The 454,247-nt window shown below is 63.6% G+C and carries 427 protein-coding genes, 4 tRNA genes, 2 other RNA genes and 5 pseudogenes (2 of these 438 only partly in view); 223 read left to right on the plus strand and 215 right to left on the minus strand.

The features are described from left to right. The 5 genes from mgtA to G4G27_RS06855 all read right to left on the minus strand — a co-directional run. Nucleotides 1–1,127, minus strand: partial view of a magnesium-translocating P-type ATPase gene (mgtA, locus tag G4G27_RS06835; RefSeq protein ID WP_183112639.1) — the 5' end (the start) only. 1,441 nt of this gene lie to the left of the window's left edge; the window shows 1,127 of its 2,568 coding nt (coding positions 1–1,127); its start codon is at nucleotides 1,125–1,127; its stop codon lies off the left edge, out of view. 9 nt (nucleotides 1,128–1,136) lie between these two features. Further along, complete coding sequence (locus tag G4G27_RS06840; RefSeq protein WP_183112640.1) at nucleotides 1,137–2,801, minus strand: oleate hydratase; 1,665 nt, start codon at nucleotides 2,799–2,801, stop codon at nucleotides 1,137–1,139. 204 nt (nucleotides 2,802–3,005) lie between these two features. Then, nucleotides 3,006–5,042, minus strand: a complete 2,037-nt coding sequence (locus G4G27_RS06845; protein WP_183112641.1) for a copper-translocating P-type ATPase — start codon at nucleotides 5,040–5,042, stop codon at nucleotides 3,006–3,008. A gap of 519 nt (nucleotides 5,043–5,561) precedes the next feature. After that, nucleotides 5,562–6,209 (minus strand): BON domain-containing protein, encoded by a 648-nt coding sequence (locus G4G27_RS06850; RefSeq protein WP_183112642.1) that lies wholly within the window; start codon nucleotides 6,207–6,209, stop codon nucleotides 5,562–5,564. Nucleotides 6,210–6,393: 184 nt separating this feature from the next. Continuing rightward, the gene (locus G4G27_RS06855; protein ID WP_183112643.1) at nucleotides 6,394–6,999 is read right to left on the minus strand and encodes a hypothetical protein; all 606 of its coding nucleotides are present in this window, start codon (nucleotides 6,997–6,999) and stop codon (nucleotides 6,394–6,396) included. Nucleotides 7,000–7,342: 343 nt separating this feature from the next. Between G4G27_RS06855 and G4G27_RS06860 the strand changes: the two genes are divergently transcribed. The 6 genes from G4G27_RS06860 (at nucleotide 7,343) to G4G27_RS06885 (ending at nucleotide 14,557) form a co-directional block, all read left to right on the plus strand. Further along, on the plus strand, nucleotides 7,343–8,380 hold the full coding sequence (locus G4G27_RS06860) for a zinc-dependent alcohol dehydrogenase family protein (protein ID WP_183112644.1): 1,038 nt from the start codon (nucleotides 7,343–7,345) through the stop codon (nucleotides 8,378–8,380). Nucleotides 8,381–8,643: 263 nt separating this feature from the next. Next, nucleotides 8,644–11,277 carry a cation-translocating P-type ATPase gene (locus G4G27_RS06865; RefSeq protein WP_345940671.1) on the plus strand — a complete coding sequence of 878 codons (2,634 nt, stop codon included), beginning with the start codon at nucleotides 8,644–8,646 and terminating at the stop codon, nucleotides 11,275–11,277. After that, complete coding sequence (locus tag G4G27_RS06870) at nucleotides 11,274–12,383, plus strand: AI-2E family transporter (RefSeq protein ID WP_244624587.1); 1,110 nt, start codon at nucleotides 11,274–11,276, stop codon at nucleotides 12,381–12,383. The genes G4G27_RS06865 and G4G27_RS06870 overlap by 4 nt, the downstream gene beginning before the upstream one ends. Beyond that, entirely contained in the window at nucleotides 12,380–13,480 is a 1,101-nt protein-coding gene (locus tag G4G27_RS06875) for a nitroreductase family protein (RefSeq protein WP_183112645.1), read from the plus strand. The genes G4G27_RS06870 and G4G27_RS06875 overlap by 4 nt, the downstream gene beginning before the upstream one ends. A 26-nt stretch (nucleotides 13,481–13,506) precedes the next feature. Beyond that, nucleotides 13,507–13,836, plus strand: a complete 330-nt coding sequence (locus G4G27_RS06880; protein WP_183112646.1) for a hypothetical protein — start codon at nucleotides 13,507–13,509, stop codon at nucleotides 13,834–13,836. 13 nt (nucleotides 13,837–13,849) lie between these two features. Then, entirely contained in the window at nucleotides 13,850–14,557 is a 708-nt protein-coding gene (locus G4G27_RS06885) for a DUF6544 family protein (RefSeq protein WP_183112647.1), read from the plus strand. Here G4G27_RS06885 and G4G27_RS06890 read toward each other — a convergent pair. The 3 genes from G4G27_RS06890 to G4G27_RS06900 all read right to left on the minus strand — a co-directional run bounded on the left by G4G27_RS06890 (nucleotide 14,548) and on the right by G4G27_RS06900 (nucleotide 17,214). Beyond that, nucleotides 14,548–14,967, minus strand: a complete 420-nt coding sequence (locus G4G27_RS06890; protein ID WP_183112648.1) for a response regulator — start codon at nucleotides 14,965–14,967, stop codon at nucleotides 14,548–14,550. The two genes, G4G27_RS06885 and G4G27_RS06890, sit on opposite strands and share 10 nt — an antisense overlap. A 77-nt stretch (nucleotides 14,968–15,044) precedes the next feature. Continuing rightward, on the minus strand, nucleotides 15,045–15,668 hold the full coding sequence (locus tag G4G27_RS06895) for a response regulator (RefSeq protein ID WP_183112649.1): 624 nt from the start codon (nucleotides 15,666–15,668) through the stop codon (nucleotides 15,045–15,047). Next, the gene (locus tag G4G27_RS06900) at nucleotides 15,661–17,214 is read right to left on the minus strand and encodes a PAS domain-containing sensor histidine kinase (protein ID WP_244624588.1); all 1,554 of its coding nucleotides are present in this window, start codon (nucleotides 17,212–17,214) and stop codon (nucleotides 15,661–15,663) included. The genes G4G27_RS06895 and G4G27_RS06900 overlap by 8 nt, the downstream gene beginning before the upstream one ends. Nucleotides 17,215–17,258: 44 nt before the next feature. On the opposite strand from G4G27_RS06900, the gene G4G27_RS06905 reads away from it, so the two are divergent. The 6 genes from G4G27_RS06905 (at nucleotide 17,259) to G4G27_RS06930 (ending at nucleotide 25,362) form a co-directional block, all read left to right on the plus strand. Next, nucleotides 17,259–17,585: a hypothetical protein gene (locus G4G27_RS06905; protein ID WP_183112650.1), complete on the plus strand. Its 327-nt coding sequence runs from the start codon at nucleotides 17,259–17,261 to the stop codon at nucleotides 17,583–17,585. Between the two features lie 462 nt (nucleotides 17,586–18,047). Further along, nucleotides 18,048–18,638 (plus strand): sigma-70 family RNA polymerase sigma factor, encoded by a 591-nt coding sequence (locus G4G27_RS06910; protein ID WP_183112651.1) that lies wholly within the window; start codon nucleotides 18,048–18,050, stop codon nucleotides 18,636–18,638. After that, nucleotides 18,635–19,660 carry a FecR domain-containing protein gene (locus G4G27_RS06915; RefSeq protein ID WP_183112652.1) on the plus strand — a complete coding sequence of 342 codons (1,026 nt, stop codon included), beginning with the start codon at nucleotides 18,635–18,637 and terminating at the stop codon, nucleotides 19,658–19,660. The genes G4G27_RS06910 and G4G27_RS06915 overlap by 4 nt, the downstream gene beginning before the upstream one ends. A 76-nt stretch (nucleotides 19,661–19,736) precedes the next feature. Then, complete coding sequence (locus tag G4G27_RS06920; protein WP_183112653.1) at nucleotides 19,737–20,564, plus strand: IS5 family transposase; 828 nt, start codon at nucleotides 19,737–19,739, stop codon at nucleotides 20,562–20,564. Between the two features lie 98 nt (nucleotides 20,565–20,662). Beyond that, nucleotides 20,663–23,251 carry a TonB-dependent receptor gene (locus tag G4G27_RS06925; protein ID WP_183112654.1) on the plus strand — a complete coding sequence of 863 codons (2,589 nt, stop codon included), beginning with the start codon at nucleotides 20,663–20,665 and terminating at the stop codon, nucleotides 23,249–23,251. After that, nucleotides 23,248–25,362: an Atxe2 family lasso peptide isopeptidase gene (locus tag G4G27_RS06930; protein ID WP_183112655.1), complete on the plus strand. Its 2,115-nt coding sequence runs from the start codon at nucleotides 23,248–23,250 to the stop codon at nucleotides 25,360–25,362. Before G4G27_RS06925 ends, G4G27_RS06930 begins: the two co-directional genes overlap by 4 nt. A gap of 191 nt (nucleotides 25,363–25,553) precedes the next feature. Here G4G27_RS06930 and G4G27_RS06935 read toward each other — a convergent pair whose 3' ends face one another. Both G4G27_RS06935 and G4G27_RS06940 read right to left on the minus strand, forming a co-directional pair. After that, on the minus strand, nucleotides 25,554–25,799 hold the full coding sequence (locus G4G27_RS06935) for a hypothetical protein (protein ID WP_183112656.1): 246 nt from the start codon (nucleotides 25,797–25,799) through the stop codon (nucleotides 25,554–25,556). Between the two features lie 411 nt (nucleotides 25,800–26,210). Next, nucleotides 26,211–26,426, minus strand: a complete 216-nt coding sequence (locus G4G27_RS06940; RefSeq protein WP_183112657.1) for a hypothetical protein — start codon at nucleotides 26,424–26,426, stop codon at nucleotides 26,211–26,213. Between the two features lie 154 nt (nucleotides 26,427–26,580). Here G4G27_RS06940 and G4G27_RS06945 point away from each other — a divergent pair, with 154 nt between their 5' ends. Next, on the plus strand, nucleotides 26,581–27,456 hold the full coding sequence (locus G4G27_RS06945) for a fused MFS/spermidine synthase (protein WP_202049673.1): 876 nt from the start codon (nucleotides 26,581–26,583) through the stop codon (nucleotides 27,454–27,456). A 91-nt stretch (nucleotides 27,457–27,547) separates the two neighbouring features. On the opposite strand, the gene G4G27_RS06950 is transcribed toward G4G27_RS06945, so the two are convergent. The 4 genes from G4G27_RS06950 to G4G27_RS06965 are packed head-to-tail and all read right to left on the minus strand — an operon-like array spanning nucleotide 27,548 to nucleotide 30,198. Beyond that, nucleotides 27,548–27,715, minus strand: a complete 168-nt coding sequence (locus G4G27_RS06950) for a hypothetical protein (RefSeq protein WP_183112658.1) — start codon at nucleotides 27,713–27,715, stop codon at nucleotides 27,548–27,550. Beyond that, on the minus strand, nucleotides 27,712–28,236 hold the full coding sequence (locus G4G27_RS06955; RefSeq protein WP_183112659.1) for a DUF983 domain-containing protein: 525 nt from the start codon (nucleotides 28,234–28,236) through the stop codon (nucleotides 27,712–27,714). The genes G4G27_RS06950 and G4G27_RS06955 overlap by 4 nt, the downstream gene beginning before the upstream one ends. A 43-nt stretch (nucleotides 28,237–28,279) precedes the next feature. Next, nucleotides 28,280–29,887 (minus strand): phosphoenolpyruvate carboxykinase, encoded by a 1,608-nt coding sequence (locus G4G27_RS06960; RefSeq protein ID WP_244624589.1) that lies wholly within the window; start codon nucleotides 29,885–29,887, stop codon nucleotides 28,280–28,282. Further along, a complete protein-coding gene (locus G4G27_RS06965; protein ID WP_183112660.1) occupies nucleotides 29,884–30,198 on the minus strand; it encodes a hypothetical protein in 315 nt (104 codons plus the stop codon). The genes G4G27_RS06960 and G4G27_RS06965 overlap by 4 nt, the downstream gene beginning before the upstream one ends. A 247-nt stretch (nucleotides 30,199–30,445) precedes the next feature. Here G4G27_RS06965 and G4G27_RS06970 point away from each other — a divergent pair, with 247 nt between their 5' ends. Beyond that, nucleotides 30,446–30,772: a helix-turn-helix transcriptional regulator gene (locus tag G4G27_RS06970; protein ID WP_183112661.1), complete on the plus strand. Its 327-nt coding sequence runs from the start codon at nucleotides 30,446–30,448 to the stop codon at nucleotides 30,770–30,772. Nucleotides 30,773–30,833: 61 nt separating this feature from the next. Here the strand turns inward: G4G27_RS06970 and G4G27_RS06975 are convergent, their stop codons facing one another. From G4G27_RS06975 to G4G27_RS07005, 7 genes are all read right to left on the minus strand, one after another. Beyond that, on the minus strand, nucleotides 30,834–32,588 hold the full coding sequence (locus G4G27_RS06975; protein ID WP_183112662.1) for an asparagine synthase C-terminal domain-containing protein: 1,755 nt from the start codon (nucleotides 32,586–32,588) through the stop codon (nucleotides 30,834–30,836). After that, entirely contained in the window at nucleotides 32,588–33,244 is a 657-nt protein-coding gene (locus G4G27_RS06980) for a lasso peptide biosynthesis B2 protein (RefSeq protein WP_183112663.1), read from the minus strand. The genes G4G27_RS06975 and G4G27_RS06980 overlap by 1 nt, the downstream gene beginning before the upstream one ends. Nucleotides 33,245–33,303: 59 nt before the next feature. Next, complete coding sequence (locus G4G27_RS06985) at nucleotides 33,304–33,426, minus strand: benenodin family lasso peptide (RefSeq protein WP_183112664.1); 123 nt, start codon at nucleotides 33,424–33,426, stop codon at nucleotides 33,304–33,306. A 90-nt stretch (nucleotides 33,427–33,516) separates the two neighbouring features. After that, nucleotides 33,517–34,143 carry a GntR family transcriptional regulator gene (locus tag G4G27_RS06990; protein ID WP_183112665.1) on the minus strand — a complete coding sequence of 209 codons (627 nt, stop codon included), beginning with the start codon at nucleotides 34,141–34,143 and terminating at the stop codon, nucleotides 33,517–33,519. Beyond that, nucleotides 34,140–35,018, minus strand: a complete 879-nt coding sequence (locus tag G4G27_RS06995) for a phytanoyl-CoA dioxygenase family protein (RefSeq protein WP_183112666.1) — start codon at nucleotides 35,016–35,018, stop codon at nucleotides 34,140–34,142. The genes G4G27_RS06990 and G4G27_RS06995 overlap by 4 nt, the downstream gene beginning before the upstream one ends. Beyond that, nucleotides 35,008–35,625 (minus strand): acyl-homoserine-lactone synthase, encoded by a 618-nt coding sequence (locus tag G4G27_RS07000; protein WP_183112667.1) that lies wholly within the window; start codon nucleotides 35,623–35,625, stop codon nucleotides 35,008–35,010. Before G4G27_RS07000 ends, G4G27_RS06995 begins: the two co-directional genes overlap by 11 nt. Nucleotides 35,626–35,700: 75 nt before the next feature. Then, nucleotides 35,701–36,447 carry a LuxR family transcriptional regulator gene (locus G4G27_RS07005; RefSeq protein WP_183112668.1) on the minus strand — a complete coding sequence of 249 codons (747 nt, stop codon included), beginning with the start codon at nucleotides 36,445–36,447 and terminating at the stop codon, nucleotides 35,701–35,703. Nucleotides 36,448–36,810: 363 nt separating this feature from the next. Here G4G27_RS07005 and G4G27_RS07010 point away from each other — a divergent pair, with 363 nt between their 5' ends. From G4G27_RS07010 to G4G27_RS07050, 9 genes are all read left to right on the plus strand, one after another. Further along, on the plus strand, nucleotides 36,811–37,524 hold the full coding sequence (locus G4G27_RS07010) for a DUF2285 domain-containing protein (protein WP_183112669.1): 714 nt from the start codon (nucleotides 36,811–36,813) through the stop codon (nucleotides 37,522–37,524). 619 nt (nucleotides 37,525–38,143) lie between these two features. Then, the gene (locus G4G27_RS07015) at nucleotides 38,144–39,355 is read left to right on the plus strand and encodes a zincin-like metallopeptidase domain-containing protein (RefSeq protein WP_183112670.1); all 1,212 of its coding nucleotides are present in this window, start codon (nucleotides 38,144–38,146) and stop codon (nucleotides 39,353–39,355) included. Next, complete coding sequence (locus G4G27_RS07020) at nucleotides 39,355–39,807, plus strand: DUF2958 domain-containing protein (RefSeq protein ID WP_183112671.1); 453 nt, start codon at nucleotides 39,355–39,357, stop codon at nucleotides 39,805–39,807. Before G4G27_RS07015 ends, G4G27_RS07020 begins: the two co-directional genes overlap by 1 nt. 139 nt (nucleotides 39,808–39,946) lie before the next feature. Then, complete coding sequence (locus G4G27_RS07025) at nucleotides 39,947–41,809, plus strand: ParB/RepB/Spo0J family partition protein (protein ID WP_183112672.1); 1,863 nt, start codon at nucleotides 39,947–39,949, stop codon at nucleotides 41,807–41,809. 304 nt (nucleotides 41,810–42,113) lie between these two features. Further along, nucleotides 42,114–42,344, plus strand: a complete 231-nt coding sequence (locus tag G4G27_RS07030; protein ID WP_183114011.1) for a hypothetical protein — start codon at nucleotides 42,114–42,116, stop codon at nucleotides 42,342–42,344. A 67-nt stretch (nucleotides 42,345–42,411) separates the two neighbouring features. Further along, on the plus strand, nucleotides 42,412–42,624 hold the full coding sequence (locus G4G27_RS07035) for a hypothetical protein (RefSeq protein ID WP_183112673.1): 213 nt from the start codon (nucleotides 42,412–42,414) through the stop codon (nucleotides 42,622–42,624). A 400-nt stretch (nucleotides 42,625–43,024) separates the two neighbouring features. Next, on the plus strand, nucleotides 43,025–43,369 hold the full coding sequence (locus G4G27_RS07040) for a hypothetical protein (protein WP_183112674.1): 345 nt from the start codon (nucleotides 43,025–43,027) through the stop codon (nucleotides 43,367–43,369). Between the two features lie 236 nt (nucleotides 43,370–43,605). Further along, on the plus strand, nucleotides 43,606–43,791 hold the full coding sequence (locus G4G27_RS07045) for a hypothetical protein (RefSeq protein WP_183112675.1): 186 nt from the start codon (nucleotides 43,606–43,608) through the stop codon (nucleotides 43,789–43,791). Nucleotides 43,792–43,852: 61 nt separating this feature from the next. After that, complete coding sequence (locus tag G4G27_RS07050) at nucleotides 43,853–44,185, plus strand: hypothetical protein (protein ID WP_183112676.1); 333 nt, start codon at nucleotides 43,853–43,855, stop codon at nucleotides 44,183–44,185. Here G4G27_RS07050 and G4G27_RS07055 read toward each other — a convergent pair. The 3 genes from G4G27_RS07055 to G4G27_RS07065 form a co-directional block, all read right to left on the minus strand. After that, nucleotides 44,182–44,388 (minus strand): hypothetical protein, encoded by a 207-nt coding sequence (locus G4G27_RS07055; protein ID WP_183112677.1) that lies wholly within the window; start codon nucleotides 44,386–44,388, stop codon nucleotides 44,182–44,184. The genes G4G27_RS07050 and G4G27_RS07055 overlap by 4 nt on opposite strands. A 67-nt stretch (nucleotides 44,389–44,455) precedes the next feature. Then, nucleotides 44,456–45,190, minus strand: a complete 735-nt coding sequence (locus G4G27_RS07060; protein ID WP_183112678.1) for a hypothetical protein — start codon at nucleotides 45,188–45,190, stop codon at nucleotides 44,456–44,458. Continuing rightward, nucleotides 45,190–45,627, minus strand: coding sequence for a thermonuclease family protein (locus G4G27_RS07065; RefSeq protein ID WP_244624590.1), 438 nt, complete (start codon nucleotides 45,625–45,627; stop codon nucleotides 45,190–45,192). Before G4G27_RS07065 ends, G4G27_RS07060 begins: the two co-directional genes overlap by 1 nt. 410 nt (nucleotides 45,628–46,037) lie before the next feature. On the opposite strand from G4G27_RS07065, the gene G4G27_RS07070 reads away from it, so the two are divergent. The 4 genes from G4G27_RS07070 (at nucleotide 46,038) to G4G27_RS07085 (ending at nucleotide 47,911) form a co-directional block, all read left to right on the plus strand. Then, the gene (locus G4G27_RS07070) at nucleotides 46,038–46,358 is read left to right on the plus strand and encodes a DUF736 domain-containing protein (protein ID WP_183112679.1); all 321 of its coding nucleotides are present in this window, start codon (nucleotides 46,038–46,040) and stop codon (nucleotides 46,356–46,358) included. 161 nt (nucleotides 46,359–46,519) lie between these two features. Beyond that, a complete protein-coding gene (locus G4G27_RS07075; RefSeq protein ID WP_183112680.1) occupies nucleotides 46,520–46,753 on the plus strand; it encodes a helix-turn-helix domain-containing protein in 234 nt (77 codons plus the stop codon). Beyond that, complete coding sequence (locus G4G27_RS07080; RefSeq protein ID WP_183112681.1) at nucleotides 46,746–47,318, plus strand: S26 family signal peptidase; 573 nt, start codon at nucleotides 46,746–46,748, stop codon at nucleotides 47,316–47,318. Before G4G27_RS07075 ends, G4G27_RS07080 begins: the two co-directional genes overlap by 8 nt. After that, a complete protein-coding gene (locus G4G27_RS07085; RefSeq protein ID WP_244624685.1) occupies nucleotides 47,315–47,911 on the plus strand; it encodes a lytic transglycosylase domain-containing protein in 597 nt (198 codons plus the stop codon). Before G4G27_RS07080 ends, G4G27_RS07085 begins: the two co-directional genes overlap by 4 nt. 203 nt (nucleotides 47,912–48,114) lie before the next feature. Here G4G27_RS07085 and G4G27_RS07090 read toward each other — a convergent pair whose 3' ends face one another. Then, nucleotides 48,115–48,570, minus strand: coding sequence for a MucR family transcriptional regulator (locus tag G4G27_RS07090; protein ID WP_183113668.1), 456 nt, complete (start codon nucleotides 48,568–48,570; stop codon nucleotides 48,115–48,117). A gap of 627 nt (nucleotides 48,571–49,197) precedes the next feature. Between G4G27_RS07090 and G4G27_RS07095 the strand changes: the two genes are divergently transcribed. The 3 genes from G4G27_RS07095 to G4G27_RS07105 all read left to right on the plus strand — a co-directional run bounded on the left by G4G27_RS07095 (nucleotide 49,198) and on the right by G4G27_RS07105 (nucleotide 52,518). Next, the gene (locus tag G4G27_RS07095) at nucleotides 49,198–49,557 is read left to right on the plus strand and encodes a hypothetical protein (protein WP_244624591.1); all 360 of its coding nucleotides are present in this window, start codon (nucleotides 49,198–49,200) and stop codon (nucleotides 49,555–49,557) included. 332 nt (nucleotides 49,558–49,889) lie between these two features. After that, the gene (gene rlxS / locus G4G27_RS07100; protein ID WP_183112684.1) at nucleotides 49,890–51,875 is read left to right on the plus strand and encodes a relaxase/mobilization nuclease RlxS; all 1,986 of its coding nucleotides are present in this window, start codon (nucleotides 49,890–49,892) and stop codon (nucleotides 51,873–51,875) included. Nucleotides 51,876–52,233: 358 nt separating this feature from the next. Then, complete coding sequence (locus G4G27_RS07105) at nucleotides 52,234–52,518, plus strand: hypothetical protein (protein ID WP_183112685.1); 285 nt, start codon at nucleotides 52,234–52,236, stop codon at nucleotides 52,516–52,518. A gap of 49 nt (nucleotides 52,519–52,567) precedes the next feature. Here G4G27_RS07105 and G4G27_RS07110 read toward each other — a convergent pair whose 3' ends face one another. Further along, complete coding sequence (locus G4G27_RS07110) at nucleotides 52,568–53,125, minus strand: SOS response-associated peptidase family protein (RefSeq protein WP_244624592.1); 558 nt, start codon at nucleotides 53,123–53,125, stop codon at nucleotides 52,568–52,570. Between G4G27_RS07110 and G4G27_RS07115 the strand changes: the two genes are divergently transcribed. From G4G27_RS07115 to G4G27_RS07145, 7 genes and pseudogenes are all read left to right on the plus strand, one after another. Then, complete coding sequence (locus tag G4G27_RS07115; protein ID WP_244624593.1) at nucleotides 53,115–53,771, plus strand: SOS response-associated peptidase; 657 nt, start codon at nucleotides 53,115–53,117, stop codon at nucleotides 53,769–53,771. The genes G4G27_RS07110 and G4G27_RS07115 overlap by 11 nt on opposite strands. A 148-nt stretch (nucleotides 53,772–53,919) precedes the next feature. Further along, on the plus strand, nucleotides 53,920–54,651 hold the full coding sequence (locus tag G4G27_RS07120) for a damage-inducible mutagenesis protein (RefSeq protein ID WP_183112686.1): 732 nt from the start codon (nucleotides 53,920–53,922) through the stop codon (nucleotides 54,649–54,651). Then, on the plus strand, nucleotides 54,572–56,131 hold the full coding sequence (locus G4G27_RS07125; protein WP_183112687.1) for a DUF6504 family protein: 1,560 nt from the start codon (nucleotides 54,572–54,574) through the stop codon (nucleotides 56,129–56,131). Before G4G27_RS07120 ends, G4G27_RS07125 begins: the two co-directional genes overlap by 80 nt. A 64-nt stretch (nucleotides 56,132–56,195) precedes the next feature. Continuing rightward, entirely contained in the window at nucleotides 56,196–59,525 is a 3,330-nt protein-coding gene (locus G4G27_RS07130) for an error-prone DNA polymerase (RefSeq protein ID WP_183112688.1), read from the plus strand. A 264-nt stretch (nucleotides 59,526–59,789) separates the two neighbouring features. After that, a pseudogene (locus G4G27_RS07135) lies at nucleotides 59,790–60,647 on the plus strand (IS630 family transposase); the annotation flags it as partial. Nucleotides 60,648–60,706: 59 nt separating this feature from the next. After that, nucleotides 60,707–61,855: pseudogene (locus G4G27_RS07140) on the plus strand (IS3 family transposase). Between the two features lie 10 nt (nucleotides 61,856–61,865). Further along, a complete protein-coding gene (locus tag G4G27_RS07145) occupies nucleotides 61,866–62,888 on the plus strand; it encodes a 3'-5' exonuclease (protein WP_244624686.1) in 1,023 nt (340 codons plus the stop codon). A 212-nt stretch (nucleotides 62,889–63,100) separates the two neighbouring features. Here G4G27_RS07145 and G4G27_RS07150 read toward each other — a convergent pair whose 3' ends face one another. From G4G27_RS07150 to G4G27_RS07165, 4 genes are all read right to left on the minus strand, one after another. Then, entirely contained in the window at nucleotides 63,101–63,361 is a 261-nt protein-coding gene (locus G4G27_RS07150) for a hypothetical protein (RefSeq protein WP_183112690.1), read from the minus strand. A gap of 76 nt (nucleotides 63,362–63,437) precedes the next feature. Continuing rightward, a complete protein-coding gene (locus G4G27_RS07155) occupies nucleotides 63,438–64,991 on the minus strand; it encodes an IS66 family transposase (RefSeq protein ID WP_183112691.1) in 1,554 nt (517 codons plus the stop codon). A gap of 61 nt (nucleotides 64,992–65,052) precedes the next feature. After that, entirely contained in the window at nucleotides 65,053–65,400 is a 348-nt protein-coding gene (gene tnpB / locus G4G27_RS07160) for an IS66 family insertion sequence element accessory protein TnpB (protein ID WP_183112692.1), read from the minus strand. Continuing rightward, complete coding sequence (locus G4G27_RS07165; RefSeq protein WP_183112693.1) at nucleotides 65,397–65,780, minus strand: transposase; 384 nt, start codon at nucleotides 65,778–65,780, stop codon at nucleotides 65,397–65,399. The genes tnpB and G4G27_RS07165 overlap by 4 nt, the downstream gene beginning before the upstream one ends. 220 nt (nucleotides 65,781–66,000) lie before the next feature. Here G4G27_RS07165 and G4G27_RS07170 point away from each other — a divergent pair, with 220 nt between their 5' ends. The 8 genes from G4G27_RS07170 (at nucleotide 66,001) to G4G27_RS07205 (ending at nucleotide 74,245) form a co-directional block, all read left to right on the plus strand. Next, the gene (locus G4G27_RS07170; RefSeq protein WP_183112694.1) at nucleotides 66,001–66,468 is read left to right on the plus strand and encodes a DarT ssDNA thymidine ADP-ribosyltransferase family protein; all 468 of its coding nucleotides are present in this window, start codon (nucleotides 66,001–66,003) and stop codon (nucleotides 66,466–66,468) included. Between the two features lie 101 nt (nucleotides 66,469–66,569). After that, nucleotides 66,570–67,301, plus strand: coding sequence for an ADP-ribosylglycohydrolase family protein (locus G4G27_RS07175; RefSeq protein WP_244624687.1), 732 nt, complete (start codon nucleotides 66,570–66,572; stop codon nucleotides 67,299–67,301). A gap of 121 nt (nucleotides 67,302–67,422) precedes the next feature. Then, the gene (locus G4G27_RS07180; protein WP_183112696.1) at nucleotides 67,423–68,199 is read left to right on the plus strand and encodes a VOC family protein; all 777 of its coding nucleotides are present in this window, start codon (nucleotides 67,423–67,425) and stop codon (nucleotides 68,197–68,199) included. A 121-nt stretch (nucleotides 68,200–68,320) separates the two neighbouring features. Then, nucleotides 68,321–68,779: a hypothetical protein gene (locus G4G27_RS07185; RefSeq protein ID WP_183112697.1), complete on the plus strand. Its 459-nt coding sequence runs from the start codon at nucleotides 68,321–68,323 to the stop codon at nucleotides 68,777–68,779. Continuing rightward, nucleotides 68,776–71,610: an N-6 DNA methylase gene (locus tag G4G27_RS07190; RefSeq protein ID WP_183112698.1), complete on the plus strand. Its 2,835-nt coding sequence runs from the start codon at nucleotides 68,776–68,778 to the stop codon at nucleotides 71,608–71,610. The genes G4G27_RS07185 and G4G27_RS07190 overlap by 4 nt, the downstream gene beginning before the upstream one ends. A gap of 119 nt (nucleotides 71,611–71,729) precedes the next feature. Next, nucleotides 71,730–72,206: an RES family NAD+ phosphorylase gene (locus G4G27_RS07195; RefSeq protein WP_244624594.1), complete on the plus strand. Its 477-nt coding sequence runs from the start codon at nucleotides 71,730–71,732 to the stop codon at nucleotides 72,204–72,206. A 295-nt stretch (nucleotides 72,207–72,501) separates the two neighbouring features. Continuing rightward, entirely contained in the window at nucleotides 72,502–73,422 is a 921-nt protein-coding gene (locus G4G27_RS07200; RefSeq protein WP_183112700.1) for a nucleotidyltransferase and HEPN domain-containing protein, read from the plus strand. Nucleotides 73,423–73,684: 262 nt separating this feature from the next. After that, nucleotides 73,685–74,245, plus strand: a complete 561-nt coding sequence (locus G4G27_RS07205; protein ID WP_183112701.1) for a transcriptional regulator — start codon at nucleotides 73,685–73,687, stop codon at nucleotides 74,243–74,245. Between the two features lie 27 nt (nucleotides 74,246–74,272). On the opposite strand, the pseudogene G4G27_RS07210 reads toward G4G27_RS07205, so the two are convergent. Continuing rightward, nucleotides 74,273–74,917, minus strand: a pseudogene (locus G4G27_RS07210) (DNA ligase D); the annotation flags it as partial. 378 nt (nucleotides 74,918–75,295) lie between these two features. Between G4G27_RS07210 and G4G27_RS07215 the strand changes: the two are divergent. Both G4G27_RS07215 and G4G27_RS07220 read left to right on the plus strand, forming a co-directional pair. Further along, nucleotides 75,296–76,570, plus strand: a complete 1,275-nt coding sequence (locus tag G4G27_RS07215) for a HEPN/Toprim-associated domain-containing protein (protein ID WP_183112702.1) — start codon at nucleotides 75,296–75,298, stop codon at nucleotides 76,568–76,570. Nucleotides 76,571–76,647: 77 nt separating this feature from the next. Continuing rightward, entirely contained in the window at nucleotides 76,648–77,550 is a 903-nt protein-coding gene (locus G4G27_RS07220; RefSeq protein ID WP_183112703.1) for a hypothetical protein, read from the plus strand. A 185-nt stretch (nucleotides 77,551–77,735) separates the two neighbouring features. Here G4G27_RS07220 and G4G27_RS07225 read toward each other — a convergent pair whose 3' ends face one another. Further along, nucleotides 77,736–78,248, minus strand: a complete 513-nt coding sequence (locus G4G27_RS07225; protein WP_183112704.1) for an SH3 domain-containing protein — start codon at nucleotides 78,246–78,248, stop codon at nucleotides 77,736–77,738. A 146-nt stretch (nucleotides 78,249–78,394) separates the two neighbouring features. On the opposite strand from G4G27_RS07225, the gene G4G27_RS07230 reads away from it, so the two are divergent. The 4 genes from G4G27_RS07230 to G4G27_RS07245 are packed head-to-tail and all read left to right on the plus strand — an operon-like array spanning nucleotide 78,395 to nucleotide 88,696. After that, nucleotides 78,395–80,218: an AAA family ATPase gene (locus G4G27_RS07230; protein ID WP_183112705.1), complete on the plus strand. Its 1,824-nt coding sequence runs from the start codon at nucleotides 78,395–78,397 to the stop codon at nucleotides 80,216–80,218. Next, nucleotides 80,215–80,976, plus strand: a complete 762-nt coding sequence (locus G4G27_RS07235) for a 4Fe-4S single cluster domain-containing protein (RefSeq protein ID WP_202049674.1) — start codon at nucleotides 80,215–80,217, stop codon at nucleotides 80,974–80,976. Before G4G27_RS07230 ends, G4G27_RS07235 begins: the two co-directional genes overlap by 4 nt. Next, nucleotides 80,973–87,368: an AAA domain-containing protein gene (locus G4G27_RS07240; protein WP_183112706.1), complete on the plus strand. Its 6,396-nt coding sequence runs from the start codon at nucleotides 80,973–80,975 to the stop codon at nucleotides 87,366–87,368. Before G4G27_RS07235 ends, G4G27_RS07240 begins: the two co-directional genes overlap by 4 nt. After that, the gene (locus G4G27_RS07245; protein WP_183112707.1) at nucleotides 87,365–88,696 is read left to right on the plus strand and encodes a hypothetical protein; all 1,332 of its coding nucleotides are present in this window, start codon (nucleotides 87,365–87,367) and stop codon (nucleotides 88,694–88,696) included. Before G4G27_RS07240 ends, G4G27_RS07245 begins: the two co-directional genes overlap by 4 nt. Nucleotides 88,697–88,699: 3 nt before the next feature. Here the strand turns inward: G4G27_RS07245 and G4G27_RS07250 are convergent, their stop codons facing one another. After that, the gene (locus tag G4G27_RS07250; protein WP_183112708.1) at nucleotides 88,700–89,338 is read right to left on the minus strand and encodes a thermonuclease family protein; all 639 of its coding nucleotides are present in this window, start codon (nucleotides 89,336–89,338) and stop codon (nucleotides 88,700–88,702) included. A 78-nt stretch (nucleotides 89,339–89,416) separates the two neighbouring features. Between G4G27_RS07250 and G4G27_RS07255 the strand changes: the two genes are divergently transcribed. The 14 genes from G4G27_RS07255 to G4G27_RS07320 all read left to right on the plus strand — a co-directional run bounded on the left by G4G27_RS07255 (nucleotide 89,417) and on the right by G4G27_RS07320 (nucleotide 104,056). Then, on the plus strand, nucleotides 89,417–90,406 hold the full coding sequence (locus tag G4G27_RS07255) for a hypothetical protein (RefSeq protein WP_183112709.1): 990 nt from the start codon (nucleotides 89,417–89,419) through the stop codon (nucleotides 90,404–90,406). A gap of 407 nt (nucleotides 90,407–90,813) precedes the next feature. Continuing rightward, complete coding sequence (locus tag G4G27_RS07260) at nucleotides 90,814–92,838, plus strand: conjugal transfer protein TraG (protein ID WP_183112710.1); 2,025 nt, start codon at nucleotides 90,814–90,816, stop codon at nucleotides 92,836–92,838. Nucleotides 92,839–92,840: 2 nt separating this feature from the next. Next, nucleotides 92,841–93,245 carry a CopG family transcriptional regulator gene (locus tag G4G27_RS07265; RefSeq protein WP_183112711.1) on the plus strand — a complete coding sequence of 135 codons (405 nt, stop codon included), beginning with the start codon at nucleotides 92,841–92,843 and terminating at the stop codon, nucleotides 93,243–93,245. Continuing rightward, nucleotides 93,242–94,240 carry a P-type conjugative transfer ATPase TrbB gene (gene trbB, locus G4G27_RS07270; RefSeq protein WP_183112712.1) on the plus strand — a complete coding sequence of 333 codons (999 nt, stop codon included), beginning with the start codon at nucleotides 93,242–93,244 and terminating at the stop codon, nucleotides 94,238–94,240. Before G4G27_RS07265 ends, trbB begins: the two co-directional genes overlap by 4 nt. A gap of 2 nt (nucleotides 94,241–94,242) precedes the next feature. Then, the gene (locus G4G27_RS07275) at nucleotides 94,243–94,575 is read left to right on the plus strand and encodes a TrbC/VirB2 family protein (RefSeq protein ID WP_183112713.1); all 333 of its coding nucleotides are present in this window, start codon (nucleotides 94,243–94,245) and stop codon (nucleotides 94,573–94,575) included. Further along, complete coding sequence (locus tag G4G27_RS07280; protein WP_183112714.1) at nucleotides 94,575–94,853, plus strand: VirB3 family type IV secretion system protein; 279 nt, start codon at nucleotides 94,575–94,577, stop codon at nucleotides 94,851–94,853. The genes G4G27_RS07275 and G4G27_RS07280 overlap by 1 nt, the downstream gene beginning before the upstream one ends. After that, entirely contained in the window at nucleotides 94,847–97,291 is a 2,445-nt protein-coding gene (gene trbE / locus G4G27_RS07285) for a conjugal transfer protein TrbE (protein ID WP_183112715.1), read from the plus strand. The genes G4G27_RS07280 and trbE overlap by 7 nt, the downstream gene beginning before the upstream one ends. 51 nt (nucleotides 97,292–97,342) lie before the next feature. Beyond that, a complete protein-coding gene (trbJ, locus tag G4G27_RS07290; protein ID WP_183112716.1) occupies nucleotides 97,343–98,071 on the plus strand; it encodes a P-type conjugative transfer protein TrbJ in 729 nt (242 codons plus the stop codon). Nucleotides 98,072–98,191: 120 nt separating this feature from the next. Beyond that, the gene (gene trbL / locus G4G27_RS07295; protein ID WP_183112717.1) at nucleotides 98,192–99,496 is read left to right on the plus strand and encodes a P-type conjugative transfer protein TrbL; all 1,305 of its coding nucleotides are present in this window, start codon (nucleotides 98,192–98,194) and stop codon (nucleotides 99,494–99,496) included. A 4-nt stretch (nucleotides 99,497–99,500) separates the two neighbouring features. Continuing rightward, nucleotides 99,501–100,316: a conjugal transfer protein TrbF gene (gene trbF, locus G4G27_RS07300; protein ID WP_183112718.1), complete on the plus strand. Its 816-nt coding sequence runs from the start codon at nucleotides 99,501–99,503 to the stop codon at nucleotides 100,314–100,316. Next, the gene (trbG, locus tag G4G27_RS07305; RefSeq protein WP_244624595.1) at nucleotides 100,313–101,191 is read left to right on the plus strand and encodes a P-type conjugative transfer protein TrbG; all 879 of its coding nucleotides are present in this window, start codon (nucleotides 100,313–100,315) and stop codon (nucleotides 101,189–101,191) included. Before trbF ends, trbG begins: the two co-directional genes overlap by 4 nt. Next, nucleotides 101,188–102,429, plus strand: a complete 1,242-nt coding sequence (locus G4G27_RS07310; RefSeq protein ID WP_244624596.1) for a TrbI/VirB10 family protein — start codon at nucleotides 101,188–101,190, stop codon at nucleotides 102,427–102,429. Before trbG ends, G4G27_RS07310 begins: the two co-directional genes overlap by 4 nt. Then, on the plus strand, nucleotides 102,429–102,647 hold the full coding sequence (locus G4G27_RS07315) for a DUF2274 domain-containing protein (protein ID WP_183112719.1): 219 nt from the start codon (nucleotides 102,429–102,431) through the stop codon (nucleotides 102,645–102,647). The genes G4G27_RS07310 and G4G27_RS07315 overlap by 1 nt, the downstream gene beginning before the upstream one ends. Nucleotides 102,648–102,955: 308 nt before the next feature. Further along, complete coding sequence (locus G4G27_RS07320) at nucleotides 102,956–104,056, plus strand: site-specific integrase (protein ID WP_183112720.1); 1,101 nt, start codon at nucleotides 102,956–102,958, stop codon at nucleotides 104,054–104,056. A gap of 16 nt (nucleotides 104,057–104,072) precedes the next feature. Here G4G27_RS07320 and G4G27_RS07325 read toward each other — a convergent pair. The 6 genes from G4G27_RS07325 to G4G27_RS07350 form a co-directional block, all read right to left on the minus strand. Then, nucleotides 104,073–104,148: transfer RNA gene (locus G4G27_RS07325), tRNA-Lys, on the minus strand. A gap of 106 nt (nucleotides 104,149–104,254) precedes the next feature. After that, nucleotides 104,255–105,358, minus strand: coding sequence for a rod shape-determining protein RodA (gene rodA / locus G4G27_RS07330; RefSeq protein WP_244624597.1), 1,104 nt, complete (start codon nucleotides 105,356–105,358; stop codon nucleotides 104,255–104,257). A gap of 8 nt (nucleotides 105,359–105,366) precedes the next feature. Next, nucleotides 105,367–107,442: a penicillin-binding protein 2 gene (gene mrdA, locus G4G27_RS07335; RefSeq protein WP_183112722.1), complete on the minus strand. Its 2,076-nt coding sequence runs from the start codon at nucleotides 107,440–107,442 to the stop codon at nucleotides 105,367–105,369. Nucleotides 107,443–107,461: 19 nt separating this feature from the next. Beyond that, nucleotides 107,462–107,974 (minus strand): rod shape-determining protein MreD, encoded by a 513-nt coding sequence (gene mreD / locus G4G27_RS07340; protein ID WP_244624598.1) that lies wholly within the window; start codon nucleotides 107,972–107,974, stop codon nucleotides 107,462–107,464. Continuing rightward, a complete protein-coding gene (gene mreC, locus G4G27_RS07345) occupies nucleotides 107,971–108,864 on the minus strand; it encodes a rod shape-determining protein MreC (RefSeq protein ID WP_183112723.1) in 894 nt (297 codons plus the stop codon). Before mreC ends, mreD begins: the two co-directional genes overlap by 4 nt. A 134-nt stretch (nucleotides 108,865–108,998) precedes the next feature. Further along, nucleotides 108,999–110,045 (minus strand): rod shape-determining protein, encoded by a 1,047-nt coding sequence (locus tag G4G27_RS07350; RefSeq protein WP_183112724.1) that lies wholly within the window; start codon nucleotides 110,043–110,045, stop codon nucleotides 108,999–109,001. A gap of 162 nt (nucleotides 110,046–110,207) precedes the next feature. Here G4G27_RS07350 and mutL point away from each other — a divergent pair, with 162 nt between their 5' ends. Then, nucleotides 110,208–111,992: a DNA mismatch repair endonuclease MutL gene (gene mutL, locus G4G27_RS07355; protein ID WP_183112725.1), complete on the plus strand. Its 1,785-nt coding sequence runs from the start codon at nucleotides 110,208–110,210 to the stop codon at nucleotides 111,990–111,992. 350 nt (nucleotides 111,993–112,342) lie between these two features. After that, nucleotides 112,343–112,600 (plus strand): GlsB/YeaQ/YmgE family stress response membrane protein, encoded by a 258-nt coding sequence (locus G4G27_RS07360; RefSeq protein ID WP_183112726.1) that lies wholly within the window; start codon nucleotides 112,343–112,345, stop codon nucleotides 112,598–112,600. A gap of 96 nt (nucleotides 112,601–112,696) precedes the next feature. Here the strand turns inward: G4G27_RS07360 and rplI are convergent, their stop codons facing one another. From rplI to G4G27_RS07385, 5 genes are all read right to left on the minus strand, one after another. Beyond that, nucleotides 112,697–113,311 carry a 50S ribosomal protein L9 gene (gene rplI / locus G4G27_RS07365; protein WP_183112727.1) on the minus strand — a complete coding sequence of 205 codons (615 nt, stop codon included), beginning with the start codon at nucleotides 113,309–113,311 and terminating at the stop codon, nucleotides 112,697–112,699. A 12-nt stretch (nucleotides 113,312–113,323) separates the two neighbouring features. Next, nucleotides 113,324–113,548 (minus strand): 30S ribosomal protein S18, encoded by a 225-nt coding sequence (gene rpsR, locus G4G27_RS07370; RefSeq protein ID WP_034158365.1) that lies wholly within the window; start codon nucleotides 113,546–113,548, stop codon nucleotides 113,324–113,326. A gap of 13 nt (nucleotides 113,549–113,561) precedes the next feature. Further along, nucleotides 113,562–113,984, minus strand: a complete 423-nt coding sequence (rpsF, locus tag G4G27_RS07375; protein WP_183112728.1) for a 30S ribosomal protein S6 — start codon at nucleotides 113,982–113,984, stop codon at nucleotides 113,562–113,564. A 161-nt stretch (nucleotides 113,985–114,145) separates the two neighbouring features. After that, nucleotides 114,146–114,928 (minus strand): phosphatase PAP2 family protein, encoded by a 783-nt coding sequence (locus G4G27_RS07380; protein WP_183112729.1) that lies wholly within the window; start codon nucleotides 114,926–114,928, stop codon nucleotides 114,146–114,148. Nucleotides 114,929–115,082: 154 nt separating this feature from the next. Then, complete coding sequence (locus tag G4G27_RS07385; RefSeq protein ID WP_345940672.1) at nucleotides 115,083–115,454, minus strand: RcnB family protein; 372 nt, start codon at nucleotides 115,452–115,454, stop codon at nucleotides 115,083–115,085. A gap of 170 nt (nucleotides 115,455–115,624) precedes the next feature. Here G4G27_RS07385 and fabD point away from each other — a divergent pair, with 170 nt between their 5' ends. The 6 genes from fabD (at nucleotide 115,625) to G4G27_RS07415 (ending at nucleotide 121,422) form a co-directional block, all read left to right on the plus strand. Further along, nucleotides 115,625–116,560 (plus strand): ACP S-malonyltransferase, encoded by a 936-nt coding sequence (gene fabD, locus G4G27_RS07390; RefSeq protein ID WP_183112730.1) that lies wholly within the window; start codon nucleotides 115,625–115,627, stop codon nucleotides 116,558–116,560. Between the two features lie 104 nt (nucleotides 116,561–116,664). Then, complete coding sequence (gene fabG, locus G4G27_RS07395) at nucleotides 116,665–117,402, plus strand: 3-oxoacyl-[acyl-carrier-protein] reductase (protein WP_183112731.1); 738 nt, start codon at nucleotides 116,665–116,667, stop codon at nucleotides 117,400–117,402. Nucleotides 117,403–117,490: 88 nt separating this feature from the next. Beyond that, nucleotides 117,491–117,727, plus strand: coding sequence for an acyl carrier protein (locus tag G4G27_RS07400; protein ID WP_034158361.1), 237 nt, complete (start codon nucleotides 117,491–117,493; stop codon nucleotides 117,725–117,727). Between the two features lie 136 nt (nucleotides 117,728–117,863). Beyond that, a complete protein-coding gene (fabF, locus tag G4G27_RS07405) occupies nucleotides 117,864–119,123 on the plus strand; it encodes a beta-ketoacyl-ACP synthase II (RefSeq protein ID WP_183112732.1) in 1,260 nt (419 codons plus the stop codon). Between the two features lie 6 nt (nucleotides 119,124–119,129). Then, complete coding sequence (mltG, locus tag G4G27_RS07410) at nucleotides 119,130–120,098, plus strand: endolytic transglycosylase MltG (RefSeq protein WP_183112733.1); 969 nt, start codon at nucleotides 119,130–119,132, stop codon at nucleotides 120,096–120,098. 46 nt (nucleotides 120,099–120,144) lie between these two features. Then, on the plus strand, nucleotides 120,145–121,422 hold the full coding sequence (locus G4G27_RS07415) for a F390 synthetase-related protein (protein WP_183112734.1): 1,278 nt from the start codon (nucleotides 120,145–120,147) through the stop codon (nucleotides 121,420–121,422). Here G4G27_RS07415 and G4G27_RS07420 read toward each other — a convergent pair. From G4G27_RS07420 to G4G27_RS07490, 15 genes are all read right to left on the minus strand, one after another. After that, nucleotides 121,413–122,414 (minus strand): aromatic ring-hydroxylating dioxygenase subunit alpha, encoded by a 1,002-nt coding sequence (locus tag G4G27_RS07420; RefSeq protein ID WP_183112735.1) that lies wholly within the window; start codon nucleotides 122,412–122,414, stop codon nucleotides 121,413–121,415. The genes G4G27_RS07415 and G4G27_RS07420 overlap by 10 nt on opposite strands. Next, nucleotides 122,411–123,544: a GNAT family N-acetyltransferase gene (locus G4G27_RS07425; RefSeq protein ID WP_183112736.1), complete on the minus strand. Its 1,134-nt coding sequence runs from the start codon at nucleotides 123,542–123,544 to the stop codon at nucleotides 122,411–122,413. Before G4G27_RS07425 ends, G4G27_RS07420 begins: the two co-directional genes overlap by 4 nt. Beyond that, nucleotides 123,541–124,686 carry an ATP-grasp domain-containing protein gene (locus G4G27_RS07430; RefSeq protein WP_183112737.1) on the minus strand — a complete coding sequence of 382 codons (1,146 nt, stop codon included), beginning with the start codon at nucleotides 124,684–124,686 and terminating at the stop codon, nucleotides 123,541–123,543. Before G4G27_RS07430 ends, G4G27_RS07425 begins: the two co-directional genes overlap by 4 nt. Continuing rightward, nucleotides 124,683–125,519, minus strand: coding sequence for an MBL fold metallo-hydrolase (locus tag G4G27_RS07435; RefSeq protein ID WP_183112738.1), 837 nt, complete (start codon nucleotides 125,517–125,519; stop codon nucleotides 124,683–124,685). Before G4G27_RS07435 ends, G4G27_RS07430 begins: the two co-directional genes overlap by 4 nt. Continuing rightward, nucleotides 125,512–126,501 carry an NAD(P)-dependent oxidoreductase gene (locus G4G27_RS07440; protein ID WP_183112739.1) on the minus strand — a complete coding sequence of 330 codons (990 nt, stop codon included), beginning with the start codon at nucleotides 126,499–126,501 and terminating at the stop codon, nucleotides 125,512–125,514. The genes G4G27_RS07435 and G4G27_RS07440 overlap by 8 nt, the downstream gene beginning before the upstream one ends. Continuing rightward, nucleotides 126,495–127,496: a 3-oxoacyl-[acyl-carrier-protein] synthase III C-terminal domain-containing protein gene (locus G4G27_RS07445; protein WP_183112740.1), complete on the minus strand. Its 1,002-nt coding sequence runs from the start codon at nucleotides 127,494–127,496 to the stop codon at nucleotides 126,495–126,497. The genes G4G27_RS07440 and G4G27_RS07445 overlap by 7 nt, the downstream gene beginning before the upstream one ends. A gap of 40 nt (nucleotides 127,497–127,536) precedes the next feature. Then, on the minus strand, nucleotides 127,537–128,124 hold the full coding sequence (locus tag G4G27_RS07450) for a TetR/AcrR family transcriptional regulator (RefSeq protein WP_183112741.1): 588 nt from the start codon (nucleotides 128,122–128,124) through the stop codon (nucleotides 127,537–127,539). 94 nt (nucleotides 128,125–128,218) lie between these two features. Next, nucleotides 128,219–128,824 carry a bifunctional 4-hydroxy-2-oxoglutarate aldolase/2-dehydro-3-deoxy-phosphogluconate aldolase gene (gene eda / locus G4G27_RS07455; RefSeq protein WP_183112742.1) on the minus strand — a complete coding sequence of 202 codons (606 nt, stop codon included), beginning with the start codon at nucleotides 128,822–128,824 and terminating at the stop codon, nucleotides 128,219–128,221. Beyond that, nucleotides 128,821–129,789 carry a glucokinase gene (gene glk, locus G4G27_RS07460; protein WP_183112743.1) on the minus strand — a complete coding sequence of 323 codons (969 nt, stop codon included), beginning with the start codon at nucleotides 129,787–129,789 and terminating at the stop codon, nucleotides 128,821–128,823. Before glk ends, eda begins: the two co-directional genes overlap by 4 nt. A 17-nt stretch (nucleotides 129,790–129,806) precedes the next feature. After that, nucleotides 129,807–131,624 carry a phosphogluconate dehydratase gene (gene edd, locus G4G27_RS07465; RefSeq protein ID WP_183112744.1) on the minus strand — a complete coding sequence of 606 codons (1,818 nt, stop codon included), beginning with the start codon at nucleotides 131,622–131,624 and terminating at the stop codon, nucleotides 129,807–129,809. Next, complete coding sequence (gene pgl, locus G4G27_RS07470) at nucleotides 131,621–132,337, minus strand: 6-phosphogluconolactonase (RefSeq protein WP_183112745.1); 717 nt, start codon at nucleotides 132,335–132,337, stop codon at nucleotides 131,621–131,623. The genes edd and pgl overlap by 4 nt, the downstream gene beginning before the upstream one ends. A 65-nt stretch (nucleotides 132,338–132,402) precedes the next feature. Next, on the minus strand, nucleotides 132,403–133,863 hold the full coding sequence (gene zwf / locus G4G27_RS07475) for a glucose-6-phosphate dehydrogenase (RefSeq protein WP_183112746.1): 1,461 nt from the start codon (nucleotides 133,861–133,863) through the stop codon (nucleotides 132,403–132,405). 72 nt (nucleotides 133,864–133,935) lie between these two features. Next, on the minus strand, nucleotides 133,936–134,865 hold the full coding sequence (gene argC / locus G4G27_RS07480) for an N-acetyl-gamma-glutamyl-phosphate reductase (RefSeq protein ID WP_183112747.1): 930 nt from the start codon (nucleotides 134,863–134,865) through the stop codon (nucleotides 133,936–133,938). Beyond that, nucleotides 134,862–135,212, minus strand: a complete 351-nt coding sequence (locus tag G4G27_RS07485) for an SH3 domain-containing protein (protein WP_345940673.1) — start codon at nucleotides 135,210–135,212, stop codon at nucleotides 134,862–134,864. The genes argC and G4G27_RS07485 overlap by 4 nt, the downstream gene beginning before the upstream one ends. Then, entirely contained in the window at nucleotides 135,175–135,495 is a 321-nt protein-coding gene (locus G4G27_RS07490; RefSeq protein ID WP_183113677.1) for a MarR family transcriptional regulator, read from the minus strand. The genes G4G27_RS07485 and G4G27_RS07490 overlap by 38 nt, the downstream gene beginning before the upstream one ends. Nucleotides 135,496–135,771: 276 nt before the next feature. On the opposite strand from G4G27_RS07490, the gene secG reads away from it, so the two are divergent. From secG to G4G27_RS07540, 10 genes are all read left to right on the plus strand, one after another. Beyond that, the gene (secG, locus tag G4G27_RS07495) at nucleotides 135,772–136,146 is read left to right on the plus strand and encodes a preprotein translocase subunit SecG (protein WP_183112748.1); all 375 of its coding nucleotides are present in this window, start codon (nucleotides 135,772–135,774) and stop codon (nucleotides 136,144–136,146) included. Nucleotides 136,147–136,240: 94 nt separating this feature from the next. Beyond that, nucleotides 136,241–137,875, plus strand: coding sequence for a CTP synthase (locus tag G4G27_RS07500; protein ID WP_183112749.1), 1,635 nt, complete (start codon nucleotides 136,241–136,243; stop codon nucleotides 137,873–137,875). Nucleotides 137,876–138,102: 227 nt separating this feature from the next. Then, complete coding sequence (locus G4G27_RS07505; RefSeq protein ID WP_183112750.1) at nucleotides 138,103–138,396, plus strand: hypothetical protein; 294 nt, start codon at nucleotides 138,103–138,105, stop codon at nucleotides 138,394–138,396. 666 nt (nucleotides 138,397–139,062) lie between these two features. Next, entirely contained in the window at nucleotides 139,063–141,537 is a 2,475-nt protein-coding gene (locus G4G27_RS07510; protein ID WP_183112751.1) for a TonB-dependent receptor, read from the plus strand. Between the two features lie 479 nt (nucleotides 141,538–142,016). Continuing rightward, nucleotides 142,017–143,267, plus strand: a complete 1,251-nt coding sequence (locus G4G27_RS07515) for a lipoprotein-releasing ABC transporter permease subunit (protein ID WP_183112752.1) — start codon at nucleotides 142,017–142,019, stop codon at nucleotides 143,265–143,267. Next, complete coding sequence (locus G4G27_RS07520; protein ID WP_183112753.1) at nucleotides 143,260–143,934, plus strand: ABC transporter ATP-binding protein; 675 nt, start codon at nucleotides 143,260–143,262, stop codon at nucleotides 143,932–143,934. Before G4G27_RS07515 ends, G4G27_RS07520 begins: the two co-directional genes overlap by 8 nt. Continuing rightward, nucleotides 143,931–144,533 (plus strand): GNAT family protein, encoded by a 603-nt coding sequence (locus tag G4G27_RS07525; protein ID WP_183112754.1) that lies wholly within the window; start codon nucleotides 143,931–143,933, stop codon nucleotides 144,531–144,533. The genes G4G27_RS07520 and G4G27_RS07525 overlap by 4 nt, the downstream gene beginning before the upstream one ends. Beyond that, nucleotides 144,530–145,009, plus strand: coding sequence for a glutathione peroxidase (locus G4G27_RS07530; protein WP_183112755.1), 480 nt, complete (start codon nucleotides 144,530–144,532; stop codon nucleotides 145,007–145,009). Before G4G27_RS07525 ends, G4G27_RS07530 begins: the two co-directional genes overlap by 4 nt. 110 nt (nucleotides 145,010–145,119) lie before the next feature. Then, nucleotides 145,120–148,629, plus strand: a complete 3,510-nt coding sequence (gene dnaE, locus G4G27_RS07535; RefSeq protein WP_183112756.1) for a DNA polymerase III subunit alpha — start codon at nucleotides 145,120–145,122, stop codon at nucleotides 148,627–148,629. 15 nt (nucleotides 148,630–148,644) lie between these two features. Beyond that, complete coding sequence (locus G4G27_RS07540) at nucleotides 148,645–150,237, plus strand: long-chain fatty acid--CoA ligase (protein WP_183112757.1); 1,593 nt, start codon at nucleotides 148,645–148,647, stop codon at nucleotides 150,235–150,237. A gap of 17 nt (nucleotides 150,238–150,254) precedes the next feature. Here G4G27_RS07540 and G4G27_RS07545 read toward each other — a convergent pair whose 3' ends face one another. The 5 genes from G4G27_RS07545 to G4G27_RS07565 form a co-directional block, all read right to left on the minus strand. Further along, a complete protein-coding gene (locus G4G27_RS07545; protein ID WP_183112758.1) occupies nucleotides 150,255–151,325 on the minus strand; it encodes a PA0069 family radical SAM protein in 1,071 nt (356 codons plus the stop codon). A 79-nt stretch (nucleotides 151,326–151,404) separates the two neighbouring features. Continuing rightward, on the minus strand, nucleotides 151,405–152,352 hold the full coding sequence (locus G4G27_RS07550) for a hypothetical protein (RefSeq protein WP_183112759.1): 948 nt from the start codon (nucleotides 152,350–152,352) through the stop codon (nucleotides 151,405–151,407). 71 nt (nucleotides 152,353–152,423) lie between these two features. After that, nucleotides 152,424–152,951 carry a molybdenum cofactor biosynthesis protein B gene (gene moaB, locus G4G27_RS07555; protein WP_183112760.1) on the minus strand — a complete coding sequence of 176 codons (528 nt, stop codon included), beginning with the start codon at nucleotides 152,949–152,951 and terminating at the stop codon, nucleotides 152,424–152,426. Then, complete coding sequence (locus G4G27_RS07560) at nucleotides 152,941–154,674, minus strand: lytic transglycosylase domain-containing protein (protein WP_183113678.1); 1,734 nt, start codon at nucleotides 154,672–154,674, stop codon at nucleotides 152,941–152,943. Before G4G27_RS07560 ends, moaB begins: the two co-directional genes overlap by 11 nt. A 62-nt stretch (nucleotides 154,675–154,736) precedes the next feature. Beyond that, entirely contained in the window at nucleotides 154,737–155,483 is a 747-nt protein-coding gene (locus G4G27_RS07565) for a uracil-DNA glycosylase (protein ID WP_183112761.1), read from the minus strand. A gap of 116 nt (nucleotides 155,484–155,599) precedes the next feature. Here G4G27_RS07565 and G4G27_RS07570 point away from each other — a divergent pair, with 116 nt between their 5' ends. From G4G27_RS07570 to G4G27_RS07605, 8 genes are all read left to right on the plus strand, one after another. After that, nucleotides 155,600–157,261: an electron transfer flavoprotein-ubiquinone oxidoreductase gene (locus G4G27_RS07570; protein ID WP_183112762.1), complete on the plus strand. Its 1,662-nt coding sequence runs from the start codon at nucleotides 155,600–155,602 to the stop codon at nucleotides 157,259–157,261. 10 nt (nucleotides 157,262–157,271) lie between these two features. After that, nucleotides 157,272–158,870 carry a tetratricopeptide repeat protein gene (locus G4G27_RS07575; protein ID WP_244624599.1) on the plus strand — a complete coding sequence of 533 codons (1,599 nt, stop codon included), beginning with the start codon at nucleotides 157,272–157,274 and terminating at the stop codon, nucleotides 158,868–158,870. Next, a complete protein-coding gene (locus G4G27_RS07580) occupies nucleotides 158,867–159,697 on the plus strand; it encodes a 4-(cytidine 5'-diphospho)-2-C-methyl-D-erythritol kinase (protein WP_183112763.1) in 831 nt (276 codons plus the stop codon). The genes G4G27_RS07575 and G4G27_RS07580 overlap by 4 nt, the downstream gene beginning before the upstream one ends. Before the next feature lie 205 nt (nucleotides 159,698–159,902). Next, nucleotides 159,903–160,637, plus strand: coding sequence for an N-formylglutamate amidohydrolase (locus G4G27_RS07585; RefSeq protein ID WP_183112764.1), 735 nt, complete (start codon nucleotides 159,903–159,905; stop codon nucleotides 160,635–160,637). A 9-nt stretch (nucleotides 160,638–160,646) separates the two neighbouring features. Further along, nucleotides 160,647–162,368 carry a dihydroxy-acid dehydratase gene (ilvD, locus tag G4G27_RS07590; protein ID WP_183112765.1) on the plus strand — a complete coding sequence of 574 codons (1,722 nt, stop codon included), beginning with the start codon at nucleotides 160,647–160,649 and terminating at the stop codon, nucleotides 162,366–162,368. Next, complete coding sequence (locus G4G27_RS07595) at nucleotides 162,355–162,768, plus strand: hypothetical protein (RefSeq protein WP_345940674.1); 414 nt, start codon at nucleotides 162,355–162,357, stop codon at nucleotides 162,766–162,768. The genes ilvD and G4G27_RS07595 overlap by 14 nt, the downstream gene beginning before the upstream one ends. Nucleotides 162,769–162,776: 8 nt before the next feature. Then, on the plus strand, nucleotides 162,777–164,153 hold the full coding sequence (locus G4G27_RS07600) for an NAD(P)H-hydrate dehydratase (protein ID WP_345940675.1): 1,377 nt from the start codon (nucleotides 162,777–162,779) through the stop codon (nucleotides 164,151–164,153). After that, on the plus strand, nucleotides 164,150–165,334 hold the full coding sequence (locus tag G4G27_RS07605) for a class I SAM-dependent RNA methyltransferase (RefSeq protein ID WP_183112767.1): 1,185 nt from the start codon (nucleotides 164,150–164,152) through the stop codon (nucleotides 165,332–165,334). The genes G4G27_RS07600 and G4G27_RS07605 overlap by 4 nt, the downstream gene beginning before the upstream one ends. 94 nt (nucleotides 165,335–165,428) lie before the next feature. Here G4G27_RS07605 and truA read toward each other — a convergent pair whose 3' ends face one another. Together truA and fmt are read right to left on the minus strand one after the other, a co-directional pair. Next, complete coding sequence (gene truA, locus G4G27_RS07610; protein ID WP_183112768.1) at nucleotides 165,429–166,169, minus strand: tRNA pseudouridine(38-40) synthase TruA; 741 nt, start codon at nucleotides 166,167–166,169, stop codon at nucleotides 165,429–165,431. Beyond that, nucleotides 166,166–167,074 (minus strand): methionyl-tRNA formyltransferase, encoded by a 909-nt coding sequence (fmt, locus tag G4G27_RS07615; protein WP_183112769.1) that lies wholly within the window; start codon nucleotides 167,072–167,074, stop codon nucleotides 166,166–166,168. The genes truA and fmt overlap by 4 nt, the downstream gene beginning before the upstream one ends. Before the next feature lie 53 nt (nucleotides 167,075–167,127). On the opposite strand from fmt, the gene recR reads away from it, so the two are divergent. Together recR and def are read left to right on the plus strand one after the other, a co-directional pair. Further along, a complete protein-coding gene (gene recR / locus G4G27_RS07620) occupies nucleotides 167,128–167,724 on the plus strand; it encodes a recombination mediator RecR (protein WP_183112770.1) in 597 nt (198 codons plus the stop codon). Nucleotides 167,725–167,755: 31 nt separating this feature from the next. Further along, a complete protein-coding gene (gene def / locus G4G27_RS07625) occupies nucleotides 167,756–168,286 on the plus strand; it encodes a peptide deformylase (RefSeq protein ID WP_183112771.1) in 531 nt (176 codons plus the stop codon). Nucleotides 168,287–168,298: 12 nt separating this feature from the next. On the opposite strand, the gene G4G27_RS07630 is transcribed toward def, so the two are convergent. Next, nucleotides 168,299–168,913, minus strand: a complete 615-nt coding sequence (locus G4G27_RS07630) for a VTT domain-containing protein (protein ID WP_183112772.1) — start codon at nucleotides 168,911–168,913, stop codon at nucleotides 168,299–168,301. A 266-nt stretch (nucleotides 168,914–169,179) separates the two neighbouring features. Here G4G27_RS07630 and G4G27_RS07635 point away from each other — a divergent pair, with 266 nt between their 5' ends. Then, nucleotides 169,180–169,590 carry an SgcJ/EcaC family oxidoreductase gene (locus G4G27_RS07635; protein ID WP_183112773.1) on the plus strand — a complete coding sequence of 137 codons (411 nt, stop codon included), beginning with the start codon at nucleotides 169,180–169,182 and terminating at the stop codon, nucleotides 169,588–169,590. Between the two features lie 399 nt (nucleotides 169,591–169,989). Here G4G27_RS07635 and mfd read toward each other — a convergent pair whose 3' ends face one another. Together mfd and G4G27_RS07645 are read right to left on the minus strand one after the other, a co-directional pair. Continuing rightward, nucleotides 169,990–173,439 (minus strand): transcription-repair coupling factor, encoded by a 3,450-nt coding sequence (gene mfd / locus G4G27_RS07640; protein WP_183112774.1) that lies wholly within the window; start codon nucleotides 173,437–173,439, stop codon nucleotides 169,990–169,992. A gap of 121 nt (nucleotides 173,440–173,560) precedes the next feature. Further along, nucleotides 173,561–173,827 carry a succinate dehydrogenase assembly factor 2 gene (locus tag G4G27_RS07645; RefSeq protein WP_183112775.1) on the minus strand — a complete coding sequence of 89 codons (267 nt, stop codon included), beginning with the start codon at nucleotides 173,825–173,827 and terminating at the stop codon, nucleotides 173,561–173,563. A gap of 72 nt (nucleotides 173,828–173,899) precedes the next feature. Between G4G27_RS07645 and recG the strand changes: the two genes are divergently transcribed. Further along, a complete protein-coding gene (recG, locus tag G4G27_RS07650; protein ID WP_183112776.1) occupies nucleotides 173,900–175,960 on the plus strand; it encodes an ATP-dependent DNA helicase RecG in 2,061 nt (686 codons plus the stop codon). A gap of 4 nt (nucleotides 175,961–175,964) precedes the next feature. On the opposite strand, the gene G4G27_RS07655 is transcribed toward recG, so the two are convergent. The 6 genes from G4G27_RS07655 to serS all read right to left on the minus strand — a co-directional run bounded on the left by G4G27_RS07655 (nucleotide 175,965) and on the right by serS (nucleotide 181,407). Further along, nucleotides 175,965–176,288, minus strand: coding sequence for a PilZ domain-containing protein (locus G4G27_RS07655; RefSeq protein WP_183112777.1), 324 nt, complete (start codon nucleotides 176,286–176,288; stop codon nucleotides 175,965–175,967). A gap of 101 nt (nucleotides 176,289–176,389) precedes the next feature. Then, on the minus strand, nucleotides 176,390–176,707 hold the full coding sequence (locus tag G4G27_RS07660) for a PilZ domain-containing protein (RefSeq protein WP_183112778.1): 318 nt from the start codon (nucleotides 176,705–176,707) through the stop codon (nucleotides 176,390–176,392). 103 nt (nucleotides 176,708–176,810) lie between these two features. After that, nucleotides 176,811–178,037: a tyrosine--tRNA ligase gene (gene tyrS / locus G4G27_RS07665; RefSeq protein WP_183112779.1), complete on the minus strand. Its 1,227-nt coding sequence runs from the start codon at nucleotides 178,035–178,037 to the stop codon at nucleotides 176,811–176,813. Between the two features lie 212 nt (nucleotides 178,038–178,249). Beyond that, the gene (locus G4G27_RS07670) at nucleotides 178,250–179,326 is read right to left on the minus strand and encodes a M23 family metallopeptidase (protein WP_183112780.1); all 1,077 of its coding nucleotides are present in this window, start codon (nucleotides 179,324–179,326) and stop codon (nucleotides 178,250–178,252) included. Nucleotides 179,327–179,365: 39 nt separating this feature from the next. After that, nucleotides 179,366–180,130, minus strand: coding sequence for a 5'/3'-nucleotidase SurE (surE, locus tag G4G27_RS07675; protein WP_183112781.1), 765 nt, complete (start codon nucleotides 180,128–180,130; stop codon nucleotides 179,366–179,368). Then, nucleotides 180,130–181,407 (minus strand): serine--tRNA ligase, encoded by a 1,278-nt coding sequence (serS, locus tag G4G27_RS07680; protein WP_183112782.1) that lies wholly within the window; start codon nucleotides 181,405–181,407, stop codon nucleotides 180,130–180,132. The genes surE and serS overlap by 1 nt, the downstream gene beginning before the upstream one ends. Before the next feature lie 94 nt (nucleotides 181,408–181,501). Between serS and G4G27_RS07685 the strand changes: the two genes are divergently transcribed. The 5 genes from G4G27_RS07685 to G4G27_RS07705 all read left to right on the plus strand — a co-directional run bounded on the left by G4G27_RS07685 (nucleotide 181,502) and on the right by G4G27_RS07705 (nucleotide 184,418). Continuing rightward, a complete protein-coding gene (locus G4G27_RS07685; RefSeq protein WP_183112783.1) occupies nucleotides 181,502–181,942 on the plus strand; it encodes a host attachment family protein in 441 nt (146 codons plus the stop codon). A gap of 49 nt (nucleotides 181,943–181,991) precedes the next feature. Further along, the gene (locus G4G27_RS07690) at nucleotides 181,992–182,222 is read left to right on the plus strand and encodes a hypothetical protein (protein ID WP_183112784.1); all 231 of its coding nucleotides are present in this window, start codon (nucleotides 181,992–181,994) and stop codon (nucleotides 182,220–182,222) included. 30 nt (nucleotides 182,223–182,252) lie between these two features. Continuing rightward, nucleotides 182,253–182,945, plus strand: coding sequence for a hypothetical protein (locus G4G27_RS07695; protein WP_183112785.1), 693 nt, complete (start codon nucleotides 182,253–182,255; stop codon nucleotides 182,943–182,945). 555 nt (nucleotides 182,946–183,500) lie between these two features. Next, on the plus strand, nucleotides 183,501–183,965 hold the full coding sequence (gene dksA / locus G4G27_RS07700; RefSeq protein WP_183112786.1) for an RNA polymerase-binding protein DksA: 465 nt from the start codon (nucleotides 183,501–183,503) through the stop codon (nucleotides 183,963–183,965). Nucleotides 183,966–184,040: 75 nt separating this feature from the next. Beyond that, a complete protein-coding gene (locus G4G27_RS07705; protein WP_183112787.1) occupies nucleotides 184,041–184,418 on the plus strand; it encodes a PilZ domain-containing protein in 378 nt (125 codons plus the stop codon). A 54-nt stretch (nucleotides 184,419–184,472) separates the two neighbouring features. On the opposite strand, the gene G4G27_RS07710 is transcribed toward G4G27_RS07705, so the two are convergent. After that, nucleotides 184,473–184,628: a YdcH family protein gene (locus tag G4G27_RS07710; protein WP_183113681.1), complete on the minus strand. Its 156-nt coding sequence runs from the start codon at nucleotides 184,626–184,628 to the stop codon at nucleotides 184,473–184,475. A gap of 201 nt (nucleotides 184,629–184,829) precedes the next feature. Here G4G27_RS07710 and G4G27_RS07715 point away from each other — a divergent pair, with 201 nt between their 5' ends. Both G4G27_RS07715 and G4G27_RS07720 read left to right on the plus strand, forming a co-directional pair. Further along, on the plus strand, nucleotides 184,830–185,027 hold the full coding sequence (locus tag G4G27_RS07715; RefSeq protein ID WP_183112788.1) for a DUF465 domain-containing protein: 198 nt from the start codon (nucleotides 184,830–184,832) through the stop codon (nucleotides 185,025–185,027). A gap of 108 nt (nucleotides 185,028–185,135) precedes the next feature. Further along, nucleotides 185,136–185,597 (plus strand): DUF1465 family protein, encoded by a 462-nt coding sequence (locus G4G27_RS07720; RefSeq protein WP_183112789.1) that lies wholly within the window; start codon nucleotides 185,136–185,138, stop codon nucleotides 185,595–185,597. A 348-nt stretch (nucleotides 185,598–185,945) separates the two neighbouring features. Here the strand turns inward: G4G27_RS07720 and G4G27_RS07725 are convergent, their stop codons facing one another. Then, complete coding sequence (locus tag G4G27_RS07725) at nucleotides 185,946–186,092, minus strand: hypothetical protein (protein WP_183112790.1); 147 nt, start codon at nucleotides 186,090–186,092, stop codon at nucleotides 185,946–185,948. Between the two features lie 29 nt (nucleotides 186,093–186,121). Continuing rightward, nucleotides 186,122–186,514, minus strand: coding sequence for a hypothetical protein (locus G4G27_RS07730; protein ID WP_183112791.1), 393 nt, complete (start codon nucleotides 186,512–186,514; stop codon nucleotides 186,122–186,124). Nucleotides 186,515–186,717: 203 nt separating this feature from the next. Here G4G27_RS07730 and G4G27_RS07735 point away from each other — a divergent pair, with 203 nt between their 5' ends. Further along, nucleotides 186,718–187,323, plus strand: a complete 606-nt coding sequence (locus G4G27_RS07735) for a hypothetical protein (RefSeq protein WP_183112792.1) — start codon at nucleotides 186,718–186,720, stop codon at nucleotides 187,321–187,323. 334 nt (nucleotides 187,324–187,657) lie between these two features. On the opposite strand, the gene G4G27_RS07740 is transcribed toward G4G27_RS07735, so the two are convergent. Together G4G27_RS07740 and G4G27_RS07745 are read right to left on the minus strand one after the other, a co-directional pair. Next, a complete protein-coding gene (locus G4G27_RS07740) occupies nucleotides 187,658–188,596 on the minus strand; it encodes an IS1595 family transposase (protein WP_183112793.1) in 939 nt (312 codons plus the stop codon). An 82-nt stretch (nucleotides 188,597–188,678) separates the two neighbouring features. Further along, on the minus strand, nucleotides 188,679–189,638 hold the full coding sequence (locus tag G4G27_RS07745) for a nitronate monooxygenase family protein (protein ID WP_183112794.1): 960 nt from the start codon (nucleotides 189,636–189,638) through the stop codon (nucleotides 188,679–188,681). Between the two features lie 117 nt (nucleotides 189,639–189,755). On the opposite strand from G4G27_RS07745, the gene G4G27_RS07750 reads away from it, so the two are divergent. Beyond that, entirely contained in the window at nucleotides 189,756–192,356 is a 2,601-nt protein-coding gene (locus G4G27_RS07750) for a M1 family metallopeptidase (RefSeq protein ID WP_183112795.1), read from the plus strand. A 9-nt stretch (nucleotides 192,357–192,365) separates the two neighbouring features. Here G4G27_RS07750 and G4G27_RS07755 read toward each other — a convergent pair whose 3' ends face one another. From G4G27_RS07755 to G4G27_RS07770, 4 genes are all read right to left on the minus strand, one after another. Beyond that, nucleotides 192,366–193,472, minus strand: a complete 1,107-nt coding sequence (locus G4G27_RS07755) for an NADH:flavin oxidoreductase/NADH oxidase (RefSeq protein WP_183112796.1) — start codon at nucleotides 193,470–193,472, stop codon at nucleotides 192,366–192,368. An 88-nt stretch (nucleotides 193,473–193,560) separates the two neighbouring features. Then, on the minus strand, nucleotides 193,561–193,968 hold the full coding sequence (locus tag G4G27_RS07760; protein WP_183112797.1) for a BLUF domain-containing protein: 408 nt from the start codon (nucleotides 193,966–193,968) through the stop codon (nucleotides 193,561–193,563). Between the two features lie 73 nt (nucleotides 193,969–194,041). After that, the gene (locus G4G27_RS07765) at nucleotides 194,042–194,566 is read right to left on the minus strand and encodes a gamma carbonic anhydrase family protein (RefSeq protein ID WP_183112798.1); all 525 of its coding nucleotides are present in this window, start codon (nucleotides 194,564–194,566) and stop codon (nucleotides 194,042–194,044) included. A gap of 71 nt (nucleotides 194,567–194,637) precedes the next feature. Continuing rightward, complete coding sequence (locus G4G27_RS07770) at nucleotides 194,638–196,437, minus strand: cation:proton antiporter (protein WP_183112799.1); 1,800 nt, start codon at nucleotides 196,435–196,437, stop codon at nucleotides 194,638–194,640. A gap of 2 nt (nucleotides 196,438–196,439) precedes the next feature. On the opposite strand from G4G27_RS07770, the gene G4G27_RS07775 reads away from it, so the two are divergent. Beyond that, nucleotides 196,440–197,690: an FAD-dependent oxidoreductase gene (locus G4G27_RS07775; RefSeq protein ID WP_244624600.1), complete on the plus strand. Its 1,251-nt coding sequence runs from the start codon at nucleotides 196,440–196,442 to the stop codon at nucleotides 197,688–197,690. On the opposite strand, the gene G4G27_RS07780 is transcribed toward G4G27_RS07775, so the two are convergent. After that, on the minus strand, nucleotides 197,687–198,904 hold the full coding sequence (locus G4G27_RS07780; RefSeq protein WP_183112800.1) for an NADP-dependent isocitrate dehydrogenase: 1,218 nt from the start codon (nucleotides 198,902–198,904) through the stop codon (nucleotides 197,687–197,689). The genes G4G27_RS07775 and G4G27_RS07780 overlap by 4 nt on opposite strands. A 172-nt stretch (nucleotides 198,905–199,076) precedes the next feature. Between G4G27_RS07780 and G4G27_RS07785 the strand changes: the two genes are divergently transcribed. From G4G27_RS07785 to G4G27_RS07865, 17 genes are all read left to right on the plus strand, one after another. Then, the gene (locus tag G4G27_RS07785) at nucleotides 199,077–199,805 is read left to right on the plus strand and encodes a phosphatidylserine decarboxylase (protein WP_183112801.1); all 729 of its coding nucleotides are present in this window, start codon (nucleotides 199,077–199,079) and stop codon (nucleotides 199,803–199,805) included. A gap of 37 nt (nucleotides 199,806–199,842) precedes the next feature. After that, complete coding sequence (gene pssA / locus G4G27_RS07790; RefSeq protein ID WP_183112802.1) at nucleotides 199,843–200,646, plus strand: CDP-diacylglycerol--serine O-phosphatidyltransferase; 804 nt, start codon at nucleotides 199,843–199,845, stop codon at nucleotides 200,644–200,646. A 419-nt stretch (nucleotides 200,647–201,065) separates the two neighbouring features. Next, nucleotides 201,066–202,046: a 30S ribosomal protein S2 gene (gene rpsB, locus G4G27_RS07795; protein WP_183112803.1), complete on the plus strand. Its 981-nt coding sequence runs from the start codon at nucleotides 201,066–201,068 to the stop codon at nucleotides 202,044–202,046. Nucleotides 202,047–202,135: 89 nt separating this feature from the next. Further along, nucleotides 202,136–203,068: a translation elongation factor Ts gene (gene tsf, locus G4G27_RS07800; RefSeq protein ID WP_183112804.1), complete on the plus strand. Its 933-nt coding sequence runs from the start codon at nucleotides 202,136–202,138 to the stop codon at nucleotides 203,066–203,068. A gap of 175 nt (nucleotides 203,069–203,243) precedes the next feature. After that, nucleotides 203,244–203,966, plus strand: coding sequence for a UMP kinase (pyrH, locus tag G4G27_RS07805; RefSeq protein WP_183112805.1), 723 nt, complete (start codon nucleotides 203,244–203,246; stop codon nucleotides 203,964–203,966). A 2-nt stretch (nucleotides 203,967–203,968) separates the two neighbouring features. Continuing rightward, complete coding sequence (gene frr / locus G4G27_RS07810; protein ID WP_183112806.1) at nucleotides 203,969–204,526, plus strand: ribosome recycling factor; 558 nt, start codon at nucleotides 203,969–203,971, stop codon at nucleotides 204,524–204,526. A gap of 92 nt (nucleotides 204,527–204,618) precedes the next feature. Then, on the plus strand, nucleotides 204,619–205,287 hold the full coding sequence (gene uppS, locus G4G27_RS07815; protein WP_244624689.1) for a polyprenyl diphosphate synthase: 669 nt from the start codon (nucleotides 204,619–204,621) through the stop codon (nucleotides 205,285–205,287). A gap of 2 nt (nucleotides 205,288–205,289) precedes the next feature. Continuing rightward, nucleotides 205,290–206,072, plus strand: coding sequence for a phosphatidate cytidylyltransferase (locus tag G4G27_RS07820; protein ID WP_183112807.1), 783 nt, complete (start codon nucleotides 205,290–205,292; stop codon nucleotides 206,070–206,072). Continuing rightward, nucleotides 206,069–207,241 carry a 1-deoxy-D-xylulose-5-phosphate reductoisomerase gene (locus G4G27_RS07825; RefSeq protein ID WP_183112808.1) on the plus strand — a complete coding sequence of 391 codons (1,173 nt, stop codon included), beginning with the start codon at nucleotides 206,069–206,071 and terminating at the stop codon, nucleotides 207,239–207,241. Before G4G27_RS07820 ends, G4G27_RS07825 begins: the two co-directional genes overlap by 4 nt. Further along, complete coding sequence (gene rseP / locus G4G27_RS07830; RefSeq protein WP_183112809.1) at nucleotides 207,238–208,371, plus strand: RIP metalloprotease RseP; 1,134 nt, start codon at nucleotides 207,238–207,240, stop codon at nucleotides 208,369–208,371. The genes G4G27_RS07825 and rseP overlap by 4 nt, the downstream gene beginning before the upstream one ends. 127 nt (nucleotides 208,372–208,498) lie before the next feature. Beyond that, the gene (gene bamA / locus G4G27_RS07835) at nucleotides 208,499–211,156 is read left to right on the plus strand and encodes an outer membrane protein assembly factor BamA (protein ID WP_183113684.1); all 2,658 of its coding nucleotides are present in this window, start codon (nucleotides 208,499–208,501) and stop codon (nucleotides 211,154–211,156) included. A 35-nt stretch (nucleotides 211,157–211,191) separates the two neighbouring features. Next, nucleotides 211,192–211,893 carry an OmpH family outer membrane protein gene (locus G4G27_RS07840; protein WP_244624601.1) on the plus strand — a complete coding sequence of 234 codons (702 nt, stop codon included), beginning with the start codon at nucleotides 211,192–211,194 and terminating at the stop codon, nucleotides 211,891–211,893. 5 nt (nucleotides 211,894–211,898) lie between these two features. Beyond that, the gene (gene fabZ, locus G4G27_RS07845) at nucleotides 211,899–212,381 is read left to right on the plus strand and encodes a 3-hydroxyacyl-ACP dehydratase FabZ (protein ID WP_183112811.1); all 483 of its coding nucleotides are present in this window, start codon (nucleotides 211,899–211,901) and stop codon (nucleotides 212,379–212,381) included. 102 nt (nucleotides 212,382–212,483) lie between these two features. After that, nucleotides 212,484–212,711, plus strand: a complete 228-nt coding sequence (gene rpmE / locus G4G27_RS07850; RefSeq protein WP_034159539.1) for a 50S ribosomal protein L31 — start codon at nucleotides 212,484–212,486, stop codon at nucleotides 212,709–212,711. 82 nt (nucleotides 212,712–212,793) lie between these two features. Next, a complete protein-coding gene (locus G4G27_RS07855) occupies nucleotides 212,794–213,117 on the plus strand; it encodes a PilZ domain-containing protein (RefSeq protein ID WP_183112812.1) in 324 nt (107 codons plus the stop codon). A gap of 74 nt (nucleotides 213,118–213,191) precedes the next feature. Continuing rightward, nucleotides 213,192–213,413, plus strand: coding sequence for a hypothetical protein (locus G4G27_RS07860; protein WP_183112813.1), 222 nt, complete (start codon nucleotides 213,192–213,194; stop codon nucleotides 213,411–213,413). A gap of 265 nt (nucleotides 213,414–213,678) precedes the next feature. Then, entirely contained in the window at nucleotides 213,679–213,900 is a 222-nt protein-coding gene (locus G4G27_RS07865; protein ID WP_183112814.1) for a hypothetical protein, read from the plus strand. 323 nt (nucleotides 213,901–214,223) lie between these two features. On the opposite strand, the gene G4G27_RS07870 is transcribed toward G4G27_RS07865, so the two are convergent. Continuing rightward, nucleotides 214,224–214,313: transfer RNA gene (locus G4G27_RS07870), tRNA-Ser, on the minus strand. Nucleotides 214,314–214,478: 165 nt separating this feature from the next. Here G4G27_RS07870 and G4G27_RS07875 point away from each other — a divergent pair. The 10 genes from G4G27_RS07875 (at nucleotide 214,479) to mazG (ending at nucleotide 224,111) form a co-directional block, all read left to right on the plus strand. Further along, nucleotides 214,479–215,507: a lytic murein transglycosylase gene (locus G4G27_RS07875; protein ID WP_183112815.1), complete on the plus strand. Its 1,029-nt coding sequence runs from the start codon at nucleotides 214,479–214,481 to the stop codon at nucleotides 215,505–215,507. Nucleotide 215,508: 1 nt separating this feature from the next. Continuing rightward, nucleotides 215,509–216,543 carry a septal ring lytic transglycosylase RlpA family protein gene (locus G4G27_RS07880; RefSeq protein ID WP_183112816.1) on the plus strand — a complete coding sequence of 345 codons (1,035 nt, stop codon included), beginning with the start codon at nucleotides 215,509–215,511 and terminating at the stop codon, nucleotides 216,541–216,543. Nucleotides 216,544–216,579: 36 nt separating this feature from the next. After that, the gene (locus tag G4G27_RS07885; RefSeq protein WP_183113685.1) at nucleotides 216,580–217,755 is read left to right on the plus strand and encodes a D-alanyl-D-alanine carboxypeptidase family protein; all 1,176 of its coding nucleotides are present in this window, start codon (nucleotides 216,580–216,582) and stop codon (nucleotides 217,753–217,755) included. Further along, the gene (gene tmk / locus G4G27_RS07890) at nucleotides 217,752–218,378 is read left to right on the plus strand and encodes a dTMP kinase (RefSeq protein ID WP_183112817.1); all 627 of its coding nucleotides are present in this window, start codon (nucleotides 217,752–217,754) and stop codon (nucleotides 218,376–218,378) included. Before G4G27_RS07885 ends, tmk begins: the two co-directional genes overlap by 4 nt. After that, complete coding sequence (locus G4G27_RS07895; RefSeq protein ID WP_183112818.1) at nucleotides 218,375–219,361, plus strand: DNA polymerase III subunit delta'; 987 nt, start codon at nucleotides 218,375–218,377, stop codon at nucleotides 219,359–219,361. The genes tmk and G4G27_RS07895 overlap by 4 nt, the downstream gene beginning before the upstream one ends. A gap of 203 nt (nucleotides 219,362–219,564) precedes the next feature. After that, nucleotides 219,565–221,103 carry a methionine--tRNA ligase gene (gene metG / locus G4G27_RS07900; RefSeq protein WP_183112819.1) on the plus strand — a complete coding sequence of 513 codons (1,539 nt, stop codon included), beginning with the start codon at nucleotides 219,565–219,567 and terminating at the stop codon, nucleotides 221,101–221,103. Further along, nucleotides 221,103–221,879, plus strand: coding sequence for a TatD family hydrolase (locus tag G4G27_RS07905; protein WP_183112820.1), 777 nt, complete (start codon nucleotides 221,103–221,105; stop codon nucleotides 221,877–221,879). The genes metG and G4G27_RS07905 overlap by 1 nt, the downstream gene beginning before the upstream one ends. 6 nt (nucleotides 221,880–221,885) lie before the next feature. Next, nucleotides 221,886–222,662: an MBL fold metallo-hydrolase gene (locus G4G27_RS07910; RefSeq protein WP_183112821.1), complete on the plus strand. Its 777-nt coding sequence runs from the start codon at nucleotides 221,886–221,888 to the stop codon at nucleotides 222,660–222,662. Continuing rightward, nucleotides 222,659–223,297: a TIGR02281 family clan AA aspartic protease gene (locus tag G4G27_RS07915; RefSeq protein WP_183112822.1), complete on the plus strand. Its 639-nt coding sequence runs from the start codon at nucleotides 222,659–222,661 to the stop codon at nucleotides 223,295–223,297. Before G4G27_RS07910 ends, G4G27_RS07915 begins: the two co-directional genes overlap by 4 nt. A gap of 76 nt (nucleotides 223,298–223,373) precedes the next feature. Then, entirely contained in the window at nucleotides 223,374–224,111 is a 738-nt protein-coding gene (gene mazG / locus G4G27_RS07920) for a nucleoside triphosphate pyrophosphohydrolase (RefSeq protein WP_183112823.1), read from the plus strand. Nucleotides 224,112–224,224: 113 nt separating this feature from the next. On the opposite strand, the gene hflX is transcribed toward mazG, so the two are convergent. From hflX to dusB, 7 genes are all read right to left on the minus strand, one after another. Next, the gene (hflX, locus tag G4G27_RS07925; protein ID WP_183112824.1) at nucleotides 224,225–225,517 is read right to left on the minus strand and encodes a GTPase HflX; all 1,293 of its coding nucleotides are present in this window, start codon (nucleotides 225,515–225,517) and stop codon (nucleotides 224,225–224,227) included. Further along, nucleotides 225,514–226,005 (minus strand): RNA chaperone Hfq, encoded by a 492-nt coding sequence (gene hfq, locus G4G27_RS07930; protein ID WP_183112825.1) that lies wholly within the window; start codon nucleotides 226,003–226,005, stop codon nucleotides 225,514–225,516. Before hfq ends, hflX begins: the two co-directional genes overlap by 4 nt. A 163-nt stretch (nucleotides 226,006–226,168) precedes the next feature. Next, nucleotides 226,169–227,542 (minus strand): sigma-54 dependent transcriptional regulator, encoded by a 1,374-nt coding sequence (locus tag G4G27_RS07935; protein ID WP_183112826.1) that lies wholly within the window; start codon nucleotides 227,540–227,542, stop codon nucleotides 226,169–226,171. A 3-nt stretch (nucleotides 227,543–227,545) separates the two neighbouring features. Beyond that, a complete protein-coding gene (locus G4G27_RS07940) occupies nucleotides 227,546–229,795 on the minus strand; it encodes an ATP-binding protein (protein ID WP_183112827.1) in 2,250 nt (749 codons plus the stop codon). 30 nt (nucleotides 229,796–229,825) lie between these two features. Continuing rightward, the gene (gene ntrC, locus G4G27_RS07945) at nucleotides 229,826–231,292 is read right to left on the minus strand and encodes a nitrogen regulation protein NR(I) (RefSeq protein ID WP_183112828.1); all 1,467 of its coding nucleotides are present in this window, start codon (nucleotides 231,290–231,292) and stop codon (nucleotides 229,826–229,828) included. Further along, a complete protein-coding gene (locus G4G27_RS07950) occupies nucleotides 231,289–232,362 on the minus strand; it encodes an ATP-binding protein (protein ID WP_183112829.1) in 1,074 nt (357 codons plus the stop codon). The genes ntrC and G4G27_RS07950 overlap by 4 nt, the downstream gene beginning before the upstream one ends. Before the next feature lie 4 nt (nucleotides 232,363–232,366). Continuing rightward, on the minus strand, nucleotides 232,367–233,365 hold the full coding sequence (dusB, locus tag G4G27_RS07955) for a tRNA dihydrouridine synthase DusB (protein WP_183112830.1): 999 nt from the start codon (nucleotides 233,363–233,365) through the stop codon (nucleotides 232,367–232,369). A gap of 1,022 nt (nucleotides 233,366–234,387) precedes the next feature. Here dusB and G4G27_RS07960 point away from each other — a divergent pair. The 4 genes from G4G27_RS07960 (at nucleotide 234,388) to G4G27_RS07975 (ending at nucleotide 240,065) form a co-directional block, all read left to right on the plus strand. Further along, nucleotides 234,388–236,787: a phosphoketolase family protein gene (locus G4G27_RS07960; protein ID WP_183112831.1), complete on the plus strand. Its 2,400-nt coding sequence runs from the start codon at nucleotides 234,388–234,390 to the stop codon at nucleotides 236,785–236,787. Next, nucleotides 236,784–237,839 (plus strand): acetate kinase, encoded by a 1,056-nt coding sequence (locus G4G27_RS07965; protein WP_183112832.1) that lies wholly within the window; start codon nucleotides 236,784–236,786, stop codon nucleotides 237,837–237,839. Before G4G27_RS07960 ends, G4G27_RS07965 begins: the two co-directional genes overlap by 4 nt. 62 nt (nucleotides 237,840–237,901) lie before the next feature. After that, nucleotides 237,902–239,446, plus strand: a complete 1,545-nt coding sequence (locus tag G4G27_RS07970) for a PAS domain-containing sensor histidine kinase (protein WP_183112833.1) — start codon at nucleotides 237,902–237,904, stop codon at nucleotides 239,444–239,446. After that, nucleotides 239,436–240,065, plus strand: coding sequence for a response regulator (locus G4G27_RS07975; protein ID WP_183112834.1), 630 nt, complete (start codon nucleotides 239,436–239,438; stop codon nucleotides 240,063–240,065). The genes G4G27_RS07970 and G4G27_RS07975 overlap by 11 nt, the downstream gene beginning before the upstream one ends. Here G4G27_RS07975 and G4G27_RS07980 read toward each other — a convergent pair. Then, nucleotides 240,062–240,244, minus strand: coding sequence for a hypothetical protein (locus G4G27_RS07980; protein ID WP_183112835.1), 183 nt, complete (start codon nucleotides 240,242–240,244; stop codon nucleotides 240,062–240,064). The two genes, G4G27_RS07975 and G4G27_RS07980, sit on opposite strands and share 4 nt — an antisense overlap. Nucleotides 240,245–240,435: 191 nt before the next feature. Here G4G27_RS07980 and G4G27_RS07985 point away from each other — a divergent pair, with 191 nt between their 5' ends. The 5 genes from G4G27_RS07985 to G4G27_RS08005 all read left to right on the plus strand — a co-directional run bounded on the left by G4G27_RS07985 (nucleotide 240,436) and on the right by G4G27_RS08005 (nucleotide 244,617). Further along, the gene (locus G4G27_RS07985; RefSeq protein ID WP_244624602.1) at nucleotides 240,436–240,960 is read left to right on the plus strand and encodes a GNAT family N-acetyltransferase; all 525 of its coding nucleotides are present in this window, start codon (nucleotides 240,436–240,438) and stop codon (nucleotides 240,958–240,960) included. A 3-nt stretch (nucleotides 240,961–240,963) separates the two neighbouring features. Continuing rightward, the gene (locus G4G27_RS07990) at nucleotides 240,964–241,950 is read left to right on the plus strand and encodes a L,D-transpeptidase (protein WP_267134682.1); all 987 of its coding nucleotides are present in this window, start codon (nucleotides 240,964–240,966) and stop codon (nucleotides 241,948–241,950) included. A 407-nt stretch (nucleotides 241,951–242,357) separates the two neighbouring features. Continuing rightward, nucleotides 242,358–243,551, plus strand: a complete 1,194-nt coding sequence (locus tag G4G27_RS07995; RefSeq protein ID WP_183112836.1) for a bifunctional 2-C-methyl-D-erythritol 4-phosphate cytidylyltransferase/2-C-methyl-D-erythritol 2,4-cyclodiphosphate synthase — start codon at nucleotides 242,358–242,360, stop codon at nucleotides 243,549–243,551. Beyond that, nucleotides 243,548–244,081 carry a hypothetical protein gene (locus tag G4G27_RS08000; protein ID WP_183112837.1) on the plus strand — a complete coding sequence of 178 codons (534 nt, stop codon included), beginning with the start codon at nucleotides 243,548–243,550 and terminating at the stop codon, nucleotides 244,079–244,081. Before G4G27_RS07995 ends, G4G27_RS08000 begins: the two co-directional genes overlap by 4 nt. A 2-nt stretch (nucleotides 244,082–244,083) precedes the next feature. Continuing rightward, complete coding sequence (locus G4G27_RS08005) at nucleotides 244,084–244,617, plus strand: CinA family protein (protein WP_183113688.1); 534 nt, start codon at nucleotides 244,084–244,086, stop codon at nucleotides 244,615–244,617. Here G4G27_RS08005 and G4G27_RS08010 read toward each other — a convergent pair. Both G4G27_RS08010 and lipA read right to left on the minus strand, forming a co-directional pair. After that, nucleotides 244,545–245,036 carry a type II toxin-antitoxin system RatA family toxin gene (locus G4G27_RS08010; protein ID WP_183112838.1) on the minus strand — a complete coding sequence of 164 codons (492 nt, stop codon included), beginning with the start codon at nucleotides 245,034–245,036 and terminating at the stop codon, nucleotides 244,545–244,547. The two genes, G4G27_RS08005 and G4G27_RS08010, sit on opposite strands and share 73 nt — an antisense overlap. Further along, nucleotides 245,036–245,956, minus strand: a complete 921-nt coding sequence (lipA, locus tag G4G27_RS08015) for a lipoyl synthase (protein ID WP_183112839.1) — start codon at nucleotides 245,954–245,956, stop codon at nucleotides 245,036–245,038. The genes G4G27_RS08010 and lipA overlap by 1 nt, the downstream gene beginning before the upstream one ends. Nucleotides 245,957–246,021: 65 nt before the next feature. Between lipA and G4G27_RS08020 the strand changes: the two genes are divergently transcribed. Together G4G27_RS08020 and G4G27_RS08025 are read left to right on the plus strand one after the other, a co-directional pair. Beyond that, the gene (locus G4G27_RS08020; RefSeq protein WP_183112840.1) at nucleotides 246,022–246,651 is read left to right on the plus strand and encodes a carbonic anhydrase; all 630 of its coding nucleotides are present in this window, start codon (nucleotides 246,022–246,024) and stop codon (nucleotides 246,649–246,651) included. A gap of 55 nt (nucleotides 246,652–246,706) precedes the next feature. After that, a complete protein-coding gene (locus G4G27_RS08025) occupies nucleotides 246,707–247,981 on the plus strand; it encodes a mechanosensitive ion channel domain-containing protein (RefSeq protein ID WP_183112841.1) in 1,275 nt (424 codons plus the stop codon). Nucleotides 247,982–247,984: 3 nt separating this feature from the next. Here G4G27_RS08025 and G4G27_RS08030 read toward each other — a convergent pair whose 3' ends face one another. The 3 genes from G4G27_RS08030 to aspS form a co-directional block, all read right to left on the minus strand. Further along, nucleotides 247,985–248,755 carry a polyphosphate kinase gene (locus G4G27_RS08030; RefSeq protein WP_183112842.1) on the minus strand — a complete coding sequence of 257 codons (771 nt, stop codon included), beginning with the start codon at nucleotides 248,753–248,755 and terminating at the stop codon, nucleotides 247,985–247,987. 14 nt (nucleotides 248,756–248,769) lie between these two features. After that, nucleotides 248,770–250,158, minus strand: coding sequence for an APC family permease (locus G4G27_RS08035; protein WP_244624603.1), 1,389 nt, complete (start codon nucleotides 250,156–250,158; stop codon nucleotides 248,770–248,772). A 128-nt stretch (nucleotides 250,159–250,286) separates the two neighbouring features. Beyond that, a complete protein-coding gene (gene aspS, locus G4G27_RS08040) occupies nucleotides 250,287–252,086 on the minus strand; it encodes an aspartate--tRNA ligase (protein WP_183112843.1) in 1,800 nt (599 codons plus the stop codon). 172 nt (nucleotides 252,087–252,258) lie between these two features. Here aspS and rnd point away from each other — a divergent pair, with 172 nt between their 5' ends. Together rnd and G4G27_RS08050 are read left to right on the plus strand one after the other, a co-directional pair. Continuing rightward, nucleotides 252,259–253,434, plus strand: coding sequence for a ribonuclease D (gene rnd, locus G4G27_RS08045; protein WP_183112844.1), 1,176 nt, complete (start codon nucleotides 252,259–252,261; stop codon nucleotides 253,432–253,434). After that, the gene (locus G4G27_RS08050; protein WP_183112845.1) at nucleotides 253,431–253,733 is read left to right on the plus strand and encodes an I78 family peptidase inhibitor; all 303 of its coding nucleotides are present in this window, start codon (nucleotides 253,431–253,433) and stop codon (nucleotides 253,731–253,733) included. The genes rnd and G4G27_RS08050 overlap by 4 nt, the downstream gene beginning before the upstream one ends. Here G4G27_RS08050 and G4G27_RS08055 read toward each other — a convergent pair whose 3' ends face one another. The 4 genes from G4G27_RS08055 to G4G27_RS08070 are packed head-to-tail and all read right to left on the minus strand — an operon-like array spanning nucleotide 253,734 to nucleotide 259,386. Continuing rightward, nucleotides 253,734–255,239, minus strand: a complete 1,506-nt coding sequence (locus G4G27_RS08055) for a Ppx/GppA family phosphatase (RefSeq protein ID WP_183112846.1) — start codon at nucleotides 255,237–255,239, stop codon at nucleotides 253,734–253,736. A gap of 8 nt (nucleotides 255,240–255,247) precedes the next feature. Then, nucleotides 255,248–257,470 (minus strand): RNA degradosome polyphosphate kinase, encoded by a 2,223-nt coding sequence (locus tag G4G27_RS08060; RefSeq protein ID WP_183112847.1) that lies wholly within the window; start codon nucleotides 257,468–257,470, stop codon nucleotides 255,248–255,250. A 24-nt stretch (nucleotides 257,471–257,494) separates the two neighbouring features. Beyond that, a complete protein-coding gene (locus tag G4G27_RS08065) occupies nucleotides 257,495–258,130 on the minus strand; it encodes a DnaA/Hda family protein (RefSeq protein WP_183112848.1) in 636 nt (211 codons plus the stop codon). Then, nucleotides 258,127–259,386, minus strand: coding sequence for a heavy-metal-associated domain-containing protein (locus G4G27_RS08070; RefSeq protein WP_183112849.1), 1,260 nt, complete (start codon nucleotides 259,384–259,386; stop codon nucleotides 258,127–258,129). Before G4G27_RS08070 ends, G4G27_RS08065 begins: the two co-directional genes overlap by 4 nt. Nucleotides 259,387–259,446: 60 nt before the next feature. Here G4G27_RS08070 and purM point away from each other — a divergent pair, with 60 nt between their 5' ends. From purM to G4G27_RS08090, 4 genes are read left to right on the plus strand one after another with little or no spacing between them, the layout of a single operon-like run. Continuing rightward, nucleotides 259,447–260,553 carry a phosphoribosylformylglycinamidine cyclo-ligase gene (gene purM / locus G4G27_RS08075; protein ID WP_183112850.1) on the plus strand — a complete coding sequence of 369 codons (1,107 nt, stop codon included), beginning with the start codon at nucleotides 259,447–259,449 and terminating at the stop codon, nucleotides 260,551–260,553. Nucleotides 260,554–260,559: 6 nt separating this feature from the next. Continuing rightward, the gene (gene purN, locus G4G27_RS08080) at nucleotides 260,560–261,126 is read left to right on the plus strand and encodes a phosphoribosylglycinamide formyltransferase (protein WP_183112851.1); all 567 of its coding nucleotides are present in this window, start codon (nucleotides 260,560–260,562) and stop codon (nucleotides 261,124–261,126) included. Next, nucleotides 261,123–261,500, plus strand: a complete 378-nt coding sequence (locus G4G27_RS08085) for an MmcQ/YjbR family DNA-binding protein (protein WP_183112852.1) — start codon at nucleotides 261,123–261,125, stop codon at nucleotides 261,498–261,500. The genes purN and G4G27_RS08085 overlap by 4 nt, the downstream gene beginning before the upstream one ends. Further along, nucleotides 261,497–262,192, plus strand: a complete 696-nt coding sequence (locus G4G27_RS08090; protein ID WP_183112853.1) for a hypothetical protein — start codon at nucleotides 261,497–261,499, stop codon at nucleotides 262,190–262,192. The genes G4G27_RS08085 and G4G27_RS08090 overlap by 4 nt, the downstream gene beginning before the upstream one ends. A gap of 1 nt (nucleotide 262,193) precedes the next feature. Here the strand turns inward: G4G27_RS08090 and G4G27_RS08095 are convergent, their stop codons facing one another. From G4G27_RS08095 to G4G27_RS08110, 4 genes are all read right to left on the minus strand, one after another. After that, on the minus strand, nucleotides 262,194–262,700 hold the full coding sequence (locus G4G27_RS08095; protein ID WP_345940676.1) for a GNAT family N-acetyltransferase: 507 nt from the start codon (nucleotides 262,698–262,700) through the stop codon (nucleotides 262,194–262,196). A gap of 13 nt (nucleotides 262,701–262,713) precedes the next feature. Next, nucleotides 262,714–263,136: a nucleoside-diphosphate kinase gene (gene ndk / locus G4G27_RS08100; protein ID WP_183112855.1), complete on the minus strand. Its 423-nt coding sequence runs from the start codon at nucleotides 263,134–263,136 to the stop codon at nucleotides 262,714–262,716. Nucleotides 263,137–263,245: 109 nt separating this feature from the next. After that, nucleotides 263,246–263,686, minus strand: a complete 441-nt coding sequence (locus G4G27_RS08105; RefSeq protein WP_183113690.1) for a DNA polymerase III subunit chi — start codon at nucleotides 263,684–263,686, stop codon at nucleotides 263,246–263,248. Between the two features lie 11 nt (nucleotides 263,687–263,697). Further along, the gene (locus G4G27_RS08110) at nucleotides 263,698–265,182 is read right to left on the minus strand and encodes a leucyl aminopeptidase (protein ID WP_183112856.1); all 1,485 of its coding nucleotides are present in this window, start codon (nucleotides 265,180–265,182) and stop codon (nucleotides 263,698–263,700) included. A gap of 174 nt (nucleotides 265,183–265,356) precedes the next feature. On the opposite strand from G4G27_RS08110, the gene lptD reads away from it, so the two are divergent. The 4 genes from lptD to rsmA all read left to right on the plus strand — a co-directional run bounded on the left by lptD (nucleotide 265,357) and on the right by rsmA (nucleotide 270,863). Next, nucleotides 265,357–267,603, plus strand: a complete 2,247-nt coding sequence (gene lptD / locus G4G27_RS08115; protein WP_183112857.1) for an LPS assembly protein LptD — start codon at nucleotides 265,357–265,359, stop codon at nucleotides 267,601–267,603. Nucleotides 267,604–267,743: 140 nt separating this feature from the next. Continuing rightward, nucleotides 267,744–269,036 (plus strand): peptidylprolyl isomerase, encoded by a 1,293-nt coding sequence (locus tag G4G27_RS08120; protein WP_244624691.1) that lies wholly within the window; start codon nucleotides 267,744–267,746, stop codon nucleotides 269,034–269,036. Nucleotides 269,037–269,043: 7 nt separating this feature from the next. After that, nucleotides 269,044–270,039 (plus strand): 4-hydroxythreonine-4-phosphate dehydrogenase PdxA, encoded by a 996-nt coding sequence (gene pdxA, locus G4G27_RS08125; RefSeq protein ID WP_183112859.1) that lies wholly within the window; start codon nucleotides 269,044–269,046, stop codon nucleotides 270,037–270,039. 5 nt (nucleotides 270,040–270,044) lie between these two features. Beyond that, nucleotides 270,045–270,863 (plus strand): 16S rRNA (adenine(1518)-N(6)/adenine(1519)-N(6))-dimethyltransferase RsmA, encoded by an 819-nt coding sequence (gene rsmA, locus G4G27_RS08130; protein WP_183113691.1) that lies wholly within the window; start codon nucleotides 270,045–270,047, stop codon nucleotides 270,861–270,863. Nucleotides 270,864–270,867: 4 nt separating this feature from the next. On the opposite strand, the gene G4G27_RS08135 is transcribed toward rsmA, so the two are convergent. The 3 genes from G4G27_RS08135 to guaB all read right to left on the minus strand — a co-directional run bounded on the left by G4G27_RS08135 (nucleotide 270,868) and on the right by guaB (nucleotide 274,226). Next, the gene (locus G4G27_RS08135) at nucleotides 270,868–271,383 is read right to left on the minus strand and encodes a hypothetical protein (RefSeq protein ID WP_183112860.1); all 516 of its coding nucleotides are present in this window, start codon (nucleotides 271,381–271,383) and stop codon (nucleotides 270,868–270,870) included. A gap of 46 nt (nucleotides 271,384–271,429) precedes the next feature. Further along, a complete protein-coding gene (locus G4G27_RS08140; protein WP_183112861.1) occupies nucleotides 271,430–272,605 on the minus strand; it encodes an RsmB/NOP family class I SAM-dependent RNA methyltransferase in 1,176 nt (391 codons plus the stop codon). 163 nt (nucleotides 272,606–272,768) lie between these two features. Beyond that, entirely contained in the window at nucleotides 272,769–274,226 is a 1,458-nt protein-coding gene (guaB, locus tag G4G27_RS08145) for an IMP dehydrogenase (protein WP_183112862.1), read from the minus strand. 148 nt (nucleotides 274,227–274,374) lie between these two features. On the opposite strand from guaB, the gene G4G27_RS08150 reads away from it, so the two are divergent. Then, a complete protein-coding gene (locus G4G27_RS08150; protein ID WP_183112863.1) occupies nucleotides 274,375–275,349 on the plus strand; it encodes an SPFH domain-containing protein in 975 nt (324 codons plus the stop codon). After that, nucleotides 275,346–275,804 (plus strand): NfeD family protein, encoded by a 459-nt coding sequence (locus G4G27_RS08155; protein WP_183112864.1) that lies wholly within the window; start codon nucleotides 275,346–275,348, stop codon nucleotides 275,802–275,804. The genes G4G27_RS08150 and G4G27_RS08155 overlap by 4 nt, the downstream gene beginning before the upstream one ends. Nucleotides 275,805–275,866: 62 nt before the next feature. Here G4G27_RS08155 and G4G27_RS08160 read toward each other — a convergent pair whose 3' ends face one another. The 4 genes from G4G27_RS08160 to G4G27_RS08175 form a co-directional block, all read right to left on the minus strand. Beyond that, nucleotides 275,867–276,238 (minus strand): hypothetical protein, encoded by a 372-nt coding sequence (locus G4G27_RS08160; RefSeq protein ID WP_183112865.1) that lies wholly within the window; start codon nucleotides 276,236–276,238, stop codon nucleotides 275,867–275,869. A gap of 134 nt (nucleotides 276,239–276,372) precedes the next feature. After that, entirely contained in the window at nucleotides 276,373–277,038 is a 666-nt protein-coding gene (locus G4G27_RS08165; protein WP_244624604.1) for a DUF937 domain-containing protein, read from the minus strand. Between the two features lie 53 nt (nucleotides 277,039–277,091). Further along, entirely contained in the window at nucleotides 277,092–277,541 is a 450-nt protein-coding gene (locus tag G4G27_RS08170; protein ID WP_183112866.1) for a hypothetical protein, read from the minus strand. A gap of 49 nt (nucleotides 277,542–277,590) precedes the next feature. Continuing rightward, nucleotides 277,591–279,204 (minus strand): phosphoenolpyruvate carboxykinase, encoded by a 1,614-nt coding sequence (locus tag G4G27_RS08175; RefSeq protein ID WP_183112867.1) that lies wholly within the window; start codon nucleotides 279,202–279,204, stop codon nucleotides 277,591–277,593. Nucleotides 279,205–279,402: 198 nt separating this feature from the next. On the opposite strand from G4G27_RS08175, the gene G4G27_RS08180 reads away from it, so the two are divergent. Together G4G27_RS08180 and G4G27_RS08185 are read left to right on the plus strand one after the other, a co-directional pair. Beyond that, nucleotides 279,403–280,224: an AraC family transcriptional regulator gene (locus tag G4G27_RS08180; protein ID WP_183112868.1), complete on the plus strand. Its 822-nt coding sequence runs from the start codon at nucleotides 279,403–279,405 to the stop codon at nucleotides 280,222–280,224. Nucleotides 280,225–280,290: 66 nt separating this feature from the next. After that, nucleotides 280,291–282,087, plus strand: coding sequence for an aspartyl protease family protein (locus G4G27_RS08185; RefSeq protein WP_183112869.1), 1,797 nt, complete (start codon nucleotides 280,291–280,293; stop codon nucleotides 282,085–282,087). 247 nt (nucleotides 282,088–282,334) lie between these two features. Here G4G27_RS08185 and G4G27_RS08190 read toward each other — a convergent pair whose 3' ends face one another. The 6 genes from G4G27_RS08190 to G4G27_RS08215 all read right to left on the minus strand — a co-directional run bounded on the left by G4G27_RS08190 (nucleotide 282,335) and on the right by G4G27_RS08215 (nucleotide 289,313). Further along, nucleotides 282,335–283,192: a helix-turn-helix domain-containing protein gene (locus G4G27_RS08190; RefSeq protein WP_183112870.1), complete on the minus strand. Its 858-nt coding sequence runs from the start codon at nucleotides 283,190–283,192 to the stop codon at nucleotides 282,335–282,337. Between the two features lie 893 nt (nucleotides 283,193–284,085). Beyond that, complete coding sequence (locus tag G4G27_RS08195; protein WP_244624605.1) at nucleotides 284,086–284,691, minus strand: cation transporter; 606 nt, start codon at nucleotides 284,689–284,691, stop codon at nucleotides 284,086–284,088. A 139-nt stretch (nucleotides 284,692–284,830) separates the two neighbouring features. Further along, nucleotides 284,831–286,582: an EAL domain-containing protein gene (locus G4G27_RS08200; protein WP_183112872.1), complete on the minus strand. Its 1,752-nt coding sequence runs from the start codon at nucleotides 286,580–286,582 to the stop codon at nucleotides 284,831–284,833. 470 nt (nucleotides 286,583–287,052) lie between these two features. After that, a complete protein-coding gene (locus G4G27_RS08205) occupies nucleotides 287,053–287,193 on the minus strand; it encodes a hypothetical protein (protein WP_183112873.1) in 141 nt (46 codons plus the stop codon). Nucleotides 287,194–287,554: 361 nt separating this feature from the next. Further along, entirely contained in the window at nucleotides 287,555–288,604 is a 1,050-nt protein-coding gene (locus G4G27_RS08210) for a hypothetical protein (protein ID WP_183112874.1), read from the minus strand. Nucleotides 288,605–288,770: 166 nt separating this feature from the next. Then, on the minus strand, nucleotides 288,771–289,313 hold the full coding sequence (locus tag G4G27_RS08215) for an STM3941 family protein (RefSeq protein ID WP_183112875.1): 543 nt from the start codon (nucleotides 289,311–289,313) through the stop codon (nucleotides 288,771–288,773). Nucleotides 289,314–289,578: 265 nt separating this feature from the next. Here G4G27_RS08215 and G4G27_RS08220 point away from each other — a divergent pair, with 265 nt between their 5' ends. The 10 genes from G4G27_RS08220 to G4G27_RS08265 all read left to right on the plus strand — a co-directional run bounded on the left by G4G27_RS08220 (nucleotide 289,579) and on the right by G4G27_RS08265 (nucleotide 297,777). Beyond that, entirely contained in the window at nucleotides 289,579–290,067 is a 489-nt protein-coding gene (locus G4G27_RS08220) for a helix-turn-helix domain-containing protein (RefSeq protein ID WP_183112876.1), read from the plus strand. A 7-nt stretch (nucleotides 290,068–290,074) separates the two neighbouring features. Further along, entirely contained in the window at nucleotides 290,075–291,598 is a 1,524-nt protein-coding gene (locus G4G27_RS08225; RefSeq protein ID WP_183112877.1) for a terminase, read from the plus strand. Nucleotides 291,599–291,857: 259 nt separating this feature from the next. Continuing rightward, nucleotides 291,858–292,565 carry a response regulator transcription factor gene (locus G4G27_RS08230; RefSeq protein ID WP_183112878.1) on the plus strand — a complete coding sequence of 236 codons (708 nt, stop codon included), beginning with the start codon at nucleotides 291,858–291,860 and terminating at the stop codon, nucleotides 292,563–292,565. Then, nucleotides 292,562–294,127 carry a stimulus-sensing domain-containing protein gene (locus G4G27_RS08235; RefSeq protein ID WP_183112879.1) on the plus strand — a complete coding sequence of 522 codons (1,566 nt, stop codon included), beginning with the start codon at nucleotides 292,562–292,564 and terminating at the stop codon, nucleotides 294,125–294,127. The genes G4G27_RS08230 and G4G27_RS08235 overlap by 4 nt, the downstream gene beginning before the upstream one ends. Beyond that, nucleotides 294,124–294,576: an aldolase gene (locus G4G27_RS08240; RefSeq protein WP_183112880.1), complete on the plus strand. Its 453-nt coding sequence runs from the start codon at nucleotides 294,124–294,126 to the stop codon at nucleotides 294,574–294,576. Before G4G27_RS08235 ends, G4G27_RS08240 begins: the two co-directional genes overlap by 4 nt. Further along, the gene (gene rapZ, locus G4G27_RS08245) at nucleotides 294,573–295,514 is read left to right on the plus strand and encodes an RNase adapter RapZ (RefSeq protein WP_183112881.1); all 942 of its coding nucleotides are present in this window, start codon (nucleotides 294,573–294,575) and stop codon (nucleotides 295,512–295,514) included. The genes G4G27_RS08240 and rapZ overlap by 4 nt, the downstream gene beginning before the upstream one ends. Beyond that, a complete protein-coding gene (locus G4G27_RS08250) occupies nucleotides 295,511–295,918 on the plus strand; it encodes a PTS sugar transporter subunit IIA (RefSeq protein WP_183112882.1) in 408 nt (135 codons plus the stop codon). The genes rapZ and G4G27_RS08250 overlap by 4 nt, the downstream gene beginning before the upstream one ends. Continuing rightward, the gene (locus G4G27_RS08255; protein ID WP_183112883.1) at nucleotides 295,918–296,190 is read left to right on the plus strand and encodes an HPr family phosphocarrier protein; all 273 of its coding nucleotides are present in this window, start codon (nucleotides 295,918–295,920) and stop codon (nucleotides 296,188–296,190) included. The genes G4G27_RS08250 and G4G27_RS08255 overlap by 1 nt, the downstream gene beginning before the upstream one ends. Nucleotides 296,191–296,196: 6 nt before the next feature. Next, complete coding sequence (locus tag G4G27_RS08260; protein WP_183112884.1) at nucleotides 296,197–296,997, plus strand: RNA methyltransferase; 801 nt, start codon at nucleotides 296,197–296,199, stop codon at nucleotides 296,995–296,997. 81 nt (nucleotides 296,998–297,078) lie between these two features. After that, the gene (locus G4G27_RS08265) at nucleotides 297,079–297,777 is read left to right on the plus strand and encodes an META domain-containing protein (RefSeq protein ID WP_183112885.1); all 699 of its coding nucleotides are present in this window, start codon (nucleotides 297,079–297,081) and stop codon (nucleotides 297,775–297,777) included. A 120-nt stretch (nucleotides 297,778–297,897) separates the two neighbouring features. Here G4G27_RS08265 and G4G27_RS08270 read toward each other — a convergent pair whose 3' ends face one another. Both G4G27_RS08270 and rmuC read right to left on the minus strand, forming a co-directional pair. Further along, nucleotides 297,898–299,004, minus strand: a complete 1,107-nt coding sequence (locus G4G27_RS08270) for a 2OG-Fe(II) oxygenase (protein WP_183112886.1) — start codon at nucleotides 299,002–299,004, stop codon at nucleotides 297,898–297,900. Nucleotides 299,005–299,059: 55 nt separating this feature from the next. Next, a complete protein-coding gene (gene rmuC, locus G4G27_RS08275; protein WP_183112887.1) occupies nucleotides 299,060–300,460 on the minus strand; it encodes a DNA recombination protein RmuC in 1,401 nt (466 codons plus the stop codon). 78 nt (nucleotides 300,461–300,538) lie between these two features. Here rmuC and G4G27_RS08280 point away from each other — a divergent pair. Then, nucleotides 300,539–302,214, plus strand: a pseudogene (locus G4G27_RS08280) (formate--tetrahydrofolate ligase). A 272-nt stretch (nucleotides 302,215–302,486) separates the two neighbouring features. Here G4G27_RS08280 and G4G27_RS08285 read toward each other — a convergent pair. After that, nucleotides 302,487–303,125 carry a TetR/AcrR family transcriptional regulator gene (locus G4G27_RS08285; protein WP_183112888.1) on the minus strand — a complete coding sequence of 213 codons (639 nt, stop codon included), beginning with the start codon at nucleotides 303,123–303,125 and terminating at the stop codon, nucleotides 302,487–302,489. Between the two features lie 78 nt (nucleotides 303,126–303,203). On the opposite strand from G4G27_RS08285, the gene G4G27_RS08290 reads away from it, so the two are divergent. Beyond that, a complete protein-coding gene (locus tag G4G27_RS08290; protein WP_183112889.1) occupies nucleotides 303,204–304,361 on the plus strand; it encodes an FAD-dependent monooxygenase in 1,158 nt (385 codons plus the stop codon). A 647-nt stretch (nucleotides 304,362–305,008) separates the two neighbouring features. Here the strand turns inward: G4G27_RS08290 and G4G27_RS08295 are convergent. Next, nucleotides 305,009–307,009: a bifunctional diguanylate cyclase/phosphodiesterase gene (locus G4G27_RS08295; RefSeq protein ID WP_183112890.1), complete on the minus strand. Its 2,001-nt coding sequence runs from the start codon at nucleotides 307,007–307,009 to the stop codon at nucleotides 305,009–305,011. A 172-nt stretch (nucleotides 307,010–307,181) separates the two neighbouring features. Here G4G27_RS08295 and moaA point away from each other — a divergent pair, with 172 nt between their 5' ends. From moaA to G4G27_RS08335, 8 genes are all read left to right on the plus strand, one after another. Beyond that, nucleotides 307,182–308,192: a GTP 3',8-cyclase MoaA gene (gene moaA, locus G4G27_RS08300; RefSeq protein ID WP_183112891.1), complete on the plus strand. Its 1,011-nt coding sequence runs from the start codon at nucleotides 307,182–307,184 to the stop codon at nucleotides 308,190–308,192. After that, nucleotides 308,189–308,968 (plus strand): NAD kinase, encoded by a 780-nt coding sequence (locus G4G27_RS08305; RefSeq protein ID WP_183112892.1) that lies wholly within the window; start codon nucleotides 308,189–308,191, stop codon nucleotides 308,966–308,968. Before moaA ends, G4G27_RS08305 begins: the two co-directional genes overlap by 4 nt. Before the next feature lie 49 nt (nucleotides 308,969–309,017). Next, nucleotides 309,018–309,092: transfer RNA gene (locus tag G4G27_RS08310), tRNA-Asn, on the plus strand. A 259-nt stretch (nucleotides 309,093–309,351) separates the two neighbouring features. Next, on the plus strand, nucleotides 309,352–310,275 hold the full coding sequence (locus G4G27_RS08315) for an AraC family transcriptional regulator (protein ID WP_244624606.1): 924 nt from the start codon (nucleotides 309,352–309,354) through the stop codon (nucleotides 310,273–310,275). Nucleotides 310,276–310,418: 143 nt separating this feature from the next. Then, nucleotides 310,419–313,049, plus strand: a complete 2,631-nt coding sequence (locus G4G27_RS08320; RefSeq protein ID WP_183112894.1) for a TonB-dependent receptor — start codon at nucleotides 310,419–310,421, stop codon at nucleotides 313,047–313,049. A gap of 11 nt (nucleotides 313,050–313,060) precedes the next feature. Next, nucleotides 313,061–314,140: an NAD(P)-dependent alcohol dehydrogenase gene (locus tag G4G27_RS08325; RefSeq protein WP_183112895.1), complete on the plus strand. Its 1,080-nt coding sequence runs from the start codon at nucleotides 313,061–313,063 to the stop codon at nucleotides 314,138–314,140. Between the two features lie 250 nt (nucleotides 314,141–314,390). Then, complete coding sequence (locus G4G27_RS08330; protein WP_183112896.1) at nucleotides 314,391–315,917, plus strand: AarF/UbiB family protein; 1,527 nt, start codon at nucleotides 314,391–314,393, stop codon at nucleotides 315,915–315,917. A 19-nt stretch (nucleotides 315,918–315,936) separates the two neighbouring features. Then, the gene (locus G4G27_RS08335; RefSeq protein WP_183112897.1) at nucleotides 315,937–316,428 is read left to right on the plus strand and encodes a methylated-DNA--[protein]-cysteine S-methyltransferase; all 492 of its coding nucleotides are present in this window, start codon (nucleotides 315,937–315,939) and stop codon (nucleotides 316,426–316,428) included. 9 nt (nucleotides 316,429–316,437) lie between these two features. Here G4G27_RS08335 and G4G27_RS08340 read toward each other — a convergent pair whose 3' ends face one another. Together G4G27_RS08340 and G4G27_RS08345 are read right to left on the minus strand one after the other, a co-directional pair. Further along, a complete protein-coding gene (locus G4G27_RS08340) occupies nucleotides 316,438–316,863 on the minus strand; it encodes a GNAT family N-acetyltransferase (RefSeq protein WP_183112898.1) in 426 nt (141 codons plus the stop codon). After that, nucleotides 316,860–317,423 carry a TetR/AcrR family transcriptional regulator gene (locus G4G27_RS08345; RefSeq protein ID WP_183112899.1) on the minus strand — a complete coding sequence of 188 codons (564 nt, stop codon included), beginning with the start codon at nucleotides 317,421–317,423 and terminating at the stop codon, nucleotides 316,860–316,862. Before G4G27_RS08345 ends, G4G27_RS08340 begins: the two co-directional genes overlap by 4 nt. Before the next feature lie 81 nt (nucleotides 317,424–317,504). Between G4G27_RS08345 and G4G27_RS08350 the strand changes: the two genes are divergently transcribed. After that, nucleotides 317,505–318,413 (plus strand): SDR family oxidoreductase, encoded by a 909-nt coding sequence (locus tag G4G27_RS08350; protein WP_183112900.1) that lies wholly within the window; start codon nucleotides 317,505–317,507, stop codon nucleotides 318,411–318,413. A gap of 89 nt (nucleotides 318,414–318,502) precedes the next feature. On the opposite strand, the gene G4G27_RS08355 is transcribed toward G4G27_RS08350, so the two are convergent. Beyond that, the gene (locus G4G27_RS08355) at nucleotides 318,503–318,949 is read right to left on the minus strand and encodes a hypothetical protein (protein WP_183113693.1); all 447 of its coding nucleotides are present in this window, start codon (nucleotides 318,947–318,949) and stop codon (nucleotides 318,503–318,505) included. A 502-nt stretch (nucleotides 318,950–319,451) separates the two neighbouring features. Between G4G27_RS08355 and G4G27_RS08360 the strand changes: the two genes are divergently transcribed. Both G4G27_RS08360 and G4G27_RS08365 read left to right on the plus strand, forming a co-directional pair. Then, nucleotides 319,452–323,033, plus strand: a complete 3,582-nt coding sequence (locus tag G4G27_RS08360; protein WP_183112901.1) for an autotransporter domain-containing protein — start codon at nucleotides 319,452–319,454, stop codon at nucleotides 323,031–323,033. Between the two features lie 529 nt (nucleotides 323,034–323,562). Continuing rightward, complete coding sequence (locus G4G27_RS08365) at nucleotides 323,563–324,144, plus strand: hypothetical protein (protein ID WP_183112902.1); 582 nt, start codon at nucleotides 323,563–323,565, stop codon at nucleotides 324,142–324,144. Between the two features lie 247 nt (nucleotides 324,145–324,391). Here G4G27_RS08365 and secA read toward each other — a convergent pair whose 3' ends face one another. The 4 genes from secA to G4G27_RS08385 all read right to left on the minus strand — a co-directional run bounded on the left by secA (nucleotide 324,392) and on the right by G4G27_RS08385 (nucleotide 328,805). After that, nucleotides 324,392–327,127, minus strand: a complete 2,736-nt coding sequence (secA, locus tag G4G27_RS08370; protein ID WP_183112903.1) for a preprotein translocase subunit SecA — start codon at nucleotides 327,125–327,127, stop codon at nucleotides 324,392–324,394. Between the two features lie 99 nt (nucleotides 327,128–327,226). After that, complete coding sequence (locus G4G27_RS08375; protein WP_183112904.1) at nucleotides 327,227–327,505, minus strand: hypothetical protein; 279 nt, start codon at nucleotides 327,503–327,505, stop codon at nucleotides 327,227–327,229. Between the two features lie 88 nt (nucleotides 327,506–327,593). Further along, on the minus strand, nucleotides 327,594–328,157 hold the full coding sequence (locus G4G27_RS08380) for a hypothetical protein (protein WP_183112905.1): 564 nt from the start codon (nucleotides 328,155–328,157) through the stop codon (nucleotides 327,594–327,596). Nucleotides 328,158–328,208: 51 nt separating this feature from the next. Then, a complete protein-coding gene (locus G4G27_RS08385; protein ID WP_183112906.1) occupies nucleotides 328,209–328,805 on the minus strand; it encodes a TonB family protein in 597 nt (198 codons plus the stop codon). A 142-nt stretch (nucleotides 328,806–328,947) separates the two neighbouring features. Between G4G27_RS08385 and ppk2 the strand changes: the two genes are divergently transcribed. After that, nucleotides 328,948–329,874 (plus strand): polyphosphate kinase 2, encoded by a 927-nt coding sequence (gene ppk2, locus G4G27_RS08390; protein ID WP_183112907.1) that lies wholly within the window; start codon nucleotides 328,948–328,950, stop codon nucleotides 329,872–329,874. Between the two features lie 138 nt (nucleotides 329,875–330,012). On the opposite strand, the gene G4G27_RS08395 is transcribed toward ppk2, so the two are convergent. Continuing rightward, nucleotides 330,013–330,954, minus strand: a complete 942-nt coding sequence (locus G4G27_RS08395; protein WP_244624607.1) for a transporter — start codon at nucleotides 330,952–330,954, stop codon at nucleotides 330,013–330,015. Between the two features lie 66 nt (nucleotides 330,955–331,020). Further along, the gene (locus G4G27_RS08400) at nucleotides 331,021–332,622 is read right to left on the minus strand and encodes an inorganic phosphate transporter (protein WP_183112909.1); all 1,602 of its coding nucleotides are present in this window, start codon (nucleotides 332,620–332,622) and stop codon (nucleotides 331,021–331,023) included. Between the two features lie 152 nt (nucleotides 332,623–332,774). Between G4G27_RS08400 and argJ the strand changes: the two genes are divergently transcribed. Genes argJ through G4G27_RS08415 form a run of 3 tightly spaced genes read left to right on the plus strand, consistent with a single transcriptional unit; the run spans nucleotide 332,775 to nucleotide 335,545 of the window. After that, nucleotides 332,775–334,004 (plus strand): bifunctional glutamate N-acetyltransferase/amino-acid acetyltransferase ArgJ, encoded by a 1,230-nt coding sequence (argJ, locus tag G4G27_RS08405; RefSeq protein WP_183112910.1) that lies wholly within the window; start codon nucleotides 332,775–332,777, stop codon nucleotides 334,002–334,004. Between the two features lie 5 nt (nucleotides 334,005–334,009). Further along, the gene (locus G4G27_RS08410) at nucleotides 334,010–334,621 is read left to right on the plus strand and encodes a glutathione S-transferase (protein ID WP_183112911.1); all 612 of its coding nucleotides are present in this window, start codon (nucleotides 334,010–334,012) and stop codon (nucleotides 334,619–334,621) included. A gap of 18 nt (nucleotides 334,622–334,639) precedes the next feature. Next, nucleotides 334,640–335,545: a glutathione S-transferase family protein gene (locus G4G27_RS08415; RefSeq protein ID WP_183112912.1), complete on the plus strand. Its 906-nt coding sequence runs from the start codon at nucleotides 334,640–334,642 to the stop codon at nucleotides 335,543–335,545. 98 nt (nucleotides 335,546–335,643) lie between these two features. Here the strand turns inward: G4G27_RS08415 and G4G27_RS08420 are convergent, their stop codons facing one another. The 10 genes from G4G27_RS08420 to G4G27_RS08465 form a co-directional block, all read right to left on the minus strand. After that, nucleotides 335,644–336,231: a hypothetical protein gene (locus tag G4G27_RS08420; protein ID WP_183112913.1), complete on the minus strand. Its 588-nt coding sequence runs from the start codon at nucleotides 336,229–336,231 to the stop codon at nucleotides 335,644–335,646. A 55-nt stretch (nucleotides 336,232–336,286) separates the two neighbouring features. After that, entirely contained in the window at nucleotides 336,287–336,610 is a 324-nt protein-coding gene (gene trxA, locus G4G27_RS08425) for a thioredoxin (RefSeq protein ID WP_183112914.1), read from the minus strand. 49 nt (nucleotides 336,611–336,659) lie between these two features. Further along, a complete protein-coding gene (gene addA / locus G4G27_RS08430) occupies nucleotides 336,660–340,076 on the minus strand; it encodes a double-strand break repair helicase AddA (RefSeq protein ID WP_244624608.1) in 3,417 nt (1,138 codons plus the stop codon). Continuing rightward, on the minus strand, nucleotides 340,057–343,026 hold the full coding sequence (addB, locus tag G4G27_RS08435) for a double-strand break repair protein AddB (RefSeq protein ID WP_183112916.1): 2,970 nt from the start codon (nucleotides 343,024–343,026) through the stop codon (nucleotides 340,057–340,059). The genes addA and addB overlap by 20 nt, the downstream gene beginning before the upstream one ends. After that, entirely contained in the window at nucleotides 343,019–343,780 is a 762-nt protein-coding gene (locus tag G4G27_RS08440) for a nucleotidyltransferase family protein (protein WP_183112917.1), read from the minus strand. Before G4G27_RS08440 ends, addB begins: the two co-directional genes overlap by 8 nt. Continuing rightward, nucleotides 343,777–344,760 (minus strand): phosphotransferase, encoded by a 984-nt coding sequence (locus G4G27_RS08445; RefSeq protein ID WP_183113695.1) that lies wholly within the window; start codon nucleotides 344,758–344,760, stop codon nucleotides 343,777–343,779. The genes G4G27_RS08440 and G4G27_RS08445 overlap by 4 nt, the downstream gene beginning before the upstream one ends. Next, nucleotides 344,757–345,200, minus strand: a complete 444-nt coding sequence (gene tsaE / locus G4G27_RS08450; protein WP_183113694.1) for a tRNA (adenosine(37)-N6)-threonylcarbamoyltransferase complex ATPase subunit type 1 TsaE — start codon at nucleotides 345,198–345,200, stop codon at nucleotides 344,757–344,759. The genes G4G27_RS08445 and tsaE overlap by 4 nt, the downstream gene beginning before the upstream one ends. A gap of 11 nt (nucleotides 345,201–345,211) precedes the next feature. Then, the gene (locus tag G4G27_RS08455; RefSeq protein WP_183112918.1) at nucleotides 345,212–345,511 is read right to left on the minus strand and encodes a CcdB family protein; all 300 of its coding nucleotides are present in this window, start codon (nucleotides 345,509–345,511) and stop codon (nucleotides 345,212–345,214) included. Further along, nucleotides 345,511–345,693 carry a type II toxin-antitoxin system CcdA family antitoxin gene (locus G4G27_RS08460; protein ID WP_345940677.1) on the minus strand — a complete coding sequence of 61 codons (183 nt, stop codon included), beginning with the start codon at nucleotides 345,691–345,693 and terminating at the stop codon, nucleotides 345,511–345,513. Before G4G27_RS08460 ends, G4G27_RS08455 begins: the two co-directional genes overlap by 1 nt. A gap of 131 nt (nucleotides 345,694–345,824) precedes the next feature. Further along, nucleotides 345,825–348,161, minus strand: coding sequence for a PAS domain-containing sensor histidine kinase (locus G4G27_RS08465; protein ID WP_183113697.1), 2,337 nt, complete (start codon nucleotides 348,159–348,161; stop codon nucleotides 345,825–345,827). A gap of 231 nt (nucleotides 348,162–348,392) precedes the next feature. On the opposite strand from G4G27_RS08465, the gene G4G27_RS08470 reads away from it, so the two are divergent. After that, on the plus strand, nucleotides 348,393–349,502 hold the full coding sequence (locus tag G4G27_RS08470; RefSeq protein WP_244624609.1) for a TIGR03032 family protein: 1,110 nt from the start codon (nucleotides 348,393–348,395) through the stop codon (nucleotides 349,500–349,502). Between the two features lie 57 nt (nucleotides 349,503–349,559). On the opposite strand, the gene G4G27_RS08475 is transcribed toward G4G27_RS08470, so the two are convergent. From G4G27_RS08475 to G4G27_RS08485, 3 genes are all read right to left on the minus strand, one after another. Then, nucleotides 349,560–352,709, minus strand: a complete 3,150-nt coding sequence (locus tag G4G27_RS08475) for a TonB-dependent receptor (RefSeq protein WP_183112919.1) — start codon at nucleotides 352,707–352,709, stop codon at nucleotides 349,560–349,562. A 135-nt stretch (nucleotides 352,710–352,844) separates the two neighbouring features. Continuing rightward, the gene (gene ahcY, locus G4G27_RS08480) at nucleotides 352,845–354,266 is read right to left on the minus strand and encodes an adenosylhomocysteinase (RefSeq protein ID WP_183112920.1); all 1,422 of its coding nucleotides are present in this window, start codon (nucleotides 354,264–354,266) and stop codon (nucleotides 352,845–352,847) included. 113 nt (nucleotides 354,267–354,379) lie between these two features. Then, nucleotides 354,380–354,940, minus strand: a complete 561-nt coding sequence (locus tag G4G27_RS08485) for a YqgE/AlgH family protein (RefSeq protein ID WP_183112921.1) — start codon at nucleotides 354,938–354,940, stop codon at nucleotides 354,380–354,382. 130 nt (nucleotides 354,941–355,070) lie between these two features. Between G4G27_RS08485 and G4G27_RS08490 the strand changes: the two genes are divergently transcribed. From G4G27_RS08490 to G4G27_RS24295, 4 genes are all read left to right on the plus strand, one after another. Further along, the gene (locus G4G27_RS08490; protein ID WP_183112922.1) at nucleotides 355,071–355,550 is read left to right on the plus strand and encodes a peroxiredoxin; all 480 of its coding nucleotides are present in this window, start codon (nucleotides 355,071–355,073) and stop codon (nucleotides 355,548–355,550) included. 100 nt (nucleotides 355,551–355,650) lie between these two features. Next, a complete protein-coding gene (locus tag G4G27_RS08495) occupies nucleotides 355,651–355,920 on the plus strand; it encodes a hypothetical protein (RefSeq protein WP_183112923.1) in 270 nt (89 codons plus the stop codon). A 107-nt stretch (nucleotides 355,921–356,027) separates the two neighbouring features. Next, nucleotides 356,028–357,494, plus strand: a complete 1,467-nt coding sequence (locus G4G27_RS08500; RefSeq protein ID WP_183112924.1) for an AMP nucleosidase — start codon at nucleotides 356,028–356,030, stop codon at nucleotides 357,492–357,494. Nucleotides 357,495–357,563: 69 nt separating this feature from the next. Further along, nucleotides 357,564–358,097: a hypothetical protein gene (locus tag G4G27_RS24295; protein ID WP_267134683.1), complete on the plus strand. Its 534-nt coding sequence runs from the start codon at nucleotides 357,564–357,566 to the stop codon at nucleotides 358,095–358,097. A 75-nt stretch (nucleotides 358,098–358,172) separates the two neighbouring features. On the opposite strand, the gene G4G27_RS08510 is transcribed toward G4G27_RS24295, so the two are convergent. The 3 genes from G4G27_RS08510 to G4G27_RS08520 form a co-directional block, all read right to left on the minus strand. Next, nucleotides 358,173–360,020, minus strand: a complete 1,848-nt coding sequence (locus G4G27_RS08510) for a M2 family metallopeptidase (RefSeq protein ID WP_183112925.1) — start codon at nucleotides 360,018–360,020, stop codon at nucleotides 358,173–358,175. Nucleotides 360,021–360,101: 81 nt separating this feature from the next. Next, nucleotides 360,102–360,863, minus strand: coding sequence for an alpha/beta fold hydrolase (locus G4G27_RS08515; RefSeq protein WP_183112926.1), 762 nt, complete (start codon nucleotides 360,861–360,863; stop codon nucleotides 360,102–360,104). Next, nucleotides 360,844–361,287, minus strand: a complete 444-nt coding sequence (locus tag G4G27_RS08520; protein ID WP_183113700.1) for a GFA family protein — start codon at nucleotides 361,285–361,287, stop codon at nucleotides 360,844–360,846. The genes G4G27_RS08515 and G4G27_RS08520 overlap by 20 nt, the downstream gene beginning before the upstream one ends. 166 nt (nucleotides 361,288–361,453) lie before the next feature. On the opposite strand from G4G27_RS08520, the gene G4G27_RS08525 reads away from it, so the two are divergent. Genes G4G27_RS08525 through G4G27_RS08535 form a run of 3 tightly spaced genes read left to right on the plus strand, consistent with a single transcriptional unit; the run spans nucleotide 361,454 to nucleotide 364,515 of the window. Next, the gene (locus G4G27_RS08525; protein ID WP_183112927.1) at nucleotides 361,454–361,900 is read left to right on the plus strand and encodes a MarR family transcriptional regulator; all 447 of its coding nucleotides are present in this window, start codon (nucleotides 361,454–361,456) and stop codon (nucleotides 361,898–361,900) included. Beyond that, nucleotides 361,893–362,987, plus strand: a complete 1,095-nt coding sequence (locus G4G27_RS08530; protein ID WP_183112928.1) for an HlyD family secretion protein — start codon at nucleotides 361,893–361,895, stop codon at nucleotides 362,985–362,987. Before G4G27_RS08525 ends, G4G27_RS08530 begins: the two co-directional genes overlap by 8 nt. Then, entirely contained in the window at nucleotides 362,980–364,515 is a 1,536-nt protein-coding gene (locus G4G27_RS08535; RefSeq protein WP_183112929.1) for a DHA2 family efflux MFS transporter permease subunit, read from the plus strand. The genes G4G27_RS08530 and G4G27_RS08535 overlap by 8 nt, the downstream gene beginning before the upstream one ends. Nucleotides 364,516–364,945: 430 nt before the next feature. On the opposite strand, the gene G4G27_RS08540 is transcribed toward G4G27_RS08535, so the two are convergent. The 4 genes from G4G27_RS08540 to G4G27_RS08555 all read right to left on the minus strand — a co-directional run bounded on the left by G4G27_RS08540 (nucleotide 364,946) and on the right by G4G27_RS08555 (nucleotide 370,318). Continuing rightward, nucleotides 364,946–365,383: a GFA family protein gene (locus G4G27_RS08540; RefSeq protein WP_183112930.1), complete on the minus strand. Its 438-nt coding sequence runs from the start codon at nucleotides 365,381–365,383 to the stop codon at nucleotides 364,946–364,948. A gap of 1 nt (nucleotide 365,384) precedes the next feature. Continuing rightward, nucleotides 365,385–366,413, minus strand: a complete 1,029-nt coding sequence (locus G4G27_RS08545; RefSeq protein WP_183112931.1) for an aspartate-semialdehyde dehydrogenase — start codon at nucleotides 366,411–366,413, stop codon at nucleotides 365,385–365,387. A gap of 118 nt (nucleotides 366,414–366,531) precedes the next feature. Beyond that, nucleotides 366,532–368,772, minus strand: coding sequence for a S9 family peptidase (locus tag G4G27_RS08550; RefSeq protein ID WP_183112932.1), 2,241 nt, complete (start codon nucleotides 368,770–368,772; stop codon nucleotides 366,532–366,534). Between the two features lie 103 nt (nucleotides 368,773–368,875). Further along, nucleotides 368,876–370,318: a DUF418 domain-containing protein gene (locus tag G4G27_RS08555; protein ID WP_183112933.1), complete on the minus strand. Its 1,443-nt coding sequence runs from the start codon at nucleotides 370,316–370,318 to the stop codon at nucleotides 368,876–368,878. A gap of 140 nt (nucleotides 370,319–370,458) precedes the next feature. Here G4G27_RS08555 and G4G27_RS24300 point away from each other — a divergent pair, with 140 nt between their 5' ends. Together G4G27_RS24300 and G4G27_RS08560 are read left to right on the plus strand one after the other, a co-directional pair. Further along, nucleotides 370,459–370,593, plus strand: a complete 135-nt coding sequence (locus G4G27_RS24300; RefSeq protein ID WP_267134684.1) for a hypothetical protein — start codon at nucleotides 370,459–370,461, stop codon at nucleotides 370,591–370,593. Nucleotides 370,594–370,629: 36 nt separating this feature from the next. Continuing rightward, a complete protein-coding gene (locus tag G4G27_RS08560; protein WP_183112934.1) occupies nucleotides 370,630–372,066 on the plus strand; it encodes a hypothetical protein in 1,437 nt (478 codons plus the stop codon). Between the two features lie 65 nt (nucleotides 372,067–372,131). Here the strand turns inward: G4G27_RS08560 and rplS are convergent, their stop codons facing one another. Beyond that, nucleotides 372,132–372,524, minus strand: a complete 393-nt coding sequence (gene rplS, locus G4G27_RS08565; protein ID WP_034158471.1) for a 50S ribosomal protein L19 — start codon at nucleotides 372,522–372,524, stop codon at nucleotides 372,132–372,134. A 1-nt stretch (nucleotide 372,525) separates the two neighbouring features. After that, nucleotides 372,526–373,257, minus strand: a complete 732-nt coding sequence (gene trmD, locus G4G27_RS08570; RefSeq protein ID WP_183112935.1) for a tRNA (guanosine(37)-N1)-methyltransferase TrmD — start codon at nucleotides 373,255–373,257, stop codon at nucleotides 372,526–372,528. A gap of 44 nt (nucleotides 373,258–373,301) precedes the next feature. On the opposite strand from trmD, the gene G4G27_RS08575 reads away from it, so the two are divergent. Next, a complete protein-coding gene (locus G4G27_RS08575) occupies nucleotides 373,302–374,216 on the plus strand; it encodes an NAD(P)/FAD-dependent oxidoreductase (protein WP_183112936.1) in 915 nt (304 codons plus the stop codon). Here the strand turns inward: G4G27_RS08575 and G4G27_RS08580 are convergent. The 4 genes and pseudogenes from G4G27_RS08580 to ffh all read right to left on the minus strand — a co-directional run bounded on the left by G4G27_RS08580 (nucleotide 374,206) and on the right by ffh (nucleotide 377,632). Then, nucleotides 374,206–374,937 carry a metallophosphoesterase family protein gene (locus tag G4G27_RS08580; RefSeq protein WP_183112937.1) on the minus strand — a complete coding sequence of 244 codons (732 nt, stop codon included), beginning with the start codon at nucleotides 374,935–374,937 and terminating at the stop codon, nucleotides 374,206–374,208. The two genes, G4G27_RS08575 and G4G27_RS08580, sit on opposite strands and share 11 nt — an antisense overlap. Continuing rightward, on the minus strand, nucleotides 374,934–375,410 hold the full coding sequence (gene rimM, locus G4G27_RS08585; RefSeq protein WP_183112938.1) for a ribosome maturation factor RimM: 477 nt from the start codon (nucleotides 375,408–375,410) through the stop codon (nucleotides 374,934–374,936). The genes G4G27_RS08580 and rimM overlap by 4 nt, the downstream gene beginning before the upstream one ends. Before the next feature lie 200 nt (nucleotides 375,411–375,610). Then, nucleotides 375,611–376,102, minus strand: a pseudogene (gene rpsP / locus G4G27_RS08590) (30S ribosomal protein S16); the annotation flags it as partial. Nucleotides 376,103–376,150: 48 nt separating this feature from the next. Continuing rightward, nucleotides 376,151–377,632, minus strand: coding sequence for a signal recognition particle protein (gene ffh / locus G4G27_RS08595; protein WP_183112940.1), 1,482 nt, complete (start codon nucleotides 377,630–377,632; stop codon nucleotides 376,151–376,153). A gap of 257 nt (nucleotides 377,633–377,889) precedes the next feature. Here ffh and G4G27_RS08600 point away from each other — a divergent pair, with 257 nt between their 5' ends. Beyond that, entirely contained in the window at nucleotides 377,890–379,524 is a 1,635-nt protein-coding gene (locus G4G27_RS08600; protein ID WP_183112941.1) for an EAL domain-containing protein, read from the plus strand. Here G4G27_RS08600 and G4G27_RS08605 read toward each other — a convergent pair. Beyond that, entirely contained in the window at nucleotides 379,499–380,077 is a 579-nt protein-coding gene (locus G4G27_RS08605) for a DUF924 family protein (protein WP_183112942.1), read from the minus strand. The genes G4G27_RS08600 and G4G27_RS08605 overlap by 26 nt on opposite strands. A 22-nt stretch (nucleotides 380,078–380,099) precedes the next feature. Between G4G27_RS08605 and mtaB the strand changes: the two genes are divergently transcribed. The 3 genes from mtaB to G4G27_RS08620 are packed head-to-tail and all read left to right on the plus strand — an operon-like array spanning nucleotide 380,100 to nucleotide 382,905. Next, on the plus strand, nucleotides 380,100–381,338 hold the full coding sequence (gene mtaB / locus G4G27_RS08610; protein ID WP_183113701.1) for a tRNA (N(6)-L-threonylcarbamoyladenosine(37)-C(2))-methylthiotransferase MtaB: 1,239 nt from the start codon (nucleotides 380,100–380,102) through the stop codon (nucleotides 381,336–381,338). Further along, a complete protein-coding gene (gene ftsY, locus G4G27_RS08615; protein WP_183112943.1) occupies nucleotides 381,335–382,270 on the plus strand; it encodes a signal recognition particle-docking protein FtsY in 936 nt (311 codons plus the stop codon). Before mtaB ends, ftsY begins: the two co-directional genes overlap by 4 nt. Beyond that, nucleotides 382,267–382,905 (plus strand): septation protein A, encoded by a 639-nt coding sequence (locus G4G27_RS08620; RefSeq protein WP_183112944.1) that lies wholly within the window; start codon nucleotides 382,267–382,269, stop codon nucleotides 382,903–382,905. Before ftsY ends, G4G27_RS08620 begins: the two co-directional genes overlap by 4 nt. Before the next feature lie 318 nt (nucleotides 382,906–383,223). On the opposite strand, the gene G4G27_RS08625 is transcribed toward G4G27_RS08620, so the two are convergent. Together G4G27_RS08625 and pspF are read right to left on the minus strand one after the other, a co-directional pair. Beyond that, nucleotides 383,224–383,832 (minus strand): superoxide dismutase, encoded by a 609-nt coding sequence (locus tag G4G27_RS08625; protein WP_183112945.1) that lies wholly within the window; start codon nucleotides 383,830–383,832, stop codon nucleotides 383,224–383,226. 224 nt (nucleotides 383,833–384,056) lie between these two features. Then, nucleotides 384,057–385,112: a phage shock protein operon transcriptional activator gene (gene pspF, locus G4G27_RS08630; protein WP_183112946.1), complete on the minus strand. Its 1,056-nt coding sequence runs from the start codon at nucleotides 385,110–385,112 to the stop codon at nucleotides 384,057–384,059. Nucleotides 385,113–385,298: 186 nt separating this feature from the next. Between pspF and G4G27_RS08635 the strand changes: the two genes are divergently transcribed. The 10 genes from G4G27_RS08635 (at nucleotide 385,299) to G4G27_RS08680 (ending at nucleotide 389,110) form a co-directional block, all read left to right on the plus strand. After that, the gene (locus tag G4G27_RS08635) at nucleotides 385,299–385,448 is read left to right on the plus strand and encodes a hypothetical protein (protein WP_183112947.1); all 150 of its coding nucleotides are present in this window, start codon (nucleotides 385,299–385,301) and stop codon (nucleotides 385,446–385,448) included. 115 nt (nucleotides 385,449–385,563) lie between these two features. Then, entirely contained in the window at nucleotides 385,564–386,232 is a 669-nt protein-coding gene (gene pspA, locus G4G27_RS08640) for a phage shock protein PspA (RefSeq protein ID WP_183112948.1), read from the plus strand. Nucleotide 386,233: 1 nt separating this feature from the next. Next, nucleotides 386,234–386,500 carry an envelope stress response membrane protein PspB gene (pspB, locus tag G4G27_RS08645; protein ID WP_183112949.1) on the plus strand — a complete coding sequence of 89 codons (267 nt, stop codon included), beginning with the start codon at nucleotides 386,234–386,236 and terminating at the stop codon, nucleotides 386,498–386,500. Nucleotide 386,501: 1 nt separating this feature from the next. Further along, nucleotides 386,502–386,882 (plus strand): envelope stress response membrane protein PspC, encoded by a 381-nt coding sequence (pspC, locus tag G4G27_RS08650; protein ID WP_183112950.1) that lies wholly within the window; start codon nucleotides 386,502–386,504, stop codon nucleotides 386,880–386,882. A 38-nt stretch (nucleotides 386,883–386,920) separates the two neighbouring features. Further along, on the plus strand, nucleotides 386,921–387,220 hold the full coding sequence (locus G4G27_RS08655) for a hypothetical protein (RefSeq protein WP_183112951.1): 300 nt from the start codon (nucleotides 386,921–386,923) through the stop codon (nucleotides 387,218–387,220). A 15-nt stretch (nucleotides 387,221–387,235) separates the two neighbouring features. Continuing rightward, on the plus strand, nucleotides 387,236–387,565 hold the full coding sequence (locus G4G27_RS08660; protein WP_183112952.1) for a hypothetical protein: 330 nt from the start codon (nucleotides 387,236–387,238) through the stop codon (nucleotides 387,563–387,565). A 12-nt stretch (nucleotides 387,566–387,577) separates the two neighbouring features. Beyond that, the gene (locus tag G4G27_RS08665) at nucleotides 387,578–387,877 is read left to right on the plus strand and encodes a hypothetical protein (protein WP_183112953.1); all 300 of its coding nucleotides are present in this window, start codon (nucleotides 387,578–387,580) and stop codon (nucleotides 387,875–387,877) included. 178 nt (nucleotides 387,878–388,055) lie between these two features. Next, a complete protein-coding gene (locus G4G27_RS08670; protein WP_183112954.1) occupies nucleotides 388,056–388,328 on the plus strand; it encodes a hypothetical protein in 273 nt (90 codons plus the stop codon). A 29-nt stretch (nucleotides 388,329–388,357) separates the two neighbouring features. After that, entirely contained in the window at nucleotides 388,358–388,600 is a 243-nt protein-coding gene (locus tag G4G27_RS08675) for a hypothetical protein (RefSeq protein WP_183112955.1), read from the plus strand. Nucleotides 388,601–388,699: 99 nt separating this feature from the next. Next, on the plus strand, nucleotides 388,700–389,110 hold the full coding sequence (locus tag G4G27_RS08680) for a SufE family protein (RefSeq protein WP_183113702.1): 411 nt from the start codon (nucleotides 388,700–388,702) through the stop codon (nucleotides 389,108–389,110). Nucleotides 389,111–389,157: 47 nt separating this feature from the next. Here G4G27_RS08680 and G4G27_RS08685 read toward each other — a convergent pair whose 3' ends face one another. The 13 genes from G4G27_RS08685 to G4G27_RS08745 form a co-directional block, all read right to left on the minus strand. Next, nucleotides 389,158–389,568: a hypothetical protein gene (locus G4G27_RS08685; protein ID WP_183112956.1), complete on the minus strand. Its 411-nt coding sequence runs from the start codon at nucleotides 389,566–389,568 to the stop codon at nucleotides 389,158–389,160. A gap of 69 nt (nucleotides 389,569–389,637) precedes the next feature. After that, nucleotides 389,638–389,967, minus strand: coding sequence for a hypothetical protein (locus G4G27_RS08690; protein WP_183112957.1), 330 nt, complete (start codon nucleotides 389,965–389,967; stop codon nucleotides 389,638–389,640). Continuing rightward, the gene (locus G4G27_RS08695; RefSeq protein ID WP_183112958.1) at nucleotides 389,949–390,494 is read right to left on the minus strand and encodes a J domain-containing protein; all 546 of its coding nucleotides are present in this window, start codon (nucleotides 390,492–390,494) and stop codon (nucleotides 389,949–389,951) included. Before G4G27_RS08695 ends, G4G27_RS08690 begins: the two co-directional genes overlap by 19 nt. A 45-nt stretch (nucleotides 390,495–390,539) precedes the next feature. Next, a complete protein-coding gene (locus tag G4G27_RS08700) occupies nucleotides 390,540–392,495 on the minus strand; it encodes a hypothetical protein (RefSeq protein WP_183112959.1) in 1,956 nt (651 codons plus the stop codon). A gap of 75 nt (nucleotides 392,496–392,570) precedes the next feature. Next, entirely contained in the window at nucleotides 392,571–393,230 is a 660-nt protein-coding gene (locus tag G4G27_RS08705; RefSeq protein WP_183112960.1) for a YoaK family protein, read from the minus strand. 53 nt (nucleotides 393,231–393,283) lie between these two features. After that, nucleotides 393,284–393,650, minus strand: an RNA gene (rnpB, locus tag G4G27_RS08710) — RNase P RNA component class A. 10 nt (nucleotides 393,651–393,660) lie between these two features. Beyond that, the gene (locus G4G27_RS08715; protein ID WP_183112961.1) at nucleotides 393,661–394,350 is read right to left on the minus strand and encodes an N-acetylmuramoyl-L-alanine amidase; all 690 of its coding nucleotides are present in this window, start codon (nucleotides 394,348–394,350) and stop codon (nucleotides 393,661–393,663) included. After that, nucleotides 394,347–395,243 (minus strand): DMT family transporter, encoded by an 897-nt coding sequence (locus G4G27_RS08720; RefSeq protein ID WP_183112962.1) that lies wholly within the window; start codon nucleotides 395,241–395,243, stop codon nucleotides 394,347–394,349. Before G4G27_RS08720 ends, G4G27_RS08715 begins: the two co-directional genes overlap by 4 nt. A gap of 96 nt (nucleotides 395,244–395,339) precedes the next feature. Beyond that, nucleotides 395,340–396,161 carry a protein-glutamate O-methyltransferase CheR gene (locus tag G4G27_RS08725; protein WP_183113703.1) on the minus strand — a complete coding sequence of 274 codons (822 nt, stop codon included), beginning with the start codon at nucleotides 396,159–396,161 and terminating at the stop codon, nucleotides 395,340–395,342. A gap of 68 nt (nucleotides 396,162–396,229) precedes the next feature. Further along, nucleotides 396,230–397,192, minus strand: coding sequence for a chemotaxis protein CheB (locus tag G4G27_RS08730; RefSeq protein ID WP_244624692.1), 963 nt, complete (start codon nucleotides 397,190–397,192; stop codon nucleotides 396,230–396,232). A gap of 151 nt (nucleotides 397,193–397,343) precedes the next feature. Further along, nucleotides 397,344–397,709: a response regulator gene (locus tag G4G27_RS08735; RefSeq protein WP_183112964.1), complete on the minus strand. Its 366-nt coding sequence runs from the start codon at nucleotides 397,707–397,709 to the stop codon at nucleotides 397,344–397,346. An 82-nt stretch (nucleotides 397,710–397,791) separates the two neighbouring features. After that, nucleotides 397,792–398,223, minus strand: coding sequence for a chemotaxis protein CheW (locus G4G27_RS08740; protein WP_183112965.1), 432 nt, complete (start codon nucleotides 398,221–398,223; stop codon nucleotides 397,792–397,794). Further along, nucleotides 398,223–400,547, minus strand: coding sequence for a chemotaxis protein CheW (locus tag G4G27_RS08745; protein ID WP_183112966.1), 2,325 nt, complete (start codon nucleotides 400,545–400,547; stop codon nucleotides 398,223–398,225). The genes G4G27_RS08740 and G4G27_RS08745 overlap by 1 nt, the downstream gene beginning before the upstream one ends. Nucleotides 400,548–400,620: 73 nt before the next feature. Here G4G27_RS08745 and G4G27_RS08750 point away from each other — a divergent pair, with 73 nt between their 5' ends. Further along, nucleotides 400,621–401,286, plus strand: coding sequence for an SGNH/GDSL hydrolase family protein (locus G4G27_RS08750; protein WP_183112967.1), 666 nt, complete (start codon nucleotides 400,621–400,623; stop codon nucleotides 401,284–401,286). On the opposite strand, the gene G4G27_RS08755 is transcribed toward G4G27_RS08750, so the two are convergent. Next, nucleotides 401,226–401,870, minus strand: a complete 645-nt coding sequence (locus G4G27_RS08755) for a histidine phosphotransferase family protein (protein WP_183112968.1) — start codon at nucleotides 401,868–401,870, stop codon at nucleotides 401,226–401,228. The genes G4G27_RS08750 and G4G27_RS08755 overlap by 61 nt on opposite strands. A 339-nt stretch (nucleotides 401,871–402,209) precedes the next feature. Here G4G27_RS08755 and G4G27_RS08760 point away from each other — a divergent pair, with 339 nt between their 5' ends. Continuing rightward, on the plus strand, nucleotides 402,210–403,799 hold the full coding sequence (locus G4G27_RS08760; protein ID WP_183112969.1) for a tannase/feruloyl esterase family alpha/beta hydrolase: 1,590 nt from the start codon (nucleotides 402,210–402,212) through the stop codon (nucleotides 403,797–403,799). A gap of 490 nt (nucleotides 403,800–404,289) precedes the next feature. Here G4G27_RS08760 and G4G27_RS08765 read toward each other — a convergent pair whose 3' ends face one another. The 3 genes from G4G27_RS08765 to G4G27_RS08775 all read right to left on the minus strand — a co-directional run bounded on the left by G4G27_RS08765 (nucleotide 404,290) and on the right by G4G27_RS08775 (nucleotide 409,472). Further along, the gene (locus tag G4G27_RS08765) at nucleotides 404,290–408,366 is read right to left on the minus strand and encodes an RHS repeat-associated core domain-containing protein (protein WP_183112970.1); all 4,077 of its coding nucleotides are present in this window, start codon (nucleotides 408,364–408,366) and stop codon (nucleotides 404,290–404,292) included. A gap of 51 nt (nucleotides 408,367–408,417) precedes the next feature. Further along, complete coding sequence (locus G4G27_RS08770; protein WP_244624610.1) at nucleotides 408,418–408,651, minus strand: hypothetical protein; 234 nt, start codon at nucleotides 408,649–408,651, stop codon at nucleotides 408,418–408,420. Nucleotides 408,652–409,106: 455 nt separating this feature from the next. Continuing rightward, complete coding sequence (locus G4G27_RS08775; RefSeq protein ID WP_345940678.1) at nucleotides 409,107–409,472, minus strand: M67 family metallopeptidase; 366 nt, start codon at nucleotides 409,470–409,472, stop codon at nucleotides 409,107–409,109. A gap of 44 nt (nucleotides 409,473–409,516) precedes the next feature. Here G4G27_RS08775 and G4G27_RS08780 point away from each other — a divergent pair, with 44 nt between their 5' ends. From G4G27_RS08780 to mtgA, 3 genes are all read left to right on the plus strand, one after another. Then, the gene (locus tag G4G27_RS08780; protein WP_183112972.1) at nucleotides 409,517–410,467 is read left to right on the plus strand and encodes an RluA family pseudouridine synthase; all 951 of its coding nucleotides are present in this window, start codon (nucleotides 409,517–409,519) and stop codon (nucleotides 410,465–410,467) included. A 57-nt stretch (nucleotides 410,468–410,524) separates the two neighbouring features. After that, nucleotides 410,525–411,430 (plus strand): RNA polymerase sigma factor RpoH, encoded by a 906-nt coding sequence (gene rpoH / locus G4G27_RS08785; protein WP_183112973.1) that lies wholly within the window; start codon nucleotides 410,525–410,527, stop codon nucleotides 411,428–411,430. Between the two features lie 261 nt (nucleotides 411,431–411,691). Beyond that, nucleotides 411,692–412,351 carry a monofunctional biosynthetic peptidoglycan transglycosylase gene (mtgA, locus tag G4G27_RS08790; RefSeq protein ID WP_244624693.1) on the plus strand — a complete coding sequence of 220 codons (660 nt, stop codon included), beginning with the start codon at nucleotides 411,692–411,694 and terminating at the stop codon, nucleotides 412,349–412,351. A 133-nt stretch (nucleotides 412,352–412,484) separates the two neighbouring features. On the opposite strand, the gene G4G27_RS08795 is transcribed toward mtgA, so the two are convergent. From G4G27_RS08795 to G4G27_RS08830, 8 genes are all read right to left on the minus strand, one after another. Beyond that, complete coding sequence (locus G4G27_RS08795) at nucleotides 412,485–412,733, minus strand: hypothetical protein (protein WP_183112975.1); 249 nt, start codon at nucleotides 412,731–412,733, stop codon at nucleotides 412,485–412,487. 57 nt (nucleotides 412,734–412,790) lie between these two features. Further along, nucleotides 412,791–413,114, minus strand: coding sequence for a YbaB/EbfC family nucleoid-associated protein (locus tag G4G27_RS08800; RefSeq protein WP_183112976.1), 324 nt, complete (start codon nucleotides 413,112–413,114; stop codon nucleotides 412,791–412,793). Continuing rightward, nucleotides 413,111–414,763, minus strand: a complete 1,653-nt coding sequence (locus G4G27_RS08805) for a DNA polymerase III subunit gamma/tau (protein ID WP_183112977.1) — start codon at nucleotides 414,761–414,763, stop codon at nucleotides 413,111–413,113. The genes G4G27_RS08800 and G4G27_RS08805 overlap by 4 nt, the downstream gene beginning before the upstream one ends. Before the next feature lie 196 nt (nucleotides 414,764–414,959). Continuing rightward, nucleotides 414,960–415,057, minus strand: an RNA gene (gene ffs / locus G4G27_RS08810) — signal recognition particle sRNA small type. Between the two features lie 41 nt (nucleotides 415,058–415,098). After that, complete coding sequence (locus G4G27_RS08815; protein WP_183112978.1) at nucleotides 415,099–415,365, minus strand: hypothetical protein; 267 nt, start codon at nucleotides 415,363–415,365, stop codon at nucleotides 415,099–415,101. Between the two features lie 43 nt (nucleotides 415,366–415,408). Continuing rightward, a complete protein-coding gene (locus G4G27_RS08820) occupies nucleotides 415,409–415,741 on the minus strand; it encodes a 2Fe-2S iron-sulfur cluster-binding protein (RefSeq protein ID WP_183112979.1) in 333 nt (110 codons plus the stop codon). Beyond that, on the minus strand, nucleotides 415,738–416,844 hold the full coding sequence (locus G4G27_RS08825) for a cysteine desulfurase family protein (protein ID WP_183112980.1): 1,107 nt from the start codon (nucleotides 416,842–416,844) through the stop codon (nucleotides 415,738–415,740). Before G4G27_RS08825 ends, G4G27_RS08820 begins: the two co-directional genes overlap by 4 nt. Next, complete coding sequence (locus G4G27_RS08830; RefSeq protein WP_183112981.1) at nucleotides 416,841–417,917, minus strand: aminotransferase class V-fold PLP-dependent enzyme; 1,077 nt, start codon at nucleotides 417,915–417,917, stop codon at nucleotides 416,841–416,843. Before G4G27_RS08830 ends, G4G27_RS08825 begins: the two co-directional genes overlap by 4 nt. A 97-nt stretch (nucleotides 417,918–418,014) precedes the next feature. Between G4G27_RS08830 and G4G27_RS08835 the strand changes: the two genes are divergently transcribed. Continuing rightward, nucleotides 418,015–418,671 (plus strand): alpha/beta hydrolase, encoded by a 657-nt coding sequence (locus tag G4G27_RS08835; RefSeq protein WP_034158616.1) that lies wholly within the window; start codon nucleotides 418,015–418,017, stop codon nucleotides 418,669–418,671. 259 nt (nucleotides 418,672–418,930) lie between these two features. Here the strand turns inward: G4G27_RS08835 and G4G27_RS08840 are convergent, their stop codons facing one another. Then, nucleotides 418,931–419,110: a hypothetical protein gene (locus G4G27_RS08840; RefSeq protein WP_183112982.1), complete on the minus strand. Its 180-nt coding sequence runs from the start codon at nucleotides 419,108–419,110 to the stop codon at nucleotides 418,931–418,933. Between the two features lie 293 nt (nucleotides 419,111–419,403). Beyond that, a complete protein-coding gene (locus G4G27_RS08845; RefSeq protein ID WP_183112983.1) occupies nucleotides 419,404–420,372 on the minus strand; it encodes a threonine/serine dehydratase in 969 nt (322 codons plus the stop codon). Nucleotides 420,373–420,521: 149 nt separating this feature from the next. Between G4G27_RS08845 and G4G27_RS08850 the strand changes: the two genes are divergently transcribed. Beyond that, a complete protein-coding gene (locus G4G27_RS08850) occupies nucleotides 420,522–421,745 on the plus strand; it encodes a type III PLP-dependent enzyme (protein WP_183112984.1) in 1,224 nt (407 codons plus the stop codon). Between the two features lie 152 nt (nucleotides 421,746–421,897). Further along, a complete protein-coding gene (locus tag G4G27_RS08855; protein WP_183112985.1) occupies nucleotides 421,898–422,947 on the plus strand; it encodes a deoxyhypusine synthase in 1,050 nt (349 codons plus the stop codon). Nucleotides 422,948–423,038: 91 nt separating this feature from the next. On the opposite strand, the gene G4G27_RS08860 is transcribed toward G4G27_RS08855, so the two are convergent. Next, complete coding sequence (locus tag G4G27_RS08860; protein ID WP_183112986.1) at nucleotides 423,039–423,467, minus strand: hypothetical protein; 429 nt, start codon at nucleotides 423,465–423,467, stop codon at nucleotides 423,039–423,041. 140 nt (nucleotides 423,468–423,607) lie between these two features. On the opposite strand from G4G27_RS08860, the gene G4G27_RS08865 reads away from it, so the two are divergent. Continuing rightward, nucleotides 423,608–424,042 (plus strand): MAPEG family protein, encoded by a 435-nt coding sequence (locus G4G27_RS08865; protein ID WP_183112987.1) that lies wholly within the window; start codon nucleotides 423,608–423,610, stop codon nucleotides 424,040–424,042. Between the two features lie 7 nt (nucleotides 424,043–424,049). On the opposite strand, the gene G4G27_RS08870 is transcribed toward G4G27_RS08865, so the two are convergent. The 12 genes from G4G27_RS08870 to G4G27_RS08925 form a co-directional block, all read right to left on the minus strand. After that, nucleotides 424,050–425,936, minus strand: a complete 1,887-nt coding sequence (locus G4G27_RS08870; protein ID WP_183112988.1) for an XrtA/PEP-CTERM system amidotransferase — start codon at nucleotides 425,934–425,936, stop codon at nucleotides 424,050–424,052. A 127-nt stretch (nucleotides 425,937–426,063) separates the two neighbouring features. Beyond that, a complete protein-coding gene (gene xrtA, locus G4G27_RS08875) occupies nucleotides 426,064–427,602 on the minus strand; it encodes an exosortase A (RefSeq protein ID WP_183112989.1) in 1,539 nt (512 codons plus the stop codon). After that, nucleotides 427,599–428,822: a TIGR03087 family PEP-CTERM/XrtA system glycosyltransferase gene (locus tag G4G27_RS08880; protein ID WP_183112990.1), complete on the minus strand. Its 1,224-nt coding sequence runs from the start codon at nucleotides 428,820–428,822 to the stop codon at nucleotides 427,599–427,601. Before G4G27_RS08880 ends, xrtA begins: the two co-directional genes overlap by 4 nt. Next, nucleotides 428,822–429,895, minus strand: coding sequence for a FemAB family XrtA/PEP-CTERM system-associated protein (locus G4G27_RS08885; RefSeq protein ID WP_244624611.1), 1,074 nt, complete (start codon nucleotides 429,893–429,895; stop codon nucleotides 428,822–428,824). Before G4G27_RS08885 ends, G4G27_RS08880 begins: the two co-directional genes overlap by 1 nt. Further along, nucleotides 429,892–430,731, minus strand: coding sequence for an XrtA system polysaccharide deacetylase (locus G4G27_RS08890; protein WP_183112992.1), 840 nt, complete (start codon nucleotides 430,729–430,731; stop codon nucleotides 429,892–429,894). The genes G4G27_RS08885 and G4G27_RS08890 overlap by 4 nt, the downstream gene beginning before the upstream one ends. A gap of 6 nt (nucleotides 430,732–430,737) precedes the next feature. Then, the gene (locus G4G27_RS08895) at nucleotides 430,738–431,982 is read right to left on the minus strand and encodes an AAA family ATPase (RefSeq protein WP_183112993.1); all 1,245 of its coding nucleotides are present in this window, start codon (nucleotides 431,980–431,982) and stop codon (nucleotides 430,738–430,740) included. Nucleotides 431,983–432,022: 40 nt separating this feature from the next. Next, complete coding sequence (locus G4G27_RS08900) at nucleotides 432,023–433,618, minus strand: hypothetical protein (protein WP_244624612.1); 1,596 nt, start codon at nucleotides 433,616–433,618, stop codon at nucleotides 432,023–432,025. Further along, nucleotides 433,615–434,601 (minus strand): AAA family ATPase, encoded by a 987-nt coding sequence (locus G4G27_RS08905; RefSeq protein ID WP_183112994.1) that lies wholly within the window; start codon nucleotides 434,599–434,601, stop codon nucleotides 433,615–433,617. The genes G4G27_RS08900 and G4G27_RS08905 overlap by 4 nt, the downstream gene beginning before the upstream one ends. Continuing rightward, nucleotides 434,598–436,115, minus strand: coding sequence for an XrtA system polysaccharide chain length determinant (locus G4G27_RS08910; RefSeq protein ID WP_183112995.1), 1,518 nt, complete (start codon nucleotides 436,113–436,115; stop codon nucleotides 434,598–434,600). Before G4G27_RS08910 ends, G4G27_RS08905 begins: the two co-directional genes overlap by 4 nt. An 11-nt stretch (nucleotides 436,116–436,126) precedes the next feature. After that, entirely contained in the window at nucleotides 436,127–436,717 is a 591-nt protein-coding gene (locus tag G4G27_RS08915; protein ID WP_244624694.1) for an XrtA/PEP-CTERM system exopolysaccharide export protein, read from the minus strand. Between the two features lie 153 nt (nucleotides 436,718–436,870). Next, nucleotides 436,871–438,106 (minus strand): pyridoxal-dependent decarboxylase, exosortase A system-associated, encoded by a 1,236-nt coding sequence (locus tag G4G27_RS08920; protein ID WP_183112997.1) that lies wholly within the window; start codon nucleotides 438,104–438,106, stop codon nucleotides 436,871–436,873. Beyond that, nucleotides 438,103–439,611 (minus strand): acyl-CoA ligase (AMP-forming), exosortase A system-associated, encoded by a 1,509-nt coding sequence (locus tag G4G27_RS08925; RefSeq protein ID WP_183112998.1) that lies wholly within the window; start codon nucleotides 439,609–439,611, stop codon nucleotides 438,103–438,105. Before G4G27_RS08925 ends, G4G27_RS08920 begins: the two co-directional genes overlap by 4 nt. Before the next feature lie 115 nt (nucleotides 439,612–439,726). Between G4G27_RS08925 and G4G27_RS08930 the strand changes: the two genes are divergently transcribed. The 3 genes from G4G27_RS08930 to G4G27_RS08940 are packed head-to-tail and all read left to right on the plus strand — an operon-like array spanning nucleotide 439,727 to nucleotide 441,525. Then, entirely contained in the window at nucleotides 439,727–439,996 is a 270-nt protein-coding gene (locus G4G27_RS08930; RefSeq protein WP_183112999.1) for an acyl carrier protein, read from the plus strand. Between the two features lie 27 nt (nucleotides 439,997–440,023). After that, a complete protein-coding gene (locus G4G27_RS08935) occupies nucleotides 440,024–440,746 on the plus strand; it encodes a hypothetical protein (RefSeq protein WP_183113000.1) in 723 nt (240 codons plus the stop codon). Then, complete coding sequence (locus G4G27_RS08940) at nucleotides 440,734–441,525, plus strand: hydrolase 1, exosortase A system-associated (RefSeq protein ID WP_183113001.1); 792 nt, start codon at nucleotides 440,734–440,736, stop codon at nucleotides 441,523–441,525. The genes G4G27_RS08935 and G4G27_RS08940 overlap by 13 nt, the downstream gene beginning before the upstream one ends. Before the next feature lie 2 nt (nucleotides 441,526–441,527). Here the strand turns inward: G4G27_RS08940 and trxB are convergent, their stop codons facing one another. Then, the gene (gene trxB, locus G4G27_RS08945; RefSeq protein WP_183113002.1) at nucleotides 441,528–442,493 is read right to left on the minus strand and encodes a thioredoxin-disulfide reductase; all 966 of its coding nucleotides are present in this window, start codon (nucleotides 442,491–442,493) and stop codon (nucleotides 441,528–441,530) included. A 167-nt stretch (nucleotides 442,494–442,660) separates the two neighbouring features. Between trxB and G4G27_RS08950 the strand changes: the two genes are divergently transcribed. Further along, nucleotides 442,661–443,275 (plus strand): peptidylprolyl isomerase, encoded by a 615-nt coding sequence (locus G4G27_RS08950; protein WP_183113003.1) that lies wholly within the window; start codon nucleotides 442,661–442,663, stop codon nucleotides 443,273–443,275. Nucleotides 443,276–443,299: 24 nt separating this feature from the next. Here G4G27_RS08950 and G4G27_RS08955 read toward each other — a convergent pair. From G4G27_RS08955 to G4G27_RS08970, 4 genes are all read right to left on the minus strand, one after another. Then, nucleotides 443,300–443,376 (minus strand) — tRNA-Met (locus tag G4G27_RS08955). A gap of 54 nt (nucleotides 443,377–443,430) precedes the next feature. Next, a complete protein-coding gene (locus tag G4G27_RS08960) occupies nucleotides 443,431–443,940 on the minus strand; it encodes a 2'-5' RNA ligase family protein (RefSeq protein WP_183113004.1) in 510 nt (169 codons plus the stop codon). Next, a complete protein-coding gene (locus G4G27_RS08965; RefSeq protein WP_244624695.1) occupies nucleotides 443,937–445,826 on the minus strand; it encodes a potassium transporter Kup in 1,890 nt (629 codons plus the stop codon). The genes G4G27_RS08960 and G4G27_RS08965 overlap by 4 nt, the downstream gene beginning before the upstream one ends. A 160-nt stretch (nucleotides 445,827–445,986) precedes the next feature. Next, complete coding sequence (locus G4G27_RS08970) at nucleotides 445,987–446,463, minus strand: Lrp/AsnC family transcriptional regulator (protein WP_244624613.1); 477 nt, start codon at nucleotides 446,461–446,463, stop codon at nucleotides 445,987–445,989. 132 nt (nucleotides 446,464–446,595) lie between these two features. Between G4G27_RS08970 and ald the strand changes: the two genes are divergently transcribed. After that, a complete protein-coding gene (ald, locus tag G4G27_RS08975; protein WP_183113005.1) occupies nucleotides 446,596–447,702 on the plus strand; it encodes an alanine dehydrogenase in 1,107 nt (368 codons plus the stop codon). Nucleotides 447,703–448,368: 666 nt separating this feature from the next. On the opposite strand, the gene G4G27_RS08980 is transcribed toward ald, so the two are convergent. The 8 genes from G4G27_RS08980 to G4G27_RS09010 all read right to left on the minus strand — a co-directional run. Continuing rightward, nucleotides 448,369–449,007: a tetratricopeptide repeat protein gene (locus tag G4G27_RS08980; RefSeq protein ID WP_183113006.1), complete on the minus strand. Its 639-nt coding sequence runs from the start codon at nucleotides 449,005–449,007 to the stop codon at nucleotides 448,369–448,371. Next, a complete protein-coding gene (locus G4G27_RS08985; protein WP_244624614.1) occupies nucleotides 449,007–449,411 on the minus strand; it encodes a cytochrome c-type biogenesis protein in 405 nt (134 codons plus the stop codon). Before G4G27_RS08985 ends, G4G27_RS08980 begins: the two co-directional genes overlap by 1 nt. Nucleotides 449,412–449,566: 155 nt before the next feature. Further along, nucleotides 449,567–450,094 carry a redoxin family protein gene (locus G4G27_RS08990; RefSeq protein ID WP_183113008.1) on the minus strand — a complete coding sequence of 176 codons (528 nt, stop codon included), beginning with the start codon at nucleotides 450,092–450,094 and terminating at the stop codon, nucleotides 449,567–449,569. Then, nucleotides 450,091–452,013: a heme lyase CcmF/NrfE family subunit gene (locus tag G4G27_RS08995; RefSeq protein WP_183113009.1), complete on the minus strand. Its 1,923-nt coding sequence runs from the start codon at nucleotides 452,011–452,013 to the stop codon at nucleotides 450,091–450,093. The genes G4G27_RS08990 and G4G27_RS08995 overlap by 4 nt, the downstream gene beginning before the upstream one ends. Before the next feature lie 9 nt (nucleotides 452,014–452,022). Continuing rightward, the gene (gene ccmE, locus G4G27_RS09000) at nucleotides 452,023–452,457 is read right to left on the minus strand and encodes a cytochrome c maturation protein CcmE (protein ID WP_183113010.1); all 435 of its coding nucleotides are present in this window, start codon (nucleotides 452,455–452,457) and stop codon (nucleotides 452,023–452,025) included. Then, complete coding sequence (locus G4G27_RS24305; protein ID WP_267134685.1) at nucleotides 452,454–452,576, minus strand: hypothetical protein; 123 nt, start codon at nucleotides 452,574–452,576, stop codon at nucleotides 452,454–452,456. The genes ccmE and G4G27_RS24305 overlap by 4 nt, the downstream gene beginning before the upstream one ends. Beyond that, nucleotides 452,573–453,298, minus strand: a complete 726-nt coding sequence (ccmC, locus tag G4G27_RS09005) for a heme ABC transporter permease CcmC (RefSeq protein WP_183113011.1) — start codon at nucleotides 453,296–453,298, stop codon at nucleotides 452,573–452,575. The genes G4G27_RS24305 and ccmC overlap by 4 nt, the downstream gene beginning before the upstream one ends. Nucleotides 453,299–453,364: 66 nt before the next feature. Next, nucleotides 453,365–454,247 carry the 3' portion of a Glu/Leu/Phe/Val dehydrogenase gene (locus G4G27_RS09010; RefSeq protein ID WP_183113012.1) on the minus strand. Its footprint extends 170 nt past the window's final position, so only the last 883 of its 1,053 coding nucleotides appear in the window; its start codon lies off the right edge, out of view; its stop codon occupies nucleotides 453,365–453,367.

A 454,247-nucleotide genomic window follows, 5' to 3' on the forward strand; every position in this document is an offset into this window, starting at 1 on the left:
CCGCTGTCGCCACCGAGAATTGCCGCGATTGCGCCGAGCCGGGATGGACGAGTATCGTCGGCGCCCGATGGCGTGATGCTGCGGGCCAGGCTGATCTGGGCCGAGGTGAGCGTGCCAGTCTTGTCGGTGCACAAAATTGTCATTGCCCCGAGATCGTGAATCGAAGCCAGCCGCTTCACGATCACCTTCCGCCTGGCCATCCGCATCGCTCCACGCGACAGGGTGACGGTCGTGATCATCGGCAGCAGCTCGGGTGTCAGGCCAACCGCCAATGCCACCGCGAAAAGCAGCGACTGTAGCAGTGGTCGGCCGAAGAAGATGCTTGCTGTAAGCACCACCACAACAAGCGCGAGCGTCAACCGTGCGGTCAGCAAGCCATAGGCGCTAAGGTCGCGCTGGAATGGGGATGTTTCGCCCGCGTCCATCAGCGCCGATGCCGCGGCTCCGAACAGAGTGGCTCGTCCGGTGCCGACCACCAGCGCCAGCGCTTCGCCGGTCTGCGCAACTGCGCCCCGAAAAATCGCATTGCTGGCTTCAGCCGGGGCCGATGCCGTGACCATCCCCGGCTGCTTTTCGACGGGATAGGGTTCACCGGTCAGTGCCGCCTCGTTGGCGGTGAACGCCGTGCTTTCGAAAATCAGGGCGTCAGCGGGGATGATGTCGCCGGCTCGCACACGGACCACGTCGCCGGGCACAACTTTCTCGACATCGATTTCCGACAGGATGCCGTCGCGGCGCACCATGGCCTTGAGGGCCACGGATTGGCGCAGCACATCCGCGGCGCGGATCGCATGACCTTCCTGGACGGTATCCAGCCCGATCGACAGCACCAGGATCGCGACGATGATCGACCCTCCGATGGCATCCCCGGTCACCACCGATACGAACCCTGCGGCCAGGAGAATCAGAGACAGCGGTTCCGCCAGTCGTTTTGCGATCGCGCGGATTGGACTCCTTCGGGCGGCGGTCGCATCGGCATTGGGTCCGGCACGCTTCAAGCGTTCGATCGCGTCGGTCTGGCTCAGTCCATTGCGGTCGCAGGCGAGCGCGAGGAACGCGTCGCCCGCTGACTGCGTCCAGAATGGCTTGCGGCCGGTCTCGGCCTGGGCGGGTGCGGTCGCGATCATCGCCCTGCCTCAGGCGGGGTGGAGAATGGCTGCCGCCGGCCCGGCCTCGCCATCATGCAACGCGCGATATGCCTTGTAGAGAATCCGCGGATCAAACGCGCCCTTATAGACAGGCGGCGGTGTGCGATGCAGGCCGAGCAACTGGTAAACGGCAGCCTGGGCGGAGCGGACCGAATATTCGACGGTGAAGACGACGTCGTCCGGCAGCTCGCAATATTGGCCGATAAAGGCGAGGTTGGTCGAGCCTTGCGGTACAACCTGCGGGCGGTCGCCCTTGGCGCGGGGCAGGAACTGGCTGGTGATGAACGGCATCATGCACGGGATGCAGGTCGATGACCCCAAGATCTCATCAGCCTCGGCGACGATCCCGAGATGCCCGAGGATTTCGGTCATGATCTCACGGCCGGTGCAGGCCGACATCGGTTTCCTGACGAAGTCGCCAAGGGCTTCGACTGACAGGCCATAGCCCCAGAAGACCGCGACATCGTCCGGCTGGCCGACAAAATGCGGCTGATACGGGATGACGATGGAGGCGAGCCAGGCGGATTTCGGAAAGGTGATCAATCCACCTTCGCCGGGGACGTTGCCGGTTGCGTCGCGCACCAGCGCCAGAAAACCAGCATCATGCAGCGTGGTGGTGAACGATACCCATTTCGACTGGTCGACATGACCGTCGAACGCCGATGGGTTGCCGAAATGCGGCCGGTCAGCAGCGATCTTCTCCCACAGCGCCCAAGCGCCGCCGTCGTTCTTGCCCAGCAATCGAGGCACACTGTCCATGCTGCCGAGCTGCGAGCCCTCGGTCATTGATCCCAGCGTTACGAATATATTGTCGTGCGCGGCGACCGGGATTTCGGTCGTGGTCCCGCCTTCGACCGTTCGAATTCCCCGGACGGTCATTTCGCCGTCGACGTCGGACATAGTGAGATCCGTGACGCGGGTATCGAGGCGAAAATGGACGTCGCGCTCCGCCAGCCATTTGTGCAGCGGACGCACCAGCGAATCATATTGATTGTACCGGGTGCGCATGATTCCGCTCAGGCGACTGAAGCCCTCGACCATATGCGAGAATCTAACCAGGTAGCGCTTGAACTCGACGGCGCTGTGCCATGGCTGGAAGGCGAAGGTCGTACACCACATCAGCCAGAAATTGGTATCGAAGAAAGCAGGGTCGAACTGATCAGCGATGCTGGTGCGACCGAGTAGCAATTCGGGCTCGATCGCGAGGCGTTCGATCGTCAGGATGTGCTGCTCGCTCAACCCGAACGCCGGGGCGACCTGGCGATGCCCATCCTCGAACAGGCGAGACTTGGACGATGTCTTGATCGTCTCGTTCCAATCAAGAATCTCCTGAGTGACGGTTGACTGCGCATCAAGCGTGGGAATCGACGCGAACAGGTCGAACGTGCACAGATATTTGCTCTCGAGCATCCGGCCGCCGCGCAGGACATAGCCGTTTTCGGGCGATCCCGCGCCATCGAGCGCACCGCCGATAACATGGCCCTCGTCGATGATGGTAATGTCCGAACCGCGCATGTCACCGTCGCGGATCATGAACGCAGCCGCCGCGAGCGAAGCGATGCCGCCACCGACAAGGAAGGCCCGGCTTTCGCGCTTCGGCAGCGGCACACCGCCCGCTGTATCCGGATTTGCGGCGCGGTTCAGTTCGGTCATGAGCACTTCCTTGGCGGCTTGGCGGCTTGGCGATCGGATCGAGGTCGATCCGACGCGAACAGGTTTCCGCAGTGCAGACTCTGACCGTCCGGCGACAGGATCGGAATCTACCTATTGGCGTCGGATCGCCCGGCGCGAAGCAGCTCGGCCACCCTGTCGAACCTTGCGGACGCTCTGCGGCGATCACCGCGGAGCGCCACGGTTTCACAGTTTGACGGTGTTTAGCCGCAGCGCATTCAACACGACGGTGACCGACGAAAGCGCCATCGCCGCACCGGCCAACATCGGCGACATCAATAGGCCGGTCACCGGAAACAGGACGCCCGCGGCGACCGGGACGCCAATGCCGTTGAAGATAAACGAGAAGAACAGGTTCTGGCGAATGTTGCGCATGGTCGCCCTGGCCAAACGACGGGCCCGCACCAACGCCCCGAGATCGCCTCCGATCAGCGTTATGCCGGCGCTTTCGATGGCGACGTCGGTGCCGCTGCCCATGGCGATGCCAACCGCGGCGGCGGCGAGGGCGGGCGCGTCGTTGATGCCATCGCCCGCCATCGCGACGACCGCTCCTGCTGTCTTCAGTTCGCCAATGATCCGCGCCTTGTCCTCGGGACGAAGTCCGGCGCGGACTTCATCGATCCCGCCAACGCTTCGCGCCACCGCGTTCGCGGTGACCTGGTTGTCGCCAGTGAGCATCACGATGCGCAGCCCGCTGTCGCGCAAGTCGGCGATCGCACCGCGCGCCGAGGGTCGCACCGGATCGGCGACTGCGAGCAGGCCGGTCAAGACACCGTCGATCGCGACCAGCACGACGCCTGCGCCTTGCTGGCGATGGCGATCCGCCGCTTCGGTAAGCGGCGCGGGATCGATATTGATCCGCAGCATCTGAGCCGGACTGCCGATCACCACCTCCCGGCCGAGGACCGTGCCGCTGATCCCAAGACCGGTTTGCGATGCAAAGTTCGCGGCCGGTTTGATTATCCTACCTGCTTCCTGCGCGCCAAGGACGATCGCATGGGCGAGCGGATGTTCCGAAAGCGCTTCGATCGATGCCGCGAGCGCCAGCGTCGCATCGGGGTCATGGTCGTTCCTGGCTTCGACCGCGATGAGCCTGGGGCGTCCGTCGGTCAGCGTGCCGGTCTTGTCGATCACCAGCGTGTCGACCGCCGCAAGCGCCTGAAGCGCCTCGGCGCTCTTGACCAGCACGCCGGCCTTCGCGCCGCGCCCGGTGCCGACCATGATCGACATCGGCGTCGCGAGGCCAAGCGCGCAGGGGCATGCGATGATCAGGACCGCGATCGCGTTCAGCAGCGCATGGCCGAAGCGTGGTTCGGGGCCGACCAGATTCCACATGATGAACGTCGCCAGGGCGACGACTATGATCGATGGTACGAACCAGCTCGAGATGCGGTCGGCAACCGCCTGGATTGGGGCGCGGCTTCGCTGCGCTTCGGCTACCATATGGACGATGCGCGCGAGCATAGTATTCGCGCCGACCGCTTGCGTCTCCATCACCAGGCTGCCCGTGCCGTTCACGGTGCCGCCGGTCAACATCGCGCCGGCCATTTTTAGGACCGGCACGGGCTCACCGGTCAGCATCGATTCGTCGACCGACGAGCGTCCCTCGATGGTGATGCCATCGACCGGGATTGCCTCACCTGGCCTGATGCGCAACCGATCGCCGGTCACGACGTCGGCCAGTGGAATCTCGATCTCCGTGCCGCCTTCACCGATCCGCCGCGCCGTCTTGGGCGCCAGGTCCAGTAGTGCCCGGATCGCGCGGCCGGTCGCGGCGCGTGCGCGCAACTCAAGTACCTGTCCCAGCAGGACCAACGCGACAACGACACCGGCGGCTTCATAATAGACCGGCATCATGCCGTGCACCCGCAAGGCGGACGGGAACACTCCAGGCGCGACCGTCGCGATCAGACTGTAGAGAAACGCCGAGCCCACGCCGATCGCGATTAGCGTGAACATGTTGAGATGCCAGGTCCGGATCGATGTCCAGCCGCGCTGGAAGAACGGCCAGCCTGCCCACAGGACGATCGGCGTCGAGAGCGCCAGCTGGATCCAGGATGAGAGTGAAGGCGGTACGAGGTGAACGCCGAGCATTTCAGCCACCATCGAGACGAGCAGCAGTGGCATGGAGAGAATGCCCGCGACCCATAGCCGGCGCGTAAAATCGACAAGTTCCGGGTTCGGCGCATCGTCCAGCGACGGCTCTTCGGGCTCGAGCGCCATGCCGCAGATCGGGCATGTACCAGGTCCGTCCCGACGGATTCGCGGGTGCATCGGACAAGTCCAGGCCTTGCCGGCTATCGCCATGGGGCGAGCGATCCGCGTTGTGCTGGGTGCGCCGCGAGGAGCTTCCAGAGGCTGTTGAAGAGATTGACCCAAGATCGGCCCCTAGTCTTTCCGAACCGGACGATGCCTTTTGGTGTCGGGCTCCCGCCAGTGGCGAATGCTCAACTTGCCCGGTATCCGGCGACCCGGCAGATCGCAGAGGCGACGGCTGTTAATCGCGTCCCCGGCAATGCGCGGGCTATAGCTCTCGCTGGCGTCGCGTCGGGTCCCGCCAAGATCGAAATCCAATCGATCGACCGCGACGGAACGTGATGTCTTGACGCCACCAGCAAGCCTGGGATCGACAACTCCTCTGCCTGGATCGCTATTTCGATAAGTCATGACGTGCTTTCATTTTCCACGGCGCAACGAGTCCATCCTGCCCGCCTGGAAAGGCGGGCGGGACGGGCCGTGAGGTCAGGCGATGATCAGGTCGTTCTCGACGTCGGTTGCACCGGGTGCGCCCCAGGCCGTTGCGCCTGCGACATACCGGTCGCCCGGGGTGTCGACGGATCCGGTCAGCTTGACCTTGCCGTCATGCGTGGTGACGGTAATCGTCTTGGGATCGAACCACGACCGGTGCAGCGCGAGATCGATCTTGTGGCTGATGTCCGTGGCGTCGGCGCGCGGTTTGATCGTCGTGTCATTCAGCACCCCGACCACACCGAACAGGCCGCGAATGGTGCGTTCTGCCGCTTGCTTCTGGTAATGCCAATCGACCTGACCGGTCAGCGTGACCCAGCCATTCTCGACCTTCACCTTGACCGCGTCGCGCGGCACGCTGACTTCCCACGCGAGCCGATTGGCAGCAGCGTTGGCGATGTCCTCATCGCTGCGTACCATGCTTGAATGGAGCTTTACCGTGATCTCTTCGACCACGGCCCTGACGCCCTTGACGCGACTGGCCGCGCGCTCGGCCGCACGCTTCTCCAGGAAATTCTCGACATGGCCGGTCAGCGTCACGATGCCGTTCTTGGCGATGACACCGATATGGGCGGCGGTAACACTTGGCTCCCAAGCGAATTCGGCGAGCACGGCTTCTTGAAGTTGACGATCCTGAGACATGACGGCTCCTGAGTTGAGGTAGCGGAAGCTGTCCGGCGCGATTGGCCATTGGCTTCGTTGCGGTGAACCAGACTTGCCCATCGGAGCGTGCAATGTGCGCCGTTCGACCGATAAATCCAGCATCGCCACATTAGGAGAGCGGGGAGGGGGTGGGCAGCATCGGAAACTACGCACGTCGCCAAAATCATTCGGATGTCTGAGAGGCGTCCCGGTCGCGCAGTCCGTCCCTGAACTCCGCAAGTCGGGCGCGGTAACCGCTGGCGTCGCCATATTCGAGAAATTCATAATAGCGCTGATGGGGGTCGATCACGCGCAACGCATGCTTGATCGGGCACCAATATTGCTCGGTGCGGCTGCTGATCTCGCGTACGTATCCGACAAGGCCGTTGGCATAGGCGCAGAACAGGCAATTCATCGCTTCGATCACATTCAGATACGCCAGATGTTGCCGATCGAAGACGAGATACTCCGATCGACTGACCCGCTTGATGCCATAAGCTCGAAAGCAAATCGCCTGATACAGGCTGACCCACGCATCGACGAAAAGGAGCGGGATGATCAGCGAATAGATGACGGGTGCGGTTATCGTGGCGGCGAAGCTCGACTCAGCGAAGAACCGTGAGACACTTGCCTTCAGTCGCCGATGCTCGTCGAGGACACCGCGTTCAAAGCCGACGATTTTTGCAGATATCGTCACGCCAAGCGCTCGTCTGCGGCTTTCGATCTCGCGATCGAGCTCGCCCTGCAGCCGGACAATCTCCTGTGCGATGTCCTGTATGCGTTGGGTCATGACGATGTTCCGATTTCGTATGGCGATGATGGAAACGGCGCGGCTCGCGATCGTGGTTCGACGGATTAGTCAAGCTTGGCTCTCCGCAGCAGGGTCGGAAACTACGCACCTTCCCCGCGCGCCGACTGAACAAGTCCGGGTCGGGCCGAGCTATGCCGTAGCAGGTGCGCGCGACGTGGCGACGCCAGGAAGTCGCGCCGACGCTGCTGCGTAGTTTCCGAGGCTCCCGTTGCGGGGTGATCGGCTGGTATTGGCTGTCATTCAGACCGCTGCGATTTCGTAACGGTCAAGCGATGCAAACAGCGCGCGCCGCGACACGACACTCATATGCAAAGAGCCCGCCATGAAAGCACTCGTCTATAAAGGCCCCGGCAAAAAGGCCTATGAAGAACATCCCAAGCCCGAGCTGATCGATCCGACCGATGCGATCATCAAGATCACCAGGACGACCATCTGTGGCACCGACCTGCATATTCTGAAAGGCGATGTTGCGACGTGTCAGCCGGGCTGCGTGCTTGGCCATGAGGGTGTCGGCGTGGTCGATGCCGTTGGCTCCGCGGTCACCGCGTTCAAGCCTGGCGACCGGGTGCTCATCTCCTGCGTCAGCGCCTGTGGAAAATGCGACTATTGCCGCAGGGGCATGTTCTCGCATTGCATGACCGGCGGCTGGATCCTCGGCAACACGATCGATGGCACTCAGGCGGAATTCGTGCGCACGCCGCATGCCGACACCAGCCTCTATCCTATTCCGGAAGGCGCTGATGAAGAAGCATTGGTTATGCTGAGCGATATCCTGCCGACCGGCTTCGAGTGCGGCGTGCTCAACGGCAAGGTTCAGCCCGGCAGCACGATCGCTATCGTCGGATCGGGACCGATTGGCCTTGCGGCACTGCTCACGGCCCAATTCTATTCCCCTGCTGAAATCATCATGATCGACCTGGACGACAACCGCCTCGCGGTCGCCAAGCGCTTCGGCGCCACCGCGACGATCAACAGCGCGGATGGCAAGGCGGTCGCTGCCGTGATGGCAATGACCGGTCAGCGCGGCGTGGATACGGCGATCGAGGCGGTCGGCGTTCCGGCCACTTTCGAGCTGTGCGAACAGATCATCGCGCCCGGGGGCATCATCGCCAATATTGGCGTTCACGGCGCACCGGTCACGCTCCACCTCGAGCGCCTGTGGGACCGCAACATCGCGATCACTACCCGACTGGTGGACACGTCGAGCACGCCGATGCTGCTCAAGCTCCTGCGATCGGACAGGATCGACGCAAAGTTGCTGATCACTCACCGCTTCAAGCTCGATCAGATCGATGAAGCCTATGAGACGTTTGGCAACGCCGCGAAAACGCATGCGTTGAAAGTCATGATCGAGGCCTGACCAGGCTTTTCGAAGCATATCGGCTTCGAAGCATATCGGCGTTGAAGGAAAATCGATGATTCAGAACAGCCTCAATCCCTTCGATGCCCGGCTGGTCTCAAGCCGGGCAGGTGGCTTCGCCCAACTGCCCGACAACCGGCGGGCCACGACATGACAACGACCCATTTGACCGGATTTTCGGTGTCGCTGCTGCTGATCGGTGTCGCCCTCGTTCTCTACGTGATCGTCTGGCGACGCCGGCGATCAAGTGATGAACGCGGTCGATGATTGGGGCCTGCGCACCATCGGGTGAGGCAATGGTCACGCCCGCTGCTCTGGATCTCGCGATCCATTCAGGCCCATCCGCCATCGGCCTGTCGAACGAGGAAGCCGCACGTCGGCTCGTCCGTGACGGCGCCAATGAGCTGCCGCGCACAGGTCAACGGTCCAGTCTCCACATCGCCTTTGAAGTGCTGCGCGAACCCATGCTGGCGCTGCTGCTCGCAGGCGGTGTCGCGTATCTGCTGCTCGGCGACCTGACAGAGGCCTTGATCCTGCTCGGTTTCGCGACCTTCTCGGTCGTCGTCACCGTCATCCAGGAAACTCGCACCGAACACGTGCTCGAGGCCTTGCGCGATCTCTCGGCGCCGCGCGCCCTGGTCATTCGCGGCGGCGCGCGCATCCGGATTCCCGGGCGAGAGGTGGTGCAGGATGACCTGCTCGTACTGGAACAAGGCGACCGCGTCGCCGCTGACGCGTTCCTGATCGAGGCGGCCGATCTTCAGACTGACGAGTCGCTGCTCACGGGAGAGTCCCTGCCGGTTGGCAAGAATGTGGCGACGTCCGAAGCCATCAATGGCACCCGTCGCGCCGGCGGTGAGGGGCAGCCCTATGTCTATTCCGGATCGCTAGTCGCGCGCGGCAGCGCCATCGCCCGCGTCATCGCGACAGGCCCGCGCAGCGAGATCGGGCGGATCGGTCAGTCGCTCGCGACCCTCGACACCGAAGCGCCGCGCCTACGCGCGGAAACGGTGCGGATCGTCACATGGTGTGCGATCGGCGGTGCCGCCGTCGCCTTGCTCGTCGTCATGCTCTTCGGCCTGCTGCGCGGCGGCTGGATCGACGCCGTGCTGGCGGGCATCGCGATCGGCATGGCCATGCTACCGGAAGAATTTCCGGTTGTCCTGACCGTGTTTCTGGCGATGGGCGCCTGGCGCATCGGCCGCGTCGGTGTTCTGACGCGGCGGGCAGCGGCGATCGAGACACTCGGCTCGGCGACAATCCTGTGCACCGACAAGACCGGGACATTAACCGAGAACCGGATGTCGGTCGCCGAACTCTGGCTTCCGTCGGGGGAGACGATGCTCGTTGCGACCGATGTCGCGGTTCCCTCCGGCTACCATGCGTTGCTGGACACTGCGGCGCTCGCCAGCGCCGTAGAACCGACCGATCCGATGGAAATCGCGCTGCATAAGGCCTGGCGGGAGGCCGGCGGTCCGGGCAACCGGCGCGGCGCTGTCCTGCAACGCGCTTATGCGTTGCGACCGGAATTACTGGCGATGTCGAACGTCTGGGAGCAGGGCGATGCGCTGACGATCACCGCCAAGGGCGCTCCGGAGGCAATCGCCAGCCTGTGTCGTCTGACCCCCGATCAGCTTTCGCGGATGACGAGCGCGGTCGAGGTCATGGCCAGGCGAGGGATCCGAGTGCTGGCGGTTGCGACCGCCACGCCTGCCGATCGCAATTGGGCGGCGTCCCAGCATGACTATCGGTACACGCTGACCGGTCTGGTTGGACTGGCCGACCCGCTGCGCGCCAGCGTGCCGGCCGCTGTCGCGGAATGTCGCGCCGCCGGCATTCGCGTGGTGATGATTACTGGCGACTATGCCGTCACCGCCCGAACCATCGCGACCCAGGCGGGAATCGCAGCGGGCGATGTCCTTACGGGCCAAGATCTCGAGGCACTCGATGAAGCCGGGCTCGCGGCGCGCCTGACGACAGTCACGGTCTTTGCCCGCATCATGCCCGAACAGAAGCTGCGCATCGTCCAGGCATTCAAGGCCAATGGGGAAATTGTCGCGATGACCGGCGACGGCGTCAATGATGCGCCATCGCTCAAGGCGGCGCACATCGGCATCGCGATGGGGAAACGCGGCACCGACGTCGCTCGGGAGGCAGCCGCCATCGTCCTGCTTGACGACGATTTCGGCTCGATCGTGCATTCGGTTCGGCTCGGGCGGCGGATTTACGACAATATCCGCAAGGCGATGGCGTTCATCTTCGCGGTACACGTGCCGATCGCCGGCCTGGCCCTTCTGCCGCTCTTCTTTGGGTTACCGATCCTGTTCGGCCCAATCCACATCGCGCTGCTCGAAATGGTGATCGATCCCGTCTGCGCGCTCGTGTTCGAAGCTGAACGCGACGAAGCCGACATCATGCAACGGTCTCCGCGCGATCCGGCCGAAGCCCTTTTTTCATTCCCCATGATCGCATGGAGCGTTTTTCAGGGCGGCGTCGCCTTTGCGCTGCTGGCCACGCTCTATCTACTCGAGACCTGGTCAGGGATGCCCGAGGCTGAACTGCGCGCGCTGACATTCTTTGCGCTAATCTCGGCCATCGTGGCGCTCATCCTGGTCAACCGTTCCTGCACCGCCTCGCTTCGTGACGCGCTCGTTCGGCACAATGCGGCACTTCGCTATGTCGCTTTCGCGATCACCACGGTGACCGCGCTGATCCTGTTCCTGCCTTCGGCCCAGGCATTGCTGAAGTTCGGATCGATCGCGTGGAGCGACATGGCGCTTGCGCTCGGATTGGGCTTCACCCTGCTGGTGTTGCTCGAAACCTGCAAGCCGCTGGTCCGGCGGGTTGTGGCGCGGTCATCGAGCACCGCCGCGCTCCTTGTCGCCGCTGCCGCGTGAGCGACGGCGTCCTCCATGAGATCGATCTCGCGCGCGGCGCCCTGCTGTTACTGGTCGTGCTCGCCACGCTCGCCTTTATGTGGCTTGTTGCGCCCTTTGCGGGCGCCATCCTCTGGGCGGTGATCGCCGCTGTACTGTTCGATCCGCTCAACACGCGGCTGTTTCGTGCCATGCCGCGGCGTCGTAATGGTGCCGCCGCGGCGACGCTGCTCATCATCATCGGCATGGTGGTGGTCCCCGCGATGCTGCTGGGTGCGGCACTTCTGCGCGAAGCGACCGCTTTCTACGGGCGTGCAAGGAGCGGGGAGATTGATGTCGCCGGGTTTTTCGTTAGCGCACAGGGACACCTACCGGACTGGGCGAGGAACTGGCTCAAGGATGTCGGGCTGGGCGATATGGACGGACTGCAAACGAAACTGGGACAGGGGTTTGCGGATAGTTTCCAGTCCATCGCAGGCCAGATCGTCAATATCGGCCAGGGCGCTTTCGGTTTCTTCCTGGCGCTCGGCGTGATGCTTTATCTTACATTCTTTCTGCTGCGCGACGGGCACGCCTTGGCCGCACAGATTGATCGCGCCATTCCGCTGACGCTTCCGCAGCGCGTTCTGCTGGTCGCGAAATTCGTCTCGGTTATTCGCGCGACGATCAAGGGCAGCCTGATCGTCGCTGTCCTGCAGGGTATGATCGGCGGCCTGGTGTTCTGGGCGTTGGGAATTCCCGGCGCGCTGCTCTGGGGCGTGGCAATGGGTGTCTTTTCGCTGTTCCCCGCCATCGGTACCGGGCTGGTCTGGGTTCCGGTTACGCTCTATCTGATCGCCACCGGGGCAATTTGGCAGGCGGTAGCGCTCGGCCTGTGCGGTTTCTTCATCATCAGCAGCATCGACAATGTCGTACGGCCGATCCTTGTCGGACGCGATGCGCGGATGCCCGACTATGTGGTGCTGATCGCGACGCTCGGCGGGTTCGAACTCATGGGTTTCAACGGCTTCGTGATCGGCCCGGTCATCGCCGCGCTTTTCATGGCCGTATGGGAAATCTTCGCGGAGGGACCGCGCCGCGCTTCGGCACCCGCCCATCGCCACGCCTCACGGAGGAGTGTCGAATGAACCGGCGTCAGGTTCTTGTCGGTGGCGGCGCAGCGTTGGCGATCGGGGGGACCGCCGCCGCGTATTTCGCCACGGGCAATTTGGCGTCGTCAGCACACTATGACGCCGACATGGCGCGGCTGCGCACGCTGCTACCAAATCCGGCACGAACCTTTGATCTCGTTCGTTACGCAACGCTCGCGCCCAATGGTCACAACACGCAGCCGTGGCGGTTTCAGGTCGGCGAAAATTTGATCCGGATACGCCCCGATCTTGCGCGGAGAACACCAATCGTCGATCCCGACAACCACCATCTGTTCGTGAGCCTGGGTTGTGCCGCGGAGAATCTCTCGCTCGCAGCGGCGGCGCGCGGTTGCGCGGGCGCGATCAGGTTCGACCCCGCCCATGGCGGGTCGGTCGCCTTCATGTCCGCGCCAAGCCAGGCCGTCACATCGGCCTTGTTCGACGCTATCCCGAGGCGGCAGTCGACCCGCGCGGACTATGATGGCCGCCAGGTCAGCGCCGCCAGTCTGCGAACCCTGGCTGAGGTGGGCTCGAGTCCTGACGTCAACCTGGTGCTGATAACCGATCGCTCACGGATGGATCATGTCCGCGACCTGGTGGTGGCCGGCAACGATGCCCAGATGACCGATCCTTCATTCCTTCGCGAGCTCAAGTCCTGGCTGCGGTTCAATCCCGATGCGGCACGCCGCACCGGTGACGGACTTTACAGCGTGGCGAGCGGCACCCCGGCGCTCCCCAACTGGCTTGGTCCGCACGCATTCGACATGTTCGTTACGGCACGTTCGGAGAACGACAAATATGCCCGGCAGATCCGGTCATCGTCCGGCATCGCTATATTCGTGGCCATGCGAGAAGACCCTGCGCATTGGGTTGCGGTTGGACAAGCTTGCCAGCGCTTTGCGCTGCAGGCGACGGCGCTTGGATTGAAGCACGCCTTTATCAACCAGCCGGTCGAGGTTGCGCGGCTGCGGCCCGAACTGGCCGCGCTGTCCGGCCTGCCGGGGCGGCGCCCGGATATCGTGATGCGCTTCGGCTATGGCCCGACCTTGCCCTATTCGCCGCGTCGCCCCGTCACGACGGTCGTCGTGCCGTGACGGTGCAGCCACCACAGACCGGCAGGATGCTCGGTGCCATCAAGACGGTCCATACGATCATCTGGGCATTCTTCGTGTTCCTGATCGGAGCGATCTGGTGGTTCGCCCTGCACGCGAACTTCGCCGCTGCGAGTTGGGCGATCGGAATCGTTCTCCTCGAAGTCGCCGTCCTTGGTCTGAACCATGGGCAGTGCCCGTTGGGCACGGTCGTCGCCCGCTGCACCGATGACCGCAGCGCCAATTTCGACATCTATCTTCCGGCATGGCTTGCTGCCCGGACCAAGTCGATCTTTGGTACGCTATACGGCGCCGCGATCCTGTTCACGATCGTTCTTTGGCTGGGCGGCGTGCGATGAGAGCACGCGCCTGATGGCCGATAGCAGTTCCAGCCCACCTAATGATCTGCCGGTCGCCGTGCGCGACCTCGCAATCCGCCTCGGTGCGGAGCCGCAGGGCAGGGGGGCGATCGTCAGGCTGACCCAGACCGGCCGCATGAAACGCGCATTGGGTTCGGACTCCTGGATGTCATTCAGCGCCAGACAGACCATCGCGTCTGGAACGTGCGGCTTTGCGTGGCGCGCGCGTTTCGGTCCGATCGGTATGATTTCTGTGTGCGACGCTCTGGACGACGGCGTGGCGCGCCTCGATGTCGCGGCGCTCGGTTTCATTCCGATCGCCCGCACGCCGCGCACCTCCGCGCTCGTGCGTGGCGAATTGATGCGCTATCTTGCTGAGCTTGCCTGGTCCCCAGATGCCATCCTTTCCAATCCGTCGCTTCGCTGGCGGATAGATGGTCCGGACCGGCTGGTGGTCGGCGCAGGGATTGGCGCAAGCGCGGTCGAAGTCGTCCTCACTCTCGATATCGAGGGGCGTATCGTCGAGGCGTTCGCGCCCGATCGGCCACGCTCGCCAACCGAACCGATCCTGCCGACGCCGTGGCGCGGGTATTTTACGGATTATCGCTTTCATAGGGGACGATGGTTGCCGTTCGCCGGCGAAGTCGGCTGGGAGATTGCCGGCCGCGAAGAAATTTACTGGCAGGGGCGGATTCTCGATTGGCGTATCGGTCAGCCCTGAGGGGTCCATCCGCTCCAGCTGCGATTGATCGACGCGGCGATCGCGGCCATCAACGGCCGGTCGCCGATCGTGCGCTCGAACACCCGGTCGCCATGAAGTTTGGCCTCCCTGGCCAAGACACCCTCGGGATCGCCACCGTCAAGCAGGATCGCCTTGCCGCGCCAGCCGCTCGCCCGCATCTGTTTCAGGACGTCGAGGCCATCGTCGCCACGCATTTCGACGTCGATGACGATGCACGGAAAATCTCTCGATCGTGGATCGGCGAGGAGCGCGACGGAGGTCGGATAGGATCGGACGTCATAGTTTTCCGAGCGCAGCATCAACTGGCGCGCGTGGCGAATGGCGGCGTCGCCATCGACAAGCGAGACGCCGACGTTTTCGGTGGAAGGGGAACGATTCTGCTCTGTCATCACTTGTCCTTGTGGCGAGCAGATTTCGCATGCCGGCGAGCGGCTGTCTGTACGTAGAAAACGAGGGGTGACGCGCTTTATACGCGCTCGTCCATTCCCGCCGAAAAGGCGATCCGGAGGACATCCGAGAGGCTGTTCGCGTTGACCTTGGCCATCAGATTGGCGCGGTGGACCTCGACCGTGCGGGTGGCGATGCCGAGATCATATGCGATTAGCTTGTTCGGCCGCCCCAGCACCATCCCGTCGAGAACCTCGCGCTCGCGCGCCGTCAGCGCGGCCAGCCGCACGACCGCGTCGGCGGATGACAGGTGCTTTTGTTCGCCGCGATCGGCGTGACGAAAAGCTTCGTCAATCGCCCTCAGCAGCGCGGTCCGCTCGAAGGGTTTTTCCAGAAACTCGATCGCACCAGCCTTGATCGCGCGCACCGCGAGCGAGACGTCGCCATGCCCGGTCAGCATGATGACAGGCAGCGCGATGCCCAGCTGCGCCATCCGCTCCTGAACCTCCAGCCCGTCAATGCCGGGCATGCGCACATCGAGCAGGGCGCAGCCTTGCAGTTGCCGGTTCGCGACTTTCAGGAAGTCGGTGCCGGACGGATAGGTCTTTACCGTGAATCCGGCCTTGCGCAGCATGAAGCCGATCGACTGGCGGATCGCTTCGTCATCGTCGACGACATGAATAATGCGGTCGGTTTCAGGCATCTTCGTCTCCGGCGAGAGGAATGCAGAAATGGAACGCGGTGCCACCGCCCTCGAATGCTTCGGCCCAGATCCGGCCGCCATGGGCTTCGATGATCGTGCGGCAGATCGACAGGCCAAGCCCCATGCCATCCTCCTTCGTGGTGGCGAATGCCTCGAACAGCCGTGCGCGAACTGCGGGATCGATCCCGGCCCCGGTATCGGTGACGGTGACCTTCACCCAGCCGGCGCGATCAGGGGCGGTGGCGATGGTCAATTCCTTGCGCGTCGACCCGCCCATCGATTGAATGGCGTTGCGGATCAGATTCACCAGCACTTGCTGGATCTGCACGCGATCGACCAGCACCCGGTCGAGACCGGCCGCGATCGTCATCGTGACCGTGATCCCGGCCTCGTGTGCGCCGAGCAGCCCCAGGCTCGTCGCCTCGTCCACCAGCTCGTCGAGGCGCTCGATGCGGAAACCAGTGTCGCCGCCGTCGACGAACGCGCGCAACCGCCGAACGATGGTGCCTGCCCGGAGCGACTGGGCCGCAGCGAGGGCCAGTGCCTCGGCGATATCCGCCATCAGCACGTCGTCGGTCTCGCCGATCATATCCCGCGCGGTTTCGAGATAGTTCGCAATCGCGGTCAGCGGCTGGTTGATTTCATGGGCCAGCGTGGACGCCATGGTGCCCATCGCGCTGACCCGCGAGACGTGCAGCAATTCCGACTGGAGGTCGCGCATCTGGCGTTCGGTGTCGCGTCTTCTCGTCACATCGCGAATGAAGCCGGTGAAGATGCGCTCGCCGCCGATCGAGACCTCGCCGACCGCGAGTTCGATCGGAAAGCTCTCGCCATTGCTGCGCAGCGCCGTCTCGTTTCGGACATTGCCAATAACATGGCGGACACCGGTTGCGAGATAGGTTTTGAGATGGTCGTCGTGCGCACTTCGATCCGCATCGGGCATCAACATGCTCACATTGCGGCCCACCACTTCGGCTTCGGTGTAGCCGAACACGCGTTCCGCAGCCGCGCTGAACGAGGCGACGGTGCCGCGCTCATCCATGATGATCATCGCATCGGGCACAGTCGCCAGGATCGAGCGCAGATGGTGTTCGCGACGCGCGACCGCGGCTTCGGCCGCCTTGTGGTCCGTGATGTCGCGGATCACCTTGCCGAAACCGCGCAGCGCGCCGGCGTCGTCGCGCAGCGCGGTGACGGTGACGCTGGCAAGAAATTCGGATCCGTCCTTGCGGATACGCCAACTGTCCTCCTCGAAACGACCTTCTTTGCTGGCGCGTCCGAGATCGCTCGCCGGCTTGCCTGCCGCGATGTCTTCGGGGGAATAGAATAATTCGAAATTTCGCCCGATGATCTCCGCTTCGGTCCAGCCCTTGATACGTTCCGCCCCGCGATTCCAGATCGTCACGCGCCCCTCGGGGTCGAGCATGTAGATCGCGTAATTGGTCGCGCCGTCGATCAGCAGGCCCAGTTCCTCGGCCATCGCGGCCTGATGGCGCGCTGCTTTGTCGGTTGCGGAAGCGGTGTCGACGTCGCCAGCGGTCGTCATGTGGACAAGTGCGTCATCAGCCAAAGCGTATTGCGTGCCATCATTTGAAGCGTACGCTTTCCGCCCGACGGATGCTGCGGGCGCCAGTCGCCGATCAGGGGAGTGCAAATAGTCGGCCGGCAAAGTCATCTTATACCAGGTTAGGGCCAAACGCGAACGCCGCCTCGCTGATCACGATCAGCCCCAGGATTCCGCCGCCGATCAAGATCCGCGAGTTCATCGCGGAAAACGGCCTGAAGCATTTCTCGATCATCCGCGTCATCGCCATCACCCTGCATTTTCAATGGCAGCTGAATGCGCCGGCGAGGGCGCATCATCTATTGTGGTATTCCACATCGACGCGGCGTGCAGCGTGTCACGCATTGGCATAAGCGCTGTTCGCGCAGCAACGAGCTCCGCGTCCTGCACAGATATTGTCAGCCAGCCGGCATTTGCGACAGGCCCGGCCTGAATCAGGAAGGCGATCAAATGGGTGGGGGGCTTCCCGGCTGCTCATGATGGTTATGCCGGTCAATCTTCGGGGCAGTGCCGGGCCGGACCGCTTGGCCTTGCTTCTTCGAGTCGGGACGTTAGTCTGATCGTGCACCGCGGGAGCGGCGCCGAGGCGTGAGAACCTCGCTTGAGAAAATCGGACCCGCGATCGCTGCGGCCGGGTGGCCGACGCGTATGTCCAGGCCGTTCGCGGCTAAAAGCGTCGGCGCATGCTCAAGCATGTTCTCAACACCCGGCTCTTGCCGGCCCTGCCTCGTAACCGGAGCATGGTCGACAATGAGCGTGGAGCGTTGGGCTCGAAAAACTGATGATGCGGGGCTGCCGGTCCGGGTGAGGACGGCGTGCGGCTGACGCTCGATCCGGAGCTGGAAGGCGGTCCCGCCGGACTGCCAGACCCGGCGCGCTCGTGTCCGCAGGATCAGGTGGGCGGGCAACCCGGCGGCTGGTCGCTCGATGCCTTATACCGTTCGCAGGCAGGCCGACTCTTCCGGCTGTTCAGCCGGCGTGCCGGTCGGGAAGACGCCGGGGATTTGGTCCAGGAGACCTTTACCCAGTTCGCGTTTGCCGACGCCGGACAGGCGCAAGTGATCGATTGCCCCGAAGCCTATCTGACGCATGTCGCGGGCAATCTGCTGCGCAAGCGGGCGCGAACCGCCATGCGGCACTCCGCTGCATTTCATGTGCGGGCCGACGAGGTGGCGCTTGTCGGGGAAGATCTGGAAAGCGCGCTCGAAGCGCGCGATATGTTAAATCGGCTGGAAGCCGCTATGCTGGGCCTCAAGCCTATGACCAGAGAGATTTACTTCGCGTTCCGCTTCAACGGCTATAGCCGCGCCGAGATTGCCGAGCGCACCGGTCTCGGCGTGAAAGCGATCGACAAGCATCTCGGCAAGGCGACCGCGCATATCCGTCGTACGATTGGTCGGCGATGATGCTGCCCCGGCGATTCAGGCTGTGGGCGGCGCGGCGCCAGGCGAATGACTGGCTCGTTCGGGTTCAGTTGAGCGATGGCTTCGATCGCAACGCCTTTGAGGCGTGGCGTTCGGCCGACCCGGTCAATGCTCTCGCCTATGACGAGCTGATCGAGGATTTGGCGATCAGCGCGGCCCTTGCCAACACCGAAATGGTGCGCACCGCGGGGCTGCGTCGCGCGCCGTTTCTGGAGCGTAATCCAGGTGCCCGCTATGCCGTTGCCACCAGCGTCGCCGCGATGCTGCTGGCTGGCACGGGCTATGGTCTGCGTGAAGCAGGCTATTGGGGTGCGCCTGTCGCGGCCAGCCAGGGCACGCTTTATGCAACCCGGATCGGTGAGGTCCGGACGATCATGCTTGCCGATGGTTCCAGGGTGACGCTCGATACGGATTCGATCCTGCGCGTCACCTTCACCGCCAAGGAACGAGCATTGCGCCTCGACGCCGGTCGTGCGCGCTTCGAGGTCGCGCACGATGCCGCGCGCGCTTTCATCGTGAGCGCCGGGGGTGGTCGCGTCATCGCCCATGGCACGATCTTCGACGTGAGCATCAGGCCGACGGGCGTCAACGTCGTCTTGCTGCGCGGCGCGGTTGAGGTGACCAGGAAGCTGGATGCGGGCGCCGGCCAACAAGGGGCACTCTCCCGTCAGCTCAGCCCTGGTCAGCAGGTGACTTTCGACCAGACCCACCCGATTCCGCCGGCAGGGCCGGTGCGGCCCGCCGAACTCCGCTGGACCTCGGGCATGCTGTCGTTCGAAGGTGCGCGGCTCGCCGACGCAGTGGCGGAATTCAATCGCTACAACAGGCGCAAAATCGCGGTCGCGACCGTGCCGATCGGCGATCTCAGGATCACAGGCGCCTTCCGCGCCAGCGACGTGCAGCGCTTCGCCGATGCCATGGCCGCCTCGTTCGACCTCGCCATCGCCGACCAGCCCGACGGCGGCCTGCTGCTCAGGTCGCCCAACCCAGCCCCGGGGCCTTAGAGCCCGACCGAAAATTGAGTTGAACGATTTCAGTAGCTTGTGATTCACCGGGTGTTGCGAAGACCACGAGGATCACATGGGCTGGACTGAAACCGCTCGGCGCGAGCATGACAGAAGGGGGCTGCGCTATGCAAGCGACTGCACCGATGCAGAATGGGCTGTTGTCCGGCCATTATTGAGGCGAACCACCAAGGTGGGACGCCCGCGCAAGCACAAGGCGCGGACGCTGTGGGATGCGATCCAGTATATCGCCACGACAGGATGCCAATGGGCGCAACTGCCCAAGGATTTCCCGCCCTTTACGACGGTGCAGTATCATTTCTACCGGATGCGCGACAACGGCCTGCTCGATGTCATCAACGCAGTGCTGGTGGCATGGGTGCGGGTATCGGAAGGTCGCGAGCCGGCGCCGACCGCGGGCGTCATCGACAGCCAGTCCGTTAAAACCACCGAGGCGGGTGGGCCGCGCGGCTACGACGCGGGCAAGAAGATCAAGGGTCGTAAACGCCACATCGTGACCGACACGCTCGGCAATATGCTCGAAGGCGTGGTGCATGGCGCCGATGTTCAGGACCGCGACGGGGCACCCGGCCTGATCGAGCGATCCTGCGACGCGTATCCGACACTTGCCAGGCTGTTTGCCGATGGCGGCTATGCCGGGCAGAAACTCGAAGCCGCGGTCGCGCACATCGATCGGCTGACCATCGAAATCATCCGGCGCTCCGATCTGACAGGCTTTGTCGTCCTACCCCGGCGCTGGGTCGTCGAACGCACTCTGGCGTGGCTGAACCGGTGCCGTCGCCTGGCTAAAGACTGGGAAGCCTCCATTGCATCGTCCGAGGCATGGATGGTCGTCTCGTCCATCAGGCGAATGACGCGCCGTATTGCCAACCTCGAATTATGAGTCGGGCTCTTAGGAAAAAAAGTCGGGGAACAATTGCATCCAGCGGGATCAAGCGCTCCGAACGATGCCATTCCCGCGCGTCGTCGGGGAGCAGGACGATGCGATTTTCGCCATTTTTATCGACGCTATTCTGGAGCACGGCGAGCGGAATCGCCATGGTCGCGGCTGTGCCGGGCGCCCGTGCCCGTGAGGTGATGCGCTACCGGTTCGATTTGCCTGCGCAGCCGCTCGGCGCATCGCTTCGCGACGTCGCGATCATCACCCATCGCAATATCGTGGCCGCATCGACGCTCACCGACGGCAGGCAGGGCCCTGCGCTATCGGGTGACTATACGGTTGAGGAAGCGCTGTCGCGGCTGCTTGCCGACACCGGGCTTGGCGCCACGACGGTCGGTAATGCCCTGGTCATCCGCGCCGGGTCGGCAGACCGGGAAACCGCTGTCCCATCGGCAATCGAAAACGACGCGGACATCGTCGTTACCGGCACCCGCATTCGCGGCGCGCCGATCGCTTCTCCGGTCATCTCGCTCGATCGCGAGCAAATTCGCAATGCCGGTCAGGCCAGCCTCGGCGACGTTGTGCGCAGCATTCCGCAAAGTTTCGGCGGCGGCCAGAATCCCGGGCTTGGCACCAATGTGCCGGCGAGCAGCGGGGTCGATATCGGCGGCGGGTCGTCGATCAACCTGCGCGGTCTCGGCAGCGACGCCACGCTGACCCTGCTCAACGGGCACCGGCTTTCCTATAGCGCGTCGCGCCAGAGCGTCGATGTATCCGCCATTCCCCTGGGTGCGGTCGAGCGCATCGAGATCGTCGCTGACGGCGCGTCGGCCCTTTACGGTTCGGACGCCGTCGCCGGTGTCGCCAATATCATCCTGCGCCGCGATATCGACGGAATCGAGACCAGCGGGCTGGTCGGCGGCGCGACCGATGGCGGCGATTTCACGCAGCAATATGGTGCGGTCGGCGGCAAGACCTGGGCATCCGGCGGGGTGGTTGCCGCCTATGAGTTCGGCCGCAGCACGGCGATCGAGTCCCGTGACCGCTCTTATACGCGTGCGCGGTCGCCGGGCCTGACGCTCTTCCCTGAGCTCAAGCACCATAGCGCGATCGTGAACGCACATCAGAAGGTGGCGGGGGATCTCAGCATCGATATCGACGGCCTTTACAACAAGCGCTGGAGCGGTTCGGTCTTTCCGCTGAATGCTGCCGGCGATCTCGGCATCAGCGGCGCACGGAGTTCCTCGGTCGCCGAATCCTACGCGATCGCCCCGACATTGCGCCTGGCGCTGAAGGACTGGCGATTATTCCTCACCGGCTCCTATGGTCATGACCGGGTCGATTATGGCGTGGTCACGACTTTCGACGGTGTCTCCGCCAATGCCGGCTCGGGCTATTATACCAATGCGGCAAAGGCCCTGGAAATGGGCGGCGACGGCACATTGTTTCGACTGCCCGGCGGGGCGGCGAAGATCGCCCTTGGGGCCGGCTATCGGGTGAATGATTTCACCAACTTCAAGGGAAAGACCAACTTCCAGAACACGGCGCGGTCGCAGGACAGCTATTACGCTTATGGCGAACTCAATCTGCCGCTGATCTCACCGGATCAGGCCACGCCGCTGGTTCACCGGCTGAGCGCGAGCGGCGCGCTTCGCTATGAGAATTATCCCGGCGTGGGCCCGGTGGTGACGCCCAAGCTCGGCCTCGTCTACGCGCCCATGCCCGATCTCGATCTCAAGGGCAGTTGGGGTCAGTCGTTCCGGGCACCGACCCTGTTGCAGCAATTCCAGCCCAACAGCGTCACGCTGGTGCGCGCGACGAGCTATGGCGGCATCGGCTTTCCCACAGGGGCCACGGTGCTCGCGCTGGCTGGCGGCAATCCCGACCTGAAACCGGAGCGCGCGACCAGCTGGTCGATCACGCTTGATGCGCACCCGCGCAGCCTGCCCGGTGTCCGCGCCCAGATCAGCTATTTCTCGACCCGCTACCGCGACCGGATCGTCGTGCCGGTCGCCTTGACCTCGGTTGCGCTGAGCAACCCGATCTATCGCGACCAGATCATCCTCAGCCCAAGTGACGCGGCGAAAGCGGCGGTTATTGCTGGTGCGGGCACGTTCGTGAACGCGGCCGGCGCGGCTTACGACCCAGCCAGGGTCGTCGCGATCGTCGATAACAACAATATCAATGCCGGCCGGCAAAGCATCCACGGCCTTGACCTGCTGCTGCGCTACAGGACAAAGCTGGGGGAGGGGGCGGACGCCCTCACCGCGACGGTCAATGCGACTTATCTTCACAGCAGCCAGCAATTGAGCAACAGTCAGCCGGTGGTGGCGCTGGTGGGGACGCTGTTCAATCCGCCGCATATCCGGGCCCGTGGCGGCCTGACCTGGGCAGCACGGGCGCTGACCCTCACCGGCATGCTCAATCATACCGGCGGCGTCCGCGACGTGCGAACAAGCCCGAATCCGCGCATCGACGGGATGACGACATTCGACCTGTCGGCGCGTTACCGCACTGGCGCAGGGGCTGGATGGTACCGCAATCTCGACCTGAGCCTGTCGGCGCAGAATCTGTTCAATGCCAAGCCCGCCACAATCGCGACGTCTATCTTCACCGACACGCCCTATGATTCGACCAACTTCTCTCCCGTCGGCCGCTTCGTCAGCGTCAGCATCACGAGGAAGTGGTGAGCGTGATCCGCGCGCGCAGCGCCGCCGCGCTGCTTGTGCTGCTTGCCGGCATCGGCATCTCGCCGGCCGCCACCGCGAGGTGTGAGGCGCTTTTGCCCGTGTCAGCGGCAAAACCGTCGCCGGTGCGGGCGATCACCGCCGAGGATCTGGTCGGATTGCGCGATATCGGTTTCCCCGATGCCGCATTGCTCGGTTCGCTCAGTCCGCTCGCGCTCTCGCCCGATGGCGGGCAAGCGGCTTTCGTGCTCAATCGGGCGGACCCCATCACCAATAGCTATTGTCGTGCGCTGGTGGTGATCGCGATTACCCCCGGCGCCGTGCCGCGCATCGTCGATCGCGGCGGCGAGCTGATCACTTATATCGATATCAAACGCGGCCTGTTCGTACCGGGTGGATTTCCCAATCTGGTCATACCAGCCTGGTCACCCGATGGGCGGTGGATCGCCTATCTCAAGCGCATCGGCGGCGTCACCCAGGTCTGGCGGGCACGATCGGACGGCAGCGCCGCTGGTCTGGTGACTCGGTCGCCCGGCGATATCGAAGCGGTAACCTGGTCCAATGATGGCCGCGCGCTGCTCATCGCGACCCGGCCGGGCAAGATCGCCGCCCAGGCCGCGATCGCCCGCGAAGCGCGGTCCGGTTATCTCTATGACGAACGTATCGTCACCTATTCCGGTGGCTATCCGCAAATCCGCGCCGCCGATGCCCCGCTGGAGAATTTCGCGGTCGATCCCGCTAGCGGTGCGATGCGTCCGGCGACCGCTGATGAAACGGTCGCGATGGGCGCGGCCGGCGGGGTCGGCACGCTCACCATGGAAGCAATGGCCGCCAATGGCCGACGCGCCTGGACCGAACGGCGCGCCGCTTCACCGGCGAGTCCCGCACGGCTGACCGTGAGCGGTCTCAACGGCGCCCCGATCCAGTGTGACGATGCGTCTTGCAGCGGCGGCATCATCGGCCTGTGGTGGGACGGTGCCGGACGCGAACTGCGCTATCTCAGGCGTGAGGGCTGGGCGCGGGGGCAGACCGCGTTTTATCGCTGGTCGCCGGGTCAGGGTGTGCCGCATCGGCTCTGGCTGACCGACGATGTGATCCAGGGCTGCCGCCCGGTCCGCGATCTGCTGTTGTGCTTGCGGGAAAACAGCCGCACGCCGCGCCATATCGTGCTGATCGATCCCGTAACCGGCGCGTCCAGCCTGGTCTATGATCCCAACCCTGAATTTGCCGCGGTCCGGCTCGGTCGCGTCGAGCGGCTCAAATGGACCAATGACCGCGGGCTTGAGGCATGGGGTGACCTTGTGCTGCCCCCGGGCCATCGCCCTGGTGAAACGCTGCCGATGGTGGTCGTTCAATATCATAGCGACGGTTTTCTGCGCGGCGGGACCGGAGACGACTACCCAATCTATCTCTTCGCCGCGCACGGCTTCGCGGTGTTGAGCCTCGAGCAGCCCGCAGCGATCACCTCAACCATGACCGGCCTCAAGGACTGGGACGAGATCGTCGCCACGCAATATCGCGGCTGGGCCGAACGCCGCAGCCTGTTGTCGTCACTGCTGACCGGCGTGAACCTGGCGGTCGCCACGGGCGCGGTCGACCGCAAGCGGATCGGCCTCACCGGGCTCAGCGACGGATCATCCACGGTGCGCTTCGCGCTGATCAATGCGCCGGGAATGTTCGCAGCCGCCGCGATCAGTACCTGCTGCCTCGATCCCAAAACCGTGATGACCTATGGTGGCATTGCCTGGGCGGAGTATAATCGGAAGATGGGTTTCCCGCCCGCGACCCGCGATGATCCCGGCTTTTGGCAGCCCTATTCGCTCGCGCTCAATGCTCGCGACATCGACATGCCGCTGCTCATGCAACTGCCTGATGACGAATATCTGATGGCGCTGGAAGCGTTCGAGGCGCTGCGCGAGCATGGCAAGCCCGTTGAAATGTATGTCTTCCCCGGCGAATATCATGCCAAATACCAGCCGATCCACCGGCTGGCGGTCTATAATCGTGACGTCGACTGGTTCAGCTTCTGGCTGCAGTCACGCAGCGATCCCGACCCGGCCAAGGCCGCGCAATATGCCCGCTGGGAGGCGATGCGGGCGACGCTCAGGCGCTAAAGCCACGGCCAGAGATTTCGACCCGTCGCGAGGGCATCGATCCGATCTGGATCGAGCAGCGGGGCCTTGATCCGTTCGGGAACGCCGTCGGCCCTGACCGATCAAACGGCGTTTCGCGGATCCTTGCATCGCACCAGCATCCAGAAAAGCCCCTCGTTCTCCCGCCGTCTGGTCTGGGGTTTGCCCATGGCCTAGTGCCCCTGCATCCGCGGTCCGGACTGTTCTCTTGCCACGCCGTCGATCTTGATCCTGACGATATTGCCTTCAAAACGGCTCGGCACCCGCGGCATCTGATAGCTGTTGTGACGCAGCACGAGGAACGTGATCTGGCCCGGTTGGCCCGGGCTATGGTTGACCACGGTCATCGCCACTGACGGGGTGATACCAAGCATCCGGGTGAGCCGCTGAGCCGATTTGAGCAGCGCCTTTTCTGTCATGTCATGTCTCCCGGCAGGCGCGCTTGCGGCCAGCCGATGTGATGAAAGGTGGGTTTGGAGGCAGCGCAAGGTCGCGTTGCGTCATCTTTGGCCGGTGGCGCCGGTCTCGCTCGACCGTCAGAAATGGGAGGCGAACGCCTCCAGCTCGGTGGGACTGTGCTGCGCCGGCTCGTTCATCTCGTCGATCTCTCATCCGGTTGCATCACCTCGTCGTGGGAAGCGCCGATCATATGGGTTCATCGGCCCGAGCATGCCAGCTAGACAGCGGTTATGATGTACCATACATCACATATTATATATATATATCTCTTGAGATATGTCATCTATGATTATTCAGTTGATTAACGGCAACCTCTTTCGAGAGTCTCTGCTGTTTGCCAGTTTTCAGAGGTGGTTTTGCGACATGTTTGTTCAGCCCGTGCCAGGCAGGATCGAGGCGAACACGCCGCTGCCGGCGGTCGTTGCGCGCTCGCCGTTCACGCAGCCGGTCGCGGCGTGCGCGACAGCCTCGCCGTGAGAGAAATATCCCAACCCAAGCACGTGATGCGCGTCGCGCTGGAGCGGAACTATCGGCCAGCCGAAACCGGGATGGCCGAAACCGATATTGCGACGGGTCTTGACGTTCAAGCGTCTGACAAGGACTCGCCGACGACCGGAATCCTGGCGGCGCTGCGTGATCCATCGGCCCGCCGGGATGGCTGATTGCGAACCGCCGGAAAGGGCGCGGCGCGATCCTAGTCCCGAAGCTACTTTGGTCGGCTGCCTGGAGAGTCGTCCAGAGATGTCCACCAGTGACCTCGATGACCTGATCGCGTGCAATCTGATGCTGGAAAGTCTTGCGATCTGGCGCGAACGCGCACGGCAGGGGCAGGCAGAATTGCGCTCGCCTTATATCTCCGACATCGGCGATATGCGCTCGCTGCACTTCGACGGGCACTCGATGCAGAGCGAAATGAACCTGCTCGATCCGATCGAACTGACGATCGACTACACCAGGATGATGATGGGCTTTTTGTTGTTCGATCCAAGGCCGCGCCGGATCGAGATGATTGGCCTTGGCGGCGGCTCGCTCGCCAAGTGCTGCCACCATCTGCTGCCCGATACCGACATCACTATCGTAGAGATCAATCCGGCTATTATCGCGTTTCGCGACCAGTTCCAGATCCCGCGCGACGATGACCGGTTCCGCGTTCTGGTCGGAGACGGCGCGGATTTCGTTGCGCAGGGCGGTTCAAGGCCAGACGTGCTGTTGATCGATGGCTTCGACGAATTCGGACAGCCGCCCGAGCTATGCAGCGCGGAATTCTATGACCAATGCTATCGGCGACTTGCGCCCGGCGGGGTGATGATCGTCAATCTGTGGGGCGGTGGGCATCTCAATCGCCGTTACGCGGCAAGGGTCGCGCGCAGCTTCAATGGATCGGCACGTTCGGTGCCGACTGAGGCCGGTTTCAACCAGGCCGTATTTGGTCGCAAGGATGCAAAGCTCGTTTTGTCTCAGGCGGATATCGCCGCGACCGCTGCTTTGTTCCAGCAGCGCCAGGCAGCTTTCCTGCCCCAGATTGGAAACCGTATCAGCCGACGAATCGACCATCATCTCTGGGAAAGGGCTGTGCATCTCGTCGAGGATCGGCTTCGAAAAGCGGAGGTCGAATAGTCGCCGGGCATTGTCCGGGCTGGGTCGACAGGCCCGTCCGGCGGTCGCCGCCCACCGGATTAAGGGCTGGATGGCACGAAAGAGGGTGGAATCAGGTCGACCCTGTGTCCTCGGGCGCCGAACGGGTGGCGGACTTTGCCCGGGCACGCGATGCCGCCTCGGCATTCGCGCGGTCATGGGCTTTGCCCCCCGCGATCGTGACTGCAAAGAACAGGATCATCAGGGCAACGCAGAAGACGATGATGAAAAAAATCATCATGACCCCGCGTCCAGGTCACCGGCGATGGGGGCGATGCGCGCGGCGGTGAGGGCGTGCTCGGGCAGGGCGGCTGCCGCTGCCGGCTCGGCGATCCTCAGCGGCTGGCGTGCGCCGAAACCGCCCATCCCATGCCACCATTGATAGGCGATGACCCCGCCCTTGGCCGGCTGGATGAGACCGATCGACAATAAGATGACGAGGGGCACCCACAACGCGATATGGACCCAGGACGGCGGATGGAACGCCGCTTCGAGCAATGTCATGCCGGTAACGACAATGTGTCCGGTCACCAAAATGACGAGATAGGGCGGAAAGTCGTCGGCAACATGGTGTGTCCAGTCCTGCCCACAGGCGGGGCAGCGATCGAGCGGCTTGAGGAATTTGCCGAACAGGCGCGCGCCGTCACAGGCGGGGCACCGGTCGCGGCATCCGCGCCACAGCGCGATCCAGATCGTTCTCGGCGCCAGGAACGGTCCAAGCCGACGCGTTGGCAGCAGGGTCAGCAGCCGATCGAAGATCATGGACCTCTGAGGCTGTGGTGCAGGAGCAAAGGAAGACATGATGTCAGCCATAGAGCCGCATCCCCGGCGTCGCATCGCGCACAGACGGCTCGACGCTGTCCTCAAACTGGCTGAAATTGTCGATGAACAGCTTTACCAGCCGTCGTGCCATGGCATCATAGGCAATGGGATCAGCCCAGGTTGATCTCGGATCGACGATCATGGGGTCGATGCCGGGAACCGCCAGCGGCACCTGAAATCCGAAATTCGCGTCGGTGCGGAAGGCCGCGGCATTGAGCGTGTCGTCGAGCGCTGCGTTGAGCAGCGCGCGCGTGACCTTGATCGGCATGCGATGCCCGGTTCCGTAAGCGCCGCCGGTCCAGCCGGTATTGACGAGCCAGCAAGCGACCCCGCCCCGGGCGATGCGCTCTTTCAGGAGATTGCCATAGACAGAAGGGTGCCGCAGCATGAACGGTGCCCCGAAACAGGTCGAGAATGTCGCTTCAGGCTCGGTCACGCCGACCTCCGTGCCGGCGACCTTCGCTGTGTAACCCGAGAGGAAGTGGTACATTGCCTGCGCTGGCGTCAGCCTCGCGATCGGCGGCAACACGCCGAACGCGTCAGCCGTCAGCATGACGAGATGGCGCGGCAAAGGCCCCATATTGTCGGCCGAGGCATTTGCGATGAAATCGATCGGATAGGCCGCGCGACTGTTTTCGGCCAGGGAAGGATCATCGAGATCGAGCGCGCGTGTGGCCGGGTCCATCACGACATTTTCAAGCACCGTTCCGAACCGGCGCGTGGTCGCGAAGATTTCCGGCTCCGCCTCGGCGGAGAGGCCGATCATCTTCGCGTAACAGCCGCCCTCGAAGTTGAACACCGCGGTGTCGGACCAGCCATGCTCGTCGTCACCGATCAGCGTGCGGCTGGCGTCGGCGGACAGGGTTGTCTTGCCCGTACCCGACAGGCCGAAGAAAATTGCCGTATCGCCACGGGCGCCGATATTGGCGGAGCAATGCATCGGCATCACGCCGCGTGGCGGCAGGACATAGTTGAGGATCGAGAAGACGGCCTTCTTCATTTCTCCCGCATAGGCCGTGCCGCCGATCAGGACCATTTTGCGCGTGAAGTCGATCGCAACGACTGTTTCCGAGCGGCATCCGTGCCGGGTGGGATCGGCGCGGAACGACGGCAGGTCGATGATCGTATAATCCGGGTCGAAGGCGGCGCGTTCGTCGACCGTCGGGCGCACGAGCAATGTGTGGACGAACAGCGAGTGCCAGGCCAACTCGGTCACCACGCGGACCTGGATGCGATGGTCTGGCTGTGAACCGCCGAACATATCCTGGATATAGACTTGATCAAGACCGGCCAGATGGATGCGGAAGTCATTTTCCAGCACCGCAAAGGCGTTTGGCGACATTGGCTGATTGACCGTGCCCCACCAGATGGTGCCCTCGGTTTGCTCGTCGCGAACGGTGAATTTGTCGCGTGGCGAACGGCCGGTGTGCGTGCCGGTTTTCACGACAAGAGCGCCGCCGGCTGCGAGCCGACCCTCGTGCCGCGACAGCGCCTCCTCGACCAGGAACGGGGCGGCCTGATTGGCATGGACGCGGGCTTGCGCGCCGAACACCAGGCCATTCAGGGGCGCTCTTGCCGAATTCATTGTCATGCCTGGTTCTCCATGGAATTTACGGGACGTCCCGCCCCACCCACCCTCAAGGTGTCGCCGCGCGCGGCCTGCTCCAGGGCGTAGCCGAGTTCGAGCATCAGCTCGGCGGCTTGCGGAGCGGTCAATAACATGTCGATCGCGCCGCTGGAGCAGCGCGCCTCAAGCAGGATCGCGCGTTGGCCGTCCGATCTCGGCTTTGCCCGAGGATGCAAGGTCCAGCCTTGTCGCGCGCTGGCAAAATTGGGCAGGCGCTGGGCGATGGAGACAAGGATGTCCTCTTTGCGCTGTGCAAAGTCCGTTGCGCCGACCATTGTCAACCTTTCCGCCGCCGGGGCGGTGCTCGTGAAACTCGATTTGCGATATATGATGTAATATACAGGTATAAGAGCGATTCTAAAGCGGTTATTTGATATACTATACATCATCAACGAAGTGGCGGCCTGCGCGCGCTCCTGCCTGCCATCAGCGCATAATATTATAGATAAAGCTTCTTTGTTGATGTATCAGACATGCCTATAGGCATGAGAAAATAGCAGCGCGGTTTCGGGAGCAATTGAGATGATCACGTCTGCACAGATGCGTGCGGCCCGCGCCCTGCTCGGCATCGACCAGCGCGAACTGGCCGTTATGGCGGGGCTGTCACTGCCCACGATCCAGCGCATGGAATCGTCCGGCGGACAAGTTCGGGGCATCATCGACACATTGATGAAAGTGGTCGAGGCGCTGGAACATGCCGGCGTCGAGCTTATCGGCGAGAACACGCCAAGCGTCGGGATCGGTCGTGGCGTCCGGCTTGTCGAGGCCCAGGTCCGGCCGGGCGTACGCCAATTCACCACCGAGCCGCGGACCATTTTGGTCAGCGAGGAGGCGGGCGGTGTCGCTTAAGGCCCGCGACGTTTCACGCCGACCTCGCGCACCGAGCAAGGTTCTGCCGCCCCGCTGATTGTCAGGCCTGCCAGGATCGTGCCCAGGCCTCGGCATCGGCAAGTTGCATGATGCGGATATAGCGGGTGCCGCACACCGGGCGAGGATCGTCCAGCTCGCGTTCCAGCGCGGCGCGATCGAGCAGGCCGTGCGCGGCGAGCGCGCCCTCCAGCAGCAGCGCTTTGAGCGCCGACCGGTTGGTCTCGTAAATCTCGGCCATGAAACTGCCGGGCGAGCCCTTTGAGCGGCGCCAGACCACCGCGTCGGGCAGGTCGGCCGCGAAGGCGGTGCGGGCGATCACCCGGTTGCGGCCATCCTCGAACCATAGCCAGCTCGGCACGCCGAGACAGGTTTCGACCACCGGCTGCGCGAGCAGCGGCGCGACCATCGGGATCATTGCCTCGGGATCGAGCGCCTCGACATAGCTCTGTCCCGCCGCGAGCATCGCGACATGCGCCGCCTTGCCCGGCAGGGCGCCTGGCGGTGGCGTCAGCCAGACATGCTCAGCCGCTTTGGTCATAGCCGCGCATGCGTCTTGCGAGAGCAGGCGCCGGTCGACCGACCAGCGAAAACCGGGCCCGCGCAACCAGGCACGGCGCATCGCGCGATGCGCAACCGTCCAGCCGCTCACCCCGGCGAGCCGGGCGATCTCCCGGGTGAGGCGCCAGAACCGAGCGTCCGGCGCGTCGGTCAGGAGGCAATCAGCTGCCGGTGCGACCGATTGCAATGCGCAGAACACATTGTCGCCACCGCCGCCGTCGAAGATCGCCGTGCTGCCGTGCGACGGCGCGAGCGCGCGACCGGCGCGCTCCGATTCCTGCAGGAAGGAGCGACTGGTCGGCCGGGGCAGATGCGCCGCGGCCGATCGCATCACATCGATATGGGCGACATCGCGAGTCACCTCGCTGAGCGGCGATGACAGCGCGTCCGCCACCAGGCGCGCATAGCGTCGTTCATCGCCACTGGGATTGTCGGTCGTCAGCGTCAGGCAGGAGAAGGCGCGCCCGCTATGGGCGAGCGCTGCCGCGACAATCGAGCTGTCGAGCCCGCCGGAGAGCTTGAGGACCAGATGATCGAAGGTGGAGGCGCGGGCGGCGACACAGGTCCGGACGCTGTCGCGCACCCGCTGTATCGCCTCGCCGCGATCGTCGATCCGTCGTGCGGCAAAGGTCCAGGGCGACCATAAGCGCGCGGTGGAGACGCCGGCCGGGCCGACCGTCAGGCGCTCGCCGCCCTGAAGTTCGGTGATCCCGGTGAGACAAGTCTCGGTCTGGCGCAGGTCGCCGACCATCAACTGCCGCGCCAGCGCGTCCCAGTTTACGCTCGGCCGGGCACCGCCCAGGCTGGTCAGCAGCGATATGTCGGACGCGATGATCACCGTGTCCGGCCCGACGGTATAATAGCAGGGCAGCTCGCCGAGCGGGGCGCGCAGCACATGGACCGATCCACTGGCCGGGCCGGCCAGTATCGCGACATAGCGGCCCCAATAATCCTGGACGAGATGCGCAGCCTCGGTGTCCGTCACCAGCGCCTGGCTTGCTTCGGGCAGCGCCGTCACCGGTGACGATGCGCCGGCGGCGAACAGCGTGCCGATAATACTGCCGCGCGCCGGATCGAGGGTTGCATGTTTCGGGGGCTCGGCGATGAGCAACAGTCCATCGCGATCGATCAGCGACGCAAAACCAAACAGGGTCGCCGCGCGGTGGTGGATTGCGCCGCGCCGCGCGGGCCATGCGGCGGGGTCGCGTGCGATCGCGGCGAGAAAGCGATCGCCCATTACACCACCAGGATCGGCGTGAAGTCGCGCACCATGTCGGCACGGTCATTCAGCAGCAGCGTTTCATACTGGACCCAGCAATGCGCGGCGAAGGGCTGTAGCTTGACCCCGATCACGAGGTCCGGCCGGAACCCGACCATGGCGAGCCGGCGGGCGATCGCCAGCGAGCGGACAAGGCATTGATCGAGCGGCGACGCCAGCAAACTGGCCTGGTGAAAGGCAGTTGCGGTCGCGAGCAGATCGGCCTTGGGGCGAGGCCGGACGTCGCTCGCCTTGCGTTGTTCGAGATTGTGCAGCACCCGGCCGAGACCGGCGATCTTGAGCGCGATGCGGCTCCGCACCAGAGCGCTCAGCGCGGTTGCCACCTTCCACGGTGTCGCTGTGTCATCACTGTCCAGGCTGGTCGCTGTCACGGGGGGCGGCCGGCACGGCTGCGGCATGGCGGCACTCTCGATATCAACCAGCAGCCCGTCGGCGCGCCATCGTTCGACCGCGCCGAGATCGGTGGCGGAGAGATCGTCGCCGGCGATGAGGCGGACAAAACCCGCTTCGGCGCTCGGGCTGAGGCAGAAATAGCGGTCATGCCGTATGTCGAGGAACAACAGGCGGTCGCCGACACGGGCGAAGGACAGGCCAGGGCGCAGCGCGAACCCCATGAGCGAACATCCCGGTTGTGTGCAGATGGCGCGCGGCCACCGGCCGCGCGCACACCCGGTCAGTCGTCGGTCAGGCCCGTGCCGAGCTTGCCGAGCGCTTCGTCCGGCTCCTGGCCGACGATACCGCGGGTCTCGATGCTTGCCGCGCCGAGATCGATGATGTCCTTGTCTTCGCGTTCCATGATGCACTCCTTGTCTGCCGCGTGATGCGGCATGCCAAAACTAGGCAGTGCGCCCGGCTATCCGAACTTTATACGATTCCTATATTGCGATTATATCGGGGGCTCGACATCTCCCGCGCGATAGAGCTGCCGCACGACCTCGGCGGCAACCCGTACCCGGCGCCGATGATAGGCGCTCAGCAACTGCCGGATCCCGGACATGTCGGTCTGCTCGCAGGCGGTGGCGAGCTGGGCCAGCTCAGACCCGATATCGGGCAGTATCAGCGCTTCGACCCTGCGCGCGGCGTGCAATCGATCATTCGCCTGGACGATCGCCCGGCCATGTTCGGCATTCGTCGAGTGCCGCGCGATGCGCAGGAACAGCGCGGCGGTTTGATCGGCGCTGTCTGCCGATTCGTCTGGCGCCGATGCCGGCCGTGCCGGTGGCATGGGTCGCCAGCCGCGACACGCGAGGATCAGTATCGCGGCATTCCAGGCATAAAGATCCTTGAGGCCGGGTTCATCGACCTGTGGCAGGTGGAAGCCTTCGCCGATCCGGGTCTCGACTAGTCCTTCGCCGGTCAGCATATGGAGCGCATCGCGCACCGGCGTCACGCTGCTGACCAGCAATTCGGCCAATACCGCCGGATCGAGCCGGGCGCCGGGACGGACGTGCGCGTGCAGGATCCGGTGTTTGAGCGCGTCATAGACCCGCTCGGCGGTCGCGCCGGAGTTCATCTCTGCTGACCCGCGGCAAAGGCTTCGACCAGCACTTCCTGGTCCTGGCGCAGCGCATCGACCGCACCGATCGCACCATCGGGGTCGTCGCCGAGCAGGATCGAGGGACAACGGCCCTCAAAATTACCGAGATTGGGCCGGTGCTGCCGATAGCCGACCAACGCCGCCAGTTCGGGCGAGAAGCGGCGCGCGACCGGTGGCGGGTAAGCGAGCCACTGATTCTCATAGGGTTTGAGCCAACCCAGGCAGTAGCTCGTGATCATCCCACGCCGCACCGCATTGCTCTCATTGCCGCCCGCGCCGTGCAGGGTCGAGCCGAGGAAGATCAGTGCCGACCCGGGTCTCATGGCGGCGATGACCGGAGCGCAGGTCGGCTCGGGCCGAGCGGCATTGGCACCGTGACTACAAGGCCAGATCAAGGTGGCGCCGTTCCCGGCATGATAATCGGTGAAGGGCCACATCACATTGACCAGATATTCGACTCGGCCAGTCTCTCCGCGCCACATATCCTGGTCGCGGTGCGGGAGCTGCGGCAGCGCGCCGGGATGGAGCGCGATCGCTTGGGTCAGGTTGAGCTGGATGACATCGCAATACGGCTGCAAGATGCGTTCGGTGATGCCGAGGATCAGCTTGTGCTGGACCAGCGCAGCGGTGCGGTCGGAGCGCGCGAGCAACCGGCCGAACCGCTTGGTTAGACGCCCATAAAATGGACCTTCGCAAAACGGCGTGTCGGCAAAATCGTCTGTCAGATCGGCGTCGAGTGCGGCGATCCTGGCGCGCGGCACGAGGTCGGGGATGACGATATAACCCTGATCGAGCAGCTGGGCACTCCAGCGGTCGACGGCACCGGGCGCGGCGATCGGATCATGCGGCATGGCGCACATCCTCGTCGTCGCCGGCGCCGCGCCAGACCCCGGCCTGGCGCAGCAAATCCGGGGTGTCGGGCGTGATCTCGATGCACAGTGCGCCGAGCATTGTCCTGCTCGACATCGCCGGCAGGCCGAGCGGCCGGCAGTGCCAGCCGAACGCCAGAATCTGCTGCAGCCAGCCGATCTCGGCAACGCCGGTATAGCTGGCGATGCCGGCGCCGAGCGCATGATCGACCAGCGCGCTGACCAGCTGGTTGCGGACCGATAATCGCGCGGCGGCGGACAGCCGGCGATCGAGGCAGAATCGAGTGATTTCAAGGATTGCCGGGCCGGCCGGCACCGGTCCGTCGCACAGTCCGGCGAACAGCGTGTCGAGGATATGCGGTCGGGTTGTCGGAAGCAGTCGCACCGAGGCGAGATGTGCGCCGGCCGGATCGCTCAGCAGCAGATATTGGGCGCCGGGTCCGTCGAACTGATCGACTTCGAAGCGATCCGCGATAACCGGCACATCCCAGCGCAGCAGATCGACGAACACGCGCTTGCGCGCTGTGAACATAGCGCACAGTCGCGGGTCATCCGCCCAGCGCGGTGAATATCCCATAAGGTGCAGCATGATCGAGCCTCCATCGGGTGAGGAGACCAAAATCGATCGGCTGGCAGTGATCCGCTATTCCCAGAAATGGGCATATCATCGTCGGAAAACGTCGGCGAAGCTGATCGTTCCGTCGAACAATGTCCGGATCAACAATAATGTCCGTTTCTGCACCCCGTAGCGCTCGCGCGCCTGTTTGACGTGCCGGACGACCGTTTCCTGGCTGATGTCGATGATGCGGCTGATCTCCCAGTCCGATTTGCCGCGCGCCACCCAGATCAGGCAATCGCGTTGCCGGTCGGTCAGTCGCGGCAGCCCGATCACGGGATCGCGCATCCGCCACAGCCGCCGCGCACTTTCGAACGCGAAGGCGCCGACGAGTTGCGCTGCCGAAAGCGCCTCTTCGGGCAAAGGCTGGCCGGACATGGTTGCAAAGGACACCGAGCCATTGGCTTCGCCGGGAACATTGGTCGGGACGGTGAATCCCTCGCCAATGCCGTGTACGCCGGCGAGGGACAGAATCTGATGGTCGCCTGGTGTGAGGCTGATCATGCGCGGCACCTGCGACCAGGCAAAGCCGATACCGGTGAGGTGGCTGGCGCGGTGTACCGGGTCCGACACGCCAAGGCTGTTGCGATCGAAGAACTCGGCCCAGCTGTCCGGATAATTGTGCAGCCGGATCGCCTCCTGCCCGATGCGCAGCATATCGACATGATGGGTCAGCGCGAAATAGCGAAAGCCCAGTTGCGTGCTGATCATCGACAAGGTGGCGTGGAGCGCGCCGGGAGAGGAAAGCCGCCCGGCAGCACGGGCAAACTCTTCCACCAGGGGAAGGAGGTTCATCAGCTCATTGTACGACCCCGAGCGGTGCCTCAAGTCACCTATCGTCTCGCGATCGCCCTTTCACTCGGGCAGGGGCCGGAGGCTGGGCTCTCATGCCGGCATCAGGCGCGTCACAAAGGACGAGGATATGCTAGTGAATTGCCGGTTTCGACCCGCATATCATTCGACTTATCGCGCGTGGGTCGCGCTTCAACGCGAAACATCAAGACTCAAGGCTGTAGCGCGCTGCCCATGGTAAGTGGCGCGCCGTTGGGTCTTGCGTGATGAAGCATGCCGGACCTGGCGGGGATTGGCGCGACGCTCATCTCTATGCCCGTCTCGCCGGGATCGATCGTGCCGGGCTGATGTGGGAATGGCTGCGCCGTGATCCCGGCTATATCGCCTGGTACACGCGCGCCAGCACGGCGACGCGCGGGGGCGCATCGGCAGAGTCTCAGGTGGCTGGCGATCCAGCGCAATGGGGGATTCACTTTCGCCGAGCGACCGGAGGTCGAGGCCCCGGACGCGCGGATCATCTGGCATGCCGATGTCGATCCGGGCACGATGCGCGTCGTCGCCAATCCGATCGATCGGCGGCATCCCGACGCGATCGACCCTGCGCTCTTGGCGCCGTGGCTGACGATCGTTCGTGACGGGCGATGCGAGCATGCCGTGCTGTCGGACGGCTGGCATCATATCCGGATCGATGTCGAGCGGGGCAGCCTGGTCGCCGGCAAGGCCGTCATCCTGCATTACCAGTTGAGCGGCGTCGCGACGGTCCAACCCAAGCTTCTCCCACTCAGGCGGCTCGTCGATCTTTGCCGGACGAAGCGGTTCGCTCTGTCGCTATATCCGCCGGACAAGCGCGTCGATCGCTGGTTGCTGGCGCTTCGCGTTCATGATGCGGTTCAGTCGGGCGCCAGTCAGGGCGAGATCGCGACGGTGTTGTTCGGCGGTGATCAGGAGGACGGGACCGTTGGCCGTCGATCGGATTCACTCAGATCGCGCGTCCGGCGGCTGGCGGTCGATGCGCGGCGGCTGGCCGGCGGGGGTTACCGGGCATTGATGAAGCGGCGGGACGGTTCGCACACCGGATGAGGCGCCTCGCACGGCCGGGCCGTGCGACCGCACGCTCTATGGCCCGCCTTTCAGGCGAGGCCACCGAGCCCCGCGCTGCGGGTCTCGGCCTGCCGGTGACGATCGGCTGGCGCGGGGGCCGGCAAGGCCGCCCCCAGGAAGGAAGACTATGGAGCGGGGCAATGACGCGCTCCGCCGATGCGAGGCTTGCGGCAGGGCGCGGCGCTCGGGAGCGGCCCCGCGGGCGCTCCAACCTCTCGCTCGGGCGACGCACCCGTTTTTTGGCGCAGCCGACAGCGGCGGTCTGCGCTCAAAAGCCCGGGTGACGCCGCTCGTTCGAGCGCGCCGGCCGGGATTCCCTTCGTTTGTTTGCGGCGGCTTCGCCGCCGGGTGCTGTGGTCGCCGCTCGCGCGGCGGCGTGTCTGTGGCCTCTCCCGGTCAAGCGGGAGTGCGCGGCGCTCCCTGCTAGGCCCGCCCGCGGGTCCGGCAAGCCGGCGCTTGCGCTTCGGCTCCTCCACTGCGTTCCGGCCCTTTGGGTGCCAGACCCGCTCTAGCGGTCCTCTTCGTTCGCTGCTGCCGCCCACCCCCGCTTTCTGCGGGGAGGCCCTGTCGGTTTTTCGGGCGGTGCAGGAGGATCGCGATGCACGGCACCAATTCACGAGGCTCGAAGGCCAGAGCGGGGAAGGGCGCGGCTGGCGCCGCGCCGGATGGCGGGACAGCGCGCGGGCGCTCGCGCAAAGCGGGGACGGGGCGCGGCAAGCGCGGTAACACCGGGACCGGCGGCTCGACCGGTAACGGCGCGGACGATCATTGCCGCTCCAGCCTTTATGAAGACGTGACCGCACGGATCATCGCCGAGCTGGAGGCGGGGCGCGTGCCATGGGTCCAGCCATGGGGCAGGGCGGGAGGTGCTGCCACTGGCTTACCGCGCAATGCGCTCACCGCGCGCTGCTATTCCGGGATCAATGTGCTGATCCTGTGGGGCGCCGTGATCGAGCATGGCTATCCGTCACAGGGTTGGCTGACCTTCCGGCAGGCGCTCGAAGCGGGCGGGTCGGTCAGGAAGGGCGAGCGCGGCACGACCGTGGTCTATGCCGATCGCTTTACGCCGGAGACTGAAAAGGCCCGCGCGGTCGAGCGCGGCGAGGATGCGAAAAGCATCGCCTTCTTGAAGCGCTTTACCGTGTTCAATGTCGCGCAATGCGACGAACTGCGGGCCGACCTCGCACCCGAGCCCGCGCCGCTTCCCGAACGCGAGATCGTGCCGGTTGCCGAACAGGTGATCGCCGCGAGCGGCGTGGCTTTTCGCATCGGCGGCGACCGCGCATTCTATGTGCCGTCGCGCGACTTTGTGCAGGTGCCGCCGCAGCCCGCCTTTTTCGAGCAGATCAACTATTATCGCACCGCGCTGCACGAACTGACCCATGCGACCGGCCACCCCTCGCGCCTCGCGCGCACCCTCTCGACCGCCTTCGGAACCAAGGATTATGCGCGCGAGGAACTGGTTGCCGAACTCGGCTCCGCGTTCCTGTGCGCCTCACTCGGGATCGAGCCGACCGTGCGCCATGCCGATTATCTGGCCGCATGGCTCGAGGTGCTGCGCGAGGACAGCAGGGCGATCTTCCGCGCGGCGAGTGCTGCCACCAAGGCCGCCGACTGGTTGCTCACGCGGCATCGCTCGACCTATCCGCTGCCCGGAGCCTCGCTCGCCATGGCGAGCGGGATGGTCGCCGCGCCCGGTGGGCCGTTCGCCCGCCCGCTCAGCCGCCTGACCTGCGGCCTTCAAGCGCCGTACGATGCGGGGTCACCGCTGACACCGGCCCTGTCCGCGTGCGCCGGGAAGGCATTGTGATGGACTTGCTCACTCCCGAGATCGCCGCGCGGCTGCGCGCCAATGCCGACGCGCAAGATGCCGCGAGCCGCGCCGGTACGCGCGAGCCCGATCCCGTGCCATTGGTCAAATTCTTCAATCCGCTTGGCGCAGCCACATGGCTCGCGACCGAACTCGACGCGGACGGCGACACGCTGTTCGGACTCGCCGACCTTGGTTTTGGCTGTCCTGAGCTTGGCTCGTTCAGCCTGTCCGAAATCGCAGCCGTGCGCTTGCCGTTCGGCCTCGGCATCGAGCGCGACATCGGTTTTTCGAGTGCCGTGCCGCTGTCGGTCTGGGCCCATACCGCGCGCCGCTCAGGGTCGATCCTCGACGCGGCGCGGCTGCTGCGCGCGATCGAGTCGCAGCTTCGGGCGAGTCCCGCGCCGGATGACGGCGACGCTCCCGATCCCGACCAGCTTCCGCCGCCCTGACGGGCGGCGGCTGAGGGTTCCCATCAAAGTACCACTTTGATGGAGTCCCTGACGCGCGGGCGCGTTTCGCCCGTCATCAAAACCGGTCCCGCCAATTGTCCAACGACCGACGGGACCGGCACTCACAAGGAGTAGAGTCATGAAACTCGATTTTATCCCGCTCGGCAAGCTGTCGGTCAGCAAGGCCAATATGCGCTATGGCAAAAAGGTGCCTGACGTGTCCGACCTGCTGCCCAGCGTGCGCAAGCGTGGCGTGATTCAGCCAGTGCTGGTGCGCCCCAATTGCGCGCCGGACTGTTTCGAGATCGTCGCCGGGCGGCGGCGCTTCACCGCCGCATGCCTGGTTGCCGACGAGGTCCGTGCCGCTGGCGGCGAGGCGGAAGCCGATGACAATCTGCTGCCCTGTGCGATCCTCGACACAAGCGACGACGCCGATGCGGTCGAAGCCTCGCTGATCGAGAATGTCGCGCGGCTCGATCCCGATGAGGTGACCCGCTGGGAAGCCTTCACCCGGCTGGTCAAAGAGGGGCGCTCTGTCGAGGATATCGCCACCACCTTCGGCTTGCCCGACCTGATGGTCCGCCGCGTGCTGGCGCTCGGCAATCTGCTGCCGCGCATCCGCACACTCTATGCGCGCGAGGACATCGACATCGCCACTGTCCGCCATTTGACCTTGGCGAGCAAGCGCCAGCAGCAGGACTGGTTGAAGCTGGTCGATGATCCGACGACGCGCGCGCCAGTCGGCGCGCAGGTCAAGGCATGGCTGCTCGGCGGGCAGTCGATTGCGGCGAGCCTTGCTTTGTTCGACGTGGACACGAGCGGCGTCGTGACGGTCGCCGACCTGTTCGGCGAGGATCGTTATTTCGCCGATGCGAGCGCGTTCTGGACCGCACAGGACGCGGCGATCGCGGCGCGGTGCGACATCTATCTCGCCCAAGGCTGGGGCGAGGTGGTGATCGTTCCGGCGAGCGCGCATTTCCATAGTTGGGAATATGAGAGAGCCGGCAAGCGCAAGGGTGGGCGGATCTATGTCGATGTCCGCGCGACCGGCGAAGTAACCTTCCATGAAGGCTATGTCAGCCGCAGGGAGGCTGAGCGTGCGGTGCGCGGGATGACCGCAACGGGCGAGAAACCCAAGCGCGCCGAGATCACCTCCGCTGGTCAGACCTATGTCGATCTGCACCGCCACGCCGCCGTTCGTGCGGCACTGACGGCGCATCCCGGCGTGGCGCTGCGGCTGATGGTCGCGCATCTGATCATTGGCTCGCCGCTCTGGACCGTGCGTCGCGAACCGCAAGGGGCACGCGATGATGCCACCCGCGAGAGCGTCGAGAATTGCACCGGGGAGACGCGGTTCGACGAGCGTCGTCGCGCGGTGCTGGCGCTGCTTGGCATGGACCCCGAGCGCGCCACGGTGACCGGTAGCAATGGCGATGATTACGGGCTGGTCCGGTTGTTCCTGCGCTTGCTCGACTTGCCCGAGCCTGCGCTCGGCGACGTGATCGCGGTGGCGATGGGCGAGACGCTCGCCGCTGGCGGCGCGGCGGTCGAGGCGGTCGGGCTGACCCTCAACATCGACATGGCGCAGTGGTGGCAGGCCGATACGGCGTTCTTCGATCTCGTGCGCGACAAGGAGGTGCTGCGTGCGATGGTCGCCGAGGTGGCGGGCGAGGCGGTTGCCCAGGCCAATGCCAAGGAGAAGGGCGTGACGCTCAAACGCATCGTCACCGATCATCTTGGCGGTTTGGGCGGCAGGAGCAGGGTCGAGCATTGGGTGCCGAAATGGATGGCCTTCCCGCCCGCCGCCTATACCGGGCGCGATGGGGTCGGGACGGTCAAGGCGAATGCGACGGTCGCCGCCGCCAAGGCCGCTGACGAGCCCGATCCGACCGCACCGGCAGGCGCGGCGCTGTCGCCGGAGCCCGGTGACGGCAAGGGCGGCGGCGAGGGCGAACGTGCCGCAAACGACGATCAGGAAACGCAGGAGGGTGCCGCCGCCTGACGACGCGAAAGGCGCGCGGGGGTATGCCGCCCCGCGCGTTTTCCCGCCCGGAGAGTCTCGATTTGGACCGGTGAAATCCGGCCGCGCGCCCTCGCACCTGGCGGTGCTCGGGCGCGCGGCGGGCCGGTTCTCCGTGACCGTTCGAACCGGCATTGAGCAGCAAATGGGCAAGGGCAGTGCCGCACGCAGCTGCCCGGTCCGCGGTTTGCCACCGGGCCATTTCGGTTCATTCACGGCCTTGACCCGCTGATGACATGAGCAAACTCTGTGCCGGGCGGCGACTCGACCGCAACAGGGGATGCCAATGTTCAAACTCTCAATCGCGGCACTCGCCTTCGTGGCGATCGCGGCCACGCCGGCACTGGCGCGCGGCAGTCATAGCTATGGCGGCGGGCGTGTTCATTATGCCGGATCGACTCACACCAGCAGTCATGGTGGGCACTTTGCCGGTTCGTATCGCGGGTCGAGTCACAAGGGCGGCCATTATCGCAATGTCCGGACCAGCAATCGCTACGGCTACCATAAGTCCCGCTAGGCGGTTGACCTGGCCTCATGGGCGCGTTCCAATGCGGCCTGTGATGAGTTGAACAAGGAGAACTCGAATGCGGAAATTCTCGCTCGCGCTGGCGTCTTTTGCCCTGCTCGCGTCAACCGGCGCGCTCGCTGCCCCGTGCAAGGACGCCAAGGGCAAGTTCATCAAATGCCCGCCCAAGACTGCCGCCCCCGCCGCCACCGGTGGCGTGACCAAGGACGCCAAGGGCAAATGCCATATCGCATCGGGTCCGAAAAAGGGCCAGTTCACCAAATGCCCGTGATGCCCGATCGTCGATAACGACCGGAACCCTACTTCGCCTTTGGCGGTGACACAGCGCGTGCTGACGCCCACCGGCGACGCAGGGTATGGGCGCCCGCTTTTGCCCCAAGGGTCGAGAGCCGGGTATCGGCATGGACGAGATTTTCCGCCGGTCGCTTATACCGAATGCGGCATGGTCGGCGCGGCCCGGGCGAGTGCTAGGGTCGGCGCGGCCCGGGCGAGTGCTAGGGTCGCCGCCGCCAGTTCGACTTGGCTCGACTCGACTCCTGATGACGACGCTCGACCCGACCGCACCGGGTAAGATGGCGCTGCCGGATCCCGATGACGGCGGGATGATAAGGGCTACACGCACAGTGTGAAGGATGTGGCGCTCATGCGCCCGCCGCGTTAGGCATCGCGCAATGGACAGGACGGAGTCGAAACCGGGCGAGATCGACAACCAAACCTGGTTGATCGACGACGGTCATGCGATCATCGAGAAGAAGCGGGCGGGCGGGATCGACGCATTGACCCCGCGCGAACGGTTGATCCACTGCTTCTGGATTGCCGATTATAGTATGCGCAACGCCGGCGATCTGGCGACCGCGCGCGACCTCGACCCGCGCTATCTGAGCGATGCGCGAAGCGTTGCGGCGCTGCTTGACCTGCCGGTCACGGCCGCCGCGTTCGGCTTGAGCGAAGGCGAACTGGAGCGTCGGTTCTTCGATCTGTTCGATCGACTCTGCGACGAGTTGCGGGGCCGCTGATCGGCGCGCCGCCGGCAGCGCAGCGCTGCTGCAGCAATGCCCGGCGTCATGCCCGAGCGTGCGCTGAGAACGATTGGTATCGTCGTGCACGCTCCAGGCAGCTTGCCCGACACCCGGAACGATTTCCGGGGCGCGAGAGCCCAGCCCATCAAGTCATTCCGACACGTGCACATCCGCCGTAAACTCGCGCAGCGTACGCGGCTAAGTGTGCGTACCGGTAGTAAGGCGGGCATAGCATGATCGAGAATGTCAGGGATATCGCGCTTCTCGGACTGGGCTTTGGCGGCTTCGGCGCAGGGATCGCGGCCATCATCACTGCCTGGTTCAACGGTCGGTCGAAGCTCATCCGTGCGCAGCGCGGGGATCCAGAGACTGTTCCTCGGCGGCCCGCCGTGCCAATGCTTGTCCGAGGCGATCGCTGATCGGGCCTGCGACCGGCGGACGATCCGGCAAGGCGTTCCACACCCAGCGCGGCGAGATCATATGGCAAAACCAAAAGGCCACCGCGGAACATGGTTCGCAGAATGGGGCGGGGAGCAGATCCCGTGCGTGCACCAAGTCTATTTCGTCGTGCGCAAGGGAAAGCGGCCGATCTATGTCGATGATGCCGTCGGCGGAAATCCCAAATGGCCGCCCTTCATCGAAGCGATCCGCAAGCTGAAGAAGGTGCTCCTAACCTCCGACCATCTTGAAAATGGCGTTCCCACGGACCGGAAGGATTATCTGTCGCTGTGGCGGGTCGAGAATGTGCGCTACGAGCACCCCGTCCTGTCGTTCGAGTTCGCGGAGCGGCTACCGCCGGCCCGGTTCAGCTAGTCCGGGGCGAGATAATCTCTCAGCAGGCGCGTGCCTGGTGGCAGGCGCTGCATCATCTCGAAGACATATTTGGTCAGCGCCCGGATCAGCTTGCGCCACCACAGGTCGATCGCGAGGCTGAGCGTCTTCGCGACGCAATCATCGCAGATCGGCGAGGGCGACAGTCGGGTGATCGGAGCACGGTCATATGCGATCAATGCCACCCGTTAGCGCCAGTGCAAACCCTCTGCTTTACCGGGAAGCATCGGCGTCGCCGGACGGTGCACGCCATCACTTCTCCGGCTTCGCGACGCTCTTGGCCGCCCGAGACACGGCGCGAACGAAATCGCGATTGACCTCGCCTTCGCTGATCGCCGGCGTCGACCAGAGGATCGCGCGCGACGGGAAATAACGGTTCGACGGACCAGTCGTCGAGAAAATCAGCACCGGCTCGCCGTCGCGCTCGGCAGGCTGCAAGTCGATCGTCGCCAATTGCACCCGCTGGCCGCCGACCACATCCCATACGCTGCCGCGTACATGGCCGCGCTCAACAGATCCGTCGAGTTGGACCGGTGAAAAGACATAGCGCCTGGCAAGGCCGCCCGAGCCGATCGTGCCCGTGTCCTCGCCCCGATAGACCTGCATCTCGACCTCGACCGGGGCTCCGTCGAGCGCGTCGATCGCTGGATCGCGGCGTTTGGCGATGACGTCTCCCCCCGGCTGGCTCGACCAGGCACCGCTCAGGTTCCGGTCGAGAAAGAGCCAGTTGCCGATGCGCTCGGTCGCCTTGGGCTGCTCGGTCGCGAACCCGTTGATCTTGGCGGGCAGGTCGAGCAGGCCGAGAAACAGCGAGGCGATCCAGCCGCTCGCCGCAGCGGCGGCGATGAGCCAGCGGCGCTCACGCGCCGATCGCGGCGGCTCGACGATCGCGGCCGGGCGGGGCGCTGGTTGCGGCGGAATGACGACCTGCTTTCGGTCGATCCGGGTTGGTGCGCGCGACCCTTTTGGCGGCGGATAACGGCCCATCAGCGGGGCGCCATTGCGCACCAATCGGGTTTCGGCGTGCCGCGCGGCCACCACCGCGCGACGCCGATCCGGACCAGTTCGGTCGCCAGGTCACGGCCGCTGAGCGTGACGCGTGCGACGGTTCGATTATAGCTGCGGCCAGTTCTAACCAGCCCGACATCGCGGCGATTGAGCAACGCCCTGGCGCGGGTCGAGGCGGTCTGGCCGAGCACGATCTCGGCTGTGCATTTCGCCTGACCTCGACGTGTTTCCGGCGCGTCGATATCGGCGATCCGGATACGCTCACCGCTCTCCAGCCGGAAAGTATCGCCATCCGTGACATAGCGGATTCGTTCCTGCTTGGGCGGGGTCGCGGCAGTGATCAGCAGCGCCAGCGAAGCGAGCATCACGCGCGGCGCGAGACTGGCTATGCTTGGCTCGCTTCGCCCGTGCCCCATCCTGGGTCTCGTCTCGATCATCATCGTCCAGGCGATATGGCAGGGTCGCGTCGCTGGCAATCGCCCGTCCGTGCGCGGGGCATCATCGGCAGCCTGTCAGCCCTTCACGCTTCCCTTGAGCGGGGCCATCGTTGAGCATGACTGTCTTTTTCGCACTCCGTGCCGAACCGGTCCCGGCTCCTCGGGCGCATGACCTGGAACGGCCGGCCGCCGCCCAAAACCATCGCCTGCCGGCTTATTTCCCCGCCCATGTGCCATGGGCTCCTCGCGGGCGCTTCGCTTCAAATAAGCCTTTGGCTCCGGTCCTCCGCTGCCGCTTCGGCCTTGCGGTTCGGGTGTCTGCCTGGCCGTCCCTGAGGTCCGCCCATCGCCCGGAACGGTTCGGGCGAGTTAACGCAAGGAGACCTGCAATGCCCGCAATCGGTTATGTCACCCGCGAAGGAAACGGCTTCAAGGGCGAGCTCAAGACGCTGTCGATCCGCACCGACATCATGATCGTGCCCAATGGCCAGAAGACCGCCGACACCCAGCCCGACTATCGGGTCTCGGCCGGTGGGGTCGAGGTCGGGGCCGGCTGGGTGCGGCGCGGCGAAATGTCCGGCAAGGACTATGTGTCGCTCAGCCTCGCCGCGCCCGAATTCGGACCCCGGCGGCTCTATGCCAATCTCGGCCGCGCCGCCGGCCAGGACGATGACGATGCCTTCGCCATCATCTGGAATCCGGCCGACTGAGTGGCCGGCGATCCGCGCGCCGACCCGGCGCGCGGATTTGTCCTGGCACCGGGTCGAAAACGCATAGGTGCGTTTTCGACCCTGCCGGATGCGGCTTTCAGCGTTCAATTGGGTGTCCGGGCGGCGCGATCCGGCGGCCGCTACAAGCGGATACAAGGCCCATGGACGACACCGACGACACTGCGGTTCGCGCGCGCAAGGCGCGCGAAACCTGCCCGTTCCTCACCGCCAAGCAGACCGCGTTCCATCTCGGCCTCGCGGCAACCAGCCTGAAGGGCATGCGCGCCGAGGGGCGCGGCCCAATCTGTCGCCTGCATGGCCGTGCCTGGTATTATCATATCGACGATATCGAGGCTTGGTCAAACGCCCATAAAAAGGGTGGCAGCCATGACTGAGCGCCGCGATTTGCCGCTGCTCGCCTGGGGCGAGGCCCTGCGTGTGGCGCGGCGCCGGCGCCAGATTCTGCGCCGCCGTGGCCTCGTGCTCGGCGCCGGGTGCGCCGTCGTGCTTGCCACCGCGGTGCTGCCGCCGCTGCCTCGGCTGGTGTGGAATGCCAGCGCCAGCGCGCCGATCGGCCTGTACCGGGTCGGGCCCGGTACACCCGTGGTTCGCGGCGACATGGTAATTGCGCGCACCCCGCTTGCCGCTCGCGACTTGGCAGCGCGCCGACACTATATCCCATCAAACGTGCCGCTGGTGAAGCGCGTGGCGGGGGTCGCCGGTGACCGGGTCTGCGCTGTCGGTCGGATGATTTTCGTCAACGGCCGACCCTTGGCAACACGGCGCGCGACGGACTCGCACGGGCGGTCGCTGCCCTGGTGGACCGGTTGCCGCATGCTCGGCGACGGCACGCTGTTCCTGCTGATGGCGGAAGCGCCGGACTCGTTCGACGGACGCTATTTCGGCCCGACGCCGGCAGCCGATGTGATCGGCAAGGCGGTGATGCTGTGGCGCCGCTGAGATCGGTGGCGCTCGTGGCGCTGCTCGCGCTCACCTGCCCGGCACGGGCCGAAACCGTCTCCGACTGGCGCCCGTTGGTGGTCGAGGCATCGCAGCGGTTCGGCGTGCCGGTCGTCTGGATCGAGCGTGTGATGCACGCCGAGAGCGGTGGCAGGACGACGCTCCGGCGGCGGCCGATCGTCAGTCGGGCTGGCGCGATGGGTCTGATGCAGCTGATGCCGCGTACCTGGAACGAGATGCGGGCGGCGCTCGGCCTGGGGAAGGATCCGTTCGATCCGCGCGACAATATCATCGCCGGGACCGCCTATCTGCGACTGATGTATGACCGGTTCGGTTATCCCGGTCTGTTCGCCGCCTATAATGCCGGGCCGGGACGATATGCTGCTTACCTTGCCGGCCGCCAGGCCTTGCCGGGCGAAACCAGCGCTTATCTCGCAAGCGTGACGGGTGATCCGGCGAGGATGCCGACCGCGCCAGGCGAACCCCGCCGCCCCGGTCTTTTCGTATCGCTGAATGCCGACCCGCGTGATCCGAGTTCCGCCGGTCCGGTGGCACCATCAACGGGACTGTTCGCGATCCCCGAGCGGCGCTGATCCGTTGATCTTCCCATTTCCGGTGCGGGAATGTTGCGCGTCATCGCGGGGCGGGAGCCGCTTACCGCGCGTAGGTCGTATCCGTCGTCAAACCTGTGCCCACCCGGCACCTCGATGCCCTGGACGCGCCAGCATTGGCGTTGCAATGGAACAGCGCGCGCCGTCCAATCGATGATCGGACGGCGCGCGCAGGCTCCAGAAACTCAGGCGGATTTGTTGCCCGGCTTGCGACCGGCCGGCTTCTGGCCGAGCTTGCGGCCAAGGCCGATCTTCTTTGCCATCTCGCGCCGCGCGATCGAATAATTCTCGGCGACCATCGGATAATCGGCCTTGAGATTATAGCGCTGGCGATAGTCTTCCGGCGACAGGCCATGGCCCGACAAATGCCGACGCAGCGTCTTGTAGGGTTTGCCGTCGATCAGCGAGAGGATGTGATCCTTTGATGCGAGCGACTTGCGCACCGTCACGGCGGGGGTGAAGTCTTCGTCGAGTGCGAGCTCTTCGCTGCTCGTTACGGTTGCCGCCGCGCCGGCTGTCAACTCGGTGACCGTCGCGTGCATCGTACGCAGAAAGGCGGGAGCCTCGTCGGCGGCAATGCGATTATTCGGATTCGACAGCCATGCGATGGTCAGTTCGGTCGCCAGCTTGACAGCATTCAGCGAATTTCCTCGGTCAAGTCATTCTCCAGTTGCAGCGATGGTCTGCGCATTGTGTATATCGCCGATAGTCGTTGGTTGCCAACACAAGATGTCATTGTTGCTTTTGACATCGGGCGCGGCACACCAGCTTACCGGCAAGTATAAAACCGACATCATTGTCTATAGTCGATGACCGGCGATCATCATTCTTCGGACCGCACTCCAACCGTTTCTGGGTTCGATCTCCTTTAATATATGGTCGGTCGGGCTGACGCGCCATCACCGCGCCATCGCTATTTTCGCATCCCTTTCACCCCAAGCGACACATCGACTGGGGAGCTTGGTAACCAGTCGAGCGCGTCCTTTGGAGATGTCGCGCCATGCGGATGGCGGGGAGGGCTCGTCTCGGATCGTCCGAGTTTGGCGGCTGCCGGCGCGCCTGTGCAAGGCCGGCGGCCCCTCCAATTTTGCCGCGAGATTGAGCGTGCTGCGCACGCGTGTTTGTTCGTAGCAGCGCAACAAAATCGGTTCCTCCGCCGCCGCTTCGCGGTGCCTGCGCTGGCGCTCCGGCAGCCCTGACAGGCACACCGGCAACCGCCGTCGAGAGGCTGTCTTCGATGAGGAAGGCGTCAATTGATGGAGGTTCTCATGACCGTGTTTCAACCGGTTTCGCACAGCTCGGATCGCGTGATGGCGGTGCTCGTGGCGGGGCTCGAACTCGAATTCGGGCGCGGCGCGGCAGAGGCGTTGGCGCAGCGATTCATCGCGGCGGAAGAGTGCGATTTCACCTGGGATGCGCGGGATCAGGAGCGTTGGCTGGGCGCTTATGAGGCACCCGGGGATAGTGATTTCGAGCTGGATCGGGTGGCGATTATCGGGTTTCTGGATAGGCAATGGTTCGTCGCAGTGTGCATCGTCGATGGCGATGGCATGGCGCACGGCATGATCGGGCGGCGCACATTTTCAAACGAGCAGGGAGCGCGAAAGGCGTTCGTGACGCAGCGTTGATCTGCAAGGGGAGCGCAGCCGGGATGCGATGTCGGACAGGCATCGCGTCCCGGCTTTTTTGTGCCTTGGTTAAGACAGGGAGAAGGCGCCGGGGAGGATGGCAGGGTGAGCGAGCGGACAGGGCGGCGGAAGGCAAGATAAAGCTGCGGCACCGGTGGTCCCGCAAGTGTTTGTCTGCACATCGTTTTTTGGCGAAGGATTTGGCACTGCCCTCCGGTGACCAGTGCCATTCGGCCCAGAATCGACGGTTTTCCGCAGGGTTCGGCGGCACCGGTTTTCAGGGGCGCAGAGGCGCGTCATGCTCACCCGAAATACTCCAGCGGACCGTCATCATGGCCGATGAAAACGACTTCGAACCACGCCTCGGACGCATGCGCAGCGCCGGCGGCAAGCGCGCGCGGAAATATCTCGGCCGCGTGCTCGCGGCGGCCAATCTCGCACGCGGCGGCGCGGCGGTGTTCGGGTCGCGCAGCAAAGGTTTTACCGGCAGCTGGATCGGCCGCGGCGCCGGGGTGGGGCGCGCCCTCGCCGGTCGCGGCAGTCGCGCGGCCTATGGCGCGCGCCGCGTCATCATCAAGGCCAGCATCGTCAAGCTTGCCGGCAAGGGGGCAGGGGCCGCGGTGGCGCACCTGCGCTATCTCCAGCGCGACGGGACAACGCGCACCGGTGAACCGGGTCAACTCTATGGCCGCGATGACGACGCGGTCGACGGCAAGGCATTTCACGAACGCGGGAGCGGCGATCGTCACCAGTTTCGCTTCATCGTGTCGGCCGAGGACGGCGCCGAATATGAGGATCTGAAACCACTCACCCGCCGGTTGATGGCGCGGGTCGAGGAAGACCTGGGTACCAAGCTCGACTGGGTCGCGGTCGATCACTTCAACACCGGCCATCCGCACACGCATATCGCCGTGCGCGGCAAGGACCATCTCGGTGCCGATCTGGTGATTGCCCGCGACTATCTGACGACCGGCATGCGCGAGCGCGCGTGCGAGCTCGTCGATCTCGACCTGGGACCGCGCTCGGCCCGCGAGATCGAGACCGGCCTTCGCGCCGAGGTCGAGCAGGAGCGCCTGACCTCGCTCGACCGGGCATTGCTGCGCGATGCCGGCATCGATCATGTCGTCGCGACAGCCCAGGGCGACGCGTTCAGTCAGGCACTGCGCGCCGGCCGGCTGGCCAAGCTCAGGCAGCTCGGCCTGGCCGAGCCGATCGGCGGGATGCGCTGGCGGCTCGCCGAGGGTCTTGGCGACACGCTCCGGCGGATGGGCGAGCGCGGCGACATCATCCGCACGATGCAGCGCGAGTTCACGCGCCGCGGCGTGGAGCGGGCGCAGGCCGATCAGGTCATCTATGATCCGTCATCGCCGGAAGCCCGACCGCTGGTCGGACGAGTCGTCGGGCGCGGCCTGGCCGACGAGCATGCCGACCGTCATTATCTGATCATCGACGGCATCGATGGGCGCAGCCATTACGTGGCAATTGGGAAAGGCGCTGGCCTCGATATCGTGCCGGAGGGTGCGGTGGTGCGGATCGACCCGCTGCAAGCTGCGGTGCGTGAAGCCGACCGCACCATCGCCGCAGTCGCCGCAGCCAATGGCGGCCACTATGATATCGACGCGCATCTGCGCCATGACCCGAGTGCGACCGAAGCGTTCGCCGAGACCCATGTCCGTCGGCTCGAGGCAATGCGCCGATTGAGCGGCAATGTGACCCGTGAACCGTCGGGACAGTGGATCATCGCAGGCGATCATCTCGAACGGGCGGGGGCGCATGAGACGAAGCTGTTGCGCGACCGCCCTGTCTCGGTCGAAATCCTGTCGCCGCAACCGCTGTCGAAACTTGTCGAGGCGGATGCGGCGACTTGGTTGGATCGGTCGCTGGTCAGCGCGGAGCCTCTGCCGCTCCGCGAAGCGGCGTTCGGCGCCGAGGTGCGCGACGCGCAGGATCGCCGCCGGCAATGGTTGATCGCGCAGGGGTTGGCTGAGGAATCGCAGGGCGCGACCCGCTATCGTCCCGACCTGCTCGCGACGCTGCAGCGGCGCGAGCTTCTGCGGGTCGCAGGGCAGCTATCGGAGGAGCTGGACCTTCCCTTCGCCGAGACCAGGAACGGCGCCCGGATCGAGGGGATCGTCCGGCGCCGGATCGACCTGGTCAGCGGGCGGTTCGCGCTGATCGAGAAGAGCCGGGAATTCACGCTGGTGCCGTGGCGGACGGTGCTCGAGGGGCAGATCGGCAAGCCGGTATCAGGGATACTGCGCGGCGACGTGGTCAACTGGTCGACCGGGCGCGGGCGGCAGGGCCCGCAGATCGGATAACGAATGGGGCCCCGGCCATTGCGCAGGGAGGCGAAACCATTCGGCGCTCTTTCGAGAACGATCGCATAGCCATGGGTGTTGGGTGGCGACGACGTCGGGAACGGAAGCCGTCACGCCGGGGTTCTGGTCCTTCCCGGATCGCGTCGGAGATCTTCATGCATACCGCACATGCGCTTCCAGACTTTGGTCCGAACCGGAAGGAGCGGCGTCGATTGGCCGCCGCGACGAAGCAGCCCGGGCGTCCTTCCTGTCGCTGCTGCGGCGGCGGCGCGCACGCGCATATGAGGACGGACGCCGACAGCGGAATCCAGCCCCGGTCGGACATCGGCGAGTCGGAAGCACGACTGGGACGGGCCTCATGACCGAGGCAAGCTGGGGCGACGATGCCATGTCGCCGTCGATCGACTGGCGGATGAGCGCGGCGCTCGAAAACGTGCCGCGCGGCGACAGCGACCTCGCGGAGGTGACCAGCCTCGCCGATGCCGTGCGTGCCTGGCGGGAACTGGATGCGCCGCATCGTGCCGACGCCGTCCTGACCCTCGAGCATGCCATTCTCGTCGACGGCGCGACCATCAGCAGTTTCAGCGGAGAGACTATCGCGAGCCTGGTCGAGCGGCTCGCCTCGTACGAAGCCGGAAAATAGGTCGTTGCGGAACCAGGGCCGACGCTCGACCCCGGCGCGCGCGAAGCGCTCAGAATGCCAGTGCGGTCTGCACCGGTCGCGCGCCGATTTCCTCGACGACGAAGGTACGCGCCGGCGGCGTCACCAGCAGGTCGCTTTCGGGAACGGTGCGATCAAGCCACTTCAGCACGTCGCGGCGCTCGACGATCGCGCCGTGCCGCTCCTGGTGCAGCGCTACTTCGGGGTTCGCATCGACCGTGACGATTCGATAGCAGAGCGGCCATTCGCCCATCGCCGGTTCCCAGACCGCGGCGAGGTAGAAGAAGTTGCCGCCGTCGAGCGTCACCCGGAAGCGTTGCTTGCCTACCGTCAGTTGGAATTCCGACGCCGGAACCAGGCAGCGATGGCTGGGGAACGTCTTCCCTTCGGAACGGACGAACCGATAGATACTGCCGCCGCTGAACCGCGGATCGGAACCCCAGACCGCCTCGACCATCTCTATCTCTTGCGGATCGTCCGGGTTTCGCCGGATGATGGCGCGGCGGGTGCCGAGCGGCGCTTCGGAATCGAAAGGCGTTGGAGTCGCGGTCACCGCTCGGAACATAATGGGAACGACCTTGAGTCGCAAGGCCGGTCGAGATCAGGGGCAGGACATGTGCAACGACTATCGTCTCGAAGTTGATATCGCCTCGATCGTCGAGGATTTTGACGACCTCAAGATCAAGATCAACTTGTCCGAGGGCACGCCCAATGTCGCGGCGCGCGAGGACATCAAGATCAGCGATATCGCGCCGATCGTCCGCACGGTCGAAGGGGAGCGCGGCGTAGGGGACTTGGTGAACCGGCGGTGGAGCTGGCCCGGGCCCGGCGGCAAGCCCGTCTATAATTTCCGCTCGGAGGGGCGCGAGTTCACCTCGGGGCGCTGCCTGATCCTGGCGGACGGTTTCTACGAGTTCACCAAGCCAGACGACCCCAAGCAGAAGCGGCAGAACAAATGGCTGTTCACGATGCGCGACCATCGCTGGTTCTGCATCGCCGGCATCTGGCGTGCCCATCCGGAGATCGGCGAGGCGTTCACGATGCTGACGATGGAGCCGGGAGAGGATGTTGCGCCCTATCATAGCCGGCAGATCGTCGCCCTTCCCCGCGAGCGCTGGGCCGACTGGCTCGATCCGGCCGCGCCGGCGGCGGCGGTGCTCACCCGTCTGCCTGGCGGCAGTCTGCCGGTGGTTCAGGTCTATCCGCCGGCCGCGGCACAGGCGGCGCTCCTCTAGCCGGGCAGAGCTTGCTGGAAAAAGCCGGTGCGCCAAACGGCCGCGCGTGCCGATCGATACGGCACCGGAATTTCTACGCGCTTGACTCGTTCTGGCGGGTAGAAACAGAAAGGGAACGAATTGTCCGTTCCCGAGTCTGTCCGATGCCATGCACCACGCCGCCGTCATTGCCCAATTGCGCGCCCGGATCGCCGAGGTCGAAGGGGTTGCTGCGCGCCGTGAATCGCTGCCATTCGGCATCGCAGGGATCGACTCGCGCCTGCCGGGGGGCGGCCTGATCGCAGGCGCCTTGCACGAGGTCGCGGGCAGCGCCGATCTCGCCGATGATGCGAGCGCCACGATCTTCCTCGCCGGCATCCTCGCGCGACTGGAAGGGCCGGTGCTCTGGTGCCTGCGCTGGCGTGACCTTTTTGCCCCGGCGCTGCACCTCGCTGGGCTGCATCCCGATCGGGTGATCCATGTCGAGGCGGGCAGCGACACGAACGTCCTGCTGGCGATGGAGGAATGCCTGCGCCATGCCGGGCTCGCCGGGGTGGTCGGCGAGATCACCAAATATTCGACGACCGCCTCGAAGCGGCTTCAGCTCGCCGCCGAGGCGTCGGGGGTCCCGGCCTTTGTCTTCCGGCGCGCGGCGAGGATCGACGCATCGGTCGAAGGGACGGCTGCGATGACGCGCTGGCGGATCGCCGCCGCACCCAGCGAGGCACTCGACATTCCGAGCCTGGGCAGGCCGCGCTGGCAGGTGGTGCTCGAGCGGGCGCGCGGCGGCGATCCGCATGAATGGCTGGTGGAGGGATGCGATGCGCAGGGTCGTATCGGTCTATCTGCCGCACTGGTCGACCGACCGGTTGCGGCGGACGACCGCCAAGCCGCCGCCTGACGCGAGCCCCGACCACTCGGTCCGGGCGCCGCTCGTCACCGCGATTCCGGAACATGGTCGGCGCATCGTGGCGGCGGTCGATCAGGACGCGCGTTCGCTCGGAATCACCCTCGGCATGACGGTCACCAAGGCGCGCTCGTTTGTCCCCGGACTCGAGGTGATCGACGCCGATCCCGAGGCCGACCTGGCAGGTCTTCGCCGCATCGCGCTGTGGGCAGGCCAGCGCTACGCGCCGATCGTCGCCCCCGATCCGCCGGACGGACTGTGGCTCGACGTGACCGGCTGCGCTGCCCTGTTCAACACCGAGCGGGCGCTGGTGAAGGACCTCCATCGGCGCCTCGCCGCGTTCGGCCTCAATGTGCAGATCGCCATCGCGGATACCGCGGGCTGCGCCCATGCGGTTGCGCGCCATGTGCCGGCGGGCCGGCCGGTATCGATCGAGCCGGGCCGGCACCACGCCGCACTCGCCTTGATGCCGGTGCGCGCCTTGCGGCTTGAGCCCGGAGTGGTCGATGCGCTGCGCAAGCTCGGCTTCGAGCGGATCGAGCAATTGCTGGGTGCGCCGCGTGGCCCTCTCGCCAAGCGCTTCGGGCACAGCCTGTACCGGCGTCTCGACCAGGCACTGGGGAATATCCCCGAACCGATCGAGGCGTTGTTCCCTGAAGCGCTGCCGCATGCCCGGCGCGGATTCGTCGAGCCGATCCTGACCGCGGAGGCGTTCGCGCATGTCATCGACGACTTGGCGGGGGATATCGCGCACCAGCTCACGGCGATCGGCAAGGGCGCCCGCCGGCTCGACTGTCATTTCCACCGGGTCGACGGCATGGCACAGGCGATCCGGGTCGGCACGGCGACACCGTCGCGCGACCCGCGCCATCTCGCCAAGCTGCTCTGCGCGCGGATCGAGGACGTGGATCCGGGTCTCGGGGTGGAGGCGATGACCCTGGTCGCCCCGCTGATCGAGCCCCGGCAGCACCGACAAGGCGAGGGGCTCGAAAGTGTCGCGCGGCGTGGGCCCGACCTCCCCGCTCTGGTCGACACGCTGGCCAATCGCTTCGGGCAGCGGCGGTTGTACCGCAGCGCGCCTCAGGCAAGCGCGATGCCCGAGCGGTCGGTGGTGCATGCGTCAGCTTTGGCGGCTGCCGGTGGCGCGGCCTGGAATGGCGACCTGCCGCGACCGTCGCGTATGCTGTCGCCGCCCGAGGCGATTGACGTCACCGCGATGCTGCCGGACCACCCGCCCGCCATGTTCATGTGGCGCGGCAAGCGCTTCCGCGTCGCGCGCGCCGATGGGCCCGAACGGCTCCACGGCGAATGGTGGCGCGAGCGCGGTGTCGAGGCCGACCGGCCTTATGTGGTGCGCGACTATTTCCAGGTCGAGACGGTGAGCGGCGGCCGCTACTGGATCTTCCGTCTCGGCGATGGCGAAAATCCCGCGACCGGCCCGATGCGCTGGTTCCTCCACGGAGCATTCGCTTGAGAATGCGACCACAAGGATCGCGCCTTCGCATGATGATCGCAGCGGCCTGGCAGGGACGGGCGGCATGATCGCGGCGACGGGCGACGCCGCGGCGCGCTATGTCGAGTTGCAGGTCACCACCCATTTTAGTTTCCTGCGCGGCGCCTCCTCGCCTGAGGAATTGTTCGCGGCGGCGGCGTTGCTCGGCCTGCCCGCGCTCGGCGTGGTCGACCGCAATTCGGTCGCGGGGCTGGTCCGCGCCTGGGACGCCGAACGGGCGACCGGCGTGCGTTCAATCGTCGGCACGCGCCTCGATCTCGGCGATGGCAACGCGCTGCTCGTCTATCCCAGCGACCGCGCCGCCTATGGCCGGATGTGTCGGCTGCTCAGCATCGGCAAGGGGCGGGCGGGGAAGGGCGCCTGCCATCTCGACTGGTCCGACGTCGAGGACTGGAACGAGGGGCTGATCGCCTTGCTCGCGCCTGACCGGGCCGATGCGACGACCGAGGCCGCGCTCGCCCGCACCGCGCGCATCTTCGGCGACCGTGCTTATCTCGCGCTGTCGATCCGGCGCCAGCCGCGCGACGCGGTGCGGCTGCGCGACCTGGCGGCGATGGCGGCGGCGGCGCGGGTACCGACGGTCGCGACCGGCGACGTGCTCTATCACGGCCCCGAGCGCCGGCTGCTCCAGGACGTGGTCACCTGCATTCGCGAGAAATGCACGATCGACACGCTGGGCGACCGGCGCGAGCGCTTCGCCAACCGGCACCTCAAGCCCGCGGAGGAGATGGAGCGGCTGTTCCGCCGCTATCTCAAGGACACCGGGCCGGTCGCGCGCAGCGTCGAGTTCGCCGCGCGCTGCACCTTCAGCCTCGCGGAGCTCAAATATCAATATCCCGATGAAGTCGCCGTGCCGGGCCGCACGCCGCAGCAGGAGCTCGAACGCCTGACATGGGAGAAGGCACCGCTCCGCTATCCCGAGGGGATCAGCGATGCGGTGCGCAGCCAGCTTGAGCACGAGCTCAGGCTGATCGGCCAGCTCGATTATGCGCCCTATTTCCTGACTGTCCATGCGATCGTCGCCGAGGCGCGGCGGCGCGAGATCCTCTGCCAGGGGCGCGGCTCGGCGGCGAACAGCGCGGTCTGCTATGTGCTCGGCATCACCTCGATCGACCCGGTCCGCACCGAGTTGCTGTTCGAGCGCTTCGTCAGCGCCGAGCGGCGCGAACCGCCCGATATCGATGTCGATTTCGAGCATGAGCGGCGCGAGGAAGTGATCCAGTGGATTTACGAGACCTATGGCCGCGATCGCAGCGCGCTGACCGCGGTCGTGACCCGCTACCGGGCGCGCGGCGCGGTGCGCGAGGTCGGCAAGGCGCTGGGCCTTTCCGAGGACATGACCGCCGGGCTTGCCTCCTCGGTCTGGGGCTTCAGCCGTGAGGGCGTCGAGGAGAAGCACGCCGAGGAATTGAACCTCGATCTTGGCGACCGACGGCTGGCACTGACTCTCGAACTCGCAAAGCAGCTGATCAATACCCCCCGCCATCTGTCGCAGCATCCCGGCGGGTTCGTGCTGACCCGCGACCGGCTCGACGAGCTGGTGCCGATCGAGCCTGCGGCGATGGATGATCGCCAGGTGATCGAATGGGACAAGGACGATATCGACGCGCTCGGCTTCATGAAGGTCGATGTGCTGGGCTTGGGCATGCTCAGCTGCATGCGTGGCGCGTTCGAGCTGCTCGAGAAGGACAAGGGGCTGAGTCTCGACCTCGCGACCATCCCGGCCGAGGATCCCGCGACCTATGCGATGATCCGCAAGGCCGACACGCTCGGCGTCTTCCAGATCGAGAGCCGCGCGCAGATGGCATCGCTGCCGCTGATGGGGCCTAGGACCTTCTATGATCTCGTCATCCAGGTCGCGATCGTCCGGCCGGGGCCGATCCAGGGCGACATGGTCCATCCTTATCGCCGGCGGCGCGCGGGGCTCGAGGAGGTGACCTATCCGACCCCCGAGCTGCGGCGCGTGCTGGAGAAGACGCTGGGGGTGCCGCTGTTCCAGGAGCAGGCGATGCGTGTCGCCATCGAATGCGCCGGGTTCACCGCCTCCGAGGCCGACCTGCTGCGCCGCGCGATGGCGACGTTCAAGCTGACCGGCGGGGTCAGTCATTTCCGCGACAAGCTGATCGAGGGGATGGTCGTGCGCGGCTATGAGCGGGCGTTTGCCGAAAAGACCTTCAAGCAGATCGAGGGGTTCGGCTCCTACGGCTTTCCGGAGAGCCATGCCGCCAGCTTCGCGCTGATCGCCTACGCCTCTTCTTGGATCAAATGCCATCACCCCGACGCGTTCTGCGCGGCATTGCTCAACGCCCAGCCGATGGGGTTCTATGCGTCGGCCCAGATCGTCCGCGATACCCGGGCGCACGGCGTCGAGGTCCGCCCGATCGACGTCAACGCCAGCCGCTGGGACTGCACGCTCGAAGAGACGAACGGGCGCTACAAGGCGGTCCGCCTGGGGCTGCGCATGGTGCGCGACCTGTCGAATGCAGATGCCGCGGCCATCGTCGCCGCCCGCAGCGACACGCCCTATGCCTCGGTCGAAGAAATCCAGCGCCGGGCCGGGGTGGGGCGGGGCGCGCTCGACCGGATCGGCGACGCGGACGGGTTTGGCTCGCTCGCGCTGAGCCGGCGGGCCGGCCTGTGGGAGGTCAAGGGCCTGGGCGAGGCGGCGCTGCCGCTGTTCGCCGCCGCGGACGCGCGCGACGGCAAGCTACGCCAGGAAGCGATCGAGCCGCAGGTCGTACTTGCACCGATGGGGGAGGGCGCAGAGGTCGTCGAGGACTATCGCGCCTCGGGCCTGTCGCTTCGCGCCCATCCGCTCGCCTTCCTGCGCGACGAGCTCAAGGCGAAGCGGTTTGCGCCCTGTGAGGCGCTGCGCACGATCCGCGACGGCCGCTATGTCGAGCTCGCCGGCATCGTGCTCGTTCGCCAGAAGCCCGGCTCCGCCAAGGGCGTCATGTTCATCACGCTCGAGGACGAGACCGACGTCGCCAACCTCGTCGTCTGGACCAGGACGTTCGAGGCCAATCGCCGCACGGTGCTTGGCGCGTCGATGATGGGCGTGCGCGGCCAGGTCCAGCGCGAGGGGGAGGTCATCCACGTCATCGCGCATCGGCTCGACGATTTGTCCGGCATGCTCGCCAGCGTCGGGCGCCGTGCAGATGTCGCCGATATCTACCGGGTCAGCCGCGCGGATGTGGTCAAGAACGGGATGGGACCCGATCCGCGCGATCCGTGCGAGCGGCCGCTGGGCAAGGCGGCGCGCGACATCTACATTCCGAATCTACGATTGGGTTCGGGAATCATTCCAGGACAGTCGGTCGAGGGGATCAAGGTGAAGGCGCGAGATTTCCGTTAGCTGTGCGATGTTTGAAATTTCGAGTGTAATTAATGCGCACCGACATGACTAAACATCCCATCCGCTACTCGGTATAGACAACGCGGGTCGGCAAACGCTGGCAACAGCGAAGGATCGTCGTGGCGTTACCAATCCCGGTCGATAAGCAACGTGAGGTCATCTACTTGGCGGGCGCTGGCCACACGGCGGTGCTAGTGGTTCTCGCCTGACGGTTGAGTCCGATTAGGGATTCCCAGAGGACAGGAGCCGTGCGAGTCAGCGGGGATGCGCAGTGGTATAGTCATCAGCCTCACGTCCGCAGACCGAGAGCGTCTCGATCGGATCTGCAAGGATCGCAACGCCCCTCAGAAGCACGTCTGGCGTGCCGAGATCGTGCTTCTGAGCGCTGATGGGATCGGCACCAGCGAGATCATGCGCCGGACTGACACGTCCAAGACGTGCGTCTGGCGCTGGCAGGAGCGGTTCATGCAGGAAGGGGTGGAGGGTCTGCTGCGCGACAAGACCCGTCCTTCGCGTATTCCTCCTCTGACCCCGGAGATGATCGCATGGGTTGTCGCCCGGACGCATGAAGATCCCCCGGGTGAGACGACCCACTGGTCGGCCTCGCTGATGGCCCGCGAAGCGGGCATCAGCGCCAGCTCAGTTCACCGAATCTGGCGCGCGCACGGCCTCCAGCCTCATCGCGCTCGGCAGTTCAAGCTTTCCAATGATCCTGAGTTCATCGACAAGCTTCGCGACGTCGTCGGCCTTTATGTCTCGCCGCCCGCCCATGCGATTGTCCTGTCGTTCGACGAGAAGAGCCAAATCCAGGCCCTCGACCGCTCCCAGCCCGGCTTGCCGCTCAAGAAGGGGCGGGCTGGCACCATGACCCATGATTACAAGCGCAACGGCACCACCACGCTTTTTGCGGCGCTCAACATACTCGACGGGACCGTGATCGGCCGCAATATGCAGCGGCATCGCCACCAGGAATTCATCCGCTTTCTCAATCTGATCGAAGCGCGGGTCCCCGCCGGCAAGGCCGTCCACGTCATCCTCGACAACTACGCCGCCCACAAGCATCCCAAGGTCCGCGAGTGGCTCGATCGGCACCCGCGCTTCACCTTTCACTTTACGCCAACTGAGCTGCTGCCGGTTCCGTGGACACCGAGATAAGGTGTTTTTGGAACTGGAGGATGGAGATGCAACGACGGAAGTTCAGCCGCGAGTTCAAGCTCGAGGCAGTAAAGTTGGTCCGGGAACGCGGAGTATCGGTATCGCAAGCGGCTCGCGATCTGGACCTGCACGAGAACGTGCTGCGCAAGTGGGTGCGCGAGCAGCAGGTTGACCCGGGATCGGCATTCCCCGGCCACGGCGTGATGAAGCCGGAGCAGCAAGAGATTGAGCGGCTGCGCCGCGAGCTTGCTAGGATGAAGGCGGAGCGCGATATCCTAAAAAAAGCGGCGGCCTACTTCGCCAGGGACTCGATATGAAGTTCGAGTTCGTAGCGAAGCACCGAGGGATCTGGCCGGTATCGTGGATCTGCGAGACGCTCGGTGTTTCGCGCAGCGGCTTTCACGCCTGGCTGGTCCGGGCACCCAGTGCCCGCGCCCGCAGCGATGAGGAGTTCGGTGCCAAGGTGCGCGCCAGCTTCATTTCCAGCTATCGGACGTATGGTGCGCGCCGGGTCTGGCACGATCTTCTGGCCGAAGGCCTGTCATGTGGTCTGCATCGCATCGAACGGCTGATGCGTGTGCACGGCCTGAAAGGCGCGCCCGCGACGTCGTGGTCTGCCCAAGGATGATGGCCTGCGGTCGGTCATTGCCGACAACATCCTCGACCGCCAGTTCACCGCCGAGGCACCCAACCAAAGGTGGATCGCTGACTTCACCTACATCTGGACCGCCGAAGGATGGCTGTACGTCGCTGTCGTCATCGACCTGTTCTCCCGACGTGTAGTCGGCTGGTCGATGAGCGATACCATGACCGCCCAGCTCGTGACCGATGCGCTGATGATGGCGATCTGGCGACGTGGAAAGCCTGACGCCTTGCTGCATCACTCGGACCAGGGCAGCCAATATACGAGCGAGCAGTTCCAGCGGCTGATGGCCGACAATGGCGTCACCTGCTCGATGAGCCGGTCGGGCAACGTCTGGGACAACGCGGCAATGGAGAGCTTCTTCTCGTCGATGAAGACCGAACGGATCGGCCGGAAGACATATCGAACGCGCAATCACGCAAAGGCAGACGTGTTCGATTACATCGAGCGCTTCTACAACCCGACACGCAGGCACTCGACCTTGGGCTATCTCAGCCCCATGGACTTCGAGCGGCAGGCTCATGTAGCCTAACTTGGTGTCCATGGGAGCGGCAGCAGCTCAGATCGACTTCTTTAAGGACGAGATTAAATGGATCGGGCAGCACAGTGTCGCGACGCTCGAAGCCTATGAAGCCAGCAGCCGCGCGGGGCGCGGAGATGCAAGGATGCTGCGCTCCCAGCGCGCGCTCATGTGGGAAGTCTATAACGCCTATCTGCGATTACGAACCCCCGAGGGCTTCTTGTACGATCTCGAAGACATCGCAGGCGCTGTCGAGCGCGCCTTTGATACGGATACCTCCGAGCGGCTCTATAGAAACGTGATTATTGACGAGGGCCAAGATCTGAGCCCCGCAATGTTGCGAGCACTTGCAAAGGCAGTCCCACGCGGCGGATCGCTCACGTTCTTCGGAGACGTCGCTCAACAGATATATGGACACCGGATGTCCTGGAAGTCCGCCGGCCTAAAGCCGGCAAAAATTTGGATGTTTGAGCAGAATTACCGAAACACCGGGGCTATCGCGGACCTGGCGCTCGCGATCTCGACCATGCCGTACTATGCCGAGGCGGCGGCCGACCTAGTTCGTCCGCAGCATCCTGTGGCGGAGGGCCCGAAGCCGACGCTAGTCAGCTTCGCCGATCCCGCCGCCGAAGTGGACTTTCTTGTCCAACGGGCGCCAGTTCTAGCGCGGGGCCGCAGTGTCGCGATCTTGACACGCACGCGCGAACAGGCTCGTCGTCTACAGGATCGAATTGCTGGATCGGTACAAGAGCTCAACCGCAAACTAACTCGATGGTCCGGAGGCGCCGGTCTGTCGATCGGGACGCTCCATGCCGGCAAGGGGCTAGAGTTTGACGTTGTTATACTGCCGTTTCTCTCTGACGGCGAGTTTCCCAACCCTGCGACGATCGAGGCCGTAGGCCTTGAGGACGCAACAGCGGGAGATGGCCGGCTGCTCTATGTCGGCGTTACGCGGGCGAGGAAGGAATTGCTCCTTACCCATAGCGGGCAGCGTACGCGCCTGCTCCCGGCGGACCCCGCTCTGTACACGAGCCTGACGAGATGACTTCTCCGATCGCAACTCGCTCTGCAGCCCGCGGAATCACTCGCCTTTGCCACTTCACGCCGTCGCGCAGCCTCGCCCACATCTTGGCGGAGGGCACTGGAATACTGCCTTCGAGTCAGCTGTCCGACGCGGACCGCGGCCTCTTCGTAAGCGTGGTCTGAAAACCGCGGAGCGGCAATTTCTGGTGTTTCGCAGACATGGTCCGGCGGGAATCAAAGCCAGCTATTACCTAGCGACATCCCAGCCACTAATGCGCAGCAAAATCCCCACGTCGTTGCTGCCAAAGCAAGGACTATCGCCTGAAGCCGCTGGCCCGCTGGCGCTGCTGCGCTCAGTATCAGAGCTATAATTGCTTGCCCGTAGAAGAAATATCCGACGAACCGAAGGCCCTCTTTGTGTCCCGGCAGGTAAAGGCAGACGATCGCGACGAAGGTGCTGATCACCATATGCAGCCCGAAAAGCAACAGCCTCATCATCGCCTCCCACAAGCACAGTGCCGTGTATCCGCGCAAAGCCTTAACGACCCACGTTGGTCGATTAAGGCTTTGCCTATGCGGCTTGGGCGAACCTTTGGCAGTCCGGGCGCCAGTTCCAGGGCATGAGCTCATCCCAACGCGATGCGGGCCAGTCTGCTGCGATCTTCGCAATGACGTCGGCGATGTACGCCTGCGGCTCGACACCGTTGAGCTTGCAAGTCCCGATGACGGTATAGATCGCGGCGGCGCGCTCGCCGCCGGCCTTCGATCCGGCGAACAGCCAGTTCTTCCGACCGATCGCGATGCTGCGCATGGCGCGTTCGGCGATATTGTTGTCGATCTCGAGGCGGCCGTCGTCGACGAACCGCGTGAGCGCGGTCCAGCGCTTGCGGCCATAGGCGATGGCCTTCGCGACCTCGGACTTGGGCGAGAGGCGGCGCAGCGCGTCGTCGAGGGCGATGCGAAGCGCCTCGATCACGAGCGTTGCGCGCTCGAGGCGGGTTCTTCGTCGAACATCTGGTAACGCCCCGCGGATCTCGTCCTCAATTTTATAGAGCGCGGCAATCCGCGCCAACAGATCGGTGGTGAGCGGCGTCGGGCTGGTGGTGTGGATGTCAAAGATCTTGCGCCGGAAATGCGCCCAGCAGGCGACCTCGGTGATGCGGTTGGTGGCGTAGAGCTGGTCGTAGCCGGCATAGCCGTCGGCCTGCAGGAAGCCGGAGAAGCGGTCGAGCTGGGCTCTGGGATGGGCACCGGTGCGATCCTGGGTGAAGTGATACCAGACGAGCGGCGGACTGGCGGCGCCGGCGGCGCGATCATCGACGACATAGGCCCATAGCCTGCCGGTCGCGGTCTTGCCGCGGCCCGGGTCGAGCATCGGCACGGGCGTGTCGTCGGTGTGGATCTTGGCGGCGGTAAGCCCGACCTCGCGGATGCGGCTGACGATCGGATCGAGCAGCGCCGATGCCTGACCGGCCCAGCCGGCGAGCGTCGAGCGATCCAGCTCGATCCCTTGGGCCGCCATCATCTCTGCCTGGCGGTAGAGTGGCAGGTGATGGTCGAACTTGGCGACGACGACGTGGGCCAGCGTCGCGAACGTCGCCTTGCCGCGCGCGATCGCCTTCACCGGGGCGGCGGCCTGCACGATCTTGTCGCAGGCGCGGCAGCTATACTTGGGGCGGATGGTGCGCACGACGCGCCACTGGACGGGCACGGCGTCGAGCATCTCGTCACTGTCCTGACCCAGCGGGCGCAAGGCACCGCCGCAATCGGGACAGGTGCAGTTACCTTGCTCGGGCTCGATCCGCTGCTCCTCGCGCGGCAGGTGTGCCGGGAGGGCGCGGATCGGTGCTGGCCGTTCCGCGCTGAGCGGATCGACACGCTGTGTGCTTGCCACGACGGCCTCGGCCTCAAGCTCTTCGAGCGCCAACTCCAGTTGCGCCATCTCGTGGGCGAGCTTCTCGGAGGAGGTGCCAAACTGCATCCGCCTGAGGCGGGCGATCTGCACGCGCAGCGTGTCGATGAGGATGTCACGCGCGGAAATATCGGCGCGGGCCGACGCCAATGCGGCTTCGAGCTCGGCGATGCGAGCGTCTTTGTCAGGGGAGGAAAAGCCTGCGTCCGACACTGTGATTACATATCAGATCGGGCGTCTTCGAGCCAGAAAAACCGCCTGAATCCGGTGCTTTTTAGCCCGCCAGCGACGGCACGAAAGTACGTTCCGGACGTCGCCAATCGATCCCTTCGAGGAGCATCGAAAGCTGGGCTGCGGTCATGGCGACGGAGCCGGTCGCGGTCAACGGCCACACGAACCGGCCGCGGTCCATCCGCTTGGAGAACAGGCACAATCCCTGTCCGTCGTACCAGAGCAGCTTGACCAGATCGCCGCGCTTGCCGCGAAACGCGAACAGCGCGCCGGAATGCGGGCTCTGCTGCAATGCCTGCTGCACCAGCACCGCCAGTCCGTCGAACCCTTTGCGCATATCGGTCGCGCCGCATGCCAGGAATATCCGCGTCAAAGGGGGAAGCGGGATCATCGCGCCAGGACGCCGATCACCCGCGACAGCGCGTCGGCATCGACCGATGCATCGACAGTCAACCGGACGCCGGTTGGTAACTCGATCCTGATCCTACCGAGGTCTGGCTGGGCGACCGGCGGCGGCAACATCGCCACGGCCTCGGCGATCTGCACCTCGGCAAAGCTGGGTTGGGACGGCGCACCTCTTCCGGTCAGTGCGCCCGACATCGCCTGCCGGCGCCAGGTATAGATCGCGCCGCTGCCAACCTCATGACGCTCGATCGCTGCGCGAACCGAACCCTCCGGCCCGAATGCGTCGCGCAGGATCGCCAGCTTCTGCTCCACGGTCCAGCGCCGCCGACCCGACACGCGCCCGACGATCTGGATCCGACGGCTCATACGACCACTCGTATGACTACTCGCTCGTTCGTCCGCTGGCTCTACGATCTGGTCTGCCATGATGCTCCGCTCAAAGAGCGGTAATCAGCCCGCCGGCCAAGCATCCTGCAAGGCGGCCCTCAGGCCACGCTTACGCCTCTTCAATCCCACGGATCTGCTTCGTCTTGACAATCACACGGATCACATCTGCTGCTCGATCGAGTATCCCAACGGGTGGTACATGGCCAAAGCGCGCCAGAACGAAGTTCTCTTCCCCGACTGGGTCGTCCTCTTCGTCAAGCCCCACCACTTAGAAGCCGAGGGCACTCTGTTCTCGCCGCGCAACGCTGCTGCAGGCTGCGGACGCCATCTCGCGGCCGGGGTCGACGCGTTCGACGCAATGTTTCCGGCATCCCTGGTAGGTGCATATGATAGGACACTAACGCGCTTGCCTAGACACCTTCCCTGCTCTCCGACTGATGACCAGGCGGAGGTGCTCGTGCGGGGGCGTATTCCAGCGGAGGACATTATCGGCATTGGCGTCAGCACGAATACCCAAGGCCTAGAGGAGCGACTCAGGCTGGAATACTGCGGTGTCGACGTGCATCGACTGAATTTCGTGGTCGCGCCCGAGCTATTCGACAAAACCTCGCTAAGCCGTGCGATCCGAAGCGGCAAGCGACCCGTGGAGACATCATTAGCGTCATGACGACCGAGCACGCAGATCCCAAAGATCACGTCTTAAGGCAGCGCGGATCAGCAATGCTCCTAGGCGCCGCGATTGGCGACGCACTTGGTTGGCCCCACGAAATGCGGGCGCGACGAAGCGACGGTAGGGGCAGCCGGCCAGAGCTTGCTTTCGTTCGATGGACGAAGCGCTCAGGTGGCCGCTTTCAAGCCTACGAGGAACGGATTGAGGCCGGCAGTTACAGCGACGACACCCAGATGATCATCGCTGTCGGGCGAAGCATCATCCGAAGTCGTCGGCAATGGTGGGAGACGTTCGCCCATCAGGAGCTTCCGTTCTGGACCCTCTACGAACGGGGCGGAGGAGGTGCGACTAAACGATCGGCCGGAAGTTGGGCCAGTGGTCGCGCCCCATGGAACGGCAAATCGACTGATGCGGCCCGGTATTTCGAGGCTGGCGGAAATGGTGTGGCCATGCGGATCTTGCCGCATGTCATCCGCCGAGCCACCGATCCGGACTTTTCGGTACTTGCACAAGACGTGGTGACAGATGGCGTTTGCACCCACGGGCATCCTCGTGCCCTCGTCGGAGCACTCGCCTATGCCTACGCGCTTTGGGTCTCAATCCGCCATCGTGGCACGTTGGGATTTGGGGAGATCCTCGATAAAACGAAGCTGAGCGAGTCGGAATGGGGCGCGATTCCCAATATCGTTGAGCGTTGGGCGGACTGGAGGGCCGCGGCCGACCGTTCCGGTGAATACTTGTCGGTATGGAACGAAGCGGTCATCGAACAGCGCACGCTTCTCCAGCGGGGGGGGGGAAGCGCTCGCCGCCGGCGCTGCCAGCTTCGATGAGGAGTGCCTCAATGCGCTCGGCATCTTCGACAAACGTATAAACGGGGCGGGCACTGTCACGACAGCAGGTGCGCTCTATCTTGCGTCCCGCCACGCGGCTGATCCTGACGAGGGCCTTCGAGTGGCGGCTCTGGCCGTAGGCGCCGACACGGACACTCTTGCCTCAATGACATGTGCCCTACTGTGCGCGGCTATCGCCGGCAAATGGCTTAAACGTTATGCTGGTGGCATCCAGGACGAGGCATTTCTTGAGGGGGTTGCTGAAGACCTCCTCTCGGACGAGGAAACGTCCCACTCTGATGCGGGTCCAGTCAGCCGCAAGACGCTGACCGCTTTCGTGGAAGCGTTGGAAAAGAAGCAGGTGGGGGAGGTGACTCTGCCAAACGGACTCGACGCCTCCATCGCGCGGTGGCCCGGCTTGATATCGAAGGTTCGGTCAACTCACGCGGTAGGCTTCATTGCTCACACCCGCGATGGGCAGACCTACTTCCTGAAGAGCTTCCGCAAACAAACAGCAGATCAGCCGGATTTGCTACGGTCTCAGGCCGAGCCCAGCGAGATCAAGGTCGGCATCAGAATTGCGGTGACGGATCTGCGCCGTTCACGGCATTTCTACCACGATTTGCTCGGCATCGCGATCAGCAGGGAGACCCTCAAGTCGATCAACTTCGGCGGCGGTCTAGCGATTGGTGTGGGTCAACCAAACGCCGCTGGCGCCGGCAATGTGCTGATCTACATCGAGGTCGTTGATGTGGATGCCTGCCAATCGCGCCTCGTAGCCGGCGGATGGGTAATTGAGTCGGACATCATCGCTCGCGGTGACCGGAGGCGCTTTATTTGCTCCGATCCGGATGGCTACGCGCTTGAATTATTTCAGAGGTCCGATCGCACGGTGTGACCGAGCAAAGCCAGGTCCATTCGTGTGGGCAGCTTCGACGAAGGTGCGTTCACAATTTGTACCGTTTACAGCTGCTAGTCCGCAATCTAGGGTGTTGCACACCAACATTCTGGAGTGCGCCTTGTCCATACTCTACACACCAGGGCAGGTGATGGCAGCGCTCTCGCTTAGCAAGCAACAGTGGCGTACCTATCGTTCTGCACTGCCCCACCTCAATCCGGAGGCGGGACGATCGGCTTGCTTCAACGCCGGCGATCTCCTGGCGGCAGCGGTCGTTCAGGCCGGCACGACAGCGTTGCAGATGTCGGTCTCGGCATTTTCGCCCGTGTCAGAAGCGCTATTTGAGCTCTGCAGCGCACACTCATGGCCTCGCCTTGAACGTGCTCATCTCGTGCTAATTCCCGCTCAGGGCCGCGTTGTGCTCGTCGACTCCGAACAGCGCGTGCCGGCTTGCGCGCTGGCAGTGGTCGTTGAACTCGCGCCGCTGGTTGCTGCACTACGTGAGCGCTTGCTGGCTCTTGGCAGGGATCCTCAGCATGATCTCGCCTTTCCCCCTATGGTCGCGGGCGGCAGGCCGTGAGCCTCGCAAGCATCCTCGATTTGGTCGCAAAGCAAACGGCGATGCTTGGGTATCGCGACGATGCCGTGCGTCGAGAGTACGCCTATAGCGATGTATGGGTAGCCTCCGGCGGCACGCGCTCAGTTCCAATGGTGGCGTTTACACAGACACCGCCATCCTATCGCTCGGCCGCATTTGCGGTGGCAGAGGGAACTGCGGATGTTGCCCAGGCCTTGGTTGAAAGCCACCGCGCGCTCGGGGCGCCATTGTTCTTCGTGGTTGAAGGCGACCAGGTATCATGCTGGCAGGTTTATGCTCGCAAGGCGCCGAGACTGCTCGAGCGATTCTCCGTCGATAGCCTATCCGAGACATTTCATCGGCATAGGAACGAGTGGGCGCCGGACGTCATCCATCGCGCAAAATCGATTGGGCGCGTCGACGTTCAATACCAACGCGACTTTGTAGATATCGGCCTCATTCCGGCGATAGAGGGAGAGATACATACCAAACTCGATCGCCTGATCCGGGAGGCGGTCGCGGACGTACGACACGTCAGCAATGGCGAGGCGATGCGCCTTCTGTTCCGCGGCGTTTTCCGTTTGCTCGCCGCAAAGATATTGACTGATCGGCAGAACCTCCGCGCCCAATCTTGGGATGCGGATAATGTGGCCGACGTGCTTTCCGCGATGGGCGACTATTACTCTCTCGGCAAAGACGCGCAGATCTGGCCAGCACGTACTCTAGCGATGCTTGGCCCCGTCTGGAGTGCGTTCCGCACGGGCTTCAACGTCGCTAATATCTCTGCCGATGATCTTGCTTATGTGTATGAGTCGACGCTCGTCACACCGCAAGCGCGTGCGCAATTCGGCACACACAGTACGCCGCGGCACGTCGCCGACTATGTTCTTGACCGCTTCAGGCTTTGGGAGTTCGGCACCGAGCCGCTTAATGTGTACGAGCCTTTCGCCGGTGCTGGCGTTTTCCTCGGCTCTGCACTCCGCCAGATGCGCGATGGCTTGCCGCATAACTGGACTGACAAGCAGCGGCATGATCTGCTAATCAGACATATCGGTGGCGCGGAGATCGATCCGTTCGCCTGTGAGGTCGCCAAGCTATCCCTGATCTTGGCGGACTATCCCAATGCCAACGGGTGGCAAATCGAAGAGAAGGACCTATTTTCTAGGGGCACACTCTCGGACCGCCTCAAGGGCCAGGACGTGATCCTGTGCAATCCGCCGTTCGAGGCATTCACCGCCGACGAACGAGCGCAATATCCCGATGCTCATGCGGTAGATGGCTCGAAGGCGGTCTTCGCACTTGCGACCGCCCTGCAGGCCAAGCCGAAGATGCTCGGATTCGTGGTGCCGAATACGATGCTAGTTGACCGACGCTATCGCGCGCAGCGCCGTGAGGTCGAAGAACTCTATCGTGAAATTGAGCTCGTCTCGCTGCCGGACGGCGTGTTCAATGTCTCTCAGCTCGACACCGCGCTGCTGATTGCCCGCGACTTGAGGGAAACCGGGACGGCGCAGCGCCTCCGGTCGAGCGCGGTCTTTGATGCTGACAAGAAGCGCTTCGCGGTAGATCGCATGCCTTCGCATGTTTCGGAAGAAACGCGCGATGAACCGGCGACCGGTGACGGAACGCTCTGGTCGCCGCCGCTCCAGCATGTGTGGAGCGCACTGCAGGAATTTCCACGTCTAGGGGATTTAGTCCACGGCCACTGGGGGCTGCGCTGGCACGGCGAATTGAAGACGACTCCCCGGGGGTTCGACCTGCCGGGCAAGGACCGCGTCCCCGGCTATATGGACAGTAGTGCTCTCGACCAATTTGTTCTTGGCGCTCCCCGATTTCTCGATGCTGGGCCCGGAGCAATCCGGTGGGGCGATACCTACGACTGGAGTGCACCCAAGATCTTGGCCAACGCTGGCCGACTGAGTCGCGGTTATTGGCGTTTGGCGGCCGCCGTCGACCGCGATGGACGACGCGCCTCTCAGCAACTCATTGCCTTCTGGCCGGTCTTGAGCCACGCCCATATCGACCTTGACGCGGTAGCCGCGCTGCTAAATGGCCCGGTGATCAACGCATTTCTTGCCGAACATTCTTTCGACAAGAGATTCCGTATCCGTACGATCGAACGAGCGCCAGTCCCAAAGCACATACCCGAAACGCTTGGCGATCTCAGTCGCGCCTATGCTGCAGCAGCACAGCGAGCGGAAAGCAAACCTGAAGATCTGACTTCACTGCTATCAGCGATCGACGCGCTGACAATTGACGCATATGGCCTGAGCGCGGATCTGAGACGCGATCTTCTTGCGGCATTCGGGACGAACGAGCGTCCTGTCCGCGGCGTTCCGTCGCGCCGGCGATCTAGGAAGACGCTCGTAAGCGGCGTTGCGCCCGCCCTTCCTCTCTTCGTCGAAACTCCAGTCGAAGTCGATCATGGTGAGGAGCTAGAGGCCCCGCTTTCCGACGAGGAAGCCGCCCGACAGGTAAGGTCGATCGCGAAGGTTGTGCCGGTCGAAAATTGGGCTGGGCCTGCTCTGCCCGAATCGGGGCTGCGTGAAGCGTTGGCGGTTCCCGCAGCTGAGCTAGCGGCATGGGTTCGCGCGGGCCAAGTTCTCGGCTTTTCCGATGGAGAGGGCGCCACTCTCTTTCCGATCGAACAGTTCGTTGACGGCGCGCCTGTTGCGGAGCTGAATGAGGTTGTCTCAAGCATTGGCGATGCGCGTGTAGCGTGGCTTTGGTTGACGCAACCGCATATTCGGCTTGATCGCCAGACCCCGCTTCATATTCTCAAGATGCGCGGAGTTGAGGAACTGCGTCTCCTCATTGAACGCGATTTTCGCTGAATAGTATGACGCTTGAGGCGGCCGCCCTAACAAAGGTCACGTCTGCCTTCAGGCCAAAGGCATATCAGCGCGTTTTCCCCCTCGCTCACATAAGCACGCCCCTAGGCACTGGCCCAGGAATGGCACGATTCAGCAGCCTCAAAGGTAACTTTAACACGCTGTATGCAGCGGCGTCGCTCGCAGCCGCTGTCGCCGAGACAATCATCCGCGACAGATTCGAGGGGGTGACTGTTCGGCGCCTGTTCACCTCGGAACTCGCGGGCTCGTGCGTAGCTCCGCTAACTGCCACTGCCCTGCTCGACCTAGTCGACCTCCGCACAGATGGATGCTTCCAGCTCGGAGTGTCGACCGACATTGCAAGCGCCAGGGGAGAGGACGACGGATGGGCTGCATCTCGCGAACTCGCTCAGTATATCCATGACCACACCGCGCTCGATGGCTTCCTCTACCGGTCGCGGCTGACTGGCGCGAACTGTGTCGCGGTATTCGACCGCGCCGTCGCATCAAAAATGACGGCCGGGACTGCGCGGGCTTTGCCTGCCGCGCGGCGTCTCGCCGATGCACTTGCAGCTCTGAGTGTAGAAGTAATTCTCTAGTGTCGATGTAGTTCGCCATCAGATATCCGGTCCGCGATCCGTCCGCCCACCGTTGACCGCCTTTGAGTGGAGGACGCGTTATTACGCCGTTGAGATGGCGCGGAGCGTCATCTCGTTGATGTTTGAGGTTGGGTCAATTCGGTGTCCGGCGACCCCGGAAGTTGAGAACCGCGCTTGAAAACGCGCGCCCGTGGGGGCCATCCGACGCCGCCGAACGCGCTCTTCCTATCGCCCAATCGATCGTGGTGCCAACCCGCGCTTGCCATTCGGGCTGCGCTCGCCGAAGATTCCCTTGATGAAGAATGACGTGGATCATCTGCCTGCAGTCCAACAGGGCGAACTGGAACGGGTCCAGCGCGTACTGATGGAGGAGTTTGCCGAGGCGATCGGCAGGGCGACGACGCCAAGCCGCAAGAACGGCAAGATTCTCAAGATCGTCCTATTTGGATCGCACGCGCGCGACGATTGGGTCGATGATCGCGATAGCGGGTATCAGTCGGACTTCGACCTACTGGTGATTGTCAATCATGACGACCTCACCGACATCGCCCATTACTGGTACGTGGCTGAGGATCGTATCCTGCGCGATGCCACCATCGCGCGACCGGTGAACATCATCGTCCATTCGCTCGACGAAGTGAACCAGTCTCTTAAGCGGGGCGAGTATTTCTGGGTCGACATCGCCCGGGATGGGGTCATCCTCTACGAACTGCCGTGCCATCCGCTGGCGACGCCAATGCCGTTAACGCCTGCCGACGCCTTCCAGATGGCAACGGCCTATTTCCAGGATTGGCTGAACAAGGTCGATCGCTCCATCCGGACCGTCGAACTGCAGCTGAGGGAGGGAGGCGACGATGAGGGGTGGCGGAAGGACGCTGCCTTCATGCTGCATCAAGCCACTGAACGAGCATATATTTGCTTCCTGCTCGTGCGGACTTTTTACTTCCCAAAGTCACACAACATAAAGTTTCTGCGCTCCCTCGCTGAGGACAACGAACCGCGGCTGATAGAGGCCTGGCCGCGCGACAGCCGGCTAGACCGACGGCGGTTTCAGTTGCTCAAGCGCGCCTATGTCGAGGCCCGCTACTCGACAGCCTATGAGATCAGCTTCGAGGAATTGGACGCGATCCTGGCTTGTGTCCGAGCGCTTCGGGATATTGTCGCGCACGTTTCGCGAGAGCGCCTGGAGGAGTTGCGTGCGGCAGCCGGAGCGTAAATTGCTATCAAATTCAGCGCCCTGGCCTTGAATCCGGGCGGCCAAGCCCCGACCTCCTGTTCATCGTTCAACAACGGAAAGGAGGTGGTCAGATGTCTCATTGTCACATGCCGCGCGCGGCAGGATTTTCGAGCATGACCTCCACCGCGGGGGTCCGGCTCGGCTGAGCCGTCCGCGTTCGGATGTACAATGGAAAGGCCGTCCCGAGAGGGGCGGCCTTTCTCTATATGCAGCCTTGCCCTCGCATGACCATTATGGCGGCATGCTGGTGTTCCTCGATTTTGAAGCATCCTCGCTCGCCAAGCGAAGCTACCCGATCGAGGTAGCGTGGGTATTTGCCAACGGTCGATCGGAAAGCCACCTGATCATGCCCGCGCCGGACTGGACCGACTCGGATGCGGACGCCGAGGCAATCCATCGCATCGATCGCGGGACCTTGCTGCTCGACGGCACGCCGCACCGGCTGGTGGCGCAACGGATGATGGACGTCCTCGCAGGGCATGACCTCCTTGCGAGCGCGCCGTCCTGGGACGGCAAATGGCTGAGCGCGCTGCTGCGGGCGGCGGGATTGCCGCGGCATAGCCTCCGGCTCCGCCGGACCGACGAGGCACTGCGGGAATGCGCGGCGACGATCCTGGGCGAAACGGTCCCGCACGAGATGCTCGCGAGCGCGGTCGATAGGATTCTTGCCCGATATGATGGGGGCGCGACCGGCGACGCGCCGGCGCATCGCGCCCTGCCGGCTGCCGAGGCTGAACGTGCCCGTTGGCTCGCAGTCTGGGCGGCCGCGCGCGCCCTCGCGGCGGAGCAGGGTCGGCACTGAGGCAAATTCATACTCCAGGCGTGAGCCTTATAGGTCGGGCAAAACCTGGTCGGCACGGCCCCAGCCGGACAGCGCCTTCGAGCCTGCGCGCTTCACCAGCTCGGCAGCATCCCCGATATGGAAATGGGACGGCTTGTCGATCGTCTCCATCTCCTTCCAGGTGATCGGCACGGCGACCGGCGCCTCGGGCCGGGCCCGCACCCCATAGGGCATCACAGCGGTCGCACCGCGCTGGTTGCGCAGATAATCGACGAAGATCCGGCCCTTGCGTTGGACCTTCGGTAAAGCGGCAGTAAAATTCTCCGGATCGCTCTGCGCCACCGCCTGGGCCAGGCGGTGAGCGAAGTCCTTCACTTCCGGCCATTCGGCCTTGGGAACGAGCGGCGCAATGACATGGATACCCTTGCCGCCGGTCACCATCGGGAACGTCTCGAGCCTGATCAATTGCAGGATATCGCGGAAATGGAATGCCGCCTTGCGGACCGCTTCGAAATCGAGCCCTTCGTCCGGGTCGAGGTCGAACACCAGCCGGTCCGCCTTCTCGACATCCTCGATGCGAGCGCCCCAGCCGTGGAATTCGATGGTGCCCATCTGGACGCAGGTCAGCAGCCCGTCGGCGGTATCGATGAAGAGATAGGGCTCCTCGTGCCCGTCCTTCTCCAGGATGCCGACATGGTCGCCGCGGTCGCCCTGACCCTTCGGTGCCTTGCTCTTGGCGTGCTGCTGCACATCCTTCGCGAGCGACCGGCCGACATCGTCGGACTCCTTGAACTGGCCCTCGTCGTCGCGCCGGACGTAGCGCTCGTCGGTGCCGGTATCGATCAATTCGCGTTTCGACATGACTCTCTCCTTGGTCAGCACGAAACGAGAACGTCCAAGTGAGTCGGAGGTTCAGCGGATTGATGGATGTTGGACGAGCGCCCCATAGATTGCAGGTCGGAATTGCGCCCCAAAATCGGTCGTGCAGACCTCATCGACGAAGCCCCCGAAAGCGGACCCCCTAAATTCCGCAGAATTGCGAGAAGACCGCTTGCAAGGCATGGTGGCAAGATGGGTAGCAGCTGTAACGTATCGATTGATGGATTTAGCTTCTGGGGTACCAAAAGCTATGTGGACGATGCGACGCTTTCGGTTTTTCACGAGCGAGATCGGCAGAAGCGCAGGATGCGCCGGCCGCAATATGGCGGGCGTAAACTCGAAAAGACGATCATCTACGCGGTTGATGCCCAAGCGATGCGCGAAAGGCTCGACGCTATGGGCTACACGGTCGCCCACGCGCGCGCCGATTATGCGCGAGGTCTCTCCGAGGAGTACGAGCTCTATCTTGGCGCAGGTTTTTCGAAGACGGATCGGAAGCGCGTCAAGGATTGGACTTATGACCGTTGGTGCGCCGCGGTCGCGCGCCTCGTTCCCCAAGGCTTCCAGGTCTGGAGCGCTGACAAATTTCCGGGCGATCCAGATGCGGAACGGATCTCCGATGGCCTACGAAGCGGCCTAGGCTCCTATTTTTCGGATCCACGATACATGCTTCGCGGACTGCTCGATGCATTGCCCGGTGCACAGGAAGCCATCCTCGACGTCACCGACCTTATTGACGCTGGCTATTACGAAGGTGCTGAGGCGATCTGCGACGAGGCTCGGCGCGGTTGGGCCCATGAACACTCGCTCTACGGCTCCATTCTGCTTCTCACCGAGGGCAAGACCGACACGCGTATTTTGCGCGCAGCGTTCGAGGCCATCTCGCCGCATCTCGCCAGCCTCTATGGATTCCTCGACTTCGAAGGGCTGCGGATCGAGGGAAGCGCAGATATGCTCCCGAAGACAATTCGCTCCTTCGTTGGAGGTGGAATCAGTCAGCGTGTGATCGCCATCTTTGACAATGACACCGCGGGCATTGCTGCCATGGGCACGCTCAGCAATATACGCCTGCCTGACCACGTACGTGTTATGACGCTGCCGGAGAATCAGTTCGCGAAAGCCTATCCGACTCTCGGACCGCAGGGCGTGTCGATGATGGACATCAATGGGATGGCCTGCGGAATCGAAATGTATCTGGGCGCCGAGGCGTTAAGCAACTCTGAGGGCAAGCTCCGACCTGTGCGATGGACCGGATACCACCAGAAGCTTGGACGCTATCAAGGCGCGGTCGAGGACAAAGATGGAATCGCGCGACGTTTCTTGGAGCGCCTCGGAGAGTGCGCTGGCTCTGCCGAAGCGCGTGAATGTTTTCCCGTACTCGCGACGGTGGTGGATGCGATTGGCGCGCAGTTCGCCGGGACCGAGCCGCGGATGAAGAGCCCACGTGAGAATCTGTCTGACGGATGATCGGCGCCATTACTATTCGTGATCCGATCGAGTGACCAATTCAGGCATTGGTGCAATTGAAGTGAGGGCATGTGTCGATGGCAACGAAGAAATGGCCAGAGATTCCTAAAGACGCGATCCGCTGGGTGCGATCTGTTTTTGCCGAGGCAAACCGTAAGGCGACCGAGCGGCTGATCAATGTCCCCAATATCCGCGAGACCTCGCTCGACGATGGGCTGATCGAGGCGATCACACCCCTTTCAGCCCCTAGGCTCCTACCATCAGGAGCAGTCGTCGAACTGCAGGTTCATAATATCGGAGGGCTACGCAGGGTCGGGAAGTGGGAGACGGCCGACATCGCGATCCTAGTGTTCATTTACGACCACAATCAGCTGGTTGCTCAGAAAATCGGTCTGCTTCAGTCTAAACGACTCTATCCGCTCAATGGAGATGTCGATGACGCTGACCCGCTGGGGTTTGCTTACGGAATGAACGCGTTCTTGCATCGCCAGCCTGGGTCGCCATTGGGCATCCTGCGCCGCAAGTTCGAGTTCGACGAAAGCAGCGTTTACGGCGCGCTTCATGCGGGCGACAAGCAGGTTGAGGTGATCGACGATTTCAACAAACAGTTCGGCGAAGCAATCTATTATTTGTTCTACAACCCGCCGGACCTGCCATCGACCATGCACTATCCGGCGACAGAGCTTCGAACCGTGACCGAACCACCGTTGGGATGTCGGGTTTTCACCGCCGACGAAGTTCATGCCGTGTTGGACACGCTCGATAATGGGCACAATCCATCCATCGGTGAATTGCAGACGGAGGCCGAACTTTCGAACTGGAGGCTCGAAACATGGGTAGCGGACCTCCTACTGGCCTGCAAAGTCGGCCAGCAATTCGACGAGACGCGCGAGGAACTGGTGAGCCGACTGATCGAGCGCCGATCCGGGCCGATCGGAGCCGCGATAGCAGTGTCGATCGCGCTTCCTCAGGAAGGCTAACGCACGCCTAGACAAGGACAGAGGGCGCGGTTCGGTAATTTCCCGACGAATGCTTGATATTTGATGGCGATGCATCCCCACCGTTTTAGGTCAGCAGAGCGAAGGACAGCATTCTTGGTCCGCTTACCTAAAAGCTGTTAGGCAGAAATTGGCCCATTTGCAGTCCCTTCATACTTACCTTGATTTCACATTCCATAGCGCTTGTTGCCGCCGCTGGTGATGCAGTAGCGGCCGCCGCGTGGGCCGATGCAGATTTGGCCGCTGCCGCAGGGACATGAGCCGCTGCTTGAGCTGAACCTGGATCGCGTGCGGCGCTTGGCTGTGGCGCGCGCGGTGTGAGTTCTGGACGCGGTGTTGAGCGATAGTGGCGAGCGGTAGCTTGTGCTGCTATTGGCTTTCGCTTTGGTGGTTGTGTAGGTCGTCGAATAGACGCCTGTGCCGGTAAACGCTGCGCTGTGGCTGGCGATCAGCCCGGACGCGACCCAGCAGGATGCGCCGGACTTGCGGGCGACGCGGGACCAGGTCGCTTTGGTCGCTGTGACGGATACCTGAGTGCCAGGGGCTAGGCGTGCGACGACCTTTGCTTTGGGGCTGGGCGCGGCACGACAGAGCGCGGCCTGCGACCCGATCTGGGCGGCGTTCGCAGTGCCCGAGCAAAATAGCGCGATTGTTGCGGCAATTAGCCAGCTGAGTTTCATTCAGCCTCTCCCCTAGTTTATTGAGCTTGTGCGTCAGCGGTGTGGGCTGGACAAGCCGGTCGGTCCAGATTGACCCGATCTGGCAAGTGGTTAGTCTGACAAGTTCGCGTCTATGTGTCATAGGGCGCGGAGGGGGACTGGTGGCCATGAGTGACGATCCGCGGCCGCGTTGGGTTCGCGACCTTACCCGCTTCCTGCCGCTCAAGAGCCAATTTGTCCTGACCGGCAATGTTCGCGATCTGCAGCTTCGTGTGCTGGACGGACGTGCGGTTGCAGCACCGCTCGGCGATGTCCTGTCGGCGACGTTGGCCGAAGCCGGCTATGCCGATGTCGTGCGCTACGACCCGGTTGCGGGCTTTTCCTTGCTGGCGCGGCCCGATGGCACCGATGGAGATGCCGAGGCGCTGCTGCTGCGGTTGGGGCTGACGACTAGCGACGGTGTGGCTGCAGCGGGGCCTGACGTGTTTGCCTCTGCCTTGACCCGGTTTGTGGGGCTGGAGGGGCCGCCCGTCGCTTTGGTGGTCGATTTCGCGTCACGGATGATCGTGCGCAGCGACGCTTTGTCGCCGGCCGAACAGCAATTATTCACGCGTGCTCTGGTGCTCAGCCAGAGCGCCCAGGCAAGGCCGGTCGGACCCGATCGTGCGCCACGGTTCAACTGCGTGATCTGGGTGGTCGAGAAGGAAGGCGATTTGCCCGACTGGCTGACCATCGACAATCCGCGTCTGCGCCACGTGCCGATCGCGCCGCCGGACCGGGGGATGCGCAAGGCCGTGGCGCCGTCGCTGATCCGGGGGCTTCCGGGTGGGCGAGAAGCCTCGGTCGAACTGTTGGCCGAAGCCGAGCAGGAACTGGTCGATGCGACCGAAGGCATGCTCCTGGTCGATCTGAGCGCGGTCGCGCAGCTGGCGCGGACCGAGCAGGTGCCGATCGGCGAGGTCGGCGAAGCCGTGCGTCGCTACAAGGTCGGGGTCACCGAAGATGCCTGGCGGCGGATCGAGCGGGAGCGGATCGCGAATGGGGCTGAGACGATCGGCCGGCGGGTCGTCGGGCAGGACCATGCCGTCGTCCATATGCTAGATATCATCAAGCGCGCCGCGACCGGCATTGGCGGCGGACGACGGGGCGGGCGGCCGCGGGGCATCGCCTTTCTTGCCGGGCCTACCGGGGTCGGCAAGACCGAGCTCGCCAAGACCGTCACCGAATTGCTGTTCGGCGACGAAGGCGCTTATATCCGTTTCGACATGTCGGAGTTCAGTGCCGAGCATGCCGACCAGCGCCTGATCGGTGCGCCACCGGGCTATGTCGGCTATGATGTCGGCGGCGAGCTGACGAATGCGGTGCGCGAACGGCCGTTCAGCGTCGTGCTGTTTGACGAGATCGAAAAGGCGCATCCGCGCATCCTCGACAAGTTCCTGCAGATCTTGGACGATGGCGTGCTCACCTCGGGGCGCGGCGACCGGGTCTATTTCTCCGAAGCTTTGATCATCTTCACGTCGAATTTGGGCATCTATTCGACTGCGCCGGATGGCAGCCGGGTCGCGACTGTCACCCCGGACCAGTCGTTCGAGGAAGTGCGTTCGCGGGTACGGACCGAAATCGGCAACCATTTCAAACTGGTGCTCAACCGACCGGAAATCTTGAACCGGTTCGGCGAGAATATCATCGTGTTCGACTTCATCCGTCCCGCGGTCGCCGAAAAGATTTTCGCGAGCATGGTCGAGCAGGTGGTGGAGGATGCCGCCGCTTCGGGGCACGCGGTCACCATCGTGCCCGAGGCGCTGGAGACGCTGCGGCATCTCTGCACTGCCGATCTCGCGAATGGCGGGCGCGGCATCCGCAACCAGATCGAAGCGCATCTGATCAATCCCCTGGCGCGCGCTTTATTCGATCGGGGCGGCGAAGGCCCTGTTACAATTTGTGCCGTTGAGGCGGGGGCGGTCACGTCGCTGCGGCTGGAGCAGGCATGATGCAGGTCTCGATCTCGCGGCTGCATTTTCCGGTGACGGCATTGGGGCCGGGCCGACGCGTCGGGCTATGGTTCCAGGGCTGCTCGATCCGCTGTCCAGGCTGTATTTCGCGCGATACCTGGGAAGCGGGTGAGGGCATGGTCGGGCTTGACGATGTGCTGGCGGAACTGAGCGGCCTGGCAGTGGGTGCCGATGGGCTTACCGTCTCAGGTGGCGAGCCGTTTGACCAGAGTGAGGCGCTGGCATGGGTGCTGCGTTACTGGCGGGGGGCGTCGGACGAGTCGGTGCTGGTGTTCACGGGGTATGAGCGGGAGGCGGTCGCGCCGTGGCTGGCCGAACATCCGGGGCTGATCGACGCCTTGATCACCGGGCCGTTCCGCTCCCAAGTCCCGCAGACGCGGGCGTTACGTGGCAGCGACAATCAGCAGCTTCATATCCTGACTGCTTTGGGTGAGCAGTTGGCTGGTTTCGAGCGCGCGGCCGGGCCGGAGGATCGCCGGCTCGACGTGATGTTCGACGGTGACGGCCATGCCTGGCTTGCAGGCATTCCGGCGCGCGGCGAACTGGCGCGCCTGCGTCGGTTGCTGGCCGGGGCGGGGCATAAGGTGGTGACGTCCGAGATGGTAGGTGCCGGTGCGGGTGCAGGTACGGGTTTTGGCGCTGGGGACAGGTTCGAGGGCGCTGGAGATTCCGGCGTGGGCAGGGGCGCCGTTGGGCCTGATAAGAAGATGGCGCTGGTCGGGAGCCTGGTGCGATGATCCGCTTCTGTCCGCATTGCGCGACGGCCCGCGCGGTCGATGAAATCTTCTGCGAAGGCTTGGTCGATGGCGTCGTCTGCGACTGGCCGCTCGCGTCGCTGCCGATACGTCCTGATGGCTGGCGACCGGTTGCAGAAGTGGCGGTTGGGCGTGGGGCTGGCATGGTTGCGCAGGCCGGATCTGGCGTGCCTGGCGGGCCGGTCGCGGGTCTGACTTGCGAGAATGGCCATGTTGTCGAGCCCGGCGATCTGATCTGTGGCGTCTGTGGCGGTGATGTCGCCTTTGGCGGCGATGCTGTTGACGTCGGTGATGGTGTCGATGGCGCAGGCAGCGTCGCTGGTGTTGGTGTGGGTGCTGGAAGTGGCGATGTAGTTGGTGCTGGTGCGCTTGATGGCGATGCTGGTGCGCTTGATGGCGATGCTGGTGCTGGTGGTGATGCTGCCGGGGCGTCGGAGCCTGTTGCCGAGACGCGCGTGGCTGGCTGGCGGCTGTTGCGGCGCTTGCCGACCACCAGTGCGGTGCGCGAGCGCTATGAGACGGTGCGGGACGCGGATGGCCGCGAGGCGGTACTGACCCTGTATGCCAATGGCAGCGAGCCCGATCCCGAAGTCTATGAAGTGCTGCGCGGCCTTGACCGCGATCACGTCCCTGAGATCCTGGAGACCGGGCGCTGGGCGGAGCGTGCTTATGAAGTCTCCGAGGATCTGCGCGGCGGCATGCTCGCCGATCTGGGGGTGTTGGATGCGGCATCGCTGCCGCGGGTCCTGAGCGAAGTCGGTGGCGCTTTGGCGGCGCTGTCCGAGTCCGGCTTGCGACACCGCGATTTGCGGCCCGGCGCGATCATGGTGCGTGCCCGCGATCCTTTGGACCTGGTCATCACCGGCTTCGGGTCGGCACGTCTGTCGGAATATGATCTCGACATCGTCTCGCCCTTGGAGATCACCCGTTACACCGCGCCCGAAGCGGTGGCGGGCGGCGTGGCAGCCGCCAGCGACTGGTGGAGCCTTGGCATGCTCTTGCTGGAACAGGTCACCCGCGGTGAATGTTTTGCCGGGGCCGACGACCAGTCCTTCCTGATCCACGTGTTGACCAACGGTGCGCCCATTCCGGAAGGCCTGGAGCCGTCGCTGGATGTGTTGCTGCGCGGGCTGTTGTCGCTCGACCGCCGCACGCGCTGGTGCTGGCCCGAAGTGCAACGCTGGCTGGCCGGTGACCTGCCCGAGGCGCCCGAGACCTTGCGTGCCGTCGGCGACAGCGAGGGACGCCGGGCGATCGTCTTGGGCGGCGTGCGTCTGTTCGGGCCGGAACGGTTCGCGCTGACGGCGGCCGAAGCCGAACATTGGGACGAAGCCCTGCGGTTGTTGCTGCATGGCGAGTTGGCGACTTGGCTCGAGGAAGCCGGGCAGCATCAGGCGCTCCGGGTCGAGATCCGGGCGATCGTGTTGCTGACTGATGCATCCGAGGATATGCGGCTGGCGCTGGCGCTGAAAGCGCTCAATCCTTCCATGCCCCTAGTGGTGCGCGGCGAGATCGTCACCCCCGGCTGGCTGATCGAGCATCCGGAACAAGGCTATGCGCTGATCTCGGGGCCGGTGCCTGATAGGCTGGAGCGCGACGATGACGAAGTCTGGCTTGCCCGGCTGAAGCGCCGTGAGGCGCGGGTGCGCGACCGCGCGCGTCAGCTCGATGTCGAGCTGGACGAAGCGTCGCTCCGGGTCGCGGTACTGTCGACGTCGAAGAGCCGGTTGGCGGCGGTCTGGGACGAGAAGCGGCGGGTATTGCCCGATACCGATCATCCGGGCCTGCTGGCGATAGTCGAGCGGCGGATCACCGACGAGGAAGATCTCATCTTGTTGCTGAGCGCGGGCGCGGGCCTGTTCCGCTCGGCCGAAGCGATCGTCGACGAGGCCGAGACTTTGGCCGAGCGCGGCGGGCTGGAGGTGTTCGACCGCGAGACGGCTTTTGGCTGGACCTCGGTTCCGCGCCGCGAATTGCATGCCGAGATCGAGCTGCGCCTCGAAGGCTTTGCACGGTCGGGGTTCGAGCGCATCGACGAATGGGGCGATCAGTTCCGGCTAGAGCGCCGCTTGCCGCTTGCCAGGGCCTTGGCGTTGCTGGCGGTGCCGGCCGAATGCTGGCAGCAGCCGCCGCGCCAGGCCTATGTAGCGACCTTGCTCGATTTCTATGCGCGGCGGATCACCGGCACGATCATGCGCGGGCCGTTGACCCGCATGGTGATCGGCAAGACCACGGCGCGGATCGACTTGTTCGAACTGGATACGCCGCGGCGGACGGCAGCGTCGCTACTGGATCATGTGTTGCTGCGCGGCGAACAAGTGATCGACGTCGATCCTTATGCGCTGACCGAGGATCCTCGCGTCGAGCGCCGAATCCGCACCTTGCACTCGCATGCGACCCTCTATCGCCGTGATACCGGCATCGATGGGCTGTATCTCGGTTTCCCGTTCCTGGTGATGCAGGAAGCCAAGGCCTCGACCCCGCCGCGCATCGCGCCGGTTCTGTTGTGGCCGATCAAACTGCATCCTGAGGTCGGCTCGCGCGGACAGGTCACTCTGGCGTTCGACCGGGATCGTGAAGAAGTGCGGTTGAACCCTGCGTTCGAGACGTTGCTCGGCGTGGACGCCGCGCGACGCTGGCAGGAAGTCGCCAACGACATGCTGGGCCGTGCCTCGGTAACCGCTGCCGAAGTCGTTGAAGCTTTTGGCGAGCTGGCGACGATGGGTGACGCGACGCTGGAAGGGCTGCCGTCCAAGGATCTGCGGATCAAGCCCGGCGACGACCGCATCGTCTGCGCAGCGGCGCTGTTCCATTTGGGCTTCCTGGGACAAGCCGTGATGGAGGATCTGCGCCAGCTGAAGGCGATGCCGCCGGCCGGCACCAGCCTCGAGACGGCGTTCCGGGTTGGCGAGCAGGTCGAGCGCGCGGAGCCGGTGTCGGTTGGCGAGCGCGAGCGTTATTTTACCTCTGACAGCGATCCTTCGCAGGAGGCCGCCGTGCTGGAAGGGCGGACCGGGCGTGGGTTGTTGGTCGAAGGACCGCCGGGCACGGGCAAGAGCCAGACCATCGTTAACATGGTCGCGGACGCAATCGGCACCGGGCGAAGCTTGTTGGTGGTCTGCCAGAAGCAGGCGGCGCTCGAAGTCGTGCATAAACGCCTGGAAGCGGCCGGGCTCGGTGAGCGGATCGTCATGGTCAATGACGTCAACAAGGACCGCACCGCCGTGATCGGCGCGATCCGCGAGCAGTTGGAGGAACTGTTCCAGCGCCCGGGCGGCGCGTCGGGCTGGCGCCAGCAGCGCGAGCAGACTGCGGCGCGGATCGAGTCGTTGGAACGCGATCTAGACGGCCAGCACCGTGCACTCCACGCGGTCGATGAACAGACCGGCCTCTCCTACCGGCTGATCATCGGCGACCTGATCGGCTTGGCCCGCGAAGGTGATACGCCACCGTTGCCGTCCTTGCGGCATCTGTTGGGGGCGCTCGATCCGGGCAAAATCGCAATCCTCCAGGAAGTCTGCGCGCCGACTGCGCGGCTATGGCTGCCTGCGCGATATGAAGGCAGCGTGTTGGCCGAAACCCGCGCGTTCGGGACCGATGCCGGCAGTATCGCGACATTTGGGGAAGATCTGTCGGCGTTCGCTTTGGCCGAGGAAGAGCGCCTCGCGGTGATCCAACGGACGCCCGACGCGCTGGCGATCGACGACCCCGAACCCTATCGCAGCTGGTCAGAGACGCATGGCCGCGCAATGCTGGCGTTGGACGCAGTCGCACGCGAGCGATTGGCGCGTTGGCTGGAGCGGCTTGGTGGGGCGTCGGCGCGGATGCCGGGAACCACTGCGGTGCAGACGGAGTTGCAGGCTCTCGAGCGAGCGATGTTGGCGCTGCCGGCTGATGACGCACCCGACGATGCGGTCGCGGTCGCCGAGGGACTGGCGGACGAGGATCTGGAAAGTTGGACCGAAACCTCGGACTGGCTACTGAAGCGGCCGAGCTTTTTCGAGCAGCTGTCACCGATGCGCTGGCTGGCGGTCTGGCGCCGGCGCGGATTCCTGAAGAGCGAAGGGCTGGACGACGCAGCGGCGTTCGGTGCGGCACTGCACCGCGAAACCAGGTTGCGGCCGCTGCGGGCGCGGCTGGTCGAAACGATTGTCGAGATTGGCGAGCCCGCTGGCGGGCTGGCGGGTGCGCGGATTGCGGCGCTGGTTGCAGCGGCGCGTGGGGCTCTGGGCCAATTGTCTGATGCTGAAGCCCTGGTGCGGCGTTTGGAGGCCTATCCGGAGCCTGGCGTGGCTTTGGCGATGGCGCGGGCCGCCAGTCGCCAGGCAGTCGAGGACCTGATCGAAGGCATCGACCAGGGTCTCGCCCGGCACGGTGCGCGGGTTTGCAGCCGGGCCGGGCTGGGACGGCTGGAGCCGTGGATGGGCGATAGCTGGGTCGAGGCTGCGTCCGAGGCGATCGCGCGGAATCTGTCGAATGGCGACCGGATCGCGCCGTTGCTGGCGGAGCGTCCGCATGTCCTTGCCTATCAGCGCTTCCGCGCCCGCGTGCCGCAATTGGGCGAGGAGGCGATGGTGGTATTCGCCGAGCTTGCGCGGATTCGTGGCGCCTTGTTGGAGCTTGATGAAGTTGCGCTGGAAGCGGTGGTGCGCCGTATCATCGCCAGCGAAGCGCGACTGGCCTGGAAGGCGCGGATTGAGCAGGGCGATTCCGCTTTGCTGTTCGAGGCTGGTGAGCTGGAAGCCAAGGCCACATCGCTGGCCGAAGCCGATGGTCAGATGCGTGCGCTCAACCGGCGGCTGCTGGTCGACGGGCTTGACGCCAGCCGGCTGCGGCCGATGCGCGAATGGGAGGATATCACGCGGCTGCGTGGGGTCCGCTCGCGGCGTCTGCGCGAATTTGTCGAACGCGGCGCCGATCTGGGGTTGATGCGGTTGCGGCCGGTCTGGCTGGTCAATCCCGATGTCGCGAGCCGGCTATTGCCCTTGCGCAAGGCTTTGTTCGACACGGTCATCTTCGACGAAGCTTCGCAGATGCCGATCGAATATGCGCTGCCGACGCTTTACCGCAGCGGGACGATGATCGTCAGCGGCGACGAAAAGCAGATGCCGCCGACCGCTTTCTTTTCGAGCCGCGTCGAGAATGACGAAGCGGAGATCTTCGAAGGCCAGGCCGCCGAGGAGGATATCGCCGAAGAGCAGCGTGACGCGGTCGAGGAAACCTGGAACCGCCGCGAGATCAAGGACTGTCCGGACCTACTCCAGCTCGCCAAGACCGTGTTGCCGTCGACCACGCTCCAGATCCATTACCGCTCGGCCTATCGCGAGCTGATTCAGTTCTCCAACGCGGCCTTCTACGTCAACCGGCTGAGCGTGCCGGCGCGCCATCCCGCCGACGAGATCAAGCGCAAGCGTCCGATCGAGCTGATTCGGGTCGACGGCGTCTATGTCGACCAGACCAACCCGGCCGAAGCCGAGCGCGTCGCCGATGTGTTGGCGGAGCTGTGGAGCCGGACCGAGGACAAGCCGCCGACGATCGGTGTCGTCACCTTCAACCGCAAGCAGGCCGATCTGATCGATGATGTGCTGGAGGACCGCGCCGAAGCCGATCCCGCGTTCCGCGCTGCGCTGACGCGCGAACGCGACCGGGTCGAAGGTGGCGAGGATATGGGGTTCTTCGTCAAGAATGTCGAAAACGTGCAGGGCGACGAGCGCGACATCATCATCTTCTCCTCGACCTTCGGCAAGAATGCGCAGGGCACGTTCCGGCGTTCGTTCGGTGTGCTCGGGCAGACCGGAGGCGAACGGCGGCTAAACGTTGCCGTCACTCGTGCCCGCCACAAGGTGATCCTGGTCACGTCGATGCCGATCGGCGCCATATCGGACTTGCTGACAACGCGCCGCCAGGCGTCGAGCCCGCGCGACTATCTTCAGGCCTATTTCGAATATGCCCGCTGCATCTCGGACGGCGATTTGGACGGCGCCGATGCATTGCTGGCGCGGCTGAGCACCGAGCAACGCCGCAGCCGCGGACGCGAGGCTGGCGGCATTGACGGGCTCGAGGAGGCCGTCGCCGCCGAGATTCGCTCGCTCGGGTGGACACCGGTCGGGGTCCATGACGATGGGGCGTTCGGGCTCGATTTTGCGATCGAGGATCCGCGTACCGGTCTCTACGGGATAGGCATAGAGTGCGACCCGCCCCGGCACGGTCTGCTTGAGACCGCGCGTGCCCGCGAAATGTGGCGGCCAAGCGTCTTGCGCCGTTCGATTCCGGTCATCCACCGCGTCTCGTCGCACCGCTGGTTTCATGAGCCCGAGCGCGAGCGCGAACGGCTGCGCCAGGCAGTCATCGCGGCAATGGGCGTGCTGGCATGAGCGGACCCAAGGTCGTGCGCATCGTCACGCGCGAAGAGATATTGGAGATTTGCTACGGCCATCTCGCCCGGGTCGATGCAGCGCTCGCCGAATGGCAACGGATCGGCAAGCGCAACGACTGTGTCGACGAGGGGGCGATCGCGGCGGCCCTGCAACGCCGCGAGGCGCTGGCGGCGCTGATCGCCGCTGACCGGCTGATGGATATCCAGAAGCAGGCGCCAGTCGAAGAGGCGTTTCTGCGTGCGGATATTCAGACGCGGCTGTCGAAGGTTTTTGCCAAGCAAGCAGAGGCACGCTCGCGCGAGCGCCGCGAGCAGCAGGCCGCAGCCGGATTATTGAAGCGGCTGCGCAGTCTCGATGTGCCGCTCGATCCGGGCGTGGAAGCTGGGCTGGCGCGCGGCGACAGCCAGGCGATGGCGCAAGGCTTTGCATTGCTAGCCGACGCGGTGGCCGGCGCTTCGGCTTCCACCTCCAATGCACTGGCAGGCAAGTTGCGCGACGGTGACCCTTCGCCGAAGCATTTTGCCGATTGGCTGGCCGGGCAGCCGGTTGCGCCGACCGATTCGGCGATCGAGCGGATCGCGGCGCGGCTCGACGAACTGGGCATGCTGGTCGATGCTGAGGTGTTGTTGCCCTGGCGTGCCCGGCTGGCCGAAGCAGAAACGGCGCCGATGGCGCGGCGCAATTTGCTGGTCGATGGCCTCGAGGTTGAAACCGGCCGCGCGCTGACCGAAGCGCGCCGGCGGGCAGTGCTGGCCGAGGACTTGCACCTGGTTCTGGCCGAGCAGGCTGCCGCGGGCGGTGAGGGCGCCGTTGCCAGCGCGGAGCTTGCGTCGCTCGATGTGGCGGCGTTGGAAACGCGCATCGAGGCGGTTCGCGCGTCGCTTGAGGATCAGCGCAAGGCCCGGGCGGTCGCGGCTCGGCGGGCGGCCGTGCTCGAAGGCCTTCAGGCGCTTGGCTATGCGGTCAATGAAGGCATGTCGACCAGTGCGGCAGAAGGGGGGCGGCTGGTGCTGCGGAGCAGTTCCCGGCCAGATTATGGCGTCGAGATCGCTGCGGCCGGTGCGACAGGCTCGATGCAGATGCGCCCGGTTGCGTTCGATGCCGGAGGGCAGGGGCCGGACCCTGCGCGCGACCGCGACGCCGAGACGATCTGGTGCGGCGATGTGTCGGTCTTGCAGGATTATCTGGCCAAGGTCGGCGACGCGCTGGCGATCGAGCGGTCCCTGCCAGTCGGCGCCACGCCGCTCAAACGGATCGCGGTGGCCGGGCCGGACGGATCGGGCGGCGCGACTGCGCCAGTTCTTAAGGAGCGGAGTTTTCGCTAGCGCCTAGCGGGCAGGGCGCCAGCCTGCCTTGCTTGCATCGCTGACCGAACAGAACCAGCGCTCGCCGTGACGAAGGTCGATCCGGACATCGGGATAATCTCGCGAGCCGGGAAGATGATAGATGCGGTCGCCCTTGGTGTTGATATTGCCCTTGATCGTGCATCTGGGGTCGGGTGCGGGTTGTAGAGGCGCCGTGTTGCGATGTTCGCGGCGATAGTCGGCAGGGGCTTCGAACCCCGATGCCCAGATGCCACGGCGCGCGGTGCGGGCTTTGGTCTCGGCGCCGTCATAAGCCAGGCTATATTGGCGGTAGGCAGTCGCCCAACCAGCCAGGACCAGAGCCTCGTTGATATCGGTGCCGTTCAGCCGGCACACCGCCACGCTGCGTTCGTAGCGGTCACGGTCGACCTGGGTGCAGTTGAGCGTGCGGCCTTCGACGCGCTGGCGAAGCAAGTTGGCCGCGGTCACGCCGCAGGCGGTTGTGTTTGTGGGCGGGCCGCAGCGTTGCTTGAGCTCTGGCGCATCGACGCCCGAGAGCCGGATGCGATGGTTCCCGACCATGAGCGTGTCGCCGTCGGCGACATGCGCGGTGCCTGAAAAGGATAAGGTCGCGGCCAGTTGCAGCGCGATGTCCAGGATCATTCCCGCCTCAGGCTATGGCCGCTTGTCATCGCCCGGCTATAGAGTGAATTGCGGGGAACGAAATATAGGGGGGATGCGATGGTAACGTCTCGGCAGGTCGCGCGCGGCGTGTTTCGTACGATGCGGGCGATGGACCGCGCCGGCAAGCAGGCGGAGCGCCAGCGCGTGGTGCGCCAGCAAGCTCAGAATCGCCAGGCCCAGCTCAATGCCTCGGCAGCTGCGGTCGATGGATATGACGCTATCGTCGAGGCGCTGACCGGCGCGCACCGCGTCACGTTCACCCGCCTCGACTGGCTGAGCACCGCGACAGCGCCGTTGCTCAGCGAGCCCGAACGGCAGGAGGACGAAGAAGGTGCGGCGCAAGCTCGGCTCGACGGCTTTGTGCCCGGCTGGTTCACGCGGCTCTTGAAACGCGAAGAGAAGGTGCGCGAGGATTTGGAGAACCGGATACTGTTCGCGCGCTCGCGGGACGATCTGGCGCACGGCGAGCGGGTCGATGCAGTGGCTCGGCAAAATGAGGCCATCCGTGCCGCCCAGCGCCTGGTCGAAGGCGCGCCGGATGCAATCGTCCAGGCACTAGAGGCGCATAGCGGGCTTGGGAGCCTGCCTTATTCGGTCGAGGGGCTCGACACGCTCTTTGTCGATGATCGCGTCATTGCGGTGGTCGATGGGCTCGACCTGGAGGACATGCCCGAAGAAAGCGTCTCCCTGCTCAAGTCGGGCAGGGCGTCGTTCAAGGCGCTGGCGGCGGCCAAGCGCTACGAGATGCACCGCGACGCCCTTTGTTCAGCCGCAGTGCGGGTCGCGCTGGAGTTTCTCTCCACTCTGCCGATCGATGCGGTCGAGGTGGTGATGCTGACCGATATTCTCGACCGCGCTACCGGCCATATCGAGGCGAGACCGGTGTTGTATTTGCGGGTCGCGGAGCAGGCGGTGCGCGCTCTGAACTTGTCGCGCACCGACTCCGCTGCGCTCGTCGAGCGGCTGGGCGGGCACATGGACTGGAGCAAGCGCGACGGGTTTCGGGCGATCAACGCCGCCGCATTTGGTGTGGAAGTCGACCTCTAAACGGTCGCCTGATGGCCGTGCGCGTTGTCGCCACCAGCTAACTTTGTTTTGCTTGAATGCGGCTGGAGTTCCGTCGGGCGAGCTGTGGGGAGGAAGAGGACTTCCCAGCGCAGACTCAAGTATTTTCGAGCGTGCTTGGCGCTTTGCGACTTTAGGCAGGCGATTGGCTGTAAGTCCGCCGTACCGAGCCCGACGCCCATATCGGTATCGCGGCAAGCGACCCAGTTCCCGTCGCTGACACGGATCCCCTTGGTAACCGCGCATGCCGATGTAGATGTCCCGCTCAACCAGGCGTTGCATGCGCAACTCGCTTTATCGAGCCACCAGGCGCTCCGTCCCACCATGTGATTCCTCGACGTATTGGAAGAGTCATTGCCCGTCGGGATTGACCCGGCGGGAGCCTGTTCGTGACCCCCACCAAGCTGCTGATCGGACAGATCCTTATCGTCTTCGCGATCGTCATCGCAGGGCTGTGGGCGGCGACGCAGTGGGCGGCGGAGATGCTCGCCTATCAGCCCGAGCTTGGGGCGCCCTGGCTGATCATCGGCCACACCCCGGTTTATCGCCCTTGGGCGCTGTTCTCGTGGTGGTATCATTATGACGCCTATGCGCCGCACGTCTTCGACAAGGCGGGCCTGCTCGCCGGTGCTTCGGGCTTCCTCAGCTGCGGGGCAGCAATCTTTGGCTCGCTATGGCGCGCGCGCCAGCGCAGCAACGTCACCACCTATGGCTCGGCACGCTGGGCGAACTCACAGGAGATCGAGCGGGCAGGGCTGCACCGCGACCGCGGCGTACTGCTCGGCCGGCTTGGCGGCCAGTATCTGCGCCACGACGGTCCCGAGCATGTCATGGTCTTCGCCCCGACTCGCTCGGGCAAGGGCGTGGGCTTGGTCGTGCCGACCTTGCTCTCTTGGACCGGCTCGACCGTCGTTCATGACATCAAGGGCGAGAACTGGACGCTGACCGCCGGGTGGCGATCACGCTTCTCGCACTGCCTACTGTTCAATCCCACCGACACCCGCTCGGCGCGCTACAACCCGCTGCTCGAGGTCCGGCGGGGTGCAAACGAAGTCCGCGACGTCCAGAATATAGCAGACATCCTGGTCGATCCCGAGGGCGCGCTCGAACGCCGCAACCATTGGGAAAAGACCAGCCATTCGCTGCTCGTCGGGGTGATCCTGCACGTCCTCTACGCCGAAGAAGAGAAGACGCTCGCCCGCGTCGCGACCTTCCTCTCCGATCCGCAGCGCAGCTTCGTCGCGACGCTCAAGCGGATGATGTCGACCAACCATCTCGGCACCCAGGACGCGCCACTGGTCCATCCGGTGGTCGCCTCGGCGGCACGCGAACTGCTCAACAAGAGCGAGAACGAGCGTTCGGGCGTGCTGTCGACCGCGATGTCGTTCCTCGGCCTCTACCGCGATCCCACGGTCGCCGAGGTCACGTCGCGCTGCGACTGGCGGATTGCCGACCTGATCGAAGGCGAGCGCCCCGTATCGCTCTACCTCGTCATTCCGCCCTCGGATATCAGCCGCACCAAGCCGCTGGTCCGCCTGGTCCTCAACCAGATCGGCCGTCGGCTAACCGAGCGGCTCGAACAGCCCGGCGGGGCTGCGCGGCGCCACCAGCTGCTGATGATGCTCGACGAATTCCCGGCGCTCGGCCGCCTCGATTTCTTCGAGACGAGTCTCGCCTTCATGGCCGGCTACGGCATCCGCGCCTTCCTGATCGCGCAGAGCCTGAACCAGATCGAAAAAGCCTATGGCGAGCATAATTCGATTCTCGACAATTGCCATGTCCGCGTCGCCTTCGCGACGAACGACGAGCGCACTGCCAAGCGCATTTCCGACGCGCTCGGTACCGCCACCGAGCAGCGCGCGATGCGCAACTATGCCGGACACCGGCTCGCGCCCTGGCTCGCCCATGTCATGGTCAGCCGCCAGGAAACCGCCCGCGCGCTGCTGACTCCCGGCGAAGTCATGCAGCTGCCGGCGACCGACGAGCTGGTGCTGATTTCGGGGCTCGCGCCGATCCGCGCGACCAAACTACGCTATTTCGAGGATCGCAATTTCAGCGAGCGCGTCTGCCCGGCGCCGATGCTCACCGACGGCCGCTATGCCGACCGGCCGAACCCGCGCTCCAACGACTGGGGCCGGTTCGCACGGCTGCCCGATGCCCGGCTCGAGCGATCGGCGGATGCCGGCGACGCGCAAGACGAAGGTGGCATGCAGCAGCAGCGCCATCCCGGCCTGGCCGAGGAAACCACTAAACGGTCCGCCGAGGTCGATCCAGCGGTACAGATCGCTCTGGAGGACGACGACAATGTCGCCGCGGACCAGCGCGCCATGGACCAGGCCCGCACTCTGACGCCCGCCGTTCGCAGCTACGGCATCACCGAGGGCGCCGACCACGACCTCATCCCGGGGCTGTGATCATGAAGGTGCGCCAGAATCTCTATATCGACCGCGACCTGAGCGATGCGCTGGAAGCGCTCGCATCCGGCCCCGGCGCGAACAAGTCACGGCTGGTCAACGATGCCGTCGCCGCCTGGCTCGCCCGGCGCGGCACCAGGGAAATCGACGACCTTCTGAAAGTCCGGCTCGACCGCGTGTCGCGCGAGATCGGCCTGGTGCGCCGCGACATCGACGTGGTGCTCGAAAGCCTGGCGCTGTTCGTCCGCTACCAGCTGCTGGTCACAGCGCCGTTGCCCGAGGCCGACAGCGCGGCGCTCGCCATCGGTCTCGACCGGTTCGAGAAGTTCGTCGGCCAGGTCGGGCGCCAGCTCGCGGCGGGCAAGCGCACCCTCGGGGCGATCGAACCTGCGGAGAAGGTATCATGAGCGGGCCGGTCGATACGGTTTCGGAAGGCCGGCGCCGCGCCATGCTGCGCACTGCCATGGGGCCGGCAATCGCCGCTGCGCTGTCCGATCCGCTGGTGCTCGAAGTAATGGTCAATCCCGACGGTGCCCTTCGGCTCGATCGGCTGGGCGAGGGGCGCACCGATACCGGCATTCGGTTCGAGCCGGTGCAGGTCGAACGTATCATCCGGCTCGTCGCTGCCCATGCGCGCACCGAAGTCCATGCGGCATCGCCGATCATTTCGGCCGAGCTTCCGCCACATGGGGAAGGGGCAGGGGAACGTTTCGAAGGCGTGCTGCCGCCGGTGTCGCTGGCACCCTGCTTCTCGATCCGCAAACCGGCGACGCGCATCTACACGCTGATGGACTATGTCGCCGACGGCATCATGTCGGCCGACATCGCGCGGCTTTTGTCTCTGGCTGTGGTTGATCGCCGCAACATCCTCATCGCCGGCGGAACCAGCTCGGGCAAGACGACGCTCGCGAACGCTCTGCTCGCCGAGATGGCGCATCTCGATGAACGCGTCATCCTGATCGAAGACACACGCGAGCTGCAATCGCCCGCGCTCGACACCGTAGCGTTGCGCACCCGCGCTGGCAGCGTGACCATGGCCGATCTGGTCCGCTCGACGCTCCGGCTGCGGCCTGACCGTATCATCGTCGGCGAGGTTCGCGGCGGCGAGGCGCTCGACATGTTGAAGGCCTGGAACACCGGTCACCCCGGCGGGATTGCCACCGTCCACGCCAATAGCGCGGCGTCCGCGCTGCTACGCGTCGAGCAGCTGATCCAGGAAGCCGTGGTGACCGTGCCGCGCCGCCTGATTGCCGAAGCGATCGACATGGTCGTGTTCATCGCCGGGCGAGGATCCGCGCGCCGGGTGAGCACCATCGTGCGCGTCGTCGGCCTCGACGCGCAAGGCGATTACGCCGCCCTCGACCTTTCCCCCGAGTCCCACCGCGCAACCCAAGGAGATTGATCATGCGCCGCCTTTCCCTGTCCTGCCGACCCCAACTTCCGCTGACCGTGCTCGCGTTCGGGCTCGCGATCACGCTGTCCCGGCCGGCCTTTGCAAGCGGTTCGGGCATGCCCTGGGAGCAGCCGCTCCAGCAGGTACTCGAATCCGTCCAAGGGCCGGTAGCAAAGATCATCGCCGTCATGGTCATCATCACGACAGGCCTGACACTCGCGTTCGGCGAGACAGCCGGCGGCTTCCGGAGGCTCATCCAGATCGTCTTCGGCCTGTCGATCGCGTTCGCCGCGTCCTCCTTCTTCCTGAGCTTCTTCAGCTTCGGCGGCGGAGCACTGGTCTGATGTCGGCGGCGTCGGGCAGTCACCACATCGAGGGGTTCGAAGCACCGATCCACGGCGCCTTGGGACAGCCCATCCTGCTGGGCGGCGCCCCACGGGGGATCGCGATCGTCAACGGCACGATCGCCGCGGCGGTCGGGCTCGGCCTTCAACAATGGCTGATCGGCCTGATCCTTTGGGCCGCGGGTCACAGCGTCGCCGTGTTCGCCGCGCGTCGCGACCCGGACTTCGCGCCCGTCCTTCTCCGCCATCTCCGCCAGAGGAGCTATTTCGCATGCTAGCGCTGAGCGAATATCGCAAGCGTGCCGACCGGCTCGCCGACCATCTGCCCTGGGCCGCGCTCGTCGCGCCCGGCATCGTTCTCAACAAGGATGGCAGCTTCCAGCGGACGCTCAGCTTTCGCGGTCCCGACCTCGAAAGCGCGACCGAAGCCGAACTGGTTGGGGCCTGTGCCCGTGCCAACAATGTGCTCAAGCGCTTCGGATCGGGCTGGGCATTGTTCTTCGACGCCGAGCGCGTCGAGGCGATCGGCTACCCCGCCGGCAACTTTCCCGATGCAGCCTCCTGGCTGGTCGATGAGGAACGCCGCGCTGCCTTCGAGGCTGAAGGCGCCCATTATGAAAGTCACTACCATCTGACGCTCACCTTCCTGCCGCCGCCGGATGCGAGCGACGCCGCCGGCCGTTCGCTGGTCGAGCGCGACGATGACGGTGCCGGCCGCGACTGGCGGGCGGCGCTCGCCGGCTTCATCGCTGAAACCGACCGCGTCCTCGATCTGTTCGCCGGGTTCATGCCCGAGGTGCGTAGCCTCTCCTCGGCCGAGACGCTGAGCCTTCTGCACGCCAGCATCTCCACCCGGCGTCAGCCGGTCGCGGTTCCCGAGACGCCGATATATCTCGACGGCCTGCTCGCCGACACTCCGCTGGTCGGCGGACTCGAGCCCAGGCTGGGCAACCGGCACCTTCGCACGGTCACGGTGCTCGGCTTTCCCAATATGAGCAGGCCTGGGATCCTGGACGCGCTCAACGCGTCGGATTTCGGCTATCGCTGGGTCACACGGTTCATCGCGCTCGACAAGACCGACGCGACCAAGGCGCTGACCAGGATCCGCCGTCAGTGGTTCAACAAACGCAAGTCGATCACCGCGATGCTGCGCGAAGTGATGTACAATCAGCCGGCGCAGTTGCTCGACAGCGATGCCGACAACAAGGTCGTCGATGCCGATCTGGCGTTGCAGGCGCTTGGCGCCGACTATGTCGCGTTCGGCTACCTCACCACGACGATTACCGTTGCCGACGACGATCGTGCGCGCGCCGACGAAAAGGTCCGCGCGATCGAGCGGATCGTCAACGGCCTTGGCTTCACCTGCGTGCGCGAAGGCGTCAATGCGGTCGAGGCATGGCTGTCGTCGCTGCCGGGCCATGTCTATGCCAATGTCCGGCAGCCGCTGGTTCATACGCTCAACCTGGCGCACCTGATGCCGCTGTCGGCGATCTGGGCGGGCCCCGCCGCCAATCGCCATCTCGGCGGTCCGGTGCTGCTGCAGGCCCAGACCGCAGGCGCGACGCCGTTCCGGTTGTCGAACCATGTCGGCGATGTGGGCCACATGCTCGTTGTCGGGCCAACCGGCGCGGGCAAGTCCGTCCTGCTGGCGCTGATCGCGCTTCAGTTCCGGCGCTACCGGCACGCCCAGCTCTATATCTTCGACAAGGGCTTTTCCGCGCGCGCTGCGGTGCTGGCGATGGGTGGCGCGCATCACACCCTTGGCCTGGGGAGCGGCACGGGGCCGGAAACCGGCGGCGCGCTCGCCTTTCAGCCTCTGCGCCGCATCGACAACCCCGATGAGCGCAGCTGGGCGGCCGAATGGATTGCCGCGCTGCTCGCGCACGAAAAGATACTGGTTACCCCCGACGTGAAAGAGTCCGTCTGGTCCGCGCTCGGCTCGTTGGCATCCGCCCCGGTCGAGGAGCGGACGCTGACGGGCCTGGCGCTGCTACTCCAGTCGAACGCCCTGCGCGTCGCGCTCACCGCTTATACGCTCGACGGCCCCTATGGTCGGCTGCTCGATGCTGCCGAACAGGCGCTCGCGCTGTCCGACATCCAGTGTTTCGAGACCGAGGCGCTGATGGCGCAATCGGGCGTCGTCGCGCCGGTGCTGACCTATCTGTTCCACCGGCTTGAGGAGCGGTTCGACGGCCGTCCCACATTGCTGATCCTCGATGAAGCCTGGATCTTCCTCGATCACCCCTTGTTCGCTGCCCGCATCCGCGAATGGCTGAAGACGTTGCGCAAGAAGAACGTGGCAGTGCTGTTCGCGACGCAGAGCCTCGCGGACATCGCCGATAGCAGCATCGCGCCGGCGATCATCGAGAGCTGCCCGCAGCGCATCCTGCTGCCCAATGACCGGGCGATCGAGCCGCAGAGCCGGGCGGCCTATCAGCGGTTCGGACTCAACGAACGGCAAATCGAGCTCGTCGCCCGCGCCACCCCGAAACGGCATTATTACCTCCAGTCCGCGCGCGGCAACCGCCTGTTCGAACTGGGCTTGGGGCCGATCGCGCTGGCCCTGTGCGGCGCCGCCGATCCCGCGAGCCAACAACTGATCGACGCGCTGCTGGCCGAGCACGGCTTCGACGCCTTTGCCGCCCATTTCCTCGCCTCGCGCGGCCTCGGCTGGGCAGCCTCGTTGCTCGACGACTTCACTCCACCGCTTCGCTGACCTTCTAACCGAAAGGACATTCCCGTGACCCAGCGATATTTGCCTCGTCCAATGTCGAAATTCCTCGTCGCGAGCACGCTCGCACTGGGGGCTGCCGGTTCGCTCGGCATGGCGCTCTACGCGTCGCCAGCCTCGGCGCAGATCACCGTCTTCGACCCGACCAACTATTCCCAGAATCTGCTGACCGCGGCCCGCACCCTCCAGCAGATCAACAACCAGATCCAGTCGCTGCAGAACGAAGCGACAATGCTGATCAATCAGGCCAAGAACCTGACCCGGATCGATTTTCCGGAACTGCAGGCGCTGACCCAGACGCTTCAGCAGATCGACCAATTGATGGGCCAGGCGCAGGGCGTCAGCTTTCGGGTCAGCCAGGTCGATGGCGAGTTCCGGCGGCTCTTTCCCCGGAGTTTCGACCGGGCGCTGACAACCAACGATCTCGTGGTCGGCGCCAAGGCCCGGCTCGACACGTCGGTGGCTGCCTTCAACCAGACGATGCAGGTGCAGGCACAGGTCGTTGGCAACGTCGCCACGGACACGCCGACGCTCGCATCGATCATGGCGAAGAGCCAGGGTGCCGAAGGCGGCCTCCAGGTCAGTCAAGCCACTAACCAGCTGCTCGCGCTGGCCACCAAGCAGCAGTTTCAAATCCAGAACATGATGGCGGCGCAATACCGCGCGGAGACGCTCGAAGCGGCCCGCCGGGCCCAGGCGGAGACGGAAGCGCGCGCTGCCACCAGCAAGTTCCTCGGCGACGGCAAGGCCTACCACCCTCAGTAGTGCCCGTCCGGCCCGAGCGTGGCGGCGGGCATCACCCCGGTCCGCCGTCACCCCGTGGGGCGCGTTTCATGCTCCCCGAGCGCGCCCCGCGGGACCCCATCCCACCGACAGGGACCGACCATGACCGACCTCAACGTCATCGACCAGTTCATGCAGGCATTCATCCGCTACATCGACAGCGGCTTCGGCCTGCTTGGCGGCGACGTCCATTTCCTGGCGGTCACCCTGATCGGCATCGATATCACGCTGGCCGGCCTGTTCTGGACGCTGGGTGGCGAACAGGACGTGATGGGGCGCTTCATCAAGAAGATCCTCTATGTCGGCGCTTTCGCTTTTATCCTGAACAGCTTTTCGACGCTTGCGGACGTCATCTTCAGGTCGTTCGCAGCGGCTGGACTCACGGCAGGGGGCGGGGTGCTGTCCGCCGATGATCTGCTCAAGCCCGGGCGGCTCGCCGGGACCGGCTTTTCCGCCGCGTGGCCCTTGCTGGATCAGGTCTCGAAGCTGCTTGGGTTCACCACCTTCTTCGACAATTTCCTGACGATCATGGTGCTGCTGTTCGCCTGGGCGCTGGTGATCCTGGCGTTCTTCATCCTCGCGATCCAGCTGTTCATCACCATTCTCGAGTTCAAGCTGACGACCCTGGCCGGTTTTGTGCTGGTACCATTCGCACTGTGGAACCGGACCAGTTTCCTTGCCGAGCGTGTGCTCGGGAGTGTCGTCAGCTCGGGCATCAAGGTGATGGTGCTCGCCGTCATCGTCGGGATCGGCTCGAACTATTTCAACGATTTCGTCGGATCGCTGCAGGGGCAGGAGCCCGACATCGCGAAGGCAATGAGCCTCGCGCTGGCCGCGCTCACCCTGTTCGGACTTGGCATCTTCGGACCGGGCATCGCGACCGGCCTGGTCTCCGGCGCGCCGCAGCTTGGCGCGGGCGCGGCGGTCGGCACGGCGTTCGGCGCCGCGGGCGTGGCCGCGCTGGGCGGTGGCGCGGCGCTGGCTGGCGCTCGCGCGCTTGGCGGCGCTGCGCTCGGAGCAGTTCGCGCGGGCACGTCGATGGGTTCTGCCGTCTCGACCGCATACAAGCTCGGCCAGGAGGGGGCTGGCTCGTCCAGTGTCGGTGCCGGTCTTCAGGGCATCGCGAGTGCGGCAGGTGGCGCCGTGCGCAACCGCGCCGCCAGCGCCGTTGGCATCGGCGAAGCCGCCGCCTCCGGCCGCCAGGCGGCTTTCGATGCACTGACCAATCGGCAGGCAAGCGCTTCGTCTTCGTCCGGGCAAGCCACCGATCAGCAGCCCGGCTGGGCGCAGTCGCTGCGACGCCAGCAGGACGCCCGTCACCACCGTCAGGTCGTCGCCCACACGCTGCGCGAGGGCGACCGCGGAGGCGCTTCCGCAACCCCCGACATCAAGGAAAAGGAGGACTGACAAGATGATCTTCAAGCGAAGCGTCCAGCGTTATGGCCGGACACCCGAGCCGGAAACGCCCTATCAACGCGCCGGCCAACTCTGGGATGAGCGGATCGGGTCGGCGCGGGTTCAGGCGCGAAACTGGCGGTTGATGGCCTTTGGAGGCCTGGCGCTCACGACGGTAATGTCCGCTGCTCTCGTGTGGCAATCCCTGCAAAGTCGCGTGACGCCCTATGTCGTCGAAGTCGATCGTCTTGGTGAGGCGCGCGCCATCAGTGAGGCCGAAGCCGGATATCACGCAAACGACGCTCAGATCTCCTGGCATCTGGCGCGGTTCATCGAGAAGGTGCGATCGATCTCGCTGGATCCCGTGCTGATGCGCCGTGATTGGCTGTCAGCCTATGATTTCGCCACCCCGCGCGGTGCGATCTTTCTGGGCGACTATGCGCGCTCGGCGAACCCGTTCGGCGATCTCGGCCAGAGAACGGTCTCGGTGCAGGTCACCAGCGTGGTCAGGGCGTCAGATCGATCCTTCCAGGTCAAATGGATCGAGACGGCGTTCGACCGCGGTGCGCAGTCGGGTGTCGCGCACTGGACCGGCATCCTGACGGTCAAGCTCAAGCCACCCACATCGGCAGACGTCCTGCGCAAGAATCCGCTCGGGCTCTATGTCGACGCGATCGACTGGAGCCGCGAGCTCGAGCCGGCGGCAGGTCCGGCGGCCTCACCCCCACCGCGACCAGCGCAATCCGCACCTGCGGTCCCACCCGGTCCGGCGCCGGTTCCGGACTCCGCCGCTGCTCCATCTTCCCCTTCCGGCCAGGAGAATCAGCAATGACACAGACCCGCATGATTTCGACCTTGCTCTCGGTGACGATGGCATCGATCGCGCCAACCTGCGCGCTGGCGCAGGCCTCCGTCTCCGCGGAGGGAGCGCATCGGGCGACCTCCACGATCGCGGCGGCGAACCGGGCGGCGACGCTCGAGCCGATGCCTCCCGCCTTCATCAATGCCGCTGCGGTGATGCCCTATGCCGACGGAGCGATCTATCAGGTCTACACCACGCCTGAACGCGTGACGGATATCGCGCTCGAGCCGGGTGAAGTGCTCGGCGCGGTTGCGAGCGGCGACACGGCGCGCTGGGTGATCGGCGATACGACAAGTGGGGCAGGGGCCGGCAAGCGGGTCCATATCCTCGTGAAGCCCTTTGCCGCGGGCCTTTCCACCAACCTCGTCATCACGACCGACCGGCGCACCTATCATGTCGCGCTTGCGAGCGTGCGCGGCGCGGGGATGTCCGCGCTGGCGTGGACCTACCCGCAGGACGGGCTGATCGCGATCAAGCGATCGGAGGAAGTTGCCGCTGCCGCAGCGCCGGTCGCTGCCGGGCTCGACGTCGATCAGCTCCATTTCAACTATGCCATCTCCGGCGACACGCCGCGGTGGCGGCCCTTGCGGGCGTTCGACGACGGCAGACAGACCTATATCGAATTTTCCGCCAGCCTCGCGGTCGGCGAGGCGCCGCCGCTGTTCCTCGTCGGCGCAAAGGGCGAAGCGCAACTCGTCAATTATCGCCTGCGCGGCCGCTACTATGTCGTCGACAGGATATTCGACGTGGCCGAGCTTCGCCTTGGCACCAACCATCAGGACGTCGTGCGGCTCACCCGCATCGACGCGTCCCGGAGCCGCCATGTCAAGGGGAGGGCGCTGTGACCGAGGTCATCGCTGAGCCCGAAGAGGGCGCCGCCCCGCCCACACCGCCGAAGGTCGATCCAGAGACCCTCGTCCTCCGCGCACGGCCGGCGCGCGCCATTCGGTTCAAGCGCGGGCTGATCGTCTCGTTGGCCGCTATTGCCGCGGCGGGCGTTGTCGGCACTGCCTGGTTCGCGCTCGAGCCACGGGCCCTGCATCTCGCCGCCGACGGTGAGGACAAGAACATCGCAGCCAAGGCGCCGAGCGACACGCTGAGCGCACTCCCGACCAGTTACGGGACTGCGCCCGAACTTGGACCGCCGCTTCCTGGGGATCTTGGCAGGCCTATTCTTGAGCGTCAGCGCCAGTTCGCCGGCGAAACCATGCCGCCTATCCCTCCTGCGGTGTCGGCAGCGCCGCAAGCCGTCGACGACGCGCGCCAGCGCCGCCTCGCAGAACGTAAGGCGGCACGCGAATCCGGCCTTCTGGTTCAGACTACCGGTCAGCAAGGCGCAAACCCATCGATGCCCGCCAGTTATGTACCAACGACGACCCCGGTTGGCGACGATCACGCGAACAAGGTCGCGATCGACGCCCAGGGTGATCCCAACGGTCAACAGCGCAAGGCGGACTTCGTCCGCACCACCGACAAGGCCGGGGATACCAATTCTTATGTGGTGGCGTCGCGTCCGTCGCCCTTCACTCTTTCGGCGGGGAGCGTGATATCCGCCAGCCTGATCACCGGGCTGCGATCGGACCTACCCGGCTTGGTGACCGCACAGGTGACCGAGCGGATCTTCGACAGCGCAACGGGCCGTATCCTGCTGATACCGCAGGGCGCTCGCCTGATCGGCGCGTACGACAGCGTGGTCGCGTTTGGGCAGCGCCGTGCGCTGGTAGTTTGGCAGCGCATCATCTTTCCGGACGGCAGTTCGATCCGGTTGGAGAACGCACCGGCGACTGACCCTTCCGGCTTTGCCGGCCTCGCCGACAAGGTCGACTTCCACACCTGGTCGCTGTTGAAGGGCGTCGTGCTGTCGACCCTGCTGGGTGCCGGCTCGGAACTGCAATTCCGCGGCGAGAGCGATCTCGTTCAGGCGGTCCGGCAATCGACGCAGCAGAACGCCTCGCGCGCAGGAGATCAACTCACCTCTCGAAACCTGCAAGTCCAGCCGACGATCACCATTCGCCCCGGCGCGCCTGTCCGACTCCTTGTGCATCATGATCTCGTGCTGAAACCCTGGATGGAGGAAAGGTGATGGCTGACCTGCGCCTCCCCAGGCTGCCGGACCGAACGCCGGTCAAAGTTAGCATCCAGGTCACACCGCAGCTCTTCGCCGACCTCACTCGATATGCGGGCCTCTACCAGGAGACCTATGGTCGGGAGGAAGCCGTCGGCGACCTGATTCCGTCGATGCTGACCGCCTTTCTCGACAGCGACCGGGCTTTTAGCAGAACGCGGTCGGGCGGGAAGTGAGTGGCATGTCCTCGACCAATCAGAAGGAAGGGGAGGCGGCGAATGGCTCGATTGTAGGTCGAGTCTTGCTGATCGCCACGCAGGTGAACGATGGAGATAAGTGAACGTCTCCTCTCAGTCGCCGACGCGGCCGACTTCCTGAGAGTCCATCCAAATACAATTCGGGCGTGGGTGCGTTCGGGTCGCATTCCGGGCGCCAAGATCGGCCGCTGTTGGCGGTTCATCGAGGCCGATCTTGTGACGGCGACTCGCGAGCGCTATTCTGCGGCCGCACGAATGCAGCCGAGTGCCTTTCAAGAGGAGGCAATATGGCACTCTGGAACCGTGCAGGAACATACTACGTCAAGATCACAGCACCTGACGGAACGCTCATTAGACGCACTACTGGAACGTCCGACAGGCTCAAGGCCGAAGAATACCACGACAAGCTGAAGGCCGAGCTGTGGGATCTTGCCAGGTTGAAGCGAAAGCCGAAGCGGACATGGGACGAGGCGGCTCTCCGGTGGCTGAAGGAAAAGGCCCACAAGAAGTCCTATCGGGACGATGTGAGCCGGATCCGTTGGTTCACCAGGCATCTGCGTGGCAAGACACTGGACCAGGTGAGCAGGGACATGATCGATCGGATCATCTCTCGACATCATGCCCGATCGAGCGATCGCACGAAGGATCTCTATGTGGCGCTGATCCGCGCCATGTTCCGGATGGCGCAGCGCGAATGGGAATGGATCGAGCAGATACCGGCGTTCAAGACCTACACGAGGAATGCAAAGCCGAGGGTGCGTTGGTTGACGCACGCGCAGGCCGACCGCCTCCTGGAGGAACTTCCCGATCACCAGCAGGACCTGATGCTGTTCGCGCTCGCAACGGGGCTGCGACAGGGGAATATCAAGAGGCTGACCTGGGACCAAGTCGACTTCTCCCGCCGCATCGTCACGATCGAGCACGGAGACACCAAGAATAACGAGGCTTTGGGTGTTCCGCTCAATGACCTCGCCATCTCGGTCCTCCGGCGGCAGATGGGGAAGCAGTGCGAGCATGTGTTCACTTATGCCGGACGACCAATCGGGCAGGTGAACACGAAACATTGGCGAGACGCGCTCAAACGCGCGGGCATCGCCGATTTTCGCTGGCACGACCTGCGGCATACCTGGGCGAGCTGGTTGCGGCAGAATGACGTGCCCACCTGGGTGCTTCAGGAGCTGGGGGGCTGGAAATCGGAGTCGATGGTGCGCCGCTACGCGCACATGTCGGTGAGGCATTTGCAGCCCTATGCAGACCAGCTGATTTTTGAGGCCAAAACAGGTCACACCGCCTCCTCGGAGCCGGCACCATGTCAAGGTCACAAAAATGGTCACAGTGAGAGCCCATTCGCGCTCAAACTTGTGGCCGGGACTGACCTAAGTGACTGAGAAGTAAGCAAAATTATGGTGGACGCACTTGGGCTCGAACCAAGGACCCGCTGATTAAGAGTCAGCTGCTCTACCAACTGAGCTATGCGTCCATATCCGGTGCGGCGTAATCGGCGCGTTGGAAGCGCCGCCGCTGTCGGGGAGGGCGCGCGTTAGCATTGCCGCCGCTAAATGCAAACCCGAAATCGCGCTTTTTTGCTACCAGCGGGCGGTCTGGCGATTTTGCCGGTCGATCGACATCAATATGCCGAGACAGGCCAGCACGGTCAGCTGTGCCGAACTGCCGAAACTGATAAAGGGCAGGGGGATGCCGACCACCGGCGCGATGCCCATGACCATCGACATATTGATCGCGACATAGAGGAAGATGGTCGTGGCCAGGCCCGCCGCAGTCAGGCGGCCGAATTTGGTCTGCGCCTGCAGCGCGACATTCACGCCCCAGAAGATCACGGCGAAAAAAGCGATGATCAGCAGAATGCCGCCGATCAGGCCCCATTCCTCCATCATCGTCGCCAGCGCGAAATCGGTATGCCCCTCGGGCAAATAATCGAGATGGCTTTGTGTGCCGTTGAGAAAGCCCTTGCCGAAGATGCCGCCCGATCCGATCGCGATCTTCGACTGGCTGATATGATAGCCGGTGCCAAGCGGGTCGCTCTCGGGATCGAGGAAGACGAGGATGCGGTTGCGCTGATAGCCGTGCAGCACGAAGTTGACCGCAAGCGGGATCGCAGCGCCCAGCGCCAGCGCGCCACCGATGAACAGGCGTAGCGGTACACCGGCCAGGAACATCACCACAACACCGCCCATGCAGATCATCAGCGCGGTGCCGAGATCGGGCTGCAGCATGACCAGCGCGCCGGGCACGCCGATCAGCAGCGCCGCAGGCCAGATCGCGCCGAAACGCCGCGTTTCATTGGGCGGCAGCATGTCGTAGAATTTGGCGCAGGCGAGCACGATGAACGGCTTCATGAACTCCGACGGTTGCAGCCGGATCAGGCCGAGATCGAGCCAGCGCTGGCTGCCGCCACGTACCGCGCCGAGCAGTTCGACCAGCACCAGCGCGATGACCAGCACGGCATAGACGGGCAGCGCGATGTTGCTCCACACCGATTCGCGCACGCGCGACAGCGCGATCGCCCCCGCGAGCAGCACGAAGAAACGGATGCCTTGCGTCAGTGCCCAGGGACGCAGCGAACCGCCTGCGGCGGAATACAGCACGACCAGTCCGAAACTGCCGATCAGGATGACGAGGAAGATGACCCTCCATGGCAATTGCGCGAGCGGCGCAGGGACGAAGTTCAAGCCCGGGTTCAATCCTGTGACTCCGTCGATCCGACCTGCGCGATGCCGTTACCCGAAGCGGTTGCGGCACCGAGCGCCTCGGCGGTGGCGTTCTGTGCTGCGGTCGCCGCCTCCACCGCAGGCGCGGCGGTCGGCGCGGTGGCGCTGGTTTCGGTCGCGGCACCGACACCCGGCGCGGGCGCGTTGGCTGCTGCGCGATATGCGGCGCTTTGCGTCGCGGCGCGCTGCGTGATGTCGCCGCCCCAGGTGGGCTCGCCCTCGGCGAGCGATTTCAATGCGGCTTCGCGGTCGAACATATAGGTCATGATGTCGCGCGCGATCAGCGGCGTGTCGAGATTTCGGATCAAATGGCCATTATGTTCGAGCACGATGCCAGCGGCATATTTGGGTTTGTCGGCCGGCGCAAAGCATACGAACAGCGCGTGATCGCGCAGCTTGAACGGCAGTTGCCGGTTGTTGAGCACGCCGCTGCCGCGTTCGGCCATGGTGATGCGGCGAACCTGCGCGGTGCCGGTCTTCGCCGCGAGCGCTACTCCGGGAATCTGCAACCGCGCGGAACCGGCGGTACCGCCCTGGTTGACCACACCGAACATCGCATCGCGCACGATTGCGAGATGTTCGGGCGATACCTTCAGCGGTGCCGCGAGTGGCGCCCTGCCGTTCATCAATATTCTTGGCTGGAGGTGCCGGCCGGAAGCGATACGCGCCGACATCACGGCCAGCTGAAGCGGATTGGCGAGAACATAACCCTGGCCGATCGACGCGTTGAGCGAATCCGCGACGGTCCAGCTGTCCTTGTATTTCTTCAGCTTCCACGCGCTGTCGGGCACGGTGCCGTAACGCTGCGTGTCGAACGGCAAATGATATTTCTCGCCGAGCCCGACCATCCGCGCGATCGGGGCGATTGCGTCATAACCGACGCGGCGGATCATCTCGTAAAAATAGATGTCGCAGCTCTGCATGACCGCGTTTTTCATGTCGAGCGGGCCATGGCCGCGGCGCTTGTGGCAGTGGAACGTGCCGGTACCGACGCGCATCGCGCCCGAACAATTGACCCGTGCATGTGGATCGACCCCGGCGGTCAGCAACGCCAGCGCATTCATCGGCTTGACCGTCGATCCGGGCGGATAAAGTCCCTGCAGCGTCTTGTTCATCAACGGCACATGGTCGTCGTCGGACAGCATCTTCCATTCGAGATGGCTGATGCCGTCGGAAAAACTGTTCGGGTCGTACGCGGGCATCGACACCATCGCCAGGATGTCGCCGGTGTCGCAATCGATCACCACCGCAGAGCCGGAATTGGTCCCAAGGCGCCGTGCGGCATATTCCTGCAATCCGGCATCGATCGTCAGCCGCGCGGTCTGACCCGGCGTGTCACCGCGCGTCTCGAGCTCGCGCACCACCTTGCCACGCGCCGTCACTTCGACGCGTTTCGCGCCAGCTTCGCCGCGCAGAGATTTTTCCAGCGTCTTTTCAAGGCCATCCTTGCCCAGCTTGAAGCCGGGCGTGACCATCAACGGGTCCTTGGTCTTCTGATATTGCTCGGCCGACGCCGCGCCGACATAGCCGGTGAGATGCGCGACCGCTGCGCCGGCGGGATAGCTGCGTGCAAAACCGCGCGTCGGTGCGATGCCGATCAGTTCGGGCAGCCGGACGCTGACTGCCGCAAACTGTTCCCAGTTGAGATTCTCCGCGACCTGCACCGGTTGAAATCCGGCCGCGTGCTTTAGATCTGTGGCGATGCGATCCATTTGCTCGGGCGGAAGATTAAGGATCGTGCGCAACAGGCCGAGCACGCGGTCCTTGTCCTCGAGCCGGTCGGGGATGATATCGACGCGAAAATCGGTGCGGTTGTTGGCCAGCGGCGCGCCATGACGATCGACGATCCAGCCGCGACGCGGCGGCACCAGCGTCATGTTGACGCGATTGCTCTCGGAAAGCACGCGATAGCGTTCATTCTCCGCGACCGCGAGCCAGGTCATGCGTCCGGCCAGCGTAACCGCGACAAGGCCCTGACCGACGCCAAGCATCATCGCGCGACGGCTGAAACTATAGGATTGGGAAGCTTCGGTAACGTTCCGCATGGTCAGGATATGCGCCTTTTCATGCGCCTTCGCGTTTTCCGTCCAGCCACGCGCAAAACCGCGCCACCAGCGGGAACAACATGATCGAGATGACCGCTTGCAGCAAGAGCACGGTATCGACATGCGCGCCGAGTGGCGACGCGATCAGCCGCCCCGCAATCAGGCAGAAGCCGATCGACCCGGCGGCGATCAGCCAGTTCTGCCAGAAATCACGGAACACCAGGCGCTGATCGATCATGTCGATGACGAAGAAACAGATCATCCACAACAACATCGCGCTGCCCAGCGGCTGACCCGAGACCAGGTCATCGAAAAATCCCAGCGGCAACGCCGCCCAGATCGCGAACGCATCTGGCCGCATCAGCCGCCAGCCGAGCAAGATCATCAGGCCGAGCGGTGGCAGGAGTGGAAAGCTTGCGACATAGGGCCAGATGGTCAGCAACGACGCGATCATGACCGACGCGCCCGGTACGATCCGCTGCAGGACCGGCGGGGGCGGGGCATCATAAGGATTGCGCGCCGGTGTCCTCACGGTTTGGCCGCCGCGCCAGGTGCCGCCGCTGCAGGGGTCGGCGGCAAGACGGGCATGAAGGTCTGCTGCACCAGTGCGAAATCGAGCGTATCTGGCTGAGCGAAGCTGCGCGCCAGGGCGGTGTCGCGCGAGCGGCGGACAATGCGCGCGACGGGAATATTGGGGGAATAGATACCGCCGGTGCCCGAAGTGACGAACACGTCGCCGGGTTCGAACGGGACATTGGACAGGCTGACCGAACGAATGTCGATCATCCCGTCGCCGCGTCCCGCGGCGAGTGCCGGCAGACCATCGCGTGTACGGCGCACCGGCACGATGCTTTCCGGATCGGTCAGCAGCAGCACGCGCGCGGTATTGGGCCCCGTTTCGAGGATTCGGCCGATCAGGCCTTCCGGGCCGCGTACCGGCTGACCCTCGCGCACGCCCTGCCAGGCGCCGGCATTGAGGACAGCGAAGCGCCGCGTGCTGGAGGCCGAAGAACTTACCAGTCGCGCGGTGACGACGGGATCGGCGTTACGCTCGCGCAGGTGGAGCAACGCCTTGAGCCGGCGATTGTCATAGGACAGCATACGCGCGCGCAGCAGCAACGCGCGGTTGTCGGCGATTTCCTTGCGCAATTGCGCATTCTTTTGATTGACGGCGAAATGGTCACCGATCGACGCCGGGATCGATGCGACGCCGCGGCCAAACCCGGCAAGGCCGGACGAGATCGGTGTGGTGATTTCGGCGACGGTGGCGCGAAACGCGATAAAGGCCGGCGGGTTCAATGTGGCGAGGGCAAGCAGAATCACCGCGACGATCGCTCCCGCGGCCGCGATGACATATCCCAGGAACAATCCGTATTGCGCCCGCCGCGAGAAACCCGGGCGCCGGTTGCGAGACGGCGCCATGTTACCCCCTCAAAAGCCCTAAGGCTGTATACGATAAACAAACGGTCTTCAGAACAATTGTTCTCGTCTTCGTATAAGCCGTTCGTCCCGAACAAGGGGTTGGTCGGAACGAACGGTTATTCGAATTGACGCTCCTAAGCGCTGTGCAACACGCCGCGGAACACCGGATCCTCAAGCGCGCGACCGGTGCCGAGCGCGACGCAGATCAGCGGGTCGTCGGCGATCGTCACCGGCAGGCCGGTTTCATCGCGCAGCACCTCGTCGATACCCTTGAGCAATGCGCCACCACCGGTGAGCACGATACCCTGGTCGACGATATCGGCGGCCAGTTCGGGTGCCGTATTCTCCAGCGCGATGCGTACGCCCTCGACGATCTGGCCGACCGGTTCGGACAATGCCTCGGCGATCTGGCCCTGGTTGATCTGGATTTCCTTCGGCACGCCATTGACCAGGTCGCGGCCCTTGACGTGGATGGTGAGACCGATGCCGTCGGATGGCGGCTTGGCCACGCCGACTTCCTGCTTGATGCGCTCGGCGGTCGAATCGCCGATCAGCAAATTATGGTTGCGGCGCACATAGGAGACGATCGCTTCGTCCATCTTGTCGCCACCGACGCGGACCGAGGTGGTATAGGCAAGGCCGCGCAAGCTCAGCACCGCGACTTCGGTCGTACCGCCGCCGATATCGACGACCATCGACCCGATCGGCTCGGTCACCGGCATGTCGGCGCCGATCGCGGCGGCCATCGGCTCCTCGATCAGCCAGACCTGCGAGGCGCCGGCGTTCGACGCGGCATCGCGGATCGCGCGGCGCTCGACCGAGGTCGAGCCCGACGGCACGCAGATCACGATTTGCGGCCAGCGGAAAAAGCGTCGTTGCCCGCCATGAACCTTGTGGATGAAATGCTTGATCATCTGCTCGGCGACATCGATATCGGCGATCACGCCGTCGCGAAGCGGGCGGATCGCCTGGATGCTGTCGGGGGTCTTGCCCATCATCAACTTGGCGTCGTCACCGACCGCCTTGACTCGCTTGACGCCGTTGATCGTCTCGACCGCGACCACCGATGGTTCGTTGAGTACGATGCCGCGACCGCGCAGATATACGACGGTATTCGCGGTCCCAAGATCGATCGCCATGTCGTGCGAGGAGAACCTGAAAAGTTTCGAGAGAAAGCTCATTGATCGTTCCGTTTCAGGCCGCCCCCATGTGACCGGGTTCGGCAGTTCGCACTGGTCCCGGCAAAACTGCTATATCCGAAGGATCCAGGGCGGAAATTCCACGCTCTGGATGCCTGTAGATGCGGGTCGCGGGATGCCGTCGCTTGGGCTACAGCATCCCCCATGTCAATACGGCGCCTCCCCGAACATCTCGTCAATCGTATCGCTGCCGGTGAAGTGGTCGAACGGCCCGCCAGTGCGTTGAAGGAACTGGTCGAAAATGCGGTCGATGCGGGCGCGAATCGCATCGATATACGGCTGCGCTCCGGCGGCGTGGACGGAATCGAGGTTATTGACGACGGCTGCGGCATGACACCTCCCGATATGGCGCTCGCGCTGGAGCGTCATGCGACCTCAAAACTCCCCGATGAGGCGATCGAAGCGGTCACGACGCTCGGTTTTCGCGGTGAAGCGTTGCCCTCGATCGCCAGCGTCGCACGCATGACGCTCGAAAGCCGGGTGCGTGGTGCGGAAGGCTGGTCGCGCGTGGTCGATAATGGCTTGCTCGAGTCCGAAGGACCGGTCGGCATCCCGCCTGGTACAAGAGTGCGCGTCGAAGGCCTGTTCGAGCGCGTGCCGGCGCGGCGCAAGTTCCTGCGCTCCGCCAGGTCGGAATATGCCGCCTGTCTCGATGTCGTGAAACGGCTCGCCATGGCGAATCCCCATATCGGTTTCTCGGTCGAGCATGACGGCCGGCGCGTGTTGTCAGTAACCGGCGGGGATACTCTGCCCGACCGTGTCGCCGCGCTGACCGATCGTGGGCTGGTCGAAAACGGCATCGTCATCGAACTGGAGCGCGAAGGTTTGAAGCTTGGCGGCATCGCCGGCCTGCCGACCTTCAATCGCGGCATTGCCGACCACCAATATCTCTTCGTCAATGGTCGCCCGGTGAAGGACCGGCTGCTGGTCGGCGCGGTGCGCGGCGCCTATGCCGAATTGCTCGCGCGCGATCGTCACGCCGTGGTCGCGCTGTTCCTCGACGTGCCGAGTGACGTGGTCGATGTGAACGTTCATCCGGCCAAGACCGAAGTCCGCTTCCGCGAACCCGCCATGGTGCGCGGCCTGATCGTCAGCGGCCTGCGCCGTGCGCTCGACGAAGCCGGCCATCGCAGCGCGCAGCGCCCGGATCGCGGGGCGATGGCGGCATGGCAAAGCGAACCGCTGGAACCAGCGCCGCCGCTACTTTGGGACAGGGGAGATATGGGACACCCGGATGTGTCACCAGCATCGCAGACGCGGTACGCCGTCCATGACCGCCGCACGAGCTTCATCCCGCCGCCCATGGCGCGGGCTGAACCGGCCTATGCGCCGCCGCCGGAAACAACCAGCTATCCGCTGGGCGTGGCGCGCGGCCAGGTAGCGAAGACCTATATCGTTGCCGAGGCCGAGGATGGTCTGGTGCTGGTCGACCAGCACGCGGCGCACGAACGGCTGGTGCTTGAACGCATGCGCAAGGCGATGGCGACCGGTGGCGTCGCAAGCCAGGCATTGCTCCTGCCCGAAGTGATCGAGCTCAACGAACCTGCTTGCGACCGGCTCGATGCACGCGCTGCCGAGTTGAGCGAGTTCGGGCTCGATCTCGAACGCTTCGGCCCACGCGCGATGCTCGTCCGCGCGGTGCCGGCGATGCTTGGGCAAAGCGATGTCACCGGCCTGGTTACCGACCTCGCCGATGAACTCGCCGCGTTCGACGAAGCGCTGAGCCTGAAGGAGCGCCTCGATCATGTCGCCGCGACCATGGCCTGCCATGGCTCGGTTCGCGCCGGGCGCATATTATCCGTGACGGAGATGAACGCACTTCTGCGCGAAATGGAGGTCACGCCGCATTCGGGGCAGTGCAACCATGGCCGGCCCACCTGGGTGAAGCTGGCGCATGGCGATATCGAGAAGCTGTTCGGGCGGAAGTGAAAGCTGATCAGCTGGATCGCCGCTTGGGTCGCCATGAAAAGGTTCCCACGTAGCGCAGAAAGATTCCTGTTCATCTGGCTGAAACCTTTCTGCCCAGCGCGCATTCGGATCAAGTCATTGAAACGAAGCGACCTCATCATGAAAACCATCGTGCCCCTGTTTCTCGCTTTGCTCCCGCTGGCTGTCGTGGTGGGCGCGTGCGTCGCGGTGCCGTAATGCGGTTGGTGATGGGTCGCGACCGCGTGGAGCGCGAATAAGCAACACTTGACTCGCCGTCCCGATCAACCGTTGATGCGGGCGGCGCGGACCATCTTCGTCGGACCATGGCCGTGACCCGTGGAGAGATGCTTATGCAATATGTGAGCATGGTGATCGTCGGCCTGATCGTCGGCATTCTGGCGCGGTTCTTCTATCCCGGCGCGATACATATGGGACTGATCATGAGTGCCGTTCTCGGCATCGCCGGATCGTTTCTGGCGGGCTTTGTCGGCCAGCTGCTTCATCCGGCGACGAAAGATCAGCCCTTCCATCCGGCCGGATTCCTTTATTCGATCCTGGGCGCGATCGTCCTGATCTTCCTGGCGCGGCACATCTTCGGCTGGGTTTGATTTGGCCGGAAACTGTTCGCGATCAGCTTCCGGCAACAGAAAAGGGCCGCCCGGATCACTCCGGACGGCCCTTTTTCTGTATCGCTACCGAAAGGCTCAGCCTTCGGTCGGCTCTTCTTCGGTCGCTTCGGGAGCGGCCTCGGCCTGAACCTCGGCGGTCGCGCCGGGTTCTGCGTTGGGATCATAGGCTTCGACGAAGCCCGCTTCGTCCTTTTCGAACATCGCGGACATGACGTCGACGCCCTGCGCCTGCATCTCGGCCTCTTCAGGCGAGCGTGCGACGTTGACCTTGATCATCACCGCGACTTCGGCGTGGAGCGAGACCTTTACGTCATACACGCCGATCGCCTTGATCGGCTTGTTGAGCACGATCGCCGACTTCGGCACCTTGTGGCCCTCGGCCTCGAGCAGTTCGAGCAGATCACGCACCGCGACCGAGCCATACAGCTGGCCGGTGTTCGACGCCTGACGGATCAGGGTCAGCGTGGTGCCGTCGATCGACTTGGCCTCGATCTCCGCTTCGCCGCGGCGAGCGTCATTGTCGGCCACGATCTTCTCGCGGTTGGCCTCGAAGACCTTCTTGTTGGCGTCGTTGGCGCGCAGCGCCTTTTTGTTCGGCAGCAGAAAGTTGCGGGCGAACCCGTCCTTCACGGTGACGACGTCACCGATCTTGCCGAGTTTCTCGACGCGCTCCAGCAGGATAACATCCATGGTGCTCGCTCCTTACTTAACGATGTAGGGCAGGAGCCCAAGGTGACGGGCGCGCTTGATCGCCTGGGCGAGCTCGCGCTGCTTCTTGCCGCTCACCGACGTGATGCGGCTCGGGACGATCTTGCCACGCTCGGACACGAAGCCCTGCAGCAAGCGGACATCCTTATAGTCTATCCGGGGAGCATCCTTGGCGGAGAATGGGCAGCTCTTGCGGCGGCGGAAAAATGGGCGTGCCATGGTCTATGCCTCCTTATTCGCTATCGAAGTCGCGACGCGGGCGCTCGGGCCGGTCACCACGATCGGGGCGGTCACCACGATCACCGCGTTCGCCACGGCGCTCACGGTCACGATCGCTCTTGCGCATCATCACGCTCGGGCCTTCTTCATGGCCGTCGACCTTGACGGTCATATAGCGGATCACGTCTTCGTTGATCTGAGTCTGACGCTCCAGCTCGGCGACGACATCGCCGGGGGCATCGATTTCGAGCATCACATAATGCGCCTTGCGGTTCTTGGCGATCTTGTACGCCAGGCTACGCAGGCCCCAGGATTCGGTCTTCACGACCTTGCCCTTGTTGTCGGTGATGATCTTGGTGGCGTTTTCCGCCAGTGCGTCCACCTGCGCCTGTGCCAGATCCTGGCGCGCAAGGAACACATGCTCGTAAAGAGCCATGTCTTGTCCTTCGTCTTGGCCGATCGCTGACGCCCGCACCATGCGAAACGCCCCTCCGGCTATCGTCTCAAAGCAATCAGGGGCGAAGAGACGCGCTCTCCACCCCGGAAGCGGCGGTCCATAACGAGAAACGCGCGAAACGCAAGCGCCGACGCGCCGCGTTACAGGATTGGCTGGGCAACCAGCCTGGCTTCCGCTTCGCATCCTTGCGGCCTGGCGGTCGCCGGGTTTGCACGAAGTGCGGCAAGTTCGGCCCTTGCCGCGGTGACATCGGCCATGAAGCCGGCCTGGCCATGCTCGGCCGCGAATGTCGATGAGGCTGTAGTCCTGCCCGCCTCGACCGCACTGGCGTTATGCACGCCACACACGATGCGGCTTTCGCCATAAGCGCGTCCGCGCGCCAGGATCGGCGTGGCGCGGTCGGGCGCGAGTTCGGCGAGCAGCAAGGCCCAGGTCCAGCCCCAGGTGGTGTGACCCGAGGGATAGTCGAAACTGCCATTTAACTGCTCGGCCGGCTGACAGGTCGGGCCCTTGTCGATCTGGAACGGGCGTAGCCGTTTGTAGAAATCCTTCGCCGCGCCCGACTGGCTATTGGCGTCGATGCCGGCCTTGCCGATCAGCTTGATCGTCAGCGGCGCATTGTCGGGTGTGATCGACACACCGATCGCGCAACTGAACGCGCTGGCCATATAAGGAATGGCGGTCGACACATCGCGCGTCGCCAATTCACCGCGCGGTGTCTTCAACAGGGGGCGGGTGATCTTGAAGATGCGCCGATCGGCGGCGTAACGCTGATCGCCCTTGAGCGGAGCGGGCGGCAGAACCTGGGTGATGTCCAGTGTTCCCGACGGCAGATAACCCGAACGAGCCTGGCCGATGCCGAGATAGGGAAAAGCCGCGGTCGCGACGACGGCGGAAGCCAGGATCCAGGGGCGAATGCGCATTCTCGACCTCTCCACAGCGATACTTTCACCGATTTATGCCCAAGCGATCGTTCATTCGCCAACCCTGGATAGCCCCGAAAGATAACCGCACATATAACAAAGGCGGCGGGGACTTTCGTCTCCGCCGCCCGTCCCTGGCCGAAGCCTGCGGATCTTAGTTCAGGGCACCCGCGATCACCGCAGCGATGATGCCGCTGGTGATACCGATCAGGACCGCATCATTGCCCGACTGGACATAGCGGTAGCCGCGCGGCGGCGCCTTCAGGTTGCGGTGCTGGCGATAATCGATCTGGCGATAATTGCGCGCCTGATGATAATCGAACCGCTCACCCTTGCGCCAATTGCTGCGATAGGACCGGGCCGGTGTCCGCTTGACCACCTTCTTGACCACGATCTTGCGCTGCTGCTGGCCATAATGGTTGCCGCGGTCGTTCTGATGCTGCTGCGGCGCGGCCAGAGCTGGCGCGGCGGCCATTGGGCTGAATGCGACCGACGCTGCGAGCGCTGCGAGAATGAACTTCTTCATGATAACTGCTCCTCATTGTAGAATGGCGCCTCGTCCGGCGTCCTTATCTATCTAGGACGCGGTTGTCGCAGCCCTGTGCCGTCCGCGTGTCGAAATGGTCGCAAAGTGTCCCAGCTTGCCATGGGTCATTCATCTTTCTAGTCCGACGCCCCTGATCTTAAGGAGCCGATATGCGTGCATTCATTTTTCCCGGACAGGGCAGCCAGGCCGTCGGCATGGGCAAAGCCCTTGCCGAGGCGAGCCCGATCGCCCGCGCGGTATTCCAGGAGGTCGACGAAGCGCTCGGCCAGCATCTCTTTCGTCTGATGACCGAGGGGCCGGAAGATCAACTGCTGCTGACCGAGAACGCCCAGCCCGCGATCATGGCCAACGCGATCGCGACGTTGTGCGTGCTGGAAAAGGAGGGCGGCATCCGCCTCGCCGACAAGGCCGATTATGTCGCGGGTCATTCGCTCGGCGAATATAGCGCCTTGTGCGCGGCCGGTGCGATCGACCTAGCGACGACGGCGTTGTTGCTCAAGCATCGCGGTCAGGCGATGCAGGCCGCAGTACCGGTCGGCGAAGGGGCGATGGCGGCTTTGCTCGGCACCGACCTCGACAAGGCGCGCGCGATCGCCGCGGCGGCGGCCGAGGGCGAAGTGTGTACCGTCGCCAACGACAATGATCCGGGGCAGGTCGTCATTTCCGGCGCGCGGGGCGCGATCGAACGCGCAATCGCGCTGGCCAAGGATATGGGCGCCAAGCGTGCGGTGTTGCTGCCGGTTTCCGCACCTTTTCACTGCCCGCTGATGCAACCCGCCGCCGATGCGATGGAAAAGGCGCTGGGCGAGGCGCGGATCGATGCACCGCTGGTGCCGGTATTCGCCAACGTCACCGCAGCGCCGGTCGGCGATGCCGACACGATCCGCCGCCTGCTGGTCGAGCAGGTCACCGGCATGGTGCGCTGGCGCGAATCGGTAATCGCGATGGCCGCGACCGGGGTCGAACATTTCGTCGAATTCGGCGGCAAGGTGCTTGGGCCCATGGTCAAGCGCAGCGCAGCCGATGTCGAAGTGACCAGCGTGGTGACGATGGACGATATCGAGGCTTTGGCTAAGAGCCTCTAACCTATCGTCACCCCAGCGAAGGCTGTGGTCTCCGGGTAATGAAGCGCGCCCGTGCGGCGCGAGATCCCAGCCTTCGCTGGGATGACGGACGTGAGGAGATTAAGATGTTCGACCTGACAGGCATGACCGCGCTGGTGACCGGCGCTTCGGGGGGGATCGGTTCGGCCGTGGCGCAGGCACTGGCGGCGCAGGGGGCGCGGTTGGCGGTGTCGGGGTCGAATGCGGCCAAGCTCGAGGCGTTCAGGGCCAGCCTTGGCGGCGATCACGTCGCGCTGCAGTGCGATCTGTCCGACGGCGCGGCGGTCGATGCGCTGGTGCCGAGCGCGGTGGAGGCGCTGGGCAAGCTCGATATCCTGATCAACAATGCCGGCGTGACACGCGACAATCTGGTCATGCGCATGAAGGACGAGGAGTGGGATCAGGTGATCCGCGTCAATCTGGAGGCGGCATTCCGGCTCGCTCGCTCTGCCGCGCGGCCGATGATGAAAGCGCGGTTCGGGCGAATCATCTCGATTACGTCGGTTGTGGGGACGACGGGGAACCTCGGCCAGGCGAATTATGCCGCGTCGAAGGGTGGCCTGACAGCGATGTCCAAGGCGCTGGCTCAGGAACTCGCGTCGCGCGGCATCACCGTCAATTGTGTGGCGCCTGGCTTTATCACCTCGCCGATGACCGACGAATTGCCCGATGCGCAAAAGGAAGCGCTTAACGCACGGATTCCTGCGGGAAAGATGGGCGAAGGAAGTGATATCGGTGCGGCTGTGGTGTATCTCGCGAGCAAGGAAGCGGGTTACGTCACCGGCCAGACGCTGCACGTAAATGGTGGCATGGCGATGATCTGAACAGCGTCCGCCCCCTTGCGCGGGCACCAAGCGCGTTCTACGTGCGTTCAGGAATTACCAAAACCCCCAGCGATAGAGGGACGATACAATGAGCGAGACCGCAGACCGCGTTAAGAAGATTGTCGTCGAGCATCTCGGCGTCGAAGCCGACAAGGTAACCGAGGACGCGAGCTTCATCGACGATCTTGGCGCGGACAGCCTCGACATCGTCGAGCTGGTGATGGCGTTCGAAGAAGAATTCGGCGTCGAGATTCCCGATGATGCCGCCGAGAAGATCACGACCGTCAAGGACGCGATCACCTTCATCGACGAGCATAAGGATTGATCGGCGGGCATGGGCGGATGCATTCGCGCCGCCCGCGCCCATCGTTTAGTTGAACACATGACCGGCTCCCCGTCCCAGCGTATCGCACAGGGGCGGGGGGCCGTTCGTTTTTGCAGATGAAATACGGAGATCCGCCATGCGCCGCGTTGTCGTAACCGGACTTGGACTCGTCACCCCGCTCGGCGCAGACGTCGAGACGGCCTGGGCGAACATTCTTGCCGCCAAATCGGGCGCCGCCACGATCACGCGTTTCGATGCGACCGATTATGCGTGCCGCATCGCCTGCGAGGTCAAGCCGCCCGAACACGAATATGGCTTCGATCCAGGCAAGCGCGTTGACCATAAGGTGCAGCGCCAGGTTGACCCGTTCATCATCTACGGCATCGATGCGGCCGGTCAGGCGTTGGAAGACGCCGGCCTGCTCGACATGACCGAAGAGCAGAAATATCGCGCCGGTTGTTCGATCGGTGCTGGCATCGGCGGCCTGCCGGGCATCGCCAGCGAATCGATCGTGCTCCACGAAAAGGGTCCGAAGCGCGTTTCGCCGCATTTCGTCCATGGCCGCCTGATCAATTTGATCACCGGGCAGGTGCAGATCAAATATGGCCTGATGGGTCCGAATCACGCCGTCGTCACGGCCTGCTCAACCGGCGCGCATTCGATCGGCGATGCCGCACGGATGATCGCGATGGATGATGCCGATGTGATGCTCGCCGGTGGTGCGGAAGGCGCGATCTGCCCGCTCGGCATCGCCGGATTCGCCCAGGCTCGTGCGCTCTCGACCAATTTCAACGACACGCCGGAACGTGCCAGTCGCCCCTATGACATCGCGCGCGACGGGTTTGTCATGGGTGAGGGCGCTGGCGTTGTCTGCCTCGAGGAATATGAGCACGCCAAGGCGCGTGGCGCGAAAATCTATGCCGAAGTGATCGGCTATGGCCTGTCGGGCGACGCGTATCACGTCACCGCGCCGCACCCCGAAGGTTCGGGCGCATTCCGATCGATGGAAATGGCGATGCGGAAGTCGGGCCTGGCGCTGTCGGACATCGATTATATCAATGCGCACGGCACTTCGACTCCGCTTGGCGACGAGCTCGAATTGAATGCGGTGCGCCGCTTGTTCGGCAACAATATCGACACGCTGTCGATGAGCTCGACCAAATCGGCGATCGGGCATCTGCTCGGTGGCGCGGGCGCGGTGGAGAGCATCTTCTGCATCCTCGCGCTGCGCGATCAGATCGCGCCGCCGACGCTCAACCTCGACAATCCGAGCGAGAATTGCATCGGTGTCGATCTCGTCCCGCACAAGGCGAAGGAGCGCAAGGTCAAGGCGGTGCTGAACAATTCGTTCGGCTTTGGCGGCACCAATGCCAGCCTCGTCATGCGCGCGATCTGACCGCCTTTGCGTAGGTTCGGCTGCTCCGCGCTGGTCCTGATCCTGGCACTTGGGATCGGGCTGTTCCTGATCGTCCAATATTGGGGCGGGGCGGGGCCGCTACCGCGCAACGCGACGGTCGAGATTGCGCCGGGCACCAGTGTGGCCGGCGCGGCGGAACAACTGGAAAGGGCTGGCGCGATCGGTTCGGCGCGCAATTTCAGGACGCTGGCGCGGATCTTCGGCGGCGGACAGGGGATCAAGGCGGGCGAATATCGGCTGCCGGCGCATCTTAGCCAGGCCGATATCCTGAAGCTGCTGCAGGGCGGCAAGACCCTGCAGCGCTTCGTCATGGTCCCGGAGGGCTGGCCATCGGTAATGGTCAAGGATGCGCTGATGAAGGCCAAAGGGCTGGAGGGGCCGGTCGCGGTCCCAGTCGAGGGCACGATCCTGCCCGACAGTTACAGCTTCCAACGCGGCGATACGCGCCAGGCGATGGTGGAGCGCATGCAGCGCGCGATGACGGCATATCTTGCCAAGGCGTGGGCGAAGCGCAAACCGGGCATCGCCGTGACCACGCCACGCGATGCGCTGATCCTCGCATCGATTGTCGAGAAGGAAACCGGTAAGGAAAGCGAACGGCGCCTGGTCGCAGCGGTCTATTCCAACCGGTTGAAGCGCGGCATGATGCTTCAGGCCGACCCCACGATCATCTACCCGATCACAAAGGGGCGGCCGCTCGGTCGGCGGATCCTGGCCTCGGAAGTGCGCGCGGTGAACGGCTATAATACCTACGCGATGGTCGGGCTTCCGGCCGGGCCGATCGCCAATCCCGGTCGTGCGTCGATCGATGCGGTGCTTGACCCGGCGCAGTCGAACGCCTTGTATTTCGTCGCCGATGGCACCGGTGGCCATGTCTTTGCCGATACGCTTGAGCAGCACAACGCGAACGTGCAGAAATGGTACGCGATCAGGCGCGCGCGCGGCGAGATGTGATCCTGGTCAGGCGCTCATCCTTGGGCGCGCCCGGGCGGCAATCGGCATGATCGCTACGCCACCGGTGTTTACTGCGGTTTCGGCCTTTTGGCGGACGCGGTCGCTGGTGCGCCGGCTGAAAACACCCGTCGATGTGCGTGCATGGCAGGCGCAGCGGTTGAAGATCTTTCTGACCGAAGCGATACCTCAGGTGCAGGCATTTGCCGGCATGTCGCCATCGCGGCTCGACGATCTCCCGATCATTGACAAGGCCGCGCTGCTGGCCGATTTCGCCGCCTATAACCGGCCCGGAATCACGGTCGAGGAAGTCCGGGCCGCGCTCGACCATGGCACGGATCGCGTGCGTGGCTATCCGATCGGTCAGAGCACCGGGACCAGCGGCAATCGCGGTTATTTCGTGATCAGCGATGCCGAGCGCTTCGTGTGGCTCGGCACGATCCTCGCCAAGACTTTGCCGGACATTCTCTGGCGGCGGCACCGCGTTGCGCTTGCGCTGCCGGGGTTTTCCACGCTCTATCGTTCGGCGGAGCGTGGACGGCGGATTGCGCTGCGTTTTTTCGATCTCGCATTGGGCGTGGACGCCTGGGCCGACGATCTGGCTGCGTTCGCTCCCGACACGATCGTCGCGCCGCCCAAAATATTGCGCCGCCTTGCCGAGATGGGGCGTTTGCCGGCGCGCAATATCTTCAGTGCTGCCGAAGTTCTCGATCCGCTCGATCGCACCGTCATTGAAACCGCGACCGGCGCGCGTGTTCGTGAAATATATATGGCGACCGAGGGGTTGTTCGGCGTTGCCTGTCCGCATGGCACGCTCCATCTCGCCGAGGATGCGGTCCATTTCGAATGGCAGCCGTCGAGCGATAGCGTGCTGGTTACACCGCTGATCACCGATTTCACGCGCACGACGCAGGTCATGGCGCGGTATCGGATGAACGATCTGCTCAGGCTGTCCGACGCGGCATGTCCTTGCGGATCGCCATTGCAAGCCGTGGCGCGGATCGAGGGAAGACAGGACGACAGTTTCGAGCTGGTCGATGGCGCCGGGCAATGGCGGATGATCACTCCGGATGTTCTGCGCAACGCCGTCGTCGATGCCGATCGTCGCATTACCGATTTTCGGATCGTTCAGACCGGCCCGGCGGCGATCGCTGTGCATCTCGACACCGATTTGCCCGCTGACAGCGATGCGTTGGTCGCGGCTTCACTGCTGCGCCTGTTCACGCGCCTCGGTGTCGAAGCACCGGCATTATCCTTTCAGCGCGGCCTGACACTGGATGTCGAGCGCAAGCTTCGCCGTGTGCGGCGCGAGTGGCCTCACAGATAAAGCGTCGTCGTGCGCTTTTCGTGTGGTTGCGGACGGCCATTGGCTAGCCGCCAGACGGTCGGTCCGATCAGGTCCGCCGGGCCGACGGCGAAGTCAATCTCGTCCCAATCGGCCAGTGCATCGACCTGATCCTCCAGCACGCGCTGATCCTGGCGCAGCAAGGGCAAGTTGAAGGCCTTGAGCACCCAGCGCTTGAGCCAGGCCGGTGTAATCGCCTTGCGCGTGGTGAATAGCGCATAAGGCCGGGTCAGATTCACGTCTTCGGGCACGAAGATCGCGGTCAGGGACACGGTTAGCCCGCGCTCGGTTTCGAACACCAGCTGACCGATCGTCGGCGGGAAATAGCGGCCGATCGACACCGTGCGCTTGCCCTCGAGCAGGCGCGGCATGAAGCCGTCTGCGCGGGCATTCTCGTGATAGATCGCCTCGGCGCCGTCGGGACCAAGCGTGACGTCGACCTGCATCGCGCGACGCTTGCCGATCCCGCGCAGGAACCACGGGTGGACATAATGCGGGTGCGAGGCGTCGAGCATGTTCTCGATTCCATCGAGCAGACGCATTCTGGTCGGCTCCACCGCCCAGCAGAAATGATCGAGCGCAGGATCTTCCAGCAGGTCGGGCAGGCGCGGAAAGGGTGCCGGCGTTTCAGCAAGCGATGTCCAGACCAGGCCGGCGCGAATCACGATCGGCAAGGCCTGTGCCGGTGCATTTGGGACAATATCCGAGCCCGGGACCTCGACACATGCCCCATCAACGCCGAACCGCCAGCCATGATAGGGACAGGCGATCGCACCGTCTTTCACGCAGCCGCCAGACAGTGGCAGGCCACGGTGTGGACAACGATCGAGCAGCGCGACTGGCTTGCCATGGCTCAAGAACAGTACGATCGGCTTGCCCATCAGGCGCCGGGCGAGCGGCTTGTCGCGAAGCGCCTTCACCTCGGCCAGCGGATGCCAGCCCTTCGCGATCTCGCTTGGCCAATCCTTGCTCATAACCCCCGCTTCTTCATCATCGGCACCGCGATTCGATCGAGTATCAGCCGCATGAAACCGAACACCGCACGGCGCCCCCAAGGCAAATGCGCGGTCGCGATCGCCATATATTCGATCACCCCGGTGGCGCCGCGGTTGCGTTTGAAATGCGCCGCACCGGCCGATCCGTTGAGCCGGGTGCCGGTCTCCATGGCGACCGTGGTGAAGAGCAACGTCGCGATCCGGTACAGACCTTCCGCTTGCGGGCGTGCGGTATCGTAACCGACAACCGGCGGGGTGAGGACATCGCCGCGGATCAGCGACCCGGCAATCGCCAGGATCGTACCGTCCGCCTCACGCACGCCACGATAGTGCAGGATCTTCTCGCGCCAGGTCATGTGCACATAAGCGGGCGAGAAAACGGGATTGAGCGGCGAATATTTGCCGACATAGAGCAGGTGATAGAGCGCCGCGATGCGGGCGGAATCGGCCTCGGACATGGTTTCGAAATGATCGATCGTCAGCCCGCTGGCTGCAAGCAATGCGCTGTCGGCACGCGTGTCGCGTCGCGGCTCCCATTGCCTGGCCAGATCCGTCGTCACCCAGATCTGCCGGCTTGCCAGCATGGTCCAGCCGTCCCTTGCGGTTGCCTTGAGCAACGCGGGCGACGACCAGCCATCGACCGAGCGGATCGCTATCGCATGATCAGGAAAGTGTCCGACAAGGAACGTGCGGATCGCGGCGACATCGGCGCCATCCCAATCGCCATGCAAATTGGTTGAGAGCAGCCAATTGTCGACATGGACGATACGATTGATGCGCGCCCGGCGGATCAGTCGGTCGGCAATCCCGATCAGCACCGCGAGCACCGGGCGCAGCCTGCCGGTATCGACCAGATCGAGCTCGGCGCGCGCGTAGAGTATGTAAGCACTATGCGGCAGGGTGACATAACTGCCGCCGATCGCGCCATCATTCACCGTTACCGGAAATACCCGCTCGCCCGAACGCAGCGCCAGCCAGCGCGTCGTGACATTGGGGATCATCGCGGTCACGCCGGCGCGGGCGATGCCCTCGATATAGGCGCGCGTCTCGCATGGTTCGGGCCAGGCATCCGGCGGCGGGTCAAGCGGATCGAACAGTCGAAGCGTCACCGGATCGCCTCGCCATTCCATTCGATATCGTCCGTCGTGGCGCTGGTCGGGCTGTGTCGTGCGCGGATCGCCTTGGCAGCGAAGCGCGCCGCATCGATGACTGTGCCGACCACCGGCATCCTGTCACCGGTCCGGCCGATCGAATCATGCCCGCGCCGCCAATCGGCGACGAAGTCGGATAAACGCGCCCCGATCAATGCGGATGGCAATCCGAGCATCGCCATGGCCGGGCTCAGATAACCCAGACCGTCAGTCGGCACAGGATCGGCATCCTCACCCAGCATGGCGCGGGCAAGGGCGGGCTGAGCATCGAACAGGTGCAGGCCACTGATCGCGCGGGGATTGCACTCGATCGGTACGACCATGCCGGCCGGTGTGACGATCAGGTCGAACGACAAATGTCCGGTTATCGCGCCGCTGGCGGCGATGGTTCGCGCGATTTCGAGTCCGCCAGGGCACTCAACGGCCTCAAACGCATAGGCTGCCGCCCGACCGTGCCGCCATACCGGCCGATAGGTCACCGTCGCGACGATCCGCCCCGCACGCGCAAACGACCAGAGGCACAGCTCCTCGCCCGCAATGAAGCGCTGCGCCGCCCAAGGGCGCTCCGGGGTGAGGGGCAGCCGTGCCAGGTCGGCGGCCTTGGGCCGAATCAGCGTGTGCGTCGCAAAACGCGAGAATTCCGGCTTGAGCACCAGCATGGCGGGATCGAGCGGCACCGCTGCGAGGTCGGCGCGGCTCTCGATCCTCCAGGTCTCGGGTGCCGTCATGCCAAGCGCTCGAACATGTTCCGCGAAATCGATTTTCGAGTGCAACATCCGCAGCAGCGCGAGGGGAGGGGCAAGCACGCGACCGTCAAGATCATCGGCCGCGGCGGCAACATAAAATACTTCTTCACAGGTCGGTACGATCGCGACCGGATCGAGGCGGGCGGCAAGGGCGCGCAAGCCGGATGCGAAGGCGGCGAACTCGGTGCGTGGCGGTGCCAGCAAATGTGTCGCGCGAACATGCCGCGACATGCGCGCCGCCCAGGGTATCACCGAATCGGCGAGATGAACTTCATAACCCGCCGCCGCGAAGGAGCGGGCGAGATCGACCGCGACCGGCGCGCGCGCGCCAGTCAGGAGTATCGTCCGGCTCACTGCCCCGCTTCTGCGGCACGTTCCGGGCAATGTGCCGGGGTCAGGCGGATCGCGGGATTGCGCCGCCACAATGCGTTCAATTGCCGCAGCGTCGCCTCGACCCGTCTCGCGCTGCCGAGGAAATTGCTGGTGATCGCCGGCGGCGGCATGTCGCGCCGGATCGCGTCAGTCGACCATGCCGCGTCGGCGACCAGGAAATGCTCGCCATGGGCCTGGTCGTTGGTCACCAGACCCCAATGGCCGGGGCAGTGCCCGGGCAGTTCGACCGCCAACAGGCTGCCGTCGCCGAGAATGTCGGCGCCCATATCGAATGGCTGCAGCGCGTCAGGCAATGCGACCCGTGGTGCTTCTTCGAAGAATCGTGCCCGCGCCGCGATATCGGGCGGCAGCAGGGCACGCAGCACGCCGCGTCGCACCGACGCGATCCGTCCGCCTGAGCATGCGGCGTCGAGCCCCGCCCTGGAGCAATGGATCGCGGCACCGGGAAAGGCATGGGCGCCCGCGATATGATCGGCATGAAAATGCGACAGGATAAGATGGCGAATATCGTCGGGGGCGAGGCCGAAGCGCGTGAGCTGACTGGCGACCTCGGAACCGGCGGCCAACGTTACGGGCGTCAGCCAGCGGTAGAAACGCTCGGGGAAAGGCTGAGTCGCCGCGAAGAAGGCAGGATCATATCCGGTGTCGAACAGCATCGGCCCTTCCACCGGATGGATGATCAGCACCGACAGCGCCGGATAGATAACGGAGCGCCAGCTGCCATCGCGGATCGTCATGCGCTGCGGATGGACGCAATGTCCGGCGCGGATCAGGGAAATGGCTGTTTCACGCATCGCACGATTCCCGGGAGGTCAACGCATGATCGACCATTGCTTCGACATTGTGACGCGGTGACCAGTCAAGCAGCGTGTTCGCGCGATCGAGGCGCAGCGTTTGCGAATAAGCGAGCGTCATGATGGTATAACGCGTGGCGGGAGGCTCAGGCCGGCCCGGCAGCAGCGCCGCGATACGTTCCATCGCACCTGCCACGGCCAAGGCGAGTCCCGCCGGCACGGGTACATAACGCACGTCCGCGCCCATCCGCGCGAAGAGCAGATCGAGCAATTGGCGCAGCGGTCGCGGATCGCCGCCCGAAATATTGATCGCATGGCCGCCCGCGCGCTCGCGTCGGCGATCCGCGGCCGCGAAGGCGAGTGCGGCATCGCGGACATCGGTTGGTTCGATCAGGGCATGACCCCCGCCCGGCAGCGGAAACCGGCCGCGTCTCGCCGCGCGCATCAGGCGCGGCAGCAGCACACTGTCGTGCGGGCCGACGATCGCGCGTGGGCGCAACGACACCGTCCGGAAAGCAGGCGCGTCGGCCGCGAGCACCAGGTTTTCGGCGGCATGTTTGGTTGCCGCATAGCCATTGGCGAAGCGTGCCGCGACCGGACTGTCTTCCGTCAGGCCGATGCGGTCCCGGCGTTCGGCATAGATTGATGGCGTTGAAGCATGGACGAAGGCGCTGCAGCCGGCGTTGCGTGATGCCCGCAACAAGCGTTCGGTGGCATCGATATTGATCCGGCGGAAAGTCTCAGCCGCGCCCCAGGGCGAAGACAGAGCGGCAAGATGAAAGACCGCATCGACACCCTCGACCAGCGGCTCGATCGGGTCGGTGACGAGATCCGCAGCGACGAACCGCGTACCGAGCGTCGCGCCGATGCGTGCGTCGCGTCCCGTGGCGGTGACTCGATATCCTTGGCCCAGCAAATCGCCGACGAGCGCGCGGCCGAGTCCGCCGGTCGCGCCGGTCACCAGCGCATGACGGCTCACCATCGGATCACTGCGCCGCCCAGCGACACGCCGGCCGACGTTCCGATCAACAGGCTATGCGTGCCCGGCGCGGTGCGGCTGGTACTGCGCGCTACGTGCAGGGCGTGCGGCATGCCCGCTGCGATCTGATTGCCATGATCGCGGAAGATATCGATCGTCCGGGCATGGCCATCGGGCACCGCGCGTTTGAGATGTTCGAGCGCCGCGGCGCTGGCCTGATGCGGTATTATCGTATCGATCGCCTCTGCCGCGATGCCGGCTTCATTCAGCAAACGCTTCAGAAAGGGCGGAAACCTGCGCGCGGTGGCACTGAATAATGCCGGGCCGTCCATCCGGAAGCGGCTCGCGGCGAGAAAACCTTCAAGATCGTCATGCGGGCGCAGCCGGGTGCCGCCGGCTTCCAATCGGCACAAATCAGCACCGTCGCCGAAACTGCTCAGCCGGGCGGCAAGCAACAGGCTCGGCCCGTCCGCTTCAACCGCGACTGCCGCCGCGCCGTCACCGAAGATCACTGATGCCTCGGGCGAGGTGAAATCGAGTGCTGCCGATGCGATGTCGGCGGAGACGATCAACCCGCGCCGCCATTTGCCGACTGCCATGCCCATTAGCAGCGTTTCGAACGCGACGATAAACGACAGGCAAGTCGCGTTGACGTCGAACGCGGTGATGCCGCTGCTGCCGATGCCGAGCCGGCGCTGAATCAGCGGCGCGGTTCCGGGGATCGGCTGCTCCATCACGCCGCAGGCCGCGATGACTACGTCGAGATCGGCCGCATCCCATCCGGCATCGATCAGCGCGGCGGCTCCTGCCTGTGCACCGAGCATCGAGCTGGTTTCGTCCTGTTGGGCATAATGGCGCGTCGCGATGGCGAAATTAGCTTCGGTCCAGCCGGGCTCGGTGCCGATGCGAAGGTCGATGTCGGTCGAGCGAATAGCTGTGCGGGGCAGGGCGATACCGCTGCCCACCAATCGAAAACCAATGCCGCGAGTCGCGTTCATGTTATATTATTGAACGGTGTTCATTTCTTTGTAAAGCGACTTATGCGGCGGCGATCGTTTCCAGCACGCGGCGATAGACGGTTTCGAGTGGGGTCGTTTCACCCAGCAGGGCGAAGGTACCGTTCAGAGTGAAGAAGCAATGGCCATGCACCGTTGCCAGCAATGACCGGGTCAGTGAATCCGCCTGGTCTGCCTGTTCCGGTGACAGCACGGCGGCGATCTCGTCGCGCACGATCCCGGTCAGCGAGCGGATCTGCTCGCGATAATATTCCGGCGCCTGCACATCATCCGGCAAGCGATGGTCATAAAGCGCGGTCCAGGCATGGCGGTGGAGAATGGCGAATTCGAAATAGGCCTCGACCAATGTCCGCAAACGGCCCTGTTCGACGGCCGCCAGCCGTGCCTCGACATGTGCCTGCCATAACGCAAGGGTTCGAGCGTTGATCGCCAGCACCAGCAGATCATGTGATTCAAAGACGTTGTAGAGCGTGCCGATCGAATAGCCGATCCGCTTGGCCACTTCGCGCGCCGAGAAATGCGCAAAGCCGACCTCGGACATCTGGCGATGACCTTCGCGGACAATCATCGCCCTGAGCTCTTCGCGCGTATGATCGGATCGTCTGGCCATGGCGCCTTGTCGTTAAGCGGAGGCGGATATCATTAAACAGCGTTCAATAATATTCCAGCGCCTTCGTTTATGGACGCGTAGCCTTTCACAGCCTTCAGCGGCGCAGTGCGCTGGCCGCGCGTGCTTTGGTCTCCACCTCGGCCATCGTGCCGCCGGTCACCCAGCTGCCGCCAACGCACAGCACAGGGGCGAACGCGAGCCAGTCCGGGGCGCTCGCTTCGGTGATCCCGCCGGTCGGGCAGAATTGCGCCTGATAGAAAGGAGCGGCCAGGGCCTTTAGCGCCTTGAGGCCGCCCGAGGCTTCGGCGGGGAAAAATTTGAAGTGCGTCAGGCCAAGATCGAGCCCGCGCATGATGTCGCCCGAATTGGCGATACCGGGCAGATAAGGCACGCCACTGTCGACGATCGGTCGGCCGAGCTTTTCGGTCAGGCCGGGCGAGACGATGAATTCGACATCGAGGTCCATGACCTGGTCGAACTGTTCGAGCGTCACGACGGTGCCGGCGCCGACGATCGCGCCGGGGACTTGCTTCATCTCACGGATCGCATCGAGCGCTGCGGGGGTGCGCATCGTCACCTCGAGCACGCGCAAACCACCGGCGACGAGCGCCTCGGCGAGCGGCCGGGCGGTCGCGGCGTCGTCGATCACCAGCACCGGGATGACCGCACTGGTCCGCATGATCGCTTCGATACCCGTCATGATGTGTGCTCCTGTGCAAAGGCGGCGGCGGCGCCGTAAAGGCCCGGCTGTGGATGTATTATCAGCTTGACCGGGATCGCGGCCATCATCTGCTGGAAGCGGCCTTTGGCGGCGAAGCGCTCGGCAAAGCCGGATCGTGCGAAATGTTCTTTCAAGCGCAGGCCAAGGCCGCCGGCGATGACCACGCCCTTGGCGCCGTGCGCTAGTGCGAGGTCGCCGGAAACGGCCCCGAGGCTGAGGCAGAAACGGTCGAGCGCGGCGAGGGCGAGGCTGTCCCGGCCTTCGAGCGCCAGCGACCAAATCGCCTTGTCGTCAAGCCGCTGGATCGCGCGGCCTTCGATTTCGGCAAGCGTTTCGTAGATGCCGACGATACCGGGGCCGGCGACGATCCGTTCGGTCGAGACGCGAGTGAATTTCTTGCGCAAATGTTTGACGAAGGCGTCTTCGATGCCGTCAAGCGGCGCGTAATCGACATGCCCGCCCTCGGTCTCGAGCACATGATAGCGATCGGCCGTGCGAAAGACCTGTGCGACGCCGAGGCCGGTGCCCGGGCCACATACGGTCAACACGCCGGTTGGCGGAAAAGGTTGATCCGGTCCGGCGAGATGCAGGAATTCGCTATCGGGCGCTTGCGCCACGGCATGGCCGATCGCGCCGAAATCGTTGATCAGGACATAATCATCGACATCCAACCGATCGGGAATAAGGGCAGGGCGGATGATCCACGGATTGTTGGTCAGCTTGATCACCTCGCCACCGATCGGCGAGGCCACCGCGATCGCCGCGGCGCGGGGGACAGGGCGGCCGAGCGCGGCACCGAATGCCTGCCAGGCGGTCTGGAGACTGGCATGCTCGGCGGTCTTCTGCGTCATCGGCTCGCCGAGCGAGACGACGCGGCCATCCGCGACCTCGGCGATGGCGAAGCGGGCATGGGTGCCGCCGATATCGACCGTTACGACTTCCATCTTACCGCCCTTCAATTCTACCACCCCATCGCCGCAAGCATGGCGGAAGCGCCGCGCTCGGCTTCGTTCGCGCGATCGCGCATCATCGCGAAGAGCTCGCGGCCGGTGCCCATCGCGGGCGGGGGTGCGATGCAATGTTCGCGTGCTTCCCATTCGGCCGGATCGACCAGGGCGATAAGCTCGCCTTCCTGCGCGCAGACGCGGATAATGTCGCCATCGCGGACTTTGCCGAGCGGACCGCCGCCCAGTGCCTCGGGGCTGGAATGGATCGCGCACGGCACCTTGCCCGATGCGCCCGACATGCGGCCATCGGTGACGAGGGCAACGCGAAACCCGCGATTCTGAAGCACGCCGAGTGGCGGCGTCAGCTTGTGCAGTTCGGGCATGCCGTTGGCGCGCGGCCCCTGGAAACGCACCACGACGACCACGTCGCGATCGAGCTCACCTGCCTTGAACGCGTCCTGCACTTCCTGCTGAGTGGAAAAGACCCGCGCCGGTGCTTCGATCGTCCAGCGGTCCCGATCGACCGCGCTGACCTTGATGCAGGCGCGGCCGAGATTGCCGGCAAGGATGCGAAAGCCGCCCTCTGCGGAGAAAGGATCGATTGCGGGCCGGACGATCGTGTCGTCCTTGCTCGCGCCCGGATCAACCCAGGACAGGGTGTCGCTGTTGAGCGTTGCGGTCTTGCCGTAGTCGGTCAGGTCGTGACCGGCGACAGTCTTGATGTCACGATGAAGCAGTCCGGCATCGAGCAGTTCGCGAATGACATAAGGCATGCCGCCGGCATCCTCGAAGCCGTTCACGTCGGCCGAGCCATTGGGATAGACTCGCGCGATCAGCGGGATCGAGCGCGACAGGCGGTCGAAATCATCCCAGTCGATCACGATGCCCGCACAGGCGGCGATCGCCGGCAGGTGGATCAAATGGTTGGTCGAACCGCCCGTCGCGAGCAAGCCGATCGCGGCGTTGACGATCGCCTTTTCATCGACGCATTCGCCAAGCGGGCGATAATCTTCACCGGCCCAGCCGATCTTGGCCAGTTGATGGACCGCGCCGCGCGTCAGTTCCTGGCGCAGCTTGGTACCCGGATTGACGAACGCGGCGCCGGGCATGTGCAGGCCCATCATTTCCATCATCATCTGATTGGAATTGGCGGTGCCGTAAAAGGTGCAGGTGCCCTTGCCATGATAGGCAGCGATCTCCGATTCGAGCAGTTGCTCGCGGGTCGCCTTGCCCTCGGCATAAAGCTCGCGGACCTGTGCTTTCACCTTGTTGGCGATGCCCGAGCGCATCGGCCCGGCCGGGATCAGGATCATCGGCAGATGGCCGAAGCGCAACGCGCCCATCAGCAATCCGGGCACGATCTTGTCGCAAATGCCGAGCAAGGCTGCGCCCTCGAACATGCCGTGGCTCAGCGCGATTGCAGTGCTCATCGCGATCGTGTCGCGGCTGAACAGCGACAAGTCCATGCCGGGATAGCCTTGCGTCACGCCGTCGCACATCGCCGGCACGCCGCCTGCGACCTGCGCCGTTGCACCAGCTTCGCGCGCCCATATCTTCATCTGCTCTGGGTAACGATAATAGGGCGCGTGCGCCGAGAGCATGTCGTTGTATGCGGTGACGATGCCGATATTCATGCCGCCGCCGGCCTTCATCGCGTCGCGATCCTCGTCGGTACCGGCATAACCGTGCGCGAGGTTGGCGCAGCCGAGCATCGGGCGATGAACGCTATTGTCGCGCTCATGCCGGATCAGCGCGAGATAGGCGTCACGGGTCGGTCTCGATCGCTCGATGATCCGATCCGTGACGGCAGAGACGGCGGCATGGAGCGTCATTCGGCGTCGGGGCTCCAGTGAATGTCGACCGGCAATTCGGCGTCGGCGAGCACGCGGCCGATCGGATAGGGCGAGGACGGGCCTTGCTTGATCGCCTGTTCGATGATCTTGCGTTTGGCGCTGCCGGTCACCGCAAGCGTCAGGGCACGGGCCGAGACGATCGCGGCGAGGCTCAGCGATACGCGCGGGACGGGCGCCTCGGGCGGCATCGGATCGGGCATGACGCCGAGCGCACGGCGTTCGCGCGGACCCGACAATGCTTCCTCATAATCGGGGCCCGGGAAGATCGACGCGGTATGGCCATCGGCGCCGACGCCAAGCAGGCACAGGTCGAGCGGCCAGTGATGGTCGCCGAGGCGCGAATCGGCTGCGCGCCCGGCCGCCTTATAATCCGCAGCGGCTTCGCTGATGATCGGGATGACTCGCGCACCCTTGGGGATGAAGACCTTGCCGATCGCGGTGATGTTGGACAGTGGATCGCCAAGCGGCACGATGCGTTCGTCGGTCGGGATGATCGTGACCCGCTTCCAGTCGATCTTACTCGCGGCAAGCTTGGCGTAGATCGGCAGCGGGGTCTTGCCGCCAGGCAATGCGATGACGCACGCCCCGCGGGCATCGATCGCGCTTTCGATCACGAATGCGATATCGCCAGCGACCGCGTCCGCCATCTCGTCGGCGTCATCGTAATCCCACCATTCGATCTCTTCGCTCATCTGTCTTCTCGCAATTTTGAATGTTGAACCGCTCGTGCCGAGCGGCGGTTGAATCGGCTGATCACTTAGTCATCCTGCCAGGTGACGCCATCGCGTTCGGTCAGCGCGATTGCCGCCGACGGGCCCCAACTGCCCGAGGCATATGATTTCGGTTTCGTGCCATTGGCATCCCAGCCGGCGCGGATCGCATCGATCCATTGCCACTGCGCCTCGACCTCGTCGCGACGCACGAACAAGGTCGGGTCGCCTTCGATCAAATCAAGCAGCAGCCGTTCATAAGCGATGCGCCGCCGCGTTCCGGCAAAGGCGCTATCGAGGCTGAGATCGAGCGGCACTTCGCGCAAGCGGATGCCGTCGCGGTCGAGTCCGGGCTCCTTGGCCATCACCAGCAGCCGAACATATTCCTCCGGCTGCAACCGGATGATCAGCATGTTGGGCTGAAGCAAGCCGCCCCGGTCGCCGAACATCGAATGCGGCACCGCCTTGAACTGGATCGCTATCTCCGAGCGACGGGCGGGCATGCGCTTGCCGGTGCGCAGGTAAAAGGGCACGCCCTGCCAGCGCCAATTATCGACATGCGCCTTGATCGCGACGAAGGTTTCGGTGTTCGACGGCTTGCCCAGTTCATCGGCATAGCTTTTGACGATCTCGCCATTGACCGCGCCCGCGCCATATTGGCCGGTGACGGTCAAATGCGGCACATCGGCTGGCGCCATCTGGCGCAGCGAACGGAATACCTTGGCCTTTTCGTCGCGGACCGAAGTACCGTCGAAGCGGGCAGGGGGTTCCATCGCGATCAGCGCAAGAAGCTGCAGCATATGGTTCTGCACCATGTCGCGCAGCGCTCCGGCGGTCTCGTAATAGCCCGCGCGATCCTCCAGCCCGACCGTTTCGGCGATGGTGATCTGGACATTGTCAATGCCGCGCGCATTCCATACCGGCTCGAAGAAGCTGTTGCCGAAACGCAGCGCGAGGATGTTCTGGACGGTTTCCTTGCCGAGATAATGGTCGATGCGGAACGTGCGGTCTTCAGGGAAGGCGGTGGCCACCGTGTCGTTGATCTCACGGCTGCTTTCCAGGTCGTAACCAAGCGGCTTTTCGAGTCCGATCCGAACGGTTTCCCCGGCCAGGCCGGCGCCGGCAAGTCCCTTGATCACCGGTTCGAACAGCGACGGCGCGGTCGACAGGAAGATGGCGAGGCCGCTGGAGACATCGCCGACCTTCTTCGCCAGATCCTTGTAATGCGCCATGTCGGTCGCATCGAGCGGCTGGTAGCCGAGCCGCTCGAGGAACGACTTCATCGCCTTCTCGTCCTTGCGGTCGGCGGGCAGGAATTCGTCGAGCGCGCCCTTCGCAAACTTACGGAAGCTGGCATCGTCATGCTCGGAGCGCGCCGTGCCGGTGATCGTCAGCTCTTCCGGCAACAATCCGTCGGCATGCAGGCCATAGAGCGACGGCAACAGCATGCGCTGCGCCAGATCGCCGGTCGCACCGAACAGGAGCAGCTTGGCCACTGGATTGCGCATGATCTCTTCCTTGGTTCGACGTGCCGCGCGGTACCGTGCGATACGCGCGCGGACAATCTGAATAGGTGTGCGTTAGACAGTCAGCCCGGCGATTGGGTCGAATCCTGCCATGATGTTCAGATTCTGCACCGCCGCACCCGCCGCTCCCTTGCCGAGATTGTCGAGCGTCGCGATCAGCCGCGCCTGACCGGTGTCGGGATTGCCGCACACGCGGAGCGTGAGTCGGTCGGTGCCCGCATCCGCCTCGATCGCTATCGTGTCGGTGTCGCCCTCGGCGATGCGGATCAGCGCACAGTCACGATAAGCCTCGCTGAGCACCGCCTCGCACACATGCAGGCTCGGCCGTCGCGGAAACGCGTGAAGCGGCAGCGGTACTTCGACGATCATCCCGCGATAGGTATTGGCGACCGAGGGCATGAAGATCGGCGCATGTTCGAGCCGCGCATGTTTCTGCATCTCGGGTACATGCTTATGGGCAAGACCAAGTGCATAGGCGCGAGCGGCGGGCGGCGGATTGCTGCCCTCATATTCGGCGATCATCGACTTGCCGCCACCGGAATAGCCCGACACGGCATTGACCGTGATCGGCCAGTCGACCGGCACCAGACCCATGCGCACCAGCGGACGCACCAGCGCAAGGAACCCGGTCGGATAACAGCCGGGATTGCTCACCCGCATCGCTTCGGCGATCGCCGCGGTCTGACCGGGTTCGAGCTCGGGGAAACCGTAGGACCAGCCCTCCGCCGTGCGAAATGCGGTCGATGCATCGATCACGCGGGTTCGGTCATTGGTGATCAGCGCCACCGCTTCGCGCGCGGCGTCGTCGGGCAAGCAGAGGATGACGAAATCGGCATCGTTCAGCGCTTCGGCCCGCGCGGTCGCGTCCTTGCGCCGTGCATCGTCAATCTCGATGATGGCGATATCGGCGCGACTGGCGAGCCGCTCGCGAATCTCGAGGCCAGTGGTGCCGGCGGCGCCGTCGATGAACAGGCTGACAGTCATGACGCGAGCGAGGTCAGGCGACCGGCGTCGAGATAGCCGACCAGTCCATGTGCGGGCGAGATGCCCCAAGCATTGCCACCGGAGAATTCGAGTACTTCGAAAATCTCGTCCGTCTTCAGGATCGCGACCGTATCCGAGCCCGGGGAAGATTCCGCCCGCAGAATCGTCTCGCCCTCAACGATCATGGCGAGGGGCGCGGCATAGTGCGGCGCGAAGACGAGTTCCGCGAGGCGAATATCGGCGATATCGCGACGGACAGCATTGGTACGCGGGTCGAGTCTGGTCGACGGCCCGGTCAGTGCGAACCTTCTACGCGCTGGCCCGGCGGGCGGCGGGTTGCTCGGCATCGCCGAGGAATTGCCCGAACTCTTCAAGAAACTCTGCCCCTTCACTGGTCTTGGCGACGAAAATGTTGCGCTTGTCGCTATCGTCGCGCTGGCGGCGCAGATAGCCCAGCGCACCGAGCCTGTTCAAGGCGCGTGTGACGACCGGTTTAGATACATTCAGCACTCGGGCAAGCCCACGCACCGTATGGGGCCCCGGTTTGAGATAGACGACAAGCAACAAAGCCATTTGTCGATTGGTCAGATCGGGTTCGCCGGATCGTACATAATCGACCAGCGCCTGCATCCAGGAGCCGAGGGAGGAGCCGGCGGGCGCGGACGCGCCGGGGGAACGTTCAAGCATGGTGGCCACAATAGAATTCCACGTTACGCAATGTCGGGGACAGCGACATCAATCCCCATAACGCCCGCGAACGCGGCTGGTTTCAGTGCGGATGCGAAATGTTCATCTTAGCCGCCGAGCCGTTTCCCTGGTGCGATGGTTGATCGGCGGTGGTTGATCGAGCGGGCCACGTCGCCTATGTGGCCGCTTTCCCCATTCAAAGATCGCGCAACCCACCACATGTTCACTTTCATCCTCGTCGTTCACGCCATCATCGCCGCCCTGCTGGTCGGCGTCATTCTGGTGCAGAAGTCGGAGGGTGGTGGTCTGACGACGGGCGGCAGCCCGTCGGGCCTGATGTCGGCACGCGGCGCGGCGGATTTTCTCACTCATGCGACGGCCACGCTCGCGGCGGTGTTCGTCGCATTGAGCATCGTGCTCGCGATCATGGCATCGACTCGCCAGACGCTGACGATCGATCCGTCGCTCGCCCGCAGCGCGCCGGTCGCTCCGGCTGCGGCGCCACCGCCGGCTGCGGATGCGGCGACCGCCGCTGCGCTTGCGGCGAATGTCACGGCACCAGCGAGCAACAACACGGTTCCGCTCGCCCAATAATCACGTCGCGATCCGCACCTCGTCGGATTTTTAACAGTATTTCGGAGTCGCGCGCTTGTCGTGCGGCCCATAACGACGCTAGGCCTTTGCTCCCATGGCGCGGTTTATTTTTATCACCGGCGGCGTGGTCTCCTCGCTCGGCAAAGGTCTCATGGCAGCGAGCCTCGCGGCTCTCCTGCAGGCACGCGGCTATCGCGTGCGTATCCGCAAATTCGATCCCTATCTGAACGTCGATCCCGGTACGATGTCGCCTTATCAGCATGGCGAAGTCTATGTGACCGACGACGGCGCGGAGACCGATCTCGACCTTGGCCATTACGAGCGCTTTACCGGCGTGCCGTCGCGTCAGTCGGACAATGTCACCTCAGGGCGAATCTATCAGCAGATCATCGCACGGGAACGGCGCGGCGATTACCTCGGCGCGACAGTGCAGGTCATCCCGCACGTCACCGACGCGATCAAGGAGTTCGCCCAGGCGCACACCGACGATGTCGATTTCGTGCTGTGCGAAATCGGCGGCACCGTGGGCGATATCGAATCGCTGCCCTTTATCGAGGCGATTCGCCAGTTAAGGAACGACCTTGGCCGGGATCAGTCGGTCAGCATCCACGTCACTCTGGTGCCCTACATCGCCGCCGCGGGCGAGTTGAAGACCAAGCCGACCCAGCATTCGGTGCGTGAGCTTGCCGCACTCGGAGTCCAGCCCGACATTCTGGTGTGCCGCTGCGAACAGCCGTTGCCAGCCAGCGATCGCGCCAAGATATCGCTGTTCTGCAACGTGCCGCAGGCCGCCGTCATCCCAGCGCTCGATGCGAAGAGCATTTATGCCGTGCCGATGCAGTATCATGCCGAGGGGCTCGATTCGGAAGTGCTGCGCGCGTTCGGCATCGAGCCGGGCGAAGCGCCCAAGCTCGACCGCTGGATCGACATCGTCGACCGGCTGGAGAATCCCGAAGGCGAGGTCACGATCGGCGTGGTCGGCAAATATGTCGGCCTGCCGGACGCCTATAAATCGCTCAACGAGGCGCTGGTCCATGGCGGCATCGCCAACCGGGTCAAGGTCAACATCCAGTGGATCGACGCCGAATTGTTCGAGCAGACCGACAGCGACATCGCGGCCAAGCTCGAACCACTTCATGCGATCCTCGTGCCCGGCGCGTTCGGCGAGCGTGGCGCCGAAGGCAAGATTGCCAGCGTGCGTTTTGCGCGCGAGCGCCGCGTGCCCTATTTCGGCATCTGTTTCGGCATGCAGATGGCCTGCATCGAGGGCGCGCGCGACCTGGGCGGCATCCCCGACGCGTCATCGACCGAATTCGGCCCGACCGACGAGCCGGTGGTCGGCATGATCACCGAATGGATGACCGCCGACGGCATCCAGAAGCGCGAAGCGGGCGGCGATCTGGGCGGCACGATGCGGCTCGGCGCTTATCCTGCAAAACTGGCCGGTAACAGCGTGGTCGCCTCGATCTATGGCGGGGACGATATCAGCGAGCGCCATCGCCACCGTTACGAGGTCAACACCGGCTATCGCGACACGCTCGAAAAGGGCGGCCTGGTCTTTTCGGGCATGTCACCCGACGGCACGCTGCCCGAGATCGTCGAGCGGCCCGACCATCCCTGGTTTATCGGTGTTCAGTTCCATCCCGAATTGAAGAGCAAGCCGTTCGATCCGCATCCCCTGTTCGCCAGTTTCGTCGAAGCGGCGGTCAAGCAGAGCCGGCTGGTCTGAATCCGGTTTTCTCCCTGTTGCTCGACAACAGGGAGAGTGGATCAACTCAGCTCTCATGCAACGGTTGCACAACCGTTGCGTATGTCGCCGCGCGTCGTTGCACCTGCCGGCGCGTGCACCCCGACGCTAATTCATGCTTACCACGCCGGCCAATCGAGGAACGGCGATCAGGATCGCGGATCCGTCTTAGCGACGATCCGTACCGTTTTGGATTGGAAGGATTTATCATGAAGACAATTTTCATTGCGACAGCATTTAGCTCGCTATTGTTCGCCACCGCACCTTTGTCCGCCCGAGTGGACGGCCCCAAGGATCTGCGAGACGCCGACCGGGGTTGCCCGACCGCCGTGCGCAGCGGCGGAGCAAAGGTGAAGCTGTTCGACGGTACGACCGGTCCCGAACGTGCGGCACCGGGCGCGGCGCTGCCTGGTGGTAAGATGGCAACGGAAGGGCGCCCGCCCCGCTCACAGACCACGAACAATCTCAAGCAGGTAGGGCTGGCAAATAACTGCGAGCAATAAGGCTCGGCAAAATTCGCTTCGACGCAGGGGGCGAACGCTCTCCTGATTGATGAAGCAGTCCAACTGCACGGCCCTTTTCCCAAAGCGGGGAAGGGCCGTTTGCATTTGGCGATCCTGTTTCGACGATAAGAAAGAGCGAGCCGGCTAGCTCCGGTAAGAGACTGGCATGACCACAGCCTGCGCGATGATTGAATCACGGCGCGCGACGGAGCAGGGAGATATGGCACACCGGGAGCGTTCCATTTCTCATGCTGCGATTTCATGAGAAATTGAGAATAATCCGAAATATCTCAGTCGTTTAATGACTAAATAGACCGACGTGGGCGGTAACGTGATTTGGGGAGATATGGAACATCAAACCAGCGCGAAGTCGATCGCGCATTGGCCCGCCGAATGTCATTTTCCATATGTCTCCGGTCTGACTTTGCCGGGCGGTCTCCGCTCGGCATGAAATGAAATCGGACCAAATGCGCGCTGATTATGGATCGATCTGGGAGTGGATGACACCGTGCGGCGCTCATTTGGGTCGCTTCATCGATGGAGCTCAAGGCAAAAAGCGCGGATTTCCGTTGGCGTGAAGTTCAACTTTAGGCGGGGCAAGAACGCAGCGGGTCGAACTCCCAGCAAAATAGTGGAGTTTAAGTGAGTCTCTAGGGGGAATCATTAATGCTCGCTCACACTCTTTCCGCTTTGTTGGCTTCGACCGCGATTGCACAAACGACTCCGGAACCCGTTGCTCCGCCGCCTGTCACGCCGACCCTGGCCGTTCCCGGTACGCAAGAGCGTGACGAAGAGGATGTTCAGCGCAGCTCGGTCGCGTCCGACATCATCGTCACCGCACGCCGTCGCGCGGAAGCGGTGCAGGATGTGCCGATCGCGATCTCGGTGGTCGGCGTCAAGGAACTGGACAGCACCGGCAGCTTCAACGTGCAGCGGCTTCAACAGCTTCAGCCGACGCTGCAATTCTATTCGTCGAACCCGCGCAATTCGTCGGTCAACATCCGCGGGCTTGGCGCGCCGCTCGGCCTGACCAATGACGGAATCGACCAGGGGGTCGGTGTCTATATCGACCAGGTCTATTTCAGCCGCGTCGCGGTTGCCACGCTCGATTTCCTCGACGTGCAGCAGGTCGAGACGCTGCGCGGTCCGCAGGGTACGCTTTATGGCAAGAACACGGTGGCCGGCGCGATCAACATCACGTCGAAGCCGCCAAGCTTCGATTTCGAGGGACGCGCCGAAGTCACCGCCGGCAACCTTTCGTTCAAACAGGCCAAGGCGTCGGTTTCGGGCCCGATCAGTGACACGCTCGCTGTGCGTCTCGGTCTTTCGACCACCAGCCGGCGCGGCACGATCTTCAATGTCGCGACGGGCACCTATGTCAACGCGCAGGATAATATCGGCGTTCGCGGTGCATTGCTGTGGAAGGCAACCGACAGCCTCAACCTGACCTTGTCGGGCGATTATAATCGTCAGGACCCGGCGTGCTGCGCGCAGATCTTCGTTCGGACCGGCACGACGCAGCGCGCGCTAAACCGTCAATACGATGCATTGTCGGCCGCGCTGAACTATGTCGTGCCGAGCCGCAATCCGTTCGACCGCGTGACCGATGTCGATGCCGAACTGAACGCGAAGAACGTGCTTGGCGGCGTGTCGCTGCGCGGCGAGCTGGAACTGGGTTCCGGAACATTGACCTCGGTCACGGCATGGCGTTTCTGGGACTGGGGGCCGAAGAACGATCGCGATTTCACCGGCCTGCCGATTACTACCTTGTCGCAGAACCCGACCAAGCAGAATCAGTACACGCAGGAATTCCGCTATGCCGGGAAGGGCAGCGGTTTCGACTATGTCCTTGGCGTCTTCGGTTTCTATCAGGACATCCATACCACCGGGACCCAGCGGCAAGGATCGGCGGCGAGCCGTTGGCTGATCAGCCCGACCGTGCGCGATACGACGGCACCCGGTAGTCCCTTCCTGTATCTCGACCCGACCGTGCTCGACGGCCTGACCGCAGAAAACGATATTCGCCTGAAAAACTTCAGTGGTGCGGTGTTCGGCAAGCTCAACTGGGATCTGACCGATAAATTCACGATCTCGCCCGGCGTCCGCGTCAACTATGACAACAAGATCGGCAGCTACGTCAGCATCGTGAGGGATGCGCAGGGGAATCTCGTTCCCGCAACTGGTGGAAATCCGCGCCAGATTGAACAGCGCACAGCGATTCAGCCACAGGCATTCAGGGACGAAACTTATAAGGCCTGGAACCTCACCTATGATCTGACAGCGTCATACAAAGCGACGCGCGATATCCTGTTCTACGCAACCTATGCGCACACGTTCAAATCGGGCGGCCTGAACCTCAACGGGGTGCCAGTCGTGGGTGGCGTCGCTCAGACTCAGTTCGCCCAGATCAAGCCAGAAAAGGTCGATCATTTCGAACTTGGTCTGAAATCGCAGTTCTGGGATCGCAGAGCGACACTCAACCTCACCGCCTACTGGACCCAGATCAAGGATTATCAGGCGATCGTGAATGACAGCTCGACCTCTGCGTTGCGCGGGTACCTGGCCAATGCGAACAAAGTGCGGGTGCGTGGTATCGAGGCTGACTTCTCCATCCGCCCAACGGCGCGGTTCAACTTCTATGCGAACGGCGCCTATACCGATCCAAAATATATCGACTTCAAGAATGCACCTTGCCCGCCTGAACTCTCGGGTGGCGGCAGCGGCGCGGTGATCGGTGCGCCGGGCGCGCCGGGCACCAACAGTCCGCTGGTCTGCAACATTTCGGGCCAGTTGCTGCCCGGCATTTCGAAATGGGCTTTCTCCTATGGCGGGGAGTATAACGTTCCGGCAAAACTGTTTGGACTTGATGGCGAAGCGTATCTGGCGGCCGATGCCAATTCGCGGACCACATTCTCGTCCAATGCCTCGCGCTCGATCTATACCGATATCAACGGCTACACCCTCGCGAACTTCCGCGTCGGATATCGCACCGACGACTTCAATGTCTTCGGTTGGGTGCGGAACGCCTTTGATGCAAAGTATTTCGAATTGCTCGCGACCACGCCGGGCAACACCGGCCTGATCGCCGGCAACCCTGGCGATCCACGCACTTACGGGCTGACGGTCAGCGCCTCATTCTAAGCATCGATGACCCTCTCCCGCTTGCGGGAGGGGGTTTTCTATTGGCCTGTCGCGGCCATGGCGGCGGCCGCGTCGACGTCAAAGGCGGCCCGGAAGCTGGCTCTTCGTCGCTATGACGCTGTCGATCTGGAATGTCGCGCCGATGCGCACCGGAGCCGCAAGGCCCTGAAATGTCAAACGCCCGGACCGTTTCCAGCCCGGGCGCCTGCGTGACGATCGCTCGTCAGCCCCCTTGTCCCGCCCTCGCTGCACACCCTTTTGAGGCGGAGCTGAAAGCATTCCCCGAACCACGGCCGTTGCCTGTGTGTCAGTGTCGGAAGTGCTAGGATCGGCAGTGCGGTTTGTCACCGGGATTATGACCATTGTGGTTCGATTGCGGCCACCCTGTGGCGATTGCGCAACAGGGGCTTTTGGTTGCACACGACGCAAGCCCAACGTAGAGCGACAGCCTCCTTCCTCGGCTGGCATCACCGACACCCATGATATTGTCACGCTACGAACGCATGATCGCGCGGCGCTACCTCCTGCCGGGCAGGGGCGAGGCGTTCATCTTCCTTGTCGCCGGCATCAGCCTGGTCGCGGTGATGCTTGGCGTCGCCGCCCTGGTCATCGTCATGAGCGTGATGAATGGCTTTCGCGCCGAGCTGTTCGACAAGATCGTCGGGCTGAACGGTCATGCGGTGGTGCAGGGAGTCGGCGGAAGGCTGCCCGACTGGCGCGAGATCGTGAAAAACGCGCAGGCGACGCCCGGCGTGACCAGCGCTACGCCGATGATCGAACAGCCGCTGATGACCACGTACAACGGGCGGGTCGAAGGTGTGCTGGTGCGCGGCATGCGGGTCGAGGACATCCTCGGCAACCCAACGATCCGCAGCAAGGTGGTGATGGGATCGCTGAGCAATTTGAAACAGGGCAGCGGCAAGATTGCGATCGGATCGCGGCTGGCCGAAGCGCTCGGCGCGCAGGTCGGCAGCGAAATTTCGCTGATCAGTCCGCAAGGACCGACCACGCCTTTCGGCACCGTGCCGCGAATCGTATCCTACACTGTCGGCGCGATCTTCGAAATCGGCGTGTATGATTACGACAAGGCCTATGTGATCATGCCGCTGGCGGACGCGCAGACATTGCTCCTGCTCGGTGATAATGTGGGGATGGTCGAGATCCAGACCCAGGATGCCGACCGCGTCGGCACAATCCTGGCGCCGCTTGCCGACAAGATCGGGGGCAGGGCGGTGGTCGCCGACTGGCGCCAGTTGAACGCACAATTGTTCGAGGCGCTGGCGGTCGAACGCGTGGCGATGTTCACCGTGCTGTCGATCATCATCCTTGTCGCGGTGTTCAACATATTGTCGTCGCTGATCATGCTGGTACGCGCCAAGACGCGCGACATCGCGATTCTGCGCACGATGGGCGCGTCGCGCGGCGGGCTGATGCGGATCTTCATGGTGGTCGGTACGACGATTGGCGCACTTGGTGTGCTTGCCGGCCTGATCCTTGGTTTCGTCTTCCTCTATTACCGGCAGGGCGTGGTGAATTTCGTACAGTTCCTCACCGGGCAGAATCTGTGGGATCCGGCGATCCGCTTCCTGACCGAACTGCCGTCCAAGACCGATCCGGTCGAGATCGTCGTGATCGCGCTGATGGCGCTGGTGTTCAGCTTCCTTGCGACGCTCTATCCCGCATTCAAGGCGGCGAGCACCGATCCGGTACAGGTATTGCGTTATGAGTGAGCCCGTTCTGGCCGTAAAAGGTCTGGTCCGCAGCTTTACGCAGGGCGACGTCACGATCGAAGTATTGCGCGGCGTCGACCTGACCGTGGGCAAGGGCGAGATCGTCGCGTTGCTCGGCCCATCCGGATCGGGCAAATCCACGCTGTTGCAGGCGATCGGACTGCTCGAGGGCGGGTTCGGCGGATCGATCCGGATCGCCGGCAGCGAAGCGGCGAAGCTCGATGCGCATGGCCGCACGCTGGTGCGCCGCGACTATCTCGGTTTCATCTATCAATTCCATCATTTGCTGCCGGATTTCAACGCAGCCGAGAATGTCGTCCTGCCGCAATTGATCCGCGACAAGACTCGCGCCGAGGCCGATGAGCGCGCCGCCTCGCTGCTCACTGCGCTCGGTCTCGGCGAGCGGTTGACGCACCGACCGAGCCAATTGTCGGGCGGCGAGCAGCAGCGCGTCGCCGTCGCCCGCGCGCTCGCCAACCGGCCTGCGCTGGTGCTCGCTGATGAGCCGACCGGTAATCTCGACGAGGCCACCGCCGACATCGTTCTTGCCGAGTTCCTCCGCCTCGTCCGTCACGAAGGGTCGGCGGCGCTGGTCGCGACCCATAACGAGCGGATGGCGCTGAAGATGGACCGGGTTGTGCGACTGCATGAGGGGCGGCTGGGGTGAGCCTGTGGCGCGAAACGCCGGTGCTGGTCGGACGGCATGTGACGCTTCGTCCGTTCGTCGAGCAGGATAGCGACGCCCTGGTCGAGGCGATCGCCGACGATCTGTCCGATCTGTTCTACACCGTCGTCCCGAATGCCGTGACGATCCACGCCTGGATGGCAAAACTGAGGAATGAGCGCAAGGCCGGCCGGGCGATGCCGTTCGCCGTGCTCGATGGCGAGGGCAAGCTTGCCGGGACTACGCGTTTCATGCGGATGAGCGCGGCGCATTCGCGGGTGGAGATCGGCGGCACGCTCTATGCCCGGCGCGTGCAACGGACCGGGCTCAATACCGAGGCGAAGCGGCTGCTGCTCGCCCATGCGTTCGATGAGCTTGGTTGCTCGTGCGTCCAGTTGCGCACCGACTGGCTCAACAAGCGCTCGCAACGCGCGATCGAGCGGTTGGGCGCGAAGCAGGACGGCGTGCTGCGCAATCATATGATCATGCCGGATGGCCATTTGCGTGATACCGTCGTCTATTCGATCACCGCGACCGAATGGCCGGGCGTTCGCGCCAATCTCGACCATCTGTTGGCGCGACATGAAGGGGAAAAGCGATGACCGCGATCACCGAGATGAGCGTCAGGGCGGCGGACGGCAGCAGCGCCGACCTGGCTGCCTATGCCGGCAAAGTGCTATTGATCGTCAACACTGCCTCCAAATGCGGCTTTACGCCGCAATATGAGGGGCTTGAGGCGCTACACCGCAAATATGCCGATCGCGGGTTCGAGGTGCTCGGTTTTCCGTGCAACCAGTTCGGCGGTCAGGAGCCGGGCGATGCGGCGGAGATCGCGAATTTCTGCACGCTGACCTATGACGTGACTTTCCCGGTGTTCGCCAAGATCGACGTCAATGGATCCGACGCCGATCCATTGTTCCAGAAGCTGCGCTCGGACGCGCCGGGCCTGCTCGGATCGACCGGCATCAAGTGGAATTTCACCAAGTTCCTGGTCGATCGCGAAGGCAAGACGATCGCGCGCTATGCCCCGACGACCAAGCCCGAGGATATCGAGGCGGATATCGAGAAGCTGCTTTAAGCCGGTTCGGCGGGTGGCCGGGCGATGCGACAGTGTTATCGATCGTTTTGCCCACAGGTTTCGCCGCCTCGGCGCTTCCCTTGAAGCGCTAGTGTCCGCATAACGGGCCCATGCCTCATTCCGCGTTCGTACCCTTACGTATCTTCTCGTCGTACACGATGCTCGACGGTGCGATCGAACCCAAGGCGATCGCCAAACGCGCCCAGGAACTGGGTTTTCCGGCAGCCGCACTGACCGATCGTAACGGCCTTTATGCCGCGATGGCGTTTTCCGACGCCGCGAAGGGCGCGGGCGTGCAGCCGATCATCGGCGCGATGCTCGGGGTGGCGCGGCCCGATATGCCCGAGGGCGTCGAGGCGCCGCTCGACTGGCTCGCGCTTTATGCGCAGGACGAGGCAGGGTATCAGAATATCTGCGCGCTGGTTTCGATGGCGCATCTAGATCGCCCGATCGAGCAGGCGCCGCATGTCGATTTCGCGACGCTTGAGGGGCGCACCGACGGCGTGATCGCGCTGACGGCGGGGCGAGAGGGCGGCCTGACGCGACTGCTCGCCGAAGGACAGGATGATCGCGCGCGCGCTTATGTCGATCGACTACAGTCGCTGTTCCGCGACCGGCTCTATATCGAACTGACGCGGCGGCTCGACGAGACTGAGGGCAGGGCGGAGCCGGGCTTGCTCGACCTGGCCTATGAACGCGATCTGCCGCTGGTCGCGACCAATCCGTGCTGCTTCGCCGACGAGGATTTCAGCGAGGCGCATGACGCGATGCTGTGCATCGCCAATTCGACTTATATCGCCAGCGACGATCGCCCGCGCAGTTCGCCCGACGCCTGGATGAAGCCGGCCAAGGACATGCGCATGCTGTTCGCCGATTTGCCCGAGGCAATTGCGAACACCCTTGTGGTCGCGCAACGCTGTGCCGTGGCGGCGCCGGCACGCAAGCCGATCCTGCCAAGTCTTGCCGGCGACCGCGATGCCGAGTCCGAGGCACTGCGCGCCGATGCACGGGCCGGGCTCGACATGCGGCTGCGGCGGATCGCCGAACTCCAGAACCTGCCGTTCGCGAGCGACACGTCCGACGACTGGACCATTCCCTATCGCGAGCGGCTGGAATTCGAGCTCGACGTCATCATCCAGATGGGTTTTCCCGGCTATTTCCTGATCGTCGCGGACTTCATCAAATGGGCCAAGGATCATGACATTCCGGTTGGCCCGGGCCGTGGTTCGGGCGCGGGCTCGGTGGTCGCCTGGGCGCTGACCATCACCGATCTCGACCCGATGAAGCTTGGTTTGCTGTTCGAACGCTTCCTCAACCCGGAACGCGTGTCGATGCCCGATTTCGACATCGATTTTTGCGAAACCCGGCGTGAGGAGGTGATCCGTTACGTCCAGCAGAAATACGGTGCGGATCATGTGGCGCAGATCATCACCTTCGGCCGGTTGAAAGCGCGCGCGGTGCTCAAGGACACGGGCCGCGTGCTTCAGATGAGCTATGGCCAGGTCGACCGGCTGGCCAAGCTGGTGCCCAACCATCCGACCGACCCCTGGACGCTCGACCGCGCGCTCAACGGCGTTTCCGAACTGGCGCAGGAATATCGCAACAATGACGGGGTCAAGCATCTGCTCGACCTGGCGATGAAGTTGGAAGGGCTGCCGCGGCACAGCTCGACCCATGCCGCCGGCGTGGTGATCGGCGACCGTCCGCTCAATCAGCTTGTACCACTTTATCGCGACCCGCGCTCGGACATGCCGGTCACACAGTTCGATATGAAATATGTCGAAGCGGCCGGTCTGGTGAAGTTCGATTTTCTTGGTCTGAAGACGCTATCTGTTCTCAAGAAGGCGGTCCAACTTCTTGCAAAGCGTGGGATAAGTATCGACCTGGATGCGCTGCAATGGGATGATGAAGGCGTCTATAAGCTGCTCCAGAAGGGCGACACCGTTGGTGTGTTCCAGCTCGAGTCCGAAGGCATGCGGCGCACGCTGGCGGCGGTCCGGCCGTCCAATTTCGGCGACATCATCGCGCTCGTGTCGCTTTATCGTCCGGGCCCGATGGACAATATTCCGAGCTTCGGCGCACGCAAGAACGGGCGCGAGCCGATCACCTATCCGCACCCGCTGCTCGAACAGATATTGTCCGAAACCTATGGCATCTTCGTCTATCAGGAACAGGTGATGCAGGCCGCGCAGGTGCTGGCCGGCTATAGCCTGGGGCAGGCCGATCTGTTGCGCCGTGCGATGGGCAAGAAGATCAAGAAGGAGATGGACGACCAGCGCGCCGGGTTCGTCGAGGGCTGCATGACGGTGAACAAGATCGCCGCGCCCAAGGCGAACGAGCTGTTCGACTTGATCGACAAATTCGCCGGGTACGGCTTCAACAAGTCGCACGCCGCCGCCTATGCACTGCTCGCCTATCAAACCGCCTGGCTGAAGGCGCATCATCCGCACGACTTCTTCGCCGCGTCGATGTGCTACGATCTGCACCTCACCGACAAGCTGGCCATCTTTGCCGACGATATGCGGCGCATGGGCGTCAAGTGCCACGCGCCGTGCGTCAATGAGAGCGAGGCCGAGTTCAGCGTCGAATATGACGATGACGGCCTCGCCGTGCGCTACGCGCTCGCCGCGCTGAAGGGCGTGGGCGAGGGCGCGATGGAGAAACTGGTCGACGAACGCACCGCCAATGGGCCGTTCGAGACGCTCGACGATTTTGCGCGCCGTGTCGATCCGCGACTGCTCAACAAGCGTCAGCTCGAAGGTCTGGCGGGGGCGGGGGCGTTCGATACGATCGATCTCAACCGCGCGGGCATCTTCGCCACCGCCGAAACGCTGCTGGCGACCGCAGCGCGGACGCAGGAGATGAAGACCAGCGGGCAGGGCGGGCTGTTTGGCGAGGGAGAGGCGCAGGAACCGGCAATCAAGCTGCCGCTCAGCGCGCGCTGGACGCTGGCGCAGCGCATGGAGCAGGAGAAGGAGGCGTTTGGTTATTACTTCTCCGCGCATCCGGTCGATCGTCATTCGCACCTCGCCAAGGCGCATGGCGCGCGCAGCTATGTCGCGCTCGGCGACCTCGCCATCCCCGATGACGGCAGCCGCGCCGGCGCGACGATGGCGGCGTTGGTCGAGGATGCGCGTTGGCGCACATCCGCCAAGGGGCGCCGTTACCTGATGGCGACGCTGTCCGACCCGTCCGGCCAGTTCGTTGCGACCTGTTTCGACGATCTTGTTGCAGCGGATCTCGAAGAAGCGGCGCGCAATGGCGGATGCGGTATCCTGACGGTCGAACTGGATCGCCGGCCGGGCGAGGAGTCGCCCCGCGTCACGATCAAACGCATTCAGCCGTTCGAGGCGCTGGCCAACAATGCACGCTTCGTGGTCGAGGCTGCGGTGGCCACGCCCGAGGCGATTCTGGCGCTTGCCGAATTGCTGTCCGAACATCGCGGCGCGCGCGGGCAAGTATGGGTCAGGGCAGCACTTCCCGGCGGCGGCAGCGCCCGTGTCTTGCTTGGCCGCGACTTCCTGCTCGACGGCGAGCTTGCGGGACGCATCGAGACCCTGCAGGATGTCAGCGATGTGGAGCTGAGAACCTCAGAAACGAGGCTCGCTCTGGTTGGTTGACGAGAGAGGGTGTCGATGCTGGGTGGAATGCAGGATTTCGAGCTTCGTGTTCCGAGGCTGATCGATCACGCGGCACGCGAACATGGCGCGCGCGAGATCGTCAGCGTCTGGGCCGATGGCCGCGAAACCCGCACCGACTGGGCCGGCATAGCGCGTGACGCGAAGAAACTCTGTCAGGTGCTCGAGCGGTTCGGCTGCGGCAAGGGAGACCGTATCGCCACTTTGGCCATGAACCATAGTCGCCATCTCGTCGCCTGGTACGGCGCGATCGGCATTGGCGGCGTGATCCACACGATCAACCCGCGGCTGTTCGACGAGCAACTGGTCTATATCGCCAATCATGCCGAAGACCGGGTGCTGTTCTACGACAAGCAATTCCAGTCGCTGGTCGACCGGCTCAAGCCGCAATGGACCAGTATCGAATATTATGTCGCGTTCGACGATGATGGCCCCAACGGTTTCGAGGCGCTGATCGCGGCCGAGAACGGTGACTATGCATGGGTCGAGGGTTCGGAGCGCGACCCGTGCATGCTTTGCTACACCAGCGGCACGACCGGCAACCCAAAGGGCGTGCTCTACGAGCATCGCTCGACCATCATTCACGCGATGGCTGAGGTGGCCCCCTGGGTGTTCAACCTGTCCGCCAACGCGGTGGTGCTGCCGATCGTGCCGATGTTCCATGCCGCGTCATGGGGGTTGCCCTATGCCGGTGCGATGTCGGGTGCGAAGTTCGTTTATTCGGCGGTCAATGATCCCAAAATCCTGTGCCGGCTGATGAATGACGAGAAGGTGACGCATTCGGCGGGCGTGCCGACGGTGTGGCTGTCGATGTTCCAGCATATGGACGCGACCGGAGAGGAACCGCGCCACCTGCAGCAAGTGACGATCGGCGGCTCGGCCGCGCCACGCGCGATGATCGAGCGGATCATGGGCATGGGGGTGGTGGTCAAGCATCTCTGGGGCATGACCGAAACCTCGCCGATCGGCACTGCCGGTTTCCCGCCGCCGCATTGGGACGAGATGACTTTGGGGGAGCAACTCGACCTGGTCTCGCGCCAGGGATCCATTCCGTTCGGGGTCGAATTGCGTGTACTCGACGATGACGATCGCGAACAGCCGCGCGACGGCGTCAGTTCCGGCCGGCTGCAAATCCGCGGTCCATGGGTATTGAAGCGCTATTTCAAGGCCGATGAGGATGCGGTCGACGCCGACAATTGGTTCGACACCGGCGATGTCGCCGTGCTCCATCCGGATGGCACGATGCAGATCACTGACCGGGCCAAGGATGTGATCAAATCGGGCGGTGAATGGATCAGTTCGGTCGAGCTGGAGAATGCCGCGATCGGCTGTGCCGGTGTCGGGGAAGCGGCGGCGATAGGCGTGTATCATCCGAAATGGGATGAGCGCCCCTTGCTGCTGATCGTCAGGAAACCGGGCAGTAACGTGACCCCCGACGAGATTACCGCGTACCTCGCCGATCATGTGGCGAAATGGTGGCTTCCGGACGAGATTCTGTTCGTCGACGAATTGCCGCACACCGCGACCGGCAAGCTGCTCAAGACCGAGTTGCGTGCGCGATACAAGGACTATCGGCTGGCCGCTGCCTAAGGCCGGGTATCAGCCGGTCAGAACAACTCGCCCTGCGGTCCCTGCGGCGCACGAAACAAATCCCTGCGCATCACAATGCGATCGCTGTTCAGGCCGTATTTGCGGCAGGCGATCTTGAAACGCGTGCGCAGCAGTTCGGCCCATGGTCCCTGACCGCGCATCCGCGTACCGAAATTGGGATCATTGTCGCGGCCGCCCCTGATGTCGCGGATCGTCGCCATCACCTTGCCAGCGCGATCGGGGAAATGTGTGTCGAGCCAGGCCCTGAACAGCGGTGCGACCTCATGTGGCAATCGCACCGGCAAGAAGAAGGCGGCGCGCGCGCCGGCCTCAGCCGCGCGTTCGATGATATGCTCGATTTCATGATCGGTGATCGCCGGAATCACGGGCGCAATCGAGACAAAGGTCGGAATGCCGGCCGCGGATAGTTTACGCACGGCGGCAAGACGGCGTTCGGGCGACGGCGCTCGCGGTTCGACCGTCATCGCGATCTTGGGGTCGAGCGAGGTGATCGACAGCGCGACCGCCGCCAGGCCGCGTGCCGCCATCGGAGCGAGCAGGTCGATGTCGCGCACTACCCGATCGGATTTGGTGGTGATGGTCAGCGGATGGCCGGTTTCGGCGAGTATCTCGATGCATTGCCGCGTGATCCGCCAGTCGGCCTCGATTGGCTGATAGGGGTCGGTGTTGGTGCCAAACGCGATCGGATTGACGACATAACCTCTTCTGGCGAGTTCGGCCCGCAACAGGATCGGCGCATCGGGCTTTGCGAACAAGCGGCTCTCGAAATCCAGCCCGGGCGACAGGTCGTGATACGCATGGGTGGGGCGCGCAAAACAATAGATGCAACCATGTTCACAGCCGCGATAAGGGTTGATCGAGCGATCGAACCCGATGTGGGGTGACTGGTTGCGGGTGATGATCGTGCGCGGTTTTTCGACCGTTACGGTTGTCCGTAACTTCGGTCCATCGCCGTCCACATCCTCTCGCGCATCCAGCCAGTCGCCATCCGCCTCGCGCTCGGGCAGGTTGAAGCGAGTGCTTTCGCGATTCACAGTGGCGCCGCGGGTCGGGCGATTTCCAGCCATGCTCTCGGGATAGCGGAAACACCGGAACATAACAAGAACATAAGACGCCACAATACCAGCGCGCCCAGATTTTAAGCCACTAGAGCGCGGGCGCTCCGCTCTCACTGGCGATGAATTCCAGCAGCGCCTGTTCTAGGGAATCCAGGGCGTGATCGGCCTCGAGCCGTGATGTGAGCCAGGATTTTTCATCGGCGACGATTGCCCGATCGGCAGCCACGTCGGCGTCGCGATCCCGGGGTACGCCCTTTCGGCCGAACACGGTGGAGAATCGTGGAGCAACGTTCGATCCGGCGATTCCGCCGAAAAAGCCGCCGACGCTCGAGCGCGTGTCGCTCATGAAGGTATTGAGTTCGACGGCGCGTTCGCGGTCAAGTGGGTGATAGTCGCCATGCGCCATCAAATGATTGCCGACCGCCTGAACGAACAGGGTTGACCATTCGGGTGCGTTGGTTGCGGCGAGCGTGGCGTCCTTGAGGCGGAACAGCATATCGGCCTCGGCGCGACTGACCAGTGCCGGGCCGTCGCCGCCTTGCGCGAACAACAGGCGGCGCAACAGTTTGGCCTCGGCCGGGCTGACCGATCCCGCATCGAGCGATCCGCCATCGCGTGTCGGGCCGGTGCCGGTGAGCACGATTGCCTCGATCTGGCTCAGCGCATAGGATTTGAGTGTGTCAGGTACGTTGATCGCGGTCTCCAGCAGCTTGACCAGCAATTCCAGCTCGCCAAGCGAATCGACGCGGCCGTCGCTATCGATCTTCGCCATCAGCCAACTGGCCTTGGCTTCGTCGATATAGCCTTTCGGCTCCTGTTGCTCGACGAGATAGACGGTCATCGCCTCGACGAAGAAATCGACCCAGTCCCGCGACTTGCCCTTCACGCTGGTGTTGAGGTCGAAGATCGCATCGGCTTCGGCCGGGTCGATCAAGCCGTCAGGCCAGGCGAGGCGACGCATCGCCAGCGTATCCTCGGACGTGATGTCCGCCTTGGCCTTCAGCTTTGCGGTCAGATCGAAAATCGGCGCGGTCATACACATGCCCCTCAAATTGTCGGGGCTTGATAGCGGCAGGGATTTAACAGGCGCTTACGGCGGAGGGGCGATCAGCGCTCCATCAGCCGTGGCATCAGTTCGACGAAATTGCAGGGCTTGTGCCGGCTGTCGAGCTGATCCCGGAGGATGCCGTCCCAGCCATCCTTCACCGCACCGGTCGATCCGGGCAGGGCGAAGATATAAGTGCCCCGCGTGACGCAGGCGCAGGCGCGGGACTGGATGGTCGAGGTGCCGATCGTCTGGAAGCTGAGCCAGCGGAACAGTTCGCCAAAGCCGGGGATCGGCTTGTCCTGGATTTGCTCGATCGCCTCGGGCGTCACGTCGCGGCCGGTGACGCCGGTGCCGCCAGTTGTAATAATGCAGTCGACCTGATCGTCGTCGATCCAGCGCGTCAGCCGATCGACGATGATTGCGACATCGTCGACCACGATTGCGCGGTCCGCAAGGATATGGCCGGCTGCGGACAAGCGCTCGACCAGCGTATCGCCCGACCGGTCATCGGCGAGCGTGCGGGTGTCCGACACCGTCATCACCGCGATCCTGACCGGCAGGAAAGCGGCGCTCTCGTCAATTGGCACTGAGGATCGTACCCGGAGCTTTCGCGCTCAGCCGCACGCTCGACGCGCCGGCCATCCCGGGAAAGCGCGGCCACATGCCTTGCGACAGGGCGATGCGGCTTGGCGAAACGCTCTTGCCGCTCTGGCTTTCGTACATCCAATAGTTGCGCAGCACGGTCGAGACATAACCGCGCGTTTCCCAATAGGGGATCGATTCGATGTAGAGCAAAGGATCGCCGCCATCCCGCGATTGGGCGTTCCACTGCTGCACCGGCGCCGGGCCGGCATTATAGGCGGCGATAACTTTGGGCAGAAGCCCGCCGGTCAAGGGCAGGTCGCGCAATTGTTCGAGATAGCTCTGTCCGACCTCGATATTGGTCGAGGGCCGGGTCAATGCCGAGCGGTCGAAGCTGCGGCCCTGCTTGCGCGCGATATCGCTCGCCGCGCCGGGGCGAACCTGCATCAGGCCGTAGGCGCCCGCGCTGCTCACCACATCGGTGCGGAACTTCGATTCCTGCAGCGTATGGGCATATACCAGCGAGCGATCGACCCGCCAGCCGCCATCGGGCGTCCAGTTGGGGGCGGGGTAACGTGCCTCCATCGAGGGCGTCGCACCGACCGGGCCGTTATGCGCCAGCCATACCAGCGTGCTGGGCAGGTTGAGGTTGGACGTGAGGCGCACCAGCGATCCGAATTCGCTCGGGTCGCCTAGTTTTGCCTGCTGCTTGATCACCTTGTCGGCGAGATCATTCTCGCCAATCTCGACCAGAGCGGCGGCGACACGGACGTTGGGACGGCGGCCGAGCGCCTGCCAGTCGCCCGCCACATAATTGGAAGCGCGCGGGGCGGCGTCGCGGATGCCGAGCGTCTGGCGCGCGAGCAGCCCATAGAATGTCTCGCGATATTGCGACGCGCTCTTCAGCCGCGCTTCGATCCGGTCGGGCCGGCCGCATGCCATGTCGGCGCGCGATGCCCAGTATAGCCCGGCGGCGCGCAGCTCTATTTCGCTCGCCCGCGCCGCGACGGTTTCGAAGCCGGCGCCGGCCGCCGCGCAATCATGTTGCCGCCATGCCGCCAGCGCAGCCACCCAATCACCCTGGATCGACCAGTCGCCGACACCGCGTGCGGCCTTCGCCGCCATGGTGCGCGCATTGGCGTCGTCGCCCTGCAGGAAATAAATCCAGGAGACTTTCTGCTGCCATTCGGTTTCGGCCTCGGGGGACAGTCCTTCGGTCGTCTCGAGCAGTGCCTGAGCCTCCGCGCCGCGATCCTCCTTGACCAGCGGCTGCATCTTGATCGCCAGTTCAGCGGCGACGAGATCGCTCTTGATGCTCTTGGCCCGCGAGCGAACCGGCGCGCTGCCAAGCCAGGTGAGGCGGCGCATTTCAGGGAGCGTGGGCAATTCAAGCGCACCACGTGATCGCGCCATGGTCAGCATCTGTGCGGCCTGGGGCAATTCGGGCGCTTCGCTGAGCAACTTCATCAGCGGATCGAGGTCCGCCTTGGGTGAGCCCTTGGCGGTGAGCATTTCGGCCTTGGCGATCGCGTGGAGCGGACCCGGCTTCATCGAATCGAGTTGAAGCTGCGCATCGAGCCATTTCTGCGCGCGGATGCTGGCAAACACGGCGCGATAGCCGTCGCGCTGGGCGGAATCGAGCTGGGTCGGAATGCCATTGCCGCTCCGGGGTGTCGACGGAACCGCCGCGTCGCCGCTTTCGGCGGCATTTGCCTGGGCGAGCGGCATGGCCGCAAGCGCACAACCCAGAAGCGTTTTGCCCAGCAAGGCCTTTACGGTCGCGGTGCGGATCACGATTCCAATCCCCCGATCAACATTTGCAGGTCTTTCCACGCTTCGGCTTTGTAGGCCGGTTTCTCGAGCAGGAAGCGCGGATGGAAACTCGCCACCGCCTCAATGCCAATCTCCACCGTGCCAAGATTAAGGTTAAGCGATCGTAAACCACCGCGTGCCCGCGCTGCGTCCGCCCCGAGCAGCGCACGGCTCGGCGCATTGCCCAGCAAAAGCAGCCTTTTCGGCGCGGCGAGCGCGACATGATGGCGGGCGAGTTCGTTGAGGCGCTCCTCGATCTCTGGCGACACGCGACCGCTCGCCGGCCGTGAAGTGCAGACCGCGGCAAGATAGACCGAATCCCGGTCGCGGCCGATTGCCGCGAGCATGCGGTCAAACAATCGTCCAGCCGCGCCACTCAACAAAATGCCCGCCTCGGCATCCTCACGCTCGGGCAGATCGACCAGGATCATCAATCCCGATGATGCCGCGCCTGTCGCCGCGATCAGCGTACCGGGCCAGCCGGCCTCCGGCGTGTCGGGACCACCCCGCCACATGGCGAACGCCTCAAGCGTATCGGGGAGCGGCTCGGCCTGGGGAGCAGGTGCCGTTACGGAAGATTGGGTCGTTTCGGGCGAAGCCGGCGCCGCACGCGCCAGCCAGTTGCGCGGCGCTTCGTCGATCGTCGCGTCGACCCCGGCATCGCGCCACCAGTCTATCGCGCTCGCTGCGGCATATCGCCAGTCGAAATTTTGGTCAGCCCCCATCACTTGCCTTAGAGTCACTAGTTGACGGCGCGGTCAATTCGCTGGCACCGGGACAAGGACAAGGCGTTCCCGCAACGCGACGAGCGTGCATGGGGACACCCCGACGGAGGACTAAGATGAGCGACCGTGAGTCGATGCCCTATGACGTGGTGATCGTCGGCGCAGGCCCGGCGGGCCTTTCCGCAGCGATCCGGTTGAAGCAACTGGCGGCCGAAAAAGGCAGCGAACTGTCGGTCTGCGTACTCGAAAAGGGCTCCGAGGTTGGGGCGCATATCCTGTCGGGCGCGGTGGTCGATCCCAAGGGGCTGGATGAGCTGATCCCCGACTGGCGCGAGCGCGGCTGTCCGATGGCCGAAGTACCGGTCAACGACAACCAGCACTGGATCCTGACCAGGACCAAGCAGTTCGGCATGCCGCATTTCGTCACACCGCCATTCATGCACAACAAGGGCACCTATACCGGCAGCCTGGGCGGTCTTTGCCGTTGGTTGGCGGGCCAGGCAGAAGAGCTGGGCGTCGAGATTTTTCCGGGCTTCGCAGCGGCGGAAATACTGTTCAACGAGGATGGATCGGTCAAGGGCGTGGCGACCGGCGACATGGGCGTGGCGCGCGATGGCACGCATAAGCCCGATTATACGCCGGGCCTTGAGCTGCACGCCAAATACACCTTTTTCGGCGAGGGCGTGCGCGGGCATCTGTCGAAGGAGCTGATTCGCAATTTCGAACTCGCCAAGGACAGCCAACCGCAGGTTTATGGCCTGGGGATCAAGGAGTTGTGGGACATTGATCCCGAAAACCACTTCCCCGGCCGTGTGATCCATACCCAGGGCTGGCCGCTGACCGAAACCGAGGGCTCGAATGGCGGCGGGTTCCTCTATCATCAGGCCAATGGACAGGTCGCGCTCGGTTTCGTCACCTGGCTCAACTATTCCAATCCCTATCTCTCGCCGTTCAATGAGATGCAGCGCTGGAAGACGCATCCGGCGATCGCCGCGATCCTGAAGGGTGGCAAGCGCGTGTCGTATGGCGCGCGGGCGATCAGCGATGGTGGTTTCCAGTCGGTACCGAAACTGGTCTTTCCCGGTGGTGCGCTGATCGGCGACAGCGCCGGATTCCTCAATGTGCCGCGCATCAAGGGCACCCACACCGCGATGAAATCGGGCATGATGGCTGCAGAGGCCGCGTTCGATGCGGTGGCGGCAGGCCGCGAGCATGACGAGCTTGCCGCCTTCCCCGAGGCCTACAAGACAAGCTGGGTCGCCAAGGAATTGTCCAAGGTCCGCAACGTCCTGCCGTTGGTCGAGAAATTCGGCGACCTGATCGGATCGGGTCTGGCGGGCATCACCATGTGGGCCGAACATCTGGGTGTGAAGATGCCTTTCACGATGAAGCATCATCCGGATAATGAAAGCCTGTGGCGCAAGGATCTGGTCAAACCGATCGCCTATCCCAAGCCCGATGGCGTGCTGACCTTCGACCGCTTGTCCTCGGTATTCCTGTCGAACACCAACCATGAGGAGGATCAGCCGGTCCATCTGACGCTCAAGGACCCGGACATTCCGGTCGCCTATGACCTGCCAATGTATGACGAGCCGGCGCAACGCTATTGCCCGGCGGGCGTTTATGAGATCGTCGGTGAGGAAACCGGCGACCCGAAGTTCGTCATCAACGCGCAAAACTGCGTCCACTGCAAGACGTGCGACATCAAGGACCCGACCCAGAATATCAACTGGGTCGTGCCCGAGGGCGGTGGAGGACCGAATTATCCCAACATGTAAGCGCCTGTTATTGCTCGGCCTGACGCTCGGCGCTGCGAGCCCGGCATTTGCCGATGCCAGGCCTGCGAATGACCTTACCGCCTATGCTCGCGCTCGGGCGGCTGATGGCGACGGCCATACCCAGCTGGCGGCGGCGGGATATGATCAGGCTTTGCTTCAGGCACCGGAAAGCGTCACCGTGGCGCGTCGCGCCTATCGCGAGGCGCTGGAGGCCGGCGACGATGCGCTGATCGATCGTGCCGTCGCGGTACTCGACAAGAATGGCGCGGCCCCGCCCGATGCCGCCTTGCTTGCGCTCGCCACGGCTGTGAAGATGAATGACTTGCCGGCGCAAAAGGCTGCGCTGGCGCGCATCGCGACCAGCCCGTTCGAATTTATCCATGCGTCGCTTCAGGCGTGGGTGACGTTCGAGCAGGGCAAGGATGCATTGGCCGGATTGGACCCGGCCAAGGGCAAAGCGATCGCGCGCCGTTTCAACGCCGAAAATCGTGCTTTGTTGCTGATCGCGACGGGCCGGGTTGATGAAGGCGTGATCGCGCTTCGGGCGCTGATCGGGACCGATCAGGCGAGCCTCGACCTGAGGGTCAACGCGGCGCAACTGCTCGCCGGCCAAGGGCGTAACGATATCGCCCAATCGCTGTTGCGCGGCGACGATCGGGTGGTGGTCGCCTTCCGGTCGCGCCTCGGCACTGGCGTCAAGGCGTCGGCGTCGTTTGGCCTGTCGCGTCTGTTCCTGCGCCTCGCCGCCGACCTGGCTCAGGGCGACCCGACACCGCTTTCGATTGCCTTGATCCGCGCCGCGCTACGCGTCGAGCCGGATAGCGATCGTGCGCGGCTGTTGCTCGCTGCCGCCTTGTCGAGCAACGACGCGACCGAGGGCGCGCTCTCCACCTTGCAGGCAATCAAGCCGGATAGTCCTTTCTACCCGGTCGCGCTCGACGCGCGCGTCACCGTCCTCAACCACGCCGGCGACTCCGCCCGCGCGCTGCTCGCCGCGCAGGCGCTGTCGGCGTCACCGGGCGCCGACAGCGAAGATGCGACCCGGCTCGGCCAGCTAATGATCACCGCGCGTCGCTACGATGACGCGGCCAAGGCCTTCACGCTGTCGATCAAACGGGCAGGGGATGAGGTCAGCTGGGCGCACTATCTCCAGCTCGGCGGCGCGCTCGACCAGGCGAAACGCTGGCCCGAGGCCCGCAAGGCGCTCGAGCGGGCGGTCGCAATGGCGCCGCAGGAGCCGCTCGCGCTCAACTATCTCGCTTATGCGCGGATCGAGCGGAGCGAGAAAGTGGCGGAATCGCGCGCGATGCTCGAACGCGCAAGCAGCCTCGCGCCCGACGATGTCTCGATTACCGATTCGCTCGCCTGGTCTTATTTCCGGACCGGCGATGTGGCGCGTGCGCTGCCGTTGCTCGAGCGCGCCGCCAAGGCTGCGCCCGCCAATGGCGAGATCGCCGAGCATCTTGGCGATGCCTATTGGGCGGTCGGCCGCCGTTACGAGGCGCGCTATTCGTGGCGCGCGGCGGCGATCGTTGCCGAAACCGGCGACAGTGCGCGGCTCGCCGCGAAGATCGCCACAGGGCCGGCCGAGGTCAGTCAGCGCCCGTGATCGTCGAGCAAGCGCCGGCCAAGATAAATCTCGCGTTGCACGTTCGCGCGCGCCGGGCGGATGGCTATCATGAGATCGAGACGCTGTTCGCTTTCCTGAGAGATGGTGACATGGTTACGATAGAACCATCTGTAAAGGATGGATTTCAACTGTCGGGCCCCTATGCGCCCGACTTGGTCGAACAGGCTGATAATCTGGTCACTCAGGCGGCAGAGCGCTTCCGCGATATATTCGATCTGTATCAGCCGGTCCTGATCACGCTCGATAAGCATTTGCCGGTCGCATCGGGAATCGGCGGCGGTTCGGCCGATGCCGCCGCCACCTTGCGCGGACTCGCGCGGCTGAATGGCATTCCAGCTGACGATCGCCGTCTGTTCGATTGCGCCGAAGCTTTGGGTTCCGACGTTCCGGCGTGTCTTGCGGGCAAGACCGCCATGGGCAGGGGCAGGGGGGAACAACTGGACTATACTGACGGCCTAGCCGGCACGCCCGTCCTGCTGGTCAATCCGAGTGCGGCGGTGTCCACGGCCGCGGTTTTTCGGGCGTGGGACGGTGTCGATCGCGGCTCCATCGCGGAGGGCGCGCTGCTTGATCGCGCTTTGACGGGGCGGAACGATCTCGAGGCGCCGGCCCGGATGATCGCGCCGGTGATCGATAATGTACTCAATGCCTTGCGTGCCCATCGCGACCCCATCCTGGTCCGCATGTCCGGCTCGGGTGCGACCTGCTTTGCACTATATAGCAGCGAGCAAGACCGGCACGCTGCCGCAAGGGCGATCCGGGCGGACAAGCCCGCCTGGTGGTGTCTCGAATCGGCACTCGCATGACAGTTTTCCGCCCCGAAACGGCACAGCCACCCGTGCCTCGCCGTCACGCCCCTTCGTACGGCACGTCTGGCATCGCTCTTGCTCAGTGGTATCCGAACGGATCCGGTGCCTTGGGCGCTGCGTCCGCCGATGGTCCACGGTCCCCCCGCGCGCCATCTGACCGGAAGGGCGGTGGGCATGGTTCCGCCGCCCTTCTTTCTTGGTCATGAGCCTGCCCAACATTCTCGACGGAAAAAGCGGCGGCATCCTGCTGATCTGCGACCATGCATCCAATGCTGTCCCCATGGGCGTCGACCTGGGTATCGAGGCGGCGCTGCTCGACAAGCATATCGCGATCGATATTGGTGCCGGTCCGCTGACCCAGGCGCTCGCCAGCACGCTCGGCGTGCCGGCGATCTTTGCGACCGTATCGCGCCTGGTCATCGACCTGCATCGTCAGCCCGATCACCCCTCGCTGATCCCGGCGGCCAGCGATGGTCATATGATCCCCGGTAACGAGGGTCTTGATCGCGCCGCGCATATTGCCCGTTTTCACGCCCCCTATCACCGCACGCTCGCCACGCTGATCAGGCGGCATCGGCCGACCTTGCTGGCGTCGATCCACAGCTTCACGCCCGACCTGGAAAGCAGCGGAACAGGCCGTCGACCATGGGAGGCGGGAATTCTCTACAATCGCGACACGCGGGCGGCGCATCTGGCGATCGACCTGTTGCGCGAAAGGGGCATCGTGACCGGCGATAACGAGCCCTATTCCGGCCGTATCCTCAATGCCACGCTCAACCGGCATGGTGAGGCCAACGGCATCGCCAGCCTGGCGATCGAGATCCGCAACGACGGCATCGCGGATGCCGCCGGCGTGGCGCACTGGAACGAAATTCTCGCGCCGATGCTCGAAACCGTGCGCAACAGACTTGCGTCAAAGGGCCCTCTCGCGACATAGGCTTTCGCCATGACCCGTATATTCGACAAATCTCGCCTGCCGAGCCGCCATGTTTCCGTAGGTCCCGAGCGCGCTCCGCACCGCAGTTATTATTATGCAATGGGCATATCCGAAGAGGATATCGCCAAGCCCTTTATCGGGCTGGCCAGCGCCGGCAACAATTCCGCGCCGTGCAACACGACGCTCGATGCGCAGGCCGATGCCGCACAAGCCGGGGTGATCGCGGGCGGCGGCATGCCGCGGCGCTTCAACACGATCACCGTCACCGACGGCATCGCGATGGGCCATCAGGGCATGAAATCTTCGCTGGTCAGCCGCGAAGTGATCGCCGATTCGGTCGAGCTCAGCGTGCGCGGGCATTGCTATGACGGGCTGGTTGGTTTCGCAGGTTGCGACAAATCGCTGCCCGGTATGATGATGGCGATGCTGCGTCTCAACGTGCCGAGCATCTTCGTTTATGGCGGATCGATCCTCCCCGGTAGCTATCATGGCAAGGACGTTACCGTTGTCGACGTGTTCGAGGCGGTCGGCAAATATGCCGCCGGCGGATGCCCGTTGCAGGAGCTGATCGAGCTCGAAAAGGTCGCGTGCCCCGGGCACGGCGCGTGCGGTGGCCAGTTTACCGCCAACACCATGGCCTGCGTCGGTGAAGCGATCGGCCTGTCGCTGCCCAATTCCAACATGATGCCGGCACCATATCGTGGCCGCGACGAGATCGCGCGCGCGGCGGGCGATCAGGTCATGGCGCTGATCGAGGCGAATATCCGGCCACGCGACATCTGCACGCGCGAGGCGTTCGTCAACGCGGCGCGGGTCGTCGCGGCCACCGGCGGCTCGACCAACGGCGCGCTGCATCTGCCCGCCATGGCCAATGAAGCGGGGATTGATTTCGACCTGTTCGACGTCGCGGAGGCATTTAAATCAACACCTTATATCGCTGACCTAAAACCTGGCGGTAAATATGTCGCCAAGGATATGTATGAAGCGGGCGGCGTTTATATGTTGATGAAGACGATGCTCGCCGGTGGTTTCCTCGACGGCAATTGCATGACCGTCACCGGCAAGACGCTGGGCGAGAATATCGATCAGGTGACATGGAATCCCGACCAGAAGGTGATCTACGACGTCAAGACGCCGATCACCGCGACTGGCGGCGTGGTCGGCCTGCGCGGCAGCCTCGCTCCCGACGGTGCGATCGTGAAAGTCGCCGGCATGCACCGCCTGCAGTTCAGCGGCCCGGCACGTGTGTTCGATTGTGAGGAGGATACGTTCGCGGCGGTCGAAGCGCGCGATATCGCCGAAGGCTGTGTCGTCGTTATTCGTTACGAAGGTCCCAAAGGTGGTCCTGGCATGCGCGAGATGCTCTCCACCACTGCCGCGCTTTATGGCCTTGGCCTGGGCGAGAAGGTCGCCTTGGTTACCGACGGGCGCTTTTCCGGCGCAACGCGCGGCTTCTGCATCGGTCATGTCGGCCCGGAAGCCGCCGAAGGCGGCCCGATCGCACTGGTCGAGGATGGCGACATGATCAGCATCGATGCCGCCGCCGGGACGATCGACCTCGATGTGGCCGAGGATGTGCTCGCCGAACGGCGCACCCGCTGGCAGCCGCGCGTGAATGATTACCAGTCCGGCGCGCTGTGGCGCTATGCGGCGACGGTCGGCCCGGCCTATAAGGGCGCGGTCACGCACCCGGGAGCCAGCGCCGAAACTCATGTCTATGCGGATATCTAGCGCAGTACAGCTTGCCCCCATTGTCTTTGTGCTCGCCATGGCATGTGGCGAGACCAAGACCGATCACGGCACGCTTGCCAAGGTCGAGGCCGAACAACGCGCCGCGGTCGAGGACAAAGGCGAGCTGGTTTGCGCGCAGAGCGGATCGACCGACTTCGTGCGCGATTGCACCGTGGACCGTGAAACCACGGCGGACGGGTTGGTCCTGACCGTCCGTCATCCCGACGGCGCATTCCACCGCCTGCTGGTGACCAAAGACGGTCGCGGCCTGATCGCTGCGGACGGCGCCGAACCGGCCAAGGTTACCATTATCGACAAGGACCGGATCGAAGTGGCGCTCGGCGGCGATCGTTATCGCCTGCCGGCCACGATCAAGGCGGCAGCCGCAACGAAGCCATGACGCCACTCATGGGCCAACCTGTTCTAACTGCTGCGGAAATGCGCGCGGCGGAAGATGCCGCCATTGCCAATGGCGCAACCGTCGACAGCCTGATGGCCCGCGCGGGGCTGGAAGTCGCACTGGCCGTTCGGCGTCTTGCCTCGGGCCGCGAGGTGCTGATCCTGTGTGGTCCGGGCAATAATGGCGGGGACGGTTATGTGGTGGCGGCCGCGCTGAAGGGCTGGGGTTTGCCGGTTCGCGTTGCCGCGTCCACACCGCCGACGACCGACGCCGCGCGCAAGGCGCACGATGCGTGGGGCGGACCGGTCGAAAATCTTCACCAAGCCCGACCGTCGCCGATCCTGGTCGATGCGCTTTTCGGCACAGGCATGTCACGACCGCTCAAGGCGTCGATCTGCGACCAACTGCGGCGATTGAATGATCGCGCCCATTTGTCGATCGCGATCGACCTGCCAAGCGGTGTGGGCACCGACGATGGCGCGCTGCTGGGCGATATTCCGGTTGCCGATGTCACGCTGGCGCTCGCTGCAGCGAAGCCCGCACATCTGCTCTATCCGGCGGCCGGACGCTGTGGTGCCGTTCGCGTCCTCGATATCGGCATGCTCGTGTCGAGCAACGCTCGGGTCATAAACCAGCCGCTCCTGCGCTCGCCCGGCGCGGACTCGCATAAATATTCGCGTGGCATGGTCACGATAATCGGCGGCGACATGCCCGGAGCCGCAGAACTCGCGGCGGTCGCGGCGCTGCGTGCTGGCGCGGGCTACCTACTTCTGCTGGCCGAGGGCGACGCAACCCAGCCGCATGCCATTGTCCGCAAGCCATTCACCACTGACGCGCTGGCCGACAAGCGTATCGGCGCGCTGGTGATCGGTCCCGGCCTTGGTCGTGGCGCGGAAGCCAGGGCGCGGTTGAGCCAGGCTTTGTCATCATCCGCCCCGCTGCTTGTCGACGGAGATGCGCTCCATTTGCTCGACGACGCCAGTCTCTCCGCCATCCATAGTCGAGCCGCGCCAGTGATCATGACGCCACATGCCGGAGAATTCGATTCGCTATTCGGCAAGGGTGGGGGCAGCAAGATCGACCGCGCCCGTGTCGCGGCGGTGCGCGCCGGGGCGACGATCGTCCTCAAGGGCGCCGACACGGTCATTGCCTCGCCCGATGGCCAGGCCCGCATCGCTTGGGCGGCCAATCCCTGGCTCTCCACCGCGGGAACCGGTGACGTGCTAGCGGGCGCGATCGGCGCCTTGCTTGCGTCTGGACTGAGCCCGATTGATGCAGCCAGTGCTGGTGTTTGGTGTCATGGCGAAGCCGCATCCAGCCTGAAGGGAGCTTTTATCGCCGACGATGTCGCATATGCCCTGACCGCGGTCAGGAGCAGGTCATGACCGACACGATCATCCGGGTTGCCGCGCGAGGCGACGGGATCACCGCCGACGGACGCCACGCCGCGCTGGCCGCGCCTGGGGACACGCTGACCGCTTCGGGTGACGTCATCCCCGGGCCCCATCACCAGACGCCGCCATGCCGTCACTTTCCGCGCTGTGGTGGGTGTCAGTTGCAGCATCTCGATGACGTCAGTTACGCCGATTTCATCACCGATCGCATTTCCGGTGCGCTCGCGGCACATGGCCTCGAGACCGAAATCCGTGCGCCGCAGCTCTCTCCGCCGCGCAGCCGTCGTCGTGCCGCTTTGCAAGCCGAGACGAAGGGCGGCCGCGTCCAGATCGGCTTCAGCGAGAATGCCAGCCACACGCTGGTCGATATCGAGGAGTGTCACATCCTCACCCCGGCGCTCTTCGCGCTGATCGCACCCTTGCGTCCGTTGCTGGCCAGGTTCCTCAAAAAGAACCGCCGTGCCCGGCTTCATCTGACTGAGGCGGATCAGGGCATCGACCTTCTTGTCGAAGGCATTGAGCCCGAAGGACTTGCCGCTGCTGAGGCGATCAGCGACTTTTGCACGCGATACAATGTCGCCCGCTTCGCCATCGATAGCGGCCTGGGGGCGGAGGTTCGCTGGGAGCCGGAGCCGGTAACGATCACTCTGGCCGGCGTGCCGGTGGCGTTGCCGACCGGCGCGTTTCTCCAGGCGACGCGTGACGGTGAGACGGCGCTGATCGCCGCGGTACGCGAGGCGATTGGCGGCGCGACGACCACCGCCGACCTGTTCGCCGGCCTTGGTACATTCACTTTCGCGCTGCCCGGCCGAGTCTATGCCGGAGAGGCGGCGCGCGATGCGATCGGTGCGCTCAAATCCGCCGCCGCACTAGCGCGACGTCAGGTGTTTGCGGATCATCGCGACCTGTTCCGCCGGCCGCTGACCACCACTGAGCTGAACCGGTTCGGGGCGATAGTGCTCGATCCGCCCCGCGCCGGTGCGCGCGAGCAGGCGCTATTGCTGGCCGATTCTAAGGTGCCAGCAGTGGCTTATGTTTCGTGTAACCCCAGTAGTTTTGCACGAGATGCTGAAGTCTTGTGCAAAGGTGGCTATAGCCTCGACTGGATCCAGCCAGTCGGTCAGTTTCGCTGGTCGACTCATGTCGAACTGGCGGCAAAGTTCAGCCGCTAGGATGGAGGATTAGGGTGGCTCCCACCTGCCGTTCGTTCGAGCGAAGTCGAGAAACAAGCCTCAAACGCTGCGCATGGTTTCTCGACTTCCCTGCTTAGGGATAGTCCGCTTTCACAAAGAACAGCCCATCCGGTGGCGCATTGAACCCCAGCGCCGCCCGATCCTTGGCCGCCAACGCCGCGCTCATATCGCCGGGCGTCCATTTGCCCTGACCAACCAGCGCGAGACAGCCGACCATCGAGCGCACCTGATGATGCAGGAATGAGCGCGCCGAGGCGCGCACGACGATCCGCTCGCCCTCCCGCGCGACGTCGAGCCGGTCGAGTGTGCGTACCGGGCTGTCCGCCTGACAATGCGCCGAGCGAAAAGTGGTGAAGTCATGCCGCCCTACCAGGCGTGCCGCGCCATCAGCCATTGCGGCCGCATCCAGCTCGACCGGTACGCGCCACGCCAGGCCAAGCTCGACGGTCAGCGGCGCACGGCGCGTGACGACGCGATATTCGTAATGCCGAGCGAGGCAGGAGAAGCGCGCATGCCAATCATCGGGTACGATCTCGCACGCAATGATCGCCACCGGATCGGGGCGCAGCTTGGCGTTGAGCGCTTCCATCAGCCGGAACGGCGTAATCGTCCGCGCGACATCGACATGCGCGCGCATCCCCAACGCATGAACGCCGGCATCGGTTCGGCCCGCGGCGTGCACCGCTACCGTCTCGCCGGTGATCGCCAGCGCTGCGGTCTCGATCGCCGCTTGCACGCTGGCCCCATGCGACTGGCGTTGCCAGCCCATGAACGGTCGCCCGTCGAATTCCACGGTCAGCGCGAACCGCGTCACTGGAGCACGGTTCCGGCCGGGATCGGAAAGCCCCGCAGCAATTCCGCTGACGTCATGACACCGCGCCCCGCGCGCTGGAGCAGGGTAGGGCGGAGCGCTCCTTCGGAACAGGCAATGGTTAGTTGGTCGTCCAGCACCGTCCCCATGGTGGCGGCGTCGGGCGAAGACATCGGCTCGGCTGCAAGTATTCTGATACGCTCGCCAGCGATCTCGAACCATGCCCCGGGCGGATTGAACCCGCGGATCTGTCGCTCGACCTCGACCGCGCGGCGGGAGAAATCGAGCCGGGCCTCCGCCTTGTCGATCTTCGCCGCATAGGTGACACCTTCGTCCGGCTGAACGGCCGGTGGATAGGTTTCGAGATCGGCCAGCGCGGCCACCATCAACCGCGCGCCCATCGCGCTCAACTCATCGGTCAGCTCGCCTGCCGTCTTGACGTCAATCGCTATTGCCTCGCGCAGCAGGACCGAGCCGGTGTCGAGCCCCGCTTCCATCTGCATGATACACACGCCGGTCTCCGCGTCCCCGGCGAGGATCGCACGCTGGATCGGCGCTGCGCCACGCCAGCGCGGCAGGAGCGAGGCGTGCACGTTCAAACAACCAAGCCGGGGCGCGTCGAGCACTGCGCGCGGAAGGATCAGGCCATAAGCCGCAACCACCGCCACATCGGCCCCGAACGCGGCGAATTCGGCCTGAGCTTCGGCATCGCGCAACGACACCGGCGTCCGTACCGCCACGCCAAGCGTTTCCGCACGCGCCTGGACGGGCGAGGGTGTCAGCGCTTTGCCACGCCCCGCGCGACGCGGCGGTTGGCTATAGGCCGCGACCACATCATGCCCGGCATCGACCAGCGCCTGCAGCACTGGCACCGAGAAATCGGGCGTTCCCATGAAGACAATACGCATGCCGCTCCTGTGGCCGCTTGTCGGAGGGCAGTGCAACCCCCTATCTGTTCTTCATGGCGTCACCCGAAATCGAAGCCCTGACACAGGCACTGGCGCGGCTCCCCGGTCTGGGGCCGCGTTCGGCGCGTCGCGCGGTTTTGCATTTGCTCAAGAAGCGCGAGACCGCGCTCGGGCCCTTGCTCAATGCGCTCAACGCGGTTGAGGAAAACCTTTCAAACTGCTCTATTTGCGGCAATATCGATACGATCGATCCGTGCGGAATCTGCGCCGATCCGCGTCGCGATTCGCGCGCGCTGTGCGTGGTTGAGGAAGTCGCCGACCTATGGGCGCTCGATCGTTCACGCCTGTTTCCGGGGCGCTTTCATGTGCTTGGCGGGCGACTGTCCGCGCTTGAAGGAATCCGGCCGGAGGATCTCACGATCGATTCGCTGGTACGTCGGATCGAGGCGGGCGGGGTGGATGAGGTCGTGCTGGCGATGAACGCAACGCTCGAAGGCCAGACCACCGCGCATTATATCGCCGAGCGGATCGAGCGCTTCCCGGTGCGCGTCACGCAGCTCGCGCATGGCCTGCCGGTCGGCGGTGAACTGGACTATCTCGATGAGGGCACGCTGGCCCAGGCATTGCGGGCAAGACGCCCCGTGTCTTGACGTCGGCCCCGACCTTTCCTAGCTCGCCGCAATGGCTGTTTTAGAAATCCTTGAAGTTCCGCACCCGGGTCTGCGCGCGGTCGCCAATCCCGTCGCCCAGGTCGACGACGCCGTCCGTGCGATCGTCGCCGACATGTTCGACACGATGTACGACGCACGCGGCATCGGCCTCGCCGCGACTCAGGTCGCGATCGAGCAGCGCATCGTCGTGATCGACCTGCAGGAGCCGGAGAGCGATGCGCCTGACGCCAAGGCGGTGCGCGCGCCGCATGTCTTCATCAATCCCGAGATCGTCTCGGTCAGCGATGAATGGTCTTCCTATAATGAGGGCTGTCTCTCGATCCCCGAGCAATATGCCGAGGTCGAACGCCCGACGCGTTGCCGTATCAAATGGTTGGACGCGGACGGCAAACCGCATGAAGAGGATTTCGATGGGCTGATGTCCACCGCGATCCAGCATGAGATCGATCATCTCAACGGCGTGCTGTTCATCGACCATATCTCGCGCCTGAAGCGCGACATGGTGCTCAAGAAGCTGGCCAAGGCCCGTAAGGCGGCCTGACCCGCCCGGCCGCTAGGCCGGCACATCCTTGCGGCGGCGCACCAGCCACAGAATGCCGCATTCGAGTACTACCAGCACGCAAACGGCAACCAGTGTGGCGATCCATGGGTTCCAGCCAAGGACGTGCAGGCCATAGCCCAGGCTGGTAAAGGCGCCGACCCACAAGGCGCTGCCCGAAAATACGGCAAGTGTGAACGTCAGCAGCGGCAAGGCAAGAATCCCGGCGGGGAGTGAGAGATAAACTCGCACCACTGGGATCGTTTGGCCAATAAAGGTCGCGATGAATGCGTTGCGGCTATAGCGGTCGGATAACGACAGATAGACCGGCTCGCGCAGCCAGACATAGCGGCCGAAGCGTTTCACCAGTTGGTGCGTGCGCTCTTCACCCAACCAATGGCCAAGGCCGTACCAGCACACCGCGCCAAGGCTCGAAGCGAGCGTCGTGGCGATGATCAACGGCACAAGGTCGATCGGCTGAGCGACCATCGAACTGCCGAGAAAAATGAACAGGCCATAAGACGGCACAACCGGCACCAGCCGCTCCGCCAGCGCGAGCAAGGCCGCGCCGAGCAAGCCATAGGCGGCGATGCTGGCGATCGGGATGATACCGCCGATCGCATGGGTCATACCGGTCGTTCCGGGGTTTGTGTCGGTTGGCTTGGCATTTCCGTATTCCTGTCCCGTTGCTGTGCGCTGTGCAAAGCACGGAGTGTGCCACGCCCTGTAAGCGGCGGAATCGCGTTGGCCAATCCGGGATTGTCATGTGCATCGCGCTAAATCGTAGGATGGACCGCCAATGGCTCGGCCCAAATAACTCCCCAATGACTCATTATCGCGGGACGATTATGCTCGCGGCAGTCTGGGGAGGAACGAACATGATTTATCCATGGGGAATGGCCGCAATCGCTCTGACCGCGCCGGTTGCGGCTTCACCGGCGATGGAAGCTCAGGCCGGCGTGATGGCTGCCATGGGTGACAGCGCGGCGGGCTGGAATCAGGGCGACCTGGTGCGCTTCACCGCGATCTATGCCGACCAGGCGAGCTTCGTGACGAGTGACGGGCTGGTGCGCGGGCGCACAGCGATCATGGCGCGCTACGCGCCGCGCTTCGTGCCCGGCGCAAAGCGCGGGACATTAGCGTTCGAGCAACTTGATTTTCGGCTGCTCGATCCCGACCACGCACTGTTGATCGCGCGGTATCGGCTATCGTTCGATGGCGCGAAGGATCAGGTCGGGCCGACCTCGCTGGTGTTCGAACGAGTGGCCGGCAAGGGGTGGCTGATCGTCGCAGATCATAGTTCATAGCGTCGCGAGTTCAGCGGCAGCCTTGTCGCATTGGGTAAAGCCGGACGCCGCAAGTTTCGCACTTCCGGACCGACAGCCCAGACCGGCACTGAAATCGCCTGCCCTTTAGCGTTATAGGGCGATGCGCCGCGGGCGCGTATCCCGGTAGCGATCCTGATCCGACAATAAGAAAGAGCGCGCCGATCTCAGCCCGGCAAGGGATGAGATGGCCGATCTTTTGCGGTGGTTGAATCTCCGCTGGCGCCACCAAGGCCGAGAGGATGAGCGGCGGGAGATATGGCACACCGGTTGTTGCATATCTTGTTCCGCCATCATCTCGGCAGGCTCCTAATTATATCGTTATATATCAGATACTAATGAAAAATAGACCAGGAGTGCTGTGCGAACCGGGAGACGTGATCATCCCGCCGCCTTCGCCAGGCCCTTCGACAATTGCAGCGCACCATTGAGGCGTGCCTTGGGATCGCTCCACACCCGGTTGACCACCAGCTTGCTGTCCGGGCGTAGCTTCGCCACGCCGTCAAGCCGTGCGACCCAGGCGAGCAAACCATCCACATTGGGCGGTTTGTTGTCGTGGAACGTGACCAAGGCGCCACGCGGGCCGATGTCGATCTTGGCGACACAGGCCTTTTTGGCGTTGAGCTTGATCTCGATCACACGGATCAGATTCTCGGTCGGATCGGGCAGGGGGCCGAAACGGTCGATCAGTTCGGCCGCGAAAGCCTCGATCCCGTCCAGTTCCTCGATATCGTTGAGACGGCGATACAGACCCATGCGCAAGTCGAGGTCGGGGACGTAATCCTCCGGGATAAGGATCGGCGCATCGACGGTGATCTGCGGCGAGAAGTCGCGCGGGCGGGCGAGGGCGCCGCCGGCTTTGGCTTCCATGATCGCTTCTTCGAGCATCGACTGGTAAAGTTCGTAGCCAACCTCCTTGATATGACCCGATTGTTCGTCGCCGAGCAGATTGCCCGCGCCGCGAATGTCGAGGTCGTGGCTGGCAAGTTGGAAACCCGCGCCAAGGCTGTCGAGATCGCTCAGCACCTTCAGCCGCTTTTCCGCCGCCTCGGTCAGGATGCGACCGGCGGGGGTGGTGAGATAGGCATAGGCGCGGGTCTTGGCGCGCCCGACGCGGCCGCGCAGCTGATAAAGCTGAGCGAGGCCGAAGCGGTCGGCGCGGTGGATGATCATCGTGTTGGCGCTCGGGATATCGAGTCCGCTTTCGACGATGGTGGTCGAAACCAGCACCTCGAACTTCTTGTCGTAGAATGCCGACATGCGTTCCTCGACTTCGGTCGGCGACATCTGGCCGTGCGCGGTGACGTAGCGCACCTCGGGCACATGCTCGCGCAGGAATTGCTCGATATCGGGCACATCGGCGACGCGCGGCGTGACGAAGAAACTCTGTCCGCCGCGATAATGTTCGCGCAGCAGCGCTTCGCGCAGCACCACAGGATCCCACGGCATGATGTAAGTGCGCACGGCGAGGCGATCGACCGGCGGCGTCTGGATCACCGACAGCTCACGCAGGCCCGACATCGCCATCTGAAGGGTGCGTGGGATCGGCGTGGCAGTCAGCGTCAGGACATGGACGTCGGTCTTGAGCGCTTTCAGCCGTTCCTTGTGCGTCACGCCGAAGCGCTGTTCCTCATCGACCACGACGAGGCCGAGGCGTTTGAACTCGACCGACTTGGCGAGGATGGCATGAGTACCGACCACGACGTCGATCGTGCCGTCGGCGATGCCCTCGCGCGTCGTCTTTGCTTCTCCCGCCGTGACGAGGCGCGACAGGCGACCGATCTTGAGCGGGAAACCCTCGAAACGCGCGGTGAAATTGTTGAAATGCTGACGCGCGAGCAAGGTCGTCGGACACACGATCGCGACCTGCAACCCCGACATCGCCGAGGCGAAGGCAGCGCGTAGCGCGATCTCGGTCTTGCCGAAGCCGACATCGCCGACCACCAGCCGGTCCATCGGCGTACCCTTGGCGAGATCGCCGAGTACATCGTTGATTGCGCGGTCCTGATCGTCGGTTTCCTCATAGGGGAAACGATCGACGAAGCTGGCATAACCGCCGCCATCGGGCTCGATCACATCGGCAGGTCGCAGCGCGCGTTCGGCCGCGGTCGCGATCAGGTCACCCGCGATCTCGCGGATGCGCTCCTTCATCCGTGACTTGCGTCGTTGCCATGCCTCGCCACCGAGCCGGTCGAGGCTCGCGCCTTCGCTGTCCGAGCCGTAGCGCGACAACACATCGATATTTTCGACCGGCACGAACAGCTTGTCGCCGCCGGCATAGCTCAAGGCGACGCAGTCGTGCGGGCTCTGACCAACCGGGATCGAGGTCAGACCCTCGTAACGGCCAATGCCGTGATCCACATGGACGACGAGATCGCCTGGCGTGAGCATCGCCAGTTCGGCGAGAAACGCATCGGCGGATTTCTTGCGCTTGGCGCGGCGCACCAGCCGATCGCCAAGCATATCCTGTTCGGTCAGCAGCGCGACATTCGGCGCGGTGAAACCATGATCGAGCGGCAGGATGATCAGCGCGACGCCACCGGCGCCCAATGCTTCCTGCCAGGTGTCGACCAGCTTGAGCTGAGCCGCGCCATGGTCCTTGAGCAGCCCCGCGAAGCGCTCGCGCGATCCATGCGAATAGCTGGCGAGGATCGTCTTGCGGCCATCCTTGTGCAGCGTCTTCAGGTGATGGACGACCGCCTCGTAAATATTGACGCCGCTGTTGCGTTCAGGGCCGAAATCACGCGGGCCGTCGACCGCGAAGTCGAGCACGCTCGCGCTTTCCGGTTCGTGGAAGGGCGTCGTGAGATGGGTCGGGGCTTGTTCGAGCCGCTCGGCGAAATCCTTGGCGGTCAGATAGAGCGCGTCGGGCGGGAGCGGGCGATAGCTGCCCGGATCGCTCGATTGGGCGCGGACGCGGTTAGCATGATAATCGGTGATCGCTTCGAAGCGCTGCTCGGCGGCGCCGATTACGCCGGCGTCGCGGACGAGAACGGCTTCGTCACCGAGATGGTCGAACAGCGTCGCCATCTTCTCTTCGAACAGCGGCAGCCAATGCTCCATCCCGGCGAGGCGGCGGCCATCGCTGATCGCCTGGTAGAGCGGGTCGCCGGTCGCCGTCGCGCCGAAGCGCTCACGATAGCGGCTGCGGAAACGCTTGATGCTGTCTTCGTCGAGCAAGGTTTCCGAGGCGGGGAGCAATGTGAAGCCATCGACCCGACCAGTGGTGCGCTGGTCTGCGGGGTCGAAGGTGCGCACCGATTCGATCTCATCGCCGAAGAAGTCGAGGCGCAGTGCCTGTTCCTCGCCGCTGGGGAACAGGTCGACCAGGCCGCCGCGGACCGCGAACTCTCCTGAGTCCGCAACGGTTTCTACGCGAACATAGCCATTGGCCTGGAGCATCGCCGCAAGTTTGTCGCGGTCGATCCGAGCCTTGGGTGCGAGGGTCGTGACGAGCTGACGGATGCGGAACGGCGTCAGGACGCGCTGCGCGGCGGCGTTGGCGGTGGTGATGAGAAGCTGCGGCGCTTTGGTGGGCTGCTGCAGGCGGTGCAGCGTCGCCATGCGCTCGGCCATGGTGCGCAAGGTAGGCGAGGCGCGGTCATAGGGGAGACAATCCCAGGCCGGGAAGGTCAGCACCTCCAGCTCGGGCGCGAACATCGTCGCGGTCGCGGCGATCGCGCGCATTGCGGCCTCATCAGGGGCGATGAACACCGCGCGGGTTTTCGCGGCGCGCGCGAGGTCGGCGAGCAGCCACGGCTCGAACCCGGTCGGTACGCCGGCGAGGGTCAGGGGCGTCTTGGCCGAGAGGATCGTTTTCAGGTCTGGCATGATTTCTTCTTAAGCCCTCTCCCCTCCGGGGAGAGGGTTGGGAGAGGGGCAGTACGGAGAGGTGTCGCTCGCGACGGCCCCTCTCCCCGACCCTCTCCCCGGAGGGGAGAGGGGGTTAAGGTCACTCCGCAATCGGCACGTAGTTCAACACCTTCATCGCCTCGATCAGCGACCCGGCATAACGCGCCGGCGGTACATCGGTGCCGATCGCCCAGGCCATGATGTCGACATCCTGTTCCTCGAGCAATTCCTCGAACAGATCGATCTCCGCGTCAGTCCAGTCTTTGGCCTTCGCATCGAAGAAGCCGCCGATGAGCAGATCCGCCTCGCGCGTGCCGCGGTGCGAGGCGCGGAAGCCGAGGCGTTTGAGGCGTATGTCGCGATCCATAAAACTCCAACGGCAATTGGCCGGCGGGCGCTAGCGGCGCGCGTCGGCTGAGGGTATCAGTCGCAGATAGTCATGCGGCCCGATATCCTCAATCTACTGTTTGCCGAAGTCACGGTGCTGAAAGGCATCGGTCCCGGCCTGGCCAAGCCGCTCGAGCGGCTCGGGCTGCGCCGCGTCGTGGATGTGCTGTTCCACCTGCCGACCGGCTGGATCGATCGCGTGGCGCGCGACGAACTCGATATGGCGGATGCCGGGCGCACCATCGTGATCACGCTGACCGCGCAGGATTACCGGTCGAGCGCCGGCCGGGGGCCGACTCGGGTTCATGCGGCTGATGCGCGCGGCAATATCGTCAGCCTGGTCTATTTCGGCGGCCATTCCGGTTGGGCGAAGAAGCTTGCGCCGATCGGCGAACCGCGCCGCGTTTCGGGTCGGCTCGAGATGTACGGGCAGGAATTGCAGATCGTGCACCCGGATTATGTCCTGCCGCTCGATGAGGCGGGCGACCAGCCAGAGCGCGAGGCGATCTATCCGTTGTCGGAAGGGCTGACCTCCCGGCGTGTCGGGCAGATGGCAGCACATGCGCTGGAGCGCGTGCCCGACTTGCCGGAATGGATCGAGCCCGGGCTATTGGCGAAACGCGGCTGGCCGGGGTGGCGTGAGGCGTTGACGCGAGTCCATGCCGATCCGTCAGACATGGTGGCGCGGGAACGCCTCGCTTATGACGAGATTTTCGCGAACCAGCTTGCCCTGACGCTGGTGCGACAATCTTCGCGGGCGCGGCGGGGCAGGGCGCTGACCGGCGACGGACGGCTGCGGGGTGCCTTGCAGCTGCCCTATGACCTGACCGGCGCACAGACCCGCACGGTGCGCGAGATCGAAGGCGACCTCGCGCAGGCGCAGCCGATGTTACGGCTGCTTCAGGGCGATGTCGGGTCGGGCAAGACATTGGTCGCGACGATGGCGCTGCTGCTCGCGGTCGAGGCCGGCGCGCAAGGGGCGCTGATTGCGCCGACAGAGATCCTCGCGCGGCAGCATTACGAGACGTTGCGGCGGATGTTGGCGGGTGTGCCGGTCGAGGTCGCGATCCTCACCGGGCGGGACAAGGGCAAGGTCCGCGAGGCCACGCTGATGGGGCTGGCGTCGGGCGCGATCGACATATTGATCGGCACGCATGCGATCTTCCAGGAGGCTGTGACGTACAAGGATCTCGCCTTTGTCGTGGTCGACGAGCAGCATCGCTTCGGCGTCGCGCAGCGCATGATGCTGCAAGCCAAGGCGAAGGCGGCGCCGCATCTGCTCGCGATGACCGCGACGCCAATCCCGCGCACGCTGACTCTGGCCAATTATGGCGAGATGGACGTCAGCCAGATCGACGAGATGCCACCGGGGCGTCAACCGATCGAGACGCGGGTGATCTCCGAGGACCGGTTGGCCGAAATGGTCGATGCGCTGGCGCGGCATCTGTCCGACGGCGGCCAGGCCTATTGGGTATGTCCGCTGGTCGAGGAGAGCGAAAAGAGCGATCTGGCCGCTGCCGAGGCCCGCGCCGAAACCTTGCGCGCGCGCTTCGGTGATCGGGTCGGGCTGGTTCATGGGCGGATGAAGGGGCCGGAAAAGGACGCGGTGATGGAGGCGTTTGCCGCGGGCCGGACCGGCGTGCTCGTCGCGACCACGGTGATCGAAGTTGGGGTCGATGTACCCAATGCTACCCTGATCGTGATCGAGGCGGCGGATCGCTTCGGACTGGCGCAATTGCATCAGCTGCGCGGGCGAGTCGGTCGTGGCAGCGGGCGATCGATCTGCTTGCTGATTCGCGGCAACGCGCTGAGCGAGACGTCGCGGGCGCGGTTGGCGTTGATGCGCGAGACCAATGACGGCTTCAGGATCGCCGAAGAAGATCTGCGGTTGCGCGGATCGGGCGAGTTGCTCGGCACCAAGCAATCGGGCGAGGCGGCGTTCCGTATCGCCACGCCGGAAATGCTCAACGACCTGTTGCCGGTGGCGACCGACGATGCGCGGCTGCTGATCGATCGCGACGGGGGATTGAGCGCGGACCGAGGGCAAGCGGCGCGAACAGCGCTGTATTTGTTCGAGCGCGACGCCGGCGTGGCGTTATTGCGGTCGGGATGATGATTTAAGAGGCGTTGCCGCGTATCAGCATCGCGAGCAGTTCATAATAGTCCGCCAGATCCAGCGCGTGGTCGAGCTCGCAGCCGATCCGGCCGCCGAGCGCCCAGCGGACCGTGGCATGACGTGTGCCGAAGCGGGGCAGGGTCACCTGCAGCCGCGTGCCAATGGGCAAATCGGCAACGCAACGCGCCATCAGGCCCTGAACCGATAGATCGACGATGACCAGCGAGATGACATGCCCGTCCGGCCCGATCCCGCGCGTGCGATGAAAAACTGCAACGCGGTGGCGTTCGCGTTGGTCGTTGAACGAAAGATGCGCCAGGCCCATTTCGATTCCCGAATTGGCCGGGTCGAAAGGTCGCCCGGTTGGTTCGGTTGTGCGGGCAGACGCTTAATGGCATCTTGCGCCCGGCCTAGGGAATTTCCCCGTTACCGCCCCTTGATCAGCACCGCGAGCAATTCATAATAATCGGCCAGGTCGATCGCCCGGTCGAGCTCGCAGCCCATTCGTCCGCCGAGACACCAGCGTATTTCCGCCGCGACCACGCCGACGATGGGCAGGGTGACGCGCAACCGAGAACCCTCGGCAATGTCCATATCGCATCGCGCCATCAGGCCGAGCGCGGATATGTTGACGATCAGCAGCGAGAGCGGCCGCGCGTCGGGGCCATAGGCGCGCGCGCGATAATGTACCTCGTCGCGCGAGACGTCGCGATTATCGGCTATGGCCGCACTGCCGAAACTCATGACCCGTCCCCTGTGGTCCCGCAGCGACGCTAGGGCACGCGGTGTAAACCGGGTCGCAACGAAGCTGTTTAACAAATCCTTCCCGGTCGATTTTGTGCAGCTTTTATCCCGCGATCAGAAGGCCATGATGCTTCTTGCCGGCCGCGATCCGCACCGGATCGGCACTGACCGCGATCACCATCGCCTCGTCGCCGACCTTTTCCGCGCCGACACGCGCGCCGCCGCCCTTGATCAGGCGACGCGCCTCACCCTTGGACGCGCAGAAACCAAGCCCGACCAGCGCGTCGACGATCGAAATTTCGCCTGACACGGTGAGGGTCGGCAACGAGCCACCGGCCGTTCCTTCCTCGAAGGTACGACGTGCGGTCTCCGCCGCTTCCACCGCGGCCGCTTCGCCACGGCACATCGCGGTCGCGGCATTGGCGAGGATCTTCTTCGCTTCGTTGATTTCCGCCCCTTGCAGTGCTTCGAGCCGGGCAATCTCGTCGAGCGGCAGATCGGTGAACAGGCGCAAGAAGCGGCCGACATCGCGGTCGTCGGTGTTGCGCCAGAATTGCCAGTAATCGAAATGCGGCAGTTGATCCTCGTGCAGCCAGACCGCGCCCGACATCGTCTTGCCCATCTTGCCGCCGTCCGCCGTGGTGATCAGCGGGGTGGTGATGCCGTAGACCTCGGTCCCGTCCATGCGGCGCGAGAGTTCGATGCCGTTGACGATATTGCCCCATTGATCCGACCCGCCCATCTGCAAGCGGCAACCGGCGCGGCGCGATAATTCCAGGAAATCATAGGCCTGGAGGATCATGTAGTTGAACTCGAGGAAGCTCAGCGACTGTTCGCGGTCGAGGCGCAGCTTGACCGAATCGAAGCTGAGCATGCGGTTGACCGAGAAATGCTGGCCGACATCGCGCAGGAACGGGATATATTCGAGCTTGTCGAGCCAGTCGGCATTGTCGACCATCATCGCATCGGTCGGACCATCCCCGAAAGTCAGGAAACGTTCGAAGATGCGCCGGATCGACGCCACGTTTGCGTTGATGCCGTCATGGTCGAGCAGCTTGCGCGATTCTTCCTTGAAACTCGGGTCGCCGATCTTGCCGGTGCCGCCACCCATCAGCACGATCGGCTTGTGTCCCGCCTGTTGCAGGCGGCGCAGCAGCATGATCTGCACCAGACTGCCGACATGCAGCGACGGCGCGGTCGGGTCGAAGCCGATATAACCGGGCACGATCTGGCGGACAGCCAGTTCATCCAAGGCATCGATGTCCGTGGTCTGATGAATGTAGCCGCGCTCACGGAGCGACAGAATGAGCTTGGACGTGTGAAGTGTCATAACGGTGCGGCGCTTAGAGGATTTTGTGGCCGGCCGGAACAACGAAGTCACTTAGCCCCTCCTCTTCAGAGGAGGGGTTGGGGTGGAGCAGCGGCGGGGCGGGCTCGATGCCCGTTCCGGCGCTTTGAAACTTGGAGCAACGATTCTCTATGGGCGCGCAAACGCGCGCCCCCACCCCAACCCCTCCCCTGAAGGGGAGGGGCTTAGAGAAGTCACAACTCCGGCAATTGCCCCATCGGATCGACTGGGGTTCGTCCCTTGCGCATCTCGAAATGCACTTCTGGCCGGTCGGCGAGGCCCGAATTGCCCGACATGGCGACGGTCTGGCCTTTCTTGACCGACTGGCCGCGCTGGACGAGCAACTGGCTGGCGTGACCATAAACCGTGGTCCAGCCATCGCCATGTTTGAGGATCACCAGCCCGCCAAGCGCGGCGATTTCGTCGCCGGCATAGGCCACCACGCCGTCGGCCGCGGCGAGGATCGGGGTATCGACCGGCACCGCGATCTTGATCCCGTTATTCCTCTCGCCGCTGGCACCGGGGCCGAAGCGGCCGATCACTCGCCCGTGAACCGGCCAGGAAAAGGTCCCGCGCAACCGGCTGGGCTGGGCGAGTGCGGCGGTCGAGGGCAGAACCCGGGTCGAGGACGCGGTCGGGCGGGCAGGGCGCTGATTGGTCGCGAGCGCGGGTTCTCCGCCAGTGAGGATGTCGTCGACGTCGAGGTGGAACGCGGCAGCGCGTTCCTCGATCGTCGTCTTGCCCCTGGCGATTCCCGGGATCAGCACGCGCATGCCGACGCGCAGCATATAGGGCTCGATCAAATTGTTCGCGGCGACGATTCGCGACCAGTCGATACCGTAAGCCCGCGCGATGGCGATGCCGGTCTCGCCGGCGCGGACGAGATGGTAGCGGCCGGCGGGAATGATCAGCTGCTGACCGGGGCGAATCACGAAAGGCGGTTGCAGGTTGTTGGCGCGGGCGATCGCTTCCGATCCGGCACCGGTGAGGTCGGCAATGGCACGCAGCGTGTCGCCGGATCGGACGACATAGGTGTTGCCGACGATCGAGCGCGCATCGGCGGTCACCGGGCGCGCTTGCCAGGCGGGCGGTGCGCTGGGCAGTTGCTGTACGCCGTCGTCGAGGCGTTGACGTTCATAAGTATCGTGAGGCTGGCGATATTCCGCGTCGGCATAGCGTTGCGGCTCGGGACGGTTATTCCCTGGAATACACGCGCCGAGCAGCGTCAGCGCCGCAAACGGCGCAATGCCGTATCTGATACTTGCCCCCATGACCCTACCCCTAAGCCAGCCCCCCGGCTGGTCTCGTCCCTAGGTAAAGGCCGCGTTCAGCATGTCGAGCGATTCATGGTGGGTCAGGTCGAGATGGAGTGGCGTGACGGCGATAAAACCTTCGGCCACGGCCTCGAGGTCGGTCGAATGCGCCGGAGTCTCGATCGTCGGGCCCAGCGCGAACCAGTGATATTCGTAACCGCGCGGATCGCGATTGGTGACGATCTGCAGTCGTCCATAGTCGCGCAGGCCCTGATTGGCGACGCGGATGCCCTTGACCTCCGCCGCCGGGCCGACCGGGAAGTTGATGTTGACCAGCGTGCGCGGCGCAAGCGGCGCGTCGATCAACGGGCGCAGGACGCGCTCGCCCCAGGCGGAGGCTGCTTCGAACGGTACGGTGTCACCCATGCCTTCGCGGCTATAGACCTGGCTCAGCGCGATCGAACGCACGCCGGCCAATGCGCCTTCCATCGCGGCGGAAACCGTGCCCGAATAGGTCACATCCTCGGCCAGATTGGCACCGCGATTGACCCCGGACAGGATCAGGTCGGGCGGGCTATCCTTCATGATCCGGGCGATCGCCATCATCACCGCGTCGGTCGGCGTGCCGGCGACGGCGAACCGTTTGTCGCCATGGCGGCGAATCCGAATCGGCCGGCTCAGGGTCAGCGAATGGCCGGCGCCCGATTGCTCCTCGGATGGTGCGACGATCCAGATATCATCGGAGAATTTTGCCGCGATCTCTTCCAGCACCTTGAGGCCGGGCGCGTGATAGCCGTCGTCATTGGTGAGAAGAATACGCATCAGGCCGGCTCCAGCCGATTGAGGCCCTTGAGATAAGGCTGCAGCACGTCGGGAATCGCGACCGATCCGTCCTCTTGCTGATAATTCTCCAGCACCGCGACGAGCGTGCGGCCGACCGCGAGACCAGAGCCGTTCAGCGTATGGACGAAGCGCGTGCCTTTCTCGCCTTCGGGCCGATATCGCGCGTTCATGCGGCGCGCCTGGAAATCGGTGCAGGTCGAGCAGCTCGAAATCTCGCGATACTGGTTCTGTCCGGGCAGCCAGACTTCGAGATCATAAGTTCGCGCAGCGGTGAACCCCATATCGCCGGTGCACAACTTCATGCGGCGAAAGGGCAGGCCAAGTGCGTCGAGCAAGCCTTCGGCGCAGGCCGTCATCCGTTCATGCTCTGCCTCGGATGCATCGGGCGCGACGATCGAGACCATCTCGACCTTCTCGAACTGATGCTGGCGAATGAAACCGCGCGTGTCGCGCCCCGCGGAACCGGCCTCGGAGCGGAAGCAGGGGGTGAGGGCAGTGAAGCGTAGCGGCAGTTCCTGCTCGCTAAGAATTTTCCCCGCGACGATGTTGGTCAGGCTGACCTCGGCCGTCGGGATCAACCAGCGCCCATCGGTCGTGCGGAACAGATCCTCGGCGAATTTGGGAAGCTGCCCAGTGCCGAACACCGCCTCGTCGCGCACCAGCAAGGGAGGGACGACCTGCTCATAACCATGCTCGCCGGCAAGCGTGTCGAGCATGAACTGCCCGAGCGCGCGGTGCAGCTTTGCCGCCGAACCGCGCACCAGGGTGAAACGCGCGCCGGACATCGCTGCGCCGGCTTCGAAATCAAGGCCGAGCGCAGGGCCGATCGCGTCATGTTCCTTGGCAGCGAAAGCGAAACCGGGCGGCGTACCGCGCAAGTGCACGATCGCGTTGTCGGCTTCGTCCGTCCCTTGCGGGACGTCGGCGAGCGGCAGATTCGGGATTGCCGCGAGTTGGCCGTTCAGCGCCTCGCCCAGTTCCTTCTCTTCATTCTCGATTGCCGGCAGCCGTTCCTTCAGCACGGCCACTTCCGCCATCAGCGCAGCGGCCATTGCCTCGTCCTTCGACGCTTTTGCCGCGCCGATCGCCTTGGACGCTTCGTTGCGGCGCGCCTGGCCCGCCTGAGCTTCGGTGATCAACGCACGGCGGCGCTCGTCCAGTGAGACGAGTTCGGCGGCAAGCGGTGACAGGCCGCGCTTCGCCAGCGCGGCGTCAAAGGCTTCGGGGTTTTCGCGGATCAGGCGGATATCATGCATGGGCGCAGGCTATGGCGGCGCGGCGGACGACACGCAACCCGCAGGGAGGCCGGCGCGTTACCCTTACCTACACCAACAACGGAAAGGCCATTCCATGCAGATTTCGCACAACGCCGTCGTGCTCGTCGCCGACGGGCGCAAGATGCTGTTTCTGCGCAATGAGGGGGATGCAGTTCATCCGAATTTGGTGGTCGAGAATGCGGTCGAACATGCCAACCCATCCGATGGCGAGCAGAAAACCGACCTTGCCGGGCGTTCCTCATCGAGCGTCGGCGGCGGGCAGAATTCGATGCAGGAAGTCGATTTCCATCAGCAGGAGGAGGATCGCTTTGCAGCCGAGACCGCTGGCCTGCTCAAACGCCGCGCGCTCGCCAATGATTTCGAATCACTGATCATCGTCGCGCCCCCGCGCACCCTGGGCGAGTTGCGCAAACATTATCACAAGGAGGTCAGTTCGAGGCTGACGGCCGAGATCGACAAGGATCTGACCGGCCACCCGATCGATCAGATCGAGAAAGTCATTGCCGCGATCTGAGGTGCCTCTCACGTAAAAAGGGCTCCCGCGCCGCGCGCGGGAGCCCTTTTTGTATCGGTTGCTCGGCGTGACTCAGGCCGCGACGGCGGCCTTTTTCGCGAAGCGCCTGCGCACCACGAGTGCCGCTGCCGCTGCTCCAAACAACAGGACCATCGGCGGCGCCGGGACGGGCGACGGCGTACCACTGGATCCGCTGCTGCCGCTCGACCCGTTGCTGCCATGGCCGCCATTGCTGCTCCAGCCTCCAGTGCTGCCCCAGCCATGGCTCGAGGAGCCGTGACTCGATCCATAAGACGAACTCGAGGTGCTGGTGCTCGACCCGTTGGAGGAGCTGGACGTGGAGGTCGACACGTTGCCACTGGAACTGCTCGACGTTGAGGAAGAGGTAGAAGACGAGGACGAAACGTCACCGCTCGACGACGACGACACGTCACCGCTCGACGAGGAGGACACATCGCCGCTCGACGAGGAGGACACATCGCCGCTCGAACCGCCCGATGCGGACGAAGTGCTGCTGCCACCCGACGCCGAGGATGTGCTGCTGCCGCCGGTCGACGACGTGCTGGTGCTCGATACGCCACCCGTACTGGTCGATGATCCACCGCTGCCGCCCGACGCCGAGCTGGTCGAGCCGCCGCTGGTGCTGGTCGAACCGCCGCTGGTGCTGGTCGATCCACCGCTCGAGGTCGACGAGACGACGATCCCGCCGCTGCCACCGCTCGAACCGCCACCGAAGAAGCCGCCGGCAAAGAATCCGCCACCGCCACCGAATCCGCCGCCACCCACAACAGCCGCGCCGCCACCACCGCCGCCGCCCGAGACCGGCATTTCGCCACTGGAAGCGGCAAAGACCGGGGGAAGGGGAATGGGCGCGCCCTGGCTTGTCACGGTGACGACCGCGGGCCGGCAGGTCGCACGCGTTTGCGTCACGACTCGACGGACCCTTGTCACCTTGCGCGGAGCGGCCGTACGCTTCACGACGCGCTTGACCATCTTGGTCTGATACACCTGTCGCGTTTTCGCACCTTCGGCGACGTGCACAGCACCACCACCGATCAGTGCCCCACCGCACGTGCAGGCACACAATTTTGCCAAAGCCATCCGCACCGACATGTTGTTACTCTTTCGTTGCTGGTACCAACCGCACCAGACCCGGGCCTGTAGCAGCTAGATTGCCGCTATTGCTCAAAGGGACCAACAAACTATTAAGTTCAAGTCCGTTAACCAATGTTCCGGCGCCGGAGTGACGAATTCGTAACATTGCCGCGTCATTAGCCTGGTTAACGTGCCAGAGTGGTACGGTTTAGCTATTAATACTAACTGACCGTTAATTTTTAGGGTTAACAGCGGAGCGCTGTTTTGGTTCGAAACCTCAAATTCGAGTCTCGAAAATGCAATGCGGTGGTGCCTATGCGCACGAAGGAGCCAATTTGAACATTCATGTGAGTCGGTTGCTTGTGATGCGAAGATGGCATGTCTATAGGCGCGGTCATCACGGGGGCAGGACAGGGGCGGTTCAGAGGTGCGCAAAGCATCGCGAGACCGCCAGGAGAGTGGGATGGCGACGGTCTTGAATCGATTGGACGAATCCGAACCTGGTGCGATTGCGGCGAACGACGCGGCTGGAGGCTATCGCCCCAGCCCGGACGAGCCGTTCATGAATCAGCGCCAGCAGGAATATTTTCGCGACAAGCTGCATCAGTGGAAGGATGCGATCCTGCGCGAGGCGGCGGGCACGCTGACTCAGTTGCAGGTCGATTCGCTGCGTGAGGCTGATCTTACCGATCGCGCATCGAGTGAGACCGACTGGTCGATTGAATTGCGCACCCGGGATCGCCAACGCAAGCTGATCGCCAAGATCGATGCGGCATTGCGGCGGATCGAAGAGGGCGAATACGGCTATTGCGAAGTGACTGGCGAGCCGATTTCGCTCGCACGGCTCGAGGCGCGGCCGATCGCGACCATGACTGTCGAGGCGCAGGAGCGCCACGAACGCCATGAAAAAGTCTCCCGCGAAGATTGATCGCGGATTCTTTAAGCGATTCGATACGAATTTCTGGTCTATCGGTGGTGAACGGAGGTTTGCTCGAGCACCCTGATGGACCAGTTGCCCCAAGATCCTTTTGGCGATTTCGCCGCTGACGACCCTGCGCGCAATCGCAATCAGTCGCGCGACAGCCTGTTCCTGATGGCGGATTTCCGCGTCACGGGCAGTCCGGATGTCCAGCATGTCCGCGTTCGCAACCTGTCCGCCGGCGGGCTGATGGCCGAACTGCCCAACGGTTTGCCGCAGGGATTGGACGTCGAATTCGATGTTCGCGGCATCGGCTGGGTATCGGGCAAGGTCGCCTGGTCCGCAGCGGGTCGTGTCGGGATTGCGTTTGCGCACCCGATCGACCCGATGCTGGCGCGCAAGCCAGTCGGTTTGGGTGCCAAGACGCCTGTTTTCGTTAAGCCGATTTTGCCGCGGCGCTAAGGCTCGCGGCGCTTGAACCCCGCGCGGGCGCACCCGCGCGAGGTGAGCACACGCCTATTGCGTGGTCATTTCCTCTTTGAGGCGAAGTTTCTGCTTTTTGAGCACTGCCAGTGCCGCAGTGTCGGGGAGTGGGCGTTGCGACTCGGCAGCGATCTTTCGATCGAGCACGGCGTGCTTGGCCTCAAGTGCCGAGAAATGCGCAGTTTGCATGGAAGAAAGCCTCCTTCTTAGCTTGGCGGGAAATGATTGAAACACGCCGCTGACCAATTGTCTTCCTACATTTTGCGAGCAATCGACATACTGACGCGATTTACGCGCCAAGCCGATTCCGTTGCGGACCCGGCGGGGCGTTTTGCTGCTCGCGATGCGCGTCCAATTTGCTAAAGGTGGGGCACGGGAAATGGGGAACCGATGGAAGAAACGCAGATCGCCAAGCGCCTGGAAATCCTGCGCATCGAACATCGTGACCTCGATTCGGCGATCGGCGCGCTGTTCGAGACCGGATCGACCGACCAGCTCCAGCTCGCGCGCCTGAAAAAGCGCAAATTGCGGCTCCGCGATGAGATCGGGATGCTCGAGGATCAGCTCATCCCCGACATCATTGCCTGATCTTGCTCCGCTTTGGGCCTGACCTTGCTCCGCTTTGGGACGCTTGCGCGGTAAAAACCTCGCACGAGCCCTATGTTGTTAAGGCCCTGTTTATGTCACGCCGTTGGGATGAGGGGCTTTGCAGATGACTCGCGGATCCACCGCCGGCTGATCGACACGCTGTATGTCGACGCGATGGTGCTTGCCGACGAAGCGCGGAGCTATTTTGATGAAGGTGGGCGTGAGGAGCGTGAGATGCTCGACCCGCTCGCACGCGTTTCCTTTTCCTGCGAATCGCTGAAGGTTACGACGCGATTGATGCACATCATCGCCTGGCTGCTGACTCAGCGCGCGATCGATGCCGGCGAATTGCAGCCGCGCGACGCGCTCGATCCATCCCGGCGCCTCGGCCCCGCGCCGGTCAGCGACGCCGCCGCGATCCTCGCCATGCCGCGTCAGGCGCAGGGGCTCATCGCGTCGAGTACCGAACTCTATCGCCGCGTTGCATTGCTCGATGGCGCGCAAGCCGACGATGCCGTGATGATAAGCCCGGCACGGTCGATGTACGATCGGCTGGCGAGGGCGTTTTGATCGACTTAAGCCCCAGCCTCTTGAGGGGTAGGGTTGGGTGGGCAGCGACGAGCGGGGGTCGATGCCGGTTTCGCCGCTTTGATACTTGGCACCACGGGTCTTTTTGAGCGCGCAGACGCGCCTCCACCCCAACCCCTCCTCTGAAGAGGCGATTATATCTTTTGCAAACACTAAGGATGCGAAGCGATATCCGCGTCGATGATGCGATGGGCCTCGGATCGCAGATAATTTCGGCTATTTGATCGATCTGCCACGGCCATTTCGTTCAGCGCGCCCAAGTCGCCCGGTCTATAAATCCACGCGAAGCGATCGCCGCGTTGATACGAAATCAGGTAGCCCCGATACTGTTCATCCCACGTCGGCATTGGATGTCTCGGGTTCGGGTTTCTGTTTTGCGATCTTTTTAAGGTTCGCATCCCAGCGTCCCTCGTCCTCGTCACATTCCAGCTCGCGCGCGGCTTGCTTGAACTTCTCGCTCTGGTTCTGATCGTCCATCGTGTTGCTCCTGATCGAGTTGATATAACCTAAGCGCACACCTGTTGCCAGAAGCCGGGGAAAGAGCCCGGCACAACAGATTCTTCCTGTTCTTCGAGGAATACCTTGTCGCGGGTCACAACGAAGCGCTGCGCCCCGCTCATGCCGCCAAAGCCATTCCGTGAATTGACTCGGCCGCACACGGTACGGACGCCTTTCACATCGACATCAGAAAATTCGGCGGAAGCTGGATCGCTCAATTCGGCTTTCACGCGATCTTGAGCTGCGAATATTTTCTGGTCCCGATCAACGGATCGGCGCGCGGCATCGCCATCACCGCAAGCGGCCAGCGAGCACGCACACAGCAAGGCAAGCTGGCGCATGTGATTTCCCATGTTCACCGCGCCGCCCCACCAGTCGGGACGGTTGAACGACGCGAACACAGGAACACGCCTCCCGCGTATTTCCCGAAGTTATTCTATTCCGCAGGCCGCCCGACCATAGCCGAGAGCCTGTGTTCGCCGCCGATGCGGGCCACCCCTTCCGTTCAAAGTCGGGGCAGCGATCCGACGATATGGCGACCCGGCCCACTTGTCCATGTGCCGCCAGCGTGGCAGCTATTTCCGGGGAAGGCGGAAATATCTGTATGGGGGATGACGACACTATTTCACGCGATGACTTCGCGACCTGGTACTCACCCGCGCTCACCTTGGGCTTACTCGATACGGTCAATTTTGAGAGCGTCGCGCGCTTGGTTCACCCGGCTTTGGCATCGGGCGATCTCAGGACAACAGCCGAAACTCTGACAGTTGAGGATGCGGCGGCTCATTTGAAGCGGTTACCCGCCAGCCTTTGGGTGACGTGGGATGCGCGCCTTGATCTTCGTTTTTGGGCCACCGCCAACCTGATCCGTCAGATACATGGGCAAAGCACAGGTATCAGCGCTTATGGCGTTCGCTTCGATCCGGCTGGCCTCGCGCGACTGTTTCCGGGGATGGCGAAGCGACCGGAATCGACCGAAGCGCCAACGCCGCAAGCCAAGGGCGGCAGGCCAGCCGGGAAGAACGGCGAGCCGATCGCCCGCATAGCGAAGCGACTGATCGCGCTCACAGCCGGCGAATTGGTACTATATACCGCAGAGGCCGTGGCGAGCGAGCTGATCAGCGAATATCAGCGGCTCAACCTGCAACCGCCTAGCCCGGACAACGCTAGGCGGGATGCCCAAGGCATTTTGCGCGCCGTGCGAAACTAGGTTTCACACCGTTTCACACAGGGTTTCGCACCCTTTCGCCCGATATTCATTCGCCTCGCCACGGCCCATCCCACAGTTGCGGGCCTAGCTTGGTGCGGTGGATGATTTGCTAGTCGAGAAGCTCCGGGTTCGAATCCCGGTAGGTCCACGAAATAAATGAAGCCCCCAGCCATAAGGCACGGGGGCTTCATCCGCTGATGCGGAAGACTTGCTAGTCGATCGCCCTTATAGCGGCAGCTTCAACTGGCGTCCACGCGCGTCTCGCATCGAGCGACGATGCGGTTGCGTCCGCCAGCGCTGATTGCGCATCTTGATCGCGATCTTCGCCTTGGTGTCAGGCTGCGATACCAGTGCTGCTATAGGTCAGGCGCTTGCCGACGATCCCACGCATCGCCTGTTGCGTGCGTTCGCCATCATCGAAGCCGTTGGCTTGACGGTATGAATAGCGGAACTCGAACTCGGCGAGATAGCGGTGAAGGTGACGCTCGCCACAGTGCTGATAGACGCCTTTCATTCCCCGCTTGAAGATCGAGAACGAGCCCTCGATCGTGCTGGTGTGGATCACCGGATTCTCGCGATCGACATATACGCCTTTCTGGTGTGGCGTCGTCGCGTGCGAGGCGAAGTGGCGATGCATGTGACGGTACTGGCCCGCATCGTCGGTCAGCAGGTTCGCTTCGGCGGCGATGTTCTCGATCAGTATGGGGGTGAGACTGGCGACCGTTACCTTGTCCACCACCATCATGCGCGTGCGGCCGGTATCGCGATCCAATAGCGACAGCACTTTCATCTTGTGCTCGTAACCCCCCTTGGCCTTTTCCGCGCCCTTGCGGCGTCCGATGAACGTCTCGTCCACCTCGACGAAACCGCCGCCCGAGCCGAACGGGGCAAGGTCGCCAGAGCGCATCGCTTCTCGGATGCGATGGGCGAGGAACCAAGCCGACTTATAGGTGATCTCAAGGATGCGGTGGAGTTGGTGCGCCGAAACGCCCTTCTTACTCGCGGTCATCAGATAGACGGCTTGAAGCATGATATTCAGCGGCAGGCGGGCGTGTTCGAACACGGTCCCGATCTTGACCGTGAACTGCTTTTTGCAATCCCCGCACCGCCACAGCCCGACCCGGATGCGCTTGGCCGGGTTGGCTGTTACCTTCGTGATCCGATCGACACCGCCACAGTGCGGGCAGGATTTCCCGTCCGCCCAAATGATCGATTCCAGATGCGTGAAAGCCTTCGCTTCATCGTGAAATTCGGGACGGGAAAGAACCGACATTGCTTTGCTCCTGACGTGCCATTTTCATAGCTGGTCAGGAGCGTATTTGCAAAGTATATAATCGCCTCTGAAGAGGAGGGGCTTAGAGTGCCAATCGCGCCCGCGCCGCGAGATATTCCCGCTCCAGCCGATCGATGCGCGTCGCGACCGGTTCGATCGCCGAGACCGCGCCGACGCCCTGGCCCGAGCCCCAGATATCCTTCCACGCCTTGGCCTTGCTGCCATTGCCGCCGCCAAAATTCATCGTCGACAAATCGCCTTCGGGCAAATTGTCCGGGTCCATGCCCGCCGCGACGATCGAACTGCGCAGGTAATTGCCGTGCACGCCGGTAAACAGGTTCGAATAAATGATGTCGGCCGCTTTCGATGCGACAATCGATTCCTTGTAGCCCTGATCGGCATTGGCTTCATCGGTGGCGATGAAGGGCGAGCCGATATAGGCGAGGTCGGCGCCCATCGCGAGCGCGGCAAGCACCGCATCGCCGATCGCGATCGATCCGGACAAGGCAAGCGGCCCTTCGAACCATTGGCGGATTTCCTGGATCAGCGCGAAAGGTGAGAGCCGGCCGGCATGGCCACCGGCACCGGCCGCCACCGCGATCAGGCCGTCGGCACCCTTTTCCACCGCCTTGCGGGCGAAACGATCGTCGATGATGTCGTGCAGGGTGATGCCGCCCCAGCCATGCACCGCAGTATTGAGATCCTCGCGCGCGCCGAGCGACGTGATGACGATCGGCACCTGCCATTTGGCGCAGGTCGCGAGATCGGCCTCAAGCCGCTCGTTGGAGCGGTGGACGATCTGGTTGACCGCATAGGGCGCGGCAGGCCGGTCGGGATTGTCGCGATTCCAAGCCGCCAGCTCTTCGGTGATGCGGTGCAGCCACTCGTCGAGCTGGGCCTGAGGTCGCGCGTTGAGCGCGGGGAAAGCACCGACGATTCCCGCTTTGCACTGGGCAATGACCAGGTCCGGGTTGGATATGATGAACAACGGCGACCCGATAACGGGCAGGCGAAGGCGCTGCAGAATTGGCGGTAAGCTCATGGCCCAGTTTCATAGCGCAACTGAAATGACTGTCCAGCCATTGGCACCCGCGCTTGCCAAGCTGTCCGAACGTATTACTGGGGCAACACACACGAGATAATATATCCAGAGGTCGCCATGACGTTCACTCCTGTCGCTCGCGCTACGGCCTTGTTGTTGTTGTCGGTTTCCACCTCCGCGCTTGCTGCGGGACGATTGCCGACCAATGTCGTGCCGACCGCCTATGACATCACCGTCAGGCCCGATGCCAAGGCGATGACCTTTACCGGCGCGGAAGCGATCCAGGTCGAGGTGAACGAACCGACGACGACGATTGTACTCAACGCCGTTGACCTGGTGGTCGATTCGGCAACCTTCGATGGTGTCGCCGTGACGGTGAAACAGGACCAGGAGGCGCAACTGCTGACCGTGACGCTGCCCAAAGCAGCGAGCAAAGGCGCGCATACGCTGAAATTCACCTGGAGCGGCAAGATCAACGAATCGCCGCTCGGCATGTTCGCGATCGACTATAAGAACCCTCATGGTAGCGCGGCCCGGATGCTCGCCACTCAGTTCGAGGCGCCCGATGCGCGCCGCTTCGCGCCGATGTGGGATGAACCGTCGTTCAAGGCGACTTTCACGCTATCGGCCGAAGCGCCGGCCGACCAACTCGCCTTTTCCAACATGCCGGCCACGACGATCGGCAAACCGGTCGGAGGAAAGAAACTCTATCGATTCGCCACCACGCCGAAAATGTCGAGCTATCTGCTGTTCCTCGGCATGGGCGACATGGAACGACGCACGGTGATGGCCGGCAAGACCGAGATCGGCATCATCACACGGCGCGGCGTGGGTGAGCAGGGGCAATATTCGCTCGACGCCGCCAAACGCTTGCTGACCTATTACAACGACTATTTCGGCCAACCCTATCCGCTGCCCAAGCTCGACATGATTGCCGGGCCGGGCGGCAGCCAGACCTTTGGCGCGATGGAAAATTGGGGCGCGATCTTCTATTTCGAACAGGAATTGCTGTTCGACCCGAAGCGCGCGACCGAGAGCAATCGCCAGCGGATTTATACCGTCGTGGCCCACGAGATGGCGCATCAATGGTTCGGCGATCTCGTGACCATGGCATGGTGGGACGATCTGTGGCTTAACGAGGGTTTCGCGTCGTGGATGGAGGGTAAGGCCAGCGCCGACCTCAATCCGAGCTGGAATGCGACGACCGCGCTGGTCGGCAGCGAGCGGGAAGTCGCGCTGGGCGCCGATGCGACCGCCGCGACTCACCCGATCATCCGCAAGATCGAGACGGTCGACCAGATCAACGAGGCATTCGACGGCATCACCTATCAGAAAGGGCAGGCGGTGATCGGCATGTTCGAATCGACGCTGGGGCCGGATGTCTTCCGCGATGGCATTCGCCGCTACATGGCGAAGTATAAATACGGCAACACCGTCACCGATCAGCTCTGGGCTGAACTCGCCGTCGCCGCGGGCAAGCCGGTGGCGGATATCGCCCATGACTTTACCCTGCAGGGCGGCGTGCCGCTGGTCACATTGATCGGGGCAAGCTGCAGCAACGGTACGACCACAGCGACATTGACCCAGGGGCGTTTCGGTCTCGATGCCAAATCGAAGACGCCGCAGACCTGGCGCGTGCCGCTGAAGATCGGTGTGGTCGGCCAGGACGCGACGAGTACGATCGTGCAGGGCGCGGCGCCCGCCACTATGAGCGTCAAGGGTTGTGGCACGCTGATCCTCAATCAGGGCAAGGGCAGCTATTTGCGCGGCAAATATGATGCGGCGAGCCACGCCGCGATCGTACGTGACTTCCGTAATGTCGCGCTGGCAGACCGTCTCGGCACGTTGGGCGACGATTATGCGCTGGCAATGAGCGGCGACCAGGATTTGTCGCTCTATCTCGCGTTGACTGGCGCGGTGCCGGTCGATGCCGATCCGCTTGAATGGGATATGGTGTCCGGTCAGTTGCTCCGCCTCGCCAACCGGTTCGAGGATACACCGCTCGAAGCACCACTCAACGCTCGCAACATGGCGATGCTGGCCCCGGTGATAAAGCGCATCGGATATGAGGCGAAGCCAGGTGAATCGGCATTGGTGACGAATATGCGTGAGAATTTGATCGGCGGGCTGGGCGGCATCGGCGATCCCGAAATCGCGGCGATGGCGCGGCGTTACGTCGCGGCGCTTGCCACCGACGCGAATGCGATTCCGCCGGCGATCCGTTCGCCGATCCTGCGCACCTATGCGGTCAATGCGACGGCGCCCGAATGGGACGCGCTGTTGGCGATCACACGTGCGGAGAAGAACCCGGTCACGCGCAATACCTATATCCGGCTGCTCGGCGGCGCGCGCGATGTCGCGCTGGCGCAGCGTGCGCTCGATCTGATCAAGACCGACGAGTTCAGCGCGCCGCAAAAGGCCAGCCTGTTACGCGGGGTATCGACCCGGCATCCCGATCTCGCGGTCGATTTCGCGCTCGCCAATCTCGCGCTGGTCGATGGATTCACCGAAACCAGCAATCGGTCGACCTATATCCCCGGGCTGGGTGCGGGATCCGACGATCCGGCGATGCCGGCGAAGCTCACCGCTTTTGCCGAGAAGAACCTGCCTGAAGCGGCGCGGGGCGGTGCGGCGCGGGTCGTTGCCGGCATGGCCGCACGGCACGCCGTGACCGAGCGGTTGCGCCCGGCGGTCGAGGCCTGGGCGGCGGGCAAATAAGATCGCCGGCTACGCCGCGCCGAACAGCGTTCTGAACTGGCGCGGCTGCGACCGAAGATATTGTTTCGGCGCGACGACCTGCGCGCCGAGTTCGGCGGCGGCGTGCCACGGCCAGCGGGGATCGTAGAGAATCGTGCGGGCCAGGGCGATCATGTCGGCGTCGCCGGTTGCGATGATCGCCTCGGCCTGGTCGAAACCGGTGATCAGCCCCACCGCGACGACGGGCATTTTGGTCGCCTGCTTTACCGCACGCGCGAGCGGAACCTGATAGCCGGGCCCGGCCGGAATCCTCTGCGCGGGATGGAGCCCGCCGCTCGACACGTGGATGGCGGCGCAGCCACGCTGCTCGAGCGCCTGGGCGAAGGCGATCGTCTGCTCGATATCCCAGCCGCCTTCGACCCAATCGGTGCCGGACGCGCGCATCGTAACCGGCTTGCCGGCCGGAAATGCCGCACGCACCGCGTCGAATATTTCCAGTGGGAAACGCATGCGGTTCTCCAGCGAGCCGCCATAAATGTCGTCACGCTTGTTCGACAAAGGCGAGAGGAACTGGTGCAGCAAATAGCCATGCGCGCCGTGGAGCTGTATGGCGTCGAGACCAAGTCGCGCGGCGCGCCGGGCGGCCGCCGCAAAACCATCGCGCACTCGCTTCATTCCATCCACGTCGAGTGCGCTCGGGGCGTTGTCGCCCGGATTAAAGGCGATTGCCGACGGCGCCTGGGTTTGCCAGCCATGCGGTTGACCGGGCGCGATTTGCGCGCCGCCGGCCCAAGGCACTTCGGTCGACGCCTTGCGTCCGGCATGGCTGAGCTGGATCGCGACCGGCATCGGCGACCATCGCCTGACGCTGTCCAGCACCTTGCCCATCGCCGTTTCGGTCGCGTCATCCCATAATCCGACGTCGGCCCAGCTGATCCGCCCTTCGGGCAGAACCGCGGTCGCTTCGATCGTCAGCAGTGCCGCGCCCGACAGGGACAACTGACCGAGATGGATCAGGTGCCAGTCGGTCATGCAGCCGTTCTCGGCCGAATATTGGCACATCGGCGCGATCACGATGCGATTGGCAAGGTCGAGGCTGCCTATACGAAGTGGTTGGAAAAGCGCAGGCAGGGGCATGTGGACGCTCCAGAGGGGAAAGCCGGAGCCAACGCACGACCATCACGAAAGTGCAACGGCTATCCCAAGCCGCCCGACGCGATACCCATCAGTCGCGGGCGTCGGCAGCGCTGGTTGCGATCAATCGCCGGAACCGTTCGCTGATACCGTCCGACGCGTTGGAAAGCAGGCGCCGCATCTTTGCATCATAGACGTCGACCGGATCGCCGGCGCGCTTGAGTATCATGCTCCAACTGCCGAATCCCCGCGCTTCGATCGGTCGGTCGTGCAACGTTTCAACGTCGCGATGCCTGGAATCAAGAATGATCCGGCCAAAGGTCGCCTCGACGCTTGTTGCCGGTCCTTCGATCACTTGCATGAAATGCGTGCCGTCGGACCACAATAGGCCAGTCACGCCGTCGATCGCATTATTGTGGCGCGACTGCTCGAGAATGGCGGCAAGATCGGCTTTTCCGGCAGGCGCGGTGCTAACGCTGATATAAAGTATCTGACGCATTCCCGGCCCCTTTCCAGGACAAGCTAGTCCAACCCGCCGATCTCGTCATTGTGCCAGATCAAGGTGTTGTGACTCAGTCCACCCGCTTCAAGCCAATGGCGCAACCATGCGCCTTGTCGACATAATGCCGGGCCGAGATCAGCAGCATGGCCTGTGCGTTATCATCGAGTTCCCGGATTGCCCGCGCCGGGCTGCCGACGATCAGGCTGCCGGCGGGGAAGGTCTTGCCTTCGGTCACCAGCGCGCCCGCGCCGACGATGCACCCGTCGGCGATCACCGCGCGGTTGAGGACGATCGCCCCCATACCGATCAGCACGCGGTCACCGATCGTGCAGCCGTGCAGGATCGCCTTGTGTCCGATCGTGCAGTCGGCGCCGATCGTCAGCGGCGCACCGGCATCCGAATGACACACCGCGCCCTCCTGGATATTGCTGCGCGGGCCGACGATCATTGGTGTGTTGTCGCCGCGGATGACCGCTCCGAACCAGACGCTCGCATCCTCGCCAAGCAGGACTTCGCCGATCAGGTCGGCGCTTGGCGCGACCCAGGCGCCGGGTGCCAGATGCGGACGTTTTCCGTCGATTTCATAAAGCGGCATGGTCGATCTCCCTGAACACGCCGCTTAAGAGCAACGACATCGCCGCGCAAACCGTCGCGAATTGTCCAGCGTTAGTTGGCATTCTCGCCGAGCGTGCCGGTGCCGGTGGCCTTGCGCGCCCGGCGCAATCGGGGTTCGCGCTCGAGGCTTGCCGCGGCCATGATCTCCTTACGCAACTCGTCGCGCTTCTCGTGGATCGAGGCGATCACCGGACCGACCGCAACGCCGAGATCGACCAGCACGGCTTCCGATAATTGCAGCGAGCTTTCCAACGTTTCGGGCACCGCGTCGGTTGCGCCGGCGCGGTAAAGTTCGGCGGCATGCGCGGTGTCGCGGGCGCGGGCGACGATGGTCAGGCCGGGCACCCAGCCGCGCACGCGGCGCGTGAGGCGGACCGACAGCACGGGGTCGTCCATCGTCAGGATCAGCGCTTTGGCCCGGCCAAGGTTGAGGCGATCGACCAGTTCGGCGCGCGATACATCGCCGAAGATCACTGGATAACCCTCGGCGCGTGCCGCCGACACGGCATCGATGTCCGCCTCGACCGCAATGAACGGTTGGTTGTGTACCTTGAGCATGTCGGCGACCATGCGCCCGACGCGACCGAAGCCGATCACCACCGTGCCCGGACCTTCGGGCGGAATCTCGGCCTGGTCGAGATCGCTCTTGTCGCGCTGCTCGATGCCTTTGGCGACCTTCTTGCCCAATTGCGCGAGCAATGGCGTGATGGTCAGGCCGATCGCGGTGACCGTCTGCCAGAAATTCGCGGTCGATTGCTGGATCAGTTGCGCTTGCGCCGCGGCACCGAGCACGATCAGCGTCGTTTCCGACGGACTTGCCATCAGCACGCCCGCTTCGGCCGCCACACCGTTACGAATGCCGGCAAATTTGAGCAGCCCGAACGTCATGGCGGTCTTGACCGAAACGACGCTGGTGATGGCGAGCAACAGTTCGGGCCAATTCTCCAGGATGAGCCGGATGTCGAGGCTCATCCCGACAGTGATCAGGAATACGCCCAGCGCGAGACCTTTAAATGGCGCGGTGATGACCTCGACTTCGCTATGATATTCGGTTTCCGCGATGAGCAGGCCGGCGAGCAGCGCGCCGACGATCGGCGACAGGCCCGCGGCGGTCGTGGCGAGGCTGGCGACGATCACCACCAGCAGCGATGCGGCAAGGAAGAGTTCGGGGCTTTTGGTCCGTGCGGCCTGCGCGAACAGCCGGGGCAGGAATATGCGCCCGGCGACGAAGATCACCGCGATGGTAAACAAGCCCCGCGCCGCGACACCTAATATGCCGCTCAGCCCGTCGCCTGCCGCGCTGGGGGCCATTGCCGCAAGGGCAAAGATGATCGGCACAAGCGCCAGGTCTTCGAACAGCAGCATTGCGAACGAAGTCTTGCCGACCGGGCTTGCGGTGCCCGCGATCGGCAGCACCAGCGCGGTCGACGACAGCGCAAGCGCGAGGCCGAGTGCGGTTGCGCCGGCCCAGCTTTGCCCGATGAAGTGAAGTGCCAGCCCGATCACGACGGCCGAACCCAGCAACTGTGCGGCACCCGTGCCGAACACCAGCTGCCGCATCGCCCAGAGCCGCTTGAGCGACAGTTCCAGCCCGATCGAAAAGAGCAGCAGGATGATGCCGAATTCGGCGAACGGTTCGATCGAATGTGCATCGGAGATCGTGATGTAGTATAACCACGGATAGTCGCGAACGAGCGTGCCCAGACCCGACGGACCGACGAGGAGACCAACCAGGATGAAGCCGATCACCGGGCTGATCTTGAACCGCGCAAAGGCCGGAATGACGATCCCCGCCGCGCCAAGGATGACAAGGGCGTCGCTGAAACCGGCGTTGCTGAGGGGGGAGGCCATGGGTGCATCTAATCGTAACGCTGCCGGTTTGTCAGCCGATGACTGAGGAAAATACCGATCTGGTGATTATTGGCGGCGGTCCAGCGGGGATGATGGCCGGGCTGTTGTTCGCGCGCGCCGGGGTCAGGACGCTGGTGCTGGAGAAGCATGGCGATTTCCTGCGCGATTTTCGGGGCGATACGGTCCATCCGTCGACCCTGCGCATTTTCCATGAGCTTGGCTTGCTCGATGAGCTTTTGAAGCGGCCGCATAACCGGGTCGAGCAATTGGGCGGGCGTGTCGCCGGCCAGAACTTGAAGATCGTTGATTTCCGCCATCTTCGCGTGCCCGCGCCGTACATCGCGCTGATGCCGCAATGGGAGTTCCTCGATTTCGTTGCGGAACAGGCGCGCCGCTATCCGACCTTCTCATTGCGGCAGAACTGCGCGGCGATCGATCTGATCGAAGAAGGCGGGCGCGTCACCGGCGCCCGAACGAAAGATGGCGCCGAAATTCGTAGCCGCCTCGTCATTGCCTGCGATGGTCGTGATTCGCGTTTCCGTGCCGGCTTACCGCTCACGACGGTCGGGGCGCCGATGGATGTGTTCTGGTTTCGCATTCCAAAAGTGATGCAGCCCGACAACGACAGCATGGGCGTGTTCGATACCGGGCTGTTGTTCGTACTGATCGACCGCGGTGATTATTGGCAATGCGCTTTCGTCTTCGCCAAGGGCGGGGCGGAGAAGATCAGGGCTGAGGGCCTCGACGCCTTTCTGACGCGCGTTCGCGCGGTCGGCCCGGAAACGGCGACGGTCGCAGAAGGCGTGAAGAGCTGGGACGACATCAAACTGTTGACCGTGACAGTCGATCGGCTTGATCGCTGGCACCGCCCCGGTTTGCTGATCATTGGCGACGCGGCGCATGCCATGTCGCCGATCGGCGGGGTAGGGATCAATCTGGCGGTGCAGGATGCCGTTGCGGCGGCAAATGCGCTGGCCGGCCCGCTGGCGAATGGCGCGGCAATCGATGCATTGCTGCAAAAAGTGCAAGATCGCCGCATGTTCCCGACCAGACTTACTCAGGGTTTCCAGCGCGCGATCCAGGACCGCATCATCCAGCCGCTGTTGGCCAGCACCACGCCGATGGCGAAACCACCCCTGGCCGCGCGATTGCTCGATGCGATACCGCTCTTGCGAAGAATTCCGGCACGAGTCTTGGGGCTCGGCTTCCGGTCGGAACATGTCCGATCGCCGGAAGCCGAGCGAGCGGATTAGCTCGCGCCCATCGCGGTTTCCAGATTGACGCGTACAGCCTCGAAAAACTGCTCGGTCGTCATCCAGGGCTGATCCGGTCCGATCAGGATCGCGAGATCCTTGGTCATCTTGCCGCTCTCGACCGTGTCGATGCAGATTTTTTCGAGCAGCTCGGCGAACTCGGTCACTTCAGGCGTGCCGTCGAACTTGCCGCGATATTTCAGACCACCGGTCCAGGCGAAGATCGACGCAATCGGGTTGGTCGAGGTCGCTTTGCCTTGTTCGTGCATGCGGAAATGGCGCGTGACGGTGCCGTGCGCGGCTTCCGCCTCGACCGTCTTTCCGTCCGGCGTGAGCAGGACCGAGGTCATCAGGCCGAGCGAGCCGAAGCCCTGCGCTACCTGATCCGACTGCACGTCGCCGTCGTAATTCTTGCAGGCCCAGACGAACTCGCCATGCCATTTGAGCGCCGAAGCGACCATGTCGTCGATCAGCCGATGCTCATAGACGATGTTGGCTTCCTTGAACTTATCTTTGAATTCGCTTTCAAAAACCTCGGCGAAGAGATCCTTGAAGCGGCCGTCATAGGCCTTGAGGATAGTGTTCTTGGTCGAGAGATAGACCGGCCAGCCGAGATTGAGGCCGTAATGCATCGACGCACGCGCGAAATCGCGGATCGAATCGTCGAGGTTGTACATCGCCATCGCGACGCCCGATGACGGGAACTGAAACACTTCCTCGTCGATCACGGTGCCATCATCGCCCTCGAATACGAGCCGCAGCTTGCCCGGGCCGGGCACGCGGTAATCGGTCGCGCGATACTGGTCGCCGAAAGCGTGGCGGCCGACGACGATCGGGTGGGTCCAGCCCGGAATCAGGCGGGGCACGTTCTTCATCACGATCGGTTCGCGGAATACAACGCCGCCGAGGATGTTGCGGATCGTGCCGTTAGGCGATTTCCACATCTTCTTCAGGCCGAACTCCTCGACCCGCGCCTCGTCCGGCGTGATCGTCGCGCACTTTACGCCGACGCCGTACTTCTGGATCGCCTTGGCCGATTCGACGGTGATCTTGTCGTCGGTCTCGTCGCGCTTGCCGATCCCAAGGTCGTAATATTCGAGGTCGATATCGAGATAGGGGAGGATGAGCCGCTCGCGAATCCACTGCCAGATGATCCGCGTCATCTCATCGCCGTCGATCTCCACGACAGGCGTCTTCACCTTGATCTTCGCCATCGATACTCTTTCCGTAAGGGGAGGTTTGGTCCTAGCTCTAGATTGGGCGTCTAGGAGCAAGGATGGCTGCGATCAACCTCGGCACGCCAGAGAAATGGTCATGACAGCCATGAAGTGGGCGATCACGCGCTGCAGCGTTGTCACGTTGCACTGCGGTGAGTAGAACAACGTCATGTCATCACTTGATAAACCGCCACTGGCGAACTCGACCGTCAAATGGCGTTTTCCCGATATGCATCCCGAGGGCCGCAAATATGTCCTGATCGCGGGCGTGTTCGTCCTGTTGTCGCTGATCTTCTGGGATTTCATCACCTGGCCGCTGATCGGCCTGACGATCTGGGTCGTATCCTTTTTCCGTGATCCCGTTCGCGTGACACCGACAGGTGAAGGGCTGATCATCGCCCCCGCCGACGGGCTGATTACGATGGTCGAGCGCGTGCCCGTGCCACGCGAACTGGCCGGCGAGAATGGCCTTGGCGATGCACCGCTGATCCGTGTGTCGATTTTCATGTCGGTGTTCGACGTGCACATCAACCGTACCCCGATCGCCGGCACGATCCGCCAGGTCGTGTATATTTCGGGTAAATTCCTCAATGCCGATCTCGACAAGGCGAGCGAGGAGAATGAGCGCCAGCACATCGTCGTCGAAGGTCGCGATGGGCGGCGCGTCGGCATGACCCAGATTGCCGGCTTGGTCGCGCGGCGCATCCTGGGGTTCGTCAAGCCGGGCGATATGGTCGCCAACGGCCAGCGCGTCGGGCTGATCCGTTTTGGCAGCCGGGTCGATGTCTATCTGCCGGACGATGTCTCGTGTCAGGTTTGTCTAGGACAACGCTCCATCGCGGGCGAAACAGTCTTGGGCCGGGTCGGCGGCGTTGTGCCGACCGGCATTGCGCAATGACTCGAGCATGCGTGACGGATTTGAAGGGACAGCATCGATGAGCCGTCCTCCCCGGCAATTGTCGCGCGGTTTGCCGCTGCGTGCAGTCGCGCCCAACGCGGTCACCGCTCTGGCCTTATGCTGCGGCCTGACAGCAATCCGTTATGCGATTTCGCAGAATTGGGAGGTTGCGGTCACGCTGATCCTGATCGCGGGCGTACTTGACGGCATCGACGGACGCATTGCCCGGATGCTGCATGGCGAGAGCAGGTTCGGCGCCGAACTCGATTCGCTGGCCGACGCGATCTCGTTCGGCGTGTCGCCGGCGCTGATCATCTATCTTTGGTCACTTAACGCTTTGCCGCGTATCGGCTGGCTCTGCTCGCTGGTTCTGGCGGTCTTCTGTGCGCTCCGTCTCGCGCGGTTCAACGCGAATATCGATGTCACGGAGCAACCGCACAAATCGGCCGGGTTCCTGACCGGCGTCCCGGCGCCAGCGGCTGCGGCGATGGCATTGTTACCGCTGTTCATGTGGTTCTGGACTAGCGAGCCGCTGTTTCAGTCGCCCTATCTCGTTGCGCCTTGGGTCGCGATGGTCGCGCTCCTGATGGTGTCGAGCGTCGCGACTTATTCGTGGAGTTCGCTCAAACTGCGGCGGAACATCCGCTTCGAGGCGCTGGCAGTTGTGGTGATCGTCGGAGCGGCCATGGTGTCGGCCCCATGGCACACGCTATCGCTCCTGTGCATCGCCTATATCGTCTCGTTGCCGTTCAGCATAACCTCCTACGCAAGGGTCAGGCGACAGCGCGGATCGCAACCGTCGCCACCGCTCGCGGCCGTACCACCGACCGTCGATCTCTGACCGTCAAGCGATGCGTGGAGGCGAGGATGGGATCTTCGCGTCCAGACAAGATCGCGACGATCCGCGGCATCGCCGGCATCAGGGTAAATGCGAACACTGCAAGAGCGGCAGCGAAGGCGCCGGCGAAAATCAATAGTGCGACGAACGTCATCATTTGCCCAACTCCCTGAATTTGGGCCACGGTCTGAATGCGCTAACCATAGTAAGCGCCGTTCCGTTCCATGTCCGCCTTACGAACCCTTTATGTTCCACTGATGTTCCGCATGTCAACACTTGATTTGCGGATCGCTGTCGGATAGAGGGCGCGCCTTCACACCGCATGGGAAGCACACATCGCCGGTGTCCGCCTGGTTGGCCCATTAGGGCTCGCTCGACGGATTACTCGCTTCCCAGAGGCTCAACCGGAAAGGAACTATCTTATGGCGGCACCTGTCGTCTCCATGCAGCAATTGCTCGAAACGGGCGCGCATTTCGGCCACCAGACGCATCGCTGGAACCCGAAGATGAAGCCTTACATCTTTGGCGACCGCAACGGCGTCCACATCCTCGATCTGTCGCAGACCGTTCCGCTGTTCGCGCGTGCGCTCGAATTCGTCGCCGCCTCGACTGCCGCTGGCGGTAAGGTGCTGTTCGTCGGTACCAAGCGCCAGGCGCAAGAGCCGGTCGCGGACGCAGCGCGCCGTTCGGGTCAGCATTTCGTCAACCACCGCTGGCTGGGCGGCATGCTCACCAACTGGAAGACCATTTCGAACTCGATCAAGCGCCTCAAGACGCTCGAAGAGCAGCTGACCGGCGATACGCACGGCCTGACCAAGAAGGAAGTGCTGCAGCTTACCCGTGAAAAGGATAAGCTTGAGCTGTCGCTCGGCGGCATCCGCGACATGGGCGGCATTCCCGACGTGATGTTCGTGATCGATGCGAACAAGGAAGAGCTGGCGATCAAGGAAGCCAATACACTTGGTATCCCGGTCGTCGCGATCCTCGATTCGAACGTTTCGCCCGACGGCATCGCGTTCCCGGTGCCGGCCAATGACGACGCCAGCCGCGCGATCCGTCTGTATTGCGAAGCGATCGCGATCGCTGCGACGCGTGGCGGCCAGGAGCAGCAGCAGCGCCGTGGCGTTGATGTCGGTGCAATGGATGCGCCGCCGGTCGAGGAAGCGCTGACCGTCGCTCCGGCCGCTGAAGAAGCGCCGGCCGATACGTCGGTGACCGCTGAGACCTTCGCTGCGCCGGAAGCGCCTGCTGCGGAGGCACCCGTTGCCGACGCACCGGCCGCCGAAGCACCTGCAGCGGTAGAAGCTCCGGCAGCAGTCGAAGCACCGGTTGAGCCCGAGGCGCCCGCCGCCTCGACCGAACCGGAAACGGCCGCTGAAGGCGAGCGCCAGATCGACGCCTGAACCGTCGCCGGAATGACATGCGGGCGGGGTAGGGCGTTTCAGCCTTTTCCCGCCCGCACCCATATTTGAAGCACAAGAGGAAAATTGACATGGCCGAGATCACGGCAGCAGCGGTGAAGGACCTGCGCGAGAAGAGCGGCGCGGGCATGATGGATTGCAAGAAGGCGCTGACCGAAGCCGGTGGCGACATGACGGCGGCGATCGACTGGCTGCGCGCCAAGGGGCTCGCCTCGGCGGCCAAGAAGTCCAGCCGTACCGCGGCCGAGGGGCTAGTCGGCATCGAAGTGTCGGGCACCAAGGGCGCTGCGGTCGAAGTCAATTCCGAGACCGATTTCGTCGCCAAGAACGTGCAGTTCCAGACCTTCGTGCGCGACGTGACCTCGGTCGCGCTCGAGCTCGGCGATTCGATCGACACGATCAAGGCGGCGCAGCTCGGCGACAAGACGGTCGACGAGACGCTGACCAACAACATCGCGACGATCGGCGAGAACCAGACGATCCGCCGCGCCAAGCGCCTCGAAGTGACGCAGGGTGCGATCGTACCTTATGTCCATAACGCGGCCGCTCCCGGTCTCGGCAAGATTGGCGTGCTCGTAGCGCTCGAGAGCGATGCGGGCGCCGATGTGCTCGAGCCGCTCGGCAAGCAGATCGCGATGCACATCGCGGCGGCTTTCCCGCTCGCGCTGAACGAGGATGGCCTCGATCCAGAGATCGTCGAGCGCGAGCGCGCGATCGCGACCGAAAAGGCAGCCGAGAGCGGCAAGCCGGCCGACATCGTCGCCAAGATGGTCGACGGTGCAATCGCAAAGTACCGCAAGGAAAACGCCCTGGTCAGCCAGCTGCTGGTGATGGACGGCAAGACCAAGATCTCCGATGTCGTCGCCAACGCCGCCAAGGCAGCTGGCAAGTCGATCGAACTGGTTGACTATGTCCGGTTCCAACTCGGCGAAGGTATCGAGAAAGAAGCGAGCGACTTCGCAGCCGAAGTCGCCGCGGCTTCGGGCGTCAAGCAGCCCGCTTGATCTGACATGCCCTCTCCCGACAGCGGGAGAGGCACCAGAAGGCCAGGGTCGACATGCAGTCGGCTCTGGCCTTCTTGGTAAATGAGGTCGGCCATCCGGCTGCCTTCGCGCTTCCCATCGACGGTCGTGCCGACTAAGGTCCGCGCCGCCCCGTCCGCCAGCATGTTGGAACCTTGTGACAGCACTTCGCTTCAAACGCATATTGCTGAAATTATCGGGCGAAGTCCTGATGGGCGAGAATGGTCTCGCCATCGATCCCGCCGTGACCGCGCGCGTTGCGGGTGAGATCGCGGACGTGAAGGCGCAGGGCTATGAGCTGTGCGTCGTCGTTGGCGGCGGCAATATCTTCCGCGGGCTGGCGGCCGCCGCCAAAGGTTTCGAACGCGCGACCGCTGACCATATGGGCATGCTCGCGACGGTCATGAATGCGCTCGCCGTGCAGAACGCGCTTGAACAAATTGGTGTTTCCACCCGCGTCCAATCGGCCATTTCGATGGACAAGATATGCGAGCCGGTAATTCGCCGCCGGGCCGAACGCCACCTGGAAAAAGGCCGCGTGGTGATCTTCGCCGCGGGCGTCGGCGAGCCTTATTTCACGACCGACAGTGGTGCCGCGTTGCGCGCCGCGGAGATGAAATGCGATGCCTTGTTTAAAGGCACCTCTGTCGACGGCGTCTACGATGCCGATCCGAAGGTCGTGCCCGGCGCGACACGTTACGATACGGTCAGCTACGATACCGTGCTGGCCAAGAATTTGAAGGTAATGGACGCTAGCGCCATTGCGCTTTGCCGCGACAACAATATCCCGATCGTCGTTTTCAACATCCGTGAACATGGCAATTTTGCCGCCGTTCTCGCGGGTGAGGGCGTGTCGACGACGGTTCAGAAGGAGCAGTAATCATGGCAGCCTATGATAAGGCCGATCTCGAGCGCCGCATGGCCGGAAGCGTCGAGGCATTGAAGCACGACCTACAGGGTCTGCGTACCGGTCGTGCGTCAACTTCGTTGCTCGATCCGGTCACTGTTGAGGTCTATGGCGCACATATGCCGCTCAACCAGATCGCTACGGTGTCCGCCCCTGAGCCGCGCATGTTGTCGGTGCAGGTTTGGGACAAGGGCAATGTCGGCCCGGCCGACAAGGCGATTCGCTCGGCCGGCCTCGGCCTCAACCCGATCGTCGATGGCACGACTTTGCGCCTGCCGATCCCCGACCTGACCGAAGAACGTCGCAAGGAACTGGCCAAGCTCGCCGGCAAATATGCCGAGGATGCCCGGATCGCCGCGCGCAACGTGCGCCGCGACGGCATGGACAGCCTGAAGATCGACGAGAAAAAGGGCCTGTTCGGCGAGGACGATCGCAAGAAGCTCGAAACCGAAGTGCAGAAGCTGACGGACAAGACGATCGGCGATATCGATGCCGCCGCGTCGGCCAAGGAAAAGGAAATCCTCGGCAAGTGATGCCCGTGCCCGCCACGGCCGCGCATCCCGCTGCCGGGACGGCGCCATTGCCCACCGGGACGGCGTCATTGCCGCGTCATGTCGCGATCATCATGGATGGCAACGGTCGCTGGGCGAAGAAGCGGTTTCTGCCGCGCTTCGCCGGGCATAAGGCCGGTGTCGAAGCGGTTCGCTCGGTCAGTCGCGCTGCCCGGGCGATGGGGATCGAAGCACTGACCCTGTACGCCTTTTCGTCGGAAAACTGGCGCCGCCCCGAAGAAGAAGTGAGCGACCTGATGGGGTTGCTGCGCCTGTTCATCCGCACCGATATCGATGAACTGGTGCGCGAAAACGTGCGGTTGCGGGTGATTGGCGATTACCGGCGCTTTTCCGCCGACCTCGTTCAGCAAGTGAATGATGCGATCGCGCGGACCGCTGCCAATACCGGGCCGATCCTGGTCATCGCGCTCAATTATGGCGCGCAGGCCGAAATCGCTGCGGCGGCACGGCGGCTCGCGGCAAAGGTCGGCCAAGGTACGCTCGATATCGCGGCGATCGACGAAGCGGCGATCGAGGCCGAACTCGACACCAACGATCTGCCGCCGCTCGACCTGCTCATTCGCACCTCGGGCGAGATCAGGCTTTCCAACTTCCTGCTGTGGCAGGCGGCCTATGCCGAATTGCTTTTCGTCGACACCCTCTGGCCTGATTTCGACGCAGCCGCGCTGGACAAGGCCGTCGCCGAATTCGGCCAGCGTCAGCGGCGCTTCGGCGGCCTTTGACCATGCAAACCTCGGACCTTGGGCTGCGTGCGGCAGTCGGCGTGCTGCTTATCGCCGTGGCCGCATTGGCGTTGTGGGCCGGCGGTATCGGTTTCTGGCTGCTCTGTGTCGTGCTGGCGCTGTTGATGATGGCGGAATGGGCCGATCTCGACGGGGTCGACCGCAAGACCCGTCGCACAGCGCAGTTCGCGCTGTCGATCCCATTGGCGCTGATGGCGCCGGCGTCGCTGATTATCGAGATCCATAATTTCTTCACGCTCGGGCTGCTCGCCGGCGCGGCATTCTTCATCGTCATCGTGACAAAACGACCGACGTTGGCGGCAGGGGCGATCTATTGCGGGTTACCGGTGCTCGCGTTGCTGTTCATCCGCCGCCAGGATGAGGGCATCGTCTATACGCTCTGGGCGTTGGCGCTGGTCTGGGCATGTGACATCGGCGCCTATTTCGCTGGTCGCGCGATCGGCGGACCCAAGTTATGGCCTGCGATCAGCCCGAACAAGACCTGGGCAGGCCTGATCGGCGGCGTGGTACTGGCGAGCCTGTTCGCACTGTCGATGCATATTCTGTACGGGCTGCCGTGGCGCATGACGCTGGCGACGCCGGTCCTAGCGGTGCTGGCGCAAGGTGGCGATTTGTTTGAAAGCTGGTTGAAACGTCGCGCTGGGGTGAAGGATAGCGGCGACATCCTGCCCGGGCATGGCGGCGTGCTCGACCGGCTCGACGGACTTGTCCCGGTTGCACCGCTTGCCGCGTTGCTTGTCATCCTGCCGCGGTTCTACACGTGAAGACGATCACGATCCTTGGCGCCACCGGGTCGGTCGGGAGTTCGACACTTGACCTGGTCGAGCGGGAACCGGAACGATTTCAGGTCCTCGCGCTGACCGCAAATTGCGATGTCGAGAAGCTGGCCAAGGCGGCGATCCGCACCAACGCCCGCCGTGCGGTGGTAGCGGACGAAAGCTGCCTTGCGGCACTGCGCGACGCGCTTGCCGGAACCGGTATCGAAACAGCGGGCGGCGCCCGTGCGCTGCTGGAAACCGCGGCGATGGGCGCGGACTGGACGATGGCGGCGATCGTCGGCTGTGCCGGGCTAGAACCGGTCATGGCCGCGGTCGGGCAGGGCGGCACGGTGGTGCTCGCCAACAAGGAGCCGCTGGTATCGGCGGGTGATGTCGTCCTCGCCGCGGCCAAACGCCATGGCGCGACGCTGTTGCCGGCGGATTCCGAGCACAACGCGATTTTCCAGTGCTTCGATTTCGAACGGCCCGAAGCGATTCGCCGAATCATCCTGACCGCAAGCGGCGGCCCGTTCCGCGACTGGTCGATCGAACAGATGCGCGACGTGACACCCGAACAGGCGGTGGCCCACCCCAATTGGTCGATGGGCGCAAAGATCTCGATCGACTCGGCGACCTTGATGAACAAGGGCCTCGAACTGATCGAGGCGGCGCGGTTATTCCCCATCGCGCACGACCGGATTGAGATCATCCTGCACCGGCAGTCGGTGATTCATTCGCTGGTCGATTATGTCGATGGATCGGTGCTTGCACAGCTCGGCCCGCCCGACATGCGTACGCCGATCGCTCATTGCCTCGCCTGGCCTGACCGCATGGCGACGCCGATGGCGCCGCTCGATCTGGTGGCGATCGGTCGACTCGACTTCGAAGCACCTGACCCTGTGCGTTTTCCAGCGCTGCGGCTGGCGCGCGAGGCACTGGACGCGGGGGGTGCCAGGCCGGCAATTCTCAATGCCGCCAATGAGGTCGCCGTCGCGGCATTCCTTGACCGCCGTATCGGCTTCCTCGAAATTGCCGCAATCGTCGCCGATACGCTGGAGCGTTACGACCCGGCCGCTCCAGAGACGCTCGATGCTGTGTTGGCAATCGACGCTGAGGCCCGGAGGATCGCGGGTGCCAGAATAGCGGGTGGGCGTGTGAAGGATTGCGTGATTTGATCCAGACCCCGGGCCTTTGGCTGTATATCCTGGCGTTTATGCTGGTGATCGGACCGCTCGTGTTCGTTCACGAGATGGGCCATTATCTCGCCGGCCGCTGGTTCGGTGTGAAGGCCGATGCTTTTTCGATCGGGTTCGGCCGCGAGATATTCGGCGTGACCGACAAGCGTGGCACGCGGTGGAAATTCGGCTGGCTGCCGCTCGGCGGCTATGTGAAGTTTGCCGGCGACATGAACCCGGCGAGCCAGCCCGACGCGGCCTGGCTGGCGTTGCCCGCGGCCGAGCGTGCGCAAACCTTCCAGGCCAAACCGGTCTGGCAGCGCGCGATCATCGTCGCGGCTGGGCCGGTGGTGAATTTCGTGCTCGCGGTCCTGATCCTGAGCGGATTTGCGATGGCATATGGCGAAAACCGCACACCGCCGGTGATCGCGATGGTGGCGCCGGGCAGCGCGGCGGCCCATGCGGGCCTGGCGATCGGGGATCGCATCACATCGCTCGGCGGTCGCGCCGTGGAAACCTTCAACGACATCAGGCAATATACCGTGCTGCGCCCGCAAGAGCGCGTCGCGATCGAATATCAGCGCAACGGTGTCGCGCGGAGCGCCGAGATCACCATCGGTGCCGCCGTCGAACGCGATCGATTCGGTAATGAGTTCCGCAAAGGGCAGCTTGGCATAGCCGGCGGAAGCGGCGTCTATCAGCCGGTCGGCTTTCTCGAGGCGCCGGGTGTCGGTGTGCGCATGACCGGCGAAACCCTACGCAGCACGCTGGATGCTTTGGGACAGATCATCAGTGGGCGGCGATCGGTCAGTGAGTTGGGTGGCCCGCTTCGCATCGCGAAGGTTTCCGGCGAACAGCTTTCGCTCGGGGTGCCGACGCTGATTTTGCTGATGGCATTTGTGTCGATTAACTTGGGGTTCATCAACCTCTTGCCAGTTCCTATGCTCGATGGCGGTCATTTGTTTTTCTATGCGATCGAAGCGGTCCGGCGGCGTCCCGTTAAACCGGAGGTCCAGGAATGGGCATTTCGTGGCGGATTGACGGCGTTGCTTGCGCTGATGATCCTCGTGACGTTCAATGATTTGGGCGCATTCGGGCTGTGGAAGAACCTGGCCGGGTTGATCGGTTGACGCGGTTGAGGCAGGGCAGGCGAATTAAAGCGGCCCGTGTAATTTTCTCCGGTTGGGGTGGACAGTGACAGCGATCAAGGTTTCGAAATTCGGCGTTCGCGCCACGACAGCGTTGCTTGCGGGCACGATGCTGTCTGGGCTGCCGATTGCGGCCAATGCGCAGGCCGCGCCGCAGACACCAGCGCCTCAGGCCGCCGCACCTCAACCAGCCGCACCCCAGGCGCCGGCCCCGGTCGTCGCTCCGGTGACACGCACGATCAAGTCGCTGCGCGTCGAAGGTTCGCAGCGCATCGAGCCCGACACCGTGCTGTCCTACACCAAGCTGCGCGTCGGCCAGCCCTATACAAATGAGACGCTCGATCAGGGTTTGCGTGATCTGCTGGCGAGCGATTTCTTTGCTGATGTATCGATCGCGGGTGTTGAAAGTGGCGACATCGTCATTCGCATCCGCGAGAATCCGGTGATCAACCGTATCGTGCTGGAGGGCAATAAGCGCCTCAAGTCGGACAAGATCACCAAGGAAATCAAGCTCGCACCGCGTCAGATCTTCACGCGCACCGCGGTCCGTCAGGACATTGCGCGGATCGTCGAGCTGTATCGCCGCCAGGGCCGGTTCGGCGCGTCGATCGAGCCAAAGATGGTCATGCTCGACCAGAATCGCGTCGATGTGGTGTTCGAGATCAGCGAAGGACCGAAATCCAAGGTCCGTCAGATCAACATCATCGGCAACGAGGTGTTCGACGACGACAAGCTGCGCGAACAGATGGCGACCAAGCAAGCGCGCCTGTTCCGGCTGCTCAGCTCGAACACGAGCTACGACCAGGATCGCATGGCGTATGACCAGCAGAAGATGCGCCAATTCTACCTGACCGAAGGTTATGCCGACTTCAAGGTGACCTCGGCGGTCGCCGAACTGACCCCGGACAAGTCCGATTTCATCATCACCTATGTGGTCGAAGAAGGGCCGCGCTACAAATTCGGCGATGTCAGCGTCGACAGCTCGATCCGCGATTTCAACAATGACGCACTGGCCAAGAGCCTGGCGATCAAGAAGGGCGACTGGTACAACGCGAAGCTGGTCGAGAATTCGGTCGACAGCCTGAGCGAGGCGGCCGGCCTTTACGGCTATGCCTTTACCGAGGTGAATCCGGAATTCCAGCGCGACCGTGAAAACCTCACCATGTCGCTGAATTTCAATATCGCCGAAGCCAAGCGCTCCTATGTCGAGCGAGTCGACATCAACGGCAACACCAACACCCAGGACAAGGTGGTCCGCCGCGAGATCCGCCTGTCAGAAGGCGATGCGTTCAACAGTTTCCAGGTCAAGCGTTCGCAGGACCGGATCAATTCGCTCGGCTTCTTCCAAGACAAGTTCGAGATCAAGCAGACCCCCGGATCGGCACCAGACCGCGTCGTCCTGACCGCCGATGTCGAGGAAAAATCGACCGGCGAGTTGCAGCTGTCGGCCGGTTTCTCGAGCCTCGAAAGCTTCATCGTCCAGGCATCGATCCGCCAGCGCAATTTCCGCGGCAAGGGTCAGGAGCTGCGCGCGAGCGTCAATTATTCGAGCTATTCCAAGTCGGTCGAACTCGGTTTCACCGAGCCCTATCTGTTCGACAAGAATATCGCGATCGGCGGCGATATCTTCCGCCGCGATTATAATTCGTTCAACTATGTCGGCGACCAACGCCAGACGACCTACACCCAGGTATCGACCGGCTTCCAGATCCGTGCGGGCATCCCGCTCACCGAATATTGGTCGCTCTCGGCGCGTTACGGTCTTTCTTTCGACAAGGTCGGCCTGGACAGCCAGTATTTTACCAACGGCACCTGCGACCCGGTAAAGGCCGGACGATATCTGTGCGACGCGATTGGCAATCGCGCGACGTCATCGGTTGGTTACTCACTGATCTTCGACAGCCTTAACAGCCGGTTGCGGCCGAGCGCGGGCCAGCGCCTTGTGTTCAGCCAGGATTTTGCCGGTCTGGGCGGCGATGTCCGTTATGTCCGGACGCGGTTCGATGCCGATAAATATTGGGGCATCGGTGGCGGCTTCATTCTGTCTGCCAGCCTGGAGGGCGGCTATATCCACTCGCTTGAGGGCAGCAAGGGCCCAGGCATCGACAAGGTGCGCATCACCGATCGCTTCTATCTCGGCGAACCGGAGTTTCGCGGCTTCGACATTCGCGGCGTCGGGCCGCGTGTCCAGCGGACCAATTATATAATCGATGCAAGCGGCAATCAGGTCCTAGATACCAACAAGGACAATATCATCGACGATGCGCTCGGCGGTCGAGCTTATTATTCCGGGCGCCTCGAACTTGAAATCCCGCTCAGTGCAGGCGCGCGCGAACTCGGTTTGCGACCATCTATCTATCTGCAAACCGGCGCGCTGTTCGGCATTACCAAGCCGCTGGATACGATTACGTTCCCCACCGAGAACGGCAAATTGGTATCGCCGTACCTCACGAATGATGCCGGTCAACGACTTTACGGCATTACCCAAGCCGATGGTGGCACGATCGTTACGACCTGCGCAGTCGGTATTCCAGATGCTTCGGGCGTCTGTAATGGCGGCACTGCAAACACTGTTCTCCACACCGGGGTACAGCCTTTCAGGGAGGAATTCGTAGGCAATTCGGCCAAGCCGCGCCTGTCGGTCGGTGCCGGCGTTAACTGGACTTCACCGTTCGGCCCGCTGCGCATCGACGTTGCTTACGCCCTGCTCAAGGACAAGGGCGACGATACGAAACTCATCACTTTCAACGTAGGGACAGCTTTCTGATGAATACGTACAAGAAGTTTTTGCTGGCTAGCGCGATGATCGCGTCGCCGCTCATCGCCGCAAGTTCGGCGCAGGCACAGGTTTCCGGCATTGCCGTCGCCGATCCTGAAGGGGCCATCCTCGGCGCCAAATCGCTTGAGGCCGCCAATGCGACGATCGCCACGACGTACAAGGCTCAGCTCGATCAGGTACGGACCCGGCAGCAGGCGCTTCAAACCGAGCTGACGGCGCTCGCCGCGCCGCTCGACACGAACAAGGACAAGCAGGTTTCCGAACAGGAACTCGCCGCTGCCGAAGCCGCGAAGAATCCGATCCTGCAGAAGATCAAGACCGCACAGACCAATGGCCAGCAGGAAGTCTCGCGGCTGAACGCGCCCGCACTCCGTGCGCAAGCCTATGTGATCGAACAGATCACCCAGAAATATAACCCGGCGCTGGAAACGGTCGTCGCGGCGAAGAAGATCAGCCTGGTGCTCTCGGCCAACAGCGCCCAGTTCGCTCAGCCGGCTGTCGACATCACCGACGCGATCCGCGCGGAAATCGATCGCGTGCTGCCGACCGCGAACATCACGCCGCCGGCCAACTGGCAGCCTGGCCAGCAGACCGTCCAGCTGCTGCAGCAGTATCAACAGGCGGTCTATGCGCAGGCAGTGCGTCAGGCACAGTCGCAAGGAGCGGCGCCTGCTGCCCCCGGTGCGACCACGCCCCCAGCAAAGCCGCAACCGCAGGGCCGGTGAGCGACATGAGTGAAACGGGGGCGCCCGGCCCAGTTGATATCGGCCCGCTCGATATCGGACGGGTCATGGCGGCGCTTCCGCACCGTTATCCGATGCTGCTGGTCGACCGTGTCGAGGAATTGATCCTCGACCGGTCGATCGCGGCAATCAAGGCGGTGACGATCAACGAGGGGTTTTTCCAGGGGCACTTCCCTGGCCGTCCGATCATGCCCGGCGTTCTGATCGTCGAGGCGATGGCGCAGGCGGCCGGTATCCTCGCGGTTGAATCGTTCGGCCTCGCCGGTTCGGGCAAGCTCGTTTATTTCATGGCGATCGACGGTGCGAAGTTCAGGAAGCCGGTCGAACCTGGCGTTCTGCTGCGGCTCGAAGTGGAATTCGTGCAGAAGCGATCGAGCGTATGCAAATTCGCCGGCCGCGCGACGATCGACGGACAATTGGCGGCCGAGGCCAATTTCACCGCGATGATCGCGGATCCGCCCAAGGCCTAAAAGTCTGTTTGACTACCGGCTCTTGCCGTATCGTGGCGCCTCGTGTAGGCCCCGCGCCTTCGCTGCTGGTCGGAAACCAGCGGTTTTTCCCGGAGATTTGACGTGAAGAAAGATATCCATCCCGATTATCACACCATCAAGGTGCAGATGACCGATGGCACCGTGTACGAAACCCGCTCCACCTGGGGCAAGGAAGGCGACACGATGACGCTCGAAATCGATCCGCTGGCGCATCCGGCATGGACCGGCGGCCGTGGCACGATGCTTGACACCGGCGGCCAGGTCGCACGCTTCAACAAGCGTTTCGGCGGTCTGACTCTCAAGAAATAACGGCTGCCGCGCGCCGTCGTTAACGGCGCGTTAGCCAAGCGGGCATAGGCTCTCCCTTCATCGCTCACGCGAAAGGGGAGCCATGTTCGCCGCCGAATACGAACCCGCAGTGACCAGCAACGGACGCCGGCGAGCCCCGCGCGCGCCGGTGTCGCTCGACGCGCGGATCGGGCGGGGCGGGCTCGACCGCACCTTGTGCAAGGTGGCGGATCTGTCGATTCATGGCGCCCGTATCCACAGCTATTCAGGACTGCGCAGGGGCGCGGTCATCTGGTTGACTCTGCCGCTGCTTGGCCAGGTTGCCGCCACGGTGATGTGGGCCGATGACTTCGAGGCCGGCTGCCAATTTCATCACGCACTCGACGATGCGGCTTTTGAGACACTGACCGCGCTCAGTGCGAACTAGGTTGAGATTGGGGTAATGCGCGATTATGCCAGCCACGCCGGTGTAAGGCCAATTTTCCCCAGTGACATGACTTGGTGGCGGACTGGAACGCGGCGATGAACCTGCTGTGCATGATCCTGAAACATCAGCGCGACGCCAGCCGCGTCTGGGACGATGGCCATAATTATCGCGCGCCATGCCGCCGTTGCGGTTTCCCGTTGATCAAGGTGACGTTCGGCGATTGGCGCGCATTCGATGCGACCCGTGATTACGAGGCCGACGGCGCACCGCGCAAGTCACGACCGCTCAGTAGATAAAGATCTGGCAGGCCACGCCTGTTGCCCACTCGGCCACGCTTCTTGGAGATAAGGGCGGTCGTACTGCGTTTCTGGTGCACTTTCGACGGTCAGAGAACTTGGCGCAATCCCGGAAGCCCCGTAGCGGCCGATGCCGTTAGCCGACCAGTCATCAAATCGTGCAGGATCACGACTTTTCTGGCAACCTGTCTGCGATCAGGAACGTATCCCGAACCACAGGCTTGTTTGACTGACCTGATGACGCTCGGTGACAGGAGAAATAATAATGCAAAAAGACATGAAAAATAGAATCGCCGGAGCCGTTTTCGTTGTGATCTCGATCGGAATATATGGATACGCATCCACATTTCTGAAAATGGGGCATGCCTTGTTAATCGCTGCTTTGCCGGCAGTGCCAACTATCTTAATTGCGACCTATTTCCTAAAGAAAGCTCAAAAAAATGAAGCACGAAGCGCCGCCGATGCGCCGTCCAACCTAAAATCTTAGTCTACGACATGAGCAAATGTTTACGGATTTTCGTCGTACTTGCGCTTGGATGCCTAGGCTCATTCCTGCTCTATATCGCATCATGGATATTGTATTTTAGCAATTACAGTGAAACGGACGTATCCGATCGAGGTTATCGTGACACCGTATGGGTTATTTACATCGCGACCGTTCTTTGGGTGAGCTTTATTGGTCGCTGGCTGTTCAAGATCTATCGCACAAAGGGCAATGGACCTTAAAACAAGACAAGGACTGCCGCGCCCCTTCGACAAACGCGGGCATTGCCATTTCGGCGTGTGAGTCGAAATGGCGACCTTCGGCATTGGCGGAGAGGGTGGGATTCGAACCCACGGTGAGCTTGCACCCACGGCGGTTTTCAAGACCGCTGCCTTAAACCACTCGGCCACCTCTCCGCTCGCGCTTGCGCTTAATGTGCGGAGCGGCCGATGTGCAAGCGTCCAGTTTGCCTTCCACGTGACGGATCATGCGCGCTGCCGTGCGGTACATGCGACCGTCGGGGGTTTGTGTCGCCGTCGCGCTGTGGCAAAGTCCGTCCGATGCGGAGGACGGCAATCAAGATGAAACAATGGTTTGGGGCGGCGCTCGCCGTGTTTGGGTGCGTAATATTTGCCGGATCGGCGCAGGCGCAGGATGAGGCCGGATTCCAGGACTATCTCGTCACGCTCAGGGCACAGGCACAGGCGCAGGGCGTCAGCCGCGCGACGCTCGACGCGGTGATGCCGGCACTGACGCTCAACACCCGGGTGATCGAACTCGACCGGGCCCAGCCCGGCGCCAGCCCCACCACGTCCGGCATTCTCAATTTTGCGCCCTACAAGGCGCGCCATGTCGATGCCTCCCGGATCAATCGCGGGCGCACCGCCTATCAGGCGCAGCGTTTCCGGCTGCAGCGGATCGAGCGCGAGCTCGGTGTGCCCGAATCGGTCATGGTCGCGATCTGGGGACATGAGACCAATTATGGCAGCGTGATGGGCAATTTCGATTTGCCCCGTGCACTGGCGACGCTCGCCTTTGAAGGGCGCCGCCGCGAGCTGTTCTCGGCCGAATTTATCGCGACCTTGCAGATGATGGATCGTGGTCTACCGCGCAGCCGTTTGCTGGGCAGCTGGGCGGGGGCGACCGGCGGGCCGCAATTCCTGCCGTCAATCTATATCCGGCTAGCGCGAGACGGCGATGGCGATGGCAAAGCCGATATCTGGACCAGCGATGCCGATACGCTGGCCTCGATCGGCAATTATTTCGCCAATGCCGGCTGGCGCGCCGGGCAACCCTGGGGATTCGCGGTCAATGTGCCCACGGGGTTCGATCGCAGTTCGATCACCAACCGCACGCTGTCACCGCGCTGCCCCAAGGTGTTCGAGCGGCACAGTGCGTGGAAGACGATGGCCGAGTGGCGTGCGCTTGGCGTTGCCCCGCAAACCAGGACCTGGCCGGGTGACCGCGTCCTGGCGACATTGCTCGAACCCGATGGCCCGGGAAAAACCGCCTATCTGCTAACCGGAAATTATCGGGTTATCCTCGATTATAACTGCTCGAATTTTTACGCTCTTTCGGTCGGGTTGCTCGCGGATGCAGTTGAACAATAAATTGATCGCCGGATTTACGCTGCTCCTCGCCGGCTGCGGCGGGAGCGGGGGCTATGCGGAAACGCCGCGGCTCGCCAATCCCACCATGGCGATGGTCGACCAGCCGCCATTGACGATGGCGTCGCAGAACGCCGCTTATGGCGCGCAACGTGGGGCAACCTATGCGCCGCCGGCATCGGATCGCCCGATGCCGGTGCAGCAGGCATCCGGGTCTGTTCCCGCCGACATGCCAACTGGCAATGGCCCGCGCGGCACGTCCGGCGAGCAACGCTACGACGCGGTCGGTTATGCCAGCTGGTATGGGGAGGAAATGGGCGGTGGACGCACCGCATCGGGCCAGCCTTTCGATCCCGCCGCGATCACCGTCGCGCACAACAGCCTGCCGCTCGGCTCGTTCGTCGAGATCACCGCGCTCGATACCGGGCGGACCATCGTCGCGCTTGTTAACGATCGCGGCCCGGGATCGAGCGATCGGCTGATGGATCTCTCGCGCGGTGCCGCGCAGTTGCTCGGCATCACGGCGCTGGCCCCGGTTCGCGTCCGGCTGATCAACCCGCCGCCGCCAGATCAGATGGCGCTGCGGCAGGGAAGGGCCGCGTCACCGCGAATCGATGCGCCGCAAGCCTTACTGACGGCGCTACGGCACAAATTACCGACCCGGTCGGCACCCGTCGCTGTTGCCCGGCCGGCCTCCACACGACAGGCACCGATCCGGGCGACGCCGTCTCGCACGACACCGCCACGTCAGGCGCCAGGGGCGAGCTATACCGCGCCAGGAACTGCTCCAAGCCAGCCGCAAGCGGCGCCAAAACTAGTCGTGCGTGGGGGGGGCGGCCTATACGTCCAGGTTGCCGCGCTCTCCAATGCGGCGCGCGCGCAATCGCTTGCCGCGAGCCTGGGCGGACGCGTGGTGCAGGCCGGCTCGATCTTCCGTGTGCAGATTGGGCCGTTCGCAAACAACGCTTTGGCGCAACGGGCGCGTGACGATGTGGCGAGACGTGGTTATGGAGATGCCAGGATCGTGAAAACGAACTGAGTCATCCCCTAGCGTTACGGACTGCCCATGAAGAACATGCCGATCAAGAAGCTCGCCGCCGCCTCCGTCATCGCCCTTGTGCTGGCCAATCCGGGCATGGCCGCCGCGCCAGTGTTCGAGACGCCGGCACCGGTCGCCTATCTGACCGATCTGTCGTCGGGCGCCGTCCTTTATTCGAAGGATCCGGACCGGCGCATGCCGCCCGCGTCGATGGCGAAGATGATGACGGTCTATGTCGCGTTCGACATGCTGAAGAAGGGCGAGATCAAGCTCGACCAGCAGTTCGACGTCCGGCCCGAGACGTGGAAGCAGTGGCATGGCCCGGCTGCCGGATCGACCATGTTCCTGTCGACCGGTGAGAAGGTCAGCGTCGAAAATCTCCTGAAGGGCATTGTGACGCTCTCCGGCAACGACGCTTGTGTCGTGCTGGCCGAGGGCATCTCCGGCACCGAAGCGGCATTTACCGAGCGGATGAACCAGGCGGCCAAGCGGCTCGGCCTGACCAACAGCCATTTCGGCACGTCGAACGGCTGGCCCGACAATGGCGTGACCTATGTCACCGCTCGCGACCTGGCCAAGCTGGCGGCGGCGACGATCAAGGACCATCCGGATTATTACAAGAAGTTCTATTCGCTGCCGAATTTCACCTGGGGCAAGACGCTGGGCGCGGGCGCTGACATCACCCAGGCGAATCGCGACCCATTGCTCGGCCGCGTTGCCGGGGCGGACGGGCTGAAGACCGGCCACACCGATGAGGCCGGTTATGGCTTCACCGGCTCCGCGCAGCAGAATGGCCGCCGCCTGATCATGGTCATGGCCGGCTTGACCAGCTCGAACCAGCGGATCGAGGAATCGGTCAAGTTCATGAATTGGGGCTTCCGCGCCTGGCAGGCTAAGCCGATCGTCGCCAAGGGTCGCAAGGTCGAGACCGCAGAGGTCCAGCTTGGCACCGCGAGCAGTGTCGGCCTGGTTGCGCCGTCCGACCTAACCGCGACTTTGCCGGCGGGCGCCGCGCCCGATATCCAGCTGCGCGTGGTCTATAATGGACCGATCAAGGCACCGATCAAGGCCGGCCAGCACATCGCCGACCTGATCGTGACGACCCCCGATATGCCGGCGCAGAGCCTACCGCTGGTCGCCGACAAGGATGTCGACGAGGCGGGCTTTTTCGGCCGCGCCTGGGCTGGCCTGATGGGCCTGTTCGGCGGGTGAGGGGGCGCTTCATCTCGCTCGAAGGCGGCGAGGGGGCGGGTAAATCGACTCAAGTCCGGCGCCTTGCCGAGGCGCTGGGCGCGCGCGGGATAGAGACGCTGGTCACGCGCGAACCTGGCGGCAGCGAGGGCGCGGAGGCGATTCGCAGCTTGCTGATGCAAGGATCGGTCACGCGCTGGAGCCCGCACAGCGAAGCCTTGCTGTTCGCGGCAGCTCGAGCGGACCATGTCGAGAAGCAGATCCAGCCCGCGCTTGGCGCCGGGACCTGGGTGATCTGCGACCGGTTCATCGACAGCAGCCGCGCCTATCAGGGCGTTGCCGGCGGAATCGACGACGCGGCGGTGCTGGCGCTGCACGGTTTCGGATCGCGCGGCCTGCTGCCCGATCGCACCTTCATCCTCGAAGTGCCGCTCGATCAGGGGCGCGCGCGGGCGGATGATCGCGACGGCGCTGCAGCGGATCGCTTCGCGGCGCGCGGCGACGATTTCCATGGCCAGGTCGCGGCGGCATTTCGCGGCTATGCCGAGCATGAGCCCGACAGAATGCGCCTGATCGATGCATCGGGATCGCCGGAGGCGGTGACCGAGGCTTTGCTCGCCGGCTTGGCCGATCTGCTGCCATGACCTTGCCGATCGGCAATGACGCCGCTCATGCCGCCTTTGCCTCGGCGATGGCCGGCGGCACTTTGCATCATGCATGGCTGTTCGCCGGGCCTGAGGGCGTCGGCAAGGCAAGTTTTGCGCGGATCGCGGCGTTGCGCCTGCTTGCCGAAGGCGCGAACCCCGGCTCGCTGCCACCCGGTTACGACGTGCCCGAGATCGACCGCACCCGATCGTTGATCGCGGCCGGTTCGCATCCTGACTATCGCGAATTGTCACGCCAGCCCAAGGATGCCGACAAACCCGGCCAGGATCTCGCGCGGAGTATTCCGATCGCGCAGGTCCGCGCACTCGGTCCGATGTTCGCGACCACCCCGTCAATGTCGTCGCGCCGTGTCGTGCTGATCGATGCGATCGATGAGGTCGAGCGGCCGGGCGCATCGAATGCACTGCTCAAGAGCCTGGAAGAACCGCCTGCGGGTACGATCTTCCTGCTCATCAGCCATGCGCCGGGGCGTTTGCTGCCGACAATCCGCTCGCGCTGCCGCCTGCTGCGCTTCGATCCGCTCGACGATGCGGCGATGAAACGCGTGCTGCACGGGCAATTGCGTAATGCCAGCGATGCCGAGATCGCCGCGCTGGTAAAGGCGGGGCAGGGATCGCCCGGCCGCGCGCTGGGTTTTGCCGGCCTCGATATGGCCGCGCTCGACACGGCACTGACGGGAATCGCGAAAGATGGCGACCCGAGCAACGCCCAGCGCGCTAAGCTGGCCAAGCTCTTGTCTCCCAAAGCCGCACAGCCGCGCTACGAGGCGTTTCTGGACCGGGCCCCCGCGTTTATCGCCGCCGCAGCCCCGGCGAAGCGCGGTGCCGCGCTGCAGACGGCCCTGAACAGCTACGACGCTGCCCGCGCCCTGTCGGCCAGCGCTCGCGGCCTATCGCTTGATGCGCAGGCGACGGTGTTCGAAATGGCCGGACTGGTCGCCACGCTGGCGGAGCGCGACTGATCTCGACCAAGCCAGGCGAGCAATGTGAATCGAGCCGGCATGCAGCTAGGCGTCATGCCAGCGCAGGCTGGCATCTCTCTGTGAGGTCCACCACGGGTGCCCAACCGCGAGAGACCCCAGCCTTCGCTGGGGTGACGCATTTGTGAGTGATCGATCGGCCCTAAGGCTTCAATTGCGCCGCGCCCTGTTCTAGGGACTGCGGCATGGCCGAACCTTACTACATCACCACCGCGATCAGCTATCCCAATGGACGCCCGCATATCGGGCACGCCTATGAGGCGATCGCGACCGATGCGATCGCGCGTTACCAGCGTCAACTTGGGCGCGATGTGCGGTTTCTGACCGGGACCGACGAACATGGCCTGAAGATGGTGCAGGAGGCGCGCAAACGCGACCTGGCGCCACGCGCGCTTGCGGATGAAATGAGCGGTCATTTCAAAGCGATGGCCGATGCTCTGAACATCTCTTATGATCGATTCATCCGCACCAGCGACAGTGATCATTACCATGCGAGCCAGGCGATTTGGCGCGCGATGGAAGCGGCCGGCGATCTGTATCTGAGCCGCTACGAAGGCTGGTATTCAGTCCGCGACGAGGCATTCTACGACGAATCCGAACTGGTTGAGGGGGAGGGCGGCAAGCTCTCGCCACAGGGCACGCCGGTCGAATGGACCGAGGAGGAGAGCTGGTTCTTCCGCTTGTCGAAGTATCAGCAGCCTTTGCTCGACCTTTATGCTGCCGATCCCGATTTCATCCGGCCCGAGGGACGACGTAATGAAATCCTGCGCTTCGTCGAAGGTGGCCTGTCCGACCTGTCGGTATCGCGCACCAGCTTCGATTGGGGTGTGCCGGTGCCGGGCAGCCCGGGGCATGTGATGTATGTCTGGGTCGACGCGCTGACCAATTACCTGACCGGCGCGGGTTACCCCGACGATCTCGAACAGATGGAGCAATTCTGGCCGGCGAACCTGCACGTCATCGGCAAGGATATCGTGCGTTTTCATACGGTTTACTGGCCAGCTTTCCTGATGAGCGCGAACCTGCCGCTGCCGCGCGCGGTGTTCGGCCATGGCTTCCTGCTCAATCGCGGTGAGAAGATGTCGAAGTCGGTCGGCAACGTCACCGACCCGATCGAGCTGGTCGAGCGTTTCGGCGTCGATGCGTTGCGGTATTTCCTACTGCGCGAAGTCAGTTTCGGCCAGGACGGCAGCTATTCGGAAGAAGCGATCGTCACGCGCTGCAATGCCGATCTCGCCAATAATCTCGGCAACCTCGCGCAGCGCTGCCTGTCGATCATCGCCAAGAATTGCGATGGCGTGGTGCCGGCCGCCGGCGAACGCACGGCGGCGGAGGATGGTCTGCTCGCCAGCGTCTCGGCGGCGGAAGACGGCATGCACGGCGCGATGAAGGATCTGGCGTTGCACAATGCACTCGACGCGATCTGGGCCGCGGCGCGCGACGCCAACCAGTATTTCGCCGATCAGGCGCCATGGAGCGTGCGCAAGACCGACCCGGCGCGCGCCGATACGATCCTGTATCACACGGTGGAGGCGATCCGCCGCATCGCGATTCTCGCGCGCTGGGCGATCCCGGGTGGTGCGGACAAGCTGCTCGACCTGCTCGCGCAAAAGCCCGACGAGCGCCATTTCGAGGCGCTTGGCTGGCCGATCGGCGCCGGTGTCGTGCTGCCGGCGCCGGTCGGCGTGTTCCCGCGGCTCGAATTACCGGCGGAGGCCGACTGATGCTTGCCGACAGCCATTGCCACCTCAATTACAAGGGGCTGGCCGAGGATCAGGCGGCGGTGCTCGATCGCGCCCGCGCTCGTGGTGTGACCGCCATGCTCAATATCGCGACGCGCGAGAGCGAATGGGACGATGTGCTGGCCACGGCCGAACGTGAGAGCGATGTCTGGGCAACCGTCGGCATCCACCCGCACGAAGCGGACCAGCACGCCCATGTCGATGCCGCCAAGCTCGTCGATCGCGCGCGCCATCCGCGCGTCGTCGGGATCGGCGAGAGCGGGCTCGATTATTATTACGACCATAGCGACCGCGAGCGGCAGCAGATCAGTTTCCGCGCCCATATCGCGGCCGCGCGCGAAACCGGACTGCCGATCATCGTCCATACGCGCGACGCCGAGGACGATACGGCGTCCATCCTGCGCGATGAAATGGGGAAGGGGGCCTATCAGGGCGTCATCCACTGCTTCACGGCGAGCGGTGCCTTTGCCGATATCGCGCTCGACCTTGGCTTCATGATCTCGATCTCAGGGATCGTGACCTTCAAAAATGCGAAAGATCTGCAGGAAACAGCCGCGCGTCTGCCGCTCGAGCAATTATTGATCGAGACCGACGCGCCCTTCCTCGCGCCCGTCCCGCATCGCGGGAAGACTGGCGAACCCGCGTTCGTCGCCGATACAGCGCGCTTCCTGGCCGAGCTGCGCGGCGAAAGCGTCGAGCAATTGAGCGAAGCGACGGCGCGCAATTTCCACCGACTGTTCGCCAAGACGCGAGGCTGACAAGGCGTGAAGGTTCGTATTCTTGGATCGGGCACGTCGTCAGGCGTACCGCGTATCGGCCCCAATCTGGGTGGGGATTGGGGCGCTTGCGACCCGAACAATCCCCGCAACCGCCGGACCCGCGCATCGATCATCGTCGAAACGGCAACGACCCGCATCCTGGTCGATACCAGCCCCGATATGCGTGAGCAGCTGCTGGCGGCCAATGTGTCAGACATCGATGCGGTGATCTGGACTCATGACCACGCCGATCATTGCCACGGCATCGATGACCTGCGGCAAATCTATCATGCCAGGGGCCATCCTGTGCGCGGTCTGGCGAGAGCGGGGACAATCGCGGCGCTCACGGACCGCTTCGCTTATGCCTTTAGCGGCCGGGACGGTTATCCGCCGACGATCGCAGGAGAGATTCTGCCCGACGCGATCCAGATCGGCGATATATCAATCCGCGTCGTCGATCAGCCGCACGGTAACATCGAATCCGCCGGGCTGCGTTTCGAACATCGGGGAAAGTCGATCGGTTATGCAACCGATTTCAATATCTTAAGACCTGATATGCGATCATTGTATCAGGATCTTGATATATGGGTGGTCGATGCGCTGCGGCGTTTGCCGCATCCGACGCATCCGGAACTGGCGGCGGTGCTCGAATGGATCGAACAATTGCGGCCCGGGCGGTCTGCGCTGATCCATATGGACCAATCGATGGATTATGCCACATTGGTGGCCGAGCTGCCCGACGGGATCGAGCCGGGCTATGACGGATTGGAACTCACAGCGTGACCAGCGGCCAATCTGCCAGCGTCATCTTCAGCATCTTATGCTTGGTGCTGGCGGTCAGCGCGCTGGGCGGCCGGCGCATTCCGCTCAACTTTGCGATCAAATCGGCGCTGGCCTGGGCGGCGATCATCGGCATCGTCTATATCCTGGTCGCGAACCGTGTCGCGATCGTCAACGGGTTCGGCGCGGTCGAGCATTGGGCGAGCCTCGGCAAGCAACAAACCGACGGCAAGACGATCCGCATCGCGCAAAGCGACGATGGCCATTATTACGCACGGGTCACGATCAATGGCGTGTCACGGTCGATGCTGATCGATAGCGGCGCGACGACCATCGCGCTGTCCGAGGCGACCGCCAACGCCGCGGGTGTCGTGTTCGATAAAAGCGGCGACCCGGTTCAGCTCGAAACAGCCAATGGCATTGTCGATGCGTGGCGCGCCAAGATCAAGCAGCTGGATATCGACGGGCTGCGCACGAAAGATATCATGGCGGTGGTTTCGCCGAACTTCGGCGAGATGGACGTGATCGGCATGAATTTCCTGTCGCGACTACGGTCGTGGCGCGTGGAGAACGGCGCGCTGGTGCTCGAGCCAATGGAAACCGGCGGAACCACCGACACCGATAGCGATTTAACATAATGTATATTATCGGACTTGAGTTATGAGCGAAGAGCAGGGCTCCCCTCCGGCGAGCGATAGCGCGACGGATCGCCCGATGGATCGTCTTGTCACGATCATGGCGCGACTGCGCGATCCGGTTGGTGGCTGTGAATGGGATTGCGCCCAGAACTTCGCGACGATCGCACCGTACACGATCGAGGAAGCCTATGAAGTCGCCGACGCGATCGCACGTGGCGATATGGCCGAGCTCAAGGACGAACTCGGCGACCTGTTGCTCCAGGTCGTGTTCCACAGCCGCATGGCCGAGGAAGCCGGCCTGTTCGCCTTGCCCGACGTCGCGGCGGCGATCAGCGACAAGATGGAGCGTCGTCATCCGCATATCTTTGGCGATGTTGCCGAAGGCGGTCATTATCTGTGGGAACAAATCAAGTCCGAGGAACGGGCCGCCAAGGGCGAGACAAGCACCCTCGATGGCGTGGCGATCGGCCTGCCCGCCCTGCTTCGCGCCGAAAAGCTGCAGAAGCGTGCGGCGCGCACCGGTTTCGACTGGCCCGATGCGGCGGGACCACGGACGAAAGTGATCGAGGAGATCGCCGAGATCGATGCCGCCACGATCGATCAGCGCGAAGAAGAGGTTGGCGACCTGCTCTTTTCGGTGGTCAACTGGGCACGGCATCTCGGCGTCGATCCCGAAGCGGCGTTGCGCGTCGCCAATGCCAAGTTCGAGGCGCGTTTCAAGGCGATGGAAACCGATGCAGGCGATGGTTTTGCCGACCTCGATCTCGATAAGAAGGAAGCGTTATGGCAGGCGGTCAAGCGCCGCGCTGGTTAATATGCCTGGGGTTTCATCCGCCCAAACGCCGTTCGGGCTGAGCCTGTCGAAGCCCAAGCGCCGTATGCCCTTCGACAAGCTCAGGGCGAACGGTGGGAGTGAGTTAACCCAGCTCAAACCACGCGTTGGTTGAACCTGTCATAGTCGCGTGGCGACATGCGCACTTGATAGATTGCCTGTTCGCCCTCGACCGCCTGATCGATCACTTCGCCATGGGCATGCAGCCACGCCGCGCCAGCACCATCGGCCGACTCCAGCGTGATGCTATAGCGTCGATGATTCTGCGTCAGCATCGCAGCCACGGTCTGGATCAGCGTATCGACCCCTTCCCCGCTCAGCGCCGAGATCGCGACGACGTCATCGCGCCGTTCCGCTTCGCCGAGCAATTCGGTGCGCTCGTCATGATCGAGCAGGTCGAGCTTGTTCCACGCCTCCAGCCGCGGGGTTTCCGACGCAACGCCGATGTCCTGTAGCACCGCTTCGACATCGCTGCGTTGTGCGATCGTGTCGGGATGAGCGATGTCGCGGACATGAATAAGCACATCGGCCGAGATGACCTCTTCCAGCGTCGCTTTGAACGCGGCGACAAGCTGGGTCGGCAGTTCCGAGACGAAACCGACGGTGTCGGACAGGATCGCCTTGTCGAGCCCGGGCAAGCTGATCTGCCGTAGCGTCGGGTCGAGCGTGGCGAAAAGAAGATCTTCCGCCATGACGTCAGCACCAGTCAAGCGATTGAAAAGCGTTGATTTCCCGGCATTGGTATAGCCCACCAGCGCGATCACTGGCCAAGGCGCGCGCTGGCGCCGTTCGCGGTGGAGGCCGCGCGTACGGCTGACCTGTTCGAGCTCGCGCTTCAATCGCGCCATGCGATCGCGGATCAGCCGTCGATCGGCCTCGATCTGCGTTTCACCCGGGCCACCGAGAAAGCCGAAGCCGCCGCGCTGACGTTCGAGATGGGTCCAGCTGCGCACCAGCCGTCCCGCCTGATAATCGAGATGCGCCAGTTCGACCTGCAACCGCCCTTCGGCCGTCGCCGCCCGCTCGCCGAAAATCTCCAGGATCAACCCGGTCCGGTCGATGACCTTGGCGCCAAGCTCTTTTTCGAGATTGCGCTGCTGGACCGGTGTCAGCGAGGCGTCGAACACGACAAGCTCGGCTTCTTCCATCCGCACTGTTGCGGCGAGCATCTCGACCTGCCCGCTGCCGAGCAGGGTCGAGGGGCGCGGCGCACGAACGCGATAGGAGACTTTCTCCGCTACGATCACGCCGATCGCTTCGGCCAACCCGGCCGTTTCCTCCAGACGCGCGGCTACATCGCGCGAGGAGGCACCATGTTCGGGAAACACGATAACGGCACGGGCACCACGCGAGAATTCATCGCGATCACGTTCAAAACCGGTGGTCAATCTTCTTCGCTATCCATTGTTTCATCAGCCAAATTCAGCGGATGCGCCGGCTGGATGGTGGACACCGCATGCTTATAGACAAGCTGCGACATGCCGTCGCGCTGGAGCAGCATGCAGAACAGGTCGAACGCCGCGATCTGGCCCTGAAGCATCACGCCATTGACCAGAAACATGGTCACATTGTCGTCCGATTTGCGCACCGCGTTGAGGAAGATTTCCTGCAACAGCGGCGTGCGCTTCTGCGCCTCGCCGACCGCATTGACGATCGCGGCGACATCTACCGTGCCCGATGGCATGATCGTCGAGATGGCGTGTTTGTAGATCAGCTGCGATTGGCCGTCACGGCGCAGCAATACCGAGAAATTGTCGAACCAGGTGACGATCCCCTGCAGTTTCACGCCCTTGACGAGAAACATCGTCACCGGCGTTTTCGACCTGCGCAACGCGTTGAGGAAAAGGTCCTGAAGAGAAGTCTGCTTGTCGGCCATCGGTCGATCCTTTGTTCTTGGCGGGATTTTTCTCCCGCTGCGCGCCGGTTCCCGGCGTCGGATGGGCGCCATTGAGCGCCTGTCCCTAATCTAGGGATGCTGCAGTCTCGCGTCTAGTTGTCTGTTGGAATTGGATTTCCGACCGTGACGGCCAGGTCGGTGCCTATTCGTCGCGCGTCTCGGTGATGCCGAGCAGCTTCAGTTTGCGGTGCAAGGCCGAGCGTTCCATTCCGATAAAGTGCGCGGTGCGCGAAATGTTCCCCGAAAAACGCCTGATCTGGACGCGCAGATATTCGCGTTCGAATGTCTCGCGCGCCTCGCGCAACGGCGACCCCATGATGGCGTTGGTGCCCCCACCCATATCGCCCGGCTCGCCCAGCACTTCGGCCGGCAACAGATCGAGATCGATCCGACCGATCCGGTCGCCCGGTGCGAGGATGATCGTGCGTTCGACCACGTTGCGCAGCTGGCGGACATTGCCTGGCCATTCATAGGATTGCAGCGCAACCATCGCGTCGGGCGCGATTTCCGGCGTCGGCACGCGGCGTTCCGAGGCGTAATGGGCCATGAAATGATTGACTAGTGCGGGGATATCCTCGCGCCGTTCGCTAAGGCCGGGGATGAGGACCGGCACGACGTTCAAACGATAATAGAGATCCTCGCGGAACCGCCCCTCGGCGATTTCCTGCATCAGGTCGCGCGAGGTTGCCGAGACGACCCGCACATCGACCTTGACAATGCGCTGACCGCCCACACGACTGAAACTCTGATCGGTCAGCACGCGAAGGATGCGCGCCTGGGTCGCGATCGGCATATCGGCGATCTCGTCGAGGAACAGCGTGCCGCCATGCGCCTGTTCGAGCAGGCCGGGACGGACGACACCGCCCCCCTCTTCCATCCCGAACAATTCCTCCTCGACCCGCTCGGGCGTCATGCGCGCCGCGCTGACGATGACGAACGGCGCATCGGCACGTTGGCTCCAGCCGTGAAGCAGGCGCGCGGCGACTTCTTTGCCGACGCCCGCGGCGCCCATCACCAGCACCCGGCTGCCGGTCGAGGCGACGCGCTTCAGCGTCGCGCGTACGCCATTAATCGCCGTCGAGCTGCCGGTCAGATCACTATCGCGGCCGACCGTTGCGCGAAGCGACGCGACTTCGCGGCGGAGACGCTCGGTTTCGGTCGCACGCGCGACCATCAGCAACAGACGTTCGGCCTCGAACGGCTTTTCGATGAAGTCGGCGGCACCGCGGCGGATCGCCGCGACCGCGGTATCGAGATTGCCATGACCGGAAATGACCAGCACCGGGATCGACGGGTCGCGGCGCTTCAATTCATCGAGCAGTTCTAGCCCGTCAAGGCGCGATCCCTGCAGCCATACGTCGAGCAGCACCAGCGATGGGCGGCGCGCAGCAATCGCCTCAAGCGCGGCATCGCTGTCCGCCGCGCTGCGCGTTTCATAACCTTCGTCTTCGAGCACGCCCGAGACGAGTTCGCGGATATCGCGTTCGTCATCGACGATAAGGATATCGAGTGCCATTGGTCAGGTCCGATTTCGTGTGAGTTCAGTGGGGCGACGATCGTCGCTGTCGACGGCGCGGGCGTCCGCGCCATCGCCGGCATCCAGCGCGGCCAGAGCCGCCGCGTCGAATGTCATGGTTACGAGTGTGCCCCCACCCTCCCGGTCGCCGAACGACATCGTGCCGCAATGTTCCTCGACGATCTTGTTGACGATCGCCAGACCCAGGCCGGTGCCGCGCGCACGCGTCGTCATATAGGGTTCGACGATGCGGTCACGGGCTGCCGGCAGGCCCACGCCATTGTCGGCGATCCGGATCATGACCGAACGGCCATTCTCGCCGTTCAGCGTCATGGTGACTTCGCCGGCGGTTTCGCTGCCCCCCGCTTCGTTGCCCGCCACTTCACCGCCCATCGCTTCGATCGCTTCGACCGCGTTCTTCACGATGTTGGTCAGCGCCTGGCCGATCTGGCGGCGGTCGCATACCAGTTCCAGGCCGGGCTGGTCGTTGATCATCACGAAGCGGATCGCCGGATGCGCGACCTCGTGCAGGAACAGCGCCTGTTTGGCGATGTCGCCGATCGATTCGGGCCGGAACAACGGCTTGGGCATGCGCGCGAACGAGGAGAATTCGTCGACCATGCGGCGCAGGTCGCCGACCTGGCGGATGATCGTCTCGGTCAGCCGTGCGAATGTGCCATCGTCGCTGGCGATCTGCTTGCCGTAACGGCGCTGCAGCCGTTCGGCGGCGAGTTGGATCGGGGTCAGCGGGTTCTTGATTTCATGAGCGATGCGCCGCGCGACGTCGGACCAGGCGGCGCGGCGCTGATCGAGCAATTGCTGGGTGATGTCGTCAAAGGTCAGGATCGGACCATCTTCGGATCGTGCGATCTTGACCGCGAGCGTCTTCGCTTCGCCGCCGGCATCGATCTCGACGATTGCATCGCGCGCATCGCTGCCGATCAACGCCGCCAGTTCGGGGGAAACGACGCTGAGCGGGCGGCCCACCGGGTTGCTGTCGCCGGTGTTGAGGAATTCGGTCGCTGAGCGGTTGATCAGCCGGATCGTGCCGTCGCTGGCGACCGAGACGACGCCCGCCGACACGCCCGACATCACCGCTTCGATCAGCGCGCGGCGGCTCTCGAGCGCGCCGGTCTGTTCCTGCAAGCGCCCGGTCATCTGGTTGAAGGCATTCGCCAGCGTGCCGACTTCATCAGCGGTCTTGGGCGCGGGCACACGCGCGGTCAGGTCGCCATCGCTGACCCGGCGCGCGGCGGCGACCAATTCGCCGACCGGACGCACCAGCCGGTCGGCCACGGCGAGCGCGATCCATACTGCAATGCCGACGATCAGCAGCGAGATGCCGAGCAGTGCGGCATTGAAGCGCAACTGCAACGCGCGCGAACGCGACTGCAGCACGCGATAATCGGCCAGGATCGCATCGCCGCGCTTGAGCTGCGCCGCGAGTTGCTCGTCGAACACCCTGGCGGTGTAGAGATAAGTGTGGCTGCCATAGTCCAGCGCAACCACCGCGCCGGCCCGGTCATTGTTCTGCACCGTGACGAACGGGGCGCCGCGATCGATATCATCCATCATCTGCGCGGTGACGATATTTTCCAACGGCCGGCCATAGGGGTTGAGGACGGCGAGCGGGTCCTTCTCATTGCGGCGCAGGATCACCGCTTCGGACAATTCGCGATTATAGGTCTGTAGGAACAGTAACTCCCGGAACCTGCGGCTTTCCATCGGCAACTGGCGCAGATCGGCGGCCAGATCGCCGCTCATCGCCTTGGTCTGATCCGCGACCCGGTCCAGCTCGCGCTGGTAGTTCTCGCGCACCAGAGCGCTGGCATTTTCCAGCATCCCGCGCGCACGGTCCGAGGACCAGAATTCCACGCCATATTGAAACAGCAGTGAAGCGAAGATCACGACCAGCAGGGTAGGAACGGCGGCGACCATCGAGAACATTGCCACCAGCTGGACGTGAAGGCGCCCCCGCCCACCCAGCGGCGACCGCGCTGCGCGCCGCATCGCCACGCGCCGCCCGAGCAGCACCATCAGGGCAATACCCGGCAGCAGGTTGGCGACCAGCAACAGCGCGATGATCGTCGGGGTCAGCGAACGTTGCGGCGCCTCGCCACCGGTCACGACGAAATAAGTGCCAACCGCGATCGCGATCGCGCCGCCGAGTACGAGCAGCTCGACAAAAGGCGTGACACTGAACCGGCGGTTCGGCGTTTTCTCTACAGTCGAAGGAGCCAATCCGGCGTGCATCGTGTCTTTGATACAACGTTATAGTTGCAATTAGAACACAGAATCCAACCTCTCAACCGATGTCAGCCTCGGCCGACCGCCCGCCGCTGGGTCGATGCCCAGCATATCGAGCCGTTTTCTCAGCGTGTTGCGGTTGATTCCCAGCGCCCGCGCAGCGCGCAGCTGGTTTTGGCCGTGGCGCGCGAGCATCGCTTCGATCAATGGCCGCTCGACCTCGCCGATAATGCGGTCGTAAAGCGACCCGTCATCGAGCGCCGCGGGCTCCTCGCGCGCCAGGCGTTCGAGTCGCGCGCGCACCGCTGCCTCGATTCCGGGATCGCCCTCGAAGACCGCCGCAGTCGCGTTGCCGCCGAGCATCGCCCGGACCTCGTCAGCACCGATCCTTTCGTCGCGGCTGAGCACCGCGATGCGCCGCATGATATTCTCGAGCTCGCGGACATTGCCCGGCCAGTCATAATTCTCCAGCGCGACGATCGCGGCGGGATCGAGCTGTTTGCGCGGCAGGCCGCTCTCCGCCGCCTTGTCGAGGAAATGTCGCGCGAGCAGCGCGATATCCTGCCGCCGCGCCCGGAGCGCGGGCAGCGTCACGGGCACGACGTTCAGCCGATAGAAGAGATCCTCGCGAAACTGTCCGCCGCTGACCAATTGCGCCAGCTCGCGATTGGTCGCGGCGACGATGCGGACATCTGCGCGGATCGTGCGCGCGCCGCCCACGGTGGTGAATTCGCCCGATTGCAGCACGCGAAGCAGCCGGGTCTGCGCCTCCATCGGCATGTCGCCGATCTCGTCGAGGAACAAGGTACCGCCGGCCGCCTGTTCGAACCGGCCGGCCGATCGTGCCTGCGCGCCGGTAAAGGCGCCGCGTTCATGACCGAACAGTTCGGCCTCGATCAGCTCGCGCGGGATCGCGGCCATGTTCAGCGCGACGAACGGCGAGCGGCGACGCGTGCCGAGATCATGGATCGCGCGCGCGACCAATTCCTTGCCGGTGCCGGATTCGCCCGAGATCAGCACGGTCAGGTCGTTCGAGACCACCCGGGCGATCACGCGATAGACGTCCTGCATGGCGGGCGACCGGCCGATCAGCGGCAGCGCGCTGTCCTCCGCATCGACCGATTCGAACGGCGCACCCTGACGCCGCGCCAGCGCTCCCTGCACCGCACGCGACAGGGCGTCGAGATCGAACGGCTTGGGCAGATAATCATAGGCGCCAACCTCGGTCGCGCGCACCGCGGTACTCAGCGTGTTCTGCGCCGACAGCACGATCACCGGCAGCGCGGGGTGCTCGGCGGTCAATCGCGCGACGCGGTCCAGGCCATTGCCGTCGGGCAGCACCACGTCGGAGATCAGCACATCCGGCAGCTTGATTGCCAGTTGCACATCGAGCTCGGCCAACGTCGCCACCGTCATGACGTCATAACCCGCTCGCCGCAGCGATTGCGCAACCACGGTGCGGATCGCGGTATCGTCGTCGAGAACCAGGATGGAGCCGATCATGAACTTCCTCTCGGCAACAGGATGCGGAAGACGGTCGCTTCGGGCATCCCTTCGCGGGCATATTGGATGATCCCGCCCATGTCGCGGACCAGCTTGTCGACCAGGGCGAGGCCAAGCCCCTGCCCCTCCGGCTTGCCCGAGATGAACGGGTCGAACAGATGGTCGGCGATATCGGCCGGCGCGCCGGGGCCGTTGTCGATCACGCAGATTTCGATCGGCAAAGGCTGGCGCGGGCGGCCCGGCGCGGCGCTCACCGCCATGCCGTGGCGAAAGGCGGTGGACAGCGTGATGCGCGCATCGGCCTGATGTACCATCGCCTCGGACGCGTTCTTGAGCAGGTTGAGGATCACCTGAAGCATCGCGTCACGATCGACCAGGGCCGGTGGCAGCGACGGATCGAAGCGCTCCTCGATCGTGACGTCACGCGCAAAGCCAGCCAGCGCCACGCGGCGGGCATGGTCGAGCAACGGATAGATATTCTCCGGCACGGGATTGAGCGGGCGGGTGTCGGTGAAATCCTGCATGCGGTCGATCAGCGCCGCGATCCGGTCGACCTCGGTGGTGATCAGCGTGGTGAGCTCCTCCGCCCCCTCCCCGCCGCCGGCAAGCAATTGCGCCGCGCCGCGAATGCCCGAGAGCGGATTCTTGATCTCGTGCGCAAGCATCGCCGCCGCGCCGACCGCGGCGCGCGCGGCGGAGGCGCGGTCCGCGCTATGCCCCATCCGGCGCGAGGCGGCGGCATGATGCAGGGTGATCGCCCGCCAGCCGGGATAATCGGCGACCAGGGTTTCGATGAAATCCACCCGCACCCGCCCTGCCCGCGCGGTTTCGACCTCGATATCGAACGCGGCAAAGCCGTGACTGTCGCGGCCATTGTCGGCGCGCGGCGACTGCAGCACCGCTTCGACCGGCTGGCCGATCATCGCGCGTTCCGACAGATTGAGCAGCGCCTCGCAATCGGCATTGGCATGCGCGATCCTGCCCTCGGGATCGACCACCAGCACCGCCACGGGCAACGCGGCAAAAAGATGAGAAAATTCCGGACCGGTACCATCGTCCGGTGCGGTCATGACGTCACGCTGCCGCCTGGGTACGCCAGGGCGCGTAGAACTCCGCCAGCATCGCCTGCACCAATTTGGGGTCGGCGATCTGATTGACGCGATTGCGGAACTCGGCCGATCCGTGCAGCCCGCGCGTGTACCAGCCGATATGCTTTCGCGCCATATTGACGCCGGTTTCGATACCATAGTGCGCGAGCATCTCGTCATAATGCTCTGCAATAACATCATATTGTTCGGAGATACTTGGATCGGGCAAGCGTCGGCCGCTGGCGAACCATTCCATCACCTGGGCAAGCAGCCAGGGACGGCCATAAGCACCGCGGCCGATCATGATGCCATCGGCGCCGGATTGCTCCAGCGCCGCCTCGGCATCCTCGATCGAACAGATGTCGCCATTGGCGATCACCGGCACGCCCACCGCATCCTTCACCTGGCGGATGAACGCCCAGTCGGCGCTCCCCTTATACATCTGGTTACGCGTGCGGCCGTGCACGGTGATCAGCTTGACCCCAAGATCCTCGGCAATGCGTGACAATTCCGGCGCATTCAGGCTGTCGTGACACCAGCCCATGCGCATCTTGAGCGTCACCGGCACGCTGACCGCATCGACCACGCCCCGGATGATCGCGCCGGCATTGTCGAGATCGCGCATCAGCGCCGAACCGGCATCGCCATTGGTCACCTTGCGCACCGGGCAGCCCATATTGATGTCGATGATCGCCGCCCCGCGATCCTCGCTCAGCTTCGCCGCCTCGCCCATTTCAAAAGGCGTGCAGCCGACCAATTGCATCGACACCGGATCCTCGATCGGATCCCAGGCCGCCTTTTGCAGTGACTGACGCGTCTCACGGATCGCGGCCTGGCTTGCGACCATTTCAGTCACATTAAGGCCGGAGCCATAGCGGCGCACGAGTTTGCGGAACGGCATGTCGGTCACCCCGGTCATCGGCGCGAGCACGACGGGGCGTTCGATCCGGACAGGTCCGATCTGGATGGGGGAGAGGGTTTTCATGAATGTGCCTGAAAAACGGGCAGTAGTGGAAATGGGTGGGGATGGCAAGTTGGTGGTGCGGTGCGAAACCTGATGACCGGGATTGGGCCATTAGCCGACCGTCGGCTTTTGGTGCGCTGGGCGCACGGGCGGACTGCGTTGACGCTCGTCAGATCCATTCTTGCAGCAGTTGCAATAATTACCGCCTCACAGCGTTTTCGTTTGTGATCGCCGGTCTTCGTCGTCAGCGCTTCATATCTCGCCTTTCTCCTTAGAGCCGGATTGATCGCGGGTCTGCTCTGATCACTTGATGTTCCCGCGGTTCCCGCCGCGGTTGAAGAGAAACATCATGTGGTGCAGCTACGTGACCGTCAGCCGAGCGCCCGACCGCTATGACAGAGAAAAGTGGACTGTCACCGTCACCGTAATCCGAACATGCCTTGCCCAAGGCAGCCCCCAATGAAGACGGTGTAATCCCGCCCTTTCATCCCGCTTCCCCGGTTGGGGTGAGGGATGCACCTTGGTACCATAAATTGGTCACGATGGCGTCCACCAATTGCGGTCGCCTGCAGCCACGCGATCCGCTGGACGAGGCCAAATTCGCGACCGGGGATTCGGGACACGGTCCAACACCGGGACGGAAAACGCCAATCCATAACTAGCGCAGAAAGATGTATATCACATTGATATTACAATATATTCCTCAATTTTTCTGGGCAGGAGGGGCCGAGGATATCGGACATTACCGGTGTTCCATATCTCTGCACCCATCGGCGATCCTTGGCTGCCACCGTCGCATTGTCCCGAATTCAAACGCCGCGCGGCGACTGCTACCGCACCGGCATGGAAAACCCCGCACCCCATGCGAGCTGTCTTTCCACTGTTCGAATGAGGGCATCCCTAGGGCGGGAGCGACGGCGCGGGCAGCGACGGAAAGTAGGTAAATTGCGCGGTCGTCTGCGTAGTTTCCGACGCTGATCGCGTGCGCGCGCGCCGCCTATGGCCGGCCTACAAGACAAGACACGACCCGACGGGACGCCGATATGACCGATATGACGATGGCCGCGATCGAGCGGTCCGGAAACAACGCCGCCGGCCCACTGTCGCCCGACATGCTGCGGCGCATGCACGGCTATTGGCGCGCGGCGAACTATCTTTCGGTCGGGCAGATTTACCTCCGCGCCAATCCGCTGCTCGACCGGCCGCTGGAGATTGGCGACGTGAAAACGCGGCTGCTCGGCCATTGGGGCACGACGCCGGGGCTCAACCTGCTCTATGTTCATCTCAATCGGCTTATCGTCGAACATGATCTCGATATGATCGCGGTCATCGGCCCGGGGCATGGCGGGCCGGGGATCGTGGCCAACACGTATCTTGAGGGGTCGTACACCGAAGCCTATCCCGCGATCGAGCGCAGCCGGGGCGGCATGGACCGGCTATTCCGGCAATTCTCCTGGCCGGGCGGTATCCCCAGCCACGTCGCTCCGGAAACACCCGGGTCGATCCATGAAGGTGGCGAACTGGGTTATTCGCTCGCCCATGCCTATGGCGCGGCGTTCGACAATCCCGACCTGATCGTCGCCTGCGTAATCGGCGATGGCGAGGCCGAGACGGGCGCGCTCGCGGCAAGCTGGCACAGCAACAAGTTCCTCAATCCCGCGCGCGACGGCACAGTGCTGCCGATCCTGCACCTCAACGGCTTCAAGATCGCCAACCCGACCGTGCTGGCGCGCATCGGGCGCGAGGAGCTGACTGAATTGATGCATGGTTATGGCCATGAGCCATTCTTCGTTACGGGCGACGATCCCGATATCGTGCATCAGTCGCTCGCGGCGACGCTCGACATGGTGGTGGAGCGGATCCGCGCGATTCAGGGCGCCGCGCGCAACGGCTTGTCGGACAATGGACGCCCGCGCTGGCCGATGATCGTGCTGGAAACGCCAAAGGGCTGGACCGGGCCGAAGGTCGTCGACGGCAAACCCGTCCAGGGCACCTGGCGCGCGCATCAGGTCCCGATCGCCGATTTCACCGATCCTGAGCACCTCCGCCAGCTTGAGCAATGGCTGCTCAGCTACCGCGCGGATGAGCTGTTCGACGCCAACGGTAAGTTCCTTGATGACTATGCCTCGCTCGCGCCGACCGGGCACCGGCGAATGGGGTCGAACCCGCACGCCAATGGCGGTGCGCTGCTCGTGCCGCTGGCCCTGCCCGACTTTCGCGATCACGCGGTGACCGTGCCGGTGGCGGGCGGGGTGAAGGCAGCGGCGACCGCCGTGCTGGGCAATTATCTCCGCGAGACCATGGCGCTCAACCTCGATGCCGCGAACTTCCGGCTGTTCGGCCCCGACGAGACCGCGTCCAACCGGCTGCAGGCGGTGTATGAGGTGACCGGCAAGGCGTGGATGGCGGAAACCGCGGCGGTGGACGAGCATCTCGATCGCGATGGCCGCGTCATGGAGGTGCTGAGCGAGCATCTCTGTCAGGGCTGGCTTGAGGGGTATCTGCTCACCGGGCGGCACGGGTTGTTCTCATGCTATGAAGCGTTCGTCCACATCGTCGATTCGATGCTCAACCAGCATGCCAAATGGTTGAAGGTCTCGGACAGTATCCCGTGGCGGCGGCCGATCGCGTCGCTCAACTATCTGCTCACCTCGCATGTCTGGCGGCAGGATCATAACGGGCTGTCGCATCAGGATCCTGGCTTCATCGATCATGTCGCCAACAAGACGGCGGGCGTGGCGCGGATCTATCTGCCGCCCGATGCCAATTGCCTGTTGTCGGTGGCGGATCATTGCCTGCGCAGCCGCAATTATGTGAACGTCATTGTCGCGGGCAAGCAGCCCGAATGGCAATGGCTCGGCATCGACGATGCAGTGCGCCATTGCACCGCGGGCGCCGGCGTGTGGAATTTCGCGAGCGATGCGGGCGAGCCCGACGTGGTAATGGCCTGTGCCGGTGACGTGCCGACGCTGGAGACGATGGCAGCGGTGATGCTGCTGCGCGAAAACATCCCCAATATCCGTATCCGCGTCGTCAACGTGGTCGACCTGATGGTGCTGCAACCGCAGTCCGAACATCCGCACGGCCTCGACGATCGCGCGTTCGAGGCGTTGTTCACGGTCGACCGCCCGGTGATCTTCGCGTTCCATGGCTATCCGTCACTGGTCCACAAGCTGACCTACAAACGGCCCAACCATGCCAATATCCATGTTCGCGGATTCAAGGAGGAAGGCACCACGACCACGCCGTTCGACATGGTCGTGCTCAACGATCTCGATCGTTATCGGCTGGCGCTCGATGCGGTCGAACGCGTGCCGCGGCTGCGCCACCTGATCCCCAATGCCCGCGCGCAATATTGGACCGCGATCGAACGCCACAAACTGTACATCGCCGAGCATGGCGACGACCTGCCAGAGATTAACGACTGGCGCTGGATCCGATGAAGGTCCTGACGCTGAACGAGGGATCGTCGTCGCTGAAATTTGGGCTGTATGAAGTCGGATTTGGCACGACGGAACAAGTATCGGCAGGCGAAGCCGACCCCGCCGACACGACACTCGACAAGATCGCGGATGCGCTGGGTGACGTGCGGCCGGACGCGGTCGGCCACCGCATCGTGCATGGCGGGCCGGATTTGTCCGCCCCCGTCCTGATCGACGCCGGGGTCATCGCCCGCCTTGAACGTGCCACCGCCTTCGCGCCGCTACACGGCCCCGCATCGCTCGCCTTGATCGCGGCCGCGCAGGCCCGTTGGCGGGACCGGCCGCACATCGCATGCTTCGACACCGGTTTTCATGCCGGCCTCCCCGATATCGCAGCGACGCTGCCGGTGCCCAGGGCGCTCCACGCATTTGGCATCCGTCGTTATGGTTTTCATGGCCTGTCCTGCCAGTCGATCCTCGACCAGCTCGGGGCCGGGCGCCCGGCGCGGCTGATCATCGCGCATCTCGGCAGCGGCGCCAGCATTACCGCCGTGCGGGATGGCCGATCGGTCGACACCAGCATGGGACTGACCCCGTCGGGCGGGGTCGTCATGGCGACACGTACCGGCGATCTCGATCCGGGTGTGTTGTTGTACCTGATGCGCGAGCGAGGACTGGATGCGACCGCGCTGGAGGCGTTGATCGATCGTCAATCGGGGATGCGCGGCATATCGGGCATATCCGGCGATATCCGCGAATTGCGCGCGGCGGCGGGGGAAGACGCGAAGCTCGCCATCGCGATCTTCTGCCGATCGGCGGCAAAACAGATTGCCGCCATGATGGCTGTGCTCGGTGGGACGGATATGATCGTCTTCACCGGCGGAATCGGCGAAAATGATGCGGAAGCCCGGGCCGATATCTGCCGCGATCTGGCCTGGGCCGGCGTGCCGGTCGCAAGCGATCCCTATCCCGCGACGGTCGCTGTGCGCGTGATGCCGTCGCAAGAGGGCCATAGAATCGCGTCCGACGCTCGTGCCGTGCTGTGTGCGGCGTCGGGCAAGTCGCCGATTTGATAGGCATTTTCTGGCGTGGAGGTGGTACGCGATCGGCCCGGCGTTGCGCTGCATCGCCCGATATGAGGATTCGCGCGATCCCCCTGAAACCCGGCATCCTGAATCCCGGCACCCTGGCGGAAGAGCTCGGTCTGTTGATCGACGGGGCGACCAACTACGCGATCTACATGCTCGACCCACAAGGGCATGTGACGATTTGGAACCGCGGGGCGGAGCGCATCAAGGGGTGGACCCAGGCCGAAATCGTCGGCCGGCATTTCTCCGTTTTTTATCAGCCGCATGATATCGCGGCGGACAAACCCGCCGCCGATCTGGCGCGCGCCGCTGCCGAGGGCAGGCTGGAGGAAGAAAGCTGGCGCGTCCGCCGCGACGGCTCGGAATTCGTCGCTTGCGTCACGATGACGGCATTGCACGACGAGACCGGCGCGTTGCGCGGCTTCGGCAAGGTCGTGCGCGATCTTACCGAACAGAAAGCGGCGGAAACCGCGCTGGCACGGCGTGAAGAGCATCTGCGCTCCATCCTGGACACCGTGCCCGACGCGATGATCATCATTGACGAAGCCGGCACCATATCCTCGTTCAGCGCGGCGGCGGAGCGCTTGTTCGGCCATGTCGAAGCGGACGTGATCGGCCGCAATGTCTCGGTGCTGATGCCCGAACCGGATCGTGGCCGGCATGACGGCTACCTCGTCGATTACATGGGTGGCGGGGAGCGCAAGGTGATTGGGCGGGTGCGGCTGGTCACCGGCCTGCGCCGCAACGGCGAGACTTTCCCGCTCGAACTCGCGGTCGGGGAGGCATTGGTCGGTGACCGGCGCATCTTCACCGGCTTCATCCGCGACCTCACTGAGCGGCGGCGTACCGAACTTCGTTTGCAGGACCTGCAATCCGAACTGATCCACGTCTCGCGGCTGAGCGCGATGGGCACGATGGCCTCCACGCTGGCGCACGAACTCAACCAGCCATTGACCGCCGTCACCAACTATCTCGAAGGCGCACGGGGCCTGCTCGATGATCCGACGCCCGAAACACTGGCGCTGGCACGCGAGGTGATGGAGGATGCGACGGCGCAGTCGATCCGCGCGGGCCATATCATCCGCCGATTGCGCGATTTCGTCGCTCATGGCGTGGTCAGCCAGCGGCCTGAGCCACTGAACCTGATGGTCGAGGAGGCCGCGCAGCTTGCACTGATCGGCGCGCGCGCCGCCGGAATCCGGGTGGTGACGGAATATTCCCACGCGGATACCGTGGTGCGGGCCGATCGCGTCCAGATCCAGCAGGTGCTGGTCAACCTCATCCGCAATGCGATCCAGGCGATGGCGGACACCCCACGCCGTATCCTGACGATTGCGACACGCGCCGCCGACGATCATATGCAGGTGACCATCGCCGACACCGGCGGCGGTATCGCGCCCGGCGTCGCCGATCGTCTGTTCCAGGCATTCGCCTCGAGCAAGCCGGAAGGCATGGGTTTGGGCCTGTCGATCTGCCGTACGATCATCGAAGCGCATGGCGGCGCGATCTGGGCGAATGCGCTGCCGGACGACGGCACCGAATTCCACTTCACGCTCCTGCGCGCGGACCTGGATGATATCGATGGCGGATGAGCGGCTTATCCATCTGATCGATGACGAAGACGCGATCCGCCGTTCCGCCAGTTTCCTGCTGCGCATGAGCGGGTTCCGGGTCGAAACCTATGCCTCCGGCGTCGCTTTCCTCGCAGTCGCCGCCAACGTAGAGCCGGGCTGCGTGCTGCTCGACATCCGCATGCCCGAACTCGACGGGCTGGAAGTACAGCGATTGCTCGGCGAGCGGGGCATCGCCCTGCCGATCGTGATGCTGACCGGCCATGGCGACATTGCCCTGTCGGTGCGCGCGATCAAGGCCGGCGCGGTCGACTTCCTCGAAAAGCCGTTCGAGAAGGACACCCTGCTGCGCGCCGTCGAGGAAGCATTCGAGCGGCTCGGCGCCGCACAGACCGGGCAGATGGACGCCGCCGCGGCGACGTTGCGCCTCGCTGTGCTGACGCCGCGAGAGCGCGAGGTACTTGACGGCATGGTGCGCGGACAGGCCAACAAGATCACCGCCTATAAGCTCGGCATCGCCACCCGTACCGTGGAAGTCCATCGATCGAACCTGACGCACAAGCTCGGCGTACGCAGTATTTCCGACGTGTTGCGGATAGCGTTCGTCGCCGGTTTCGGCGGTCCACCAGCCGAGGGCTAGACGAGCGCTCGGTTCGGCATCGTCAGATTTTTGCGCAACTCGGCCAATTGGGAACGATAGAGATCGGCCAATCCCTCATGCGCTGCCCGGTCGCATTCGCCCGAAGAATGTTCGGCTTGGCGCAGCGTCTTGGCAAGACGGGTTTCGATATAGGTGATTTCGTTATGGCGCTTCGGCATGGCGATCTCCTCATCGTTGAGCGATGAGCAGGCTCTAGCTGGTTTGATTTCGGACCGGCCGGGTCGGAATCTACTTAGGACCCAGACTCTGGAAATGCCCGCTCGATCTACGTGGTTTCCGACGCTGATCGCACCCGGCTGCATTGGGTACATCCTTCTCGGGAAAGCCATTCCGATCAAGGATATCCAGCGTGAATCAGACCAAGGCAGGTGATATGCTCACCACGCGAACCGGCTTCCGCTTCCACGTCCGGCCTGCTTTGTATGAGGACGATGGAACGCTGAAGGATTTCTTCTCGCATGTCACTCGCGCCGATCTGCGCTTCCGTTTCCTGACTGGCCTGAATGAAGTCGGCACCAGCCAGATCACCGCCCTCACTCATCTCGACCATGATCATGCGGAAAACTTTCTCGCCTTCACTGCCGATGGATCGATGATGATCGGGACCGGCATGCTCGCGTGTGACGCGGCGTTCGAGCATGGCGAGGTCGCGATCGCGATCCGCGAGGATCACAAGCATCAGGGGATCAGCTGGGAATTGCTCGCCTATATCGCCCGCTATGCGGAGTCGAAGGGCGTGCACACGCTGGAAGCGATCGAAAGCCGCGACAATCACCAGGCGATCGAACTGGAACGCGACATGGGCTTCACCGTCGCGCCCTATCCTGGCGACTCGACTCTGATGCTCGTCAGCCGTCAGCTCGACCGGCGCTGATCGGTGATCGGAAAACATGCGCTGTTGCGGTACGCGGCCGTGGTCGCGCTGATGGGAATGAATACAGCTGCGACCGCGCAAACGCCGCCAGCGTCGAGCGATGGCGCGGTCGAAGCGCTCAAGCCCGGCGAATTCCTGTGGGCACCGGACATCGCGCCGGCCGGGCCTGTGACGATGATCGTCGGTCTCAAGACGCAGCGCGCCTATCTTTATCGCAATGGCCTCCCGATCGGCGTTTCGACGATATCGAGCGGTCGGCCGGGTTATCGAACCCCGACCGGCATATTTACGATCCTGCAGAAAGACGCGGACCACACATCCAATCTCTACAAGGATGCACCGATGCCGTTCATGCAGCGGCTGACCTGGGGCGGGATCGCATTACACGCCGGCCATCTGCCCGGTTATCCCGATTCTCACGGCTGTGTGCGGCTGCCCCTGGCGTTTGCCAAACTGTTGTTCGGCGTCACTCGCCTGGGTCTCACCGTCATTATCACCGACGACGCTGAGGCGCCGGTGATATCGTCCGCACCGGGTATCATCGCCGCTGAACCGGATGACACGCATCAACCGCCCGAACATTATACTTGGCGGCCGGACAGGTCCCCCGCCGGCCCGATATCGATCGTCGTCAGCGGCCGAGACCGTCGCGTCGTTGTACTGCGAAATGGCATAGAGATCGGATCCGCGGCGATCACCATAGATGGTCCGGTTGACAGAACGGAGGCCTTCACGCTGAAAAGCATCGATTCGGCTGGCATCCACTGGTTGAGGCTACCGCTACCCGGCAACCCAAAGCCGACTGCGCCAGAACTTACCCCCATTGAGCGGGGCCGAGCGCATCTTCCCGAGACCTTTCGCGTTCTGCTCGACGGTATCCTGAGCCCAGGCACCACGTTGCTGGTCACGCGCGACTCACTCCGTAGCAGCGGGACAGGCACGAATATCGTTGTGCTGACGGCGGGCGACAAAGGCACTGCAGCTCCTTAGGCCGGCTGTGAAGGTCTGCTTTAGAGAGCGTTTCAGAGCGGCAACAGCGGCCGAACGATGCCAAATCCGCGACCGGAGATTCGTTACATGGTCCAACATCGGAACGACGAACGTCAATCCGGGACCAGCGCAGGACAAGGAATATCATATTGATATTGCGATATATTCCAAGCCTTTCTGCGCCGGGCTGGCCAAGGATATGCAACACGACCGGTGTAACATATCTCCGCACCCATCGGTCGTCCTTGCCGCCACCGCCGCTATCCCAGGATTCAAACGCCGCCCGGCAACCGTTATCGCTTCGGCATGAAGATACCCGCACCGTTGGCCTGGCACCGCTGCGATCGGCCATTGCGCGCGCCGAATAGCGGGTGGCGAGGCGGTCGGGCATGGGCTAGGCGATCGGCATGACGGTCAGTCCTGCCTCCCGCCCCGCCTCACCTCGCCCCGCCCGACCTCACATTGCCGCGATCATCGTCGCTGCTGGCCAGGGCCTGCGCAGTGGTGGCGACGGCCCGAAGCAGTTCGCACCCGTCGCGGGCAAGCCGATGATTGCGCACAGCCATGCCACGCTCGACGCGCATCCGGCGATCGACCGGGTGATCGTCGTGATCGGCGACGGTCAGGATGCCGAACTCGACAAGGCGCTCGGCCTGGTCGAGCGGGTGACCGGTGGCGCCACCCGACGCCTGTCGGTTCTGGCGGGGCTGGAGCATCTCGCCGAAACCGACATCGATCGCGTGCTGATCCACGATGCCGCCCGCCCTTTCCTGCCCGTGGCGGTGATCGATCGCCTGCTCGCCGCGCTGGACGAGGATGCCGGCGCGGTTCCCGCCCTGCCCGTCGCCGACACGCTTGCGCGCGGCATGGAGGTGCTTGGCGCGGGCGTTTCGCGCGACGGCCTGTTCCGTATCCAGACGCCTCAGGCGTTCCGCTTCGACGCGATCCTCGCCGCACATCGCGGCTGGAGCGGCGACGAACCCACCGACGACGCGCAGATGCTGCGTAAATCAGGAGCGGCCGTGGCTTTGGTCGAAGGCGACACGATGCTCGAAAAAGTGACTTATCCGGCCGATTTCGCGAGTGCCGAGGCGCGTCATGCCGCAACGATGCGCGTGCGCAGCGCAAGCGGTTATGACGTCCATCGCCTGGCCGAAGGTGAAGAATTATGGCTAGGTGGCGTCCTGATCCCGCACGACAAGGGCCTGTCGGGACATAGCGATGCCGATGTCGCGCTCCACGCGATCACCGATGCCTTGCTCGGCACGATTGCCGCGGGCGATATCGGCACGCACTTCCCGCCCAGCGACCCGCAGTGGCGCGGCGCGGATTCGGCGCAGTTCCTGGAATACGCCGCCGCGCTGATCCGGGAACGTGGCGGCATCATCGATTTTATCGACCTGACGATCATTTGCGAGGCACCGAAGATCGGCCCGCACCGCGCGGCGATGCGCGACCGCGTCGCGGCGCTGTTGCGGCTCACCGCCGGCCAGATTAGCATCAAGGCAACGACCACCGAGCGTCTCGGCTTCACCGGACGCGGCGAAGGCATCGCCGCGCAGGCGATCGCGACGATCAGGATCACGGGGGATGCACTATGACGACGAAGCGGATCGGGCTGACGACGGCGATCGCCTTATGGGCTGGTCTCGCGGCGACCGGCGTGCAGGCGGGAGAAGCAACCAAGCCCTGCGTCACAGCGCCCGAGGCGACCGCCTTGATGCTCTACGTCGCGCCGGATGCTCTCCGTTCTGTCGGGATCATCTGTTCCTCGACCTTGCCGGCAAACGCGCTGGTGCGGCAGACCTCGGGCACATTCTTCGACAAATATCGCGGGCAAGCCGATATTTCCTGGCCGCTGGCCAAGGCGGCGATATCGAAGATGTCCGGCCAGGATCTGAGCGTCATCCTCGACACCGATGCGGCACGGACGTTGATGTCGGCGATCGTCGCGCCGCTGATCACCAAGGATATCAAGGCGAAGGACTGCCCGGCGATCAACCGTATCACGACGCTCATCGCCCCGCTGCCGCCGCGCGACGCGGCCGAGTTAGTCGTGACGATCCTGCAATTGAGCAAGGACAAGGGTGCGAAGCAGAATCTGCCGATCTGCCCGATGACCGCGTCGTGACCATGGATACCATCCTGCCCGCCGAGCTGGTCGAGGCCGCCCGGCGCGTCGTTGACAGCAATCGTGTCGCGGGGCGCAGGATCACCGTCGCCGAAAGCTGCACCGGCGGTCTCGTGGCGGCCGCGATCACCGAGATTCCGGGCTCTTCGGATATATTGGAGGCCGGCTTCGTCACTTATTCGAACGACGCCAAGCTCGAATTGCTCAAGATCAGCCCCGACGTGCTGGAAACCTTCGGCGCGGTGTCGATCGCGGTGGCGTGGAGCATGGCGCAAGCCGCGCTTGAAATGAGCGGTGCGGATGTCTCGGTCGCGATCACCGGCGTGGCCGGACCGGGTGGCGGCACGGAGAAGAAGCCGGTCGGCACAGTGGTCTTCGCGCGTGCCGAAAAGGGCGCTGACCCTGCGCATATCGTCGCCGATCGCAAGGATTTCGGTGACCTCGGTCGCGGCGGCGTCAGGCTTCAAGCGGCGTTGTGTGCGCTCGAACTGCTGGTCGCGCCGGCCCCCGTCCCTGTCCTTGCCGACCCTGAATAAAGCACCGCCGCGCGCTCTTCGAACGCGCCGATCATCTTGCGCAAGGCGGAGCCGAATACCTGCCCGGCAAGCATTTCGAACATGCGGTTCTTGAACGCGAAATCGACCGTGAAATCGACGAGGCAACCGTCCCCATCGGGGCGGAAAATCCATTCGTTACGCAGATGTTTGAGCGGCCCGTCGAGATAATCGACCCGAATATGGTCGGGGCGCTGCTTCTCGACCTTCGAGGTGAAGGTCTCGCGCAGTCCCTTGAAGCCGACGATCATGTCCGCGACCATCTCGGTCGAACTGTTCGATCGCACCCGGATCGCGGTCACCCAGGGCAGAAATTCGGCATAGCGCCCAACATCGGCGACCAGGTCGAACATCTGTTCGCGGCTATAGGGCAGCCGGCGGGTTTCGGCGTGGCGGGGCATCAGGCGCGAGCGAGCTTTGCCTCTCTTGCCGCACGCAACGCCGCGAAATCGTCACCGGCATGGTAGCTCGACCGGGTCAGCGGCGACGCCGCAACCAGCAGGAAACCCTTGGCGCGTGCGATTGCGGCATAGGCGTCGAACGCTTGCGGCGTGACGAAGTCCAGCACCTTGGCGTGGCGTGGGGTCGGCTGGAGGTACTGGCCCATGGTCAGGAAATCGATATCTGCGGAGCGCATATCGTCCATCACCTGGTGCACCTCGAGCCGCTCCTCGCCCAGCCCGACCATCACGCCGGACTTGGTGAAGATCGATGGATCGTGCCGCTTGACACTCTCCAGCAAACGCAGCGACGCGTAATACCGCGCGCCGGGCCGGATCGTCGGGTAGAGCCGAGGGACGGTTTCGAGATTGTGGTTATAGACGTCGGGTCGTGCCTCGACGATCGATTCAACCGCGGCTTGCGCCTTGTTACGAAAATCCGGTGTGAGTATCTCGATCGTCGTCTTCGGTGTTGTGCGGCGCAGCGCCTGGATCACCTTGACGAATTGCGACGCGCCGCCATCGGGCAAATCGTCACGATCGACCGAGGTGATGACGATATGTTCGAGACCAAGCTCGGCCGCCGCGTCGGCGGTGTGCTGCGGTTCGAGCGCATCGACCGCACGCGGCATGCCGGTCTTCACATTACAGAACGCACAGGCGCGGGTGCAGGTGTCGCCCAGGATCATCACCGTGGCGTGCTTCTTGGTCCAGCACTCGCCGATGTTCGGGCACGCCGCCTCTTCGCACACCGTATTGAGGTTGAGCCGACGCATCATCGCCTTGGTTTCCGCAAAACCGACGCTGGTCGGCGCTTTGACACGGATCCAGTCGGGCTTGCGCTGGCGTTCCGGGCGGGGGAGCGGAGTCATCTCGTTCATGAAGTCGCAGATAGCGATGCTTTGACGCGCTTGCCACCCCCCGTCCCCGGTGCAAGAGAAGCCGCATGACCGGATTTGCTCACCTCATCGACGGCTATCGCCGTTTTCATGATTCGAATTGGTCGCGCGAACGCGCGCGATGGGCTCAGTTGATCGACAAGCAGAAGCCACGGGTGATGGTCATCGCCTGTTCGGACAGCCGCGTCGATCCGGCGCAGATCTTCGATACCTTGCCCGGCGAAATCTTCGTCGTGCGCAACATCGCCAATCTGGTCCCGCCGTTCGAACTCGACGGCAGCCGCCACGGCGTCTCCGCCGCGCTCGAATTCGCGGTCACCCAGCTTGAAGTGTCGGAAATTGTGGTGATGGGGCATGGCTCGTGCGGCGGTGTCCATGCCTCGATCAGTCAGGAATTTGCCGGCAAGGCACCGGGTGAAGGCGGTTTCATCGCGCACTGGATCGACCTGCTCGACGACGCGCGCGATGAGATCGTGTCGCGCATGGGCACCGGCGCAAGCGCGGTCCGCGCACTCGAAATGGAAACGGTGCGGATCAGCATTGCCAATTTGCGCACCTTTCCGTGCATTCCCGAGCGGGAAGCGGCCGGCACACTCAGGCTGCACGGTGCCTATTTCGCGATCGCCGATGGCATGTTGTATGTGATGGATGAGGACGGCCGCTTCGATATTGCCTGAATAGCCGCCGCACGGCACCATGGCGGCGGCCATTAGCGCCGTTTGGGGAAAGCATATGCAGTGGCGCGAATGGCTTGCCGGGCTCGGCCTGCCGATCCCGCAAACTCTCGGTATCGAACCGATCGTCGTCGCGGCATTGCTGGTGGTCGGTGCCTATTGGCTCGGCTGGATCATCGCAGCCCGAGCGACGCCCTCAATCACCCGTGCCCTGCTGCGCTGGACCGAACGCGCCGATGACGCGAGCGGCAAGCTCGTCAAGGGACTGATCCATTATTCGATCATGGCGCTGATCCTGATCGTCGCCGGCAATGTCACGTCATGGGTGACGGTCGCCCTGATGATCGTCGCGCTGGGACTCGGCTTTGCCCTTGCGATGCTGGTCTATCGTATCGGCCGGACCTTCGGGCTCGGCATGGCCTTGGCGAGTATCCTGGCGCTCGCCGTTTTCGTCGCGACCGCGGCGGGCACGCTGGGCGGACTACGGCCGATGATCGATGCGCTCGACGGCATCGGATTCAATGTCGGCTCGCGGCGAATCTCGATGCTCGGTCTGGTCAATTTCATCCTCGTCGCGGCGATCTTGTTCGTGCTGGCGCGACTGATCAACCGCATCCTGGTCCATTCGATCGCGCGGCTGACGCATCTCGATATTTCGCAGCGCGTGCTGGTGCAGAAGCTTGGCGGGATCGCGGTGATCATGGTCGCGGTGTTGCTCGGTATCGACCTGCTCGGTATCGACCTGACTGCGCTGGCGGTGTTTTCCGGGGCTATCGGCCTGGCGGTCGGGTTCGGCCTGCAAAAGACCTTCGGCAATCTCATGGCCGGGCTGATCCTGTTGATGGATCGGTCAGTGAAGCCGGGCGATGTGATCGTCGTCGGCGATACGTTCGGCGCGGTGACCAAGATCGGCATCCGCGCGGTCTCGGTCGTCACGCGCGACGGCAAGGAACATCTGATCCCGAACGAAACGCTGATGACCGAGCCGGTCGAGAACTGGTCCTATTCCAGCCGCAACGTGCGCATCCATATCCCGATCGGCGTGTCTCATTCGTCCGACATCCTGCTCGCGCAGAAACTGATGCTGGAGGCGGCGTTCGCCTCGGATCGGGTGCTCGCCGATCCCGCCCCAAGGGTCTGGCTGAAGGCGTTCGGCGAGAGTTCGATCGATCACGAGATTCTTGCCTGGATCGCCGACCCTGAGGGCGGTGTGGGTGGTGTTCGATCCGAAATCCTCAACCGGCTGCTGATCCTGTTCCGCGACAACCAAATCGTGCTGCCCTTCCCGCAGCGCGACGTGAATATCCGCTCTGAGCAAGTTCCCGATCCGTAAGCCCTATTTGAGCGCCTTGCGCGCCAGCTTCTCGACTGCCGAATCGAGCGGTGGCGGAGTCATATCGACATTCGCCTGGAGCCGGTCGGCGATCGCGGTCAGCGCGGCGATTCGCGCGGCCTTTTTATTGTTGCCGTCGATCGCGGACCAGGGCCCCCAGCGCGTATCGGTGCGGCGGAACATCTCGGCCATGGCATCGAGATAGGCGTCGCGTTTGTCGCGGTTGCGATAATCATCGGCGCCGGTCTTCCAGCGCTTCCACGGATGGTCGAGCCGCGCCTTGAGCCGCTCGTCCTGTTCCTTTTGCGTGGTGTGGATGAACAGTTTGACGATCGTCGTGCCCGAATCCGCCTGCTGCGCCTCGAACTCATTGATCTCGTCATAACCACGGCGCCACTGTGCCTCGGTCGCGAAGCCTTCGACCCGCTCGACCAGCACGCGACCATACCAGCTGCGGTCGAACACAGCGATGTTGGCGTTGCCCGGCAGTTTTTTCCAGAAGCGCCACAGGAAATGGTGCGCCAGTTCCTCCTCGGTCGGCGCCGAGATCGGCCAGACATCGAAGTTGCGCGGGTCCCATTGTGCGGTCAGGCGCTGGATGATGCCGCCCTTGCCCGCCGCGTCCCAACCCTCGAACAGCACCACCGCGCGCTTCTTGTGCACGATATGCGCGACCTGGATATGGGCGAGCCGTTCCTGAACCGCGGCGAGCGCGTCCGAATAGTCGCCATCGAACTTCTTGCCCGATTCATAGTCGGATAGGTTGATGCTCATCCCGCATCATAAGCTCAATCGGCGGGGATTTGCACGTCCCAAGCGCCGCGTCGACGCAGCACGAACCAGTAATAAGCCGCGGAGCCGAGAATCTGCACACCGGTCATGATCAGGCCTGGCCGCCCTTCTTCGAGGTCGAGCCAGCTGGTCCATATGACATAAGCGAGCGCGATCAGCGTGACGATCGGCGCGACCGGATACCAGGGCATGCGGTAATGCGCGTGCGCGGTCTTGCCCGAGCGGCGGCCCGAGATCGCCGCAAAGCAGATGCCGGCATAGATCGCGACCAGCCCGGTGCCGCTCAGCACCAGCAGCAATTGCAGCGGCAGGAAGCAGCATGCCATGCCGATCCCGCCGACCAGCAGCGTCCCGACCCAAGGCGACCCAAGTCTGGGGTGGATCGCGGTCATCCAGCGATCGATCGGCCGGCCCCAGCTCCCATCTCGGGCAGTGCCATAGAAGAATCGTGCGCAAGCCAGGATGCAGGCGATCACCGCATTGATGATGGCGATCACCACACCGATCGACACCCAGGCCGACAGCGTCGCGCCACCGCGTAGCGTCACCAGGATACCGAACGGATCGTCCGCAGTGACAAATGCGTGCAGGTCCGGCGCGCTCATCAGTCCGGCGATGAGTGGCAGCACTTCGAACAGCAGTGTGAAGCCAAGCGCCCACATGATTGCGCGTGCGATCAGCTTAGATGGCTCATGCATCTCCTCGCCGAAATAGACCGCTGCGCCGTAGCCGTTGAGCGCGAAGATCGCGATCGAGGTGGCCAGCCCGATCGAAGCGGGCGATGCCGGCACCAGCGCGCCGAGATCGGGCATCACCGGGTGCAACAGGAAGTCGCCGAACGGCCGCACCGCGTCGGAAAAACCAAGCCACACGACCGCAGCGAGCGCCAGCACCTCGACCAGCAGGAAAAGGCCGGTGACCCAGGCGTTGACCCTGATCTGCAGCAACGCAATCAGCGTCGATGCACCGACGATCGCAACCGCGACGGGGATTTGCGGCAGGCCCGGCACCAGGGTGGCCAGTACAGCACTGACACCGAGCCCGGCGACCGGTGGAAAGAGCAAATTGTTGAACACATTGACGCCGAGCATGACAAAACCGGAGAGCGGCCCGAGCGTGTGTGCGACCATGACATATTCGCCACCCGCGACGGGATAGGCGGAGGACAGTTCGGCATAGACGAACGCGGTGGCGACACAGACCAGGCCGGCAAGCAGCATGGCCCAGATCGCCCCGGTGCCAGCTACCTGCAGCATCCCGGGAATGATCACGAAGACCGAAGATGCCGGCGTCGCGACCGAAAGGGTGAGGAACAACACGCCCATGACGCCAAGGCTGCGAACCAGCCGCGATGGCGGTTCCGGACTTAGCTGGTCATTGAGCATCGTCTATCCGCCCCCGCGAGATCGTCTCGGTTGCGCACATGAGGCACGATAGGCATCGGGACAAGTCCCCGGCGCGGGATCTACCCCCGTCGTCCCGGCTTTCGCGGGGATAACGGTCGGTTCTGGTGTTACGCCGGCTTGACCGCCGGCGCGTCGATCGTGCGGATGTTGAGTTCCTTCAACTGTTTCGCGGTGGCGAAGTTGGGGGCGCCCATCATCAGGTCCTCGGCCTTTTGCGTCATCGGGAAGGTGATCACTTCGCGAATGTTCGGCTCGTCGGCGAGCAGCATGACGATCCGGTCCACGCCCGGCGCGGAGCCGCCATGCGGCGGGGCGCCGCACTTGAACGCGTTGATCATGCCCGCGAAGTTCGTATCGACATCGGCCTGAGTATAACCGGCGATTTCGAACGCCTTGTACATGATCTCCGGCTTGTGGTTCCGCACCGCGCCCGACGATAATTCGATGCCGTTGCACACGATGTCATACTGATAAGCGAGGATATCGAGCGGGTTCATCGTCTCCAGCGCTTCCATCTCGCCTTGCGGCATCGAGAAGGGGTTGTGGCTGAAATCGACCTTTTTCGCGTCCTCGTCATATTCGAACATCGGGAAATCGACGATCCAGCAGAACTCGAAGCGGTTCTGGTCGATCAGACCGAGCTGATCGGCGACGCGCGTGCGCGCCAGCCCTGCGAGCTTCGCCGCCTGGGCTTCCTTGCCCGCCGCGAAGAAGATGCCGTCATTCGGACCAAGGCCAAGCGCCGCGGCAATCGCCTTCATGCCGTCCTGGCCGTGGTTATTGGCGATCGGGCCGCCAAACACACCGTCCTTCTGCGTCGCATAGCCCAGGCCGGGGAAACCCTCGCTCTGCGCCCAGCCGTTCATGTCGTCGAAGAATTTGCGGCTCTTCTCATGCGTGTCAGGTGCCGGCAGTGCACGCACCACGTCACCATTCTCGACCATCGAGGCGAAGCGGCCGAAGCCCGACCCCTTGAACAAGTCGGATACGTCGGTGATCAGGATCGGGTTGCGCAGATCGGGCTTGTCGTTGCCGTATTTCAGCATCGATTCGCGATACGGGATACGCTTGAACGGCAATGGCGATACGGTTCGCCCCTTGCCTTGCCAGTTGGCGAATTCCTCGAACACGCCGTGCAGCACCGGCTCGATCGCCGCGAACACATCGTTCTGCGTGACATAGCTCATCTCGAAATCGAGCTGGTAGAATTCACCGGGCGAGCGATCGGCGCGCGCGTCTTCGTCGCGGAAACAGGGCGCGATCTGGAAATATTTGTCGAAACCGGCGACCATCAGCAGCTGCTTGAACATCTGCGGCGCCTGCGGCAGCGCGTAGAATTTGCCTGGATGGACACGGCTCGGCACGAGATAGTCGCGCGCGCCCTCAGGCGACGACGCGGTCAGGATCGGGGTCTGGAATTCGGTAAAGCCCTGCCCGATCATCCGGCTGCGTAGCGACGAAATGACGTTCGAACGTAGCAGGATATTAGCGTGAAGCCGCTCGCGCCGCAAATCGAGGAAGCGGTAGCGCAGCCGGATTTCCTCGGGATATTCATTCTCGCCGAACACCGGCATCGGCAATTCCTGCGCCGCCGACTGCACCACGACGTCGCGCGCACGAATCTCGATCTCACCCGAGGGCAGGTTCGCATTCACCGTCTCGGGCGAGCGCGCGACGACATCGCCGGTAATCGTCACGACGGATTCGGCGCGCAGCTTGTCGAGCACGGCATGAGTCGGACTGTCGCTGTCGGTGACGATCTGGGTGATGCCGTAATGGTCGCGCAGATCGACGAACAGCAGATTGCCGTGGTCGCGCTTGCGATGGATCCAGCCGCTGAGCTTGACGGATGTCCCGACATCGGCGGCGCGGAGTTGTGCGCAAGTGTGCGTGCGATAGGCGTGCATGATTCTTCTTCTCTGTACGTCATCCCGGTAAAGGCCGGGGTCTCATGGGGAGACGAACCGTCCGCCCCACAAAGGTCCCGGCCTGCGCAGGGATGACGGTGAAATGGTGGCGCCGCGCTTTCCCTTCACACGCCTCTTTGTCAACCCGCTCGCCTGTCGCTATGGGGTCAAGATGCATATCCATGACCTGATCACCGACAGCGCCACCCTCGCCAATCTCTGCAGCCGATTGTCGCAAGCCGACTTTGTCTGTGTCGATACCGAATTCATGCGAGAGAACACCTTCTGGCCGGAACTCTGCCTGATCCAGATCGCCGATGTGAACGAGGCGGCGGCGATCGATCCGATGGTGGCCGGGCTGGATATGAAGCCGCTGCTCGACTTGCTGGTCGATAATGAGGATGTGCTGAAGGTGTTCCACGCCGGCGGCCAGGACCTGGAAATCGTCTATAATCTCACTGGCAAGACGCCGCACCCGCTGTTCGACACGCAGGTCGCGGCGATGGCGCTCGGCCAGGGCGAGCAGATCGGCTATTCCAATCTGGTCGATTCCTATCTCGGTATCGTCGTCGATAAGGGCGCGCGCTTCACCGACTGGTCGCGCCGCCCGCTCGACGCCCGGCAGATCGAATATGCGATCGGCGATGTCACTCATCTGGCGAAAATTTTTCCCAAGATGCTCGACCGGTTGCGCAAGACCGGGCGCGGCGAATGGCTCGATCAGGAGATGGAACGGATCGGCAATCCGGCCAATTATGCCAATGATCCCGAAGAGGCGTGGAAGCGTATCCGCATCGCCGGCCGCAAACCCGATGTGCTCGGGCGGTTGAAGGCGCTCGCCCGCTGGCGTGAGCTGGAGGCGCAAAGCAAGGACCTTCCGCGCGGCCGCATCGTCAAGGACGAGACGATCGCCGACATCGCCGGCCATCCACCGCGCAAGCAGAGCGATCTGGCCAAGGTGCGTGGGTTATCGGCGACCTGGGCGGGCAATGATATCGGCGGCCGGATGATGGCGGCGCTCGAGGCCGCGGTGCCGATGACATTGGACGAAATGCCCGCGCGTGACGATCGCAAGCCCGGCCTCGGCAAGGACGGCGCGCTGGTCGCCGATCTGCTCAAGCTGCTACTCAAGATCCGCTCCAAGGAAATCGATGTTGCATCGCGCTTGCTTGCACGGAGCGAAGATCTCGAAGCGCTGGCGGCGGGGCAGCGTGACGGCCTGCCGATTCTGCAGGGCTGGCGTTTCGATCAGTTCGGCCGGGATGCGCTCGACCTGGTCGAAGGGCGGCTCGCTTTTGCCGTGGTCGGCGGGAAGCTCAAAATGACTCGAACGGAGGATGTCGCATGAAGATCGCCACAGCTTTGATCGCCCCGGCAATGGTCGCCGCGTTCGCGCTTGCCGGATGCATGGAGGGTCGTCCCACGCCCCTCCCCGGCCCGCCACGCGCATGTAACGCCGACCGCGCGCAGAACCTGATCGGCCAGCGCGCGACGCCCGCGCTGGTCGGCAAGGCCAAGCGCCGGTCGGGCGCGTCGGTTGCGCGAAGGATCACGCCCGAGATGCGGGTGACGATGGAATTCCGCGCCGACCGTGTGAATGTCTGGGTCAGTACCGACGGCCGGGCCGAGCGAATCAGTTGCGGCTGATCATCCTGAGGTGATCAGGACGGGCTCGCGGTCGTGCGATACGGCGAGCGCCTTGTGACGCCGCTCGACCGCTTCGCCATAAAGCGCGGCATCGCGCGGCTCGAGATGCAACGACAAGGTCGTCGGCCCGATATGAAGGTGTGAGCGAAGCAGCGGACCGGCCAGCCCGCCGCTCAGCCGCTGGCCGAGGCGCATCGCCAGCCCCCATGCCGTCGCGCGCTTGAGATCCACCAGGGGCGCGAGTTCGCTGATTGGCGCGGGCGTATCGGTCCCGCCACCAAGGCTGGTGAACAAGGCCTGCGCCATCAGCGCGCGGCCGCGTGCGTCGATCGCCACCCAATTGCCATGCAGCGCGATCTCCACGCCACGTTCGGCGCGGAATTCCGGGTTGGCGCGCCAGCCTACATCGGCAAGTTGGCAAGCGGCATGACGCAAACGTGCCATTTCGGGTGGATCGCCGGCAAACAGCGGTGCAATCCATTCATCGAGCAAATCGCCATGCTCGACGAAACGGCCATGACGGCGCCCTTCGTCGCGGGTCGCGACGATCAACGGGTCTTCGCTGCGCATGGCGGGATCGAGATCGCCATAGAGCAACCCCTCGCGCAGGCCGAAGGCCGAGACGATCGTCGTCTCGCTGCCGAGATGCTTGATCAACGCCGACAACAGCGCAGCGCCGTCGCCCAATGTCGCGGCGCGGGCCGAGGAAAGCCCGGGTATGGTGCGCAAGCGCCCCTTGGCGACGTGGCTGATCGTGCGGTTCATGCGCGCGATGGCCAGCGGCGGCATGGCATATTGGTGGATCACCGGCAGCGGATAGTCGTTGATATGCATGTCGAGTCGCGCCAGCGCACGCCATGATCCGCCGACAAGATAGAGGGGCAACCCTTGCCCCTTGCCCGTCCAGCCGGCCTGTTTGATCGCCTTGGCGACCTGACGATCGAGTGCGCCCTGGCCGCCTTTGGTGCGGATCGGGCCGACTCGCAGCACACCGAACGGGAACGACACACGATCACGCACTTGTCCCTGCGATACGCGAACCAGTTCGAGGCTGCCGCCACCGAGATCGCCGACAATGCCCTCGGCATCGGGAATCGCCGACAGCACGCCATGCCCTGCCGCCATCGCCTCCTGCTCGCCCGACAGAAGTTCGACCTCGAGCCCAAGCTTGCGCGCGGTGTCGATCAGCGTGCCGCCATTGGATGCATCGCGTACGGCGGCGGTCGCGACGGTGCGTAGTCGGGAAACCTCCATCTCGCGCGCGACTGCCGCGAATCGCGCGAGCGCGAGCCCGGCCTTGGCCAGGCCGTCCTTGCCGATCGCACCGGTTTCCGAAAGGCCGCGCCCGAGCCCGGCCATGACCTTCTCGTTGAACAGGATCGCCGGCAACCGCTCGGGGCCCTGATAGATTACCAGGCGGATCGAATTGGATCCGATGTCGATGATACCGGTGCGCGGTTCCGCTTGCGGCTCGAGCTTCGGCTTGCGGAACAACAGGGTCGGCATTGCCGGCTTCAACGCCGACGACGCAGCGAAAGTTTCGGCACGGCTTCACCCAGTTCCAACGCGGCCCCGCGGCCCGATAGCGACGGGTTGGTCATGAAATAACGATGCAGGTTGAACGGCCGGTCACCCGGTTCGACCCGGACATATTCGCCATCTGCCTGAAGATCCCAGCTTTGTTCCGTGTCGATCAGATTGGCGACCATCACCTGATCGAGGATCTGGTCGTGCACCGTCTCATTTTCGATCGGCAGCATATATTCGACGCGACGGTCGAAATTGCGCGGCATCCAGTCGGCCGAGGAGATGAACAGTTTGGCGCCGTCATTGGGCAGCGCCTTGCCGTTACCGAACGCCCAGATACGGCTGTGTTCGAGGAAACGCCCGATCACCGATTTGACTCGGATATTCTCCGACATGTCCGGCACGCCGGGACGCAGGCAGCAGATGCCGCGGATGATGAGTTCGATCTCCACGCCGGCATTGCTCGCCTCGTAGAGCTTTTCGATGATCGCCGGGTCGACCAGCGAATTCATCTTCGCCCAGATCGCTGCGGGCCTACTTGCCCTGGCGCTGGCGATCTCGGCGTCGATCAGTTGGACCAGCTTGGGCCGCAAGTCGCGCGGCGACAGGCTGATCAGCGCCATATCGTGCGGTTCGACATAGCCGGTGACGTAATTGAACATCTGCGCCGCGTCGCGGCCGAGGCGCGGATCGGCAGTGAAGAAGCTCAGATCGGTGTAGATCTTTGCAGTCTGCGGATGATAATTGCCGGTGCCGAAATGGCAGTAGGTGCGAAATTGCCCGGCCTCGCGCCGCACCACCATCGACACCTTGGCGTGGGTCTTCCACTCCATGAAGCCATAGACGACCTGTACACCCGCGCGTTCCAGCGCGGAAGCCCAGACGAGGTTCTGCTCTTCGTCGAAACGTGCCTTTAATTCGACCACGGCGGTGACCGATTTGCCCGATTCGGCCGCGGCGATCAGCGCGTTGATCACGGCCGGCTGCTTGCCCGCGCGATACAGCGTCTGCTTGATCGCTACGACATCGGGGTCGGCCGCCGCCTGTTTCAGGAAAGCGAGCACCACATCGAAGGTTTCGTACGGATGATGGACGACGATGTCCTTGGACCGGATCGCCGCAAAACAATCGCCGCCGAATTCGCGGATCCGTTCGGGAAAGCGCGGGCTGTATGGCGTGAATTTCAGGTCGGGCCGGTCCTCGTCGACGATCGATTCGAGGTCGCCGATGCCCAGAAAAGTGCCGCCTTCGGTAACGAATGCGTCGGCGCCGCCAAGTTCTGCGCGTAGCGCGGTCGACAGGCTGTCCGGCATGCCTGATTCGAGTTCGAGCCGGATGACGCGCCCGCGCCGGCGACGCTTGATCGCATTGGCGAAGTAGCGGACCAGGTCCTCCGCTTCTTCCTCGATCTCGATATCACTGTCGCGCAACACGCGGAATTCGGCCGCGCCCTGCACTTCATATCCAGGAAAGATCAGCGAGGAGAAACGCTTCACCAGCGATTCGATCGCGACATAACGCGCCTTTTCGCCCGATCCGGTTTTGCCAGGCCCCTCTTTGCCGGACCCATCCTTGCCGGGCAGGCGGACGAAACGCGCCATCGTCGCCGGCAACATGACCAGTTCGCGAATCGGCTCCTTGTCGGACTGGCGGACAAGATCGAACATCACTGCCAGGCCCTTGTTGGGCATGAACGGGAACGGATGCGCGGGATCGAGCGCTTGCGGCGTCAGAATCGGGAAGATCTGTTCGCGGAAATGCGTTTCGAGCCACGCCACGTCATCGGCGCCGACAGAGGCATCGATCGTCTTCGATCCCAACACCTCGATACCGGTTTCGCCGAGCTGATGGCGCAAGTCGCGCCACACCGCGCGCTGGCTTTGCACCAGGGCATCGGCCTCGCCGACCACGGCCGCCAACTGTTGTCCTGCGGTCATCCCATCGACCGATCGGCGATCGACATCCTGCGCAAGCTGCCCTTTCAGGCCGGCAACGCGCACCATGAAGAACTCGTCGAGATTGGAGCCGGAGATCGACAGGAAGCGCAGCCGTTCGAGCAACGGATGCGCCGCATTGCATGCTTCTTCGAGTACGCGCCGGTTGAACGCCAGCCAGGAGAGTTCGCGGTTGAAATAGCGATCGCTGCCCAATCCTTCCGCAAAGGGGTCGTCATCGTCGTCGATACGCACGATATGAGCGGGGCGGGTCATCAGGGTTCTCGTCTGGAAATGGCGTCAGGGATCGGTGGAGGGCGATTCGGCCGCGCCCTCGCTGATAAGCCCGATTTCGGACAAAGTCGCGCGCGCCAGCGGGATCGACAGACGTTTCCGGCGTTCCATCACCGTCTGATCGAGCGCATCGACAGCGCGAAGCAGCGCGATATGGCTGCGCTCGACTCGCATCAGCAGCCATTGAATCAGGTCGGGCCGTGCGTCGAGCCCGCGGCGCAGGAACATGCGCTCGAACAATGCCTGCATCAGCACATCATCGGGCGGCCCGATCTTGGCGATCGGGCTCGCGGCGAGGCGTGAGCGCAGATCGGGCAGCTTGACGCTCCATTCGGGCGGCGCCGCGTCCGCGACGATCACCAGCGGGCTGCGCGCCTCCTGCGCGCGATTCCAGGCGTGGAATAGCGCGGTCTCGCTTTGACGCTCGGCATCGTCGATGATCGTGCCGCCGCTCTTCGCCGCGAAGATCCGCGCCAGCAGGCTGCGGCCCGATTTGCGTGGGCCGGTGAGTATCACCGACATGACTGGCCAGGACGCCCAGCGTTCGAGCTGTTGCACGGCGCGGGAATTCGACTCGCTGACCAAAAACTCGTCGTCGCGCGGGTCGGCTGGCCATTCGAACGGCAGCGCGATCTGGCTCATCCGCTGGTCGCGTTGTCCGCGGCCGCAGGCGTAGCACCCTGCGACGGTTGACCGGTGCGGCGGATGCGCAGCGTGGTGCCATCACCCTGAACCTGCCAGCCGCGCGCGGCCAGAGCGGCGGAAAGCGCCGCCGGATCGCCGTCGAACCCAACCCGCATCACCGACACGCCACCCAAGGCAAGACTGCTGGTCAGCGCCGAGCGCACGCCCGGTACGGCGCGCAACGCCGCTTCGGTCGCGGAAACAGCCGATGCGCCCGGAGTCTCGAACTGGATCGAGATGACCGTCGCCTCCGTACCGCCCGCTGCCGTCGTCGCCACTGCGGTGGGATCTTCGGGAATATCGTCGATCACGACCGGCACGGCCGGCGGCGGCACATAAACGAGCCCGGAATCGGTGTTGAGCATGCCCGAACTGAGTGCCGACTGATACGCCTCGTCGAGGCGTTTGACCCCGGCATCAAGTAGCGCATCGACCCCATCGCTACTGCCGACGCGCAAGGAGAATTTGGCGATCATGTGGTTGTCGGGACCGTGGCGCGCTTCGAACACGCCAACCACCGGCCCGCCGGGCCATTGGCGATATAGTCTCACCACCGGCACGAGGATGTCGGAAGCGCCATATTGATCGAGAATGGTCCGCCACCAGCCGCGCCCGGGGCGGCCGATCTGACCGGCATTGAGCAGCATCGCATCGGGTCCGGTCCCCGCCGGGCGGACATAATCGACCGAGCTGTTGCCGGTGCGATAGCGGCCCCAGGCTTCCTGCCATTTGGTCTTCTGTTCGAACACCTGGCCGGTACCGCCCGACCATTGCAGCGGAACGACCAGCATCGGCGGCGAGCGCGTCGCCTGACCCGCGACACCAAGCAACCCGCCGGCACGCGCACGGCTGAACAGGACGCCAAGGCGTGCGACGTAGCGATTCGGGCCGATCTGTTCGTTCTCGATGACGATTCCGGACACCATCGCGTCGAGCGTCCCATCGGATACCATCCCGCCGCCGCCGCCCAGCCGTTGCGACAGCATCACCCAACCCTTGCGCTGCGCGACCTTCCAACCGGCATAGCGCGCCGCGTCGGCGGTCTTGCCGGTCACATCGACATCGACCCCGCTGACCTCAAAGCTGCCCGAACCATCGGCCGCGGTCATCGGTTGTTCCGGCGCATTGGCCTGCGCGATCACGACACCGCCGGTCGCGACAAGCGCCAGGCCAAGTGCCAGATAGGATGGGCGAGATAAGCGACGGACAAACATTGCCGCCCTTTTGGCGAAGCAAGCGTGGAAATCCAAGCGAGATATGGCTAGGCGGCGGTTATGACCGATGATGCACGACGGAATAGTCCCTATACGTACGCCGATGCCGGCGTCTCGATTGCCGCCGGAAACGCGCTGGTGCGCGCGATCGGGCCGTTGGCCAAGGCCACGCGACGGGCTGGCGCCGATGCCGATCTCGGCGGATTTGGCGGTTTCTTCGACCTGAAGGCGGCGGGTTTCGTCGATCCGCTGCTCGTTGCCGCGAATGACGGTGTCGGCACCAAGCTGAAACTCGCGATCGAACATGATCGCCATGACGGAGTCGGCATCGATCTCGTCGCGATGTGCGCCAACGATCTGATCGTGCAGGGCGCCGAGCCTTTATTCTTCCTCGACTATTATGCCACCGCCAAGCTCGATTCGGCGGTCGCGGAGCGCGTCGTCGCATCGATTGCGCAGGGCTGCCTGCAAGCCGGTTGCGCGCTGATCGGCGGCGAGACCGCCGAGATGCCGGGCATGTATGCACCGGGCGATTATGACCTTGCCGGCTTCTGCGTCGGCGCGGTCGAGCGCGATCGCGTGCTGACCGGGCGTGAGATCGCTGCCGGTGACGTCATTCTCGGGCTTGCCTCGTCGGGCGTGCATTCCAACGGCTTTTCGCTGGTTCGCAGATTGGCGGCCGACAAGGGCTGGAAGCTCGATCGCCCTGCCCTGTTCGATCAGGAGATAGTGCTGATCGACGCGCTGATGGCGCCGACGCGGATTTATGTGAAGAGCTTGCTTCCGGTCCTTGCCGAAGGACGGATCAAGGGGCTGGCGCATATCACCGGGGGCGGCCTGCTCGAAAACGTCCCGCGCGTCCTGCCCAAGGGCGTTCATGCGCGGATCGACGCCGATGCATGGCCGCAACCGCGGTTGATGGCATTCCTCCAGGCGCAAGGCGCGATCGAACCCGAGGAAATGGCGCGGACCTTCAATTGCGGGATCGGCATGGCGGTGGTCGTTGCCGCCGATCAAGTCGATACGGTGAAAGCAGCGCTGGGAGCGGCGGGTGAGACGGTTTTCGCCATCGGCGCGATCGAAAGTGGCGAGCGCGGCTGCACGGTATCTGGTTCGACCGAAACCTGGGGCGCACGTGCCGACTGGACGGCGACCCATCTTGGCTAACCTATAATGACCGTGAAGGTCGGTATCCTGATTTCGGGCCGCGGATCGAACATGATGGCGCTCGCCGAAGCTGGCAAGGCATCCGGCGCGCCTTATGAAATCGCTTTGGTCGCATCGGACAAGCCCGAAGCGCCCGGCCTGACCTGGGCCGAAGGTCACGGCATCGCGACCTTCGCTCAATCGCCAAAAGGCATGCCCAAGCCCGAATACGAAGCCGCGATCGACGCCGCGCTGCGTGGAGCCGGGGTCGAGATCATCGCGCTGGCCGGTTATATGCGGCTGCTCTCCGACGATTTCGTCGCGCGCTGGCGTGGACGGATCGTCAACATCCACCCCTCGCTGCTGCCCAAATATAAGGGCCTCGATACGCATGCGCGCGCGATTGACGCGGGCGATGCGGTGGCCGGATGCTCGGTCCATGTCGTGACCGAGGAACTCGACGGCGGCGAGGTGCTTGGCCAGGCCGAAGTCCCAATCCTGCCTGGCGACACGCCCGATACGCTTGCCGAACGCGTTCTGGCCGCGGAGCATCGCCTTTACCCGCGCATTCTGGCAGACTTCGTCGCACGATGAGTCCCGATCCCGAATCCGCACTCGCCAAAGTCCGTGACGCGGCGCTGTCGCTGCCTTCCACCTATGAGAAATTGTCGCATGGCTCGCCCGGCTTTTTCATCGAGAAGGGCAAGGCCTTCGCCTATTTCTGGCACAATCATCACAGCGACGGCGAGACCATCGCGATCGTCAAGACCAGCGGGATCGAAGAACAGCAGATGCTGATCGAGGCCGATCCCGATTTTTATTATTCGCCGCCCTATATGGGGCCCTCCGGCTGGATCGCGATGCGGCTCGACGGAGCGGATCTCGACTGGGACCGCGTTGCCGACCGCATCGCGATGAGTTGGGAAATGGTCGCACCGCGCCGATTGCTGGAGGCTGGAGGACGATGAGCGACGAAACACCCGAAACGCCGCCATTGCCGCCCGAATCCGTGGCGCCGCCCCCTGCCCCCCCTGCACCCTCGGTCGAAACCGCCGCGCAGCAGGCGGTCGATCGCGCCGAGGCCGCGGCGACGCGCCGCCGCTGGGTCACGCTCGCCGAACTGGTCGGCGTTGCCGGCCTGATCATCGCCGCACTTGGCTTGTGGATGACCTGGTCGGACCGGCGTGCCGACGATCAGGAGAAACAGGTCGAAAAAGCCAGCGAAGCCAAGGTCCGCACGCTGGTGATGCTGAAAGCCAGCGCTGAAAGTGGTGGCGAACGCCTGAAATTGACCGACGCGGCGCATGATATCCAGGATATCGATGTGACCTTCCCGTCTGCCCTGGGCGTCGCGGCGCAGACCAGCCTACTCGAACCGCGGATCGATGCTGGCTGGGTTTCCGCCCCGTTACTGACGCTGACCGACAATGGGCCCGATTCTCAGCAAGGCCGTATCCCCGTCCTGATCACCGCCAGCTATTGGGACGCCGACAAGGAACGCCGCGATACGGCGATCTACGATATGGTGTGGAAGACCGAGGGCCGTGTGCTGCGTGGTCGCGCGCTGCGTCTTGAGGGATTGCTGCTGCGCGAACGGACGAGTTCAAAGGCGCGGCTCGATGCGATCTGGGCGCGCGAGAAGCCCAAATCGGCCAAATAAACTAAAGTGTGCGTGCGTAGATCGGATCGTCGTGAATCTCGGCGCCGACCTGGAACCGGCGCGTGCCGATCACGGTAAAACCGTTGCGTTCGTAGAACGCCCGGGCGCGATCATTATGTTCCCACACACCGAGCAACATGCGGTCATGTCCCAGCCGACACGCATCTTCCATCGCGCGCGCCATCAGCGCCGGGCCGATGCCCGAGCCATGCGCCTGTTTCAGCGTGTAGATGCGGCGCAATTCGACATCTCCGGACCGCCGCTCGATCGGGAAGTCGGGCGTGGTCAGCACCGCATAGCCAAGCGGCACATGGCCCGGCTCGACTTCGGCGATGGTGACGATCGTCGCCGGATCGCTTGCCCAGGCGGCGAAGGTCTCGACCCCGTTATTCTTGATGCAATGCGCGATCAGGTCGTCGCGGGTCAGGACCAGCGCATAGGTATCGAGAAACGCCGCATTGGCGACGAGCGACAGGGCGATGGCATCTTCCACCCCGGCCTGTCGCACGCGCCATTCCATATCAGCCGACGATCTCTTCGGGCTTGAAGAAATAGGCGATCTCGATCGCCGCATTCTCGTCGCTGTCCGAACCATGGACCGTGTTCGCCTCGATCGATTCGGCCAGTTCCTTGCGGATCGTGCCGGCTTCCGCATTGGCGGGGTTGGTCGCGCCCATGATGTCGCGGTTACGCTGCATCGCGTTCTCGCCCTCAAGAACCTGCACGACGACCGGGCCGGAGATCATGAAGCTGACCAGCTCACCGAAGAACGGACGCTCCTTGTGCACCGCGTAAAAGCCCTCGGCTTGCTCGCGGGTCATCTGGATACGCTTGGATGCAACGACGCGCAGGCCGGCTTCCTCCAGCATCTTGGTGACGGCGCCGGTGATGTTGCGGCGGGTGGCATCGGGCTTGATGATCGAAAACGTACGGTTCGCGGCCATGACCGTGAAGCTCCTGTATCTTGAATGATATCGTAAATGGCGGAAAGTCGCGGCTCTCTAGGCGGGGGCCCGTTTCAATGCAAGCTGCCTCAATGCAAGACTGGGTCAGCTATGCCGCCTGTTCCCAGCGGCCATTCTCGTTCTGCTTCCAGTAGCGTGGCTCGATCCCGTCGCGGCCTGCCAGGGCTTTCCATGCGGCGCGCGCCTCGATGATCCGATCGCTGTCGAAAAAGTGGAAGACGCGGTCGAAACCGAGCGCTTCCTCACGCCACACGCCGTCGGCAAGCGCGATGTTGCGCGCGTCATTGGCGGCGGTCGTGCCCTCGCCGATCAGGATTGGCTGACGCGCATCACCTTCGCCGCCCGCTTCGCCATGCGGCAGGAAACTCTCGGCCGAATAGGCCCAGAGCAGCCGGTCGAGCGCCACCCGCTGCGCGCCGCTGTCCGCGACGATCAGCAACCGGCCGCCACTCGACACGATTTTCTCCGCAATCTGCGGCAAGGCACGGTCAAGCGGCGTGACGGTCAGATGGTAGAAATCGACTTGCATCGAATCTGGCATCAACTCTCGAAATTATCCGCGACGAAGCGGTCGAGCAGGCGCACGCCATAACCCGTCGCGCCCTTGTCGAAGGTTGGACCGGCCTTGTCGGACCACACCATGCCGGCGATGTCGAGATGTGCCCAGCGCACGCCGGTTTCGACATAACGCTGCAGGAACTGCGCCGCGGTGATCGATCCGGCGCCGCGCGGCCCGACATTCTTCATGTCCGCGATCGGGCTGTCGATCAGCTTGTTATAGGTATCGGACAGCGGGAAGCGCCACAGCAGGTCGCCTGACGCCAGGCCCGCCGCAAGCAGCTGATCGGCAAGCGAATCGTCATTGGCGAAGCAACCGCCATACTCATTGCCCAGGCTGACGATCATCGCGCCGGTCAGCGTGGCGAGGTCGACGATCGTCTTGGGTTTGTGCGTTCGCTGTACCCAGGTGAGCGCGTCGCACAGCACCAGCCGCCCCTCGGCGTCGGTGTTGAGCACTTCGATCGTCTGGCCCGACATCGATGTGATCACGTCGCCCGGCCGCATCGCGGCGCCATCGGGCATGTTCTCGACCAGGCCGCAGACGCCGATCACATTGGCCTTGGCCTTGCGCGCGGCGAGCGATTTCATCGCGCCGACCACCGCGCCCGCGCCGCCCATGTCCCATTTCATGTCTTCCATGCCGGGGCCCGGCTTGAGCGAGATACCGCCGGTGTCGAAGGTTACGCCCTTGCCGACCAGCGCAAGCACCGGATCGCCCCCAGAATCATTGGCGCCTGCACCGCTCCATTTCAGCGCGAGCAACCGCGCCTCGCGCGCCGAACCCAGGCTGACCCCAAGCAGCGCGCCCATACCGAGGTCGCGCATCGCCGCCTCGTCGAGCACGGTGACTTCAAGGCCGAGGCCCTGGACCTCGGCAAGTACCTTGGCCACGAAGCTTTCGGGATAGATCACATTGGGCGGCTCGGCGACCAATGTGCGGGTCAGCTCAAGCCCTTCGGTCAGCGCCTTTTGATGCGACCAGGCCGCATCGGTCCCCTCCGGGGCGTTGAGCAAAGTGATCGAGGTCAGCGTCGGTTTCGACTTTTCGGGCAATTTGGTGCGGTAGATGTCGTGCCGCCAGCTGCGCTGCGCCGCCGCCGCGGCGAATCGCGCGGCCGCCTTGGCGGTCGGCGCCGCAGCGGCGAAATCGACCGTGACCGTCTCGACGCCGGAAGTCAGCAGGCGCGCGGTCAATGCGCCGCCGGCCTTCTCATATTCGGCTTCGCCGCCATTGCCGACGCCGAGCAGCAGGATACGGCGAACCCCCTCACCCGCGCCGACGAAGATTTCGGCGATCGCGGCGGTCTCGCCATCAAACCGGCTGCTCCGCGCCGCGCCGAGCACCACCTTGCGCGCGGCATCGTCGAGGCCGGGAAAATTGGCCCGTTCCAATCCATCCTTCTCGATCGGCAGCGCGAGCGGCGCGCCGGCATCGGCAGGCGTGGTGGAGAAAAGAATCTGCATGGAAACCTCGGGGGAAATGAACTGGGGATTGAGTCGCCATCCTCTAGGCCAGTGCACGCTGGCTGGCAAAGTCCGGTGCCGACATGTCAGCGCGATTGCGGCGGACGCCTCGTGATGCGATAGGGCGGGCGTTCGCGCGTCATTCCGGCGCGTCCTGGGGGTGTGTTTCCCAACGTGAAGCGTTCCGATCTGCTCCTGACCTGTGCGGCACCGCTTGCCCTGTTTCTCGCTTGCGGGGCGCAGGCACAGGATCTTCAGCCGCGTCCGGTCACACCGCCGCCGCCGTCCGAAACACCTTTGCCCACCACTGACGAGCAAGTGCAATTCACCGCCGGCTCGCTCGAATATGACCTCAATGACGAGGTCGTCACGGCGATCGGCGATGTGCGCATGTATCGCGGCGGCGACCGGTTGCGCGCCGACAAGGTCGTGTGGAACCGCAATACCGGCAAGGTCGTGGCAACCGGCAATATCGCGGTGACCAACCCCGGCGGCGATACGGCTTATGGCGATTCGATCGAGCTGACCGATGCGCTGAAGGATGGCGTGGTCGATAATATGCTGATCGTACTCGAACGCGGTGGTCGGCTGGCGGCGCGCAAGGGCAACCGGGCGCTCGACGAGACTGTGACGCTCGACGACGCCGCTTTCACGCCGTGCGCCGTGACGACCGAAAAAGGCTGCCCCAAGGAACCGTCGTGGAAGATCACCGCGGTCAGGGTGATCTATCGCCCCGATCGCGACCGGATCTATTACAAGGGCGCGCAGATCAACCTGTTCGGCCTGCCGACCATTCCGCTGCCGAGTTTCTCGCACGTCGTCGGTGATGGCAGCGCGAGCGGCCTGCTCAGCCCGGATGTCCGTTTCGGCGGCAGCAACGGCTTCGAATATGCGCAGCCCTATTATTTCCGCCTTGCGCCCAATCGCGGTCTGATCCTGACGCCGCGCGTGTTCAGCAAGGTCCTGCCGATGATCCAGGCGGACTATAGCGTGCTGACCAGCAAGGGCGCCTATCGCATCAACGCGTATGCGACGGTCAGCAAACGCAGCGACGACCTGCTGTCGAACGCGCCGGCGACGACCGAGGAAACCGCCTTTCGCGGCTATCTCGAAGGCGTTGGCCGCTACCAGTTCGACGAGAATTGGAGCGCGCGGGCATCGATTCGTCTGGCCAGCGACCGCACCTTCCTGCGCCGTTACGATATGTCGCGCGACGACCGGCTGCGCTCGACCGCCAGTCTCGAGCGGATCGATGCCGACAGCTATTTTGCACTCACCGGCTGGTCGATCCAGACGCTGCGCGCCAACGACCGTCAGGGTTTGCAACCGATCGCGCTGCCCGAACTCGATTATCGCCGTCGCTTCGACGACGGATTGCTCGGCGGCAAGTTCGAGGTGCAGCTCAACACGCTGGCGATCACCCGGACCGGCGGACAGGACACGCAACGCGCCTTTGCCAGTGCGCGCTGGGACTTGCGCAAGTTGACCTCATTCGGCCAGGAAGTGACATTCACCGCTTATGGACGCGGCGATGTCTATAACGCTACCGATACGCTCGCGACGACGATCCCAAGCTATAGCGGCCTTGAGGGCGTTCACGCGCGGGCGATCGGCGCGCTCGCGGTCGATGTGAAATGGCCGCTGATCGGCGAATTCCTTGGCGGCACGCAACGCCTGACGCCCCGGTTCCAGATCGTCGCCGCGCCCAAGACCGAGAATCTCGACGTCCCCAATGAGGATGCCCGCTCGGTCGATCTCGAGGACTCCAACCTTTTCGCGCTTAATCGCTTCGCCGGCTATGACCGCTTTGAGGATGCGACGCGTTTCACTTATGGTCTGGACTGGGCGCTGGATCTGCCCGGCCTGTCGATCAAGACCAATGTCGGACAAAGCTATCGCTTGGGTCAGCGCCCGGTGATCTTCCCCGACGGCACCGGCCTGACCGATCGTTTCTCCGACATTGTCGGCCGCAACGAGATTCGCTTTCGCGATTTCGTGTCGTTTACGCAGCGCTATCGGCTCGACAAGGACGATCTGGCGGTGCGCCGCAACGAACTCGACCTGACCGTCGGATCGCGCAGCACCTACGCATTGGTCGGTTATCTGCGGCTCAATCGCAATATCGATCCGACGCTGGAGGATTTGCAGGACCGCGAAGAGGTTCGCCTCGCCGGCCGCGTTCAGATCGCGCGCTTCTGGTCGGTCTTCGGGTCGACAGTGATCGATCTCACCGACCGCAATGAGGATCCGCTCTCGGTTTCGGATGGTTTCGATCCCGTCCGGCACCGTGTCGGCGTTTCTTACGAAGATGATTGCCTCAGGCTCGGGCTGACCTGGAAGCGCGATTATCAGAACACTGGCGACGCGGTTGCGGGCAACAGTTTCCTGTTGACGCTGGCATTCAAGAATCTTGGCCGCTAAGCTTGGGTTCACCTGCCCTGTTTCATGAAAATTATCGCCGGGGCGCCACGGCGCGATAAGGGATTTAGAACGACGTGATGATTTCGAAGACGAAGGCGGTCCGAACCGGCCGCGCGGTGGCATTTCTGGCAGGTGTTGTGATGGCGGGTGCCGTTGTCGCCCAGACCGTCAGTGACAACAGCGTACCCGCGACCGGGCTCGACATTCCCGCCAACATGCAGATTTTCGGCAAGGTCGATCCGAACGTGCGCAAGCCGACCGCGATCGTCAACGAAAGCGTCATCACCGGCACCGATGTCGATCAGCGCGTCGCGTTGATCGTATCGGCCAACGAGTTGAAGCTCAGCCCGGAGGACAAGGATCGCCTGAAGCTGCAGATCCTGCGCCAGCTGATCGACGAGACGCTGCAGATCCAGGAGGCCAAGGCTAACGAGATCACCATCACGGCACCGGAAATCACGCAGAGCTTCGACCGCGTCGCGCGCAATTTCAAGCGCTCGCCGGTCGAGATGCGCACCTATCTGCGATCGGTCGGATCGTCGGAACGCTCATTGAAGCGCCAGATCGAGGGCGAACTCGCCTGGCAGCGCTATCTGCGCCGCAAGGTAGAACCGGGTGTCAACGTCAGCGAGGAGGAGGTTCAGCAGATCCTCAAGCGTCTCGAGGCTGCGAAGGGCACCGAGGAATTCCATGTCAGCGAAATCTACCTGTCGGCAACGCCCGAGCGGCAGCAACAGGTCATCGCCACGATGCGCCAGATGATCGAGAAGATTCAGAAGGGCGAAGCGCCGTTCGCCTATTTCGCCCGTTCCGCTTCGGAAGCCTCAACGCGCAGCGTCGATGGCGATCTCGGCTGGGTGCGCGCGGCGCAGTTACCGGATGCGCTCGCCGCCGCCGCCACCACGATGCAGGTCGGCCAGATCGCCGGACCGGTCGAAGTGCCCGGCGGCTATTCGATCCTCTATCTCGTCGACAAGCGACAAGTGCTGACCGCCGACCCGCGTGATGCGCGGCTTGCCCTGAAACAGCTCACCATTCGCTTCCCCAGCGGCACGACCCAGGCGGGCGCGACTGCGCGCGCGGCCGAGTTCGCCAAGGCGATCGAGACGATCCAGGGCTGTGGCGGGGTTGCCAAGATTGCCGGTGATATCGGCGCCGAAGTGGTCGACAGCGACGCGGTCGCGGTTCGTGACTTGCCACTCCCGCTGCAGGAAATCCTGCTCAAGCTGCAGGTCGGCCAGGCGACGCCGCCGTTCGGCTCGGCGCAGGACGGTGTTCGCGCGCTGGTCGTGTGCGGCCGTGACGATCCCCGCAACGGCGATCTGCCGCGTGCCGACCAGATCCAGGCACAAATGGAACAGTCGCGCGTCAATCTGCGGGCGCAGACATTGCTGCGCGATCTGCGCCGCGACGCGATCATCGATTATCGCTGAGCGTTCGATGACCCTGCCGCTTGCCGTTTCGATGGGCGACCCCGCCGGGATCGGTCCGGAGGTCATCGCCAAGGCCTGGGTCAAACGCGATACGCATGCGCTGATGCCGTTCTTCGCGGTCGGTGACGCGCGCGCGATCGCCGCCGTTTGGCAGGGGCCGATCGCGCGGATCAGCGACCCGGCCGAGGCGAATGGACGTTTTGCCGATGCCCTGCCCGTGCTCAATGTCGAGGACGGCGGTGAGATCGTGCCCGGCCGGCCCGATGTCGATGGCGCGCGCTGTGCGCTGCATTCGCTGGAGATGGCCGCAGGCCTCGCCCGGTCGGACGCCGCGCGCGCGCTGATCACCGGCCCGGTGTCGAAGGCGCAGCTTTACCAGATCGGCTTTGCTTATCCCGGGCAAACCGAATTCATCGCCGAGCGGTGCGGCATTTCCGGCGACAATGCGGTGATGATGCTCGCCGGACCGACGTTGCGCGTCGTGCCGGTGACCACTCATGTCGCGTTGAGCCGCGTCTCCGAAATGCTCACGGTCGAACTGATCGTCGCCAAGGGGCGCGCGACCGCGCGCGGGCTGCAGCGCAATTTCGGCATCGCTACGCCGCGTCTGGCCTTTGCCGGGTTCAACCCGCATGCCGGCGAAGGCGGGGCGATCGGCCGGGAGGAGATCGACTTCATCATCCCCGCCATCGCACAGTTGCGTGACGAGGGTATCGACGCGACCGGCCCGTTCGCCGCCGACACCATGTTCCACGATCGTGTGCGCGCCACTTATGATGCGGCGATCTGCTGTTATCACGACCAGGCGCTGGTGCCGCTCAAGACATTGCACTTCGATGAAGGCGTCAACATCACGCTCGGACTGCCGATCGTGCGCACCTCGCCCGATCACGGTACCGCATTCGGCATTGCCGGCCAGGACAAGGCCGAGCCGGGCGCGATGATCGCCGCGATCAGGCTGGCCGGAGAAGCGACCGCGCGCCGCGCCGCCGCGGACGCGTGACCGATATCCCGCTGCTGCCGCCGCTGCGCGAGATCATCGCACGCCATGGCCTTACCGCGAGCAAGGCGCTTGGGCAGAATTTCCTGCTCGACGGGCAATTGCTTTCGCGCATCGCGCGCGTGCCCGGCGACCTTCAGGATGCCGAAGTGTTCGAAGTCGGCCCCGGCCCCGGCGGCCTGACCCGCGCCCTGCTCCAGGCCGGCGCGCGCGTCACCGCGGTGGAACGCGACCGCCGCTGCATCCCCGCGCTCGCCGAACTGGGCGCGGCGTTTCCCGGCAAGCTGCGCGTGATCGAGGAGGACGCGCTGGAGATCGACGCCGCGACCCTATTTGCGGGCAAGCCGCATATCGTCTCCAACCTGCCCTATAATATCGGCACCGCGCTGCTCGTGCGCTGGCTCTCGGCCGGCTGGCTGCCCTGGTGGTCGAGCCTGACCCTGATGTTCCAGAAGGAAGTCGCCGATCGCATCGTCGCCGGCACCGATGACGACGCCTATGGCAGGCTTGCCGTGCTGGCCCAGTGGCGCAGCAGCGCAAAGCTCGCCATGCCGGTACACCGCTCCGCCTTCACCCCGCCGCCCAAGGTAATGTCGGCGGTGGTGCATATCGTCCCCAAGGACGCACCCGATGGCGTCGATTTCGCGGTGCTGGAACGCCTGACCGGCGCGGCATTCGGCCAGCGCCGCAAGATGCTGCGGCAGAGCGTCAAAGGCGTGCCCGGCGCGCTGGCGGCACTGGAGCAAGTCGGGATCGAGGTCACGCGGCGGGCGGAAACGGTAAGCGTGGCGGAGTTTGTCGAGGTGGCGCGGGTGATGAGCGCCTAAAGCCTTACTCCTTCGCGGTCGCCGGCTTCTCCGGCACCTTGGTCTGCGCCACGGCGGTCACGATCGGTGGGCCCTTGGCGATCACCGCCGCCAGCGTCACTGCCTCGGGGCAAGCGGCCTTGCCGCACAGCGTCTTGATCTTGCCGAGATTGGCCTTGGCTTGGATCACCGCGCCCTTCGCGACCAGCGCTTCGCCCTGGCCCTTCAGCGCCACGCGGTCGTTCGGCTCGATCAGCAACGCTTCGCGGTAAAGGCGGATCGCCTTGCCGGGCAGGCCACGCGCCTGGGCGACGTCGCCCAACGTGACGAACGCGGCGCGATTGCGCGGATCGACCACCAATGCGGTCTCCAGCGCATCGGTCGCACCCTCGAGATTGCCGGCCGCCTGTGCCGCCTTGCCTTGAGCAAGCAGCGCCATCGAGCGCGGGTCGATCTGATCGTCGGGGCGCTGGCCATGGAGGGCGGTCGATACCGTGAGCAACGTCAGGGCTGCTGCGGCGGCGACGGACGAATAACGCATGATGCTCTCCAACAGGGGCAGAACCGGTTTTGTCACAATCGTTCGGCTAGCATGGCCGTTTCAGTCTTGCGACAAAAAACCCGTCGGTATCGTCATGCGCCGGTGTGAGCCGGATTCCCGGGCCATGCGTTCGCCCGGCGGGCAAGTCGATCTGGTCAACGCTCCAGTCGGGATGCTCGGCAAGGAAATGCGCGACTTGCCCCGCCCCTTCGTCGTCGAGTAGCGAACAGACGATATAGACCAGCGCCCCGCCCGGCTTGACGAGGTTCGCGCCAATCTCGAGCACATGCGCCTGAGTCGCGACCAGCCGCTCGATCCGGTCCGGGGTCAGCCGCCAGCGCGCCTCGGGGTTGCGCCGCCAGGTGCCGGTGCCCGAACAGGGCGCGTCGATCAGCACGCAATCACTGTTGCCTTGCCAATCCTCCAGCGCTTCGGCCTCGCGCGCCGGGTTGAGCAGCCGTGTCTCGATGATCGTCGCCCCGGCCCGCGCCGCGCGCGGCACAAGCCGCGACAGCCGGTTGCGATCGGTATCGGTGGCGAGCAGCACGCCGCGATTGTTCATCGCCGCCGCCAGCGTGAGCGTCTTTCCGCCGGCCCCGGCGCAAAGGTCGACGATGCGCATGTCGGGCGCTGCCTTCGCCGCCATGGTGACGATCTGGCTGCCCGCGTCCTGCACCTCGATCGCGCCATCCTTGGCTGCCTCAAGCGCTTCGACATTGGTGCCCGAGGGCAATCTCAGTGCATCGGGCAATGCGGCGATCGGTTCGGCACCCTCGATCGGCTCGGGCGCTGGCTTGAGGCGGTTGATCCGCACGTCAAGCGGCGCACGGTCGATCAGCGCGGGGAGTTCCTCCTCGCCAATACCGGAGTCGAGCAGCTTGGCGACGATCCAGTCCGGGGCGGTGCCGATTTTCGCCGCGGCTTCGCTGGCACCGATCGCGGCCGGCGCATGCGCCGAGCCATCGAACAGCGCCGCGATGTCCGGATCGTTCTGCGCCAGCGCGAGCATCGCCGCCCTGCCGCTTTTGGGACGGTCGCCCAACTGCCGGATCGCCGCATAAACCAGTTCGCGCACCGCGCGCCGATCCTTGCTGCCGGCATAGCGCCGCTCGGCGAAATACCGCGCGATCAGCGTGTCGGCCGCCGCACCCTGGTCACGCGCGGCGACGACGATCGCGTCGAGCAGCTCGATCGCTGCCTGGATCCGTGCCGATGGTGTCATGTCAAATTCCCGTCATGCCGGACTTGTTCCGGCATCCACTGTGCCGCTTAGGCAATAAGCGTTGCTCTTGCGGCACCGTGGTCCCCGGAACAAGGCTCTCCTGAGCTCAGTCGAAGGATCCGGGGTGACGCAGAAGAAACTCGTAGTTGTTATGCCGACTCAATTACCGCGTCGGATAATTCGGCGCCTCACGCGTGATCGTCACGTCATGGACATGGCTTTCCATCAGCCCGGCCCCAGTGATCTGCACGAACCGCGCACGCTTCTGCAATTCCTCGATCGTCGCCGATCCGGTATAGCCCATTGCCGCCTTCACGCCGCCGACCAACTGGTGGATCACGTCGCGCGCCGGCCCCTTGAAGGCGACTTGCCCTTCGATCCCTTCGGGCACCAGCTTGAGCTGATCCTTGATATCGCCCTGGAAATAGCGATCGGCAGAGCCGCGGCCCATCGCGCCGACTGATCCCATACCGCGATACGATTTATACGCCCGACCCTGGTACAGGAAGGTTTCACCCGGTGCTTCCTCGGTGCCGGCGAGCAGCGACCCGATCATCACGCTCGACGCGCCGCCGGCCAATGCCTTGGCGATATCGCCCGAGGTGCGGATGCCGCCATCGGCAATGATCGGCACGCCGCTCTTGCGGCCTTCGGCGGCGCAATCCATCACCGCGGTCAGCTGTGGCACGCCGACGCCGGCGACGACGCGCGTGGTGCAGATCGATCCCGGCCCGATGCCGACCTTGATCCCGTCTGCCCCGGCATCGATCAGTGCGCGTGCGGCTTCCGCCGTCGCGACATTGCCGGCAATGACCTGGACCGAATTGCTCAGCTTCTTCACCCGCTCGACCGCGCGCGCGACGTCGCGGTTATGGCCATGCGCGGTGTCGATCACGATCAGGTCGAGTTCGGCGTCGACCAGCGCCTCGGTCCGCTCGAACCCCTTATCGCCGACCGTCGTCGCGGCGGCGACGCGCAGCCGGCCCGCCGCGTCCTTGGTCGCATTGGGGTAATTGACTGCCTTTTCCATATCCTTGACGGTGATCAGGCCGACGCAGCGATAGCTCTCATCGACCACCAGCAGCTTTTCGATCCGGCGCTGGTGCAGCAGGCGGCGGGCCTCGTCCTGCGACACGCCGCTCGACACGGTGGCGAGATTCTCATGCGTCATCAGCTCGGCGACCGGCTGACGCGGGTTGCCGGCAAAACGCACGTCGCGATTGGTCAGGATGCCGACCAGCTTGCCGTCCTTCTCGACCACCGGAATGCCGCTGATCCGGTGCCGCGTCATCAGCGCCTGCGCCTCGGCCAGCGTGGCGTCGGGTGCGATGGTGATCGGGTTGACCACCATCCCGGATTCGAAGCGCTTTACCTGGCGCACCGCGGCGACCTGCTCGTCGATCTCCATATTACGGTGAAGCACGCCGATCCCGCCGAGCTGCGCCATGACGATCGCCATATCGGCCTCGGTCACCGTGTCCATCGCCGAGGACAGGATCGGAATGTCGAGCTTGATACCGCGCGTCAGCTGAGTTGATGTATTGGCCTGGCTCGGAACGATGTCGGACTCCGCCGGATACAGCAGGACATCGTCGAAAGTGAGGCCGAGGCGAATTTCCATGAGATGCCAGTTCCTGCGCGGGGAGAATCGTGGCGGCTCATGTAACCAAAGGTGCCGGGAAGCGCTAGGGTCCGCGGCACCGCATTTGGCTGTTCTTGCCCAACCGATGTGCTAAATCTGGTGCGACCGATTGGAAGAGGGCGATATCATGGAATTGACCGCAGGCGTACTCGTGCTGGCGCTGGTGCTGCTCTACCTCTTCACGAGCATCAAGATCGTCCGGCAAGGCTATCAATATACGATCGAACATTTCGGCCGCTTCACCACCACCGCGCGCCCGGGGTTCAATTTCTACCCCGCCTTTTTTTATCGCGTCGGCCGCCGCATCAACATGATGGAGCAGGTGATCGATATCCCGGGGCAGGAGATCATCACCAAGGATAACGCCATGGTCGCGGTCGATGGCGTGGTGTTCTTCCAGGTGCTCGACGCGGCCAAGGCGGCGTATGAAGTGTCCGAACTTTATGTCGCGATCCTGCAGCTGACGACGACCAATTTGCGCACCGTGATGGGCTCGATGGACCTCGACGAGACGCTGTCCAAGCGCGACGAGATCAATGCCCGGCTGCTCTCCGTGGTCGACCATGCCACCACCGCCTGGGGCGTGAAGATCACGCGCGTCGAAGTGAAGGACATTCGCCCGCCCGCCGATATCGTCAACGCGATGGGCCGCCAGATGAAGGCCGAACGCGAAAAGCGCGCCAACATCCTCGAAGCCGAAGGCAGCCGCGCGTCCGAGATCCTGCGCGCCGAGGGCCAGAAACAGTCGAAGATCCTCGAAGCCGAAGGCCGGCGCGAGGCGGCGTTCCGTGATTCGGAAGCACGCGAACGCGCCGCCGAGGCCGAGGCGACCGCGACCAGGGTCGTGTCGGTCGCGATCGAACAGGGCAGCCCGCAAGCGATCAACTATTTCATCGCGCAGAAATATGTCGAGGCAGTCGGCAAATTCGCCACCTCGCCCAATGCCAAGACGATCCTGTTCCCGGTCGAGGCGACTCAGCTGATCGGCACGTTGGGCGGGATCGGCGAGATCGCGCGTGAAGCGCTGGCCGATCGCCCCGCTGCGGCATCGTCCACGCCCCCTGCCCGCAAGCGCACTTCGCTCGAGCAGAGCGAGCAATGAATTTCGATGGAATGAGTGCCGGGGCATTCTGGCTGATCGCGGCACTCGTGCTTGGCGTCACTGAACTGCTGTTGCCCGGGGTGTTCCTTGTATTCCTGGCGATCGCCGCGGCGATCACCGGAATCGCCAGCCTCGCCTTGCCCGACCTGCCCGCCCCAGCGCAATTCGCCTCGTTCGCGATCTGGAGCGGCGTCGCGGTGATGATCGGGCGGCGCTGGTATCGCGACTATCCGGTCGCTTCGAGCGATCCAATGCTCAACGACCGCGCCGCGCGGCTGATCGGAGAGATCGTCACGGTCGATCAGGCGATCGATTCAGGCGGCGGACGGGTGCGTCTCGCCGATGGCAGCTGGCCGGCACGCGGTCCGGATGCGCCGACCGGCTCGCGGATGCGCGTCGTCGCGGTCGAGGGCGGCGTGCTGGTGGTCGAGGCGGTCGCCCTCCCCGCTGCTTGATGGGGCCCGCTGCCTAACGGCCCGGTGCCTGATGGCTCCCCGGCTCGAAGCCGGGGCTCCGATCATTTCTTGCCGAACAGCCCGCCGGCCAGACCGGTCAGGTCATTGAGCGGATTGCCGTCGCCGTCGCGGTCGAGCATGCCGCTGACCTTGCCCATAATCCCCTCGGTCCCACCCGATGCGCCGAGCAGACTGGCGAACTGGCCAAGCGACCCTTCACCACCGATATGACCGACGATCTGCTGCAGGATATCGGGCGAAAGGCCGGTGTTGGCCGCGGCAGTCTCCACCGTGTCGCCCGGCTCGGGATGCGCCTGGCCCAGCGCGGTGACCGCACTTTCGGCCTGTTCGGGCGTCAGGCCGACCTTGGCCGCCAGATTCTTGATATCGACATTGCCGGCCACCTGGCCAAGCAGTCCATCGAGCAATCCCATGATTATTCCCTTCGACTCGGAAGATGCCGTCAGCGGCGCCGCAAGTTAAGCCGAACTGCGCGCACGCACGAGCGAATCCTCAACCCATGGAGCGCAGCCGGGACGCAGCGCCCGATCTACCCGACAAGTGCCGCTCAGCGGCCGGTGAGCTTGCCTGCCATGCCAAGGATATCGTCGAGCGGATTGCCGTCCTTGTTCAGGTCGATCAGCGACCCCAGCCCGCCCCAAGCCGACGCCGGTGCTGCGGGGGCCGGTTCGGCTGTTGCCGGGGCCGGCTGCGGTGCCGCCTGCGGAGCACCACCGAAGATCGATCCGACGATACCGCCGAGCATGCCGCCAAGGCCGCCGGGCTGATCTCCGGCCGCGCTGGTCTGCGAGCCGCTCGCCTGCTTCGCAAGATACCCCGCGACCGCCATCGCCAGCAGCGGCAGCATTTTCTTGAGCAAGTCCGACGATACACCGCTTTGCGCCGCGGCATGATCGGCCACGGTGCGGCTGACATCCTTCGATCCGAAGATCTGGCCCAGCACATTGTTGCCGGCATCGACATCGCTTGCGCCGGGCGCGAGCACATTGGCGAGCAGGCCGCCGCCACCCAGGCTGCCGAGAATGCCGGCAAGGCCCGCCAACCCGTCGGGATGCTGTTGCGCCTGGCCCTTCATGCCGCCAAGGATCGCCGGCAGCAATGCCGCCGCACCCGCTTGTGCGGTGCCTTCGTCGATGCCGAGCTGGTTGGAAATGGCGCTGATGCCGCCGGCCTGATTGATGATGTCCATCACGTTCATTGTCGTGTCCCTCATCGCCCGTGCTCAACCCAGGGCCGTGCTCAGCCTAGGAGTGAATCGCGGCACTGTCAGCCTGAAACGACGGGCAGCGGTGTCAGGTCGGGCGGCACGAACGCGCGCCTCGCCACGACCGAGAACAGGCGTTCCTGGCTGTAGAAACGCAGCGGCCAATCGCGCTGGCCGGCGGGCGAGGCAAGCAGCGCATTGACCGCGTCGGCCAATGACTCATCCGGCATGCGATCCGCCAGGTGCAGCCTGATCCCGGCAACGAAACACCGCGTGATCGTATCGTGATAGCCTTGCGCGTCGTCGTTCACCCCGCCGACGCTCTCATTATAAGCCGAGATGATCGCGGCGATCTGTGCATCGACGTCCACCTCCGGCCGGTCGCGGATCAGCCACAGCGTCGCGCCGAGATGCGCCTCGTGCGTCCATTCACCCTTGGGCAGCGTGCGCGCAAGCAGCCCCTCCCCGATCCGGCGGATCGCGGCGTCGTTGGCAAAGCGGCGGAATGGCAAATCGTCATCGGTCGGGCTTTCTTGGGTGCCCGATCGATGACCGGGTTTATCAAGCGGTTTCGGTGGTTCGGACGGCGGGAGCCGATTGTCGGACGCCTTCGTCGACATGCGGTGCGAACTCGGCGAAATTCTCGACGAACTGATCGACCAGCCTGGCCGCGGTCGCGTCATAATCGGCCTTGTTGGCCCAGGTCTGCCGCGGATCGAGGATCGCGCTGTCGACCCCGGCCACCGCGACCGGCACCTTGAACCCGAAATTGGGATCGGTGCGGAATTCGGCATTGTTCAGGCTGCCGTCGAGCGCCGCATTGAGCAGCGCGCGCGTCGCCTTGATCGGCATGCGCTTGCCGACGCCGTATTTGCCGCCGGTCCAGCCGGTATTGACCAGCCAGCAATCGACCCCGCCCTTGGCGATCCGCTCCTTCAGCAAATTGCCATAGACCGACGGGTGGCGCGGCATGAACGGCGCGCCGAAACAGGTCGAGAAGGTCGCGCTCGGTTCGGTCACGCCGATCTCGGTGCCCGCAACGCGCGCGGTATAACCTGACAAGAAGTGATACATCGCCTGGTCCGGCGTCAGCTTCGAGATCGGCGGCAGGATGCCGTAGGCATCCGCGGTCAGGAAGATGACGTTGCGCGGCACCGGCCCCATATTCTTTTCCGACGCATTGGGGATGAAATCGATCGGATAGGCGCCGCGGCTATTCTCCGCGAGGCTGTCATCGTCGAGGTCGAGTACGCGCGTGACCTGGTCCATCACGACATTTTCCAGGATCGTGCCGAACCGCTTGGTCGTGGCGAAGATCTCCGGCTCGGCATCGGCCGACAGGCGGATCATCTTGGCGTAGCAACCGCCCTCGAAATTGAACACGGCAGTGTCCGACCAGCCATGCTCGTCATCACCGATCAGCGTACGACTGGCATCGGCGCTGAGCGTCGTCTTGCCCGTGCCCGACAGGCCAAAGAACACCGCGGTGTCGCCATTCGGGCCCATATTGGCCGAACAATGCATCGGCATCACGCCGGTCGGCGGCAGCAGATAGTTGAGCAGGCCGAACACCGACTTCTTCATCTCGCCGGCATAACGCGTGCCGCCGATCAGGATCAGCTTCTCGCTGAAATTGACCGCGATCACCGTCTCGCTGCGGCAGCCATGCTTGGCCGGATCGGCAACGAAGCTCGGCAAATCGATGATCGTGTAATCGGGGATGAACCCGCGCAGCTGGCTCTCTTCCGGGCGGACCAGCATCGTGCGGATGAAGCTGTTGTGCCAGGCAAGCTCGGTCACGACGCGGACGTTGACGCGGTGCTCGGGCTGCGATCCGCCGAACAAATCCTGGATGAACAGGTCTTCCTTGCTCTTCAGCGCGGCGAGGAAATCGGTTTTCAGCGCGGCGAAATGCTCAGGGCTCATCGCCTTGTTGCTCTTGCCCCACCACACGGTGTTTTCGGTTTCGGCATCGCGCACGATGAACTTGTCCTGCGCCGACCGCCCGGTATGCGCGCCGGTTTCGACTACCAGCGGGCCATCGGCGGATAATTTGCCCTCGCCTCGCGAAATCGCCGCCTGGATCAGCCGCGCGGTGACCAGGTTCCAGTGCAGATTGGCGCGGGTCTCGATGCCCTGCGCTTCAAGGCCGGCGTCGGGAATGCGATCGCTCACAATGTCTCTCCGAAATTGTCTGGCGGACGTTGCCGCATAAATATCTATCGACTCGGGCGCATATCGCCGCTTCGCGAGAGCGTCAAACACATGGATGTCCTGCAGGACAGCAATTCATGTCCTGTCGGGACACTGGCGAGCTACGACAAACCGGGCTTCATCATTGAGACGGTGCGAAGTGCGCGGTAGAGTGCGGCTGTGCATCCCTCGAGAGACCTTTCCGTCACCCATGTTCCGGCGCGCGTCTCGCTCGGCGATGGACTCGGCGACGTCGCGGCGCATGGGCTGCTCGCCAGCCACCGCAAACATGATGGCGCGGGCAGCTTGCCGCGGCACGAACACGGCGCCGCCTATCTCTGCGTGGTGCTGGCGGGCGGCTATGCCCAGGCGGCGACGCGGGAGATCGATTGCCGGCGCGGGTCGCTCGTCGCGCATCCCGCCGGACATGTTCATGCCAACCGCTTCGGAGCACAGTCGACACGCTGCGTGAACCTGTATTTCGACGCGCATTGGCTCGACGATCCGGCACTGGCGGGGTTGCTCCGCGACTATCGGGAAGTACGGCTCGATCCGCGCGATGGCGCGCTGGGCCGGCTGGAGCGCGAGCTCATGATGCGCGATTCCGGGTCCGCGCTGGGTGCGGTCGGCGCAGTGCTCGAAATCGCGGCGCGCGCGGTGCGCGGCGATGGCCTCGATAAAACCCCTGTCTGGCTGGGGCGCGTGCGCGATGCGATCGCAGCCAATCCGGCGCGCCCGCCCGACCTGTCGGCACTGGCGGCCGAGGCGGGGATCCACCCGGCGCATCTGTGTCGCGCGTTCCGGGCGGCGACCGGCGAGACGATCGGGGCGTATTCGCGGCGCATGCGGCTGGAACTGGCGGACATGATGATCGCGGGCGAGCAGTCGATCGCCGAAATCGCCGCGGCGACCGGCTTTTACGACCAGGCGCATTTCGCGCGCTGGTTCCGGCGCCAATATGGCGTGGCGCCGGGCGTGCGGCGCATGCAACGCGCGTCCTGATCGCGCTAACCGCGTCCAAGACCGCACGGCACGGCCTGCGCTATCGTGGCCGATAAGGAGACGGTGATGGTGCGGAAGAAATGGATCATGAGCGGGGCGGCGTTGCTGCTGATCGGCAGCGCGCCGGCAAGCGAGTGGCAACCACGCGAAACGCTGATCGCGAGCGGAAAAATCACCGCGGCCGGGCTCGAAGGAACCTGGCAATCGGTCAACGACCTTGGCGACGGACGCTTTGCGACGCGCACCGACCTGAACGCGTTCCGCATCGCCGAGACTTATGACGGACGCACGCACTGGCGGGTCGAACCATCGGGCGGCAGCCATAAGCTCGACAGCCCCTTCGCGCTGCGCCGCACGCAGACCAGTGCATGGCTCGCCCGCTTCGGCTGGCTGCAGGCGGGATTCGGCGCCGCACGGCGATCCGCGGCGACCGAGCGGACCGAAAAGGGAAAGCGCTATTCGGTGCTGACCGCGACGCCACGCGGCGGCGAGCCGGTCGAACTATGGTTCGATCCGGCGAGCGGCGATCTGGCGCGCACCGTGGAGCAGGACTGGTTCCGCAAGCTCGAGACGCGCTACGCCGACTATCGCACGGTCGCGGGGCGGCGCTTGCCCTTCACCGTGGTGCGGTCCGACGGTCACAATGAAGAACGGACGATCATCGACACTTACCGTCTGCTCCCGACCGCGCCGGCGAACAGTTATGCCGCGCCACGCCAGCTCGACGATCACACACTGCCCGCCAAGGGTACGACAGTCGCCGCAACGGTCTTTCCGCAGCTGGTGATCGAGGCAAGCGTCAATGGCCGGCCGATGCACTTCCTGTTCGATACCGGCGGGCACAGCATCCTTTCGCCCGATGCTGCGCGCACGCTCGGCCTGACCCCAGTCGGCGGCGTACGCAGCGGCGGCACCGGCGCAGGAACGATCGAGCAGCAATTCACTCGCGTGAAGGAACTGCGCATTGGCGACGCGGTGATGCGCGACCAGGCCTTTTCGGTGCTCGACCTCGGTTATTCCTCAATGGAACGCGGCACGCAGCCGCCGCTCGCTGGTCTGCTTGGGCTTGAGGTGGTCGAACGGTTCATCACCCGGCTCGACTATCGCGCCGGCACGCTCACGCTGCTGCCGCGCGACCAGAACCCGACGTGCAAGAGCGGCTGGGTGGCGGCGCGTTTCACCGACGACATGCCGACGATCGACGCGCTGTTCGACGGCGTCCGCGCGCCGTTCACGATCGATACCGGGAACAACGGATCGACTATGCTCTATATGCATTGGCTAAAGCAGAACGGCCTTGTCGCGCGCTACAATCGCGGCGTCCAGGCGGTCTCCTATGGCGCCGGCGGCGCGTCGCAAAACTGGGTCAGTTACGCGCAGACCTTCACCGTCGGCGGCGGCACGGTGCGTTACCCGATGGTCCGCACATCGGACGACAAGGGCGGGGTCAGCCTGTCGGTCAGCGAAGCCGGCAACCTCGGCACGCATACGCTGGCCAACTACACGATCACCTTCGATTATGGCCGCTCGCGCATCTGCATGGATTATGTGCCGGGATATGTGCCGGTCCCGTTCAACCGCGCCGGGCTGCGCGCGATCAAGACCGATCCGGAGACGGTCCTGCTCAGCCTCGTAAACCAAGGCGGACCCGCCGCGCAGGCGGGGCTGAACAAGAACGACAAGCTGCTCAGCATCGATGGACGCGGCGCCCGCGCGATCAGCGGCGGCGACCTGACCCGAGTGTTCACGCAATCGCCAGGGACTCGCGTGCGGGTGCGTTATGTCCGGGATGGCCAGGAACGGGATGCCGAGATCGTATTGCGCGAAATGCTGCCGCTGCCCGGCAAAGCGCGACGACAATAAGCCTCGCCGCCTCCTCACCGCCTCAATCAAGGCCCGGCAGCATACCGCGATTGGCGCGTGCTTTCCTCACCCTATACGTCACCCCGGCCTCGTGCCGGGGGCCACCCGGCGGCTTCGACGGCAAATGCCTCGACGTGCGGAGCGTGCGGCACGGTGGACCCCGGAACCAGTCCGGGGTGACGGCTTGGGGACCGGCAACGTGCCAAAAAAGCCGACGGGAGACCCCTGAATGTCGATCGGCCTTAGCTCAAGTAATGACGCCGCTACGCCTGATCGGGTTCTGCCGTTCCAGCGCGATGCGCTTGGCGACCTCGCGATTCAGTTCGGTCGGATGCTCGGCGAACGCGCGCGGGGTCATGCCGGTGAAATATTTGATTTCGCGGATCACATGCGACTGGTCGTAAAAACCATCGGCCAGCTGGTCATCGAGATCCGGGTCGCCATGCGTCATCGCCACCGCCGCGCGCAACGCCCGGTATTTGCGCGCCAGCACCTTGGGCGGCGACCCGAAATAGCGCTTGCAGCCGCGCTGGACCTGCCGCAGCGACAGGCCGGTCAGTTCGACAAGTTCGTTGACGTCGGGCGCGGCGGCATCGGCAAGCCATTCGTTCACTTGGCTCACGAACGCCTGATAGACCGGTTGCTGCCGCGCCATCAGCGTGGTCAGCATTTCCTCGAAAATCGCGACCCGGGCATCGAAATCCGGCGTGGCGCGCAGTTTCTCCTGAACCTCGACGACGATGTTGCCGAAAAGGTCTTTCGCATCGAACAACCGGTTCGCCGCCGCCGAGGCATCCATCGGCACCAGCGCCGCCCAGCCATGCGGCATCAGCCCGACGCCGATCGCTTCGGCCGCGCCGTCGCAACTCAGATTTGAAGATCCGGTGGTGGGCCCCAGGACATAGATGTCCGGCATCGCCTGCTCGGTACCATCGACAAAGCAATAGCGCGCGTTGCGGCCGCGCAGAATGAAGCGGAATTGCGCATAATCGGCGCGATCGACGGCTTCGAAACGATCGTCGCTTTGCTGGAAATGGTAGAAAAACGAGAAATGATCGACCAGCGTGGGCTGCGGCTGGCGGAAATCCATCTTCAGATTCGACATGCGCGACAACCCGATCGATGATGTTTCTTGCCCTGCTTCGCTAGGGGAAATTGTCATTCGTCACAAACATAACAAATGAAACTGACCTGATCTGCCGCCTTTTGAGGTCCCAGTGGGCATCGCCGGGTAAAGGGGTTATTGCACGTGTCACCGTTACGATTACCGCCGACGTTCTCAACGGAACCAGCTACCGCCGCAAATCGTATAGAATGTGGGCGCGGAACTCTCGAACAGCCGCGCGGGCATTCAGCATAGCGCTCGCTTCGGATGGGAAGCACCCGACATGTAACTCCCTTGATACCTTGAGCGTGAAGTATTCATGACCGCTAGCAAGGTAGTGACTTAGACCATTCTGGCGAGCGAGGCGCTCAGTACACGAAAATTCCGCCGCAATCGCAGCGATAGATTGTTCGCTGCCCTCATTTTTGGAATGCGTTAACGAGCCTGCTTTTCGCTGAAATCGACACCCACTGAGGTTCATCATGGCGTAAAGTGCGTTTATATAAGGCTCGTTGGGGGAGAACCTTGCCTTTGCGCTCATCGCAGGCTGACCTCCGAAGATAGCGATTATGACGACAAGACAAGCAACGATCCGCAGCATGGATACAATGACTAGGCTCGAACTGTTAACTGCGGATGACAAATTTCCAACCCTGCAGATATCCTGCGCCGTGAATTATGCCACGCCACCGTAATCCCCGCCAGTTCGAGAATCCGATCTGCCCATATCCGGGTTTGGGACCTGCGGACGCCGACGCTGGATAACCATCTTGCCCTTTCCGAATGGGCGGTCGATAACCATTGGAGCCGTCAGGGCGATGGTGGCGGCACTTGCGCTCCGGATCGGTGCTGTCATCACCACTCATATTCCTGGTTCCTGCCGGCCCTCCGGATCACGAGGCCGCGGCATGCTCCGCGCTGGCCGCGTTCCACACCTCCCGCGCCGCATCGGCGTTCATAACGGCGATTGCCAGACCCACGATCAGGTCGGGCCACGCGGTGCGCCATACAAGCGCTGTTGTGAGCGCTGCCACCACGATAGCCACATTGGCGAATGCGTCGTTACGAGCCGACAGGAACGCCGCCTTGGTCAGGCTCCCGCTATGATCGCGGTATCGCGCCAACATGAATGCGCAGCTCAGATTGACCCCAAGCGCGCCCAGCGCTGCCAGCGACAACGGCACCGGATCCGGTGCGATCGGCGTGTTGAACTTCTCCCATGCGGTCCAGAGCGTTGCGAGTCCGGGAATGAGCAGGATCGCCGCCAGCGCCTTGCCGATGCGCGCACGGTTCTTCGCACTCCATGCCAGTGCGGCGACGATCAGCAGGTTCACCGAAGCATCCTCGAGAAAATCCACTGAATCGGCAAAAAGCGAAACCGACCCGATCTGAAGGGCAACGATGAACTCGACACCGAAATAGGCCAGGTTGAGCAGCGCAACCGTGGCGACGACGCGCCGAAGCGCGCGGTCAGCACCGTCCGGACAGGCTTGATTCACTCCAGTTTCCCTAACCGCGCGTGAGCGGCAGCACGCCCAAACAACACACCCAATGAAAGGATAACGCTCACAAACACATAGCTGAGTGAGGAGCGTGACCCAACTGAGCCAAATAGCCAGACTCGACGCTGGCCCTTCTTCAGCAATACTTTGATCGTTGGCCCAGGATTGATGCGACGGAGCGAGCGTTAGATTTTGCATCGTATGGCGTGTCGATCAATCGCGCCTTGGGTAAATAAGCGTCCATGATCTCGGCTGCTCGCATCGGGCGACCGTACCGATACCCCTGCGCTTCGCCGCAGCCGAGGCGTATCAGGGCGAGTTCCTGTTCGACCGTCTCGACTCCCTCGGCGATCACTTCGAGTTTAAGGCCCGCCGCCATGATGATGATGGCCTTGACGATCGCCGCATCGCCGACCTTTCGATCGATGTGCGCAACGAAGCTGCGGTCGATTTTGAGACGGGTTAGAGGGTATTTCTGCAACAAGCTAAGGGAGGCAAAACCGGTCCCGAAATCGTCGAAGGCGACGCCCACACCTAAAGACCTGAGCTTCCTGAGCGCCTTGGTCGACTGGTTGCTATGCCGCAGGACGGTTGTCTCTGTGATCTCCAGTTCCAGCTGAGCGGGGGACAGGCCGTGCTTCTGTAACGCTGACGATGCAACTCCGAACAGCCGGCCGGACCGAAGCTGGGCTGCAAAAAGATTCACCCCAACGCGCAGCGATCCCAACCCCCCTCGTTCCCATTCGGCCACAGCTGAGCAAGCCTGATCAACGATCCAGTCGCCAACCTCTTCTGCGATCGCGCTGTCCTCGAGCACATTGATGAAGGCAGCTGGAGTCAGCAGGTCGTGATCGGGATGGCGCCATCGGAGAAGCGCCTCGACTCCAGACAGCGAACCGGTCGCCAAACATATTTGCGGTTGGTACCAAAGCTCGAACTCGTCATTTTCTAGCGCTCGCCGAAGCTCCGAGCTTAGGCGATGTCTCTGCTCGGAGGTGTTCTGCATTGCGCGGGCGAAAAATTTGCGCCCGCCCCCGCCGTCGCTCTTCGCGCTGTATAGGGCGAGATCAGCGCAGGAGAGAAGTTGCTCCACGTCAGATGCATCATTAGGCGACAGTGCGATTCCAATGCTCGTGCCCACGTAGATCGATTGCTCGGCGAGCTCGAAAGGCGGCTGTAAGCCTTGAAAAATTCGACTTGTAAGCTTGTCCAGCGTCAGCGGATCGGCGCAGTCGGAGAGCAAGATGGCAAACTCGTCGCCGCCCAGGCGAGCGACGTAGCCGGCGGCGCCCACGGCGGCCGCCAACCGGGCTCCCACGGCTGTCAGTAGCTTGTCGCCGACAGAGTGTCCAAGCGTGTCATTCACGTGCTTGAACCCGTCGAGATCCAGAAGCAGAAGCGAACAGGGTGCTCGTGCGATTTCCGCCGCAAGGCGTTCGTGCAACGCGTTCCTGTTTGGCAGCGAGGTAAGCGTATCGCAGTGAGCCAGGTGCTCGAGCCGTTGCTTCGCCGAGTGTCGATCAGCAATATCACGCAGCAGAGCGCCAAACATCGGCTTACCGTCTTCGAACCACATCGAGAGTGAAAGATCGACTGGAGTCTCGCTGCCATCGGCACGCAACGCAAGAATGTCGACGGAACGCCCGGCAAGACGCGCTTGCCCCGTTTGAACCGCTCGAGCCAGGCCCGCATCATGCGCGGCCCTAAGCCGGGGTGGGATGATAATCGAGAGCGGTTTACCGATCACCTGCTCTGCACGGTGCCCGAAAAGCTGCTCAGCGGCCGTGTTCCAGGACACGATCAGATTGTCCGCCCGGATGCACACCGCAGCCGTCGCGGAGTTGGCGAGCATTTGCTCATAGCGATGCTGAGTAGTATCGTGGCTCATGAAGCCTCCCTCGTCGCTGATCGAATCTCGCTTACATTTGCTACCCGCATCTCCCCCAGCCACCGTAGCGTCGGATAGTTAAGGCTTTGGCTGTCCTGATTGGCTGATGGTTCAATGCCCATTCGCAGAGCCAGGACTGCTTCACTACCGGCTTCCCGAGAGCTCGCGGTCGCTGAACCCCACGCAGCGCTGTACAAATAACGGCACCGGTTTTCGATTGCCGGTAAGCGGACAGACCGATCCGGATTAGAAAGCCGATTATCGCTATGGTGACGATTGGGCGTTTGGTTGCCGAACGGCCCGTGCCTTCGTGGCGCGAATTATTTCCATAACCCGACCATATGTTTCGCATCCGCTGGTGCGAGCGACATAGGCTAGCTCAGCCTCGCGAACCGTCCAGCCCGGACGGTCTGCATACTGCATGCAATGCAATCATTGCATGCAGCGCAGTCGGTGCCGCGAACGCTCGCTTACCGTTGCGACGGGCTCGGCAACAGTAAATACTTGACCGCTTCGAAACGATCGTCGCTTTGCTGGAAATGGTAGAAAAACGAGAAATGATCGGCCAGCCCGGCATGCGGCTGGCGGAAATCCATCTTCAGATTCGACATGCGCGATACCCGGTCGATGATGTTTCTTGCCCTGCTTCGCTAGGGGAAATTGTCATTCGTCACAAACATAACAAATGAAACTGACCTGATCTGCCGCCTTTGAGGTGCCAGTGGGCAGCGCCGGGTAAAGGGGTTATTGCAGGTGTCACCGTTACACGCACCGTTACTTACGTGTCACCGTTACTTACCCCCGCACCGTTACCCCCGGTCAACCACTGGGTACCGGCGCGGCGCAGACTCTAAGCGGCCTCCCCTCCTCTGTTCGGGCTGAGCCTGTCGACGCCCTGCTCTTCTTACCTCAGTAGAAAGAGCGCCCCTTCGACAAGCTCAGCGTTAGCGGAAGTCCGCGGACCAATTCACCTCAACCTGCGGCGCACGCTATACCAGCGACCTCGATCAGCCGCGGATCGTCCAGCTGCGGTGCAGGCGCATCGGCTGGAAAGGCGCGCGCCAGCGCCTTGGCGATGCGGTCGGCGACTGGTTGATTATACCAGCTCTCGTCCGGCGTCAGTTCACGTCCCCTGATCGTCCGACTATAGCGATATTGTCCCCAATAGATTGCCAGCGGTTCCTCCAGCGTGTTGAGCGGATTGCGCATCGAGGCCGCTGCCGGACATAGTCGCAGATAGGCCGTTGAAAGACGCTTCCGGACACCATCTTCCATGCCCGCCGACAGATAGTGCGCAAATTCGTGCAGCACGATCGGCGCCCAATTCATTTCCTGCATGTCGGCGTTCGGATTGGATTGCAGCAGGATATACCGCCCCCGCACCTTGGCCTGAGTGGTGCCGCTATCGGGCCACCACACGAACCGCGCGGTAAAGGCCGGCGCGGGCGGCACACGGTAAAAGGCCCGCATTTCGGCGATGAAGCCGGCCAGCTTCGGGTCGGCCAGCTCTGCCGCCAGCCGTTTATGCTGCGCGCCAAATCGCGATTGTGTGGCCAATAAGGTCGTCGCACGTGGCGCAAACCGCGCGACATAAGCGCGCAGCATCGTCCGATCGCTGGCCGGCTGCGCCGCAATCGCCGTACGGGCGCTCTGCGCGAAATCGGCTCCGGCAAAGAACGGTCTGGAGAATGGGTCAAGATTACGCAGCGTCTTGGCCGCCAGTACGGTCATCGATCCGGAGGCTGGTTCATCCCGCGCCACGGGCGCAGTGCGCAGCCGAAAGGCGCGATAGGCGGCGAGCAGGCGACGATCTCGTGCGCTCAATCCGTACTGCCGCGACCAATCCGCGCCATAGGCCGATGCGGTATAACCCGGCAACCAGTCGGGCAGATTGTCGAGCAGGATGAATATATCGGTCGGCCGGTGGTATTGCACTTCGACGGGTGGCGAAGGAGCGGGTGCCGCGCTCGTCATGGTCGCGTAGATCGTGAGCGGCGCACAGATGATCAGGAAGCGTCTCATGATGCGGCGGTAGGATGGGCGGATGCCCTGCCAAGCGCCTCCTGTTTTCGCGTAATTCCACGCGCGGCCCGCTGGACCGTCCGATTCTATCGCTCGCCCGGGGTTTCGGTGGGGTTTCGGTGACATCTCACGCTGAATAAAGTGCCCGATCATCGTGATCTCACCGTCACCGTAATTCATTTTTGCGAAGAAAATGACCGACAACGGAATTAAATTCATCGTGATCCATATTCAGACTATTCGTATAAACCGCCACGGGCGTGGATATGGATTTCTGGTTAGCTAACATTCTTTTGTAAAGCGGATGCCCTTTATGCGCGGATAAAAAGCCTTCCGGATCTTTAAGAATAATTTTGTACCCGGTCAGGTGTGAGGACGTGAAATCCTCGTAATGTTCCAAAGCGGCTATATCATTCCATTTTACCAGCAATGAACCATTTAAGTTGATGCCATCACGATCGACCCTCAAACCGTTTGCACCAGAGATGAGGCGATAAATGCCTCCAACCGAGAGCGCAAGAAAAAGCACAAACCCCAATCCGAACATGGGATAAAATAGATATCCTTCCCTGAGCACAACCCGCAGGCTGTTTTGATCAGGCCCTCTATAGAGATAATAAAAGGTAATTGCGGAGATCGTTATTAGGAATAATGTCGAAAGCAGTAATTTTGCATTATTTTGTTTCGCTACAAAAAACTCTCGATTCACAAAATTCTCCTTTGCTGACGGCATACCGCGCTTTCAGTCCGCGCTTCGGTGACAGCTTACTTAACCCCCAAACCCATAGAACGCACCGCGTTTGGGGCGGATTGCAAAAAAAATCCTAAATATCATTTATATTCAATTAGATGCCTCATAAATCCCCCAAGCGCCCGGCGCCGGAGATATACAACAACCGGTGTCCCATATCTCCCCTGCCCTTCATCGAACGGCCTCGATTCAAACCCAATGCGAGCGCCGTTATCTGGGCAGCATGGAAACCCGCCCCTCGACCTTTAAACCCGCTTATGTCCGCCAGGCGAAAGAGCTTTACGCCCAGGGCCTGACCGATCGCGAACTCGCCGCTGTGTTCGGCGTCTCACGCAGCACCATCTTCCGCTGGCGTGCCGCTTACCCTGAGTTCGCCGAAGCGACCAAGCTGGGCAAAGACGTTGCCGACGATCGTGTCGAGCGTGCACTGTACGAGCGCGCGATCGGCTACGAAGAAGAGGCGGTCCGCATCTATCACCCGGCCGGCACCGAGGAGCCGGTGATCGTGCGCTACAAGCGCGAGGTCCGCCCCGATACCACCGCCGCGCTGCAATGGCTGCGCGCCCGCCGCCCCGGCATCTGGGCGCGCCCCATGCCGCCGCCCGAGGAGGAGAAAAATATCGCAGAGGAAATCCGCAAGGCAATGGAGCGGGTCGACAGAATCGCAGGGTCGCGACTTCGTCAAGCACCGCACCATCAAGCGCGGGAATAGCCGCGCGATGGACACCTCTTCCACGGACTCGTTCGCCGCGCAGATGCCCGACTTCAGGCATAACCCGCTCGGCCATGCCGCCTTCGCCTACCCCTGGGGCGAAGGCACGCTGAAGGGCGTCACTGGCCCACGCGAATGGCAGTGCGAGGTGATGGAAGCGATCGGGGAACACCTTCAAAACCCCGCGACCCAATTCACCCCCTGCCGCATCGCCCGCGCGTCAGGCCATGGCATCGGCAAGTCGGCGCTGATCGCGATGCTGATCAAATGGGGTCTCGATACCGGCGTCGACACGCGCATCGTGGTCACCGCCAACACCGAGAACCAGCTCCTCACCAAGACAGCGCCCGAGCTCGCCAAATGGTCCAATCTCTCACTTACCCGCGACTGGTTCCGGGTCGGCGCAACGGCTTTGGTCTCGACCAGCCCCGGCCATGACAAAAGCTGGCGCGCCGACCTCGTCACCTGGAGCCTGACCAATACCGAGGCGTTTGCCGGCCTCCACAATCAGGGCAAACGCCTGATCCTCGTGTTCGACGAGGCCAGCGGCATCCCGGCAAAGGTGTGGGAGGTCGCCCTCGGTGCGCTGACCGATGAGCAGACCGAGATCATCTTCCTCGCTTTCGGCAACCCGACCAGCAATTCAGGGCCTTTCCGCGAATGCTTCGGCGCGCACCGTCATCTGTGGAACACAGCGCAAATCGACAGCCGCACCGTCGAGGGCACCAACAAGGCCTATCTCGACGAACTGATCGAGACTTATGGCGTCGACAGCGACATCGTGAAGGTCCGTGTCCGCGGCCAGTTCCCATCCGCGTCATCGATGCAGTTCATCGCCAGCGATCTGGTCGACGCGGCGCGCGTGCGCGATTTCCACAATCTGCCGACCGAACCGCTCATCTTCGGACTCGATTGCGCGCGCTTCGGCGACGATCATTCGACGCTGGCGATCCGCTGCGGCCGCGACGCGCGCAGCCGGCCATGGAAGCGCTGGTTCAAGACCGATGCGATGACGCTGGCCGGCGATGTCGCGCTCGCCGCCCAAATGCACCGCCCCGATGCGATCTTCGTCGATGCCGGCAGTGTGGGTGCAGCGGTGGTCGATCGCCTGCGCCAATTGGGCGTGGAGAATGTCCATGAAGTCTGGTTCGGCAGCAAAGGCGGTGACGCTACCTGGTCGGGCGCTATGCGGGTCCAGACCGCCAACAAGCGCGCCGAAATGTGGATCAATATGCGCGGCTGGCTGGAAAACGGGGCGATCCCCGACGACGATGCACTGGCGACCGACCTGACCGGCGTCGAATACGGTTATGCCAACGACGCCGAGATCCTGCTTGAGAAGAAGGAACATATGAAGGCCCGCGGCCTTGCCTCACCCGACGATGCCGACGCCCTCGCCCTCACCTTCGCCGCACCGGTCATGCCGCGCGACACGCTCTACTGGCCCGACCCACAACCGCGTCAGCACCCCCTCAGCGAGGAAGAGGAATGGAATCTGACCTACCGGGACATCAAAGATGAAGGACAATAAGTTCCTCCCCGGCACGGGGAGGCACGCGCGCGAAGCGCGACGGAAGGGGTGCGCCGGCAACGTACCGCTCGCAAAGGGTATCTGCCGCAAGCGTCACGTCACCGGCCCGCCCCCTCCACCACCCGCTTGAAGAAAGCGCGCGGTCCCCTTCCCTGTACCGGGGAGGAAGCAGATCATGTCCCGGGCACAACCCACCAATCCGGTTGAGCCTACCCCGCCTTTGCACTACCGATGCCGTAACAAATCATGAGGCTGCCGAATGACGGCGACGATCGCGCTCGTCGATGACGACCGCAACATCCTGACTTCCGTATCGATCGCGCTTCAGGCCGAGGGCTTCGTGACGCGCGTCTATTCGGATGGTGAGACCGCATTGAAGGCGCTGATCGAGAATCCGCCCGACCTGGCGATCTTCGATATCAAGATGCCGCGCATGGACGGGCTGGAACTGTTGCGGCGCCTGCGCGAGAAACAGGCGACGCCGGTGATCTTCCTCACGTCCAAGGATGACGAGCTCGACGAGGCGCTCGGCCTGGCGATGGGCGCTGACGATTATATCGCCAAGCCCTTTTCCCAGCGCCTGCTGATCGCCCGGATCCGCGCCATTCTGCGCCGCACCGAACTGGCTCAGGCCGGCCCGGCGGGCGACGAGGAATCGGCGGCCGCCGAACTGGAGCGCGGTCGGCTGACGATGGACACCGCACGGCACCGCGTGACCTGGGCCGGCGCGAATGTGACGCTGACCGTGACCGAATTCCTGATCCTCGAAACACTGGCGCAGCGACCCGGTATCGTGAAGACCCGCAACCAGTTGATGGATGCGGCGTATCAGGACGATATCTATGTCGACGATCGCACCATCGACAGCCATATCAAGCGCGTGCGCCGCAAGTTCCGGCAGATCGACCCTGAATTCGATGCCATCGAAACGCTGTATGGCGCCGGATACCGCTTTTCAGAGGAATGACGCCAAGGCATGACGACGGCGAGCTGTCGCTGCGCTGGTCCGGCCGTGTTTCGCTCACGCCACGGATCCTGTTCGTCAACATCTTCGCGCTGGCGCTGCTCGCCGGCGGGTTCTTCTATCTCGATTCCTATCGCAGCCGGATCGTCGACAGCCGTGTCGCGCAGGCGAGCCGCGAGGCACGCCTGATCGCCGAAGCGCTTCGATCGGTACAGCCGGAACGGCGCGATGCGCTGGCATTGCGGCTGGCGCGCGACACCGGCGCGCGGCTGCGCATCTATGACGAGGCGGGAACGCTGATCAGCGATACCCGCGCGCTGGGCTTGCGCAATGCCGTGCTGCAGGATCCGGACAAGCAGGATTGGGGTCAGGGCGCCGCGCGTTTCCTCGATGCGATGATCGACACGGTGGTCGGCGCGCCGCGCGCGCCGCTCTTTCGCGAACGCGCGGCCGGGCTCGACTGGCCCGATGTGCGCACCGCGCGCAACACCGAAACCGCGCCCGCGACGGTGTGGCGCGCGCCCGATCGAACGCCGGTCATCACCGCCGCCGCCGCGATTCCTGGGCCCAAGGGCGAGCGGCGCGTGGTCATGACGACGACCAATGCCACCGACATCACTCAGACGGTCCGCGTCGAGCGCTTCCGGCTCAGCGTCGTGCTGCTGATCGTCGCGATCGTCTCGATCCTGTTGTCGCTCTTTCTTGCGCGCACGATCGTGCGGCCGTTGCGCAAGCTGGCGCGCGCCGCGGTGCGGGTCCGGTTGGGTCGCGCGCGCGAAGTGGTCGTGCCGCGCCTGCCGACCCGCCGCGACGAAGTCGGCATGCTGGCGCGCGCCTTGTCCGACATGAGCCTCGCGCTCCGGGCGCGGATCGACGCGACCGAGGCCTTTGCCGCCGACGTGACGCATGAAATGAAGAATCCGCTCGCCTCGCTGCGATCGGCGGTCGAGGGACTCTCGCTGGTCCGCGATCCAGAATTGCAGGAACGGCTGCTCGCCATCGTGCGCGACGATGTCCACCGCATGGACCGGCTGATCACCGATATATCCGAAGCCTCGCGGCTCGATGCGCAGCTCAGCCGCGCCAAGTTCGAACAGGTCGATATTGGTGCGATGATCGCGGCGTTGCTCGAACAGCGCGCCGACCGCGGCACCGAACGCGGTATCCGGTTGCGCTTCGACCAGCGCCCCGGCGAACCGCTGATCGTGATGGGCGAAGGTGCCCGGCTCGAGCGCGTGTTCGAAAATCTGATCGACAATGCGGTGTCCTTCTCGCCCGATGGCGGCCTGATCACCATCGCCGCGGCGCGCGATCAGGAGGATCTGGTGATCAAGGTCGAAGACGACGGACCTGGCGTCCCCGAAGAGGCGCGCGAACAGGTATTCAGCCGCTTCCAGTCGCTCCGCCCGGAGAGCGAGGAATTCGGTAAGCATTCGGGACTAGGCCTCGCCATTGCGCGGACCATCGTCGAAGGGCATCAGGGGACAATCTCGGTCGAATCGCGCGAAGACCGATTGAGCGGGGCACGTTTCGTGGTGACATTACCCCTAAGGGATCGCAGATGAGCCGCGAGCCGCAGATACCTACCGTCTCGACCGAGACGCTGCACGTCTCGACCGTCGCGATCGACGGGCGTGCCGTATTGCTCGAAGGTCCCTCGGGATCCGGCAAGTCCGACCTCGCCTTGCGCCTGATCGATCGCGGCGCCGTGCTGATCAGCGACGACTACACCATCCTGGTGCGCAGCGGCGATGCATTGCTCGCCTCCGCGCCCGCGACGATCGCCGGCCGGATCGAGGTGCGCGGTCTTGGCATTATCGCGATGCCCCATGTCGGACGCATCCCTGTGACGCTGCTGGTGCGTCTGGCCAGCGGGTTCGACCGCATGCCGCTCGACAAGATGGAGCGCAGGATCGCCGGGATCGTCGTCCCCGAAGTGATCCTGGATGCACATGAAGCGTCCGCCCCGATCAAGGTCGAGCTGGCATTGAAGCGCCTGTCGAATCCGGCATGACGCACGATCCGAAGAATATCCTGCTGGTCACGGGCATGTCCGGCGCGGGCAAATCCACCGTCCTGCGCACGCTTGAGGACCTCGGCTGGGAGGTGGTCGACAATTTGCCCTTGCTGCTGCTCGACCGGCTGCTGTCCGCTCCGCTGCCCGAGGGCGCCGAGACGACCGCGCAGCCTTTGGCGCTGGGCATCGGCGCGCGCACCCGCGACTTCGACCCGGACCGCGTGGTCAAGCGAATCAAGAAGCTGCACAAGGAACATGGCCACGACATCGGCACATTGTTCCTCGATTGCGCCGGCGGCGAACTGGAACGGCGCTATTCCGAGACGCGGCGACGGCATCCACTCGCGCTGGACCGCCCCGCGAGCGACGGGATCGCACGCGAGCGCGAACTGCTCGCGCCGCTCAGGCGCTGGGCCAACCGGCTGATCGACACGACCAACATGACCGCCAACGAGCTGGCGCAGAAGGTGCGCGAGACGTTTTCCGGCGAGGGACTCGGTGAGCCGACCCTGTCGATCATGTCGTTCGGATATGCGCGAGGCGTGCCGCGTAACGCCGATCTGGTGTTCGACATGCGTTTCCTGCGCAATCCGCACTGGGTCGAAACGCTCAGGCCGGGCACGGGACTCGATGCGGATGTCAGCGCCTATATCGCGGGCGACCCCGCTTACGACGCGGCGCTGGAACAGATCGAATCACTCCTTCTCCTCCTGCTCCCGCGGTATCGGGCGGAGGGAAAGTCGTATGTTACGGTCGCATTTGGCTGTACCGGGGGGAGACACCGCTCAGTGCATGTCACCGAACGGGTAGCCTCACGGTTGCGCGACGCGGGATTTTCCCCCACGGTCACTCACCGCGATCTTGCCGCGGCGCCCCAGGACTCGCTGGAGGGCGCCCCGGCGACCCCGCCTGGGAGTGGAACTGTTTTGCAATGATCGGCCTGGTTCTGGTGACGCATGGGCGCCTCGCCGATGAGTTCGTGACCGCAATGGAGCACGTAGTCGGCAAGCAGGAGCGCATCGCGACGATCGCGATCGGCCCTGACGATGATATGGAAGCGCGGCGCGGCGACATCGCTCAGGCGATCGCCGCGGTCGATGCCGGCAATGGCGTCATCCTGTTGACCGACCTGTTTGGCGGCACGCCGTCAAATCTCGCTATCTCATTGATGGAAAAGGGCCGGGTCGAGGTGATCGCCGGGATCAACCTGCCGATGCTGATCCGGCTGGCGTCGGCGCGGACCAAGATGAAAGTGGTCGATGCGGTCGCGGCGGCGCGCGAGGCGGGCCGCAAATATATCACCGTCGCGTCCGAAGTGCTTGGCGAGGCCGCTGCCTGATGCCGGTGCAGCGGACCGTGTTGATCACCAACAAGCGTGGGCTGCACGCGCGTGCCAGCGCGAAATTTGTCACCCTCGCCTCGACCCAGGCGGTCGAATTGTCGGTCGAGAAGGATGGCGCGGGCAGCGTCACCGGAACCTCGATCATGGGATTGATGATGCTCGGCGCGGCAATGGGCGATTCGATCACGATCAGCGCCGATGGTGACGGCGCCGAAGCCGCGGTCGGCGCGCTGTGCGAACTGGTGGAAGCCAAGTTCGGCGAGGATTGATCCCGCGTGCCGCGTGAGATTTCTGCCTTTTCCAACCCGCTGGTCAAGCGCATCCAGAGCCTGCGCCAGAAGCGCCATCGCCGCGAGGAAGGGCTGTTCCTGGCCGAGGGCTTGCGCATCCTGACCGAGGCGCGGGAGAATGGCCGGATCCCGGAATATCTGTTCTTCTCGAAAGAAGGCGCATCGCACCCATTGGTGCGGACGCTGGTGTTCGATGTCGAGGATAGCGGCGGCCAGGCGATTCAAACCAATGCCGAAATCCTGTCAAAGCTGTCGGGTAAGGACAACCCGCAGGCGGTGGTTGGCGTGTTCACGGAATTCCCTTCCGCGCTTTCAGTACTCGACCGGACCAGCGCCGACATCTGGCTGGTCGCGGAGCGGCTGCGCGACCCGGGCAATCTCGGCACGATCCTGCGCACGGGCGATGCGGTGGGCGCGGGCGCGCTGATCCTGATCGGCGAGTCGGTCGATCCATTCTCCGTCGAGGCGGTGCGCGCGAGCATGGGCGCGCTGTTTACCGTGCCCGTCGTGCAGGCCGAATGGAGCGATTTCCTGCCCTGGTTACGCAGCGGCCCCGGCCAGCTCGTCGGCCTGAGCCTCGACACCGACACCGATTATCGCGCGGCGAAATACACCTCACCGGCCTTCCTGCTCACCGGTAACGAGGCGCAGGGGATGCCGGCCGAGTACGCAGCCGAATGCGATATGCTGGTCAAGATCCCGATGCTCGGCAAGGCAGACAGCCTGAACGCCGCGGTGGCGACGGCGGTGATGGCCTATGAAGTGCTCGCGCAGCATCGCGGTTGAACCCTTCTGCCCGCTGAACGGTTACGTAACGATCGGTTCAGCCGCGCGGCCATATCGCGGGCTTTCAAGGAGAGACACGACATGAAGTTCGCCCTCGCACTGGCTGCCCCCGCCCTGCTGTTGACCGCCCCCGTCCTTGCGGCGACCCAGCGTCCCCTGCCCTACAAGGCGGTCGGCACGGAACCCGGCTGGACGCTGTCGATCGATCGCGGCCTGATCCGCTATGTCGGTGATTATGGGCGCACCAAGGTCACGACCAAGGCACCCGTCGCACGTCCCAGTTTCAACGGACTGCGCTATGTCACCCGGCGCATCACGGTCGATGTCACCCGCGTGCGGTGCAGCGACGGAATGAGCGACCGCGTCTTTCCGGACAAGGTGACCGTGAAGGTCGGCCGCAGGACGGTCAGCGGCTGCGGCGGCAACCCCATTATAGCATCGGCACCCGCAATCGCCGGCGCCTGGCGCATCGAAAGCGTCAGCGGTCAGCTGACCCGGGGCGCAAAATCCGCCTCGATCACCTTCTCCGACGATCGAGTCAGCGGCAATACCGGCTGCAACGGCTTCAGCGGTGCATTCCGCTTCGAGCGCGGGTTCCTGACCGCAGGGCCGTTGGCATCGACTCGCATGGCCTGCCCTCCGCGAGGCATGGCTCAGGAACAGGCGATCCTTGGCGTGCTAGGGCAGCGCCTCAGCGTGAGTTCGAACCAGAATGGCAAGCTGGTGCTGAGCGGGCGCGGTCAGGCACGGCTGGTGCTGAGCCCGGCACGTCGCGACTAGAGCAACCAGCGCTCCAGTGCGTACGGCCACATCGCGGCGATATACAGCCGCGGCAAAAATCCGGATCGAGGGCGGGTTCGATTCATGCGTGGCTCCTGCGCCGCCGATATGCCGAACCGGTCACGGCGCGGGTGCGGTACCGGCACTGTAGGTGCCGAGATCGGGTGCGAGGAAACGTAAATTCTGTTCGCGCAACGCCGCACCGGCGTCATCGTACAGGAACGGCAGGAAGGCGTAGCGCTTGCCGCGTGTGACCGGTGTCGCCTCGTGCAGCAACGAACAGGAAAAGACCGCGGCACCGCCGGTCGGTGCGCGATAGGTTCGTGCGCCGAATTCGGGAAAGCGCAGATCACCACCGTCATAGTCATCGGCATTGAGGTTGATCGTGCAGGCGAATTTGCGGTGCGCTGTACCCTTGGTCGTATTGTCGCGGTGCGCGCGGAAGTGGCCGCCGCCATTATCGCCATCATAACAAGCGACAATCCAGCGCTCGACCCGGGTCGCGTCGAATTGAAATGCGCGGTTGATCATTGGCCGCAGAAAACGGTTAAGGCGCGCCCTGAGCGTCGCGATCAGCTGTTGGTCCTCGATGATGCAGTCCAACCGCCGCTTGTGGCCATGATCGACCTTGAGCACGGTCATACCGTTTTCCTCGCGCATGAAGCCGGATTCCTCGCCGCCGACCGTTTCGTACAGGTCGATCAGCCGGCGGCACAGCGCAGGCTCGAGGATGCGCGGCGCGATCAGCACGGGAGCGTTGGTGTCTCGGTCTTGTCCGGTCAGCGCCGCAAGCGCGGCCATGATGCCCTCGCCGCCGGCAATTTCCGCGCGCTGGACGACACGGAGCATCGCATCGAGCAGTAGCCATTGCGGGCGATAACGCAGCCCCTCCCCCTCGCCGTCGATCGCGCCATATCTCTCGGACACCGCGCGATCGTGATCGAGGAACCAGCGGATGCCCGGCAGCGATTGTTCGATACGCTTTTCCTGCGCGTCGGCCGGGTCGATCGACACCCCGAAGAAACAGGCATTGGCATCGTCGAACAGATGCCGATGACGCTCCATCACTTGCAGCGCCTCCTGGCTGGCGGGCCACGCGGCGCTGCCATGGAACAGCAGCACGATCGGCCGGCCGGCGACCGAATCGAAGGCGTAGCGCGGATTGCCGTCGAGTGCGGCGGCGTGAAACCAGGGTGCGGGATCGCCCGGGACGAGTAGGGTGGCCATGGACGAACGGGATACCCGATCGATCAAGGGTGTAAACCTTTGACCCGGTCAGGATTTACTCGGCCGCCTCGTCCAGTCCGCCTTCGATCAATACCGGTTCGGCACCATAGCGCGCCAGCGCTTCGACCGGCGGCACATCCTCGATCTCGCGCGCGCCGGGTTCGATGTTGAGGTCCTTCAGCTTGCGCGCGGTGACCAGGGTCCGGCTTTCGAAGCTCGACACGAAAGCATTGTAATTATTGACCGCCGAGGTCAGTCCGCCGCCGACCTTGCGCAGATCGCCCGCCGCCTTGGCCAGCCGGTCGTATAGCTCCTTGCCGAGCTCGCCGATCTGGCGCGCTTCCTTGGCGAGCCGTTCCTGACGCCATACCGCCGCGACCGTCCGCGCGATCGCGATCAGGTTGGTCGGCGTGGCGAGCAGGACGCGCTTTTCGAAGGCGAAATCCCACAATGTCGGTTCCTGTTCGAGCGCCGCGGACAGGAAATGTTCGCCGGGGACGAACATGATGACATAATCCGGGGCGTCGGCGAACTGGCTCCAATAGGCTTTGTTGCCAAGGCCGTTGATATGCGCCTTCATCGACGCGGCATGAAGCACCAGCCCGCGTGCCCGCTCCTCCTCATCGACCGCGCCGAACGCGTCCTGATAGGCGTTGAGTGACACCTTGGCGTCAATCACCAGACTGCGCCCGCCCGGTACGGTGACGATCGCGTCGGGGCGAAGCCGCCCGCCCTCGTCGCCGCCGGCCACGCTGACTTCGGTCTGGAAGTCGGTGTGTTCGGCCAGGCCACAGCTTTCGAGCACGTTCTTCAATTGCTGTTCGCCCCAGCGGCCGCGCGATTTCGGTGCGTTGCGCAAAGAATTGACCAGCTTGGCGGCCTCGGAACTGACCTTTTCCTGGCCGATGCGCATCTGTTCGATCTGACCCTTCAATTCGCTGAAAGCGCCTTTTCGCTCGGTTTCGACCTTGGAGACCGCTTCCTCATATTTGAGCAGGCGATCGCTCACCGGCTGAAGCATGGATTTCAAATTCTGCCCGGCGGTCTCTTCGGATTGCTTGAAGCGCGCATCGGCGCGCTCGAGGAAATTCTTTTGCGCCTCGGTGAGAAGTTTGTTCGCTACCTCATTGAAATGGCCGGTCATTGCCTCGCGCGAATTCTTGAATTCCTCAAGCCGCGCCTCGAACGCGCTGGCATGTGCCTTGAGCGTCGCATTCTCCGTCCGCACATAATCGCGTTCGTCGCGGATCAGCGAGATTTCCTCGCGCAGCTGGTCGGCCGCCCTCGCCCGCTCCTCCGCCGAGGCGAGATCGACGATCACGCGCTTGTATTCCTCGGTCCGTGCATCGCGTTCGGCGCGCGCTTCCGCGCTTCCGCGCCCGCCAACGAACCAGCCCAGCCCGAGCCCGATCAGCAGGACAGCGATCATCAACAGTGGGACAGTCAGGCCAGTCATTGGTCGCCTCGCGAGAACATTGCGAGAACTCTACTCGCAAGGATTGTGTTGCGCCAGCCCGTTGGTAGGACTGACGTCATGCTGACTGACATAGAGATTTCCCGCGCCGCTACATTGAGGCGATCGGGGAGATTGCCGCCAAGCTGTCGATTCCCCCCGGAGCCGTTGAACCTTATGGACATTTCAAAGCGAAGATCGACCTGTCGCGCGTCCCGACGACGGGAAAACAGGGCAAGCTGATCCTCGTCACCGCGATCAACCCGACACCAGCCGGCGAGGGCAAGTCGACCACCTCGGTCGGGCTTGCCGACGCGCTGAACAGAATTGGGAACCGTATCGGCAAGAATGCGGTGCTATGTCTGCGCGAGCCTTCGCTCGGCCCCTGTTTCGGCACCAAGGGCGGCGCGGCCGGCGGCGGATATGCTCAGGTCGTACCGATGGAGGACATCAACCTTCATTTCACCGGCGATTTCCACGCCATCACCTCGGCGCATAATTTGCTCGCGGCGATGATCGACAACCACGTCCATTGGGGCAATGCGCTCGATATCGACGTGCGCCGGATCGTGTGGCGGCGCGTTCTCGACATGAATGACCGCGCACTGCGCGATATCGCGCAGTCGCTCGGTGGCCCCGCGAATGGCTATCCGCGCGAAAGCGGGTTCGACATCACCGTCGCGTCCGAGGTCATGGCGATCCTGTGCCTGGCGAGCGATCTGGAGGATCTGGAAGCACGGCTCGGGCGGATCGTCGTCGCTTACACGCGCGACAAGAAACCGGTCACAGCGCGCGATTTGAAAGCGGATGGCGCGATGGCGGTGCTGCTGGCGCAGGCGGTGAAACCCAATCTGGTGCAAACTCTGGAGGGCAATCCGGCGTTCGTGCATGGCGGACCGTTCGCCAATATCGCGCATGGCTGCAATTCGGTGATCGCGACGCGTGCCGCGCTTTCCCTGGGCGATTATGTGGTGACCGAAGCCGGTTTCGGCGCCGATCTGGGCGCGGAGAAGTTCTTCGACATCAAATGCCGACAGGCCGGGATGAAACCGTCGGCCGCGGTGATCGTGGCAACGGTGCGCGCGCTGAAAATGAATGGCGGGGTGGCCAAAGCCGATCTCGGCACGGCCGATCCGGAGGCGGTACGGCGCGGTGGCGTCAACCTGTCGCGCCATATCGAGAACATACGCCAGTTCGGCGTGCCTGCGATCGTCGCGATCAACATGTTCGACACCGATAGCCAGGCCGAACTGAATGCGATCCGCGAAATAGCTGCGGCACAGGGGTCGGAAGCGATATTGTGCACGCACTGGGCCGATGGCGGCGCGGGCGCCGAAGCACTGGCCGGGCGGGTCGCCGAACTGTGCGATCATGGCACGCCGCAATTCGCGCCGCTCTATGACGATAGCCTGTCACTGTTCGACAAGATCAACACCGTCGCGACACGCATCTATCGCGCGGAGGAAGCGATCGCCGATCCCGCGGTGCATGCCCAGCTGAAACGATGGGAGGATGCAGGTTTCGGCGCCCTGCCGGTGTGCATGGCGAAGACGCAGTACAGCTTTTCGACCGACCCGGCGAAGCTGGGCGCACCGACCGGCCATGTCGTCCCGGTGCGCGAAGTGCGGCTTGCGGCAGGCGCAGGGTTTGTGGTGGCGATCTGCGGCGAGATCATGACCATGCCGGGCTTGCCGCGCGTGCCCGCCGCGGAGTCGATCCGGTTCGGCGCGAATGGCGAGATCGAAGGGCTTTTCTAGGGCGATTATGTAGCTTGCAAACCCAACCGGCGAATGTCGGGACGTGGTGGAAAGCGGCCCGTCCGCTAAATGGCTCAAACGGCGTAAGCGGACGCTTGTCCATGAAGCTCGCGGTGGCAGCTACGCGCCCCATCCTGGACGTTTAGCGATCAGCTTGCACTTCCCGAAAGCCGACATTCGTTCACCGGACCCGAGTTGCTCAGTCGGATGACTTCCTTTGGGGTTTCATCTGCATGTCGGGTTGCGGGACACGCTCAAGGGACGCAGCCGAATCAAGCATAAGCAGTCTTTGCAAGTGCTGCGACTGCGCCCACGGTCCCGCGGTCGATGACCGCAAGGAAGCAGCGCTTCGCCTCGCCCGCGTCGCGCGTGCGGTCAAAGAGGCTCTGAGCTTCACTGAAAGCGACGTTCCAGGTCGATACGATCAGGCCTGCTGCAAGATGAGCATTGGGATCACCGGTGGGCCGGTTGCTGGTATCGGCCAGCACTAGCGCTAACGCGCGGGTAAAATCGTCTCGCATCTCCCGCGCGCGCGCCTTGAGCGCTGCGCTGGCCAGGGCCGTCCTGATAAACCAGCTCGTGTCTTCGGACAGCATCACAAATTCGTGATCTTGGGTAACAAGGTTATGCGCCAGTCTGCGGGTCGCTTCGATCGGCGAGACGCCGGGTCCCCGCTTGCGAATGGCTTCAAACGCCAATGTCTGGATTTCTTCCTCGCGGTCGAAGAACATATCCTCCTTGCGAGGGAAGTGATTGAAGACCGTCATGCGCCCGACATCGGCGGCAGCGGCGATGTCGTCGACCGTCACGGCGTCGAAGCCTCGTTCCAGAAAGAGGCGGGTCGCCGTGTCCGAAATGCTCTGGCGGGTGGCTAAACGCTTTCGTGTCCGGCGGTTGTCCCTATCGTCCATCAGCCCTTGCCTTTATTTATACTGAGTATATGTTGGGACTGGATATAGTTCAATGTTCGTCTCTCCGTGGATACCCCTATGATCAACCACCTCGCTCCCGTCCAGAATCCTACCCCGCCGTCCGGCTCTCCCGTGCTTGTCAGTGGCGCAAGCTTCGCAGGCTTGGCTACCGCTTTCTGGCTGGACCGCCTGGGCTATCAGGTCACGATCATCGAGGTTGCGAGCGGACTTCGCAGGGGTGGGACGCCGGTCGACATAGAAGGCGAAACGATCGGCATTCTCGAGCGCATGGGCATGTTCGACGCTGTTCGGGCGAGAGCACTTCCCCCGCGCGCGTTCGCGTTCAAGGACGCCGACGATCGCTCCCTCGGCGGCTTCGGTGTCGAAGGGTCATCGCGCGCCCGATTTGAGATACATCGCGATGACCTGCTGGATATCCTCTTCTCCGGGATCGATGGGTCGGTCGAGGTGTTGTTCGGCCGGTCGATCAAGCAACTCGAGGACGGGCCAGACGGCGTCACGGTCACGCTGGACGACGGAACGCGACGCACTTTTGCCCTGGTGTTTGGCTGCGACGGCAATCGCTCCAACACCAGGAAGTTGGTGTTCGGTGACGAGGAGAACTTCACTTACTTCATGGGAGGCTATGTCTATCTGAAGGTCGTACCGGTGACAGGAATATTGCCGCCCAACGTATCCGAGGTGTTCAGCGTGCCGGGCCGGACCGCGATTCTGAACGGCTATGACGACCGGACCGACATTGGCCTCGCTTTCCGCACCGAAGGCGAAATCGAATATGATTATCGCGACCGCGCGCAGCAGCGCGCGTTGATCCGTGACCATTTCGATGGGCTAGGCTGGAAGGTCCCGACAGCCCTGAAGCATGTGGGAACCGGCGACGATTTTTACTTCGACAGGATCAACCAGATCCGGATGCCGTCTTGGTCGAAGGGGCGGGTCGTTCTCGTGGGGGACGCGGGCTACTGCGTATCACCGGTCGCAGGCATGGGCGGCTCAATGGCGATCATCGGAGCGGGGCGGATTGCTGACGCCTTGGAACGGCACGGCGCCGACTATGCTGCCGCCTTCCAGGACTATCATGACAAACTGCACGCCTTTGTCGAAGAGGTTCAGGAAAGGGCCGCAAATGACGGCATGGCAACAATATTCCCAACCGACGATGCCGAAATGACGGAGCGTGACCGAAAACTTCGCGAGGGCGAACTCGGTCTCTAGCTGTCGATAGCGCGTGCTGAAGGCCCGGGAGAAGGTCTTCGCACTCTCGATGTCGTGCGCGAACTTCTAAGTCATGCAGATGCTTAAATTGCGTTTGGCGCCAGCGTACCTCGAGCCTTCTCCCGCTCTATCATTTCGTCGGGCGGTTCCTCGATAGGGATGCGAAGACGACCTGCGATGCGCGTCGCGCCTTCAGCGCGATGGTCTGCTGGGGAGCTGAAGCTGAGATTTAACAGTCACGACCCGCGGCATATGCGATTTTCGACCGCACAATGACCCCGCACAAGTGGGATGCCGGAGCGTCCGCATTGAACGCTCTCGATATTAAAAGCTGCGAGTCCGGTACCGGCCACTTCCGGTTGTATCATCATACCTGAACGGACGCCTGCTTTCGGGCGGCAGCAAAGGCGCGTGAATGGCTTATTGTGGGTCGGAAGCGGTCATCACCATGCGGGTTCGCAAACGACACAATCGCCCTTTTTTTAGAGCAATATCGACTTGGGTGGAATCGCTACCCCCTCCGTTCGGCGCCGGACTGGATCCGGGGCTGTCGAAGCCCAAGCGTTGCGCGTGCCCTTCGACAGGCTCAGGGCGAACGGAAGGAGGGGGGAGCAACTCAGCTCGAACCCGCTCCGGGGTCGGGCGCCTTAGGTTCGGCCCGCCATCAAATTCAGCAGTGCGTCGACATCGACCGGCTCCGAACAGAGAAAGCCCTGATAATATTGGCACCCTTCCTTGGCCAGAAGGTCGAGTTGCTCGGTCGTCTCCACGCCTTCGGCGATCACCGACAGGCCAAGTGACCGCGCCATGTCGATCACCCCGCGCACCACCACCCGGTCGCGCGCGGTGCCGGCGATGTCCTGGGCGAGTTTCTTGTCGATCTTGAGATAATCGAGCGGCAGCGATTTGAGATAGGCAAGGCTCGAATAGCCCGTGCCGAAATCGTCGATCGCGATGCGGCATCCCGCGCTGCGCAAGGTTGCGAGCAGCGTCGATGCGACACCGAGATCCTCGATCAAGCCGCTTTCGGTGATCTCCAGCGTAAGTCGCTTGCGCGGAAAACCGCTCGCGTCGATCCGGTCGAGGAACAGGTCGGCAAAGCCCGGTCGAGCGATATCGCCGGCGGTCAGGTTAAGCGAGAGGCGTAATCCGGCCAGCGCAGCAGGCCAGGCCGCGGCACGCGCCATGACAATGCGTTGAATATGGTCCGACAGCCCGATCTCCAGGTCGGCCCGGGCGGCCGCCGCGAACAACGCGTCGGCCCCGATCGTACCGAGCACCGCATGGTCCCAGCGCGCCAACGCCTCGACCCCGACGATTTCACCGGTCGAAACGGACACCTGTGGCTGAAACAGGATGTCGATATCGCCCTGCTCGATCGCCTGGCGCAGTTGTGACGCGAGGCGGTCGATTGGTGCATCGCTCTCGCCGGCTTCGGCAACACGCACCGTCGCGCTGTCCGATGCCTTGGCGTCGGCCAGCGCTTCACTCGCCCGGCGCAGCAGCTTGGCGGCATCATCTTCCGCGCTACGCTCGGCCATGCCGATCCGGCAGCCCAGCACGACGATCGATTCGCCGACTACGAAGGGCCGTGCGAGCGCGCCGGCGATATGTTCGACCGCCAGATCGATCCGCTCGCGCGGCGCCGCGGTCGCGATAAGATATTCCGAGCCGCCCATTCGCGCGACAAGCGCGCCGCGTTCGAGCGTTTCGCGCGCGACCTCCTCGATCCGGCGATGCGCGCCGCGCAACAGGCCGTCGCCCGCCGACCGTCCATAAGCGGTGTTGACGATCCCGAAGCGGTTGAGCGCGACCAGGATGACGGTCAGCGACCCATCCGCGGCGCCCTGCTCCGATCGCGCAAGGCGACGCTCGATCCAGCGCCGCGCGCCGCCCGCATCGCGCGACAGCGCCAGCGCATCGCGCATCGCCGCGACCGAATCCGGTGCGCTGCCGAGCGGCTCGACCAGTGCATCGATCCGCCCGCCCTTCTCGTCGAGTTGCAGGTGTTGAACGACACGACCAACATTGGTCAGGTCGTGCGCGAATGCGGTGGTGTGGCGCGCGCCCGCAAGGCGGCGCAGCGCGGCAATCGCAGCACGGCGCTCCAGCTTGTCGAGCTTGCGCAACAAGGTGCGCGGCGAAGGCTCTTCGTCGAGATCAAGCAATCGCGCCAAGCCGGGAGTCAGCAGGATTGCCCGGCTGCGCAAGTCGAGCCGCCAGCCAAGCGGGTCGGCGGGGCCGCTTGCCTGCCATTCGCCCGCCATGCGGTCGGCGTGACGCGCGGCAAAGCGCAGCGCCTGGACGAATTCCGCCTCGCTGAACGGACTGGCGAGAAAATGCGTGGCGCCAGCATCGTAAAAGCGCCCGATCGCATCGATATCACCGCGCGATACAAGGGCGAGCATTGCCCCGCCGTTCGATCCGATCGCCCCACCCAGTGCCGCCGTCGCTTCGAGCCCCTCGGCTAGCGAACCACGCGCATCGATCACCGCGACCGGTGCGCCACTGCCAAGGAAACGCCGCTCCGCGCCTTCGACACGACGCGCAGCGACGACATGCCAGCCGGCATCTGCGGCGATCGCGGCGAGTTCGTCCCGCTGACGGAACGAGAGGATATAAAGCGGGGCCAAACTCGCTTCAGTCACAGAACTCGCATCCCCCCGCCCATCCCGAGCCCGTCGAAGCACTAGCTTGGCTCTTTCCGACGTTTACGACCGAAGAACAAGGCTTGCCCGGCGTTGGTCCGAACATGGTCTTCGAGCGGACGCAACGTCGAACACTCTTGTTACCGACCCGACGAAAGCCTAGCTCTCACTCATGACATGCGCGCCAGCCCTGATCGACCGCCACGGCCGCACGATCCGCTATCTGCGCATCTCGGTCACCGATCGATGCGACCTGCGCTGCCGTTATTGCATGGCCGAGCAGATGGTTTTTCTGCCCAAAGCGGCGCTGCTCAGCCTCGATGAGATCGCGATCATTGCCGAACGCTTCATCGCGCGCGGTATCGACAAGATCCGGCTGACCGGCGGAGAACCGCTGGTGCGGCGCGATGTCGGCGATCTGGTCAAGCGCCTCGGGCGGCATGTCGGTGCCAAGGGACCAGGGGGGCACCTGAACGAGCTGACCATGACGACCAATGGCAACCGGCTCGCCGAGCACGCCAATACGCTGGTCGATGCCGGCATGCGCCGTATCAATGTCAGCCTCGACAGTCGCGACCCCGACCTGTTCCGCCACATCACGCGCCACGGCGATGTCGCCCGTGTGATCGGGGGCATCTTCGCCGCGCGCGATGCCGGCCTTGCGGTCAAGATCAACATGGTCGCGCTGAAGGGCTGGAACGAGGGCGAGATCGCGCCGATGCTCGCCTGGTGCCGTGACGAAGGCCTTGATCTGACGCTAATCGAAACGATGCCGCTCGGCGCGGTGGATGAGGACCGCACCGACCGTTTCCTGCCATTGACTGCGGTGATGGACGATCTGCAGGCGCAATTTCCACTGATCCGCGATGCCCATAACAGTGGCGGTCCCGCACGCTATTGGCGGATTGCCGACACCGATACGCGGCTTGGGCTTATCTCACCGCTCACCGCCAATTTCTGCGACACGTGCAACCGCGTCCGCCTGACCACCGAGGGTGTACTTTATACCTGCCTTGGCCATGACGATCAGGTCGACCTGAAGGCGATCCTGCGCGCACAAGGCGTGGATGGTCTCGACGCGGCGCTCGACGCCGCGTTGCTGACCAAGCCCGCGCGGCATGATTTCGACATCGCCGCCGCCAGCCCGGCAGTGGCGCGGCATATGAGCGTTACCGGCGGATGAGCGATCCGCAACGGCGCGCGCTGGTCGCCTCGCCTACGCCACCGGCTCAAAAAGCCGCCAAGGAGCTGGCCGACGCGCACGACTGGGTCCATCCCGAGGATGCAGACCTGATCGTCGCGCTCGGCGGCGATGGTTTCATGTTGCAGACGCTTCATGCCATGCTCGAACGGCGCAAGCCGATCGTGCCGGTATTCGGCATGAACCTGGGCACGGTCGGCTTCCTGATGAACGAATGGCGGCGCCACGGTCTCGACGAACGGCTCGCGCGGACCAAGCCGTTCAAGGTCACGCCGCTGGCGATGACCGCCGTCACGGTCGGCGGCGATACCTATTCGCTGCCCGCGATCAATGAAGTCTCGCTGTTGCGCGAAACGCGCCAGACAGCAAAGCTGGAGATCACGCTCAACGACCGCGTCGTCATGCCCGAACTGGCCTGTGACGGTGTATTGGTCGCCACACCGGCAGGGTCGACGGCATATAATTTCTCGGCACAAGGCCCGATCCTGCCACTTGGCTCCAGCCTGCTCGCGCTGACGCCGATCAGCCCGTTCCGGCCGCGGCGCTGGCGCGGCGCGATCCTGCCCGACAAGGCGCGGATCAGCATCAAGGTGCTCGAGCCCGCCAAACGCCCGGTCAGTGCGGTCGGCGACCAGCGCGAAGTGCGCGACGTCGCCCGCGTCGACATCATTATCGACCGCTCGCGCGAACTCACTTTGTTGTTCGATCCCGAACATGCGCTCGACGATCGCATCACGATGGAGCAATTCGCGGCTTGAAGCCCTTGCATCCTCATTTCAGCCGGTTATAGAGCCCGCCACGACATATTCCCTGATAGCTCAGCGGTAGAGCTCTCGACTGTTAATCGAGTGGTCGTAGGTTCGAATCCTACTCAGGGAGCCAGTCACAGCCCGCGGAAATCGCTGATCTGCCGTCCGCGGCGGATCAGGCGGAATCGTCGTGATCATACGCCCCCTTATATTCCGCCGGACTTCGATCGAGCGCTTCTCGATTTGCCGGCGCACCCGGATGGCAAACCGGGCCTGAGCCATGCTGCTTGACCGTTCGAAGGCCGGGGCGCATTGTATCCTACCGAAACAATGGCCGAAGGCCGGAGCCGGTACCGCTCAATCGCGCGGGCCAAAATGGGAGGGGCATGATGATGAGCGCCGTCGAACATTTTTCGACCCGGCTGGTGCCGCCCCAGGAGCGGCAATTGTTCTGGCGGGGGGTCGTCGCGGATACCTTTCCCGGCATGACCGCCTATGCGTCCGAGGGCATCAGGGCAGACCTTGATCGATGGTCGCTTGGTGACGTGGGGCTCGCCCGCGCCCAAAGCGGGAGGGCTCATATCAGCCGGATCGCGATCGGCAACGAGGCGAACAACCTGATCTTCCACCTCCAGCGCCGCGGACGGACCACGCTGGTCCATGGCGACGAGACGATAACGGCCGGTGTCGGCGATATCATCATCGCGGACGATGCCAGGCCGTATTCAGTCGAGATTTCGGAGTTCAACGACTGCCTCATCCTCCAGGTGCCGGCGGCATTGCTTGGTCCGGAGATCACGCGGTTCGATCTGCACGGCCGGCTATTGTCCGTGAACGATCCGAATGTGGCCTTTCTCAATCACCTGCTGCTCGGTTTATGGGGTCAGCGCGAAATGTTCGACCGGATCGATGATGGCATTGGCGGCCTGCTGGCGGACGCCGCGCGGATCGCCTGTGGCCGGAGCGGACCACGAACGATGAAATGCGCGGATGCCTCGCCGGTCGAATTTGCACTGCGCAATCTGGGCGATCCGGCGCTCGGCACCGCGATGATCTGCGACGCGACCGGCTTGTCCGCGCGTGCCGTGCAGAAAGCGTTCGTTCGCAAGGCGGCACTTACCCCGACCGCCTTCATCACCACCCGCCGCCTTGCGCGCGCGGCCGACCTGCTGGCCTGTCCGGACGGGCGGAGCGTCACCGACATCGCCTTTGAGGTGGGATTCAACGATTCAGCCTTTTTCAGCCGTTGTTTCCGGCGAAGCTATGGCGTCACACCGAGCCAGTGGCGCGCGCGATCCCCCGGCGGGCGAGCCTAAGGGTCCAGACCCTAAACGGTGCGGTACCAGTTCGTTTCTGTCCATCGGACAGGTTCGTTCCAATCCAAGACCCATCTGGATTTCACGCCTACATTCAAAGTTCGACCGCCGGGACAGGCGCGCGTTTTTTTGGGGATGGGTTCATGAATAGATCAGCTGCGGCACTGCTGCTCACGACAACGGCATTGATCGCTTTTCCGGCAATGGCTCAGGATGCCACGCAGGCTGCGCCCCAGGCCGCAGCGGCAGCCGCGCCGGAACCTGCCGACGATACTCAAGGGGGTATCGGCGACATTGTGGTGACGGCGCAGAAGCGTGCGGAAAATGTCCAAGACGTGCCGATCGCCATCTCCGCCTTCACTTCGGAAGCGCTGCAGGAGCGCGCGGTCGGCAGCGTCGCCCAGCTTTCCGCGATCGCTCCCAATGTGAACCTCGATGCGGGCACGCCCTTTTCCGGATCGACCGCCGTACTTTCGGCCTATATCCGAGGCATCGGCTCGGACGATTTCGCGTTCAACATCGATCCCGGCGTCGGCATCTATCTTGACGGCGTCTATCTCGCCCGCACCGTCGGCGCGAACCAGGATCTGCTGGATGTGGAGCGAGTCGAGATCCTGAAAGGACCGCAGGGCACGCTGTTCGGGCGGAACACGATCGGCGGCGCCATCTCCATCGTCACGCGCGACCCAGGCGATGTTTTCAAGGTCACCGGCGATGTGACCACGGGCAGCTTCAGCCTGCTTCAGGCGCGCGGCTCGGTTGACCTGCCGATCACGGACAGCCTGAAATCGTCCTTCACCTTCGGGGTCAAGAGCCGCGACGGCTTTCTCGAGCGCGTCCCCTACCCTGACGAGCGCGCCAATAACGCGCCCTCCTTCACGGCTTTTTCCGCCGCCGGCTATGACAGCGCGAAGCGTGAGGGAGCGAACGAGAACTGGAACCTGCGGGGCAAGCTGAAATGGAACGACGGCGGGCCGCTCAAGGTCACGCTGTCGGGCGATTACAGCAAGGACAATGGCACATCGGCGAACACGCTGCTGGGAACGACCGAGATGGTGCCGGGGAATTTCGCCGGCACCTCCAACTTGCCCGGAACCGCGTTCGATCCGACGGGAACGACCGGATTTCTGTTCGCGGGCCTGTATAATTTCTGCATCGGCAGCACCACGGCGCAGATTGCCGCGCGTAATGCCGCGGCGCTGTGCGGGGTCGCGGGGACGCAATTTAATCCGCAATTCCAGCTGCCCAGCTATGCCAGTGTCAATGTCGATGGCAATCCGGCCAATGATCGCCTGCCATGGGATGGCCGCTACGTCACCGGCGACCCGGACCGCAGCTATGCGACCGGCAACAGCTATTCCAGCCTCAAGTCCTGGGGCCTGAGCGGCGTGGTCGATTTCGACCTGTCGGACAATGTCTCGCTGAAGTCGATCACCGCCTATCGCGAGCTGCACTGGAACGCCGGGCTAGACGCGGATGGTTCGCCGCTCAACTTCCTGCAATTGAGCTTCACGATGAACCAGTGGCAATTCAGCCAGGAGCTGCAGTTGCTCGGCAAGGCGCTGGACAGTAAGCTGAACTATGTCCTGGGCGCTTATTATTTCAAGGAAGCGGGCGACCTTCACGATTATGTGACGTTCGCGGAAGGCTTGGTCCAGGTCGATGGCCCCAATCAGCTGAAAACCGACAATTACGCGTTTTTCGGCCAAGTGGATTATCGGCCGATCGACCTGATCGGGATCACTCTGGGCGGGCGTTACACGCGCGAGCAGAAGGAGTTCGAAGGCGGCCAGCAGGAACTGAACGGGTTCAACTACAAGCTGTTCGGCTGCTCTGACCCGAACGGCAACATCACGCCGAACGGCCCCTTCCCGCTCGCCCCGATCCCGTGCAGCGTGGGCCTGTCATTCCCCGATCCGACCAATCCGGTGCGTGTCTATACGCCCGGCATCAACCAGAAGAAGTTCACCAACTTCTCGCCCAAGGTCGGCATTCAGCTTCATCCCAACGACGATGTCATGATCTATGGCAGCTGGTCGAAGGGCTACAAGACCGGCGGCTGGACCACGCGATTGACCAACCCGCAAGGCAAAGTCGCTCCCGATTTCGACGAGGAAAAGGCAACCACCTGGGAAGCCGGCATCAAATCGACGCTGATCGCGCGCCGCCTGCAGCTCAACCTCGCGGCCTTTTCGACTACCTACAAGAACATCCAGTTGAATATTCAGATCGGCACATCGCCGACCATCGACAATGCCGGCGATGCGCTGATCCGCGGTTTCGAACTTGAGATGGTCGCCGCGCCGATCAACGGCCTGACGCTCAACGGCTCGATCGGGTATATCGATGCCCATTATACGTCGGTGGCCGCGGCGACCGCAGCCGTGGGCGGGGCCAATGCCCTCCAGGCCGGTACGCTGGTGGGCGAGGATTTGCCCAAGACACCGCACTGGAAGGTCAATCTCAGCCCGCGCTATGAGGCGAAGCTCGGCAATGGCGGTTCGGTCATCTTGCTTGCCGACTGGACCCATACGTCCGGCGCCTGGAACGACACGCAGCGCACCCTTCTGCTGGAGCGGGCGGCGAGCGATATCGTCAATGGCAGTGTCGGCTATCGTGCGCCCAATGGGAATTGGTCGTTCACGGTCGGCGGCACCAACCTCACCGACAAGCGCTATTTGACCTCGGGCGGATCCAACGTCGCGGCCGGCGCCATCTTCGGCACCTATAACCGCCCGCGCGAATGGTATGCGCGGTTCGGTTTCAACTTCTAATCGTGCCGACGATGGAGATCGAAGCAGCGGTGGTCGAGGCCCCAGGCGAGTCGTTCAGGCTCGTCCGATTGCAGATGGATGCCCCGGGTCCCGACCAGGTTCGGGTCAGGATCCACGCCTGTGGTGTCTGTCATACCGATATGGTGATGCGCGACGGCGCGCTGCCCGTCCCCTTCCCGTGCATCTTCGGCCATGAGGGCGCGGGTGTGGTCGAGGCGGTGGGGCCAGACGTCACGAGCGTCGAGCCCGGCGACCATGTTCTCCTCAGCTTTCATAGCTGTGGAACGTGCCCCGCCTGCCACGACCATCAGCCGGGCTATTGCGCCGAATTCTTTCCGCGAAACTTCCTTGGCGGGATCGGCCCCGGACAAGGCGGGATCTGGCGGGGCGACGACCGGATCGGGGGCAATATCTTCGGCCAATCGGCTTTTGCCAGCCACGCCTTCGCGCACAGCGACAATGTGGTGAAGATCGATCGGGACCTGCCGCTGGAGATCCTCGCGCCGCTCGGCTGTGGTGTGCAGACGGGTGCGGGCACCGTGCTCGAAACGCTGCGCGTCCAGCCTGGCCAGTCGATCGCGATCCTGGGCGCGGGTGCGGTCGGGCTCTCCGCCGTGATGGCCGCGGTGATCGCCGGCGCGGGACGCATCGCGCTACTCGACCGCCACGCGCATCGGCTCGATCTCGGCAGGGAATTGGGCGCTACCGAAACCGCGGACGATATCGCCGATCTGAACGGGCCGTTCGACCATATCATGGATACGACGGGCGTTCCCGCGCTCCTGCAGCAGGCGATGGAAAAACTGGCGCTGCGCGGCACGCTCGCGCTGGTCGGGGCTTATCCCCCGGGACAGATGATGGAGGTGGAGCCGTCCGCGGTGATGGGCACGGGTCGCCGGATCGTCGGCGTGGTCGAGGGCGGGATCGACCCACGCCAGTTCATCCCGCGGCTGGTCGGTTATTATCGCGCCGGCAAGCTGCCGCTCGAAAAGCTCATCCGCACCTACCCGTTCGGCGCGATCGAAGAAGCATTTCACGCATCGGAAACGGGCGCGGTCATCAAGCCCGTATTGCTCATGCCCGATCGCTGACCCCCTATCGTTTTGATCTTGAGGCCGCGGTACGGCCGGGCAGTCTATCCGTTTCGAAAGAAGAAATCGAATGTCCGTCGATCCGCGATGCCATGGGAGACAAGGCGGTCGACCAGCAGCTGATAGGATTTAACGGGCTGTAATTTGGGGCGGCGAAGTTTAAAAGCAGATGAGGATCGATGCCGCCTCGTTCGCAGATCGTGACCCGAGCGCGGTGGACCCACGTGCTATCGCCCCCTATTCAACATGGATGTTCGAAAGCATCATCGTCGTCGCGCGAGACCGGCAGCGTCTTGCCGATATCAGTTCAGTCGCCACCCGCTTCGGTCTTGGTGCGCTGCTCGCGCGGCTGGGGCTGGAACGTCCGGCGCCACAGCCGGACGGCGAACCCGGACAAGCCCAGCCGCTGCCGGAGCGCTGCCGCATGGCGCTCGAAGCGCTGGGTCCGACCTTCGTCAAACTGGGCCAGATCCTCGCGACCCGCGCCGACCTCTTGCCGCCGGACTGGATCGCCGCGTTCGAGCAGTTGCACAGCGCCGCGCCGGTCCTGCCGTTCGAACAACTGCGCGCCGCGGTCGAAGAAGCGCTCGGCGAACCGCCCGAAACCGCGTTCGCATCGTTCGATCAGGAGCCGCTTGCCGCCGCGTCGATGGCGCAAGTGCATCGCGCGACGCTCAGCGACGGCCACGCGATCATCCTCAAGATCCGGCGCCCCGGCATCCGCCCGATGATCGAGGCCGATCTGCGATTGATCGCGCACCTCGCCAAGCTCGCCGAGGGCGCCAGCGCCGATATCGCCCGGCTGCGCCCGCGCGACCTGCTCCAGCAACTGACCGAAGCGGTGCTGGAGGAACTCGATTTCAGCAACGAGGCCCGCAATGCCGAGCGTTTCGCCAGCGACTTTGCCGGCAATGATCGCGTCGTCATTCCGGCGATCCACTGGGAGTGGACGTCCGAAACCTTGCTGGCGATGGACTATGTCGCCGGCACGCCACCGACCGACGCGGCACGGCTGGAGGCAGCCGGAATCGATCCACAGCGGATCGCCGCGCTCGGCGCGGAAATCATCCTCGACATGGTGCTGGTCAATGGCCGCTTCCACGGCGATCCACATCCCGGCAACCTGCTCTGTCTGCCCGGTGATCGCATCGCCCTGCTCGACTTCGGCATGATGGGCCATGTCAGCCCAAGGCGGCGCGAGGAGATGACCGGGTTCGTCCAGTCGCTCGTCGCGGGCGATCCGGCGCGGCTGGGCGAAGTCCTGACCGCGTGGACCGAAGGCGGTGGTGTGCCGCCGGCGCGGATCGCCGCCGCCGCCGACCGACTGATCGCCCGGCACGGCCAGGGTCGGCTCGTACTCGCCCGTGTCGTTGCCGATTTCATGGCGCTGATGCGCGAAGAGCGGCTTTCGATGCCGCCCGACCTGGTGTTGATTTTCAAGGCGCTGGTGACGATCGATGGCGTGCTGATGCGGATCGATCCGACCTTCGACCTCGCGGCGGCGGCGACGCGTGCCTGGGGCAAGGTGATGCTATCGCGTTATTCGAGCGAAGCGTTGCGCGACCGGCTGAGCGGGTTGCTGCTCGACCTGGCGGTGACCGGCGACGATCTGCCACGGCTTTTGCGCGCAACAATCAGGAAGCTCACCGCACCCGCGACCGATATAAGTCCCGATATCACGCGCCTCGCGGACGGCGCGTCGCGGACCGGGCGCCTGATTTGCCTGAGCGTCCTTGCGGCTGGCGCCATGATTGCGGCGGCGATCTTGCTCAACTGACCGCTGAAAGAATGAAGAGATGAGCTATTCATACAAGATAATCGCGTCGCCGGTCGGTGAGCTGACGCTCATTACCAGCGACAAGGGCCTGGCGGCAATCCTGTGGGAGAATGACGATCCGAACCGGGTTCGTCTTGGCCCGCTTGTCGAAGCGCCGGAAAACCCTTTCCTGGTCGAAACCGAACGCCAACTCGGCGCTTATTTTGCTGGTAGATTGACGGCGTTCACCGTTCCACTCGATTTCAACGGAACCGATTTCCAGAAGAGCGTCTGGACGGCGTTGCTGGACATCCCGTTCGGCGAAACGCGCAGCTATGCGCAGATCGCCCGGCAACTCGGCAGGCCGACTGCTTTCCGGGCGGTCGGCGCGGCGAACGGCAAGAATCCGATTTCGATCATCGCGCCTTGTCACCGCGTCCTGGGTTCGAGCGGCGCGCTGACGGGATTTGCCGGCGGGCTTGCCGCGAAACAATATCTGCTCGAAATCGAGGGCGCACGGTTGGCCGCCTGAGATCACCTCTTATCGTTCCCGGCGATACCAGAACGCATCGGCCTGACGCGCCATGCCGATGCGTTCGTAGAAGCCGGCCGCCTCCGGTACCGAGGCAAGGATGACGCTGACCGTCGGGCCAAGCAGGCGCCGGGCCTCATCGAGCAGGCCACGCCCGACACCCAGGCCCTGAGCGGCGGGGTTCACGGCGAGCTCCGGCACATAACAGGACCAGGCGAAGTCGGTGATGGCACGCATCACACCGACGAGTTCGCCCTGCGGCCCGTCGAGCCGCGCAGTCAGCATCAGGTCAGCCCGTTCGAGCATCGCAAGAAGGCGCCGCTCATCGTCGATCGGGCGGATCGCTCCGAGGCCGGATTCGACCAGCACCCGCCGAAATTCGGCAACCGGAAGTCCCGGTTCAGTGGCGTAGGTGACCCGGGGTCGATCGGTCATGCGAGTTTCAACGCCTTCAAAAATCGTTCGAGATGGACGCGGATCGCGGCCCCAAGATCACCACCCGGTGAAAAGCCCCAGAGCAGCAAGGCGCCCTGCCACTGGGCGATCATCAGCATACCGATATCAGCGGGTGCGCCCGGCGTTTCCGCGAAACAGTCTCCGACCCGGGCGGCGAGCTTTTTCACCCAGCGATGCCCGCGTGCGCGTAAATCCGGATGGCGCAAGTCCTCGCGCAATACATGGAGCTGATCGGCATAGCTTTCGACATCGCCATAACCCTGCGACAGCCGGTCGAGCATGGTGATCGCTCCCGCCGGGGTTCTCGGCTGCGACGCGGCGATCTGGTCGTTGTGCAGCTCAAACACATCCCAGGCATGAAGCATGGCGGCATGGATCAACGCCGCCTTGTTGCCGAAACGCTGGACAAGGGTCGACCCGGCAAGCCCGCTACGCTGCGCCAGCGCAGCGAAGGTCAGCGCGTCCGATCCCCGCTCCTGCATCAGGGCAAGCGCGTGACCGAAAATCGCTTCATCGCTGGTGGTTCGTGGCCGGGGCATCTTGCTCGATGATTAGTAAATGAATATTCGTTTATAAATGGCCTTTATTCAGACGCAAGGCGAGTCGGTCGGGGAGTTCGCATGAAACTGGCAGGAAAAGTCGCTCTGGTCGCCGGTGCCACCCGTGGCGCCGGACGCGGCATCGCCGCCGAACTCGGCGTGGCCGGGGCGATTGTCTATGTCACGGGGCGGACAACGCGGGCACAGCGATCCGAATATGATCGACCCGAAACGATCGAAGAGACTGCCGAGCTCGTCACCGCGCTGGGCGGCACTGGCATTGCGGTGCAGGTCGATCATCTGGTGTCGGAGCAGGTGCGCGACCTGGTAGCACGAATCCGCACCGAACAGGGCCGGCTGGATGTGCTGGTCAATGATATCTGGGGCGGCGAGCGGCTGATCGAATGGAACAAGCCGGTCTGGGAGCATGATCTCGACAAGGGCCTTCGCCTGCTTCGATTGCAAGTCGAAACGCACATGATCACGGCACACCATGCGCTGCCGCTGCTGATCGAGCGGCCCGGCGGGCTGCTGGTCGAGGTCACCGATGGACCGGCCGATTACAATGCCGATCACTACCGCATCAATCCGTTCTACGATCTGGCCAAGGTTTCGGTAAACCGCATGGCCTGGGCACATGCCAAGGATCTGGCGCCCTATGGTGCGACATCGGTGTCGCTGTCGCCTGGCTGGCTGCGCTCGGAAATAATGCTCGAGACATTCGGTGTCGCCGAGAAGAATTGGCGCGATGCACTGGACAAAGTGCCGCATTTCGCCATTTCGGAAAGCCCGCGCTTTCCCGGCCGGGCGGTGGCGGCGCTCGCTGCAGATCCCGAACGTGCGCAGCGGAACGGCCAATCTGTCACCAGTGGGCAACTCGCCCAACATTATGGCTTCACCGATCTCGACGGCTCACGTCCCGATGCCTGGCCTTATATGGTCGAGGTGCAGGATGCCGGCAAACCCGCCGATGTGACCGGTTACCGATAAGGCGAGGGCACCTCGCCCGCGCCTTCATTCCATGCGAGCAGGAACGTCAGTCGCCGTGCCCGCCCGCCTGGCGTCAATTTCGCGGCCTGTTACCGCCGGCATTTCCTTGCGCTCTGCAACCCGCGCAGGAAGCCACGGCGCGCGACGCCCGCATCGACCGCAGCGTTCATGCGGCGCTCGGCGGGGCCGGCGCCGCTGACTTCGCGGACGATGCCGCGGAACGGGATCAGCGAATTCACCACGGCGGCCCCGCCGACCTTGGCGATGTTACGCTTGTTCTGCGCCGGGGAAGACGTGAAATCGGGGCCGATAACGTCGTTCAACGCAGCGATCGACGAGGCAAGCTGCGCGCATCCACCAGTCCCCGCAGTCGTGTAAGGATCTTCGCTTACCTTGACGAGCAGCGGCGGAATCTTGGTTTTCTCGATTCCGACATCGCGCACCGGCTGAGTAACGATCTCTCCCGTGGACTGCTCCTTGTTCGATTGCGCGGTGGCAATGCTGCCCGGTGTGGCGATCGCGATCGCCGCGATCATCGCCAAAAAAGCGCCCTTGCGGTGACGCGTTTGCGCGTCTGATATCGACTTCATGTCCCTGATTCCTTGATGAGCGAATTCCGGCCGCGCGTTAACGGCACGCTGTACCCGTTACTGCACAGTCGCAATGGCCTTCACCCCTGGTGTCCGCTGCATCACAACTACCACATCCAACGCGCCGATCGGAAAGACGATCCATGTTGCTGGGATAGTTGCTGTTTTCCTGTCATGAAAAAGAACGCAACGGCGGTGACGAAATATCGTTCGGCGATGATGATACATCAGAGAGCGTCCGCGACGACATAGCCAAATGCAACCCGTTGCATTCCGAGGCAGCGTCCGGCGACGGCCTGTGCATCTGCTTTCAAGCTTTCCTGCGCCGTATCGAGCCGGCGGCCCAGCGTCGGCCGCCGCATCCCCGGGACATCGGCAGCCGAGCGGGCCATCAATCAGGAACAGTGGAACCCTCATCATGAACTCATCTCTCTCACAAGTCTTACCCATGGCTTCTCCCGCATCGCGCCGCAGAGGCACTTTTCAACGCAAGGCTTCCCGGCTGGCGATCCTCGCCGCTTCGGCCAGCTTCGCGGCGATCGCCTCGCCGGCTTATGCCCAGTGCGTCGAAGGGCCGCCGAACACCTATGGCTGCTCCGGGGTGACGGATGTGCCGCAGGTGATCGTAGATGACGACGCGACGGTAGTCGCCGATTCCGGCTTCACCGTCGACACCAGCGGCAACGGTAACGGTAACGCGCTGAGCGTGGCTGGCAACGGACTGATCGGCTTCGAAGGAGGAGAGAGCTTCACCGGCGCGGGCGTGAGGCTCGCGACGAACGGTAGCAGCGGCTCATCGGCTGGGGAGATCCTTGCCTTCTCCAACGCCGACATCTTCGCCAATGGCGCGCACGGGCTCTATCTCGACAATAGCGGCGGTGGCGATACCACCGTCAGCTGGGTTGGCACGATCTCAAACACCGGCGGTCACGGTGTCTGGGCCCGCAGCGAACTGGGCGCTGGCAATCTGAGCTTGATCGTCAAGGACGTGATCGGGCGCGACGATGGCGTCGTCGCCGTTTGGGGCGGCACCGGGTCGGTGGTGGTGACGGCGGTCGGCCCGGTGATCGGGCAGACCGGTTCCGGCATGTTCGTCTCCGGCGGCGGCGCGGCGGATGATGTCGATATCACCGTGGGCGACGTGACCGGTGGCAGCTGGGGCATTCAAGCTGGCAGCAACGGCACCGGTTTCGTCAGGGTCGAATCAACGGGGACCGTAACCGGGCTGGGCCTGGTCGGCATCCATGTCAATGCAGGGCCCAGCACCACCGGGGCGCTGGTCTTCGCCAATGTGGTCAACGGCCAGCAACAGGGTATCTCGGTGGGCAATGCTGGCCTGGGTGACACCAGTATCGTCGCCACCGGCGCAGTCACCGGCGCGACTTCGGCCGGCATCTTCGCATCCAACGGCGTCACTGCCGGCGATATCTCGGTCGCGGCGACCGAGGTTACCGGCAGCTATGGCATCATTGCGGACAATGACGGCACCGGGTCGACCCGCGTCGTTACGACGGGCGATGTGGTGGGTTTCGCAGACGATGCAATCGTCGCGCGGAACAATGTCAACGCTACCGATCTGCTGGTCGATACCCATAATGTCGAGGGCGCAGAGAACGGCATCCGGGTCCGCAATTACGGATCGGGCGTCACCATCGTGCGATCGAACGGCACCGTCACCGGGCAGGGATTGAACGGCATCCAGGCCGAGACCGGTACCGGCGGACAGGGCTTGCTCGTCGATGTGAACGAGGTGTTGGGCGGGAACAACGGCATCCTGGTGTTGAACCAGGGCACCGGTCCGGTGCGCGTGAGCGCGACGGGAAGAGTGATCGGAACGACCGGCAGCGGCATCGCGGTCGATAACGGCCCGGGGGGGACCGACATTCGGGTCGACGCCGCGACCGTGTCTGGCGGCCTTGTCGGCATCCGTACCACCAATGGCGGCACGGGCGAGTCGTTCATCACCACCACCGGGCTAGTGTCGGGCAGCGTTTTCGGCATTCTCGCGCAGAACGACGTGAGTGCGACCGACCTGACGGTCCACGCGACCGACGTGCAAAGCCAAAGCGATGCCATCCTTGCCGAGAATTTCGGAAGCGGCGAGACCAGCATCATCGCGACCGGCAACGTCATCGGCCTGAACCAGGTGGGGATCCGCGTCTTCGCCGACACCAACGCCGACGACATCACGGTGGAGGCCGGCAATGCCTCGGGCGGCTTCTCCGGCATATCGGTCGTGAATCTCGGCCTGGGCGACACCCGGGTCACCGTGAACGGCACCGTCCAGGGCGCCGATAACGCGATCAATGTCGTTTCGAACAATGGCCAGGGCGTGGTCATCATCAACAACGGCATTGTCAGCAACGCATCGGGACTGAGCGTCGATCGCGCGATCAGCGCAACCGGCTCGGTCGGGATCGGCAATGCCGGCAGCCTGATCGGCACGCTCGAGATCTCCGGCACCAACAGCCTGGTGCTCAATTCCGGCACCTGGCGGAGCATCGGCGGCACCAGCATTTTCGGCACCGCTGACGATCAACTGTTCAACAGCGCGACCGGCACGATCGCCGGCGCTACGGCCGCGGCAACGGCGGAAACCACGGTCTGGCAGGGGCTGGACAGCTTCCAGAATGCCGGCGTGCTGCGGCTCCAGGACGGCGGCACCGGCGACCTTATCCAGACTTCGGCAGCGACCATTTTCGCGAACGGATCGGGGCTGACGGTGGACATTGGCGGCGCGACCGGCACCGACATGTTCCGCACGACCGGGACGGTCCAGATCGAGGCGGGCAGCCGGCTTCAGTCGGTGACCGGCCAGCCGCTCGTGCTGCACGGCAAGCATGTCGTGGTCCAGGCGGATGGCGGCCTGACCGGCCAGTTCATCTATGAGGACAAATTCCTGACCGCCTTTGCGGGTTTGCGCGACGGCTATACCGCGACCACCGCGTTCATCGAGTTCGCCCAGTTGCGCGCGCTGGCCGATGCCGGGATCACGCCCAATCAGAAGGAGACGGCCGGCGGGGCCGACAGCCTGCCCAACGGCAATGCGGTCAAGGACGCGCTACTGTTGTTGCCGAACGACGCTGCAGCCCAGAACGCCTTCGACCAGCTGTCGGGGGAAGTCCATCCATCGGCACGCGGCGCCATGGTCGAGGATAGCCGGTTGCTGCGCAACGCCGTGCTCGATCGCCTGGCCGATAGCGGCAGCGATGACCATGGGGGCGGCGCGATATGGGGCCGGGCCTTTGCCGACACCGGCATCAGCGACGGCGATCTCAATGCCGCGAAGGTCAACCGCGACACGCGCGGGTTCATGATCGGGGTGGACCGCGCGATCGGGCCGGTGACGATCGGCGTCGCCGGGGGCTGGTCCGACACCGACCTTCGGATCGCTCGCCGCGACAGCAAGGCTTCGGTGGAGACCATCCATGGCTTGCTCTATGCCGGGGGTCAGTTCGGTCGCTTCAACCTGCGCGGCGGGGTCGGTTATGCGCGGACCTCAACCGAGACTGAGCGCCGCATCGCCTTTCAGGGGTTCAGTGCCGCGCCGCGCGCCGATTATCACGGATCGGTCCTGCAAGGCTTTGTCGAGGCCGGGTATCGCGTGCCGCTGGGCGGCGGCCATGTCGAGCCGTTCGCCGGCCTGACCGCACTTCGCGCCAAGACCGACGCGTTCAAGGAAGCCTCCGGGCCGGCCGCCCTGTCGGGCAAGGCGATCAGCGAGGACAGCTATGGCTCGACGCTCGGCCTGCGCTTCGAGACGAGCCGGGCCGGCGCCCTGTCGCTGCGCGGCACCATGGCATGGCGCCATGGCTGGGGCGATCTGACGCCGGCCGGCCGGCATGCGTTTGACGGCGGCACGGACTTCACCGTGCTTGGCGCCAGCGGGTCGCGCGACGCGGGCATCGCCCGGATCGAGGCGCAATATCGCTTATCCTCCAACGTCACTTTGGGTGTCGCCTATGACGGCGTGCTCGGAACGGGCGGCGAGGATCACGCGATCACCGGGGGCCTGAAGATCGTCTTCTGACGATCCGGCACCGGCGGGCAGGTCTCGTTCCTGAACCTGTCCGGCCCTCCGGGTGGCGCATGCCGCCATCCGGAGGGATTGATTTGTGAACGCCGCGGATAGCCGCTCGCACCTCGCGGCGTACCGAAAGAGCGGCGCTATTTCTCCGTCGCTTCAAACACGCCATCCCAATTGCCGATCGCGGGGTTGACCCGGAATCGCTCGATCCGTTCCTGCATCAGGCAATGCTGCTTCGATCGCAGCAGCGCCGTGAGCCCGGCAGGACCAAAACCCCTTGCCGCACAGCAATTTCCAATACGGCATGCCCGCCATTTCGCCGCGTCCCCATTCGTCGCATTTCCGACGATTTGGGTAACCCGAAATAGAGAATAACGCTTGCGAAACGACCCCATTAAGCCGTTAGTCAGGTTCGGGAAAACAAAGTGAAGGCGTAAAAATCCTGATCGGAAACTTACGGCTTTTAGATCGTTCCACCGTTAACGGCATATGCGGCTCGTTCAATCGCATCTTGCCGTATTGGAGAAATCGAATGTCTGCCTCCCCGCTCCGTCGTCGCCTTGCCACTGCCGCGCTTGCCTCTGCCTTACTGGCCGTTGCCGGTTGTGCGACCGAATCCACTTATCGCCCCGCAACTGGATCGGGTTTTGCCCGATCAGGCTATAGCGACCGTCAGGTCGAGCCGAACCGCTATCTCGTCAGCTTTTCAGGCAACAGCTACACCTCACGCGACACGGTCGAGCGCTATCTGCTGTTCCGCGCGGCCGAACTGACCGTGCAGAGCGGCAATGACTATTTCATCCTGACCGAACGTGATGTCGATCGCCAGACGCGGACCTATAGCACGCCGTCGTTCGGTGGCGGGTTCGGCGCCTATGGCGGTTGGGGTCCGAGCTGGCGCTATTATGGCCGTGGTTATGGCTGGCGCAGCTGGAGCCCGTTCTGGGGCGATCCCTTCTTCGACCGCGACATCGACGTGCGCACGATCGACCGGTTCGAGGCGACTGCCGAGATCGTGACCGGCAAGGGTCCGAAGCCACGCGACAATGTCCGTGCTTTCGACGCCCGTGCGGTGATGGATTCGATAGGGCCGAGTGTCGTCACGCCGAAATAAGAGGTAAGTTTCGAAAAAGGGCCGCGCCGACCGAGGTTGGCGTGGCCCTTTTTATGCCTGGTGAACCAGCCGGCGTGATGAGGCTCTTGCCTCTCCCCGTTCGTGCTGAGCTTGTCGAAGCACCGCTCTCTCACTCTCTGCCGTCGCAAAGAAGAACGGCCCCCCTCGACTGCCTGCCAAGGCAGGCGCTCAGGACAGGCTTCGACAAGCTCAGGGCGAACGACTTTCGGGGGCGACAGAGCCGCCCTTAAATCGCGCCGTGGCAATGCTTGTACTTGCGCCCCGATCCGCACGGGCAAGGCGAGTTGCGGCTGACCTTGCCTTCCCAGTCCGCCGGATCTTCGCCGATGTCCGAACCGTCAAGCTGCGGGATCGACAGCGGTGGCAGGCGCGTGGTGATCATGCCTGAACCGCCATCCACATCCATCGTGTCGTCGTCCCCGGAGAAGGGGTCAAAATGGGTCGTGATGAAATCGGGCAGGTCGGGCAGCTGCGGCGGCTCGTCGTTCATGCGGAATTGCGCATAAGCGATGGTCCGCGTGACATCTTCGCGGATGCTTTCGAGCATGCGCTGGAACAGCGAGAACGCTTCCTGCTTATATTCATTGATCGGCGTCTTCTGCGCATAGGCGCGCAGGTGGACGACCTGGCGCAGCGCGTCGAGCGTTGCCAGATGCTCCTTCCAGTGATGGTCGAGATTCTGCAACAGGATCGACTTTTCGACCTGGATCCAGGTTTCGGGATCGAGCTCGCTTGCCTTTTGCACGATCAGTGCGTCGGCCGCTTCGCGCACGCGCTCCTCGATCATTTCCGGATCGACTGCCTCTTCGGTGAGCCAATCCTGGATCGGCAAGTCGAGATTGAGCGTATCGGCGAGCTTCTCCTTCAGCGCCTCGACATTCCATTGCTCGGGATAGGAATTGGGCGGGCAGGCATCGCCGACGATCGCATTGACCGTCTCGGCACGCATATCCTCGACCACGTCGCCGACCGTCTCGGCGTCCATGATGTCGCTGCGCTGTTCATACACGACCTTGCGCTGGTCATTCATCACATCGTCATATTCGACGACCTGTTTGCGCACGTCATAGTTGCGCGCCTCAACCTTTTTCTGCGCGGTCTCGATCGCCTTGGACAACCATTTCGATCCGATCGCCTCGCCGTCGCCGATATTGTTGCGCATCATCCGTGCGAACAGCGTATCCGGCCCGAAGATGCGCAGCAGATCGTCGTCGAGGCTGAGGTAGAAGCGCGACAGGCCGGGATCGCCCTGGCGGCCCGAACGGCCGCGCAGCTGATTGTCGATGCGGCGGCTTTCATGGCGTTCGGTGCCGAGCACGAACAGCCCGCCGGCGGCGAGCACCGCCGCCTTTTCAACCGCGATCTCGCTCTTGATCCGGGCTATGGCGGCGTCGCGTTCCGGGCCTTCGGCGATTTCGGTAAGTTCGTCATTGATGCGGAATTCGAGGTTGCCGCCAAGCTGAATATCGGTGCCGCGGCCGGCCATGTTGGTGGCGATGGTCACGACGCTCTTGCGGCCCGCCTGCGCCACGATATGTGCCTCGCGCTCATGCTGGCGCGCATTGAGTACCTCATGCTTGACGCCTTCCTTGACCAGGAAATCGCTGAGCAGTTCCGACTTCTCGATCGACACCGTGCCGACCAGCACCGGCTGGCCCTTGTCGGCATGGTACTTGATCTTCTTGGCGATCGCCTGAAACTTGTCGGCGGTGTCCTTGTAGAATTCGTCTTCCTCGTCGACGCGCTGGATGTCGACATTGGTCGGGATGGTCACGACGTTCATCTTGTAGATGTCGAAGAATTCCGCCGCCTCGGTCGCCGCGGTGCCGGTCATGCCCGACAGTTTCGGGTACATGCGGAAATAATTCTGGAAGGTGATCGACGCCATGGTCTGGTTCTCGGGCTCGATCTCGACGCCTTCCTTGGCCTCGACCGCCTGGTGCAGGCCGTCCGACCAGCGTCGGCCGTCCATCATACGGCCAGTGAATTCGTCGATGATGATGACCTTGCCGTCCTTGACGATATAGTCGGTGTCGGCCTTGAACATCACGATCGCGCGCAGCGCCTGGTTGAGGTGATGCACCACCTGGGTGTTCTCGAAATCGTAGAGATTCTGCCCCTCGAGCAGGCCCGCCGCTTCAAGCATGCGTTCGACCTTCTCGGTGCCGTCTTCGGTCAGGATGATCGTCTTCTGCTTCTCGTCCTTCTCGTAATCGCCGGGGACGAGCTGCTTCACCACTGCATCGACCGACTTGTACAGATCGGACTTGTCGTCGGTCGGGCCGGAGATGATCAACGGCGTGCGCGCTTCGTCGATCAGCACCGAATCGACTTCGTCGACGATCGCCATGGCGAACGGGCGCTGGACCATCGAGGCGCGTTCATACTTCATGTTATCGCGCAAATAATCGAAGCCGAACTCGTTGTTCGTGCCGTAGGTGATGTCGGCGTGATAGGCTTCGCGGCGCTGTGCATCGGACAGGTTGGGGATGATCACTCCGACGGTCATACCGAGGAATTTATAGACCCGGCCCATCCACTCCGCGTCGCGCGCGGCGAGATAGTCGTTGACGGTGATGACATGGACGCCAAGGCCAGGCAGCGCATTGAGATACACAGCGAGCGTCGCGACCAAAGTCTTGCCCTCGCCGGTACGCATCTCGGCGATCTCGCCACGATGGAGCACGATTCCGCCGACCATCTGCACGTCGTAATGGCGCTGGCCGAGCACGCGCTTGGCCGCTTCACGCACCGTGGCGAACGCCTCGGGCAGCAGGTCGTCGAGCTTGGTGCCGCCCGCCAGCCGCTCACGGAACACGGTGGTTTGGTTGGCCAATTCCTCATCCGACATGGCCGAGATGGTCGGTTCGAAATCGGCAATCTTGTTGACGATCGCACCGAGCGATTTGACGTAACGGTCGTTCGAGGAACCGAAAAGCGATTTGGCAAGGCCGCCGAGCATGGAGAATTCCTGTGAATTTTAGGTTGGGTCGCGGCGGGGCGTGCCCCTGCCGTCGACAAGAGAATGGCGAGATGCGGCGCGAACTGGCGCCGGCGCGTCTTATTTGCGCGGTTTGCTCAGATAGAGCGGGACCGGCGCGAAGATCGCTAGGTCCGGGGAAACGAGCGGCAGGGTGACGGTCGCGGCAAACCGGGGCTCAGTGACGAGCGCCAGATAGGACCGGACCTGACGAACGCTGGCCACCTGTGCGGTGACCGACGCCTGCGCACCGGCGATGGCGCCGGCGCTCTGATGGAACTGCGCTTCCGGTGCGCGCACGCCGGAGATCGCGCCGGTCAGCGCGCTCAGCAGGGCAGAAATGAAAAGCAGCAATTGCATAGGTCTGGCGGCATGTAGTGCGCCGCCCGGCCCGCGTCCATCATTTACACGCGACGCACGGGTCGTCATCGGTCCTGGATCTGCCACTTCACCGAGCGAAGGGTGAACGCCGTCCAGATCGGCCGGCCACCGGCATCGCGTGCGGGCAAGAATTCGCCATTCTCCATCGCGAGGCGACAGGTCGCCTCGTCGAGCGAGTTCGATCCGCTGCTCGATATGATCCAACACCGTCGCGGCAAGCCTTCGGGTCGATCGCCAGGCCGACCGTGACCCGCCCCTCCTGCTCTTTGCGGCGCGCATCGGGCGGGTAAGAATCCGGCGGGAACCAGTCGGCCATATTGCCTTTCGGCACAGCCAGGGTCGCCGGTGTGGAATAGGGCGGATCCGGTTCGCGCGGCGCGGGCCGTGCCCCAGGGCCGGCAGGCTGCTCGGTTGGTGCGGCCGGCGCTGCGATCACCGCTGGTGCCGGTGCGGCCTTGCCGACCGCCTTCGGACTGGCGTTGCCCGCGCGATCGCGCATCGGCAGCGCGATGAAGATGATGCTGGTCACGATCAGCAGGCCGCATATCGCCAGCACAGCGATGGTCAGCCGCTTGTCGGAAGCGCTTTTCGACGCGGTGGACGGGTCGTTGCCGCCGCTCAAGAGCGGCACATCGTGGCGATCATCGACAACACAGCCATCATTCTCCCGCCCGTTAAGCGCTCATTTCGCGACGAATGTCAGGGTCATAAAACGAACGGCGCGAGCGGTGATACCCTTTGCTGCCTTAAGCGGTGCGATGGCTGTGTCTTTCAAAATCCGCTCACAGGCGAACTGGTCGATGGCATGGCTACCGCTCGATTCCCGGATCCGACAGGCTTCGCTATGGCCTGTCGCATCGAATTCCAACCGCATCTTGACCGGGCGCGCATAGTCCGACGGCAGTACCGCGACCGTCTGGGTCGAATTGAACATGACGGGGCTTTTGTTGATGCCGATCGTCCAGGTCAGCACGGTCCGAAACACACCCGAAACGGCGGCGCCCGCGCCATTCTGAGCCGGCACGAACCGCAGGCGTTTCACGGCCAGCTTGCACGACTGAGTATCGAGCGAGACGGAGCGGCTGCTCTCGGTGACCGTACATCCCGTCGGCTTGCCCTCGGCGGACACTGCCACCTCGATCGTCACGATACCTGCCTTTGACCGCGCATCGCGCGGATAGTCCGCCGGAGAGATCAGCTTCTGCAGGTCGATCGGCTGGGGATCGCTCGCTGGTGGGGTGACCATCTGTAGCGCGATCGCAATCGCAAATGACAGCACCGGCAAAATCCTTCCTGGCCCATTCGTCAGCCTGTGTATGGCCAATGTGCGATGTGGTCCATCTCCGCGGTCCAGACCGGCAGGTCACACGCCTGTCACAGGGATCCGCCAGTGAGGGAACTCACGGCACGGAAAATCCATCATGGCGTTCACGCTCGATCCCGGCTCCTCCGCAGAAATGGAGCGCATCAAACAGGAAATCGCCGACAGTTTCGATGAGGAACTGGAGATGGAGATCGATGAAAGCCGGCTCGAAACCCTGCTTGCCGATCTGGCGGACCATCCCGATCGCGAACAGGTCGAGCGGCGGGTCTATTTCCGCGAGCTGTTCCGCCTGCAGCATGAACTCGTGCGGCTGCAGGACTGGGTCCAGCACAAGGGGCTGAAGGTGGTCATCATCTTCGAAGGCCGCGATTCTGCCGGCAAGGGCGGCGCGATCAAGCGCATCACGCAGCGGCTCAACCCGCGCGTATGCCGGGTGGCGGCGCTCCCCGCGCCCAATGAGCGCGAACGGACACAATGGTATTTCCAGCGTTACACCGCGCATTTGCCCGCAGCAGGCGAGATCGTGCTGTTCGATCGCAGCTGGTATAATCGTGCCGGAGTCGAGCGGGTCATGGGCTTTTGCACCGAGGAGGAGTGCGAGGAGTTCTTCCGCTCGGTTCCCGAATTCGAACGGATGCTCGTGCGTTCCGGCATCATCCTGCTGAAATACTGGTTTTCGATCACCGATGCGGAGCAGGAATTCCGCTTCAACATGCGCATTCACGATCCGCTCAAACAGTGGAAACTCTCGCCGATGGACGTCGAATCGCGCCGCCGCTGGGAGGATTATACGCGCGCCAAGGAAGCGATGCTGGAACGCACGCACATCGCCGAAGCACCATGGTGGGTGGTCGAGGCGGTCGACAAGAAAAAGGCGCGGCTGAACTGCATCGCGCATCTGCTCGACCAGATTCCCTATGGCGACGTGCCCAAGGCGATGGTGACCCTGCCCGATCGGGTGCGGCACGAGGATTATATCCGCCAGCCGGTGCCGCCTGAGCTGCACGTGCCCGATCGCTACTGAAGCTCTCCGGGAGATATGGGACACCGGTTGTGTTATATCTCGGCCGCTGCTTCAGCATAAGGTGTTCATTTATAAACTATTATATTGCATATAGTTAGGATGATATCCTGACAGCGGATGGGACTGCTTCCGCTCAGCTCAGCGCCGCACAAAGCCGAGCCAGCGCAGCAATAGATAAGTTGCCACCGCCGCGCCGAGCGCCAGCATGGTTGCGCCGAGCGTACCCATCGATGAGGTCAGCGGCATACCGCCGGTGTTCATCCCGAAAACACCCGTGACCAATGTCGCGGGCAGCATCAAGGCAGTCATGATCGACAGGATGTAGAGATTCTGGTTGGTGCGCTGCGCCGCCTGGATATCCAGCTCCTCGCGCAACAGCCGCAGCTGTCCCTGCACGGCGATGATGTCGCCGTCGAGCGACTGCAGGCGCTGCACCAGTTTTTCGACGGTGGCGAGCAAAGCTTCGGGCAGTTCCTCATCCTCTTCCAGCCGGTGGAAAACCTCACGCATGCCGCCGAGCATCCGGTGAATCTGGGCGATGCGGCGACGGATACCGATCAGGTCGCGGGTGGTCGGTGGATCATGGCCGTCGAGCAGCGCATCCTCGGCGATGCGCACCTCGTCGCTGAGCGTGCGGCTGATCCCCGCGACATTTTCGGTGATCGCGCCGACCAGCAGGTCGAGCGCCGCCGCTGGCCCCGCCAGCGATGGGAGCCGCTCCAGCCGCTGGCGCACGATATCGGCCGACCGGATCGGGTGCGACCGTGTGGTGAGGATCAGCGTCGGAGTCAGCGCGACACGGAGTGCGCCGATCCGCGCGGTATCCGCGACATCGAAATCGCGCTCGAAATCATGCAGCACGCACCCGACCGTGTCGCCATCGACCAGCGCGCGCTGATGCGTATCGGACGACAGCAGCAATTCACGCACGTCCGCCGGTAGCGCCGCGCCTTCGATCCAGTTGCGCGTGCCATGGTCGGCGAGGTTGAGGTGAAGCCAGCGCAAAGGGCCGGGCTGTGGCGCGTCGCAAGTTTCGACGGCGAGGCTAGCGGAGGCAGTGAAATCCAGCCCCCAGATCAACCCCGGCCGCATGCCGCCAAAGGGCATGAGATCGGGAATGAGAGTTTCGCGCGTGACCCGCCCTTCCTACAATATCTGCGAGAAGAGCATGTAGAGGCCGCCAGCCAGCAGGATCGACACCGGCAAGGTCAGCACCCATGCCATCAGCATGTTGCGGATCGTGCTCATCTGCAGCCCCGATCCGTTCGCCGCCATCGTCCCCGCGACGCCCGAGGACAGAACATGCGTGGTCGACACGGGCAGTCCGAGATGATCCGCGCCGAAGATCGTGCCCATCGCGACCAGCTCGGCCGCGGCGCCCTGCGCATAGGTCAAATGCGTCTTGCCGATCTTTTCGCCGACCGTGACGACGATCCGCTTCCAGCCGACCATCGTGCCGAGCCCGAGCGCGAAGGCCACCGCGATCTTGACCCAGGTCGGGATGAAACGGGTACCGGCGTCGAGCGATGACTTATAGGTGGTCAGCGTTTTTGTGCTGGCCTCGGACAAGCCGGCGACCTTGTCCTTGCCGAGCCGCTTGATCGCCTCCGATGCAAGATACATGTCGTTGCGGATGTTACCCACAGCGGCGGCCGGCACCTTGGTGAATGAGCCATATTCAATCACCTGCTGATCGACATCGGCGATTAGCGTGGCAAGTGCCGGCACCGTCGCCGGCGTGAATTGTTTATCGGCGATATAATTGGTCACGACCGTGCGCGCGGCTTCGGGCGATGCACCGGCCGGACGGCCGCCCAGCGCATCGGTCGCGACGACCGAATTCATATGGAAATCGGCCGAATATTTGGCCGGCACCGCGCGGTTCAGCGCATAGGCGGTCGGTACCGTACCGATCAGGATCAGCATGATCAGGCCCATGCCTTTTTGCCCGTCATTCGAGCCATGCGCGAAACTGACGCCGGTGCAGGTGAAGATCAGCAGGCTGCGGATCCACAACGGCGGCGGCACGCCCGGTTTAGGCTCCTGATAGAGTGCCTTGTTGCGGATCAGCAGCTTCATCGCGAGGAACAGCAAAGCCGCGACGCCGAAACCGATCAGCGGCGACACCAGCAACGCCTGACCGATCTCCGCCGCCTTGGACCAGTCGACACCCGACGTTCCGCTCTTGCCGTGCATCATCGCATTGGCGACGCCGACGCCGATGATCGACCCGATCAGTGTATGGGACGAGGAAGACGGGATGCCCAGCCACCAGGTCGCCAGGTTCCACGCGATCGCCGCGAGCAGCAGCGCGAAGACCATGGCGAAGCCGGCATTGGAACCGACCTGCAGGATCAGTTCGACCGGCAGCAGCGAGACGATGCCGAATGCCACCGCGCCGGTCGACAGCAGGACGCCGAGGAAATTGAAGAAACCCGACCACACCACCGCGATATTGGCCGGCATCGCATTGGTATAGATGACGGTGGCGACCGCATTGGCGGTATCGTGAAATCCGTTCACGAATTCGAAGCCGAGCGCGATCAGCAGCGCGATGAACAACAGGATGAAGGGCAGATAGGCGGTCGCCTCGACCCCGACGGCACTGGCATCGGTATATACGCTGTATCCGACATAGATCAGCGCGGCGAGGATCGCTGCGCCAAAGCCCAGTTTTCCGGCGACGCCCAAGCCCTTGTCGAGATCGGGCCGTCCGAGCGCGGTATCTGCGGCGATCGTAGCGTTCATCGGGTCGCGGCCTTTGTCGATTCGGCCCTCGGTACAAGCGGGTTGTGACAAGCCCATGTCGGTCAGCGGCCCCGACCGCGAGCCGACATACAAACGACGATATTGGTGAAACCGCCGGTGACCTGTTTCGCAATCATGGTTATGGGGTGCGTATGACCTCGACCATCTCGCCGCTCGCTCCTGCCGGATTCCCCACTCTCCCCGCCATTCCCGGCGTCACGTTGCGTATCGCTCGCGCGCATTACAAAACCTGGGATCGCTGCGACCTGACATTCATCACGCTTGACCCCGTTACTGTCGTTGCGGGCGTTCTGACACAGAGCCGCTGCCCTTCGCCCGAAGTCGAATCGTGCCGCAAGGCGCTGATCCTCGGCCAGGCACGCGCGCTGGTGGTCAATGCGGGCAATTCCAACGCCTTTACCGGTGATCGCGGCCGCGAGGCGGTCGAGAATCTCGCCGCGCGCACCGCGCAGCATCTCGGTTGCCAGCCTTCCGACATCTTCCTCGCCTCGACCGGGGTGATCGGCGTGCCGCTGCCGATCGACAAGTCGGAGGCTGGGCTGAACGCCGCCTTCACCGCCGAGCCGTGCGGCTGGGAAGACGCCGCGGCGACGATCATGACCACCGACACGTTCGCCAAAGGCGCGGTCACGACCGCGATCGTCGATGGCAAGACGGTAAGCCTGGTCGGGATCATCAAGGGTTCGGGCATGATCATGCCCGACATGGCGACAATGCTCGGATTCATCTTCACCGATGCCGCGGTCGACCCGGCCTTTCTGCAATCGGCCCTGTCCGACGCTAATGTGAAGACTTTCTCCTGCATCACGGTCGATAGCGACACTTCGACCAGTGACACCGTGCTCGCCTTCGCCACCGGCGCGGCGGGCAATGCCCCGCTCGTTTCAGCCGATGATGACGGCGCGGACGCGTTTCGTGCCGCGCTCGCCGATCTGTGCCGGCAACTCGCCCATCTCGTGGTGCGCGACGGCGAAGGCGCGTCGAAATTCATCACCATCGACGTGACCGGCGCGGAGAGCGACACCAGCGCGCACCGGATCGCGCTGTCGATCGCCAATTCGCCACTGGTGAAGACCGCGATCGCGGGCGAGGACGCCAATTGGGGTCGCGTCGTGATGGCGGTGGGCAAAGCCGGTGAACCGGCCGAGCGCGACAAACTGGCGATCCGTTTCGGCGAGACGCAAGTCGCGCGTGATGGCCTGGCTGTTGCGGATTATGACGAGGCACCGGTCGCCGCGCATCTCAAGGGCAGCGATGTCGATATCGGCGTCGAACTCGGGCTTGGCGAGGGACGCGCCACGGTGTGGACCTGCGACCTGACGCACGGCTACATCTCGATCAACGGCGATTATCGGAGCTGACCCAGGTGTTGACGATCTGGGGACGACTGAATTCGCATAATGTGAAGAAGGTCGCCTGGCTTGCCGCCGAGATCGGCATGCCGCATGTGCGCTGCGATGTCGGCGGCCAGTTCGGCATGAATGACGCCTATCTGGCGCTCAACCCCAATGCGCTGATTCCGACGATCGAGGATGACGGCGTGGTATTGTGGGAATCGAACGCGATCCTGCGTTATCTCGCAGCAAAATATGCGCCCGGGGCATATTGGAGCGACGATCCGGCGGTCCGTGCGCAGGGCGACAAATGGATGGATTGGCAATTCGCCTATGCCGATGCGCAGCGCGACGCCTTTCTCAATCTTGTACGCCTGCCAACGGAGAAGCGCGATCCGGCATGCGTCGCCAGATCGGCGGCCGCCTGCGCGCAGCATATGGCGGTTCTCGACGAAGCACTGAGTCGGCAGACCTGGCTCTCCGGGGATCGCTTCGGCATCGGCGATATCCCGATGGGCGTTTATGCCCATAGCTGGTTCTCGCTGCCGATCGAGCGACCCGCTGTACCACATGTCGCAGGGTGGTATGAGCGGCTTAAGACGCGCCCTGCTTTTGCGGCGCAAGTCATGATTCCGCTCACCTGAAGCGACACGGAGAGAGCAATGCCCGACCTGATCCTGCATCATTATCCGATGTCGCCCTATAGCGAGCTCCTGCGCCTGGCGCTCGGCATCAAGGGCGCGGCCTGGCGATCGGTGATCATCCCCAATATCGCGCCTAAGCCCGACCTGATCCCGCTGACCGGCGGTTACCGCAAGACGCCGGTGTTTCAGATTGGCGCGGATATCTATTGCGATAGCGCCATCGCGATCGAGGCGATCGAGGCGTTCCAGCCCGAACCGAGCCTGTTCCCCGCCCCGCTCGGCCGGCTTGCCGCGCTGGTCGCGCTGCAATCCGGCGGTACGACCTTCAGCCAGTCGGTCGGATCGGCGATGGCGCCGTTCATCGACCGCATCGACAACGAGTTTTTCGAGGATCGCAAGAAACTGTTCGGGTTCGATCGCGAACGCGTGAGGCGTGGCGCGCCGCATCTGACGGCGCAGTTCATCGGCTGGCTCGCGCAGCTCGACGACGCGCTGTCCGATGGCCGCGCGTTCCTCGGTGGCGACGCGCCGGGTTATGCCGATTGCGCGGCGGGCATGAATGTCTGGTTCCAGGGCAATTTCGGACTGAAGGGCTCACGCACCGCCCCCTTTCCGCATGTCGGCGCGTGGATCGCGAGAGTCGAGGCGATCGGGCATGGCTTGCCGACCGACATGACCGCGCAAGAGGCGCTCGACGTGGCGCGGGATGCCGAGCCGCTGGTCGTCGAACGGATCGACGAGGATAGCGGCTTCACCGCCGGTCAGCCGGTCACTGTGCGTACCGAGGATCCCGGCGCGGACGTCGTCGAAGGCAGGCTGGTGAGACTGACGTCGCGCGACGTCGCGATTCTGCGTGATGATCCGCGCGTCGGCACTGTCGCGGTGCATTTCCCGCGCATCGGGCAGATCGTCATGCCGGCTTAGGACACGACCGACACCTCTGCGATCTCCCCTCTTTCAAGGGCGATTATGAAGCTTGCAAAACCAGCCAGCGAATATCGGGAAGTGGAAGAAGCGATCATTCAGGCGTAAGGGCGCGCGGCGTAGTCCTCAATCCACATTCGCTCGCACCACGCATCTTCACCAAATTGCTCGATCTCCGACTTCGCCGTCGCGAGCGGCAACGTCTTGGCCCAAGGAAGAAAGCGATTCTCGATATGAGCCGCTATCCGATCGAGCTTCCGACGTACTGAGCTTTCGTCAGTGCTCTCCCATTGAAGTCGCTCAAAGTCATAGTTCAGATTCTGCGGTCGATAGACCAGCTCTCTGTCGGCATCCTCCAGGGGCCTGAACTTGTAGGGATAGTCAAAGACCTCCGGTGGGACTCCCGTGGGGACCGCTTCTGTCCTGTCTCGCAGGAACGAGTGCCGAAAACATAGAATATGCGAGATTGACCCCGACGCACTCATCCGGCCACCCAGCCGAAAGAGCGCAATCGTCACCTGTTCGCTGGATAAGGAGAGCGCCTTTCCCTTCGACACGAAGCCCAACCGAGCCAAGCGGCTGGTCACGTGCTCCTCAAAGAGCGTTTCGAAAGCTTCCTTGTCCATGAACGCTGATGCCCTGTTCGACGCTTCGCGCCGAGCGATGCGCTTCGCGATCGCACCCACCCCCTGCCCCCTCCCTTGCAGGGAGGGGAAAGAAGATTGGCAGCTCAGTCAGTAATCAGGCGAGTTCGTTTTCGAGCCAGGCCTTGAGCTGGCTCTTGGGACGTGCGCCGAGCAGTTCGGCGACGGGCGCGCCGCCCTTGAACAACTTGAGCATGGGAATGCTGCGGATGCCCATCTGCGCGGCGATGTCGGGATTGTCGTCAATGTTAAGCTTGGCGATCGTCACCTGACCGCCCAGTTCTTCCGAAATCTCTTCGAGGCTCGGCCCGATCTGTTTGCACGGGCCGCACCATTCCGCCCAGAAATCGACGAGCACGGGGCCATCGGCCTTGAGGACGTCCGCGTCCCAGCTCGAATCGGTAATCTGTTTGGTAGCCATGATGGAGTCTCCTTTGTTGGCGCTAATCTAGGTACCGCGCGGGTCGCGCTCAAGCGCCGACTGCGTAGCTTTGCTCATTGGCGACAAAGCCCGGCTTGTGCGCGTCGAGAAGGCCGGACGGCAGTTCGAACAATGTTGGGCCCGAAGTGTAGAGCAAGGCCGCCTCGATCACCCGATCAGGGAAGATCGCCGCCAGCGCTTCGCGATAGGCCGCCATCTGGCGCAAATGATAGGACGGGACTTCCGCCAGCATCATGGGCGCGTGCCGCCCGGTCTTGAAGTCGATCACACGAATTTTGCGATCGGTGACGAGCAGGCGATCGACCGTGCCCGACACGACCACGCCATTCGCAACCACCGCGGCAATCGGTGCTTCGGCAAGCGATTCCGGACCGAACAGGTCTGCGAAAATCGGATCGTCCAGCACGGCCAGCACGGTTTTCGCGATCTCGGCGCGGTCGGCAGGCTTCTCCACGCCGCCTGCCCCGGCAAGCCACCGCTCAGCCGATATCTCACGCATATCGGGCGCAACGGCGGGCAGGCGCTCGAACAGCGCGTGGATCAGTCGCCCCCGCTCCACTGCGACGCGCATTGCCGGCGATGGCGGTGGATCCGCCACCATATCCTCGCCGAGCGACGACGGTGCGAGCGGCCGCGGCGGACGTGCCTCGACCGGTGCCTTGCGCCTGACCCAGTCGGGCAAGGTCGCACTGACGGACGAGCGATCGGTACCCTTTGGTTTCAGCGCGACCGGCTTTTGCGGCACGCGTCCGGCATAATGCCTGGCCTCTTCCGACGGCTCTATCCCGAGCGACGCAAGGGCGCGGTCGGAGGCGGCATACCAGCTCGTCTCGGGCGGCACGCCTTTGGCCATCGGCCCAAGCGCGCCAGCGATCACCAGCCGCTCCTCGGCGCGAGTGGCGGCGACATAGAAAAGCCGCCAATGCTCCTCCAGTTCGCGGCGCGCGGTCTGGTCAAGCAAGTCGGCCAGCGGCCCGCCAGCCTCGTCCTTGCGCGGCCGGAAAATCGGGACTGCATCGCCGCTATCGGGCGCCCATTTGAGCACGCGAGTCGGCGTGCGCGACGGATCGGCGGTCGCATCGGCGAGGATTACCAGCGGTGCCTGCAATCCCTTGGCGCCATGCGCGGTCATCACACGGACCGCGTCAAGCGGCGCGGACGGATCGCGCACGATCTCGACATCGCCGCGGTCGAACCAGTCGAGGAAGCGCTGCAGCGATGGTGTCGACTGCGTCTCGAAATCGAGTGCGGCGTTGAGCAGTTCCTCGATCGGGTCGCGCGCTTCCTGACCCAGGCGGCGCAGCATCTTGCGACGCCCGTCGAGCGGCCCCGAGAGCAGTTCCTCGAGAAATTGATAGGGCGTGGCAATATCGGCGCGTGCAAGCATCGCCAGCAACGGCGCGAGCCGCTCCGTCGGCTGGGTGCGACGCAGATGCGCCCATAAGCTGCCCGACCCGCGTGGGACGGCGGCCATCAGATCGTCCTGACTCCAGCCGATCAGTGGCGACACGAGCAGGCTGGCCAGTGAGAGATCATCGCCCGGCTGCAATACGAAACGGATCGCGGCGAGCAGGTCCTGAACGCTGAGCGGTGCGTTCAAGCGCAAACGATCGACGCCCGCGACGGGCACTCCCTCGGCATAGAGCCGCGCCACAATCAGCGAGGCGAGTTCGCCGCGCCGCTTGACCAGGATCATCACATCCTCAGGGCGGAGCGGTCGGCCCTGGCTTTCCAGCATCAGGGGCGCCGAGCCGTACAGCCAGTCCTTCAAGGTCCGCGCGATGCGTGTCGCAAGCGCGCGGGTCGCGTCGGGAATCCAACCCTCGGCATCCTCTTCGCTGCCGCCGGAGACGATCGGCGGCCATAGGGTCACCGTGCCCGGGCCGGCCACCTCGCTGGCATGAAGCTCACGATCGGCGATTGCGCCAAGTCCCGGATCGCCGATCGAGTCGATCGCGGCATCGACGAATTCCAGCACCGGTTTGGTCGAACGGAATGACGAGGTCAGCGATAAACGCTCGAACGGCACACCATCGTCGCCGATCGCTTCGGCCTTGGCGAGGAAACGCTGTTCGGCGGCGCGGAAGAAGATCGGGTCGGTGCCCTGGAAACCGAAGATCGCCTGTTTATAGTCGCCTACTGTGAACAGCGTACGGACGCGTTCGCCATGCACGCCGAGCCCTGAGAAAAATTCCTCGGCCAACGCCGCGACGATCGCCCATTGCCGGGGATTGGTGTCCTGCGCTTCATCGATCAGGATATGCTCGGTGACCTGGTCGAGCTTGTAGCGGACCCATTCGCCCATGCCCGGCTGAGCGAGCAATTCGACCACCGAATGGATCAGGTCGTCGAAATCGACCGCACCGATGCGCCGCTTGGCCAGCGCATAAGCCTTGGCATAGTCCCGCCCCACCGTCAGCGCGTCTGCGAGCAGATCGGCATAGGCGCCATGCACGCGCATCTGCAGCAGCGCGGAGCAATAATCATACATGCCGGTCGCGAGGTCGGCATAGTCCGGCTCCTGCGGCGCCTGTCCCTTGCCGAACGAGCGGATGTCGAGATCGGCCTTGGCCCAGATCTTGTTGAGTTCACCCAGCGTCGCCGCGCGCTCGACCGGCGATCGATCGAGCCAGGCCGAGACCAGGCCGGCACGTTCGATTCCGCTTTTGGTACCCCAACTGGCGTTGAACCCGCCGATCGCGTCGAGCGTTTCATGGTCGAACACACAATCGTCGCATGCCTCGGCGATCGCCGCTTCGATATTGCCCTCGGGCAGATCGAGCTGGCGACGCAGAAACGGTTGCAGGTCGATCGGCAATTCCTGCAGCGACGCCAGCGAGCGGGCGCTTTCGCGCAGGAAATGCTCTGCCTCGCCCTCGCCGAGCCTGAGGCTGAGCGCACCGACGGTGTCGATCGCATGCTGGCCGGCATCGACCAGCATCTCGGCCAGCGTTTCGCGCGCCAGCACCGATTCCTCGCGCGCTTCCAGCGGGCGGAAGCCCGGCACCAGGCCGGCCTCGATCGGGAAGGAGGCGAGCAAGCTCTGGCAGAAACCATGGATCGTCTGGATGCGAATCCCGCCGCCGGGCGCATCGAGCACCTTGGCGAACAAGGTTCGTGCGCGTTCGGCAAGCGCGTCATCGGGCTTTTCGCCCAGCGCGCCGAGATCGCTGAACAAGGCCGATCTTGGCATGCGCACCCAGGCCGCCAGCCGCTGGCTGATCCGCCCGGCCATTTCCGCCGCCCCCGCCTTGGTGAAAGTCAGGCACAGGATCGCGCCGGGATCGACGCCCCGCAGCAACAGGCGGAACACCCGCGCCGCGAGTACTTGCGTCTTGCCGGTGCCGGCCGAGGCCGACAGCCAGACATGCGTGCTTGGGTCGCTCGCGCGCGCCTGATTGTCCTTGAGGACCGGAAGCGGGCGGTTATCCACGCTCACGGCCATACCATTCATCGCGGCGCATCAGCTGATCATAGTCGGCATAAGGCGCATATTCAGGGTGGAGCTTGGCGGTGAACGGCGCATCGCCGGTCAGCCATTCACGCACCGCCGCGGTGAAGTTGCGTGCGGCGACGGTGGTGAAATCGGCGGTCGGGATGCGGCCCCGCTTACCCTCGGGATCGACCGGGCTTTCGACATAACCGAACTTGCCGTTCTTGCGCGAAAGCGACCAATATTCGAACGCATCCGCCCGGCCCCTGGCATCGGCGAACCCGCCATGTTCGGCGATCAGGCCAAGCAGGCCAAGCTGCAGGCTATAGCCTTCCGCAACCGCTGCGGCGGAAGGCGGCTTGCCGGTCTTGTAGTCGATGATCGCCAGCCCTCCGCCGGGCAGGCGATCAACCCGGTCGAACTTGCCGGTCAGCGTGACGCCGGCGATCTCGCATTTGCCGTCCTGCTCGACCGCGACCAAGGTGCGCCCTTCCGCGATATGGCGCGCCGTTTCCGCGACGATCCAGTCGATCGCCTCGATCAGGCGCGGCTGCCACAATGCCTGCATCAACGGATGCGCATCGGCGAGCATGGTCAGCGCACGCGCGTGAAGCTTGGTCGGGTCGCACTGATCCTGACGCGCCCAAGTTTCGAGCACCTCATGCACCGCGCTGCCGCGCCATGCCGCGCTGGGATCGGCATCGACCGGATCGAGCGGCATCAAACGCAGGATGCGCTTGGCATAGAAAGCATAGGGGTCGGCCTTGAGCCGATCGACATCGGTTACCGCGATGCGTTTCGGGCGCAGTTCGGCCGGTGGCGACGGCGCGGGTTGGGATTCGGGCAAATGTTCGCCCGGGTCGTCAAGCGCGCGGTTCCAACCTTCCAGCTCCACCGCGCGTTCGAAACGGTCGCCGGCCAGCGCCTGGAGCCGCAACCAGAAGCGCGAGGCGATCGCCGGCGACTTCGCATCGCGTCGCGCCCGGGTGAGCAGTGCGCCCGGCGCACCCAGCGCGCTGGCGAGATCATGCGCCGATACGCCGACGCGGCGTTCCAGCCCGGGCAAACCAAGCTCGCTCCGGATCCGCGGCGCGAGCCAGGGATCGGGTGCGGGCTGGCCCGGCCAGGTGCCTTCGTTCAACCCGCCAAGGATCATCAAATCGGCGGTTTGCAGTCGTGCTTCGATCAGGCCGTAGATCGCCAGCCGGGGATGCCCGCCTTGCGGCGGTCGCACCGCAACTTCGTCCATCAATGTCTTGAGCAACGGCGCGAGGCTTTCGGGCTCGATCAGCGCCGGGCCATTTGCCGCCTGCGCTTCCAACTCGGCGAGCAGTTCGGCCGCAGCGCGCCCCGCCGGACCGCCCCACAGCGCATCGCCGCACAAAGCTTGTGCCGTTTCGCGCAGAGCGGCGACCATCGCTGGCAAAGGTTGCGCGCCGCCGGCAAACATCGCCTCGATCGGCGCCAGCAGCGCGCGCGCTTCAGGCCACCATATCGCCGCTTCGGCGCGGCGTTTTTCCTCTCTTTCGGGTGCCTCGGCAAGATGCGCGTCGATCCCCGTCAATCCAGCGGCCGGACGTGGTCCGCGCAACACCCGATCGAGACTACGCGCGCCATCGAGCCATGCCGTCCGCCCTTCGCCGAACCGGACCAGCGGATGTTTGAGCAATGCGAGCAGCGCAAGCGGCGCGAAGCGCTGTACTGCCGCCTCGGCCAGCGCGGTCAGCAAGGTGCCCGATGGCAGGATCGACAGGGGTCGACCGGCAGTGTCGTCGATCTCGATCCCCCAGCGCCCGAGGTGCGCGGCCACCCGCCGCGCCAGCGCGCGATCGGGCGTGACCAGTGCAGCGGTCTTGCTTTCGGTCTCCAGCACCTCGCGCAAGGCCAGCGCGATCGCCTGTGCCTCTTCCGCGGGGGTAGCCAGTTCGGCCGCGACGATCCCAGATAATCGACGCTGATCCGCATCGAGCGTGGTCCATTTGCCGGTGAATTCGGCCGGAGCGAGCGCATTGGCGATGGCGCGGCCACGCGCGATGGTTGCGTCATGTCCGCCGCCCTCGCGCCACACGCTGAACTCGCCGCGATTGACGCTCATTCGTTCGAGCAGCAGCTTCATATGAAATTGCGGATGAGTCTCGATCGAGCGACGACGCTGGCCCGTCGCCGGATCGGGTTTGTGCGGACCGAGTGCGAGCCATTCGCTCTCGTCCATCTCAAGCGCGAGATCGGCGAGCACCACCATGCCCTGCGGCAGTTCCGACACGCAACGCATCAACTGCGCCACCGCAGGTGCGCTGTCGGTGATGCCGGCCGCGCATACGAAGCCGGCGGGCGGTTCGCCGCGCCAGCGACCAGCGAGGCGTCCCAGCAACAGGGAGCGCCGGTTAGCAAGGTCGATGCGTCCCAGCGCCTTGAGTTCCGCCGGCCAGCGATCGATCACCGTGCCGAACAGCGCCAGCGCCTTTTGCCAATGGTTGGACAATTCCTGCGTCAGTTCCAGTTCGCGCAGCTTGGCCGGCGCAATATCCTCCACCAACAGTTGATCGAGCGTGCGCGCCAGTTCCCCGGCGAGCCGCACCGCCTCGGCCGCGTCGACCGGCTGGCCGGCGCGTGCGCGCTCCTCCGACACCAGTCGCGCGAGGATCATCCGGCGCTGCAAGGGCGCTACCGCTGGTGGCACCGGATCGAGACCATCTGCGGGATCGAGCGCCGCGCCTGCCGCCTCGTCGAGTGACGGATCGCCGATCGCTACCAGCCGAGGCAACAACAGGCCGCCACCACTCGCGCGGACAAAGGCATCGGTCAGCGCGCGTTTGGCGCGATTATTGGGTAGCAGCACGAGGCCACGCGCGAGCCCCATCGGCTCACCGCCGAAGCGTTTGATTAGTCCTGCCGTCAGTGCATCGGCAAAGGCCCGGTGCGCCGGGATCGTATAGAGGCTGGGCTTGCGGCCCTCACCCATCAGCCAACATCGCTTCGGTTTTCGCGATGGCTCCCGGCGTGCCGACGTCGAACCACAGCCCTTGATGGACCAGCCCGTAAGCCCGGCCCGCAGCGATTGCGCGTTCCCAGAACAGCATGGTCGAGAATGGCCCTTCCGGCCAATCGGCGATCACCCGCGGTGAGAGGATCTGCACGCCGGTATAGACGAACGGCGCGATCTTGCCCGGCTGGCGCCGTCCGAGGATGCGTCCATCGGGCGCGACGCGGAAATCGCCTTGACCCGAATGGCAATGCGCACGCGCCTGCGGCACGAGCAGCAAGAGCGCATCCATCTTGTCATCGTCCCAGCGCGCGGCGAGCGCACGGATCGCGTCGGTCGGCCCGTCGATCCACAAATTATCCGAATTGACCACCACGAACGGCTGGTCGCCGATCAGGTCGCGCGCCTGGACGATGCCACCGCCGGTCTCCATCAACTTGCCGCGTTCATCGGACACGACCACGTCGATACCCTTTACGCGGTTCTTGAGATGCGCCTCGAGCGCATCGGCGAGATAATGGACATTGACCACCGCCCGTTTGACGCCGGCCGAGCGCAACCGGTCGAACACATGGTCAAGCAACGCCTTGCCGCCAACTTCGACCAGCGGCTTGGGTCGCGTCGCGGTCAGCGGACGCATGCGCTTGCCGAGCCCCGCCGCCATGACCATCGCGGTTTCGGGCACATGCCCGCCCGGATCGGGGCGGATGGCCAGCGTGCGCTTCAGACTCATTGGCTGATCGTCATCGGGTCACCACGCATGTCGGTCGGGATATTCGCGTCGAACCAGGCCGCGACCGGCGCCAGTGCCGGGTGCGCCAAATCATGTTCGAGATAACGCCACACACGCGGGCACATGCCCGGATAACGCGGTTTGCCGTCGCGTTTCCACAGTCGCGTGAAGATGCCGATGATCTTCGCGTTCCGCTGTGCGCCGAGTACATGATAGGCGGTGTCGAAATCATCGCCGACGCCAGTGATCCGCCGATAACGATCGAGCATCACCGCCTCCAGCGCGGGTGGCACATCGCGCCGCGCATCCTGCAACAGAGAGACGAGGTCATAGGCTGGATGCCCGGCCAGCGCATCCTGGAAATCGAGCAAACCGAGCGTCTCGCTGCCGCCTTCGACCGCGGCGCCGATCAGCATCAGGTTTTCGGCATGATAATCGCGCAGCACGGTCACGCGCGGCCCGGCCAATGTGCTGGCCAGCACCTGGTCCCATGCATCGCGGTAACCGGCGAGGTCGGCATCGATGCCGATCGCCGGGCAATACCATTCGGTGAGCAAGCCCGCCTCGCGGTGAAGTTCGGACAAATTATAAGCCGGCAACGGCCCCGCTTCATGATCGCGCAGCCGGATCAGCACGTCGATCGCCGCTTCGTAGAGCCTGAGTTCGCTCTCCGGCGCGGCATCGACCGTCTCGCGCATCCGTGCGTCACCGAAATCCTCGATCAGCACCAGGCCGTTATCGAGATCGATGCCGTGGATCGTCGGTGCGGCAAAGCCGCGCTCGACCAGCCACCGCGCGATGGTGATGAATGGTTGCGGATCCTCATGCGGCGGCGGCGCATCCATCAGCACCGCACTGCGATCATGATCGACCACGCGGAAATACCGCCGGAACGATGCATCGCCGGCCAGCGGCAGGATCGATGCCTCCGCCCAGCCGATGCCGCGAAGAAAGTCGGCCGCGGCGGCCGGGGGATTCATATCAGGTGCCATCGCGCCTTCCATGCCGCCGGGACCCGCGCTGTCAAGGCGCGCGCGCCATCGGGCATGATCTCCAGGGTGAGTGCCAGCGCATGCGGCCAATATCCGGGCGCACGTTCCGGCCATTCGACGATCAGCAGCGAATCGGATGCCGCGTCGTCGAGGCCCAGTTCTTCCATCTCGTCACGGTGTTCGATGCGATAGAGATCGACATGCAGGACAGGCAAACGCACCTCGGGCGGTGCATAGGGCTGCACGATCGCGAAACTCGGACTGGGCGCCTCGCCGGCCAGCCCGAGCGCGGACAGCAAACCGCGCGCGATGCTCGTCTTGCCCGCGCCGAGTGGACCGGCGAGCGTGATGACGTCGCCCGGTTGCACAAGCGCGGCAAGGCGGACACCGAGATCGTCGCTCGCGGCGGGATCGGCCAGCAAGGTCATATCGGGCACGCTCAATACCCGCTCAGCAACATGTCGATGGCTGCCATGATCGCATCCTGTTCGCTGGCCAGGGACGTGACACGCGGGCCGAGATGGCTCGATCGGATCGCCGCCGCATATTGCGTCATCATCACCACCGCCTCGCCTTCTACATCGAATACCGGATTCAGCCGGCGAGCCGGCGGCGGCGCATTGCCGCGCCGGATAAGCGGTACTGTCAATCGAGTTTCAAGATCGTCCAGATAATCCGTCTGGCAGTCCAGCAGGAATCCGCCACCCCCGGGCAAATGATGCACGTCAAAACGGGCCATCAGAAGAGGCGAAATTCTTCAAGCGGCAGCCCGTTTTTCTCGACCCATTCGTTCGATGCCTGGAGCGCCGCCCGATTTTCTTCGAGCCACCGTCGGGCGCGCTCTTCCGAGACTTGTTTTTCAAGGCCTTGCTCGCAGGCGCGCGATATATTGATACCGAGTTCCTTCGCCTCATCGATCAACGCGGAATCGAGCGATACATTTGTCGGCCGGCGAAATGCGGTTCGCGTTTCGCGAAGGCTGGATCTGGGCATCATTATAGCTCCGGAAGGCTGCACATATAATATGCGCATTGGCCAGCGCATGCAAATACTCAGCGCCGCGGCAGCTCAACCGTGATGAAAGTCCCCTGCCCCGGCTCGGACACCAGCGAGATCGTTCCGCCATGCGCCTCGACGAACTGCTTCGCGAGCGGCAGTCCAAGCCCGAGCGCCCGCTCGCCGCCGCGCGTGGTGCCGGGTTGCGCAAAACGGTCGAACGCGTGCTTGACCGCCTCGGCGCTCATCCCCGCGCCGTCATCGGACACGATGACCCGCGCTGCCGCCGCCGTGCCATCGGTGTGGAGCAGGATGCGTCCGCCTTCCGGCGTGCCGCCGATCGCGTGGCGCAGCAGATGTTCGATCACCTGGCGCAAACGTTCCGCATCGCCCTTCGTGCTGCCGACCGAAGGCATGACCTCGACCGCGAAATCGAGCTTCTTGCGCTTGGCCAGCGATGCCACCGCATCAGCCGCCGCTCGCGCGGTCTGTTCCAGATCGACCTCGAGCATTTCCAACACCGCCGCCTTGCCGTCATTCTGCGTCAGGTCGAGCACTTCGTCGACCAAGGTGCCGAGCCGCTGGACCGACTCCAGGATCGCCTCGACATAATTATCGGCCGCCTTGCTGAGCTTGCCGGCATAACCCTCACTCAGCATCTCGGCGAAACCGCTGATCGAGGTCAGCGGGGTACGCAGTTCGTAGCTCATATTGGCGACGAACGCGGTCTTGACCTGATCGGCCGCCTCGAGCGCCTCATTACGGTCGCGCAGTGCGCGTTCGATCCGGCGGCTGTCGGAAATGTCGAGCATGGTGAACAGGCCGTTGCCGTCGGGTAGCGGCACCGCGGCGAATTCGAAATGCCGGCCATCGGCAAAGGCCACGCGCCCGCCGCGCTGCTGCCGCTCGACCGTCGCCGCCCGCACCAGATCAGCGATCAACTGCGCACGCGCCGGATTGGACAGCTTGCTCGCCGCTGCCTCGGCCAGCACATCGACGCGAGGATGGGTCGAAAGGAACTCCTCCTCGAAGCCCCAGAGCGCGCGGAACTTGTTGTTCCAGATCTGCAACCGCCCGTCTGCCGCGAACACACCGAGTGCCTCATAGAGATTGTCGAAGGTCGCGGTACGTACGCGCAGCAGCGTGTCGCGCGCACTGGCCAGCTGGACCTGCTCGGTCCGGTCCTCGAAGATCAGCAACAGCCCGCCATCGGGCAGCGGCTGCGCAACGACGCGCAGATGCACACCGCCCGGCAAATGCCAATTCTCCTCGATCGCGCCGCCGGTCGCGACGAACCAGTCGCGCCGCTCCGCTTTCCAGCCCGGGAAGTCGCGCACTTCCGGCAAGCGATTGGCCTCGCGCATCCGTTCCAGCACGCGGTCGAATTCGGGGCGGTCGGACAGCCATTCGCTGCGCATCGCAAAAAGACGACGAAACGGCTGGTTATAGAATACCAACGTACGGTCTGCGGCGAATTGCACGACGCCCGCGGAGAGCCGGTCGAGCATCGCGCGCTGCGCGTCACCGAACCGCTTGATCCCACTCCGCGCCTGTTCGAGTTCCTCGATATCGACCGCGAAGCCGGCGACGCCACCCGTCGGCAGCGGCACGTCATAGACGCGCAACATGCGCCGCGCACCACGGATCGTCGCGGGCATCGCCTGCATCTGCGGCCTGTCTGTGTCGCGCGCCAGCACCGCGCTGGCCAATGGCCCACCAATGCCCGATCCCTCGACCAGCTCGACCCCGCGTCGCACGACATCCTCGGCATCAGTGCCTTCGACCGCCTCCACATAACATGAATTGACCATCGCTAGCCGCAGGTCGACGCCGCGATACCACATTGGCAGTGGCGCCGCCTCGATCAGGCCGGTCAGCGCGTCGAAAGCGGCGCGCGCGCCCGCGCCATCCTCGCTCAGGCGTTCGATCTCGGCCTGGCTTTCGGTCGCATCGAACACCCAAAGCACGACGCCGCCCGGCGCCTGCAGATCACGCGGCGCGCGCAGGCCATGGATCATCAAGGTGCGCGACGACCCTTGCGCCTTGACCGCGCGCCGGAATGGCCTGCCAGCCTTTTGCGTCGCGGCGACATCGGCCGCCAGCGCGGCCGAGTCTTCGGCGGTGAGGCCCGTCTTGCCGCCCGCCAGATCGGCGAGATAGCGCGGCGGCGAGGACAGGCCGAACCAGTCGGTGAGGCGATCGGAGAGTTCGAGCCGACCATCGGTGCGCACGACCATGGCGAGCGCGGGAGCGGCGGCGAGCAGGGCCTCAAGGCGGGCGTTGGTGAGGGAGGTCACCGCGGCCTCACGTTGTGCGCGAATGCCGCGGTAAAGCAGTATCGCTGCGATGCCGACAAGTACAGCCAGGATCGCCCCAGCCAATGTGACCCCCATCGTCGAAACCTCGATCACCTTTTTCCCTTCGACTTTACGGCATCAGCGGCTGCCTACCGCCATAGTCACAGGGTATCCAAGGCGGAAGCCAGAAGTCGCGAGATATTGCGCTCGCACAATCGACGGCTTACCCTCGAAGAGGAGAAACTCCGCTGTCAGGTTCGCACGAACAATCCATTCTGACCCATCTGGTGGGTTTCACATCCCATTACCCAGGGGGAGACAGCAATCGTGTCATCAAGCCCGACTCAATCCGATTTTTCGGCGATGCTTGATGCAGCTCGAGCCTACGACCCCAAAGAAACGAAGATCGTTATTTCGCCAGGGCTGGCGGATTGGCTCCTCGCCAATTGTGTCTCGCTCGCCTTCACATCATATCAGACGGGCCAGTTGGTCTTGGCCGGCGTAGGTCCAGATGGACGAGTGTCATTCAACGAGCAGAATTATGCACGCGCGACAGGGCTATGTCGTGATGGCGATCGGCTGTTCGTCGGGTCGATGTTTCAAATCTGGCGCCTCGAGAATATGCTCAAACCCGGTCAATACGCCAATGACGCCTATGACCGGGTACTGGTCCCACGCTGCGCGCACACGGTCAATTATGTCGATACACATGAATTGGGCATCGATCTCGATGATCAAATCGTCTTCGTGAACAGCAGATACTCCTGTCTCGCCACGATCGACGAAAAATTCAGCTTCCGCCCATTGTGGAAGCCCCGCTTCATATCTTCGCTAGCACCGGAAGACCGCTGCCATCTCAACGGACTTGCGATGGTCAATGGAGCTCCCGCTTATGTAAGCGCGGTCAGTACCACCGACTACAAGGATGGCTGGCGAACAAATCGCAGTGATGGTGGCGTAATTATCGAGGTACAAAGCGGTGAAATCGTGACAAACCGGCTGTCAATGCCTCACAGTCCCCGAGTACATGATGGCGCGCTATGGGCGCTGGATTCAGGGCGCGGTCGTATCGTTCGGGTTGATCGCGCTACGGGGGCGCTCGAAGATGTCGCCTTTTTCTCCGGCTTCCTGCGCGGGCTGGCCTTTCACAATGGCCATGCGATCGTCACCGTGTCGAAAGCGCGCGGAGGCAGTTTCAGAGATCTCCCGCTGCAAACCGATATTGAAAAAAGTGGGGCGCCATCGATCTGCGCCGTCATGATCATCAACCTTGCCAGCGGGGTGATTGTGGAATCCATCCATTTCGATGGCAAGGTCACCGAGTTATTCGACGTCATCGTGTTGCCCGATGTGCGCAACCCAATGTCGCTTGGCCCCGCGACGGTTGAAATGATCGGCACCGTGTCATTCGATGAGCACAGCCCGCCTCTTCTCTGACAAATGAGCCGGTCAGCTTGAACCTGACCGGCTTATTTGAACAAATTAGGTGCCAAGTCAGAAGCCGACCGAAACCCCCATTCGAAAGTAACGCCCTAGCACGCCCGGAAAGTAGGTGATCGTGCCGCCGCCGGTCGGCGAAGGGAATGGCGGTTTTTGATCGAGTATGTTGTCTACGACAAACCGGAGGCTGAAACTCTTCTGTATCCGGAACGACATTCCCGTATTGATGAAGGCGACATCCTCAACCACGTTAGGCGTCTGGAAGGTCGGTGTGACATCCAATGCGATTGACGCCGGGCCCGTATAGTTGATCTGAACGAACCCGCTGAACCCCTCATTATTGTAGTCAATGCTGCCTACCGCCTGGTGTCGCGAATAACCGAGCGACCCGCCGGTGTGGGTCGTTGCCGAATTAGCATCAGCGCGTGACGTCAACGTATTGAGATATTGGTAGCTGATATTCACCCCGACATTCGACGTGGCCCCAAGGAACGGCGTCTTTGTCCGATAATCGACCGATGCCAAGATACCTTTGTAACGGAGTTCGGCCGCGTTGAAATACCCGGTCGAAATGAAGTCGAGTTGGTTCGTAGCATCCCGCGTGAAACGACCGCAAAAATCGCTGCTCGGATAATCTGCTGAGTCATAGCAGTTTGCGACGATTTGATCGGATGTCAGTTGCGTGATGACGTCGTTGACCGTCACATCGACATAATCAACCGAAACAGACAGACCGCGGACAAACCGGGGGCGAAGCACCGCTCCCACCGTGAACGCCTTTGATTTCTCGTTCTTGAGGTTTGGATTGCCGGCCACTGCCTGCAGGAAGCTCGCGTCATCCGATGTAGCATCGAAATTAGCGGGAATACCAGCTGCTGTGCAGTTTGCTGCGCGCGTGGCAGGAGCGGGACCTTCATCTCGATTGAACTGATCGCAGGGATCGTTTGCAAAGTCGAAGAAGCTGCTCGACGGATTGAATGCTTCGGTGATGAACGGTGCACGTATCGCGCGGGTGTAATTGCCGCGCAACGTTATGTCCTGAATTGGCTGATAGCTTGCGCCAACCGTCCAAGTCAGGTCTCCGCCGGCCGCCGAATTATCAACGTACCGTGCCGCGCCTTGAAGTTCGAGCGAATGAATAAACGGGACATTGTTGGACGGGCTGATTAGCGCGGCGCGTAGCTCTCCGAACACTTCGTCGGTATTATATTCACCGAACAACGGCTGAATGATGACCGTCTGCCCGAAGGCAACCCGATCATTGGTCGGATCGCCGTCACCATCGGCATCGGTTAATGGGTCCGGGTCAGGGCCGCCGGAGAAAAACGAGCCGGGATTGAAGTCCTGTGACTCCGCGCGATGCTCGTACCCAAGCGCGAAGGAGAAATCGCCACCGGGCAACTTGAAGAGCGGGCCAGTCACCGAAGCAGTAAAAATCTTTTGCTTATTGACCGAAACTGGTCGCGCAATTGCAGTTACATAATCGCGCGCAGCTTGTGATGTTTGCATCCCAAACAGATTTAGCGGGGCGCAGGTGGAACTGAGCGTTTGCGCGGCGGAATTTGTATACCCTGGACGGCAAACGATATTTCCATTTGCGTCAGCGACCGCGTCGACCGCGTTGAAGAAGTTCTGGGTTGCTATAGTCGGTATCTCGCCATTGGTCTCGGAACGACCATAATTTCCGACGATCTCGAATTTCCAATCACGACCACCGAGCCCCTTGAAGCTTCCGTCTATGCCGGCGACGAAGCGCATGATTTCGACGCTGCCCGTGGCACGACCGGTCACAATGTCGGTATTGGCGCGCTGCAGCAAGAACGTGTCACCAATCGCCTGAGACTGAATGATCGCACGAGCTTGTGGTGTCAGGAAAGGATTATCGGTGCTGAGTACGATAGCGCCCGCAGGGTCTCCGGCGTAGCCAAATAGATAGGAGTTGTATTCTGGCTGATCGCGTAGATTGATACCTTGGCTACGGCTGTACCAGCCTTCGCCGAAAAGCCGAATATTGTCCGTCACGTCGAAGCTGGCGAGGATGTTCCCGCTATAACGCTTGGTATCGGTCAAAAGGTTCGAAAGCGGCACCAAGCTCAGGCCGTTGCCGCCCGACGCACTGGTATCAAAGCTCAGCGGATTACCATTGGCATCCAGCGGACCGAACGACCTGCCGAAATCAATTGGGATCAGGTTGCCCGTCGCGTCGAAACGAAGTGCGCGGCCCTGCGCATCCGTGAAACCGCCTTGCGGAAAACCGAGATTGGCTTCTTGCCCCGGGCTGACCGGAATGAAGTCGAAACGGGTCGGGATGCCGAATTCGGAAATCGTCGGGATACGCCGATCCCGGAAGATCACGTTGTCGAAGGGCGAATCCGGGTCATTCGGACGACCAAAAAAACCGCCATCATATAGTTCCGGGCGATCGGTCTGGAGCAGGCCCTCGCCCTTATTATACTCGCCCGATAATGTTATGTTCGCCCGGCCATCAAGAAAATTCTTCCCTGCTAGTCCGCGGAAGCGATAGTTCGCCCCGTCTCCACGGTCGGAAATACCATATTGCGCGTCAAGTTCGAGCCCTTCGTAATTGCGCTTCAGAATAACGTTGACGGTGCCCGCGATCGCATCCGAGCCGTAGATCGGCGCACCACCGATAACGATCGTTTCGACTCGATCGATCAGCTTAGTCGGGATGACGTTCAAATCGACCTGATTGCCGCCCTGACCGGTCGGACCAAAAATCGACGCCGTATTTGAACCGACGAAGCGGCGGCCATTGACAAGCGTCAACGTGCGCTCTGAACCGAGCCCAAGAAAGTTAACGAAGCTTTGGCCTGGGCCGAAGCTTGATTGGCCGCCGACGGGGCTGCTCCCAGGGACGCCGAATGCCGGAAGTTCATTGAGCGCTTGCCCAAGCGTCTCGAACCCGCGTGCCTCGATTTGCGCTGAACTGATGACGACGGATGGCTCCGTCGTATCGAAGTTAGGCCGGGCAATACGAGAGCCGGTGACCGTGATGTCGCCAGCTTCCTCGGTTCTGCCCTCGGTTTCACCAGGAAGCGTTTGGGCGACGGGCTGTGCGCTACTACTCTGCTCGGAGCTTTCCGCCTCGTTTACCGGAGCCGTCTGAGCCGACGCAGTCCCGGCAAGAATTAGCGCCATCATCGAACAAGACGCGCCCGCCAAGCGCAAATGCGAGATTTTCATAACAGACCCCTTTTCCCGATAGGGCCGCACCAAAATACGGCCCTATCGGGAGTAAATCACTAAGACAGGGGACTTTTCCAGCATTCTTTACGCTAGATGAACAATTTATGAACGTGTTGTTGTTTAGCAACAGTCTCAATAGCGATAATGATCCGGCTTGAACGGCCCCTCGACCGGCACACCGATATAACCGGCCTGCTTCGGGGTCAGCTTCGACAGATGCACGCCGAGCTTTTCGAGATGCAGGGCCGCGACCTTCTCGTCGAGATGCTTGGGCAGGACGTACACATCATTGCCGTACTTCTCGCCAGCGGTCCAAAGCTCGATCTGCGCCAGCGTCTGGTTGGTGAAGCTGGCCGACATCACGAACGACGGATGACCGGTCGCGCAGCCCAGATTCACCAGGCGGCCCTTGGCGAGGATGATGATCTGCTTGCCGTCGGGGAACTTCACCAGGTCGGTGCCCGGCTTCACTTCGGTCCACTCATAGTTGGACAGGGCAGCGATCTGAATCTCGCTGTCGAAGTGGCCAATGTTGCAGACGATCGCCATTGGCTTCATCGCCTTCATGTGATCGGCGGTGATCACGTCGGCATTGCCGGTCGCGGTGCAGAAGATGTCGGCGCGGGTCACGGCCTCTTCCATCGTTACGACTTCGAAGCCCTCCATCGCCGCCTGCAGCGCGCAGATCGGATCGACTTCGGTGACCATCACGCGCGCGCCGCCATTGCGGAGCGACTGGGCCGAACCCTTGCCGACGTCACCGAAGCCGGCGACGCAAGCGACCTTGCCCGCGAGCATCACGTCGGTGGCGCGACGGATCGCGTCGACCAGCGATTCCTTGCAGCCATAGAGATTGTCGAACTTCGACTTGGTCACGCTGTCGTTGACGTTGATCGCCGGGAACGGCAGCTCGCCCTTCTTGGCGATCTCGTACAGGCGGTGCACACCGGTGGTGGTTTCTTCGCTGACACCCTTCAGATTCTTGACCGTCGCGGTCAAATACCCCGGATATTTGGCGATGAACGCCTTCAGCGCGCGCTGGAATTCGACTTCCTCGTCATTCTCCGGCTCGCCCAGCGTCGCGCCGGCTTCGAGCTTGGCGCCCCACAGCGCGAACATCGTCGCGTCGCCACCATCGTCGAGGATGATGTTCGCGGTCGTGCCGTCGGTGTCCGCGCCCCAGTTGAAGATGTCCCCGACATAATCCCAATATTCGGCCAGGCTTTCGCCCTTCACCGCGAACACCGGAACGCCGGTCGCGGCGATCGCGGCGGCGGCATGGTCCTGGGTCGAGAAGATGTTGCACGTCGCCCAGCGCACATCGGCGCCGAGCGCGGTCAGCGTCTCGATCAGCACCGCGGTCTGGATCGTCATGTGCAGCGAACCGGTGATGCGCGCGCCCTTCAGCGGCTGCGACGGGCCGAACTCGCTGCGCAGCGACATCAGGCCGGGCATTTCGGTCTCGGCGATGTTGATCTCGGCGCGGCCGAAATCGGCGAGGCTGATGTCCTTGACGACATAGTCGTTGGTTTCGATGGCAGGTGCGGTGGCCACGAGAAAGTCTCCGGTAAAAGCGTTTGGATGGCGCGCACATAGAGCGTGACGGCGGTCAAATCAAATATAAAGATGTCTTTATATGTTTCCGGCCAAGCTGTACTCCGCTCCCGTCACGCCGTTCCCGCGCCGGTCGCCAGCAACCGCGTATCGACCCCCGCCTCGGCAAAGCCGCGTCCCCACCGCGTCTCGGCCGGCGTGTCATAGAGCAGTTCCAGGTCGCCCGGCACGTTGAACCAGCCATGGCGCGTCATCTCTTCGTCGAGTTGCCCCTCGCCCCATCCGGCATACCCCAATGCGACCACCCAGCGGCTTGGCCCCTTGCCCGCCGCGATCGCGCGCAGCACGTCGATCGTGCCGCTCAACGCCCAGCGCCCGGCGACATCGATCGTATCCTGGCCACCCCAATCCTTGGAATGAATCACGAAGCCGCGCCGCGGCTCTACCGGACCGCCGAAATGGACCGGCGCGTCGGGCGCATCGCCCGGATCGATCTTGAATTGCTCGAGCACCGTGTGCAGCCCGAGCCCGTCGATCGTCGCGCCAAGCCCGATACCGATCGCGCCCTCACCGTCATGCGCGCAGATCGCGATCACCGCATGGTCGAAACGCGGGTCGCCGATCCCCGGCATGGCGAGAAGAAATTGTCCGGTAAGATATGCAGCGCTTTCCATTGCTTCGCCCATAGCGGTCCGCGACCGATGTAGCCAACGCTTGAAATTCGCGCGAAGCTGCACGAGTTAGGACGCACCCGCTCAAGCGGCCATCTAGCGCCGCATCAGCGGCCATCAGGAGAATTCAGCAATGACCATCAGCGTCGGCGATCGCGTCCCCAGTCTCACGCTCACCAAGGCCACCGCGAGCGGCCCGGATCAGGTCAGCTCGGACGATTATTTCAAGGGTCGCCGGGTTGCCGTGGTCGCCGTGCCAGGCGCCTTCACGCCGACCTGCTCGGCCCGCCATCTTCCCGGCTTCGTCGACAAGGCCAGCGAAATCAAGGCCAAGGGTGTTGACGAGATCGCCTTCACGTCCGTCAACGACGCGTTCGTGATGGGCGCCTGGGGTAAGGCCAGCGACGCGGGCGACATCACCATGCTGGCCGATGGCAATGCCGATTTCGCCAAGGCGGTCGGCCTGACCTTCGACGGATCGAAGTTCGGCATGGGTGAGCGCAGCCAGCGTTATTCGATGATCGTCAATGACGGCGTCGTCGAGCAACTCAATGTCGAGGCACCCGGCGAATTCAATGTCAGCTCGGCCGAACATCTGCTCAGCGAACTCTAATACCCTCAGCCGCCCCGCCTGCACGTCCAAACGCCTGCGGGCGTGGAACGAGTAGTGCGGGGCGGTGTTGTTCATACGGATAACCAGAAGGGAATTTGCGATGAGCGACACCACCCAGGACGCAACCAATGCGATCGTCGACTCCGCCAAGGGAGCGGCCGGCGAGAAATCCTTCTTCGATCAGGCGCGCGAGGCGGTCGGATCGGCCGTCGACTCGACCATTGAAGCGGTCGGTTCGGCATTTGAATCGACCGTCGAGGCAGCCAAGGAAAACCCTGTTGCTGCGGCTGCCATCGCGACCGGCGCCGCCGCCGCAGTGGCCGGGGCAGCCTTTGGAATCAGCAAATTGCTCGAAGACGACAAGGACTGATACAGCGGCTGAGACAAGGCTTGATCTACCGGTCTCCCCTCTCTCGGCGAGGGAGGGGACAGACCCCCTGACTTGCCAGCGTAACGAAGCTGCCTTAGCGACAGCAGATGACACGTGCACCCATCCCAAATGCTTCCTCGCCCATTGCTTCATCGATCGTCGCTGAGCTCGATCGCCTTTATACCGCTTCCGTGAAGCGGCTGCAGGATGCCCTCACCGCCTATCTCACCGACCGCACGACGCCCGATCCGGCAAGCCGGACCGACGGTTCGTTCGCTTATCCTGAAATTCGCCTGCGCTATCTCGGGGCGGACGACCGTCCCGCGCCGATCCGCTCGTTCGGACGCCTGGTCACGCCGGGCGAATACAAGATCAGCGTCACCAAACCGGCGATCTTCGCCGATTATCTGATCGAGCAGCTCACTCTGCTGATCGAGGATTACGACGTCGAGGTCGAAGCGGTCGAGGGGAGGCAGGAAATCCCCTTCCCTTATGTGCTCGATCCCGGCCACGCGATGAGCCTCGACGAAGTGTCGGCGCTGGATCTGGCGCGGCATTTCCCGGCCACCGAACTCGCCTATATCGGCGACGAGATCGCCGACGGGCTTTACGCTGCACTCGACGAGGTTCGCCCGCTCGCTTTGTTCGACGGCCTACGCACCGATTTCTCGCTCGCGCGGCTGCGCCATTACACCGGCACCCCGGTCGAGCATGTCCAGCGCTACATATTGTTCACCAACTATCATCGCTATGTCGATGAATTCGTGCGCTGGGCCGCGTCGCAGCTCGGTGAAGGCAGCCGCTACACCGGCCTGTCGGGCGCCGGCGGCGTGATGATCCATGCCGGCGATGACGCCGACAAGATCGTCACCGACAGCGCGTGGCGGCGGCACCAGATGCCGGCTTATCATCTGATGGCCGATGACGGCACCGGCATCACCCTGGTCAATATCGGCGTCGGCCCGTCCAACGCGAAGACGATCTGCGACCATCTCGCGGTCATGCGGCCCGAGGCGTGGCTGATGATCGGCCATTGCGGCGGCCTGCGCCCGAGTCAGCGGATCGGCGACTATGTCCTGGCGCATGCTTATCTGCGTGACGATCACGTGCTTGACGATGTGTTGCCGCCGGAAATTCCCGTCCCCGCGATTGCCGAAGTTCAGGTCGCGATGGCGCGTGCGGCGGAAACCATCTCCGGCCAGTCGGGCGAGGAATTGAAGCGCCGCCTGCGCACCGGCACGATCGTCACCACTGACGATCGCAACTGGGAATTGCGCTACTCCAAATCGGCCTTGCGCTTCTCGCTCTCACGCGCGGTCGGCATCGACATGGAATCGGCGACGATCGCCGCGCAGGGGTATCGCTTCCGCGTGCCCTATGGCACGTTGCTTTGCGTCTCGGACAAGCCGCTCCATGGCGAACTGAAGCTGCCCGGCCAGGCCAACCGCTTCTACGAACGCGCGATCAGCGAGCATATGCGGATCGGCATCGAGACTTGCGAGGAGCTGCGCCGCGAAGGCGCCAAGCTGCACAGCCGCAAGCTCCGCGCCTTCAACGAGCCGCCTTTCCGGTAAGGCGTTTCGCGAAAAGGAAACCAACGCCTATTCATGCGTTACGCAAGCTCAACGACTCAGGAATTCGCCATGGCCACGCCTCCCAAGAAGCCCGCGCCCCGCCGCAAGCCCGCCAGCACTCGCAAGCCGGCCGCAGCGCGCAAGCCCAATATCGCGCCCGCCGCGACGGGTGCTGCGACCGGTCCGGCAGCCGCACCGGCCGACCCAAAGGCGAATGTGGCCAAGCCGGCGGCGACTAGGGCCAAGGCGCCAGCAAAGACTGCAACAAAGACCGCTGCCAAGCCCGCTGCCAAACCCAAGACGCCGGCTCGACCCCGCGCGGCTGCGACCAAGACGCCATCGCGCAACGCGGCGGTGACGACGCTCGGCAAGGCGCGCCAGGCCGTATCTGATGCATCGCCGGCAAAAAAATGGACCGCCGCAGCAATTCTCGGCACCATCGGCGCCGCAGTGACCGCAGCGCTGCTGACCTTGCGTGGCAGCACGCCCGGCGCAGCGAAGACGAAAACCAAGCCAGGCAAGAAGGCTCATCAGGCCGACGGCACGGATTCGTCGAAGTCCTTCCAGGCCGGCATCGCCGATGAGGGCACGATCCCCGAGTGATCGCGGACCCGAACCCTTAACCGGTCTCTCCACAAGAGCACCGTCCCCGCGCTTCAACGCGAGGGCGGCCGAACATCACCAACCCGTCGGCTTGCCCTTGTTCTGCTCGTCGAGCCAGGTCTTGAGCGGCGCGAAATATTCGACCATCGCGGCGCCCGACATTTCCTTGGTACCGGTGAACGCTTCGAGCGCCTCGGGCCAGGGCTTGGACTGGCCCATCTTCAGCATCGCATCGAGCTTCGCGCCGACCTCCTTGTTGCCGTAGAACGAACAGCGATGCAGCGGGCCTTTCCAGCCAGCCTGGTCGCACGCCGCCTTGTAGAACTGGAACTGCAACAGGCGCGCAAGGAAGTAGCGTGTGTAAGGCACGCTCGCCGGCACATGATATTTCGCGCCCGGGTCGAACTTGGTTTCATCACGCTCGACCGGCGGCACGATGCCCTGATACTGCAGGCGAAGCGCATTCCATGACGCCTCGTAACCGGCCGGCTTGATATTGCCGGAGAAGACACCCCAGCGCCATTTGTCGATCAACAGGCCGAACGGCAGGAACGCGACCTTGTCCATCGCCTGTTTGAGCAACAGGCCGGTGTCCTTGTCCGCGCTCGGCACCTTGGACTTGTCGAGCAAGCCGATCTGGACGAGATAATCGGGCGTGATCGACAGTGCGACGAAATCGCCGATCGCCTCATGGAAGCCGTCATTCGCGCCATTGAGGAACAAGGGTGGCTGGTCCTGATAGGCGCGCTGGTAATAATTATGCCCCATCTCGTGATGGATGGTGACGAAATCGTCGCCATTGACCTTGGTGCACATCTTGATGCGCACATCGTTCTTGTTGTCGATATCCCAGGCCGAGGCATGGCAGATGACTTCGCGGTCGGCCGGCTTGGTGATTTGCGACCGCGTCCAGAACGTCTCGGGCAATGGCGCGAAGCCAAGCGAGGAATAGAAACCCTCACCCGCCTTGAACATCTTGATCGGGTCGTAACCCTTGGCCTTGAGCAGGTCGCCGGTGTCGTATCCGATATCGCCCGCGCCCTTAGGCGCAACGACATCATAGATGTTGCCCCACTCCTGCGCCCACATATTGCCGAGCAGGTCGCTACGGATCGGTCCGGTCTTGGACTGCACCGCGTCGCCATATTTCTCGTTGAGCTTCCAGCGCACATAGGTGTGCAACGACTGGTAGAGCGGCTCGACTTCCTTCCACAATTTGTCGGTGAGCTTGGCGAACTCTTCCGGGCTCATGTCATAGCCCGAGCGCCACAGCGACCCGACATCCTTATAACCCAGTTCGACTGCGCCCTGATTGCCGATCTCGACCATGCGCGCATAATCCTCGCGCATCGGCGCGCCGACATTGTCGTGCCAGCTGACCCACATTTCCTTGAGCTTGGCCGGATCGCGCTCGGTGCCCATCGCGGCCTCGATGTCGCTGCCATTGATCGGCTTGCCGTCGAGCGTGCCCTTGCCCTTGCCGTACGACGAGGACATGCGCGTCACCAGCGTCGACAATTCGGTCGCCGCACCGGGTTTGGTCGGCGCCGGCAGAGTCAGCCCGCCGCGCAACAGGTCGAGCTTGCGCCGCGTGTCGGGCGACAGGCCGGTAACCTTGCCGTACTTCGCCGCTTCCAGCGCGAACTTGACCGACATTTCGGTGCCGGTGGCGTTGATCCGCGCCGCCATCGCATCGGTATCGTCGGTGATATAGGTCGCATTGACCCAATTGACCTGGCTCGATTCGATCGAGAAATCGAACAGCGTCTTTTCCGCCGCCGCGACGAAAGCGTCGGCCTCCGCCGCAGTCGGCGCAAGCGCGCGCTGCGCCGCTACGGGCGTTCCCTTCTTGTCCTTGGCGAGCGTCGGCGTGGCGGCGATCGCGCAGGCGAGCGCCACGATCGAAATTCCGGTGCGGATCATTGGTAACCCCTGAAACTTGTTGATGGCGGCAACCTGTCCGCCACCGCGCGTGAGGTCAAGCAAGGGGTCGTCCGAGAAGCGTCACGCGGCGAGAAAGTCCGCGATCGCCAGGCCGAGTTCGGGTTTCACCACTGCGCTCATATGTCCACCCGGTACGGCGCGATACGTCGCATTGGGTAGCGTATCCGTCAGTTCCTCCGCCGACCCATTGTCATGGTCTTCCTCGCCCGCGAGCACCAAGGCCGGTTGAGCCATGATACGTAGTGCCTCGACCGGCGTGTCGACGAACGTGTCGAGGATGTTCAGCAGGGCAATGGGATCGCCCTTGCTGGTCTTCAGGAACGCCTCGGCCAGCCATTCGGGCGTGCCGCGCTCGAAACTGCCGAGATTGGTCAGGATATTGCGAAAATGCCCGCCACGACCGGCGGTGTCGGTCAGCCCTTGCAGGCCCATGCCTGACAGGACGAAGCGGCGCGGCGTCGCGCCCTGCGCCATCATCCGTGCCACCGTCCGCGCACCGAGCGAATAACCGCCAAGATCGTAGTCACTGAGCCCGAGATGCTCGATCAGCGCAAACCCATCCCTGGCCAGCACGTCGCGCGGATAGGATGCCGCGTCATGGGGCTTGGCGCTCGATCCGTGCGCGCGCAGATCGGGCATGATCACGCGAAACCCGCGCCCGGCAATCGCCGCGGCATGGCCATAACGAATCCAGTTGGTCTGCGCGTCGGAGAAGAAGCCGTGCAGCAGCACGACTACCCTGCCCTCACCGGTTTCGCGCCACGCGATTCGCGCGCCATCGAAACTTTCGAAATATTCCGGTTCAATCGGGGAGTTTGCCAAGAGTTTTCATCCAGCGATCGACAAGCGTGTCATGTTGATCGGCGCGATAGTCCGGCAGGTGTCGGGTGTCGAGCCACGCCTCATGCCGACTCTCCACACCGAAATGATGTGTCGGGCGAAACCGCCCGGGCGTATCGAAGCTGGCAACGGTCAGGTCCATCTGCTCGCTGTCGGGAAATTCGAAGGTCAGCGACGTACCGCACGCGGCGCAAAAACCCCGGCTCGCGATCGGCGAGGATTGATAGCGCTCCGGCTCGCGCGACCAGATCACATCAGCCTTTTTCGCGTTCATGAACGCCACCGAGATATTGCCGATCGCGCGCTGGCACATGCGGCAATGGCACAGATACGCGTCATCGGTCGCGACCAACACGGTATAGCGGATTCGCCCGCATTGGCAGCCGCCGGCGAGCCGTTCGTCGATTGGCGCAACCGCCGGCTCGACCTTCACTGGCGCGACATCGAAACGAGCCTGATCAACCATGAAAACTCTCCTCGGGTGCATTCCGCTCAAACCCTTACGCTGCACCGCAATATTTTCCGCGGCTTGTGTATTGGATTATATAAGGAAGCTTATTATATGCGCGACTATGAGCGATTCACTCGGATTCCTTATTAGCGACGTTTCGCGCCTGATGCGGCGTCGTTTCGACGAACGGGCGCGCCTGATCGGCGTGACGCGCGCGCAGTGGCGCACACTCTTTATTGTGTCGCGCAACGAAGGCGCCAACCAGGGCGGCCTGGCCGATATCCTCGAAGTCGAGCCGATTACGCTGTGCCGCATGATCGATCGGCTGGAAGAATCGGGCCTGGTCGAGCGGCGCCGCGACCCTGCCGACCGTCGCGCCTGGCAAATCTTCATCACGCCCAAGGCCCGCCCGCTGCTCGATCAACTCCACAAGATCGGCGAAGACATGTTCGCCCATGCGCTCGACGGCATAACCCAGACAAAGCGCGACGACCTGACCGCAGCACTGACCCTGATCCAGAACAATTTGAACGACGCCCCCAAGGGCCAGGAGGCCAGTCATGGCTGATGCAGACCCCGTGATCGACCGCAGCGCAGCAACCGTGATCGACATTCCCGTAAGCGAAACACCGGTCGAGTCGGCGCCGGCGAAGCGCCGCAACTGGCTTCGCCCGTTGCTGATGTTCAGCGTACCGTTGCTGATCCTTGCGGTCGGCGGCTATTTCTGGCTGACATCGGGCCGTTATGTTTCGACCGACAATGCCTATGTGAAGCAGGACATGGTTTCGATCAGCCCGGACGTCACCGGCCGCATCGTCCAGGTTTCGGTCAGCGAGAACCAGCGCGTCAAGGCCGGCGACTTGCTGTTCCGCATCGATCCCGAGCCCTATCGCATCGCACTGGCCCAGGCGGACGCCGCAATTGCCAACGCCCGGGTTCAGGTCAGCACCATGTCGACCGATGTCGGCGGTGCCGATGCCGATATCGAAAGCGCTCGAGCGGACATCCTGCTCGCCCAGGCGACCTATGATCGTCAGATGGCCTTGATGAAGCGCGGCTTCACCACCCGCGCCAGCCTCGATGCGGCGTCTCATGAGCTCGCTGCAGGCAAGGCAAAATTGGCCACGGCGCAGGCGGCGGTCGCCCGCGCACGCAGCCAGCTTGGCAGCGGCAGCGCCGCGACGGGTGCTCCAGCCGCCATCCAGACGGCGATGGCCCAGCGTGAACAGGCCGCGCTCAATCTCGCCCGGACCGAGGTCCGTGCGCCCAAGGATGGCATTGTTAGCCAGACCGGCCGTCTGCAGGTCGGCAACATCACGCCGAGCGGCGTGCCCGCGCTGAGTATCGTGGTCAGTCAGGGAACCTGGGTCGAAGCAAACTACAAGGAAACCGACCTCAACCACATGGCCGTCGGTCAGCCCGCCGAGATCAGCCTCGACGCCTATCCCGGCCTCAAGGTCAAAGGCCATGTTGCCAGCATCGGCGCTGGCACCGGATCGCAATTCTCGGTGCTGCCGGCTCAGAACGCGACCGGCAATTGGGTGAAGGTTACACAGCGCGTGCCCGTGCGCGTCGCGATCGACGGCACTCCAGCGCGCGCGCTGATCGCCGGGCTCAGCGCGGACGTGTCGATCGATACCAAGCCCCATGGCTGAACCAACACCCGGCACGCCGTTGCTGCACGTGCGGCAGCGCGGCTTGCTGACCATCGGCGTGATGGGTGCGATGATCATGCAGATCCTCGACACCACGATCGCCAATGTCGCCCTGCCGCATATGCAAACCAGCCTCGGCGCGACCATCGATACGGTCACCTGGGTGTTGACCAGCTATATCGTCGCCTCGGCGATCGCGATTCCGGCGACCGGCTGGCTTTCCGGCCGGTTCGGCTCACGCAACCTGTTCCTGTTTGCGGTGGCCGGCTTCATCGTCGCGTCGATGCTGTGCGGCACCGCCGTCAGCCTCGAAGAAATGGTCGCATTCCGCATCTTCCAGGGCGTCACCGCAGCCTTTATCGGCCCGCTGTCGCAAACCGCGATGCTCGACATCAACGCGCCCGAGAACCAGGCAAAGGCCATGTCGGTCTGGGGCATGGGGGTGATGGTCGGACCGATCATGGGGCCGGTGATCGGCGGTTGGCTGACCGAAAGCTATAATTGGCGCTGGGTGTTCTACGTCAATCTGCCGATCGGCATCGCAACTTTCGCGATCCTGTGGTTCCTCCTGCCCTCACGTCCGCGCGAGAGCCGCTCGTTCGACATCACCGGCTTCGCGCTGATCGGCATCGCCGTCGCCAGCTTTCAGCTGATGCTCGATCGCGGCCAGCAGGAAGACTGGTTCTCCAGCTGGGAAATCATCGTCGAGGGCGGCGTCGCCCTGGCCGCGCTGTGGATGGGCATCGTCCACCTTGCGACGGCGAAAAAGCCCTTATTTGATCGTGCGCTGTTCAAGAACCGCAATCTGATCGTCGGCATGTTCTTCATGGTGGTGATCGGCATCTCGACCATGGCGCCGATGGCCCTGCTCCCACCAATGCTGCAGTCACTGTTCGGCTATCCAGTGATCGATACCGGCCTGATGCTCGCGCCGCGCGGGGTGGGCGTGTTGTTGTCGATGGCGCTTGCCGCCCGTCTCATGGGCAAGGTCGATACGCGCATCGTGATCGCGGTCGGACTGGTCATCTTCGCCTTTTCGCTGCGCCAGATGGCGGGCTGGTCGTTGGACATGGATTTCTGGCCGGTGATCATCAGCGGCTTCGTTCAGGGCATCGGCATGGGCCTCGTCTTCATGCCGCTCAACTCGCTCGCCTTTGCGACGCTGAGCGGGGCATACCGGACGGATGGCGCCAGCCTGCTCAACCTGACGCGCAGCATCGGGCAGTCCGCCGGCATTTCGATGGTTACGACCTTGCTCGCGCGCAACTTGCAGCAAAGCCATTCCGATCTGGCCAGCCATGTGACGTCGACGACGATACCAGCGCTCGATCTCGGTGCGCTCGATCGCTTCGGGAGCTTATCGGACGGCGTGTTCGCCTTTGCCGACGGCATGATCAACCAGCAGGCGGCGATGGTCGCTTATATCGACGATTTCTACCTGATGGCGTGGATCTCGATCGCGGTGGTGCCGCTGGTCTTTCTGTTGTCGAAGCCAAAGGGCAAGATGGAAGCCGTGCACGCCGAATAGGCGGCTCCGCCTGACCCGCGCGCCCGGCGGCCGTTATTTCAGATTAAGCATCTGATATATATGAAATTATATGAGCCGATCACCGGGGTAACGGCGAAAAAAGATCTGCAACAATGGGTGTCCCATATCTCGCCGACCTCACGCCTGCGGCGCTCGTTTCCACAGCAATGGCACCGAAGCGATTCAACCATGACACGGGATCGGGCATGCCGTCTCTTGCCAGACTTATACCGCCTCGCTCTTTCATATTGTCGAAAACAGCATGCAGCGCGACGAGCGTTTAGCGTGGGTTTTGCTCTACCTCATCCGTTCGCCCCGAGCTTGTCGAAGGGCCGTTCTTCTTCCGTTGTAATGTGGGCGAAGAAAGAACGGTGCTTCGACAAGCTCAGCACGAACGGAGAGGTGGTTTGGCCCTATCCAATGTGATGCTTCAGCGCAGCATCGTCGCAATGAACTCGGCGATCGGCGGTGTCTCGTCAAAGGTCGGCACGCCATCGGCGATCACCACCCAGGGCTGCTTGCGCCTGACCCACATGTGCAGGCGCGGGCTGAGCTGATCGCTCACATCCAGCGTCCCGGCGCGCAGCACGACCAGTCCTGGCCGCGCGCTGTTGGTGTTTAAGATACGCGTATGACAGGTGCCGCACAGCCGCTGATGCGATTCATGCCCACTTGGATTGATGAACCGATACTCGACCACGGGCCCGGTGACGCTGATCGCCCCTTCCGGCAGCAGCGCGCTCTGGCTGAACGCGCTGCCCGCCCAGCTCTGGCAGGTCAGGCAATGGCAGCAATAGATCGCCGGCGCCGCATCGAGCGCCAGGACGTAGCGGACGGCGCCACAATGGCAGCCGCCCTCTACACTCATCTCAGGCCGCCTTTTTCAGGTGCCGTCGCCCAAGCAGTTCGGCGATCTGCACCGCGTTGAGCGCCGCGCCTTTACGCAGATTGTCGCTGACGCACCACAGGGTCAGACCGTTCTCCACGGTTGAATCCTCGCGCACACGGCTGACGAACGTGGCAAATTCGCCCACGCATTCGATCGGCGTGATATAGCCACCATCCTCGCGCTTATCTATCAGCATCACGCCGGGTGCTTCGCGCAGGATATCCTGCGCCTGCTCGGCCGACATCTCGTCCTCGAACTCGATATTGATCGCTTCCGAATGGCCGACGAACACCGGCACGCGCACGCAGGTCGCGACCAGCTTGATCTTCGGATCGAGGATCTTTTTGGTCTCGACCACCATCTTCCACTCTTCCTTGGTCGATCCGTCGTCGAGGAAGCTGTCGATGTGCGGGATCACGTTGAAGGCGATCTGCTTGGTGAATTTGTGCGGCTCGGCCGGATCGCCGACAAAGATGTTGCGGCTCTGCTCGAACAGCTCGTCCATGCCCTGCTTGCCCGCGCCCGAGACCGACTGATAGGTCGCGACGACGACGCGCTTGATCTTCGCCACATCGTGCAGCGGCTTCAGCACCACGACCATCTGCGCGGTCGAGCAGTTGGGGTTGGCGATGATGTTTTTGCGCAGATAGCCGTCGATCGCTTCCGGGTTCACCTCCGGCACGATCAGCGGCACATCGGGATCCATGCGATAGAGCGACGAATTGTCGATCACCGTGCAGCCCGCCTTGGCCGCGATCGGGGCATAGACGGCAGTCGCTTCGGAGCCGATCGCGAACAGCGCCATGTCCCAGCCGGTCCAGTCGAAATGCTCGATATTCTGGACCTTGAACTGTTTGCCGGTATCGCCGTAATCGACCATCAGGCCCTGGCTGCGTGACGACGCCACGACGGCGATCTCGTCAGCCGGAAATTCACGCTCCGCGAGGATGTTGAGCATTTCGCGCCCGACATTCCCCGTCGCGCCTGCGACCACTACCCGGTAACCCATGTTCACTCCCATTCGTCAGCACGGGGCGCGGTACTCCCGCTGACCCCGGCACGCAAGCAAGCGGAGCTTTATCCCGCCCGCCCCGCATCGAAACTAACCAAGCTTGCCAAAGTCACCGCTATCTTGCCGACGGCTTGCCCTTCACCTCGCGGTCGAGGAAGTTCAGGATCGTCGTCCAGACATGGATGTCGCGCACCGCCGAATGCGTCTTGCCCGGATAGAGCATCATTTCGAACGGCACATTCTCCGCCTGCATCCTGGCCGCGAAAGCGGTGCTGTTGTCGAGCACGACATTGTCATCGGCCATGCCGTGAACCAGCAGCAGCGGATCGGCGATCTTCGCCGCGTCATCGATCGCATCGGACGTCGCATAGGCTTTCGCGTCTTTCTTCGGATCGCCCATGTAACGTTCGGTATAATGCGTGTCGTACAGCTCCCATTTGGTCACCGGCGCGCCCGAAACACCCGCGGCATAGACGCCCGGATTGGCCTCAAGCATCTTGAGCGTCATATAGCCGCCATACGACCAGCCATAGGTCGCGATCTTGCCGGCATCGACGAATGGCTGTTGTTTGAGCCATTTCGCGCCCGTCAGCTGATCCTCGACCTCGACTGAGCCCATCGCGCGAAAAATCTGATCCTCAAACGCCGTGCCGCGATTGGCCGAGCCGCGATTGTCGATCTGGAACACGATCCAGCCTTGCGACACCAGATACTGGTGGAGCGAGCTGCCCCAGTTACGGCTCACGGTCTGCGAGTGCGGGCCGCCATAATGTTCGAAGAATACCGGATATTTCCGACCCGGTTCGAGCACCGGCGTCAGCATCTCATAATAAAGCGTGCTGCCATCAGCTGCCTTCAGCGTGCCGAAAGCGGGTGAGCGGTGCTGCTGCAGGAACGGGAAATAGGGATGCCCGGGACGAAGTGCATTCTCGTTGATCCATGACAGCCGCTTGCCTGCGGCATCGCCGAGATAGATCTGGGTCGGCCGGTCGGGGTTGGAACGCGACACGATCATCCGCGATGCGTCCGCATCCATCGTCGCGCCGTTCCACCAGCCCGGCTCGGTCAGCCGCGAAATGACGTTCGGTCGCGCGACATCGACCGAATAGACATGCTGTTCGAGCACAGCGTCCTTGTTGCCGGTGAAGAAGATGCGCCCCTTCGCCTCGTCGAACCCGACCATGCCGGTAACCACCCAGGGGCCTTTGGTCAGCTGCGTCCATTTGCCGCCCTTGAAGCGGTAGAGATGGGCATAGCCGTCCCGCTCCGACGTCCAGATCAAACCGCCGTCATTCAACGCACGATATCCGTCGTTCAGGTTGACCCAGCTTTTCGGCCCCGACTTTTCGCTGAACAGGATGGTCGACTTACCAGTGGCCGGATCGACCTTGAGCATGTCGAGGACGGTCTGATCGCGGTTCTGGCGCTGCACGAGCAACGACTGTCCGTCGGGCGTCCAGTCGACCCGCGCGAGATAGATGTCGCTTTCCTTGCCAAGGTCGACCTTCACGCGGCCGCTGCCATCAGGGTTCATCACATAAAGTTCGACCAGCACGTTCGGTGTGCCGGCGGCGGGATAGCGCTGATCGAACACCTTGGTGCCATTCGCGCCGATCGCGGCACGCGTGACGACGCCGACCGGCGCTTCGTCGAACCTTTCGACCGCGAGTCGCCGGTCGCCCGGCGCCCACCAGTAACCGGTGCGGCGGCCTATTTCTTCCTGCGCGACGAACTCCGCTTCGCCCCAATGGACGGTGCCCGCGCCATCATTGGTCAGCGCCATTTCCTTACCACCAAGCGGCTGCACGAACAGATTCTGATCGCGCACGAAACTGACGAACGCACCGTCGGGGCTGATCTTCGGATTGAGCTCGCCGGCCGTCGTTGCGGTCAGGCGCGTGACCTTGCCGTCAAGCGTTGCGAGATAAAGGTCGCCATCGAGCGGCACCAGGACCGACTTGCCGTCGGGCGACCATTCATACGCGACGATCCCTTTCGACCCGCCGATCCGTGCGCGTTCTCGCTGCATCTTTTCGGCCTCGGACAGTTCCGCGCCGGTGCCGAATTTCTTCGAATCCACCAGCATCCGTTCCTTGCCGGTCTTTGTGTCGAGCGCCCACAGGTCGAGCCGATCCTTGTCGTCCGCACGTGGACGCAGCGACGTGAGCAAGCTGCCGTCAGGCGATAGCTTGAGCAGCTTTGGTTGCGATCCTGCCAGGTCGGGCGACGCGTAGACCCGCTGCAATGTCAGTTTCTGCGACGTCACGGTCTGCGCCGCGGGGGCCGGCTCAGCCGCCATGGCGGGCACAGCGACGCCCGCGAGCATGACGCCCGCCAGCAGCCAGGATTTCCGCATCGTCCATCTCCAGTCCCGAATTGTCTGCGCCACACGAACGGCAGCGGAATGCCGTACGTTATCGCGGGCGTTCGAGTTTGGGTAAAGGGGCGATAACCGGATCTCAGGCGACGACGGGCCGCGTTCCCGTTGCCGTCCGGCCCCCTCTTCGCAACGGCAGAATCCGCCCGGAGATGATCGATCGCCAGGCCCATTCGACCGGCGCGATGGCGTAATCGCGCAGATACCGGTTCGCCGCCCATAACAGCAATGCGTTCACCGCCAGCGCGGTCAGCATCAACCCCATCCAGCCCTGCTGCCCGTACAGGCCGAGCGCGAACGGCGGATAGAGGATCCACAGGCAGATAATCGTCTGCAGGATATAAAGGGTCAGTGCCGTGCGCCCGGCCGCTTCGAACGGTTTGAGCAACTTGGTACCGGCGACCGTGCCGAGCAGGACATAGACCAGGCCGATATGACCGATGGTCGTCGCCAGCCGCGTCACTTCGCCGGTTGCCAGGATCATGTGCGGATAATCGTCGAACTGCGTTTCCCAATATGCCGCAACGGCGCGACCGGTCAGGCCGATGGCATAGGCGATGAGTGTTGCGCGCTGATAAAAGGATCGCGAGCGGTTGCCCTGGATGATGCCCCATTTGAACAAGGCGGCACCGATCAGCATCGTCCCCGCCGCTTCCCACACGAACGCCCATTCGAGGAACATGGCATCTCCGATGCCGTCGGAGAAACCCCAGAGGAAGAAAATGGTCGTCCACGCGGCCTTCGCCCAGCTCATAGAGGTACCGGTGGCATCTGAACGCGCCTTATCCTCGGCTGCGATACGGGTGGCGTCTTCGGCCTTTTTCTTGGCGCGTTTATCGGCACGCTCGGCTTGATCCTTGACCTTACCGATCTCGGTCGCGGTGAGCTTCTGGCCCGCATCGCGCTTCGCGCGCAATTGCGCGACCTCGCTCCGCGCCTGTTGCGCCATAGTCAGCCCGATGCCGCCGCCGATCAACTGGAGCATTGCCAGAGTAAGGCCGATGCCAAGCAGGACCTTTGGCCCGCAGCGGCGGAACAGGAATGCGACCATCGCCGCGATGCCATAGGTGTGGAGGATGTCGCCCGGCCACAACAAAATGAAGATGTGGACCAGGCCGAACAGGAACAGCACGAAATTGCGCCAGTAATATCCGCGCAGGACCGCCGCCTCGCCGAACAGGGCACGCCCGATCCGTCGGATGCGGCTGGCGGGATCGGTGGCCGAGGTCTCCAACGCGCTCGCCGCGCGATCGGTCAGGATCACCATGCCGACACCAAAGAGCATTTCGAGCATGCACCGCGCGGTGCCGTCGGCGAAGATCTCTCGCAGCCACCACGCGACCTGATCGGCCTGGGTCCAGCCCAGATGCCGGATATCGTCGAACGACGCCCAAAGCGACCCGCCCATGTCGTTGATATTCATGAACAGGATGCCGAGGATCGCGATTCCGCGCAGAATATCCAGCCCGGCGACGCGCGGCGCGCCGTCCGGTTCCACTGCCGTGGTCATTGCTCCGTCGCTCATCGCCCGCCCTTTCGAAAAACCCCCCGTCGGAATAAACCGACCAGCGAGTGTATTGCAAACATAAAGCAGTGGAGAGGAAGGATCGACCGCCTGTCGTACGGGAGGTTTGAAACCGGCGGCGCCGGCGTTAAGGGCATGCGATGGACTATCCCGATGAACCAGAAACCCGGACCTGGATTACCGTCGCCCGGGAAAAATCAGTCTATGTCTTCGGTCTGCTTTTCGTGCTCGCCTGGTTCGCGCTGCTCTATTTCATGTTCCACGATGTGATGTAGCGGCGGCTTGACGAGCGGTCCGCAAAGAGGAATTTTGTGAGGTTCTGGTCTCGCAGCAAGGCGCTATCGATCGCCCCACCCGCGCTTATCATTTTAGCGGGCGTGACGGCGACGGGCTTCGCCTATTGGCCGGGGTTGATGACATGGGACGCGGTCCGCCAATATGATCAGGCGATAAGCGGCGCGTTCGACGATTGGCACCCGCCGGTGATGGAATGGTTGTGGCGGCAACTGATCCCGCTCCACGCCGGGCCTGCCCCCATGCTCCTGCTTCAGCTGACACTCTTCTGGGGTGGCCTGGCACTGCTTGCCGGATGGGCACTGCGCGAGCGGCGGCATGGACTCGCAGTGGCACTGGCAGCGTGTGGATTGCTGCCGATCGCGCTCGCACTGACCGGTGCAGTGCTAAAGGACTGCCTGATGGCCGGCGCGTTGCTGTCCGCCACCGGCCTGCTGGCGTGGCAAACGCATGGGCAAACATATGGACGTCGGCCCGCAGCGCGGGTCATGATCCCGACACTGGCCATCATCTTGCTGATCCTGGCGGCGACGTTGCGCTTCAACGCCTTTCTCGCCGGGGTCCCGATCATCGTCGCGCTGATGCCGGCGGCGGCGCGGCGCGGCTTGTTGCGGGTCGCTGGCACCTCGACAATCGCGGCGATCGTTCTGATCTTCGCGCTGCCCGTCGCCAACCGGCTAATCGGCGCGCAGTCGAGCGGCGTCGAGATGTCGCTGGTCATCTTCGATCTCGGCGGCATTACCGAACATAGCGGCGTGGATGCTTTTCCTCCGCTGGCGGTGGCCGACCCGGTGTCGGTCAATCATCAATGCTATTCGCCGGTCAAATGGGACCCCTATTCCTGGTGGGTCGACGAGCCCTGCGCGATCGGCTTCGCCGATGCGCGCGCCGCAATCGCTGCGCGGCATGAAAGCCCCTACGCGTTTCTCGCCAGGGCGATCCTGAAGCATCCGGTGGCTTATGCGGAGCACCGTCTTGCGCATTTCAATATCAACACGCGTTTCCTGGTCCATGACGAGATCGAGCGGCCGGTGCAGGTCGAGTCCGCCCCCAATGACTGGGGCTATCGCGTGCCCCCAAACGCGCTCCTCTCAGCGATCGACGGCGTTGCCCTGGCCAGCGCGCATACACCGCTGGACTGGCCAATCGTATGGCTGGCGCTGGCGTTCGGCGTGCTGACGATCGCGGGCAACCTGCCGTCTCGCGGTATCGTCATCCCGGTCGCGCTGTCGGCCCTGCTCTACGGTCTGGGCTATAGCGTGTTCAGCGTCGCGGCAGAGCTTCGCTATCATCTATGGACGATGCTCGCGACGGCCATCGCACTGGCGATCACTGCCGCCGATCTGATGCGCGAGAATAGCGGCGTGTCGCGTCAGCGGCTGTTCTGGGGGTTCACCCCCGCCATGACCGTCACCGCGCTATGCATCGGTTGGCGGTTGATCCCGGGCCTGTAACGCGAACGAGGCGCGGAAGCTCTCGCCTCCACGCCCCGCGTGATGCTTGAGATTTGTCGCCCCGATTACTCGGCAGCGACGGTGCCCTTGGCCGGGCGCGTATCGCGGCGCTCGGCGATACGTGCCGACTTGCCGGTGCGGCCACGCAGATAATAGAGCTTCGCGCGACGGACGGCGCCCTTGCGCACCACCTCGATCGAATCGATGTTCGGCGAATAGAGCGGGAAAACGCGCTCGACGCCTTCACCGAACGAAATCTTGCGCACGGTGAAGTTCGAACCCATGCCCTTGTTCGAACGCGCGATGCACACGCCTTCGTAATTCTGCACGCGGGTGCGCTCGCCTTCGACCACCTTCACGCCGACCTTCAGCGTGTCGCCGGGGCGGAATTCCGGGATCTTCTTGTTCTCGAGAAACTTGGCGATGTTCTCGGCTTCGATCGTCTGGATGAGATTCATCTCATTCGTCCTTCGTCTTCGCGTGCGCGCCAGAGGGCGACTGAACCCGAGCGCCGATATGGCGCTCCCAAAGGTCCGGCCGCCTTAGCCGTGTTTCGGTCTCGGCCATCGACTTTCGCCAGGCCGCGATCCTCGCATGATCCCCCGATCGCAGCACTTCGGGGATCGTGCGCCCTTCCCACATCGGTGGTCGGGTGTAATGCGGGTATTCGAGCAGCCCCGTTTCGAAGCTCTCGTCCACACCGCTGGAAGCCGCGCCCATTACGCCGGGAAGCAGCCGAATGCAAGCGTCGAGCAACACCAGCGCGCCCATCTCTCCGCCCGACAGGATATAGTCACCGATCGACACTTCCTCGACACCGCGTGCCTCGAAGATGCGTTCGTCGAATCCTTCGAACCGGCCGCATAAAATCGTAACCCCAGGGCCGTCGGCGAGTTGCCGTACACGCGCCTGAGTCAGCGGCGCGCCGCGCGGCGTCATCGCGAGCACGGGTCGATCCCCGGGTACGCTATCGATTGCCGCCGCCAGCACATCGACGCGCAACACCATCCCGGCCCCGCCGCCGGCTGGTGTGTCGTCGACCGTGCGGTGCCGATCGATCGCAAAGTCGCGGATATTGACTGCGTCGAGCGACCATTTGCCTTCGTTCAGCGCGCGCCCGGCAAGAGAAATACCGAGCGGCCCGGGAAACATCTCGGGGTAGAGCGTTAAGACGGTGGCGGCGAAGGACATGACTCTCCTTCCCGCAATGGTTACGCGAAGGCAAGGACGAGCAATTGGACGTACAGGACGACTGCATCATCATCGGTGCCGGCCCCGCCGGCCTGACCGCCGCGATCTATCTTGCGCGTTTCCATCTATCGATCCGGCTGTTCGATTGCGGCAGCAGCCGGGCCGCGCTGATCCCGCGCACGCATAATCATGCGGGGTATCCCGGTGGAATCAAAGGAACGGACCTGCTCGCGTTGATGCTCGAACAAGCAGAAAGTTTCGGGGCGCGGCGTGAAATGGCCGAGGTGACGGCGATCATGCCGATCGACGACGGCTTCGAAGTGCAGGTCGAGGGAGCGACCTTCCGGGCGCGCAGCGTGTTGCTGGCGACGGGCGTCGTCAACAACCGGCCGGACATGCCGTGCGAAGAGCATGACGACGCATTGGCGAGCGGATTACTGCGTTACTGCCCGATCTGTGACGGGTATGAAGTGACCGACAAGCGCGTCGGCGTGATCGGCACCGGTGATCATGGCATGCGCGAGGCTTTGTTCCTGCGCGGCTTTACCAGCGACATCACGCTGATCGCGCCGGGTGCCGCGCATGATCTGGATGCGGCGTGTCGCGCCAAGCTCGATGCGGCGGGGATCGCGCACGTCGATGGTCCGTGCAGGCCGATCCAGATTCGCGATGGTCGGATCGTCGTGACCACGCCAAGCGGCGAACTGGATTTCGCCAGCATCTACCCCGCGCTCGGGTCTAAAATTCGCTCGGGCCTGGCGGTGGCGGCTGGTGCGCGCGCGTCGGAGGATGGTTGTCTCGAGGTCGATGCGCATCAGCGCACAACTGTCCCCGGCCTGTTCGCGGCAGGTGATGTGGTGAAGGGCCTCGACCAGATCAGCAATGCGATGGGCCAAGCCGGCGTCGCCGCGACCAGCATCCGCAATCTGCTCGACGAGCAGCAATCGATCAGGCGGTGAGACGGCCGCTGCGGAGCGCCTCGGCCCAATCGCCGCGCCCTTCACGCGCCGCCTTGGCCGCAGCCGCTTCATGATCATACTCGACCGCGACGAACTCAAGTCGGCCGTTTTCGATAATCGCGTAGCGAGCTCGGGGATCGCCGACTTCCACACGATACGGCCAGGGCCGGTCATCGTCGAACGCTTGCAGCCCGACGCTGCCGGGGTTTGCCACGATTCGTCCGTCACCAAGCGCAACAATGCGCGGAAGATGGGTGTGGCCACAAAGGACGATCGCCTCATGCCGATCTCCGGCACGTCCAGCGATCTCCGCGCCGGTTGCCTCGCGCATACCAGTCGGCTCAACCGTGTGCAGGAAATGTTCGAGGTCGCTGACCGGCGTGCCGTGGCACATGAAGATGTCGGGCGAATATTCCAGCACCGGCGGCTGTGCGGCGATCCATGCCAGATGCCGTTCGTCGAGCACGTCGCGCGCATGACTGTCGCTGGCGCCCATCCGCGCCCGATCGAGGGTCAGCAATTGACGTTCATGGTTGCCCGCAATCGTCGGCCAGTCCTTGCACATCAGACGCTCGGCGGTTTCGACCGGCCACAGTGGACCGGACAGAGTATCGCCAAGGTTGAGAAAAGCGTCGCAACCCCTTGCCTGCGCATCGGCGATCACCGCGTCCAGCGCGAGCACATTGCCGTGGATGTCGGACAGCACGGCAATGCGGGTCATGAGATAAAGTCGTCCGCCACGACCAGGCGCTCGCCATCCCATTCGGGCACTGCGTCGGCATTCATCGGAACCATGAAGCGCTTGCCCGTGTCGCGCTCGATCTCGATCACATCGCCGGCGCCGAAATCGTCAATCGCCACGACCTTGCCGAGCACGTCGCCACCGACCGAAAACGCCGGCAGGCCGAGCAGGTCGGCATGGTAATATTCGCCCTCAGCGAGCGGCGGTAATGCCGAGCGCGGCACGGTCAGTTCAGTGCCGCGCATCGCCTCGGCGGCGTTGCGATCGGTCACTTCGGCGATGCGCGCGATCGTGCCGTTGCTGCCGTGGCGCGTCGATTTGAGCGTCAGCGCGCCGTCATTGAAGCTTTTGTACGGCGTCAGGTCCTCGGCGAAGACCTTCAGCCGCACTTCCCCCGTCACGCCATGCGCGCCGATGACGACGGCAAGCGTGACGGGGCGGGCGGTCGACATCAGCCCTCGGCAGGCTTCTGTGCGGATTCGCCTTCGACGGCGTCGACGCTGTCGCCTGCATCGCTGTTCGGCGTTGCTTCATTGGCTTCGGCGGCAGGTGCTTCTTCAGCGGCAGGCGCTTCTTCAGCAGCAGGTGCCTCTTCGGCGGCCGGCGCTTCGACGGCTGGCGTCTCTTCGGCGGTCGCTTCGACCACGGCTTCGGCTTCGGGTGTCGGCTCTTCGGTCGCGGCTTCGACCTCAGCGGCTACGACAGCTTCCGCTTCCTCATTACTGTCCGCGACGGGAGCTGCTTCGGGCTCAGGCTCGGGAGCCGGCGCAGGGGCGGCGGCCGCTGCTGCTGCGGCTTCCTCGGCCTCGGCTGCCTTGGTCGCACGCTCTTCGGCGCGCTCATTGGCCTTGTCGCCGGGCTTGCCCTTGTTCGGGTTGTTGCGCGCGGTGCGCTCACGCACGCCGGCAACGTCCAGGAAGCGCGCGACGCGGTCGGTCGGCTGCGCGCCGACGCTCAGCCAATGCTTGGCGCGGTCGGTGTCGAGCTTGACGCGCTCGGGCGAATCCTTGGCGAGCAGCGGGTTATAGGTGCCGAGCTTTTCGATGAAGCGGCCGTCACGCGGGCTGCGCGCGTCGGCAACGATGATCTTGTAATAAGGACGCTTCTTGGAGCCGCCACGCGACAGACGAATGCTGAGTGCCATTGTAGTTATCTTCCTTGAGTGATCTGAAAATGATCTGGGTTGAGAGGATTATTTCTTGTTGAGCAGATTTTCGAAACCGGGGGGCAGTTTGGCCTGACCGCCGCCAAGACCGGGGAGCCCGCCCCCGCCGGCGCCGCCAAGCATGTCGCCAAGCCCCTTGCCGCCAAGTGCGTTGCCGAGGCCACCCATGCCGCCCTTGCCAAGCATGGCCGCCATACCGCGCATGCCGCCCATCTTGCGGATCTTCTTCATCGCAGTGGACATTTCGAGGTGCATTTTCAGCAGCTTGTTGACGTCCTGCACGGTCGTACCGCTGCCCTTGGCGATGCGGATCTTGCGCTTGGCGTTGATCACGTCGGGCTTGGAACGTTCCTTCTGCGTCATCGACGTGATCATCGCGTCCATGCGCAGCAGAATGCGCTCGTCGACCGCGCCGGAGGCCATCGCCGCCTGCGCCTTCTTCATGCCGGGGATCATCCCGGCGAGCGCGCCGAGACCGCCCATGCGGCGCATCTGGGCGAGCTGGTTGCGCAGATCGTCCATGTCGAACTGGCCCTTGGCCAGTTTCGCCGCCATCTTCTCGGCGTCTTCCTGCTGGATGACCTCCGCCGCGCGCTCGACCAGGCCGACCACGTCGCCCATGCCGAGAATGCGGCCGGCAACCCGGCTCGGGTGAAACGCCTCGAGCGCATCGAGCTTTTCGCCCATGCCGGCGAACTTGATCGGCTTGCCGGTGACGGCGCGCATCGACAGCGCCGCACCACCGCGCGCATCGCCGTCCATGCGGGTCAGTACCACGCCGGTCAGCGGGACCTGATCCGAGAAGCTCTTCGCGACATTGACCGCGTCCTGGCCGGTCAGCGCATCGACGACGAGCAGGATTTCGGCGGGCCTGGCGACATCGGCGACGGCGCGCATCTCGTCCATCAGCGCCTGGTCGACATGGAGACGACCCGCGGTATCGAGCATCAGGACGTCATAGCCCTGCAGCTTCGCCGCCTGCAGCGCACGCCGCGCAATATCGACCGGCTGCTGACCCTGCACGATCGGCAGGGTCGCGACTTCGGCCTGAGTGCCCAGCGTGGCGAGCTGTTCCTGCGCGTTCGGGCGATTAACGTCGAGCGACGCCATCAGCACTTTTTTGCGATCGCGGCCCGCCAGGCGCTTGGCGATCTTTGCCGTGGTCGTGGTCTTGCCCGAACCCTGCAAGCCGACCATCATGATCACGGCCGGCGGCGTGACGCCCAGTTCGAGCTCAGCGGACTCGGAGCCGAGCATCTCGACCAGCGCGTCGTTGACGATCTTGACGACCTGCTGGCCCGGCGTGACCGAGCGCAACACGTTCTGGCCGATCGCGAGTTCGGTCACCTTATCGACGAAATCGCGCGCGACAGGCAGCGCGACATCGGCTTCGAGCAGCGCGACACGGACTTCGCGCATCGCTGCGCGCACGTCCGCTTCGGTCAGCGCACCGCGCCCCCGCAGTCGATCGAACACACCGCCAAGACGGTCGCTCAGGCTTTCAAACATCAACAAACTCCGTTGCCGATCGCGGCTATCCCCGTGAAACGCAAGAAACGCCGGCGGACGAAACCTCGTCAGCCAGCGTATGACCGTCCTGTGGTGGACGGTGCCCCTGCGTTCTTGCGGGAACGCGCCGGCCTATAAGCGGCAAAGCACGCAAAGGCAATATACTCTCGATCGGATGTCCCTGGGAGCCGGCTTAACGTCTTCTACACCCGATCCATGAGATCAAGGGCATCAACAGGATCGTGGGGCGGACCGGCATGGCGCTGGATACAAACGAAGACATCATCCAACAGCCGATTACGGCCAAGCGCGAGTTGCTGAGCGGAGCGATCACGGTTGCCGCGATCCTGCTGTTCGTCGGCACTGGCAGCGCCGTGCTCTCAAGCACGCTCAGGCAATATCTCGCCGGCGGGGCGGGGAGCGACCAGACTCTAGTCATCGCCCTGCTGCTCAACGTGGCGCTGATTCTGTTCGGCTGGCGCCGCCACCGCGAGCTCAGCATCGAAGTCACGATCCGCGCCGCGGCCGAGGAGCGCGCGCAGCAATTGGCGTCGAAAGACCCGCTGACCGGCTTCCTCAATCGCCGCAGCCTGGCGGAAGAGGGCGCCGCCATGTTCGTGCGCGCCGAACGCCGCAACAAGGCGATGGCGATGCTGATGCTCGACCTCGACCATTTCAAGACCGTCAACGACATGCATGGCCATGCTACCGGCGATGCGTTGCTGCGTCAGGTCGCGGTCGAGATCGCCGCGGCGATGCCGTCGATCTCGCTCACCGCGCGCTTTGGCGGCGATGAATTCGCCTGCGCCTTTCTGTTCGATCCGGCGCATCCCGACACGGTCGAGCGGATCGCGGAGAAACTGATCAGCCGCCTCGCCCAGCCCTTCCATGCCGAGGGTCTGCAGCTGCATATCAGCGCCTCGGTCGGCGTGGCGCGATCCGATTTCGATTGCGCCAGCATCGACGCGCTGATGCGATCGGCCGACATCGCAATGTATGCGGCGAAGAATTCGGGTCGCAATCGTTTCGCCTGGTTCGACCTGTCGATGGAGCGCGAACTGCAGGCGCGCAACGAGCTCGAAAGTGGTCTGCGCGCGGCCATTCCGCGGCTTGAGATCGTGCCATATTTCGAACAGCAGATCGACCTGACCACCGGCCGTCTCGGTGGGTTCGAAGTGCTGGCGCGCTGGGAACATCCGACGCGCGGCCTGATCGTGCCTGACAAATTCATTCCGATCGCCGAGGAAACCGGCATGATCGCCGAACTGTCGCTGTCGATCATGCGCCAGGCGTTCGTCGCCGCGAAGGACTGGGATCCCAGTCTTTCACTGTCGGTCAATATCTCACCCTGGCAGCTCAAGGACGCCTGGCTGGCGCAGAAGATCATCAAGGTGCTGACCGAAACGGGATTCCCCGCGAGCCGGCTGGAGATCGAGATCACCGAAAGCTCATTGTTCGACAATCTCGCGCTTGCACAATCGATCGTCGGGTCACTGAAGAACCAGGGCATCCGCCTGGCGCTCGACGATTTCGGCACCGGCTATTCGTCGCTTGCCCATCTGCGCGCATTGCCGTTCGACCGGATCAAGATCGACAAGAGCTTCGTCATGTCGATCAACGACAATTCGGAAAGCGCGGCGATCGTTAACGCGATCACGCGATTGGGCGACAGCCTCAACCTGCCGATCACCGCCGAAGGCATCGAAGATGCGTCGATCGAGGAACGGCTGCGCGCGCTGGGCTGCTCGAAGGGGCAAGGTTATCTTTATGGCCGGCCGCTGAGTGTTGCCAATGTCCGGCGCCTGCTCGCCGAAAAACGGCTGTTGCGGCAGCCGCTGCCAATTGCGGAACCCCAGTCGAGCGATGCTACCAGCCGGCGTCTGGCTGGCTGAGATAGTCGAGTTCCTCGGGCGTCGAGTCGCGCCCGAGCGCCGCATTGCGTGACGGGAAGCGGCCGAAACGCTCGATCACTTCGGCATGCTCACGGGCAAATTTGACGTTTTCCGCGTTACCGAGTCGTTCGAACCAGGCCACGCTCTTTGCCTGTGTCGCGCGATTTTCGGCGTGCATCATCGGCATGTAGAGAAACGCGCGGCGTTCGACGGGCAGCCTGTCGTCCCACGCGAGGATGATGGCCCGCTCCGTCAGTTTCAGCGCCAGCGGGTCGGCCGCGAACGCCGCGGCGGTACCGCGGTGGATATTGCGCGAGAATTGATCGAGCAGAATCACCGCAGCGAGCAAGTTATCCGGATCGTCACGCCAGCCGGCCGCCATGGTAAACAGGACATGATCGCGCACCGCGCCGAAGCGCTCCGTGATCATGCGATCGAGCGCCTCATCCTTGGCATACCATTTGTCGGGCGGCACTTCGTCGAACCAGAAGTGCAACACGGCACTGGCCTTTTCATGGACTTCGTCCGGCTTCGCACCTAGATCACCGCTCATGCCCTATCTCCCGGCCACGATCATGGCTGACCCCGACATTATCAGCATGGGCTGCCGGTTGAACATCGCTGAAAGCGAAACGATCCGCGCGCTGGTCGCCGGCCGCGACATGGTGGTGGTCAATAGCTGTGCCGTGACCAACGCCGCGGTGCGCCAGACGCGCAGCGCGATCCGCCGCGCCCGGCGCGACCGGCCCGGCGCGCAGATCGTCGTGACGGGGTGCGCTGCGCAAATTGACCCCGCGGGATTCGCCGCCATGCCCGAGGTCGACCGGGTGATCGGCAATGCCGAAAAGCTCACGGCGCTAGCCTGGGATGCCCCTGATCCGGTGGTGGTCGGCGACATCATGCAAGTGCGCGAAACCGCCCCTCACCTCGCCGCCGCCTTTGCCGCCCATGCCCGCGCTTTTGTCGAGGTGCAGAATGGCTGCGATCATCGCTGCACCTTTTGCGCAATCCCCTTGGCGCGGGGCAACAGCCGTTCGGTGCCGGCAGGCGCGGTGATCGACCGGATCGCGGGACTGGTCGATGCCGGGCATCGCGAGGTCGTGCTGACGGGAGTCGACTTGACCAGCTATGGTCCCGACCTTCCCGGCGCGCCGAGCCTGGGCATGCTGGTCGAACGCATCCTGCGCCATGTGCCGGCGCTCGCACGCCTACGCCTGTCCTCGCTCGATTCGATCGAGATCGACGACCGCTTGTTCGAGTTGATCATCAGCGAAGCGCGGATCATGCCGCATGTCCATCTGTCCTTTCAGGCTGGCGACGACATGATCCTGAAGCGGATGAAGCGCCGTCATGACCGTGCGCAATCGGTGGCGGTGGTACAGCGGCTCAAGGCGGTGCGGCCGGAGATCGCGATCGGTGCCGACCTGATCGCGGGTTTCCCGACCGAGACCGACGCCATGTTCGCTAACACGCTGGCGCTGATCGACGATTGCGAAATCGTCCATGCGCATATCTTTCCCTATTCGCCGCGTGCCGGCACACCGGCGGCAAAGATGCCGCAAGTCGCGCCTGAGCTACGCAAGGCACGCGCGGCATTGCTGCGGGAGGCGGGCGAGCGGCGGAGGCTGATGTGGTTAGAGAGTCTGATCGGGACCAGTCAGGCAGTCCTTATCGAACGCCCGGGTGACCGCGGTCACGCACCGAACTTCGCCGAAGTGCGTTTCCCCCTGCCCACATCTCCCATTGTTGGGAGCGTTGCCTCGATCCTTATTACCACTACCGATGGCAAGACATTGACCGGAATTCCCGCATGAGCACGACACCCAGCTGGCACGACAAATTGCTCGGCGGCTTCAAACGCACGTCCGACCGGTTGCTTGGCAATCTCGCCGGGCTCGGCGCGGCGCGGCTCGATGATGCGACGCTCGATGATATCGAGGAGGCGCTGATCGCGTCCGACCTGGGGCCGGAAACATCGGCGCGGATTCGCGCGCGGCTCGCCGAAGGACAATATGAGCGCAATATGGAGGAGCTGGGTATCCGCCTGGTCGTCGCCGAAGAGATCGAGAAAGTGCTGGCCAAGGTCGCCAAACCGCTCGAGATCGAGGCGTTCCCGCGCCCGCAGGTAATCCTGGTGATCGGCGTCAACGGATCGGGCAAGACCACCACCATCGCCAAGCTCGCCCATCTGCTGATGGAGCAGGATTATGGTGTGATGCTTGCCGCCGGCGACACGTTCCGCGCCGCCGCGATCGGCCAGCTCGCGACCTGGGCCGAGCGGGTCGGCGTGCCGATCATCAGCGGCAAGGAAGGCGGCGATGCGGCGGGGATCGTCTATGAGGCAGTCAAGCAAGCGACCGCGACCGGCATCGACGTGCTGATCGTCGATACCGCCGGGCGCTTGCAGAACAAGCGCGAATTGATGGATGAGCTGTCCAAGATCCGCCGCGTGCTCGGCCGGCTCAATCCGGCCGCGCCGCATGATGTGGTGCTGGTCCTCGACGCGACCACCGGGCAGAATGCGCTCAACCAGATCGAGGTTTTCCAGAAGGATGCCGGTGTCACCGGCCTGGTGATGACCAAGCTCGACGGCACCGCCCGCGGCGGCGTGCTGGTCGCGGCGGCGGAAAAATATGGCTTGCCGATCCATGCGATCGGTGTCGGCGAGAGCATGGGCGATCTGCGCCCGTTCGATGCGAACGAGGTTGCGCGGATCATCGCCGGTGTGGAAGGAGCGGTGAAATGACCAGTTCAACCCGTCCGCCGATCGGCGCCGGCCTGCGCCTCGCGATCGATATCGGGCCGCTCGCCGTCTTCTTCCTCGTCAACATGCTGGCCGGCGGCCTCGCCCTGACCAAACTGCTCGCCGCGACCGCCGCGTTCATGGTGGCAAGCGTCATCGCGATGATCGTATCGCGCGTGAAGACCGGGCATATCTCCCCGATGCTGTGGATCTCCGGCACGCTGGTGCTCGTGTTCGGCAGCCTGACGCTCTATTTCCACGACGGCACCTTCATCAAGATGAAGCCGACCTTCGTTTATTCGATGTTCGCGGCGATCCTGGCATTTGGCCTCGCGACGGGACGTCCGTTGCTGCAGCAATTGCTCGATACCGCCTATCCTGGCGTCGACGCGGCGGGTTGGCGGCAATTGACGATCAACTGGGCGCTGTTCTTTGTGTTCATGGCGGTGCTGAACGAGAGCGTGTGGCGCTATACCGCGCCGCTCAGCACCGACGATCCCGCTTTCTGGGCCGGGTTCAAGCTATGGGGTGCGGTGCCGCTGACGCTGATCTTCGCCTTTGCGAACGTGCCGATGCTGATGAAGCACGGCCTGAAGGTCGGCGAGGACGACACGCCACCGATACCGCCCGAGGGTTGAGCGCTTCCGGCAAGGCCTTAGCGTTTGCGGTGTTGTTTTCGACAGCAAGAAAGAGCGCGTCGGTGTAGCCCGACAACGGATGGCATGCCGGATTCAGCGCGGTGGTTGAATCGCCGCCGGTGACAAGGCTGTAGGATGAGGGATGAGCGACGAGAGATATGGGACACCGGTTGTGTCATATGCCTGAGGCCCCGTACGCTCGTTGGACTTCGCATAATATCATTACATAACAGATATTTGATCTGATACTGGTTCGTCGCGAGAAACGAAAAGGGCCCCGGTTTCCCGAGGCCCCCACCGTGTCGATGGCTGGTCGGATCAGCCGACAGCCGCGTCGTAACGCTTGCCGGCTTCGTCCCAATTCACCACGTCCCACCAAGCCTTGAGATAGGCGGCGCGATCGTTGCGGTAGGTCAGGTAATAAGCGTGCTCCCACACGTCATTGCCGAGGATCGGCGTGCCCTTGTCCTTGGCGTCGTCCATCAGGGGATTGTCCTGGTTGGGAGTCGAGGTGACCTTGAGCGCGCCCGAACTGTCGGCGATGACCCAGGCCCAGCCTGAACCGAACTGACCTGCACCCTTGGTGTTGAACTCTTCCTTGAGCTTGTCGAGGCCGCCAAAGGCTTCGATCGCCGCGGCGAGCTTGCCGGACGGCGTGCCACCGCCCGGCGTCATGATCTTCCAGAAGAAGTCATGATTCCAGAAGCCACCGCCATTGTTGCGCACCAGCGGCGGCTGGGTCGAGATCACGGCGAGGATTTCCTCGATCGTCTTGCCGGCGAGCGACGGGTCCTTCTCGACGCCTTCGTTGAGCTTGTCGGTATAGGCCTTGTGATGCTTGTCGTGATGGAACTTCATCGTCTCTTCGTTGATGGTCGGCTCCAGCGCGTCATAGGCGTAGGGCAGCGGGGGTAGTTCGAAGGCCATGTGAAGCTCCATCTCTTTAGTGTCGGTCACCAAACGCCTGTCGGGCGACCTGGTTCAGCCGGGTGGTGCGAATTCGTTACAGGTGGCAAACGATCCCGCCAACCCCGACGATCGGTCGATCGTCGACCCAGGGCCGAGATGGGGAGCAGAGCGAGGCGAACAAGACCGCGTTCGCGGAAAAGCGTGCGACCCGCGTATTTGGATCGCCGACACATCCTCCCACACTAATCGTCGCGACTCTGTCCCGCGGAAATCAGGCCATGGCGCTTGAGTGCATGGCGAAGCTGATCGTAACTGAGGCCCAGCCCTTCGGCCGTCGCACGCTGATTGAAGCGGTGTTCGGCCAAAGCCTTGGCGAGCAGATCGCGTTCGAAGCGGGCGATGCGCGATTTGAAATCGGATCCGCTCTCGGCGGCAGCCCCGCCGACGGTCACCGGCGACAAATCACTTGCGTGATCCTCAGCCACATGAGCCGGTGCGGCGACCGGCCGGGCAACGCTCGCCGGTTGATAAGGCGAATGGAACGGGTCGAATTCGATCGTCTCGATCGCGCCGCCCAGTTCCCAGCGGTAGACCGCGCGTTCGACCACGTTGCGTAGTTCGCGCACATTGCCGGGCCATTGATAATCGACCAGCGCGTCGATCGCTTGTGGACCGAAGCCGGACCATTCATCGCGGCCCATCTCCGCCGCCATGCGCCGGCCGAAATGATCCGCCAGCACCATCACGTCGCCCGGCCGCGCGCGGAGCGGCGGCAGCGTCACCACCTCAAAGCTCAGCCGATCGAGCAGATCAGCACGGAACTGGTGGCGCTCGACCTTTTCCGGCAGATGTTCATTGGTCGCCGCGACGATGCGAACGTCGACACGCAACGGCCGTGAAGACCCGATCCGGGTGATTTCGCCATATTCGACTGCACGCAACAAACGTTCCTGTGCGCCCATCGACAAGGTGCCGAGCTCGTCAAGGAACAAGGTGCCGCCATCGGCTTCCTCGAAGCGTCCCACCCGCGCCTTGGTCGCACCGGTGAAGGCACCGGCCTCATGTCCGAACAATTCGGCTTCGATCAGCGTCTCGGGCAGCGCGGCACAATTCATGATCACGAGCGGCTGATCCCAGCGCGGGCTCAATCGGTGAAGGCGTTCGGCGACGAGTTCCTTGCCAGTGCCGCGTTCGCCGATCACCAGCACCGGCCGGTCCAGTGCCGCGGCCCGGCTGGCGCGCTCCAGCACATCGAGAAACTCGGTCGACTGGCCAATGACCTGTGTGGTGCGATCCATGCCCAACGCTTGGCGTAAATTCCCAAGGCTTGGCAAGATGGAAAATACCAAGCTGAACGAAATGACAGGAAAATGGCTGATTTGCGTCAATTTTCAAATTGGCACGGGTCCTGCAATACCTTCAGCAACCGCCGATGAGCGGCACCGATCACCGCCGCAACCGGCCAGGAACAGGGAATTTTCGACGTGAACAACGACTATAACCCACGCAACGCCCGCCACACCGTCGCAGCGATCGTCTGCACCATCGTGTGCAGCACGGTGTTCGTACTCGGCGCCGTCGCACCGGCCCAGGCGTCTGCCGCTCCCACTCACCAGATCGCCGCTCACGCATAAATCGAGCGGCGCCAGCCGGGGTGGTCCAACGCCCCTTGCACCGCCCCGGCACCCTAACCCTTCACCCACTCAACGGCCCAGTATTCCGGCCAGCGTATCTTCAAGGAGTTTACCGATGGGCATTTTCTCCCGCACCCGCGACATCATCGCCGCGAACTTCACCGATCTGCTCGACAAGGCGGAAGACCCGTCGAAGATGATCCGCATGATCATCCTCGAAATGGAGGAAACCCTGGTCGAGGTTCGCGCCTCCGCCGCGCGCACCATCGCTGATCAGAAGGAAATGCGCCGTCACATCTCCAAGCTGGACACGCTGCAGGAAAGCTGGACCGAAAAGGCCGAACTCGCGCTGTCGAAGGACCGTGAGGATCTAGCCAAGGCCGCTTTGGTCGAGCGCCAGAAGGCCGCCGATATGGCCGACCAGCTGCGTGCGGAGATCGGCGTGCTCGACGATGCGTTGCGCGCTTCGGAAGAGGACATCGCCAAGCTGCAGAACAAGCTGCGCGAGGCGCGGACGCGGCAGAATTCGATCGTCACCCGGCTGGAAAGCGCCAACAACCGCTTCAAGCTGCGCGACATGTATGCCGGACCCAAGATCCAGGACGCGTTCTCGCGCTTCGAGGTGATGGAACGCCGGGTCGATTTCGCCGAGGGCCGGGCCGACGCGCTAAGCCTGGGTGGACCGCAGAAGAGCCTCGAAGAGGAACTCGCCGAGCTGAAGTCTGCCGAGAAGGTCGATGCCGATCTCGCCGCGCTGAAGGCACGCCTGGGCAAGGACAATTGAGATGGAATTTCTGGTTGGCATCATCGCGATCGTTTCGATCTTCATCGGGCTTCCCTGGTTGATCTTCCACTATGTCACAAAGTGGAAAACGGCACCCAGGATTACCCAGGAGGACGAGAAGCTGCTCGACGAGATGCATATCCTCGCCCGCCGTCTCGAAGACCGGCTCAACACCGTCGAACGCATCGTCGCCGCCGACAACCCCGACTGGAAGCCCGGCCTGCCGAGCGCATCCAGCTCCGACTACGAAATCACCAGGAGGAACTGAAATGTCCGCCAGCCGCACCAAATTCTATCTCGACAAGCAGAACCGCAAATGGCTCGGTGTCTGCTCCGGGATCGCCGACTACACCGGGGTGGACGTCACCTGGGTCCGGATCGGCACCGTCGTCCTCACCCTTGCCGGTGGTTTCCCCTGGACGCTGATCGCTTACTGGCTCGCCGCCTGGATGGCCGATACCAAACCTTACGGCCTGTACGACACGCCGGAGGATGCGAAATTCTGGCAGGGTGTCCGATCCAACCCGAAGCGTTCGACCGCCGAAGTGCGCTCGACCTTCCGCGAGATCGACCGCCGGCTTGCCGATATCGAAATGCACTACACCAGCCGCAACAGCCGGCTCGCCAACGAGATCGACAGCCTGCGCTGAGACGCAGACCGATCCGCGGCTGATCAGGGAGAACGACAATGAATTGGGGTGGACCTGGCTTCGTCATCGCGATCATCGCGATCTCCACCGCCGGATGGGTCATCAACAACTGGATCCGTGCCCGCCACGGCTATCCGATGGAGGATGAATGGTCCGGCAAGAAGAGCCACCGTACCGATGTAGCGGTCGATGCCGAACGCAAGATCGGTCTGCTCTCAACCGAGAATGAGCGCCTGACCGGCCAGATCAGCCGCCTGGAGGAACGGATCGCCGTCCTCGAACGCATCGCCACCGACCCCGCCGAGCGCACCGCTCGCGAGATCGACTCACTGCGCTGAGATAGGAATATAACGATGAACCCGACACAATTCATACCGGTCATAAGCGCCATCGGTCCGGTCATTGCGATCGTCACGGTGTCCGGCGTAATCGGCTGGGTGATCACCACCTGGATGCGCATCCGCCACGGCTATCCGCTCGACGGGCAATGGGGCCAGGCGATCTACCCGAAGACCGACCAGGAAGCCGCCGAACGCATCCGCCTGCTCAGCCAGGAAAATGGCCAGCTGCGCGCCGAGATCGGCTCGATCAAGGACCGGCTCGCCAATGTCGAACGGATCGTCACCGACGGCGCGCACAGCCTCGATCGCGAGATCGAAAGCCTGCGCACCAAGCCGAACTGAGGAGCAATTCCGATGTCCCCCCTGCTGATCCCCATTCTTGGAATATCCTGCGGCCTGCTGGCGATCTTCGGCGGCGTCTTCATCAAACCCTGGTTCGCCTACAAGCATCGCCAGATGGAGCTCGAAGCCAAGATGATCGCCGAAAAGGCGGCACAATATGCCTCGCAGACCAGCAGCCTGGAACAGCGTGTCCGTGTGCTGGAACGCATCGTCACCGACCGCGGCATCGAACTTGCCGATGAAATCGACCGCCTGCGCGATGACAGCGCGCCACTCAACAAACCGCGCGATGACAACGCGCCGCTCAATTGACCCCTCCCCCGAAAGGAATCACGAAGTGCTTATCATCTTCGCAGTGCTCGCCACCATCGCCGGCGTCGGTGTGTACTTGACCGAACGCGTCGATCGGCGGCTTCGCCGCCAGGAGCGCGAAGCCCGCAACGCCCAGTAATTTCCCAACTCCAAGAACAAGAAACAAGGGAGACCTTCCATGAACCCGTTCGAAATGGTCGTCGCGATCATCGTTGTCATCACGATCGGCAAAGTGCTTCAGGCACGGTTCGGCGGAAGCCATAACAGCCGTCGCGACGCCTTCCATCCGCACCGCGAAGACGCGGCGACAGAGATGGAGAACCAACGGCTGCGCGAGGAACTGAAGGCGATGAAGGATCGCCTCGCCGTCCTCGAACGCCTCGCCACCGACAGCAACGATAGCGGCGCCCGTCTCGATCGCGAGATCGAGAAGCTCCGCGACCGCAGCTAAACGCAAAACCAAACCAAGGAGCAGGGATCATGACCGATCCAAACTTCTATCTCACTCTATCCGCCACAGCATTGGCCGGTCTCGGCATGCTGACCCTCGCCACCCTGACCGGCTGGCGCGGCTGGCTCGCACTCAAGCAGCAGGAATTGCGAGCGAATAGCGACTTCCATCCCGCCACCCCGGTACCCAACGCCAGCGCGCGGATCGAGATCGCCGACCTGAAGGAACGCATCCGCAAGCTCGAGGCGATCGCCGCCGGCGTGGATCTCTGACCTCTTCCCCGGCAATGACTGGAGAAGTCGAGGTTGGGGAAGTTGAGGTTGGGGGAAGTTGAGGTTGGCATGGCGGGCAACGAGGCTATAGCCGGCGCCATGCCCGATCTTTCCGACCTGCAAGACGAATATGGCTTTCTCGACGCGGACGACCGGTACCGTATGCTGATCGACCTGGGCCGCGAACTGGAGCCGATGCCCGAAGCGCTCAAGACCGACGCGACACTGGTGCGAGGCTGTTCCGCCTCGGTATGGGTCTATCCCACCGTCCGCGACGATGGCACGCTCCACTTCCTCGCCGATTCCAATGCCGCGATCACCAAAGGCATCATCGCGCTGGTCTTGCTGACGGTACAGGATACCGCGCCGGCGACGATCCTTGCCACCGATATCCCGGCGGCACTCGCACCGTTCGACCTGAAGGGCCAGCTCAGTTCGAACCGGACCCAGGGAATTCCCAACATGATCGCGCTGATCGTCGAGACGGCACGGCGCTACGCCGACCGCTAATAGGCGATTCGGTCGACCTTCACGCGCATTGCACCGAACCGTTGCGTTCAGCGAACGGCAGCAGCCTTTGGTGGTTTGGGATAGGGCACGAACTCGCCCAACCCGACCGATCCGCTCGACATCCGCGAAGACCGATCGACCAGCTGTATGATGTCGATACTGCACAACTGGCTGGAATAGGTCTTGCTCACGAGGATATCATCATCGTCGAGGAAGGCGCCGCCGCCATTCACGTTGTTGACGTAAAGCGTCCCATTCCTGCCGCGATAGACGATCGCTGTCTTGTCGATGATCTCGGTCGACTGAATATCGCGCAGTTGGATACAGTTCACCGGCGCACCGGCAACCCGCCCGTCGAGCATCTTTGCCAGCTTCGCGTCCGGACTCAATCGCTCGGCTTGAGCAGCGCCGCCACCGATCAGCAGAGCACCGGCGAGGATAAGGTGAATTGCGCGCATGCCAAAAACTCCTGTCATTATGTCGGATCACAACACAGTCGGCCTGAACCGTGGCTGACCGACGTTACCCTATCTGTTAAGACGGAGCGCCGAGACGATTTCCTCAATATCCTGACGCGCCGGCACGATCTTCCATTCACCGGGATGAGCAGCATCGACTATCGTCACGGCGCCGCGCGGGCAGACGCCGAGGCATTTGACTTCGATGATGCCGAGTTTGCCTTTACGGTCCTTGCCGCCGCCAAGTTCCTTGCGCAACGCCTTGGCCAGCGAGGTACGCCCTTTGGGGCCAAATCCGCCGTCGAGCCGCTTCGAACATTTTCTGCATACCAGCAGCGCGGTCGACCAATGCGAGCGCACCGATTTCAGGCCGGCCGCCTTCAACCGGCGGGCTTCCATTCCCGCGCTTCCTCCGCCAGGCGGAGGACGTCATATGCGGCCTGGATCGCCTGAAAGCGCTTGGCGGCATCGGCATCGCCGGGACGCAGGTCAGGGTGGTTATCCTTGGCAAGCTTACGCCATGCCAATCGGATCAAGGCGAAATCGGCATCGGGGTCGAGCTCGAACAATTCCAGCGCACGCATTTCGTCGCGCGACCGGCTGCCGTCGCCCGGGCCAGCCCAGCTGTGATGCTTAGATTCGGTATAGCCGTCGGCGGTGGACCGTTCGGCGGCCTCGCGCTCGGCCGCTTCCTCTGCGGTCAGTCCTTCGAAATAATTCCAGCCGCGATTATATTCGCCGGCATGTTCCTGGCAGAAATACCAACGCTCAGGGCTGTTGGGCGATTTCGGCGCGGGGCAATTGCCCGGCTCCTCGCATCCATGCCGGTCACACAGGCGTACCGTCGTCGCCTCGCTGCCCGCGGAGCCGTAGCCACGCCAGCGAGGGAAGCCCCAGTCGACCGATCGAGAAGAAGAACGCGCCATCGCCGCCCGACATAGGCCGCGCGGACGAGAGCGCAACCCGGGGGATCAGTGAATCAGGAACTTCACGCGCTGTACGCTGCCGCCGCACCCAAGCCCACCATCGGGGCGAAAACTTTTCTCATACCTTGCGGTCGCGAGCGTTTGCTTGCCTGCATTGGTGAAGACGAACGGCGGATAGGAGATGATCGCGCGTTCGTTGAGCACCTTGCCATCGGCGGCGACATCGAATTGCACCTGTGTCCAGCCCTCGAAGCCCCATTGCCGCGCTTCGTCCGGGAAAGTGCCGCCAGCGTGCAGGAAACGCGGCGGTGCATCGATCAGCGCGCACTGATTGGCCGCCAGACCGGAATTTGCAAACGCGGTACGCGCCGCGTCGACATTGCCGTTCGCCTGTTCGAGCGAGGCGAGCCGAACCAGCGCGCCGACCCGTAGCGGGTGGTTGGCGGGCAAGCCGGATTCGTCGCCGACCTGCTTGAGCAGGACACGCGCGCCATTTTCGTCGAACGAGCGCATGGCGTCCGCCAGCATCAGCCGGATCGCCGACCGGGCAGGTACATCGGCGGCATAAGCCGGATCGGATAAAGCCGACCTGATCGCCTTCGCTGCCCGCCGTGCGTTCCAGGCCTCGGCACCGCTGCTCGCCGCGACGATGCGGTCGATCGCGAAACGCGCCGTGGCGGGTGCCCCGGCGGTGGCGACGATGGTCAATGCCCGGCGCGCGAAACCGTTCGCTTCTTCACGTGGGACAACGGCATTTTGCGCCAACAGGTGCAGGATTGGTACCAGAGACAGGGCATCCTTGCCGTCCCGTGCTTCGGCCGCCACCAGCTGGCTGCGCAGCGCGGGCAGCGTCGCGGCATCCGAACCGGTCGCAAGCGACGGCGGTGCGATGTTCTTGCTCGACAGCCAGACTCCGAGATCGCCATCGAGATAATCGCCAACCGAGGGGCGCTGGAACACCGTGGAGCAGCGCAGCTCGATGCGCATGCGAATGCGGTAGAAGGCCGGCATCGTCTTCACCTGAACCGGATCGAACGACCAGTTGCGCACCGCACGAGCAAATTCCAGCGCAACCGCGCCGCCGCCCGCGGCATAAATGGGGGTGGCAGAGACCGTTCCGTCACTCGCGATGGAGAGTTCGACCACCGCCATATCCTCGGGCCGTAAATTGGCCTCGCCGCCACAATCGGGCACCTTCATCTGCGGACCGGGATCGAAACTGCCCGTGCTCAGGCGTCCCGCCCCGGTCATCGCCATGTAACGGCGCGCCTCGTCGGTCTTGCCGTTAAGCAATGCCGCGATCGCGTAGTTCGATCGTGCCGCCACATCAGACAGATCGGTCTTCGAGGTCAGGCCGCCGAGCAGCTTGACCGCCGCGCCGGCCTCAAGCTGAGCTGCCGCATAGTCGCCCCGGTTCAGCAGCAACTGGCTCTTGACGCGTTTAAGGATCGCGCGATTCTGTGCGTCGATCTGCAACGGTGCCATGAATGCCTCTGCCCGCGCCATGTCGCGGGTTGCCGCGTCGGGATCGACGAAGGTCTCCGCTTCAACCAGGCCGCGAAAAGTGGCAACGCGATTGAGATCGTCGGTCGCGATCGGCTCCGCCTGACGATAAGCTTCGGCAGCGCTCGCATAATCGAGCGAATATTCCGCGATCCGCCCCAGGCTCGACCAGCCGGTATAGCGGTCGGCCTTCAGTGTCGGGTCGTCGACTGGCAGATCGACCAGCCCGGCACGAATCACCGCGACCGCATCGTCGTATCGCCGCAGTCCGATCAGCGCCGTCGCCTTGCGGACGCGAATAATCGCGAGGCTGCGTTTGTTTTTGGGGATCCGCTTTTCCAGCGCTTCCCAGGCGGCCATCGCCTCAGCATCTTTTCCGGCGTCCTGCAGCGCGGTTGCCGCTTCGAAATCCTGCTGAACGGAGCGTTTGACGGATTGTGCAGGAGTCGGACTGGCGGCCGCAGCCGGAGACACGGCCTGGGCCGCGATAAGCATCATCCCCAGCATTTTTACCTGCCTTTTCGGTGTACTACCAAGAATAGTCGATAACCGGCCGGTAACGCCAGCGACATTTCAACTGGTTCGGTCGGGCCTGTAACCTGATCGGCTATGGGCGATCAGTGCGGCGAGGATCACCAATCCCGCGGGTAGCGCGACCGCAACTCCGCCGATCCGGATCGCCAGCGCAGCGCCCAGAACCGCGCCGAAAACCAGCGCGAGCCACAGGCCGAGCCAGGGCATCGCCTCGCGCAATTGCCCGGCACCGGTTGCCGCTGCGGCGAGCCGTTCGCCGATCCTGGCCAGTGCGCCAGTCATATAGGTGACGCCGAAGCGGACCTCGCCATCGACCATGAATACTGCATTCGCGCTGCCCATCGCCAACACCATCAGGGGTGCAGCTGCCTGGGGTTGCCGCGTCGCGTGCAAGACCGCCGCGCCAGCCAGCAACACCCCCTCGACCAGCAACAGTGCGACGGTCCGGTTGCCATGAGCTCTGGCGCCGATAATGTTGCCCGCCGCCACCCCGGTGACGAACAACGCGATCAGGCCCGCAGCGAAAGCCAGGTCGGGCCACATTTCCTGCGCCGCGGACACCGCCAGGCGAGTCGAATTGCCGCTCATGAAGGAAACGAAGAACTGGCCGATCGTGACGAAGGCGGTCGCATCGACGAAACCCGCGACCGCCGCGAGCATCAGGGCGAGCGTCAATCCGGATCGATCGAGTTGTTTCATTCGCAGCGGATTAGCAGGCCGAATCGGCATGAGCCAATGCGTCCTTGAGAGAAAATGCCAGAGGGTCTGTAAGCCGGGTTCTGTCCTCGCACCGAGATGCGATGTGCGACCATTCCTCTAGGCCCGTATTTGCATACGGGCTCAAGCAACCAACCCGGGCGACGAGCTGAAACAAAGCTCATGTGCCGCCCCTATTCGGTCTTGCTCCCGGTGGGGTTTGCCGTGCCGCCCCTGTTACCAGGCGCGCGGTGCGCTTTTACCGCACCCTTTCACCATGACGTGGCCGAAGCCGTCGCCGTCTGCTCTCTGTGGCACTTTCCCTGGGGTCGCCCCCGCCGGGCGTTACCCGGCACCGTCGTTTCGTGGAGCCCGGACTTTCCTCGGCGTGCTAATGCACGACGCGGCCGCCCAACCCTCTGGCGCAACCGCCCTACTCGTCCCCTTGCGGTTTTGGCAACAGCAGTGCGAGCAGGATGCAGCGGCACTCGCCGTCGATCTCGCCGTCGATCAGTTCCGGCCGAAACCGACGCTGGAAAGCGACCACCGCGGCGAGTTTGTCGGCGACATCATAACCGAAGCGTTCGAGTGCGATGAGGAAGCCCGAATCGCTCCACATCGGGTCCATCAGATTCCGGGTCGGGCGCGGCAGTGCAAGACGCAGTTTGGCGAGGCGTGCCCAGGGGAACAACTCACCCGGATCCTGTTTGCGCGTCGGGGCGATGTCGGAATGGCCGACGACGTTACCGCGCGAGATACCGTGACGTTCCTTGATCTCGCTCAGCAACGGCAGCAGCGCGTCGATCTGCTCTTCCGGGAAAGGGCAATAGCCCCATTCGTGGCCCCGATTGACCAGTTCGATCCCAATGCTCGCGCTGTTGACGTCCTCGATCCCGCGCCAGCGCGATTTGCCGGCGTGCCACGCGCGCTTGTCCTCCGCCACCATGCGTACGACCGCGCCGTCTTCCTTGACGAGATAATGCGCCGACACTTTCGCGGCCGGATCGGTCAACCGTGCGATCGCCGAGTCTGCATCATGCATGCCGGTATAGTGCAGCACGATCATCGACACCGGCAGCACGCGGTCGTCGAAATTGGGTGACGGCGTCTCGATCATGCTCATGGCGTGTCCCCTGCGCGCGCGGTTCGAATAGTGACGATCGCGACACCGAGCATCGCCACCGCGCCCCCCGTTAGCATAAGCATGGTCAGCGGCGTTCCGAAATACCAGGATGCGGCGAAAACCGAGACGATCGGCGCTGCGAGGGTCAGTGGCGTGACCACGCTGATCGGGTGACGCTGCAACAGCCAGGACATCGATCCCTGCCCGATCACGGTCGATCCGATCGCTGAAAAAGCCACCCAGCCGAGCGTGGACAGCGGCAATGAGGATATCGTCCGCATCGCCGCCGGCTCGACAAACCAGGCGAGCGTGCCCAGTGTCACCGAACCCCAGAAACCGACCCAGGCATAGATGGTCAGGACCGGCACACCGATCAGATAGCGCTGGATCAGCGAGCAAATCGCCCAGATGAAGCTGGCGACCGCGGTCAGCATCAGCCCGGGCACTTCGCGCGCGGCGTCTGGATCGAACACCAACAGCACGACCCCGCCAAAGGACAAGGCGATGCCCGCGATGCGCGGCCAGCGGATGCGTTCGCGAAACACCAGGATCGCCAGCAACAGCGAAAAGGGCACGCCGAGCTGCCCCGCGATCGCCAGGGCGCCAACATTGTCGGACACCGCGAGCGACACATTGACCACGATGTAGAACAGCCCGCCGGATAAAATGCCCAATATGGTCAGCAGGCGCATCTTGCCGGGCACGATCCTGAGCGCGGAGCCGCAAACCACCAACACGATCAGCTGGCGCAGGAAACCGGCGGTCAGCGGTGCGATCGCCGTAACCGCCATCTTCACCGCGATGATGTTGAAACCCCACAAGATGTTCATGATCACCACGACCGCGAAGTCGCGAGCGCCGAAGCTATTGGTTTTGGGAGCAGTCCCGATCATGGCCGCCGCTTGCGACGCGAGGCCGGTAAAGTAAACCGTCGCCGAGAGTCCGAAGACGGTGCAAAATCACTCAACCGCGAATTTTAAAACAAACTCTCAGGCGCGCGCGGCCATCCCACAGGACACGATGCCGGTCGGCTCGTAAAGCCCCCGATAATCGGGTGAAGGTCGGAACGCTTCGGTCTGGCCGATCACCGTTTCGCCCGCACCGAGCACGAGCAAACCGCCTGGCCGCATCACCTGCGCCAGGCGATCGAGTACCTGACAGCGCAATGACGGCGACAGATAAAGCAGAACGTTGCGGCACAGGATCACATCAAAGCGCCCGATCGGCAGTGGATCGGCGACCAGATTGAGCCGGCGGAAGGAGATGCGGCGAACCAGTTCGGGCCGGGCAATCCAATCCAGGCCAACCGTATCGAACCAACGCATCATGCGGCGCACCGGCAAACCGCGCTGAATCTCGAATTGCGAAAAGCGCCCCGCCCGCGCGCGCGAAATTGCGTTTTCCGAAACATCGGTCGCGACGATCTCGGGCGACTGCAATCCGGTCGCCGCCTCATGCTCGGCGAAAAGCATCGCCAGCGACAAGGGCTCCTGTCCCATTGAACAACCAGCCGACCACACACGCAATCGTCGCGTCGGTCCCTCGGCGCGCATCGCGTCGAGGGCCGGCGGGATCATGTCGAGTACCGCCGCATCGCGGAAGAATGAACTTTCCTGGTTGAGCAAGGCGTCCACCACCTGATCGGCGACCACCGGGTCGCGTCCACCGACGATGGCCCCGGCCAGATCGTCGAGCGTTTCCAGTCCGCGTTCGCGCATCACCGGTTTGAGTGCGGTCTCGATACGCCATTCACGGTTCGCCGCGATCTGCTGGCCGGTACGCTGTTCGAGCAACGCGGCGAAGATGTGCATCGCGCCGGTCGGCCGCGCGAGACCCACCGGGCCAGCCGGCCGCGCTCTGGGCATGTCGGGCGTCGGCATCAGGGCCGCCGCCGCATGGCGATCAGCCGGCCGATCTCGTCGGGCGGCAGGATCGCATTGGCGCCGCCCGCGCTGGCGATCGCACCAGGCATGCCCCACACAACCGAACTCGCCTGATCCTGCACGACGACGCAGCCGCCGGCCTCGGCAAGCCGTTTCGCACCGTCGCTGCCATCCCGGCCCATGCCGCTGAGCACGATTGCCAGCGCGCGCGCGCCGAACACCTCGGCCAGGCTCTCGAACATCGGGTCGACTGAGGGCATGCAACCGCTTTTCACCGGTTCACGCGACAGTCGCACCGCGGCCGAGCCGTCACCGAGATTGACCAGGCGCATATGGCCATCGCCAGGTGCGATGATCACCCGGCCCGGACGAATGCGCATGCAATCGGTCGCGACGTCGCACGGCCGTCCGGCGAGCACCGCCACCTGTGCCGCGAAATAGGGCATGAAGGATTCGGGCAGATGCTGGGTGATCAGGATCGGCAGTGGAAAGCTCGCCGGAATCTCGCGCAGCAGCTGGCTGAGCGCATGAATCCCGCCGGTCGACGCGCCGATCGCAACGATGTCGAAGCCGCCGCTGTCGCTGCGCACCGATACCGTCGGCAACACGTCCTCGACGATGTCGTCGATCTCGAGCAGACGCGTCAGCTTGTCAGTCAGCACTTCGGCGAAACGGCCGGCGAACGCACCGACGCCGGGTTTGACCAGCGTATCGGCAGCACCCAGCGCCAGTGCCTGGATCGTGGTCGCCGCGCCCTCATCGCATGAGGACGAAACGATCAGCACCTTGGCGCCGCGGCTTGCCGCGATCAGGTCGGGCAAGGCGGTCAGCCCGTCGGTCCCTGGCATGTCGATATCGAGCAGGATCGCGTCAACCGCGTTGCCCTTTAGAAAGGTCAGCGCGGCCTGAGCATCGGGGACCGCTCCGGCGACCACGAAACGGCGGCTCGCCTCGATCATCCGGCCGATCACTGCACGCGCGACGACCGAATCATCGACGATTAGGATTCGGGGCGGATGACCGGGACGGTGACTGGGCGCATGACCGCGCACACGCGCAGTGGCGCGGAGCGACCGGGCCTCGGCGGGCGGGCGGGGCATCGGCGCGGCCTCAGGCCATGCCGACGATCTGGAGCTTGCTTTCCAGCGTCTCGCGATCGAACGGCTTCATGACATATTCGTCGGCGCCGGCTTCGATCGCGGCGCGAATATGCGCCATGCCGTTCTCGGTGGTGCAGAACACTACCTTGGGCCGATGCGAAACCGCGCTGTCGCGCAGCGCGCGGAGGAAATCCATCCCGCTCATCACCGGCATGTTCCAGTCGAGCAGAACTACGTCGGGGGCAGATGCCAGACAGGAATCGAGCGCCTCGCGGCCGTCGCCCGCTTCGGAAACGGTGAAGTTCAGCGTTTCCAGAATATGTCGGGCAACCTTGCGGATCACCTTCGAATCATCGACCACCAGGCACGTCTTCATTTGTAAATCCTGTTCCGCTTGGTGCCTGTTTGCCGGAAACCCGTAAGCGTCGCGTTAATTTGTAAAAATCTACAGACGATCGTCACGCCGCCAGCGCCGTCAGGCCGGGAATCAACGCGCGCAAGTCGATCGCCAGGATCGCCTCGCCATCACGCTCGACAATCCCGCACCCCGTCGCGCGCCAACCGCCATCGAGCACGATACCCGATGACAAGGGCACAAGGTCGAAGGGCAAGACGTCCTCCAGCGAATCGACCAGCACCGCATAATGATGCCCATCGGCGAGCGTGATGATCGCGCGTGTCGCCGGTACGCTGGCGGGCGGGACGCCCAGCGCAGCGCGGGTGTCGATCACCGTCACGACCCGGCTGCGGAGCGCCGCCAGGCCGAGCACCTGGCTCGCCGCGCGCGGGACGGGCACGACGTCACCGATATCGACGACCGATTCGACTTGTCCCGATTCGATCGCCACCGCGCGACCGGCGACATGGGCGATCAGAAACAATTGCGTCATCAGCCCTGCCCTCCCGAGCATCTGCCTGCCCGCTCGGCGAGCGCGGCAAGCAATGCCCCCCGATCGTAACGATAGATACTATCGTCGTTTATGCCATTGGCCGAGCGGTCCTGGCGCAGTCGGACAACCGGCGCAGCGCCGATCCGCGCCGGGGCGCCCGAATCCATGGTCAGGACCACCGCAGCGGTTTCATCCGCGCTCAGCCTGGTCGCGACGCGGTAACCAGCGCCTTCCAGCACCGGTTTCAGGAAGGTCGTCATCCACACCGTGTCCGCCCCGTCGATCAGGCAAACCGGGGGGCTCTCCTCCCGCCCCTCCTCGCCGTGAGTCGCGAACAGCCAATGGACGTCGAGCAGTTCGATCTGTTCGTCATCGAGCGCGACCACGCCGGCGACTGGTCCGACCTCGCGCGCCGGCGCGATGGCATCGGGCAGCGACACGATATCGAGCGCTTCGGCGATCGCGTAACCAATCTCCATCGCGCCATCGCGCAAGCGCAGCACTGATACGTCGAGGCGTTCGCCGATCTCACCCTGAGTGGCGAGCGGGATGATCCGGCCGTCTATCGACAACCGCCACCGCCCGGCGGCAAAGCGGATCGCATCGGTCGATACCGGCTCGACGCGATCGATGACCGACAGCGGCACCAGGCGGCGCACACCGTCGAGGTCGTCGAACAACAAAGCGCTGGGGCGTTCGGCCACGCTGATTTCGGGAATATCATCCTCATCGACGATCTCGCGATGGAAAGTCAGGCCGGCGACGGTGGCGATGCCGGTGCAATCGAGCAACAGCATGGGCAAGCCACTGTCGGGCAAGGTTTGCCCGGCATAAAGGCCGGTCGACATCACTGCCGGCGCCGCCGGCTTGATGACCAGTTCCTCATGATCGAGCACGGCATCGACCGCGAGTGCATAACTGCCACCGACCACGCTGACGATCACCAGCATCGGGGGCGGACCGCTCGCGGTCATGCCCAGCGTGCCCGACAGATCGACCAGCGGCATACGTCGTTCGCGGACCGTCGCCGCCGGCGTATCGCCGAGCATATCGATGCGGATCGCATCGCCGCCGACGCGCACGATTTCCTCGATCGCCTGGCGCGAGATGGCGAAGCGCTGATCGCCGACCCCGACCCCAATGGTCGAGATGATCGACAGGGTCAGCGGCACATGGATGGCGATGCGCAGGCCCTTGCCGGGATTGTTGTGCAGATCGATGCGGCCGCCGATCTGCTCGATATTGGCGCGCACCACATCCATGCCGACGCCGCGCCCAGAGATCGAAGTGACCTCGTCCTTGGTGGTGAGCCCCGCCTCGAAGATGAGGTCGAGCCTGGCCTTGTCGCTCAACGCGCGAAGATCGCGCTCGGACCGCCCGGTGCCGGCGATCTTGGCGATCAGCCGTTCGGTGTCGATGCCCTGCCCGTCATCACCGATCTCGATGATGATCTGGTTGCCCGACTGGCGCGCGGCGACGGTCAGCCGACCATGTTCGCGCTTGCCCAGCACACGGCGCAGCGCTGGCGCCTCGATCCCATGATCGATTGCGTTACGCACGATATGCACCAGCGGATCGCGCATCATCTCGATCATTTCGCGATCGAGTTCGACATCGGCGCCTTCGATATGGAGGTTGACCGACTTGCCCAGTTCCGCCGCCGTGTCGCGCACCATGCGCGGCAGCGCGGAAAACAATGCATCGATCTTCTGCATGCGCGTCCGGGTCACCGTGTCGCGCATCTCCGCGACGGTCAACGACAGGCGTTCCAGCGCGGCTTCGACCGCGGGATCGACGCCATCGTCACGCAAACGCCGCGCCAGTTCGTTGCGCGCCAGCACCATGTCGGACATGCCCGACATCATTCGGTCGAGCAGGTCGACATTCAGCCGCACGCTGCGCAACGGCGCGCGCGGGGTGAGCGCAGAGGGCGCTGGAGCGACGGTTTCCGGCTCCGATCCTTCGTCGAGCGCCGCGATCAGCAGATCCTCACCCGAATCGGCCAGCGCCGCGCCTGCGTCGATCGCTTCGACGATCTCGCCGATTCGGTCAACGATCGCGAGTACCGCGTTGACCAGCGACGTGTCGGGAGTCCGCGTCCCCGATCGCACTGCGGCAAGGACATCCTCGGCAGCATGGCTCAGCCGGGCGAGCCGCGGCAGATCGAGGAAACCGCAGCTTCCCTTGACCGTATGGACGAAGCGAAAAATCGCGTCGAGCCGGTTGCGATCGGATGGATCGCTCTCCCACGCGACGATCTCGCCGGAAAGCGCTTCCAGCGTCTCTCGCGTCTCGGCGATGAATTCTTGAAGAAGATCGTCCATGTGTCCCCGCGCGGCTTGCATCGGACCATGGTGTAAAAGCGGTTAAGGACCGGTTATTCCCGGAGCGATGAGCATGATGATCAGAATATTCACCCTGCTGGTTGCTGTGGCGATGGCGACCCTTATCGGCTTCGTGCTGGGCCGTTCCGGCAGGTGGCAAGATTATGAACAGCGCCGGCTCGGCGTGATGCAGGCGATCGTCCGGCAAGTGGGTCCGGGTCAGATGCTGATCGTCGGCGACAGCATCGTCGAGATGCAGTCGCTGCCGGAGATTTGCGGTTTGGTGCCGATCAATGCCGGCATCAGCGGTGCCCGGTCGCAAGACCTGCTCGGTTTTTCCTCGGCGGCGATCGCGTTGACCGGGCCGTCACGTATCGTTTTCGCCGTCGGCGTCAACGATCTGCTGCAAGGCACCGACCTGAAACAATGGACCGCTCAGACCACCGAACTTGTCGATCAATGGCGAGGCAAGCCGATCATCATCGGCATCACCGCGATCAAAAAGGCCGATCCGGCGATGGCGGAGCGAATGAACGCCGTACTGCGCGACCTGGCGACGAAACGCGGCGGCATTTTCGTCAAAGGGCTAAGCGCGCCCGAAACCTATGACGGCGTGCACCCGTCGCGCGCTGGCGCCAAGGCATGGCAGCAACGCCTTGCCGCAGCCTGCGCCGGGCCTCAGCCCGCCTTGAACGCGGCCCCGAACAGCAGCACCGGTTCCGCCGGATCGGATACCTGAATCCGACCGCCACCTTCCGCAACGAGCGCATGAACGAGATAGGCGGCGGCCGCGCGCGGCGTGATGACGGCATCGCCGGTCTCGCCGCTCAACGCATTGCGCAATTCCTGATCGAGCACGATGCGCGGCCCGTCGGCACGCACGACGATCTCGACCTGGCCGCCGACGCTTTCCGCCCCGACGTCGAGCTGCCCACCGCGGATCAGCGCGTCGCCCGCGATCAGCGCCAGGTTGAGCAATGCCTTGATCGCCGGCTTGGGCAGCGTCGTGTCCTCGATCAGCCAGCCGAGCTTGACGCGATGATTGTCCCCAAACAGCCCCTCTATCGCTGCGCGCGCCTCGCGCGAATCCACCATTTCGCCGAACCCGCCCGCCGCACCAAAGGCGAGCCGGAAGAATTTCAGCTTGTTGGCTGACGCGCGCGCGCTTTCGTTGAGCAATTCCAGACAACGCTGGCGCATCTCGGGATCATGCTCGTCGGCAAGCAATTCGAGGCCGTTGTTGAGCGCGCCCACCGGGCTGAGCAGGTCATGGCAAAGTCGCGAACAAAGCAGGCTGGCGAAATCGACCGCACTGATGGTCATGAAAAGGGTCCGCTTTCGGGATTATTGATTTGATCGCTCTTCTGGCGATGTGGGCGCGCGGGCGCAACCCATTGCCAAGCGTCATGAAGGCGCCCTGCCGACGCTCCATATCGGCCCAGCGTGACTCCTGCCGCGGCTTGCGCCTCCCTCGCCGCCACCTGTCCGGTTCAATTCAAATGGCTCTCCGGCGTCGTCCCCCCTTGCGTTCATCCTGAGCTTGCAGGCCGGGCATGGACAATATTTGTATGCCAGTCGAACAGATATAGCAGCTCGCCCGATCCTCGGTTATCTATGGGCCAGCAAGACGGCTGACATAGCGAAGCCGCTGGGGAGAGTTGAATGCAGATCACCGGATGGGCGCTGTCGACACTGGGCAGCCTGTTGGCGACAAGTGCGATGGCCGCACCACCGGCCCGGCAGGCGGCTACGCCCATGGTCGCCAGATGCGCGGCGATGAAGGGTTTCAAGCTGGCCGGGATCAAGATCACGGCGACGTTTCATGTGAAGGAGGGCACGGCGCCCACAGGATCAAGCGCGCCACTCGCGACCCGGCTGCCGGCCTATTGCCAGGCCGAAGGCGTCATCAATGAACGCAGCGGATTTCAGGGTAAACCCTATGGCATCCGCTTTGCGCTGGCGCTGCCCGATGACTGGAGGGGGCGCTTTTTGCTGCAAGGCGGTGGCGGGCTGAACGGCAGCGTGAAACCGCCATTCGGCGCTGCCGCAGCAGGCAATCGTCCGGCGCTCGCGCGCGGTTTTGCGGTGGCGAGCCATGACAGTGGCCATGTCGGTGCGGTGTTCGACGGCGCATTCATGGCGGATCAGCGCGCCAATCTCAATTTCTCCGAAGCATCGGTGCGCGTCGTGGCGGAAGCGGCCAAGAGAATGACTGCCGGCTATTATCGAAAGGCGATCGCGCACAGCTATATGGCGGGCTGCTCGACCGGCGGGCGCGAATCGATGCTCGCCTCGCAACGCTATCCCGAGCTGTTTGACGGGATCGTCGTCGGCGCGCCCGCCATGCGCACGGGCAATTCGAATCTCGGCACGTTTTGGGCAGGAGTCCAGTTCAACCAGGCAGCGCCACGCGATCCGCAAGGACTGCCGGTCGTAGACCGGATCTTCTCGGCCGGCGACCGCAAGCTGTTCCTCGACGGGTTGCTCGGCCAATGCGACGCGCTTGACGGGTTGAAGGACCGCGTGATCTCCAACGTCTCCGCCTGCAAGTTCAAGCCGGCGCTGCTCCAGTGCAAGGGCGAGAAGACCGAAACCTGTTTCAGTCCGGCGCAGGTCAAGGCGATCGAGGCGGCGTACCAGCCGCCAAAGGATGCCAGTGGGCGGGCGCTTTATGCCCCCTTCCCTTATGACACCGGCAATATTGCCGACGGCCCCGGCATTCCGGGCTTTTTCCCGACCGGCAGGCCGGGCATTTTCGGCCCGCCCAATCGCGACCTGGCAATGGATGTCGATGCACGGATCGAAGCCATTCGCGCCAATGCGGGGCAGCGGCTGACCGACACCGATATATGGACCAATCTCAACGCCTTCACTGGCCATGGTGGCAAGATCCTGTTCTACCACGGCGTCAGCGACCCCTGGTTCTCCGCTTGGGACACGCTGGATTACTGGCTCCGAGCGAAGCAGGCGAACGGCCCGATCTGGGCCGATACCAGCCGCTTCTACATGGTTCCCGGCATGGGCCATTGCAGCGGCGGCGCGAACACATATGACAACTTCGATCTGCTTGGCGCGGTGGTCGACTGGGTCGAAACGGGCAAAGCGCCCGAAGCGGTGATCGCCACGCGCAGCTTGTCGACGCCGGGGCCGACACCCGGCAAGCGCCCTTTATGCCCATGGCCGAGCTATCCGGCCTATGTCGGCGGCGATGAGAAATCGGCGGCGAGCTTCCAATGCCGGAATGGGGTTTGAGGGCGGAGCTTGATCTCAACCGCCCTCACGGCCGTTCCGGCTGAGCTTGTCAAAACGACGCCATCGCTTATCGGCTCGAATCAAGACCAAGGAAGATCCTAGACTTCCAAAACACCTACGATGTCTATCATCAACTCGCCGCAGCCGACGCCACCTAGCTGCAAATGTTGCACTTCAAATTGACGCTGCCCAGAATGTGTGGAGTGGACGGGGCGCATTGGGCCGCTACACATTTGAATAAGGAAATTGCGTGGAATTGTGATTCATCGCTAAATATTTTTAGCGCATTTCGCTATTTTCAATAGAAACACTACAATCAAAAAAGATGAAATAAATAGGATAGATCCCTCCCTATTTTTCTCAATTAATAATAAATAGCAAAAATATATTATGGCAATGGCCCATATCGCAATTTCAACCACTATAATGAACAACTTATTTTTAAACATTAAGAAAATCCATCATATTTTCCAGCGGGTCATTGCTCAAACTATTTTTTGCAAATCCCATCTTTTTGGCCTTGAAGCTGCAACAATCGAGCTTTCAGCGCTACAATTTGGTTCGAATATTTAGCTTGCTGCGCAGAAAGTCCGAGGCCCGATACAAATGTAGCAGCACCAAACATAGCTCCACCGGCAATCCTGCCAACGGGAGAGCTAGATTTCAGTGACAAGGCCAATCCAACTCCTTGAACTATATTAAGTCCCAAAGATATATCATTGACATCAGCAAGGTTTAGTTGAGATTGCACAATGTCATTACTAAGAGCAGAAGAATTTCCCCACCTCCAGTTATCTGTAATAAATTTTGGAAGATCTTTCTTAGAGTCATCCACAGCCTTCTGCATTTTACTACATATAATAGGATCTGTTCCAGGCCCTTCTCCCTGGCTGACGGATCCACCACCTTGTCCATTCCAACTTGGAGTAACTACACTACCACCGTTGAAGCAAATCGTTAGCCTGATCTTGTGAACGACAGTACCGTTTACGTCATCGGATGTTGTATAGCCTCCACCATCGACTAGATAACATTGAAGCCCTGTAGGATCGGAAAAATTAATAGGATCGCCACCGACATAGTTATACCAGTTCATTCCGGCATCGTACCCAATCGGATCGGCCTGCATGAACCGCCCAAGTGTCGCCGAATAAAGCCGCGCCTTGTAATAATAGAGCCCTATTTCCGGTAGCCAAGTTTGCCCAGTATATTGAAACCGGCCGATATTACCCAACCCCGGAATACCATATTCGTCGTAAGTGTTTGTGCCGATCACCGCACCGCTACCATCGGTCACGGAGATCACACTGCCGCGCTCGTCCGAGTGAAGCCATCGGCGATCGCTCGTGCTTGCTCCCTCGTACCAGACCAGCGGATCATCACTTCCAGGACCGTGCACGTAGCGCTTCTGCAACGCACCCCCGATAGGGTTCCATTCGCCGATCAAATCCACGCCATCATAACCAAAACGCGTGGTATCGTTGATCTGGAATAGTCGCTTGAGGGGGTCGTAATAAAAGGCGTTGCCACTCGACGACTGCAGCAGGTTCTCGGAAGTATAGGCGTAGCTGGTCGTGCCCGAATTGGTGAGGTTTCCCCGCCCATCGTTATAACCCAGCGTCGTCGATCCCGCCATCGTCGCCTGATTAAGCCCATTCAACGTATACGGCCGATCGACATTGACCGATCCAGTCCAGGCATAGCCATCATTCGATCGCGTCGTTCCCTTGATCTGGCTGGCGGGATTATAAGCAAATCCAAGCGTCAGATCGCCTGCGGTGCCCGTGAGGTTATGAGTCAATGTCGAAAGCCGTGAGATAGGATCGGGCGTGTAGGTCGTGCTGGTCCCGTTGCCGCGAGTCAGGTTCAGCCGCTGGCCAAGATCGTCATAGGTATAGAGCGCAAGAAGGCCGACACCCGATGTCGCGCCATTCTCCCGGACTGCCGTCACATTGCCGGTGACATCATAATCATAATTTGCATAAAATGTGTCCGGCCAGGTCAGGCGGGTGCGCCTCCCGGCGAGATCATATTGCGACGACACGGTGCCGACCGGACCGGACTGAGTCAGGTTCCGCCCGAGCGCATCATAGCTGAAGGCCAGCGTCTGCGCGGTCGAACCGCTTCCCGTCAATCGGCCCAGCAGGTCATAGCTATACGTGATATCGGCCTCGGAGGCGGGGAGATCCTTATTGGTCACCCGGCCGAGCGCATCGTAAGTAAACGCGATCGACGTCCCGTCCCTGAGCTGGCGGCTCGTCACATTGCCATTCTTGTTATAGCCCAGTTGTTCGTAGTCGGTCGTCGAACTGGTGCCCGACCCGGCTGTGATGACCGGATAGCGGGTCTTCAACAATCGATCGTAGCTATCATATTCATAAGTCGTCTTGTTCGCTTCGGCATCGGTCAGCGTCATGACCCGGCCATTGTCGGTGTAGGTGGCCGTCGCATCGTCCGCCGCGGCGCCTGTCCCGACCGCGCTTTGCGTCTTGGTCACGCGACCCGCGGCGTCGTAACTGGTCTTGGTGATTTGATCCGCATTGGGCCCGGTTGTGATGAATGGCGTGCAGGTCGAGGTCAGCGCGGTGCCCCACGAAGCAGCGTCCATCCGTTGCGCGGAACACAATGACCGGCCAAGCGCGTCATAACCATACTCTGTCACGCTATAGGTCGTGCCGCTCGCCGTCAGCACATCCTTCACCTTGCGACCACTGACATAGCTGCCGGTCAGTTGCTGGGTTGACAGGAAGCCGGTCCAATCCGTGTCGGTGACGCCCGCCACGGTACCGATTTCCGATACGGTAGGTCGTCCCGCCCCGTCATAAGTGATCTTTTCGGCCCGACGCTTGAGCACGCCAGCTCCATCGGGATCCGCAGCGATCGTCCCCACCCGCCGGCGTGCGGCGTCGTAGCGGAAGGTCGTCGTGTCGGCCGTGCCGGAAAGCGGCCCGTCGATCGTCGCCAAATCGCCCATTGCGTTATAAGTCGCGATGGTCGTCGCGGTCAGGCTCGCATCGCCTGCGCCCTGTGCGACACTCGTGACATTACCATAGGCATCGTAACCGATCGTCGTCTTGACCTCATCGGCAGCACCGACGCAGCTTGCGCTGGTCTGGCAGACCGACATACCGGTCAATTGCGACACGCCGCCAAGGACCGTGTAGCTGTAACGCGTCTGCGGCCTGACCGCGCCGACGGTGGGCGCGGGCGCGGTGATCGTCGCCACCTTACCGCTGGTCGGATCATAGGTGTAATCGGTGACCTTACCCAACGCGTCCGTCACGCTCGTCGGTGAATTGCAGGTCTTCGGATTATCACAGGTCGAGGGATAGGTGGCAAAGGTCCTGATGTTTCCCGGACCCGAGGGGCCGCCTTTGGGCACCTGCCGCGTTGCCGTGACATTGCTCCTGTCGTCGAGCGTCAGCTCAGCATAATTGCCCTCGGGCTGCGTCACCCGGGTCAGCCGGCCATAGCTGTCATAGGTAAAGCTCGTGGTCTTGCCGAGGGCATTGGTCACGCCGGTCGGCTGACCGATCGTCAGATCCGACACCACCACGGTTGGCTGACTCAGTGCATCCGTCACGGTCATCGTCGCCGTGGTGCCGCTGACCACGCGCGAATATCCCGTAGTAACGCCGTCGCGCGTCACGGCAGTGACGGCGGTGCCACCCGTCACGCTGAAGCTTGGTGCGGCTTCACCGGGACGCTTGATGCTCCCTGATGCTACCTGCCAGACATTGCCTGCCATGTCGGTGATATCGACCGTACCACTCGCGGGGTAAGCATAGCTGATCGTGGCCTGCGGCACCGTTGTGCTGACGGGATTGTTGAAGAACCTCGCATTAGTTCGCGTAAACCAGCCGACAGGGGGCGGCCCCGACAGAGGCATATTGGTTTGATATGCGAACTTGATCGCATAGCCTTGGCTGTTTGTTATGCTGATCAGACGCCAGGTAAAATTGTTGCTGGACACCTGCCGCACCTGATGGGCCAGCGTGATCGTCACGCCGTCGGGGCGCGTGATCAGCACCGGGACCAGGGAACAGGATGCGCCGTTTGAAGGACAGAAATTGGTCGGCACGCCGTCAGTGCCCCATGCGTCAACGAATGTAATCTTGGTTCCGTCAGATGCCGTGTAGATGTAGGAATAGATGTAAGCGGGATCGCTACCGACGGCCAAGGTGGCGCCGGTACCGGTGGCGGAAGTACTGCTGCTGCCCACGAACTGATCCGCTTTCTGCCCCGGCAGCCCGATCCAGGTCGTCACCGTTGATCCGACCACCCTTCGGTCGAAGGTGTAGCCATCCCATTGTGAATGACGATCGCCAGTATTTTGGCGGATCAATGCCAATTCGGCGTCGCCCGAGCCGATCGAGCCCTCCCGGAACGTCATCACATAATCGCCCAGGGTCAGATCGACACCATTCGCATCAAGATTGCGATGAAGCGGCGGATTCGTTTGACCCAGCGCAGGTGCGGCAAGCCCCGTGCACAAGGCCGTAGAAAACGTAAGAAGCACAAGGCGAGCGCGCACGCGCCTGCCCTCGACCGATGCCGAGTTCGACATATGAAATACCCCTGTTGAAAGCACTTGAAACAATCGCCCGCGTGCGGCGTGTTACGGCGCGCCGGTCACTTTGACGTTCTTGCGGTTGTCGGCCTTGTCGAGCGTGTAATTGGCCACAATACCGTTGTTGATCGTGCCCGAATGCTCAACCTTCACCAGCCGGCCTTTGGCATCATAGGTGTAGTTGATCGTTTCCGACGCGCCGGCGATGCCGGTGATCGCGGTCAGACCCGCCATGATCGCGGCGCCCGTCGCCACCAGTGCCATTGTAGATTTGCGAACCATGGAATTCCCCCCCCGTTTAAGCCGACTTGAACGCTACCGAACAAATGAAGAACATTTCAAATCCAACAATGTAAGCGCGGCAATTCGGCCAGCCGCCTCCAGTCACGCAACGCCTTGGCAATGCGCGTTATTATCTTGTTCAGTCATATCGATAGCATCGCATGACGCGACTCAATCGTCCTATTCGGGAGTAGATGCCGCCCCTCGCTCGGGCGCAAGATGAAAATTGCGGAAAGCACGTAAATCGCTTCCGATCCGGATGCATCGATGATGACCATCACGCACCGAATATCAGAGAACATACTGATATATAACAGAATTATTGCAATCCCCCGGCGCTGGAGATGAGACACATAGGGTGTCCCATATCTCTTCAGTGGTCGGCTGCAGCCCTCTGGCATTCTGTCCAGCGGATCGATTCACATCGTTCTTAGGCATTGTCACGCCCGCACCATTCAATATTGATTAAACACGACTTGTTCGAACGCACCGCTGGCGACGCTACGAAACAAGCGCGCCTCGTCCCCGGTCAGGATCAGCCAGTACGCGCCGTCCCCCATCGCGGCATCGGCATCGTGTACAGAGGGAGTGGGCGTGCCGGATGGGTGCGAATGATAATGCCCGATCACTTGGGCGCCGCCTGCGCGCGCGGCGCGGTGCGCGGTGAACAGCGCGGCGGGATCGATCTCGAAGAACCGCGCAGGGTCGGGCGCAACGTTGGCGGCCGGCTCGGCGGTATCAATGCGCTCCGGCGACCCGAACAACAGGCCGCAAATCTCCGCATCCGGCGAGGCGCGCGCTTCGTTTAGCAGTCTGCGCACCAGAGTGCTTGAAATCGCGATTCCCATGCCCACATCGCTATAACATGAGTTCGGGGGTTACCATCATCGAAGCGCGCATCTCGACCGAGGCCGATGGCTGGCGGATCGATCGCGCGCTCGCCGAAGCGGTCCCGGCCTTGTCGCGCGAACGGTTGAAAGCGCTGCTCTCCTCCGGTGCGGTGAGCGATCCGTCCGGCACGCTGATCCGCGATCCGGCGCGAAAAGCGGTCGGCGGCACGGTCTTCACCGTCACAATTCCCGACGCCACGCCATCGCATAACGAAGCGCAGCAGATCGCGCTCAATATCGTGTTCGAGGACGAGTATCTGATCGTCATCGACAAGCAGGCCGGCCTGGTCGTCCATCCGGCGGCGGGCAATCCCGACGGAACTCTGGTCAACGCGCTGCTCCATCATTGCGCGGGCAATCTGTCGGGCATTGGCGGGGTCGCGCGGCCGGGCATCGTCCACCGCATCGACAAGGATACGTCGGGGCTGATGGTCGCGGCGAAGACCGATCGGGCGCATGAAGGCCTGGCGAAACAGTTTCACGACCACTCGATCGACCGCCGCTACAAGGCGATCGTGACGGGCCGGCCGACCCGGCTGGAAGGCATTGTCGATGCGCCGCTCGCGCGGTCGCCGAGCAACCGCAAGAAGATCGCGATCGTGCCGAACGGCAAGCGCGCGGTGACGCATTACACCGTGCTGAAAATGCTCAAGGAAGCCGCGCTGGTCGAATGCCGGCTGGAGACCGGACGGACACATCAGGTGCGCGTGCACATGGCGTCGCTCGATCACCCCTTGATTGGAGACCCGGTTTATGGTAGAACAAAACAAGCTCATCGAACAATTCTGGAAACCTTGAATTTCCATCGGCAGGCGTTGCACGCCGCGCGTTTGGGGTTCATTCACCCCGTGAAAAGTATCGCTTTGGCATTCGATAGTGAAATGCCTGCCGATATGACGGAACTGTACGATATACTCAGCGTCTAGTGGTTCAGCGTCCGTGCAGCCTGTGTGAGGCATGGACCAATTAAGGGAGATCAGATCATGGCAAACCGCAGCAATGTGCCAGCAACGGTCCCCGCTCTTGGCGGGGAGGCAAGCCTCAACCGCTATCTGTCGGAAATCAAGAAATTCCCCATCCTCGCGCCCGAGCAGGAATATATGCTCGCCAAGCGCTTCGAGGAGCATGGTGATACCGACGCGGCGGCGCAGCTCGTCACGTCGCACCTCCGTCTCGTCGCGAAGATCGCGATGGGCTATCGCGGCTATGGCCTGCCCGTGTCCGAGTTGATCTCGGAGGGCAATATCGGCCTGATGCAAGGCGTGAAGAAGTTCGAACCGGAGCGTGGTTTCCGCCTCGCTACCTATGCGATGTGGTGGATCCGCGCCTCGATTCAGGAATATATCCTGCGTTCGTGGAGCCTGGTGAAGATGGGCACCACCGCCGCGCAGAAGAAGCTGTTCTTCAACCTGCGCCGGATGAAGTCGAAGCTCGACGCGTTCGAGGATGGCGATCTGACGCCGGAGCATTTGTCCAAGATCGCGACCGATTTGGGCGTGACCGAGGACGAGGTGACGAGCATGAATCGCCGCATGGCGATGGGCGGCGATACGTCGCTCAACGTGCCGATGCGCGAGGATGGCGAGGGCCAGTGGCAGGATTGGCTGCAGGACGATGCGCCGTTGCAGGACACCGTGGTGGCCGACGCGCAGGAAGCCGATGTGCGGCACGAAATGCTCACCTCGGCGATGGACGATCTCAATGAGCGCGAAAAGCATATCCTGACCGAGCGTCGCCTGACCGACGACCCCAAGACGCTCGAAGAGCTCAGCCAGGTCTATAATGTGAGCCGCGAACGCGTCCGCCAGATCGAAGTGCGCGCGTTCGAGAAGCTGCAAAAGGCGATGATGCGCCTGGCCGGCGACAAGCGCATGCTCGCCGCGATCTGACCCGTCTTCCCCTCCCGTTCGCGGGAGGGGATATTTTCGGGGCGGGTTGGGCGAGACAAACCCCTTCCCTCAGCGCGTCCGTTCCGGCAATTCGGTTGCGTAATGACCGACCCGCCGCGCCCTGCCTCTGTCGATCCCGCCGCCCCGGTGTCAGGAGCGGCCATTCGCAGCGGCTGCATCGCAATCACGCTGCCAGCACGAGAGACCCGCGCCATTCCCGCACGACCCGCCAGGCATCATTCACTGTTCCGGCGCATCGTCATGATTATCGTCAAGACGGTGCTGTGGTTCCTGCTCATCTCGATCTTGTGGGTACTCGCCTATCGCTTCATCGCGCCGCCGATCACCTTCACCATGGTCGGCGACATGCTGGGCGGGCATAGCGTGACCAAGGCGTGGATGCCGATATCGCGGATCGACCCGAACATGGCACGCGCCGCGATCGCTGGCGAAGATTCGCACTTCTGCACGCATTCCGGGTTCGACAGGCGGGCGATTGAGCAAGCCTATCAGCGCAATGCGAAGGGCGGGCGAATCCGCGGTGGATCGACGATCAGCCAGCAGACCGCCAAGAACGTCTTCCTGATCCAGGGCGGCGGTTATCCGCGCAAGGCGCTGGAGGCCTATTTCACCGTCCTGATCGAGCAGCTCTGGGGCAAGAAGCGGATCATGGAGGTCTATCTCAACGTCGCCGAGACGGGGATCGGGACCTATGGGGTCAATGCCGGGTCGATCCGCTATTTCAACCATGACGCGTCGCGCATGAATCCAGCGGAGGCCGGCCGCATCGCCGCGGTGCTGCCGCTCCCCAAAAAACGCGCGGCGATCGCACCGCGCGGCTTCACCAAACGTCACGGCAATTCGATAAGCCGGTGGGTCGGCGTGGTGCGCAATGACGGTCTGGACGCCTGTTTGCGGTAGAAACAGGTGTCGTGCTCGTAACCCTTGGTTTCGATCCACTCTTCCGTTCGCCCTGAGCTTGTCGAAGGGCAGGCACCACCTCCCCCCTTTGCTTGCGGAGAGCAGGGCTCGGCCGGCTCAGCCCGAACGGCGCTTATTCCGCCGGCTTGTCGGCCGCCTTTTGCGCGGCATCGCCGACCTTCTGGGCGCCCTCACCGACATCCTTCGCCGCCGACTGGATCGCGTCGGTCTTGATGCCGTCATTTTTGCTCTGATTGAACAGATAGATAGCACCGATCGCAAGTGCCACCAGCAGGATGACGGCGATCAACATGCCACCACCGCCGCCACGGCGTTCGATGATCGTGGTGTGCGGGGTTTCGGTCACGCGGTCTTCGTCCATCGTCTCTCTCCCTCGACCTGGGAGCAAAACGGCGCACTGCATGCGATTGTTCCGGGATCAGAACGGCAGCTTGAATCCCGGCGGTAGCGGCATCCCGCTGGTCAGCTTGGACATTTCGGTGTTCGACGCTGAATCCGCCTTGCCGCGCGCATCGTTGAATGCGGCGACGATCAGGTCCTCGAGCATCTGTTTCTCGCTCGGGACGAGCAGTGAATCGTCGATCGCGATGCCGATGATGCGGCCCTTGGCCGAAGCACGGACCTTGACCAGTCCGCCGCCCGACGCGCCCTCGACCTCGATCGTGTCGAGATTGGCCTGAGCCTTTTCCAGTTCGGCCTGGACGTTCTGTGCCATGGCCATGATGTCTTCGATGCTCTTCATGCTTCGTTGCTCCGTACTTCTGTGGTCCAGCTATCCAGCACGGCGTCAGGGAATGCCGCGAACGCCGCCTTGACCACCGGGGTCTCCAATATCGCCGCGCGTTCGGCATCTGCCGCCGCCAGCTTCACCTCGTTGAGTGTCGGATCGCCCGGCACATCCTCCGCCGAAACCTTCCACTGCTTACCGGTGATACGTTTCAATTCGAGCATCAACTCACGCACGAAATCCGCGGGCATTGGCCGGGCTGAGCTGAGTACCAGTTCGGGCGGGGTATAACGCACCACGCTCGCGCTGTAGCTCAGCCGCGCCGCCAGTGCCGCCTCGCCCTGATCGTCGAGATAAGCGACGAGCGCAGGAAAATCGGCCGGAAATGCCGAACCGACGGCCGAACCAATCGGCGCACCGTTCGCGCTTGCCGGCGGCGGCGTTGGGGCGATTGCGGCAGGCGCGGGTCCGCCCGCCGCCAATTGCCGCGCCAATTCGCCGGGGTCGGGCAAGGTCGATGCATGGACGACGCGCAACAACGCCATCTCACAGGCCTCGATCGGCAAAGCGGCGCGAGCGACTTCATCATGACCCTTGAGCAGCAATTGCCAGAGCCGGTGCAAGGCGGCGAAGGACAGGCCGTTCGCCCATGTCTCAAGCGCTTCGCGTTCTTCGACCGCCTGACCCGCTTCAGGCACGGTGCCGAGCTTTACCAGGGTGGTCGCATGGACCGCCTCAAGCAACGCGCGCATCACCGCCTGCGGATCGACTCCGAGATCATATTGCCGTCTGAGCGCCGTCAGCGCGCCGATTCCGTCGCCGGTCAGCAGCACGCCCAGCAGGTCGCGCACCGCGCCGCGATCCGACAGGCCGAGCATCTCCCGCACCGCCAACGCCTTGACCCCGCCACCTTCGATCCCGGCATGGGCGATCGCCTGATCGAGGATCGACAGCCCGTCACGCGCCGATCCTTCCGCAGCGCGAGCGATCAGTCCCAAGGCCTCGGGTTCGGCCTCGACGCCCTCGGCTTCGGCGACATGGGCGAAATGCGCAGCGAGCGATTCGGACGAGATACGGCGCAGGTCGAAACGCTGGCAGCGCGACAAAACCGTCACCGGCACCTTGTTGACCTCGGTCGTGGCGAACAGGAATTTCACGTGCGCCGGTGGTTCCTCAAGCGTCTTCAACAGCGCATTGAAGGCGTTTTTCGACAGCATATGAACTTCGTCGATGATATAGATCTTGTAGCGTGCCGACACCGCCGCATAACGCGACGCATCGATGATCTCGCGCACGTCATCGACACCGGTATGGCTCGCGGCATCCATCTCGATCACGTCGATATGGCGCCCTTCGGCGATCGCGCGGCATGGTTCGCACACACCGCAGGGATCGATCGTCGGGCCGCCCTCGCCGTCCGGACCGATGCAGTTGAGCGCTTTGGCGATCAGTCGCGCGGTCGATGTCTTACCGACCCCGCGTACCCCGGTAAGGAGAAAGGCATGCGCCAGACGCCCGCGCTTGATCGCATTGCCGAGCGTGGTGACCATCGCATCCTGGCCGATCAGCTCGGCAAAGGTCTGCGGCCGGTATTTACGGGCGAGGACGCGATAGACCTCAGCCTTGGGCTGGGGCGGTTCGCCGAGATCGAAGGAGTCGGACATTGTGGACTATCTAGGGATGAGTGCGCACGATGTCGAAGGGTTCGGTGGGATTTGATTCAATAGTTGAGCCGCGATATGCGCCGCTTAACGGCTGAGGTGCGCCGCGGCAAAGCCGCGTCGTCGGACGGCGCTCCAGGCGCCGCCGGCCGCGCACGCTGCCGATCCTTGAAGCTGCTGCGCTGCTTCTCGTGCAGCGCGCGGTGGGAGCCGGAACGACCCGCGGCGAAATCGTTGCGGCTGCTTCCTTCCGGACCTGACCGGGTTGGCGACGACCACGTCCGCCCGACTCCCGCGACGCAGATAGGAGAGTCGGGCGGCGCGATCAATAGCCGGGATCAGCGGCGATAACGAACCGTGCGGCAACGGGTGATCTTGCGGCCATGATACCATGTGCGCTTGCAGACTTTGCGCGTGCCCCAGCGATGGCCGCGGCGGTCATTATGGCTCCAGTGGCGCCGGGTGGTGGTGCGCTCACGCACGACGACGCGTTCGCCGGATTGTACAGCGACGGTCGTACCGGCCACGGGTGCCGCAACAGCGGCGGTCGGGGCAAGGGCGGCAGCGCTGAGCAGTCCGGCGGCGATCATGACGAAGAATTTCATCTGCTTCTCTCCTGGTACCGATATCGGCACGGGCTCGAAACGATCATCTTCCCTGCATGTTCCGCGCTTCGCCGGGAATCCGCACTGTCAGAACGTCGATCGCCGTATCGAGCCATATCTGACAGGCGAGCCGGCTGGTCCGCGTCGCGCCGGCGGCGAGATCGAGCATATCCTCCTCGTCCTCACTCGCTTTGGGCAAGCGCGCAAAATCCTCAGGGGCGACGATGACATGGCAGGTCGAACAAGCCATCTGGCCTTCGCAAGTGCCCTCGAGCGGCTGGCCATAAGCCTGAGCGAGGTCGAGCAGACGGTCGCCGGGAGCGCCTTGAACCTCCATCACCGAATCATCGTTGGAGATGAAGCGAATCCGCGTCATGCGGCGATCCGTTGCGCGTCGACGGCGGTGTTGATGCGGTCCATCGCCTCGATCAGTTCGACCTCGGTCGTGTAGCGCCCGAAACCGATACGGATGCTCGATCGCGCCTGCGCTTCGCTCAGCCCGAGCGCACGAAGCACATGGCTCGAACGCCCCGAACCGCTGGCGCAGGCCGAACCGGCGGAAAAGGCGATGTCACGCAGATCGGACATCAGCCGTGCCACATCGAGCCCGTCGCGGCGGATGTTGAGATTGCCGTGATAGCGGTGGTCGCTCGATCCATTGATCCTCCAGCGCGAGCCGAATCCCGCGACCGCCCGGCCCCATAGCCGTCCGACATGCGTCGCGTCAGGCTCGGCTTGCATCGCTGCCAGGCGCGCGGAGGCACCGAAACCGGCGCACAGAGCCGGCGAGAGCGTACCGGAGCGGCCAAGTGCTTCTTGCCCGCCACCGTGCAGCAACGGCGCCAGAAACACGCCATCGCGCACCCACAGCGCACCGATCCCCTTGGGCCCATGGATCTTGTGCGCGGAGATCGCGATCATGTCGCAGCCTTCCGGCATCGGCATGCGTCCAAAGCCTTGCACGGCGTCGCACAGCATCACGGCGCCCGCCGCGCGCGCCATCGCCGCCAGTTCGGCGATCGGCTGCACCACGCCGATCTCATTATTGACCAGCATCGCCGCGACCAGCGCGGTTCCCGGCATGATCGCCGCGCGCGCGGCATCGAGGTCGACCAGACCCTCCGCGTGGACCGGCAACACGACCACCTCCCGCCCCGACCGCGCCAGTGCTTCGACGGTATCGAGCGTGGCGGCATGTTCGGTCGCGATGGTGACGATCCGCCCTGATGCCCCATCTCCCCGGGCACCTTTGATCGCCCAGTTGATCGCCTCGGTCGCGCCGCTGGTGAAGGCGAGCGTGCCGTTCGAGGGCAGCAATCTGCCAATATTCTCGCGTGCGACTTCGACCGCCGCTTTGGCCGCCCTGCCCGGCGCATGCGCCGAATGCGGGTTGGCATGCTGAGTCTCCAGCCAGGGCAGCATTGCCGCCAGTGCCTCCGGCGCGAGCGGGGTGGTTGCCTGGTAATCGAGATAGATCATGCCGCAAACGCCCGGGCGCTGCGCGACACGGTGCGCCATTCGGCGATGAAGCGATCGATATCCGCCATGTTTGTAGTGCGGCCGAAGCTGACCCTCACCACTTCACGCGACGCCTCGACGCTCCAGCCCATCGCGCCAAGCACATGGCTCGGCTTCATGCTGCCCGACGAGCAGGCGCTGCCCGCGGAGACGGCGATACCGGCCATGTCGAAACGGATCAGCTGCGTCGCGGCCGGCAGGCCGGGCAGGCGATAGGAGCCGATCGCCGGATGACGCGGCTGGCCATCCGCGACGACGATGCCGCCCGAGCGGCCAATCGCGTCGTCCAGCTTCGCGCGCAGCGGCGCCAGTCGTTCGACGCTTTCCGGCTCGCCGAGCGCGGCCGCGAAGCCCAAGGCGGCGGGCAGATTCTCCGTGCCCGCGCGATAACCGCGCTCCTGACCCCCGGTCGGCAGCAACGTCGCGACATCGCGTACCAGCAAGGCGCCGATCCCGGGCGGGCCGCCACGCTTGTGCGCTGAAACGGCGATGAAATCGGCATGCTCGATCACCGCGGAATCCGCCGGAGCGGGCATCTGCGCCGCATCGACGAGAAGCAGCCCTCCCGCGCCATGAACGATCTCCGCCAGCGTCGCGATCGGCTGGCGTACGCCGGTTTCGCTGTTTGCCCATTGCAGCGCGACGACAGAGCCCCCCGCAATAGCCAACGCTTCGCGCAGCGATACGAGATCGATCAGTCCGTTGGCATCCACAGCCACGATCGCGGCATCGGGCGCGGCGCGGATCACCGCATCATGTTCAACCGCCGAGATGATCCAGCGATCCGCCACCGACCGTCCCAGTGCGATCGCCAGTGCTTCGCTCGCCCCGCTGGTCAGGATCACTTCGCCCGGCCAGCCATAGGCCGACGCGATGCGTCCGCGCGCTTCTTCAAGCGCCGCGCGCGCGGCGCGACCCTCGGCATGGGGCGATGACGGATTGGCCCAATGCGCCATGCCATCGGCCATCGCGGCGATCGCCACGGGCAGCATCGGCGTGGTCGCGGCATGATCAAGATAAAGGCGTTCGGCCAAGCGGGTTTGTTCCAATTGCGAAAAGACGCATCTTGCCTATATAGCGCGCACATTCCAGCGCTCCACCGGCGCGCGCAGATATTGTCAGCAGGTCCCCATGCCAGAAGTTATTTTCCCCGGCCCCGACGGCCGTCTCGAAGGCCGTTTCGCCCCAGGTCCGCGTCCGCGCGCGCCGGTGGCAATGATCCTCCACCCGCACCCGTCGTCGGGCGGCACGATGAACAACCGTATCGTCCAGGAGCTCTACAAGACGTTCCAGCGGCGCGGATTCGCCACGTTGCGCTTTAATTTCCGTGGCGTCGGCAAGAGCCAGGGCACGTTCGACAACGGCATCGGCGAATTGTCCGACGCGGCGTCGGCGCTCGACTGGGTGCAGAGCTTCCACCCCGAAGCCTCGACCACCTGGATCGCCGGGTTCAGCTTCGGCGCGTGGATCGGCATGCAGTTGCTGATGCGCCGCCCGGAGATTCGCGGCTTTATCTCAGTCGCGCCGCCGGCGAACATGTACGATTTCACTTTCCTCGCCCCTTGCCCGGCCAGCGGCATCATCATCCAGGGTGAGAATGACGAAGTTTCCCCGCCGCTCGCCACCCAGAAACTGGTCGACAAGCTGCGCACGCAAAAGCACATCACGATCCACCACGACACGATCCCCAAGGCGAACCACTTTTTCGAGCATGAAATGCCCGAACTGATGGGGTCGGTGGATAAGTATCTGGACATGCGGCTCGACCCGAACTCGCCGATTCGGTGAATGGGTCGGGGCTGGGCGATGCCCGGCTGGTGCTTGTTCGACAGCATAAGCGGTTTTGAAGCCTGAGAGTCGCGTTTCCACCCCTGCCGCAATAGCGGGGGGCGGAGAGCGCGTGAATCGCCCCGCCCCTGCGACGGCCATCAACGATGGTGGATAGTCGGGAGATATGGGACACCCATAGTCGCATATCTTCCCGATGCGGCGCGCGGCGGAAATTCTACAGTATATCTATTTATATTCAACGAGATATGGGCACTTCTTACATCGTCCAGACAAAGACATTCCCCAACAGCACCACGGCCATGACCAGCAGGAGCGCGCCACGCTTTCGCTGACGGCCAGTCACGAGCAGATAGCCGCCGCCGATCAGGCAGGCAAAGAAGCCGATCATCGCGATGGCGGGCGCGGCTGCGGCGATTCCGGTGAGCGTCTGATTCATATCCGCTTCCTAGCCGTTCGGTTTGAGCGAAGAAACGGGGCATAGCCGCATCAGCATTCCCCTCCCTGCAAGGGAGGGGTTAGGGGTGGGTCAGCGCCGGACGGGGCTCGAAGCCCCGTTCCGGCGCTACGCGCCGAGCGATACGCTGCGCGATCGCACCCACCCCCTGCCCCAGTGCCGTGCGGCATCAAGGTCGGAATTGCCCCCGGCAATCCCTCAACCGTGCCGGGGGCATGGTTGACCTTGATTGCGCGCGGCACTCTTGCAGGGAGGGGAGAGCGCCTACGAAAGCCTCAGTCTCCGTGCGCCAGCACGGCGCCATACGCAGCGAGATCGACATTACCGCCCGACAGGATCACCAGCATTCCCTCCTCGAGCGCTACCTTGCCGCTGAGCAGCGCCGCCAGCCCGACCGCGCCGCCGGGTTCGACCACCAGACGCAGTTTCTCAGCCGCCCAGCGTTGTGCCGCGCGAATCGCCGCTTCGCTGACCGCCACACCCTGCACGCCGCGCCGTGACAGCACGTCGAAGGTCAGCGGCGACACACGAGTCGTCTGAAGCGCATCGCACGCGGTCGGCGGTGGATTGTCGCCGACCGGCTCGATCCATCCAGCCTCGAGCGAGCGTTTCATATCGTCCCAGCCTTCGGGCTCGGCCACCGTGATCGCCGCATCAGGCAGGCCAAGCGTGATGCCCGCGGAAAGGCCGCCACCGCCGCATGGCACGACCACTCGGCGGGGCGAACCCATGCCGAGCGCCGCCATTTGCGCCGCCGCCTCGATCCCTGCGCTACCTTGGCCTTCGATGATCCACGGGTCGTCGAAGCTTGGCACCAATATCGCACCACGCGCATGAGCGAGATGCGCCGCGATCTTCTCACGGCTTTCCATCGCGCGGTCGTAATCGACCACCTCGGCGCCCAGCGCGAGCGTACCGTCGCGCTTCGATTTGGGTGCGTCCGCCGGCATCACGATCGTCGCCGGCATGCCCAGTCGTTTCGCTGCCCAGGCGACGCCCTGAGCATGGTTGCCCGAGGAGAAAGCAACGACACCTTTTTCGCGCAAATCACTGTCGATTGCGGTGAGCCGATGCCATGCGCCGCGCAATTTGAACGCGCCCATCGGCTGCAGGCATTCGGCCTTGAAAGCCACCGGAATTCCACGGATTTCCGCCACGAACAGCGGAGATGGCGGCAAGATTGCCGCAATCTTGGCCGCAGCATCTCGCACCCCGGCCCGGGTCGGTTGTCGCACTAGAGTCACATTTTACCTCCCTGGTCCCCTCCGCGCGTCCAATAGCGCTTTACATCCGCGAAAGCCGACCCTATTTCGCCCATCCGCTGCCCCATGGGACTTCCAACCGCAAGGCAGTGTTTCGTGAACTTGTCTGCGGACATTGGAGGTCCCTTGAATTGCACAAGCATCATAACGCGCTGGGGTTAGCGACCACCCATTCTACCGCCCTTCCTTCGGCAGTAGAGATCGCCAACACTCGTCCGGTTCAGCCGGTCACGCTTATTCGTCCGCATGCCGCTGCGCGTGCCGCCCGCTTCTTCGTCGAGAAGTTTCCGGGACGGTCGCTCTATGCGGTAAAGGCGAATCCGTCTCTCGACCTGATCAAGGTGCTGTGGGACAGCGGAATCACGCATTACGACGTCGCCTCGATTGCCGAGGTGCGGCTCGTCGCGCGCACGCTGCCTGAGGCGACCCTGTGCTTCATGCACCCGGTCAAGGCCGAGGAAGCGATCCACGAAGCCTATTTCAAATATGGCTGCCGCACGTTCAGCCTCGATTCGCTCGAGGAGCTGGACAAGATCCTGCGCGCGACCGAGCACGCCACTGACCTGACCTTGTGCGTCCGGCTGCGTGTGTCGTCGGAGCATTCGAAGCTGAGCCTTGCGTCCAAGTTCGGCTGCGCGCCGCATGAAGCCAAGGAGCTGCTGTTCGCGGCGCGTCAGGCGGCCGATGCGCTGGGCATCTGCTTCCATGTCGGCAGTCAGGCGATGTCGCCCGAAGCCTATGCCAATGCGATGGAGCGGGTTCGTGCAGCGATCGTCGAGGCGGCGGTCACGGTCGACGTGATCGACGTCGGCGGTGGTTTCCCTTCGACCTATCCGGGCATGGAGCCACCCCCGCTCGAACATTATTTCGAGACGATCCACCGCGCGTTCGAAAGCCTGCCGGTGAGCTATTCGTCCGAATTGTGGGCCGAGCCGGGCCGCGCGCTGTGCGCTGAGTACAGCTCGCTGATCGTGCGGGTCGAGCGTCGCCGCGGCGACGAACTGTACATCAACGACGGCGCGTATGGCGCGCTGTTCGATGCCGCGCATATCGGCTGGCGCTTCCCGGTGCAGCTGCTCCGCGAGCCAGACAGCCGTGCGCGCGACATGGAGTTCAGCTTCTACGGCCCGACCTGCGACGATATGGATCACATGGCCGGTCCGTTCATGCTGCCTGCCGACACTCAGGCCGGCGATTATATCGAGATCGGCATGCTCGGCGCCTATGGCTGCGCAATGCGCACTGCGTTCAACGGCTTCGGCTCGGATGAGACGGTGATCATCGACGACGAGCCGATGGCGTCGCTGTACGTCAGCGACGAACGTGAGGTCGCTTCGAACGTCGTCACGCTGTAACAGCACATCCCTACCGCTTTCTTCCTCCTCTCCCGCTTGCGGGAGGGGACCGAGGGGTGGGCTCGCGCTCACCACAGGCGATAATGCTCGCGGATGGCGCGAGCCCACCCCCCGCCCCCTCCCGCAAGCGGGAGGGGATTGGAGATTTGATAATGACCGATACCACCCTCTCGAACCGCAAGGCCGAACTTCTCTCGACCACCGTCGAGCATATCGACATCACCAAGTTCGACGCGCGTCCGATCGTCGACGCGATGAAGAAGATGAGCTTCACCAGCCGCGACCTGGGCCGCGCGACCGACATCTATAACCAGATGCTCGCCGATCCCGATTGCTCGATCTTCCTGGTCATCGCCGGTTCGACCAGCGCCGGCGGCTGCATGGATCTCTATGCCGAGCTGCTGCGCAACAACATGATCGACGGCGTGGTCGCGACCGGCGCATCGATCGTCGACATGGATTTCTTCGAAGGCCTTGGCCACAAACATTATCAGGCGCTCGAAGTGCCAGACGACGACACGCTGCGCTCGCTGCTGATCGACCGCATCTACGACACCTATATTGACGAAGAGCAGCTGCAGGATTGCGACCACACGATCCTCGAGATCGCCAACAGCCTGGAACCGCGCCCCTATTCGAGCCGCGAGTTCATCCGTGCGATGGGCAAGTATCTGGTCGAGAACGGCAAGAAGGACAACAGCCTGGTCAAGCTGGCGTACGAGCATGACGTGCCGATCTTCTGCCCGGCATTCGTCGACAGCTCGGCCGGTTTCGGGCTGGTCAAGCACCAAGTCGACCGCGCCAAGGAAGGCAAACCATACATGGTGCTCGACGCGATCGCCGATTTCCGCGAGCTGACCGACATCAAGATCAAGGCCGGCACCACCGGACTGCTGATGATCGGCGGCGGCGTGCCGAAGAACTTCATCCAGGATACCGTCGTGTGCGCCGAGATCCTCGGCCATGACGATGTTCAGGTGCACAAATATGCCGTGCAGATCACCGTCGCCGATGTGCGTGACGGGGCATGTTCCTCCTCGACGCTGCAGGAAGCGGCGAGCTGGGGCAAGGTGAATACCGGGATCGAGCAGATGGTGTTCGCCGAAGCCGGTTCGGTGATGCCGCTGCTGGCCTCGGATGCCTATCATCGCGGGCTGTGGAAGAACCGGGTCAAGCGTCGCTGGGGTGCCAGCTTCGATTGAGATTGGGGATTGAGGTTGGGGCGACCGAGGCAAGTCGACAGAATTGGGGCACCGGATTGATCCGGTGCCCCTTTTTCATGAATGATGCGGTTCAGCGTCCATTGGCGTGACAGCTGTCCTTGCCGTCCGATCCGATCACGCGGTGGCGCGCGAAATCATAGCGATCGGTAAAGAACAACCGCTTCTTCTGGCCCGGCCGCTGTTCATAGACCGAACGCGTCACCATCATGCCCTTACGGCTGTGAATGGCGTAGCTGTCGATGGGACCGCGCGCATCGCGCACGGTGCCGAGGTAAAGCTGTGATCCGACCGTCGAGATCTTCTTGCGGCCTGCCGCGCCGGTGGCGAACATGTCGGTGCCGATCACCTCGTAGATCGTCGCATCCTTGCTCGGAACACCCCTGAGTAGTTCATGACAGGTCATTGTGAGCGCCGGGGGTGCAGCGCGCGATTCTCCATGGGCGATGGTGATTGAGGAAACGACCATCACCGCGCCGATCAGATATGAGCGTGCCGTCACTCGCATCTCTCCCGTTTATGGACTGAAGGACAATACGATGACGATGGTGCAATGGTTCCCGGACGCCGCCCGGGGAAAGTTGCGCATCCGTTTCGATTGGGGCAGCTTGCCCAACAAATACAAAAGGGGGGACCTGAACGATGACCGACCATAGCCCAATCCTCGCGCCGATCGTCGTGCTGATCGCGTGGAGCCTGATCATGTGGCTCTGGATGTATGTCCGGCGCATTCCGGCGATGGCCAAGGCCGGGATCGACACTAAAAAACTTGTCGGCGGCAATGGCTCGGATCTGCGGGCGCGCATTCCGGCCAAGGACCAATGGCCAGCCGACAATTACAATCATCTGATGGAGCAGCCGACGCTGTTCTACGCGATCGCGCTGGTCCTCGCGCTGACCGGTACCGGCGGCGGGGTCAATCTGTCGATCGCCTGGGCCTATGTCGGGTTGCGCATCGTGCACAGCCTGATCCAGGTGACGGTAAACCGTGTGATGGTGCGGTTTGCGATCTTCGCGCTGTCGACCCTGTGCTTGATGGCATTGACGCTTCACGCCGCCATGGCGGTATTCCACTAAGCGCCGGTCAGCCGAACAGGCGCTGCATCGATCGTTCGAGCATCATCAATTGCCATAGCGTCCGGCCGTGTTCGGCACGGCCGGCGCGGTGTTCGGTGGCGATCCGCTCGATCGTCCGTGTATCGAACATCTGACTCAGCAAGCGCGATTTGGCCAGCGCGCCCGCTTCACCGGCAAGCGGACCGCGGAACCAGGCGCTAATCGGCGTCACAAAGCCCATTTTAGGCCGGTACAGGATGTCCTTGGGTAGGTAGCGTTCCATCGCCTTCTTCATCAGCCATTTGCCCTGCCCGCCCCTCAGCCGCATCGACACCGGCAGCGAGGCGGCGAATTCGACGAAGCGGTAATCGAGCAACGGCTCGCGCGCTTCGAGGCTCACCGCCATGCTCGTGCGGTCGGTCTTGGTCAGGATGTCGCCGGGCAGCCAGTGCTGGAAATCGGCATATTGCGCGCGGTCGATCGCATCGCGCGCGGGTGCGTCCCGCATCGCGCGAATATAACGATCCTCGGCACGGTGCCCGCCGAGCGCGCGCTTCGCTTCGGTCGAAAAGAGCATCGCCCGGAGCGTCGGCGTGGTCACGCCGACCGAGCGCGCATAGGCCTCCGCACCGTCCTCGGCGAGCGCGAGCAGAGTGGTCTTGGCGCGGAACGCGCGCGGCGCCCAATCTGCCTTGGGATAGATGCCGCCGAGCTTGCCAAACACGCTGGCGCGCATCGTTACGGGGAGCAGTGCCCTTACCCGCTCCTCCGCCGCCTGGAATTTGTAACGCCGGTATCCGGCCAGGGCCTCATCCGCGCCATCACCCGACAGCGCCACCGTGACATTCTCGCGCGCGAGTTCGCACACCCGATAGGTCGCCAGTGCCGAGGCATCGGCGAAGGGTTCGTCGAACGCCGCGACCAATGTGTCGATCAGTGCGAAATCGTCCGCCGCGACGACGCGCTCGCGGTGGTCAGTGGCGAAACGCTCGGCGATCTGGCGCGCATAGGCGCGTTCGTCATGGCCCGCCTCATCGAAGCCGATGGTGCAGGTCCTGACCGCCTTGGACGACGCCTCGGCCATCAGCGCGACGACGGCTGAGCTGTCGACCCCGCCCGACAGGAAAGCGCCGAGTGGCACGTCTGATACCAGCCGCGAGCGCACCGCATCGCGCATCCGCGAGACCAGTTCCTCTTCCAGCGCCTTGACCGAACCGGTTGCACGGCGCGAGAAATCCACGCCCCACCAGCGCGACGGCGCGGGCACCGACTTGCCGCGCTCGATCAGCAGCGAATGCCCGGCGGGCAGCTTCTTAACGCCAGCAACCAGGCAGGCGTCATCGGGCACATAACCGAACGCCATATAATCCTCGACCGCGCGGATATCGGGTTCGCGCCGTAATAGAGGATGTGCCAGCAAACCCTTGAGTTCCGATGCAAAGGCCAAACCGCCATCGGACAATTCGACATAGTGGAGCGGCTTCACCCCGAGCCGGTCGCGCGCCATGAACAGGCATTGCCGGCGCGAATCGTGCAGCGCGAAAGCGAACATGCCATTGAGGCGGCCGAGCATTGCCGGCCCCCAGGCGGTCCAGCCATGGAGCAGCACTTCGGTATCGCCCCCGGTGACGAAATGCGCGCCGAGCGCCTGCAGTTCGGTGCGCAGCTCGATGAAGTTATAGATTTCGCCGTTATAGGTGACGGTCAACGCCTGATCTGCGCTCGACATTGGCTGTGGGCTGCCCGCGACGTCGATGATCGACAGCCGGCGATGACCCAGGCCAACACCCGGTGCGGTCCATACGCCCGATCCGTCCGGCCCGCGATGCGCCTGCGCGTCCGCCATTGCCTGGATGCGCGCAGGATCGACCGGCTTGGGCGTGGCGGAATAATAGAGACCGGCGATGCCGCACATGTGTTGGTTTATCCGATCCCCGCTTGGCCCGTCACCCCGGACTTGTCCCGGGGTCCACCGGGCCCACCCCTTGCACTCTCATCCCTTGCGGAACAGTGGACCCCGGAACAAGCCCGGGCGACGAAACCTATCGATTCATCCCTGCCGCATGATCCGCCACCTTGTCGATCGGCCCCAGCGCATGCGCGAACCGCTCGATCACCGCATTTGTGTCGACACCCGGCTGTACCTCGGCCGAGATATGCACCGCGACCGCGCGTTGCGGTCCACCGAGCAGCTTCGCCCGCAATGTCGCCAGCTTCACCATCTTGTCGTTATGCGTCAGCACATCGCCGACGCGGTACCAGGTCACCACCTGGCGTTCGACCGGGCCGGGCGCGGTGATGCGCATCGCGCTGCCGCCGGCGAGATCGGGCAGATCGTCGATCCGCACCCAGATATCGTCCTGGCGCAGCACGCCGGTGCCGAACGACACCAGTTCCTTGCCTTCACGCTGACTGCCGAACACGGCGATGGCGAGGTCGACCGACGCACCGCTCCCATCGCTGTAGCGCCCGATCAGGAAATGATCGGCGCCGGGATAATAAGGCGACCAGGCCGCCCGCACGCTCATGTCGGTGCGCTGCCAGCCTGGCACATCGGGCAGCGATATCACGCTCGGCAGCATTTGCGCGCGTCCGGCGACCGCACCCGACCAGGCCGGGAATATCGCTGCGATCGTCAGCACCAGCGCACCCGCCAACAAAGCATCGATCCACCGCTTCGGCGCCGTCTGCAAGGTGGTGGGATCGAATATGGGATCGTCGGGCGCTCGGTCGAACCAGCGCCAGCCGATCGCGATCACCGCGGCCATGACCAGCCCGAAAAACACCCACCCATAAACGATATGGTCCATACCCGTGGCTTGCTCGACCGAGGTCAGATGCGCGGCATAGATCGTTCCGAACGCGCGCAGGCCGTTGGCGATCACCGGTACGATCACCGCGACCGCCATGAACGCGGCGCGACGGCCCCAGCTGACGAAGCAGACATTGGCGACCAGCGCGCCGTAAGCGACCATCGCGATGACGAACTTCGCGCCAGAACAAGCTTCGGCGACTTCGAAATACCCATTGGGAATGGTGATCAGCACGCCATCGACCTGCGCCGGCACGCCGAACAGATGAAGCAGCGGCATGGTCATCGCCACCGTCACGTCCTGCAGCATCGGCTCCAGCCCCTCGCCGAACGGCACGAGGAAAAAGGCGTAGCAAAGCGGGAAGAGCAGCGCGCGCGCGACATTGGGGCCAAGTATCGTCACCACCGCGCCCTGCAGCATCATCACCAGCCCAAGATGCCGCGCCAGTGCGACACCCGATGCGTCGCCGAGCAGCCATCCGAAACCACCGGCCGCAACCAAAGCCAGCGCTGGCCACCACGCGACAGGGCGAACCTGCAACAATTGCGTACGGCGCTGCCACACCAGCCAGGCAAGGACCGGCGCAATGAACAGGCAATGCCCAAAGGTCGTACTGGTCCACCAGATTCTCGCAAGATCGCCGGCATCGGCGCGGAACAGCATCAGCAGGGCCAGCGCGACACCGGTCAGAATCAGTGCGTGCCGCCGCCATCCGGCAGCAGGCCGCGCTGCCGTGTCGAATTCCGATGAGGGAATGGCGATCGTCATGCCGCCGACCGGCGTGGAGATTCCTTGATACGCATCCCCATGATCGTGTCGAGCGGCGCCAGCCGGGCCTCCCAACCATAGCGATCCTGCACCTGCGCACGTGCCGCCTGCCCCAGGCCGGCGGCACCCGATGGATTATCGAGCAGCGCGTTCACCTGTTCGGCGAACTCGCCGACCGTCTCGCCGATGCGGATCGTATCCTGGTGATCGATACCAGCGGCGGCAGCGACCGATGCGACCACCGGACGTGCCATCGCCATCGCCTCGAGTATCTTGTTCTGGACGCCACGCGCCATTTTCAGCGGTGCGACGACGACCGACGCGGCGGCGATCCAGCCGCGCACATCGGCGACCTCCCCGGTGACGATCACGCCCGGCTGCGTGGCCAATGCCTTGACCGCGTCGGTCGGCTGACGGCCGACAATGGCGAAGCGCGCCTGGGGATGTTCGAGGTGAATATGCGGCAAAATGCTTTCGACGAACCAGGTTACCGCCTCGATATTGGGGCGATAATCCATCTGGCCGGTGAACACGATCAGCGCGCCGGTCGTGTCGATCCGTTTGAAGCTCGCGGTGGGATCGAAGAATTCGGTATCGATGCCATTCTCGACCGCGAAGACACGATCGGCACCGGTCTTCTCGCGGAATAGCGCCGCCTCATCGTCGCTGACGAACAGGCTCGCGGTGGCATGTTTGGCGACATTCCGCTCAAATGCCTGAAGTAACCGCCCCTCACGCCGCATCATCCAGGCCATCGGCCCGCGCGATTGCTTGGCGTAGGACGCGAACTTGGCCGAATCCATATCGACGAAATCCATGATCACACGCAATCGTGGGTTGGACCGCGAATTGGCCGGCAGATACTGCGCCATCTGGCTGGAAAAGACGTAGATCGTATCGATCGAATGACGCGCGAGGATATTGTCGACCGCTTCTCGCAGCGGGCGGTTGTCGAACGCGGTCAGCGATACCGGCTTGCGCCCCACCAATGCCTGTGCCGCCGCGACGAAGCGCGATTTGGAACGCCATACAATCGAACGGTTGCCGGTATATTTCGAAAGGCCGCTCTTGCCCTTCAAATCGCGCGCATCGTCGGCGAAGGCGATCAGATGGACGCGCTTGCGTGCCGCCAGGAATTTCAGGATGTGAAAACCACGGATCTTGTCGCCGCGATCCGGCGGATATGGCACGCGATGCGCCAGGAACAGGATGTCGCCCATCAGCCAAGCCCCCTGGAGATATGCGGTCCGACCAGGTTCGCGACCCAAAGCGGCAGCTTTTTCCACACCTCGATCTTGAGCCGATAGCGCGGGTTCAGTGGATTGATTTCGCGAAACGCCCCCTCAGACGCGGCGCGCTTAACATACATCAATGAAACGCCCGGAAAACCCCAGTTCTTCTTGAACGCCGCGGGGCCGGTTCCAGCCTTGGAACGGCCGAAATCGAACGCCGTGCAGCCCTTCGCACGAGCATGACCCATGAGCGCGAAATACATCCGGTCATTGGCGCGCAGCGCCCGTGCCGCCGCAGTGCCGCCGCCCCAATAAGGATAGACAATGCCGTTGAAATAAAGGCTCAGCACGCTCGCCACCGCCTTGCCGCCCGAACGCACGGTCAGGATGTCGGCAGCGTCGCCAAACTCCTTCAGCACCTCGCGAAACAAACGCGCGGGGAACACCGGCGTACCGAGATTGCGCACCGATTCGGCATAGACCGCATAGTGCGCCGCCTGGTCGGCCTTGCCGGAGCCGACAGTCACCTGCAGGTCGAGATCGAGCGATTTGCGCACCTCGGCGCGCTGTTTGCGTGGGATGGCGAGCAGTTCGGCCTCATCATCGGCAGCAAGGTCGCGCTTGAAACCGAGATAAATATCGGTATCGACCGCCCAGTCGGGACCGGCCGGATCGGGCCCGCGCAATTCGAGCGTGGGACAGTTCAAATCCTGAGCGAGCGCCCATGCCGCGTCACCAAGGGCGCGCACCGCCGTATCGTTGTCGGCCAGAATGCCGCCACCGACGGCAAAGCCATTCGACACCAGCGCGCGTCCGAACAGCGGCGAGCTTACCTCGGTCAGCGGCACATAACCGGCGATCGAACCATCCGCCTTTTCCGCAATCAGCGTATGCGCGCGCTGACCGCAGCCACGCGCGACGGCGATGCTCCATTCCGGCAGATGGAATGGCGTTGCGTCGGCATGGCCGCGCACGTAGCCGGCGATCCGCGTGCGTTCGCCGAGGTCGCCCAGATCGACCGCCCGCACAGCGAGCGGCGTCGAGATCAACGCCATGTTCACGCCAGACCGCGCCGCGCCTCGGCGACCACCGCGTCCATCCGGCCCCAGTCGTGCCGACCGATCAGCGTCCGCAGCTTGCCCGCCATCGCACCGAGCCGGCTATAGTGGCGCAGCTTCGATTTGACCGGCGCGTTGGCGACGCGCGGCTGGCCGGGATCGATCTCCCATGGATGAAAATAAAATACCGCCGGCTGCCCCTCACCCGCCACCTGACGCACCGCGAAATCGGTCAGCGCGCCGGGAAACAAGCGGAAGAACCCGCCGCCGGTCGCCATCTTGCGGCTGCCGAACCGAGCGACCGTCACCGGCACCTCGATCAGCTCGGAATCCGCGAGCGGGCGGAAGGCGTAGCGCGGCGCTTCGGGCCAGCCATAATGATCGTGCCGCAGCGGCGCGACGCTCGATGAATAAGTGTAGCCGGCCTCGGCCAGCTCGGCATGAGCCCAGGGTGTGCGCTTGTCGATCGAGAAGCTTGGCGCGCGGTAGCCGGTAACGGCGACCCCGCTTGCATCCTCGAGCGTCTTGCGCGCCCGCGCCAGATCGGCGCGAAAGGTTGCCGCGTTCATGGTGAAGACGCGGTCATGGTCCCAGCCATGGCTGGCGACTTCATGCCCCGCGTCGACGATCCGCCGGATCAGCGCCGGATAACGCTCCGCAACCCAGCCCAGCGTGAAGAAGGTCGCCTTGACCCCGCTCTCGCCGAACAGCGCGAGCACGGCATCGGTATTGCGTTCGACCCGCGTCTCGAGCGAATCCCAGTCGGCCTTGTCGATTACCTTTTCGAAGGCGCCGACCTGGAACCAGTCCTCGACATCGACGGAAAGCGCGTGGCGCATCGGCCGTTACCGGCCGGCGGCGTGACGGACGGAGTCGGCGTCGGGGCGAGCGTCACCCTCCACCCAATCGACCAGCAGAGTGAGGACACGGCGCAACGCGACCTCCTGTTCCTCGACCCGCTCTTCCAAAGCGACGATGCGATCGAACAGCACCTGATCGCCAATTGACTGCGCCCGATCGCCGATCGCTCGCATTTGATCGTCGGCAGGCAGCTCCTTATCGGCAACGGGCAATATCTGTTCGTCGGCCGTGTCGACTGCCGGCACGCCTGGTTCACGCACCATACGGATCGGACGCGACACGCTTGGCGCTGGCGTGTGGACGATCGGCATCGGTCCGGCGGCTTCGACCGGTTCGGGCGCAAGTTCTGGCTCGGCTTGAACGACGGGCTGTGGCTGTGGTGGTATCGGCTGCCGGATCACCGGTTTCGGCACCGGGGAATCGCCGGCGATATCGGCGAGCACCGCTTCCACCACGCGCGCGTCGATCGTATCGAGCTGCTCGATCGCACCGAACAACAGTACGCGACCGGCAAGCTGGTTCAACCGGCGCGGCACGCCGTCCGACCCGTGATATAGTGCCTGAAATGCATCGGGCGTGAAATATGGGCGGCCCTGCCATCCGACCACCGACAAGCGATGGACCATATAAGGCTCGACTTCCTCTGGTCCCATCGGGTCGAGGTGATGCATCGCGATGACGCGTTGGCGCAGCTGTTCGAGCCGATCGGAGCCGTGCAGTCGTTCGCGGAACTCGGGCTGACCAAGCAGGAATATCTGCAGAATGGCATGCCCGCCGGCCTGGAAATTGGACAGCATGCGCAATTCTTCGAGCGCCGACACCGGTAATGCCTGTGCTTCGTCGACGATCAGCAACGTACGCCGGCCGCCGCGCGCGGTGGCGTGCAGGCCGCGTTCGATCGCGGTGAGCAGCTGCGACTTGTTCAGGCCGGCGGTATCGATGTCGAGCCCGCCCGCGACCATGCGCAACAGATCGTCGGCCTCGATCTGAGTCGAGACGATCTTGATGATGTTGAGCCGCTCGCGATCGACCGTCGCCATCAGATGGCCGACAAGCGTCGTCTTGCCCGCGCCGACATCGCCGGTGATGACGATGAAGCCCTCACCCTGGCTCAGGCCATAGCCAAGATAGGCCATCGCCTTGCGGTGCGTCGCCGTATCGAACCAGAAACGCGGATCCGGCGTCAGCTGGAACGGTCGGCCGCTCAATCCATAATGGTCGTCGTACATCGTCACCATCCTGTGCGACCCAGGTTAGGGTCTACACGTTTCAGAATTGATACCGCACACCAAGCTGTGCCTGCGCAGAATACTGATCGTCCGCGCCATCCTGGCTGAACGAATAGATTCCGGCGGACACTGTCGTGCCGATGCGCCCGAAGTTGCGATAGTATAGTCCAGTCGCGCCAGTAGAGAAAATGCCCGGCGTAGAGCCGATCCCGCTCTGGAAATAATTGGCGAAGACATTGCCGCTGATGCCCGAATTCTGGTCGAGCGAGGCCGATACGAACGCCTGGGCATAATAGCTCTCATCGGTCACGCCGTTGATCGTGAACCCAGCGGTGGGCGGCGCGAAGAACCGGCGATTGGCATAACCCGCGCCGACACCGAAGCTGAGCGGGCCGCGATTGGCCGAGATCACGCCATCGATGCCGCGCGCACGATAGCTGGCGGTAGCGATCGACTGGAACACGTCGTTGAGGCAACCGCCGGTCGCGTCGCTCGATGTGCCGAAGGTGCAGCCGGCGAATTGCTGACCGAACGAATCGCGCAGATCGATGAAGCTCGTCGGCAGGCTGGCAATGCCGTCGCGCAACTGACGCCCGAAGGTATCGACGCTGTCATAAACGCCGATCTGCAAACCAAGCGACCGCGATGCGGCATAGCTGAACGAACCGGTATAGGTCGTGCCGCCATAACGCTTGCCTACCCGCGCCTGAAGCGTGGTACGCGGCGACGGGCGCCAGACGACACCCGCGTCATAGATCAGGCCATCGGTTTCATAAGCGATCCGGCGCGGCGAGGCCGGATCGGTCCGGAAACGACCGTTGGAATCGACCACTGGTTCACCCGTGCCATCGACCAGCGCGTCGCGCTGGCTGACCTCGATCTTCTCATAGCCCACGCCCGCCGTGACCGCGAGCGTCGGCAGGATCGGCAGCACCACGTCGGCGCGGCCATATTTGCCCTCATATCGCTGATCGAGCTGGCTGGCATCCTCGCGCTCATAAGCAGCGCTGACAGTCACGCCGACTGGCAGCACGGTGCCCGCCTTCACGCCGGCCGTGACCTGCGCGACATGACTTTTCGAGCTGTCATAGGTGTCGAGCCGCTGGCTGCCCGGGGCGACGCCCGTCGCACCCGGCGATTCGACCTTGGTGTAGCCGAAGCGATAGCTTGCGCCGACGCTGACCGGGCCGACATTGGTCGACAGTGTCGGGCCGGCATAGGCCGAATAGACCTGGCTGATATTGTCGACATTGCCAGCGAGCACGGTGGGCGCCGCGCCGCGAATGTCCGAACGCGCCCGTGTCGCAAGCGCGCCACCTTCGAGGCTGACGCCCGGTGCGATCTTGACCGCCGCCCGCGCGAGACCGCTATGAATGTCGTCGTCGCCGACATTCTTGTTCCAGCTGATCCGGCGTTCGTAGCGATAGCTGACCTGCACCTCAGCCCGGCGGTTATGGATCGACGCGTCGATCCCCGCCGCGACGGTCGAATAGGTCAGCACGTCGCCCCCATTGAGATCGGCGGTCAGCACCTGACCGAGCTCGATATAGGGAGCGATCGATTTCTCGCGCGCCGCCGCAGGGGTCGCGACGAGCGCCCCCAGACCGGCTGCGGCGATGAATATGGCCCGCGTCACTTGGCGTCCTCCTGCCCGTAATAGCTACCAAAACGGCGGCCCCCGGGGGCGAACGACACAGCGTTCAGGACCAGTTGAATATGTTCGCAACCATCGAGCAGCACGACCGCTTCGCGCAGATTGCCTTCGCTCGTCTTGTCGGCGCGCACCACGAGCATCACTTGTCCGACCTGCGTGGCGAGCACGCCGGCGGGCGACGCCGCGAGCGCAGGCGGCGAATCGAAGATGATGATGCGGCGTGGGTCGGCCGCAAGCAGCTTCGCGATCAGATCGGCGGTGCGGCCGCTGGCGAGCAATTCCGTATCGGTGTTCGACTTGGTGCCGCAGGGCAGCAGGCTGAGCTGCGGAATGTCGGTCGCGACGACGCAGCTTTCGACCTCAATCGTCGGATCGGCGAGAACGTCGAGCAGGCCCGGACCGTCGCTGGCGCCAAGGCGGTTCATCACGTCGGGCTTGGCGAAATCGGCATCGACCAGCAGCACTTCGGTATCACGCTCCGCCGCCATCGAGATGGCGAGGTTGACCGCGCAATAAGTCTTGCCCTCTCCTGCATTGGCCGAGCAGACCAGGATGACGCGCGAGCGGTCGCCCGCCTGCACTCGCACGGTGCGCGCGGTGAGCAGCAATTGCCGCTTCACCAGGCGAAACTCCTCAGCCAGCGCGCCAACGGCCGCCCCAGGCACGAGCAAGCCACGTTCCGACAGCATCGCCCGGTCGATCGAGATCGACGCACCACCGGGGCGCGGACGCGACCGTGGTACGGGCGTTTCCACCTGCTGGCGGCGTGGCTGCGGCGCTGGTCCCCGAACGGGCTCGGGCTGCGCCAAAGCAACTGTCTCCGGTACGACCTGCTCGGGTGTGAGCTCAACCGGGAGGCCCAGATCGCGTGCACGCAGATGCGCGTCGAAGTCATAGACCTTTGCCGCGCGTTCAAGCAGCGACGACTGGATCTTACCCGGATTCAGTCTGGGTGCCTCGGTCATGCCGCCATCCCCCGCGAAACCATTTCGACGCCGAGCAGCGCCACATAGGCGACGGCAAGCGCCGCCGAACCACCGCCGAAATACGCCAGCTTGCGGCGCCGCGCGGCGATCTGTGCCTTAGTCACCATCTCACCGATCGAGCCGATCACCGGCATGCCGGTGGCACGCTCGAGGCGGCCGGACGTGGCGAACGTCGTCTGCAACTGCCCCATCGCAAATGCCGCACCGATTCCGCCGAAAATGCCGGCAAGCAATGCGCCGGTCAGCAGCATCGGCCGGTTGGGCGCATTGGGCACGCGTGGAGAGGTCGGCGGATCGATCACGCTGAACTTGATCGCGTCGGTCTGGGTCTGCGCCTGACCGCGCAGCTTGATGTCCTCGCGGTCGGCCAGCATCTTGTCATACTGGTCCTTGAGCACCGCATAATTGCGCTCGATCTGGCCCTGTTCGGCGGCGACCGCCGGATCGCCGGCGAGCTTGCCATTGATCGTGTCGAGATCGCCCTGCAACTGCGTCTTGCGCATGGTCAGCGCGGCAACCTGCGACTGCTTCTCTGCCTGCATCGAGCGCAGCGAGAGATAGAGCGGGTTGGGCGAACCCCCAGCGCCAGCAGCGCCGACCGGCTCGCTGCGCGCGGCAGCCGAAGCCGCAGCAAGCTGACCGCGGAGCGCAACCATATCGGGATGATTGTCGGTAAAGCCGCGGCCGCGCGCCTCGGCGATCTGGCCCTGAATGGCATTCAGACGCGCCCGTGCCGGCCCCGTCGTCGCGCCACCGCCCATGCCGGCGATCGACTGCGGTGTGCCCGCCATCTGACCGGTTACCGCGGCCAGGCTCGACTGTGCCGCCGCAAGGTCGCTCTCGACCTGCGCCATCTGGGTGCGTGCCGCACCCATCCGGTCTGTCAGCGATCCGGTGCCCGGCAGCGAACCGAGATAGCGGTTCTGGAAGTCGGTCTTCTTTGCCTCGGCGTCCTGCAGCTGCTTCTGCCGCTGTTCGAGTTGCGCATCGAGGAAGCGCAAGGTCTGGCTCGTCTCGTCACGGTCGCCGGCGAGATTTTCCTCGACGAAGATGTCGATCAGCTTCTGCACGATCGCGCGGGTCAACTTCGGGCTGCTGCCGGTCGCAGTGATCTCGAACAGATTATCCTGTTGCGCGGTCACCTTGATCGCGTTCTGCAGGCCGGCGACACGATCCGCGATATCGCGATCGTTCGACACGGTATTGGCGAGATCGGTGCCGCGCACGACCTTTTGCAGATTGATTGCGGAGGTCAGCGTCTGGCGAACCCGGTCGACATCCTTTTGCTGCTCGATCTGGGTGATGCCGACCTTGGACGGCAGGATCGACTGCATCTGCACGAACACACGAGCGCGCGATTCATAACTGTTGGGAATCTGCGACACGACCAGCCAGCCGACGATCGCGATCACCCAGGCGACCGCAAGCGCCAGCCAGCGCCGCGTCCAGACCGCATGCAGCGCGACCCGCAGTTCGTCATAGAGACCGTTCACCCCCGCTCCCCTCAGAACATCGATTCGGGGATGATGATGACGTCGCCAGGTTCGAGCCGGACGTTCGCTTTCGCATCGCCGCTCTTGAGCAGGCTGGAAAGCTTGACGTTATATTCGACCTGACGACCGGTGGAGCGATCGTAGCGCACCAGCCGCGCCTTGTTGCCGGCGGCATATTCGCTGAGGCCACCGACCGCGATCATCGCGTCGAGCAAAGTCATGTTGGCGCGGTACGGGATCGATGCCGGCTTTTCGGTTGCGCCAACGATGCGCACCTGCTGGCTGAACGTGCCGGAGAAATTCTCCACGATCACCGAAACGATCGGATCCTTGATATATTCGCCAAGCGCGATCTTCATGTCGTCGGCGAGCATTGCCGGGGTCTTGCCGACCGCAGGCATGTCTGAAATCAGCGGCGTGGTGATGCGACCGTCGGGGCGTACCTGGACCTTCGACGACAATTCGGGATTGCGCCACACGAAGATGTTGAGCTGATCGAGCGGGCCGATGACATATTCCTCGCCCGGCTGCTCCTGCGTGGCGACGAACGACGCTGGCGGCAGCTCGGATCGGCCACCGCCGCCGATGCAGCCGGTAAGCATGGTCGCGGCGACACCGGCGACCGTGAACCCCTTGGAAAGCGAAGACAAACGCATTGCACAAATCTCCTGCCGCAACAGTCATCGCCGGTGACGTCATTCCGGCGAGGCGCACGGCCACATCGAAGGCTATGCGAGCAGGAGGTAAAGATAGCGTTAGGATTGTCCGGTGTTGGCCGTGATTTCCGCCGGTTGCGGGTGTCCGAGGAATGCCGTCGGGCTTGCCGTCAGACCATAAGCGCCGGCCATGAACACCGCGATGATGTCACCGGGATGCGCCACGGGCAGCATGACGCGGTCGGCGAGCCGGTCGAGCGGCGTGCACAGGCAGCCGACCACGCTGACCGCCTCGGTCGGTGCGTCGTATGCGGCGGTTGCGACCGAGACCGGGTAGTTGCGCTTCACCACCGTGCCGAAATTGCCCGACGCAGCGAGTTGGTGATGCAACCCGCCATCGACAACCAGAAATACCTCGCCGCGGCTCTCCTTCCGATCGATCACGCGGGTCAGATAAACGCCGCATTCACCGACCAGCCAGCGCCCCAGCTCGATCGCGAAACGCGTGTCGGCAAGCGATCCGGCGCGTTCCGCAAGTCGCTCGCCAAGCGCGGCGCCGACCGCCTCGACGTCGAGCGCGACGTCGCCGGGGAAATAGGGGATGCCGAACCCTCCGCCGAGATTGACCAACGGCGGCATGACGCCAACCGCGTCCGCCATGCGCCCGGCCAGCGCCAACGTCTCCGCCTGAGTCTCGATGATCGCCTCGGCGCTCAACGCCTGCGAACCGGCGAAAATATGGAACCCCTGCCAGTCCACTCCAGCCGCGACGATGCGTTTGACCAGCGCCGGCACGCGATCGGCATCGACGCCGAATGGCGAGGCGCGCCCGCCCATCTTCATGCCCGACCCGCGCAATTCCATGTCGGGGTTCACCCGCACGGCAAGGCGCGGCGTGGTGCAAAGCCGCTGCCCCGCCGCAATCGCTCGCTCGGCCTCACCTTCGGATTCCAGGTTGATCGTCGCGCCCGCCATGATCGCTGCTTCGAGTTCGGCATCGCGCTTGCCCGGCCCGGCAAAACTGATGCGATCGGCCGGCTTCTCCGCCAGCGCGAGCGACAATTCGCCGCCCGACGCGACATCCAGCCCGTCGACCAGCCGCGCCAGCGCGGCAATCATCGGCGGTGCGGGGTTTGCCTTGATCGCATAATGAAGATCGACTCTCTTTGGCATCGCCGCGCGGAACCGCGCCACGCGTGCCGCGGCAATGGCGGCATCATAGACGAATATCGGGCTGCTTCCCGCCGTCTCGATCCATTCAGCGGCACTGCGGCCGGCAATGATCAAGGGGCCGACACCCTGGAATTCCGCCGGAATCGCGCCCATCGGCTTCATGACGTCATCTCCGCCTTCAACCCCGCTCGATCGAGCTTGCCATTGGCATTCCTCGGCAGGGCGTCGCGCCATTCATAGCGCGTCGGCTGCATGAAGCTCGGCAAATCGCGCCGCAGCCTTTCACGCAACCTCATTTCGGCCTCACCCTCATCGTTAATCGCCCGCGCGACCACGACGATCGCCTGACCGAGCCGCACATCCGGCACGCCCAACGCAACCGCTTCGGCCGCCTCGCCGCCCGACAGCACAGCTTCCTCGATCTCGGTAGGACTGATCCGGTTGCCCGCCGACTTGATCATCTCGTCGTCACGCCCGACAAAGCGGAACAGGCCGTCCGCGCCTTCGATCACCGTATCGCCGGACCATACGGCGTTACCGCCCGACTTCGCCCAATGCGGCGCGGGCCGGAAACGCTGCGCCGTGCGCTCGGCGTCCAGCCAATATCCTTGCGCCACGAGCGGACCGGCATGGACGAGTTCGCCGGATTCGCCAGACGCGGCGCGCGTGCCATCGGGCCGCACCGCCATCACCTCGGCAAAGGGGATCGCCCTGCCCATCGCATCGGGATGTGCGTCGATCAGGGCGGGCTCGAGATAGGTCGAGCGGAACGCTTCGGTCAGGCCATACATCGGATAGAGATCCGCCTGAGGAAACCGCTCGCGCAAACCACGGATCATGCGCGGCGTCAGCGCTCCACCCGAATTGGTCAGTCGCCGCAGCCGTGCCGCGGTCTCGACCGGCCATTCCGCATCGAGCAACTGTACCCATAAGGGGGGCACGCCGGCCAGCGTCGTCGCCTCGAACCGGTCGACCGCCTTCACTACGTCGCGCGCCGTGAGATAGTCGAGCGGCGCATAGCTCGCGCCGGCCGCCCAGGTCGAGAAAAGCTGATTCTGCCCATAGTCGAAACTCAGCGGCAGCACGCCAAGCACGCGATCGTGCGGCATGAGCTTGAGATAATGCGCGACCGAGATCGCGCCGAGCCAGAGATTGGCATGGCTCAGCATCACGCCCTTGGGCCGCCCGGTTGACCCCGAGGTGTACAGAATGGCTGCCAGCGCATCCGGATCGGCCGATGACGGCGGCATGGCGTCAGTCGACGCGATCTCATCCTCCAGCACCGATCGGCAAGCCGCCGGCACATCGTCCGCTTCCAGCGTACCGACGCGTGCGGACTGGGTGACGAGCAATGCCGCGCCGCTGTCCGCCAATATATGCGCGACCTGGGCGCGTTTGAGCATCGGATTGACCGGCACATGCACCAGCCCGGCACGCGGCGCGGCCAGTGGCAGAACACAGGCAAGCCGCGTCTTGGGCAGCCAGCTCGCAACCCGGTCACCCGGCGCAAGGCCCTGAACGGCGAGCCAGGCCGCCACCTGACCGGTCAGTGCCTCCAATCCGGCAAAATCGAGTATCCCCGCGCGATCGATCAGAGCGACATCTTGCGGCACACCGCCCAGCGGCAATGTGTCGATCGGATATGGCGTGGGATCGAGTGCAATCATACCCCTTGATAGCTTCCGTCACCGTCCTGCCAAGCGGCCCGTTGACCCTGCCCTTGGCAGAGCCCGTCGCATTCTCTAACGGCGGCTCCATCACAGGGGAAAACAAGGGTCCGCAGTGCTTCCTGATGACGCTAACCAGATCGAGGCGACCGTCCGTGCCGTTTTGCGTGATGTGCTTGGCCTAAGCGACGATCGCGTGAACGCCTTTCGCAGCGAAACGCCATTGTTCGGCGCGCTACCAGAACTCGATTCGATGGCCGTTGCCGGCCTGCTCACCGAAATCGAGGAACGGCTCGGTATCCTGATCGAGGATGACGAGGTCGATGGTGAGATGCTCGAGACATTCGGCGCGCTGGTCCGCTTCGCCACCGCCAAGGCCCAATAATGGGCGCGCATTCATGAGCAGAAGCGGGTGATCGACCATTACGACTGGCCCGGCGGGCGCGAGGCGATGCTTCGTTTCGGCCCCGCGACCGGTCCGGTGGTGATCGCGGCGATGCCGCTGTTCGAGGAAGCGAACCGCACCCGCGCCTTCATGGTCGCGATCCTGCGTGGCCTTGCGGAACACGGCATTGCCAGCGCCCTGCCCGACCTTCCCGGCACCGGAGAGAGCTTGAGGCCGACAGAACAGTCTAGTATCAGAGAGTTACGTCAAGCTTTTGAGTTCGTATCGGAGACTTTTTCAAGCCAAGGTCGTTCAGTTCATGGTCTTGGAGTCCGAAGCGGTTGCCTGCTCGATACGCTCGCATTGTTGGATAGCCGCTGGCACCTGACGCCAATGGACGGCGCCGATCTGCTCCGCGACCTCAGTCGCATCAAGCAGGCATCCCAGCGGGAAGGCGGCGAGCATTTCGATCCGCTCGACTCCGTCGGTGACAAACACGATCTGCCCATCGAGATTGCCGGCAATTTCATATCTCGGCAATTGCTCGGCGAACTCAGTGGGGTCAGTGCTTTTTCCAGTGAAACCAATGCGACATTGCGAACAGTTCGACTGGACAGTGATCCGAAGCAGGCGGACCTGAAAGTAACCGGCACGCCATTGTGGCGCCGCGCTGAGCCCGGCAACGATCCTGCGCTTGCGATGATGCTGGCGGACGATATCGCCACCTGGGTCAAGTCATGCGCCGCATAATCTCCTTCCCCTGCGCCGGCGAAACGCTTGCGGGCACGATCGACGAGGCGACCGGGACTACCGGGCTGCTCATCGTATCGGGCGGCAACGAGATTCGCATCGGTGCGCATCGCGGCATGGCGTCGCTCGCCGCGGGCCTTGCCCGGGCAGGAATCCCCGTATTCCGCTACGACCGGCGCGGGATCGGCGATTCGACCGGCGAAAATGGCGGATTCGCGGCGTCGGCCGACGACATCAAAGCGGCCGCCGCGGCATTCCGGGCGGCCGCGCCGCACCTCACCCGCCTCGCCGCCTTTGGCAATTGCGACGCCGCGACGTCACTCGCATTGTTCCACCGCGACGCCGATATCGAGACGCTGATCCTGGCCAACCCCTGGGTGATCGAGGACAGCGCCGATGACGATCTGCCCCCCGCCGCCGCGATCCGTGCGCGCTATATCGAACGGCTGCGCGATCCCGCGACCTGGCTGAGGCTGATCCGAGGTGGTGTTGATCTACGGAAGTTATTCAAAGGCTTAGCGAAAGCTTCGAAGAAAGAAAATCAACAACCCGATAACCTGGCGGCGCGAATTCGGGCGGCACTAAGCGGCCATACCGATAGCGTCACCTTCGTTCTGGCAAGACAGGATGCGACGGCGATCGCCTTTGCCGATGCCTGCCGTCAGAGTGGATGGGCACCGCAGGCCCATATCATCGACACCGCATCACACAGCTTTGCCCGGGCTGGCGACGCAGCCGAGCTGGAAGCCGTTATCAGCGCGCAATTGACGCGCGACTGAACTTACTCCGCCGCTTCGGCAACCTCGAACGCCGCCGACGCCAGGAACCGTTCTGCATCCAGCGCCGCCATGCACCCGGTGCCCGCAGCGGTCACCGCCTGACGATAGATCTTGTCCATGACGTCGCCACAGGCGAACACACCCGGCACGCTGGTCCGCGTGGTACCGGTCTCGACTGCAATATAACCGTCCGAATCAAGCGCGAGATGTCCGCGGAACAGCTCTGTCGCCGGATGATGCCCGATCGCGACGAACCCGCCATCGACATCGACACGCGAAATCTCACCGGTCACCGTGTCGCGCAACTCTATGCCGACTAGGCCCGACGTGCCGCCGCCATCGACGAAGCTGGCGACTTCCTTGTTCCACAGCACCTTGATGCCCTTGTGCGCGAATAACCGGTCCTGCAGGATCTTCTCGGCGCGGAAACTGTCGCGGCGATGGATCAGCGTCACATCGGGCGAATGATTGGTCAGGTACAGCGCCTCCTCGACCGCGGTATTGCCGCCGCCGATCACCGCGACGCGCTTGCCACGATAGAAGAAGCCGTCACAGGTCGCGCAAGCACTGACCCCCTTGCCCTTGAGCAGTTCCTCGCTGTCGAGCCCGAGCCATTTGGCCTGTGCACCGGTCGCAATGACCAGCACATCGCCCTCATAGACATCGCCGCCATCGCCGATCAGGCGGAACGGCCGCCGGGTCAGGTCGACTTCGACGATCGTATCCCACATCAGCCGCGTGCCGACATGCTCGGCCTGGGCTTGCATCTGCTCCATCAGCCAGGGCCCCTGGATCACGTCGGCAAAGCCCGGATAATTCTCGACATCGGTCGTGGTGGTCAGCTGGCCGCCCGGCTGGATACCCTGCACGACGATCGGCGCCATCCCGGCGCGCGCGCCGTAGATGGCGGCGGACAGGCCGGCCGGGCCGGAGCCGAGGATGAGCATCTTGGTCGTATGGGTGGTCATGAAAGCGTCCGTTCTGGCGAAGCGGCGCTTCTAGGGTGCACGCGACCGCATTTGCAACATGGGAGGTCGCTGCCAGGGTGGAAGCATATCGATTCTTGGCCGATCCCTAGATGCGATTGTGCGTATGCGCGGTATAAGCCTTATATAACCGACGGCGAGGATCCGAGATGCTGTTCCGAACGACCTTCCTGGCACTGGCGCTTACGGCGTCGATCGGCGCCCAGGCGCAAACCTCGCCCGCACCGCCTCCGGCACCTGCCACGGTTCGTGTCGCGCTGGAAACAGATCAGGGCCGAATCGTCCTCGAACTCGAAAAAGAGCGCGCGCAGATCACCACGGCGAACTTCCTGCGTTATGTCGATCAGAAGCGGCTCGACGGGATCGGCTTCTATCGCGCGGTGAAGGTCGCCCCCAAGTTCGGTTTCGTCCAGTTCGGCGTGCAAAATGCACCGAAACGCGTGCTGCCGCCGATCAAGCATGAACCGACCACGCTGACCGGCCTCAAGCATGTGAGCGGCACGATCTCGACCGCGCGCTATGCGCCGGGCACGGCGAGTGGCGACTTCACCATCATGGTCGGCGACCAGCCATCACTCGATGCCGATCCAAGCCAGCCGGGCGACAATCTCGGTTATGCCGCATTCGGTCATGTCGTAGAGGGTATGGACGTGATCGTGCGGGTACTCGACGCAACGCCCTCGCCGACCGCCGGCGAAGGCGTGATGAAGGGCCAGATGCTGGTGCCGCCGATCCTGATCAAGAGTGCGCGGCGGCTACCCTGATATGGTTTGGAAAAGGCTCGCGAGTGGTAGCGGAGGAGGGACTTGAACCCCCGACCTCAGGATTATGATTCCCGCGCTCTAACCAGCTGAGCTACTCCGCCCCGCAGGGCCGCTAACTCGCGAGGCGCGGGCTATAGGAATGCCTGCCGGATCGGTCAAGCGAACATGTGACGCGATAGCGGTTCCCATGATCCGCCGCGATACCACCAGCTCGCCAGTCCCGCGATTTGGACGGGTCGCGGGCGGAAATCCAGCTCCAGCATGGCCTGCAGCGCCTTGGCCTCGGCCGGCGTCACCTTGTTCTGGACCGTGACGTGCGGCCGCCAGCCGACCGCGTCCTGCGGCGTCAGCATCGCCGCGAACGCATCGGCCAGCCGATCGCGGATATCGGCCAGTTCGGGTGATTCGATGCGGAACGCCACGCCTTTGCCCAGCGACATCAAACCGGCGATCCGTGCCGCCGGCGCGGGCACGCCGCGCGTCTCGCTGGCCAGTCGCTGCTTGAGTTCGGCCTCGAGCGACGGCCCGAGATGGTGGAACATGGTCAGGTGCGCAGTGAGCTGATTGCGCTCGGCGGGATAATGCGCGCGGCGCAAATTATCGAAATACGCCGCATCCTGCTTGCCGAACAGCGCCGTGACGATGATCGGCGCCGGACCGCTCAAATCTCGACCTGGCTGCCCAATTCGACCACGCGATTGGTCGGCAAGCGGAAGAATTCCATCGCGCTTTCCGCATTGCGCAGCATCCAGGCAAACAATTTCTCGCGCCACACCATCATCCCCGGCCGGTCCGACAACAATAGCGTCTGGCGCGACAGGAAGAAGCTGGTGTCCATCATGCGGAATTCGGCGCCGCACTGCGTGATCCGGGCAAGTGCTGCGGGCACGTCGGGCTCTTGCATGAAGCCGTATTTCAGCACCATGCGATGGAAGCCCAGGCCAAGATCCTCGAGATAGCAGCGGCCGTCATCGGGATAATAGGGCTCGTCCATGATCTTGACGGTGAGCAGGATGATGCGCTCGTGCAGCACCTTGTTGTGCTTCAGGTTATGCAGCAGCGCGTGGGGCACGCCCTCCGGCGTCGAGGTCATGAACACCGCCGTACCGGGCACGCGGGTCGCCGATGTCGCGGCGGACTGAATGAAGATCCTGATCGGCATAGCGCCCTCGCGCATCCGCTCGATCATCAGCTTCCGGCCCTTGGCCCAAGTGGTCAGCAAGGTGAAGATGATCAGGCCGACAAGCAGCGGAAACCAGCCGCCATCGGGCACCTTGGTCAAATTGGCCGCCAGATAGGCGCCATCGACCAGGAAGAGCACCGCCAGCAAGGGGATCGCGTAATATCTAGGCCAGTTCCACAGCCGGAACAGCACCACGCCAAGCAGGCAGGTGTCGATCATCATCGCCCCGGTGACCGCGATGCCATAAGCCGAGGTCAGGTTCGCCGAGGACCGGAACGCCAGCACCAGCAACAGGACCATCGCCATCAGCAGCCAGTTGACCAGAGGGATATAGATCTGGCCGACGGTCGAGGCGCTGGTATGTTCGATGCGCAGGCGCGGGATGAAGCCGAGCTGGATCGCCTGTTGCGTGACGGAAAAGGCGCCGGTGATCACCGCCTGGCTGGCGATCACCGCGGCCGCGGTGGCGAGCAGAACCAGCGGCAACTGCAGATAATCGGGGGCGAGCAGGTAGAACGGGCTCTCGAGCGCGGGCGTGCCGTCGCGCATCAGCATCGCCCCCTGCCCCATATAATTCATGATCAGCGCCGGGAGGACGAAGAACAGCCACGACACGCGGATCGGATTGCGGCCGAAATGCCCCATATCGGCGTACAGTGCCTCGGCACCGGTCACCGCCAGCACAACCGAACCCAGCGCGAGGAAAGCGCGGACGGGATCGTAGAGGAAGAATTCCACCGCATAATGGGGCGAGAAGGCCCATAGGATATCAGGCGTCTTCACGATGCTCATCACGCCAAGCGCGGCGATGACCGCGAAATAGAGCAGCATGACGGGACCGAAGAACAGGCCGATCTTCGACGTACCGCTGCGCTGGATCGAAAAGAGCGCGACCAGGATGACCACCGCGATCGGCAGCACCAGGCCGCCCAGGCCCGGCGCGGCGATCGCCAGACCCTCGACCGCACCGAGCACGGTCACCGCCGGCGTGATCATGCTGTCGCCATAGAACAAAGCCGTCGCGAACACGCCGAGCAGTACGATTCCGGTCGACCAGCGCCGCGTCTTGGTCTTGCCCGACACCAAAGCAAGCAAGGCCAGGCTGCCGCCCTCGCCTTTATTGTCGGCGCGCATGATGATGCTGACATATTTGACCGTGACGACCAGCATCATCGACCAGAACATCAGGCTGACCACGCCCATGACATGGAATGCGTCGACAGTCAGCGGATGATGGCCGGCAAAGGTTTCGCGAAAGGCATAGAGCGGGCTGGTGCCGATATCGCCGAACACCACGCCGATCGCCCCGAGCGACAATTTGATGATGCCGTCCGGCCCATGGCCGTGATGCGACACGGCATCGCCGATGTCGGCGCCCGGTTCTGCGACGATTTCAGGGGTTCCGGTGGTCACCGGGGCAGCAATCTGACTGGAAATCGCATCAATCGCATCTTGGCCAAACGCGACCGACGCCTAGCCGGTTGCGTGGCGCGCCTATCATGCGTCGATCCCCGTCGCAACCGACGCATCACGCCGCCCCGGCGAAGAGCGCATCCGCTTCGCCCCGTGTCGGGACAGCGCGAAGCACGAAGCTGCTGCTGATCGTATTCACGCCGGGCAAGCGGCCGAGATGCTCGCGGTGCATACGCTCATAATCGTCGAGGTCGCGGCAGATGATCTTCAAGCGGTAATCCTGCGCGCCGGAAACCAGCGCGCATTCGACGATGCCGTCGATCGCCGCCACCGCGCGTTCGAACTGGGCGAGATCCTCCTCGACCTGGGTGCCGAGCGTGATGTCGACCAGCGCGGTGACGCAAAAGCCGAGCCGCCGATGACCGAGATGCGCGCCATAGCCCAGGATATGCCCCGACGATTCGAGCGCCTGAATGCGCCGCGTGCACGCCGATTGCGACAATCCGACCTGCGCCGCGATGCCGCTGACCGACGCCCGCGCATCGGCGGCGAGCAATTGGAGGATTTTCGAGTCTATTCGGTTCAGCTGCATGATTTCCGTTCGGAAAATAGTGATGGCGATGGATTTATGCAAATCATCCACCTTTTGCCATAGTAATTTGCAGAGATTCGAGGCTGCGAAAGCGCTACTATGCGCCACCTTAGCTCTACAGGGATTTTCATCATGCGCGTCGGTGTCCCCAAGGAAATCAAGAACCACGAATATCGCGTCGGCCTGACGCCGCCATCGGTGTCGGAATTGACCGCGCTCGGCCATAGTGTTGTGGTGCAGAGCGGGGCCGGTCTCGGCATCGATTTCGAAGACCAGGACTATATCGACGCCGGTGCGACGATCCTGCCCGACGCCGCCAGCGTGTTCGCGCAGTCGGACATGATCGTGAAGGTGAAGGAGCCACAGCCGAGCGAGATCGCGCTGCTCGAATCGCGCCATCTTCTTTTCACCTATCTCCACCTTGCCGCCGACAAGGCGCAGGCCGAGGGGCTGATCAAGTCGCGCGCGACCTGCATCGCCTATGAAACTGTCACCGCCAATGACCGTTCGCTGCCGCTGCTCAAGCCGATGTCGGAAGTCGCCGGCCGCATGTCGATCCAGGTCGGCGCGCACTATCTCGAAAAGGAACAGGGCGGTCGCGGCGTCCTGCTCGGCGGCGTGCCCGGCGTGGCCCCTGCCCGGGTCGCGATCCTCGGCGGTGGCGTCTCCGGCGTCAACGCGGCGCAGATGGCGGTCGGCATGCGCGCCGATGTGACGATCTACGACATCTCCAACGCGCGCCTGGCCGAACTCGACATGTTCTTCTCAAGCCAGATCAAGACGGCCTACGCGTCCAAGGCCGCGATCGCCTCGGCGGTGAAGAACGCGCATCTGGTGATCGGCGCGGTGCTGGTCCCCGGTGCCGCGGCGCCCAAGCTGGTCACGCGCGAGATGCTCAAGACGATGAAGCGCGGGTCGGTGCTGGTCGATATCGCGATCGATCAGGGTGGATGTTTCGAGACCAGCCATGCGACGACGCATGACGACCCGGTGTTCGAAGTCGATGGCGTGATCCATTATTGCGTCGCCAACATGCCCGGCGCGGTCGCCCGCACCAGCACCTTCGCGCTCAACAATGCGACCCTGCCCTTCGTGCTGAAGCTGGCGAGCCTCGGCGCGGAAAAGGCGATGGCCGCCGATCCGCACCTCGCCAATGGCCTGAACGTGTCGAACGGCAAGATCCGCCATCAGGCGGTGGCCGACGCGCTCGACCTGCCATACGAGGCATGGAGCGCATAACCTCCTCTGCCTGGCCCGGGCTTCCGCCTGCATGGGAACCCGGGGATCGCAGAAGCTGCTCGCACACGTGAAGTAACGAGCGCTACGTCAAACGCACGCTTAGCGACTCTGGTGATGAGCCAGATTGCGCTCCTGTTATTCCTGTTATTGGCATTATTTTTTCTGCCCTGTCAGGGCCACTTCTGCGGCCGGATTATGCCTGTTTTGAACAGCTTGTCGGCGCCGGTCCTGTTATTGAAAAACAGGACGGAACAGGAGCGATAACAGGAGCCGTTTCGATCGAAACAGGAGCTTGCGCCCGAGGCTTCGCGGCCATGAGAAAGAACGGAACATATCCGCCGGTATCTGTCCGGTGAGCGACGACATGCCCGATCCCATGGGACGGTTGAATCGCATCGATGACTGGATTGCGGGGCTGGCTGAAAGGACGGGCGCGGGAGATATAGGACACCGGTATGTTCCATCTCTATTTTCGCCAGAACCTCAGCGAAAATGTCGAGTAATTCGTTATATCCCAGATACTTGATACGAATCCCTAAGTACGATACTCAGCTTTGTCAAGGGCGCCAGGCTGACGCCGGTCGTCATCGTCGGACTGGCAGTCTTGCACTCGAAAAGCGTCTGATTCAGGCTGGACGCCGCCTACTCACTCGCTGCCGTCCCGGGTTAGCGCGGTGCGGTCTGATCCGCGTCCGCCAACAGCCGGTCGAGCAAGGCCACCCGATAAGCCAGTTCCGGCCGGTAGGAGATTTTTTCCGGCGTCAACGCCAGAGCTCGCGCCCAATAGGGCCGCGCCTGCGCGAAATTGCCGGCGCGGATATAGGCCAGCCCAGTAAAAAAGGGCGGCCCGGGGTTCTTCGGGCCAAGCCGCGCCGCCTGGGTGAAGGCGAACAGCGCTGTGGGTGAGACTTGTCCGCCATCATGGAGCGACATGGTCGTGCCGAGGCCGGTCCAAAGCGCGAGGCTGTCGGGATAACGGCGCAGACCGCCCAGAATGGCGCGTACCGCGCTTTCGGTATCGCCCACCCGGGTCAAGGCATCGGCAGCGGTGAGATAGGCCGTATCGGCACGCAGTCGCCCGACCATCGCCTCGCGCAGCGCGATCAGCGCCGGATCCACGTCGATCGGCTGCGCATTCGCCTCCACCGGCGCGCCCTGCAGCAATGGCCGACCCTGCAGCGCATAACCCGCCGCACCAAGCACCAATGCCGATCCGACAAATGACCAGAGCCCGCGCGACACGCCAAGCCGCCACAACAGCAACGCCGCAAGTCCGGCGATCACGGCGAGGACGGCCCAGCCCATCAGCCGCGCCGCCGCTTGAATGCGCCGCGCGCCAGCCAGCCGCCGATCGCCAGCAACAGCAGCGGCATCAACCATAAGGGCGCGGTCACGATGCTGAGCGGCGGATCATAAGTCACATAATCGCCATAGCGCGCGATCAGCCATTTGCGCACTTGCTCCGGACTCTCGCCATCGGCGATCCGCCGCCGCACCAGCGAGCGCATATCGCCGGCCATGTCGGCATCGCTGTCGGAGATCGCCTGACCCTGGCACACGAGGCAGCGTAATGTCGCCATCAACGCGCGGGCCTGCGCCTCCTTGGCCGGATCCTTGAGCTGGGTATTGGCGAGCGAGGCCGCGGGCTGAGCGCTGTCGGCGAGTGCCGGTGTGGCGGCCAGGAGCGACAATGCCGCCAATGCCGCCACTCCAGACCTCTTGCGCGCTTCCCCGACGGAGGCCGGGGCCCAGTCGGGAGACGCGCGTAACAAGGCGCTGCGCGTCATTACATCCGGCAACGCGACTGGGCCCCGGTCTCCGCCGGGGAAGCCAGTGAGATATATGTTCGAGAAGCGAGAGCCGGTCACCGCGCCGCCTGCAAAGCAGCGAGGATTTCGGGAATATCGTCGGCGCGGATATCGCCGACATGCTGCTTCACCACGCGCCCGCGCCCGTCGATCACGAACGTCTCCGGTACGCCCGACGAACCGAGCGCCAGTTGCACCGAACTCTCACGATCGTCGCCGATGCGCTGATAGGGATCGCCGTTGCGTTTCAGGAACGCCTGAATCGCGGGTGTCGAATCGCGGATCGCGATCGCATCGATCGGCACACCCATATGCTTGAGCTTCATCAGTTGCGGCGCTTCGGCGATGCACGGCACGCACCAGCTCGCGAACACGTTGAGCAGCCGCGGTTGCCCCTGCTGGAACACCGCGCTGCCCAAGCCAGGCTTGTTCGGGACCATCGCGCCGAGCGAGAAGGTCGGCAGCGGCTTGCCGATCAGCGCCGATCGCACGGTGCGGTCGGCAGGACGGATCAGGCCGCTCGCGACCACCGCGAACAGCAACGCGAACGCGATCAACGGCAGCCAGATTACCATACGCTTCATGCGTAAGCCTCCCGCAACACGGTTTTACGTTCTCGCCTGACCCGGCCGAACAGCGACAGCGCGCCGCCCAGCGCGATCAACGCACCGCCGAGCCAGATCAACGTGACGAAAGGCTTCCACCACAGCCTGAGCTGCCAACGCCCTGCCCCATCTGGCGCGCCGAGCACGGTGTAGAGTTGACCGTCGAGCCGCGTCGCGATGGCGGATTCGCTGGTCACTGTCGGCGGCGAGGAGAAAAATCGCGATTGCGGATGGAGCTTGAAAGCTGCCCCCTCGCCACGCCTGACCGTCAATTGCGCTTGCAGCGCCGACCAGTTCGATCCGATCACCGGACTGATCCCGTCAAGCACCACCGTGTAGGGCCCAACCTTATGCGGCTCCCCCACTCGCGCGGCGACCAAGGTTTCTTTGGTGAACGCGCTATCCGACGCCATGCCGGCGAGACTGACCGCGATGCCAAGATGGGCGATCACCATGCCCCAGGTGAACAGCGGCGTACGGCGCAAATTGCGCTTCCACAGCGGCGCGACGCTGGCCACGGCCAATCCCGCCGCCAGCCCGATCCCAAGCATCGGCAGGATCGCGATACCGCCAGTGGTGATGAACAGCGCCGCCCAGGCGAAACAGGCGGCAGCGATCGGCGCGGTCATACGCGAGATCAGGAGACTGCCCTCGTCGCGGCGCCAACGCAGCAATGGCCCCGCGCCCATAAAGGCGACCAGAACCAGTGCGACAGGGCCAGCGGTCTTGTCGAAGAAAGGCGGTCCGACCGACAATTGCGTGCCCATCGCCGCCGCGACGATCGGATAAAGCGTGCCGATCAGCACGATGCCGAGGATCACCGAGAGCAGGAGATTGTTGAGCACCAGCGCGCCTTCGCGGCTGACCAGTTCGAAGGCATTGCCCTGACGCACCGTGCCGACCCGCGCACCGAACAAGGCAAGCGCACCGCCGATATAGATGGCGAGCAGCGCCAGGATGAAACTACCGCGCTCCGGATCGACCGCAAAGGCATGGACGCTGGTCAGGATGCCCGAACGGACCAGGAAGGTACCGACCATCGACATCGAGAATGCGACCACCGCGAGCATGATCGTCCAGGCGCGCAGGCCGTCGCGCGTCGCCAGCACGCTGACCGAATGGAGCAGCGCCGTTGCCGCCAGCCACGGCATCAGCGAGGCATTCTCGACCGGATCCCAGAACCACCAGCCGCCCCAGCCAAGCTCGTAATAGGCCCAATAGGAGCCGGCGGTGATGCCAAGCGTCAGGAATATCCATGCCGCCAGCACCCATGGGCGCATCGCCCGAGCAAAGGCCGGCCCGACATCGCGCGTGACCAGCGCCCCGACCGCGAAGGAAAAGGCCACCGATATGCCGACATAACCGATGTACAGCGTTGGCGGATGAAACGCCAAGCCAGGGTCCTGCAACAGCGGATTGAGCCCAGCGCCATCGGGCGCGGCAGGAGTCAGCCTTGCGAACGGATTCGAGGAAAAGAGCAGAAACGCATAAAAACCAAGGGCAATTGCCGCCTGGGCGCCGAGTGTAGCAATGAGAGTGGGCTTCTGCAGCCGATCTTCGAAAATCGCGATCGCGCCGCCCGCCAGGCCGAGGATGGTGACCCAGAGCAACATCGACCCCTCATGGTTTCCCCATGCGCCGGCGAACTTGTAGAGCAATGGCTTGGCCGAGTGGCTGTTCTCAGCGACCAGCAGGACCGACATATCGGACCGCACGAACACCGTGATGAGCAGCCCCATTGCGAGCGTCGTGAGCAGGCCCTGGACGATCGCCACCGGCCGGACCGCAGCCATGATGTCATCACGCGCCTTGGCGATGCCGACCGCCGCCAGGATCAGCTGCAGTGCCGCGAGCGCGGCGGCCAGCCACAGAGCCGCGAGCCCCCCTTCAGCGATCATGGCGAGCCATCACTGCTCAAGGGTCTTGGTCTCGTGCATATTCCCCGAGACTTGGGGTGGCATGTAGCGTTCATCATGCTTGGCGAGCAGGTTGCTCGCGGTAAAGCTGCCATCGGCGTTGAAATTGCCCTCCGCGACCACGCCCGACGCTTCCTTGAACAGGTCGGGGGTGATGCCGCTGAAACTGACCGGCACCCTAGCCGCGCCATCGGTGACGACGAAGTCGATCGACACCCCGTCGGGCTTGCGCCTGATCGACCCCTTCTCGACCATCCCGCCAAGCCGCACCGCGTGGCCGAGCGGCGGGCCGGCCTTGGCCACGTCCGACGGCGCGTAGAAGAAGGCGGCCTGATCCTTCAGCGCCGACAATGCGAGCCCGCTTGCGCCAGCGATCGCCACCACCGCGAGCAGCGCGAGCGTCAGCCGCTGATGCTTCGCCTTCATGATTGTTCGACCGTGGGACGTTCCGCCCTGCGCATCGCGCGCCAGCTGAACGCGGCAAGCGCTGTCGCTGCGACGAAGGTCAGCGTGTAGGCGGCAATGACGAAGGGCCAGGGGTTCATACCGTCGCCATCCGGCGCAGCCGCGCTTCGGCCTTGGCGGTGGCGAGGATGGCGCGCATCCGCATCAGCACGATCGCGGCGAAGAACAGGGTAAAGCCGAACAGCATGATCGGCAGCGGCCACAGGATGCTGCCGGCGATCTTCGAGCTCGTCAGGCCGATACTCTGCCCCTGATGCAGCGTGTTCCACCACACCACCGAATAACGGATGATCGGCAACAACACTGTCCCCGCCACGCCATAAAGCGCCGGAATGCGTCCATCGCCACCACGGTCGGCATCGGCACGCGCCAGCGCCATATAGCCAAGATAGACGAAGAACAGCAGCAGCATCGAGGTCAGCCGCCCATCCCATTGCCACCAGGTGCCCCAGGTCGGCCGGCCCCAGATCGATCCGGTGACCAGGCACAGCCCCGCGAACACCGCACCCGGCATGGCGATCGCGCGCGCCGCGACACTGGCAAGCGGATGGCGCCAGACAAGGAAGGTGATGCTCGACACCGCGATCCCGCTCCACCCGGCCATGCCGAGCCAGGCGCTCGGCACATGGATGTAGAGGATGCGGACTGTTTCGCCCTGCAGGTAATCCGGCGGCGTCTGGGTGAGCCCCGCCCAGCTGCCGACCGCGATCAACGCCAGCCCGATCCAGAACAGCACAGGCGTCAAGGGACGCGCGAGCTTCAGGAAGCGGGCCGGATTGGCAAAGGCATGAAGGGAGGCCACGATGGGCTGCGGTCTAAAGGGGATCGCGGCGTTACTCAACAGGCCGAAAGGGCGATTGCCGAGCGATCAGCCCCGCCCGATCAGCCGCTTTGCGATCATGTCCGCCACATCCGACGCCGGCGCACCGCTGCGGTCGCTCTCGTCCCACACTTCGATCAGTCGTTCCGGGATTTTGGCGATGCGCGCATTGACCTCGGCTTCGTCGCCCTGGCCGAGATATTCGAGCCCGACATTGATGATGCCGCCGGCATTGATGACATAATCCGGCGCATAGAGGATACCGCGCGACGCCAGCCGTGCACCGTCTTCACGCGTCGCGAGCTGATTGTTCGCGCCGCCGGCGATAACGGTGGTCTTGAGCGCCGCGATCGACTCTTCGGTCAGGATCGCGCCGAGCGCGTTGGGGCTGACGATATCGGCCTGGATTCCGAGAATCGCATCGGTTGCGACGACCGCCGCACCCAGTTCGGTCGCCAGCGCCTTGGCACGGTCGGTATTGACGTCGGCCAAGGTCAGGCGAGCGCCATCCCGGGCGAGCAATTTGGCCAGCCCGCCACCGACACTGCCGACACCCTGGATCGCGACATGGACGTCCTTCATCGAATCGGCGCCGAGCCCACGCTGCGCTGCCGCCTTGACGCCGAGATAGACGCCGTGCGCGGTGTAAGGGCCAGGATCACCGCCCGCGCTGCCGGCAGCCACCGGCAAGCCCGAGACGTGGCGCGTCATCGTCGCGATCGTCTTCATGCTCGCTTCGGACATGCCGACATCCTCGGCCGTCACATAACGCCCGCCGAGCGATTCGACCGCACGGCCGAATGCTTCGAGTTGTGCGACGGTGATCGTGTCGCCGGGCTGTGCCGCAAGCACGACGCCCTTGCCGCCGCCCATCGGCAGGCCGGCCATGGCGTTCTTGAAGCTCATGCCGCGCGACAGGCGCAGCGCGTCG

The organism is Sphingomonas sp. So64.6b, from assembly GCF_014171475.1.
Classification (GTDB): Bacteria; Pseudomonadota; Alphaproteobacteria; order Sphingomonadales; family Sphingomonadaceae; genus Sphingomonas; species Sphingomonas alpina_A.

What these genes read in the sequence shown, in the direction of transcription:
- G4G27_RS06840 (WP_183112640.1), bottom strand. Translation starts at nt 2,801, where the DNA reads ATGACCGAACTGAACCGCGCCGCAAATCCGGATACAGCGGGCGGTGTG.
- G4G27_RS06845 (WP_183112641.1), bottom strand. Translation starts at nt 5,042, where the DNA reads ATGGCGCTCGAGCCCGAAGAGCCGTCGCTGGACGATGCGCCGAACCCG.
- G4G27_RS06850 (WP_183112642.1), bottom strand. Translation starts at nt 6,209, where the DNA reads ATGTCTCAGGATCGTCAACTTCAAGAAGCCGTGCTCGCCGAATTCGCT.
- G4G27_RS06855 (WP_183112643.1), bottom strand. Translation starts at nt 6,999, where the DNA reads ATGACCCAACGCATACAGGACATCGCACAGGAGATTGTCCGGCTGCAG.
- G4G27_RS06860 (WP_183112644.1), top strand. Translation starts at nt 7,343, where the DNA reads ATGAAAGCACTCGTCTATAAAGGCCCCGGCAAAAAGGCCTATGAAGAA.
- G4G27_RS06865 (WP_345940671.1), top strand. Translation starts at nt 8,644, where the DNA reads ATGATTGGGGCCTGCGCACCATCGGGTGAGGCAATGGTCACGCCCGCT.
- G4G27_RS06875 (WP_183112645.1), top strand. Translation starts at nt 12,380, where the DNA reads ATGAACCGGCGTCAGGTTCTTGTCGGTGGCGGCGCAGCGTTGGCGATC.
- G4G27_RS06880 (WP_183112646.1), top strand. Translation starts at nt 13,507, where the DNA reads ATGCTCGGTGCCATCAAGACGGTCCATACGATCATCTGGGCATTCTTC.
- G4G27_RS06885 (WP_183112647.1), top strand. Translation starts at nt 13,850, where the DNA reads ATGGCCGATAGCAGTTCCAGCCCACCTAATGATCTGCCGGTCGCCGTG.
- G4G27_RS06890 (WP_183112648.1), bottom strand. Translation starts at nt 14,967, where the DNA reads ATGACAGAGCAGAATCGTTCCCCTTCCACCGAAAACGTCGGCGTCTCG.
- G4G27_RS06895 (WP_183112649.1), bottom strand. Translation starts at nt 15,668, where the DNA reads ATGCCTGAAACCGACCGCATTATTCATGTCGTCGACGATGACGAAGCG.
- G4G27_RS06900 (WP_244624588.1), bottom strand. Translation starts at nt 17,214, where the DNA reads ATGACGACCGCTGGCGACGTCGACACCGCTTCCGCAACCGACAAAGCA.
- G4G27_RS06915 (WP_183112652.1), top strand. Translation starts at nt 18,635, where the DNA reads ATGATGCTGCCCCGGCGATTCAGGCTGTGGGCGGCGCGGCGCCAGGCG.
- G4G27_RS06920 (WP_183112653.1), top strand. Translation starts at nt 19,737, where the DNA reads ATGGGCTGGACTGAAACCGCTCGGCGCGAGCATGACAGAAGGGGGCTG.
- G4G27_RS06925 (WP_183112654.1), top strand. Translation starts at nt 20,663, where the DNA reads ATGCGATTTTCGCCATTTTTATCGACGCTATTCTGGAGCACGGCGAGC.
- G4G27_RS06935 (WP_183112656.1), bottom strand. Translation starts at nt 25,799, where the DNA reads ATGACAGAAAAGGCGCTGCTCAAATCGGCTCAGCGGCTCACCCGGATG.
- G4G27_RS06945 (WP_202049673.1), top strand. Translation starts at nt 26,581, where the DNA reads ATGTCCACCAGTGACCTCGATGACCTGATCGCGTGCAATCTGATGCTG.
- G4G27_RS06950 (WP_183112658.1), bottom strand. Translation starts at nt 27,715, where the DNA reads ATGATGATTTTTTTCATCATCGTCTTCTGCGTTGCCCTGATGATCCTG.
- G4G27_RS06955 (WP_183112659.1), bottom strand. Translation starts at nt 28,236, where the DNA reads ATGATCTTCGATCGGCTGCTGACCCTGCTGCCAACGCGTCGGCTTGGA.
- G4G27_RS06960 (WP_244624589.1), bottom strand. Translation starts at nt 29,887, where the DNA reads ATGACAATGAATTCGGCAAGAGCGCCCCTGAATGGCCTGGTGTTCGGC.
- G4G27_RS06965 (WP_183112660.1), bottom strand. Translation starts at nt 30,198, where the DNA reads ATGGTCGGCGCAACGGACTTTGCACAGCGCAAAGAGGACATCCTTGTC.
- G4G27_RS06970 (WP_183112661.1), top strand. Translation starts at nt 30,446, where the DNA reads ATGATCACGTCTGCACAGATGCGTGCGGCCCGCGCCCTGCTCGGCATC.
- G4G27_RS06975 (WP_183112662.1), bottom strand. Translation starts at nt 32,588, where the DNA reads ATGGGCGATCGCTTTCTCGCCGCGATCGCACGCGACCCCGCCGCATGG.
- G4G27_RS06980 (WP_183112663.1), bottom strand. Translation starts at nt 33,244, where the DNA reads ATGGGGTTCGCGCTGCGCCCTGGCCTGTCCTTCGCCCGTGTCGGCGAC.
- G4G27_RS06985 (WP_183112664.1), bottom strand. Translation starts at nt 33,426, where the DNA reads ATGGAACGCGAAGACAAGGACATCATCGATCTCGGCGCGGCAAGCATC.
- G4G27_RS06990 (WP_183112665.1), bottom strand. Translation starts at nt 34,143, where the DNA reads ATGAACTCCGGCGCGACCGCCGAGCGGGTCTATGACGCGCTCAAACAC.
- G4G27_RS06995 (WP_183112666.1), bottom strand. Translation starts at nt 35,018, where the DNA reads ATGCCGCATGATCCGATCGCCGCGCCCGGTGCCGTCGACCGCTGGAGT.
- G4G27_RS07000 (WP_183112667.1), bottom strand. Translation starts at nt 35,625, where the DNA reads ATGCTGCACCTTATGGGATATTCACCGCGCTGGGCGGATGACCCGCGA.
- G4G27_RS07005 (WP_183112668.1), bottom strand. Translation starts at nt 36,447, where the DNA reads ATGAACCTCCTTCCCCTGGTGGAAGAGTTTGCCCGTGCTGCCGGGCGG.
- G4G27_RS07015 (WP_183112670.1), top strand. Translation starts at nt 38,144, where the DNA reads ATGCACGGCACCAATTCACGAGGCTCGAAGGCCAGAGCGGGGAAGGGC.
- G4G27_RS07020 (WP_183112671.1), top strand. Translation starts at nt 39,355, where the DNA reads ATGGACTTGCTCACTCCCGAGATCGCCGCGCGGCTGCGCGCCAATGCC.
- G4G27_RS07025 (WP_183112672.1), top strand. Translation starts at nt 39,947, where the DNA reads ATGAAACTCGATTTTATCCCGCTCGGCAAGCTGTCGGTCAGCAAGGCC.
- G4G27_RS07030 (WP_183114011.1), top strand. Translation starts at nt 42,114, where the DNA reads ATGTTCAAACTCTCAATCGCGGCACTCGCCTTCGTGGCGATCGCGGCC.
- G4G27_RS07035 (WP_183112673.1), top strand. Translation starts at nt 42,412, where the DNA reads ATGCGGAAATTCTCGCTCGCGCTGGCGTCTTTTGCCCTGCTCGCGTCA.
- G4G27_RS07040 (WP_183112674.1), top strand. Translation starts at nt 43,025, where the DNA reads ATGGACAGGACGGAGTCGAAACCGGGCGAGATCGACAACCAAACCTGG.
- G4G27_RS07045 (WP_183112675.1), top strand. Translation starts at nt 43,606, where the DNA reads ATGATCGAGAATGTCAGGGATATCGCGCTTCTCGGACTGGGCTTTGGC.
- G4G27_RS07050 (WP_183112676.1), top strand. Translation starts at nt 43,853, where the DNA reads ATGGCAAAACCAAAAGGCCACCGCGGAACATGGTTCGCAGAATGGGGC.
- G4G27_RS07060 (WP_183112678.1), bottom strand. Translation starts at nt 45,190, where the DNA reads ATGGGCCGTTATCCGCCGCCAAAAGGGTCGCGCGCACCAACCCGGATC.
- G4G27_RS07065 (WP_244624590.1), bottom strand. Translation starts at nt 45,627, where the DNA reads ATGGGGCACGGGCGAAGCGAGCCAAGCATAGCCAGTCTCGCGCCGCGC.
- G4G27_RS07070 (WP_183112679.1), top strand. Translation starts at nt 46,038, where the DNA reads ATGCCCGCAATCGGTTATGTCACCCGCGAAGGAAACGGCTTCAAGGGC.
- G4G27_RS07075 (WP_183112680.1), top strand. Translation starts at nt 46,520, where the DNA reads ATGGACGACACCGACGACACTGCGGTTCGCGCGCGCAAGGCGCGCGAA.
- G4G27_RS07080 (WP_183112681.1), top strand. Translation starts at nt 46,746, where the DNA reads ATGACTGAGCGCCGCGATTTGCCGCTGCTCGCCTGGGGCGAGGCCCTG.
- G4G27_RS07095 (WP_244624591.1), top strand. Translation starts at nt 49,198, where the DNA reads ATGACCGTGTTTCAACCGGTTTCGCACAGCTCGGATCGCGTGATGGCG.
- rlxS (WP_183112684.1), top strand. Translation starts at nt 49,890, where the DNA reads ATGGCCGATGAAAACGACTTCGAACCACGCCTCGGACGCATGCGCAGC.
- G4G27_RS07105 (WP_183112685.1), top strand. Translation starts at nt 52,234, where the DNA reads ATGACCGAGGCAAGCTGGGGCGACGATGCCATGTCGCCGTCGATCGAC.
- G4G27_RS07120 (WP_183112686.1), top strand. Translation starts at nt 53,920, where the DNA reads ATGCACCACGCCGCCGTCATTGCCCAATTGCGCGCCCGGATCGCCGAG.
- G4G27_RS07125 (WP_183112687.1), top strand. Translation starts at nt 54,572, where the DNA reads ATGCGCAGGGTCGTATCGGTCTATCTGCCGCACTGGTCGACCGACCGG.
- G4G27_RS07130 (WP_183112688.1), top strand. Translation starts at nt 56,196, where the DNA reads ATGATCGCGGCGACGGGCGACGCCGCGGCGCGCTATGTCGAGTTGCAG.
- G4G27_RS07145 (WP_244624686.1), top strand. Translation starts at nt 61,866, where the DNA reads ATGGGAGCGGCAGCAGCTCAGATCGACTTCTTTAAGGACGAGATTAAA.
- G4G27_RS07150 (WP_183112690.1), bottom strand. Translation starts at nt 63,361, where the DNA reads ATGAGGCTGTTGCTTTTCGGGCTGCATATGGTGATCAGCACCTTCGTC.
- tnpB (WP_183112692.1), bottom strand. Translation starts at nt 65,400, where the DNA reads ATGATCCCGCTTCCCCCTTTGACGCGGATATTCCTGGCATGCGGCGCG.
- G4G27_RS07165 (WP_183112693.1), bottom strand. Translation starts at nt 65,780, where the DNA reads ATGAGCCGTCGGATCCAGATCGTCGGGCGCGTGTCGGGTCGGCGGCGC.
- G4G27_RS07170 (WP_183112694.1), top strand. Translation starts at nt 66,001, where the DNA reads ATGGCCAAAGCGCGCCAGAACGAAGTTCTCTTCCCCGACTGGGTCGTC.
- G4G27_RS07175 (WP_244624687.1), top strand. Translation starts at nt 66,570, where the DNA reads ATGCGGGCGCGACGAAGCGACGGTAGGGGCAGCCGGCCAGAGCTTGCT.
- G4G27_RS07195 (WP_244624594.1), top strand. Translation starts at nt 71,730, where the DNA reads ATGGCACGATTCAGCAGCCTCAAAGGTAACTTTAACACGCTGTATGCA.
- G4G27_RS07200 (WP_183112700.1), top strand. Translation starts at nt 72,502, where the DNA reads ATGAAGAATGACGTGGATCATCTGCCTGCAGTCCAACAGGGCGAACTG.
- G4G27_RS07205 (WP_183112701.1), top strand. Translation starts at nt 73,685, where the DNA reads ATGCTGGTGTTCCTCGATTTTGAAGCATCCTCGCTCGCCAAGCGAAGC.
- G4G27_RS07215 (WP_183112702.1), top strand. Translation starts at nt 75,296, where the DNA reads ATGGGTAGCAGCTGTAACGTATCGATTGATGGATTTAGCTTCTGGGGT.
- G4G27_RS07220 (WP_183112703.1), top strand. Translation starts at nt 76,648, where the DNA reads ATGGCAACGAAGAAATGGCCAGAGATTCCTAAAGACGCGATCCGCTGG.
- G4G27_RS07225 (WP_183112704.1), bottom strand. Translation starts at nt 78,248, where the DNA reads ATGAAACTCAGCTGGCTAATTGCCGCAACAATCGCGCTATTTTGCTCG.
- G4G27_RS07230 (WP_183112705.1), top strand. Translation starts at nt 78,395, where the DNA reads ATGAGTGACGATCCGCGGCCGCGTTGGGTTCGCGACCTTACCCGCTTC.
- G4G27_RS07235 (WP_202049674.1), top strand. Translation starts at nt 80,215, where the DNA reads ATGATGCAGGTCTCGATCTCGCGGCTGCATTTTCCGGTGACGGCATTG.
- G4G27_RS07240 (WP_183112706.1), top strand. Translation starts at nt 80,973, where the DNA reads ATGATCCGCTTCTGTCCGCATTGCGCGACGGCCCGCGCGGTCGATGAA.
- G4G27_RS07245 (WP_183112707.1), top strand. Translation starts at nt 87,365, where the DNA reads ATGAGCGGACCCAAGGTCGTGCGCATCGTCACGCGCGAAGAGATATTG.
- G4G27_RS07250 (WP_183112708.1), bottom strand. Translation starts at nt 89,338, where the DNA reads ATGATCCTGGACATCGCGCTGCAACTGGCCGCGACCTTATCCTTTTCA.
- G4G27_RS07255 (WP_183112709.1), top strand. Translation starts at nt 89,417, where the DNA reads ATGGTAACGTCTCGGCAGGTCGCGCGCGGCGTGTTTCGTACGATGCGG.
- G4G27_RS07265 (WP_183112711.1), top strand. Translation starts at nt 92,841, where the DNA reads ATGAAGGTGCGCCAGAATCTCTATATCGACCGCGACCTGAGCGATGCG.
- trbB (WP_183112712.1), top strand. Translation starts at nt 93,242, where the DNA reads ATGAGCGGGCCGGTCGATACGGTTTCGGAAGGCCGGCGCCGCGCCATG.
- G4G27_RS07275 (WP_183112713.1), top strand. Translation starts at nt 94,243, where the DNA reads ATGCGCCGCCTTTCCCTGTCCTGCCGACCCCAACTTCCGCTGACCGTG.
- G4G27_RS07280 (WP_183112714.1), top strand. Translation starts at nt 94,575, where the DNA reads ATGTCGGCGGCGTCGGGCAGTCACCACATCGAGGGGTTCGAAGCACCG.
- trbE (WP_183112715.1), top strand. Translation starts at nt 94,847, where the DNA reads ATGCTAGCGCTGAGCGAATATCGCAAGCGTGCCGACCGGCTCGCCGAC.
- trbJ (WP_183112716.1), top strand. Translation starts at nt 97,343, where the DNA reads ATGTCGAAATTCCTCGTCGCGAGCACGCTCGCACTGGGGGCTGCCGGT.
- trbL (WP_183112717.1), top strand. Translation starts at nt 98,192, where the DNA reads ATGACCGACCTCAACGTCATCGACCAGTTCATGCAGGCATTCATCCGC.
- trbF (WP_183112718.1), top strand. Translation starts at nt 99,501, where the DNA reads ATGATCTTCAAGCGAAGCGTCCAGCGTTATGGCCGGACACCCGAGCCG.
- trbG (WP_244624595.1), top strand. Translation starts at nt 100,313, where the DNA reads ATGACACAGACCCGCATGATTTCGACCTTGCTCTCGGTGACGATGGCA.
- G4G27_RS07315 (WP_183112719.1), top strand. Translation starts at nt 102,429, where the DNA reads ATGGCTGACCTGCGCCTCCCCAGGCTGCCGGACCGAACGCCGGTCAAA.
- G4G27_RS07320 (WP_183112720.1), top strand. Translation starts at nt 102,956, where the DNA reads ATGGCACTCTGGAACCGTGCAGGAACATACTACGTCAAGATCACAGCA.
- mrdA (WP_183112722.1), bottom strand. Translation starts at nt 107,442, where the DNA reads ATGCGGAACGTTACCGAAGCTTCCCAATCCTATAGTTTCAGCCGTCGC.
- mreC (WP_183112723.1), bottom strand. Translation starts at nt 108,864, where the DNA reads ATGGCGCCGTCTCGCAACCGGCGCCCGGGTTTCTCGCGGCGGGCGCAA.
- G4G27_RS07350 (WP_183112724.1), bottom strand. Translation starts at nt 110,045, where the DNA reads ATGAGCTTTCTCTCGAAACTTTTCAGGTTCTCCTCGCACGACATGGCG.
- mutL (WP_183112725.1), top strand. Translation starts at nt 110,208, where the DNA reads ATGTCAATACGGCGCCTCCCCGAACATCTCGTCAATCGTATCGCTGCC.
- G4G27_RS07360 (WP_183112726.1), top strand. Translation starts at nt 112,343, where the DNA reads ATGCAATATGTGAGCATGGTGATCGTCGGCCTGATCGTCGGCATTCTG.
- rplI (WP_183112727.1), bottom strand. Translation starts at nt 113,311, where the DNA reads ATGGATGTTATCCTGCTGGAGCGCGTCGAGAAACTCGGCAAGATCGGT.
- rpsR (WP_034158365.1), bottom strand. Translation starts at nt 113,548, where the DNA reads ATGGCACGCCCATTTTTCCGCCGCCGCAAGAGCTGCCCATTCTCCGCC.
- rpsF (WP_183112728.1), bottom strand. Translation starts at nt 113,984, where the DNA reads ATGGCTCTTTACGAGCATGTGTTCCTTGCGCGCCAGGATCTGGCACAG.
- G4G27_RS07380 (WP_183112729.1), bottom strand. Translation starts at nt 114,928, where the DNA reads ATGCGCATTCGCCCCTGGATCCTGGCTTCCGCCGTCGTCGCGACCGCG.
- G4G27_RS07385 (WP_345940672.1), bottom strand. Translation starts at nt 115,454, where the DNA reads ATGAAGAAGTTCATTCTCGCAGCGCTCGCAGCGTCGGTCGCATTCAGC.
- fabD (WP_183112730.1), top strand. Translation starts at nt 115,625, where the DNA reads ATGCGTGCATTCATTTTTCCCGGACAGGGCAGCCAGGCCGTCGGCATG.
- fabG (WP_183112731.1), top strand. Translation starts at nt 116,665, where the DNA reads ATGTTCGACCTGACAGGCATGACCGCGCTGGTGACCGGCGCTTCGGGG.
- G4G27_RS07400 (WP_034158361.1), top strand. Translation starts at nt 117,491, where the DNA reads ATGAGCGAGACCGCAGACCGCGTTAAGAAGATTGTCGTCGAGCATCTC.
- fabF (WP_183112732.1), top strand. Translation starts at nt 117,864, where the DNA reads ATGCGCCGCGTTGTCGTAACCGGACTTGGACTCGTCACCCCGCTCGGC.
- G4G27_RS07415 (WP_183112734.1), top strand. Translation starts at nt 120,145, where the DNA reads ATGATCGCTACGCCACCGGTGTTTACTGCGGTTTCGGCCTTTTGGCGG.
- G4G27_RS07420 (WP_183112735.1), bottom strand. Translation starts at nt 122,414, where the DNA reads ATGAGCAAGGATTGGCCAAGCGAGATCGCGAAGGGCTGGCATCCGCTG.
- G4G27_RS07435 (WP_183112738.1), bottom strand. Translation starts at nt 125,519, where the DNA reads ATGCGTGAAACAGCCATTTCCCTGATCCGCGCCGGACATTGCGTCCAT.
- G4G27_RS07440 (WP_183112739.1), bottom strand. Translation starts at nt 126,501, where the DNA reads ATGGTGAGCCGTCATGCGCTGGTGACCGGCGCGACCGGCGGACTCGGC.
- G4G27_RS07445 (WP_183112740.1), bottom strand. Translation starts at nt 127,496, where the DNA reads ATGAACGCGACTCGCGGCATTGGTTTTCGATTGGTGGGCAGCGGTATC.
- G4G27_RS07450 (WP_183112741.1), bottom strand. Translation starts at nt 128,124, where the DNA reads ATGGCCAGACGATCCGATCATACGCGCGAAGAGCTCAGGGCGATGATT.
- eda (WP_183112742.1), bottom strand. Translation starts at nt 128,824, where the DNA reads ATGACGGGTATCGAAGCGATCATGCGGACCAGTGCGGTCATCCCGGTG.
- glk (WP_183112743.1), bottom strand. Translation starts at nt 129,789, where the DNA reads ATGGAAGTCGTAACGGTCGATATCGGCGGCACCCATGCCCGCTTCGCC.
- edd (WP_183112744.1), bottom strand. Translation starts at nt 131,624, where the DNA reads ATGACGCTCCATGCCGCCGTCTCTGCCGTCACGGATCGGATCATCGAG.
- pgl (WP_183112745.1), bottom strand. Translation starts at nt 132,337, where the DNA reads ATGAGCGAAGAGATCGAATGGTGGGATTACGATGACGCCGACGAGATG.
- zwf (WP_183112746.1), bottom strand. Translation starts at nt 133,863, where the DNA reads ATGCGCAATCCAGTGGCCAAGCTGCTCCTGTTCGGTGCGACCGGCGAT.
- argC (WP_183112747.1), bottom strand. Translation starts at nt 134,865, where the DNA reads ATGACTGTCAGCCTGTTCATCGACGGCGCCGCCGGCACCACTGGCCTC.
- G4G27_RS07485 (WP_345940673.1), bottom strand. Translation starts at nt 135,212, where the DNA reads ATGCCGAGCAACCCGCCGCCCGCCGGGCCAGCGCGTAGAAGGTTCGCA.
- G4G27_RS07490 (WP_183113677.1), bottom strand. Translation starts at nt 135,495, where the DNA reads ATGCAGGCGCTGGTCGATTATGTACGATCCGGCGAACCCGATCTGACC.
- secG (WP_183112748.1), top strand. Translation starts at nt 135,772, where the DNA reads ATGTTCACTTTCATCCTCGTCGTTCACGCCATCATCGCCGCCCTGCTG.
- G4G27_RS07500 (WP_183112749.1), top strand. Translation starts at nt 136,241, where the DNA reads ATGGCGCGGTTTATTTTTATCACCGGCGGCGTGGTCTCCTCGCTCGGC.
- G4G27_RS07505 (WP_183112750.1), top strand. Translation starts at nt 138,103, where the DNA reads ATGAAGACAATTTTCATTGCGACAGCATTTAGCTCGCTATTGTTCGCC.
- G4G27_RS07510 (WP_183112751.1), top strand. Translation starts at nt 139,063, where the DNA reads ATGCTCGCTCACACTCTTTCCGCTTTGTTGGCTTCGACCGCGATTGCA.
- G4G27_RS07515 (WP_183112752.1), top strand. Translation starts at nt 142,017, where the DNA reads ATGATATTGTCACGCTACGAACGCATGATCGCGCGGCGCTACCTCCTG.
- G4G27_RS07520 (WP_183112753.1), top strand. Translation starts at nt 143,260, where the DNA reads ATGAGTGAGCCCGTTCTGGCCGTAAAAGGTCTGGTCCGCAGCTTTACG.
- G4G27_RS07530 (WP_183112755.1), top strand. Translation starts at nt 144,530, where the DNA reads ATGACCGCGATCACCGAGATGAGCGTCAGGGCGGCGGACGGCAGCAGC.
- dnaE (WP_183112756.1), top strand. Translation starts at nt 145,120, where the DNA reads ATGCCTCATTCCGCGTTCGTACCCTTACGTATCTTCTCGTCGTACACG.
- G4G27_RS07540 (WP_183112757.1), top strand. Translation starts at nt 148,645, where the DNA reads ATGCTGGGTGGAATGCAGGATTTCGAGCTTCGTGTTCCGAGGCTGATC.
- G4G27_RS07545 (WP_183112758.1), bottom strand. Translation starts at nt 151,325, where the DNA reads ATGGCTGGAAATCGCCCGACCCGCGGCGCCACTGTGAATCGCGAAAGC.
- G4G27_RS07550 (WP_183112759.1), bottom strand. Translation starts at nt 152,352, where the DNA reads ATGACCGCGCCGATTTTCGATCTGACCGCAAAGCTGAAGGCCAAGGCG.
- G4G27_RS07560 (WP_183113678.1), bottom strand. Translation starts at nt 154,674, where the DNA reads ATGCCGCTCGCCCAGGCAAATGCCGCCGAAAGCGGCGACGCGGCGGTT.
- G4G27_RS07565 (WP_183112761.1), bottom strand. Translation starts at nt 155,483, where the DNA reads ATGGGGGCTGACCAAAATTTCGACTGGCGATATGCCGCAGCGAGCGCG.
- G4G27_RS07570 (WP_183112762.1), top strand. Translation starts at nt 155,600, where the DNA reads ATGAGCGACCGTGAGTCGATGCCCTATGACGTGGTGATCGTCGGCGCA.
- G4G27_RS07585 (WP_183112764.1), top strand. Translation starts at nt 159,903, where the DNA reads ATGAGCCTGCCCAACATTCTCGACGGAAAAAGCGGCGGCATCCTGCTG.
- ilvD (WP_183112765.1), top strand. Translation starts at nt 160,647, where the DNA reads ATGACCCGTATATTCGACAAATCTCGCCTGCCGAGCCGCCATGTTTCC.
- G4G27_RS07595 (WP_345940674.1), top strand. Translation starts at nt 162,355, where the DNA reads ATGCGGATATCTAGCGCAGTACAGCTTGCCCCCATTGTCTTTGTGCTC.
- G4G27_RS07600 (WP_345940675.1), top strand. Translation starts at nt 162,777, where the DNA reads ATGGGCCAACCTGTTCTAACTGCTGCGGAAATGCGCGCGGCGGAAGAT.
- G4G27_RS07605 (WP_183112767.1), top strand. Translation starts at nt 164,150, where the DNA reads ATGACCGACACGATCATCCGGGTTGCCGCGCGAGGCGACGGGATCACC.
- fmt (WP_183112769.1), bottom strand. Translation starts at nt 167,074, where the DNA reads ATGCGTATTGTCTTCATGGGAACGCCCGATTTCTCGGTGCCAGTGCTG.
- recR (WP_183112770.1), top strand. Translation starts at nt 167,128, where the DNA reads ATGGCGTCACCCGAAATCGAAGCCCTGACACAGGCACTGGCGCGGCTC.
- def (WP_183112771.1), top strand. Translation starts at nt 167,756, where the DNA reads ATGGCTGTTTTAGAAATCCTTGAAGTTCCGCACCCGGGTCTGCGCGCG.
- G4G27_RS07630 (WP_183112772.1), bottom strand. Translation starts at nt 168,913, where the DNA reads ATGACCCATGCGATCGGCGGTATCATCCCGATCGCCAGCATCGCCGCC.
- G4G27_RS07635 (WP_183112773.1), top strand. Translation starts at nt 169,180, where the DNA reads ATGGCCGCAATCGCTCTGACCGCGCCGGTTGCGGCTTCACCGGCGATG.
- mfd (WP_183112774.1), bottom strand. Translation starts at nt 173,439, where the DNA reads ATGCCAGACCTGAAAACGATCCTCTCGGCCAAGACGCCCCTGACCCTC.
- G4G27_RS07645 (WP_183112775.1), bottom strand. Translation starts at nt 173,827, where the DNA reads ATGGATCGCGACATACGCCTCAAACGCCTCGGCTTCCGCGCCTCGCAC.
- recG (WP_183112776.1), top strand. Translation starts at nt 173,900, where the DNA reads ATGCGGCCCGATATCCTCAATCTACTGTTTGCCGAAGTCACGGTGCTG.
- G4G27_RS07655 (WP_183112777.1), bottom strand. Translation starts at nt 176,288, where the DNA reads ATGGGCCTGGCGCATCTTTCGTTCAACGACCAACGCGAACGCCACCGC.
- G4G27_RS07660 (WP_183112778.1), bottom strand. Translation starts at nt 176,707, where the DNA reads ATGAGTTTCGGCAGTGCGGCCATAGCCGATAATCGCGACGTCTCGCGC.
- tyrS (WP_183112779.1), bottom strand. Translation starts at nt 178,037, where the DNA reads ATGACACTTCACACGTCCAAGCTCATTCTGTCGCTCCGTGAGCGCGGC.
- G4G27_RS07670 (WP_183112780.1), bottom strand. Translation starts at nt 179,326, where the DNA reads ATGGGGGCAAGTATCAGATACGGCATTGCGCCGTTTGCGGCGCTGACG.
- surE (WP_183112781.1), bottom strand. Translation starts at nt 180,130, where the DNA reads ATGCGTATTCTTCTCACCAATGACGACGGCTATCACGCGCCCGGCCTC.
- serS (WP_183112782.1), bottom strand. Translation starts at nt 181,407, where the DNA reads ATGCATGATATCCGCCTGATCCGCGAAAACCCCGAAGCCTTTGACGCC.
- G4G27_RS07685 (WP_183112783.1), top strand. Translation starts at nt 181,502, where the DNA reads ATGCAGATTTCGCACAACGCCGTCGTGCTCGTCGCCGACGGGCGCAAG.
- dksA (WP_183112786.1), top strand. Translation starts at nt 183,501, where the DNA reads ATGGCGACGGTCTTGAATCGATTGGACGAATCCGAACCTGGTGCGATT.
- G4G27_RS07705 (WP_183112787.1), top strand. Translation starts at nt 184,041, where the DNA reads ATGGACCAGTTGCCCCAAGATCCTTTTGGCGATTTCGCCGCTGACGAC.
- G4G27_RS07710 (WP_183113681.1), bottom strand. Translation starts at nt 184,628, where the DNA reads ATGCAAACTGCGCATTTCTCGGCACTTGAGGCCAAGCACGCCGTGCTC.
- G4G27_RS07715 (WP_183112788.1), top strand. Translation starts at nt 184,830, where the DNA reads ATGGAAGAAACGCAGATCGCCAAGCGCCTGGAAATCCTGCGCATCGAA.
- G4G27_RS07720 (WP_183112789.1), top strand. Translation starts at nt 185,136, where the DNA reads ATGAGGGGCTTTGCAGATGACTCGCGGATCCACCGCCGGCTGATCGAC.
- G4G27_RS07725 (WP_183112790.1), bottom strand. Translation starts at nt 186,092, where the DNA reads ATGGACGATCAGAACCAGAGCGAGAAGTTCAAGCAAGCCGCGCGCGAG.
- G4G27_RS07735 (WP_183112792.1), top strand. Translation starts at nt 186,718, where the DNA reads ATGGGGGATGACGACACTATTTCACGCGATGACTTCGCGACCTGGTAC.
- G4G27_RS07740 (WP_183112793.1), bottom strand. Translation starts at nt 188,596, where the DNA reads ATGTCGGTTCTTTCCCGTCCCGAATTTCACGATGAAGCGAAGGCTTTC.
- G4G27_RS07745 (WP_183112794.1), bottom strand. Translation starts at nt 189,638, where the DNA reads ATGAGCTTACCGCCAATTCTGCAGCGCCTTCGCCTGCCCGTTATCGGG.
- G4G27_RS07750 (WP_183112795.1), top strand. Translation starts at nt 189,756, where the DNA reads ATGACGTTCACTCCTGTCGCTCGCGCTACGGCCTTGTTGTTGTTGTCG.
- G4G27_RS07755 (WP_183112796.1), bottom strand. Translation starts at nt 193,472, where the DNA reads ATGCCCCTGCCTGCGCTTTTCCAACCACTTCGTATAGGCAGCCTCGAC.
- G4G27_RS07760 (WP_183112797.1), bottom strand. Translation starts at nt 193,968, where the DNA reads ATGCGTCAGATACTTTATATCAGCGTTAGCACCGCGCCTGCCGGAAAA.
- G4G27_RS07765 (WP_183112798.1), bottom strand. Translation starts at nt 194,566, where the DNA reads ATGCCGCTTTATGAAATCGACGGAAAACGTCCGCATCTGGCACCCGGC.
- G4G27_RS07770 (WP_183112799.1), bottom strand. Translation starts at nt 196,437, where the DNA reads ATGGCCTCCCCCCTCAGCAACGCCGGTTTCAGCGACGCCCTTGTCATC.
- G4G27_RS07780 (WP_183112800.1), bottom strand. Translation starts at nt 198,904, where the DNA reads ATGGCGAAGATCAAGGTGAAGACGCCTGTCGTGGAGATCGACGGCGAT.
- G4G27_RS07785 (WP_183112801.1), top strand. Translation starts at nt 199,077, where the DNA reads ATGTCATCACTTGATAAACCGCCACTGGCGAACTCGACCGTCAAATGG.
- pssA (WP_183112802.1), top strand. Translation starts at nt 199,843, where the DNA reads ATGAGCCGTCCTCCCCGGCAATTGTCGCGCGGTTTGCCGCTGCGTGCA.
- rpsB (WP_183112803.1), top strand. Translation starts at nt 201,066, where the DNA reads ATGGCGGCACCTGTCGTCTCCATGCAGCAATTGCTCGAAACGGGCGCG.
- tsf (WP_183112804.1), top strand. Translation starts at nt 202,136, where the DNA reads ATGGCCGAGATCACGGCAGCAGCGGTGAAGGACCTGCGCGAGAAGAGC.
- frr (WP_183112806.1), top strand. Translation starts at nt 203,969, where the DNA reads ATGGCAGCCTATGATAAGGCCGATCTCGAGCGCCGCATGGCCGGAAGC.
- uppS (WP_244624689.1), top strand. Translation starts at nt 204,619, where the DNA reads ATGGATGGCAACGGTCGCTGGGCGAAGAAGCGGTTTCTGCCGCGCTTC.
- G4G27_RS07820 (WP_183112807.1), top strand. Translation starts at nt 205,290, where the DNA reads ATGCAAACCTCGGACCTTGGGCTGCGTGCGGCAGTCGGCGTGCTGCTT.
- bamA (WP_183113684.1), top strand. Translation starts at nt 208,499, where the DNA reads ATGCTGTCTGGGCTGCCGATTGCGGCCAATGCGCAGGCCGCGCCGCAG.
- G4G27_RS07840 (WP_244624601.1), top strand. Translation starts at nt 211,192, where the DNA reads ATGATCGCGTCGCCGCTCATCGCCGCAAGTTCGGCGCAGGCACAGGTT.
- fabZ (WP_183112811.1), top strand. Translation starts at nt 211,899, where the DNA reads ATGAGTGAAACGGGGGCGCCCGGCCCAGTTGATATCGGCCCGCTCGAT.
- G4G27_RS07855 (WP_183112812.1), top strand. Translation starts at nt 212,794, where the DNA reads ATGTTCGCCGCCGAATACGAACCCGCAGTGACCAGCAACGGACGCCGG.
- G4G27_RS07865 (WP_183112814.1), top strand. Translation starts at nt 213,679, where the DNA reads ATGCAAAAAGACATGAAAAATAGAATCGCCGGAGCCGTTTTCGTTGTG.
- G4G27_RS07875 (WP_183112815.1), top strand. Translation starts at nt 214,479, where the DNA reads ATGAAACAATGGTTTGGGGCGGCGCTCGCCGTGTTTGGGTGCGTAATA.
- G4G27_RS07885 (WP_183113685.1), top strand. Translation starts at nt 216,580, where the DNA reads ATGCCGATCAAGAAGCTCGCCGCCGCCTCCGTCATCGCCCTTGTGCTG.
- G4G27_RS07895 (WP_183112818.1), top strand. Translation starts at nt 218,375, where the DNA reads ATGACCTTGCCGATCGGCAATGACGCCGCTCATGCCGCCTTTGCCTCG.
- metG (WP_183112819.1), top strand. Translation starts at nt 219,565, where the DNA reads ATGGCCGAACCTTACTACATCACCACCGCGATCAGCTATCCCAATGGA.
- G4G27_RS07905 (WP_183112820.1), top strand. Translation starts at nt 221,103, where the DNA reads ATGCTTGCCGACAGCCATTGCCACCTCAATTACAAGGGGCTGGCCGAG.
- mazG (WP_183112823.1), top strand. Translation starts at nt 223,374, where the DNA reads ATGGATCGTCTTGTCACGATCATGGCGCGACTGCGCGATCCGGTTGGT.
- hfq (WP_183112825.1), bottom strand. Translation starts at nt 226,005, where the DNA reads ATGGCCGACAAGCAGACTTCTCTTCAGGACCTTTTCCTCAACGCGTTG.
- G4G27_RS07935 (WP_183112826.1), bottom strand. Translation starts at nt 227,542, where the DNA reads ATGGCACTCGATATCCTTATCGTCGATGACGAACGCGATATCCGCGAA.
- G4G27_RS07940 (WP_183112827.1), bottom strand. Translation starts at nt 229,795, where the DNA reads ATGCACGCCGGATTGGCTCCTTCGACTGTAGAGAAAACGCCGAACCGC.
- ntrC (WP_183112828.1), bottom strand. Translation starts at nt 231,292, where the DNA reads ATGATCGGCTCCATCCTGGTTCTCGACGACGATACCGCGATCCGCACC.
- G4G27_RS07950 (WP_183112829.1), bottom strand. Translation starts at nt 232,362, where the DNA reads ATGACCGCACCGGACGATGGTACCGGTCCGGAATTTTCTCATCTTTTT.
- dusB (WP_183112830.1), bottom strand. Translation starts at nt 233,365, where the DNA reads ATGAAAACCCTCTCCCCCATCCAGATCGGACCTGTCCGGATCGAACGC.
- G4G27_RS07960 (WP_183112831.1), top strand. Translation starts at nt 234,388, where the DNA reads ATGACCGATATGACGATGGCCGCGATCGAGCGGTCCGGAAACAACGCC.
- G4G27_RS07965 (WP_183112832.1), top strand. Translation starts at nt 236,784, where the DNA reads ATGAAGGTCCTGACGCTGAACGAGGGATCGTCGTCGCTGAAATTTGGG.
- G4G27_RS07970 (WP_183112833.1), top strand. Translation starts at nt 237,902, where the DNA reads ATGAGGATTCGCGCGATCCCCCTGAAACCCGGCATCCTGAATCCCGGC.
- G4G27_RS07975 (WP_183112834.1), top strand. Translation starts at nt 239,436, where the DNA reads ATGGCGGATGAGCGGCTTATCCATCTGATCGATGACGAAGACGCGATC.
- G4G27_RS07980 (WP_183112835.1), bottom strand. Translation starts at nt 240,244, where the DNA reads ATGCCGAAGCGCCATAACGAAATCACCTATATCGAAACCCGTCTTGCC.
- G4G27_RS07995 (WP_183112836.1), top strand. Translation starts at nt 242,358, where the DNA reads ATGACGGTCAGTCCTGCCTCCCGCCCCGCCTCACCTCGCCCCGCCCGA.
- G4G27_RS08000 (WP_183112837.1), top strand. Translation starts at nt 243,548, where the DNA reads ATGACGACGAAGCGGATCGGGCTGACGACGGCGATCGCCTTATGGGCT.
- G4G27_RS08005 (WP_183113688.1), top strand. Translation starts at nt 244,084, where the DNA reads ATGGATACCATCCTGCCCGCCGAGCTGGTCGAGGCCGCCCGGCGCGTC.
- G4G27_RS08010 (WP_183112838.1), bottom strand. Translation starts at nt 245,036, where the DNA reads ATGCCCCGCCACGCCGAAACCCGCCGGCTGCCCTATAGCCGCGAACAG.
- lipA (WP_183112839.1), bottom strand. Translation starts at nt 245,956, where the DNA reads ATGAACGAGATGACTCCGCTCCCCCGCCCGGAACGCCAGCGCAAGCCC.
- G4G27_RS08020 (WP_183112840.1), top strand. Translation starts at nt 246,022, where the DNA reads ATGACCGGATTTGCTCACCTCATCGACGGCTATCGCCGTTTTCATGAT.
- G4G27_RS08025 (WP_183112841.1), top strand. Translation starts at nt 246,707, where the DNA reads ATGCAGTGGCGCGAATGGCTTGCCGGGCTCGGCCTGCCGATCCCGCAA.
- G4G27_RS08030 (WP_183112842.1), bottom strand. Translation starts at nt 248,755, where the DNA reads ATGAGCATCAACCTATCCGACTATGAATCGGGCAAGAAGTTCGATGGC.
- G4G27_RS08035 (WP_244624603.1), bottom strand. Translation starts at nt 250,158, where the DNA reads ATGCTCAATGACCAGCTAAGTCCGGAACCGCCATCGCGGCTGGTTCGC.
- aspS (WP_183112843.1), bottom strand. Translation starts at nt 252,086, where the DNA reads ATGCACGCCTATCGCACGCACACTTGCGCACAACTCCGCGCCGCCGAT.
- rnd (WP_183112844.1), top strand. Translation starts at nt 252,259, where the DNA reads ATGCATATCCATGACCTGATCACCGACAGCGCCACCCTCGCCAATCTC.
- G4G27_RS08050 (WP_183112845.1), top strand. Translation starts at nt 253,431, where the DNA reads ATGAAGATCGCCACAGCTTTGATCGCCCCGGCAATGGTCGCCGCGTTC.
- G4G27_RS08055 (WP_183112846.1), bottom strand. Translation starts at nt 255,239, where the DNA reads ATGCCGACCCTGTTGTTCCGCAAGCCGAAGCTCGAGCCGCAAGCGGAA.
- G4G27_RS08060 (WP_183112847.1), bottom strand. Translation starts at nt 257,470, where the DNA reads ATGACCCGCCCCGCTCATATCGTGCGTATCGACGACGATGACGACCCC.
- G4G27_RS08065 (WP_183112848.1), bottom strand. Translation starts at nt 258,130, where the DNA reads ATGAGCCAGATCGCGCTGCCGTTCGAATGGCCAGCCGACCCGCGCGAC.
- G4G27_RS08070 (WP_183112849.1), bottom strand. Translation starts at nt 259,386, where the DNA reads ATGTTTGTCCGTCGCTTATCTCGCCCATCCTATCTGGCACTTGGCCTG.
- purM (WP_183112850.1), top strand. Translation starts at nt 259,447, where the DNA reads ATGACCGATGATGCACGACGGAATAGTCCCTATACGTACGCCGATGCC.
- purN (WP_183112851.1), top strand. Translation starts at nt 260,560, where the DNA reads ATGACCGTGAAGGTCGGTATCCTGATTTCGGGCCGCGGATCGAACATG.
- G4G27_RS08085 (WP_183112852.1), top strand. Translation starts at nt 261,123, where the DNA reads ATGAGTCCCGATCCCGAATCCGCACTCGCCAAAGTCCGTGACGCGGCG.
- G4G27_RS08090 (WP_183112853.1), top strand. Translation starts at nt 261,497, where the DNA reads ATGAGCGACGAAACACCCGAAACGCCGCCATTGCCGCCCGAATCCGTG.
- ndk (WP_183112855.1), bottom strand. Translation starts at nt 263,136, where the DNA reads ATGGCCGCGAACCGTACGTTTTCGATCATCAAGCCCGATGCCACCCGC.
- G4G27_RS08105 (WP_183113690.1), bottom strand. Translation starts at nt 263,686, where the DNA reads ATGCAAGTCGATTTCTACCATCTGACCGTCACGCCGCTTGACCGTGCC.
- G4G27_RS08110 (WP_183112856.1), bottom strand. Translation starts at nt 265,182, where the DNA reads ATGCAGATTCTTTTCTCCACCACGCCTGCCGATGCCGGCGCGCCGCTC.
- G4G27_RS08120 (WP_244624691.1), top strand. Translation starts at nt 267,744, where the DNA reads ATGGCGGGTGCCGTTGTCGCCCAGACCGTCAGTGACAACAGCGTACCC.
- pdxA (WP_183112859.1), top strand. Translation starts at nt 269,044, where the DNA reads ATGACCCTGCCGCTTGCCGTTTCGATGGGCGACCCCGCCGGGATCGGT.
- G4G27_RS08135 (WP_183112860.1), bottom strand. Translation starts at nt 271,383, where the DNA reads ATGCGTTATTCGTCCGTCGCCGCCGCAGCAGCCCTGACGTTGCTCACG.
- G4G27_RS08140 (WP_183112861.1), bottom strand. Translation starts at nt 272,605, where the DNA reads ATGACACCATCGGCACGGATCCAGGCAGCGATCGAGCTGCTCGACGCG.
- guaB (WP_183112862.1), bottom strand. Translation starts at nt 274,226, where the DNA reads ATGGAAATTCGCCTCGGCCTCACTTTCGACGATGTCCTGCTGTATCCG.
- G4G27_RS08150 (WP_183112863.1), top strand. Translation starts at nt 274,375, where the DNA reads ATGGAATTGACCGCAGGCGTACTCGTGCTGGCGCTGGTGCTGCTCTAC.
- G4G27_RS08155 (WP_183112864.1), top strand. Translation starts at nt 275,346, where the DNA reads ATGAATTTCGATGGAATGAGTGCCGGGGCATTCTGGCTGATCGCGGCA.
- G4G27_RS08160 (WP_183112865.1), bottom strand. Translation starts at nt 276,238, where the DNA reads ATGGGATTGCTCGATGGACTGCTTGGCCAGGTGGCCGGCAATGTCGAT.
- G4G27_RS08165 (WP_244624604.1), bottom strand. Translation starts at nt 277,038, where the DNA reads ATGAGGGACACGACAATGAACGTGATGGACATCATCAATCAGGCCGGC.
- G4G27_RS08185 (WP_183112869.1), top strand. Translation starts at nt 280,291, where the DNA reads ATGGTGCGGAAGAAATGGATCATGAGCGGGGCGGCGTTGCTGCTGATC.
- G4G27_RS08190 (WP_183112870.1), bottom strand. Translation starts at nt 283,192, where the DNA reads ATGTCGAATCTGAAGATGGATTTCCGCCAGCCGCAGCCCACGCTGGTC.
- G4G27_RS08200 (WP_183112872.1), bottom strand. Translation starts at nt 286,582, where the DNA reads ATGAGCCACGATACTACTCAGCATCGCTATGAGCAAATGCTCGCCAAC.
- G4G27_RS08205 (WP_183112873.1), bottom strand. Translation starts at nt 287,193, where the DNA reads ATGTCGAATCTGAAGATGGATTTCCGCCAGCCGCATGCCGGGCTGGCC.
- G4G27_RS08210 (WP_183112874.1), bottom strand. Translation starts at nt 288,604, where the DNA reads ATGAGACGCTTCCTGATCATCTGTGCGCCGCTCACGATCTACGCGACC.
- G4G27_RS08220 (WP_183112876.1), top strand. Translation starts at nt 289,579, where the DNA reads ATGGAAACCCGCCCCTCGACCTTTAAACCCGCTTATGTCCGCCAGGCG.
- G4G27_RS08225 (WP_183112877.1), top strand. Translation starts at nt 290,075, where the DNA reads ATGGACACCTCTTCCACGGACTCGTTCGCCGCGCAGATGCCCGACTTC.
- G4G27_RS08230 (WP_183112878.1), top strand. Translation starts at nt 291,858, where the DNA reads ATGACGGCGACGATCGCGCTCGTCGATGACGACCGCAACATCCTGACT.
- G4G27_RS08235 (WP_183112879.1), top strand. Translation starts at nt 292,562, where the DNA reads ATGACGCCAAGGCATGACGACGGCGAGCTGTCGCTGCGCTGGTCCGGC.
- G4G27_RS08240 (WP_183112880.1), top strand. Translation starts at nt 294,124, where the DNA reads ATGAGCCGCGAGCCGCAGATACCTACCGTCTCGACCGAGACGCTGCAC.
- rapZ (WP_183112881.1), top strand. Translation starts at nt 294,573, where the DNA reads ATGACGCACGATCCGAAGAATATCCTGCTGGTCACGGGCATGTCCGGC.
- G4G27_RS08250 (WP_183112882.1), top strand. Translation starts at nt 295,511, where the DNA reads ATGATCGGCCTGGTTCTGGTGACGCATGGGCGCCTCGCCGATGAGTTC.
- G4G27_RS08255 (WP_183112883.1), top strand. Translation starts at nt 295,918, where the DNA reads ATGCCGGTGCAGCGGACCGTGTTGATCACCAACAAGCGTGGGCTGCAC.
- G4G27_RS08265 (WP_183112885.1), top strand. Translation starts at nt 297,079, where the DNA reads ATGAAGTTCGCCCTCGCACTGGCTGCCCCCGCCCTGCTGTTGACCGCC.
- G4G27_RS08270 (WP_183112886.1), bottom strand. Translation starts at nt 299,004, where the DNA reads ATGGCCACCCTACTCGTCCCGGGCGATCCCGCACCCTGGTTTCACGCC.
- rmuC (WP_183112887.1), bottom strand. Translation starts at nt 300,460, where the DNA reads ATGACTGGCCTGACTGTCCCACTGTTGATGATCGCTGTCCTGCTGATC.
- G4G27_RS08285 (WP_183112888.1), bottom strand. Translation starts at nt 303,125, where the DNA reads ATGGACGATAGGGACAACCGCCGGACACGAAAGCGTTTAGCCACCCGC.
- G4G27_RS08290 (WP_183112889.1), top strand. Translation starts at nt 303,204, where the DNA reads ATGATCAACCACCTCGCTCCCGTCCAGAATCCTACCCCGCCGTCCGGC.
- moaA (WP_183112891.1), top strand. Translation starts at nt 307,182, where the DNA reads ATGACATGCGCGCCAGCCCTGATCGACCGCCACGGCCGCACGATCCGC.
- G4G27_RS08305 (WP_183112892.1), top strand. Translation starts at nt 308,189, where the DNA reads ATGAGCGATCCGCAACGGCGCGCGCTGGTCGCCTCGCCTACGCCACCG.
- G4G27_RS08315 (WP_244624606.1), top strand. Translation starts at nt 309,352, where the DNA reads ATGAGCGCCGTCGAACATTTTTCGACCCGGCTGGTGCCGCCCCAGGAG.
- G4G27_RS08320 (WP_183112894.1), top strand. Translation starts at nt 310,419, where the DNA reads ATGAATAGATCAGCTGCGGCACTGCTGCTCACGACAACGGCATTGATC.
- G4G27_RS08325 (WP_183112895.1), top strand. Translation starts at nt 313,061, where the DNA reads ATGGAGATCGAAGCAGCGGTGGTCGAGGCCCCAGGCGAGTCGTTCAGG.
- G4G27_RS08330 (WP_183112896.1), top strand. Translation starts at nt 314,391, where the DNA reads ATGTTCGAAAGCATCATCGTCGTCGCGCGAGACCGGCAGCGTCTTGCC.
- G4G27_RS08335 (WP_183112897.1), top strand. Translation starts at nt 315,937, where the DNA reads ATGAGCTATTCATACAAGATAATCGCGTCGCCGGTCGGTGAGCTGACG.
- G4G27_RS08340 (WP_183112898.1), bottom strand. Translation starts at nt 316,863, where the DNA reads ATGACCGATCGACCCCGGGTCACCTACGCCACTGAACCGGGACTTCCG.
- G4G27_RS08345 (WP_183112899.1), bottom strand. Translation starts at nt 317,423, where the DNA reads ATGCCCCGGCCACGAACCACCAGCGATGAAGCGATTTTCGGTCACGCG.
- G4G27_RS08350 (WP_183112900.1), top strand. Translation starts at nt 317,505, where the DNA reads ATGAAACTGGCAGGAAAAGTCGCTCTGGTCGCCGGTGCCACCCGTGGC.
- G4G27_RS08355 (WP_183113693.1), bottom strand. Translation starts at nt 318,949, where the DNA reads ATGATCGCGGCGATCGCGATCGCCACACCGGGCAGCATTGCCACCGCG.
- G4G27_RS08360 (WP_183112901.1), top strand. Translation starts at nt 319,452, where the DNA reads ATGGCTTCTCCCGCATCGCGCCGCAGAGGCACTTTTCAACGCAAGGCT.
- G4G27_RS08365 (WP_183112902.1), top strand. Translation starts at nt 323,563, where the DNA reads ATGTCTGCCTCCCCGCTCCGTCGTCGCCTTGCCACTGCCGCGCTTGCC.
- secA (WP_183112903.1), bottom strand. Translation starts at nt 327,127, where the DNA reads ATGCTCGGCGGCCTTGCCAAATCGCTTTTCGGTTCCTCGAACGACCGT.
- G4G27_RS08375 (WP_183112904.1), bottom strand. Translation starts at nt 327,505, where the DNA reads ATGCAATTGCTGCTTTTCATTTCTGCCCTGCTGAGCGCGCTGACCGGC.
- ppk2 (WP_183112907.1), top strand. Translation starts at nt 328,948, where the DNA reads ATGGCGTTCACGCTCGATCCCGGCTCCTCCGCAGAAATGGAGCGCATC.
- G4G27_RS08400 (WP_183112909.1), bottom strand. Translation starts at nt 332,622, where the DNA reads ATGAACGCTACGATCGCCGCAGATACCGCGCTCGGACGGCCCGATCTC.
- argJ (WP_183112910.1), top strand. Translation starts at nt 332,775, where the DNA reads ATGACCTCGACCATCTCGCCGCTCGCTCCTGCCGGATTCCCCACTCTC.
- G4G27_RS08415 (WP_183112912.1), top strand. Translation starts at nt 334,640, where the DNA reads ATGCCCGACCTGATCCTGCATCATTATCCGATGTCGCCCTATAGCGAG.
- trxA (WP_183112914.1), bottom strand. Translation starts at nt 336,610, where the DNA reads ATGGCTACCAAACAGATTACCGATTCGAGCTGGGACGCGGACGTCCTC.
- addA (WP_244624608.1), bottom strand. Translation starts at nt 340,076, where the DNA reads ATGGCCGTGAGCGTGGATAACCGCCCGCTTCCGGTCCTCAAGGACAAT.
- addB (WP_183112916.1), bottom strand. Translation starts at nt 343,026, where the DNA reads ATGGGTGAGGGCCGCAAGCCCAGCCTCTATACGATCCCGGCGCACCGG.
- G4G27_RS08440 (WP_183112917.1), bottom strand. Translation starts at nt 343,780, where the DNA reads ATGAGTCTGAAGCGCACGCTGGCCATCCGCCCCGATCCGGGCGGGCAT.
- G4G27_RS08445 (WP_183113695.1), bottom strand. Translation starts at nt 344,760, where the DNA reads ATGAATCCCCCGGCCGCCGCGGCCGACTTTCTTCGCGGCATCGGCTGG.
- tsaE (WP_183113694.1), bottom strand. Translation starts at nt 345,200, where the DNA reads ATGACCTTGCTGGCCGATCCCGCCGCGAGCGACGATCTCGGTGTCCGC.
- G4G27_RS08455 (WP_183112918.1), bottom strand. Translation starts at nt 345,511, where the DNA reads ATGGCCCGTTTTGACGTGCATCATTTGCCCGGGGGTGGCGGATTCCTG.
- G4G27_RS08465 (WP_183113697.1), bottom strand. Translation starts at nt 348,161, where the DNA reads ATGGGGGTCACATTGGCTGGGGCGATCCTGGCTGTACTTGTCGGCATC.
- G4G27_RS08475 (WP_183112919.1), bottom strand. Translation starts at nt 352,709, where the DNA reads ATGAAAATCTCGCATTTGCGCTTGGCGGGCGCGTCTTGTTCGATGATG.
- G4G27_RS08485 (WP_183112921.1), bottom strand. Translation starts at nt 354,940, where the DNA reads ATGGAAAGCGCTGCATATCTTACCGGACAATTTCTTCTCGCCATGCCG.
- G4G27_RS08490 (WP_183112922.1), top strand. Translation starts at nt 355,071, where the DNA reads ATGACCATCAGCGTCGGCGATCGCGTCCCCAGTCTCACGCTCACCAAG.
- G4G27_RS08495 (WP_183112923.1), top strand. Translation starts at nt 355,651, where the DNA reads ATGAGCGACACCACCCAGGACGCAACCAATGCGATCGTCGACTCCGCC.
- G4G27_RS08500 (WP_183112924.1), top strand. Translation starts at nt 356,028, where the DNA reads ATGACACGTGCACCCATCCCAAATGCTTCCTCGCCCATTGCTTCATCG.
- G4G27_RS24295 (WP_267134683.1), top strand. Translation starts at nt 357,564, where the DNA reads ATGGCCACGCCTCCCAAGAAGCCCGCGCCCCGCCGCAAGCCCGCCAGC.
- G4G27_RS08510 (WP_183112925.1), bottom strand. Translation starts at nt 360,020, where the DNA reads ATGATCCGCACCGGAATTTCGATCGTGGCGCTCGCCTGCGCGATCGCC.
- G4G27_RS08525 (WP_183112927.1), top strand. Translation starts at nt 361,454, where the DNA reads ATGAGCGATTCACTCGGATTCCTTATTAGCGACGTTTCGCGCCTGATG.
- G4G27_RS08530 (WP_183112928.1), top strand. Translation starts at nt 361,893, where the DNA reads ATGGCTGATGCAGACCCCGTGATCGACCGCAGCGCAGCAACCGTGATC.
- G4G27_RS08535 (WP_183112929.1), top strand. Translation starts at nt 362,980, where the DNA reads ATGGCTGAACCAACACCCGGCACGCCGTTGCTGCACGTGCGGCAGCGC.
- G4G27_RS08540 (WP_183112930.1), bottom strand. Translation starts at nt 365,383, where the DNA reads ATGAGTGTAGAGGGCGGCTGCCATTGTGGCGCCGTCCGCTACGTCCTG.
- G4G27_RS08545 (WP_183112931.1), bottom strand. Translation starts at nt 366,413, where the DNA reads ATGGGTTACCGGGTAGTGGTCGCAGGCGCGACGGGGAATGTCGGGCGC.
- G4G27_RS08550 (WP_183112932.1), bottom strand. Translation starts at nt 368,772, where the DNA reads ATGCGGAAATCCTGGCTGCTGGCGGGCGTCATGCTCGCGGGCGTCGCT.
- G4G27_RS08555 (WP_183112933.1), bottom strand. Translation starts at nt 370,318, where the DNA reads ATGAGCGACGGAGCAATGACCACGGCAGTGGAACCGGACGGCGCGCCG.
- G4G27_RS24300 (WP_267134684.1), top strand. Translation starts at nt 370,459, where the DNA reads ATGGACTATCCCGATGAACCAGAAACCCGGACCTGGATTACCGTCGCC.
- rplS (WP_034158471.1), bottom strand. Translation starts at nt 372,524, where the DNA reads ATGAATCTCATCCAGACGATCGAAGCCGAGAACATCGCCAAGTTTCTC.
- trmD (WP_183112935.1), bottom strand. Translation starts at nt 373,257, where the DNA reads ATGTCCTTCGCCGCCACCGTCTTAACGCTCTACCCCGAGATGTTTCCC.
- G4G27_RS08580 (WP_183112937.1), bottom strand. Translation starts at nt 374,937, where the DNA reads ATGACCCGCATTGCCGTGCTGTCCGACATCCACGGCAATGTGCTCGCG.
- rimM (WP_183112938.1), bottom strand. Translation starts at nt 375,410, where the DNA reads ATGTCGACCGCCCGCCCCGTCACGCTTGCCGTCGTCATCGGCGCGCAT.
- ffh (WP_183112940.1), bottom strand. Translation starts at nt 377,632, where the DNA reads ATGTTTGAAAGCCTGAGCGACCGTCTTGGCGGTGTGTTCGATCGACTG.
- G4G27_RS08600 (WP_183112941.1), top strand. Translation starts at nt 377,890, where the DNA reads ATGGCGCTGGATACAAACGAAGACATCATCCAACAGCCGATTACGGCC.
- G4G27_RS08605 (WP_183112942.1), bottom strand. Translation starts at nt 380,077, where the DNA reads ATGAGCGGTGATCTAGGTGCGAAGCCGGACGAAGTCCATGAAAAGGCC.
- mtaB (WP_183113701.1), top strand. Translation starts at nt 380,100, where the DNA reads ATGGCTGACCCCGACATTATCAGCATGGGCTGCCGGTTGAACATCGCT.
- ftsY (WP_183112943.1), top strand. Translation starts at nt 381,335, where the DNA reads ATGAGCACGACACCCAGCTGGCACGACAAATTGCTCGGCGGCTTCAAA.
- G4G27_RS08620 (WP_183112944.1), top strand. Translation starts at nt 382,267, where the DNA reads ATGACCAGTTCAACCCGTCCGCCGATCGGCGCCGGCCTGCGCCTCGCG.
- G4G27_RS08625 (WP_183112945.1), bottom strand. Translation starts at nt 383,832, where the DNA reads ATGGCCTTCGAACTACCCCCGCTGCCCTACGCCTATGACGCGCTGGAG.
- pspF (WP_183112946.1), bottom strand. Translation starts at nt 385,112, where the DNA reads ATGGATCGCACCACACAGGTCATTGGCCAGTCGACCGAGTTTCTCGAT.
- pspA (WP_183112948.1), top strand. Translation starts at nt 385,564, where the DNA reads ATGGGCATTTTCTCCCGCACCCGCGACATCATCGCCGCGAACTTCACC.
- pspB (WP_183112949.1), top strand. Translation starts at nt 386,234, where the DNA reads ATGGAATTTCTGGTTGGCATCATCGCGATCGTTTCGATCTTCATCGGG.
- pspC (WP_183112950.1), top strand. Translation starts at nt 386,502, where the DNA reads ATGTCCGCCAGCCGCACCAAATTCTATCTCGACAAGCAGAACCGCAAA.
- G4G27_RS08655 (WP_183112951.1), top strand. Translation starts at nt 386,921, where the DNA reads ATGAATTGGGGTGGACCTGGCTTCGTCATCGCGATCATCGCGATCTCC.
- G4G27_RS08660 (WP_183112952.1), top strand. Translation starts at nt 387,236, where the DNA reads ATGAACCCGACACAATTCATACCGGTCATAAGCGCCATCGGTCCGGTC.
- G4G27_RS08665 (WP_183112953.1), top strand. Translation starts at nt 387,578, where the DNA reads ATGTCCCCCCTGCTGATCCCCATTCTTGGAATATCCTGCGGCCTGCTG.
- G4G27_RS08670 (WP_183112954.1), top strand. Translation starts at nt 388,056, where the DNA reads ATGAACCCGTTCGAAATGGTCGTCGCGATCATCGTTGTCATCACGATC.
- G4G27_RS08675 (WP_183112955.1), top strand. Translation starts at nt 388,358, where the DNA reads ATGACCGATCCAAACTTCTATCTCACTCTATCCGCCACAGCATTGGCC.
- G4G27_RS08680 (WP_183113702.1), top strand. Translation starts at nt 388,700, where the DNA reads ATGCCCGATCTTTCCGACCTGCAAGACGAATATGGCTTTCTCGACGCG.
- G4G27_RS08685 (WP_183112956.1), bottom strand. Translation starts at nt 389,568, where the DNA reads ATGCGCGCAATTCACCTTATCCTCGCCGGTGCTCTGCTGATCGGTGGC.
- G4G27_RS08690 (WP_183112957.1), bottom strand. Translation starts at nt 389,967, where the DNA reads ATGGAAGCCCGCCGGTTGAAGGCGGCCGGCCTGAAATCGGTGCGCTCG.
- G4G27_RS08695 (WP_183112958.1), bottom strand. Translation starts at nt 390,494, where the DNA reads ATGGCGCGTTCTTCTTCTCGATCGGTCGACTGGGGCTTCCCTCGCTGG.
- G4G27_RS08700 (WP_183112959.1), bottom strand. Translation starts at nt 392,495, where the DNA reads ATGATGCTTATCGCGGCCCAGGCCGTGTCTCCGGCTGCGGCCGCCAGT.
- G4G27_RS08705 (WP_183112960.1), bottom strand. Translation starts at nt 393,230, where the DNA reads ATGAAACAACTCGATCGATCCGGATTGACGCTCGCCCTGATGCTCGCG.
- G4G27_RS08715 (WP_183112961.1), bottom strand. Translation starts at nt 394,350, where the DNA reads ATGAGCATGATCGAGACGCCGTCACCCAATTTCGACGACCGCGTGCTG.
- G4G27_RS08720 (WP_183112962.1), bottom strand. Translation starts at nt 395,243, where the DNA reads ATGATCGGGACTGCTCCCAAAACCAATAGCTTCGGCGCTCGCGACTTC.
- G4G27_RS08725 (WP_183113703.1), bottom strand. Translation starts at nt 396,161, where the DNA reads ATGCACATCTTCGCCGCGTTGCTCGAACAGCGTACCGGCCAGCAGATC.
- G4G27_RS08730 (WP_244624692.1), bottom strand. Translation starts at nt 397,192, where the DNA reads ATGATCGAGGCGAGCCGCCGTTTCGTGGTCGCCGGAGCGGTCCCCGAT.
- G4G27_RS08735 (WP_183112964.1), bottom strand. Translation starts at nt 397,709, where the DNA reads ATGAAGACGTGCCTGGTGGTCGATGATTCGAAGGTGATCCGCAAGGTT.
- G4G27_RS08740 (WP_183112965.1), bottom strand. Translation starts at nt 398,223, where the DNA reads ATGACGCAATTGTTTCTGATCGCCCATGTCGCCGGTCGCGCGGTGGCG.
- G4G27_RS08745 (WP_183112966.1), bottom strand. Translation starts at nt 400,547, where the DNA reads ATGGACGATCTTCTTCAAGAATTCATCGCCGAGACGCGAGAGACGCTG.
- G4G27_RS08750 (WP_183112967.1), top strand. Translation starts at nt 400,621, where the DNA reads ATGATGATCAGAATATTCACCCTGCTGGTTGCTGTGGCGATGGCGACC.
- G4G27_RS08755 (WP_183112968.1), bottom strand. Translation starts at nt 401,870, where the DNA reads ATGACCATCAGTGCGGTCGATTTCGCCAGCCTGCTTTGTTCGCGACTT.
- G4G27_RS08760 (WP_183112969.1), top strand. Translation starts at nt 402,210, where the DNA reads ATGCAGATCACCGGATGGGCGCTGTCGACACTGGGCAGCCTGTTGGCG.
- G4G27_RS08765 (WP_183112970.1), bottom strand. Translation starts at nt 408,366, where the DNA reads ATGTCGAACTCGGCATCGGTCGAGGGCAGGCGCGTGCGCGCTCGCCTT.
- G4G27_RS08770 (WP_244624610.1), bottom strand. Translation starts at nt 408,651, where the DNA reads ATGGTTCGCAAATCTACAATGGCACTGGTGGCGACGGGCGCCGCGATC.
- G4G27_RS08780 (WP_183112972.1), top strand. Translation starts at nt 409,517, where the DNA reads ATGAGTTCGGGGGTTACCATCATCGAAGCGCGCATCTCGACCGAGGCC.
- rpoH (WP_183112973.1), top strand. Translation starts at nt 410,525, where the DNA reads ATGGCAAACCGCAGCAATGTGCCAGCAACGGTCCCCGCTCTTGGCGGG.
- mtgA (WP_244624693.1), top strand. Translation starts at nt 411,692, where the DNA reads ATGATTATCGTCAAGACGGTGCTGTGGTTCCTGCTCATCTCGATCTTG.
- G4G27_RS08795 (WP_183112975.1), bottom strand. Translation starts at nt 412,733, where the DNA reads ATGGACGAAGACCGCGTGACCGAAACCCCGCACACCACGATCATCGAA.
- G4G27_RS08800 (WP_183112976.1), bottom strand. Translation starts at nt 413,114, where the DNA reads ATGAAGAGCATCGAAGACATCATGGCCATGGCACAGAACGTCCAGGCC.
- G4G27_RS08805 (WP_183112977.1), bottom strand. Translation starts at nt 414,763, where the DNA reads ATGTCCGACTCCTTCGATCTCGGCGAACCGCCCCAGCCCAAGGCTGAG.
- G4G27_RS08815 (WP_183112978.1), bottom strand. Translation starts at nt 415,365, where the DNA reads ATGAAATTCTTCGTCATGATCGCCGCCGGACTGCTCAGCGCTGCCGCC.
- G4G27_RS08820 (WP_183112979.1), bottom strand. Translation starts at nt 415,741, where the DNA reads ATGACGCGGATTCGCTTCATCTCCAACGATGATTCGGTGATGGAGGTT.
- G4G27_RS08825 (WP_183112980.1), bottom strand. Translation starts at nt 416,844, where the DNA reads ATGATCTATCTCGATTACCAGGCAACCACCCCGCTCGCGCCGGAGGCA.
- G4G27_RS08835 (WP_034158616.1), top strand. Translation starts at nt 418,015, where the DNA reads ATGCCAGAAGTTATTTTCCCCGGCCCCGACGGCCGTCTCGAAGGCCGT.
- G4G27_RS08840 (WP_183112982.1), bottom strand. Translation starts at nt 419,110, where the DNA reads ATGAATCAGACGCTCACCGGAATCGCCGCAGCCGCGCCCGCCATCGCG.
- G4G27_RS08855 (WP_183112985.1), top strand. Translation starts at nt 421,898, where the DNA reads ATGACCGATACCACCCTCTCGAACCGCAAGGCCGAACTTCTCTCGACC.
- G4G27_RS08865 (WP_183112987.1), top strand. Translation starts at nt 423,608, where the DNA reads ATGACCGACCATAGCCCAATCCTCGCGCCGATCGTCGTGCTGATCGCG.
- G4G27_RS08870 (WP_183112988.1), bottom strand. Translation starts at nt 425,936, where the DNA reads ATGTGCGGCATCGCCGGTCTCTATTATTCCGCCACGCCCAAGCCGGTC.
- xrtA (WP_183112989.1), bottom strand. Translation starts at nt 427,602, where the DNA reads ATGACGATCGCCATTCCCTCATCGGAATTCGACACGGCAGCGCGGCCT.
- G4G27_RS08880 (WP_183112990.1), bottom strand. Translation starts at nt 428,822, where the DNA reads ATGGGCGACATCCTGTTCCTGGCGCATCGCGTGCCATATCCGCCGGAT.
- G4G27_RS08890 (WP_183112992.1), bottom strand. Translation starts at nt 430,731, where the DNA reads ATGCGCCACGCGCTTTCCGTCGATGTCGAGGACTGGTTCCAGGTCGGC.
- G4G27_RS08895 (WP_183112993.1), bottom strand. Translation starts at nt 431,982, where the DNA reads ATGTACGACGACCATTATGGATTGAGCGGCCGACCGTTCCAGCTGACG.
- G4G27_RS08905 (WP_183112994.1), bottom strand. Translation starts at nt 434,601, where the DNA reads ATGACCGAGGCACCCAGACTGAATCCGGGTAAGATCCAGTCGTCGCTG.
- G4G27_RS08915 (WP_244624694.1), bottom strand. Translation starts at nt 436,717, where the DNA reads ATGCTTACCGGCTGCATCGGCGGCGGTGGCCGATCCGAGCTGCCGCCA.
- G4G27_RS08920 (WP_183112997.1), bottom strand. Translation starts at nt 438,106, where the DNA reads ATGAAGCCGATGGGCGCGATTCCGGCGGAATTCCAGGGTGTCGGCCCC.
- G4G27_RS08925 (WP_183112998.1), bottom strand. Translation starts at nt 439,611, where the DNA reads ATGATTGCACTCGATCCCACGCCATATCCGATCGACACATTGCCGCTG.
- G4G27_RS08940 (WP_183113001.1), top strand. Translation starts at nt 440,734, where the DNA reads ATGCGCCGCATAATCTCCTTCCCCTGCGCCGGCGAAACGCTTGCGGGC.
- trxB (WP_183113002.1), bottom strand. Translation starts at nt 442,493, where the DNA reads ATGACCACCCATACGACCAAGATGCTCATCCTCGGCTCCGGCCCGGCC.
- G4G27_RS08950 (WP_183113003.1), top strand. Translation starts at nt 442,661, where the DNA reads ATGCTGTTCCGAACGACCTTCCTGGCACTGGCGCTTACGGCGTCGATC.
- G4G27_RS08970 (WP_244624613.1), bottom strand. Translation starts at nt 446,463, where the DNA reads ATGCAGCTGAACCGAATAGACTCGAAAATCCTCCAATTGCTCGCCGCC.
- ald (WP_183113005.1), top strand. Translation starts at nt 446,596, where the DNA reads ATGCGCGTCGGTGTCCCCAAGGAAATCAAGAACCACGAATATCGCGTC.
- G4G27_RS08980 (WP_183113006.1), bottom strand. Translation starts at nt 449,007, where the DNA reads ATGGGCTGGGCCGTCCTCGCCGTGATCGCCGGACTTGCGGCGTTGCTG.
- G4G27_RS08990 (WP_183113008.1), bottom strand. Translation starts at nt 450,094, where the DNA reads ATGAAGCGTATGGTAATCTGGCTGCCGTTGATCGCGTTCGCGTTGCTG.
- G4G27_RS08995 (WP_183113009.1), bottom strand. Translation starts at nt 452,013, where the DNA reads ATGATCGCTGAAGGGGGGCTCGCGGCTCTGTGGCTGGCCGCCGCGCTC.
- ccmE (WP_183113010.1), bottom strand. Translation starts at nt 452,457, where the DNA reads ATGAAGGCGAAGCATCAGCGGCTGACGCTCGCGCTGCTCGCGGTGGTG.
- G4G27_RS24305 (WP_267134685.1), bottom strand. Translation starts at nt 452,576, where the DNA reads ATGAACCCCTGGCCCTTCGTCATTGCCGCCTACACGCTGACCTTCGTC.